Below are 461373 nucleotides of genomic sequence, written 5' to 3' on the forward strand. Positions count from 1 at the left end.
TAGCATATGTTAGATATTAACTCTTAGGTGTTGATTAGACCGCGTGTTAGCTAAAACAGACCATTTTTCGTAACCAGCAAATATGTTGCCTCATATTTTTACTATTTGCACCTCATTGATATCATTTATAACAAGGATAAACTGAAATTTTAGTTAATGATTTTTGCTAAAAAAGCTCAATGATGTGCGCTAGTAAATATACTCAATCGTTTTTTGACTGTTTGTATAAATATCAAAGGGTAAAAATTTCAAAATGCTGTTTGTCACGTTGATTACATGTCTAAACAACAACCGGACGGCTTAAAATTTAAATCCAAATAAGTTTATTTAGTCAGCAAAGAGTGCCTAGTACAATTAACGGGTGAGGTTCGTTCAATCCGCTACGCAATTAATATTCGCGAGTAGGGCACTTTTGAATGACGGACTCTGCCTTTTGGGGCTCGATAAATATAATATTTCACTTGTGCTTAACTCCCACAGAAGCTAATCGCAAAATAACTTTTCCTCTGGTGGAAAACTATAAACCCAATTGTGTCAATCCGGGATGGTCATCCGGGTGTCGACCTGTTGGCCATTGAAATTTACGTTCATTAGCCTTAATGGCTAAATCGTTAATACTGGTGTGGCGCTGGGTCATTAAACTGCCAGTTTTCGTTACCGTGTGAGCGAAACCAATTGCCGTTAATGTCTTGCCATTTGTAAAACAATCGCAATGAAAGCCTATTTTTTTAGATACACGACAACACATTTCATCGTCTCTGTTGGCTTCGGCTTAGTCCAACAGAGGCAATTCAGCAACTTGCTGGTGTTTAAAAAAACCAGCTTGTAGGGTTTTCAACAGGACGTTCTTCATCAAGTGCTTTCATACCTTTGACTGCGCGAACAATTAGCCAAATTACCCAAAATAAGAAGATAAACCATCCAATCAAGATGACAAATAAAAGTGTTCCTAAGAACATATAAAACGCCCCAATCCAAAAGGTTCTAATCTGGAATTGGTAATGAGTTTTTAGCCAGTCAGGTGCATCATCTTTGTTAATGTAAGCCATGACCACACCAACTATCCCTGTTATGCCAAAAACCAAACCCACTAAATAAAGTATATAAACAAGTTTAGCGGTGTCTTTACTTGGCTTTTTGCTTTGTGTTACTTCATTCATCTGTTAACTCTCCTTTAATTGTGATGAATTTCCCCTCGATAGCTTAAGGGATAAATGGCCGTCATTCTATCAACATAACCATATGTTTGCTTTGAATGAGTCTTTTTTGCCTATGTTTATTGCTATTTTTTGTTGCTACTGGCAAACCATCTTTGTAGTTAAATGCTGCCTATTAGCGGCGGCATTCCATCTTCGGGTACGCCTTGTTAGCACACCCTGTTTTTTGTTTTTTTGCCGAATTATCTCTGATTAAACGGAACAATGTATCTTCACAGTTGCGGGCCAAATAGCTGGGACTCTAAAGTCCCTCGCCCGGCATCACGGGCAAGTGTGACGCATTTCTGTTACCCTTGGTGAATTCAAAAGCGCACTAAAATGCTTAAAAATGGCGTGCATGGGTGTCGTCATAGCGCTGCTTTTTGAGCCATTTTTTACTTTATACCCTCAAAATTGCACGAAGCATTTTATCGCTAAACATCAAAGGAGAGCCAACAATCATTCGAAAAAAAGCTAAAGATATACCCTGCGAGCCTGAGCACTGTATTCAGGTACGCGGTGCACGCGTGCACAACTTGAAGAATATAGACATTGATTTACCGCGCAATGCACTGGTGGTTTTCACAGGCATCTCTGGCTCGGGAAAGTCTTCACTGGCCTTTGGTACCTTGTTTGCCGAATCACAACGTCGTTATCTCGATTCGGTATCACCTTATGCCCGTCGATTGATTGATCAAGTTGACGAGCCTGATGTTGACTCAATCAACGGATTGCCGCCAGCAGTAGCACTGCAACAACAACGAGGAACGCCTTCTGTTCGTTCATCGGTGGGCAGTGTGACGACGATTTCTAATGCCCTGCGTATGCTTTATTCCCGAGCGGGGCAATATCCCCAAGGTCAGAGCATATTATATGCAGACGCGTTTTCTCCCAATACACCTCAAGGAGCATGTGCTCGATGTCATGGCATAGGGCGCGTGTTTGAAGTAACTGAAAAACTGCTTGTGCCCGACGATAGCAAAACCATTCGAGAACGGGCCATCGCAGCGTGGCCACCTGCATGGCAAGGTCAAAACTTGAGTCGCATACTGGTATCACTCGGCTATGACATCGATACACCGTGGAACAAACTACCGAAAAAAACACGGGACTGGATCCTATTTACCGATGAGACCCCAGAAGTGCCCGTGTTTCCAGAATACAATTTTGCCCAAACCCATGAGGCCATTAAAAATGGGGAAGAGCCCCATTACATGGGCACCTTTGCCAGTGCCAAACGCTATATTCTGAAGTCTTTTGCCACCACCCAAAGTCCTCGCACTAAAAAACGCGTTGCCCAGTTTATGCAAATTTCCCAATGTCCTGACTGCAAGGGCAAAAAACTGCAACAACAATCGTTGTCGGTAAAGTTTGCCGGTCTGGATATTGGTGAGGTATCGCAACTGACACTCACCGAGCTAGCTCAATTGCTGCGTGACGCCGCCAATACAAAACCGGCCGACAATATGCACAATCGAGAAAAAGTCATTATCGCGCAGCGCATTGCCAGCGATATTCTCGCTCGGGTAGAGGCTCTTACAACGCTTGGCCTAGGTTATTTGTCGCTTGAACGCAGCACGCCCACCTTGTCGCCTGGTGAGCTTCAACGTCTGCGACTCGCAACCCAGATCCGCTCGCAACTGTTCGGCGTGGTGTATGTGTTAGACGAGCCCTCGGCAGGCTTGCATCCGGCCGATACACAAGCATTATTGGGTGCGCTGGACGAACTCATCGTCGCGGGTAACTCGGTCTTTGTGGTTGAACATGATGTCAGCGTTATTCGCCATGCAGACTGGATAGTCGATGTTGGGCCAGATGCCGGCACACATGGCGGTGAAATTATTTACAATGGTCCCATAGAAAGCTTGCGTGAAGTCAACCAATCTCATACCCGTCGATATCTTTTTAGCAGTGATACCGCAGTAAAACATGCACCGCGACAGCCTAAGGCGTGGTTAAAGGTGGCAGGGGTTGAACGCAATAATCTGCAAGGTTTAGATGTTGAGTTTCCGCTTGGTGTCATGACTACCGTGACCGGTGTATCGGGCTCGGGTAAGTCGAGTTTGGTGAGTCAAGCACTTGTCGAACTGGTTAGCTCTGCACTGGGCGTTAATACCAGTGACGATTTGCCTACTGATGAGGCCGAGTTGCTGGAACGAGAACTTGAAACATCGACGGGCGGCACTATTGTTGACGGCATGGCGCACGTTCGACGCCTAGTGACGGTTAATCAAAAGCCTATAGGTCGCACACCGCGTTCAAACCTAGCCACTTACACCGGTCTGTTTGACCACGTGCGAAAGTTGTTTGCTGCAACAGCTAAAGCCAAAGCGCGGCGTTATGACGTCGGTCGTTTTTCATTCAACGTGGCCAAAGGGCGTTGCGCCAACTGTGACGGAGTCGGCTTTGTCAGCGTTGAATTGTTGTTTTTACCCAGCGTTTATTCACCTTGCCAAGTATGCCGCGGGCAGCGCTACAACAACAAAACCCTTGAGGTCACTTACCGAGCCAAAAACATCGCACAAGTGCTTGATTTGACGGTGGAGTCAGCCAAGGAATTTTTTGTAAATGAAGCGCCAGTATTGCGTGCATTAGAGGCTTTATTACAAGTTGGGCTGGGCTACCTGCGACTGGGTCAGCCAGCAACCGAGTTGTCGGGCGGCGAAGCGCAACGGATCAAGCTTGCAAGCGAACTTCAGCGTTCACAACGGGGCGACACCCTCTACGTGCTCGATGAGCCTACAACCGGCCTACATCCAGCAGATGTATCGATGTTGATGTCGCAATTAAATGATCTGGTTGACGCAGGCAACACCGTCATCATGGTTGAACACGATATGCAGGTGGCCAGCAACAGCGACTGGCTTATTGATATCGGCCCAGGCGCGGGGGATGAAGGCGGGCTAGTGGTTGCCCAGGGTCAACCGGCAGAAGTAGCCAAGTCGAAGGCAAGTCGAACGGCCCCTTTCTTGGTTCTGTAATCAAGCCGCCAAGCTTTTAGCAGAGGGCTGCAGCCCTATGCTAATTTCAGTGACTATTCAAAATTACAGTTTACCTGTTTACCTAGTTGTCAACGTTATGCAAAACACAATATTCCGAATTAACAAATTAGTTAAATCGCAAAGTGTGGCTTATTTTGAGTTTGAAACTCAATAAACCTGAATTATTTGGCACTTTAGGCCCGAAAAAGGTAAAGCCGACCCCGGCGGATCACGAATTTCAGCTTGTTGATTGGAAGATACAACAGCTTGTTTCTAAATTTTCTGGTGTATTAAGTCGAGCAGAGATCCAAGTTTTACTTGAACTCAAAGAAGCGGAGCATCTACGGCAAGGGTATATTTTACCTGCCCTTAATTTAGGTTATCTTGAAATGACCTTGCCCGATAAGCCATCAAGTAAGCTGCAAAAGTATCGATTGACTAAAATTGGTAAAAATTTGCAACTACATATAATGAGTTAAAGTCTCGGATACGAGTTCTAGTCAGGGCATATATCAAGTAAATACTGGCAACAAGTTGCACAAGGTTTAGGGATCAGCCGAGCCGAGCAGGTAATCAACTAACACGCATTTAATGTTTAGAATCACTTGGAAATATTTATAATGGGTGTTCATATAAATATTCTTATCCATAGTTCAGATTAAACAGTGCAGAGTGACTCAAAATGAAACTAGGTCGAAACGATCCTTGTTCGTGCGGTAGTGGCAAAAAATACAAACGTTGCTGTATGGATAGCACCTCAAAACAGCATGCAGAAATGTGCGATGACATAGTGCACACGGCGGCAATGAATCCTAAGCTTAGTCTTGATGAGCTAAACCTTGTTGCTCAACATAAAATAACAGAACAGAATAATCGGCCCCGCGCTGATTTTTGTGGCCTATCATCAAGCCAATTGTCCAACTGGCTGTATGCGCCGTTTAGCGAATTGGCTAATGTGACGATCAACATACCGAATAATTTATCAACCAGCCCAGTAATGCGTTATTTGGCGTTGATATTAGATGAAGCCATGCAGCAGGATGGCGCTTTTAAAGCTACCAGCAGAGGTAACTTACCGGCAAAACTAGTAAAAAAAGCCAGTGATGTATTGCCTGAGTTTGCTGTTGCTCAGTATGAAACTGACCCCAGCATTAGTGAATACACCGGCATCAACGAAGATAAGTTTAACGCGCTACATTACACTCGCATCTTAGCCGAAATTGCGGGGATTATGGTCCAAAAAAACGGGCATTTTCAGGTTAAAAAAACGGCGCAAAAGCAGTATCAAGCCCATGGTTTGCAAGCCTTTTTCTTACCCATGCTTGAGGCCGCAATTACTAAGTACAACTGGGGCTATTTTGATAGCTGGAAAGAGAATGGTGATTTACGCACCTTCTGGCTATTTATGTTGTGGCGGCTGCAAAGCCACGGGGCTATTGATAAATTGATAGAAGAAGTAGCAGTCGCCTTTCCTGATTTACTTCGCCAGTTTCCCAGCGATGAGTACTACGCACCACAAGAGCAGCTCGGTATTCGTATTGAGTCACGTTTTATAAAACGTTTTTTACAGTTTTGGGGTTTTATTACCGTTGATCCAAAACGCTTTGCTGGCAAAGAACGCTTACCGAGAAAAGCCAACATACAGCCGCTGCTGATACAAACCTTTCAATTTACTTTTAAGGGGCAATAAGGCCGCATGAGCGAATATCAATACTATCGATTTGAATCCGTGGACGGTTATTTAGATACCTCACAGCGGGCGGCATTACGAGTCATTTCAAGTCGCGCTGACATTACCGCCAGGTCTTTTCGGGTTCACTATAATTATAGTGGCCTAAAGGCTGAGCCCGTTGATGTTGTACTCAATTATTTTGATATTGGGTTTTATTATGCAGATTGGGGCTCTATTGATGCCTACATTAAACTTCCACTGGGCACCATACCCGACGAACTTTTGCAGACGAGAAACCCCAACTTCCAAATAGTTGAAACTGACGAATGGCTACTGTTAATTTTTTCACTAGAAGAATATGGCGACTACTTTGAAGATGAAGATGCAGACAATTTTTTTCAATATTTAGCCTTGCTTCGCGCAGAATTGATGCAGGGCGACTGGCGATTGTTGTATTTTATGTGGCTTCAAGAGTTAGATTATAACGAAGAGATCGCGCCCATTCCGTTGATTAATTTTAACTTCAATAACGTAAGTGAAGCCCAGCACGCATTTGTTAGTTTGTTTGATATTCCCTTAGGATTGGTTAAGGCGGTTTCATTGGTTTTAGATGAGAAACCAAGCCACCATGCTCAGCACGTTCAGCTTGATGCACAAGCTTGGCTCAAGCAACTTTCTGGAGAAGACAAAAATACCTTATTAGTGGCGCTATTTGAGTTAGGTCAGTTATCGCGTAATCAGGCGCTAGCAATGACTAGAAAACAGCAAGAACGCGAAAAATTTGTCTATAAATATTGGCTAAATGCGACAGTGCTGCAGCCTTACACAGTTATTGCCGAGCAACAATTAAAGCATGAACAAGCCATTGCACAAGCCAAAAAGCTCGCTGCGGAAAAAGCCGCAAAAGAAGAAAATTTGACTCAAGTCTATAATAAGCGCGATTTGATTTGGCAAAACGCAGAACAACAGTCTTCACGAGCTTGCGCTAGCGGTTACGACAATGCGTATAACTACCTGCATCAATTAGCTGAGGCGTATCAGTTCAAAACGGAACAGGCCGCGTTCGATATTCGCTTTGAACGTTTTGTCATAAAACATCAAAGTAGAAAAGCGCTGATAAAAAGGCTAGAGAAATTACGGACGGCTCAATAGAATCCTGGTTTCTGAGGCATTGTCTTGTCATCTTTTTTGAGTGACGGGCCAATTGCCTTGTCACTTTACTTTTAAACGCGCCAAAAAATGTTATTTAGATCATTTTTATGCGCATTAAAATGTAAGTCTAAACACTTTTATGCGCCAATAAGTGTTTTATACCCCGTCAAATTCTAATCCACCTGCCTGTGATGAAGTTAAAGCAGTGATGGATGTTTGTAAGAAGCACGTATCACAAAATGCATTTGCTGTGGCTATTGTTATGTCTTGGATAAATACGGTATTTCATCGGCTTTGACCCCGCAGTTCGTTGACCCCGCAGTTCGGGCATGCACTTCGTTCATCAAGCATTCGCGTTGCTCACATCATCCCGCGCGGCGTCCGCTTGATGTTCTTCGTCCAGCATCCCTGCTGGGCGATTTACTTTTTCCCAACAGCCGCAAAAAGTAAACCAAAAGGGCCGCGCTCCGGCCAAGTGCTATTTCCTGCGCGACTTGCCTAATAAAGGTCGCAACTCCGTTGTGGCAATGATTTGTTCCCTACAAGCATTGCTCAAATGGCGTCCCGCGCGGCGACCGCCTGCCATTTGCCCTTTATTAGCCTACGTTGCTCGGCGAACTTGGAGTCGCGGGTAAGTCAAAAGCGTGGCTACGCCACAACAATAAACTTGCGACGCACGTAAATTGACTATGACCCCTTTTATTTCATATATGTCCTGTTAAGCCTTATTCTGTTTAGCTTTTTTGACAACCCCAACTGCCAAATATATACTCCCGCCGATTTTTCAGTTTATGAAAAAGTTATCACACATTAAAGGAAATATATGAGATTACAAACAAGTGCACTTGCAATATTTTTGTTGGTCGCCCCGGCACTTAGCTTGGCAAAATCCCCGGATTGGAATTTTGCAGAGCTGAGTTTAGTTGCAATAAGTACTGAAGAAGACGTGCCATTCAATCACCCAACTGGCCCGGAATTTGAGGGCGCTTTTTTAGTATCTAAAACTGCATTTGTATCAGTTAGTTTCAGTTCATTGTCTGACGAAAATTCTGGTGTTGAATATGATGTCAATCGATTGAGTCTCGGCATTGGCTATCGCTATGCTATTACTCGTAAAACGGATTTTTACGGTCAAGTTTCTTATGAAAATGCAGAGCTTAAAGCCTCTCGCGATTTATATATGCAAACTTTTAAGCGCAGTTCGTCTGACAGTGGTTTTGGCCTAGCTGTTGGATTACGCAGTCGTCCATTCAAACCATTTGAAACAAACCTCGGTATTGAATACGTTAACATTAGTGATGATGGCGAAACACAAGTTGTCGCTTCTGGACATTTGTTTTTTACTGATAATTTCGCAGTAGGTCTTAAGATTGAAGGTCTTGATGACCTAAATAAGATAGGCCTATCGTTACGTTACGTGTTCAAATAATTACTTAATTTACTAACGCCGGGGTCGTTCGGGGTCAGAGCCGATGACGGTTCAGTGATAAAGTTGTCGTGTACTTAAATAGTATAGAGGCCCACGCTGCTAAGGTTAAAAATCAGCGGCGCAGGTTCATCGGCACTAACCTTGAATAATCCGTTATGGCTGTGCCAGTTTATGCGCTGCGCTTATCAAGCATGTGCTTCGCACACAGAGCATTCGCGGTGCTCACCGTCATCCCGCGCGGCGTCCGCATGACGTTTTTGTCTCACATCCGTGAGAGCCAGTTACTCTTTCTTCTGCAGCCAAGAACAGAGTAACCAGAAAGAGGCCGCGCTCCGGCAACGCTCTTCATCCAATTTTAAGTGAATTAAGCAGGCCGTTTTTAGCCGTTCCCGACGGCGAAAAACTCAATTGGCTATCCATGCCAATTGACCTACTGAATTAACATAAAATTGGCGAGCCTTGAGTCGCGGGTAAGTCAAAAGCATCGGCAGTGCCGAGTAAAATTAAAAGCAGTAGATAGAAACTAGTAGATACAAGTAATTAACTTGGGTGTCCTGATATCTTTCTTAATCCACCACCCTGTGACGAAGTTAAAGCCGTGATGGATGTTTGTAAGAAGCTCGTATCACAAAATGACAACAAAGGTTCAGCTAATTAAGAATCACTTTGATCATAGCCAAACCACTTTTTCAGGTGTTTGCGCACTAAAAACAGGAGCACGCCAAACAGTAAAGCTAATAACGCAGCCCAAAATTCAGTAGCTTTAGCCCAAAAAATATCGATAAAACCTTGCTTTCGCTGCTCATCTATTAGAGCTTCGTTTACCACAACATTAACACTCAAGGTATTTGCAGTTTTCGGAATAGCAGGGCCTGAGCAGTTTTCTGTATTGAATAAATTCACCGTGGCGCTAACGATAAAGTCACCCGCGTTTTTAGCTGTTAAATAAAATTTCACATCAACCCCAGATGGGTGCAGCAATAAACATTTTGATGTGACAGGTGATACCTCAAAATCCGGTGCGTTGGCCTCTACTAAGGCATATGCACCGGCTGCAATAATGTCAGACTCAGCAATGTTCATGGTACTGACTGGCGCAGGTTTAAATGCCTCATTGCCAATCCAAACGTTGAGCAAGCCTTTGTTGCCCGGTAGTTGCAGATGTTTAGAGCCCGATACCACAACGTGGTAAAACTCAAGTTTGGCATTAGGTTCATTCGCTTTAGTTTGGGGTAAAGGCGTTGTTGGATAATTCGCAATGACGTGAGGCTGCAATATAATAGGTTCTGGCTTACTTGATGCTGGTGGTGGCGGAGACATTATAGGTTCAGGCATTGGCGGCGAGGGTTCTGCGGGGGCAGGCGTCATCGGTTCTGAGGGTGATGGCGCTGCAACTGGTTCAGGTTTTCCGCAGGCAACAAGAGTCACTAGTACTAACAGCAAACCAATAACTCTAAGTCCACTTATAAATATATAACTTAGAGGCATGTCAACTCCCTATGATTTATCTTAACTAAGTGCTTTGATGCTAGTTTAATTTTTGTACAGAAACAAGCTTGTGAATTTCTGTTTTTCATAATGTAAGTTGTTATTGCTTTGACCAAGCAGTCGGTTTTTTCATGGGGAATTTTTCGTACTTGGGTTCATTAGTTTTGACTTAGTTTAAGTCGTTACTATTTGGCTGGAGCTGGCAATTAGCTTATAAAATCAAATATATGTACGGGCAGAGTGGGACTTAAATAATGAGTATTATTGAGTATACTTTGAGTTAATTAAAACAATTGAATTTGACTATTTGATTATGCTTATATTCACTGGAGAACTTAATCGAAGTAAAGGAAGCGAATTTAGTGAAAGAAAAGGAAAAAATTGCATTATTCATCGATGCCGATAATGCCCCTGCTGCAAAAATAGGTATCATCCTCTCAGAGCTTGCTCACTATGGTGTTGTCAATATTCGCAAAGCTTATGGTAATTGGAAAAGTCCCAACATTAAATCATGGGAAGATGTTCTCCATGAGTTTGCTATTCAACCCATTCAACAATTTGATTTAACCAAGGGTAAAAATGCAACAGATATTGCACTAGTAATCGATGCAATGGATATCTTGTATACAAAAAATATCGATGCAGTTTGCTTGGTGTCATCTGATTGTGATTTCACGCCACTCGTCACCAGAGCATTAGCTGACGGTAAATTTGTAATAGGTTTTGGTGAGCGCAAAGCGCCACTGGCATTCGTGAATAGTTGTTCTAAATTTCTTTATCTAGATGATGAACAATATGATGAAAAACCAGTTCAACCTCCTAAACCATCAATCAAGAGTGATTCAAAATTGATGAATCTCTTACGTCAGGCAATTGAAGCATCTGAAGACGACGACGGCTGGGCGAATTTGGGCACCATAGGCAAACATATCTCTAACTATGCTTCTTTTGATCAAAGAAACTATGGATTTAAAAAGCTAAGCGATCTTTTTACGGCAATTGATTTGTTTGAAGTTAAGCAGAAAAATGGTTCAGGTACTTGGGTACGCGATAAACGGAAAGTAAAAACTGTAAAGTAAAAAGGTGCTCATATTGCAAATACAGTATGCACTCTGTGAACTAATGTTGTTCAAGCGACTTCATTCTAAATGAGAGAAGCAGTAATAAATTTATTCGTTAATTGCTTAGTTAGTAAATACAAATTGGTGTTTTTACATATTTTGATCTGAGAATTTCAAACTAGATATTATTTCAGGAAGGAGTACTTTACTAACCAATAGCAAATAGGTATCTTCGACTTCAAGCATTATTGCAACAATCTCAAGGAAATCAGTATTTTAACTTCACACCCTTTAATCATTAATAACACCCGTACATTATGAGTGTTTTTAGCGGATTATTGCTGCCTCTTTCAATTTTTTTGCCAATGTTCTTGGCTGTTTCGGTTTTAAATTTGGTATTAAAAATAGTAAGCCATAATAAGCGTTTACCTTTTGATGTGAGCACCAGTCGCCGAATTCCTGGTCAAAGTTTATTAGCTGAGTTTAACGACTCAACTGCTGATTTATATAGTCACTTAATTATGCTGATTCTGCTTTTTAATTTTCCGTTTATACAGTTAGGGATTTATGACTTGTTAGGGAGAGAAGCCCCAAGTAACTGGCCAATATTCCCTTTAATGGTGTTAGCAATACTCTATTTTGTTTTTAAACTTTTTAGAACAGCAAAACATCGGACTAACCTGCGGTTAGGTTTAGAAGCTGAGTGGGCTGTGTCTCTTGAATTACATGACATTGAGGCTTCTAGCTATAAAATATTTCACGATATTCAATGTGATAAATTCAATATCGATCATTTGGTTGTCGGTCCGAATGGTGTATTTGCTATCGAAACTAAAGGAAGGAGAAAACCAAATAATTCAAAGACTGCTGATGCTAAATCAAAAGAACATATAGTTAATGTGAATGGCAAGGTACTAGAATTCCCTAATTACAACGACACCAGTATTGTTGAACAGGCAATTAGACAAGCTACGTGGGCGACAAATTGGTTAAGTAATGCAACGGGTGAACAAATAATTGTGAGTCCTGTTGTTACGATTCCCGGTTGGTACATTAAAGCAATCACTAAACCTTTTGTACCCGTTATAGCTACAAAAACGTTAAGTTCGCAGGTACCTCGGTTAGTTGGTCAACGGCTGAGCTCTGAGCAAATCTCACGTATCGTATATCAAGTAAAACAGAAGACTTTACGTGTTGATGATCTAATTTAATTGATAATTCCTGTGTGATTTTTTTTAAGTTATCCTGGGCTTAAACATCAATATCTTAAAAGGATTTTAATGAAGCAAATCGGAATATATGAACAGCTAATTACGCAATTAGTTGAGCAGCGCTTAGATCGAGAATCCTTTTATGTTGGCGATCGTTTGTTGGAGGCTGGGGAAGCTGCGACATGGTTATCTCGTTTCTTGACCCGCATTATCGAGATTGCAATGGACTCAGTGCCCAATGGTGATCTGAGAATTGTCGAGCAAATCAATCTCGCAAATACCCTAGTTAAATGGCTTAGTGACCATATCAACGATCATGAGCTTATTTGTGAAAACCTCATTGATAGTCAAGGTAAAATTCTTACAGCAATATTTGATAAATCAAACCCAGTTGCAGCGGACTTGCCTAAGTATGTTGAATCAATAATACCCCTAACAGGTCTCACTCAAAGTGAGCTCTTTTGTGGCAGTAATGCTGGTTTGTCTCTTGAAGCTGAACTCAAAAGAGAAATCTTATCTGCTGACAAAATCTACTGGTTGGTGTCGTTTATCAAATGGGCAGGTATTCGTATTTTTCGGCGCGAGCTTGAAGAGTTCACAAAAAGCGGTCGTGAGTTAAAAGTCATCACAACCTCTTATATGGGTGCGACGGATGCCAAAGCAGTTAAGTATTTAGCTAGCCTTCCTAACACCGAGGTGAAACTAAGTTACAACACTGAGCGTGAGCGATTGCATGCTAAAAGTTATCTTTTCTTGCGGAATACTGGTTACCACACAGGATATATCGGCTCTTCAAATTTATCTCATTCAGCCCTAACAAATGGTCTTGAATGGAACCTAAAGATCACCTCGCAAGAAATTCCACATATTATTTATAAATCCCTCAGTACTTTCGAAACTTACTGGGCATCAAATGAATTTGAGACATTTAGTGGTGATGTGCTTAGTGTAGAGAAGTTAACACGTGCATTAAGGCAACAAAAAGGTGATGGCGATAATAATGTATCGCACTTTTTCGATATTAACCCTTTTCCTCATCAAAACGAGATTTTAGAACAGTTGTCCGTTGAGCGGAGCGTGCATAAGCGGTTCCGAAATCTGGTGGTTGCTGCAACAGGAACGGGTAAAACATTAATTTCGGCGTTTGATTTTGCACGATTTTTAAGAATCAAACCGAATGCGAATTTTTTGTTTGTGGCGCATCGAGAAGAGATTTTAAAGCAAGCTCGATCTGCCTATCGCGGAGTATTACGTAACGGAGCTTTTGGGGAATTATGGGTAGGCGGTCATACGCCAGCGCATTACCGTCAGTTATTTGTTTCAATTCAAACATTAAACAACCAACTCGAACAGCTAAAACTGACAGCAGATTTTTATGACTATATAGTCATTGATGAAGTACACCATATTGCTGCAAGCAGCTATCGCTCGGTATTAGCACATTTTCAACCTAAAATTTTACTCGGTTTAACGGCAACACCAGAGCGCCATGATGGTGGCGATATTTTGAGTGATTTTAGTGGCGTTATTGCCGCGGAAATTCGTTTGCCTGAGGCGATTAATCGTCACCATCTTTGCCCATTTCAATACTTCGGTATTGATGACGAAACTGACTTAAGCAACATTTCATGGGGTAGAGGGCGTTACGATATTGCTCAACTAACCAATCTGTATACTCATAACCAAAATCGTTTCGATAAAATCCTTTTAAGTTTGCAAGAAATTATCACTGATCTCAGCAATATGCGGGCATTAGCCTTTTGTGTGAGTCGCGAGCACGCAAAATATATGGTTAAACAACTATTACTCAAAGGTATTAAAGCAGACGTCCTAACCAGTGATAACAGTGACGAGCGACAACAAAAACAACAAGCAATTCGTTCGGGGCAGATCAATATACTGTGCGTAGTGGATATTTTTAATGAAGGGGTCGATATTCCCGAAGTGGATACCTTGCTGTTTTTACGTCCAACTGAAAGTTTAACCATTTTCTTACAGCAACTTGGCCGAGGCTTGCGATTAGCAGAGGGCAAAGAGTGTTGTACCGTATTAGATTTTGTCGGTAATTCACGCCCTGAATATGATTTTGCTAATAAATTTCGAGCGTTAGTAGGTAAAAGTAATCGAGCAATAAGTGATGAGATAAAAAATGGGTTTCCACATGCGCCTCTCGGTTGTCGCATAGAGCTTACTAAACGTACTCAAGAGTTGGTACTGCGTAATATCAGGCAAGCATCGTTGAACTTAAATCGTATTATCAGCATGATCCGGCAGTATCCGCAGCACTCTGATTTACCGTTAACCTTAACAAACTTTCTAATCCATCATCCCCATATTAATTTGAATGAGCTTTATAAGCGCGGAAGTTGGACTGATTTGGTGGCCAAAGCGCAGGATCAAGTGAATGAAAATACACCTGATGAACAAATTCTGGAGTTACTTAAAAAAACGATTCGAAATCGTATTCTGACTTGCGACGATTACAGCTATCTACAATTTCTAAAACAGCTTTGCCAGAAGGATTTCAGGCCGTTAAATATGGCAGGCCGACAGGCGTTAATGTGCCATTATGACTTCTGGCAAAAAACAGGACCTGAGGCGGGCTTCGATTCGCTCGAAGGAAGTTTGAGTAAACTCCATCAGTTGGGTATTGCCGAAGAACTCTCTGCGGTGTTGGATTGGCAGTTAGCACAAGCTAAACACCAGCAGCCTTTGATGGCCGACTTGCCAAATGTGCCGTTGCGATTACATGCTCGTTACGCTCGTGAGCAAATTCTTATTGGATTTGGCGCGACAATATTTGAACGTCAAGCGCCAGCACGAGAAGGTGTGTTTGAAATAAAAGAGCAAAATATTGAATTGCTGTTTGTGACTTTAGATAAAAATGAGAAGCAGTTTTCACCGACAACCATGTATCACGACTATGCCATCAATGAGCATTTATTCCATTGGCAATCGCAAAACAGCGCGCGACCAGAACGCGGTAAGGGTCTGAGTTATATACAGCATCGTGAAACAGGAAAACGGCTATTTTTATTTGTTCGCGAGCAAAGCAAAGACGAATACGGTCGTACCATGGGATTTGTTAACTATGGCGAAGTGGAGTACGTAAAACACAGCGACTCACAACCGATGAACGTTACATGGAAGCTACTTGAACCTATGCCTAACTTTATGTGGCAGCAAGCAGCTAAATTAGCAGTTGGGTAACCCTCACATGCCACTTGCGAATACGTATTAAATCCATCCACATAGCTAGCACAACACCAAAAACTAAGGTAGTTTTGGTTTATACCGTTCAAAGAAGTTAGGAAGCCGTTTGAGCGCCAAAAATATTACTTATTACTCGCAGCAAGCCGAGAGTTTAAGTGCCCAATATGACAACGTCAGTTTTACTGATGTGCACAGCGATTGGTTGCGCCATTTGCCCGACAAAGGTTGGGCACTTGATGTTGGTGCGGGTTCTGGTCGTGATGCGGCTTACCTTGCCAATAAAGGTTTGAGTGTTGTAGCGGTTGAACCCGCCGAAGGTATGCGTTCATTAGCACGCGCCAAATATTCTCATCCGAATATTCATTGGATTGACGATACCCTGCCAGAGTTACAAAAAGTCTTTGCGCTGCAGATTAAATTCGATTTGATTTTGCTTAGCGCGGTGTGGATGCACATTGCGCCGTCTAATCGTGAGCGTGCTTTTCGAAAGCTCAGTAGCTTGTTAAAACCCAATGGTAAGTTAGTGATCTCGCTGCGCCATGGTGAGTGCCATGACGAGCGGGTGATGTATGAGGTATCGATCTCAGAGCAGGCGCAATTAGCCAGTAAATTTGGTTTGTCTTATGAGCTAGCTACTGCGCAGGTGGCTACTGATAAATTGGGGCGTGATGGCGTAAGTTGGCAAACGGTTGTGCTGACGTTGCCCGATGATGGCACGGGGGCGTTCCCGTTAATTCGCAATATTGTGGTGAATGACAACAAATCTTCTACCTATAAGTTAGCCTTGTTACGTTCATTATTGCGTATTGCTGAGGGCCATCCTGGGGCGGTAATGAGTCAAAGCGATGACTGTATTGAATTGCCCTTGGGTTTAGTGTCGCTGTATTGGATGAAGTTATATAAACCCTTAGTTGATACCTTTGCCATGCAGCAAAATAGCAATGCCAATAAGGGCTTAGGCTTTATAAAAGAAACAGGGTGGCAACAGCTTAGGTCGATAGCAAATAACGATTTGTATCTGGGCGCTAATTATTCAAATAGCGCAGGTAATATCGCTAGTAATCTACATCAAACCTTAAAAGACATCAGCAGCACGATCAAAGAAATGCCGGTAAAACACATCACCTTACCCGGCACCAAAGAGGCGGTGTTTTCGGTTGAAACTAAAACCACGCGTAAACCCAATGCCATCTTGCTTGATAGCGATTATTTAGCCAGTTTTGGTTCGTTTTACCTGCCCAAAACCATTTGGGATGCCATGGCACAATTTAGTGTGTGGATTGAACCCGCTTTGTTAAATGAGTGGGTATTACAAATGGAAAAATACCGCGCGAATGAAAATATGGCTTTTACGCGTCAGGATTACTTTGAGGCACTACGTTGGGACAATCCGCAGCGCAATACCAATAAGGTGCGTCAGCGCATTAATGCGCTTTTGACTCAGCAACCGGTAAATTGTGTGTGGTCGGGCAAAAACCTCAATAGGGCAGGGCACTATGCGGTAGATCATGCGATTCCTTTTGCCCGCTGGCCAAACAATGACTTGTGGAATTTGCTGCCCAGCAATAGCCAAATCAATCTTAAAAAATCTGACAAGTTGCCCAGTGCTTTAAAGTTAAATGACTGTAGGGCAGAGATTATTCATTGGTGGCAATCGGCTTGGCAAGGTGACGGGGCTGAATTTTTTACTCAAGCCACGTTTGCGTTGCCGATGCTTAGTAAGCAAAACCGTAGTTTTGAGGATGTGTTTGAGGCGTTTTCATTGCAGCGTGATAGGTTGCGGGATTTGCAGCAATTGGCGGAGTGGTATTGATGTGTTTTTGGGGGTTGGGTGTTGGGATAGTTTTGGGGGTGAAGTGACGTTTAAATTTTGGGTGGGGTGTGGGTTGTAAAGGGCTAAGAGCTTCCCGACTGAAGTCGGTCCTACAAGGTCCTACGTGGTCCTACGTGGTCCTACAAGGTGCAAAGGGTTTACGAAAAGATAATTGGGGTAAAAAATAAATTTCATGGGGAATATTCTGTATTCAGCTGTGGTTTGTTTGCTTTTGTATTTATTTAATCAGGCTATTTGGCAACGCTCTGCTACGCTTTAGTGATTACACTCGTTTTAAAGGAGTATTTTAATATCCCGCATTTCTAAAATGGGTTGTTTTTTTACTAAGGAGAGTAAAACGAATGAATCACCAAAAGTATGTCTATTTTTCTTTTGTTGGCCTGTTTTTATTGTTTTGTCCAGTACAAGCTACCGAACAGCGTATTGGCGATTTTGAAATAGCAATTGATGCCCCTTGGCGGATGGAACCTAATAGAAAAAATCCCGTCTTTTGCAATGAAAACTGTCAGGAAACTCCGCTTTATGAATATGGTTCGATACCTATCAATATTGCCATTCTTGATGCTTTTTTGCCTGACGGTAAAGTTAACAATTCGGTATTAATGCATAAAGCCTTGCAAGGATATGAGAGAAATGACTTCACTCTTTCAAAGCTGATTTATGAAGTAGCTAAAGAATATTTAAAACTAGCGGCCAATCCTGGGAAAATTATAACTTCAGATGACATTGGCATATTAAGTAAATACGGAATAACCAAATTACAGAAATTTTCTTCGTTTTCCGTATTTGAAGAAATAAATGGTGATTTCCAAAAACGTGCTTCTTACTCAATAAATGACTTTCATGAAGTTGAGCTTACGCTAGGTTTTTGGCAATGGACAGGGCCAAATGATGCTCCACCGGCCAGACCAAGTCGGGTTTTATGTCGGCGATGGAATGGTGATAATTGTTTATTAAATTCTCAGTTGTCTGATACCAGTGAATGGCATGCTATCGCAATGTATCAACCCGCCAATAAAACCCCAGGACAAGACGTAAAACTAAAATTGGTACTAACCCTTGAAGCAACCGTGAATGGTAGAGCAGAGGAGATCAATTTTGATCAATATGTAAATGTTCATTTAGGTGAAGCACCACTGCCTAAATTTGATCAAAACTGGTACTACGGTGATTTACATTATCATTCACAAGGTACTGACAACGATGGTGAATCAGGTTATTCATACCGCAGTTTATTGCAAGCTATGAGTGCTATGGGTTTAGATTTTGCTTTGGCTTCGGACCATGCATCTAACAGTAAACAAATAATTTCTGTGTCGCTGGCTCCACTAGGCCCTGTTGAAACAACCTTGCTGCGCGATTTAAGCCCTGATCGTTTTGCTGCTAATATTGAAATGGTTAATGGTGTTGATGGTGCAAACCAGGAAGTCGCTTCTTATCCACGTATCGATTATTCTGCGCCTCTACCGGCAAATAATAAGGTCCAGTCTGTTTATGTAAAACGTTTAACTGTGCCACAACTATTTTTAGGTGCAGAAGTCGATGTCATTCCAGAAATTTACCAAAGAGATGACCTTCCTCATATTAATGATATATTTCAATCGTGTAAAAATTTACCTAAAATAATGGTGGCATTACAGAATGGAATATTAAGCTCCATAGTTGACACGGGCAAAGATTTACTCTTTCCAACAGCGGACACAGAAGACGGAGTATGTGGCTCTGATAATTTGCTTGATCCTACTTCCGACGGCCGTCTCTTAGTCCGTGATATACAAGGTCCTCATCAAGGCGATTATGTCACTAAAAAATTCTATGCTCGCCAACACTTATTACATTTTCCACAAGATCAACTACGTACCGATACTTTTATCGCCAGCAATACCAGTAAATACGGCGGTGCAACGAGAAGGTTAAAGGAAATACTCAGCACCGAATTTATTCAGCCAAATGGGGTTTTATTTTTAGCACACCCTGAATCAACCGCTACTGGTAGTGATGTAGATCGCTTAGGACCTGATATTGCACCGTATAGCGAAGCATCTTTGCGAGATGCTTTTTCTGCAGAACAAGTTCTGGGTTTGCAGTTATGGAATGAAAACGCCCATTTTAAAACAACAATGCAAAATAATAGCGCGAGAGAGAATCCAAGTATCTCAGAGGTTTTGAATAATACAGCGCAATTAAATCAAGCAGTTTCCTTACGGCCAAATAAAAAACTGAAACAAAAAGGGCGATTCATACCTGTTAGTAATTTAGATGCATGGCAGCATGAAAAACCCGCTAAACAATCATTTGAAGGGATATCTATGTGGGACTCTATGTTGATGTGGGGACTCGATCCGACTTATACAAATGATATCGATTGGCTACCAGAGGGCCAGCCTAGAAGGGTTTTTATAGCTGGTGGTTCTGATGCGCATGGCGATTACAATTATCGTCGAGAAGGTTACTTTGTGGGTATGCAACAAGTCACTGATACAGCACTTGGCTCCCCTCGAAATCTTATTTTTGCCGGCCCACCTGAAGGCAAAACTATTAATAATGGCGAAGTATCCGGCACGCCAGTCAGTCAGATACAAATAGTTGAGGCATTTAAACAAGGAAACTTTATCGTCACTGATGGACCTATAATTCGACTGGCTTATGACATTAATAATAATGGAAAAATAGACTCTCAAGACAAGTCTATGGGCTCGGTGGTAAATACTAACAATTGTGGTTTTCCCCTTTTAGTTGAATGGAAATCGACAGCAGAATTCGGTCCAGTTAAAGCAATTGATCTAAATATAGGCAGCTTTTCCGACGTACATCAAGATGGTTGGATATTTCAGCCTTGGCGAGGTAATAAAAACGTAGTTAATCCCAGCGACCTCAGGGATGATCCAACGTTTACAGATGTCAAATCAGGTAAAACCTTGACCTTAGCACATCCGAATTCTGCTTTTGGTTGGCGCGGTAAAGCCAGAACATTTATTTATGATCCAAGTAAAGGATATGACATGGTCATTACTTTAAGTGCAGGTGAGGAATTCGCAGGTATTAGGCAAATCAATATTAAACCCAAAGATTTTGCTATAGGTAAACTAAAAACCACTAATATTTGTAATTTGCCTAAACAGACAAGTACTCCCATATCGCCCAAAGTAGCTCATCACTCAAGTAGCAATAAGCCCCAAAGTGCTGGCAATAAACTTATTACGGCTAAGGCTAAGGTAATTGATAATAATAATGGCCCACAAAATTCTTTTGGTGAATTTGACGTATTTCAACCACCAACGGCCCTCCCACCAATTGATCCGGCATGTATTGTGAACACCGTAGACGAATTGCAAAGCCCAGACCGAATGTATATTCGAGCAAAGCTAACAGGAGAGTTACGTGGTGATTTACCTCTAAAAGCTTTTACTAATCCCATCTGGTTTAATTTCAAAAATGATGGATTATCGCAATGTACAGTTGCAACTGATGACTTTAAGCAAGAAGTAAAAAATACGTGTGACCAACATGAAAAGCAAACATGTAGTACTAAAGGGGCACGCTGTGAGGTACTAAAATCATTGAATGGAGAGTATGAGCCTGTTTGTCGTTGGAGCGCTGATACATCGAATACGGAATGTGAAAAAAGTGGTGGTATTTGGACAATACCTACTTCTAGATACGCAAAAAATCATGTGGGAGCAATTTTAAACGGGCAAAATTCAGCTTGTTTAACGGAAGTAAGAAATCTCACTTGTAGTGTTACTGATATTAATATCTGTAAAAACTTTTCAGCAACATGCAACGTCATTCAAAACATCAGCGGCGAAACACATAACGTATGTCATTGGCAAAATGATCAATCGGCTATTTTATGCAAAAAAACACTAGGGATCTGGACAACATTGTCTTCTCAATACGCTAAAAATAATCCTAATGCTATAACTCCTGGACAGTCTGGGGCATGTATTACCGATGTAAAAAATCTAAAAGATAGAATTAGGTAATTTGCCTACTATGGGCAAACAATGCATTAGGGTTAAGTAATTAAGCGCTAACTCAAACCAATAGTCAGCGACTGAGCCAGTACATTGAATTGTATTTATACAATTGCCCAAGGGTTAAGCCGGATTTAAATCAAGTTTGATGGTGGTGGTGGTTGATTTGGTTTTGGGTTGTTAAGAGCTAAGAGCTAAGAGCTAAGAGCTTCCCGACTAACGACTCGGTTGCGGAGATCGGTCCTACAAAGAATAAATAATTGGGGGGCAGAACAACATTAAAATTACATGGTTGGTTTTGGTGGTTGCATTAGCTTTGGGTTGTTAAGAGCTTCCCGACTAACAACTCCGTTGGGGAGATCGGTCCTACAAGGTTCTAAAGGGTCATTAACAGATGGGGGGGGGAGTTTAATTTTTTGCAGGCTATAACGTATAGCAACATAGAATTAAGCAGTGGTTAGTTAGTTACCACTGCTAAATCAATGGCTCTTTTAAGAGCTAAAACTAAATACTTAATAGCATTTCTATTAAGTTGGGTTGGGGGAAAAGATCTTCTTTGTCTTTGGCGCGAACGTTGGCGTGGGTCCACATGCCTTTGACTTTGCCGCTGTAGGCGTCTTGATTAAATTCGAAGGCTTTAGGGCCTTGTTTTTTGATTTCGGCAATGAGGCCAGCGCGTACATCGATGGAGTCGCGTTCGGCTATCCAGAGGATAAACAGGCGCAGGGTTTCGATTTGTTTGTCAGTATAGGCGTGCCACAGTGTATTGCCTTTAAATTCTTCGGGTAGGGTCACTAATTGGTCGGCTGGGACGGTTCTGCCATAGGCTGTTTTGCCGCCTGGCGTAGCGCCAAAATTACATAGCTCGATACCTACTGAATGGGTATTCATATGGCGTGAGCCGGTATCACCTAAATGCCAGCCAAAGCCACCTTCGGGTATACATTGCACTAATTCACCATCGTATCTGTCATCGTTATCTTTGATTGAGCGCCCACCCATCACAAACTCGGTGGCAACCGGGCCACGATCGTCAGTTGCCCAACCGTGTATGGTGTCGTAGGGGTTATTCCAGCCTTGGGTGTGATGCAAAAATAAATACTCTTTAGGCGTGGGTTCGGCGATATATTCGCCGGGGGGTAAGTAGTTTTTATGCACATAAAGCCCTTCAATGGGGCTATACACTTTTTCAGACAAATCTGTTGTGGCGTTTTCGGCTCGAATAGCGCCCATGGTTTGATTGCCTACTAGCCCATCGACCATGAGGCCTCTTTTACTTTGGTAAGCCTTTACTGCTTTTTCGGTTGGCTTATCAAACACCCCTGACACTGCTATTCCTAAAGCGTGTTGTAACTCTTTTACATCCTGACCCTTTGATCCCAATCTCAATAACATATCCATCTCCTTTTATTAGAAAAATAAGTATAGGTTCAAGATAATCAAAAATGACAGGATGTCGGTGTAAAAAATATAAGTTAAATGGCGATGGTTTGCCCGTTGGAATAATCAAGGCCTAAGGCGATGTTGCGTGGCTTACACAGGTAAAACTCTTAAGGCCAAAAAAAATGCATGCTCAAGCAGGTGAGTTATTCGTTAAGCCCTTAACTCTGAATGTACTAAGTGCGTGCCGCCTAAAGCCTATCGTGAGGCAATGTATTCTACTTGCGCTTTCAGTTACTATTTTGTAAGCGTCTCGTAAAGGCCGTCTTTTAGATATCAACCTAGTATCCCACAATATTATCTTTGATAATTAATCGGGGATATTATGCGACGACAACGCCAAACAAAAGATGAGTGGAAAAATACAGTTGCTGCTCAGCAAGTCAGTGGTTTGAAAGCGTCTGAATATTGTGCGAAACACAATATTCATATTCAAACCTTTTATGCACGCAGAAGTGAAATAAATAAAAAGGCAGTTCAGACGACCAGCAAGTTGGTTAAAGTCCTTAAGTCCAAGTCACAATTAGTATCCACGATACCACCTCTAACGATTATTCATAATGGGGTGACACTGAGTGTGGCTCTGCCAGTTGAAGCCACATGGCTTGCCGATGTCATGAAGGCATTAGCATCATGAAGATGTTTGTCGAGCCTAATGATATTTATTTACACAGTGGCTTCGTTGATTTTAGGAAAAATATCAACGGACTTCTCGTTATCATTGAACATGAGCTGGAATTATCTCCGTTTAATGATGTTATTTTTATCTTCTGCAACAAAAAACAAGACAGACTTAAAATCGTCTACTGGGATAAAACGGGCTTCGCGCTTTGGTATAAAGTGTTACAAAAGCAACGGTTTAAGTGGCCTAAATTAGACGATCTGAAACACATCAGATTGAGCGAACAACAGTTGCATTGGTTGCTAGGTGGCTTTGATGTCATTGGACATCGTACGCTGAATTACACGTCCACGGGCTTATAACCTCAGATCATAAAAACGCGTCAACGATCACGTTTTAATCTACATAAAATCAGTTGTTTAGCCGCATGTTGAGGTAAAATATGCGGTATGAAAAACGTCCCTGAAATACTCCCTACTGACGTCACCGCCTTGCAAGAAATGGTGGTGGCGCTGCGTGCTCAGAACGATGATTTAATAGCCAAGAATCAGCGTTTAAGTGACATGTTCAGGCTGGCGCAGCAAAAGCGCTTTGGTAACAGCAGTGAATCGTATCCAGGACAAGGCGAGTTGTTTAATGAAGCTGAAGAGCTGGTTGAACAAACCGTTGAGGACGATGAAGAAGAAGCTAGAACGTCCCCTCGCAAGAAGGCAAAGCGCGAAAAGATATCTGCCGATATTCCTCGTGAGCGCGTGGTGCACGATATTGCGGATGAAGATAAGTTCTGTGATTGCTGCCACCATGCTTTGCATCAGATTGGCGAAGACACTAACGAAAAGCTGGAGTTTATTCCTGCGCAAGTGAAAGTCATCGTGAATGTACGTCCCAAGTATGCCTGTCAGGCCTGTGAGCAAAACGGTACCTCAAACAACATCAAACAAGCCCCCGTGCCAGCAAGTGTTATCCCCAAAGGCTACGCAACGCCGAGTTTACTCAGTCAAATCGTGACCAGTAAATACCAGTTTGGATTACCCCTTTATCGACAAGAGGTCATGTTCAAGCAGTACGGCATTGAACTGAGCCGCAAGACCACGGCGCAATGGATGATGAGGAGTGCGGATATCTTGCAAAGTCTGTACGACAGGCTTAGGCGACGATTACTTGAACAACCGGTAATTTATGCAGACGAAACCACCCTAAAGGTCGTGGGTGATAACAAGTCAAAATCGTATATGTGGTTATATGCCTGTGGCGCAGACTCGCCCGGAGGAAAGTTAACCGGTACCGATATCCCTAACATCGTGCTGTATGACTATCACGCCAGCCGCGCAGGACAAGTGGCGGTAGATTTTTTAGATGGATATGACGGCTATATGCATGTTGATGGTTACGCTGGCTATCATAAAACGCAAGCAACGTTAGTGGGATGTATGGCACACGCCAGACGCAAATTTACCGATGCACAAAAAGCCATGGGCAAACATAAAAGCGGCAAGGTAGACTGGGCGCTTAACCACATTCAAAAGCTGTACCGGATTGAAACTCAAATCAAAGACAAAACCATTGATGAGCGATACCGCATCAGGCAAGAAGAGAGCTTGCCGCTGCTTGCGCAATTCAAAACCTGGCTGATTAAATCTGAACAACAAGTTATAACAAAAAATGACCTCAGTGATGCCATTCAATATTGTTTAAATCAATGGGAAAAGTTAGTGCGTTATACGCTTGATGGGAGGCTCAGCATAGATAACAACAGGGCAGAAAGAGCCATAAAACCGTTCGTGTTGGGCAGGAAGGCATGGATGTTCTCGCAAACAGCCAAAGGTGCACAGTCGAGTGCCGTCCTGTATTCGATTGTGGAGTCGGCTAAAGCCAATGGGCTAACACCATATGATTACATTACCCATCTGCTAGAGCAATTTAGTCAGCCAGAGCCTGACATCGAAAAACTGCTACCGTGGAATGTTAATCTAGGCTAGACGTCTTTGCCGAGACGCTTACACTATTTTGTTGACATGAGTTTTTAATGGAGAGTATTGATGAAAACGGGCCCAGATCCACAGGCTATCACGCCCATCAACGGGGTGGCGCAAGTGGTATTTTTAAAAAATATTATTACCTCACCCAATATCGAAGTGGGCGATTTTACTTACGTTGATGATCCTGAAGGTAAACAGGATTTTGAATCAAACGTGCTTTATCACTTTCCTTTTATTGGTGATAAATTAATTATTGGCAGATTTTGTGCCATTGCCCATAAAGTAACTTTTGTGATGAACGGTGCCAATCATCCCATGTCGGGTTTGTCGACTTACCCTTTTTATATCTTTGCGAAGGGCTGGGAGGCCTCTGCTCCTGCGCTAGGTGAGTTGCCGTACAAAGGTGACACCGTTATTGGCCATGATGTTTGGATTGGTTACGACGCGACTATTATGCCGGGCATTACCATTGGCAGTGGGGCGATTATTGCGTCAAAAAGCGTTGTGACCAAAGATGTGCCACCGTATAGCATCGTAGCGGGTAATCCTGCGGTCATCATAAAACAACGATTTGAACAGGCCACTATCGATACTTTATTGCAACTTAGCTGGTGGGATTGGCCGCTGGAAAACATCACCGCTGCATTAACGGCGATTACGCGCGGTGATATACAAGCTTTAGGCGCGTTTCACGCTGAATAGTAATTAAGTGATGTATACCTTGTGATTTATTACTATTACATGATGGCGCATTCGGGCAAGATACCTGACTAATCACATGAAAAATATACGTTTTTTGGGTTAATTGATGGCTATCTACAAGCCTAAATGAGATTAATGGCGGCTAAACCCAATAGAATTGGTCGCTGGTAATGAAAGAGGCTAGGGGATTTATTCTCCAGCACTATGATGGTTTAACTATGTTATCTGTACGCGGGTCGCGGCTATCTTCGTGCAGTGAGGCTATACAGGCGTGAAGCAATACAACATCCTTATTATCGGCAGTGGTTTTGGTGGTCAGAGCGCCGCGATCAATCTTATTCAGCAAGGGCAACATGACTTCTTCATTTTAGAACGTCGTCATTTTATGGGCGGAACCTGGTGTCAGAATACTTACCCGGGCGCGGCTGTCGATGTGCCATCACCGCTGTATTCTATTTCTCACGAACCTTACGATTGGTCGCAAATGTATGCTAATCAACAAGAGTTAGGCCATTACACTGAACATGTCTTATTAACATACCAATTACGTGAAAAGACCGCCCTTAATTGCAATGTGAAAAAGGTTGAATGGCAAGAGGATATTGCACGTTGGCATATTTATACCGATGCAGGCGAGGTGTACCAAAGCCAATTTATTATTAACGCCTCTGGCCCGCTAAGTACCCCGGTTATTCCCAACTTTAAAGGGCGAGATACCTTTAAAGGCAAATCGTTTCACACCAATGACTGGGATCACAGTTATAGCTATAAAGGCAAAAAAGTGGCGATTATTGGCAGCGGTGCCAGTGCGGCTCAGATCATTCCTGCCATCGCACCAGACTGCGCTGAGCTGCATGTGTTTCAGCGCACACCTCATTGGGTACTGCCCAGACACGATAAAATATTTAAACCTTGGCAACGTGTTTTGCTGCGCAATAAGTTGCTATACAAATTACTGCGTTGGGTTATTTATTGGGGGCTTGAAGCGCGAATTATTGGTTTTAAATATTCACAAGCGGGCTTAAAACGCCTTGCACAGACACCGGCTGAAGCCCACATTAAACGCCAGATCACAGATCCAATATTGCGTGAAAAAGTCACGCCAGATTACACGATTGGTTGTAAACGCATTATTTTGTCGAACACGCTATATCCCGCCTATTGCCGAGATAATGTGGTTGTGCATAACAAAGATGATGGTATTGAAGCCATCACTGCAACAGGTATTAATACCACGCAAGGTGACAGTCTGGATGTTGACTTAATTATTTATTCAACCGGTTATGATGCCACAGACGGTGTGATTTCTTATCCCGTCGTGGGGCGGGGCAAAAAGACACTCGCTGATGTTTGGCAAGATTATCCCCGCGCTTATTTGGGCACGAGTCTCCCTGATTTTCCTAACCTGTTTATTGTAACTGGCCCTAATACCGGCATAGGCCATACCTCAGCCCTTTTTATTATTGAAGCGCAAATGAACTACATAAAGGGCGCAATTAAACGCGTTCATGCTGCTGGGGCTCAATCGATTGAAGTTAGGCCAGAAGCAGAAGAACGTTATACCCAGCATATTCATCAAGAGATGACAAAAACAGTGTGGTACAAAGGCGGCTGCAATAGCTGGTATAAAAGCAAAAGCGGCAAAGTTATCGCCATGTTCCCTGGTTTTAGTTTTAGCTACTGGTTGTTAGCTAAACGCTTTAAATCTGCGGATCATGTGATTAAGTAATCGCTTAAGCTTAGGTCTAGTAAGCCTTTTAGTTTTTTAGCTTGCAATATTTACCGTTTTTTAGACTAACAACGCTACACTTTGTATTTCAATCAGTGAAATGGATTAAAATAATACTCTATTTTACCCCAAAATATTCAAAGAGAGACAATGTTACTGAGTTTAGTTCTTCAGTACTTGCCATCGATACATCCGAACATACAATAGTAAAATAATACGTTCAAAAGGCTAAAAAATTGAGTCGGTATGAAATTGATACAACAGATGCACAATACGAGCCTGGGTCAAATGGCCTTGTATTGAAGAATAAACTCGGCATTACTGAACCTATCGATATTGATGATGTAGAAAGTGAGTTGCTACTTAAACTTTATCAAAAGCTTTTTATTGATTCCAACCCTTTGAGCGTATTGTCTTTTAGCGACGTGCTTAGTTGGCATAGGCAGTGGCTTGGTAATGTTTATGAATGGGCTGGCAAGATTAGATCTGCAAATATTGGCAAGGGAAACTTTCAGTTTGCGTCGTCCAGTTTATTGGATGGTCTAATAGATGATTTTGAAAGTGAATATCTTCAAAGATTTAATGTGTTAGATCAAATGACACGTGAGGAACTGGTTCAATATATTGCTGCGAGCCACGTTGAATTTATTTTGATACACCCTGTTAGAGAAGGGAACGGCCGCTTGTCCAGATTATTAATTGATATAATTTCTCAAAAAGCAGGATTTGGCCTTTTGGATTACAGTCTGTGGGACGAAAATAAAGATTACTATTTTAAATCAATACAGGCAGGAGTAGACCGTGACTACCAATATATTGCTCGCCTTGTCAGAGATGTACTGCCCACTAATTAGCAAGCGCTAAATAACTAAATTTACTTCGACTATTTTTTAGTTTACGTTCAATCTCGCTAACAGCAATGCCTGTCTCAATAGCTGTAGAGCTGGCTACAGAACGATAAATCATGCGCTTAGTAATGCGTTTTGTTGATTTTATTTTATTCAAAGAAAGCCCTTTTTTTGCTTAAACATCATAAAGTGTATTATACATGTTGTAGTTCGACAACGACACCAAAAGTGGTCATTGGCATTTTGCTCGAATACTTCCTTTTTGAAAACCAGAAGTGTCTATGTGTTTAGGGGAAGGTCAATATGAAGATTTAGTGTAATGGCATCCCCACCGGGAATCGAACCCAGATCTAGCCCTTAGGAGGGGCTCGTTTTATCCATTAAACTACAGGGACGCTGCAATACCCCAACATTATGTATTAGCTATGCTGTGATTAACACCTTTACCTACGCGCAACAAAATCGTTTGCTTGAATATTAGACAATGGCGCGCCAGATTGAGAGGCAATAACTGCGCTATCGGTAAATACTTGCTTAACCACAACGGGCTCTGGGTGGAGTCGGTATTGTTGATGTAAATTGCCTGAGGTGTCAAAAAATTGATTCATTTGATACAGGGTGAGTCTATCGCCTTTTTGAATACCGTTTTGCTGACCTAGGTTGATATTGATTTGATCATTATTCACAAATAATACCCGACCATAGGCTGGTATACAGCTTAAGCTTGAGTCGATTTCATGACTGAAGGTTTGCAACATAGACATGACTTGTAAGCCAAATTCAGATTGCCACAACTGAGAACTGTTAGCATCAATGACTTGGTGGGTGTTAAAATCCCAACTAGCAGTCATGGACTTTTCTTTATTAAAAACCGGGTCGCCGGTGTTGCCATCATACACAGTCAGCGACAAGCTGAAGTCTCGACTGTAGCTGGCGCTTTGCCAAAATGCGAGACTACTGCTGGCATTTTCTATGGTAGAAAATTCAATGATCTCGCCAATCAGCACATATTGTGAATTGGTTTTTTTGGCTAATTCAATTGCCGTGGCGCCGCGACTTTTTAAGGATAAATAAAACGGCTCTATTTTGGTTATGACTGAACTTTGTGCTTGTTGATTAAATTGTTTTTGTAATCTAGCCGCCACTTGTTGACCAAAATTAAAAAGTTGGCCAACGACTGCTTGTTGTTTATGTTTAATGGGATACCAAGCGGTTACTATCGATTTTTGATAGTCAGCAGCGCGGCAATTAATCGCCTGTGGAAAAATATCCGCTCTGATACTGATGGTTAAAATATCGCCATCATATCTTTCGTCGATCATTTCAATGTTTTCAACGTCACCTGAGCTGCGTATTTCAAGGCTGTCGTCTTGCAATAGGCCGTTAGTCAGGCGCTGAACACTGCTTATTGAGGCACCAGCAAACAATAATGCTTGTTTTATGGCTTCTTGCGTGGCCGCTTGGCGCGCTTGTTGAATGTTGCCATTGTTAATAACGGCTTGACCACTGCTTTCATACCACGTTGCGCTTGAGGCGCAACTAAGCAGCAAGGTCGTTAACATTACTGTGGATTTAAGTAGGCGTTTTATTAGCATTTTGTGTTTATCTCACACTTTGAATGACGCTCGTGTTTACACGATACAACTATGCTCATAACTAAGCACAAATCGTACCTTTATTGTGTTGGTTTTTTGGCATCATATAAAAACGCAGCTGATAGTGGTTGTTTGGGTATAATTTTTGCAGTTAATTTGTTCTGGTATGGACATTCGACAAACTATTGGCTGTTGCTGACATAATAACAGTGCCAAGTTATCGTGTGCTATTAGCTTTAACGGAACGATTATGAACAACACTTTAAAAATTACATGCCTAGTCTTTACCTTAGCGACTACCTCGTGTTCTAGTTTATTCACTAAGCAAGTTGAGTGGGAAACCATTGAGCCAAGCGAATATCCAGTTATTAAGGCAGTGGGGTATGCGCCTATCTCGGCACAGAAAGGTCAAAACGAAGCTGGTAAAATGTTGATGGCCTTAAAGGCCTCAAAATTGGATGCTTACCGTGAGTTAGCCGAGCAAGTATTTGGCCAGAAAATAGATGGCGAGCAGTCTTTACAAAATCTTGTCATGGATGATGCTCGGCTCAATAGCTCGGTTCAAGGTGTGATCCGTGGCGCCAAAGTAACCAAAAGCTATGCGGTAGGCAATGATACTTATGCAACGGAATTAGAACTAGATTTTAAACTAGTACACGACCTTTATTTGTCTACGGCCAAACCACAGCGCGTTAAAAAAGTGCGTTATTACTAACACAGTTTTTCTTCGTGGCATCTCTGCAAAGCATAATGTTAGCTGGTATGGATGTTTATATGCCATTGGCGATCCAATGGCATCGTGTTTAGGTGTTGGGGGATAGACAGCAGTGGTTGAGCGCAGTCGCGTTTTAGGCGTTAATACCTTTACCGGATGACCCACCTCGAGTGCGACCACTCTTGTCATAGGTCAATGACTCTTTAGCCCGAGACTCAAGTAATAAATTACGCAGGTGTTCTAATCGAAGCTGGCCTTGTTCGACCGCTGTTTGATTTATAGAAGTGCGGTATTTGCATTGATTCAACATTTTTTTAGCAGAATCAAATAACTCGCTTAACCCTTCGTCTTGTTTTTCGTCATCACTAAGTTGGGCATAACCTTGAGCGATAACATTATCTTGGCTTTGAATTAGATCGAGCAGACTTTCTTTGCTTTTGAGAAGGTTAAGTAAAGACTCAGGATCACGGGTGCTAATGAGATGAAGTTCATTCTCGAGCACGAGTTGCAGTTGTTCAAGCTGGCTTATTTGGACTGATATTGCTTCTTTTAATTTATTCATCGGCCTTGGCGCAGTAGTTTCATCGAATTTTTATTATGAAGCTATTACGCCTTAGTACCAAATAATTCTGCTTCCAAGGTTGCAATCTTCTTCGCTAATACTTCAGGATTAACATTGTATTGGCCAAGTTGAATCGCTTTTTTAAGCTTTTCGATTTTCTCTTGGTTAACAGGTGCTTCCGTACCTTTACGCTGTACTTGGGCTAACTGTTGGGCAGACTGAGTTAATGAAACCGAATCTTGACGCACAGTTGGCGACGCCGCTTTCTGGCTTTCAGCCTGAGTTGTAGCGTTGTTGAGTGTTTGCTGTTGACTCAACTTTTGATTGTCGATGGGCGTTTTTGTGCCACCGTTATTTACATTATTTATTGCCATAATACCTTACTCCCCATTTACCTTAACCTTTCCTCATCCACTGTATCGACCGGCAAGTGGGTTTCTTTAGTGTCTATTTGCAAATAGTAGCGTATTTTTTGTTTATTTACCTAGCAGCTTTATCGGCTGATACCAAAAAATCATAAATTAACGCGGACTTGATTAGTTGTCATCACCTGCGCCATCAAATTAATATTCGACCGACTATTTTTAACCCTGATGGTTTCGCCGATATTACCATCTTCTAGGGCGATACCATTGGTTTTTATCTGCATGTTGGCAGAACCCGCACTGATCACTACATTGTCACCTTCGCAGACAAAACACAGATCATTCGGTTCAATTGGGCGGCCTGAGACTAAACGACGTTTTACTCGGGCACCGACGAGGCTCGAAATATCAGAGAAAGTGGTGTTACGCATACGTTTTTTGTCCATATCAACCACTTGTAAATTATTTTCATTGAGCAAGGTTCCGGGGCTTAAGGCACTCGTTACTACAACGACCGGTTGAATTTCAGTTGCTTTAACCATTAAAAACATATACCAATTACTCACTGGGCATTGGGCTTTTACCGTAATATTCGATTGGAAAAGTGCTTCAGGGCTGACCTGAAATTCAATCGCCTGGCCACAGGCTGGAATGTTAATTCGCTCATCAACGGGCATGCCTTCTACTTTAATTTGATTTGCAGTGTCGATTTGGAGTTGAGCTATAATAAATTGTTCAGCTTGCAAGACTAGGGCTTGATTATCTAAATAATTCTCATCTGCCGCCGTTATAAAACTGGACAGTGAAATCACGATTGTGATTATTTTCACGAATACTGGGTAATTATTTAATTTTTTCATGTTCACTTGTTGTCAAGTTGTCTATGCTAGAGGAAGTTGGCTAGCAACTACGAGTGTCAATATTTGGGCACTTAAGTGACAATTATTTGAAAATATGTCTTAAATACCTTAAAAACTGACTGTTTTCATAGATAGAAGCAAAAGTTGAGCCGTTTTAATTCTTATTGGAGCATTACATGTCTGAAATTCTAAACTCGGTCAACCAACGTACTCAGTTGGTTGGTGAAAACAGGTTAGAGCTATTACTCTTTAAGCTCAATTCCAGACAGCGATTTGGGATCAACGTGTTCAAAGTAAGAGAAGTGCTCCAATGCCCACCTTTAACCTCGATGCCTAGGCTAAATAGTCTGGTACGCGGTATTGCCCACATTCGTGGGCAGACCATCTCTGTCATAGATATGAGCTTAGCTACTGGCGGTAAAAGAATTGAAGACTTGAAGTCGGCCTTTGTGATCATCGCTGAATATAATGGTTCGGTTCAAGGATTTTTGGTTGGCTCAGTTGAGCGAATTATCAATACTAACTGGGCTTCTATTATGCCGCCGCCAAAAGGCAGCGGGCGCGCAAGTTACTTAACTGCTGTCACCGAAATTGAAAATGAATTAATTGAAATTTTGGATGTAGAAAAAATTCTTAACGATATTTCTCCGGTCAACACCGACTTAAGTGATGACGATAATGCAAAGTGGAAGGTTGAAGACGTAGCCAAGCAGAAGAAAATTATATTCATTGCTGATGACTCGTCAGTGGCGCGCAATCAAGTTAAGAAGGCTTTATCTGCCCTTGGTCTTGAAATTGAACTGGCCAAAAATGGCTTAGAGGCCCTTAATCGCCTCAAAGAGATCGCCGCAGAATATGGTGATATTACCAACAGGGTCGGGGTGTTGGTTTCAGACATAGAAATGCCTGAAATGGACGGTTATACACTGACTGCTGAAATTCGTAACACTCCTGAATTAAAGAATTTACATGTCATCCTGCATACGTCCTTAAGTGGCGTGTTTAACCATGCCATGGTGCAAAAAGTAGGCGCAGACGACTTTATAGCAAAATTTAACCCAGATGAATTAGCAACTTCAGTATTGAAGTGGTTTGGTAACGAGTAGATTTTCACTCCTTGTTACGCACTTTTTATATAGGTTTGGTTTGCAGCCAAACCTATATTAGTCTTAGTTTATGAGTACATAGAGGGCACAATACAAGTGCTACCGACATGTTATGGGTTTGTGGCGTTAAAACAAAGTTGTAATAAAAGGAAGTCAGGTGTCCGAAAACCAATTCAGTGATCAAAACTATCGTTTGTTCAGCCAGTTTTTGGAAAAGTCCAGTGGCATAGTATTAGGGGATAATAAGCAGTACTTAGTTAAAAGCCGTCTGTCATCTCATGTTAAGTCACAGGGCACACAAACGCTTGACGAGCTTATTGAAAAAATTGTTATCAGGCAGGATCGTCAAGCACAGTTAGTGGCGATTGAAGCGATGACAACCAATGAAACCCTGTGGTTTCGTGATACCTATCCTTTTAGCTTACTTGAAAGCACGATTTTACCCCAATTTCAGCACCATAGCTCTGCCCTGAAAATTTGGAGTGCAGCCTGCTCCTCTGGGCAAGAAGCCTATTCTATTGCGATGACCATCGCTAATTATAAAAAGAAAAATCCGGGTAGCTTGCGTGCAGGAGCGCAAATATTAGGTACTGATATTTCTGAAGAAATGTTGAACAAATGCCGTTTAGCGGAATATGAACCATTAGCTCTGTCCCGCGGACTTCCTGAAGCATTCAAACATGAATTTTTTGATCCGATCGAGGACGCAAAATTTCGAGTTAAAACCCACCTTAAGGCAACGGCTACGTTTCGCCAGTTCAACTTATTGGACAGCTATTCTTCATTAGGACAGTTCGACATTATTTTTTGTCGTAACGTGTTGATCTATTTTTCGCCAGAGGTCAAAAAACAGATACTGCAGAAAATTGCCGCTTGCCTGCAAGATGGCGGCATATTGTTTGTCGGTGCCTCTGAATCAATCTCTGATTTAAACCAACATTTCACTATGGTTCGTTGCAACCCGGGTTTGTACTACCTTAAAAAGTCCAAATAAATCCTAGCTCTAGGGATCTCTTCACCTTTCAATCCGCTAAATTTTAGTTTGTGGCATAGACCTTGCTCTACCTCTGATAACTGAGGAGAGTAAAATGGCAATTAGTTTAGACAAATTAATGGGATTTCATCAAAAAGCGATGCAAGTGCGCACCGAGCGTATGGAACTCATCGCTGGAAATCTCGCTAATGCTAATACCCCAGGTTATAAAGCTCGAGACTTAGATTTTCAAAAAGTGATGAAGAGCGCGCAGTACGCCCAGCAACACAATTTGGTCCGAACCAATGAAAAGCATTTGCAAGGCTCAATGCAAGGCATTAATCAGGTTCAGTTCCGAATTCCTGATCAGCCTGATACGGGCGACGGTAATACTGTTGATACGCAAACTGAGCGAAATATCTTTTTGGATAACACCCTGCGCTATCAAGCAGGCGTTCAATTTTTAGATGGCAAAATTAAAGGCATGAAGAAAGCCTTGAGCGGAGGGGCATAATAATGAGTTTATTTAATGTAATGGATATTGCCAGTTCAGGTATGAGTGCAGAAAACGTTCGGCTAAATACCACAGCCAGTAATGTCGCTAACGCCAATAGTGTTAGCTCTAGTTACGATAGTACTTACAAGGCGCGTCATCCTGTATTTGCCGCGGAACTGAAATCTGCCTCAGCAGCACAAGACGGTAGTGTTGGTTCTAAGGTGCAGGTACTTGGCATAGTAGAAAGTCAAAAACCTTTGCAGATTGAATACAGCCCAGGCCATCCAATGGCTGACGAAAATGGCTATATCTATAAACCCAACGTTAATATTGTTGAAGAGATGGCAGATATGATGTCGGCCTCTAAAGCCTATGAAACAAATGTACAAATGACAGATACGACTAAACGACTTTTTAATAGTGTGTTGCGTTTAGGTCAAGGGTCATAATTTTTAGTTTAAGCATTGCAGTAGACCAAGTTATTCAGAGGAAAAACCGTGGATACATTCATTAATAAAGGGCTTAGTACAGACTACTACTGGCAACCAGAAAAGCCAGCTGTAGCAGACGATGCCAATCAAAGACTGTCGCAAGAAGATTTCTTTTCTTTGCTTACAGAGCAATTGGCCAATCAAGACCCAACTAAGCCCGTTGATAATGACCAAATGGTTGCGCAAATGACCAGCTTTACTATGGCTGATGGTATTGAGCAGTTAAATACCAAATTTGAAAACTTCGCCAGTTCAATGACCTCAAACCAAGCATTACAAGCATCAAGTCTAATTGGTCAACAAGTCTTATTGCAGGGCGATATCGGGCATATGTCGACTGAAGGTCAAGGTGTCACCGGCGTCGTAATTAACGAACAAACCGTGCAAAACCTTAAAATCAGTATCGAGAACGAAAAAGGTGAGTTGATCAAGGTAATTGATGCAGGTACGCAAGCGGCAGGAAATATCCAATTTAATTGGGACGGCACTAACGCAAGCGGAAAAGTTATGCCGCCTGGCAATTATGTTATTCGGGCACAAGGTGATGTATTTGGTGAATCTCAGGTATTGCCCACAGCGGTAAATAGACATGTTGAAAGCGTCAGTATGGGCGGCAGCAGTCAAGGTATAGTTCTTAATTTGGATGGCGAAGTCAGCGTTAAGCTTGATGATGTTATTCAAATCGGCGGTTAATAGGAGAGCATAAATAATGTCTTTTAATATAGCATTGAGTGGCGTGAACGCGGCACAACGAGATTTAGATACAACAGCGAATAACATTGCTAACGTTAATACCGTTGGTTTTAAAGAATCGCGGGTAGAATTTGGCGATGTATACGCTTCGTCATTATTAGCGGGCGGGAAGACCAAAGTTGGGGATGGCGTGCTAACTCAAGAAGTTGCGCAGCAATTCTCACAAGGTAGCTTACAGTTTACCAACAATGCCCTCGACCTTGCTATTACAGGTAATGGGTATTTTGGCACAGTACCTGAGATTGGTTCACGGGACTTTTCCTTTACCCGTGCTGGTATGTTTAAGTTGAACTCTGAAAACTTTGTAGTGAACACCAATGGTGACCACTTATTAGGGTTTCCAGTGAACTCTGATGGTACGTCCTCATCAGTCGCGTTAAGTACGACACTCCCAGTGCGAATTCCTGACTCATCAGGCTCGCCGCAGCGTACCTCCGAAGTGGCCTTGAAAATGAACTTACCTGCTGGAGATGACGGTGTTAATCTCGATTTATTCAATCCCGATGATCCACTTACATACAACGCGGCGACGTCAGTAACGGTGTTTGATTCATTAGGTGATAGCCATACGATGACCTATTATTTTATGAAAGACGCCAGTACTACTAACGAATGGGTTAGTGTAACCTATATGGATGATTTGCCGCTTCAATCCGAAGGTAATACATTAAATACACCGCCAACCACTGGGGCAAACGTAGTCGGTGAGACTTCACTTGGTGCCGGTAATGGTGTCGCCGGATTTCGAATGATATTTAGTAGCGGTGGTGATTTTTCTGGTATTCAAAATGCCGATGGAACCTTATCTGCGACGGGTGATATCCCCTCTGTTCCACTCGGTGGAACCATACTCTCGAACGGTTCAGATCCAACACAAATTATTACCACCAATTTTACCTTAGATGCCTTGAATGCCGTAGCTGATGAGCCTACTCAGTATGCATCTAGTTTTGAAGTTACCTCACTTGAACAAGATGGTTTGCCTGTTGGCCGTTTAACGGGTATCGATATTGGGCCTGATGGTTTGGTACGAGCCACCTATTCTAATGGTACGTCTGAACCTATAGTGCGGGTTGCACTTATTCGTTTTGCCAATGACCAAGGTTTAACGCAGCAAAGTAATACCCAATGGCAAGAGAGTATTTTGTCGGGAGAAGCATTGGCGGGTGAAGCAACTACCGGTACCTTTGGTGATATTAATTCTTCAGCACTAGAGCAAGCCAATGTTAACTTAACCACTGAATTAATTGACTTAATCATCGCTCAACGAAACTTCCAAGCAAACTCTAGAGCCTTAGAAGTTAATAATCAGTTGAATCAGAATATACTTAATATTCGATAATTACGTTTTTAGTTAAGAGGGTCAGATTTCTGGCCCTTTTTTGTGCTCCAATCCCCATCTATTTTGCCTTCCTTTTGCTGCTCTTAAATACAATCCTTGTTGATGGCATCTAATTTGCACAGTAAATAATAATTATCCTTTAAGTCAAGAAACTGTCATGGACAAAATGCTTTATATCGCTGCCAGCGGCGCTTCTCAAGATTTCTTAGGCACTGCTGTACGCGCCAACAATTTGGCGAACGCACAAACTAACGGTTTTAAAGCTCAACTAGAGCAAGCGCGAGCCATGCCGGCCTACGGCGAAGGTTTGCCAACCCGTGTTTTTGCGATAACGGAAAGCCCCACTAATAATTATGCCAGTGGTGCCATGATCCAAACTGATCGCCCACTTGATGTGGCTATTCAAGGTGATGGTTGGTTTGCCGTACAAGACGCCAATGGGCAAGAAGCGTATAGCCGCAATGGCAGTTTTGAACTTGGCCCTGATGGGCAACTAAAAGATTCGTTCGGACGCAGCATTATTGGTGACGGTGGGCCTTTGGTTTTGCCGATCCCTTTGTCAAATATCAATATTGCCAGTGACGGAACTATCTCTGTGAGACCGCAAGGCGCGCCAGAGACTGTGCTGGAAGAAATAGGTCGTCTGAAGTTAGTCAATCCCGAAGTACGTGATTTAGAACGAGGACAAGATGGTTTATTTCGCCGTACAGATGGGCAATTAGCGACTGAAGATGCGGTGGTTTATGTCCGCACCGGCATGTTGGAGGGCAGTAATGTGAATCCCGTAGAAGAGATGGTCAATATGATCAATTTGCAACGCCATTATGAAATGCAGGTAAAACTGATGAAGCAGGCAGAAGATCTTGATATGCGTGGCAATCAGTTATTACGCATTATCTAACCGCCTTATTGCAATAAATTTGAGACAGGAGAGAACTTATGCATCCAGCCTTATGGATCAGTAAAACCGGCTTAGACGCCGCACAAACCGATGTGGCAGTGATATCAAATAACTTAGCCAACGCCAGTACGGTGGGCTTTAAAAAAGATCGCGCCATATTTGAAGATTTACTTTATCAAAACATTAATCAGCCAGGTGGACGCTCATCAGCTGATACAGAATTACCCTCTGGTTTGATGTTAGGTGCGGGTAGTAAGGTGGTTGCTACGCAAAAATCCCACACGCAAGGTAATTTATTGACCACTGATAATGCCCTTGATTTGTCGATTCAAGGCAGTGGTTTTTTTGAAATTTTACAACCAGACGGCACAACTGCTTATACCCGTAACGGTCAGTTTACGTTAAATGATCAAGGTCAAATAGTGACGCCAGGTGCCGGCTTTCAGTTGCAACCTGCCATCACGGTGCCAGATGATGCACAACAGATAACCGTATCACAAGATGGTGAAGTCTCAGTGTCTACCGCAGGTTCTGCTACATCTACGGTATTAGGTCAGTTGAATTTATCTAACTTCATCAACCCAACAGGTTTACAACCGATTGGTCAAAACTTGTATGTAGAGACTGCGGTGAGCGGTACGCCAATTCAGGGTATTCCGGGTTTACAAGGCATTGGCTCGATTAGCCAGGGTACCTTGGAAACGTCTAACGTCAATGTAACAGAAGAATTGGTTAACTTAATAGAAAGTCAGCGTTTATATGAAATGAACTCAAAAGTCATTTCAGCAGTTGACCAAATGTTAGGCCAAGTTATCCAGCAACTTTAATGAGATGGTGATGATGTTAACGGCAAAGCGGTTGAAAAAAGTGAGTTTACTGGTAGGGACATTAATAACTTTGTGTGCCTGTCAAAGCACACCCAATGAAATATCACCTAACGACCCTTATTACGCCCCTATTATCGCGGATGTACCCGAGGAAAAAGTGCTTGAAGACGGCTCAATTTTTCAGTCGGATATGGCCAATAGTCTGTATTCGGATGTTAAAGCCAGACGGGTCGGCGATATTATTACCGTGAATTTACAAGAAAATACCACGGCAACCAAGTCTGCCGGCACAACGACCAGTAAAAATTCGCAAGTTGATGTCAACCCTATTATAGGTTTAGGCGGCAGAGCACTTAACATTGGTAATCAATCTATTCAGTTAGGTGTTGATGCGAATAACGATTTTAGCGGTGATGCTTCAGCCAATCAAAGCAATAATTTGGTTGGCAGTATTTCGGTCACAGTGGTGCAGGTATTGCCCAATCAAAATCTGTTAGTGAGAGGAGAAAAGTGGTTAACCCTCAATAATGGTAATGAATATATACGCTTAACAGGTGTTGTTCGTCCTGCTGATGTGAGCCCAAGTAATGAAATAGTGTCTACCAAAATAGCCAATGCCCGAATTCAATACAGCGGCACTGGTACCTTTGCTTCAGCCCAAAAAGAAGGGTGGTTGTCGCAGTTTTTCTCATCTGAATATTGGCCGTTTTAACGTGGAGAGTATGATGCGTACTGTGTTAAATATAGGGTTAATTGCCTGTTTGATTTTTGCTCCAGTGTCTTCTGCGCAGCGCATCAAAGACTTGGCTACCGTACAAGGTGTGCGCAGTAATCAACTGGTGGGCTATGGCTTGGTGGTAGGACTACCCGGAACAGGCGAACAAAGCCCGTTTACTGAGCAAAGCTTTCGTACCATGTTATCTAATTTCGGCATTAGTTTAGCGAGCAATATAAAACCTAAAATTAAGAACGTGGCCGCCGTAGCGGTGCATGCCGAACTCCCTCCTTTCATTAAACCAGGACAAACCATCGATGTCACGGTGTCTTCTATTGGTGAAGCCGGCAGTTTGCAAGGTGGAACGCTGTTACAGACCTTTTTAAAAGGTCTTGATGGCAACATTTATGCAGTCGCACAGGGCAGCTTAGTAGTCAGTGGTTTTGGTGTACAAGGGGCTGATGGCTCGAAAATTGTGTCTAATACACCAACGGTTGGTCGGATCGCAAACGGAGCCTTAGTAGAGCGCGCAGTTGTCAGTGGCTTTATGCAAAATGACTATTTAACCTTTAATCTTAACTACCCTGATTTTTCTACGGCTAAAATTTTAGCTGATACGATTAATATGCGTTTAGGGGCTGATCCTGACAAAGGTTACATTATTGCCACTCCTATTGATGCGGCCTCTGTGCGTGTATCAGCACCTCGAGACGTCGGGCAAAGGGTCGGCTTTTTAGCTACCTTAGAAAATTTTGAGTTTGTACCAGCCAAAGCACCTGCTCGAGTGGTAATAAACAGCCGTACTGGCACCATTGTCATTGGTCAAGATGTGCGTTTATTACCCGCCGCTATTACACATGGCGGCCTGACGGTAACCATTGCTGAAAACCAAACAGTTTCCCAGCCAAATGCCCTTGCAGCTGGTGAAACAGTGGTCACCAATCAATCGATTATAGATGTCAATTTAGACGATACACGTATGTTCAAATTTGATCCTGGCGTGACCCTAGACGAACTGGTGCGTGCCGTGAATGAAGTGGGTGCGGCACCTGGCGATTTAATGGCGATTCTTGAAGCCTTGCGTCAAGCAGGCGCACTTCAGGGCGAGTTGGTTGTGATATAGGCCTGCCAATGGATCTTTCTCCCACCCTCCATAGCAACCTTGAGATGTCGCGTAATGCTAATGAGATCCAAGGTTTAGATACCTTGCGCCGTGCAGCTCAAAGCGGCGATAAAGGTGCCTTGGAAGAAGCCGCGAAACAATTTGAAGGTATTTTTTTGCAAATGATGCTTAAGTCCATGCGTAAGGCGCAAGACGTGCTATCTGACCAAGACAACCCTTTTAATTCTGAACAAGTTAAATTTTATCGCGATATGCATGACCAACAACTGGCCAATGATTTAGCGACTAATGGCAGCGTGGGTTTAGCAGACATTATTGTTAAACAGTTAGGGCAATTGGAGGATGGTTATACACCGGCCAGTGTGATCCGCAATGATGGCAACTTATCCAGTATTCAACAGCACCGGATAAACGCTGCCGCTCAAACACAAAGCCAAACACAAATTCAAACTCAAATTCCGGCTTTGGCTCGACCCACTGCCGCATTTAAGGCCAGTGGCTTTGACAGTCCGCAAGCCTTTTTAGAAAGCTTGTTCCCAGCGTTTCAAACAGTAGCAGAACAAATTGGTTTAGATCCCAAAGCCTTGTTAGCACAAGCCGCAGTGGAAACAGGTTGGGGCAAATACATGATCCATTCCGGTAACGGGCAAAATACCCATAATTTATTTGGCATAAAAGCAGATAGAAACTGGACTGGAAATAAAGCTGTGGTTGATTCCATTGAATTTGATCAGGGTGTTGCGACTACCAGTAAATCGCCTTTTCGTGCTTATGAGAATTTCACTGATGCACTGCAAGACTATGTCAATTTTGTGCAGCAAAGCCCACGTTATGAAAATGCCTTAAAAAAGAGTAGCCAGCCATCACAGTATTTTGATGAATTGCAGCAGGCGGGTTATGCAACCGATCCTGCCTATGCCGACAAAATAATGTCAGTGTTAAACAGCGAACTGCTTAGCAGCTTTGATCCCCAAAGTCGGCTTATGACGGAGAATGCCAAGTGATAAGCAACAACAATATTACCCGTACCGCCGATTTAATGTCGATAGCTCGCACTGGTGTTGATGCTAGCACCCAGTTGTTGAACACGGCCGGTCATAATATTGCCAATGTTAACACTGAAGGTTTTGTCAGGGAGCGGACTAATTTTGTCTCACAATTAACCGGCGGTGTTGGGCGTTCAACGACCGAACGCGTGATTAATACCTTTGCGCAAAATCAGTTGCGGCGCGACACCACGTTAGAGAGTCACTACCAAGAATATTGGGATAAAACCTCAGTTTTAGACAATGTTTTTGCCAGTGAAGCCAATAGTATTTCTAGCAGTATGAGTCGCTTTTTCGCTTCGGTGCAAACCGCTGCTGATGATCCTACTAGCACGGCTGCACGCCAATTAGTGTTGGGCGAATCAAATTCATTAATCGGCCAAATAGGTAATTTGACCGGGTTTCTAAGTAATAAAGAAAAAGAACTTAATATAGAAGTTCAAACCAACATTGATAAAGTCAATTCATTGGTTAAATCGATAACAGAATTAAATGCCGCGATCCGAGTGAGTCAGGCAAACAATCGATATGACGAGCCGGGAACACTAAAAAATCAGCGTGATCAAGCCGTATTAGATTTAGCCAGTTTAATGTCCATTGAGACCAGAGACAGTGGCACCGGTGATGGCTCTGTACTCGTTAACTTGTCTACCGGTGAATCACTTGTTATGCAAGATGGCTCGTTCAACGTGTTCACAGTTAATAACTCCGCTGATAGTAATTATAAGTCCTTACAGCTAAGCAGTAGTAGTGGAAAGCCAGTATCCATCAACCTCAAAGAAACCAATATGGGTGGCACTATTGGCGGCTTGTTCCGTTATCGTGATGAAGTATTAGAAAGTAGTCGCCGCGAGCTTGGACAACTCTCTCTTGCGTTAACTGAAACACTGAATACTCAAAATAGACTAGGCATGGACTATGACGGTCAAATTGGCAGCGATATTTTTAAACTACCTTCATTTGCTGCACTGAATTACTCGACCAATAATAGTTTAACCACGGTTGTGACCGGACGTGTGACTCAGGGGCAGGCGAGTCAAATAACCTCTGCTGATTATCAGGTTACCTTTGATGCGGTGACACCAGGTCTGCCGCCTACCGTTAATGTTACGATTGCAGCACTTAATCCTGATGGTTCACCGGTTTTAGGTGTAAGTGGTGCGCCCATTACACAGTCTTATACGGGCTTAACTGCACAATCAGGTACGTTTAATCCTGTTATTGGTGGCATAGAATTGGAGTTTGGTAGTGGCGCCAGTTATGTGGCGGGCGACAAATTTTTAGTCCAACCGACCAAAAATACCGCTGATAAAATTACTGTCAGTATGTCGCGGCCAGAAGATTTAGCCTTTGCTTCGCCAATACATGTTGAAGCAAGTTTGAGTAATTTAGGTGATGTCAAGTTAGTGTCTACGACAGTGCCCAATACCATAGTTGATAATACTTTTGCCAATAGCGCAGCTTCTGCTTTTAATGGCGCTGGTGGTATCCACAGCCCTGGCTCTTCGCCAACAGGGGCAACAGGAGTGGGTGCACCTGCCCAAATATTGTTTACTGCACTCGATGAATATCAGGTGTTAGATAGCGCCGGAACACTTATTACAACAGTATCAGGAACCAGCGATTTTACTAATATGCTGGCGCAAGCTGCAACCAGTGGCGCTTCGCCTGCTTGGCCAGCAGCCTTTAGTGCGCTTGATAATTATCCAGGATATGACTTGAGTTTACAGGGCGTGCCTAAGCCGGGTGACAGTTTTACCATTGCCTATAATACCGGTGGTTTAAATGATAACCGCAATGGTTTAGCCATGGCCGATCTGCAAAAAGCGTCAACGGTGCAATTAAATAACAGTGGCTCGGGCAATCCGGTTAGTTTTCACGAGGCCTATACCAATATCGTCAGTGATATTGGTCAAAAAGCGGCCAGTGCAGATATTTCCTTAAAAGCAGCCGAGGCTTTAAAGTCGCAGTCGAAAGACTGGTTTGAGTCTGTCTCTGGTGTGAGTCTTGACGAAGAAGCTGCAAACTTGGTGAGGTTTCAGCAGTCCTATTCAGCGGCTGCAAAATTATTAGGTACCGCACAAGACATGTTTAACACCATATTAAGTATTGTTTGATAAGGGATAACGAGAAATAAACTATGCGTATATCAACGGGGCAACTCTACGAAAGAAGTATTAATGCCGTATTGGAGAATCAGGGTAATTTATCTGACGTACAAACGCAGTTATCTTCGGGCAAAAAGCTATTACGACCCTCTGATGATCCGGTGGGAGCGGCACAAGTTATCCGCTTGACTGAAGAAGTGGATTTAATTGCTCAATATAAAAAGAACAGTAATGTATTAACCAACAGTTTAGAACAAGAAGAAACGGTATTAAGCAGTATTAATACAGCGGTTAACCGTGCGCGAGTATTAATGGTGCAGTCAGGCAATGGGGTATTGAATAGTAACGATAGAAAAGCGATCGCCATTGAAATGGAACAAATTCGCGATCAAGTTTTTGATTTAATGAACACTCGAAATGCGGGTGGCGAATATATTTTTGCCGGTTACCAGTCTGAATCGCCTGCTTTTGAATTGAATCAAAGCGCCACCGGCAATAAATACACTTTTGCTGGAGATTCGGGTGCAAGTGAAATAAAGATTTCAAATACTGTAACTATTCAAGCTAATAATTCAGGCAAAGATGTGTTTGAAAATGTGCTTGCCAGGCTAAACTCTACTATTACGTCCAGTAGCGGTGTGACCTCTGCGAGTTCAAGTGTTACTCAACAAAGTACCTACGATAAATTTCATTCGGCAAACTACGATGCAGTTAATGCGGCCAATAATGCTTATCAAGTGACGGTGCTCGCCGGTAATCAAGTACAGGTAACTCAAGTTGCCAGCGGCAATATAATCGATACTATTGATTTTTCCTCCGGTGTGCCTTTTACGTTTAAAGGCATTTCTTTTGATATTGAAGGCGCTGTAGGCGATACCGTTAACTTTCGCCTAGACCCACCTAATAAAGCCAATATTGCCGAAACCTTAAATAATTTTGTTATTGCTTTACGCGATGAAAATCTTGACTCAGGTGGCTATGATGAAGCATTGAATGATGCCCTAATTGGATCAGATAATGCCTTATCCAATGTCGCTGATGCTATGTCGGCTATTGGTGGTCGATTAAACGTCAGCCAGTCTGTTTATGAAGCTAATTTAGACTTAGAAATTACCGTTAAAGCCGCGCGTTCAAACATCGAAGATGTCGATTATGCCGTGGCAGTATCGGAATTAAGTAAACAGGAAACCGCTTTGCAAGCAGCACAGGCGACTTTTAGTCGCGTTACTGGCACGTCATTATTTGATTATATTCGTTAAAGCAGTGAAATTTTAGCCAAATAAACCTGACTTTTATTGTCGATATGAGAAGAGTAATAACTCAAGTATAAGTCTGAGTTTTTAATCACTAGGCCGGGATAACTATTATCGCCTGCTGACGGTAAAAATAATTTTTGTAATACCTTGCCAGTGGACAATTGCAGAGTAAAGACAGCCGTCACTAATTTGTTGTTGTGCACAACTCGGCCAGCTGCAATAGCCAGATTGTCATGCAGTAATTGCATAACAGGTCCTCCGAGATAAAATTTCAAATCAATCCAGCGCCAGTTTTTATGAGGGAAGTGACTGTGACCCAACTGTGCTGTGTAGCTGTCGGCGTCGCGTCGCACAATAGCAAAACATTGATTGCCCTGAAACACTAAGTCTGACTCATTGGGATAAGCAAGTTGATGTTTTTGCAAACTCAAGGCGCCGATGGCTTGTTGCTGAAAAGTACGCCGAGGATCACCTTGATATAAATCAATCGAATTTTCCTCACGATTATAGGCGAAACCATAGGCTTGTGAGGCCTGCCATCTAACCCGCCACAACCACCAATTATCTTTAGCGAATGCATTCGCTGATGACCAACTATGTCCATCGCCTGATACCCAACACATATTTTTTGACGGTTTATAAGTGCGCTGTTGATTTATTGCGCGAGCATGGGCGATTAATAATAACTTTCCATCTGGTGTGACACTGAGTTTGGGATCACGTAGATCGTAATTTGTTAAGTGTAATGTTGAGTTAGCCAGTACTTGGCCACCTAGATTCAGAGTGGTGATGCGAATCTTTCCATCATCACTGACATGGTTACCTGCCTGCCTATAACAACAAAATAAAAAATTATTAAACCAACATAAGTCGGTAAAGGCATTGTGTGAACCCAAAGTACTCACCGCTGATAACCATTCTAGTTTCATATTTATCATTTTTTTTATCTTATTAAGCTGTTGAATCTACGTTATATATTCTAAATCAGATGGCAAATTTTTGCCGTTTTTTTTAAAAACGGCAAAATTTTGTTAAAGGGATTTTTTTCTGGGTCGATACCTTTTCTGAGAGAGCCAGTAGTAATGATTTTTTAAGTGTCATTACTCTATTAGTGTTATTTAACCAATCGAATAGTATTCGATCGCCAGCTAACGCTGGACTGAGAGTGTAGGAGTACAACCATGGGTTTATTCGTAAATACCAATGTTTCATCGTTGAATGCTCAACGTCAATTGTTCAATTCAGGTACGTCATTAAATACATCTTTTGAACGTCTATCATCAGGTTTTAGAATCAACCGCGCTGCGGATGATGCTGCTGGCCTGCAAATTACTGACCGTTTAACTACCCAAATCCAAGGCTTAGATCAAGCAGCTAGAAATGCTAATGATGCTATTTCCTTGGCTCAAACGGCTGAAGGTGCCTTGTCAGAAGTGACATCATCTTTGCAACGTATCCGTACCTTAGCGGTACAGTCCCAGAACGGTATTAACGGTTCATCTGACCGTCTTGCCTTGCAAAAAGAAGTTTCTGCGTTAAAAGCAGAAATAACTCGCATATCAACCGATTCTCAATTCGGAAAAACCGATATTTTGACAGGTGCATTTTCAGCTACGTTTCTAGTAGGTGCAAATGGCGGTCAATCGATAGCGGTTTCACTAAACCAAACCGGCGGTTATGGTGCATCTGGTTTAGGTGTTTCAGGGACGACTGTTGCCACTGAAGCTGGCGCGTCTGCTGCCTTAACGTCTATTGATGCTGCAATATCTACCATAGGTGGAACACGGGCTGATTTAGGTGCGCTGCAAAATCGTTTCCAATCTACGATCAGAAACTTAAGCAATATCTCTGAAAACGTTTCGGCGGCTCGTTCACAAATTCGTGATACAGATTTTGCCACTGAAACAGCCAATTTGACTCGTAATCAGATCATTCAACAGGCCAGTTTGACCGTTTTAGGTCAGGCAAATCAAAGACCACAGGCAGCATTGTCTTTGTTAGGTTAAGCCTTGATTTAGATTTGATTTAGAGACCCATCTTCTGTTTGGGGCTAAGACGCCAGGAGGTAGTAACCAGGTTTTGATACGACCAAACAGTCGAGAGCGTTGCTCACTCTCTCAGAGATAAGAGCTAATAGCCGGAGGGTACTCCGGCTAACCCCAATAAACTATAAATAAACGCATGAATTTATTCGTGTTTTATTTATATTTTATTTATTTGTGTTTTTGTCTAAAGGTTTTTTCACTTCGATACGATACATAAGCATAGACGTTACGCTTCTAATAAAAACAACAGGCGAACGACTTAGCAGAGATCAAATAATACTAATAATACGATCCTGTTACCGTTAAGACAGCTAATAAAAATAATAGTCTGGCGGAGCTTAAACCAAATCGTTAGGAGAGAAAAAATGAGCTTATTCGTTAGCACGAATGTCTCGTCGTTGAATGCTACCCGTCAATTATTCACGTCGAACAACAACTTAAGTACCGCTTTTGAACGTTTGTCATCTGGCTTTCGCATTAACAGTGCAAAAGACGATGCGGCGGGTCTACAAATATCTAACCGCTTAACTACTCAAGTGCTGGGTTTGAACATGGCTGTGCGAAATGCAAATGATGGCATTTCACTTGCTCAAACCGCTGAAGGCGCCATGGGTGAAATTACTAACTCTTTGCAACGTATTCGCGTTTTAGCAGTACAGGCTCAAAACGGGATCAACGGCTCGTCTGACAGATTAGCTTTGCAGAAAGAAGTCTCAGCTTTAAAGTCTGAAATCACACGTATTGCTGAAACAACCCAGTTCGGTGGCTCCAATATTCTCGATGGCAACTTTTCTTCTGCATTCTTAGTTGGTGCTAATGCTGGTCAAACTATTAGCGTTAATATCCTCAAATCTGGTGGTTATGGTACCTCTGGTTTACTGGGTGGAACGAGCTTAAGTGTAGAAACGGTTGGCAATGCTTCAGCTGCTTTATCTGATGTATTAGCGGCGATTTCTATTATCGATGCAAAACGCGCAGACCTCGGTGCTGTGCAAAACCGCTTTCAATCTACGATTAGAAACTTAAGTAGCATTTCTGAAAACGTATCGGCAGCAAGAAGCCGTATTCGCGACACTGACTTTGCAGTTGAAACGGCAGAATTGACCCGCTGGCAGATCATTCAACAGGCTAGTATTACTGTGCTAGGTCAAGCAAATCAGCGTCCACAGGCAGCATTGTCTTTATTACAAGGGTAATAACTAACTAAAAGGTGGGTGTGATGATTACGCTAAAAACGCAACTGCGGGGGCAGGCTGCAACGCTAGAGGGATAGCAAAGAATAAAATCGGTCGAATTGCAAATTGTGGGGGCAGGCTGCAATCGACCGAGGGATGATACATTTATTAAGGTTTTTATACTGACGTTGCATAAAATGAACGTGCAGTACACTCTGATTAACCGCAGGGGCTTGCGCCTTTTTGGTAAATCGCTGACAGGCAGAAGAGACGCCAGGAGGTAGTGAGGTATTGAGGTTTTGGCCATCAATCCTGTCTGTCAGCATGAGCTTACGCTCGCACTTTTTGCATTTGTTTGTGCGTATTAAACACTTAACAAAGCGCTAACCAGGGTACCAGTTAGCAACTAAATAGAAGCACGTATTGTGCCAACTTTAACTTTGTTAAAACCCGTTACATTGACGCCTTAATTAAAATAATAAGTCGATGGCAGGTTAGGAGAACTAGATATGAGTTTATATGTAAGTACCAACGTTTCCTCGTTGAATGCCACGAGGCAACTTTTTACCTCAAATAATAATTTGAGTACGGCGTTTGAGCGTTTATCGAGCGGCTTTAGGATCAATAGTGCTAAAGATGATGCTGCTGGGTTACAGATATCCAATCGATTAACAACCCAAGTATTGGGTTTGAATATGGCGGTTCGTAATGCCAATGATGGTATTTCTTTAGCGCAAACGGCAGAAGGAGCGATGGGAGAGATCACCACTGCACTGCAGCGGATCCGGGTACTGTCGGTACAGGCGCAAAATGGTATTAATGGTTCATCTGATAGATTAGCCCTGCAAAAAGAAGTATCGGCACTCAAGCAAGAAATTACTCGAATAGCTGAAACTACTCAGTTTGGTGGCGTTAACATATTAGAAGGTAGTTATTCTTCGGCTTTTTTGGTCGGGGCAAATGCTGGACAGACTATTAGCGTTAATATTCAAAGAACAGGTGGATTTGGTACGTCGGGTTTGTTCGCAGGGGTAGATGTTACGGTTGCAACACCATCCGGGGCATCCGCGGCCTTAAGCCAAATATCAGAAGCAATTTCGATAATTGATGCAAAACGGGCGGATTTAGGTGCGGTGCAAAATAGGTTTCAATCGACTATTAGAAACCTCAGTAGTATCTCAGAGAATGTGTCAGCGGCAAGAAGTCGTATTCGGGATACAGATTTTGCCGTCGAAACGGCAGAGTTGACCCGTTGGCAGATTATTCAACAAGCGAGTATTACGGTGTTGGGACAAGCTAATCAGCGTCCACAATCCGCCTTGAGTTTGTTGGGATAATAAAAAGTAATTAAAGAGGGTAGGAAATGAGAGGCCACCCGGGAGCGAATAAGGCTATTCGCTCGACAAGGCCAAGGACGGCTACTTTTAAATAACTAACAGAATTCTAATGCTAGTGTTGATGATAAAGAGGCAAAAATATGTGTTTTATAAAATTACAGTACCTCTTTGCAACGTTAGTATGTAAGCAGTTTGCTCGTTCTCCTAACGTGAGCAATTTGGTCGGGGTATTTGCCCTGGCCTTTTTTCCAGCGGCTAGCTCGAAATAGGAAAATGAGATGCTAAATTTTATTGCAGGATGTTGTGGCAAAAAAAGATGCTAAAATATGTCAAAAATTTGGCTAAACAGCCGTTTATCAGCTAAACCTAAAGAAAGCTGGTTGTAACTACTTTGCTCGTTCTCCTAACGTGAGCAAGTTGGCCTAGGCATTTGCCTAGGCCTTTTTTATTGAATCTGCATTACCTAAGTATATGAATACTAGGTCTTTTCTAAATAAAACGTCCAACTAACAAGACTGAGAGTGTAGAAGTTTGGTTGAGAGGCCAGTATTCATCTCTAACCCTGCCAGTCGGACAGAAATCGTATTTGCTCGTTCTCCTAACGCTAACAAGTGTATTTAGATACAAACTATATGGTCTATATTTAAATCAACTTATCACGTCCACCCCTACCTGTTTTTATTATTTTTTGGTAAAGGTATTTAATAAAACGTCCAACTAACAAGACTGAGAGTGTAGAAGTTTGGTTGAGAGGCCAGTATTCATCTCTAACCCTGCCAGTCGGACTGAAACTTTTTATTATGTATTTGTAGTAGCTGTTAGTTAGACGATTCACCATCGGCAATATCCTCACTATCAAACCATTACGCATTGATACAATAACTAAGCAGATGCTATGCCAACTTTTTTAAATGAATTGAGCTTAGCCTTTTTTGACTATGCTTTTTTACTTCCCTAGGTTTTCTAAAAAAATTTTCAAAAAAACGAAAATAAAATTAAAGATTCTCTAGTTGCAGTCGATACCTATAGTTGAGGGGCATTCCGAGTGATTGCTTTTAGTTTTCAGTAAGGTAGAGGTACCAAACTGGAGTTAAGTGAGGCGGTGTTAAATGGGGAGGCCTATTTAACATTGAAAATGAGGCAAACTTATCGTGTTAGTCGATTATTTAATGACAAGCGATGGGTTTTCAGGAGGTAATTTATGGGCTTATTTGTAAACACTAACGTATCGTCGTTGAATGCTCAGCGCCAGTTATTCAACTCTGGACAAGCGCTTAACACGTCATTTGAAAGATTGTCATCTGGTTTTCGTATTAACCGCGCCGCAGATGATGCAGCGGGCTTGCAAATTTCAGATCGTTTAACCACTCAGGTACAAGGGTTGGATCAAGCGGTGCGAAATGCAAATGATGCGATTTCACTAACACAAACTGCAGAAGGCGCACTAGGCGAGGTGACAAATTCGTTACAACGCATCAGGACCCTAGCAGTTCAATCTCAAAACGGTATCAATGGATCTTCTGACCGTTTGGCGCTGCAAAAAGAAGTGTCAGCGTTAAAGAGTGAGATAACACGGATATCTACCGATACCCAATTTGGTAAAACAGACATCCTAACGGGTTCTTTTTCAGCGACATTCTTAGTCGGTGCTAATGGTGGACAAACCATCGCAGTTGGATTGACTCAATCTGGCGGTTACGGCACTTCAGGTTTAAGTTTAACCGATACTACTGTTGCAACAGTAGGTGGAGCGAGCGCAGCCTTAACCTCTATTGATGCTGCTATTTCAACCATCGGTGGTGCCAGAGCGGATTTAGGTGCTCTGCAAAACCGTTTTCAATCTACTATCCGTAACTTAAGCAATATTTCTGAAAACATTTCTGCTGCACGTTCACAAATCAGAGATACAGATTTTGCTACTGAAACAGCTAATTTAACCCGTAATCAGATTGTACAACAAGCATCGTTGTCAGTATTGAGTCAGGCCAACCAGCGTCCGCAATCAGCTTTGTCGTTATTGGGATAAGGTTTAGCGGTTAGTTTTATACAGAGTCGGATGGGTTAGCTTTATTGATTTAAAGCTGACTCATTTCATTGCGGAGGTGTAAGATGGAGATTGAGGTCTCACAAAGTGGTAAAAATCTTGCAATACCAAAATATAGTAATCCTGGTTTAAGCGACACTGCGGTGCTTGAAAAAGCACAAAATCAAGATGAAAAGCAAGAAACTGTTAAAGGTATTACGGTAAATACCGATACAGTGGTTAATACTGAAAAGCTATTATCTACTGATATAATCAAAGCAGCGGTCGAAGAGTTAAGTAGTTTTGCCAAAGCGAGTAGCCGTCAACTGGCTTTTTCGGTAGATGAGAGTAGCGACAGACCCGTAGTGAAGGTAACTGATACTGAATCTGGTAAGGTCATTCGTCAAATTCCTTCTGAAGAAGTACTGAAATTGTCAGAGCGATTGCGCGATTTGCAGTCTGATATAGGTAATGCTGTCGGAGTTCTTTTCAACAAACAGGTATAGATAGTAAAGAGGTTTCTAATGACGATCCAGTCGCTGGGTGTAGGTTCTGGTTTAGATCTTGAGAGTTTAGTGGGTCAGTTAATTGACGCAGAGCGAAAGCCTAAACAAGCAAGGCTAGATGCGAAAGATGAATCTTTTGATGCTGAAATATCAAGTCTTGGTAAATTAAAATCCAAGATGAAAGATTTTTTAGACTCAGTAGATGAGTTGCGCACAGATACTGCCTTGAAAGGTCGTGAGCCGACCATTACAAATCCCAGTGACAATGTAGAACCTTTTACCGCTGAAGCTGCAAACAGTGCAGTTGAAGGAAGTTATAAAATCTCAGTCAGTCAGTTGGCTAGCGGCAGTCGTATTGAAACTGCAAAAGCGGCTGACGGCGGCTTTGCAAGTACTTCGTCTAGCGTATTAAGTGCCGGGTCGGGCTCACTGACCTTTAAAATTCCCAGTACCAGTGATTCATTTTCTATTAATGTAACAGCCGGTATGACGCTGCAACAAATGAGTACCGCAATAAATAACTCGGCTAATAACTTCGGTGTGACATCGAGTATTATAGATACCGGTACTGCATCGGGAGGGGCTAAGCTGGTCTTTTCTTCGGCAACGACAGGGTCAGGAAATGATTTAGTTATTTCTAATGACAATGATTTACCCGAATTAAATCGTGTATCAACGGTAAATTCATCAGGAACGACTGCGGTAACAACCCTCGGTGATCCCGCTTTCTTAAGTCCAGTTGTTTCGGCACAAAATGCCAAAGCCAATATTGACGGTATCGATGTTGAGAGTTCGACTAACGAGTTCGAAAATACTATTGAGAATGTGTCTTTTGAGGTGTCTGAAGTTTCAGAGCTTGAAGGCGATGCCGTTACGCGTAAAAAATCGACGCTTAAAATAGGTTTTGATACTGAAGGTATTGATAAAAAAATTCGTGATTTTGTCGATAACTTTAATGCCCTAAACAAAGAAATGACAAACCTGACAAAATACGGTTTATCAGATTTAGAGGATGATGGTGCTCTTGCTGGCGACTTTATGATCCGTGGTATACAGCAAGGCCTTTCGACTATCGTCGGTTCAGCGGTTTCAAACTCAGGTCTAGGCACTATTTTTCAGTTGGGTATTGAGTTTAATGAAGATGGTGATTTAGAGATTGGCTCAAACGATAAATATGGTTTTGGTAGTGGTGAGGATCGATTAAAAGCCGCTCTTAAAGATAATTTTGATGACATTGCTAAGCTGTTTACTGATGAAAACCAAGGTATTGGTCAACGTTTGTATGATTATGTTGAGCAGTACACTTCCTACAGTGGTTTATTAACTAATCGCGAGAGATCAGTTAAGGATCAAAAAGATTTATTGGCAGATGAAAGAGAACAGTTTGAGTTAAGAATGTCAGGTTATGAGCAAATCCTGCGAGACAAATATTTAGGACTGGATCAAACCGTTGCTAAACTTAACCAGACGGGTTCGGCGCTTATCGCGATGTTAGGTAATTAAGTTAATTTAAAAACGTAAAAGGTAAGTAACGTGATGTTAAAAGGTATTAATGCGTATAAAAAAGGCAATCTAAAACAAGATATTGCCCATGCTGACCCGCATAAGTTAACTTTGATGTTAATGCAAGGTGCGCTAGAGCGCATGGCCTATGCAAAAGGGGGGATGGAGCGCAAGGATTACGCCTTTAAATCAGAACATATTTCTCGTGCCACAGCCATAATAGTAACTTTACGCGATACCCTAGATATGGAAGCCGGTGGCGAAGTATCAACTAACTTATTCAATCTATATGACTATATGGTGCAACGTCTGGTTGATGCCAGTGTACAGAATAGCTTGAAGATAATGGATGAAGTGATTAACCTACTGCTACCAATTAAGACAGCCTGGTCACAAATTCCTGAGTCAGCCAAATTAGAGGCTTATGAAATGAGAAGGCAAAAACAACAAGCAGCCGTTTGAAAAACCTAATCTTAGATCATGCCAACACTCCAATTCGTTTAAAAGAGCTCAATGCACAAATAGTTGCGCTCTTTTCCGATGAGACAATCGACGAATCAGCCCTTCTGAAATTAATTGACACTCGCGATGTCCTTATCCGTGAGCACCTCAATAGCTGTGATGTTGAAATACAAAAAATCTTTGCCAAAGCTGAACTTGAGATAAATGGCCTGTTAGTTGCTTGTACAAAAGAGCTATCAAAAACGTCATTAAAACAACTGAGTGATCTCATTCGTGGGCGTAAAGCAGTAAAAAAATACCTTTAGCTGTCAATATTGTGTTTTTGGGTTTCTAATGACTTCATAGTTGTCGATATCTTGAGTCCAAGCTGTTGGTAATTGAATGACAACACTAAAAATATACCGGGACAAGCTCCCAAATCAGTCGGAGATGTGAACGTGTTTAATAATAAAGTGATTTTAATTACCGGTGGTACAGGCTCTTTTGGAAAACGTTTTGTTGAGCACATCGTCGCCCATTACCAACCCAAAAAAGTCATTATCTACTCTCGTGATGAGTTAAAACAATTTGAAATGCAACAAACTCATGCTCATCCTTGCATGCGCTATTTTATTGGTGATGTAAGGGATAAAGAGCGCTTGAAAAGTGCCATGCGTGAAGTTGACTATGTTATACATGCTGCCGCGCTCAAGCAGGTTCCTGCGGCTGAATATAACCCTAACGAATGCATCAAAACCAATATTTACGGTGCGCAGAATGTCATTGATGCCGCCATTGAAACTAATGTCAGTCGTGTCATCGCCTTATCCACTGATAAAGCGGCCAATCCTGTTAACTTGTATGGCGCTACTAAATTGGCTTCGGATAAGCTATTTGTTGCGGCCAATAATATGTCGGGTGCTAAAGGTCCTCGTTTTGCGGTGGTACGTTACGGTAATGTGGTGGGGTCTCGCGGCTCTGTTGTGCCATTTTATCGACAGTTAATTGCTAAAGGTGTGACGTCATTACCGGTGACCCATGTCGAGATGACACGCTTTTGGATCACCTTGGATAAAGGCGTTGAATTTGTTATTCAAAACTTTCAACGTATGCAAGGTGGAGAGATTTTTGTGCCTAAAATACCGTCCATTCGTATTCTTGATTTAGTGGAGTCCATTAGTGGGCAACGTGACTATGAAGTGGTAGGTATCAGACCTGGTGAAAAATTACATGAGGTGATGGTGCCAGAAGAGATGGCTCATCACTCGCTGGAGTTTGCTGATCATTATGTGATTACTCCTGCTATCACTTTTTTTGACAAAACGGTTGATTATAAAAAGAATAAATTAGGTGAAATAGGCCATGCGGTGTCAGATAAATTTGAATATCATTCAGGTACTAATCCCCACTTTCTGTCTATTGATGAGTTAAAACAACTAGACCAAGATACCTTGTAAGAGCGTAGTTTATGATCCCCTATGGAAAACATAGTATTGATGACGCTGATGTCGAAAGTGTGGTTGATGTACTACGCAATCAGTTTCTAACGCAAGGCTCTGTTGTTCCCCGTTTTGAACAAGCGCTGTGTGATTATACCGGGGCCAATTATGCGATTGCGGTAAATAGTGCCACCTCCGGTTTACATATTGCGTGTCTTGCCGCCGGTGTTGGCCAAGGTGATCTTGTCTGGACTGTTGCAAACTCTTTCGTAGCTTCTGCTAATTGCGCGCGTTTTTGTGGTGCTGATGTCGACTTTGTTGATATCAATCCGCTTACCCGCAATATCGATATCGCGTGCCTAGAACAAAAATTACGCCAAGCACAACAAAATAATAGGCTGCCCAAGGTGCTAATTGTTGTGCATTTTGCTGGTTTAAGTTGTGATATGCAGCTTATACGACAGTTAACCCAGTCCTATGGCATTGTATTGATTGAAGATGCTGCTCATGCACTGGGCGGGGACTATTTGGGCCAAAAGATAGGCTCTTGTCAGTTTTCTGATATGACGGTCCTGAGCTTTCATCCGGTTAAGTCCATTACCAGTGCAGAAGGTGGGGCGGTACTGACCAATAAAGCAGAATATGCTACGTCTGTGTCATTATTCGCCAAACACGGCATCACCCGTGATCCGGCCTTAATGGTGAGCCCGAGTGATGGGCCATGGTACTATCAGCAAATTGAATTGGGCTATAACTATCGGTTAAGCGATGTACATGCCGCATTGGGTTTGAGCCAATTGCAAAAACTTGATCAGTTTATAGGGCAGCGCCGATTATTGGCCGAGCGTTATAGACAAACTATCGCCACATTACCTTTGCTTTTGCCCAGCGAAGAGAGTTATATGAGCAGTGCATGGCACCTTTACATGGTTGAGTTAACTCAGCATGATCGCTTAAGTGTTTATCAGCAATTACATAACAAAGGTATTGGGGTGAACGTGCATTATATTCCAATTCATCTGCAGCCTTATTACCAAAACCTCGGTTTTCGTAAGGGCTATTTGCCTAATACCGAACACTATTACCAGCAGGCTCTGACTTTACCTCTTTTTCCTAGTATGACGGAAGAAGAGCAAACCACGGTAATAGCAGCGCTTAATGAGGTATTACTTTGAATTTGGCGATTATTCCCGCGCGCGGCGGCAGTAAACGTATTCCCCAAAAAAACATTAAATTATTTGCTGGTAAACCGTTAATTGCCTATTCCATTGAGGCTGCACAAAAAAGCGCGGTGTTTGATAAAATTTGGGTGTCTACCGATTGTGAGGACGTTGCCAAGGTCGCTAGGCAATATGGTGCTGAGGTGCCTTTTATCAGGCCACAGACTTTGTCGGATGACTTTGTTGGTACCGGACCAGTTACCCAGCACGCAATTAATTATTTCGGCCAACAACAGGGCAGCTTGCCCGATTTTTGTTGCTGTATTTATGCTACGGCGCCCTTTTTGCAATTTGCATTTTTGCGCCAAGCCTTACAACAATTGCAAGGTGATAGTAATAAGTCTTTTGCTTTTTCTTGTACGACCTTCGCTTTCCCTGTGCAACGTGCTTTGAAATTACAAGGCTCGGGACTTGCCCCTATGTATCCCCAACATATTGGTCAACGCTCACAAGATTTACCTGAGGCCTATCACGACGCGGGCCAGTTTTATTGGGGTACCAGTGACGGCTTTTTGAGTAATAAGGCTATGTTTAGTGAACATGCTATTCCCATTATTTTGCCCCGCCATCTGGTGCAGGATATTGATACCCCTGAAGATTGGCAACGCGCAGAGCTGATGTATCAGGCTTACATCCAACAGAATAGATAAGTCGGTGACAATAATGACCATTACTAAGCCTTTTGCACCTGAAAAAATATTACTGATCCGGATGTTATCAGAAGGTGATGTTGTGGCTATTGGCCTGCCAGCGTTGCGTTTTTTTCGGCAAAAATTTCCTCAGGCCGAATTACACTTATTGACTTACGGGCGAGGTAAGGCCTTGGTTGAACTGGCAGAGCCAGACCTTGACGTTAGAACACTTGAACATTGGCCTGATGATTTTTTCCAAGCGATGGAAACCTTTTTAGGCCTAGCAGAAGATATTATTGGCGAAACTTATTCCCAAATAGTCAACCTAGATACAGCCTTTATGCCGTGTTTTTTAGCGCGTTTTTTACAAGATGCGGGCGAGCCTGTTAGCGGTAATTATTTATCGATGTCAATCCAGACCTTGATTGATAAGGTCGGGGATCAAAGTTTACAAGCAGACTATGTGAATGTGCCGGCTACTTACATGTTAAGCAGTTTTTTTACCATGAGTCGCTGGTTTTCAAATTGGGCCCTCGGAGACTATTTACCTGAAGGTGGTTACCCTGAGTTTTATTTAAAACAATGCTGTGGTTTTAGTCGCCTTGAAATGGATAGTCAAATCGCTTTGAGCCACAAGGACGCTGCTCAGAAAAGCAATAACAAGCCGCTTATTGCCTTGTGTTTATCTCAATCTGCCGATGGTTATAACTATCCACACGGGAAAATCCTGCGCTTGGCGCTAGAGCAGAAAGGGTTTAAGGTTTGGTTTGATACGGAATTAAGTAAGGACATAAGTCAATTATTACGTCAACTGCACAAGAGTGATTTGATGGTTGGCAAACCCAGTGCGTTTAAGTGGTTTGCTGATGCAGTTGCTTGTCCTAGTTTATTGATCAGCGGTGCTAGTGATGCAAAAATATTTATGCCTGACTATGCCACTGATACCACTGCACCGTGTCCACTCCATTCGGGGCAACTTCTAACCCAATATGAACGTTTACAGGCTAAGTGTTTATGTGATGATCCTGAGCTTCTGGCCGATAACATAGCAGCAATATTGCAGGAAATAAGTGGAACAGAGCAACATGACTGATATTCAACTTGGCCATTTGACTATTGGCCCCAGCCATCCTCCATTTATCATTGCCGAATTAAGTGGTAATCATAATCAGCAGTTAGATTTGGCAATCGAGATGGTGGAGGCCGCGGCTAAAGCCGGCGCGCATGCCATTAAGTTGCAAACCTTTACAGCTGATAGCATGACATTGGATGTGGACACCGATGATTTTGTTATTCAAGAACAAGACAGTTTATGGTGCGGCGAAAAACTCCATGGCTTATATCAAAAAGCCGCCACTCCTTATGAATGGCATGGTGAATTGTTTAATAGGGCTAAAGACTTGGGAATGTTGGCATTCAGCTCACCCTTTGATGAAGCGGCCGTTGACTTTTTAGACGCCTTAGATGTGCCTTGTTTTAAAATTGCCTCTTTCGAATTAACGGATTTACCCCTGATAGCCAAAGCAGCATCAAAGGGTAAACCCTTAATCATGTCCACCGGCATGGCGAGTTTAAGTGAGATAGAAGAAGCGGTAACGACAGCCAGAAAAGCCGGTTGTGTGGATCTTATTTTATTAAAGTGTACTAGCACCTATCCCGCCCAAGCCAGCAACACTAACTTACTCACTATTCCTCATTTGGCGCACGCTTTTACTTGTCAGGTAGGTTTATCCGATCATACCGCAGGCATTGGCGTGTCTGTCGCTGCAGTTGCCTTAGGGGCAACGGTGATTGAGAAACACTTTGTATTAGACAGAAGTGCAGGCGGAGTGGACGCGGCTTTTTCTCTAGAGCCTAAGGAGCTTTCATCCTTAGTGCTGGAAACGCAACGCGCCCATCAGGCGATGGGACAAGTTTGTTATGGTGGTACCCATTCTGAAGAAAAGTCGAAGCAATATCGTCGCTCAATTTATGTTTGTGAAGATATAAAAAAGGGCGAGACCCTGAGCCGTAAAAACCTGCGTATCGTTCGACCCGCTTTTGGCCTTGCTCCTAAACATTGGGACAAGGTGCTGGGACTCACTGCTAAGTGTGACTTAAGCAAAGGTACGGCGCTTGATTGGTCTTTTTTTGAGTAATATTGGGTGAAAGTATTATTTAGGGTAGAAGGCAATCATGCGATTGGTTTGGGCCATATTATGCGCTGCCTAGCACTGGCGCAGAGTATGGTTGCACAGCGCCATGAAGTCATTTTTGCCATCTCTGAACGCTCACTGCCATTGTGTCAATCTAGAGTAGTTGTATTGGGCAAAGTGTTAATTTTGCCTACCTCATGTGGTGACTCAGAAGCTCAATGGCTGACAAAACAGTGCGAGAAATTAGCGGTAGATTGGTTGGTGCTTGATGGCTACGAATTTCAGCAAGACTATCGCTTTGCACTGCGTTCGGCTGTATTTAAGCTCGCCGTTTTTGATGATACCAACGACACTGGTGCACTTCACGCTGATTTAGTGATCAATGGCGCGCCTAACGCTGAACTTATCAATTATCAACAAACCGCAGCCAATGCTGTATTGGCAGTAGGTGAATACTATCGAATATTGAGACCTGAATTTCTGCAATTGGCAGAAAAAAGTTGGTCAGGACGAGATTGTATGACCCTAATGTTTGGCGGCAGTGACCCACTTAACTTGACGATGTCGTTGTTAAACCTATTGGCAAAATCTCCGCTTTCTATGCCCATTGTGGTGATCACCGGGGCGGCATACGGGCATCTAGCTAACTTAGAAAAATGGCTCACAACGAGTACTCTAGCCATTCAGCACTTGCATGATTGCCAACATATGGCAGAGATTTTAAGCAAAACTCGCTTGGCAGTATCGGCGGCGGGGGGAGCTCAGTTTGAGTTGTTAGCCTGCGCTACCCCAGCGGTATTGCTGGTCACGGCCAAAAATCAATTATTTGCCAGCCAACAAGCAGCGCAACAAGGCTGGTGTGAGGTTATTGATCTTGAACAATGCTCTATCACAGCGTTAGCAGAACAATGCATTAATCTTTGGCAACAGCCACAAAAATTGCAAAATATGCATCAACAAGCATTGATGATGACAACTTACGACGGAGCTAAACATATCGTCGAACGTATGGCCCAAGGCGTTGCCAGCGTTAAATAGAGATAACTCAGAAATGACAAAAACAGGACTGCCCACACATTGTTTTAAGCCTTTGGTCGATGCCCAACTAGAGCAGGTGTGGCAGTGGCGAAACAGTGCCAGAGTAAGACAAAATATGCATAATGTTGAGCCGATCAGCTGGCAACAGCATCTTAGCTGGTTTGCAGGGCTGCAAAACGACCCTTGTCGTAAATTTTTTATATTGTGGCAAAACGAACGAGCGATTGGCGTATTAAACTTTTCAAAATTAGATACCCCACGGCCAGAGTGGGGATGTTATCTGGGTGAAACGGATGTGTGGCCGGGCAGTGGCATTATTTTGGAATTAGCCGCTTTGGATTATGTCTGTGCAAATCCGCTGTTTAGTCATTTGGATGCCCAAGTTCTATCCTTTAATATGGCAGCGAATAAATTACACAAAGTATTTGAATATGAACAGCTTATGGCGCAGCAAGCGGGGCAGCGTAACGAGCAAGATTTTGCTATATTGCATTATAGTTACCCACTTAAGCAGTGGTCGCAAAAGCGTGACAAAATCCTGGCGAAGTTACCCAAGAATATTGCCTTGGTTGCGGCCACTATTCAATTTGCAGAAGAGGAATGAAGGTGAACTTAGAACAACAAATCAGACAAGCCATGCAACAGGTGGCCGAGTTAAGCGATTGTCAGTTGATAGAGCCCATAGAGGCAAACACTTTGTTGCTCGAATGTGGCTTAGACTCGCTTGCTTACGCGATGTTGGTTGCGCAACTTGAAGAGGAACTAGGTTTTGACCCTTTTACCGAATTAGCCATTGATACTTACCCTAGCACCTTTGCTGAATTTTTGGCTAACTACCAAAAATGTGCTGATATTCAATAAACCACCATGCCTAACTTGCTTAAACAATTAGAGACACAGCCAGTGAAAGGGCGCATTAGCCACGCTGGTAACACAAGTTCTGTGTTTGACTTAATTCAAAATGCAAAAGAAATTAGGCAGCAAAATCCTCAACTTAAGCAACAAAACATTGCCTTGTGTCAGACGAATTTAATAAGCTTGGTGAGCGAACTCATCGCCTTTGATGGTTGGTGTACTGCAATTTATATCTGCCCGCCTCATGTCTCAGTGCCCCAAGTTACAAATCTCATAACATGGCCGAATGAAAATCATACTGCTTTGCAAGCCTCACCAGAGCCATTAGATTGTGGCGATTTGCCGCTTTTACCAACATCTTGGTATTTGGCAACATCGGGCACCACTGGCGAGCCAAAATGGTTTGCTCATTCTTTTTCTTCTTTGGTCACGAGTATCAAGCAGAGTGAGAACTTACAAAATTTGTGCTGGGGCTTACTCTATCAACCTTTTCGTTTTGCGGGTTTGCAGGTTTTGTTACAAGCCTTGTTAAGTGGCGCCGAGTTAGTTGATGCCACTGGCAGTGAACCCATGGCCCAGCTAATATTCTTGCAAAAGCATCATGTCAGCGCGATATCTGCCACGCCAAGTTTATGGCGACAGCTATTGATGACAAAGCAGTTACATAACTTGCCATTGCGTTATATTACCTTAGGCGGTGAAATTGCCGACCAAACCTTATTAGATAACTTAAGAGCCTTATTCCCCAAGGCGAATATTCGGCATATTTACGCATCAACAGAAGCAGGTGTTGGATTTGTGGTCAGTGATGGCCAAGCCGGTTTCCCAGCCAAGTGGTTGGACGATCCATTGAGACTGCCTGTTGCTTTAAAAGTATCTGATAATCAACATTTATGGGTGAAACCGAGCCACCAAGGCGCACAAACTCTGCTCCAGCAGTATGATAAACACGGTTATATGGATACCTTGGACCAAGTTCAACTCAGCGGCGACAGGGTGTTATTTTTAGGACGTGTTTCGGGTGTGATCAACGTAGGAGGTAATAAAGTGCATCCAGAGAAAGTGGAGCAAGTGTTATTGCAATGCCCCTCTATTGGTCAAGCGAAAGTCTATGCTAAAAAAAGTGCCTTAATGGGAGAATTAGTGGTGGCCGATGTCACGGTGATTGAGAATGCTGACCAGCACAGTGTTAAACAAGAACTGCTAAAAATATGCAAAACTCAATTACAACGTTTTGAAATACCAACCAAGATTAGCATAGTAGATAATATTATCTGTGAGCCAACGGGTAAAGTGAATAGGAAGCTACAACATGGTTGATTACGTGATTGTTACGGGAGCCAGCAGAGGTTTAGGCTTAGCGATTTGTCAACAAGCCGCAGTTGAAGGTTATGGAATTATTGCCCTTGCACGCCAGTTTTCAGAGCCCTTAAAACTATTGCAGCAAAGCTATCCTGATTTAGTCCACTATCATGCTGCTGACTTAGCCGATACGGATAGTTTAGCTGCGTTGTGTAAGCAATTAGTAAAACAGTATGGAAGACCTTACGCATTAATCAATAATGCCGCTGCAGGCCATGATGGCGTGTTGGCCACCATGCCTAACTCTGCCATTGAGCATTTAATGCAGCTGAATATTCAAGCGCCTATTTTACTGTGTAAGTACTTAGTGCGCTCCATGTTGTTAAATCGCAGAGGCCGGGTGATTAATATCTCGTCTATTATTGCCCAAACCGGATTTAACGGTCTGAGTGTTTATGCTGCCAGTAAGGCCGCATTAGAGGGCTTTAGTCGGTCCTTAGCTCGTGAAGTGGGGAAGGCCGGTATCACCGTCAACTGTGTTGCTCCCGGTTATATGCAAACTGACATGACCAGTAGTTTACAGGGCTCCAAGTTAGACAGTGTTAAAAGACGCAGCCCATTGGGGAAATTAGCCACGGTGGATGATGCCGCAGCCATGGTTGTGTATTTACTCAGTGAACGCGCATCGGCTATTACTGGCACCGTTATGACTGTGGATGCAGGCAGTACGGCATAATTCAAGCTAAAGCTGTAGGCTGAAATGCCGATACATTATTGATTTCTATTAAATTTTGATTGGTGGTATATGAAGTTATCGGTATTGGTGCCAGCTTACAACTTACAAGACTACATTCTACCTTGTCTGTTGTCGGTACTAGAGCAAGAAACCGACTTTGACTATGAAGTCATTGTTTGTGATGACGCATCAACCGATGATACCGCCGCTAAAATTGCGCAGATAGCCTTGTTATTTCCACTCAAACTGCGCTGCATATACAAAACAAGTAACGCCGGTCTGGCGGCCAATATGCAAACCTTATTGGCCGCTTGCTCCGGCGATTATATTGCTTATATGGATGGCGATGACTTAGCCTTGCCCAACAAGTTACAGACTCAGGTTGATTACCTAGATGCCCATGGCGATTGCCACATTGTTTATCACGAATCAGATATGTTTGATTCTGTGAGTGATAAAACCATTAAATTGTATTCTCAAGAATTCTATAACTGGTCTTATATTCCAGCGCGTTCAAACATTGAACATATGATTAAATTTGGCAGTTACATGCAAGCCAGCAGTGCGATGTTCAGACGTCACAGCCATTTGCTCGATACGGTAGCTGGCGATTGTAAAATTATTTTTGATTACGCTTTTTACATTCTTAATGCGGGTTTTCTAAAGGCTAATATCGATTTTATTCCGCAAGTTTTAGGCCGCTATCGAATTCATGAAAACAGCTTTGGCCAGCAAACCAGTCGCTCATTTACCCGTCGTGAACAATCCTTACAAGACATTGAGTTGGCGTGTCATTTAGCACAGCAATTTGATGTATCTGATATGGTTATTGCGCAGGGCATTGCCCATCACCAATTTGCTGCGGCCTTGTATTTTTTAACCCGTAACGAGCAAACTTTATTTTTAAAATATATTGAAATGTCTGCTGCGCAGCAGTGGTTTTTTAATGCCAAACATCAATTGGCTTATGACTTAAGGCTTCAGCCTCAGCAACTTTTGCAACGTTTGCAGGATAAAGTCTAATGGAACACTTTGATATTGTTGTGATTGGCGCAGGTTTTTCAGGCGCGGTAATGGCGGAACGTTTTGCCAGTCAGATGAATAAAACTGTATTAGTGCTTGAGCAGCGGCCGCATGTTGCCGGTAATTGTTACGATTATCGTAATGAGGCAGGCATTCTGGTTCATCATTATGGCCCGCATTTATTTCACACCAGTAAACAGCAAGTTTGGGATTATTTAAGTCAGTTTACTCAGTGGACGCCATACGAACACAAGGTGCTGGGTTCGGTCGATGGTAAATTAATTCCTATTCCCTTTAATCTTAATAGCCTGGCTGTATTATATGCAAAAGAGCAGGCTGAGAAAATTGAAGCACTACTTATCAGTACCTATGGTTTTGATACTAAAGTACCGATATTAGAGTTACGTAAAAGCGCAGAGCCACTACTGCAAGAACTGGCCGAATTTGTTTATCAAAAAGTATTTGTAAACTATACCGCCAAACAATGGGGCTGCTCGCCAGAAGATATCTCCCCTACTGTTACGGCTCGAGTGCCGGTGGTTATTTCACGAGATGATAGATATTTTCATGATACTTATCAGGCGATACCTTCTGCAGGCTACACTAGCCTTATTACTAAGATGCTCAGTCACAAAAATATTACGGTCAAAACATCCGTAGAGGCTAAGTCTTTTATCCGCTTAGAGCCGCAGAGTAAGAGCGTATTGTTTGCAGGCGAGGTGTTTAAAGGGCAAGTTGTGTTTACCGGTATGTTAGATCAATTATTTGATTATGTAGACGGCGAATTACCTTATCGTTCATTGCAGTTTGACTTTCAAACCTTGGAGCAAAGTCAGTTTCAACCAGCGACTACCGTCAATTATCCCAACGAACACGCCTTTACACGTATTACTGAGTTTAAACATATCCTTAAGGTTAATTCGAATCGTACCACTATAGTAAAAGAATACCCGCAAGGTTATGACCGGCATCATGAGTCTAAGAATGTGCCTTACTACCCTGTATTTAATGATGAAAACCAGCGTAAGTTTGAAGTCTATAAAAAACTGGTGAAGCAATTCCCAAATATCATCAGTACTGGCAGACTGGCAGAGTATAAGTACTACAATATGGATGATGCCGTGGCGAATGCCCTTGCGACGTTTGAAAAACAAGTTAAACCTAATTACTCAAATATGGGAAAACTCAATGTTAGTTGAACAGGCGATTGCGTTGAATGAGAGACGGCAACGTGTTTCAGTTAATGAATTAAGTGGTCTAGATTATTGCCTTGTTGGTGATGGGGCGTATGCCAAGGAATTATTGCAACAACTTGTCGAAACTGGAGTAACCTTGCCGACTACGTGGCTTGTATCTAAATTACAAACTAGAAGCGAAGTGCCAATTCAGGCTATTAATATACAAACCATTGACGACAAAATAAAACCGATAGAGCAAAGTGCTGTGCTTTTAGGGACTGGGCATTTTCAATTGGAATTGATTGAACGATTAAAGGCCAGATGTTCGCCAGAAACAAAGTTTCTTGACATAATGTTGCATGCCCCAAAAGTGCAGAACTACGAAAAAAATACCAGCACTGGAAAACAAGCAAGGTCGTACGCAGTTTATGTAGATGCCTACTCAAACATCAACATTAAAGCCTATTTAAAAGTTTTTTTTAATTTCTTAGCATTACATGATTGTGATATTCGTATTCATCATCCGCTAGACGAGTTAACAGCTGATTATTTGCGAAACGCACAGTTTGTCATGGTTTGGAACGGCTCAATTACTTCGTTTATGCCACTTATTAGCGTTTGCCAGCAACTCGATCTAAACATAACGTATTTAGAATGTGGTTTTTTTCCGCAGCATCAACATTTTTATCTGGATAAATGTGGTGTAAATGCCAAGAGTCAGTTATATAAAGATGATTTGTCTTGGGTTGGAAGTAAGGAATTAGCGCAACTTCATCAACTTAGAAAAAAATATCAAGATAAATATTTATTAGATACCTGTGATAACAATCAGGGTTACATTTTTGTACCCTTGCAAGTTCCGACAGATTCTAATGTTATTAATCATTCACGCTTTAAAACGGGTATGCAAGAATTTATTAATTACATTGAAACACGCTATCCCAATGATGATCTTCGTTTTAAAGTGCATCCGAAAGACTCGTCTAGCAAACAGTATATTTTCAATAAAGGTCAATTGATTGAAGGAGACGTGTTTTCGTTAATATCTGGCGCTAAGAAGGTGCATGGCATAAATTCATCTGTTTTGTATGAAGCTGCATTGCTTGGTAAGCCAATTGAAGTTGAAGGTGACTGTTTGTTAAAACCCCATATGAGCCAAATAGATACTGTGCTCGCTGCAATTATTTCAAGACAAATTAATATTACAAATAAAAATATCTCAGCACAAAAGTTAAGTCGATTTAGTCATATTGATTTGAACTTAAACTTGATTAATGTCGCAAGTAAACAACAAGAGTCTGTATTTACTGCAAGGGAGGCGAGGATCTAATGGCTTCTTTTAACAAGGTAATGCTACGTAAACAAAACAGCAGCTTCATAGCAATATCAGATGATATAGCACATGCTCTTGATAATCTTTGGGCATTACCTTTTGTCGACAAATCAATAGAGCAACTAAGTGCAGAAAATGTATTGCAGTATTTAACGAGCATGGAGGCTGATTTTGCCATGCTAAAATGGAGTGACGCGTTAAGCAAAGGTGGGGTAATTGAGATAGTGGTACCAAACACTGATTACTATTTGACGCTTTGGCAACAAGCAAGTTGGAGTAATACGGATCTAACGGATGCTGAGTCTTTGGCGCGTCAAGCTTTTGCTGGTTTATGGGGCACTCAACAAGATGGTAATCCTCGAAATGAGAATTATCAGCCATATTATCAAGATATCTATAAATCGGGATATAACGCGGCTAGATTGCAGCTTCTATTGGAGCGCGCTGGGTTTTGCGACATTCAAATTAATGAAGTTAATAGTGAATTGCTTGCTCGGGCAAACAAAACCATGGAAAGAGGTGAGCGCCAAATTACCACACACTATGACCAAATTAGGCCCGACCATTTAAATCGTTACGAGTTTGCTTGTAAAACCCTGGGGCAGCTCACACCGGCACATCAGATTGTAGATTTAGCCTGTGGTATTGGTTATGGAAGTTTATTGTTAGCTAAAGAAACGACTGCAAGTGTCACCGGAGTTGATATAGACAGTGCTGCAATTACTCATGCTCAACAATATTTTTCAAACAAGCAGACTCATTTTATTTGTGAGGATGCTAGGTTTTTAAGTTTAGAGGAGCAGAGCAAAGATGCCATCGTCTCTTTTGAAACAATAGAGCACATAGACTTTGATGCAGAGCTATTGACCATGTTTTATAAGTTATTGAAACCGAGTGGGCAACTTATTTGCTCTACGCCAAATCAAGATGTGATGCCGTTTGATAAGCAAAAATTTAAGTTTCATATTAAACACTATACCAATACAGAATTAACGCAGTTATTAACCCAAGCAGGTTTCAAAAATATTCAGTTATTTGCACAGCGCGATCCGGTGATGGGAAAAGTGGTAGTAGGTCAAGATGGCAGTTTTACCATTGCAGTGGCGACAAAATAAAAAAACGAGAAAAGATAGTGAGTAACATAATCAGATTTAAACAAGGTTATTACAAATATTATGCGCCTTGGTTATATAAAGCCCATCGACTTTGGGCAAAAATTAAATTAATTCAATGGCAGTTGCCAATGACGGAATTAGACTCTTTAGCTCAATATTATTGGTCTGGTTATCTCAACTCAAAGTTCGAGCAAGAGTTATTAGAAAGAAACTCAACATTGTTGAAAATACCGAAACAAATAAAACAGCCTACGAAAGTCGCCTACATTTTGGGTTGCGGTTCAAGCATCAACCAAGTAACTGAGCAGCAATGGCAACATATTTCGACCCAGTTTAGTGTTGGTGTTAACAATTTTTATGTACATGACTTTACACCTAACGAGTACTTTATAGAATTTGTCGACAACCAAGCGTTTCTTAATCTAATTTACGACGAACTTTTGGATAACCCTTGTCACCAATCAGCACAGGTTAATTTGGCAGGAATTTATATTTTGCTGCATGGTGCAGCTTATCGCCCGCCAAAAATTCAAAAACCCAAATTTTATGTGAGTAGAAGCGTGATGCTGAGTTCTAAACAATTGTTGAAAAGAATACTTCCTCGTTATTTTAAAAAAGATAACCCTTTTCTCACCCACCATATTTCTAACTTAGATACGGTGATTCACTACTGCATCAAACTTGGTTATAAAGATATCAATTTAGTTGGCGTAGATTTAAGTAACGATGGTTATTTCTGGGATCATGTTGATAAACCTGCCTATTTAAAAGCACGTCATTTTATTCACTCATTTCAAAAACAAAAAGAATATAAGCAAGATAGTAAAGGTTTTCATGCAACTGCCTCGAGTGAGGTTGCTCGAAAATTAGGAAAGTTAACTATTGTGGAGTATTTGGCACTTTTGCAAGAACATGTTCTTAATCAATTGGGCGTCAAAATATGGGTAACAAATCCCCATTCATTGTTAGCGTCAGCGCTGCCAATTAAAGAAATTTGAATATGTACCAATCAACAATTTTAAACATGTAAGCGGAAATCAATAGTGAAAATCGCCGTTATAATACCTGCGCGAGGTGGCTCTAAGGGGTTACCAGGTAAGAATATTCGCGATCTTGGCGGGCGCCCATTGATCGCTCACAGTATCGATCAAGCGGCAAGATCTGAGTTAGTTACTGACATTTTTGTGAGTACCGACTGCCCCAAAATTAAACAAATATCGGAATTGGCCGGTGCCACAGTTGTATTGCGCCCCGATTCTCTTTCAGGTGATACCTGCTCGTCAGAATCCGCATTACTGCATTGTCTTGATGTATTATCAAAAAATGACCTGACGTTTGACTTGATTGTTTTTTTACAGTGCACGTCTCCCATTAGAAAGACAGATGATATCGATAATGCGATTAAGCATATCGTGATGGAAAAATCAGATTCACTTCTCTCAGTCATTCCTAATCATCGATTTTTGTGGCGCTTTACGCAAGATGGCGCCGAGTCCATTAACTATGACTACTTGCATCGTCCGCGTAGACAAGATATGTCACTTCAGTATCAGGAAAATGGGTCGATATATATATTTAAACCTTGGGTGTTACAAACGACCAGTAACCGTTTAGGTGGGAAAATTAGCATGTTCGTGATGGATGAAATGTCTGCAATCGATATTGATTCAGAATTTGATTTTAAACTAGCAGAATCAGTATTACAGAGGCTATAGGTGTTTTGTGCAGCTAGATAAAGATATTCAAAAGTACCTTATCGAAGATGATTCTTTCATTTCAGATGCACTAAATGCTCTGAATGCGAATAAGCTACAAATTGTTTTTGTCGTATCAAAAGAAAAACGTTTACGAGGTGCATTTACTGATGGTGATTTTAGACGCTGGATTTTACTGCAAAATAGAATAGATCTAAATAGCCCAATTGTTCAGTGCATGAACACTAGCGTAAGTTATATGCATGAACTTGATGAGCCGATAGATATTGAACGCAAACTAACAGAACGATTACGATACTTGCCGATTGTAGACGAGCAGATGCGCATAGTATCTATTGCTTCCAGAGAAAAACGCGCTATTTCGATAGAGCAGTTTTCGATTAGTAAAACCAGTCCTTGTTTTATTATCGCTGAAATAGGAAACAACCATAATGGCGATTTAATGTTAGCCAAAAGATTGGTTGATTTGGCAATAGAATCGGGTGCAAATTGTGTTAAATTTCAAATGCGAGATATGGAGAGTTTGTATGTTAACGGCCATACTTCCAATCGAGAATCTGAAGACCTAGGTACCCAATATATCCTCGATCTATTGAGTAAATTTCAGCTTAAGGAACATGAGTTTCGGGTTTTGTTTAGCTATTGTAAACAGCGAAACATTACCTTTTTGTGCACCCCCTTTGACGAAGTGAGTGCTGATATATTGGAGCTGATGGGGGTGCAAGGGTTTAAGATTGCCTCCGCAGATTTAACAAACCATAAATTATTGAAACACATTGCAAAAAAGGGATTGCCGATGTTAGTTTCAACGGGCATGTCATCTGACTCTGAAATCAAGATGGCCGTCGATTTACTTAAGTCAGAAGCAGCTCAATTTGTATTATTGCATTGTAATTCAACTTACCCCGCGCCGTTTAAAGATATTCAACTGCCTTATCTTCAGTATTTATCTAAAATGAATGATGGACTAATTGGTTATTCAGGTCATGAGCGTGGTATTTCCGTTACTATTGCGGCTGTTGCCTTAGGCGCCAAGGTAATCGAGAAACATTTTACTCTTGACTGCTCAATGCAAGGCAATGATCACAAGGTCAGTTTATTGCCTGAAGAATTTTCTCAAATGGTTAAAGGAATTCGTCAGGTAGAAGAGGCAATGCTTGGAAATGGCAATCGTAACATGAGCCAAGGTGAGATGATGAATCGGGAAAACCTAGCTAAAAGTATCGTTGCTACAAAAGATATTTATCCCGGACAAATCATTACTGATGATATGTTAACTGTAAAGAGTCCCGGTAAAGGTTTACCTCCATATCATCTGGATGCATTAATAGGTAAAGCCGCTATTCGACAATTTAAACGTGGTGAGTTTTTCTTTCATTCAGATTTAAACACCAGCCCTCAAATTATTCCAAGACAATATACATTTTCGCAACCCTTTGGTATTCCTGTTCGCTATCACGATGCGAATCTTTCCACTATGTCTAATTTTGATGTGGTTGAGTATCACCTTAGTTACCAAGACTTAAATTTAAAACCAGTAGAATTTATCTCAGCCAACAAGCGCATGAAACTATTAGTTCATGCACCTGAGTTATTTGAAAATGACCACACTTTGGATTTAGCCAGTGATGATGATAACTACCGTCAAATCTCTATCCAGCATTTAAATCGTGTTTTTGATGTAGCTAGAGCACTTAAGCAGTTTTATCCCGCCACTAATAAGGTCCAAGTCATTGTTAATGTCGGCGGGTTTAGCCAAGAAAATTTTCTGACGGGAAATGAAATAAGTCGTAAATATGCATTAGTTGAACAGAGCTTAAGAGGTTTAAATACCAATAATATTGATATTTTAATTCAAACGATGCCTCCATTCCCTTGGCATTTTGGTGGTCAACGTTTTCATAACTTGTTTGTTGATCCGGATGAGTCCGCCTTGTTTTGTCAACGTACGGGAACAAATATATGCCTTGATGTTTCGCACAGTTATTTGGCGTGTAATAAATATAATTTGGAACTAAAAACATACTTTGAAAAATTAGGTGAATACATTAAACACATTCACATTGCTGATGCCGCCGGTGTAGATGATGAAGGGTTAAAAATAGGCGATGGAGAAATGGATTTTGCGGCAGTTTTTGATTATATGAAACAATACTGCAATACCGCTTCTTGGATCCCTGAAATTTGGCAGGGTCATAAAAATTTCGGTGAAGGTTTTTGGCAAGCGTTTGAAAGCTTAGAGTCGCTTTTGACAAAAGGAGAGACTTTAGTTCTCGATAATTAAGTAGTTTCAGGTACTTAATTAAAGATGTACTTTTTTATTATCGGCCAAGTTAATTTCAGTTGTAACTGTCGATTAGATATATTAACAAATTAGAAAATAGTGTAGGTGTGGATCCCATCGTTGAGTAAAAAAATATATCGTCAATGAAAGCCACTTAAATAGATTAGTATGCAGATAACAGTTCTCTTCAGTCTAAAGAGTTAAAATATAAATATAGATTGTTGTTAAAATAATCCACGTAATGGATTTTGTGATGCTGATGCGTAAATTTGATGATCATGACAATCTTTTGGTTTAACCCATAATAAGGTATTTAATGGAATTTACTTATCATACCGCGTTAGTTCAGCAATTAGTGGATCTGAACATAATTGATGTAGGTAGTGTCGAACTCTATTCACATGAGACTAGAGATGATCCAGAACAAGTTGTTTGGAGATGCAATCGATCAGGCCTTATATTTTTGGAACCGAATGAAAATAACCATAATTCAACAAATGGTGATGACCTTTCATATTGGGGGGTAGAGCAAAGAGCCAATTTTTTATTGAATAGTGAAGATGATGACAATCGGCGGTTCCACTTAATTGCTAATTATTTGGACAATGCACACTATTTAGATATTGGGACAGGACTCGGCGGGATTCTCGATAAAGTTAACGGTCTCGCGAAAAAAGTAGTTGCAATAGAGCCTCAAAACGCGGCACGGCAAATACTAAAAAATTTAAACTATGAAGTATATGGAAATATAAAAGAGGTAGTAGACCGAAAATTTGATTTGGTTACTCTGTTTCATGTATTTGAGCATTTGCATAATCCATTAGATGTGTTGAGGCAAATTCGCAATAGAATGAATACAGCTGGAAAGTTAATCATTGAAGTGCCTAATGCCAATGATGCCTTGCTTACACTGTACAAGAGTCAAGATTTTAAGCGCTTTACTTTATGGAGTGAGCACTTGATTTTATATACGCAGCAAAGCTTACAGATATTGTTAAATTCAGCAGGTTTTTTAGTTGAAAAAATTGAAGGACATCAACGTTATGACTTAGCTAACCATCTATACTGGTTAAGTCATGGAAAGCCTGGAGGACATAAAATTTGGAGTACTAACGTTAGTCAAGAAGCAAAAGATAGCTATGCTTCTTCGCTTTATACCCAAGGTCTAAGTGACACTCTTGTACTAACTGCTAGGTTAGATTCAAGTAGAGTTACCTAAGTTATGTCATTGTCTTTCGAACATCACCTCAGTCAGTTGAAAATGCTACTTGACCAAAGCGAGTTTGAACAGCTAAAGGTAATTAGTGAAACACTATTGAAACTCGACCCAAATAATTCTGAGCTCCTTAATTTTCGATTTATTGCATTGAAAGGTTTAGGTATCGAAACCAAAGATATTGGATTTTTGCGAAAGTTTTGTTGGTATAGAAGTCTAGATCACAATGCATTTTATGCGCTTTATCTAGCTTACTTAGAGCAGGATGATAAGTTCAACGCTCTTGTTGCTTTAGCATATTGTTTGAGTGTCACCCCTGATTATGCAGTTGGAAAACAATCGCTTAGTACAACCTTAATGTCACTAGGGGCGACTAGTTTAAAGATATCGTTTCTGACAGTAGATAGAGTCGGTCACTTGATTTGTGAGCCAGAAAGTTGGATCCGTTCTCGTAAAAAAACAAACACCGCCAAAAAAGTATTGAATTTGTTCGTTGCAGATGTAGCGATTGAAAGTGATATAGCCAATCTATATATCTATGGTCTGCTAAAGGAACATATTCGTATCGTTGAAAATCCTTTTTTGCACAAGTTATTCAGGAGCCGCCCAAATCTTATTTCTGACTACTTTTATGAGCCAATGCCATTCGATCTCCAATCCCACAAAAAGCTGAATAATAAAAAACCTTGGCCTGAAACAGATTATTTATTATTACAAAATATTCAAAGATTGAATCCGCCTAAAATCGCAATTCCAAAATCGGACGAGAGAGCAGGAATAAAAGCATTAAGTGAGCTAGGAATAAAAGACTTTAAAAAAATCGTTTGTTTTCATGTGCGTGATGGCGCCTATCTGAGTGAGAAAATTGAAAGTAAGAATTGTTCTTATCACGACTTTAGAGATGCCGATATTAATACCTTTAAATTAGCAGTCAATTACTTGTTAGATAAAGGCTACACCGTTATTCGAGTAGGACTTACATCTCATCAGTTTTTAGACATCAAACATCCAGCTTATTATGATTTTTGTAAGAACAAGCCTGGCGGACTAAATGGCTTTATTGAAACATTTGTACTCAGTATTTGTTCATTTTTTATTGCTAATACGAGCGGGCCGCAGGGCGTTGCAGCGGCATTTGATCGGCCTATTTTGGGAGTTAATATGGTTCCCTTTGGCTTATTCTATCCGTATTACTCTCGATTTATTCCAAAATATTACTTCAATAAAGAGACTAATCAAAGAGTGAAATTTATTTCGCTTTTGGAAGGAATTAAAATTTCGCGCGACAGTGGCATTAGTATTGATATACTGGAATGTATGGATGGAAACGTTTTGCGTAATAATGGTTTTGAATGTATTGATAACAGTGAAGGTGAAATTCTTGCGGCAGTAGTTGAATTTGAACAATTAGTTGTTTCAGATGAGTTGATTAGAGATATGAGTGAGACACATAAACGTTACATTGAGAAAATACCTGCTAGAGATTTAAAAAATGGCAGCATGTTGGTCTCCGAGTGTTTTTTAAAAGCAAACAGACATTTATTCGATTTATAGGAAGTTATTGTAATGACGACAATTCTTGTCACCGGTGCGTGTGGGTACAAAGGTTCGGTATTAGTACCGAAATTATTAGCCAATGGCTATCACGTTGTTGCGATAGATACTCAATGGTTTGGTAACTTTATATCGCCACATAAAAATCTGATGATGATAAAACAAGATGTGAGGCATGTCACAGACATCGATTTAAATGACATCGATGCTATCGTGCATTTAGCTTCAGTAGCCAATGATCCATGTGGAGATTTAGATCCTAAATTGACTTGGGAAATAAGCGCGTTGGCAACCATGCAACTTGCAGATTATGCAGTCAGAGCAGGCGTTAAACATTTTGTCTATGCGTCTTCTGGCAGTGTATATGGAGTTAAAGATGAGGAACAGGTCACTGAGAATCTGGTATTAGATCCCATCTCTGAATACAACAAAACAAAAATGGTTTCAGAAAGAGTGCTTTTGAGTTACGCAGATAAAATGGCCGTACAAATTGTGCGCCCAGCTACGGTGTGTGGTTTGTCGCCCCGTATGCGACTCGACGTATCAGTTAATATGTTAACGATGCAGGCTCTTAAAAATGGAATTATTACGGTATTTGGAGGAGATCAGACGCGTCCCAATATTCATATCGACGATATTACTGACCTGTATGTTTTCTTTTTGGAGAATCCGCAAATAACTGGCGTTTACAATGCGGGTTTTGAGAATATTTCTATCTTGGATATTGCCAACATGGTCGTTGAAAAGGTCGGAGCAAAAATTGAAGTCACGCCTTCTAATGATCCGCGCTCATATCGGATAAATTCAGAAAAATTGTTGGCTACTGGATTCAAACCTAAAAAGACGGTCAGTGTCGCGATAGATGAGATAATTCAAAAATTCAAAGCAGGCAAGCTCATCGATGAGGACAGATGGCATAATTTGAAGTGGATGCAGCAGGAAGTACTTAAATGAAAGAACTTATTGCAGCATACCAAGCAGCGTTGTCGGAGCAAATTAACCTACTGGATTCAGCGACAATACAAGTGCTTGCTGAGCATCTAATAGATTGCTGCAAAACAAAAAAGCAAGTATTTATATGCGGTAATGGTGGTAGTGCGGGTAATGCTATTCATTTGGCCAATGACTTTTTATATGGCATCGATCCTTCTGGTAACATGAGTTTGAATGTCGAAGCCTTACCTGCCAATTCTAGCGTAGTAACCTGTCTAAGCAACGATATTGGTTACGACAAGGTTTTTTCGCATCAGTTAAAGGTCAAGGCTAATCCTAATGATGTGTTAATTGTATTGTCGGGGAGTGGTAATTCTGAAAATATTGTGCGTGTTTTGCAACAAGCTAAAGAGTTAGGCGTGAAAAGTTTTGCAATTTTGGGCTATACCGGTGGTAAAGCGAAAGCTCTTGCAAACTATTCCATTCATAACGACATAAACGACATGCAAATCTCTGAGGATCTACAACTTATAGTTGGCCATATGCTTATGCAGTTTATGGCGAGGGAATTAGCTGCATGATAAATTCCATTGCTGTTATCGGCAGTAATTCATTCTCTGGTGCGAGTTTTTGCAAAAGTATGTTGGAACGAGGAGTAGAAGTGCTGGGTATTAGTCGGTCATTGGAACCTGCAGATGCACTACTTCCCTATAAGTGGATTGATCATTCAAAGTTTCAGTTTCATCAATTGAATTTGAATCACCATCTAGATAAAATAGAATCTATCTTAGACGCTAGGCAAATAGGTACGATTTACAATTTTGCCGCACAAAGTATGGTGGGGCAAAGCTGGGAGTATCCCGAACATTGGTTTATGACCAATGTGGTTTCAACCGTTAAGTTTCACAACATGTTGCGTCATAAGGATTACCTCGACAAATATATCCATATTTCTACCCCAGAAGTATATGGTTCATGTTCTGGTTTTGTGAGTGAAGACCAAATGTTTAACCCCAGCACACCCTATGCGGTATCCCGTGCTGCGGCTGATATGAGTCTTAAAACATTTTTTGATGTACATCAATTTCCAGTTGTTTCAACACGCGCCGCTAACGTTTATGGCCCTGGTCAGCAGTTGTACAGGATTATTCCCAAAACGATCTTAAGTATTATGTTGGGACATAAACTGCCGTTGCATGGTGGCGGAGTATCAGAGCGCTCTTTTATCCATATTGACGATGTTTCGCGCGCAACCCAAGCCATTGGTGAACGGGGTACAAACGGTGAGACTTATCATGTTTCGACCTTAGATACGGTGTCTATTCGTGCTTTAGTGGAGAATATTTGTCAGCGAATGGCAAAAGATATCAATCAAGTATGCGAAATTTCAGCAGATAGACCCGGTAAAGATGCGGCCTATTTACTGGATTCTAATAAAGTCAGAAATGAATTTGCTTGGCAGGATAAGATATCCCTTGAACAAGGTATTGAACAAACAATTGAGTGGGCAGAGCAAAACTTCGAACAACTTAAATCAATGTCTTTAGACTACACCCATAAGCAGTAAATGAGGATCTTCATTCAATGGAAATAGATTTACTTAGAAATTACCCTAAGACGAATCGCAATACTCAAGCGAGAAGTGAAGAAAAAACCGACGCGGTGCGAGCAATTGCCCGTCAGTTTGGTGAGCAATTTTTCGATGGAGAACGTCAATATGGATATGGTGGATTCCACTATTTCCCACGCTTTTGGCAACCCGTGGTGCCAGACATTCAGCAACAATACAGGTTGACGGAGCACAGTTCGGTGCTTGATGTAGGCTGTGCTAAAGGCTTCTTTTTGCACGATTTAAAGCAGCTCATTCCTGGTATAACCGCTAAGGGTATTGATATTTCAGACTATGCAATTGCACATGCTAAAGAGGAAATTAAAGCCGATGTTATCTGTGTTTGTGCAACCCGTTTGCCTTTTGCAGATAATACCTTTGATTTAGTTATGAGTGTCAACACAGTACATAACTTAGAACGGAAAGAATGTGGCCAAGCTTTACAAGAAATTATGCGAGTGAGTAAAGGCAACGCCTTTATTACCGTTGATGCATATCGCAATGCTGAAGAAGAAGCGCGCATGTATGAATGGAACTTAACCGCTAAAACCATCATGCATGTTGATGAATGGAAAGCGTTTTTTCAGAAAGTTGGCTACACCGGTGACTACTTCTGGTTTATTCCATGAGTGCTTTATTTTTGTTTTATCAACAGATTTTACGCATTCGCTTAGTGGAAGAAGCTATTGCGTCTCGTTATTCTGAACAGAAAATGCGTTGCCCAACTCATTTATCTATCGGACAAGAAGCCGTTGCCGTTGGTGTTTCAGCATTTTTAACTTCCAAAGACAAAGCCTACAGCTCACATCGAGCCCACGCCCATTATTTGGCCAAAGGAGGTGATTTAAATAAGTTGATCGCTGAACTTTATGGCAAAGAAACTGGCTGTACAGGTGGTCGAGGTGGCTCAATGCACTTAACTGACTTGACTGCTGGATTTGTTGCCAGCACTGCGATAGTTGGTAACAGTATCCCGCTTGCAGTTGGAAACGCACTGCATCAACAAGTACAAAAATTGAACGAAATATCAGTGGCTTATTTTGGCGAAGGAGCGACTGAAGAAGGGGCGTTTTACGAGTCTGCGAATTTTGCCGCCTTGAGAAAGCTCCCAGTTTTGTTCATTTGTGAGAATAATGCTTATTCTGTATACAGCCCGCTGGAGGTAAGGCAACCGGCTGGCCGTTCTATTGTTAAATTAGCTCAGGCCATCGGCTTACACGCAGCAGAAGTTGATGGGAACGATGTCATTCAAGTTGCTCGCGTCGCGGAAAAATGTATTCAAAATATCCGCTCGGGTGCTGGCCCGGCTTTGATCGAATGTCATACCTATCGGCATCGAGAACATTGTGGGCCTAATTGGGATGATGATCTTGGCTATCGTCCGCAAGAAGAAGTATCCAAATGGCTTGGACGGGATCCGATAACGCTGTTGGAACGTCAATTATTGCTTGAGAATATTGATAATATAAATACTATCGCGCTGGCTAAACAACAAATCGAGCAGGAAATTAACCAAGCTTTTGAACACGCGGAATGCGCGGCATTTCCAGATCCACAACACAACAGTAGATATGTTTATGCTTGATATACATTCCCAAATTACCACCTTTGCTAAACAAGTCTGTTTAGCTCAGCATCAAGCCATGAATGACGACTCGTCAATGCTGAGTTTTGGCTTGGGGATTGACGATCCCAAGAGCATTTTTGATACGACCAAAGGATTGTCTGAAGCCTTTGGTAATCGGCGCGTTTTTGATATGCCAACCGCTGAAAATGCTATGACAGGCATCGGTATCGGTGCAGCCTTGTCGGGGAGTCGAGTATTAATGACCCACCAACGCTTAGATTTCTTTTTACTAGCAATGGATCAGTTAGTCAACAATGCAGCTAAATGGCATTACATGTTTAATGGGCAGATGAAGGTACCGCTTACAATTCGCCTAATAGTCGGGCGAGGGTGGGGGCAGGGGCCGACCCATGCACAGAATTTGCAGGCATGGTTTGCTCATATTCCTGGTCTTAAAGTGGTTATACCAAGTAAAACGGATTCAGTCGCTCAGCAACTCTATCAAGCTATTATGGATGACAATCCCGTTTTGTTTATTGAACATCGCTGGTTACATAATCAACAGTGTAACGAAACAGAATTAGTGAATTTAAGCCAACCGCTTGATAAAGTTAGAACGCACTGTGAGGGCAGAGATATTACGCTGGTGGCAAATAGCTACATGTTAATCGAAACACTGATAGCCGCAGAACGGCTTAAAGAACAAGGGATTGCTTGTGAAGTGCTTGAGACTGTTCAAACCGATAAATCTGGCTGGCAACCGATCTATGACTCTGTAACTAAAACCGGGCATCTATTGGTGTGTGACAGTGCTCATAAGAACTTTTCTGTGGCTGCGGAAATAGTCGCTAGCGTAGCTGAAACGTGTTTTAGCAAACTTATGACTGCGCCAAAAAGGTTAGGATTGCCTGAATTCCCAGAACCTACAAGTTATGCTATGACTAAAGGTTTTTATAATAATGCAGATACTATAACTAATCGAGTTTGTGAAATGCTTGGGCTAGCCACTCCCATCGTTATTGAAAACACCGGTATGCATGATGTACCAGGAAAATGGTTCAAAGGACCATTCTAATTATATGAATCTAAATATTGAACGCAAACTTGCCTTAGTCACCGGCGCCTCTGGCGGACTTGGAATGGCCATAGCACAATCGCTTGCCAAAGAAGGTGCGGATGTTATCTGGGTTGCAAGACAAGGCGACAAACTTGCGGATTTAGCTGAAAAAGCAACTTTGCAACACAAAAATAAAAACCGTTACTTTAGTGTCGACTTAAGAGATTGCAATGGTCCCAAAGTATTATTGGACTGGCTTTCAAATGAAAATTTGGAGCCTGATATTGTAGTCAACAACGTTGGTGGCAATTTGGGTATCACAGAGCCACTCAGTGCAGTAGATGCCTGGCGGGATGTAATGCAATTCAATTTACTTAATGCAATTGAGTTAAACAATGCATTTTTACCCACAATGCAAGCCAAAAAATGGGGGCGAATTTGTCACGTGTCTTCCATTGCTTCGTTAGAAAATCAAGGTACACCAATGTATTGCGCAGCTAAGGCTGCACTTAATGCCTATGTACGTAGTGTAGGGCGTTTTGTTTCAGCTGATAATGTTGTTATGACTGCAGTTTTACCGGGGGCTGTGTTTACCGAAGGAGGTTATTGGGATGAAACACTTAAGACTCGCCCTGAGCATGTTGAAAAATATTTATCTGAAAGAATGGCGGTTAAACGATTCGGCACGCCAGAGGAAATTAGTGAGTTTGTTACCTTTTTAGTATCAGATAAGGCTTCTTTTGCTATTGGTACGTCTGTTTTACTTGATGGCGGCCAAGGACGAGTATTTTTTGAGGGGTAGAACCGTTGCTAAATAAAGATTTAAGAAAAAGAATTGTCGAAATAGTAACTAAAGCTAAAGAAGGTCATATCCCAAGTTCTTTTTCCATAGTTGATATTATCGATCATTTATACGGGCAAGTATTACGATACGATAAAGCAAATCCTAATTGGCCTGAACGAGATATTTTCGTATTATCTAAAGGGCATGGATGTGCAGGATTATATGTTGTACTTGAAAAATATAATTTATTGACAGCCGCACAGTTGGAAAACTATTCGCAGCCGGGAGGAATTCTGGGAGGGCATCCGGATAGAACAAAAGTGCCTTTTATAGAGGCATCAACGGGTTCACTGGGACATGGATTTCCTTTTTCGGTTGGCATTGCTATAGCCAACAAAATTAAGAAAAAAAAATCACTAGTCATCTCCTTACTTGGCGATGGTGAATGTCACGAAGGAACCATATGGGAAGCAGCGCATGTTGCTGCTAATCGATGCTTAGATAATTTAGTTGCAATAATCGACTGGAATCTTTCAGGTGCTCAATTGTGCCCTATAGATGACCTTCCCGCTAAGTGGGCAAGTTTTGGTTGGCAAGTTCATGTTTTTGATGGGCACAAACAAGAAAGTATTGTTGAGGCATTCAGTCATATAGAACATGCGACTCAGCCCGTCGCTTTAATTGCTAAAAATACCAAAGGATATGGGGTTAATCTCCTGGAGGGGCATGGCAGGTGGCATCATCGTATTCCAAATCAACAGGAGTTTGAGCAGATAATGGAAGCCTTAGAACTATGAAAGGTTTAAGAGAGCAATTTGCTGACACTATGCTTGATATTGGTCGTCAGAACGAAGATTTGGTTGTCATGGTTGGCGACATCAGTCATGGTATTTTGCAACCTTTTGCGCAAAGTTGTCCTGGGCGATATTTTAATATTGGTATTTGTGAACCAACAATGGTGTCCATAGCAGCAGGTATGGCTAAGCAAGGTTTAATTCCCGTAACACATACGATTGCCCCATTTTTAATAGAACGTTCCTTTGAACAGATTAAGTTGGATTTTGGTTATCAAGGTTTTGCTGGTAATTTTGTTTCAGTCGGGGGGGCTTTTGATTATGCTCAACTCGGTTGCAGTCACCATTGTTATACGGATGTGTCGCTTATGTCTCACATCCCGAACAGTCAAGTGTTTTGTCCGGGTTCTGCAAGCGAATTTGATGAATTGTTTCGATCTGAGTACAACAACGGCAAAATAAATTATTTTAAATTAACTGAAAATCCTCATGGAGTTGAATTTGATAAACCCATACTAGCAGGCAAAATAATTCAAGTTTCAGAAGGCAGTGACATAACAATTATTGTCTTAGGTCCGCAGCTAAAAAATGCAATTGAAGCCAATGCAGAGCTTGAGAAAAAGCATGGTATTTGCGTGGACTTGCTATATGTGCACAGTGTCAAGCCCTTTGACTCGGCTAAGGTCATAAGCAGTATTGAGAAAACCCGCTGTGCCGTGGTGGTTGAAGAATTATCTGCTCATGATGGGATTTACAATCTGGTCATTCGTAGTTGGAATAGCAGAGATAGGGCTGAGATAAGGCAATTAGCGATTAATGATTTTGTTCATGAGTATGGAAACTATTCCAACTTGTGTGATGTGAGCGGCCTCACAGCAAGTAATATCATAAAAGTTGTAATTGAGACAATGCGTCATGCGAAACGTTAATGAATGTAAAGTGTGTCAAAGTGAGCTGTTAGATACGCTTTTAGAATTGCCCAATCTTCCATTATCTGAAACGTATGGGATATATGACCCTAACTTTAAAGGTTTTGACCAAGCGATTGATATTTGTAGCTTATGTGGTCATGTCCAACTAGCTTTTCAATTGCCTCCTAGCGTTCTATATAATGACGTAGATTACAATTATTCGACGGCAAATTCTTCTTCAACAAGTAAACGTTTCAATAGTTTTAAAGAGTTTATTGGACAAACAATGAACCGACAAACTATATCGATAATTGATATTGGTGGTAATGATATAACTTTGTTGTCATTGTTCGATGTACCGAATAAATATTTAGTGGATCCGAGTTTAGCTGTGCATATTGACTATCAAGACGTACAGACAATTAAAGGATTTGTTGAAGATATTGATTTAGGTCAAATTGCACCTCAGGTTGTCTTGTGTTCACACACGTTGGAACATATTGCTGAGCCTCGAGAGTTTATTCAAAAATTGCTGGAAAATTGTGCTGAAACTACATTGTTTTATTTTGAGGTGCCATGTTTTGAGAAACAAATAAATGCATTGAGGTTTGATGCCTTTTTTCATCAACATTTTCATTACTTTCATCCTACTTCTATTAAAAAATTACTTGAAAGTTGCAATGCTGAAATTGTATCTATGCAATACAATGCTTACCCAACTTGTGGTGGTGCAGTAATGTTTGCGTTCAAGAAAAAGTCAATTGAGATTAAAACCACTACTCAATTTACATTACCCATTCAAACCGCAGCGAATTTAAAAAAGAGCTTTCGCTCAGAATACGAAAAGTTTAGTCAATTAAATAATCAAATTTCCCTTTGGTTGGATAAAATGCCAAGAGTATATGGTTATGGAGCGAGCTTATTGTTGCCAGTAATCTTTTACCATATCGGAGCGGCAGCTCAAAAAATAAAAATTGTATTTGATGATAACCATTCAAAAGCTGGTTTTTCCTACAAAAACATTCCGAATCTAAAAGTCGACACACCATCCAATTACCAGATAGTTGAAGGTGATGGCATTTTGATCACTTCTTACGAAAACATACCGACACTGAAACAGTTGATTAAAAGGCGTTTTGTTGCCGAATGCTTTGAGGGTTTTGATATATGAGTTTATTCGCTACTTTGTTTGATATGTTAAAAGAAACTAAAAATTTACATGCTCATACTAAGCCATTTTATCAATTTAACAGTGAAGTGTGTGCGAAATTGATTAGCGAGTCAGGTTTTGCCTCTTCTGATAAAGTTTCTGTTGAATTTGGGCCATTTGGTCACCTTATTTTCCCCTATTATTCAATGGGGAATATAGATTCATTAAAGTTATTTGGACTTGATGAATTAATACTTTTTTCTTTTTATTATGCAAATCGTAATCGCTATAAAAACGTAGCAGACATGGGAGCGAATATAGGTTTGCATAGCATATTAATGTCTCGACTAGGTTGGCAAGTAACCGCATTTGAGCCTGATCCGATTCATGTATCTAAGATTGCACAAAATGCTGCACTAAATAACGTATCTACTATTTTTCTGAAAGAGCATGCTATTTCAAACAAAAATGAAAGTCTTATTTTCACTCGATTAATAGGAAATAGAACCGGTAGCCATATTAAAGGAAAAAAATTAGAAGTTTACGGTGAAGTGGAGGAATTTTCGGTCAGTTGTTTGGCTTTTCAAGAACAAATGTCACAATTTGATTTTATTAAAATGGATATTGAAGGTGCAGAAGCAGATGCAATTTGTTCCACAAATCACCATAATTGGTGTGGCACTGACATTATGTTGGAAGTTGGTAGTATTGAAAACGCTGAACGTATATACGAGCATGCTCAATCAATAGGAGTCAATGCTTTTAGCCAAAAAACTGGATGGAAAACAGTCGAAAATATTCACCACATGCCTATAAGTTACAAAGAGGGCAGTCTTTTGCTTACTAATAGAGATTCAGGTTGGTTATGATTAATAGAATCATTCGTTTTCATAAGGTAATCAAAAATACAGATTATGTGATATGTGGTTCTGGGGCGTGTGCTGAAAAGATAATAAAGTATTCGCTAGAAAACAACTTAAGAACACCTACTAGAATAGTGGATACTATAAATATTGGTAAAAGGATTGGTGGAAAAACGGTTACCCCCCTTGATTCGACATTAGCTGAAAAAGTGGTCTTGTGCGCGACGCTAGAATTTGAGAACGAGATCCGTGAAAAGATTTCTTTTATTTCTGATACCCCTACAGTTTATGCTCTAAGTGATTTCAGTAATGAATCCAATTGTACACAAAATAATTCTGGCTACCCCATTATTATTAATACAATTCCTAAATGCGGTAATGCTTTTATTTTTAACACATTAAGTAAAACTTTAAATAGAGAATTCAATGATATTGCAGCCGGTCCTTGGCCGGATATGTATATATCAGAGAGAAATATATTCAAAGCAATTAAAAACAATGGTGTGGTTGTAGATCATTTTTCAGCAAATCTTTACAACTTAAATACGTTAAAAGATTTTAATATTTCTAAAATGATTTTTCATTGTAGAGATCTCCGACAAGCCACTCTGAGTTGGTTGCATTGGATTGATAGTAAATTTAAAAAAGGACAGTTAAAAACTTGGGAACATCCACCACATGCTGAGTATTTTAGTTTGTCTGAACAAACCAAACTCGATGTTCTGATTGAATATTGGCTTCCTAAATTATGTTCTTACGTTGAAGAATGGACAACTCTTGATAAATCTTCACTACTTGAAATTAAGTTTACCGATTTTTCAACAATGGCCGATGATCCAAGGTTATTCTTCGATGGGATTTTTGAATTTTTTGAGTTAGACGTCTCTACTTCAAATTTGATTGTGCCAAGTAAAAAAGAGAGTCATTTTCGAAAAGGTTTAAAAAATGAATGGGTTGATATATTTTCGTCAAGCCAGATTCGAAGAATGAATTCTCTTATACCTCCTGCTTTTTTTGAGAGGTTTGGATGGCAATTGTAGATTATCAATTTGAGTTTACTGTTTAAGTGTTTGATAGATTGTGCCGATAAGAATTAGCAATATTGAAGTGGCCTAATTTTTATCGTCACGAATTTTAGCATCTAATAAATTCTTTATAGTTTGTTTGTGCTCATTAAAGGCGGATTCTGACATTAACTGATAAACAAGATGCTTGATCTTTAATGGGCTAATTATTTTTTTAGATCTCGATCCGCTAATCGAAATCGACTTTGATTTTTGCTTATCATTCTTTGAGAAGACACTAAGGTAGAAAATATCATCAAATATTTCATATTCTTCTAGTTGTTGAATATAAAAAGGTTCAAGTAAAAGTGGACTCTGTAATGCCCTATATTTGGGAAGTACTAGGTTACATTTCTGCTGATTAAAGCAAGCTAAAATAACCACTCTCGCTAGAAATATCGGATTATTAAACACTGTGTCGTTTTTTATCACGGGATTTTTTAGATAGGTAATACCATCAAAGTTGAGGGGGATTTGTTTCTCAGATTTTACTATAGCAATGGTGTTTTTGGATCCACGTAGGTTTGTTGGTTCAAAGTGATCTAAATGATAGATTGCATAATCTGGTATATCTGTATTTGTTTCTATTTCTAGTGGGCTAATGATTTTAACCTGTTTAATCCAAGAAAATTGGTCATCTAAAACGAATTTTATACTTGCTATGAACTTTGCTGAGTCCGAAACAATTAACAGCGAACAATCACCACAATTGCGCTTTAAGCTTTTTAATTGTCTATTTAATAAACTGAACGATGAAACATCAAAATCTTCTGGTTCTTTTTCATTTATTAATTGTTTTATTTGTCTTAAAGCGTCTAACCACATCGCTTTTGTCTGCTCAAATGCTGTGGCAAGGCCAGATATATTTTCGTTGGTACAAAGCATTTTGCTTAATACGGCATTGGCATAGTTTGTAGTACCATATAAATAATAAAAAAGTAGCGACTTACCAGTTTTATAAGACGAAAATAACAGCTCTTTTTGTTTGTTGATTAGTTTATTGGCTTGAGCTGCTGATGTTACATCTTGGTCTAGTAAGCACTCCAATTTCGTTAATTCTTTGATTAATACAGAATGGGAGAATTTACTTTCATAGCGTTCTATGAAGTTAGCGTTGTTGATAGTTGAAAATACAACAGATTTAACTATCTCGATTGCGTGTATTTTTTGACTTTTAGAAGAGACAATCAACAAGTTGTCCAAATGCAGCGGATTAGTGCCTAAAATTTTTGCTCCATCGCTGCAGTTATAGAATGTTTGTAGTTTTAACTTTTTATGAACGACCTGTTCGATAATTTGTTTTGATATCTTAAACTCATGCTTGGTGTTAACTCTGGGTCTAAAGTTACCAGGTACAGTTAATGAAGTATTATTATTTTCTGCATAATCGTAGGTTTCTTTACCATCCTCTTGATAATAACCAGATGATTTTGAGTGGTGATGTTTAACATCAATAAAACCTAAATCAACACCCATTAGGTAAATATGGTTAAAACCGATAACGCTCATTAAATCGGTGACAAAATTACTTACGGTGGGAAAAGCATGTTGGAGTGTTTCAAAATTTTGTCGCCCAAGAACGCTTTGTGCTGAAACAGTTGACGATTCCCCCTCTTTAAAGGCTACTAGTACGTCTTTGTAGAGCTCACAGGTATCTGGGTGAATGCCATTACATGAAATTAGCGTGATTGTTTTTAAATATTCCAAATTACCAATAAGCACTGCCCAGTCATAAGTGCTTCGGTTTTGTTCAATTTCAGCGTGAAAATCTGGTGTAATGCCATGTCGGTGTAATGACTGTAAGGTGGTACCACAGCTGATCACGATAGCGTTGTCTTTCCACTCTTTAATGGCTTCAATTGACAGGTCCAAAGAGGGGCCATTGCCAATAATAAATATAGGTACTTCTTTGTCATCGAAGCTCAGTTTATCTGCTGGTTTTTTTGTTAATACGGGGATATTTCGTCTAAAACCTTCTTTGGTATGTTCAATACCATAATAAGCATGATCAAAATATTCACCCATTGAAATGACAATTTGCAATTGCTCTCGCAACTGAGCAATAGCATTGTTTAACGATGCATTGTAATAACTTTGGTAGAAATAGGTGTTATTGAGAATGTAAGGGCCAATCGAGTGGAATTGGCTTAATAAGTCGCGAAACAAGTGGCTGCCATCGTCACCAACATTTAAATAGATTCGGGCATCCGTTTTATCCACGGTTTCAAAAATATGATGCCAATCGATTGCAAAAAGTGAAGCATAGAAAAAATCAGTATTGGGTTCACACAAAAATATTTTTTCTACGGTGTGGTTTTCTAAAAGGCTTTCAAGTTGATAACCAACACCCAAGCCAAACATAATGATTGACGCAATATTCTCGGGCAGTGCGCCAGTTTCTTCTTCGGCTTTGGCTAGCAATTCTTCGGTTTCTTTGACAAATTGATAGTGTAAATAATGGGCGAGTTTGGTGCCTTTATAACCTAAAACTAGGCCGTCTTTATGGGGTTGCTCGTTGTAGTGTTCATAATTATATAAGCAGTCTTGTTTCGGCGAGTCACTGTACCAAGGTACTAATGATTCTGCTTTGACTATGTTGATTTGACCTTCACTATTTTGTATCGGTAACCACGTTTTGGGTTGATAGGATTTATATTGATGAAATATTTCGGGAAAGTATTTTTCTAGCGCCAGTAAGTTTTGCTGAAGCTTTGGGTGGGTCGGTTGACAACTTGAATAATCGTTAACTGTTATGGTTGGTGTCCATGTTGGGACGTAGTGTTGGTAACTTTCATTAAAATTAAAGTTTACACCGTTTTCTTGAAGTTCAGACCATGATTTAGATCGCAGGTCATTCAGTAAACTGTTAAATACTGGATGGTTATAATGTTTCATGACATAAAAACCACCAATGTTTTCGTATTCGACCAATTCATTAATATCGCTAATTAAGTTTCGACCATCCTTCTCAACTTGGATAAAAATTTTAGTGCCTTTGCTTTTTGCTAAATCAAAAATTTTACCCCACTTATTCACGAGAATTGAGCATTGAAAATATTGAACTTCAGGCTCATAAATGACTAAGCATTTAATGGTTCTGCGTGTCATTAACTCTAAGATATGCAGACCTAAACCACAGCCTAAAACGACTAGACAATTGAGCGTTTCCGGAGCCACCTTTTGATAAATATAATCTTGGTAACCTCTAGAGGTTTCAAAGCTAATCTCAGGTGTTACTGTTGGGGTGTTAAGCGCTGAGTGCTCGTTGTTCGTGGCAGATAGACTAAAATAAGGGGCATGCCCAAGAAAATCGTTAACTTGCTGTAAAATTTCTTGCTGAGGATGAAAACCATAAAGCGTTCTGCCTACGCCATAATCTACAATATTGATTTCGCCGTGTTTGTTGCAAAATAATGAGTAATTTTGTAATTGTGGTTGTTTAATCAATGAACTGAGTGAGGGAATATTTCTAGCAAAGCTATTTATATTTTTGTGGTGTGTCTCAAGAATACTTTGAGCAAGTGATGCTTCAAGCTTATCTTGTTTTTCTTCATCTTTTTCTAAATGTAACCGTATGTTTTTTAGCATTTTTTAAGATCACTTTAGCGCAAGTGTAAAAATTATCTAAAGTAATTGTGCCTGAATTATGTTGTGGATCAAAGTGATAGTTCCATTTTCATCTGAGGTTAATTCAAGCCTATAGCAAACAAGCCGATATAACTAAATATAGGTAATACATGACTTTGTAGTTTAGATATTTTATCCTAATGTGCTTGTCTTAACTAACTGAACTAACTGAACTAACTGAACTAACTGAACTAACTGAACTAAATTTAGTTTGGCCATGCGTGATGAATCACTACAAGTATCGTTATGAAAAAACGTGCAATTTGAGTAAAATGAAAATAGTGAGAAGGGTAGAATGCTAGAATCGAATCATTTGCAACATGTTATTGATATTCGTCAGTCCCTCGGGCGTATGATTTTGGTGATGGGTAACTTTAATGTATTGCACCCAGGTCATATACGCTTACTCAAGTTTGCTAAGGAGTGCGGAGATACTCTTGTTGTGGGCATCAATGGCGATCGACTTTTTAAAGGGCAAGGATATTCTGACGAAAAGCATCGTTTTGAGATCATTGATTCTTTGAGTCATGTAGATTTCAGTTTTATTAATAATAACGATATTGAAACATTAATTGCCACTCTGCAGCCTTGGGCAATAGTTAAGGGAAATGAGTATCAGTCCCTTTATAATCCTGAAAAAGCTGCCCTCGATGTTTATGGTGGTAAATTGATTTTTAGTTCAGGCAATAGCCGTACTAGCTCACAATCACAGCTAACTAATATCCATCGTTCACAAGACGTACTAGTGGATTTGTTAAATGGCTATTTAAATCGCCAGCAAATAAAACAACATGAAGTGCATGCAACGATAAAAGGATTTCAGCAAAAAAATGTAGTGGTGATAGGTGATACAATTGTTGATCAATACGTGCAGTGCAACGCTGTAGGGATGTCGCAGGAAGATCCGACTATTGTTGTGACCCCGGATGAGTCAAAATATTTTTTGGGTGGGGCTGGGATCGTTGCGGGGCATGCAAAATCATTAGGCGCAAAGTCGGTAAAATATTTCAGTGTTCTTGGCAATGATCAACAAGCTAATTTCGCCAAGCAAAGAGTTGATGAATATGGTGTTGAGTCATTTTTTTTTAAAGATGATACACGTCCAACTAATTTGAAAACCCGCTATCGTGTGGGAAACAAGACAATGCTTCGAGTAAATGAAGTGCGCTCTCATGATATAGCCAGAGAAATTCAACTAAGCATCATCGCCGGCCTCAGCAGTATAATGGATGAAACTGATTTATTACTTTTTTCTGATTTTAACTACGGGATGTTACCGCAAGAGTTAGTGGATGATATTGTTGAATTAGCTAGAACACACAATGTTGTGATGGCTGCGGACAGTCAAACATCTTCGCAAGTAGGTGATATTTCTCGTTTTAAACAGATGCATTTAATAACACCGACCGAACGGGAAGTAAGAGTTGCATTAAGAAATGACAAAGATGGTTTAGTGATACTGGGTCAAAAGTTAACCGAAGTGTCATGTTGCCAAAATCTACTGATTACCCTTGCTGATGAAGGTATTTTCATTCATAAACCTAAGTCATCAGAACTGTGGGAAAACGATAGGATAAAAGCGTTGAGTGCAAACGTTGTTGATCCTGCTGGTGCGGGTGATTGTCTGTTCGCGGCCGCAGCTTTGTCTATTGCGTGTGGGGCAAACATATGGCAAGCGTCTTTTGTTGGATCTGTTGCGGCGGCCTGTCAGGTTGGGAATATCGGCAATTTACCCATTGATGCAAAACGATTTAACAGAGCAATTGATCAATTTTGGGTGACCTTATAAATGCTTAAACTCCTTTTGAGCTAAGGCATAACTTTCTGGGGTTCCAATGTCACGGTGATAGACATCATTTAGCCAACTATAAATTTTACCGTGGAAAGCGGGTATAACTTGAGCACTGATATCTGTAACACCGTGTTTGACTATCCAATCTAATATCTCTGGTTCGAAAATATAAACAGCACCATTTGCTAGATCACCGGGCGGATTGTCAACTTTTTCATGCATGTTAAGTACTCGACCGTCATGGCTTAGTTCAACAATACCACAGGATGATGGGCTGTCGGTTTTGAATAACATCATGGTCATTAAACAGCCTGAGGGACGACTTTGATGAGATTGAATAAAAGCATCCATATCGAAGTCTGAAAGGTTGTCAGCGTGCACAACTATTAATTGTTCATCAATTAAATGTTTATGAAGCGCCTTCAAGGTGCCTGCTGTGCCTTGCAACTCCAATTCAGCGCAAAGGGTTATGCGTTCTTCATTTGGCCACTTTTCTGAAACATGGTTTGCTACCATATCTTTCAAATAATATAGATTGATTAACACTTCGTCGATTTGCTTAGTAGCAAACATCATTTCCAGCCAATAATCGAGTAGGGCTTTACCTTGGATAGGCACTAAACATTTAGGCATGGTATTGGTTAATGGCCTTAACCTTGACCCTATTCCTGCGGCTAGTAGTACTGCTTTCATGTTGTAAGATTGTCCATATCAATAATAGCCCTAAGTACTTTTTGTGCTTGTAAATCTTGCATCGCTTGATTTATTTGCTGAAGGTCATAGCTGTTAGCCACTAATTCACTCAATTCTGCGTTTTTATTGTTCTTAGCTATTTTTTTTACTAATGATTCAGGGTTACTCATTCCTCCCCAAGACCCCTCAATTTTTTTACCACAAATCAGTTCAAAAGGGTCAAGACAAATTTTGTCACCGTGTTTGGGGTGAGACGCAAAAATACACTTGCCACGTTGTTTGTTGATTAGGGAAAAAGCTTGTTCTATCGTTCTGCAACTGCCTGCGGCTTCAATTATGAAATTTAACATTTCGCCATGAGTTATATTTGCTACAATCTCATAAACATCCTCTTTTTGAGGGTTTATACAGAAATGTGCGCCTAGTTTGTGTGCCAAAGCTAACTTGGCTGGATTAGTATCGATCGCCACGACGAGCTTGGCTTGACTGGTAACCGCAGCGATGAGCGCTGCCATACCAATTCCTCCTAATCCGAATATGCCAATTGAATGGTGAGGTTGACAATTTATTTGATTGTCGACCATACCCATACCAGTAGGCAGTGCACAGCCAAGTAAGACCCCTTCACGTAATCCAATCTGCTCAGGAAGCAAATAGCAACGATTTTCTGAAACAACACTGATTTCACTAAACGTCGTAACAGCGCCAGCATTGATTTTACCCAAGGGTGATTGATATACCGAGCCGCCAGCATCGATGCCGGTTGCTTTTATCCAACCTAAAATAACATTGTCCCCGACCTTCACCTTTGTCACAGAGGGGCCTGTTTCTAACACTTGTGCTGTCGCTTCATGCCCTAACATATGCGGTAGATATTTATCTTCTCCACGGGCACCTGATGCTTCCATTAGTTGACTATGGCAAACACCAGAGTAAAAAATTTTGACTAGTACTTGCCCCTCAGCGAGTTTTGGTACTTCAATATGCCCAATTATCTCTAGCGGTGAACCTGTTTTTACCAGAACAGCGGCTTTAAATTTCATTCATTTATCACTAAGTAAAATTTGTTACTATTATCGACCTATTTTGACACAGCTAAACTGAAATATCGGAATAAATTGTGTCTCGGCGTTTTAGTTAGTTATAGAGAGAAGAAATAAGTGATAGATATAACACGGGGTGATATACAGCACAGAAAATTCGTATTCATAGACCGGGATGGTGTTATCAATCAACGGGCAGCTAAAGGTCAATATATTACTGAACCAAACAATTTTATTTTGATCGGCGATACGGTTGAAACGCTGAAACTTTTAGTAAAAGAACAATTTGAATTCATAATAATATCTAATCAAGCCGGCGTAGGAAAAGGGGTTTTTAGTGCTCAGCAATTAGATCTTGTCACACAAAAAATGTTAGGGCTACTGGCAGAAAAGGGCATCCCTATCTTAGATATTTTTTATTGTATGCATGATTATGATGAAAATTGTATGTGCCGCAAACCAATGCCAGGCATGATCTTGGCTGCAGTTGACAAATATGCAATAGACTTAAAAAAGTGTTTGTTTATAGGAGATGATCCTAGAGATGTATTAACAGCACAAAATGCTAACATCTCTTCAGTACTCATTAATTGTTCACCATCCGAATTAGCTAGCAGCGGTGTTATGCCGGATTTTTATGCACCTTTGCTTTCCTCATTATTACCGCAGCTTAGAACGTTTTACTCAAACTAACGATGTTAGGTATGTGAGAAATGTAAGTATTATATAATTTCATACTTTTAGATTGCTTACTTTTAGAGCAATATTTGCTATTCTTAGCGCTTCAGGTAGAGAGGCTTGAGTTATGATTAAATTAGATTCCAGTTCCAACGCATCATTTTTACAGCAAATTCAACAGAAACAAGATTCGATTCTTGAGAAATTGTCTTCGGGTAAGCGTGTCAATAGTGCGGCTGATGGCGCTGCAGCCCAGCAAATTATTGATCGATTAACCAGTCAAGTTGAAGGTAATAGGCAGTCCATTTCTAATGCCTACGATGGTATTTCACTTGCTCAGGTTGCGGAAGGTGGTTTGGCTGGTATTAACGAAGACGTTAATAGGATCCGTGAATTATCGGTGCAAGCGGGTAATGGTTTATTGAACGACGGTGATCGTAAAGCCCTACAATCTGAAGTTTCTCAACTGCAGCAAAATATCTCACAAACAATTAAACAAACCGAGTTTGGTGGTAAGGCTCTATTGAGTGGTTCAGGTAGTTTAGATTTTCAAATAGGGGCTAATGCAGGTCAAAAAATTGGCGTACAAACTAATGATGTGGCTGCAGGCTTAAGTGACATCCTAAATGTTGATCTGAGTACAGCGCAAGGTGCTCAAGATGCTTTGGCCGCAGCTGATAGCGCAGTCGATTATGTCGGTAATGCGAGAGCTGATCTGGGTGCTACGCAAAATCGTTTTGAAAGCGCAGCCCGCAATTTAGCTCAGACAGATATTAATGTCACTGAAGCGCGCTCCAGAATTCAAGACACCGATTATGCTCAAGCAAGTGCTGAGCTGGCTTCTGCTAATCTACTGAGTCAATCTTCTATCGCGGTTCAGAGTATGGCTAATCAGCAAAAAGGTCAGGTGCTTAGTTTACTTAATGGCTAAGTAAAGTGCTTAACAGCAGGTAAATTAAAGAGCAATTTGATTGCTCTTTTTTTTTGCTGATCTTTCTGTATAAACTTCGTACAGTAATTCAACAGAACTGACATTAGCTTATTAATTTGTGTTGCTATCCAGCCTTGAAAAGCTAAAATCATTTAGGTTACATTGGCTTACAAGAATAAAAAGAGACAGAGGAAGGCATGAGCAACATATTGATTATTAGTTCCCAAGTAGATCGAGCCAATAATCTATGTACCATTTTAACCTTTCTTGGCGAATCATTTTCTTTTGTAACGTTTGCGCAATGCATGCAATCCTTGCTTAAGAAAGAGGGCTATAAAGCGGTTTTTATTGATGCTAGTGATCTTGAGTTAGCGGTAGATATTTGTGAAAAATCACCCCATTTGCCCTTTATTTTAGTGGGTGAAGCCCTCGAATCTAGTGTCAAAGGTAATATGGTTGGTACCTTGCCTGAGCCCGTTACTTATCCGGCGTTAACCCAAGTATTACATCGATGTCAGGAATACCAGCGCCATCAACCTAATGTTAAAACCAGTGTTAATAATAAAACCCGTCTGTTTAGAAGTTTAGTTGGCCAAAGTCGTCAAATCCAAAGTGTGCGTCATCTGATTGAACAAGTTGCGCCCACTGAAGCCAATGTATTAATACTCGGTGAGTCGGGTACAGGCAAGGAAGTGATAGCACGTAATGTTCACTTTCTTTCTAATCGCAATGACAATACCTTTATCCCGGTTAACTGTGGTGCGATCCCGGGCGAATTGCTCGAAAGTGAGTTGTTTGGTCATGAAAAAGGTGCGTTTACTGGTGCCGTTAGCTCACGTAAAGGCCGTTTTGAACTTGCCGAAGGCGGAACCTTATTTTTAGATGAAATTGGCGACATGCCCCTGCAAATGCAGGTTAAATTATTAAGAGTATTGCAAGAGCGAACCTACGAAAGAGTAGGGGGGACTAAACCAATAAAATGTAATGTAAGGGTCATCGCTGCTACTCACCGTGACCTTGAAATGATGATTGAACAGGGCCAATTTCGCGAAGACTTATATTATCGCCTCAACGTTTTTCCAATTGAAAGTCCCGCTTTGCGTGAGAGAAGAGAAGATATTCCCCTGTTATTACAGGAGCTGATCTCCCGATTAGAGTCTGATAATGCGCAAATTAGATTTACCGAAAATGCCCTAACGTCATTAATCGAACATAATTGGGCGGGTAATGTTAGGGAGCTGTCTAATCTTGTTGAACGCTTGATGATCTTATTTCCAAATCAATTGATTGATTTGCATGACTTACCGCATAAATACAAACATATAGACGCAGAAGCATATCAACCAGATTATCCGCAAGAGTTACTGGAGCGTGAAGCGATTAATGCAATGTTTCAAGATTCGGTAGAGACAGAGGAAGATCTAACAACATTTGCGGAACTTGACGATGCTAGCAGTAAAGCCTTGCCCGCGGATGGTTTGAACCTCAAAGAGTATATTTCTGACTTAGAAGTTAGTTTAATCACCCAAGCATTAAATCAACAGGAATGGGTTGTAGCCAGAGCCGCAGAAGTATTGGGCATGCGCCGCACCACCTTAGTTGAAAAAATGCGCAAATATAATATTAATAAAGACGCGTAGTAAGCGAGTCCCCTTCATACAAAATTATAGAGTGTCAGGACCTTGACGCTTTTTATCTCCTCTTTATTCGTTAAGTTTATGATTTTAAACATAAACTACTTTGGCATGCCCTGTGCAGTAGCTCTTCTGTAACTAATCTGTCTAAGTATTGACGAGAGGAATATATGGCAAGTAGTGGATTGTTAAAAGAAGAGCATGTTCAGAGCCAATGTTTGACTTCGAGTTCTGTAAACCGTTTAAACAATACCGCCATGGTAAACAATGTCGAACTTGGTGCGTCCGGTACTAGCGAAGAACTTGCTAACCTGCGTCAAGAAGCCGCAAGACTTAATCACATATTGCAAGTAATGCCTGCAGGCGTTGTCGTTGTTGATGGTAATGGCTGGGTAAAACAAGCGAATCAACTTGCAGCCGATTTATTGGGTGAACCTTTAGAAGGACAGCGCTGGCGGACTATCATTCATCGCTCATTTAAACCACAAGCAGATGATGGTCATGAAGTTTCTTTGATTGATGGACGCAAGGTTAAACTCTCAATAACCCCATTGGTGAATGAACCTGGTCAATTAATCGTTTTAACCGATTTGACCGAAACGCGCCAATTACAGCAACGTATTGGCCATTTACAAAAGCTGTCTTCGCTGGGGAAAATGGTTGCGTCATTGGCCCACCAAATTCGCACCCCCTTATCTGCTGCAATATTGTATGCTGCCAATTTATCCAACAATACTTTGAGTAAAGAGTCTCGCTCTTCATTTGCGGATAAATTGCAATCGCGTTTACGTGATTTAGAGAGCCAAGTTAACGATATGTTGCTGTTTGCAAAGAGCGGTAGCGAGCAAGTGGTCAGTCGTATTTCCTTGCAAAGCTTGTTACAAGAGGTTCAGGCGGGCGCTGAGGTGATGTTAAGTCGTCAAGATGCGCTGTTGCAAGTCAATTTACCGGACCCCGATATTCATATTCTAGGCAATAAAGTGGCTCTAGCCGGTGCCTTACAGAACTTAATCCACAATGCCCTAGGATTTAAACCAGTAGGCGCCATTATTGAGCTAACTGCGAGTCGTGATGTTCAACACGCAAATCGGGTTAATATTTCGGTGGCTGATAACGGCCCGGGTATTAAGAAAGAGCATCTTAAACAGATTTTTGAACCTTTTTTTACTACCCGTCCCCATGGCACTGGTCTGGGTTTAGCCGTGGTTAAAACGGTTGCCCAATCGCATCAGGGTAAGATTTCAGTAACAAATAACTTGAATGGTGGCGCCTGTTTTACCCTGCGTTTACCTGTTCTTGCAGAGCAAACAACGCAAGTGAGCTCATTGCATGATTCTGCCCAATCAAAACAACACTTTGCCAATGTAGCGAGGAACTAAAGTATGTCGCAAGCAAAAATAATGATCGTAGAAGACGATGCCGGGTTACGCGAAGCCTTAATTGATACGCTAGAGTTGGGTGGTTATGAAGTCGTTGCTGCTGACTGCGGTGAGCAAGCGTTAATTAAATTAGGTGAGCACGTTGTTGATTTAGTGGTCAGTGATATTCAAATGGGCGATATGAGTGGCCTAACACTCCTTAAAAATATTAAACATCGCCATGCAAACCTACCGGTTTTGTTAATGACCGCCTACGCGACTATCAATGATGCGGTGCAAGCAATGCGTGATGGTGCGACAGATTATTTATCTAAACCGTTTGCACCTGAAGTATTACTTAATTTAGTGGGACGTTATGCCCCCGCGCACAAAGTAGAATCATGTACGCCAATTGTTGGCGATCCCGCGAGCACACAATTATTAGAGTTAGCCAAAAAAGTGGCGCGTTCTGAAGCAACGGTTATGGTATTGGGTCCAAGTGGCTCAGGTAAGGAAGTCTTGGCGCGCTTTATTCATGACCAATCAGCCCGCAGTCAGCAAACTTTTGTCGCGATTAACTGTGCAGCTATTCCTGAAAATATGCTTGAAGCGACTTTATTTGGTTATGACAAAGGTGCCTTTACCGGCGCAGTGCAAGCTTGCCCAGGTAAATTTGAGCAAGCTCAAGGTGGTACTATTTTACTTGATGAAATTAGTGAAATGGACCTGAGTTTGCAAGCCAAGTTACTGCGTGTTTTGCAAGAAAAAGAAGTAGAGCGCTTGGGCAGTCGCAAAACGATTGCACTGGACGTGAGAGTGATCGCTACCAGTAATCGCAATTTGAAGAAAACCGTCGACAATGGCGAATTCAGGGAAGATTTATACTATCGACTTAATGTTTTTCCTCTAACGTGGTTACCTCTCGATAAACGACCTGGCGATATTATTCCCTTAGCCGAGCACTTAATTGAAAGACATTGTCAAAAACAAGGCAGTGTTATTCCAAAGTTAACTGCGGCCGCACGCAGTAAATTACTGCAACATGCTTGGCCAGGTAATGTTCGTGAGCTTGAAAATGTTATTCAACGCGCATTAATCCTAGCTGAGCCTGCGCAAATTGATGCTATTGATCTGATGATTGAGCAAGATCAGCCTTTCACTCACAATAGTGGCCAAGCTGCTACTGGCGATAAGTTCGAAGATGACAGTAAGTTAGGCTCCGAACTGCGTCAGCAAGAACATCAAATCATTCTTGATACCTTACAAAGCTGCAAAGGGCGACGCAAAGATGTTGCCGAGCGTTTAGGGATCAGCCCAAGAACCCTACGTTACAAGTTAGCAAAAATGCGTGAAGTAGGTATTGAATTACCCGCTTGATGTGGGGAATTTATCCAGCTGGGCGCAAAAATTCGAGTTTGGACTGCGACGACAGCATTCTGCTGCTGAGTTGACGAGTCAATGGGTGTTGTAAGACATCTGAGAAACTACTTTTAACGACATCGATATTGACGATGTCGTTTTTTATTGTATGCGATATTCCATAATCTGATGAGGAGCCGCTGTGCTGTGCCTCGTCAGCTATTTCCACTTTGATTCTGTTTATTTTCAGTTCCACTTTCATACAATTTCAAATGAAGTCAATTAAATGACGCTTTTATTTCTGCTTATGAAATTATAAGTGCATGATTAATATAGTAATAGTTAATTTTTGCGGTTGCTATATGTTGGCATTTAGCTTGCTATATCAGTTTATGAAACGTTATTAATTCGCCATCAGGTGAAGTGAAACTCGGAGCAAGCCAATGGATATTAAAGCACAGTCAGTATACCAAGAATTTCAAAGCATGGCAGGGCTAGGCAAAGTCGGCTTAGGTGAAAACCTCACTAATTTGCAAGAGAATCCTTCATCTTCTAATTTTGCAGAAATGTTAGGAAAAGCGATAGATACCGTTAATACCATGCAATTAGAGTCGAGAGACAAAACCATGGCGTTTGAGATGGGCGATAAAAGTCTGAGTTTAGCTGATGTGATGGTAGCAAAAGAAAAGTCGAGTATCGCATTTGAGGCCACCATACAAGTCAGAAATAAAGTATTGGAAGCCTACAAACAAATTATGAATATGCCGGTTTAGGAGTTAACTCGTGGCTGAAGCAACAGGTACTGAATTGGCAATGGGTAACATGGGAATGGATTCTTATGGTAACGAGCCTATCGCAGAACAAAAATCCGGTTTTATGGATTCCATCGGTGGCACTGACTTAATGCGTCAAGTGGTGCTCATTATCGCCTTAGTCATTTGTTGTACCATTGCGATAGTGGTCTTTCTTTGGGCAAATGAACCTAACTACCGGCCACTTGCATCGATGCAAACTCAGGAATTAGTTGAAACCCTTGACTACTTTGATCAGAACCAAATCGATTATCGGCTGGAAGGGAATACGGTTTTAGTTAATAGCGAACAATATCAAAGCATTAAATTAGGAATGACACGTCAAGGACTGACCCAAAGTGATACTGAAGGCGCCGATATCATTATGCAAGACATGGGCTTTGGTGTAAGCCAACGTGTTGAAAAGGAGCGACTCAAACACTCTCGAGAATTACAAATCGCCAATACCATTGAAGAAATGACCGGCATCACGCGAGCTAAAGTGTTGTTAGCCTTGCCGGTAGAAAACGTGTTTGCTCGACGAGAAAAGCTCGCCAGTGCCACAGTGGTGGTTACTCCGCGTCGTGGCAGTTCTATTAAGAGTGAAGAAGTGAATGCCATTGTTGATATTGTTTCATCAGCAGTTCAAGGCATGGAACCTCAACGAGTTACCGTGACTGATAGCAATGGCAGACTGTTAAATTCTGGCTCACAAAATGCCGATTCGGCGCGCTCACGTAAAGAGTATGAATTAGAGAAACAGCGCGAAAGTGAATATCTCTCCAAAATAGATTCTATTTTGATCCCCGTATTGGGTCTTGGCAATTATACTGCTCAGGCCGATGTTAGTATGGATTTTACCGCTGTCGAGCAAACACAGCGCAGTTACAACCCAGACCTGCCAGCTATCCGCAGTGAAATGACAGTGGAGGATAATAGTACTGGCGGGGTTATTGCTGGCGTGCCAGGCGCACTGAGCAATCAACCGCCCTTAGATGCGAATATTCCAGAGCGAGCTTCAGGCAGTAATAACCAATCAAGTGCACCAGGTCGCAATTTAAAAGAAGCGACTCGTAATTATGAACTTGATACAACGGTGAGTCATACCAAGCAACAAACTGGAGTTATACGCCGTTTAAGTGTTTCTGTTGCGTTAGACTACGTTACCACTACCGCCGCTGATGGCACAGCAACAACGGCTCCACGTGCTCAGGCAGAGCTATTAGATATCCGTCGATTACTTCAAGGCGGCATAGGTTTTGATGTGACTCGTGGAGATTCTCTAGAAGTGGTGAGCATTCCCTTTAGTCGAGAAACCGAATATGTGCCAATAGAGCTTCCGTTTTGGCAAGACCCTGACAATCTTCCTTTGGCAAAACTTGTCGCAGCCTTGATTGTTGGGGTGATACTGGTCTTGTTCGTTCTGCGCCCCATGGTAATGAAACTAATTTACCCTGATGATATTAAGTCTAAAGACGACTATGATGCAGATGAAGCCTTAGATCTTGGTGATGATAGTATTAGTATGTTGGCGCAAGAGTTTGACGAGTCGCAAGTTGGCTTTGCCCCAGATGGCACATTTAGATTACCTGATTTACACAAAGATGAAGACTTGTTACGAGCAGTGCGTGCCTTGGTCGCTAACGAGCCAGAACTATCATCACAAGTGGTTAAAAACTGGTTGTTACATGATGAATAATGCGGCTAAGACTACCAGTGTAAACTGGCTAAATATGTTATCCCTTGGATTTGACTCAATAGGAGCAAACTATGCCTGAAGCAAATGAAGTTGAGGTTACTGGCTATGACGTTAGTAAGCTTGAAGGTGTGGACAAAGCCGCTATTTTATTATTGAGTTTGACAGAAGATGATGCCGCGCAAATTCTCAAACATCTTGAGCCAAAGCAGGTGCAGCGATTAGGGCAAGCGATGGCGCAAATTGACGATATGACCCAGTCAAAAATTACTGCGGTACATCGTCATTTCATTGAAGAAATTCAAAACTACAGCACGATAGGTTTCCAAAGTCATGACTTTGTTAAACGTGCCTTGACCTCGGCCCTTGGTGAAGACAAAGCAGCTAACTTGATCGACCAAATTTTGATGGGCACCGGCGCCAAAGGTTTGGATTCACTGAAATGGATGGATTCAAAACAAGTTGCCAGCATCATTCGTAATGAACATCCACAGATTCAAACTATTGTTATGTCTTATTTGGACGCTGAACAATCAGCTGAAATTTTGAGCCAATTCCCAGAAAAAGTCCGTTTAGACTTGATGATGCGGGTCGCTAACTTGGAAGAAGTACAACCTGCTGCCTTACAAGAACTAAATGAGATAATGGAGAAACAATTTGCCGGTCAAGCGGGTACCCAAGCCGCGAAAATGGGCGGCTTAAAATCGGCTGCAGATATTATGAACTACTTAGATACTAATATCGAAGGTCAGTTAATGGATGCGATCCGAGAGCAAGATGAAGAAATGAGCCAGCAGATCCAAGACCTCATGTTTGTATTTGATAACCTAGCTGATGTTGATGATCGGGCGATTCAGGCCATATTGCGTGAAGTGCAACAAGATGCCTTGCTTAAAGCTATTAAGGGGGCGGATGAAGAATTACGCAATAAGATCACCAAAAATATGTCTAAACGCGCCGCTGAGATGTTAATTGATGATCTCGAAGCAATGGGACCTGTGCGTATCAGTGAAGTAGAAACAGCTCAGAAAGAAATTCTGTCTGTCGCTCGCCGCTTAGCTGACGCGGGTGAAATCATGTTAGGTGGTGGTGGTGGTGATGAATTCTTATAACAGTCAAGGAATTGACTTAGCGAAGTATCTTTATGTCTGAAGAGTCTAAAACGCCAGTCAAGTCTTGGGAACTTCCCTATATGGACAAGCCTGGCAGTGAAGTCGATAAGGCTAGGACCAATGTTTTTAATCGCCGCAATGATTGGAAATATGAGCCTCCAGAAGTTGAGGAGGAAGTGTTTCCCCCCACCGCTCAAGAAATTGAAGCTATTCGAGCAGCTGCTCATGCAGATGGTTTTGCTCAGGGTCAGCAAGAAGGCAAAGAACAAGGCATTCAAGAGGGACAAAAGCAAGGTTATGAAGCGGGCTTGAGTACAGGACTAGAAGAGGGAACTCAGCAAGGTTTGGCCGCGGCACAAGAGGAAATTACCGGCCATATTAATGCCATGACCGAGATAGTTAAACACTTGCAAAAGCCTGTGGCTAATGTGGATAAGATTCTAGAAAGAGAACTGGTGCAGTTAGCTGTAAGTTTAGCGCGAGCGGTAATTCGCAGTGAAGTAAAAACCAATGAGAACTTGATTTTTCAAGCGCTTAGTGAGGGCTTAAAGGTACTTCCTATTCAAGAATCCCGTTATCAAATTCATCTGCATCCGCAAGATTTAGCCTTAGTCACTGCGCAATTTAGCCCAGAAGAAATTGAAAAACAGCATTGGAATTTTATCGAGAATCCACAGTTTAACCGCGGAGGATGTGAAGTTATCACTGAATCTAATGCCGTAGATATTACAATTGAACGGCGAGTTAGAGACGTATTGGACCGCTTTTTATTAGAGCAAGGTTTGAGTAGTATTACTACCGAGGTAGCTGATAGCGACCTATGACCCAAGCCATATTAACTAGAATTAAAGCCCTACAAGAACAGGTCCCGCAGCCACCTATTATTGCTGCAGGGAAACTCGTTAGAGGTATTGGTCTTACCCTCGAAGCGGTAGGTTGCCAGATGCCAGTGGGCAGTCAATGTCTTATTCAAACTATCGATGGTGAAATTGAAGCCGAAGTTGTCGGTTTTGCCGGTACAGTAACCTATTTAATGCCGACCTCAGCAGTTAAAGGGATTGTTCCTGGTTCACGAGTTCAACCTTTAAATCGTGAACAGGGTTTAGCGGTTGGGATGAGCTTATTGGGTAGAGTGGTGGACGGTAATGGTCAACCGCTTGACGGTTTAGGCCCGATCAAAGCCGAAAAGCGAGTACCCTTAACGCGTCCACCAATGAATCCTCTATTACGTAAACCCATTAGGCAGCCACTGGATGTTGGTGTCAGAGCGATTAATGCGCTAATTACCGTGGGCTCGGGCCAACGTATGGGTTTGTTTGCAGGGAGTGGTGTGGGTAAAAGCGTATTGCTCGGCATGATGACCCGAGGCACGACTGCCGATGTTGTGGTTGTGGGTTTAGTGGGTGAAAGGGGCCGCGAAGTTAAAGAATTTATTGAAGATATTTTAGGCGAAGAGGAACGTAAAAAAGCCGTGGTTGTTGCAGCTCCGGCAGATACTTCGCCCTTAATGCGACTCAAAGGCTGTGAAACGGCCGTTACCATTGCTGAATACTTTCGCGACAAGGGAATGAATGTATTGCTCTTGATCGATTCATTGACCCGCTATGCTATGGCACAACGTGAAATCGCCCTAGCGGTGGGGGAGCCACCCGCTACAAAGGGTTATCCGCCCTCTGTTTTCGCTCGGCTACCTGCCTTAGTCGAACGTGCAGGTAACGGCGCAGAGCATCAAGGCTCTATTACTGCTTTTTATACGGTATTAACCGAAGGCGACGACTTACAAGATCCTATCGCAGATGCCGCCCGGGCGATTCTCGATGGTCATATCGTGTTATCTCGCAGTATTGCTGACGCAGGTCATTATCCTGCTATTGATATTGAGGCCTCGATTAGCCGAGTTATGCCAATGGTGGTATCAGCCGAACATGTGCAACAGGCAAGGCGTATCAAGCAAGTGTATTCAAATTATCAACGTAATCGTGACCTGATTAGTATTGGCGCTTACACTCGGGGCACCGACCCGCGAATCGATCTGGCGATTAATGCAGAGCCAGCGATCAACGCATTTTTACAGCAAGGTATGCACAATATTATTGGTTTTGATGACTCATTAACGGCTATGAAAAGTCTTAGTGCTGGTTTGGGTAAGGCCTAGTTTTTATGATGGATTATATTGATAGCGCGGTAATTCAATGTCTATAGCTCAACTCGAGATGGTCGCTGGACTAGAAAGAAAAAAAGAGCAAAAGTTAGTGCAAGATTTTCAGCTTGCTCAACAGCATGCTCTAAACAACAAACAAAAATTAGCCGGCTTAGAACAATATCGATTAGATTATTTACGCCAAGCACAAAATAAAGCCAAACAGGGTATGGCAGCCACCAGTTATGGCCAACACCAACAGTTTATCGGAAAGTTGGATAAAGCTTGTGAACAACAAACAAAAGTCGTGAGTAACGCTATGTTGGTTGCAGAGCAGCGAAGAGTTCAATGGCTGCAACAGCAAAAGAAACGTAAAGCAGTAGAAATGTTGTTAGCAAAGCAACAAAAAACACTTGAACTTCATCTGGCCAAACAAGAACAACATATGCTCGACGAATTGGCTTTACAACGATTTGTACGCAAACAACCTAGCTATTAAATTGACACTTTTCGCATCTTTGGAACAGACCTTGCTACTACTCTAAGTATTACAGTCTGAAGGGCTGTTTCATTTGGCTTATGAGGTAAGAATGCACATGTTTAATCGCCAATTTGCATTAAAAGAGTACCAATTTAAACACTTTTGTTTGGGTTTGTTGTTTAAATATCAAAGAGTTAACTGGTTATGATGCAAAGTATTGCCTCTACTAAATCTGATGTTGCCGCTTTTGCCGCTGTAGGCGAGCAAAACGATTCTGCGCTCGCGGATTCTGAGTTTGAACAGATTTTTCAACAGCAGACTTATCAACAATCGGCCAGACCTACAGCTGAGCATCACGGTGTAAGTACTACAAAAAAAGCAAATCAAGCCAATATCAACCTTGAGCGAGGCCCTGCTAAAAGTGTCGATGCAAAATCTAGCACATTGGCAGAGTCTGAAACAAAAACGATTAGCGCTACCTCAGCAGGAAAAGAGGCAGCAGAGCCACAGCATAAAACCGAGACAAGTGACGGTAGCCAAATTGCTGAAATCCCTGCAGCAGAACAATCACCTCCTGAACAGCTAAACGCTGCGGGAAAGAAAGAGCCTGCGCCAGAAACTCTGTCTGAAGATGAGCAAAACGCTGAGGATTGGTTGGCTTTGGTGAACCAATTACAGTTGCTTGGTACGGATGAAAAAGCTGTGGTCCAAAAGCAGAACAATAGTCCTGAATTAGTGACAGAAAACGAGATAGTAGTTGATGAAAGTAATCTATTACTATTGCTTAATGCTCTACCTAAGGAGCAAGATTTGCAAAGTGTATTAAGCAACGCTGGTTTTGCTTCGCTTGATGAGCTTAAATTAAAAATGAGTGAATTTGCGAGGAAGGCGCCCGCAGAGTTTGCAGCACTATCGGCAGAGTTAAAAGCTGATCCCTCAATAAGTAAAGTGATTAATTACTTAGCAACGTTTGATGAAAGTGCCAATAAGCTCAATGTTAGTGGGGCAACATCGGCAGAGTTAAAAGCTGATCCCTCAATAAGTAAAGTGATGGATTACTTAGCAACGTTTGATGCAAGTGCCAATAAGCTCAATGTTAGTGAGGCAACATCGGTTTTAGCACCAATAAAAAATGAAAATTCTGAAATGCAATTATTTGCTGATGATGTCACTCGACTGTTAGCAAATAATCAATTGAGCGCGAGCGAGATTAAGCTTGTGCAACAAGCATTGGCTAAGGCTATGGATAAGAGTCACTCTATCAATCCTGAATTAGTTGAGCTGGTACAAGCTAAATTAAGCTCATTGGGTAAAGATGGTTCAGCTAGCGAGGCCAAAAATCTAGGTACTCAAACGACAGATGAGTCGCTATTACAAACTGTTGAGTTAAGTCGATTACTGGCCAAAATAAACCAAGGTGAAAGTGCGGGCTCGTTAAACAGTGAGCTGAAAACACAAATTAACTTACCCAAAAACGAATTAGCAGCTAAAACTCAAGTGTCCAATGAAACTTCAGTTACGGATAAGGTCAGCCCCCTTGCTGACGATAGTGATTTAGCGGGGCTAATTGCTCCAAAGATCTTAATTACTGAGCCGCTAATCTCTGCAGAGCCAAATAACAATTCGAACGTAGGTAAGGCTGAAAAAGTCGAGATAAGTCAAGCAAGTAGCACGAATGCTGATAAATTAGTGGCCAATAAAGTGGCGACCGATAACGACTTAAAAGCATTAATTGCCTTGCCCAAAGAACAGCTTGATGAAGCACTGATTAATATAGCTCAGCGGGTTGCTACATTGTGGGCGGATGAGGCAAAAAATCAGCAAAAAAATATCGATGTTCCGAAACTTACTAGCGACGCTGTAGTGGTCAATTCAAGTAACGGCGCTAAAGATATATTAGCTGCTTTAAAAGCGGGCGTCAGTGAATTTAAAGCACAAATGGCGGCGGGGCGAGAGCCAGGAATTGACCTCAGTGCTTTGGTTAATCAAGCTATCGCTAAAACCAGTGATGCTGATGTATCCGTGCAAACGGCGAAAAGCCTTGAGCAAACATTGTCGGGTCTGAGTCAAGCGCTCAGTGCTGCCAGTCAGATAGAGGCAAGTTCGCAGCAACGACAAACATTGGCTACGATGGAGGCCACTCTAGAAAAACTATCGACTCAATCTGAACATTTAAAAATACAGACGCAAAGTCAAGTTGAAAGCAAATTAGATAAAGCCATAAATTTGGCAAAACCTGAAGCACATCTGCAACTTGCAGAAAAAGTTCGATGGATGGTTAATACCAATAATCTCATTGCTGAAATTCGTTTAGATCCAGCAGAGCTTGGATCTATGCAAGTCAAAGTGGCGTTAAAAGCCGAGTCGGCCTCAGTGAGTTTTGTGGTGCAAAGTCATCAAACTCGTGATGCTTTAGAAACTGCCACACCTAAATTGCGAGAGATGTTAGCGGAAAAGGGCATCGAACTGGGCCAATCAACTGTAAGACAAGACAGTCAGTCTAAACAAGACAATCAAGGGCAAGCGCAGCAGCAAACCAAGGCAAACCAAGGATTTATGACTGATAGCAATGAAGGCTTTAATAACGATGAAACCTCTATGGCTCGCCAAGCCGTTAACCATCGTCAGGCCTCGGGTGGAATAGATTACTTTGTTTAAACCCGGTTTTTGTCGGCTATCTACTTGTGATTTTAAGTGGCAGGTAGATAATAGCGAACAATACTACCGATACTGAGAGAGCTATGGCTGAAGAAGAATTAAAAATGGAAGAGGGCGGCAAAAAACGCAAAATGATTATTATCATAGTTGTTGCGCTTGTTTTGCTTGTTGGTGGTGGTGCTGCAGCCTTCTTTTTGTTAAGTGATTCTGAAGAAGCACCTGCGGACACATTAAATGCTGAAACGCAAAGTGTTGAAACAACGACTGCTAGTGCGCCGTCGCAAACCGGGTCAGCACTCTATGTCGCGATGCCAAGACCTTTTGTGTTTAACGTACCAGGTTCAAGTCGTGACCGCTTAGTCGAAATTAAAGTGCAGTTGATGTTGCGTGGCTCAGATAATGAAGAGCAAATTAAAATGCATATTCCCTCTATAGAGGGTGCGTTATTGAGAGTGTTTAGCACAGCTAATGCTGACGATTTAGTCACTGAGGCAGGTAAAACAGCTATTCGCGATAGCGCACTGAAAGAAGTGCAGAAAAAAATGCAAGAAATTACCGGCAAGCAACTCGTGGAAGAAGTGTTGTTCACGGGTTTTGTGATGCAATAACAGTTAGTTAGCAAGAGAGAACACCATTGAGTGATTTATTATCCCAAGACGAAATCGACGCACTATTACATGGTGTCGACGATGTTGAAGAAGAAGATACTAGTGGACGTGATTCAGACGGTTCACTGCTAGAGTATGACTTTTCTTCACAGGATAGAATTGTACGTGGGCGTATGCCCACCTTGGAGATTGTGAACGAACGTTTTGCTCGGCATATGCGCGTCAGTTTGTTTAATATGATGCGCCGCTCGGCAGAGGTATCAATCAACGGTATCCAAATGATTAAATTTGGTGAGTATATTCATACCTTGTTTGTACCCACCAGTTTAAATATGGTGAGATTTAGACCATTAAAAGGCACCGGTTTAATTACCATGGAAGCCCGACTGGTATTTATCTTGGTGGATAACTTTTTTGGTGGTGATGGACGCTATCACGCGAAAATCGAAGGGCGAGAATTTACTCCAACTGAACGACGCATTATTCAAATGTTATTAAAACTAATATTTGAAGATTATAAAGAAGCTTGGGCACCGGTGATGGATGTTTCCTTTGAATATTTAGATTCAGAAGTGAACCCAGCCATGGCAAATATTGTCAACCCAACTGAAGTTGTGGTAATCAGCTCCTTTCACATAGAACTTGACGGCGGAGGTGGAGACTTCCATGTATCTTTGCCCTATTCGATGTTGGAACCCATTCGAGAGTTGTTGGATGCTGGTGTTCAAAGTGATAAAGAAGATACCGACTTACGTTGGAGTAAAGCCCTTCGTGACGAAATCATGGATGTTAAAGTTGAATTAACCACACATATGTTGGATGTTGAGTTGACGCTTAGAAAACTCATGGAATTTAAACCGGGTGATATTATCCCCATAGAGATGCCAGAACATATCACCATATTAATTGAAGAGTTACCGACATTTAGAGCTAAGTTAGGACGCTCTAGAGAAAATGTTGCTTTGAAAATTACCGATAAAATTCCGCGTCCGACCTCTGTTAAGTCGGAATTGCAATTATTAACGAAAGGCGGTCGCAGAATAGATAGCGACGCCGAATTACAAACTCTTGAATTAGATTTGTAGTCAATAGGAGAAAACTTGATGAGTGGTGATGACGAATTAGATGATTGGGCTGCGGCTATGGCAGAACAAGCTGATGAAGAGGGAAAAGAAGGCCAAGATGGCGTTCCTCGTGTTGCTGAATTTGATGAATTTGATGAAGATCGCGAAATTACACCCGCTGAAAAGCGTAAGTTAGATACGATCTTAGACATTCCTGTCACCATTTCAATGGAAGTAGGCAGAAGTACTATTAGTATTCGTAATTTGTTGCAACTCAACCAAGGTTCAGTGGTTGAATTGGAGCGCGTTGCTGGAGAGCCATTAGATGTTTTAGTAAATGGCACGTTGATTGCTCATGGAGAAGTAGTAGTAGTTAACGACAAATTCGGTATTCGCCTAACAGATGTTATTAGTCAATTGGAAAGAATCAAAAAACTCAGGTAATAAATTACCAATAAAATCAAGGGCTTGGTTGGTGCTTGGCCCTTTATTATTCCTCTCTTTTGGTGCTCAAAGTGAGCCCCAATCCCTATCAAATCCCACATCAATAGTGTCAATTTTTCTTTCATTATTGTTGGTGATTGCAGTTGTTTTCATGTTGGCTTTCCTTATGCGACGGTTTAACGTCACTTCTTCTGGATCGTCACAACTCAAAGTTGTTGCCTCAATGATGGCGGGAACTCGCGAACGTGTGATTGTTATTGAAGTGGGCGGGGAGCAACACCTGATTGGGGTGACCGCTCACAACATCAGCCATTTAGCGACGCTTTCACAACCATTGTCAGACACTAAGCAAACTGGTGGAGAAAACTTCAAAGATAAATTGGCTTTATTTATGGCGGGTAAATTAAACCCTAACCATGAGCAAACCCAAAGAGCGAAAAAAGGACAAAATGATGAATAAGTTATTTTTGGGGATATTACTTACTTTATTATTTGTACTTTTTAGTTCAGCGGCCATCGCGGAGCCGGGCATTCCCGCCTTGACGGTAACTGACAATGGTAACGGTGGACAAGATTACACCATGACCTTGCAAGTCTTGGCGATTATGACATCACTGAGTTTATTGCCGGCGTTTGTGATGATGATGACCTCGTTTACTCGCATCATTATCGTACTGTCAATTTTACGTCAAGCCATTGGACTGCAACAAGCACCGTCAAACCAAATACTGATAGGCGTTAGTTTATTTTTATCGATGTTTATTATGGCGCCGGTATTTGAAAAAATAAATGAAACTGCGCTACAGCCTTACTTAAATGAAGAGATTACTTCCCTTGAAGCCTATGAATTGGGCAAACAACCCTTACGCGCTTTTATGTTAGCGCAAACCAGAGTGAAAGATTTAGAAACATTTGTGCAAATCGGCGGCATGGAAGGCCAATTTGAAGATCCGCAAGATGTGCCAATGAATGTATTGATACCTGCTTTTGTAACTAGCGAATTGAAAACTGCTTTTCAGATCGGTTTTATGTTGTTCATTCCTTTTCTTATTTTGGATTTAGTCGTTGCGTCAATTTTAATGGCTATGGGTATGATGATGTTGTCACCGATGATTGTGTCATTACCCTTTAAGTTAATGCTTTTTGTGCTGGTCGATGGTTGGAATTTGATTTTTGGCAGTTTAGCTAACAGTTTTGGAATGGGGTGAAATAATGAGTCCTGAAGTCTTTGTTGAGATATTAAAAGAAGCGCTACAAATGGTGATTTTGTTGGTTTCTGCCATCATTTTACCTAGTCTATTTGTCGGTTTAATTGTTGCTGTGTTTCAAGCAGCTACCTCTATCAATGAGCAAACCATGAGTTTTCTTCCTCGTCTTATCGTAACCCTATTAGCCCTCAGTTGGGGTGGTCATTGGTTAGTACAAAAGCTTATGGATTTTACCTTTTCCATGGTAGAGCGCATTCCTGAGGTAGTTGGGTAACAGGTTATGGAAGTCGCCACTGATACCATCATGCAATACCTGACTGATTTATTGCTGCCGTTTATGCGCGTATCCGGGATGTTTGCAGCTATGGTCGGTATCAGTGCCAAGTCGGTACCCACCACGACTAAGGCATTATTAACTTTATTTTTAACGATGTTGGTGATGCCTTTAGTTCCACCTGTTTCCATAGGAGAACTCTTTTCTGTTGGGACTTTTTTGCTGGTCTTTCAGCAATTAATTATTGGCATAGCGATTGGGTTTATTTCAAACATGGTGCTCAATACTTTTGTTTTGGCTGGCCAAATAGTAGCGCTGCAAACGGGTTTAGGATTTGCATCAATGGTTGATCCTGTCAATGGTATAAATGTGCCTGCTGTGGGGCAATTTTACCTCATCCTTGCCACATTAATTTTTTGGGCTTTGGATGGGCATTTGGCAATGATCAGAATGATAGTACTCAGTTTTGAAGCTCTGCCAATTGGTGAGGCTTGGTTGACGGGGGAACAATTTCGTGAAATAGCACATTGGGCAAGTTGGATGTTTGTATCGGCCATTACTATATCGCTCGCCCCAATTATTTCTTTATTAATCGTTAATTTGGCGTTTGGCATAATGACCAAAGCGGCACCACAGTTAAACGTTTTTAGTCTTGGTTTTTCAATTGCGCAAATTATGGGGCTATTTATTATGTGGCTTACCTTGGATAATTTAACCCATCACTTTGAAGTACTTTGGGATCGGGCTCAGTTGTTGATGTGTCAACTTCTGCAAGTCTGTCAATAAGGGAGAGTAGCCATGGCTGATGAGAGTGATAAGACCGAAGACCCCACGGGAAAAAAGGTCGATGATTCGCGAAAAAAGGGGCAGATTGCCCGTTCAAAAGAACTTTCTACTGCCTTGGTTTTAGTGATCAGTGGCATTGGTTTTATCGTCATGGGATCAAGTATTGCTGAAGCACTTTTCAAAATCAGCCAGCGCACTTTTACCTTATCTCGAGATGAAACTTATGACTATAACCATATGTTTCAGGCTTGGGGTTTAGCCATTGAAACGATCAGCTATCCTGTTTTACTGTTTTTAACGATTGTGGCCATTGCCGGTATTTATGGCAATATTGCGTTGGGTGGCTACAACTTTACTTGGGAATCAGCCTCAGTTAAAGCGAGTAAACTTAATCCATTAGCAGGCTTGAAACGCATGTTTGGTATGAATGGTTTAGTTGAACTATTAAAGGCTCTGGCTAAATTTTTCATTGTTGCAGCTATGGCTTATTTTGCGATGAATATTTTCCATGAAGAAGCTTTACACATCGATATGGAATTGTATCCAATGAATTTATTCCATGCCATGGATATGGTCGAATGGAGCTTTTTAATCATGTGTTGCGCCCTGATACCCATCGCCGCTTTTGATGTGCCCTATCAGGCATGGAAACATAACAAAGAAATGAAAATGTCTAAGCAAGAAGTCAAGGATGAGCGCAAAAATTCCGATGGTGATCCTCTTGTTAAAAGTCGCATTCGACGTCTCCAATACCAGAGTGCTGCAAGGCGCATGATGCAGGAGGTTCCGACCGCGGATGTAGTCGTTACTAACCCAACTCATTATTCCATTGCCCTAAAATACGATAAACAGGGAACAAAAGCGCCGACGGTAGTAGCTAAAGGCGTAGATGAACTGGCCATGCATATTCGAAAAATTGCTAATGCCCATGAAGTGCCAATTATTGAATCACCGATGTTAGCCCGTGCAATCTACTATTCCACTGAAGCGGATCAAGCGATTCCTGAAAAGTTATTTATGGCTGTGGCTCAAGTATTGGCCTATGTCTATCAATTAAAAGCCTACAAAAATGGTAAGGGAAAACGTCCTAAACCACTCAGAAAAGACTTACCTATCCCGCCAGAATTAAGACGGTAAACTATCGGATATCGGATATCGGATATCGCATATCGTTATAAAATTTATGCTTAGTTAGGCTGATTGTCAGCAAAGTTTGCTCTGCGCAAGACCTAATTACTTAGGTCTTGCTCAAAATATAAGCATGTGTTTTTAGCAAGCTCAACTTGGCTTACTAGTTGCATTCTGACAAGTAATCGCAAACAAGTGTCAAACTTTCGTTCATGGAACTAGCCAGTTATTTTAATCAGTTCGACAAAAAGCAATTAAAGAATGTTGCTTCAGGACTGGGTGCGCCCATTGTTTTGCTCGCTATTCTGGGCATGGTTATTTTACCCATGCCCGCCTTTTTATTGGATATATTATTTAGCTTTAATATCGCCCTCTCCTTAGTGGTTATTTTAGTGGCAATGCTCACTAAAAAGCCGGTTGATTTTGGTATTTTCCCTCTGGTGTTACTGATTGCTACAGTACTACGCCTTGCTCTAAATGTTGCTTCAACTCGCATCGTATTGCTGGAAGGACACGAAGGTGCTGACTCTGCAGGAAAGGTAATCCAAGCCTTTGGAGAAGTTGTCATCGGCGGAAACTTTGCGGTAGGTATCGTTGTTTTTGCTATTTTGTTAATTATTAACTTTAAGGTAGTTACCGCTGGTGCTGGCCGTATTTCTGAGGTGAGTGCTAGATTTACTTTAGATGCTATGCCCGGTAAGCAAATGGCTATTGATGCCGATTTAAATGCGGGCTTTATTGATCAAGATGAAGCGCGTAAACGCCGTATTGAAGTGACCAGTGAAGCCGATTTTTATGGCTCTATGGATGGAGCATCGAAATTTGTAAAAGGAGATGCGGTAGCTGGGCTTTTTATCATGTTAATTAATATTGTTGGCGGTCTATTTATTGGCATGATCCAACATGATTTAGGTTTTGGTGAAGCGATTGAAATCTATACTCTATTAACCATAGGTGATGGATTAGTTGCTCAGATCCCATCACTTCTTTTATCTGTTGCAACGGCCATTATTGTTACGCGGGAAAATGACTCCCAAGATATGGGGCAAGAGTTAACTAAACAGTTGGGTAACCAACAAGCGCTATGGATAACCTCGGGTATTTTGTTTGTTATGGGCGTGGTGCCTGGGATGCCTCATGTGGCCTTTCTAGGTTTTAGTGCCGTGGTGGGAGGCTACGCTTACTTTACTTACTGGCGCGCCAAACAAATTGCAAATGAACCGCAATTACTAAGTAATTTGCCGGAACAAAGTCGTCAACCAAGTGAAATTAAAGAACTGGGTTGGGATGATGTGCAACACGTTGATACCATTGGCCTAGAAGTTGGTTATCGTCTTATTCCTTTAGTAGACAAAGCCCAAGGTGGTGAATTATTAACCCGTATTAAAGGCGTGCGTAAAAAATTATCGCAAGAGCTGGGTTTTTTAATTCCTCCCGTGCACATTCGCGACAATTTAGATTTAAACCCCAACAGTTATACCATTTCGATGTTAGGTGTCACGGTGGGGGATGCTGAGCTCAGTCACGATGATGAGCTAGCGATTAACCCAGGACAAGTCTTCGGTAAAGTAGAAGGTAAAGCAACCAAAGATCCTGCTTTTGGCCTAGATGCCGTATGGATTAAAGCCAGTCAACGCGAACATGCTCAAACACTGGGTTATACAGTCGTTGACGCGGCAACAGTTGTAGCAACCCATTTAAGTCAATTGTTGACCAATAATGCCTATCAATTATTAGGCTACGAAGAGGTTCAGCAACTGCTCGACTTACTGGCCAAAAATAGCCCCAAACTAGTTGAAGGCCTAGTGCCAGATATATTACCGCTAGGTACGGTGGTCAAAATTCTGCAGACCCTGCTGTCTGAAGGTGTGCCGATTAGAGATATGCGTAGCATTGTACAAACCCTTTGTGAGTATGGTCCTAAAAGTCATGATCCTGACGTACTAGTTTCAGCCGTGCGTATTGCATTGAAACGCCTAATTATTCAACAAATCAATGGTGGTTCTAATGAGATCCCAGTCATAACATTGGCGCCAGAACTGGAACAAATGTTGCACCAGTCTTTACAAGCTGGTGGGGCTGATGGCGCAGGCATAGAGCCTGGCTTGGCAGAACGCTTGCAAACCTCATTAGGCGAAGCCTCACAACAACAAGAGTTAGCAGGTGAACCTGCTGTATTATTGACGTCAGGCATGTTGAGACCGGTTTTATCTAAGTTCTTGAAACATTCAGTGAGTGGATTACACGTATTGTCATATCAGGAAATTCCAGATGACAAACAAATTAAAATAGTCAGTGCCGTCGGTAAGTAGGCCAGTTAATTGGCTAGACGGTATAAGGGGGTAAGGTGAAAATTAGACGTTTTTATGGCAAAGATATGCGTGATGCACTAAAACAAGTTAAAGATGAACTTGGCGGTGATGCAGTCATTATGTCCACTAAAAAGCATGCCGATGGTATTGAAATAGTTGCAGCCTATGACAGGGAGCCCGCGGCGACACTTAAACCTCAGCAGTTAAGAACTAATAACGCTAAAACACCGACTTTAAGTGAAATTATTGGTGACTCTGGTCCAGACAGTTTGCGAGCTTTACTTGAAAAACAATCAAAAGTAGCCGTGAGTTCAGAGCAGAAGGTCGTGAGTCCTGTGCCAAAAGAGGCGACTAAAACCGAAGCTGTCGCGGCTAAATCGACAAATACATCAGATAGTTCAGCCCTTGCTGAAATGCGTTCTGAGCTAAGTTCACTACGCAATATTTTGCAATATCAAATCTCGGGTTTATTGCAGCAAGATAAAAATCGTAAACATCCTTTACATGCTTATTTAGTGTCAAAATTAGAGCAAATGGGCATATCAACGTCGCTAGCTGAAGAAGTGGTGGCATATGCACCAGAAAAAGCAGATGAACGAGAAGCTTGGGTGTTTTTATTGAAGTTAATAGCAAACCGCTTACAAACTAAACCCGATGATATACTCAGTCATGGTGGCGTTATTGCATTAATGGGGCCGACAGGTAATGGCAAAACTACAACAATAGCCAAACTCGCCGCCCAAGGCGCACAAAAATATGGTGCTGACCAAGTTGCAGTGATTACACTGGACAATTACCGGATCGCTGCTTTCGAGCAAATCGCTACTTATGGCCGTATCATCGGTTGTGTGGTAAAAAAAGCTCAAACCAGTGAAGAATTAGCAGATTTATTGTTTCAATATAGGAATAAGCGGTTAGTATTAATTGACACTGCGGGCTTTGGTCAAAGAGATGTTAGATTAATCAAACAGTTAGATACCTTAAATAGTGATGTATGTGCTAATATCAAAAAATTCTTGGTATTGCAGGCAAATTGCCAATATCAAGTCATTCAGCAAAGCATAAAAGTCTACAAACAAGTGGGGCTACAAGGGTGTATTTTGACTAAACTTGATGAGTGCTACAGTTTAGGTGAAGCGATAAGTGCGGTTATTGAGCATAAGTTGCCAGTATGTTATTTAACAAATGGACAACGAGTTCCAGAAGATTTACAACTAGCAGACACAAAATTTTTAATAACCAGTGCTGCGAAGCTTTATAAAAAATATGGTTTAATTCATACTACGGAAAATGAAGCTTACAAAGCAGTAGCAGTATGATTGAGGATCAAGCGAGTAGCTTAAGAAGAATGAATCAATCTAGATTAATTAAAGTAATAGCGGTGACTGGTGGTAAAGGTGGCGTAGGTAAAACTAACGTCACTTTAAACACGGCTATTTCATTGGCGCAGCAAGGCAAACGTGTCATGGTGCTTGATGCTGACTTAGGCTTAGCCAACGTCGATGTATTACTTGGCCTACGAGTTGAGAAAAATCTATCTCATGTCTTATCGGGTGAATGCACACTTGACGAAGTCTTAGTTGAGGGGCCATATGGAATAAAGATTGCCCCGGCTTCTTCTGGAAGCCAATCTATGACTGAACTGACACCAACTGAACATGCAGGACTTATTCGTGCATTTAGTGAGTTGCAGTCACAAATTGATGTGTTAATAGTTGATACTGCGGCCGGCATTTCCGATATGGTACTGAGCTTCTCAAAGGCGTCACAAGATATTATTATGGTGGTTTGTGATGAACCCACCTCGTTAACCGATGCCTATGCTTTAATCAAAATATTAAACAAAGAGCATGGAGTATTTCGCTTTAAAATAGTAGCGAATATGGTTCGAACACCTCGGGAAGGGGATGAATTGTTTGCCAAGTTGAGTAAGGTGACTGACCGCTTCCTCGATGTAGCACTTGAATTAGTTGCCGTTATTCCTTTTGATGAAAATGTCAGAAAGGCAGTCAGAAAACAGAAAGCGATTGTCGATGCTTTTCCAACTTCTCCAGCATCGATGGCGATTAGAAAATTAGCGAGAAAAGCAATTGATTGGCCAATACCGTCGCAGCCAGGTGGCCATTTGGAGTTTTTCTTAGAGCAGTTAGTCAGCAAAAAAGCAGTAGGCGATAATCGGTGAATAGTAAAGCCTCAGCTTACCAACAGATGACTGATAAGAATGAACTTGTTGAACGTCATGCTCCTTTGGTTAAGCGTATTGCCCATCATTTGTTAGCAAGGCTACCTGCTAGTGTGTTAGTAGACGATTTAATTCAAGCTGGCATGATCGGTTTACTTGAAGCATCAAGAAATTTTGATGGTAGTAAAGGGGCGAGTTTTGAAACGTTTGCCGGTATTCGTATCAGAGGCTCCATGCTAGATGAGATACGGAAAGGCGATTGGACACCTCGTTCAGTGCATAAAAATGGACGTGCTATTACTCAAGCTATTCGTGAAGTAGAGCGAGAGACTGGCCGGGATGCCAGAGATGTCGATGTTGCCGAAAAACTGCAAGTTAATATTGTAGATTATCATCAAATGTTACTTGAAGTGAATTCAGGTAAACTGATTGGTATTGAAGATTTGGGTGTCACAGAAGACGTTGTTACAACAGAACAAACAAAGGGGTCTGACGTGCCCTTTGAAGATTTGTTACAAGGTTCATTTCAAAAAGCACTCGCTCATGCTATTACTACCTTACCTGAACGAGAGGCGATTGTATTGTCACTCTATTACGATGAAGAATTAAATTTGCGTGAAATAGGTGAAGTACTGGATGTTAGTGAATCAAGAGTAAGTCAAATACATAGTCAAGCCATGCTTAAACTTAAAGTTCGCATGCAAGCTTGGCACAATAACGATAATTAAATTTGCATTGAAGATGGGTATGAACCCTTACCGGAGGTAGTTTTGGATAAGAATATGAAGATTCTTGTTGTTGATGATTTCTCAACAATGCGTCGGATTATCAAGAACTTACTTAAAGATCTTGGCTTTACGAATATACAAGAAGCAGATGACGGAAGTACTGCTTTACCGATGTTACAACAAGGTGACTTTGATTTTGTGGTTACAGACTGGAACATGCCCGGAATGCAAGGTATAGATTTGCTCAGAGCGATTAGAGCAAATCCAAACTTAAAACATATTCCGGTGCTTATGGTAACCGCAGAAGCCAAGAAAGAGCAGATTGTGGCAGCAGCCCAAGCTGGTGTGAATGGCTATGTCATCAAACCATTTACTGCGGCAACGCTCAAAGAGAAGCTGGCGAAAATTTTCGAACGCTTAGGTTGAATTCAGAAAACCCCGATATAGAGGAATTGCTGTATGAAAACCGAAAGCCCGCCGCCTATTTCTTTGCAAGAAGCGAGAAAACTGGTTGAGTTATTGGAGCAAGGAGATAACAAAGGTGCCAATGAGCTCCTTGAATCTATTGGTGTTCAAGACTCAGTAGAGTTATTTGCCGAAGTCGGAAAACTGACGCGTCAATTACATGACTCACTAAATAATTTCCAATTAGATCCGCGTATTGTCAATTTGACAACGGAAGAGATTCCCGATGCTCAGGCTCGATTAACTTATGTTATTCAGTCAACCGAAGATGCTGCCAATAAAACCATGGATTTGGTTGATTCTTGTATGCCCATAGCGGAAAAATTGCACGATGGTATTTCAGCTTTATTACCAGAATGGAATAAACTGATGTCTCGCGATTTACAGCTTGGCGAGTTTAATCAACTTTGCCAAAACATGGGGGATTTTTTAAAAAGCGGAAGCGAAGATTCTGCTCAGTTGACAGGGCTACTAACTGAAGTCTTGATGGCTCAAGGTTACCAAGATCTTACTGGACAAGTAATACGTCGAGTGATTGAGTTGGTCAAAGAAGTTGAAGATAACCTAGTTTATATGCTGACAATGTTTGGTGGTCTTGAATCCAAAGACGGTAAACAACGTAAGGATAAAGCTAACAATTCAGATAAACAGGCCGATACAATAAAAGCTGAAGGACCAATCTTAGATGCTGAGTCTCGCGAAGACGTTGCTTCAGATCAGGTTGATGTTGATGATTTGCTTTCGAGTCTTGGTTTTTAGGGGTGCTAGCGTATGGCTTTTGATGTTGATGAGGATATATTACAAGACTTTCTCGTTGAAGCAGGGGAGATCTTAGAACAATTACAAGAACAATTAGTTGATCTTGAAAACAATCCAAAAGATGCTGATTTACTTAACGCTATTTTTCGGGGATATCATACCGTTAAAGGTGGTGCGGGTTTTTTATCGCTGGGCGCATTGGTTGATATTTGTCATGGAGCGGAAAACGTATTTGATGTTATGCGTACTGGGAAACGGACTCTCACGTCTGAATTGATGGACGTTATTCTGCAAGCAACCGATGAAGTTGTTAAAATGTTTGATAGTGTCAAAGCTGGTCAACCCCTAGTGCCAGCTGGTGAGGAACTCTTAGATACTCTGCATCGACTCAGCCGTCCCGAATCTGAGGACGAAGTGGTTCACGAAACACCAGAAGAATCCGGTCAAATAGAAGAACCAAGTTCAGGCGATACACAAACAGATGATTCCGGCGATTTCAGCGAGGATGAATTTGAAGCACTGCTTGATGAATTGCATGGAAAGGCACCCCCTGCGACAAAAGAAACAGAAACAAAACCCTCAAGATCCTCTGGCGCTGATGAAGATATTAGTGACGACGAATTTGAAGCTTTGCTAGACCAATTGCATGGCAAAGGACAATTTAAGCTTGAAGAAGAAGCCAAACCTGCACCCAAAGCCGCAGAAGCTGATGTAAAAGCAACTAAAAAGAATGCAGCTAGTGATGAAATTAGCGATGAAGAGTTTGAAGCTTTACTCGATGAATTACATGGCAAAGGGAAAGCCCCTGATACCGTAGAGGAAGTTAAAGCGGAACCTATTGCGCCTAAGACTCCTCCGCCTGTTGCAAAGGCTCCAGTAGGGAAGCCAGTCGCACCGGTGGTTAAGGCCCCTGTGGAAGTCAAAAAGCCAGCTGAAAAAGCCCAGCCAGCAGCAGAGGCAGAAAGTAAAGAAGACAAAAAACCTTCTGCCGTGCCTCAAGCAGAGACTACCGTTCGAGTAGACACTAAAAGACTCGACCAAATTATGAATATGGTGGGTGAATTAGTTTTAGTTAGAAACCGCTTGATTAGCCTTGGAATTAATATTGCTGATGAGAGCATGTCAAAAGCGATTGCCAATTTAGATGTAGTCACGGGTGATTTGCAGGGCGCGGTCATGAAGACACGCATGCAGCCAATTAAAAAAGTATTTGGTCGTTTTCCTCGAGTTGTTCGTGATTTAGCTCGAGCGCTGAAAAAAGAAATAACCTTAGAACTTGAAGGCGAAGAAACTGATTTAGATAAAAACTTAGTAGAAGCCTTAGCCGATCCTTTAGTGCATTTAGTCAGAAACTCTGTAGACCATGGTATTGAATCACCAGAAGATCGCAGAGCTGCTGGTAAACCTAGTATGGGTACAGTTAAATTAGCCGCTTCACAAGAAGGTGACCATATACTACTTACCATCACAGATGACGGTAAGGGCATGGACCCTGAAAAGCTGAAAGAAATTGCTATAAAACGCGGTGTAATGGATGCTGATACAGCTGCCAGAATGACTGATGTAGAAGCTTTTAACCTTATCTTTGCACCCGGCTTTTCAACTAAGACTGAAATTTCTGAAGTGTCTGGTCGTGGCGTCGGCATGGACGTGGTCAAAACTAAAATCAATCAGTTAAATGGCTCGGTGAAAATAGATTCAAAGCTTGGTATAGGGACAATACTTGAAATAAAAGTACCTCTTACACTAGCCATTTTGCCCACTTTGATGATTGTGGTTGGGGAGCAGACATTTGCTCTACCTCTAGGTTCAGTCAATGAAATCATTAATGTTGATCCTACCAAGACCAACACCGTGGATGGACAACTCACTATGATTGTCAGATCTAAGGCGATACCTTTATTCTACTTAAGAGAATGGCTTACTCGCAAACCAGGTAAACTTCCTCCAGTAGATAAAACAAAAGGTCATGTGGTTGTGGTGCAAATTGGTACCAAACTACTGGGCTTTGTGGTTGATGCTTTGATTGGCCAAGAAGAAGTGGTGATCAAACCCCTTGATGAGTTGTTGCAAGGAACGCCGGGCATGGCCGGAGCAACGATAACCAGTGACGGTGGTATCGCGTTAATTTTGGATGTTCCAGGCCTGCTTAAACGTTACGCTACTAAGAAGGTATAGTTACATAAGACTCATTTTTGTTTTTATATTTTTACTTAGGGTTTAAATGGCTTACCGAATATTAATTGTTGACGATTCTACTTTTTTTCGTCGTCGTATTACGCAGATTCTGCAGGAAGACTCGGAGCTTCAAGTTGTTGGGGAAGCCAAGAATGGCTTGGAAGCTATTTCCCTCGCTCAACAACTTAAGCCAGACGTCATCACTATGGACGTTGAAATGCCAATAATGGATGGTATTACAGCTGTTAGGAAGATAATGGCCCTGTGTCCAATGCCAATCATCATGTTTTCGTCTTTAACTCATGATGGTGCAAGTGCTACTTTAGATGCACTCGACGCAGGTGCATTGGACTTTCTACCGAAAAAATTTGAAGACATCGCACTAAACAAAAAAGAAGCCAAGTTACTGCTTCAAGATCGAATTAAGACCCTTGCTCGCAAGAGTACAAGCTTGGGGCGCTCGGTTTTAAGTCAACCGCCAATAGCGCGGTTTGAGACGAGTCAAGCACCACGCTCTGCTATCGGTAAAAATATTAGAAAGAGTTATAAATGCTTAGCAATAGGCACTTCAACTGGTGGCCCTGTGGCTTTGCAGAAGATACTGATGGGTTTTCCTCACTCATTTCCTTATCCCATCATTATGGTGCAGCACATGCCAGCCGCATTCACTGAGGCATTTGCCAATAGACTTAATGACTTATGTAAAATTACGGTCAAAGAAGCTAAGCAAGGGGATGTTCTGGTTGCTGGTACTGCCTATTTGGCCCCGGGCGGATGCCAAATGACAATAGAAGGTAGGGCGAGTTCAGCCCACATTAGAATCTCAGATGCTGAACGCTATCCAGAAATGACATATAAGCCCAGCGTAGACCTCACATTTGCATCACTATCTAATGTTTTTGGCGGAGATGTATTGGGTGTTATCTTAACTGGTATGGGAGCTGATGGTCGTGAAGGCTGTCGTGAATTGAAGTCGCAAGGTGCAAAAATTTGGGCTCAGGATGAAAAAAGCTCTGTTGTTTATGGTATGCCTCAAGCTGTTACAGTGGCAAATATCGCTGAACAAAATTTTGATATTGAGCATATGTGCCAACAAATTAAATCTGAAATGCTCGATTAAATAGCAGCTTGTAGACCAACTAACACCCTGGATTTTAAGTTAAAAATAATATTTATATAAGGCCACAATTTTGATTGTTTGGACAGTTGCTAATCACAAAGGTGGGGTTGGAAAAACCACTACGACGGTGACTATGGGAGGACTTTTAGCCCAAGCTGGCAAACAAGTTATATTGGTTGATACGGATCCACAAGCCTCACTAAGTTACTATTTTGGTGTTGACTCAGAGCAGTTATCTTCCAGTCTGTATGATGTTTTTATTAATGGTAAAACACTTAGTAAAGAAAATGTTCTAGATTGTTTGTGCCCCACAAAACTTGATTCCTTGTTTATTTTGCCTGCGACAATGGCGCTGGCAACCTTAGATCGAAAAATGGGCACGCAAAATGGCATGGGGCTTATTTTGAAAAAAGCTTTAGAGCTTGTGAGTGATGAATTCGATTTTGCGATTATCGATTGTCCCCCAGTGTTAGGTGTTTTGATGATCAATGCATTAGCCGCTTGTGATAGGGTTATCGTACCTGTGCAAACGGAGTTTTTGGCGCTTAAAGGGCTTGAACGAATAATGCATTCAATGGAAATAATGCAAAAGTCTTTAAATAAGATTTTTGCCTTTACTATTGTTCCGACTATGTACGATAGGCGAGTTAATGCCGCAACCGAGTCATATAAAAACTTAAAGGCGACCTATGGTGATGGGGTTTGGCCTGGGGTGATCCCCGTTGATACTCGGTTTAGAGATGCCAGTCAGGCGCAGACGCCTCCGTCGGTGTTTTGTGCTAAATCAAGAGGGGTATTTGCCTATGCTAAGTTACTTAAATATATTTTAGATTTGGATAACAAATAATGTCGGGTAAGCCTTTTGCGAATGAAGAAGTAATGGAAGACTACATGTCAGCTTTATTGACTGAAGATCCTGCTATTGATTCTTTTCAGAAGCAAGCAATTGCTAGCTTGTTAGAAAAAGCAAAACCGGCGCCTCGAAGCGAACCTTTTGAGCCTATTCCCCTGGTTTCTGTTCGCGATGAACCTAAAGAAATTGAGGCAACAGTCGAAATAAAAGCAACGGAATTAAGTAAAGCTCCTGCTAGACTAGAAACTAAGGTGCCTGAGGCTGAATTTCAAGCCTTGTTTTTTGAAGTTGCAGGTTTGACACTAGCCGTGCCTTTGACAGAGTTAGGGGGGATTCATCAGCTTGATGCTATCAATCCTTTGTTTGGTAAACCGAGTTGGTTTAAAGGCGTAATGCTGCACAAAGGCAGCAAATTTAATGTGGTAGATACCGCAAAGTGGATAATGCCAGAAAAATCTGCTGAAAAACTGGCAGAAACCACAAAATATCAATATCTTATACTATTAGATGAAAGTGGTTGGGGATTAGCCTGTGAACGTTTGGTCACAACCTCAACTTTGCAACCTGAAGATGTTAAGTGGCGTAATCCTGGCGCTAGCAGACCTTGGTTGTCGGGAATGGTCAAAAATAAAATGTGCGCTTTGGTTAATGTGCAACAGCTTGTTGCGATGTTAACGCAAGGTTTAAGTAGTAACGATTAACCCCTTAAGGGTGGAGCATTTGCAATGAGTAATAACAAAAATCCAAGTAATAAAGTCACTGCTGGTGATGACGTTCTACAATGGGTCACCTACAAGCTAGGTGAAGAGACCTATGGAATAAATGTTATGCAGGTGCAAGAAGTCCTGCGTTACACTGAAATCGCACCTGTTCCAGGCGCACCAGAATACGTATTAGGTATTATTAATTTGCGCGGTAATGTAGTCACGGTTATCGATACCCGCTCTCGTTTTGGTTTGCCTTCTTCAGAAGTATCTGACAACAGTCGTATCGTCATTATCGAATCGGATGACCAAGTTGTCGGTATTATGGTAGATAGTGTGGCTGAGGTCGTCTATTTACGCTCATCTGAAATAGACAGTGCACCTAATGTTGGAACAGAAGAAAGTGCTAAATTTATTCAAGGTGTGAGTAATAGAGACGGTCAATTGTTGATATTAGTCGATTTGAATAAATTATTGAGCGATGATGAATGGGACGAAATTACCAATATCTAAGATTGGAATTTGAGTAACCTTTAGTTAAGTGAACTCAATGCAGAGTTTTGGACAGGAAACCGACCAGTTGAAGTTATCATGCCCCAGTATTTAATTGTTAGTGCTATAGCAGGAGTACTGTTATTGTTAAGCTGGGGTTTTACTTTCTATCTTTTTAGGAAGATTCGCCAATGTGAATTTCAGTTAGCTTCGGTGCATGACAATTTACTTGGCAATGAAAACAAATTAAACCAAGTAAATGATGAGTTACATGAAACTCGTATCGGTAACCAGGCACTAGGACGGAAAGTTAAAGACTTAGTTAGGTTGATAGGGGAAGTACAGTCTCGTCAAGAAAAGTTAGCTGAGCAAGATCCGCAAAGCCGCTTCTATGCTAACGCGGTCAAGCTAATCACTGATGGTGCTTCTTTGGAGGATGTTATGCGAGAATGTGACTTACCTCGAGCTGAAGCTGAATTGCTCTTTAGTCTTCATCAGTCATAGAACCTGCTCCTTTTTTTGAATAAGTCGTTATTCTACTTCACTAACTATTCTTGGCACTCTTAAGTGCAAGCAATACTTTCTACGAAGCATGTGCTCTACCATCAGTGCATTTTGCAAAATTGACATTCGAATCATTACTTTTCGGTAATTAAAAACACTTTAATTTTCTCGCTGCGATGCATCTTGTAATTAATTACGTGTATACTACGCGGCCGTAAATTTCATCCGTATTATTGATTTAGAGGCGAGTTTTCATGCGCACAGATTATTGTGGCAACATCAATGCATCCTATATTGGACAAACCGTAACTTTGTGTGGCTGGGTTAATCGCCGTCGCGATCTTGGTGGTGTTATTTTTATCGATTTGCGTGATCGTGAAGGCATTGTTCAAGTGGTTTTCGATCCAGATTTGGCTGAGTCATTTGGCGTAGCAAATAGTTTGCGCAACGAGTTTTGTGTGCAGCTAACTGGTCTTGTGCGTGCTCGTCCAGCTGGACAAGTTAATAGCGATATGTCCACTGGCGAAATTGAAATGTTAGGTAAGTCCTTGACCATACTTAACAAATCAGCTCCCTTGCCCTTAGATTGGAATCAAGAAAACTCAGAAGAGCAGAGACTGAAATATCGATACTTAGATTTGCGTCGTCCGTTGATGAGTGATCGTTTAAAATTTCGCGCTAAAGTGACTAGCGCAGTGCGTAGCTTTATGGACAATGCTGGTTTTTTAGATATTGAAACCCCAATTTTAACTAAAGCCACCCCAGAAGGTGCACGCGATTATCTGGTTCCTAGCCGAACGCATAAAGGCCAGTTTTTTGCTTTGCCGCAGTCACCACAGTTGTTCAAGCAATTATTGATGATGGCCGGAATGGATAGGTACTATCAAATTGTTAAATGCTTCCGCGATGAAGATCTACGTGCCGATCGTCAACCTGAATTTACTCAAATTGATATAGAAACAACCTTTCTAGATGCTGATGGTGTTATGTCCATCACAGAAAGTATGATCCGAGATTTGTTTCAAAAGATGTTAAATGTAGACTTGGGTGATTTTCCACAAATGACCTATGCAGAGGCTATGCGTCGTTTTGGTAGTGATAAACCTGACTTACGCAACCCACTTGAATTGACCGATGTTGCCGATCTGCTGAAAGAGGTTGAGTTCAAAGTGTTTGCCGAACCGGCCAATAATATCAAAGGCCGTGTTGCTGTTATTAAGGTGCCGGGTGGGGCGACTTTATCTCGTAAACAATTAGACGACTATGCTAAGTTTGTATCGATCTACGGTGCTAAAGGTTTAGCTTGGATGAAAGTTAACGACCTCGAGGCAGGGATGGATGGTCTGCAATCACCGGTACTAAAATTTTTATCTGAGCCAGTGGCAATGGCAATTGTCGAGCGTTGTGGCGCGCAGTCGGGCGATCTGATTTTATTTGGTGCTGATACTAAGACCGTAGTGACAGAGGCAATGGGGGCATTACGTCTGAAGTTAGGTGAAGATTTAGCCTTGCTCAGTGGTGAGTGGCGTCCTTTATGGGTAGTTGATTTTCCAATGTTCGAAGAGGTTGATGGTCGCTATTATGCTTTACACCATCCTTTTACCGCACCGCGAAATTTAAGCTCTGAACAATTGGCAGCAGATCCTGCCAATGCCCTGTCTAATGCCTATGATATGGTGTTAAACGGAGTAGAGTTAGGTGGTGGCTCGGTGCGTATTCACCAGCAAGACATGCAGGCTAAAGTATTTCAACTCTTAGGTATCAGCGACGAAGAGGCACAAGTAAAATTTGGTTTCTTATTAGAGGCACTTAAGTATGGTGCTCCACCGCACGCTGGTTTGGCTTTTGGCCTAGATAGACTGGTAATGTTAATGACAGGCGCTACGTCTATTCGTGATGTTATGGCTTTCCCAAAAACCACTACGGCAGCCTGTCCTCTGACTAATGCACCGGGAGAGGCTAATCCTGAGCAGTTGAGAGAACTCGCTATTCAAACCATCAAATCCGTAGTTGAAAAATAGTCTGTTGAGCCATCGATGAGTGCTCACTGGCGTATACCTGAATCTGCCTTAGTCGTGATTTATAATCAGGCTGGGCAGGTTTTGGTCATGCAACGAAATGATGATCCCTTGTTTTGGCAATCAGTGACCGGAACAAGAGAAGCCGCAGAATCTCCCTACCAAACCGCCGTGCGGGAAGTCAGAGAAGAAACCGGTATAGATATTAACGCCTGCCACTATCAACTAATTGACTGTCACAAAATCAATCAATATGAAATTCGAGATTGCTGGCGTCATCGCTACCCACCAGATATCAGCATTAACACAGAGAATGTTTTCAGCCTAATGGTCGCTAATGAGCAAGAGATTATTTTGACCGAGCACAGTGCTTATGCCTGGTTGCCCAAACTACAAGCCATGGCGAAAGTTTGGTCGCCGACGAATAGGGCTGCCATAGAACAGTTTGTGCCTGATGTGGGTGTTGTTGATGTTGTAGCTCAAGCATGAGAGTTTAAATGGCGATTATATTGGGTATCGATCCTGGCTCAAGATTAACGGGTTATGGCATCATTAAACAAGTAGGCAGCAAGAATGAATATTTGGGTAGCGGGTGTATTCGTATGCAAGGCGATCCACTTGCGCCGCGCTTAAAACAAATATTTGATGGTGTCAGTGAAATTATTGCGCAATTTAGTCCAACGGAGTTTGCGATTGAACAAGTTTTTATGGCTAAGAACCCTGATTCGGCCTTAAAGCTCGGTCAAGCGCGCGGCGCAGCTATTGTAGCTGCTACGTGTCATGATTTGCCCGTGGCTGAGTATTCTGCCAGGCAAATCAAACAAGCAGTGGTCGGTAAAGGCAATGCAGATAAAAGCCAAGTTCAACATATGGTAACGTATTTATTAAAGTTAACGGCGAGTCCGCAAGCTGATGCAGCTGATGCCCTTGCGGTGGCACTTTGCCATAGCCACACTCACCAAAGCCTGATAAAAATGCTAGGCCAAGCAACTAAAACGGTACGTGGCCGTTTACGATAATATTGACATAAATATTATTGGGCAACGCGGCATAGCAATAACTCAAATCGCTACACAGGAAACAACATGATTGGCAACATTCGCGGTATATTATTAGAAAAGCAGCCCCCTGAAATCTTAATTGAGGCAGGTGGCGTGGGTTATGAGGTGCAGGTGCCCATGACCAGTTTTTACCAATTGCCAGAAATCGGTCAAGAAGTTAGTTTGTGTGTGCATTTTGTTGTGCGTGAAGATGCGCAATTATTGTTTGGCTTTGCCAACAAACAGGAAAGAGCTGTTTTTCGGGAATTGATTAAAGCCAGCGGAGTAGGCCCTAAATTAGCCTTAACCATTTTGTCAGGTATGAATGCTGCTCAGTTTATGCAAGCCGTCAGTTTGGATGATGTTACTGGTCTTACCAAATTACCAGGTGTGGGTAAAAAGACCGCTGAACGCTTGGTGATAGAACTACGCGACAGACTCACTAAGTTGGCGGTAGCTCCTTCGAATACTGAGGCGTTTGGTCGCGTTGCGAACCTCCCAATTGAAAATACCTTTTTGCAAAGTAACGATGTGAAAGAAGAAGCATTAAGTGCCTTGGTTGCCTTAGGCTATAAGCCCGCACAGGGAAGTAAAATGATTAACTCGGTCTACAAAGCAGATATGCGCAGCGAAACCCTTATCAGAGAGGCGTTACGAGCGATGAATTAATTTTACTTTGCTACGCTTTAGTAAGACGCAATTCACTATTTCTGATACCGTATTAACTAATTTTAATGATAAAGATAACCAGTTAGATGGTTAGAATATTATTCAACATAAGAGTTTGTTGCAAAGAATATGATTGAAGCTGATCGTTTAATACAACCTGTCGCCAGTAAAGAAGATGAAATTATCGATCGTGCTATTCGACCCAAAATGCTGGTTGATTACACGGGTCAGGATCACGTGTGTTCACAAATGGAAATCTTCATTGCTGCTGCACGTAAACGTCAAGAACCTTTAGACCATCTGCTGATTTATGGCCCACCAGGATTAGGTAAAACGACCTTAGCCAATATCGTGGCAAATGAAATGGGGGTAGGGATTAAGACGACCTCTGGACCAGTGCTTGAAAAAGCCGGCGATTTAGCCGCTCTGTTGACTAATCTTGAAGAAAATGATGTGTTGTTTATAGATGAAATTCATCGCTTATCTCCGGTAGTTGAGGAAATACTCTATCCTGCAATGGAAGATTACCAATTAGATATTATGATTGGCGAAGGACCCGCGGCTCGCTCAATTAAATTAGAGTTACCGCCTTTTACCTTAGTAGGGGCTACAACTCGAGCAGGCTCTTTAACTTCCCCGCTTAGGGATCGTTTTGGTATCGTTCAGCGTCTTGAATTTTATAGTGTTAAAGACTTAACCACGATAGTCAAACGCTCTTCTAGTTATTTAAATTTACCTATTGATGAAGCTGGCGCTATAGAGATCGCGCGGCGTTCTCGTGGAACTCCTCGAATAAGCAATCGTTTATTGCGCCGCGTGCGTGATTTTGCTGAAATAAAAGCTCAAGGTGAGATTACCTCTGAAGTCGCTTGTCTAGCCTTAGATATGCTTGATGTCGACAGGGAAGGCTTCGACTATATGGATAGAAAATTACTAGTGGCTATCATTGATAAGTTTATGGGAGGCCCGGTTGGTTTAGAAAATTTGGCCGCTGCGATTGGTGAAGAAAAAGAGACGATTGAAGATGTTATTGAGCCCTTTTTGATTCAGCAGGGATTTTTACAGCGTACACCACGAGGCAGGATTGCCACTCAAAGAGCGTTTCTGCACTTTAATAGAGATTATTCTCCAAGTTAAGCTAATTCTCTATTCCTTGATCTTCGCAGCGAAAAATAAGTAAAAAAAAACCCACGAAATCGTGGGTTAACAACAGAAACTGTTGAAGAAATATCCAGGGAACATGTTAGTCAACACTACATTGACCGGAGCATCTGCCGAGTGTCATGCTGTTGCAGTACAACACCCGTCGAGAAAACAAGGCCTATTATAGGTTTTGATATAGAACTTACAACTGAGATAAATTGTTTATTCACATTAGAAAAAGTAATGTTTTGCTCTCGCTTGTATTGGTTTTATTGGTTGATGGAGAGTTGTTAATAAAATAAAACGCATTAAAAACAGTGGCTTGGATTTTTTGTGTTATTTTTAATCGATTAAAATAATTAAGGTGTTAATTTGGTTTTTGTTTTTATATGCATTTAAATGCAATTATTGGGCTATAAAATTTAGTAACAAATTTGAGTCTTTAATTCCTTTTATCTACGTATTAAGGTAACTGTCTGAAAATTATCATAAAAATTTATAATACTTGGATGTTACTTAGCTTGGGGCTGATAGTGCTTGTTGCATAAAAATGCAATGGTGAATCGGCCGTTTATTAGTGAAAATAAATGGTTTCGGAATTATGCAGTATAAACATGCCATAAGAGTGTATTACGAGGATACTGATGCCGGTGGCATTGTCTACTATGCTAATTATTTAAAATTTTTTGAGAGAGCTAGAACGGAGTGGTTAAGGAATTTAGGCATAGAACAAGATAAACTTTTGGAACGTTCTGTCGGTTTTGTCGTCAAACGCGTTGAAATGGATAATCATGCGCCTGCTCGCTTCAATCAGTTGTTGTGTATTCAAAGCGAAATAGTAGAATTGAAGCGAGTTAGTCTGGTATTCAAACAAAAAATTATAAGTCCAAGTGATCAATGCTTGGTGAGTGCAACAATCAAGGTAGCTTGCGTTAATTTATCAAAGATGAAGCCGCAAGCGATACCAGCATATATTTTAGAGGAATTAGCGCGTGTCATCTGATTTAAACTTTTTTGATCTTTTTCTCCAAGCCAGTTTGTTGGTGCAATTTGTCATGGTGTTGTTGTTGGCTGTGTCGATATTTTCGTGGGCATTTATATTTGAAAGAAGTAAGGCACTTAATTTCGCGCGTAGTGAAATGAAAAAATTTGAAGATAAATTTTGGTCGGGCGTCGATCTTAATAAACTTTATCAAGAGTTGTCGGCTCGTCAGTCAATTCAAGGTATGTCGAGTATGTTTTGTGCCGGTTTTAAAGAATTTGTACGTTTACGTAAAACCAGCTCTACCCCTGCAGAAGTGGTAATGGAAGGCTGTTACCGTTCTATGCGAGTCGCTTTATCTAGAGAAGTTGACGGTTTAGAGAATCGACTACCATTCTTAGCAACAGCAGGTTCGATTAGTCCTTATATTGGGCTATTTGGTACTGTATGGGGGATTATGAACGCCTTTATTGCTTTAGGCGAAGTACAACAAGCTACTCTTGCTATGGTAGCCCCAGGTATTGCTGAAGCCTTGATCGCCACTGCGATGGGTCTATTTGCCGCGATCCCAGCCGTCATAGCCTACAACCGTTTTAGTCATCAAGTGGAGAAACTTGAGAATAACTACGGCAATTTTATGGAAGAATTTTCAAGTATTCTGCATCGCCAAGCCTTAGCCGCTAACGCCGAGTCTATGACTCGTAGTACTAATCCAAGTAATTAAGGCCCTAATCTAATGGTTGTATATACCAGAAAACGCCGTCGTCCAGTCTCCGAAATTAACGTTGTACCTTATATTGACGTTATGTTGGTGTTGCTTATTATTTTCATGGTGACAGCTCCTTTGGTTACGCAAGGGGTGAAAGTTGATTTACCAAAGGCCGAGGCCGCTGCCTTAGATAAAGACACTAAGCCACCTTTAATTGCCTCAGTTGATGCGCAAGGTAACTACTTTTTAAATGTAGGTGACAGTCAAGACAAATCCATGTCTGCGGTTGATTTAGCAACCTTGGTTGCGGCTCATCTGCAGTTAGAGCCGCAAACTCCAGTGGTGGTAAAAGGAGACGGAGCTGTACCTTACAGTGAAGTAGTGCAACTGATGGTCTTACTCCAGAGGGCTGGTGTGCCTTCGGTAGGCCTGATGACTGGGCCACCTGAGAAAAAGAGATAATGAACTGAAATGAAAAAATTTTCTATTCCTTTGTCTTTATCTGTAGTTCTGCATGTTGCGGTTGGCGTTATTCTGACCGTGAGTATCAGTTTTAATCAACCATTCGAAGAAGATGTATCCATGGATGCCCCTATTATCGATGCTGTTATGGTTGACCAAAGTACCTTAGAAAAACAGGTTAAAAAAATAAAAGATGAGCAAACAGCTCAGCGTCAAAAAGAGGAGCAACGGGTCCAAGAATTGGAGCGCCGTGCCGATGAGGCTGAACGCCAGCGCCGTCAAAAGGAATCTCAAGTAGCAGAGCTTGAAAAAGAAACGCAAAACCAACTCAATGAAAAGAAAAAAGCAGAACAAGCTGCGGTAGAAGCGCGAGAAAAGCAAAAGCAAGAGAAAGCTAAAGCTGCCGCACTCGAAGAACAGCGTAAGGTAAAAGAACAGGAAAGACGCAAAGCTGAGGAGCAAGCACAAGCGGCCAAAGACAAGCGCGAAAAAGCAGAAAAAGCCCTGAAAGAAGCCGAGCGCAAAAAGCAAGAAGCGGCAGACAAAGCGGCACAAGAAAACTTATTGGAAGAGCAATTACAAGCAGAGCAAGCCGTTCGTCAGCAGAAACGCAATAAACAAGTCATTAGTGAAGTGCAGAAATATGAAGTGTTAATAAAGCAAACTATTCAACGCAATCTTATTGTTGACGATGCGATGAGAGGACGTTCTTGTCGTTTGAATATACGTTTAGCGTCTAATGGCTTAGTGACGCAAGTAAAAGAACTTTCAGGTGATGCGGTCTTATGTAGGGCCGCTATTGCAGCAGTGAAAAAATCAGATACGCTGCCAGTGTCTCCAGAGGCAGATGTATTTGAAAAACTACGAGATATTAATTTAACCGTTGAACCAGGACTATGATGTTTAAAAATAAAGCGATACTTTTTTGTTGTGTTTTGTTGCTAGCAAGTTTTAATAGTTTTGCGGCATTAGAAATTGTTATAACTGAAGGCATTGATACCTCTCGACCTATAGGTGTTGTGCCTTTTAAATGGGTGGGTCCGGGTACTATGCCGGAAAAACTGACGAATGTTATTGCTGCCGACTTAAGACGCAGTGGTAAGTTTAATCCTATTGATGTTGCCAGTATGCCGCAGTATCCCAGTTCATTTACTGATGTAGATTATGGCGCTTGGGTTGCGGCTGGCGTTGAGGCTATCCTTATCGGTAAGGTCGAGTTAAGTGGTATCGATCAATATGCCGTTTCATTTGAGTTGATCGACGTCGTGCGCGGGCAAATTACCGGTGGACAGACACAAGTTTTAAGTAACGGTAAGTTGATCGCTAGTAATGACCAAATTATGGATGCCCGACAAGCAACTATAGGTGGTGCTGATTTTAGACAATACGCACACCGAATTAGTGATGTGGTATATGAAAAACTCACGGGCGAAAAAGGCGCGTTTTTAACCCGAATCGCCTATGTCATTGTGCGTGATAAAACCATTAATGAATTCCCCTTTCAGCTTGTTGTGGCCGATTATGATGGGGCAAATGAGACCACCTTATTGCGTTCTAAAGAACCACTGATGTCACCATCTTGGTCCCCTGATGGTACTAAACTGGCGTACGTAAGTTTTGAGAATAAGCGTCCACAAATATTCATCCAAGACATATACACCATGAATCGTATACAAATGTCTGATTTTAAAGGTATTAATGGTTCTCCCGCATTTTCTCCTGATGGAAAGCAATTAGCCTTGGTTTCATCAAAAGACGGAAATCCAGAGTTGTATGTTATGGATATTGCGACTAAGCAGGTGCGCAGAATTACAGATGATCGCGCAATAGATACTGAGCCCAGTTGGATGCCTGACGGTAAGAGCCTAATATTTAGTTCTGAGCGAGGTGGTAAACCTCAGCTGTATAAGGTAGATTTAGCAAGCAATAAAGTTCGTCGTCTTACGTTTGAAGGTGATATGAATCTAGGCGGTAAGGTAACACCGGATGGTAAACAATTAATTTTTGTTAATCGTACTCGCGGCAATTATCATATAGCGCGTCTAGATTTAAATAGTGGTAATATGCAAGTATTAACTAAAACATATTTAGATGAGTCCCCCAGTATTGCTCCGAACGGGAGTATGATAATTTATAGTACCTTACATGAAGGAAAGCAGGTTTTATCACTTGTTTCTCTTGATGGAAGGTTTAAGGCACGGTTGCCCGCTGCCGACGGGCAGGTCAAGGCGCCAAATTGGTCACCCTTTTTGTTATAATGTTCAACCTATTAATTTAGTTTAGATAAAGATAAGGAAAAAAAATGCAATTTAGTAAAGTTTTTAAAGGGTTAATCATAGCTCTACCAATCGTAACTATGGTGGCATGTAAATCGGGTCCGACCGCTGATGAAATCGAAGCACAGAAAAACAGAGAAATAGCCACTGCTCAGGCAGAAGCCGATAGAATGGCTGAAGAGGCTCGCAATGCAAGTGTGCAAACTGGCGTTATGACTCCGGTTATGTCACCAGCAGAAAAAATGAAAATGGAATTAAGTGCATTGAGTAATGAACAAACGGTTTATTTCGATTTTGACCGTTCAACTATTAGCTCTGATTTCTATTCAGTGTTAGACAAACATGCTGCATTTTTGGCTAAAAATCCGAGTCAATCTATTGTTATAGAAGGACATTGTGATAGTCGCGGAACACCTGAATATAACATCGCCCTAGGTGAGTTACGTGCAAAGTCTGTACAAACTTATTTGCAAAACGCCGGTGTAAGTAGCTCACAAATGTCAGTAGTTTCTTATGGCGAAGAAAAGCCGGTAGTGAGTGGCAGTACTGAAACTGCATTCGCTAAAAACCGTCGTGGTGTTTTAGTTTATCAATAAAAAGTAGAGAACATGATTAAACGCATGATTGCGCTTAGTTTGTTATCGGTGTTCGGAGTCGCGTTATTTGCGGCTCCTGCTCCTGTTGCAGACGTTACAAGCGGCAGCAATGACCAACGTATTGAAGCGTTAGAGAGACTCTTCACCACGCGCACTGAAGGTCAGCATAGAATGCAACAGCAGTTGGATACTATGCAGCAGGAAGTGAATGAATTACGTGGCAGTATAGAATTACATAATTATCAATTAGAGCGAATTCTTGATAGACAACGAGAATTATATGCCGAGATTGATAAGCGCATGGCAAACATGGTCGCGGCACCTGCCGCAGAGTTAAGCAATGCAGACGAAGCCAATGCGTCTACTAACTCAATGGCTTTATCTGAGAATGAGAATGAGGCTTACGACAAGGCCGTTAATCTTATTCTGAAAGATAAGCTCTATGACCAGGCCATTCCTGCATTTCAAACTTTTTTAAAAACCTATCCCAAGTCTAGTTATGCTTCTAATGCACATTATTGGTTGGGACAACTCTTGTTTAATAAGCAAGATTGGACTGGAGCCAGTGCACAATTTCAAGCATTGATAAGCCAGTATCCTGATTCCAATAAACGCGCTGATGCAATATTGAAATTAGGTATAACTGAAATAGAACGAGCTAATACGGCTCGAGCTAAGCAATTGTGGGAACAAGTTGTAACAGAATACCCGGGTACGCCTTCGAGTAAATTGGCTGAAAAACGTCTAAAAAGTTTATAAGGGGCAATGCTTTTTTTGCGGCAACCGCTTTTTGTTGTTCAGTAATTGACTGAATTGCTTGCTTTTTCGGCAAACAAATCAAATTACAAAAATAAAATGGCTTTTGACTTGCACTGAAGTATAGATTGAGTATTATATGCGCCCGTCGCAGTGAGGCGGGTGGAAATGGGTCGTTAGCTCAGTTGGTAGAGCAGTTGACTTTTAATCAATTGGTCGCTGGTTCGAATCCAGCACGACCCACCAATTTCCAGATATTATCATTACATATTGTATGTCTATGGTAATGTGTACAAAAGCAGTTTCAATTAGATGGGTCGTTAGCTCAGTTGGTAGAGCAGTTGACTTTTAATCAATTGGTCGCTGGTTCGAATCCAGCACGACCCACCATCTAAGTATGATCGATGCAACCCACAAAGTGCGACGAGAACACATTCCTAAGTAATCTACTATTAGATTTGCGTTATAAAAAAACATCTTCTTTCCCATCGTCATAATGTTCCTTTTCGACTCTTAAATATTTGTCATTAGTTCCAACGTTCCTTAAGCACCATGATCAATTTTTTCGACTATTGTGACGGGAACTCAATATAACGTTTACACAATCACCTGTTATCTGAATATGATTTTTATCTAGCTAAAAATGCCGAATGTAAAAAATTATCAGTCTAGGATTAATTATTCTTATCCGCTATTTATCGACGCTATAATATAAAAACTAATTGATAAAACTATGGTGGGCTCTAATTATCAGATTAATCCTACTCAAAACGCCAAGAGTCTATTCAGCCCAAAGCTTATTTTGGATGAAATTGACTAATGGCCCTGAGTATTGATTGAAATTAATCGTATTTTGTAATTGTGTAGCCATAATGCTCACAATCCGCGTAGTCAGTTCTTAGCGCTTTTTGACACGGTTGTGAGCCGTATTAAGAAAAGACATTACTTATTGATACAAGAGCCTACAGGCTTTATTTTTGTGTGATTTAGCAATGCATTTATCAAATCGATAAATATTTCTATCAAATTAGCATTAACTTTGATTAGGAAGTGCTTTTTGTACACAAGACTGATTATTGTAGGGTGAGTATTATTTTTCACTCTGCAAAACAGTCATCGATTTAACATTTTAAAATTTCTTTTGAAATTTATTGTGCGATTTCATTGTTTCAATTAGTCTTTTCTGCAGGGGAGAGTTTTTTCAAGCGTATTTATAAATCATGGTTTACACTTTGGTGAGTCAATGAGCAGGGCACAACATTAAATGAATGCAAAAGATTACGCTATCAACGCTGATGATGTTTTTGTCCTACCTGAAGCGGTTGTAAAAATTAAACAATTAATTGATGATCAAACTGCGTCTATGTCTGAAATTGCAGAAGTCATCAATTATGATCCTGCAATAATGACCCAGGTCCTAAAAATATCAAATAGCGCACTTTACAAATTTCCTGCAACAATCTCCACCGTCAGTAAAGCTATTCAAGTGATTGGCACCAAAGCCGTCTATGACCTCGTTTTAGCTTACGGGGTGTCCAATGCATTTAAGTCAATTCCGTCAAACATTATTGATTTAGAACGTTTTTGGGAAAGAGGGGTCAGCTGTGGTTTATTGGCCAAATATTTTGCAGAAGAATTGGGAGTCAAAGAGCCCGAACGCCTATTTGTTTGTGGTTTATTGCACAACATTGGTGAGTTGGTCATATTGAAGTTCAATCCTGAGGCTGCCGTTTTGTGTCGACAGTTTGATGTTAACAATACACCTTTAGACATCGAATTAACCCATCTTGGGTTCAGTTATGCAGAGGTAGCTGCAGAGCTACTCAAGCTCTGGGGATTGCCTATAGAAATATATCAACCTATTAAGCGACTGCACCCAAGCCTTGCAACCGCTCTGACAAAAGAAGACCAAATTTTACAGCTCAGTTATTTACTTTCGGTTAATAATGTATACAAAGAGCATTACAAACCCCACGATAGACTAAGCCCTTATTTATATGAAAACCTGGGGCTGGACTTAGAGCAGGTCAACGATGCTTTAGATTTGACCAATCTACAACTGATGAGTGCGATGGCCGTTTTTAGCCCCTCAACCTTTAGCATTTTTTAAATGTAGAATAAATTTAAGCAAAAACCGCTATTGATTGGCGACTAATCGCCACCAGAGCGCCGCTCTCATCCCAAACATTGGCTTCAGTATGCGCATAACCACTTGATGCTTGTCGAGTCGTAGCTTGATAAGCAAACCATTCGTCGTTTTTAAACGTGTTGTGTGGGTGTATAAATTCTAAGTTCCAAGTCATCGTACTAGCAGGGGCCGGCCAACGCAGCATTTGTATGACGGCGGGTGGCCACATGTCAATGATGGCAACCAAGTGTGCGTCTGTGAACGTTATTGGCGGCTGTTTAAATCGCATCCATCCGTGCAAAGCACTTTGTTTACTGCCAGTGAAAGGCCAACCGCCGAGCACTTTGGCCATCTCAAAATTGCCGAGGAAATTAGGGGTTATTTTGGGAATTATCGGTACAAAGCTAGCTTTCTGTGGTCTTTCCATTTGGTGTTTAGAGAGGCTGTCAATTTGAATGTTTGATTCTCTATCAATACCAAAAGTAGCCAATGCTCTAAGTGCTATTTTCTCATTTTGAAAAATATCCCCTCTAACTACCGTGGTGTTTTTACCTTCTCTTAGTTTTTCAACTTTTATTGTAAAAGGGACTTCAGCTTCAATTGGTCCAATAAAATTAGTATTGAGAGTTATGAGTTTTTTACTTGAATCGACGAGTCCACGAACAGCTTGAAAAGCTAAAGATGCTGAAATGCCGCCATATAGTGTTCTGCCTTGAGTCCAATTTTTCGGTACTGAAATCTCGACTGAAAGTTGACTTTGACTGATTTGAGTTTTTACTTGATCGAACAAACTGTCGATATGCATATGAAAACATTCTGCAGTTAACTTAACTTGTTATACCAGTTAAGCTGAGACAATGTCTAGATTTGCATACTCTTGTCGTGAAATAGTTGCCAGTATTGCTGAGTATTATAATACTGCATAAGCCCTTGTTATGTTTACATAATATTAACAAAATTGGCTTGTTATTAACTAAGGTTAAGCCTTACCATGTTGATTCCGAAGGTCTGTAAGTGTCACTTAATTTGGCATGCAGCTTAAAAAAAAGGCATCAAAATGGAATCGAAGCAAGTAGTAAAGCAAGGCAAAGAGGGTGAGACTTCAAATGCTTACCGCAATTATGTTTTGTTTATTTTAACTCTGGTTTATGCCTTCAATTTTATTGATCGACAAATTATTGGTATCTTGTCGCCCTTCATAAAAGCCGACTTAGGCTTAGATGATGCGCAATTGGGCTGGCTGAAAGGTCTATATTTTGCACTCTTATATACTGTTTTAGGAATTCCTATTGCATGGCTGGCTGACCGCTACAGTCGAGTTAATATTGTAGTAATTTCCTTAACATTGTGGAGCGGTTTCACTGCGATGTCTGGTTTGGCAACTAATTTTACTCAGCTCGCTCTGGCACGTGTAGGTGTAGGTATTGGCGAAGCTGGCGGCAGTCCACCTTCACACTCGATGATCTCTGATCTGTTTCCCAAAGAGAAAAGGGCAGGTGCCTTAGCCATTTATTCATTGGGTATTCCTTTTGGCATTATGTTGGCATTTTTTGCTTCTGCGTACTTTTTAAAAGGTGGCAGTACCGATTGGCGCGTTGCGATGTTAGCCGTGGGTCTACCTGGCGTTATTTTGGCAGTGATTTTAAAGTTGACTGTGAAAGAGCCCTCCAGAAGTGGAAACATGCAGTCACAAGCTGGTAAGTCTAAATCTTGGACCTCTATCAAGACCTTATTAAGTATCAAAAGTTGGTGGGGCATGTGTTTTGCTATTTCATTTGGCTCCTTTGGTAACTATGCTATTTCCACGTGGATGATTGACTTCTATGTCAGGGCTCATGCAGGTTTGGATGTCACATGGTTGCTAATTACAATAGGTATTATTAACGGTACCGCCTATGCCGGAGGGGTTTGGTTAGGTGGTGTTTTAGTCGATAAGTTAGGTAAGAAAAATCGAGGGGCTTATGGTTATGTTCCCGGTATTGCGATGTTAATTGGAGCACCTGCTTACTATATCTCATTACAAGTTGAATCGATGAACATGTCGATTGCTTTGTTAGCGATTTTACTTATGACCAGCGGCTCTTATCTCGGTCCTTCTTTTGCCTTAGCACAAACCTTAGCGCCGGTTAAAGTAAGAGCGATGTCAACGGCGTTATTTTTCTTTGTATTAAATATTATCGCCCTGGGTGGTGGACCAACATTTGTAGGTTTGTTAAGTAATGCATTGACCGAAGAGCATGGCCAAGTCGAAGCATTAAGACTTTCTCTATCTTGGTTAGCTGTTCCCTATGCCTTGTCTATATTAGCCTTCTTTTGGACTGCTCGACAAATTCCCGCTGACTGGGATGCTGCGGAGTCAAGGAATGCGTAAATTAAGCTATTTTTGAGACGTTTACTTGGCTATTAATCTCCATTTTGCTCATGCTAACGGTTTCCCCGCAGCCAGTTATCAACAACTGTTTAATGCTCTGCCTGAGCATTTTAATATCATGGCCCTTGAGCAATTTGGACATAGCCCTGCATTTCCAGTAAATAATAATTTGTCTAATTTAGTTGATGAGTTATTGGATTATTTGCACAGAAATGCAGACGCTCCGGTCTATGGCATTGGTCATTCGATGGGAGCACTGGTTACTTATATTGCGGCGTGTGAGGCCCCTGAATTATTCAAAGGGGTTATTATGCTGGATCCACCAATAGCTTCAGGGCTAGCAAGTTGGATATTTAGGTTGGTTAAAATGACTCCCTTAATTGAACGTATATCGCCGGCAGGTAAAGCGAAGACAAGGTGTCAGTCGTGGCCGATAGACGTAGACTTAAGCGACTATTTTAGCGCCAAAATTTTATTTAAAGACTTTCAGCCAGCGTGTGTTGTCGACTACGTCAATGCTGCGACGAAAGTGGTTGGAGAGCGCCAAGTACTGAAATTTGATCCCCAAGTTGAAGCGCAAATATTCCGCAATGTAAATGATAATATTCATCGCTATTATGGGAAATTGCAAAGGCCTAGTTGTTTGATAACCGCTGAAAATAGTCCGGTGTGTGTACCATTTAACCTAAATCACTTTGTTAAAAATACTAAAATTGAGCACATCAAAGTTCCAGCACTCGGTCACATGTTTCCTTTAGAAGCGCCAGTGGATGTAGCGCAGTTAGTCGCACAAAAAATTAGCCAATGGGAGGAGGCATAAAAAAGGCTGATAACATCAGCCTTTTAAAAATATATAGCTTAATTTAGTTGCTTAATAACCTACCGGTAGTCCAAGCATTTCACGAGTTACTAGTACAACCCCTTTATCGGTCACTCTAAACCCTCTAGCAACGTCATCAGCTTTACTGTGACCAATTACCATACCTTCAGGGATAATACAGCCCCGGTCGATGATAGCTTTGCGAATTCGACAATTACGCATGACTTCAACATCAGGCAGCAATACCGAATCTTCAACTTCACTGTAAGAATGCACTCTAACATTAGAAAAACATAAACTGCGTCTAACTGTTGCACCAGAAATAATACAGCCGCCAGATACAACAGAGTTAATCGCAGTTCCGCGTCTATTGTCTTCTTCCCAAACAAACTTGGCAGGAGGTAATTGTTCTTGATAAGTCCAAATAGGCCACTTTTTATCATACAGATTCAGTGCTGGTACGGGTGAAACTAATTCCATGTTGGCTTGCCAAAAAGAATCGAGTGTACCGACATCACGCCAATAGGCCTGAGTATCTCCTTCGTCCATAAACGGATAAGCGTAAACGGCATGATCTTTAATAATAGAAGGAATAATATCTTTACCAAAATCACGCTCTGATCCAGATTTTTCGGCATCCTTTTTAAGATGCTCAAATAAAAAGTCGGTATCAAATACGTAATTACCCATTGACGCTAAACACTTTGTTGGGTCATTGGGCAGAGGGGTTGGATTAGCAGGTTTTTCTTCAAAGCCGATAATTTTATAATTTTCGTCAACTGACATGACACCAAATTGTCCAGCCGCTTCCTCAATGGGCACTGGCATGCAACTAACCGTCATTTTAGCGCCAGATTCGGCATGATTGGCAATTAGACCGCCGTAGTCCATGCGGTAGATGTGATCACCTGACAATACCAATACATATTTAGGCACTTCATCTCGAATAATATCAATGTTCTGGAATACCGCGTCCGCAGTGCCCTCATACCAATTGTCAGAAAAACGCTGAGAGGCGGGAAGTATTTCAACTGATTCGCCTAATTCTTTTTTAAAGTGACCCCAGCCGCGCACCAAGTGTCTAATAAGGGAGTGCGATTTGTATTGCGTAACCACACCAATTCGACGGATCCCCGAATTAATGCAATTGGAAAGTGGAAAATCAATAATACGAAATTTGCCACCAAAATAGAGGGCCGGCTTTGCTCGCCAATTGGTCAGTTCATATAGTCTAGAGCCTCTTCCTCCGGCTAAAATCAAAGCATAGGTATCACGAGTTAAGTTACTAATATATCGGGATGGGTGTTCTGCCATATGTCGGACTCCATTAAATGTGCCATAAACTAAATAATTCTATTAGTTACAAAAAATGCAGACAACTAGACCTGTCTTTTTGTGACCACGCGAATTTAAACACTAGCCTAAATTAAAATTAATTAACAGTATATTTGGCGTCTAAATGTAAAATCTATGTGGCGGCAAACATCGAGTGCGTCCCGACTACTTGAGAATATAAGTCAGCTGTGCGTTAATGAGATGTTAACGAAGTGATGGGTGAGACAATGTTAGTGCTTAAAAAATCGGTCTTGTTAATTATAGCTATCTTATCAGTCTTGGTGATTATGGGATTTATGCTACCGTCTCATTACAAGGTTGAACGGTCTATAATCATAAACGTCTCTCAACAAAAACTATTTCCTCAGATTGCTAATCTTAAAAATTGGCAAAATTGGGGGGTAATGTTCAAACGAAATCCTAATATGACTATTGAATATAGTGGTCAAGCTGGTCGAGTTGGTATGACGTCGTTATGGCTTAGTGAAACCAAAGGAGGCGGTGAAATGCAAATTATTGCAATAGAAAAAAATCAACGTTTAATCTATTCATTGAATTTAAGTGATAGCCAAATAAACTCTACTGGTGAGATTGTATTATCTAAAGTAGAAGGCGGGACAAAGGTGGTGTGGATGGGCTATGGTGATGTTGGGATCAACCCAATAGATCGATATTTTGCGTTTTTCATGGACTATTTAGTCGGCAGTGATTACGAAATGGGCTTAGATAATCTTAAGTTAGTAGCCGAAGCTTCCTAGCGACTGATTAAATCAGCGCTTTAAAGAGTCAAATATTTCTAAATTAGTGGTTGAACTGTGTAAAATATTAGGCGAAAGTAGAGTTTAAGATTATTTTGAAGATAGAGTTAGTTTACTCTTCTGAGGAAATTTGATGAGTCGCTTTCGTTCTCACGGCACCGTAAAGCTGGATGTCATTGACAGAATACTTGTAGTTGAGGGAGTTGGGCCTTGGAATGTAGAGGCCTTAATGAGCGCGTCTACCATAGCAACTCCTATTATCAAGCAATTGTCTGGCCGTGTATGGGGCGCATTAGTTGTGCTTTTCGGAGAGCCTATTTATGTGCCAGAAGCGGCGAATTATTTGAGTAAAGCAATAAGAGCAGAAAAAATAATGGGTCGAGCCGCCACTGCAGTCATTATAATGGAGTCTAAATCCCCTGAATTTGCTAAAACTCATCTTAACCAGATTTATCATAATGCGGGAGAAACAGTGCGTTTTTTTGAAGATAGAGTAGAGGCTAATTGGTGGTTAATTCAGCAAATCAGCCAACATGATTTGCTGAACGCTTAACCGTAACCCACCTACATTGTATTCAAGGTATTGATGACAGAATAGCAAGAGCTGCCTTAGATTGTGTGGTACGGCCAAGTTGCTGCATGATCTTATCCCCTGCTTTACAGAGTTTAATAAGGTCAATCCCTGTACTGATATTCATTCCATTTAACATATATACGACATCTTCAGTAGCAACATTGCCGGCCGCTCCTTTGGCATAAGGGCAACCGCCTAAGCCTGCAACAGAACTATCAATAACACTGATACCATATTGCAAGGCAACCAATATATTGGCTATTGCTTGGCCAAAGGTATCATGAAAATGCACTGCAATTTTGTCTGGTGAAAGTAAGGGTAAGACGGCATCCAGTAGTGCCGCAGTTTTGCTTGGTGTTCCTGTCCCTATGGTGTCGCCCAAAGATACTTCATAACAGCCCATATCAAACAAGGCTTTGGCTAAAGTGGCAACTGTAGTTGGAGCAATGTCGCCCTCATAGGGGCAACCCAGCACGCAGGAAACATAAGCTCGGACCTGCATGCCTTGAAGCCTTGCTTGTTCTACAAGAGGCTGGAATCGCGCTAAACTTTCTGCCACAGAGCAATTGATGTTTTTTTGCGAAAAGCTCTCTGATGCAGAGCCAAATATGGCGACCTCGTCCACTCCAGCGTCGAGAGCGGCTGCAAAACCCTGTAAATTTGGCGTTAAAGCGGAATAACAAACGCCAGCACGGCGATTGAGGCTTTTAAATACCATAGCACTGTCGGCCATTTGTGGTACCCATTTGGGCGAAACAAAGCTGCCAGTTTCTATGAATTTAACCCCAGCTAGAGCGAGCTCGTCAATTAATTGTATTTTGGCTTGTAAACTGATCAGCTGCTTTTCGTTTTGTAAGCCGTCTCTTGGCCCGACTTCGACAATTTTTACTGACTCAGGTAATTTTACACGATCAAACATCGAATCCCCTTATTCTTCGGTATCAAAGGCGAGTAACTCAGCACCACCGTCGACCAATTCGCCAACTTTAAAATAAAACTCAGTGACTTTGCCCGCCTTTGTTGCCTTTATTGCGTGTTCCATCTTCATGGCTTCAATAACAATAAGACTTTGACCGGCTACCACCGACTCATTTTTTTGCACTAATATGGCGACCACTGTGCCATTCATAGGCGCGGCGAAATTATGGTGTTGATTATTGTCTTCGCTCAAACCCAAATCTGCAGCGACGGCACTAAATCTAACCAGCCCCGATGGATGGCATAAAGTGTATCCGAGGTCATGAGCACAGAAAGGCAAGCTTGTTTTATGACCGTTGATGGTGCTGATAAGCGCTTGCTGGTTAATCACACCAGTACATAAGAAGCTCTGATTTTGGTAGTTAATATTAAATTGTAGTTGGTGCTTATTTTCACTTTGGGTAATGCAAACTTGATGGGATTCATTGTTGACTAGTAGGTCAAAAGTTTCGCTATAAGTTTCATTGGCTCGCCAAGTATTGTTTGCTGACCAGGGTGAATATTGATCTTGCTGGGCAACTGATTTATGTTGCTGGCGTTTAAGCATCAGAGCCAGTGCCGCCATAGGCACCAAGGTGGATGATTGCGCACCGCTGTACTGGGCTAATTGAGTCTGGTGTTTTTCAATAAATCCAGTATCAATATTGGCCTGCTTAAAGTCTTCAAGTTGGGTTAATTTATTTAAGAAAGCTAGATTAGTGGTTACGCCCTCAATATGATACTGCGCTAAAGCCAAGTGCAAACGGGCTAGGGCTTTACTTCTATCCATATCCCAAACGATAAGTTTAGCTAACATTGGATCATAATAAACGGAAACTTCATCACCTTGTTGAACACCGGTATCTATGCGCACATAAGCCGATTCTGCGGGGGCTCGTAACAAGGTTAAACGTCCAGTGGAGGGTAAAAAGTCATTGTCAGGATCTTCTGCGTAAACCCTCGCCTCAAAAGCATGACCATTGATCGTGAGTTGCTTTTGATGCAGAGGCAGCGGCTCATTGTTGGCCACTCTAATTTGCCATTCAACCAAATCTTGACCAGTGATAAATTCCGTTACCGGATGTTCAACTTGCAAACGCGTGTTCATTTCCATGAAATAGAAACGCTCATCTACATCCAATAAAAACTCAACCGTACCTGCGCCAACATAGTTAATAGCTTTTGCTGCTTTTAGAGCTGCCTCGCCCATTTGTTGACGTAGATCATCTGTTAAACCGGGGGCGGGCGCTTCCTCGACCACTTTTTGATGGCGTCGCTGGATAGAACAATCTCGTTCAAATAAATAAACCCCATTGCCATGTTGGTCACAGAATACTTGGATTTCTATATGACGAGGCTGAGTTAAGTACTTCTCGACTAACATCAAGTCATCATTAAAGCTCGACATAGCCTCACGTTTTGCCGCTTCCAGCGCAGTTTTAAATTCACTGGCTTGCCAAACTTGGCGCATACCCTTACCACCACCACCGGCTGCGGCTTTTAATAAGACCGGGTAACCCATGGCATCGGCATGAGACTTTAATATGTCCAGAGACTGCTCGTCGCCATGATAGCCAGGTACTAACGGAACCTTGGCTTTTTGCATAATATTTTTAGCGGCTGACTTTGAACCCATAGCCTCAATAGCACCAATGGGCGGGCCGACAAAAATAATATTGTTTTGTTCACATAAGCGAGCAAACTCGGCGTTTTCAGATAAAAAACCATAGCCTGGATGGATTGCGTCCGCACCCACTTGGAGCGCAATCTCGATAATTTTATCCGCGCACAGATAACTTTGTTTGGATGGGGCAGGGCCCAAATAAACGGCCTCATCAGCTAGGCTGACATGCAAGGCATCTTGATCGACATCTGAATAAACCGCGACCGTCAATATGCCCATGCGTTTAGCCGTTTTTATAACACGGCAACAAATTTCACCGCGGTTTGCAATTAATAATTTGTGTATCATAAGGGTGCCTTGTTCCAACTTGCTGCGCGCTTTTGTAAAAAAGCTTGTAAACCTTCTTGCCCTTCAGCCGACACGCGAATTTGGGCAATTTGCTCACAAGTAAAATCGATAAGCGACTGGTCAATAACTTTATTTTCAACCTGCAAGATGAGTTTTTTAGCTGCACTGACCGCACTGGGAGAATTGCGCAGTATATGCTCTACTAATGATTCAATGCTTGAGTCGAGTTCTTCTTCGGTGACCGCTTCACTAAGCAAACCTAAGCGTCTTGCCCGCCGCGCTGAAAATACTTCTGCCGTCGCAAAATAGCGGCGTGAGGCTCTGGCGCCAATGGCGTTGATTACATAAGGACTAATTGTCGCAGGGATCAAACCGATTTTGACTTCACTTAAGCAAAACTTACTTAACTTGCTGCCAATGGCCATATCACAACACGCGACAAGCCCGATTGCACCACCAAAGGCTGAACCTTGTACGCGGGCAATTGTGGGTTTATTCATGTTATTTAGGCTAGCTAACATGTTGGCTAAATTAGCCGCATCTGCCAGATTTTCGGCATAACTGTAAGCAGCCATCTTTTGCATCCAATTCAAATCAGCGCCTGCACTAAAACTGCGTCCATTGGCTGCTAAGATCATGACACGAACCTTAGGATCCTTAGTTAGGGCTTGAAATACTTCCGTTAAATCAGCTATGAGCTGCGCGTCAAATGCATTGTGTAATTCAGGTCTATTTAACGTGACCTTAGCGACACCACGTTCATCAATATTGACTAGTAAACCGCTGTATGTGTTTTTCATTACATTCTAAACACCCCAAATCGGGTGTCCTCTATTGGTTTGTTTAAACTCGCTGAAATACATAAACCCAGCACTTGTCTGGTATCAGCAGGATCAATGACGCCGTCGTCCCATAAACGCGCAGAGGCATAATAGGGATGACCTTGATGTTCATAGGTGTCAATAATTGGCTTTTTGAAACTAGCTTCTTCGTCGCGACTCCAGTTTTCACCAGCTCGCTCTTTTTGCTCTCTTTTTACTTGGGCTAATACCCCAGCTGCTTGTTCTCCACCCATGACAGAGATTCGGGCATTTGGCCACATAAATAGAAAGCGAGGATCATAGGCGCGACCGCACATGCCATAGTTACCCGCACCAAAACTGCCGCCGATTAAGATGGTGAACTTAGGTACTTTGGCACAAGCTACCGCAGTCACCATTTTGGCCCCGTGTTTGGCAATACCGCCGGCTTCGTATTGTTTGCCGACCATAAACCCAGTGATATTTTGTAAAAACACCAAAGGGATTTTGCGCTGGGCACATAATTCAATAAAGTGAGCGCCTTTTTGGGCAGATTCAGAAAATAGTATCCCGTTGTTAGCAACAATTCCCACGGGATAACCAAAAATACGGGCAAAGCCGCAGATTAAGGTCTGGCCAAATAGGGCCTTAAATTCATCGAATTCAGAGCCATCAACAATACGTGCTATGACTTCTCTGACATCATAGGGTTGACGCGTATCTTTAGGGATTAAGCCGTATATTTCGTCTACCGGATAAAGTGGCTCGACCGGTTCACGGACATCAATACTGACGATTTTTTTGCGATTCAAACGAGCAATGGCATCACGCGCTATTTTTAATGCGTGATGATCATTGTTGGCAAGATGGTCGACAACCCCAGACGTACGGCAATGCACATCTCCACCACCTAATTCCTCTGCAGTGACAACTTCGCCGGTGGCGGCCTTCACTAAAGGCGGTCCACCCAGGAAGATAGTGGCTTGATTTTTTACAATAATAGACTCATCAGCCATGGCTGGGACATAAGCACCGCCAGCGGTGCACGAGCCCATTACTACTGCAATCTGTGGGATGTTTTGTGCTGACAGATTGGCTTGATTATAAAAAATACGGCCAAAATGCTCTCTATCCGGAAAAACCTCATCCTGTTGGGGTAAATTGGCGCCCCCAGAGTCCACTAAATAAATACAAGGTAAGTTATTTTGCTCTGCAATAGTTTGTGCTCTAAGGTGCTTTTTAACCGTCAGAGGGAAATAAGTACCACCTTTAACCGTGGCATCATTCGCCACTATCATGCACTCAATTCCAGCGACACGGCCGATACCGGCGATGACACCCGCAGCGGGCACGTAATCGCTATAAACATCTAGGGCGGCAAGTTGTGATAATTCTAAAAAAGGTGAGCCTGGATCAATCAATTGATTAATACGTTCACGAGGCAGCAACTTTCCCCTTGCAGTATGTCGCTGATTGGCTTTCTCGCCTCCACCTAACTTTATGGCAGCGATTTTTGCTTTCAGATCAGCGACCTGTGTGTGCATATGTTCAGCATTGTCAGCGAATTCTTGACTCTTGCTATTTATTTTACTGATGATCGTGGGCATTTTGTGGTCCTTGCCTGACTTAAGCTGATTCTTTAAACAATTCACGGCCAATGAGCATGCGGCGAATTTCTGAAGTGCCTGCACCAATTTCGTAGAGTTTGGCATCCCGTAGTAATCGTCCTGCCGGAAAATCATTGATATAACCATTGCCACCGAGTAATTGAATCGCGTCCAAGGCCATTTTTGTCGCAAGTTCTGCCGAGTAAAGAATCGCTCCGGCAGCGTCTTTGCGTGTTGCTTCACCGCGGTCGCATGAGCGTGCTACTGCGTAAACGTAGGCTCTTGCCGCATTCATCTGGGTATACATATCAGCTACTTTGCCCTGAACCAATTGAAACTCACCGATAGACTGTCCAAATTGTTTGCGATCGTGAATATAAGGCACAACTAAATCCATACAGCTTTGCATAATGCCCAATGGACCGCCTGACAAAACCAAACGTTCGTAATCAAGACCACTCATCAGTACTCTTGCTCCTCCGCCTTCTTGGCCGAGAATATTTTCTGCAGGTACGTGGCAATCTTCAAATACCAATTCACAGGTATTGGATGAGCGCATACCTAATTTATCCAGTTTTTGTGCTTGACTGAAACCCTTGAGGCCGCGTTCTACAATAAAAGCGGTCATGCCTTTTGAACCAGCATGTACATCGGTTTTTGCATAAACAACATAGGTATTAGCGTCTGGTCCGTTGGTGATCCACATTTTAGTACCATTAAGCACATAATGGTCACCGACTAGGTCTGCGCGCAATTTCATGCTTACCACATCAGAACCCGCATTGGGTTCACTCATGGCCAAGGCACCAATGTGCTCGCCACTGACCAGTTTTGGTAAATATTTTGTTTTTTGTGCTTCAGTGCCATTTTTATGAATTTGGTTAACACACAAATTAGAATGGGCACCGTAACTTAAGCCAATGCCTGCCGAGGCCCGACTGACTTCTTCCATAGCCACAACATGAGCGAGGTAACCCATATTTGAACCGCCGTATTGTTCTGCGACCGTTACCCCTAATAGACCCATATCACCCAATTTAGGCCATAATTGATTGGGAAAGGCGTTATCTTTATCTGCTTGGTCAGCCAAAGGAGCAATTTCATTTTGAGCAAAATGATAGACATGTTCACGCAGCATATCGATGTCTTCACCAAGGCCAAAATTGAGACTAGGGTAGGGTAGATTCATAAAATTTTTCCTCAGATTAAATTTGGGTGAATGCAGTTAATTCTTCTTTGCAACGACTTTCAACTTCGTCTAATTCATTCATTAACATTTGAATATCTTCAAGTTGTTGTAACATGTGTTGTCTTTTCTCGGCTGTCATCAGCAACATCGTTTCAAGTTGTACTTTTGAGTTGTGATTCCTATCATAAAGCTCAAATAATGTTTTGGTTTCAGCTAAAGAAAAACCCAGTCGTTTGCCGCGTAATATGAGCTTTAGTCTTACCCTGTCTTTTTTAAAATAGACACGAACTAAACCATGACGTTGTGGATTTAATAATCCTTGTTCTTCATAAAAACGAATAGAACGGGGTGTAATATCCAATGCTTTGGCCAGCTCGCCGATGCTAAATGTTTGTATAGTCATGTTTACTCGTACGCAAAATAAAGGTAAATAAAGTGTTAAATCACTTTACGTTTACGTTAAGTGAAAGTAAAGGTAAAGTAGGCTTTGGTCAAGGTGCTCAACAAAAATGCCAAGGTATATGAAAGTGTGAGTGTGCAATTTCCTATACAGTTCTAAAGTTCAGTATCAAAATTAAAAGTAAACGATTATTATTTTAGTGAATAAAAGTAATTGAATAAAAAAGGTGAAAATTATGTCAGATAACTCAGTTGTAATAGTTGCAGCAAAGCGCACACCAATGGGTGGTTTTATGGGGACCTTGTCCTCGTTGACATCTCCGCAATTGGGAGCAGAAGTATTAAAAGCCACTATTGACGCTGCTGGTCTGCAAAATAACAATAGTTCAGAAATTAATAACGCGATTGATGAAGTTATAATGGGCTGTGTCCTCCCTGCAGGGCTAGGTCAATCGCCAACTCGCCAAGCCGCCATCGCAGCGGGACTGCCATTGCGCAGTGGTGTTACGACAATCAACAAAGTGTGTGGTTCCGGCATGAAAGCGGTCATGCTTGCTCATGATCTCATTAAAGCAGGCAGTGCTCATAGTATTTTAGCTGGCGGAATGGAAAGCATGAGTAATGCTCCCTACTTACTGCCTAAAGCCAGAAGTGGCTACCGTATGGGTCATGGTCAAGTGCTAGACCATATGATGTTAGATGGACTAGAGAACGCTTATGATGGCAAGGCCATGGGATGTTTCGCACAAGCGACTGCAGACGCCCAAGGCATAGACAGACAGCAAATGGATAATTTCGCCCTGAGTAGTTTAAGTAAGGCAACTACGGCAACTTCAGCTGGCGATTTTAGCAATGAAATTTGTAGTATTACCCTGAGTACAAGACAGGGAGATGTGGTGGTCAGCGAGGACGAGGGACCCAAGAATGCCAAGCCGGAAAAAATACCTAATTTGAAACCGGCATTTACCAAAGATGGTACGGTTACGGCGGCTAACTCTAGTTCTATTTCGGATGGTGCTGCTGCTCTATTAGTTATGTCAGACGCTAAGGCAAAGGAGTTAGGATTAACGCCGCTTGCGCGCATAGTGGCTCACACCTCACATGGTGTTGAACCAGAAAATTTTACTGTTGCTCCAGTTGGTGCCATGGAAAAATTATTTGCTAAAACCGGATGGACCAAGGAAGAAGTTGATCTTTATGAGATAAATGAAGCCTTTGCCATGGTCACTATGTTAGCGATTAATACCTTGCAACTTGATCCCTCTAAAGTCAATGTCAACGGCGGAGCTTGTGCCTTGGGTCACCCAATCGGAGCTTCAGGCGCCCGTATTTTAGTGACTTTGTTGCATGCACTTAATCAGCGGCAATTAAAAAAAGGTGTGGCGGCGATTTGTATTGGCGGTGGTGAGGCAACTGCCATTGCCGTTGAGATGTGTTAATTGGCTGATATTTTAAAGGAGTCATGATGAAAATCAGCTTTAATCTCATTCTTTTGTTTGGGTTAAACCTTAATCAGTGGGCTCAGGCAGAGGTAATCCAATATACGCCGGTTGAGAGTAATGTTGCCTATACAAAGGTAACTTCCTTGGCGTTTAAAGACGCGGATGAGCACATTAGTTATGGCAAAGATGCTTTGCAATATGCATCTTTATGGCTGCCTGCTGAAGGAAATAAAAAGCAAAATAATTTGGTTGTTTTTATCCATGGAGGGTGTTGGTTAAATGCTTATGACATCAAACATAGTTATGCTCTGGCGACCGCATTAGCACAAGAAGGTTATGCTGTGTGGTCGTTAGAGTACCGCCGTGCTGGCGATGAAGGCGGTGGATGGCCGGGTAGTTTTGATGATATTTTATCCGGCATCAACAGTGTAATACTGCACACTAATCCAGCTTATTCTTTGGGTAACACTGTGGTGGTTGGGCACTCTGCCGGTGGGCATTTAGCCTTGTTGGCAGGCAGTGAATTACCTGAGTTGAAAGCAGTGGTGGGTTTAGCTGCGATTACTGACATTGTTGCTTACAGCGAAGGTCAGAATAGCTGTCAACAAGCGACGCCTCAGTTTATGGGAGGTAGCGCTATTGAAAAAGCAGATGCATATAAACAAGCGAACCCCGTCGACCGCAAAATGCATGTCCAAACCATACTTCTACAAGGTGAAGCTGACACTATCGTACCGTCTCAGCAAGCATCCTTGTTAGAGGTACCGATTGCCAGCAATTCACTAGCGGGGCACTTTGATTGGATCCATCCTGGATCAGCGGCGTATCAGCAACTATTGATTCAATTAAACAGTATTTTTGCCCAATGATAAATTTCCAAGATATTCAAAAGCTAGATGCCGAAGACCCATTAGCACACAAAAAAGCGGAATTTGACCTTCCCTTAGATTGTATTTATTTAGATGGTAACTCTCTCGGAGCCTTGCCACGTGCAGCCAAAAAACGTGTTACTCAAGTAGTAACACAGCAATGGGGAGCAGACTTAATCAAGAGTTGGAATTGTCATCAATGGATTGATTTACCTCTGACCGTGGGTGAAAAAATAGCACCTTTGATTGGGGCCGGGCAGGGGCAAGTTATTTGTTGTGATTCGATTTCAGTCAACCTTTTCAAACTGCTGTGTAGCGCATTGGCCTTGCAGAAAGGTCGGCACATTGTATTGTCGCAAAACGATAATTTTCCCACTGATCTCTACATGGTCCAGGGGTTGAGTGATCTACTTGGACAGCAGCAGTGTGCATTACGTTTGTGTGCAGGTGATAATATTGAACAGTCCCTTAATAGTGATGTGGCGGTATTACTGCTAACCCAGGTCAATTTTCGTTCTGGAAAAATACATGACATGCAAGCTATTACTAAGCTGGCCCATCAACACGGTATATTGGTCATTTGGGATTTGGCCCACAGTGCTGGTGCTTTGCCGGTAGAATTAGATCAGTGTCATGTTGATTTTGCTGTGGGCTGTGGTTACAAATATTTGAATGGCGGTCCTGGTGCTCCGGCTTTTATTTATGTGGCAACGCGGCATCAGCTGGCCGTAACCCAACCCCTTAGTGGATGGATGGGACACAGTGACCCCTTTAGTTTTTCTGCTGATTACAGTGGTGCTGATGGAGTCAATCGATATTTGTGTGGCACCCCAGCGATATTATCAATGAGTGCACTTGATGCTGCTTTAGAGGTTTTCGCTGATGTAGATATGCAAGTTATTCGCTCAAAGTCATTGAGGCTAGCTAAACTTTGTTTGGATTTATTTGCACAATTTCCTGCTTTGTCTGCGTTACAGCTAGCATCTCCGTTGAATCAGGAAGAGCGTGGTAGCCAACTCGCTTTTTCACATCCAGATGCCTATGCTATTTGTCAGGCTCTGATTGCTAATAAGGTTATCTGTGATTTTAGAGCGCCTAATATACTTCGTTTAGGTTTTACCCCCCTTTATACGTCGTTTTCTGATGTTTGGCTTGCGGTGACTCGCTTAAATCAAATTGTGGAAAGTAAAACGTATAAGGCTCCGGCTTTTATGCGACAAGGAAAAGTCACCTAATTATGTTGGGTAGAGAACTTCCCAGACACAGAAAAAGTACAACAACTGATTGAAAAGTGAGCGAAAATAATATCTTATTAGGGCTTAGAACTAGCCATACGCTAGCTGCTTAAGTTTAACCTAATTCGCTTAATGAGTGGACCGGGCCAGCTTTAAAGTAAGGATACGTTGTATAAAACACAATATGTTTGTTTGGCTAACTCAGTTTATTTTATTTCGTCTGGCTTTTGGGATGGCATTGTTGTTGTCTACCGATTTGCTAGCCAGTAAGCAATTAGCACTCAACTCTCAAACCGCAGATTTCCCTGTCGTCAGCTACTGTGTAGACCCTGATTGGCTGCCTTATGAGGCAATTCGTAATAATCAACACGTTGGTATGTCATTTGATTACATGACTTATATTGGTGTCCTCGCAGAAATAAATTTTAGTTTGATCAAGACCGAATCATGGTCTGAAACATTAGATAAGCTTAAAAATGGCGAATGCCAAGTGGCCAGTATGTTGAACCGCAGTCCTGAGCGTGAAAAGTACTTGCTGTTTACACGGCCTTTTTTCGTGGGTGCAAACGTCTTAGTATCAAACGTCGATCAACCTTTTTTGCAAGGTTACGAAAATATTGGTGAGCAAGTATTAGGTACCGTTGCAAACTATCGACAAGCGGAATATATCAAAAATTATTATCCAAATATCAAACTAAAATTAGTCGATACAGAATTAGCAGGGCTTAAAAGCTTGGCCTCTGGCGATATTGATTTATTTGTGGGGTCGCTACTATCTATTAATGCGCAGATTCAAAAAAGTGGTTTTTCGAATTTACGCATAGCCGGCATTGCGGAACCCCAAGACATACTAGGTATGGGAGTTGCCAATGGCGACCAAGTACTTTTGAAAAAACTTGATACTGCGATCGCACAGTTGCCCGAATGGGTGCATGTCGATATTTACAAACAATGGAATAATGTCAGGGTTATCGATGAAATTGATCCCCGTTATATATTCGGCGGCATTGGAGTATTCATTTGTCTGATTATTATTGGGATTTGGTGGCAGTTAATTATACGTCGTTATAACGGCAAGCTGGTGGCTAAAAATAGTCAACTACAAGCTTTGCAAAATGAATTGGTGGAAAAAAATCGTCGCTTAGAATTTATGTCCATGCGCGACCCTCTGACATCTATGTTCAACCGTCATTTTATGCAGGATAGGGTGGAACAAGAGAAACAAGTGAGCTTACGCACAAATGTACCTTTGTGTTTAATCTTAATCGATATCGACTATTTTAAAGCAGTTAATGATCAACACGGTCATGTAGTAGGTGATTTAGTTTTACAAGAGATAGCGACTATTGTTTGCAGCACTATACGAGATATGGATGTTGCTGCACGATGGGGAGGCGAGGAATTTATTGTGCTGTGTCCAAATTCCAACTTGGATGATGCTATCAAGCTAGCAAATCGTTTAAAAGATGCTGTTAGCGGATTTGACTTCAATACCGTTGGACATTTGACTTGTAGTTTTGGTGTTGCCCAACATTATGCCAAAGAAAGTTTTGTGGAATGGTTTGATCGCGCAGACAAAGCGCTTTATACAGCCAAAGATACTGGCAGAAATACTATTATCGCTGCCAAGTAATTATCTTCTTCACTGCGACTAATTAAGCGATAACTTGCGTTAATACATGACGTTCATTGGGCATAACTACTTGCCCTTGAGTCACTGCCGTTTCAACACACACCATAGTAAGGTAACTGTCATCCTCCATATCCTGCATGGTTATGGATTTTTCTTGCCAAGGGTTCCAAACAACGAGACTGTCATGCCCTTGTGAATAAATATTGGTGACAATATTGTCATATTCAATATTGACGTTGTGGGGCTGGCATAAATGTACCCGATCTGTTTCTGCGCTGAATAAATAAGAAGAGGGGGTTTCAAAGGATTGCATACCGCGGGTTTTATCTAAATAAGTGCCACTTAAACCGTGCAATCGAATGTGCTTGATATTGTTAATATTAAAATAACTATGTAATGCGCATCGATAGGTAAAGCTGTCTGTACCAATGTTACTGGTTACCAATTGCATAGAGCATTTTTCACCGATATTAATAATTAGCTGTAATTGTGCTTCACCATCAAAGCCAATTCCTTGACTTGTGGTTGGGCTGAGTACTATTTCTGTCCCTTTTTCTTGCTCAACAGTATGCTCGATTTTCCATATTTGTGTGCGGACGTAACCATGACTTGGAAAATCCTTATTATTGGGATCTTGCTGTTTGGTAATATGCTCACCAAACCAAGGCCAGCATACAGGTACCCCTCCGCGAATAGCCTGCACACCATCGAACTTTGCCGCTTTGCTTAACCAAAGTCGTTCGCGTAAGTCATGTTTAGGTTTAAAACTCAGCATATGCCCACCAAATAAGGCAATTTGTGCTGTGGCAAAAGCATTATTAACTTCGAGTATTTGCACGTTCTCTCGAGTCAGAATAGAACAGGATGATGAAAGCAAAATGCGTCTCCTTAAAAGCAAAAAAAGCGACGTTCTGAATTAGAAGCGTCGCCTTTTTAGCATATTTAAACCGAGGATTTAATGCTACAACAAGATTTATTTACTGATATGAGCAACTAAATCGAGTACTTTATTTGAATAACCAATTTCATTGTCATACCAAGCAACAAGTTTGACAAAAGTATCTGTTAGGGCAATGCCGGCAGTTGCATCAAAAATAGACGTGCGTTTGTCACCAATAAAGTCTTGAGAGACCACCGCATCTTCGGTGTAACCCATAATACCCTTTAATTCGCCTTCTGAGGCCGCTTTCATGACCGCACAAATTTCGGCATAACTCGCTGGTTTTGCTAAGTTAACGGTTAAGTCAACCACAGAAACGTCTGCCGTTGGCACACGGAACGCCATTCCAGTTAGTTTGCCGTTAAGCTCGGGAATTACTTTGCCAACGGCTTTGGCTGCACCGGTTGAAGAAGGGATGATGTTTTGTGAGGCGCCCCGGCCTCCACGCCAATCTTTCGCTGAAGGTCCATCAACGGTCTTCTGAGTAGCAGTAGTCGCATGCACTGTCGTCATCAAACCATCGACGATTCCGAAGTTGTCGTGAAGTACTTTAGCTAAAGGCGCCAAACAGTTTGTCGTACAAGATGCATTAGACACAACATCCTGACCAGCATAACTCTGATGGTTTACACCCATAACAAACATAGGGGTACTGTCTTTTGACGGGGCTGAAAGAACGACTTTTTTGGCCCCAGCTTGAATATGTTTACGGGCAGATGCATCGTCTAAAAATAAGCCCGTTGCTTCTACTACTACCTCAGCAGCAATTGAATCCCAGGCTAAATTAGCGGGATCGCGCTCAGCAGTGCATCGTATGGTTTTACCATTGACTACTAAGTGGCCATTTTTTACTTCAACAGAACCATTAAACCGACCATGTGTTGAGTCATACTTCAACATGTAAGCCATATATTCAGCGTCTAATAAATCGTTGATACCAACAATTTCTATATCAGTGCGTTCACACGCTGCACGGAATACGAAGCGGCCAATCCGACCAAATCCATTAATGCCAACCTTTATTGTCATAATACACCCCTTTTGTACGCGTTAACTTGAAAGATAATTACAAAATTATGGACTATTTAGCCAAATAAGGCAAAATATTAACAAATAAATGTTATTTAATTACAGTTATGTTTCTGCAAACGTATTCAACTTCGGTTGTGCGTCTTTTTAGATGATAATAAATTGTTAATAAATAATGTCAGAATTACAGGAATTTTAAGTTAATGGCCTCATCGCTAATTGATCATCTAGTAGAATATCGCGGAATCGAGTCAAATTACACTGACGCATGGGGTAAGCCTGCCATTATCGATCCTCTTACTAAACAGAAGTTGTTGGGTGTTATGGGCTATGAAGTAGCTGATCCGACCAAACTTAAGTCTCAGGCAGACGACGATATCAATAAAGTATGGTTGAGTCCCCTTAACCCAGTGCAAGTATTGCGTGCCGGAGAGGCTATTCAACTATCTCTTAGGTTACCGATTGAGCTCGTCAACGACCAATATCTATTTACCATAACAACTGAGCAGGGAGAAACCCTTTGTCATTCGTTAACGCCAGTTGATGAACAGTTGATTAATATCGCTCACATTGACGATGTCGAATTCCAAGAGTACCTAATCCAAATCCCACTCGAATTACCATTGGGTTATCATCAACTTTCTTTAAGCATTGATGGTGATGAAATCGCAGCTATGCGCTTAATTATGGCACCAAAGTCTTGTTACAAACCTCAAACCATAATTGATGGGAATAAAGTCTGGGGCTTGAGCGTGCAACTCTATTGCTTACGCAGCGAGCAGAACTGGGGAATTGGTGATTTTTCTGATTTGTCTTATTTATTAGAAAAAGTAGCCAAGCAAGGTGCACATTTTGTTGGGTTAAACCCAATTCATGCACTTTATCCTGCCAATCCTGATGCTTGCAGTCCTTATGGCCCCTCGTCCCGTCGTTGGTTGAATTTTATTTATATTGATGTCACCGCGTTAGATGGTTATCAAGCAATTGAAACCCAGAATATTGTTAATTCAGAAAGTTTTAAACAAACATTAGCGGCTGCTCGTGCTCAGGAATTAGTGGATTATCCGGCTGTTACGGGTTTAAAGCTGCGAGCTCTAAGTACGGTATTTGATTATCAAAATAGTCAGTACCTGAGTAAAAACACCAAACTCAACAAAGCCTTCAAAGCGTTTATCGCAGAAGGTGGTGAAAGTTTGCAGACACTAGCAGTATATGATGCATTGCAAGAAGACCTCGCTGCGCAGGGAAAACCTGCATGGGGATGGCCGGTTTTTCCGGCAGAGTTTTCTGATTTTAAGCAGCCCGCAGTAGCTAAATTTACTAAGAAAAATGCCCATAGAGTTAAGTTCTTTCTATGGCTCCAATGGCAAGCCGCGCAGCAATTAGCGGCGGCTAATGAGGTCGCTGTAGCAAATAAGATGTGCATTGGATTATATCGTGACTTAGCGGTTGGAGTCAGTGAGGGTAGTGCAGAGATTTGGGGCAATAAAGACTTGTATTGTACCAGTGCGAGTGTCGGTGCTCCACCTGATATTTTGGGGCCGCTCGGTCAAAATTGGGGCCTCCCTCCAATGGATCCTGAGAAGTTATATCAACAGCAGTACCAACCGATTATTGATTTATTCAGCTCTAATATGAAAGCGACCGGGGCCTTGCGCATAGACCATGTTATGGCTTTATTGAGGTTATGGTGGGTGGTAAAAGGTGATTCTGCGAAACAAGGCGGTTACGTTTATTACCCTGTTGATGATCTACTCGCGATCTTAGCCTTAGAAAGTCATAAAAATCAAAGTCTGGTTATTGGCGAAGATTTAGGTACAGTACCAGAAGAAATTCGTGACAAATTAGCTGATAACGGTGTTTATTCTTATCGAGTGTTCTTTTTTGAACAAGCGAAAGACGGTGGTTTTTATTCACCCGCACATTACCCCACTCAGTCAATGTCAACGCTGACAACTCACGATATGCCGACGTTGACCGGCTATTGGCATTGTTATGATTTAGAATTAGGTAAAGAATTAGGGCTTTACCCTACGGAAGAAATTTTACAGGCGCTTTTTATTAGCCGTCATTCTAACAAACAGGCTATATTAGATACCTTGCATTCGCATAATTCTGTTGGTGACGAAGTAGGTTACGACGTTAATTATGTGGGAATGAGCCAACAACTAAACTTTGGCATGCAAAAGCATATGGCGAGTGGCTCAAGCGAATTACTGAGTTTGCAATTAGAAGATTGGTTGCAGATGGATAAGCCCGTTAATATTCCTGGTACTTTTAAGGAATATCCAAACTGGCAACGTAAATTGACTCGAAATCTACAGGGTATCTTTGATGATCCGATGCTTAATGAGCTAGCTTTCAGTCTGACCGAGGCAAGAAAAAACGCCTCAACATAATGCGATAATTAATAGCGGTTCGACCAGAGTGGCGAACCGCCCTTATTAAGGCGGTAAAATGCAGCTAGAACAACAGTTACAATATGCAAAGTGTACTTCTCCTTTTAATCACCTCGGTCCCAGCTACGATTCAGCTTCTTCAATCTTCACTATTACTGCTTGGGTACCTAACGCACTATCAATAAGTGCGTTTGATTTAACAACGGGTCAAGAAATTGGCAAACTGACTAGGATGAAGAAAACCAGTTTGTTTTCTGGTGATTTTAAGCTTAATAAAGCGCCTCAAGCCTATAGTCTTAGGATAACTAATGCCGAGACAAACTACGAGATTGTTGACCCCTATCAATTTAAAGAACAGGCATTCCATGCAGTGCATTTTGTCGACCATGCGGCGCAAAATGTTTATCGCCAATTAGGTGCTCAATTAGTTAGTTTGGATGTGGGCCTGAAAAAATCAATTGATGCCACCCGCTTTGCTGTCTTTGCACCTAACGCCAGTGCTGTTTCGTTAATTGGTGATTTTAATCTTTGGGATGGCAGCTGTTTACCAATGCAAAAAACCGACTTTGGTTATTGGGTGCTCGTCGTTCCTGGAATAAGTGTTGGTGCAAAATACAAGTATCAAATAAAAGATGCTGCGGGTAATAGTTTACCGCACAAGGCAGATCCTGTTGGCTTTTCTGCGGAGCAATACCCCTCTCATACGTCAGTGGTTTATGATCACAATACCTACCAATGGCAAGATAAAAGTTGGTTAAAGCAAGCGCAGAAAGATAAATATCGTAATCCCATGAGTATTTACGAAGTTCACCTCGGCTCGTGGAAACGGCCCGAACGTGATTCAGCTTCAACATATTTAAGCTATCGTGAGCTGGTTGAACAACTCATTCCTTACGTCAAAGATATGGGTTACACCCATATAGAATTAATGCCGATATCAGAATTTCCTTTTGATGGCTCTTGGGGGTACCAGCCTGTTGGACTCTTTTCACCGACTAGTCGCTTTGGTTCACCCGATGACTTTAAATATTTTGTTGATCAATGCCATCAAAATGGCATTGGCGTTATCATCGATTGGGTACCTGCCCACTTCCCAGAAGATGGTCATGGATTAGCTCGGTTCGACGGTACTCATGTTTATGAATATGAAGATCCGCGTAAAGGTTGGCATCCCGATTGGAATTCATGTATCTACGATTTTGGCAAAGACACGGTTCGTCAATTCTTAGTGGCGAATGCCCTATATTGGGTCGACAAATTTCATATTGATGGTTTACGCGTCGATGCCGTCGCTTCTATGTTGTACCTTGACTATTCTCGCGAAGATGGCGATTGGATCCCAAATGTTGATGGGGGCAACCACAACTATGAGGCAATTAGTTTGCTGCAATGGATGAATCGAGAGGTATATGAGAAATTTCCTCATGCTATGACAATCGCTGAAGAGTCCACTTCATTTCCAAAAGTGTCGCGCCCTTTATTTGATGGTGGTCTTGGTTTTGGTTTTAAATGGAATATGGGCTGGATGCATGATTCTTTGCATTACATTTCCAAAGATCCCGGTTATCGGCGCTATCACCATAATGAAATAACCTTCAGTATGGTTTATGCCTTTGACGAAAATTTTGTCTTACCGATCTCTCATGATGAAGTGGTGCATGGCAAGGGCTCTTTGCTGCGTAAAATGCCTGGTGACGAATGGCAACAAGCAGCAAATTTACGTGCTTACGCAGGGTTTATGTACGGACATCCTGGTAAAAAACTCAACTTTATGGGCAATGAAATTGCGCAAGCCAGCGAATGGAATCATGACAGTTCGGTGAATTGGCATTTACTAGAATTTGACAAACATAAAGGGATTCAAAGTCTATATCGAGACTTGAATGGCTTGTATGCAAAATATCCAGCTCTTTATGAGCTTGATCATGATCATCAAGGCTTCGAGTGGATTGATCATGGCAATGCAGAGCAAAGCATATTGTCTTTTTTACGTAAATCAGACGGACAAAAACAAAAAATTTATTGTATAACCAACTTTACTCCAATACCCCATGACCACTTTTTGATAGGGGTACAAGACGAGGGTAGTTATCAATTGTTGCTTAATACCGATGATAAAAAGTATTGGGGTAGTAGTTACAAAGTGGTAAAGAAAATGACGGCTAAAGCGAATCCTTGGAATAATCAACCAGCTTCAATTAGCGTCAACCTGCCTCCTTTGGCCAGTTTGTTTATTATTTATAAAGGTTAGTAGCAATGGATGATAAGTCGTTTATCGTATCAGAAGGCGCGGCTCATCCTCTTGGCGCAACGTTAACCGGTGATGGCTGTAATTTTGCCGTACATTGCCCTAATGCAACCCAAGTGCAGCTCTGTCTATTTAATAAAGATACCGAAGAGCAGATGGCTGTCATTCTTCTACCTGCTAAAACCGGTAAGGTCTGGCACGGATTTATTGAAGGGGTGGTTGAAGGACAACTCTATGGTTTTCGAACCTGTGGTGAAAATAATGCGCAACTGGGTTTGCAATTTGATTCGCAAAAATTATTAATTGACCCTTATGTTAAAGCCTTAAATCGTCCACTTGTGTGGAATGCTCAGCAGTATGTTGGTGATAGTCAATTCATGATTTCAAAGGGAATTGTATTGAAACCATCAGAATCTCGGGGCAGGGTCCTTAAACCAGTTATTCCCTTGGATCAAACCATCCTTTACGAGGCTCATGTAAAAGGTATTACGCAACTTCATCCGGATGTGCCGGATGAACATCGAGGCAAATTTTTAGGCCTCGCACATCCAGCTATTATTGCTCACTTGAAATCTTTGGGCATCACTAGTGTGCAGTTAATGCCCGTTATGGCATTTATGCCAGAGCGCTATATTACTGAAAAAGGTATGACTAATTATTGGGGATATAATCCTATCAATTATTTCAGCCCTGAGCCCCGTTACGTCGTGAAAGACGCGGTTAGTGAATTTAGAACTATGGTCGATGCTCTGCATAGTGCGGGATTGGAGGTGATCTTAGACGTAGTGTATAACCATACTGCAGAAGGGGGAATTGACGGCCCCACTTTAGCGTTCAAAGGTCTAGATAATGCCTCCTTCTATTTATTTGAACACAATGAATATGGCACAGTCGATTATCGCAAATATGTCAATAATTCTGGTTGTGGCAACAGTGTTAATACCGCCTTCCCTTATGTGCTTAAATTAGTCATGGACTCACTCCGTTACTGGGTGCAAGAAATGGGGGTAGATGGGTTTCGCTTCGATTTAGCTGCCAGTCTAGGCCGCGACCCCTATGAGTTTTCAAGTTTGTCTGGCTTTTTTAGGGCACTTAGACAAGACCCCGTATTGTTGAACACCAAACTAATAGCTGAACCTTGGGATATTGGCTCTGGCGGTTATCGTTTGGGGCAATTTCCGTCTAATTGGTTAGAGTGCAACGATAAATATCGTGACACAGTCAGAGCTTTTTGGCGCGGCGATAAGGGCCATACTAGTGATTTTGCTACTCGTTTACTGGGCTCGCGAGATATTTTTCCTAAAGAAAGTCGCACTATTCATTCTTCGGTCAACATGGTGTCTTATCATGATGGCTTCACCCTGCAAGATTTAGTCAGTTACAACGAGCGGCATAATGAAGCCAATGGCGAGCAAAATCGCGATGGCCATGGTCATAATTTGTCGGCTAATAATGGTATTGAAGGTGCTACAAGTGATACACAAATTAAAGCCCTACGAGAACGTCAAAAACGCAATTTATTTGCAACCTTAATGTTTTCTCAAGGTATTCCTCATGTATTGGGTGGTGATGAATTGAGTCGTACGCAATTGGGCAATAACAATGCCTATTGTCAAGATAATGAAATTAACTGGTACGATTGGTCTCAAACTGAAAGTCGTCAAGATTTTTTAGACTTTTGTCGTCAAGTTATCGCCATTCGCCGTCAAAGTGAATTACTTAACCATCTCAATTTAGAAGATGATAATTACACCTTAGGCCATAATGTCGATAAAATTAATTGGTATCGCCCAGACGGTGAAACAAAGCTAGTCGATGATTGGCATGATCATAACAACCAAGCATTTGCTGTTGAACTCAAAGGTGTTGTTTCTGCGGATTGTGCAACGTCGGCAGAGCATTGGTTGTTGATATTTAATGCCACTGATCATGATGTGCGGTTTCATGTTCCCACTCTTAAACGGGATCAGACTTGGCAAGTCAGTATTGATACTCGATACCCTAAACTTGAGCAGCAACCAGAGGTCGCAATAAGTCTTGTGTACATGCAGGCATTCAAAAGTATTTGTCTATTGAAGGCGGTTTAATCTCAGGCGAGCCCCACTCCACTATAATAAATTAAGTTACCTTAGCTTATGTTATTACTTGACTCAATTAAGTGCACAGTAATATAACTACTACATCCATATGGATACCTTATTTAAGTATAGTAACAACGGTAGTTGGAGTGGAATTGTGAAGTTAACTGAATCGCAGTGGCGGGCAAGGTTAAGTGCTGAAGAGTTTAAAGTGTGTCGTGAAAAAGGCACTGAGCGGCCATTTACCGGACAATTACTCGACAATAAAGCGATTGGTGATTACGTATGTACTGGTTGTGGACAAAAATTGTTTGATTCTAGCCAAAAGTTTGACTCAGGGTGTGGTTGGCCTTCTTTTTCTAGCCAGAGCTCAGAGTCAAATGTCGCATATCATCCTGATAATAGTTTGGGTATGCAGCGTATCGAAATATTATGTCGGCACTGTGATACACATTTGGGGCACGTTTTTGACGATGGACCAGCGCCCACTGGAAAGCGTTATTGTGTCAATTCGGTAGCGCTAAAATTCATTGCTCAATAAGAACCGAGTTGGTTAAAAAACGCTCTATTTTTGGGCGTTCTTTTATTTAATTACATAAATTTAGAAAAAACTAAAGAAAGTAAATTTCATTTGGTCTAGCCGAACAAGACAGTTACTGTGCTCAAAGTCGCTAAATAAGCCTATTTTAGGGTGATTTTAGTTGTTAACTGACCTTTCCTAACAAACTGATTATTAAACTGTAGAAATATTACTGATTAATTACCTTGGAATGATAATTTTAAGGTGTTTTAGTAATTAAATGTCAATTTGGCTATTAGCTGTCCTTTCATTAGAATGTCGCCGTTTTGAGCACAGCACCGCTGTAACCCCCTAATCTTAATTGAAGTTCTGCCCGTTGTTTAAGCCAGAATATTCAATTTGTACTCACTGTAGGTAGTCACTTTTAATTATGAATCAGCAATTAGAACAGGAATTATTAAGCAGTTGGCAAGAAAGGCAGGAATATGCCGAGCAAATGCAACCTTTACTCGGTAAGTTATATCGCAACCAGGCCATTGAAATTTCAGTTTATGGGCGTCCAATGCTCGGTGCAAGTGCCATTGATATCATCAAGGCGCATCGCTCAGTTAGGCTAAAAGAAACCAATAAGTTGAGACTGCGCGAAAGTTGGCCTTTGCTAGAAGCAATGAGTCATATGGCATTAGCTCCCGCACATATTGACCTGGGTAAGCTTGCTTATGCTTACCACTATGAAGCCAAATATGCAGACTTGTCGGTAGAGCAATATTTACAGCAGCAGCTAAGTGAGATTGTCGGCGTACATGATGCACAAGACCCACAAGATGTCGTTTTATATGGCTTCGGACGAATAGGTCGGATTTTAGCCAGACTGCTAATTGAACGCCAAGGTAAAAACAATAAATTACGTTTAAAAGCTATTGTTGTGCGGGGGGGCAAAGAGGGTGATCTAGAAAAACGTGCCAGTTTACTCAGGCGTGATTCGGTGCATGGGCCATTCAATGGCAGCATCACTATTGATACAGAAAAGAATGCCATTAAAGCGAATGGGTCTTACATTCAAGTTATCTATGCCAATTCTCCACAAGAAGTAGATTATCAACAATACGGCATCGATAATGCCATAGTGATAGATAATACTGGCATCTGGCGGGACGAAGAGGGCTTGAATCAGCATTTATTGTCTAAAGGCGTAAGTAAAGTGCTGTTGACTGCTCCCGGTAAAGGGGCTATTAAAAACATTGTTTATGGCGTTAATCATCAAGATGTAGTGCCTCAAGACCGCATTTTATCTGCTGCTAGTTGCACCACTAACGCTATTACGCCAGTTCTTAAGGCATTAGATGAACGTTTTGGAATTCAAAGTGGCCACGTAGAAACGGTTCATTCTTTTACTAACGATCAAAATCTAATTGATAACTTCCACAAGGGTGACCGTCGTGGGCGCAGTGCAGCATTAAACATGGTCATCACTGAAACCGGCGCTGCTACTGCCGTGGCAAAGGCATATCCGCAGTTAAAAGGGAAATTAACCGGTAGCTCGATTCGTGTACCAACACCCAATGTCTCTCTTGCTATCTTGAATCTACATTTGAATAAAAGTACCAACAGAGATGAGTTAAATAACTACTTGCGCGACGTGTCACTGTTTTCTGACTTGCAGCATCAAGTCAACTACACGGCCTCAAGTGAAATAGTTTCCACGGATCTCGTTGGTACCAGAGCACCAGCCGTAGTGGATTCAAAGGCGACTATTGTGGTTGACCAAAGAGCCACTGTGTATGTTTGGTACGATAATGAATTTGGTTATAGTTGCCAAGTGATGAAAGTATTAGAAAAAATGTCTGGCTTAACCTCACCAACCTTGCCTCACGCAACGGTCAAAGTGTAAATTACAGCATTAGGTCTGCTGAAGCAGGTGCAGGGCGTTTATTTTATGAACATTTTAGTGGAGAAAAACCTATTTTTTCCACTTTTTACTCTCCTGTTCCAGCAGTTATAACCTTTTTTCTGGAAGCTGTGTTAGATTACTGCGGTCGAATTTTTAAGAGAATGTACCGTGAGAATAAGTAGCAATTTTGATAGTGGAAATATTGAGGTCATTAGTGCCTCTTTGCCCGATGATATTAAACTAAGTATCAAAAAAGATAATCAATCAGATTTTTATCAATGGTTCCATTTTAAACTTGAAAGTCGTGCTTTTTTGTCTCATCGCCTAACTATTACTAATTTAAAAAGCTCTGCTTATCCTGATGGTTGGAAAAACTATCAAGCAGTGGCTTCATACGATCGCCAAGAATGGTTTAGAGTCGATACTGAATTTGATGGTGAAAACTTGATCATTCAGCATACGCCAGAGTATGACCACATCTATTTTGCTTACTTTGCCCCATATAGCTACGAGCGTCATTTAGATTTACTCGCCTATGCTCAACAATCATCGCTTTGTCAGCAGCAATTTTTAGGTGAAACCCTAGATGGCCGTGACATGTCTTTATTAGTTATTGGAGAGCCTGAAGAGGGCAAAAAAATAATATGGGTAACGGCTCGCCAACACCCTGGTGAGACGATGGCCGAGTGGTTTATTGAAGGATTTCTAGAACGCCTGTTGGACGAAAATGACGGCGTAGCTCGTCAATTGTTAAATAAAGCGGTTTTTTATGTGGTCCCAAATATGAATCCTGATGGTTCAGTTCGAGGCCATTTACGCACAAATGCACATGGCGTAAACCTCAATCGAGAATGGGCAAATCCCAGTTTGGCATCAAGCCCTGAAGTATTTTATGTTAAACAAAAAATGCTAGAAACGGGAGTTGATTTGTTTTTGGATGCTCACGGTGATGAGGCTTTACCTTATAATTTTGTTGCTGGTTGTGAAGGTAATCCTGGCTACTCTCCTCGAATTAAAGATTTAGAAGATAGCTTTAAGCAGCATTTTCTTCTCGCTACACCTGAATTTCAAGATATCTTTGGTTACCCTAAAGATAAACCGGGCGAAGCGAATCCCACCGTCGCCACACATGCAGTAGGTCAACAGTTTGATTGTTTAGCCTTTACCTTAGAAATGCCTTTTAAAGACAATATAGATTTACCCGATTCAGCTTACGGCTGGTCTCCTGTGCGCTGTAAACAGTTAGGTGAAGATGTAATGATTGCTATGCGTGCTGTAGTTGATATGCTGCGTTAAGATTGATAAAACCGTTAATATAAAAATAAAATAAACTGACTAAAATAATAAATAAAGGGGAAAGCAGTGGAAATATTTCATAATTTTTTAAAGTCACTTGACGGCATGTTGGGGGGAGCCTTTTGGTTTCCCTACGTGCTTTTAGGTACCGGTTTATTCTTTACTATTTATTTGAAATTTCCTCAAGTTAGATATTTCAAACATGCTTGGAAAGTGGTGTTGGGGAAATATGACAAGGCAGATGCGCCTGGCGATACTTCGCACTTTAGGGCGTTGACCACAGCGCTGTCGGGTACCGTTGGTACCGGAAATATTGGTGGTGTTGCTTTTGCTATATTTTTAGGCGGTCCAGCCGCTCTTTTTTGGATGTGGGCGACTGCATTTTTTGGTATGACCACCAAGTTTGTCGAAGTGACGTTATCGCATAAGTATCGAGATAAAACCCCAGACGGCACGATGGCTGGGGGGCCGATGTATTATATGGACAAACGTCTCAACATGAAGTGGTTAGCCGTAGCGTTCGCTGTTGCAACTGTTATCAGTTCATTTGGCACAGGTAATCTGCCGCAAAGTAATGGTATCGCTACCAGTATAGAGGCGACTTTTGGTTTTGACCCACTCATTGTTGGTAGTGTATTAGGGGTTCTATTGGCCCTGGTTATCTTAGGTGGTATTACCCGGATTGCTGCTGTTACATCAAAAATAGTTCCCTTGATGGCACTTATTTACTTAGTCGGTGCCGTATCGGTTATTTTCGCTAATTTAGAAAATGTCGGTCCTGCTTTTGTTTCTGTTTTATCCGATGTATTTACTGGCTCTGCTGCAACTGGCGGATTTCTTGGTGCAACGATTGCCTATGCGTTTAATCGCGGAGTAAATAGAGGTTTGTTCTCGAATGAAGCTGGCCAAGGTTCCGCGCCTATTGCTCACGCGGCTGCTAAGACTGACGAGCCTGTAGCTGAAGGTATGGTTTCAATTTTAGAGCCCTTTATTGATACCATCATTATTTGTACTTTAACTGGTTTAGTTATCCTTTCTTCAGGCGTTTGGAAAGAGAAACATTTAAATACTTTTGATCGCTCAGATATGGATATTGTTGCTGGTGCCTATGTTGAATCAAGTGATAGTGACAAAAAACAACTTTATGGTTATTTGAATGGATTGGATGGAAATAGCGTCGAAGAATACGATGGTGAAATTCAAGTCGTTAATGGCAAGCCAGTCAGTGGTGGATTTACCATTATTAATGCTCGTTCGTTAGCGGAAGAAGTTACCTTTACTGTGGGGGATCCTGAAGATACCTTCACTGGTACCCTAAAGGTGGTTGATGGACAATTGCTCAAAGACAATATAAACGTGACGGGTTACTCTTTAATTCACTCCGCCAGCTTAACCGCCGTGGCGTTTACTCGCGGGTTCTTTGGGGAATCAGGTAAATATATTGTATCAATTGGTTTGTTGTTATTCGCTTTTTCAACCGCGATTGCATGGTCATATTATGGCGATAGAGCCATGACATATCTGTTTGGACCTCGTTCAGTTATGCCATATCGAGTCGTCTATGTGGCTGGCTTTATATGGGCTGCCGTGTCTGATACCACATTAGTGTGGACCTTATCAGCGGTCGCGATAGTAGTTATGACCCTGCCAAATTTATTTGGTATTATTTTACTAAGAAAAGAAATGAAAGAATCTGTCGCGACTTATTGGACACGATTTAACAAGGATCATAAATCTTAATTGTTTTTAGATCTGTAAGCGCGGCATATCGCTGCGCTTTTTTTATGGCAGGTTCGTAGAGTAAAAGGTACAGTAAAAAGTTACGTTTTGCAGTGGCTTTATAGTTAGCAGTTTGGAGTAGAACATGGCATTAATTGATTGTCCTTCGTGTGGCAAAAAAATATCGGATAAAGCACAAAGCTGTCAGCATTGTGAATTTGCAATTAGTCAGGCAAGCCCCGAAGATCTTGCACGTAAAAATTCCTTAAAAAAATACCTGCAACGCCAAGGGATACAGAACCAATCAATGTTGGCGATGTTATTGTTTGTTGGAGGATTTGGCTTTATGTATTGGGGTGGCGTGACTCAGGAAGACCTTCAATTCAAACTGGCTTTTGCCGTAGCGGTTATTGGTTTTGTTTGGTACATAGTTAATCGAGTACGCCTAGTATTTTTAAAAAAATCAGATTAAACGGTAACTGTAAATGAATGTTGAATTACTGCTGCAAAATATGTCAGAAAGCGTTTATGAAAAATTGCGAGGTTCAGTAGAAACTGGTAAGTGGTTAGACGGCTCTCCCCTGACAGAACAACAAAAGGAGACTTGTATCCAAGCAGTCATGTTATACCAGTCTAAGGTACTTAAATCTGACCAACATATGACCATTGGCGAAGACGGCCAAATTGTGCATAAAAGCAGAGAAAAATTAAAACAAGAATTCGCCCAACAATCTTTCGATAATCAAACTATAGCGCGGTTTAAACAGGATGATATTTAATCGTTTTTTTCGTTCCAAACATCTAGACCCTAATCCCCATGTGCGAATCAAAGCCATTGAGAAGTTAAACAAAGAACTTGCCAATGAAAAAACGGTTTTGCATGAACTGGCGTTTAATGATCCCGACGCAGCAGTCAGTTTGGCTGCTTTACAAAAATTAGATAGTTTTACCTTGTGGTATAAAATGTCTGAAATTAGTAAAGACGAAAGGGTGCTTAAAAAATCGCAACAAATTGTCGAGCAAATGCTTTTTGAAGAAAGTAATTCGGCCTTGAGTGAAAAAGACAAAAGCAGTTTCATTCGTCAGTGTAGTGACAACAAGTTAATAGAGAAATCAGTTTTTTTACCTTGGGTTCAGGCTGATACCAACCTTATTCAAGCATTATTGGCAAAGGTTGCTAAACCTCTATTAGTTGAAAAAGTATTGTTAGAAACCAATAACATTGCATTACAGAGTGCTTTGTTAAATAAGTTCAAAGATGAAGCCAGTAGTCGAAAACTGTTAAATAAATTGCTTAAAAAAAGTGATTCCGAACAGATAAAACAACAAGCTAGAGACTTACTACTAAATTGGGATAAACAACAGCAATTACCTATCAGTGTTGAAAAAGACACTAAAATGTTGTTGTCTCGCTTATTAGCGTTAAAAGAGTGTGCTGACCTTACTGTCATTCATGAGCAGCAAGGACTATTAAGTAAACAATATGCTGAATTATCTACCCAGTTTTTATGTCTACCCGAACTTAAAAGGCAAGAGTTTGAGCAAAAGTGGCTCGAATTAAATCAACGTCTACAGAAATCAATAGACATTCTAAGCCCTCAATGGCAAGAACAAAAAGCACAGCAACAACTTAAGCAAGCTGTTGCTGAGCTACAAGGTGAAAGTACTAAAGTATTGGACGCTGCTAATGCCATTTTGGCTGAGCGTATGGTGGAACTCACCAATACAGAAGTTGAATTTCAAGGTGAACAATTAAATCAGCTTTACGACAAGGTAAAGTCACTGCTGCAAAGCATGGGGCCTGATAAAACTGCCGATAGAAGCTCATTAGAGTCTATCAATGGAAGAATTATTCAATGCCAAGAGAATTTAGCTAATCTGCCTGAATTTATGCTGTGCTTAAGTCAAAGCAAGGAATTAATTGAGGAATTTTCAGCTCTAAGTTTACCTAATGATATTAGCCAGATCGATGCAGCCGAACAACATTTGCGTGAAGTCAAACAGCAGTGGCGCGCAATAACACAGCGCTTCAGTAAAAACTTGCCTGCGGATTTAGTTGAACAATGGCAAACAGCGACTTCAGCATGGCAAGTAGTTGTTAAAAAGTTGTCTGAACAAGTTAATCAAGAAGTGGCTCGCTGCCGGAATAAGTACAGAGCAATCGAAGGATTAATTAGTCAAGGTCGGTTTCGCCCAGCTATAGATGTATACAACAAAGTCTCTGTTTGGTATCAAAAATTACCAGAAAATCAACAGGCCAAGTTAAATAAGTTACATACTCAAATTAAACAACAAATTGAGGACTTAAAAGATTTACAAGAATATATAGCAACCCCAAGAAAACCGGCATTATTGAAAGACGCGGAATATCTGGTGAGTAATCCTCTGGATGTTGAACAACAGGCAAAAGCGGTCAAGGTACTGCGCCAACAGTGGAATAGTTTGGGCGTGATTGATTCAGAATCAGACACTGCACTTAATCAAGTTTTTGATGAAACCATAGAGCGTGCTTTTGCCCCTTGTCGGGCCCATTATGAGCAACAACAGACTGAAAGAGCAAAGAATTTACAAATTAAAACCGATGTTTTGACTCAGTTAGAGCAATTGAACAACACTGTTGGAGACCATGGGCAAATTTCAAAGAAATTAGCTGCGTTACAGCAACAATGGCGAGCAGTCGGTGAAGTTGAGTTTTCGCTACGAAATAGTCTTTATGAGCAGTTTCAGGAGGCCGTTAAACCTTTAAAAGTTAAGGTGTCTGATTTTTATAAAGATAATGCTGAACAAAAAGAACGTTTAATTAACAAAGCTAAAAAGCAACTTGAAGCGGACTCTATTGATGAAGCGATTAATCAAATTAAGGCTTTGCAAGTAGAATGGAAAGTGATTGCCCACGCAGGTAAAAAAGCCGAAGCGGAATTGTGGCCAGCCTTTAGAAGAGTGTGTGATAGCGTATTTGCCAAGCGCAATGAGTTGGTAGAACAACAAACACAGGCACAAACGCAACAAATAGCTAATGTTCAACAACAGCTTACGATTCTGCAAGATACAGTTACAAAAGCGACGAATAAAGCTGAATTTGAACAGGCAAGTGAACTCAAATCGGCGATTGTTGAGCAATTGTCGGTATTACAGCATAAAGAGCGTTCAGCCTTTGAGCGAAAACTTGAAGCCCTAGAAAAGCAAGTAGAGCAAGGTATTGCGCAACTTGCTGTAATGCAAACACATCGCCAGTACATGCTTATTTTTAAAGTATTGGAACAATGGCAACAATTAGACACACTGCCAACTAGTTGTGCTGATTTACCTAACAACTGGCAACAGGTTTTCAGTAGCCAAGCAAAAATGAGTAGCAAAAGCCGCCAAGAATTGACGGTAATGCTCGAAATTGTAAAAGAACAGCCGTCACCACCCGCAGACGCTACTATTCGCCAAAAAGTACAAATGCAGTTGATGGCACAAAAGTTACAGGATGGTACTCACGCTGAGGCAGATGACTTGTTGCAACAATGGATTAACTTTGGGCCGGTAAAGGCACAGGAGCAACCATTACTTAAACGAATTGAAAGCTTGTTTACCCAATAGCAAAAGTGGGGATGCAGACAGTGCTATGGCAACAAGGTAGGCGGCCTAGTTTTTTGACTTTTCAACTTTAGTGAACACAATGATAGCAATACGGCTGAACAAATTTATTAGCGATTCTGGCTTCTGCTCGCGGCGTGAAGCGGATAAGTTGATAGAAGCGAGACAAGTAACAATAAATGGTAGTTGCCCTGAATTAGGCACCAAAGTGCTTGTGGGAGACGAAGTAAGAGTTAATGGAACCCTTGTGTCGGCCAGTGCGAGTAATAAGTCAGATCGGGTCTATATCGCTTATAATAAGCCAGTCGGTATTACCTGTACAACCGAGCGGCATGTGCAGGGTAATATCATTGATGCGATTGGCCACAAGGAGAGGATATTTCCAATTGGTCGATTAGATAAGCCTTCGGAAGGTTTGATTTTTCTGACCAGCGACGGCGACATCGTTAATAAGATCCTACGGGCCGAAAACTCTCATGATAAAGAGTATATTGTGACGGTAAATCGTCCTTTGACCGAGGCTTTCATTCAGAAAATGGCGGGCGGTATACCAATTCTAAATACAGTAACCAAACCCTGTAAGGTTACTATGCAAAGCAAGATGGTTTTTAACATCGTTCTAACCCAAGGCTTAAATAGGCAGATCCGCCGTATGTGCGAGTATCTTGGTTATGAAGTGGTGAAATTAAAACGCACTCGTATTATGTCGGTCAGACTGGCAGGCCTTAAATCAGGACAGTGGCGCGATTTGAGTAAAGTTGAAATCGAAGCCTTAAATCTTGCAGTGCTAGACTCCTCAAAAACCGCCTAAGGGCTTCCTTTCTTTCGTATGACTCTTTGCCATAATGATTGCGCACTCTTAGCATGTGCCTTGATTGTCGTTGCATTACAAGCCACTGCTAAAAGATTATTGTTATAAAGGATAAGTTAATTTCAATAGAATCAGAACGATGGTTGAATAACACACTGAAACTGGTAAACCCATTTTTATAAAATGTTTGAATTTATAATTCACCGCGCTAAATACCAATAGATTAGTTTGATATCCATAGGGAGAAATAAAGCTGGCACTTGCGGCAAAGGCAACAGCCAATGCAAAAGGCATAATGTCGACGTTGAGTATCTGGGCTAAGCCATAGGCAAAAGGAAACATTAAGGCTGCTGCAGCATTATTGGTGACTGCTTCGGTTAGCAGTAGAGTTAATAAGTAAACTCCTACCAAGGCAGCAAAAGGACTGACATCGGTCATTACAGGCGCTAATGCATCTGTTAGATACGCTATAACCCCTGTGTTTTCTAAGCCTGTAGCAAGGCTTAAAGCACCAACAATGACAAGCACAAGGTTAAGCGGTAAATTACTTTTAACTTCGTTGGTATTGGTGACACCCGACACGATTAATAGAGCAAGAAAAAAGACTAAACCTGTAGCCAAAGATAATACAGAAGTGGCAGCCAATCCAACAACTGTGATAAATCCACCTAAAGTGATACGTTCTTGCCAAGTTGTGAGTTTAGCAGGCATCTTTTTCTCAGATAAGATGAAGAAGTTTTTCGCTAAATTATGTCTTTTGTTAAAATCAGGTCCAGTCGCTAACAGTAAAAAGTCACCGGCCTGCAATTTAATCTCACCTAATTTACCCGAGAGAGTCTCTCCATCGCGGCGAATGGCCACAACTGCGGCATCAAATAAGGCTCTAAAACCCAGGTTTTTTAAACTATAACCAATGATCTGTGCTCTATTTGAAATAATGACTTCTGTTAAATTATCTCTTAACAAACCATCAGCTTCGGCAAATAAATGTAAGCCTTTTATGTGGCTCAGATTACCTACGTTTTGCACGTTGCCAGAAAAAATCAACTTATCATTAGCTTGGATAACTAGTTCCGGTGAAACCGGAGAAATAAGGTTTTTGTCGCGAATAATTTCAACTAAGAATAACTCAGGTAGGTTTCTTAAATGATTATCTTCAACACTTTTGCCAACTAATTCAGAGTCGATGGCTACTTTGGCTTCAATAAAGTAGTGATTATAATTGCTCGCTTTGTTTTCTATGTCTGGCAGCCAAGATGAAAGAACGAATATTAAAAGTCCGCAAGTCAAACCTGCAACCATGCCATAGAGGGTAAAGTCCCAAAATTTGAAACCTTGATGTCCATGTTCTATCAGAAAGCTGTCTACTATTAAATTAGTTGAGGTACCAATGAGTGTAACTGTGCCTCCTAAAATAGCGATATAAGACAAAGGGATCAGTAATCTAGACGGCGCATGATGTTGGTTTTGTTTCACCGGGCCAATTAAACTTGCGACTACAGCGGTGTTATTCAGCAAGGCAGATGAGAAAAAAGTTAGGCCAAATAAACGCCAGTAGCTTTGAGTATAATTTGCGGTTATTAAAGTGCGGCCTAAGCGTTTGATTAAAGAGGTTTTATCAACAGCATTGCTGACTAACAGTAACAATATAAGGGTAACTAGACCTTGATTTGTCATGTTATTAATAATCTGGTTTAGGCTTAATTGTTGACCGACAATCAAAACCAACATAGAAACAGCAAAAATAGAAGAAGGGCGCTTATCGGTAACGATAAGCGCCAATATAGTACTGGCAAAAATAGCAATTACCAGATATTGATTGAAGTCCATAGGATCCCGAAAATTTAAACTAACTTACTTATGTCAGTTGCATTCCAATGCGGGAAATGTTTTCTAACTAGGGCGTTAAACTCTACTTCAAACTCAGAGTGATTGGTATCTGCGCTAGTATGTGCATCTTTAACTACATCTATGATCATACCCGCACCTACTGTGCCATTGGTTAATCGGTCAATAATAATAAAGGCACCCGTAGTACGATTTTTAGTATATGGGTCACATGCCACTGGTTGAGTTAACTTAATTGAGCCTACCGCTATTTCATTCAGGTTAAGTCTAATGGCCGGTTTGTGTTCTAAAGAATTGACATCAATTTGATACTCAATGTCAGTCACACTACCCGGAACAAATTTAGTGGCAAATTTAAAGCCATATTGCTTGTTAGGCATCATTGGTTCTTCAGCCATCCAAACCAGATTCGTCACGTAAGCATTACTCTGCATTGGTAAATTGTCTGATTTAACAATCATGTCGCCACGAGAAATATCAATCTCATCTACGAGCGTTAATGTGGTCGTCAACGGCGTATGTACGCTCTGATGTTCACCTTCAAAATTAACGATAGATTTGATGGTTGACTGCTTACCTGAAGGAAGAGCCGTTATCTTGTCGCCTACTGACACTTGACCTGATACAACGGTACCGGCAAAACCTCTGAAATTCAGGTTTGGACGGTTTACATATTGCACAGGAAAACGAAAATCGTCTAAATTAAAATCATGGGCGACTTCGATGTTTTCTAACATGGTCATCAGCGTTTCACCTTTATACCAAGGCGTATTGGTACTAACGTTTACCACGTTGTCACCGTCTAAAGCGGACAGTGCAATAAATTGAATATCAGGGATAGTAAGCTGCTTAGAGAACTCCAGATAATCAGCTTTTATCTTTTCATAGACCGCTTCACTATATTCCATTAAGTCCATTTTGTTTACGGCCACAATGACGTGTTTAATACCTAACAAAGAGACCAAAAACGAATGACGACGAGTTTGAGTTTTAACGCCAGCGCGCGCATCTACAAGAATAATGGCAAGATCGCAGTTTGAAGCGCCTGTTACCATGTTGCGGGTGTATTGCTCGTGTCCAGGGGTATCTGCAATGATGAACTTGCGCTTATCCGTTGAAAAATAACGATAGGCAACATCGATAGTAATGCCTTGTTCTCTTTCAGACTGCAAACCGTCAACCAATAAGGCTAAATCAACTTTATCGCCAGTGGTTCCACTTTTTTTACTGTCTTTGGTAATGGCGGCTAATTGATCTTCAAAAATCATTTTTGAATCATGTAACAGGCGACCAATTAAAGTGCTTTTTCCATCATCAACACTGCCACAGGTTAAAAAGCGCAACATGTCTTTATTTTCGTGCTGATCTAAATAACCCAAAATATCGGATTGAAGTAAGGTGTTTTCGCTATTCATAATTCAATAACTCACTAAAAAATAAGGGTTTAAAACAGATTCTTTTTGATTATAACGCAGAGGGGAGGCATCTTTAGCCAGTGCGGTACTGACATCATTAACGATAGTCACCGTTCCGCCTGCTGCTTCAACAACGGCTTGCGCTGCTCCAGTGTCCCATTCAGACGTTGGACCTAATCGAGGGTACAGATGCGCAGCTCCTTCGGCCACTAAACACAGCTTTAAGGAGCTACCCATAGCAACCAGTTCAGTTTCTCCGCCAAGCTCGTCTAGAAACTGTTGTATTTCAGGACTCTGGTGAGAACGGCTTCCAACAATAAGCCATTTTTCATTTTCTGCATGAGGCTTGACAGTGATATTAGTACGTATTTTGTTACTTATTTTATAAGCGCCTTGGCCAACAACACCCACATAGGTTTGCTGTAATACTGGAGCATAAACCACACCAAAAACAGCTTGTCCGTTTTTAATTAGCGCAATGTTAACTGTGAATTCACCGTTTTTCTTAATGAATTCTTTGGTACCGTCAAGTGGGTCAACTAACCAGTATTCTTGCCAAGTACTGCGCTCAGACCATGGTATATTGGCTGATTCCTCAGATAAGATAGGTAAATCAGAAACCGCTTTTAGGCCAGCAACAATACAATGGTGTGCGGCAAGATCGGCCTCAGTTAGAGGACTCTGGTCTGATTTTTCATAAACACCAAAATCACGCTGATATATATCCATGATCTTGTCACCTGCGGCATGACTCAATGCCACAATACTTTCTATCAATTCATCATTCAACATGACTCAAAAATCCCTTTTCTAACAATAGATTAAATAATTGATCAGCGGATTCTTCAGCACTTTGACCGGTAAACTCTAATACAACTTCTGGACTAACTGGTGCTTCATAAGGGGAGCTAATGCCAGTGAAATCTTTGATGTCACCCTGCCGGGCTTTTTGATACAAACCTTTAGGGTCGCGCTTTTCACATTCTTCAATTGGCGTATTAATAAATACTTCAACAAATTCATTTTCGTCAAGCAAATTGCGGCAGTAATCTCTGTCTCGCTGAAAAGGAGAAATGAAAGCAGTGATAACAATCAAACCAGCATCGACAAATAACTTTGCCACTTCGCTAATCCGCCTAATATTCTCAACCCTATCTTTATCACTAAAACCTAAGTCTCCACAAAGGCCATGGCGAACGTTATCACCATCGAGTAAGTAGGTGTGTTTATTGAATTCAGCTAACTTTTTTTCAAGTAAATTAGCAATCGTGGACTTACCTGAGCCACTAAGACCCGTTAACCAAATAACACAAGCTTGTTGCTTTTTAGCTTGTGCACGACGAGATTTATCTACATCGTGTTGATGCCAAACAATATTCGTTGCCATTAGAAATAACCTTCCATTTTCTTTTTCTCCATCGAGCCAGAAGAGTCATGGTCAATCACACGCCCTTGACGCTCGGAGGTTTTGGTTAGCAGCATTTCTTGGATAACTTCAGGCAAAGTCGCTGCTGTTGATTCGACTGCACCGGTTAATGGGTAACAACCTAAGGTTCTAAAACGAACTGAGCGCATTTCTGGTTTTTCGCCAGGCTGCATCGGCATGCGGTCGTCATCTACCATTATTAAGGTGCCGTCGCGCTCGACTACCGGACGAGGCTTAGCTAAATACAAAGAGGGAATTTCAATATTCTCGAGATAGATATATTGCCAAATGTCTAGTTCAGTCCAATTTGACATAGGGAATACACGAATACTTTCGCCTTTATTTATTTGTGAATTGTATATATTCCACAATTCAGGACGTTGATTCTTAGGATCCCAGCGATGGTTGTCATCACGGAAAGAATAAACCCGCTCTTTAGCCCGAGATTTTTCTTCATCTCGGCGAGCACCGCCAAAAGCAGCATCAAATTTATATTTATTCAATGCTTGTTTGAGGCTGGCGGTTTTCATTATGTCAGTATGTTTAGCACTGCCATGAGTAAAGGGCCCGACGTTCATATCGACACCGTCTTGGTTTATGTGGACTAACAAATCAAGATCATGCTTTTCTGCAATAGTGTCCCTAAACTCAATCATTTCACGAAATTTCCACGTGGTATCCACATGGAGTAAGGGAAATGGAATTTTACCAGGGGCAAAGGCTTTACGCGCTAAATGAAGCAGTACGGATGAATCTTTTCCTACGGAGTACAGCATCACCGGGTTATCAAATTCAGCCGCGACTTCGCGGAAAATATGAATACTTTCAGCTTCAAGTTGTTTTAAATGGGTAACATTGGGTATTGCGGTTGTCATAATGCCTCTCACGCTGGATTTGGGTATATATCAATAAATTCTATGTATAGAACATAACATAAAAAGCGTGACAATTAGTAGACGGATTTATGCTATATTCTTCTAAATTAAACTACTTTTGATATATGACTATGCTGCTGATTACTTATCTCATTTACTATACGCGTAGTTATATAAGCTGTAAGTTTAAATGCAAATCTTCACAGCATTTTTATTCGTTCTGATGCCCACTGAAGACCTTGTTGAAAACAATCTAAAGCAGGCTCCAAAATATAACCTGATTGTTGAGCAAAACTTTCTGCTTCTTGCCAATTAGCGGATTCAAGTAACTCGCATAATTTAAGGTAGTTAGCTAATTCGCCTTGGCGGCTGATTAAGGCGTCTTTCAGTGTTTGAGCAATGGGTAGCTTTTCCATCAATTCTGAAATGTTGGTATCAACCATGGCGTCTAACAAAGAGAGTAAACCAATAAGAAAAGCCGATGAAGGCTCAGCACTGGTCTTATTCATACGCACCATTTGCTCACAAAAACGAGCTCTGGCTAAGGCCATGACAGTTAGTTCTTGTGGCTTTCCTTGGCTAAATTGCGCTGTGAAAAGAAGAGAAATAAAGCGTTTTAACTCTTCCATACCAAACATAATAATGGCTTGTCTCAAAGATTCTATTTTACCTACCCTCTTAAAAACAGGGGATTGGGCATAACGCAGAAGCTTAAATGACAGCTCTACATCACCTTCGAAAATAGCTGATATCTTTTGAATATCAGGGTCGCCTTTACTCACTTCTGCCATTAAATTCACCACCGATAATTGTGATGGTTTAAAGGCGATTGATTTAATCACTTCTGGTTTACTGAAAAAATAACCTTGAAAATATTCACAGCCAATGTCTAAAGCATGTTGATATTCACTATAGGTTTCAATTTTTTCAGCTAAGAGTTTGATATTTGGGTAGGGCCTTACTTCATCTAGTATTTGTTTTATTTGTTCATTAGAAGATAGGGTGTAATCAATTTTGATAATATCAATGTAAGGAAAAAAGTGACGCCACAAGGGATCGTGCTCATAGTCGTCTAAAGCTAGTAGATAGCCTTTTTCTTTCAGCTCGATACAGGCTTTAAGTAATCGCTTACCAGGTCTTGCGGTTTCTAAAATTTCTACCACGATTTGTTCTTTAGGCAACAATAACGGATAGCCATCCAATAAAGTGTCGTGGGTAAAATTGATGAAAGCTAGCGTGCCTTGGGTTAAGGTTTCAAGTCCCAAATTAAATTGCAAACCTTCTATCAGTTTTGCAGTGGCTTGATTTTCATTAATTTTTGGAAAAACATTTTCAAGACTTTGGCGAAATAACAACTCGTAAGCGAAAAGAGTTTTGTCTTTGTTCAATATTGGCTGGCGGGCCGCATAAAAACTCAAATTAAAACTCCTTCGGCGATGTCTTTAGTTGACTTGATGGGATGTTGTTTACCAAAAATTAGACTTAAATTCGTCTGCGTGGATTGAAGTTTTCTTTATATATTGACTCAATCTGCTTGAGGACAAGAGTGTAACACTAGATTTTGTAAATCTTAGAAAAAAATTAGTAGTGCAATGGACTTTTATCGCGCAAAGGATTCTCAACATTTATTAGCAGCAGTTTTGTTGTATATAGCTACTTAGTCATTTTCCTTTATCCGTGCGATAGGACCAGCAGGCTACTTCTTGCATAAGTGCTGTTAGTCGGCCTTTTGCAAATTCTAAAAATGGCTCTATTGTTTGGCCGGGTGTGCAGTGGTTAAATAAGGGTATAACTAATCCACGCAGCCCTTAGGCTAGGTCAGTAACAGAATGAATAACTCTCCAAAAATATCATCACATTATATGCAGCGGGCTAAATTTGAAATGTTGACTGTTCAGCAGTTTTATTTAGTCGCTAAGTTACGCCAAGATGTGTTCATCGTTGAACAACAAAGTATTTACACGGATTTGGATGGTTTAGACCAAGAAGCAATGCACTATTTGTATTGGTCTTCTTCACAGATTGATGCAGAGTTGATCGGCTATGCGCGTTATCGCCAATTACCTTCAGCCAATGATTTTCAAATTGAGCGTGTGGTGTTTTCTCCAGCTTGGCGTGGAAAAGGCATAGGCACATTGATAATGCGCACTATGTTGCAAGATATTAAGGCTGAACACCAACACGCCCAAATTAAGCTATCTGCCCAGATTGAAGCAAAACTCTTTTATCACAAATTGGGATTTTTAGCAGAAGGTGAATCATATGTTGACGGGGGTATTGAACACATTACCATGTATTATCAGGTTTGATTAAGTCCAGAACAATAAGAATATGCCTTACACGCTTAGACATATCCTTGCTGTTTTTAATCAGGCAGAGTCACTACTTCAGCTAAGCCGAAAATTGCATGCTCTTTGCCAGTTTCTCTTTCATTTTAATTACATCAGAGGGGATGTCACTGACCACCACTAAACTAGCCTTGCTTAAATCAAAACTTTGGCTATTCCATTTACCCTCAACAACATTATCCGTCACATATGCTTTATCATGGGGCACAATAAAGACACTAACTTTTCCAGATTCGCCCTGCATGACCAAGTGTAAGCTTTTTATCTTGTCAAAATCACAAAAATTAGCGTAATAGATACGGCCCGTGCTTGCTGTCATTTCACCACCAAATCTGGCTAGCTTTGCATTAACTTGTGACATTGAAATATCTTCACTGGCCGCTAAAGCATAATCACCTTCATGTAAAACATGGGCTATTCCATGTTCAGATAAACTCACGCCATCTGCATATTGCCAATTAGTCACACTGATCCCGAAGACAAAGGCAATCGAAGCCGCCAAGGCTAATTGGATAATATGGCTTCGTTTGCGACTTGCCCGGTGATTTTCCATCGATTGACGTAACAATAAGCGATGAGCCATTCCTTCTGGGGCAGCAACTTTACTGGCACGTATCATCTTGCTATTTAATTGCCTAACATCATTCAAAAATTCTTGTTTTTTAGGGTCGTTGGCTGCAGCGTCTAGTAAACTTTTATCAAGGGTACTGGGATCCGCTAAAGCTGCACGACGAAATTCTAGATCATCCATTTTTGCGCCCTCTTACATCATTTGCTTTATCTAAGGCTTCTTTAACTTGATTTCGTGCTCTAAATAATCGTGTCATAACCGTATTTTTATTTAAATTAAGTTGGTCGGCAATTTCGTCGCCAGTATAACCAAACACAATTTGCAACATTAAAGGTTCTCTATATTCTTCACTTAATGAGGCCATAATGGCTCTTAACTCTCTGTGCTCGATTTCAACTTCATTGCTTAACTGCTCATCATCCGCAACACTCACATCGTCAATATCGACTAAATCGAATTGTTTTCGTTCAAATCGACGGGCATTTTCTCTACGTAAAATCGTTATCAGCCAAGATTTTGCCGCCTTTTCGTCATTAAGTGAGTCAAGGGATTTCCATGCGCGCAGAAAGGTTTCCTGAACAATATCTTCAGCTATAGCTTTATCTTTTACTAACCAGTATGCGTAGCGAAAAATATCGGTGTGTAGACCCAATACCAGTGCTTCATAGCGTTTTTGTTTATTTGCCATGTCACTAGAGACCGAGGGAGGTTTACTTTGCTTTCGCGAAAACATAATTTAATCCACTGTAGCGTTCAAATAATACGATTAACCTCTAATCTCATCATATTGAACACTCGATTTATTAATCTAAGGATAGTATGCGCGAATCTAACAAACTAGCCTAGTTTGATTTGATATTTCTCCCTGCACAGCAGATAACAGAACCCTTGCAGATAAATCGACTATCTACTCATTGTTTAACTGCAAGGTAATGTACTTATTACGCGCTAGGGTAGAGTGGTTTCAATGATTGCTTGCTTGTGCCTGACTTATCTGTAGCACCCTTCAAATAAGGTCGTAATGCTTGCTTTAGTGCTTCACCATTCCAATCTTTAGTTGCTTGACCGTATTGCGCCGCCAACATGAGATTAACTTGATTGACTAATTGTTGGTCGCCTAATTTTTGTAGAGACTGAGACAAAGTCAAATGTGATTGTCCGAGAATATTGGCTAAAAAATGAGGTAACAAAATAGCTACAGATTTTTTGTCAGCTTGGCTCAATGCTTTTTCAAGTGAGCTCCACTGCGCATTCACAGAGTGCTGTGGCTGCTTAATCTGCTGGGTGTGACTAAGCGTTTTTTTGGAACGAAATTTCACCTGCCAAATCCACAATGCCAGCGTTATAAGCCATGTAGCCAATAAAACGGCACTAACAATCTGCCAAGTGCGGTCTGGCTCACTAGTCATGACTGTTGATGTCTGAGGATTACTTTGGTTAGGATTTGTCACCGCTTCGGTTGTTACCTCAGGTTTAAGCTGCGGTATTGGAGAGGCAGTTTGGTTTACCGAGGGTAATATGTTCAATGTTTTTGCCGGTAAGGTTGTATATTCGGTTTTTTTGGTTAAGACGTTAAACCAAGGGACGCTTATTTCAGGCAATACTAGTTGACCGGGTTCACTTGGAATAATGGCCACGGATTCCTTGCGCTGCGCGATAAGGGTTTGGTCCTTTTCTACCGTTGCGGTTTCAGCCTGATCAGGATAAGTCTTGACGTTATCTGGATAGGTGCCATTGATAGTGGGTAACTGTTCTTCTACCACACCGATAGCGGTTAAGGTTATGGTTCGGGTAATCGGCTCGCCTGCGTGATATTGCTCAGGATCACCTTGCCACTCTTCGTTTATTTGCACATAGTCGCTTGGCAGCCAATGATGTGGATAATTGGGGGGAATGGCCAAAACTATAATATCTTGACTTGGCCCCACGCGATTTACTGGGGTACTGCGGTTAAAAAAGCCAAAACTTTGACGAGAGTTGTCGATGATCTCTCCCTCAAATAAGGGACCGTCAATAGTAAAGTTACCACTTTGTTGTGGAATAATAGCGAAGGTGCGTTCTATCACGCGATACCGACGGCCGTCCTTTATTTCATTGTATTCTTTGTCTTTACCAATTTGCCTAATATCAGCATTTTCTAAACTCGGATTTGCCAGGCTACCACGTTGTAAATCTTGACCTAAATATAGCTTTACGGTGTAACGCAGTTGTTGTTGCAAATAGGCCTCTGGTACATCAAGTTCGGTAGTAATAAAAATATCACGACTTTGTGCAGACGCATTAGCCGATACTGGCACAACCATAAGTGGAATGGCTTGAGTGGATTGACCATCGACATTAAAAGCAGGAATAGTGAAGCGACCTTGTTTACGGGGGATCAGTAAGGTTGTCCAAATAGTAGTGCGAGTGGTATTAAAATTAATCATCTGAGTTTGCGTACTAACCGAGGTGCGACCCACCACAAAGTCCTTCATTAAAACTGAAGGATCAAAAGCAGAGCGATCAACATCATCATTGGCGGTAATGGTTAAGTTAAATGACTCGTCAGCCATAACAGGGTTTTTATCTACACTGGCAACTACTTCAGTCGGTTGAGCGCCGACTTGACTGCTCACTAGCATAAAAAAGCTTAGGCTCAATAGTAAAAATTTCATTGCTCTCACTGTTACCAGTTCCTCTGTAAATTGCTGGGTACTCGTTCACGTTTACGTTGTTGTGCTTCTATCTGCATTTTTCTTTTGAGTAAAAAAGCGGGATCGTCAGGCACTCTGTTTAGCAGGGTCTGCATTCGCTGCATTTGTTCTTTTTCTTCATCTGTTAGCTCTTTTGCCTGTTCAGCCATCGCTTGTTGTTTGGCTTCTTCACTGGCGTCTGTGGATTCTTGCTCTGATTTTTCTTGTTCGTTTTGCTCAGCCTCTTGTGATTTAGCTTGCTCTTGCTCTTCTGGCTGTTGTTCACTTTGTTGCTCTGAGTCATTTTGTTGACTCTCTGCGCTTTTGTCCTGTGATTGCTGCTCAGAATCTTGTTGGTCTTGTGACTGTTGATCTTGCTGATTCTGTTGGTCTTGTTGAGACGAGTCGCTTTGTTGTTGGTCTTGCTGATCTTGTTGCTGTGAATCGTCTTGCTGTTCCGACTCGTTATTTTGTTGATCATTTTTTTGCTGTTGCTCTAACAACTTTTCTAGCAGGGCTTTGTTTGCTGCCGCATCTTTATAATCCGATTGTTCGCTTAGCACCGATTCATACATCTTGATTGCTTCGGGATACTTGCCTAACTGCGCCAAGGTATTAGCTTGGTTGTAGCGAGCATCAACCGTGTTTACCTGACTAAAAGCACTCAATGCTTGCTCATAGTCTTGTTTTTTATATAAGGCTGAGCCTAACCATAATGGATCATTGAATTTCTCTGCGGCACTCTCAAATTGCTGTTCTTGATAGGCCTGCAAACCCTGTTGGTCTTGCGTTTTCCACATATCTTGCCACCAATCAGCTTTCGCTTGTGGGGTGTAAAGTGGTAAAAATACGCCAAGCAGCATCACAGGTAACAACCCTCTCCGGAAACTATAAGCGGCCAGAGGCAACAATAACAGCAGCAAGTAAGGGCCCATTTCGCGCCACTTATCACCAAAGTTATCATCATTTTCAACTTGTTCTGTGTCGTCCGTATTGGCATCAAATTGTGATTGATTGATGAGGTAATCAATATCACTATCATCAGTCTGCAAAGGGGCATAGCGTCCGCCACCTTGTTTGGCTAGAGTTTTTAAGTTGTTGGTAGGCAGTTTGGGTACAACAATGGCGCCACTACTGTCTTTTAATAACTCACCATTAAGGGTTTGCACAGGGGCTCCTTCTTCTGTACCGACAGCTAAAATGGATAAACGATAGCTAGAACTATTGAGTAAACTGCTCATTTCTTTTAGTTGTCGGTTCTCTATTCCATCCGTTATCCAAAAAATATCACCTTGTTGATAATTGGCGTTTTTCAATAGCTCAATGGCGGTTTGCAACCCTAAGAATGGTTCACTGCCAGGAATAGGCATGATTTCTGGGCTTAGACTGGGGATCAGGGTAGTTAAATTTTGCCCGTCAGAACTGAGTGGGCTGATGGTAAATGCGTCTCCCGCATAAGCAACTAAGCCTATTTCTCCTTCTGTTAATTTTTTGACAAGGTCGATGGCTTTGTATTTTGCTCGTGTCAAACGATTGGGCTTGATATCGGTGGCCCGCATCGACATTGACATATCGATTAGCACTACCTTGCCACTGTGCAATTGAAAAACAGGTTGGGGAAGACGCTGCCAGGTTGGGCCGGCCAATGATAGTGTTGTTATCAGCCACGCAAGGGCGAGTAAACCGAAGGGGTGCTTAAGTGGTTTAGCATGGCTATGACTAATAATGTGTTTGTATAGGTGTCCCGCCAAGACAGATTGCCAACCAGTTTGCTGTTTTTGCATGACTATCAATGCTACAGCAATACCGATAAGTGGAATAAGTGCCCATAACCACTCGGGCCTCAGAAAATGGAAGTCTTGCAAATTAAGCATTAACTCACTCATAACTACCTCTACTTACGCGAGTCAAAAGACGATTAACAAATAACAGTTGATATAAGCTCAACAAGACAGTTAAGGCTAATGCGAAACTAAGGGGATAAAAGTACAGGGCTTGTAAGGGACGCATTTGCCGGGTCTCTCTGGCGATGGGTTCAAGCTCATCCAATTTGGCATAAATGGTTTGTAATGAGGCGACATCCCGGGCACGAAAATATTGACCACCGGTTGAAGTGGCTATTTTACTCAACATGTCTTCATCGAGCTCTTGAGAAGGATTTATTTGTCGACTACCAAAAAAGCTTTGCATCATCATTTTGTCTGCACCGACACCAATAGTATAAACTGTAACACCGTTGTTAATGGCTAATTCATTGGCTTGTTCGGGTGTGATATTACCCGCGGTATTCTGACCGTCTGTCAGCAAAATAAGCACTTTATTTGACTCTTCTTTTGCATTAAACCGCTTAATGGCTAGACCTATCGCATCGCCTATAGCAGTTTGTTCTCCCACAAGTCCAATTAACGATTCGTTCAGTAATTGATTTACCGTTTCTCTGTCGTAGGTAAGCGGTGCCTGTAAATAGGCGGTATCGGCAAATAAGATCAAACCCAAGCGATCACCTACTCGGCGCTCAATGAAATCGCTAAGCACATATTTAATCATTCTGAGTCGGTCGACTTGGCGGCCATTGATCTCCATATCTTCCATCTTCATACTTCCAGACAAATCAACCGCTATCATCAGGTCGCGCCCCTCGGCTGAAATATTGACCGGTTCGCCGAGCCATTGCGGCCTCGCGGCAGCGATAACAAGGGCACACCAAGCAACCGTAGCAACAATGAGTCTTACTTTATTGGATTTTTTCTTGCTTTGACTTACGCTCAAACCTTGCATTAGATGAGGCACTTTTAAAGCGGCTGGCTGTACTTCTGCCCGCGCGGGCAACCAGTAAAAAAGAAGGGGTAAGGGCAGGGCAATAAAGACCCAAAGCCAAGCGAATTCAAACATGCTCCGCTCCTTGCTGCCTATTGCCATGTTGTTCACAATAAGCACTTAAACGTTGTTTTACTTTTTTATTATTCAACTTGGCTGCTTTGATCCACTGCATAATCAGATTCTTATTACTGGTAAAGTCATCCTCAGTCGTCGTCGATAATTGATATAAACCTTGTTGAAATTTGCTCATCTGTAATTGAAAACTTGCTTGCATAGATGGAGGTAAAGCTTCAGTGAGTAGACGGGAGAATTGCTCACCATGGAGCTGCTGCACCGATAGGCTAGGCTGATAATTCAGTAATAAACGTTTCAACAGGCTGTTTAAGTCTACGCGCCAAGCGGATGAATCAGCAGTAAGATTTTTTAGTTCTTGCATAGCTTGTCGTTTAGCCAAGCCCTGTTGATGGCGTTGGTAGATGAATCTGCTAAGCCATACCAAGAATGCTATTAAGATGAAAGTAAGCAGCCACCAACCATAGGCGGGAGGCCAGAGACTGATACCATCAGGTGTATGAATATCTTTTAATTCAGCCAATGGGTTGTTCATAAGGTTGTCCGCATAAACTGATTGAGTTGCTGTTCTAGGGGGACGCCGGCACTGACAGACACAACTTTAGCCTTACACTGTTTGAGTACATGTTCTATATTGGCAAAATAAGCATGATGTTGCGCATTGTATTGAGATTCAGTGTCTTTTTCTCCCAGCATCAAATTTTGTTGATTAATGCCATCAGTCAACGCCACTTTCTGGCTCATTTTAACTTTGGGTAATTCATGTTCAAAGGGATCACTGATGGGATAAGCAATTACCTCGCAATGTCTACTTAACTGAGAAATATGTTGTGTTGCCAAGGCATTGAGTTGGCTAAAATCGCTGAGTAAAAAGATCAAACTACCCGGATGAGCCAATCGACGTAAACGTGCACATGCATCGGCAAAAGTGACACCTTGATTTTCGTTAGATATTCGCGATGTTTGATTCTGTTGCCCGCTGACTGATTGCGTTTGCACTTTGATTAAGCTGTTTAAAAAAGAAAGTACTGCCTTTTGGCGTGTCAGTGGCTTACATTCAATATGTTGATATTGGTTGAAAATCAAGCCACCCACACGATCACCGCGTTTGCGAGCCGCCCACGCGAGTAAGGCGCTTAAATGGGCAGTTTGAACTGATTTAAACATTAACTGCGTGCCAAACTGCATGCTGGAAGATAAGTCAGCTAAAATAAACACTGGCCGTTCTTTTTCTTCGCGATAAATTTTTGTATGGGTTTTACCGGTTCTGGCCGTAACTCGCCAATCAATAGCACGAATATCATCGCCTGCTTGGTAATGACGAGCCTCGTCAAACTCCATACCGCGGCCTTTGGTTTTGGCCAAATAAGCACCAGCCAATTTGGCTTGCACGGTTTTACGTGGAGATAGATTGACTAGGCCGGTTTTTCCTTGGTAGTGAATCAATTCTCGTATATTCAGATTGATGCCATCGCTATGATGAGCTCGCAACCAATTTTCAACATCCAACATCGCTATGCCTTTCTCGTTTTACTAAGGAACTGCGACTAATTGCAAAATTTTATCCAGCACTTGGTTACGACTTATTCCCTCAGCTTCTGCTTCATAACTGAGGATCAATCGATGACGTAATACATTGTGGAAAACTGCTTGAATATTGTCTGGCCCGACAAAATCACGTCCCATTAACCATGCATGAGCACGCGCACATTTGTCCAATGCGATAGTTGCTCGTGGACTAGCGCCAAACTCTATCCAATTCGCCAAATCAGCATCAAATTTTTCGGGTTGGCGGGTGGCGATAATAAGTTGGACTAAATATTTTTCTAAACCTTCGTCTAAGTGGATTTTCAGTAATTCTTGGCGCGCTTTGAATATATCCACTTGGCTTAAGTTGGGCGCATCGACCTTATTGGCATGAAGCGCCTCATCACGGGTTAAACGCAATATTTCAAGCTCAGTCTCAGCACCAGGATAGTCAATTTCCAAATGCATCAAAAAACGGTCAAGTTGAGCTTCTGGTAGAGGATAAGTACCTTCTTGTTCAATCGGGTTTTGGGTTGCCATCACGAGAAACAATTCAGGTAAGGCATAAGTTTTGTTACCCACGGTAATTTGTCTTTCTGCCATTGCCTCAAGCAATGCTGATTGCACTTTTGCAGGGGCACGGTTAATTTCATCAGCTAACACTAAGTTATGAAATAGCGGGCCTTGCTGAAATACAAAGCTGCCATTTTCTGGTCGATAAATGTCTGTACCTGTCAAGTCGGCGGGAAGTAAGTCAGGGGTAAATTGCACCCGATGAAAATCGCCTTCAACGCCTTTAGCCAGAGCATTAACTGCACGGGTTTTGGCTAATCCAGGCGGGCCTTCAACTAATAAATGCCCATCAGCTAATAAAGCGATGAGGATATTTTGTGTCAAGGTTTGTTGACCCACTACCTGAGTATCGAGGTAGGCTTGCAATTGTGAAAACTGAGCTCGTGCCATGTTTGCTATTACTTCCTTCTGCTGACTGGGAAATTACGTAAACTAATTCTAAATAACCACACCTTAATGTAATAAGGTGCATTAAGGACAATGCTAACCTATATAGGGTTCCCCTTCTGAAAAACAATGTTACAAAGTCATAATGTAATCATAATTATACTTTTAGCCTATGCGCCAACTCACTCGTTGATCTGAAATAGCTTAGTGGCAATCCTTGCACTTAAAATAGAGGTTTATTGACTAGTTTGAGGATGATCAACCGTTGCAGTCAGACAAGAGCAACAGATAAAGATAAACCGCAATACTTATTCTCAGTGCAAGAGACTTTTGCTGTGCTAAATTTAAGGCTATTTAGGCTAGCTTGAACAACTAAAGTTATCCCTGTACAATCAACAAAAAACAACAGGTCAGACCACTAAATTAAGAGGGCAGAGCATGACAACAAAGCAAAATGTCACCACCAGACAGGGCGACCGCATTGCGATAGTTGCTGGTTTACGAACTCCGTTTGCCAAAATGGCAAGTTATTTTCATGGGGTTCCCGCAGTAGATTTGGGTAAAATGGTGGTCAACGAAATGCTAGTGCGCCACAATCTTTCGCCACTAGAAATCGAGCAGTTAGTCTACGGCCAAGTAGTGCAAATGCCAGAAGCTCCCAATATTGCGCGAGAAATAGTGTTAGGAACGGGCATGAATGTACATACCGATGCCTTCAGTGTGTCGCGGGCTTGTGCGACCAGTTTTCAATCTACCGTCAGCATTGCTGAATCGATGATGGCAGGCAATATTAGTGTTGGTGTGGCCGGTGGTGCTGACTCTACTTCTGTGTCACCTATTGGCGTGTCAAAAAATTTAGCCCGGGCGCTAACGGATTTACAAAAAACCAAAACCTTAGGGCAAAAGTGGCAGGTACTTAAAAAACTGGGTGTTAAAGACTTGTTTCCTGTTCCGCCGGCCGTTGCCGAATATTCGACTGGTTTGTCTATGGGGCAGACGGCGGAGCAAATGGCCAAAAAACACCAAATTAGTCGTCAAGCGCAAGATGAATTGGCTCACCGTTCACACACTCTAGCGGCCCAAAGCTGGAATGAAGGTAAATTAGCTAATGAAGTTATGACCGCCTATGCGGAACCTTATAAAGGCGCTCTGGAACGCGACAATAATGTGCGTTTTGACTCTACCCTAGAAGGTTATGCAAAATTACGCCCGGTATTTGATAAAAAGCACGGAACCGTTACCGCAGCCAATGCCACTCCACTAACAGATGGAGCCTCAGCCATTATCATGATGACTGAAAGCAAGGCCAAGGCTCTGGGTTATAAACCATTGGGTTATCTAAAAAGTTATGCTTGGGCCGCAATTGATGTATGGGAAGATATGTTGATGGGACCTTCTTATGCTACGCCAATGGCCTTAGATAGAGCTGGAATGACCTTACAAGACATTACCCTAATCGAAATGCATGAAGCCTTTGCTGCCCAGACCTTAGCCAACTTAAAAATGTTTGCCAGTGATAAATTTGCCCAAGAGAAATTGGGGCGTAAAAAGGCAACCGGTGAAATCGACATGAATAAATTCAATGTAATGGGAAGTTCATTAGCCTATGGCCATCCTTTTGCTGCAACCGGTACACGTATGATCACGCAAATGTTAAATGAATTGAATCGTCGTGGCGGTGGAACGGGTTTATTAACCGCCTGTGCCGCAGGTGGTTTGGCCGCAGCTATGATCGTTGAAACAGAATAAGGAAAAGGCAATGACTGAACAAAATCAGAAACTAGAACAAGCTAGTGCATTTACGCTAGAAACTCGCGAAGACGGTGTTGCCATAGTAACTATGGATGTTGTTGGTGAGTCAATGAACACACTAAAAGTAGAATTTGCTGCACAAATCGAAAATGTATTGCAGCAAATTAATGCGGATAAAAGCATTAAAGGCGTGGTGGTTATTAGTGGTAAACGTAATTCATTTGTCGCAGGTGCTGATATTAGTATGCTAGCTGCTTGCCAGAGTGCTGAGGATGCAGAGTCTATCGCTGCGGGTGGACAAGCCATGTTTCAGCGGATTGAAGATATGCCACAAACCTTTGTTGCAGCGATTCATGGGCCGGCTCTCGGTGGTGGTTTAGAATTAGCCTTGGCCTGTCATTATCGGGTATGTAGTGACAGTGATAAGACTCAATTAGGCTTACCTGAAGTACAGCTTGGTCTATTGCCTGGAAGTGGCGGCACGCAAAGACTGCCAAAACTAATCAGTGTGCAACAGGCAATGAAAATGATGCTAACGGGGGCGTCTGTGCGCGCTAAACAAGCTCTCAAGTATGGCATTGTTGATGACATGGTACCGGAAACCATACTATTGGACGTGGCCATCGAGCTGGCTAAAAAGTCAAAACCCAAACGGGTTAAACCTAAACTTGACCTGATGGGAAAGTTTTTGGAACAAACCCCAGTTGGTCGCAACCTTATGTTTAGTCAAGCTCGTAAACAAACTGCAAGTAAGACGCAAGGCAATTATCCTTCTCCTAATTTGATTATCGATTGTATCGAAACGGGTTTAAAACAGGGGATGAAAAAAGGCTTACAAGTCGAAGCGCGAAATTTTGGTCAATTGGTTATGACGGCTGAATCAGCTTCATTGAGAAGTTTGTTTTTTGCGACCACAGAAATGAAAAAAGAGACCGGTGTGCAAGGTGTTGCACCAGCCAAACTAGCAAAAATTGGTGTGCTAGGTGGTGGCTTAATGGGCGGTGGTATTGCCTTTGTAACTGCAACTAAAGCAGGTTTGCCGGCGCGTATCAAAGACATTCGCTCTGAAGGTATTGCCAATGCCATTAAGTACAGTTATGACCTGTTGAATAAAAAAGTTAAACGCCGTTTTATGAGCAAGTCGCACATGCAAAAACAACTGGCTCTGCTAACCGGCACTGTGGACTATTCAGGTTATGCCGATGTCGATGTGGTGATTGAAGCTGTATTTGAAGACTTAGGTCTAAAACAACAAATGGTGGCGGAGATTGAACAAAACTGTGCTGAACATACTATTTTTGCTTCAAATACCTCTTCTATCCCTATTGGGCAAATCGCAGCTAAAGCGGCGCGTCCCGAACAAGTTATTGGTCTGCATTATTTTTCTCCAGTAGACAAAATGCCCTTGGCAGAAGTTATTGCCCATGAAACAACCTCTGATTTGACCATTTCAACCACCGTTGACCTAGCTAAACGTCAAGGGAAAACACCCATTGTAGTAAAAGATGGGGCCGGTTTTTATGTAAACAGAATTTTAGCGCCCTATATGAACCAAGCCGCCGAGTTGATTTTAAGCGGAGAGCCTATTGAGCAAATTGATAAGGCCTTAGTTAAATTTGGCTTTCCCGTTGGACCGATTAAGTTGTTAGATGAAGTGGGAATCGATGTTGGTACTAAAATCATCCCTATCTTACAAGCGCAATTTGGTGATCGATTCTCGGCTCCTGAGGCATTTGGCAAGGTATTGGCGGATGAGCGCAAAGGCAAAAAGAATAAAAAGGGCTTTTATCTGTACACCGGTAAGAAGCCGGGAAAAACCGTTGATGAGTCAATTTATAGTCTACTTGGTATCACTCCGAGCGCGAAAACAAGCCAGGCACAAATGGCAGAACGTTGTGTATTAACCATGCTCAACGAAGCCGCCATGTGTTTGGATGAAGGCGTAATTCGTAACGCCAGAGACGGTGATATCGGCGCTATCTTTGGTATTGGTTTCCCCCCATTTTTAGGTGGACCGTTCCGTTACATGCATAGTCTAGGTATCGATCATGTGGTTGCTAGGTTAGAACATTATCAAGGTTTGTATGGTGATAAATTCGCACCTGCCCGATGTTTAAAAAATATGCAAGCATCTGGATCAAGTTTTTATTGATCAGAAAACTCTGCGTGTTTTGAGTTCAGAGGCAAGCCTCAACTCCAAACACGCGTTAAATTTTTGTTACTTATGTCAATTTCGGCAATAGTTTGCCGTAGAGAGAAAAAAGTGATCGCCTATTTCTGTTGTTCAATACTATGTAGTGGTTTGTACTATGTGCAAGCCTATAAAAGCGGTTTGCAAGCTAAGAATTGGGCTGCAGCGGGTTTGGTATTAGGGCCGATGATATTCCCTTTATTCAAAGCACAGCAACGAATAGCTTTAGTCAAATCACGAGGGCTTCAAAGCGTTTTATGGTTAGCGTAGTGGTTTAAAGCAAGGTAGTTGAAATGAAAAAGAGAGCATAGGCTCTCTTTTTTTAGGTCAATTCAGTAAAAAAGCACTGATTTTGATGCCTCATCCTTACAGGCGAACAGAGCCAGTTCTAACCCCATATAACCGAACAGAGCCAGTCCTAACACCATTTTTAGTGGTATCAGTTTGGCTAGTGGTTTCGGTTTTAACTGGCGCTTGGGTACCTTCAACAGACTTGATTGCTGCTGGTGCCGTCGTGGCGAGTACTACTGCTACTGCATAAGCTTTCAACATCTTTGCTTTCCTATTATTTATATTATTGACGTTTGTGCTGACATATTTTTGTCAGTCAATAACAGTATAGCGAGAAGCGTGCCAGCTTTTATCTGAGAGGAAAAATTCCCTTAGGTTTTTGTACTTATATCTGTTGTTTTTTATTTCGATATTTAAATATAATTATTAATCATGCAGTTAACTATCTTAGCTATCACTTTTATGTATCATTTTATTTAATTCATGATTTTCTTTTAGTAAACGTTCGAAGCGTGTTGAGCTTAAAGGTTTGCTGTACAAATACCCTTGTAACATCTCACACTTAAAACGACGTAAAATTGACAACTGATTTTCATGCTCAACGCCTTCAGCCACGACTTTTAAGCCAAGATTATGGGCAATGGTGATAATCGCTTGGGCCATATGGCGATCTTCGCTGGATGTGGCAATATCATCGATAAAGGCTTTATCAATTTTCAAAGTATTAATTGGGAACCGTTTTAAATAGGCTAAAGAGGAATATCCGGTACCAAAATCATCTAGGGCCAAATGAATACCACGCTCGCGCAAACGTTGCATCATGCGCAGGGCACTTTCCGGATTTTGCATTAGAGTCCCTTCAGTGATCTCACATTCTAAATGCAGGGGTGACAAACCCGCTCGTTGCAGGATTGAAATAATCCGCTCATCTAAGTCAGGTAATTCAAACTGACGGGCAGAAATGTTTACCGCAACCCTGCCGGTGAACAACCCAGCATCTACCCAACGCTTAGTTTCTTCACAGGCTTTACGCAGTACGACTTCACCTATATCGATAATTTGGCCGGTTTCTTCTGCCAGAGGAATAAACTGCGAAGGGCTGACCAAACCTTTATCTGGGTGTTCATACCTGACTAGGGCCTCCATACTGACAAGTTTGCCACTGGCGATGTCGACCTTGGGTTGATAAAAAACCGTAAATAAGTCTTCTTTTAGACCGTGCCGAATAAGATTTTCTATTTGTAATTGGCGGACGGCATTTTGATTCATTTCGCCACTAAAAAATTGATATTTGTTGCCGCCGGCATTTTTGGCAAAGTACATCGCAGTATCAGCATTTTTGAGTAATTCTTGGGGCGTACTGCCATCTTCAGGATAGAATGCAATGCCCAAACTGGCGCCTAACACAAACTCTTGTTTATTAATTAAAAACGGTCTCGCCATATCATCCAATATGGTTTGGGCAAAATGGGTAATGCGGTGCACATCGGTCGATTTATCAATCAATATGCTGAATTCATCTCCGCCTAAACGATAGCAAGTCGCTTCGGTGCCTGATATGCGTTGCAGACGTTTGGCAATTTGTTTAATTAATACATCGCCAGTTTGATGACCCAACGAATCATTAATTTTTTTAAAGTTATCCATGTCTAAGCAGATAAGGGCGTGGTGAGTGTCTCTGCGCACGATATTATTATGGCTAGCTTGAAAAAATGACCGATTGGGCAAGTCGGTTAAGGGGTCGGTATTAGCCAGTTTTAATAGCTCTTTTTCGGTCGTCTTACGGGTAGTGATATCTGAGAAAACGCCAACATAATGGCTCGGTTTACCATCTTCATCATTGATGGCATCGATATTCAATTCCATTTCGTATTTTTCACCATCAGTACGGCGCGATTCAACTTCACCAAACCAGTTTCCTTTCTGTCGTATCGCTTTTTTGACTTCTTCGGTAAAGGCCCCTGGGTATTGGTGAAAGGTCAAATAACTGACTAAGGCTTGCTCTTTGGTTTCGCCGGTATATTTGCAATATGAGTTATTGACTGAAATAAACTTAAAAGCGCTATCGGTAATAAATACACCATCAGAGATAGTTTCTATCGAGCGTTTAAACAGTTTTAATTGTTCTTCAGCCAGTTTTAAATGACTAATATTTTTTAATGTCCCCGTCATGCGTTGGGCTTGATTATTATTGTCTCGGCTGACTACCTTACCGCGGTCAAGTAACCACACCCATTCACCCTTGTACGTGCGCGCTCTATAGGTCACTTCATAGTGTTCGCTTTTATCTTTGAGGTGTTCGCGCAAGGTTTCTTGCACTTTGACGATATCGTTGGGGTGAATATTGGCTTCATAAGCACTATTAACCCTTATATCATCTTGCGGGAAGTCGAGTGTTCCCCAAGTGTTCGAACGAAATACTTGGCCTTGATAGATATCCCAATCCCATAACTCATCACCACTGCTCCACAACGTCAGTTTTAAGCGTTCTTCATTTTCTTGAATCGACTGTTGAATAGCTCTTTTAGCTCTAGTTTGCTTAATCCAATAAATAAGAATCAATGTTAGCAATACGCTATACAAAATCATCGCTTTTTGTGATTTATGTATTGGAGGAGACATTTCTATTTTTACACTTCTAATGGATGACCAAGGCGAGCCACCTATACGGCTTTGTACTTGGAACTCATAGTCACCATATTCTAGTAAATTAAAAGGTGCTCTTCTAGGAGAGTCTATGTCGGTTTCAGCCCACTTATCTGAGTAACCTAACAATCTATAACGATACTGAATATCTTCAGGTTCAACTGGATTTAATTGGGCAAATTTGAAACTTAAAATGTATTCATTAGCCGGTAACTTGATTCTCTCAACCGATTCAATAGATTCTGTTAATGGACTGAGAGGTGTATACAAACTGACTTCTTCGCTAGCTATTTTCAATTGTATAATGACTGGCGCAATATCAGGATTTAGTTGTTTTTTATTCAACTGTTCAACTGTCAGACTGCGTTCTTTGGGGTCAAATAATAAAAATCCATTAGTGCCACCGAAATATAACTTATTGTTACGGCTTAATAACGCGGCGCCTTCATTTAGTTCGTTGTAGTCGAGTCGCTTTGGTGAAATTGTTTGTATTACTTCGCGCTTATCCAAAGACACTTCGTTAATGCCAGCAACAGTCGTTCCTACCCATAGACTTTTGCCGACAACAAATGACTTAGTAATTTGGTTGCCAGAAAGCCCATTAGTTGTGTCGATCTGTTTAATAACTTTATAGCTATTTTTATCTAAAATTAAAATACCATGAGTTAAGGATGACAACCAAAAAGCATCTTCAGTTTCTGCGATAGAACTAAAATAACTGACATTATCATTAAAATTAAATATCAACTGATTGACCTGTTTGGTGTCCAAGTTGTACAGCATTATTCCTAAAGTTGTAACTAGCCAAAGATTGTTTCGGCTGTCTAAAAAGACAGGGTTTACTTCTTTAATGTTTGAGTTTGTCAATGGAATTGAATCAAACTCAAAAGTCCTAGGATTAATTGATTCGATTTTATTTGTTGATGATTTTATCCAAATTCGGCCAGCGATATTGTGAATGTATTCAATGTGGTTCCCTTGGCTTAAAGCGACAACAAGCCGTAACTGTCCTTTGTCATCTTTTTTATATACAAACAATCCTCCACTACTTGCGACCCAAATTTGATTTAAATCGTCAACCAACAAATTCCAGATGTTATGCTTGAAATCTTTTAAATGATGCTTAAAAGAATAATTCTCTGGATCAAATTCACTTAATCCATTGGATTGAGTTGCAAGCCAAATTTTGTCGTTGTCGTCTTGAGCAATACCCCAAATATTATTTCCTGACAATGAATTAGAGTTTGTGTTTTTCTGAAAAAAATCTATGTGAAGTGTTTGAGGAGTATGTTTATAAATGCCACCAGAGTATGAACCAAACCAAAGTGTATCTTTTGAGTCTTTGTATACCTTCAAAAAAAAGATATTTTCTATCCCAAAATTAACATTATTTTTGTCATTGTAAGAGAAAATGTTTCCATTTTGGGGGTCTAAAACACTCAAACCAGTGGTTGTGGCAAACCACAATCTTCCAAGGTGATCCTGAGACAAACTCTTCACATCGTCTCCACTGATGGCTATTTTTGTTTTGGTATCATAAAGAGTTGAAGTTAGACTGTCAGATTGAAATTTGTATACTCCCTGATTTGTTGCCAACCAATAAGTATTATCTATTTTTATAATGTCATTTAAAATAGTGGCTTTTAAACTCAAACCCCAAGGGTTTTTTTCTTTTAAGTCATATAAATAATTTGTTTCATTGTCTAGTAAAAAAAGCCCATGACCAAAACTTCCTATCCAAGTTTTATCTTTTTCACCAAAGATAAATGTTATAGCAGGGGGTAATGGCAAACCTAGGGTTTGCCTTATAGAAAAAGAGTTTGTTTCGGGCTCATAAAAATATAAGTTTTTTTCGTCTGTAACTAATAATCTATCATTAGCATCTAATGCTAACGCAAGAATTTCATTATGTTGCAATACGCTATTTGTTTTGTTGTATGTCTCAAAATTGTCTGATTTTTCGTTATAACGAGCTAAACCGGATAAGGTTCCCACCCATAAATTTCCGGAGCTATCAACCAAAAGCTCCCTAATAAAACTATCGGGTAAACTATTTTCTATATCTGGATCATGTTTATATACTTTGAATTCGTAACCATCGAAACGATTTAGTCCAGTTAATGTGGCAAACCACATAAATCCACGTTTGTCTTCTACAATGTCAGGAATCGTGTTTTGGGAAAGACCTTGAGCCAGAGAGTAATTTTGAAATTTAGAATTTAGCGCGTAAGCCGTCTGAGCAATTAATTGGCTGATTATTAGCAAACAAAGAAAATAACTAAGTTTTTTTAAATAACGAATACGCACTTTTCACCCATTGGCAGTTTATCTACCTTGTTGTTATTAGAGTTTTAGGTGGCATATCCATATTGCCAAGACTCTAAATATGCCCAAATTAGGAGCGTGCTACAAGCCTTAATCACTGAAAATCGACAAAGCTTGAATAATAAATTGCAGATTGACTACTTTTTGACTAGTTACCCTTTAACTTAAGTAGTTTGCGCGTTTTTTGAAAGTAGTCACAGACGGAATTAACTGCCAATCAGGGTTAATTTTTATCTTGGAATTTTTGGCACTGATTAGCACAAGTTCGCCAAATTGGCGTTGCATCAAAAGTCGCTGATTAAATTCAACCAATTGTGAAAAGTTTAATTGCTTAATAGTGGCAACCAATTTTTCATTATATGAAAAATTAAAGTCTTTATTACCAATAGACATCCACAATCGTTGGCTTTTCATGCTTAGGTGACTATCTGTTTGGCTCAACTGTCTAATTACCCCCGCTTTTAACGACGTCCAAATAGCTTCAAACTCGCCTAGGGCCAGGGAAAACTCGTTTAAAAATTGCTGCATCGCTATTATTAATTGCTCTGCTGAATAATTAGGCGATTGTATATACAGGGCAATACCCGGATGCTGATTATGGGGCAAATAGCCGCTACCTACTAAATAACCTAATTGACGTTCAGTGCGCATTTGATTAAAAAAAGGCGTTGAAATTATTTGTTCTAACAGCATCGTCAAAGCAATATCTTCAACCTGTGCACTGGGCGCTTGAAAATACATGACGACTGCGTCATCACTGTGGTGGCAATCAACAAAGTGAACTTGAGTGGTTTCCTGGGTTAAATCAACTAAGCCCTTTGATAAGGCTTCACTTTTAGAGTAGCGCTGGCGAAAGTCGCTCACTTTTTCAACCACGGCGTGGGTGTCTTCATAAGCCCAATTACCGTACATCATACCCTCTAGGTAAAAGTGACTTAAGAGCTTGTTTTTAGTCGCTGTTACATCACTAAGTTGGGCAGTAGACATAATGTCTGCCATATCACTAGGCGCATAATTGTATTGTTGTAAGAGTACCGAGAGTCGATTGAATAAGCGGTTTATGGGCTTATTTAAAAGGCTATTGCTCAACGTTTGAACCTGGTTATTTTTTACCTGTTGGAAACTTTGGCTGAAGTCTTCTTGAACAACGATTTGGGTGAGTAAATCCGTACAAAAATCCAATTGTTTGGCGCTAAACCCATTGGTTTGTAAAGAAAACCCTCCCTGATGTGGGTACAAATGAAAATGTAAACCGGCGAGATTTGCTTGATAGTATTTTTGACTTAACTTTTCATTAATAAGGGCGACCCACAGTCTTTTATAGGTCGCTACTTCAATACCTTCGGTAATGGCTTGGCAGTCAAAGGTTAGGAAACAATCACCTTTAGGTTGCAAAAACTGCTCATCTTGGCCAAACCACAAATCTAAGCCCCGTTGCTTAATAATCTGTTTGGGCAGGGCAAAGTCGCCTTGTTTTTCACGAAGTTTATTTTCATCACAAAGGTAACGATTTGCCTTAGGTAAAGAAAGTTGTTTTATCTTGGCTAGTTTTTTACCGCTATCAAGCAAGCTTTTTGGTAAGGGCATTATTTTATATGGGGTGTCATACCAATGCGCAATCGAGTCAGTCTCTTGTTGTTGATGAATAATTTTGAGGCGCATATTTTGAGGCACAAAAAAGGCCAACATATCAAGGGTTAAAACTGCATTTACTTGGTCAAAAAGATAATCACCGACAACGACATGTTCGCTTGGATAGTCAAGCATATTGAGTGAGAGTTTAAGTGCTTCATCAATAGGTTTAAGTGCCTCACCATATTGCCATGCAAGGTTGTTTAACTTGGCCATTTCATCAATGCGCCATGACTCTAAACCTTGAGTTTTGATTAAGTTGATATAAGAAAAAAGCGTACTTAGGATAGCCTCTTGGTTTTGCATACCTTCATTAGTAACCTGAAGGTTAATATTAAAATCTTTAAAGTTGGAACCCTCAATACCGCCGCCCGCACTTAGGCTGGTTGCCCAATTTTTACTTTTATAAAAATCGAGTAAGCCGCCAAAACCTTCATCACCAAGTATATGACTAATAATGGCTAATGGTTTGGCTCGATAAAATGATGCTTGAGCGGGCAAGGCAAAGGTAATTATCAAACGCTGTGCTTTTTGTAATGGGACGATATTTATTTGCACCCCCAGTTGGTGCTCAAGATACAGCGCAGGGTAGGGCAGTCGCTCAATTTTAGGGCCAGCTTTATATTGCGCAAAATGCTTGCTGACTAGTTGCTTAGCTTGCTCTAAAGGTAATGCCGTCACCAAACATAAATAAAGGTTTTGGGTTTGGTAATACCGTTGATGAAAATGTCTGAGTTTTGCGCTTAATTCAGTCAGGCTGAAAGGAGAAAAAGTCGCTAGATTACCTACTGAAAATTTACTAAAGGGGTGATCAGCGTGGCAGGTTTCTTTGTGGACTTGATATAAACGGCGTAGATCATCTCTTTGTTTTAATTTAAATTCAGCATCAATGGCCTGAATTTCTTTTTCAATATAGGTTTCTAAGAATAAGGGAGAAAATAACATCGCAGAAAACTGCGCCAATGCCGAATCTAATGAGTCATTTGCAGCATCGAAAAAATAGCTACTGGTCTCAGTGCCAGTTGACGCATTTATGGAGCCACCCTGAGCGGACACAAAATCATTGAGCGAGTTGGGTGTTTTAAACTCACTGTTTCCCATAAACAACATATGCTCAAGCAGATGACTCAGTCCTTGACAGTCTGCATCGTCATCAAAATGGCCTACACTAAAGGTGGCGGCACATGCACTTTTATTATTTTTGATATCTTCTACGACTAAAACTTGTAGTCCGTTTTTTAAAGTGAAATAGTCGTATCGACGTGGATCATTCTCACATTTAAGCAAAATTGATTGTCCAATTTGAAAAATTATCCTAAAGCATAAACTAAATTTAACATGCTAAAGATTTTTAGTTGCGTTATTTGTTGTATTATTGAGTTAAAAATACCCACATTGAAATTTATGAAATTAATTGTCATGCGTCATGGTGAAGCTGAACCCAGTAATATTTCAGATAAAGCCCGTAATTTGACCGCTTATGGCCAACGGCAGACTCAAACAGCAGGTAGCTGGTTGGCAAGTCATGTCATTGACAACAATACTATCAATGTGGCACTAGTGAGCCCGTTTACCCGCGCTCAGCAGACCTATGCGGGAGTTAGTTCGCAATTAAGTATTGAGCGTAAAGTCGACGTTGTTGAGCTCATACCTGAGGCTAAACCAAGACAAATGCACAAAGTATTAGATAATTTTTTAAGTAAGAATCCAGAAGTACAGAGCATTATCTTGATTAGTCATATGCCCCTCATTTGTTATTTACTCGATGAAATATTACTTACTCATCAAGGCACTTTGTTTGATACATCGAGCATGGCAATCATCGAATATGACTACAAAACAGGGCTGGGTGAGCTAAAAGCATTTTATCATCCATCTATGTATGATTCTGACAGTAACTAAACTTCAGATTTTTGCCTTAGTTACCGATAACCCTTTTATGAATACAAAAAGTCTCCCCGCCCATTTGCAAGAAGTGCTTGAACAGCATGTTGCGCAATCACAACTCACCGATAATGATGAGTTGCAGGATATTTTTGCTAAATTAAATTCGCTGAATAGCAAAGTAGAATTCTTAAAACTTAAAATAATACAAAATCGACAAAATAAGCTCTCGTCAGTGCAAAAATGACTACAGAGCCTATATTGTCTTTTATACTTAGCCAGACAAACTACTCGCGTCACGCCCGCTATCTGTGCGGTAAAGTTTTGGCATGACTCTGACTGTTTTAACCATATTATCTTTCATTTCAACTATTTCGATGGGATAACCGGCTAACCTTAAGCTGATATTGGCCTGCGGAATATCTTCGAGATATTCAAGTATTAAACCATTTAAGGTTTTGGGACCCTCTGTAGGAAAGTGCCAATCTAACTCTTTATTCAATTCCCGTACGTTAACACTGCCATCGATAAGCACGCTGCCATCTTGTTGCAAGTTTGCTTCTTTGCTGTGATCAGGTAAAAAGCTGGTAGTAAAATCACCGATGATCTCTTCAAGTATATCTTCTAAGGTTACCAGACCTTGAATATCACCGTATTCATCAACCACTAGGCCAATCCGCTCTTTTGCTGCCTGAAACTTATACATTAATGTATGTAAAGGGGTAGATTCTGGGGTGAAATAGATTTCCCGCACAGCGCGCAATAAACTGGCTTTGGTAAACTGATCTCTTGATAATAGGCGCAGGGCGTCTCTCACATGCACAAAACCGACTGCATCATCAATACTGTCTCGATACAACAAAACCCGTGTATGCTGGGCATTTACCAATCGTTTTTGAATATCTTTCCAATCATCATTGATATCAATAGCAACAATATCGCTGCGTGGCACCATAATATCTTCAGCGGTGACCTTTTCTAAGTCCAAAATTCCCACTAACATATCTTGGTGTTTTTTGGGGATCATGGCGCCTGCTTCAAATACGACTGTTCGCAATTCTTCTCTGCTTAAGCTGTCGCCACTGCCATCGGAGGGACTGATGCGAAACAAAGCCAATAGGCCGTTAGTAATGCCATTGACTAAATAGACAAAAGGATAAAATACCAATAACAAAGGTGCGAGGATAAATGAGCTGGGAAATGCAACTTTTTCTGGGTACAGGGCGGCAACTGTTTTGGGCGTTACCTCTGCAAAAATGAGTACTACGAAGGTCAAAATGACGGTGGTCAAAACAAGGCCCAATACATCATCGCCTAACAAGCGGCTACCAATAATACCTGCAATAATAGAGGCGGCGATATTAACCAAATTATTACCAATCAAAATAAGCCCGATTAATCGATCTGGACGATCAATTAATTTCCTGACCCTGATTGCGGCTTTGTTGCCCTCATTTTCAAGATGCTTAAGTCGATAGCGGTTAATTGACATCATGCCTGTTTCTGAACTTGAGAAATAGGCTGAAAATAAAATCAAAATGCCCAGTAGAATAAATAAACTACCGGTGGATATATCGTCCAACTAAAACCTTCCTATGCTATGACTGAATGATGAATGTAAGGGCTAATGCCACTCTATTCAAGAGACTTTTATGAGTTGATGATTACTTCACGCACAAATCGACTGCCAAAATAGGCCAAGGTCAAAAAAATAGACCCCACTATCGTAGCTGTAATTACGGGCTTGCCACGCCAACCGAACTGAACATGACCAAATAAAATAATACTGTAAATAAGCCACGCAATTAATGACAGCACTGTTTTGTGGGCTTGCTCTTTGCCAAACATGTTTTCTAAAAACATAAAACCACTTATTAACGATAAAGTCAGCAAAATGGTACCCACAAAAAGCAATTTAAATAAAATAGTTTCAACCGCCATCAAAGGTGGCAGCGATGAATGTAACAGAGAGGCTTTTTTCTCTTTTAAACGTAAATTGATGTAGGCTAATTGCATAGCGTATAAAAAAGCGATGCTCAAACACGCATAGGCTAGCAAGGCAAAGCCAATATGGATCAATAAAGCAGGTTTAATGTTGTAATGCATGATGTGCATGTCGGGTAACAAAGGTGTTAATAAGACTACGACAGCGGTAAAACCAAAGACGACAGGCAATAAAATGGTGTTGGGTAACTTAAAAGACGCAAAAAGCATAGTCATACTAATAAGCCAAGCGACCAGCGACACAACATTCATTATGCTCATGTTCTGCCCCGGCAAAATAATGACAGTATCCCATAAGATAAAAATATGGATGAGCAGTGCCATGGCCGCCAATATTAGTGCAAGAGGCTTTTTGGGTCCTGTGATGCTAAATAATCCGGCGACAATGATGCCCGCCGACAAGCTATAGATTACAAAACATATTAGCTCTAAAAGCATAGTAAAAACCTGATAGCAATCAACACCTAACACTCCGCCTGAAAAATTTGATTCTATAAAAACTAATGAGTAAATTACCATTATTTATCAGCGGTTGACACCGCTTTAATGCGCGATCAAGCAAGATAAAGATAAAGTTCTGTGAGAAAGTTAGATTGATTATTCTTATCTGCACGCTATTTCGCTATACTGGCTCTAATTTGACATTGTAGGTAACCATAGATTCATGTTTGAAAATTTGACCGAACGCTTGGGGAAAACCCTAAAAAACATCAGTGGAAAAGGCCGTCTTACAGAAGACAACATTAAAGATACCTTGCGTGAAGTGCGCATGGCATTGCTTGAAGCTGATGTTGCTTTGCCAGTTGTGCGCGATTTTATTGCCCAAGTAAAAGAGCGGGCCGTTGGCACTGAAGTCAGTAAAAGTTTAAATCCCGGTCAGGTTTTCATTAAAATAGTTCAATCAGAACTTGAAGCCGTAATGGGCCAAGCTAATGAGAAGCTCAACTTAGCTGCTCAGCCGCCTGCAGTAATACTCATGGCAGGTTTGCAAGGTGCGGGTAAAACCACCAGTGTTGGTAAGTTAGCGTCGTTTTTAAAACTACGTGAAAAAAAGAAGGTGTTGGTGGTTAGTGCTGACGTATATCGTCCGGCAGCCATTAAGCAACTTGAAACTTTAGCCACCGATTTAGACGTTGGATTTTTTCCATCAGACCTTAGCCAAAAACCGGTAGATATTGCCCTTGCTGCAATTAACCATGCACGTAAACAATTTTACGATGTATTAATAGTTGATACCGCGGGTCGTTTGCACGTTGACGGCGAAATGATGGCGGAGATCCAAGCCCTACACAAGGCTATCAAACCCATTGAAACCTTGTTTGTAGTGGATGCTATGACGGGGCAAGATGCGGCCAATACGGCTAAAGCTTTTAACGATGCGCTGCCTTTAACCGGGGTGATATTAACCAAGGCCGATGGTGACGCTCGAGGTGGAGCTGCACTTTCTGTGCGACATATTACCGGCAAACCGATTAAGTTCATCGGTATGGGTGAAAAGTTAGATGCCCTTGAAGCCTTCCATCCTGAGCGAATTGCTTCACGAATATTGGGGATGGGCGACGTCTTAAGCTTAATTGAAGAAGTTGAGCGGAAGGTTGATAAAGCTAAAGCACAAAAATTGGCGCAAAAAGTCCAAAAAGGTAAGGGCTTCGATTTACAAGACTTCAAAGAGCAGTTGGAGCAAATGCGTAATATGGGCGGCATGATGTCGATGATGGATAAAATGCCTGGTATGGGCAATATGTCGGCGCAAGTAAAAGAAAAAGCGAATGATAAATCTTTCAATCAAATGGAAGCGATAATCAATTCAATGACGGCAAATGAGCGCTCCAAGCCTGATTTGATTAACGGTTCGCGTAAACGTCGAATTGCTGCTGGCTCTGGTACACAAATTCAAGATATTAACCGTTTGCTTAAACAATTTATGCAAATGCAAAAAATGATGAAAAAAATGACCGGTGGAGGCATGGGCAAAATGATGCGTAACCTCAAAGGCATGATGCCGCCAGGTGGGCCTGGTGGTCCAGGTGGCATGTTCCCCAAACGGTAAATGTAAAACATAAAAACTCACCCTCAGCGGTGAGTTTTTTTGTGCATGGGTATTACTTTTACTACCTATATTAGCGTGTTGGTGATGTCAGTGAATTGCCTACGGTAAGTAAAAAGTAATCGCTTGCAGAATAGATTTCAAACGAGTTGTATGCATATTTGTTAAGGTAAAAGCAGGCTTTGCTATTAATGTTATCGTTGCGGCTCAATGGTTTACATTATGCCTAATACGTTTTTTTAATAGTCTTATAGTATTTTTAATAATACCTTTCTTTGATTTTGAATCTATCGTTTTTATTAATTTCAGCGTAGTCTGACCGGTGTTTTTAGTCAGAGTGGGAAGTGGCATGTTGAAGCCCTTATTGGTGAGACAATTAAATCGATTAATCTGTGGTGTCTTAGGCTTAGTTAGTCCAGCCAGTTTTGCTTTTGGCCAACAGGTGCTTGATCTTTCAGTAGAGCAAGTGAACCTCGGGATTTATGGCGTTGCGGGGCTTATCATTGCTTTGCTTCTTTTTATATTTCTGTTAAAAATCAAACAAGGCAGTAGTCGTCGCAAGTTAGCCGCCCAAGCCCAAGAGATAAACCAAACATTCGCTTTACTGGACAGCTTTAATGAAGCCAGCATTCACCTCGACCAAGCTGGCAAAATTATTTATCTCAACCGTGTCGGTTGTTATTTCCTAGGCAAAAAAACAGAAGATATTATTAATCGTGATTTCACTGACTTTTTTAGCCAACAAAACCTGTCTCAAATTGAAAGTAAGGTAAATGAAAATAGTCCAGGCAAAATTCAGATATTTGAACGTAATCGGCATTTAACCCTCGAGTTCAAGCGCTCAGCAGATTTTCTTCATCCAATAGCGATAGTCGTAACCATTGCCGATGTGACCAATAATCAACTAAAAATCGATAAACAGAGCGACGAAATTGAGCAGTATGAAAGCCGTTTAACCCTAACTAAATTGGGCAGAGTATGGCTTGATTTAGAAAAGAAAACTTATTTAGGTGACCACGTATTTGCCAATATGTTGCAACGCGATGTTAGCGAATTATCGGGTAATTTAGGCCAATTCGCAGCGCTTATCGAACACTCAGACTTGTTTGAATTTAACAAAACACTGGAAGAAACTAAGCGCCAGCCAACGGTTGAATGTCGATGTCACTTTAACAGTAAACAAGGGCCTATTTTAATTCAATTATTTGGCCGAGTATGTCAGGTTAACGTCAAGGGAGAGCCTGTAAGTATAGAATTTATGGTGCAAGACCAAAGCGAACTTGCTGAGCAAACTCGCCAAGCTGGGATCAGTGAAAATCTCACCAAAGCCTTACTCAATTCTTCTCGGCACGGGGTCTATTTACTCAACGATTTAAATCAAGTTGTTACTTGTAATACTGCTTTTGAGAGTTTATTTAGAACCAGTCAAAGTAAAATTATGTCACAGGACATCCACGATCTTGAATTCTTGCCGGAAGATATTCGACAACTTCATCCCAAAGCCGGTGGTGATATTCAGTTTTCACGCTTGGGTCAAAATAAAGAATTTACTATTAGCGCCTTGGACAAGAGTGTTCGTCATCTGCGCCTTAGCTTAAAATCTTACACTGATAAAAATGGTCATAAGGCCGGCATGGTAGGCATGATGGAAGACATCAGTGAGCTCAAAAAAGCCACATTAATTGCGCAAAAAGAGCGTAAGCGTTTTGATGACTTGCTCAATTTAGCGCCTTTGTCGATTGCGATCATGGACAGTCACGATAACTTAATACAAGGCAATCCTAGCCTCTTCAAACGTTTAGATACGACAGCCAAAGAACTCAAAAAAACTACGTTATATCAATTGTTTGCTGATCCTAATCATTCTGCCAAAGCCGCTAAAGAACTCAATAAAAATGGTAAACTTCATCAGTTTAAAGCGAACTTAAAAGATAACAATGGTAATACCTTAGCCAGTGAAATAAGCATAGATGTACTGGATACTGAACAACAAGAGTACTTATGTTGGATAGCCGATATTTCGGCTGAGCAATATCAACTACATAAATTCGAACAACTATTGGTTAATACCAGTGAACCCATGGCGATCTTGAGTGAACAAGGCTTTTCTCGCTTAAATGAGGCCGCCTGTGCGTTTTTTGATGTTGAAGATGAACAACAATTACTTGGCACCTTACCTAACGACGATGCCTTCAACAAAGATTCAGATACAGCTGAAGAATTAGCCAAACACATTGCACAAGTTAAACAAGAGGGACAAATGCAATCTCTGTTATGGGAGCATCAGGTCAATGGTCAGGCTTTACCTTGTCAACTAAGCTTAGTGCCTATTTTCAAAGCACAACAATGTGAAGCCATTCTATGTATCTGGAAAGATTTCAGAGCTATTAAAGAAGCGGAAAGAGCACGTCTTGAAGCCATTAACTTACATCAGGCTGCACAGCGCCAAGTGGCTGAAAAACAACAGCTACTTGAAAACAGTCAAGATTTACTGGCCAATAAAGCGAAGAGTTTAGTCGATACCCAAACGCAGTTGCAGGCAGCTCAGGTTGACTTGTCGGCAAAACAAAACACTATTTCAGACTTGCAACAAGCCCATCAAGATATCAGTAAGCAAATCCAACAACTGCAGCAAGAATATCAAAGCAGTCGCGATAAATTGGCACAAAGCCAAAGTGAAAATGAAGAACTTGCTAGCCAATTAGAAAGTTCGGTTTCAAAAGTACGCGGCTTACAAGAACAACGAAACCAAATTGCTGATGCCTTACAATATTCCGAACGTAAATATTCCGCAGTGCAAAATCAGCTAGCACAAAGTGAAAAAGTCACGCAAACCTTAAAACAAGAGCAGGTATTACAACAACAAAAAATGGCTGGGTTTATTGGTCAAATTGATAATCTTAAGCAGTCAATTACTCAGAAAGACCAACAAATTTCTGATGTGAGTGGCCAAATTAGCACCCTGCAATCACAATTAAGTAGCTCAGGTAGAACCACAGAAAAGCTGCGTGAGCTTTTGATAAATCAGCGCAAAGCAAGTGCTCAGGCCGAACAAGAAAGGAGAGAGTTAGAGTTAGCCTGTCACAGTGCCCAGTCTGAACTGTCGACTAAGGCCCGCCATGTGGAGCATTTGCAACATGAAATGCATAAGCTTGAAGAGATGAGCCATCAACAGCAAGGCAATATGCAGCAACAGCATGCTCAATTGCAGCAAGAATTGGCCGCTAAACAACAGTTGTTATCAGATACACAGCACAAGTTGGATGAAACCCAACAGGCATCGGCGCGCGATAAAATAGAAAAAGAGCAGCAGCAAGCCGTGCTAAAAAGTTTGCAAAACGAATTAGTTGAAATGGAACATTCCGTTCAACAACGCCAAGAACAAATTAATCAAGCGAATCAACAATTACAGGAACAACAAAGTCAGTTGCAAGCAGAGCTATTGGATAAACAGCAAAAACTGCAACAAAGTGAACTGATACTCAATGAGGCTAAACAACAAACTGATGCTGAGAAACAAGAAAAAGCCAAACAACAGGAAATTTTTGCACAATTACAACACGAATTAAGCCTGTTAAAACAGCGGGAGTTAGAGCAACAACAACTTATTATTCAAAGCGAACAACAATGGCAAGCGCAACAAGAGGCGCTGAAAAACGAAGCACAAATAAAACAACAAGAACTGCAAGAAACCCAACAAAAATTGGATGAAAAACAACGTTTGGCCGATCTAGAAAAACGCCAGCGCATAGAGCAGCAACATCGCTTAGAACAGCTTACTGTGGAATTAGCTGACGTTGAAAAACGTGCCGTTAAACAACAGGCTTTGATGGACGGTAATGAAGAGCAACGTCGCCAGTTTTTGACCGAAATTGAAGAACAAAAGCATCAATTGCAAATTGCCTTGCAACAAGCAGAGCAACAAAATATTGATATGAAAAGTAAACTTGACGGTAACTTGCGTGAGCTCGAACAAGCTGAGTCCCAAGTCAATCAAACCTTGTCAGGTGAACAGAAATTGCAAGCTGAGCTTAACGAAGCACGGCACGCTGCTGAAGACTTAGCTAAGCGTTTACAACAACAAGAGCAGCAAGAAACAGCCTTGCAAAAGCAGCTAGCTGAGCAGCAATTAGCACTTCAGGGTAGAGAGCAAAATATCCATGAATTGCAATCCAAACAAGCGGCCTTAACGGAAGAGTTACAGCAGGTACAGCAAGAATATAGTCAAAGCAAGCAAAGTTTGGATGATCAGGATGACAGCCAGTCAGAATTGAATAAACAATTAGAAAAGCTAGAATTGGAGCTATTGAATAGTAAAACTCAATTAGAACTAAAAGAAAAGTCTCTACAAGCCGCTCAACAACAAGTTGAAAGTAGTCAGTCACAACTTGCCCAGCAAGAACAAGCCTTGGTTGCCGCTCACAAAGTGGAGTTACAACAAGCTCAAGTTGAAGAACAACAAGAAGAGGCGCGTCCGGCTCCTCATTTCGCTCAATTACCTTTGCCTGCTAATCCCGAAGCCTGGTTTGATTTATTGCCCTATTTGCAAAAACAAACCAGTGCAGAGCCACTGCCTGTGGCACTCAATAAACTAATGGATGAGCTAGATTCCAACATCAAGCTTGCTGATGAGGCGATGAGTACCGAGGATCTTAGCAAAATTAAACTCAGTGTAAGGCAGCTATTAGCCCTCGCAAATAGAGTCAACTCTATGGCTTTAATTGATCAAGTCACGCGTTTAGAGGCTGATTGCACCCAGAGTTTGATAGACAACATCACGATTGCTTGGCCAAGTGTGAAGAAGTCGCTAATGACTACCCTACGGGTTATCTACTCACATTTACATGCTTAGTAGCTGAATGTTAAACAATACTGTTAGGGTCTGATTAGAAGCTTATTAGACGTGCACATATTTGCGCCAGTTAGTTTAGATATTAACTGGCCTAATTATTTTTACTTCACTTAAAAAAAGTCATTCATCCTTTTTTTCTAAGCTCGACAATAACATGCTTTTAATTGTTGAATTATATGGATTTTCACCCGGCATTTGATGTAGTAATATCGTCAAGTATGGTAAAGATGTTATACGGATGTGCCGATGGTATTGTACTTATTTGCCTGTCTAATTTTGAAAAACTTCATAAATAAAGGTGTAGAAGGGATGTTACTCAAAAATACAATAGTTTCTCATTGGCTCTGCTGCGGTTTATTGGCCACTGCCATGGTTTTACTGAATGCGTGCGGGCCCGAACAAAACGCCAAAAACTGGAATGATACAGTACAGTCAGTGTCGAGCGGAGTGGTCAGTATTTATATCGATGCACCAATGAGTTTCGACGGAAAATGGAATAGTAGTAGTTCTGCCACTGGTTTTATCGTAGATGCAAAAAAAGGCATTATTTTAACTAATCGCCACGTTGTCACTCCCGGTCCAGTGACAGCAAAAGCTGTATTAATAAATAACGAAGAAATTGACTTAACTCCCTTATATATCGATCCCGTGCATGACTTTGGATTTTATCGATATGATCCTGCTCAGATAAAATACATCCAGCCTCATGAATTTAGATTAAGCGATAAAATGCCGAATGTGGGACAAGAGATCCGCATGATAGGTAACGATGCGGGGCAAAAAGTGTCAATTTTAGATGGAACGATATCACGGCTTGACCGCGACGCACCATTGTATGGCAAGGGGCAGTACAATGACTTTAATATCTTTTATATTCAGGCGGCAACTGCATCGACGGGCGGATCATCCGGTTCTCCTGTGATCAACATTGATGGTGAGGTCGTTGCCCTAAATGCTGGCAGTCAAAATAATTCGGCCAATGCATTTTATTTGCCTTTAGATATAATTAAAACAGCCTTACAGCAGCTGCAAATCAACAAAAAGATTAGTCGAGGCTCGATTTTAAGCACATTCATATCTACTCCTTATGCAGAGTTAACGCGTTTGGGCTTAAGCGAAGAGCTTGAAAGTCAGTATCGCCTAGCATTTAGTGACCGCCAAGGCATGTTGGTGATTAGAAGCATTATTCCGGAGAGTTCTGCCGCAAAGTTACTCGAAGTGGGTGATATATTACTTGAGGTTGAACAGCAGCCAATTGCAGATTTTTCTGCACTAGAGACCATTCTGAATGAGCATGTAAATCAAGAGGTTGAAATTCAAGTATTGCGAAGAGGCAAAAGCTTGTCTGTCAGTGTTGAAGTCAGTGATTTAGATGAAACAAGCCCCTCCTCTCTAGTTAAATGGGATGGCAGCATATTTCATACTTTGTCTTATCAACAAGCTCGACATTTTAACAAAGCTATTCGAGGCGTGTATGTTGCTGCGTCGTCTGGTGGTTTCGAAAAAGCTGGCGTACCTAATAGAAGTGTTATAACTGAGTTTAATGGGGTAAGTGTTGATACCGTAGAAGAGTTACAAGTTCAGCTTAGCCAAATAGAAAGCGGTCGAAAAATTAATCTACGTTACTTCGATTTCGATACGCCAAACACAACAAATTATGCTCTAGTTGAGCTCCAGCGAACTTGGTTTGAACACAGTTATTGTCAAAAAGATCTTAAATTAGGCTACTGGCCCTGCATAGATACAGCAGCACCAGAAAATAAAGCTGCACCGGCAACTTTAGCGAATAAAAATAAGAATGTAATCGTCAGGGATATCGAAGACTCTTTAGTTAGAGTAAATTTCAACAGTCCATATGCAATCCAGGGACGCATGGGGAATGACAGTCGTGAAGGAACTGGGGTTATAGTCGATGTCGCAAAAGGCTGGGTTGTGGTTTCTCGAAGCATTGTTTTTAGTAAATTAGGTGATGTAAAACTGACCTTCAAAAATCGTTTAGAAATAGAGGGCCGAGTTGAGTATATTCATCCACTGCACAATTTGGCTTTGATCTCTTACTCTCCAGAAGATTTAGGTGATATACCTGTATCTCAACTACGTTTTAGTAACAAGCCAATGGTATCTGGCGACGCCATTGTGCAAACTGGACTCAATAACGAAGGTGTTGTTGAATATCGACAGACTAATATCGACACGGTGGATGAACTTTGGTTGCGGCAATTTACCGTACCACAATATATTGAAAAAAATATTAAAGTCGCTTATTTGGTTAATCCCAATACCGTCATTGATGGGGTGATAGCTGATGCCGATGGCGATGCACTGGCGCTGTGGACATACTTTGAAGAGAGTAACGAAAATGGTAAAGATCCCAATTATATTTTGGCGGGTATGCCGATTCATTACGTCAAAGAATTAATTGCCTTAGCCAGCGGTGAGCGTGAGGTTTTTTCATTCGATTTAAGGTTGAGTCAGATTGCACCTGTTTACGCGCTGCAAATGGGCTTACCTGAAGAATGGTGGTTAAAATTACAAGAGCAAAACCCCACTGAAAACAAACTATTGGTAGTCGTAAATGTGCCGGTTAGTGCGAAAAGTGCCAATTTTCTTAAGCGCGGAGACATTTTGTTAGAGGTTGATGGTGTTGCCGTTTCATCCTTTAAACAAGTCGAAACTCTGTCGCAAAAACCGCTAGTCAGTGTCACCTATTTTAGTGAGGGACAGGTTAATTCTGTGCAAATACAAACCAATCTGTTAACTGGCAATGATATCGAACAGGTATTCTTTTGGTCAGGACTGTATTTGCATGCACCGCACCGAGCTGCTCAGTTGCAAGGAAACGTTAGTGCCAGCGGAGTGTATGTTGCTAGTTATCAATTTGGTTCACCGGCAACGCGTTACGGTATGTATGCAATGCGACGTATAATTGAAATTGACGGACAAACCATAGCAACCACAGATGATTTTGTTGCAGCAGTTAAAGGTAAAGCACATCAAGCATCGGTATTAATTAAGTCGATGGATTTTAGCAATGTGCCTACGGTTACTACCCTGAAATTAGATAAACATTATTGGCCATTTTACGAAATGTCATATATCGATGGCGAGTGGCAAAAGGTCATGCATTAGAGAATAGCGTCAATAAAAAGAGATCCATTAGCTTCCCTAAGCAAAGAATTTGATAATTGTTTAGTTAGGTGTGTAGTATCGATTTTTGGCGGAGTAGTTCAGTTTCAGCTTTGACTTTTCTGTTGTTATTTAGGCAAAAAGAAATGGGTTCCTGTATACGACTAACGAAGATACTACAGTGTTACCGAGCACTCTGTTTAGTCGTCATATCACCTTTAAAATTTTAAAGTTGCCTTGTTTACGAAATGTTTCTTGTTGCAAGGCTCGATATGCATGCTATTGGATAGTCATTGTCTTACATGCTAGCCTATTTAGATGAATAAAGAAAAATCCACTGATTATGAAAAAGGGAGCTTAAGTCTAACTGGAGCGGTTTCGATGGGAACCGGTGTGATGATCGGTGCAGGAATATTTGCGCTGACCGGACAGATTGCCGATTTGGCTGGTACATGGTTTCCCTTGGCATTTTTTGTGGCGGCCATCGTCGCTAGCTTCAGTGCTTATTCGTATGTAAAGCTTGCTAACGCCTATCCCTCGGCTGGCGGCATCGCTATGTTTCTAAAGAAAGCCTATGGCCGTTCTTTGATGACAGGCGCATTAGCGCTATTGATGTATTTCTCCATGATTATCAACGAGAGCTTGGTTGCCCGGACTTTTGGTACCTATACCTTGCAATTGTTCAATGCTAAAGACAGAGATTGGTTGATACCCGCGCTTGGCGTCGGACTCTTGGTGTTTGCGTTTTTTATCAATGTGCTGAGCAATAAATTTATTCAGTCACTCTCTTTTGTTACGGCATTTATTAAGATTGCAGGTTTAGCCTTGCTGGCAATAGGTGGGCTTTGGGCCTCAGGTCTGAGCTTCGAAAGTACTTCAGTGGTCCCTCGCGAAACTGGTGTAAGTAGTTTCCTTGGTGCAGTCGCCTTAGGCATACTTGGCTATAAGGGCTTTACTACCATTACAAACAGTGGTGGCGAGATCAAAGAACCCCATAAAAATGTGGGCCGAGCTATCGTTATATCGATCTTAATTTGTACGGTACTCTATGTATTAGTATCACTTGCAGTGAGTGCCAACCTTTCTATCGACGAAATTGTTAAAGCTAAAGACTATTCTTTGGCCGAGGCGTCTCGCCCTGCTTTCGGCCAATACGGTCTCTGGTTTACTGTTGGTTTTGCAATTATTGCCACAGTGTCAGGTGTTATAGCTAGTGTGTTCGCCGTTTCACGCATGTTAGCTATGCTGACAAAAATGCAGCTCGTCCCTCATCGCCATTTGAATATGCCCGGCGACATACAAATGCACACACTTATCTACACGGTAGTTATTGCGATTGTGCTCACCATCTTTTTCGATTTAAGTCGTATCGCTTCACTTGGGGCAATTTTTTATATCATTATGGATATTGGAATCCACTGGGGTGTTTTCAAACATCTGCGCAAAGACGTCGAGGCAAATGCAGTCATTCTTATCACGGCTATCGTGCTTGACGTCATCATATTGATTTCATTCCTGTGGGTTAAAGTGCAATCAGACATGCTGGTGGTCTGGGCTTCTTTGATCGGACTTGCTGCTATTTTCATCGGCGAAAAATATTTTCTTAAGTTACATAAAAATGATGACGAGGATCCAAATTATATATAGTAATTATCCAATATAGCTCGGATAAGGCCTGTCCACGAGTTCCGTAGCGGCGTTAATCGCTTATTGCAAAATAGATAATTTCTTAGTTTTCCAGTCCAATTTAGCCAATTTTGATGGCCCTCTCTTTAGTTTCTCTTCAGCTCAATTACATAAATATATGAATTGCATAAGGTCTGGGTATTTATCTAGTGAATACTATGAATTTTCTGCTTAGGTTATGTAGTTTTTTCATGTTTCATTTGATTTTCTGACGACTTAGTTATTACTAAACTTTAAATATCTATTAAAAACAATTGCTTAGGTTCTTGGCATGGTCTTGGCTTTGTTCTCCTAGGTAATTAATCGAACAGGAGTAAAAGTATGGAAATCTTTCAAGCTATTCGCAAAGATCACGAAAAACAAAGACTCTTGATGAAAATTTTGGTCGAAACTTCAGGTGATTGTGAAAGTCGTCAAGATTTTTTTCACAGCTAAAAGAAGAGCTTAAGCAACACGCAAAAGCAGAGGAGCGACATTTTTACTCTCCTTTAATGGAATCTAATGCAACGATTGAAGAGTCTAGGCACGGTATTGCTGAGCATCATGAGATAGAGGAAATAGTAACTAAGCTAGAGGAGACTGACATGAGTTCTTCTGCTTGGCTGCATTATATGAAGAAGCTGCAAGAGCTTGTTCTCCATCACTTAGATGAAGAGGAGCAGACGTTTTTTAAACATGCAGATGCCGTGTTTGGCGATAAACAAAAGGATGAGTTAGCCAACGATTATGAGCACGAGATGAAGCATCATTGATAATGAAGAGGCATTGGGTTGAACCCAATCCCCCCGAATATGAAAAATATTGGTGGACGATCAAACGTATCGCCAGCGACACAATTATGATGACAAAATCGAAGAGAAGATATTGGTCTCAATTGATTATTCTTCTCTTCGGTCGGAGGTTAAATGCAAAATTTGAAATTAAAGGCGGGAGAGCGATTTCCACACATTGAAGTAAAGACACAGGACGGGCGACTTATTCCCTTGGTTAATGTCAAACCCCAAGCTTCGCTAGGAAAGTGGACCTTGGTTGTTGTTTACAGAGGACAGCATTGCCCTATCTGTTTAAAATATCTGAACGAGCTTGAGCTTTTCACTGGTCGCCTTGGGGCTTTAAATATTGATATTGTTGCGGTGTCTGCTGACAATAAGCAGCAGTTGGAGCAGTTTAAGGTCAATGGCTTAGATACAAGTTTTCCTATTGCTCTAGAGTTGCAGTTGAAAGATATGAAAAAATTGGGACTTTATATTTCAGAGCCTACTAGTGGTTCTGAAACCGCTCATTTGTTTGCGGAACCTGGTTTATTTTTGGTCAATCCTAAAGGTGAAACGACAATGATTGAGATTGCAAATGCGCCTTTTATTCGGCCTAACATTGATCAATTTGTGACTGGATTGGAGTTTGCATTAGAAAATAGCTATCCAATACGCGGTACACATAGTTATTAGTACGCACCGTCATTGGAGATGTAGGCGAGGCACAAGCCTCGCTTTCACGTTTTTGTCGCTTATTCAAAGATGTGCTTAAAATCTATGAGATAAACTAACTGACCTAAGATATTTCAACTTAGGTTGCAAAACTCACTTTCCAATATCTGACCAACTTAGCGCAAATTTTGCTAAATACTTCTGAAGCCGACTTGAGTCGTTGTTCGACGCTTTGAGTTCGCGACTGACGTTAAATAACGCTCGACCTGCAGCGGCCATAGAATGGTATTGCTGGCATATTTGTAATACATAATTTAATTGGTGACGATCTGGATTTCACTCGGTTTACTGTTTAATAGGTTCATACCACTCGCTATTGCAGGTTCAGGCAGTTTTTGCACAACTTTGCCTAGCCTGCATACAACGACCAATATAGCACTTATTCAGCTGTTTAATGCTGGGCAGTTTGTTATTCAAAGTCTAGCTGAAAACCGCTATAGAATTTCTCTTTAGCACTCAGCTAAGCTGCTTATTTTACCGAGTATCACGGGATTAAATCCTTATAAATTTACCACTGTAATTTGCGGATTTGGCGTGCAGTTGTCGAGCACATAAAACTTCTCTTGGTCAGCTAAATGCCACCAACGTTGCCAAACGCCAGAGGCGTGGTTGTCGACCAATTGTTTATTGTCTAAAGGAGGCACTATACTGGGTGCAGACTCTAGCAAGCCTTCTGAGGTGCGGCGCTTAAGCATGTTGGGACATAATAAACTGGGATCGTCCAAGCCCATACTACCCACCAGTTCATACAAACTATGCAGTGTATTGTGCTGAAATTGCTTAACCCTCAAACTTTTGGCCTTGATATCAATCCCTTTTGAACGTTTTGGATCTTGTGTTGCAATACCTGTGGGGCAGGTATTGGTATTACACGAACGAGATTGAATACAGCCTAAGGCCATCATCATGGTACGCGCCGCATTGACGGTATCGGCACCCATGGCCATTTTTGACAATAAGTCAAAGCTACTGGCGCTTTTACCTGAAGAGATTATGCGTATTTCATTACGTAAACCCACACCAATAAGCGCCTGATGCACAATGTTAGTGCCTTCAAGGCACATCATTCCCAAGCGATTACTAAACTCTACCGGAGCTGCCCCTGTGCCGCCCTCAGCGCCATCAACTGTAATAAAATCAACCAAGATACCAGTGCTCACCATTGCTTTGCATATCGCTAAAAACTCAGCTGGATGACCTACGCAGAGTTTAATACCAACCGGTTTGCCGCCACTGAGTTCGCGTAACTGAGCAACAAACTCAAGCAGTTCAATGGGGGTGTGGCATTCGGGATTCATGGCAGGTGATACACAGTCCTCATCTTTGGGTATCCCTCTTATTTGCGCGATTTCGTCACTGATTTTTGCCTTAGGCAGCATCCCCCCATGCCCAGGTTTTGCACCTTGGCTGAGTTTGATTTCTATCATCTTTATCGCGTCACGAGTGGCCATTGCTGTAAATTTTTCTTGGTCGAAACGGCCTTCTTTGGTGCGACAACCAAACAAACCTGTACCTATTTGCCAGATAATATCACCACCATGTTTTAAGTGATAAGGGCTAACGCCACCTTCACCAGTATTGTGAGCAAAACCACCCAGTTTAGCCCCCAGATTGAGTGCTTCAATAGCGTGACTGCTAAGTGCCCCGTAGCTCATCGCTGAAATATTTAACAATGAAGCTGAATAGGGTAAGGCGCATTGCGAACTACCAAACAACAATCGTTTGCTTTGTTCTTTCACTATTTTGGGGTGCATGGAATGCCAAATACTTAAATAATTAGTTTCCATTAAATCGCGCTGAGTACCAAAGGGTAGGGTGTCGTTAACATTTTTGGCGCGACGATACACCAGCTCACGTTGCTCCCGACTAAAGGGTTTTTCTTCAGTATTACTGGCGATAAAATATTGCTGAATTTCAGGACGAATTGACTCCATCAAATAACGTAGATATGCCAATACTGGATATAAACGATTTAGGGTATGAGAGCTAAAAAAATAATCATATAAACCTGTCACGGTAAAAATCAGCATCAGTGCTAAAAATAATAGCGAAGGGATATTAGGCAAATACCAAAAAGTGAAAAGTGCCGTGGTGTTACCCAAAAGTGCTACAAACCAGAAAAACAGTTGTGCTGGAGTCATAAAAAAACATTCCAAAAACTAACTTAAATCAATACCTTATTAATACATAATTTGGCACAAAAGTCTGCACATCAAATGACAAGTGGCTCTGTCTTAAATCATGTCGACCAGAAAAAATTAAAATTATAATAATGAAAAAATGCAGACTTATTTTAGATTGTAAAAAAGTCTCAGTGGGGGCGGTTGCTTTATTTAGGGGAGATTAATTAGTGTAGTTGTAGTAATAAAAAGCTCTAACTTGTTGAAATTTAGGCAATAAAAAAGGCTTCCTAAGAAGCCTTGATTATCGTATTTGGTGGAGCTGGCGGGACTTGAACCCGCGTCCAAAATACATCAACTGTCGGTACTACATGCTTATTTTGTCATTTATTTAACTATTTTGACCTCCGACAAACAGGATTTCTCATAGCTGGCCTAATACTATTTCGCGGTTCACCCTTAGACAAGGTTCCCTCGCTATTCTGCTGGGATGACCTTCCGAACCTCTACTAGCAGAAAGAGTATGAGTGGAAGGGCTCAGCCGGTTATTAAGCGGCTAGAGCGTAGTTTTCGTCGTTTGCGACTATTTGTTTGCGGCTTTTATAGAGGCAAACCGCTCCTCTGCATGCACCTAAAGCCTCAAGCATCCTGTCGAATCCAAAATCAGCCCCAGAGTGTGTCGGTTGCAAACTACCAACGCAGATAAGTTTAACACAGCCTTTGCGGTTTGTAACAAGCTAAGTTTTAAATCTTTGTTTTAAGGTCGATTTTTTATCTATTTTGGCGTAGTGAATAATATAAATGTTGGTTATTACTGGCCAAACTTGCATTATTAGGCTTGATCCAGATTACGCTAGGCTACGTTGTAGCATGCTTATTAGCAGGAATAACTATTATGCCTCATGATGTCTTTAGTCCGTTTACCTTGCCCAATGGCAATATCCTTAAAAATCGCTTGGTAAAAGCGGCAATGGAAGAGAATCTTGCCAATGAATATCAATTGCCCGATGCTGGTTTGATGCAACTGTATTCAACTTGGGCGCAAGGAGGGGTTGGATTAATTATTACTGGCAATGTGATGGTTGACCATCTTGCTATGACGGGTCCGGGTGGATTAACACTTGAGCAAGATACCGAATTAAAGCCCTATATTGAGTTGGCGCAAAAGGCCCAGCAAAATAATTGTAAAGTCTGGATGCAAATCAATCACCCGGGGCGTCAGGTCTATAAACGCATGGGTGGTAAAGTTTTGTCGCCCTCTGATGTGGCATTGAATATGGGTAAACATTCAAGTTTATTCGCCCAACCGAAGTCCATGGATGAAATAGAAATTGCGGATCTGATAACACGCTTTGTAGTCACCGCTGTACGTGCACTAGAAGCGGGTTTTAACGGGGTTGAAGTACATGCCGCTCATGGTTATTTATTAGCACAATTTTTATCGCCTTTAACCAACAAACGCCAAGATAAGTGGGGTGGCAGCCTAGAAAATCGAGCACGCTTGTTATTAACCATTGTGGATGAAATTAGGCTGGCTTGTGGCAGTGATTTTGATGTGGCAGTGAAACTAAATTCAGCAGACTTTCAGCGTGGTGGTTTTGATATAGAAGATGCAGAGCAGGTGGTACATTGGTTGGCTGCACGCCACATAGATCTGGTTGAGCTGTCTGGCGGCAGTTACGAGGCGCCCGCAATGCAGGGGCGAACCGCTGATAATCGCACTCTTGCCCGCGAAGCGTATTTTTTAGAATTTGCCACTAAAATTGCCGCCGCTAGCCAAGCGCCAATTATGACCACGGGTGGCATTAGGCGCCTTGAAGTGGCTGAGCAAGTGATTGCAAGTGGTGTGGCATTAGTCGGTATGGCCAGCGCATTGGCGTATACTCCTGACCTACCTAATCAATGGCTTGAACATCCAGATAGGATTGGCTTTATCCCCAGCGTAAATTGGCGAGATAAAACCCTCAGTGCATTGGCAGTAATGGCCTTAATTAAACTTCAATTGCGGCGCTTAAGCCTAGGCAAATTGCCCAAAAAACAAAGTTGGCCGTCGTTTGCTTTATTAAGGGATCAACTGCGTTTAGCCAAGTTGACCAAACGCTATCGAAAATATTACGAGTCTGAAGTCGAATAGCCATGGGCTATATTGCTAGCTATATTTTGGGCTTGGCTCAGAAACGCAAAGATAAGCAACTTAAGCCGCCGTCTAATTTTTGAAATTCTGACATGGCTAGCTCTTTTGTGTCATAACCCAAAGCCTGAATCGCAGCTAATGCTTTGGGAAAGCCCTTAGGCACCAATACACTGCCATTGATCCACACACTATTGGCGGCGTAACTTTCTTCTTGACTAATTTCAATGCGATTAAAGTCACTAAAATCCGGGTGGGAATGTAACTCTCCAAAAGTGAGTAAGTTATTATTTTCCAAGTAACTTACGCCGGTTTTCAGGTGTAACAGTGCTGACATTTTAACCATCGAACCAGACAAACCTTGCTTGGCCAATAAGGCAATCATCTGATGTGCGCCCTGATTGTTGGTGCGACTAGAAAGGCCAATATAAAAATGCCCGCCAACCATCATGATATCACCGGCATCAACATGCCCCGGAGCTACAATACTATCTGGGTTAGGATAAAATTGGCTAACAGCAGGGGCAATAAATTGCACTTCACCTTGACGGCTCGCTGCTCCAGGATGCGTGAGTATCGCGCCTTTAGGGGTAAATAAGGCCACGTCTTCTACAAAACAAGCATCAGGATAGGCTTCTAGGGCATCTAAAACGGTGACTTGCAAACCGCATTCTTGTAGTGCGGTGACATAGTCTTGATGTTGCTGACAAGCTAAATCGTGATCAGGTTTGCCGAGTCTGGCTGAGGTTAGCCCCTTCACCATTGACTTACTGGGTTTTCGAACAATTGCGTTTTTGAACATTGATTTTCCTGATTTTATTGATATAGAACCCACGCGCCAATAATGGCTAACAGTGAAAATAGGCTGGCTAACAGTGCAACAACAAGTTTAACATAATTGATACTGACGCCTTGTTGGTAATCATTAAATTGCAACTTAATACTAGCCAATCCAGTACCTAAGTAGGCAATCAGTACCGCAAAGGTTGAAATAATTAACATTGTTTCAAAGCCCTTGAGCAGGGCACTACTGGCGTTAAATAGTAATAATATTATGGCTAAGATACTTGAAATCAATAAGGCTCTGAGCGGTGTGCCTTGTTGGTTTTGCCGACTAAAAAAAACTGGGAAAATATGGTCACGAGCCCCAGCTAGCATAATACTGCCACACATCATAATCGTCACGTTAAGTGCCCCACCAATGGCAAAAAGCGCTCCTAAGGTAATAATGAGTGCGCCATAATCACCCATTAACAATCGTGCCGCGTCGCTAAATGGTGAGTTCGATTGTTGTAAATCAGCAAGAGGAAGCAGTGACATCACACCAAACATGGCAACCAGATAAACAATTAAAGCGGTCAAGGTGCCTAATATCGATGCCCGTGGTATGTTTTTTTCAGGTTCAATAATATCTTCAGCGGGCACAGTTGCAGATTCAACCCCAATAAAAGCCCACATAATTAATAAACACATAGCAGAAATCATCGACGCTAGCGGAGCTCCATCAGGGTTGATGGCTGGAATATTGGTGACTGTGCCATAAATAGTGCCTAAGCCGCCAATGAGTAACAAGGGCAGGATTTTGATAATCGTCATCAGCAGTTGCACTGCACCCGCTTCGCGGCTGCCACGTAAATTGATTAGGGTAAAAAATACAATGCCGACAATGGCAAGTAGTGCGGTAGGCAAAGGGGTATTATTTAAGGCAGGGACTAAGGCTTGCATATAACCGGCAAATGATAGGGCAATGGCCGCTGCCGCTGACCACAATGAAATCCAATATCCCCAGCCTACAATCGCGGCTGGATATTTACCAAAAGCTTCATAGACATAAAAATAGGGGCCACCTAAACCAGGCTTACGTGCAGATAAATAGCTGTAACAAAGAGCCAGACAAAGAGCACCAAAACCAGTAATCAACCAAGCAATAAAACTGAAGCTACCATAAGGAGCTAAAACAGAGGGTAGGGTATATATGCCGGAGCCTATCATCATACCCGCGACAAGTGCCCAAGAACGCCAAACACCTATTGACTTAGTCATTGTATTTTCACGTCCTTATTTAAACTTAAATCATACCCAAACGCAGTGGAATGTAAATGCTGTAGACTGATAGGGTAGAAACAAAAAAGCCGAGAACGAAGCTCGGCTTATTAACTGATTTGATGATTAGGCTTTATGTTTCATCATGCGCTCTTTGTCACGCGCCCAATCACGATCTTTGATTGCGTCACGTTTGTCGTGTTCTTGTTTACCTTTACCTAGATAAATTTCAATCTTTATCCAGTTTTTACTCCAATACATCGCAGTGGGAATAATTGAATAACCTTGACGTTCTACTGAGCCAATCAATTTATCAAGTTCACGACGCTTAATTAGCAATTTACGCTTGCGAGTAGGATCACACACCACATGAGTCGAGGCTTGATTCAATGGTTGTATGGTGGTGCCAAGAACAAAGGCTTCACCTTTTTCAATAGCGACAAAGCTCTCGGTAATATTTATTTTACCAGAGCGGATACTTTTAACTTCCCAGCCTTGTAATTCCATGCCCGCTTCGATTTTGTCTTGCAAGTGGTATTCATGACGCGCTTTTTTATTAAGCGCAATGGTCGGTTTAGTGTTGGTTTTGGGCTTCTTTGTATTCATAGCGCGCATTATAAAGCATGTCGAGACGCACACAACTAAAATCGTTGAAATTGAACGTGTTAAGCCTAATATATGTTAGCCTAACGCGGTTTAATATTTGGTAAAGATAGTGGAGAATTAATGCCAAACGTGTCACGCAGTGCCTTAGTTGCTTTTAGTGCTGAATCAATGTTTGATTTAATTAATGATATAGACAAGTATCCTGAGTTTATTCCTGGTTGCGCAAAAACCGAAGTCTTAAGCCAAGACAGCGATAATATGCGCGCTTCCATCTTGATTTCAAAAGCGGGGGTGAAACAATGGTTCACTACCCACAATACCTTGGTCCGTGGACAGTCTATTCAAATGAATTTAGTTGAAGGTCCCTTTTCTCAATTACGTGGAGGATGGACTATTACGGCTCTCAGTGTGTCGGCTTGCAAAATAGAATTGAATTTAGACTTTGCTTTTTCGAGTAAACTTGCTGAGTTGGCTTTTGGCCGAGTATTTAATGCGATTGCCAGCAATATGGTCGTGGCATTTACTGAACGCGCAAAAAAAATATACAACTAATAAAGAGGTCAACTCAATGACTGAACAACAGTTTTCAATCGAAGTTGCCTATGCAACACCCCAGAAACAAGTGTTGCTTGAAGTAGTAATTGCAAACAATACTACGGTTGAACAAGCAATCAAAGACTCTGGTATTATTTCTCGTTTTCCAGAGATTGATCTTGATGTGCAAAAAGTAGGTATTTGGAATCGTACATGTAAACTGTCAGACTTACCTAACAAAGGCGATCGGATTGAAATTTACCGACCGTTAATCGCTGATCCTAAAGAGGCTCGCCGCTTGCGAGCAGAAAAAGCCAAAGAAGAAGGTAGAGCAAATAAAATCACTGGTGCTAAATTGTAAACTTACTGATTTTTATTATTTTATTTTTCATTGATTGAGGTGATGTATTAAAACTCCTGGACAACCGGCAAATGAAACTGAACGATTATGCGCTCTGTATAAGCTCGATATTCTTGATACGCCACCTGAAGAGCGTTTTGATTATATTACGGCAAAAGCAAAAAAGTATTTTGATGTAAGTTATGTATTAATCAGCATAATAGATAAAGAAAGGCAGTGGTTTAAATCGAATCAGGGCATCGATTTAAGTGAAACTCCACGTGACATTTCATTTTGCGGGCATGCAATTAATTACAGTAAACCTCTATATGTGCCTAATGCCCTTGAAGACGAGCGATTTTATGATAATCCCTTAGTCATAGATGAGCCCTTTATCCGTTTTTATGCGGGAGCGCCACTTATTATTAATGGCGAATTTGCCATTGGTACTCTATGTATTATTGACGATGTACCACGATTATTAACCGATGCTGATCTACAAATGCTACAAGAGTTTGCCAATATGGTTGTGACTGAGATTCAATCAGCAAAAGTTTAGTTTTTAAACAATGTTGCCGGTTTAAAAGCGTAAACCCAAGGCTTCACATAAAAACTTTTGTAGTGGCTGCGCCCGGCCAAATCGACTGGCTATTCGCTGGCAAAAATCATCCTGATACAACTCTGATTCTTGTATGGGACATAATGCAATGAAGTCTTTTCGTTTGATTTCGTTGATTAAAGGATGACTACTATCAAAGCCTTTGGGAGGACGAATTAAACTGTCTCCTGCCAATTCAAAATATTCCGTAAAGGGCTGATGCTCAATAGCATCTTGATAAGGACCTGGCTTTTTTTCAATATGTTCACGGATCGCTTGCAACGCTTCCGGCTGCGGATGCCACGTCCCAACACCTATAAAAATGTTTTCTGGCTCTATATGTAAATAAAATCCTGGAGCATGCACATCCTTACCCACTTCATGGCGAAATTGAATACCCACATTAGTTTTGAAAGGCAATTTGTCTTTCGAAAACCTGACATCTTTATATACTCGCATTAGCGAGCCTCCGACTTTTTTAGCCGAGGTTTCATAGTGTGGTGAAACCATGCGGATCCAAGGCTCCATCGCATCAATAAAAGCTAGTGCTGGCGTGCGCACTTTGTCCTCATAATCTTGTTTGTGGTCATTAAACCACTGACGATTATTATTGGCTTTTAAATCTCGTAAAAATTGGACTAATGAGGGAGAAAAATGGCTAAACATAAAACTAAATATTACCCACTTCAAGTACGGGAGCCGCGTCAATGCCATCAGCGTCCATCATACTGGCTATGCGTTGCATAGTGCTAACCAACTGACTTTGTTCCCATTCTTTCAGTTGACTAAAACGCTCGATAAAATGATCTTGTAATGGACGTGGCGCTGTTTCCAGAATTGTTTCGCCTTGGGTTGTCAAAAAAACACCCACCCGACGCTTATCTGTTGTACTTCTTATTCGAGTCGTTAATTCGCGTGTTTCGAGACGATCAAGAATGTTAGTCACTGTAGCCGCGCTTAAATTTATACTGTCAGCAATTTCTCTGACCATAATGCCGGGTTTTTTAGCAATATTTTGCATGATCATCAATTGTGGGCCAGTGAGACCAATATCTCGGCTAAGCTGCTTGCTGCGCAAATCAATGGCTCGTATAACACGCCTTAAGGCGACTAATAACTGTTCTTCTTTACTCACGTCTCTCAACCTGGATATACAGAAAATTAATTCAATAAATGTAGAAAATGTTGGTGTTTGTGATAGTGATCAATAATGTCATTGATCACTGCAGCACGAGACCACCCCATGATATCGTAATCTTGTCCACCCTCGCTGAGGTGCACTTCGGCACGATAGTACGTTTGCTTAACTTGGCTGTCTACTGTTCCCTGTTCAGAAGGTAAAAACTCAGGTTGCGACATTGGGGTCAGATAAATAGAATAAATAAAATCTGGTTCATTGCCCATAGAAACAGTCAGTCGCTTAAACGTATCTTGCTCCTCTATTTTTGTGACAAACAGTTGTTTTTCAAATTCGTTACTCACTTCAATTAGGGCAGGTTTAACCACTTTTTGCATAAAGGCTTTAACCGCAGTTTTTTCCGGTAAGCTGATGATATTTTCGAGTCGCTCTTTCCAACCAATATCTGAATCAATCACTTGGGAATTATTGATGCGCAAACTTTCACGCTTATGTCCCTCAATTCGCAGTGCTTTGAGTAAGCCATAAAGTGAGATAAGTAAAATAATTGCAAAGGGCAGGGCTGAGACAATCGTCATAGTTTGCAATGCACCTAAACCGCCAACATAGAGCAATGTTGCTGCAACTACGCCCACACCTCCTGCCCAGTAGATACGTTGCCAAACGGGGGTGTCATTTTTGCCGTAGGAACACAACATGTCTACGACCATGGCACCTGAATCACAAGAGGTGACGAAGAAAATAACCACCATAATGATTGAGACAATGCTCAGTACGTTAAAAAAAGGAAATTGCTCAAGAAAAACAAATAAAGCCACAGAAGTATCTTGTTGGACCATATTAGCTAACTCGGTATGGCCTTGATTAAATATTAATTCAAGCGCGGCATTACCAAATACTGTCATCCATAACAAGGTAAATGCAGAAGGAATGAGCAACACACCCACTACAAATTCACGTATGGTGCGGCCGTAGGAAATACGTGCGATAAATAAACCGACAAAGGGAGCCCACGCTAACCACCATCCCCAATAAAAGATAGTCCAACCCCCTATCCAATCGGTTTTTTCATAGGCAAATAAATTAAAGGTATTGCGCACAATGTCAGACAGATAAGCTCCGGTATTTTGCACATAGGCTTGCAGCAAATAAACTGTCGGGCCAGCGATAAGGACAAATAATAATAGTGCCACCGCCAAGATCATATTGGCCTCTGATAAACGACGTACACCTTTATCGAGTCCGGTAACGACAGAAACGATGGCAATAGCTACCACTCCCGCCATTAGTAATATTTGTACCGTGGTATTATTGGGCAAACCAAATACATAATGTAAACCAGAATTAATTTGCGAAGCACCCAAACCTAAAGACGTTGAAACGCCAAAAATGGTGGACGTAACAGCAAAAACATCAACGACATGACCACGCCATCCATAGATTTTATCGCCGATAAGTGGATACAAGGCAGAGCGCAGTGTCAGTGGCAAGTTGTGACGATAGGCAAAATAACCCAAGATTAAAGCCACCACCGCGTATATTGCCCAAGCATGAAAACCCCAATGAAAAAATGTCATTTTCATTGCCTCGCGCATGGCCTCAATGGTGCCTGCATCTGCAGTGGGTGGTGCAAGAAAATGCATTACCGGCTCTGCTACCCCAAAAAACATAAGTCCGATACCCATGCCTGCTGCGAACAACATAGACAGCCATGACAACATTGAAAAGTTGGGTTTGGCATGATCTGGCCCCAGCCGTATCGAACCATATTGGGAAAAGCCTAAAAAAATCACAAACATTAAAATAATGGCTACCGTCAGCACATAAAACCAACTTCCATCTGCTACTACGGTGTCTTGCATTGAATGAAAAAAACTGTCTGCCGTTTTTGGAAAAATTACGGTGTAAATGAGTAAAGCTATAATCAAAGCTGACGAGGGGAAAAATACTTTTTTGTTCAATTTACTTGGCTGATTACTCGCGCTCACAGTTTTTATATCCTTGCAAAATTATAGACGGACTATTGTTTTGTATTATGCACTACTAGCATTTATTACTTTGAGTACAAGCTATTGTACCAAAGTGTTATAGTCAATAAATTATAAGTATAATTATTTCAATTCTAATTAATTTATTGGCTTATTTGAACAAATAAATCGTTAATACGTTATTTATAGGCTTTAAATTAGTTAGACTTGAAGTATAGTAGTAGCCAGAATATATAAATGTACCTGTGATTCATTTAATAACAACAATAATTATTCAGTGCCATCTAAAATCACATTCTAAGCAAAAGGTAAACACATAATGAGAAAAACTCAGTTGAGTTGTGCCATTGTTGCAGCATTGGCCTGCAATCCCATTTATGCTCAGGTTAAAACCGCAAAAGCAAAAATTGAAACGATTGAAGTAACCGCAACTAAACGAACCGCATCGATCCAGGATATCCCTGTTTCAGTCACAGCTTTAAATGGTGATGCTTTAGAAAATCTAGGCGTTGATAATTTCAACGATTATGTCGAATTTTTACCCAATGTTGTATTTCAGGGCACAGGCCCAGGACAAAACGAGATTTATATTCGTGGTGCTGCTACCTCTCAAACTAATATTTCAGTTTCATCAGTACAGGCTCTGCAGCCTTCTGTAGCATTTTATTTGGACGAACAGCCTGTTTCAATGCAGGGCCGTAATCTAGATGTGTACGCTGCAGATATGCAACGGGTAGAAGTGCTGCCTGGTCCACAAGGAACACTATTCGGGGCAAGTTCACAATCAGGCACCGTACGAATGATTTCTAAAAAGCCAGATCACAGTGGATTTAGTGGTGGACTTGATATCAACACGGGCTTCACTAAAGGTGGCGAAACGAGCAATTCAGTTGAAGCCTTTATGAACTTCACGCCCACCGACAATCTTGCACTGCGCATCGTGGCATACAATGACAAGCAGGGTGGTTGGATTGACAACGTACTAAACAAACCAGGCGAGGGCGGCTATATCGGCAGCCCGGTAGTGATTGATCGTATATCAGGTGGTGTACTAAGTGACCCTGGTAATACGCCGATTATTTCACCTAAAAACGATGCCTTAATAGAAGACGATCAAAACGATGCTGTTTATGCAGGTTTTCGTTTTGGCGCCTCGTATATTGTTAACGAAGACTGGAAGTTACTCGTTCAACATACCCAGCAATCTCTTGAAACTGAAGGGGTGTTTGCCTACGACCCCAATCTTGAAGGCGAAAGCTCAGTTAACCGTTTCACACCAGAAGACAACGATGATGAGTTTGGCCTTACCACGTGGACACTAGAAGGTCGTCTAGACAAATTGGAAATTGTCTATACAGGTGGTTATCTAGACCGAGAGATCAGTTCAACTATTGATTATACCGGTTATACCAACGGTGGTTTGTTCTCTGCTTATTATGTGTGTAGTTACGGTGGAGATGTCGCTGCTGCTGACGAAGTCTGTTTAGACCCAACTAAATATTACAAAGAGCAAACCGATACCACCCGTATGACTCACGAATTTAGGGTCAATACTGATGCAGATAAACCGTGGCGTGTCACGGCTGGAATCTTCTACGACGAACAAGACCTTGGTACAGTGGGTAAATTTAAAATTGCTAGCACTGATAAGTTCCCTAATCTATCAACAACATTGAAGGGGTCTGAAGGGATTAATTCGAATGGCGGTCCCTTTGAATCAGAGGTTAGTTTTGTTAATGACGTAAGCCACGCTATCAACCAAATCGCGGTATTTGGTCAGGTAGGATTTGACTTAACTGAGACGCTTACTGCCACATTTGGCGCGCGCTGGTATCAAATTGACGATATTTATAAAGGTTCAACGTCTACAGTGGATGTCAGTCGTCGAATTCGTGCTTTTGGTACATTGGATGCTGACGAGTTAATCGCAGTAGGCGAAGATCCAGCTCTGGTTCAAGCCGCGGTTGACAGTGGTCAATTAGAAGTCAGTCTGCTAGATGATGGCGGTACGTTAACCGTAGATGATGTAATTTATAAAGCATCATTGGATTGGAAAGTAAGTGACGATATATTGTTATTTACCACCTACTCAGAAGGATTTAGGCCACCGGTTACCAATCGTGTGGGCGGTGGCTTAGCCAGTAATCAAAGCGGCGCGTTTGAAGGCTTTCGAATTCCTGTCTATTCAACAACTGATAGTCTAGATAACGTCGAGTTAGGTATAAAAGGTGACTTTTTAGATGGTATTTTACGAGTTAATGCTACGGCTTATTACTCTGAAATTTCCAACCTACAAACTTCACGTTATGACCCGACTAATATCAGCTTTTTAGTCTTTACCGATAATGTAGGTGATGCTGAGATAAAAGGTTTAGATGCCGATATCACTTGGCTAGCATCAGACAATTTGGTTATTAACGCTGCCTTTAGTGTTCTCGATACTCAATTAACTCGCGTTAATGATGAACTTATTGGTATTGCTCCCGAGGTTGGTGCACAGCTCCCGTACTCAGCTGAGTTTTCGGGTAATATTCGCGCACGTTATTACTTTGAGTTAGACAACGGTTATAACGGTTATTTCAATGCGTCGGTCAGCTACACAGGTGACCGTTTAGCCGGTATGGCAATGGATGCTTTTGTGACGGAAGACGCCACTAAATTAATCTATGGTACTGGCTCTGGCTTACCCATTCAAAAAGAAGCTGCAACTTATGCAGGTACTTCCTTCACAGACTCTAATGGCGAAGTTTTCCAAGGTGGACGCTATATCCAAGAGAGTTATGCGATTGCGAATGTATCGGTTGGCATCACTAAAAATGACTGGAAAGCCGAGTTTTATATAGACAATCTGACAGATGAAAGTGCGGTGCTTTATGTCGATACTCAGCAATTTACTCCCAAGGTTGTCACTAACCGTCCGCGTACTATGGGTGTGCGCTTGTCCTACGACTTCTTCTAAATTAGTCTAAGGTCACAACACAAATGGCAGGCCCTTAGGTCTGCCTTTTTTTTATAAAATAGTATTATTATTGAAAACATCAGTCAGTCGCATTAGGAGCAAAACCATTGGATAATTCCAGCATTGATAACGTTAAACAAGCTTTACAAGCTGGAAACAGTGAACTGGCTATCTCGCTCGCTCAGCAAGAATTGGCAAGGCAAGTAGAACCACTTGTTATCGATGAGCTATATTATATGTTAACTGTTGCGCAGCGTTTACAGGGGCAATTAACTGAGGCATTAGCATCAGTTCTTATCCTTATTCAACGTCAACCAGACTATGCTCGCGCTCATCAAGAAAAGGCTTACATACTTCTCGCGCAAAAGCACAACAATGAAGCTATCTCAGCATTCTTAAAAGCTACTCGTTTGAATCCAGCCCTATTATCTAGTTGGAGCAAATTACAGCTTCTATATCAACAAATGGGTGAGCAAGCTGCACTTGATTTTTGCGCACAGCAAATTCACTTTTTACAAAGCTTACCTAAAGAAATCTGCGGTGCACGTGATCTGATGTATGAGGGCAAGTTATTTGTCGCTGACAACTTATGTAGGCGTTATTTACAAGGCAACAAACATAATGCCGAGGCAATGTTGTTGTTAGCTGAAATTGGCGTGCGATTAAAGGTTTACCACGACGCCGAGTTTTTACTTGAAAGCTGTACCGAATTATATCCAGATTTCATTCGCGCTAAAACCGAGTATGTGCAGCTGTTAGCTAAACTTGGAAAATTTGCGAAAGCCAAAGATGTCGCAGAGTCTTTGCTGGCTAAGCAAGCGGATAACCGGCACTATTTAGCCTCCAAAGCTGGTGCAATGGTGGGGATTGGTGAAACCCAAGATGCCATTGAAATATATGAGACTATTCTGCAAAAGAGCCCTAATTTAGCGAATATTCATCTTATGGCTGGTCATGCTTATAAGGCTGCAGGTCAACTTAATAAAGCTATTACGGCCTACCAGCAGGCCTATCAGCAGCGTCCTGAGTTTGGTGACGCCTACTGGAGTTTAGCTAACACCAAAACCTATCGATTTAGCGATAAAGAACTAGCCGATATGCAATCACTTAGCAAACATGAAAATGTTGATAGTGAAGATCGGATCCATTGTTTATTTGCTCTAGGCAAGGCTTTTGAAGATCGCCAAGAATTTACTCTGTCATTTGATTATTATCGAACCGGTAACGAATTAAGAAAGCGCAAAGCTCACTACGATAACGACGCCCTCGATGAACAAATAAACCAGCAGCTAACGCTATTTAGTACTGAGTACTTTGCTCAGCGAGCTAGCGCAGGACATAAGGCGCCCGATCCGATTTTTATTGTTGGTTTACCCCGCGCCGGCTCTACTTTACTGGAACAAATTTTGGCTTCTCATTCCCAAGTCGATGGCACGATGGAGCTACATAATATCTTAAGTTTAGTGTCACGATTAGGCGGGAAAAAAGGTCAATACCCAGAGATGTTGAATAGCCTATCGTCCGATTACTTTGCTAAGTTTGGGCAACAATATCTGGATGAAACCCAGTATTATCGCCAAGGTGCGCCTTTTTTTATTGATAAAATGCCTAACAATTTTATGCACATTGGTCTGATTAAGTTGATTTTGCCCAATGCTAAAATCATTGATGCTCGTCGAGAGCCATTTGCCTGTTGTTTTAGTGGCTATAAACAGTTATTCGCTGAAGGTCAGGAATTTTCCTATGATTTGAATGATATAGGCCATTACTATCAAGCCTATGAAAAGTTAATGTCACATTGGGATAGGGTATTACCAGGCCAAATTTTGCGTGTACAACACGAAGATTTGCTGGACGATCTTGAGGGACAAGTTAGGCGCATCCTCGATTATTGTGGCTTAGAATTTGAAGCTAACTGTTTGACGTTTTATAACACTAAACGAGCGATTAAAACGCCGAGTTCAGAACAGGTGCGTCAACCGCTCTATCGCTCGGCAATGGAACAATGGCGAAATTACCAAGAATTCCTAACCCCCTTATTTAAGGCCCTAGGTAAAGAGCCTGACACCGATAAATAAGGCTGGCACAAGCAGAGTCAAGGTAGCTTATGGTGTTGACTCTTTGCCTGAGCATTTGCGCTAAAAGACTTTTAGTTGCGACTGTTGTTGGCATTTATGCCATAAAAACTCAGCCTCTGGTGCTGCAACTCTGCAGAATATGAATATTTTTCAGTAGTAAACTTAATATTTACGGCGTTGCAGCCCGGTTTGGGCCAAGATTTTGGCTGAAATTTCTTCAATAGAAAAATATGTACTATTTAGAAAAGGAATTTTTTCTTTACGATACAAATTCTCAACTTCACGTAATTCCAAGCGACATTGAGCCAAAGAAGCGTAGCGACTGTTCGCCCGACGCTCTGAACGGATTTGATGCAGCCTTTCGGCCTCGATGGTTAAACCAAATAATTTGCCTTTGAAGTGTTTTAAAGCGGGAGGCATTTTTAAAACATCGCCCATATCGTCTTCCGTAAAAGGATAGTTGGCGGCTTTTATTCCATATTGTAAGGCTAAATATAAGCTGGTGGGGGTTTTGCCGGAGCGAGATACACCCACTAAAACAATATCAGCTTCATTGTAATCTTTTAGATTAGAGCCATCATCATTAGCAAGTGCATAGTTGACGGCTTCGATACGAATATCATAGGTTTTTTCATGAATACTGTGGGTTCGATGTTTTTCAGGTTTTGAAGGTATTCCCAATACTTTTTCCAAAGGAGCCACGAATTGATCAAGGAAATTATAATTAATCCCTACCGACTTAGCGACAATTTTACGGACTTCCACATTTACGATGGTATAAAAGACCAATGGCCGCTGTTGGTCGTCTTGAAAACTTACAGCTATTTTGTTAATGACTTGTTGCGCTTGTTCAACGGTTTCCACGAAGGGAATTGTGATGTGTTTGAACTCAAGGGTAAATAAAGAAAGGAGTGCGTGGCCAAAAACCTCCGCAGTAATCGCTGTTCCATCCGAAATATAATAAGCTGTTCGCAAAACAATTCCTTAATAATGTTGTAATTTAATTACAGAAAAAATTAAATTTTACTTTGGTGTAAGCAACATTCTAAAATCCCTCACGCAAAAAGCTAGCTTGTTGAGATTTATAAATGTTTGGACCAAGGAGAAAGTACTAGCTTACTCTGTAATTGGTCCGGTGAGCACGCTAAATAACCCGAAAAATTCACTTTGGAGACTGAAGGAATGCAAGAGCACGTACTGTGGTATCAGCAATTAGGAATGGGCGATGTAGGTGTAGTCGGAGGCAAAAATGCTTCACTAGGTGAAATGATTTCTAATTTGTCAAATGCAGGAGTGCAAGTTCCCGGTGGTTTCGCGACCACTGCCCATGCGTTTAATTTATTTCTTGAGCAAAGTGGTTTGGAACAACGCATACACACTTTACTCGACACCCTCGATGTGGAAGACATCGGTGCCTTAGGTAAAGCGGGCGAAGCCATTCGAAATTGGATTATAGAAACACCTTTCTTACCAGAACTTGAACAAGCGATTAAATCAGCTTTTGAAACCCTACAAGGCGAAGCGGGAGATGAAGCCTCATTTGCTGTGCGTTCTTCGGCGACTGCTGAAGATATGCCGGATGCCTCATTTGCAGGCCAACAAGAAACTTTTTTAAACGTGAAAGGTTATGACGCTGTCATGATTGCCATTAAACACGTTTTTGCTTCTTTATTTAATGACCGTGCCATTTCTTACCGCGTACACCAGGGTTATGACCACAAAGGCGTAGCACTTTCTGCTGGTGTTCAACGCATGGTGCGCAGTGATTGTGCTTCTTCTGGTGTTATGTTTTCAATTGACACAGAGTCAGGTTTTGAAGACGTAGTCTTTATCACTTCGTCTTATGGTTTGGGTGAAATGGTCGTGCAGGGAGCCGTTAACCCAGACGAATTTTACGTTCACAAACCAACCATGGAGAAAGGTAAGCCAGCAATCGTTAGACGGACACTCGGCAGTAAGCTAATTAAAATGATTTATTCCGATGACCTTAGTCATGGAAAACAAGTTGATATTGTCGATAACGATAAAGCCTTAGGCAAACAGTTTTCCTTAACAGACGACGAAGTCATGGAGTTGGCCAAACAAGCCGTGATTATTGAACGTCATTACAAACGTCCCATGGATATTGAGTGGGCTAAAGATGGTATAGACGGCAAACTTTATATTGTTCAGGCGCGTCCAGAAACAGTGCGAAGCCGAGAAGATATCCAAGTTATTGAGCGTTTCCGTTTGCATGGTAAAGCCAATATTGTGTGTGAAGGACGTGCTATAGGCCATAAAATCGGTGCTGGTGTTGCCAAGGTCTTAGGCTCTGTCGCTGAAATGGATAAAATCCAACCTGGCGATGTACTGGTAACTGATATGACGGATCCTGATTGGGAACCCATCATGAAAAAAGCCTCAGCTATTGTTACTAATCGCGGTGGACGTACTTGTCACGCGGCGATCATTGCCCGTGAATTAGGCATCCCGGCAGTTGTAGGTTGTGGTAATGCGACGGATTTGATCAACAATGGCGATAGAATTACCGTATCGTGCTCAGAAGGCGATACCGGATTTATTTATGGAGATGTGCTTGATTTTGACGTAGTGACTTCACGCATCGATTCGATGCCTGCTATCCCCATGAAAGTAATGATGAATGTGGGTAATCCTGATCGTGCTTTTGATTTTGCGCGTTTACCCCATGAAGGTGTTGGTTTAGCCCGTTTAGAATTCATCATCAATCGTATGATTGGTGTGCATCCTAAGGCTTTACTTAACTTTGACCAACAACCGGCTGATGTTAAAGCTGAAATTACCGACATGATGGCCGGTTACGCCTCACCTGTTGAATATTATATTCAAAAATTAGTTGAGGGGATTTCAACGATTGCCGCGGCTTTCTCGCCGAAAAAAGTCATTGTGCGTATGTCTGATTTTAAATCAAACGAATATTTTAATTTAGTGGGCGGTTTTCAATATGAGCCCCATGAAGAAAATCCGATGTTAGGCTTCCGTGGGGCGAGTCGTTACATCTCCGAAGATTTTCGTCCTTGTTTTGCGCTTGAATGTGAAGCGATAAAACGGGTACGAAACGAGATGGATTTGACCAATGTTGAAATCATGATCCCTTTTGTACGTACTTTGGAAGAAGGCAAAAAAGTCATTGAACTGCTTGCTGAAGAAGGTTTAGTGCAAGGCGAAAATGGCTTACGTGTGATCATGATGTGTGAATTACCCTCTAACGCATTATTGGCGGATCAGTTCCTAGATATTTTTGATGGTTTCTCCATCGGTTCAAATGACTTAACTCAGTTGACCTTGGGCTTAGATCGCGACTCGGGCTTGATCGCTCATTTGTTTGATGAGCGCGATCCAGCCGTTAAAGCTTTGTTAGCCATGGCTATTCAAGCCGCTAAAAAGCGCGGGAAATATGTAGGAATATGCGGGCAAGGCCCTTCAGATCACGAAGATTTAGCCGCTTGGTTGGTTGAACAAGGCATCGATAGTGTATCTTTGAACCCGGATACTGTAGTTGAAACATGGTTGTATTTGGGCGAAAAATTTAAGCAATAGAAGCTACTGCAACTAAAAAAAATGGCTGCAACTGCAGCCATTTTTATTAAAGATAAGTTTTGTTAGTTGACTATTAATTTTTAAACTTTTTATTGAGTAAAAATGAATCCAATTTACGTGCTGATTTTGTCATGGTATTTTGACACCATCGCAAGCTCTGACGCGCTTTAGGAATGTCATAACTGAGCATCATCAAACCAATTATCAAGACAAACATTGAGCCAGGTATTATAAAAAATATTAAGCCAAAGGCTGCGAAGACGCCACCAATTGCAATTCTTATGTGCTTTTTCATCAATGCTCCATGATCACTCTAACTCAATTTACAGTATAACAAAGGTAAAAAATAACAGACCTTATAAGTGTTACAAGCTATGTGATTAGTTTGCGCTTGTTATAAAACTCTCTAATTAATTCCGATGAAATCTAGAGGTAAGAGCGCAGGATTAGGTATACTCTTCAATATGATAAAAGTGGTAAATCAAAATACAATGACGAATAACTTGCCTTTTCTTGACCCACAAGAAACCATCGAAAGTGACTACAGTGCATTTTTATCGGCCTTAAAAGAGACGGCCTTTAGTGGTGATATTAATTTAAGCTACGGTAGTCGTTTAGCCGTATCGACGGATAACTCTATCTACCAGCAATTACCTCAAGCCTTACTATTACCTAAATCTGTTGAGGATTTATCACTCATTGGGCAGACCGCCGCACAGTTTCCCGCGGTCAGATTCTCAGCTCGAGGTGGCGGTACTGGTACCAACGGCCAATCTTTAACGCCTGGTCTGATTGTAGACTTGTCCCGTTATATGAATAAGGTGCTGGAAGTTAACGCTGATGAGCAATGGGTGAGAGTGCAGGCGGGTTTGGTAAAAGACCAGCTTAACGATGTATTGCGGCCCCTTGGTTACTTTTTTGCGCCTGATTTATCAACCAGTAACCGCGCCACCATTGGCGGCATGATCAGTACAGACGCATCTGGTCAAGGGTCTTTGGTCTATGGTAAAACCAGTGATCACGTACTTGGACTGACATCTGTTTTAGTGGATGGCACTATTCTTACTACCCAACCGATGTCAATGGACGATGCAAAATCCTTAGCTCAGCAACCTTCGGTATTAGGCAAGATAGCAGCGCAGTTGTTAGCAACGTGCATCGGCAAACGTGAACAAATTTTAGCTAAATTTCCACGTATGAATCGTTTTTTAACTGGCTATGATTTAGAGCATGCCTTAAACGATGAGATGACTCAATTAGATATTAGCCGAGTGATTACTGGTTCAGAGGGCTCATTAGTTTTTGTGGCTGAAGCCAAATTGAACATAACCCCCATCGCCAAGCACAAAGCCTTGGTGAATATCAAATATGATTCTTTTGAATCAGCCCTGAGACATGCACCGAGTATGGTGGCAGCAAAAGCAACGTCAGTAGAAACAGTCGACAGCAATATACTCAACCTAGCTAAACAGGACATCATTTGGCACTCAGTTAAAGACTTAATTACTGATGTCCCCCATAAAGACGTACTTGGCCTGAATATGGTTGAGTACAACAGCAATGACCAAGCTGACATTGAGTCAAAAATTGATGAGCTTTGCGCCAGGTTGGATCAGAATATTAAGTTGAGTCAATCGGGTGTGATTGGATATCAATTGACTTACGATACCACTGAGATCAATAAAATTTATGGTATGCGCAAGAAGTCAGTTGGGCTGCTTGGGAAAACTAAGGGTGAAAAAAAGCCCTTAGCCTTTGTTGAAGACACCGGAGTGCCACCAGAAAATTTAGCGGATTTTATTATGGAGTTTCGTGCACTGCTGGATGCTCGAGGCTTGCGTTATGGTATGTTTGGTCATGTTGATGCTGGTGTATTGCATGTCAGACCCGCATTAGATATGTGCGATCCACGACAAGAAGCCATGATCCCTGAAATTTCAGATGCGGTTGTGGCTTTGGTGGCTAAGTATGGTGGTTTAATGTGGGGAGAACACGGTAAGGGCTATCGCAGTGAATATTCCCCCACATTTTTTGGTGATGAGTTATATGCTGAGTTGTGTAAGATAAAGTCGGCTTTTGACCCCTTAAATAAAATGAATCCTGGCAAAATATGCACACCCTTTGAGTCAGACGAAAGCTTAGTTAAAGTCTCTGCTGCAAAACGAGGTGGCTTTGATAGACAAATTCCAGTTGCCGTGCGCAACGCTTTCGAACCCGCAATGAGTTGTAATGGTAATGGGCTTTGTTTTAATTATGATGTTACATCACCAATGTGTCCCTCATTCAAAATTACTGGTGATAGACGCCATAGCCCCAAAGGTCGAGCTGGCATTATTCGCGAGTGGTTACGTTTATTGTCTAAGCAGAACATCGATGTCGCGACACTAGAAAAATCTGGCAAGTCATCAGCATGGTTTACAAAGTTGTCGAATAGTTTATCAAAGCAACAAAAATCAGATTTTTCCCATGAAGTATTAGAGGTGATGGATGGCTGTTTAGCATGTAAAGCCTGTTCAAACCAATGCCCAGTGAGTGTGGATGTTCCTGGATTTAGAGCGCGTTTTTTAAATCTTTATTACCGCCGATATAGTCGGCCGTTGAAAGATTACTTGGTAGGCAATATTGAATCAATGGCACCGTTGATGGCCAAGTTACCTAAAGTAGTTAATTTCTTTTTACGCCAAAATTGGGTAAATAATTCAATCCGAAAATCGGTGGGATATGTTGATACCCCGCATTTGTCGGTGCCAACCTTGCAGCAAAGACTACCCAAAGCAATTCAACAGTTTGACTTAAAGCAATTGCAAAATCTGACTAAAGAGCAAGGGCTAAAAAAAGTGTGTATCGTGCAAGACCCTTTCACCAGTTATTATGAAGCTGGTGTGGTTGAAGCCTTAGCACAGCTTATTATTAAATTGGGGTATGAACCGGTTTTGCTGCCCTTTATGCCTAATGGTAAACCTCAGCATGTTAAAGGCTTTTTGGATAAGTTCGCTTCGACGGCCAACACAGCAGCAGAGCTACTTAACGAAATACAAGCCCTAGCCATACCTCTAGTGGGCATAGACCCCTCAATGGTACTTTGTTACAGAGATGAATATATTAAGACCTTGGGAGAGGACAGGGGAGACTTTAATGTGCTGTTAGTGCATGAATGGTTATTGAAACTTGATTTGCCAACAAAAGTTACTACTCCACAACAACATTATGCGTTATTTGGCCATTGTAGTGAAAAAACAGCATTGCCGGCCAGTGAAAGCCAATGGCAAAGTGTCTTCGCTAAATTTGGTCTTACCCTTACACCTGTTGCAGTTGGCTGTTGTGGAATGGCCGGAACCTTTGGACATGAAGAAAGTCACTTAAGCCAATCTAAAGGGCTTTTTGAGTTAAGTTGGCGCGAACAGATTGCTCAGTATACGCCTGAGCAAATTGTGGCAACGGGTTATTCATGTCGTAGTCAAGTGGCAAGGCTGGCGGAATTTAAACCTAAACATCCTTTACAAGTGCTGTTAAACACACTTGAATAAAAAGGTGGGCATATTTAGTCACAAAAATATTTTTAACTAAATATGCCCTGGTGAGTCTACTTTAGTGGGTAAACTCTACTTTATTGAGTGAAAAGTTCGCTACGCTACACGCCATACTTTGGCGGGCTATTCCAGCGTCCATAAACACGGGGCCGACTGGCTGGAATCCTTGTTGTTGGTAATGTTCTACACCCTCCAACTCACATAAAACATTCACACTGTGCAAACCATGCTGCTGTGCAATACAAATCAGTGCATTAAATAGCAATTGATACACTTCTGGCCCTCGATGTTGAGGTTCAACCGCTATACGGCCTATTTCACCCTGCTCAGTGATACGACCGGTTGCAACATCTTGGTTGTTTTCGTCAACCACCAATGCATGATAGGCATCTTTATCTTGTTGATCAAACTCGTATTCCTGAGGAATACGCCAGTGGCATACAAATATTTTATTTCTTAGTTTGCGCAGTTTGTGTTTGTCTTTCCCCCAGTCGACGTTTTTTACTGTAAACGTCATAACTGACTCCTTTTATTCAGGTAACCAAAATCCTGAATTGACTAGTTTAGTCAGAAGCTGGGTGAAAAATAAACAACTTTTTGGAGTTTCTACTAATTCTGTACTGTAAGCTGGGGAGTTTAGAAAGTTTAGAACAAAATCACGCCCTTTAAGCGGTACAGCAAAGGATTGGCTCTCTATATAGAAAATAAAGTCAGTATTATCAGTTGCTTGGCTCTCAATAAAAATCGGTTTAATACCGGGCTCACGTAAAAAATAAACGCCGTCAGCGAGTAAGCCAACTATTTCTTCCTCACTATAGTGCTCATCTTCTTCCACTTCATTGTTTGATAAGCGATTGGTTTCACTCAAGTATTTCCCTAACCACTGCTCAAAACTTGAGGAAGCTAAGGTGCTCGATAGCAGATGTTTAAAGTGACTTAATTCCTGTTGTTTTATTTCACCGGGATAAGCTCGTGGTGTAATGGACTTATCTTTGTAACGCTGATTGAAAAGATTGTGCTCCAGAGCATAGTCAGCAAACGAAGTAAGCATTTCTTGCTCTGAAGGTGCTCTAAAACCCACTGAATAATTCATACAATCTTCAAGAGCAATGCCATTGTGAGGGTGATGAGGCGGGATATAGATAATATCTCCAGCTGATAAGATTTCATCAATCACCGGCGAAAATGAATTAATTTGCTTTAGCTCAGGATGTGGAAGGGATTCGCCATACTCACCAGGCAGTCCGACTTGCCAGCGTCTTGAGCCTTTCCCCTGAATTATAAATACGTCGTATTGATCAATATGTGCACCAACTCCCGCATCAGTATTGGAAAAACTCACCATTAAATCAGTCATACGCCAATAGGGAATAAAAGAAAAAGTACGCATCAACTCATCGGCTTGTGGGATAAATTGATCAACTTTTTGCACTAATAAACTCCAAGCCCCCACACAATGCTGGTTTATGTCGTTAAATGGGCCATGGCTGACTTGCCAGTTTTGTTTGTCTCGACTAATAACGCGAGAGTCAATGTTGTCTTCAAGGGCTAAGCCAGCTAGTTCATGCTTGTCTAGCGGATCTTCAAATTGTTGAAAACCTTGTTTAATTAACATAGGTTTTTTTTGCCAATAGTCGCGTAGAAAAATATCGAGGTCGAAATTTTGTAATGAGTACATAAGAAGCTTAGTGCAAAAGTGTTTTAAGCAGTTTATCACTTACGACCAATTAACCAATAGGTAGTCACTTGACCAACACCTTTAACTTCAATTTTTCCGCGCTCTACAAAGTTAAATAGGTGTTTGCTTAAGTTAAACGTCGCTTGAGTGGTCTGAATTTTATGTCCTTGACCATGACTCTCCATCCTTGAGGCAAGATTGACGGCTTCCCCCCACATATCATAACTAAATTTATTTTTTCCAATTACGCCAGCAACCACTTCGCCACAACCGATGCCAATTCTGAGGCCGGTTTGCAATTTATGTTGTTGACTAAATTGTTCGAATTTTACTTGCATATCCAAGGCACATTCACAGCATTTGATTGCGTGCTTCGCATTGGCATTGGGCAAACCACAAGCCGCCATATAACTGTCACCACTGGTTTTTATTTTTTCCAAACCATAGCGCTGTGCCAGTAGGTCGAAATGGCAAAACAACTCGTCCAATAAACAAACTAACTGACGAGGCGTTAGACTTTTACACAGGGGGGTAAAATTCTGAATATCAGCAAATAGGATGCTTGCTTGAGCAAAATAATCAGCAATTAAGCTATTCGATTCTTTTAAACGTTGTGCAATGCTATGGGGCAGAATATTAAGTAATAGCTGCTCAGAACGCTGTTTTTCAAAGGCTAGTTTGTGCCAGCTACGATAAATATTTTTTTGAATATGATAGCTGCAAAGTAAGCAGGCTAAGGCCAATAGACACGCACTCGAATATTTAAACACTTGTTGAGCGTTGGCAAAATCTATAGTGGAATTAAACTGATAGTAGCTTTCGCTGAGCATAAAAAGGGCAATAAAAATAATACAACTGCTCCATTTAATCATTTGTTCGTTTGGGCTAAAAAAGAAGGGGCAACACACTACCGCCAAAAGATAGAAAAAATGAATATAGAGATTGATTTGCCATAAAATACTGGTCCACACCAAATTTCCAATATAGACCCCCATTAGTAAAAATTTGGCTTGTAAAAAGCCTCCACGCTCATTAAGCAAAGGAACTAAACAGAGTAAAACGCTGGTGGTAAAAACAATCAGTAATTGGTAAGAACCAAAATTATGCCAAAACCAAATGGCACCAGGGATTTGGCAAAAAGAAACAACAATAACTAAAAAAGCAATAATGTTGGTGAGTCGAACGGGCGTGAAGTTTTCTTCTGGATAGCGCGCAATGCCTGCCCACACCCAAAGTTTAAGAAACTGTTTAAGCATTTTTAAATCCCTTTAAAAACTAATAAACCCAACTAAGTGTAGTCGGGTTTATTATTATCGGGATATAAAATTGCGCTATTTTACATTAATTGACTGACTACAATGCGTCTAGTTGCTCTACAAATGCGACGGCGCGACCAATATAGTTAGCCGGTGTCAGGCCTTTTAATTGCGTTTTGACTGCGCCAGGCAAATCCAGTGAGTCAATAAAGTCGGCCATAATTTGTTGGTTTACTTTTTTACCACGAGTCAGCTCTTTAAGCTTTTCATAGGGTTTTTCAATACCGTGACGGCGCATAACGGTTTGTACCGGTTCGGCGAGTAATTCCCAATTATTATCTAATTCATCTAGCAGACTTTGTTCGTTAACTTGTAGTTTGCTAATCCCTTTTAATGCTGCCTGGTAGGCAATTAAAGAATAAGCGACTCCCACACCTAAATTCCGCAGTACGGTTGAGTCAGTTAAATCTCGTTGCCAACGTGATACCGGTAATTTAGCGGCTAGATGAGCGAACATCGCATTGGCTAGGCCTAGGTTACCTTCTGAGTTTTCAAAATCGATAGGATTAACTTTATGTGGCATGGTTGAGGAACCAATTTCACCTGCTACAGTTCTCTGTTTAAAGTGACCAAGGGCGATGTAGCCCCAAACGTCACGATCAAAGTCTAATAAAATAGTATTAAAACGGGCGATGGCATCAAATAATTCTGCGATATAGTCGTGTGGTTCAATTTGAGTAGTAAATGCGTTCCATTTAATGCCTAAACTTTCAACAAATGAGCCGGCAAATTGGTGCCAGTCAAATTCAGGGTAGGCCACCATGTGGGCGTTATAGTTACCCACTGCGCCATTGATTTTCCCTAAAATATCTACGTTGGCTATCTGCGCTCGTTGACGCTGCAGACGAATCATTACGTTTGCCATTTCTTTACCCATAGTCGTAGGGGTAGCTGGCTGGCCGTGAGTTCTGGCCATCATAGCCACAGACTTTAATTCAATGGCTAAGCGTTTTAATTCGCTAATTAATTTATCGCAGTAGGGCAAGATTACCTTATCGCGTGCTTCTGAAAGCATAAGGGCATGAGATAAATTATTAATATCTTCTGAGGTACAAGCGAAATGAATAAATTCATTCACAGCATGCAGTTCTGGCTGATTGGCCACCTTCTCTTTCAAAAAGTACTCAACGGCTTTGACATCGTGGTTGGTCGTGCGCTCAATGTCTTTAATACGCTGCGCATCATCTATACTGAAATTATTCGCGATGTTATCGAGAAAGTCATTGGCCGCTTGACTAAACTTGGGGACTTCCAAAATAGCGGAAGCACTGGCGAGCTGTTGTAACCAACGAACTTCCACAATAACGCGATATTTTAATAAACCAAACTCACTAAAAATTGTTCTCAATTCAGCGGATTTATCGCCATAACGTCCATCTATTGGCGATATGGCTGACAATGCGGTTAAGTTCATTTTGACTCCTAGTTTAGCGTGGTAGATTGGTTTAATGCTGATTTGGCATCGCGCAATATGCTCTGCCGGCTGAATAAAATTTGTCGTCTTTTACCACCAAGTTGGCGCCACAACACTGCCGCGCGTAAACCTGCTAATAGACACGCTCTGACTTTATGCTGGTTGTCGGTGCGCTTTAATAAAGCGGGGCTACCCGCTATTTGGATTTTACGCCCGATAGGGCTGATGACATCACTATAAATGGAAGCTAAATTGCTCATCATTTGGCTGTCAAATAAGTCCATGTGCAACTGCTGGCGTTGGATTTGACCGATACGTTCAGACAGCTCATTCATGGCTTTGCCATTGGCGCTCACTTTGCGTTCCAGTGTTAATAAATTAGCCACATAACGGGTTATTTCGACATCTTTGGCCTTATCATCATTGCCAAGCTGATTAATTAATGTTGAAAAACCTAAGTACAATTCATCCAGTGAGCCAAATACATCGATGGTATTGGCCGCATCGGTAATAACAATACTGTTAATACTTGTACTAAACGCTTTTTGATTAAGTTCGCCAGTTCTGGCGACTTGTTTTACCAGCGCTGCCGCTTGACACACACCCGCCAAAGCAAGGTTACGTGCATGATACTGCTGAGTTTCAATGCTCATGTTAACGAATATAACTCTCTATAATGCCACCGCCTAAACACAGCTTATCTGCATAGAAAACGGCTGACTGGCCAGGGGTAACGGCTTTTTGAGGCTCATCAAATATGACTTTGACTGTGCCATCGGCTAGCGGCGTAATAACACATGGAATATCGGTTTGACGATAGCGAGTTTTTACCACACAGCGCATTGGCACTGCGGGCCCTTTTCTATCTACCCAATGTAATTGATTAGCTATGAGTCCTTTTGAAAAAAGGCGAGGGTGGTTGGCGCCTTGGCCCACAATCAACACATTACGTTCTACGTCTTTGTCTACTACGTACCAAGGATCTTCAGAGAAATCTTTTAAGCCGCCAATCAGTAAACCTTTGCGTTGACCTAAGGTGTGGTACATCAAACCATCATGATGCCCAATGATCTGTCCCTCAGCCGTTTCAATTTCACCTGGTTGAGCGGGTAAATATTGCCCTAAGAAATCCTTAAATTTACGCTCGCCAATAAAACAAATGCCAGTGCTGTCTTTTTTATTGTGGGTCACTAATCCTTGCTCAAGGGCAATTTTTCTGACTTCGGGTTTTTCAATATGGCCAATCGGAAATAATGTTTGGCCAATGTGCTCATGAGACAAAGTATATAAAAAATAACTTTGATCCTTGTTGCCATCTAAACCCCTTAGCATCTGCCATTGCCCTGAACCCTTTGAGCGCTGCACGTAATGGCCGGTCGCAATATAATCTGCGCCTAATTCTTCCGCAGCAAATTCTAAAAACGCTTTAAATTTGATTTCTTTGTTGCATATTATGTCTGGATTAGGTGTGCGTCCTGAACGATATTCATCCAGAAAATATTCAAACACATTGTCCCAATATTCTGCTGCAAAATTAATCGTATGCAGGTGAATGCCGAGTTTATCGGCCACGGATTGCGCGTCTTTTAGATCTTCTGCCGCTGCACAGTATTCAGAATTATCATCTTCTTCCCAATTTTTCATAAACAGGCCTTCGACTTGATAGCCCTGTTGTTTGAGTAAAAAGGCAGAAACGGAAGAGTCAACTCCCCCAGACATCCCAACGATGACTTTGGTGCGGCTGTTATCTGTTTGCGCTGAGTCGGGCTCTGGTGAGCTCTGACCTGAAAATGTGGCAGTGTCTGTGACCATAAACAATAATTTAGATGTCGTAAAAAATGGACGCGAAGTCTAGCAAAAAGTCCTGCTTAAATCATCTCGATAATCACCACTCATTAGCGTTAAAAATTTTTTAATGTAACGAAATGCATAACCCAGCTAATTTATTGGTAATTATATTTGACGGTATTGACCTACTGGAATGTCATCGATTGTCCAATCCCCAATTTTATAGCGGATCAGACGCAGGGTTGGATAGCCAACATGAGCAGTCATTCGCCTGACTTGGCGATTACGACCTTCAGTGATGGTAATGGAAAGCCAAGAAGTTGGAATTGATTGGCGGAATCTTACCGGTGGGTCGCGCTGCCAAATTAGGGGTTCTGCCATCGCCATAACCTTAGAAGGTGCAGTCAAACCATCAACTAACTTTACGCCCCTACATAAGGCCTGAATGGCTTCACTGTCGACAGTGCCTTCAACTTGTGCCCAATAGGTTTTAACGGTTTTAGCTGAAGGTGATGCTAGCTGATGCTGCAGTTTGCCATCATTCGTTAATACCAATAAACCTTCACTGTCTCTATCAAGGCGGCCCGCTGCATACACATTTTCAATAGGAATAAAGTCTTTTAAGGTTTGACGGCCTTCCTGATCAGTAAATTGGCTTAGTACATTAAAAGGTTTGTTAAATAACACGATGCGTTGGGCGTCAGCTGGTTTTCTACCCCGCTGTTGTGTTGCAGCTTTTGAATTTCTGACTTTATTTTTTTGGCTATGCTGATTAAATAACATATTTATAACTGAGCTTTATTCTATATGATAAAGAAGGATTAGTTTGCTTAGCTATATATAATATGCAAGCAAAACTTGTACTTAACTTGTAAGCGCAGTTATTATTTGCAAACTGTTTAAGCTAGTTGTGCATTTTTCGACTTAAACATGAGCAAAAAGGTTTTTATGGAATGACAAAGCATAGTTCTAGATGCTTTAGATGTACCTAATTTTACATGGTGGTGCTCTGCCAACAACAAGAGGTTTAAAATGACGACTTCCAAGTCAAAAATTATCTACACAAAAACTGATGAGGCACCCGCCTTAGCAACATATTCGCTTCTCCCTATTATTCGTAGTTTTGCTTCGACTGCCGGAGTTGAAATTGAATTGAGTGATATTTCACTGGCCGCTCGAATCTTAGCCACTTTTGCAGATTATTTACCCGAAGAGCAGCGCGTACCTGACGCATTGCAAGAATTGGGTGAGCTTACCCAAGATCCCGATACGAATATTATTAAATTACCCAATGTCAGTGCCTCAATTCCTCAATTAAAAGCGGCGATTAAAGAGTTGCAAGCGAATGGTTTTGCTTTACCAGAATATCCGGAAGAAGCAACAACGGATGAGCAAAAAGAAATATATGCTAAATACAGCAAAATATTAGGTAGTGCAGTAAATCCAGTCTTGCGTGAAGGTAACTCAGACCGCAGAGCGCCGGTGGCAGTTAAAAATTATGCTAAGGCTAACCCGCATTCTATGGGCGCTTGGAGTCAGGCATCACAAACCCACGTAGCGCATATGCGCAGCGGCGACTTTTATGCTGCTGAAAAGTCGGTTACGGTCAAAAAAGCGGGCCATGTTAGAATCGCGTTTACCGACGATGCAGGCAAAGTCACTATTTTGAAATCTAAGGTAGAATTGCTAGCCGGTGAAGTTATCGATGGCATGTTTATGAGCAAAAAAGCACTGTGTAAGTTTTTCGAAGAGCAAATTGAAGACGCTAAACAAACGGGTATTTTGTTCTCTTTACACGTCAAAGCAACGATGATGAAGGTCTCACACCCCATTGTATTTGGCCACTGCGTTAAAGTATTTTATAAAGACTTGTTTGAAAAACACGCAGCTCTGTTTGAAGAGCTAGGCGTAAACCCCAACAATGGTTTGGGCAGTGTCTATGATAAAATATCCAGTTTGCCTGAGTCACAGCGCTCTGATATTCAAAAAGATATTAATGCTTGTTACGCTGACCGTCCTCTTATTGCGATGGTTAACTCTGACAAAGGTATTTCTAACTTACACGTGCCTAGTGATGTAATTGTTGATGCTTCAATGCCTGCGATGATCCGTAGCTCAGGTCAAATGTGGGGGCCAGACGGTAAGCCTCATGATACTAAGGCGGTTATACCTGAGAGTACTTATGCCACCATCTACCAAGAAGTGATTAACTTCTGTAAAACCCATGGTGCATTTGACCCAACTACAATGGGCACAGTGCCCAACGTAGGTTTGATGGCGCAGAAGGCTGAAGAATACGGTTCGCATGATAAAACCTTTGAAATTAAAGGTAATGGTAAGGTTCAAATTATCGATCAAGACGAAACAGTATTGATAGAACATACTGTAGAAGATGGTGACATCTGGCGGATGTGTCAGGCGAAAGACTTACCGATTCGTGATTGGGTTAAATTAGCCGTCACTCGTGCCCGTCAGTCTGGTATGCCAGCTATTTTCTGGTTGGATGAAGAACGTGCTCATGATAGTCAGTTGATTGCTAAAGTGACCGAATATTTGCAAGAACATGATACTGAAGGTCTTGATATTTCTATCATGGCACCAGTAAGAGCGATTCGTTACACCATGGAAAGAGCTATTCGTGGGCTAGACACAATCTCGGTTACGGGTAACGTCCTGCGTGATTACCTAACTGATTTGTTTCCCATTATTGAATTAGGCACGAGTGCAAAAATGTTATCTATCGTGCCATTGATGGCCGGTGGTGGCTTATTTGAGACCGGTGCGGGTGGTTCAGCACCAAAACATGTGCAGCAGTTTGTTGAAGAAGGGCATTTACGCTGGGATTCTTTAGGTGAATTTTTGGCTTTAGCAGTTTCTTTGGAAGACCTAGCCATAAAAACCAAAAATACTAAAGCTAAAATATTGGCAGTTGCCCTTGATAAAGCAACCGAAAAACTACTGACCAACAATAAATCACCTTTGCGCAAAGCGGGTGAGTTAGATAACAGAGGCAGTCATTTTTACTTAGCGATGTATTGGGCTGAAGCCTTATCTCAACAAAGCGAAGATGTTGAGCTGGCTAAAACCTTTAAACAGGTATTTGCAACATTGAGCACTAATGAAGCGAAAATAATGGGTGAGATTGATGCAATCCAGGGTAAACCTGCTGACATTGGCGGTTATTATTATCTGAATGACAAATTAGCAACAGAATCTCTGTTTCCTAGTTCGACATTTAAAGCTGCTTTAGCTTTTAATTAGAATATATTGGTATAAAAGAAAAAAAGCAGACTTTTCAGTCTGCTTTTTTATGAAGATTTTTACATTAACGTTCAGGTTCGCCATTGAAGTCGATGTTTTCAGCGTGTAAGCCTTTTGGGCCTTGCTGCACATCATATTTGACTTCTTGCCCTGCTTTTAGAGAGCGATAGCCTTCCATTTGAATAGTAGAGTAGTGTGCAAAAATATCTTCTCCACCATCGTCGGGAACAATAAAGCCGAACCCTTTTGCATTATTGAACCATTTTACTTTGCCGACTGCCATACTTCTGCTTCCTTTTAATCCCTTGAACAAATACAACTTTGACCCCACACTAGGTGTCTGAGGTAAGACGAGATAACTGCAAAATATTATCGTCTTAGAAAATGTAGTTTTTTTAACCTGTTTTTGTCAAGCCTAATTTGGTTTTTCCTTGGTTTGTAAAGAAACTTTAATGAACTTGGTCCTAATTTTAAGCAATTAAGTAATTAATCAGACATATGAGTAAAGACACTACAATAAATATTGAGCGCGAAAAACTGTTAGATGCGCAGAAGCAAAAAGCAGTTCCACCACCGATGTACAAAGTTTTGCTCAATAATGATGATTACACCCCGATGGATTTTGTTATTGAGGTACTGATGCGCTTTTTTAATCTCGATGGAGAAAAAGCCAATCAAATAATGTTGACTGTGCACTATCGCGGCCGCGCAGTTTGTGGCATATATACTGCAGAGATCGCAGAAACTAAAGTCATGCAAGTGACGCGTTATGCAAAGCAACATCAACACCCATTAATGTGTACGATGGAACAAGCGTAAGTTATTAGCCGAAGTTTTTGGTCAGTAGTCAGAGGGCATTTTATGTTAAATAAAGATTTAGAGCAGACGCTAAATGAAGCGTTCATTTTTGCTAGAGAACATCGTCATGAGTTTATGACGGTAGAACATTTGTTACTTGCCCTACTTGATAACAGTGCAGCCAAGGAGGCTTTAAAGGCCTGTGGCGCTAACATTGACTTAATCAAAAAAGAATTAACTGATTTTGTCAAAGACACCACGCCACTGCTGCTTGATGAACAGGGTAGAGAAAGAGAAACCCAACCCACTTTGGGTTTTCAGCGAGTATTACAACGTGCTGTTTTTCATGTGCAATCATCAGGTAAGGATGAAGTAACCGGCGCCAACGTATTAGTGGCCATTTTTAGTGAGCAAGAGTCACAAGCTGTATATATCCTCAAAAAGTCAGATGTGACTCGTTTGGATGTGGTTAACTTTATCTCTCATGGCGTATCCAAAATTGATGATGAATCAAGCGCCCATGCTGAAAGTCCTGAAGAGACCGCCGAACAAGAAGAAAATACGTCCTTATTACATAAGTTTTCGGTAAATCTTAATGTGTTAGCCAAAGAAGGTAAGATTGATCCACTCATCGGTCGTGATATGGAATTGGAGCGCTGTATTCAAATTTTATGTCGTCGTCGAAAAAATAATCCATTGTTGGTTGGCGAAGCGGGCGTGGGTAAAACCGCTATTGCTGAAGGCTTAGCTTTTCGTATTGTAAATAACGATGTGCCTGAAGTGATTGAGTCGGCTGTGGTCTACTCTCTTGATATGGGCGGTTTATTAGCCGGTACTAAGTATCGTGGTGATTTCGAAAAACGTCTTAAAGGCATCTTAAATGAACTATCGGCTGATCCGAATGCTATTCTATTCATTGATGAGATTCATACCATTATAGGAGCAGGTGCGGCCTCTGGTGGCGTAATGGACGCCTCTAACTTGCTAAAACCTAAGTTAAGTAGTGGCGAGTTGCGTTGTATCGGCTCAACGACTTACCAGGAATACCAAGGTGTTTTTGAGAAAGACCGTGCTTTGGCCCGTCGATTCCAGAAAATTGACGTACTTGAGCCGAACGTCAATGATACCACTAAAATTTTAATGGGTTTAAAATCCCGCTACGAAGCCCACCACAGTGTGCGTTACACCACAAAAGCAATTCGCGCTGCGGCAGAGTTGTCGGCTAAATATATTAATGAACGCCATTTACCTGACAAAGCGATTGATGTCATCGATGAAGCAGGTGCGAGCCAACGTTTGTTACCGCCATCAAAACGCAAAAAAACTATTGGTGTAATGGACATTGAACACATCATTGCCAAAATTGCGCGCATACCCGAAAAATCGGTTTCGTCTTCAGACAAAGAAGTGCTTAAAAATCTTGATCGTGACTTGAAATTGGTAGTGTTTGGTCAAAATGAAGCGATAGATACCTTGACTGATGCGATCCGCTTGTCACGCTCGGGCTTAGGCAATGAGACAAAACCCATTGGTAACTTTTTATTTGCAGGTCCGACTGGAGTAGGTAAAACCGAAGTGACAGCGCAATTAGCTAAGATAATGGGCGTAGAACTTGTCAGATTTGATATGTCTGAATATATGGAACGTCATTCGATCAGTCGCTTAATCGGTGCACCTCCTGGTTATGTTGGTTTTGACCAAGGTGGACTATTGACCGATGCAGTGATTAAACATCCCTATTGTGTCGTGTTATTGGATGAAGTGGAAAAAGCTCACAGCGATATTTATAACATTCTGCTGCAGGTAATGGATCATGGCACATTAACAGATAATAATGGGCGTAAAGTCGATTTTAGAAATGTGGTGTTAGTCATGACCACAAACGCAGGTGCACAACAAACCATACGGACCTCTATCGGCTTTAAACAGCAAGATAATAGTCATGATGCACTAAGTGAGATTAATCGCTTATTTACGCCTGAGTTTAGAAATCGTCTTGATGCTATCGTGTGGTTTAATCATCTTGACCAAGAGATTATATTGCAAGTCGTTGATAAGTTTATCGTTGAACTGCAAGTGCAATTGGATAATAAGGGTGTATCGCTTGAAGTTTCTACGCCAGCCAGACGATGGTTAGCGCAAAAAGGCTATGATAAAAATATGGGCGCTCGTCCCATGGCGCGAGTCATTCAGCAGCAGATTAAAAAGAAGTTGGCCCATGAGTTATTATTTGGGCGTCTTAGCAACGGTGGCAGCGTCAAAATAGAGTTAGCCGATGATAAGTTAGCTTTTGAGTTTATAACTGATAGTAAAGAAAAATCTGAAGCCTAGTAAGCCCTATCAATAACATAAAAAAAAGCCCTTGAAGTTAATTCAAGGGCTTTTTTGTATCTGGAAGCAAAGTTTATCGTAATCAAAAATAACAAAATTTACCGGTACAATGGTAGGTTAAACTACCAATAAGATTATCGAGCGCGATAAATGATACGACCTTTGCTCAAGTCGTAGGGCGTCATTTCAACAGTTACAGCGTCACCGGTTAAAATACGGATATAGTTTTTACGCATTTTACCTGAGATATGAGCTGTCACAACGTGACCATTCTCTAACTCAACACGAAACATAGTATTTGGAAGGGTATCCAACACAGTTCCTTCCATTTCAATACAATCTTCTTTCGCCATCTAACTCTGTTACCTCTGTCTTAAAAAATAAGTGTCTAAAAAAGCCGCGCAGATTTTGCCCAATAAGGCCGCGAGTGTAAAGCTTTACCCAACATTTTTTACAATAAGTTGCCATTTATCGTCTAAAAAACGTTCATGGGGTAAGAAATTCTGCTTATAGTTCATTTTTTGGCAACTATCGATTTGATAACCTAGATATAAAAAATCGCGATTTAACCGCTGCGCTAGCTCAACCTGCTGCAATATAGCATAGGTGCCTATTGATCGTTGCGCATATTCGGGTAAAAAGAAGGTATATAGTGCAGATAAGCCAGATATCAGCTTATCGGTGACCGCAACACCAACAAGTTTCCCATGAAGGTGCATCTCAATAAATAGCGCTTGATCCCAAGGATTGATAACAAATCCTCGGTATTGTTCTACTGAAGCCGGATACATGCTCCCATCAGCATGACGTTGATTAATGTATTGCTCATAAATGGGATAGTACTCGGGTTTGTCTTGTTCACTGAGCTTAATGACTATATCACTATTAATCTTAAGCACGCGTTTCTGACTTTTTGAGGGCTTAAAGTGCTTAACTGGTAGCCTGAGGGACTCGCAGGCTTGGCAATCTATACAGTGTGGACGATAAATTTGTGTACCACTGCGTCTAAACCCTGCACCAATCAGCATGTCATAGTGCGTAGCACTGACTTGTGCCTCATCTTCAACAAACACTAGTAAACGTTCTTGCTGCTCTGCAAGGTAACTGCAAGGAAAGGATTGCGTAATACCAAACTTCATGATGACTGGCTTAGTATGCGGGCTTTCCAGCAGTCTATAGAAAAAGACTGGGACTGTAGCATGGCTAATTTGTCTAAAAAATCCCGCCTTGGTGTTTCAATACAACCTAAGCTTTGTAAATGTGGATTTAACATCTGACAATCGATAAACGGGGCTTCTTCTGCCTTAAGTAAGTCAACTAAGTAATACATAGCTAATTTAGAACAATCAGTTAAACGATGAAACATCGACTCCCCACAAAATAATTTTCCGCTCACTACGCCATACAATCCGCCCACTAGTGCATCATTTTGCCATACTTCTATCGAATGGGCATGACCGGCAAGGTGTAAGTCTTTGTATGCTTGGATCATCTCAGCGGTGATCCACGTGCCTGAACCATTTCTACTAATGGAAGCGCACGCATCGATAACATCATCATAAGCATGGTTGAGAGTGACCTTAAACCGTCCTTGTCTCACTAACTTGGCTAACTTGCTACTGCAGTAAAAGTGCTCAAGAGGCAATATCCCTCTGGGGTTAGGTGACCACCACAATATGGGCTCTCCTGGACTGAACCACGGGAAAATACCTTTAGAATAGGCTTCAGTCAGTCGAGCGATGCTTAGTTTGCCCCCAAAGGCTAACAAACCATTGGGTTCAACTAAGGCACGACTAGGGTCGGGGAAGAGCTTTTCGTCGTTTAATTGAGGAAGTCTGATCATTTTTTCTTATAATTAAAAAAGGCCTCACTGAGGCCTCTATTTACTTTTCTAGTGCGTCTAAGTATTTCTCTGCGTCTAAGGCTGCCATGCAGCCTGTACCTGCTGAGGTAATCGCTTGGCGATAAATATGGTCGCTAACATCACCCGCAGCAAATACACCTTCCACGCTGGTTTGAGTCGCATTGCCTTCGGTACCACTTTTTACTTTAAGGTAACCGTCTTTCATTTCCAACTGACCTTCAAAAATCGAGGTGTTGGGTTGATGACCAATTGCAACAAACAGACCCATTACGGGTAACTCACTGGTTTCAGCTGAATCTACTTGTTTGATCCTGAGTCCCGTTACGCCCATCTGATCACCAAGCACTTCGTCTAATGTAGTATTCATGTGCAATACGACGTTACCGTTTTGTGCTTTATCCATCAGGCGGTCGGCAAGAATTTTTTCGCTTCTAAATGAATCACGGCGATGAATAACATGTACCTCAGAGGCAATGTTGGATAAATATAAGGCTTCTTCAACAGCAGTATTACCACCACCAATCACCGCGACTTTTTGATTGCGATAGAAAAATCCATCACATGTGGCGCAAGCTGATACTCCCTTACCCATAAAGGCCGTTTCTGATTCCATGCCCAGATATTTGGCCGAAGCCCCAGTGGCAATAATTAAAGCATCGCAGGTGTAGGTGGCTTGATCACCAAACAAGGTGAAAGGGCGTTTGCTTAGATCAGTCTTGTTGATGTGATCAAAAATAATTTCGGTATCAAATTTTTCTGCATGCTTTTGCATACGAACCATTAGGTCTGGCCCAGTTAAACCTTCAGGATCACCAGGCCAGTTTTCTACTTCGGTGGTAGTCGTTAATTGACCACCTTGCTGAATACCAGTTAATAAAACAGGGTTTAGATTCGCACGTGCAGCATAGACCGCCGCTGAATAACCTGCAGGACCAGAACCTAGGATCAATAATTTTACGTGTCGTGTTGCAGACATGGTGTTCTCCAAATTGTCTGGGCATTACCCAAAATTTAATCTTGTGGCTAATAATAAGGGCAGCTCGGTCAGTTTCAATGGCCAAGTCTGAGTTTATCTGTCTAGTTGTTAGTTTGGGAAAGCTCGTTTGATTCGGTATCTTATTGTGTGGCTTGTATAGCCGTTAATGCAATAGTAAATACAATATCATCAACCAAAGCCCCCCGACTTAAATCGTTCACCGGTTTGCCCATACCTTGTAACATTGGACCAATGCTGACTAAGTTAGCACTGCGTTGCACGGCCTTGTACGTGGTATTGCCAGTGTTTAGATCAGGGAATACAAATACCGTAGCTTGGCCTGCAACTTTTGAGTTAGGCGCTTTTTTACTGGCGACATTTTCCATGATGGCGGCATCATATTGCAAGGGGCCATCTATTAATAAATCCGGTCTTTTTTGCTGAGCTAACTGAGTGGCTTTTTTAACTTTATCCACATCAATGCCAGTACCTGAGTCACCTGTACTATAACTGATCATCGCAACTTTGGGTTCGATGCCAAAAGCGGCTGCCGAGTCTGCTGATTGAATGGCGATATCGGCTAATTGTTCTGCTGTGGGATCCGGATTGATGGCGCAATCCCCATAAACTAAGACTTGCTCAGGTAACAACATAAAGAATATGGATGAAACTAAGGATGCGCCAGGAGCGGTTTTTATCAATTGCAGGGCAGGGCGGATAGTATTTGCAGTGGTGTGCACAGCACCTGACACTAAGCCATCGACATGTCCTTGTTGCAGCATCATTGTACCAAGTACTACGTTATCCAATAGCTGCTCTTCCGCTACCACAGCAGTGAGTCCTTTGTGCTTCCTAAGCTCAACCAAAGGTCCTATATACTGTTGTCGAATGTCTTCTGGCTGTTGAATGCTAACTGAGTCAGGCAAAACCACACCTTGTTGTTCCGCTACTCTGAGGATCTCAGCTCTATCGCCCAATAATATACATTTAGCAATACCCCGAGCTGCACAAATGGCAGCAGCTTTAATAGTGCGAGGTTCATCACCCTCTGGTAATACAATCGTTTTGTTGGCGGCTTTTGCCAGTTGCGTTAATTTAAACCGAAAAGCAGGTGGCGATAAACGCAGTACTTTCGCTGCGCCAGCCGTCAGTGAATTAATCCATTTCGGATCAATACAACTGGCGGCATGATCCATTACACGATTAACTCGTTGTTCGTCATCTGCTGGTACTTCTAAATTGTAAAAATGCAAATTTAAGGACGTTTGCCAAGTATTATCTTTGACTAACATCACAGGAAGGCCGCTTTCTAAGGCTTGTGCGCATAATTCCATTACTCTCGGGTCGGGCTCATATCCACCGGTTAACAAAATGGCCCCGATTTTTGTACCATTTTGCGCGGCAAGACAAGCCATAACAAACATGTCATTGCGATCACCGGATATCACCAACAGCGCACCGGGTTTTAGCACCCACACCATATTGTGAATTTCTCGTGCACATAAATGCACACTTCGCAGTCTGCGATGCAGGTAGTCCCCTTCATTTAATAAGGTGGCATTGAGATGCTTGCACATATCAATAACCCGAGGAGCAATTAAATCAAAGCTCCAATTTATACAGCCCAACAAGGCAAAAGATTTGTTAAAAATAGCTAGTTTCTTAAGTTTTTTAGTGATTTTTTCAGTTTGGCTTTCATCGTGATGTTCAATAAGTTCTGTGCTTAAGCGGCCTCTTTCATCCAGAGGTGCATTAATTTTATTAAATATACAGCCAAGTACTTTCTTACTTTTGTGGCCCCCATAGTTGTCAGCCACAATTTCAAGTTTATCGTTGAGTTGAGTGGCGTTTAAATTACCTGGCGCACTGACTAATACTATTTTGGCATCTAAGGCATTACAAATTTCACGGTTAAGTCGGACTGCGTAGGGATGGCTTTGAGTTGAAACCAAACCTTCAATGATGCAAATGTCTTCGTCGCTCGAATATTGCTCGTACAAAGCAATAATTTCTTCTAGTAAGACATCTATTTTGTCATTACTGATCATATCCTCCACATAGGCCGAGGTGAGCGGTGGTGCGGGTTTAATTAAGCCCAATTGGCTGATGATGGTGGTTGATTTCTCAGCTTCCTCATCGCCTTGACGAGGCTGCCCCATTGCTTTGAAAAAGTTTACTTTTAAGCCTTGTTGCTGCATGGCTCTGACCAAACCCAAAGATACACTGGTGAGGCCAACACTGCTGCCTACCGGAATTAACATTATTCGACGTGCCATGAGTTCTCCTTAAGCTTGAAACGCGTATTTAATCGTGTCTTGAGCAATAACCCACTCTTCATTGGTGGCTATCGCTAATATATTTTTTGATGATGGCTGACTAATAAAACCAGAATGACCAAAGCGCATCTCAGTGTTTAACTTATCATCAAGGCTAAAGCCCATATGCTTCAGTTGACTGATGGTCTGTTGGCGAATATAACTGGAGTTTTCACCGATACCGCCGGTAAAGACTAAAGCATCGAGAGGTCCCACTATGGCTAGGTAAGAGCCGATGTATTTGACTAATCTGTAGACAAACATATCTAAGGCCAGTTTGGCTTGTTGGTTTCCTTGTGCTTGTTCTTGCTCGAGGGTGCGACAATCATTGCTTAACTGAGAAATACCATGTAAACCCGATTGTTTATTCAGTAAAGCACTGACCTGATTCGCGCTATAAGCTAAGTTTTCAATTAAAAATGTCGCGACACTTGGGTCGATATCACCACAACGTGTTCCCATCATTAGCCCTTCAAGAGGAGTGAACCCCATACTCGTATCAATCGCTTTACCTTGTTTTATCGCGGTGATACTGCATCCGTTACCCAGATGTGCGGTGATCAAATTGCAGTCTTTTATCTCTTTAGTAAGATATTTTGCCGCTTGGCCAGAAACAAAATAATGACTTGAACCATGAAAGCCATATTTACGTATCCCATGTTGTTCATAAAGCTTATAAGGCAGGGCATAAAGATAAGCATGCTTGGGTAAAGTTTGAAAAAAGGCCGTATCAAAAACGGCTACTTGAGGTAAGTTCGGAAATGCTGCTTGAGCGCTCGTTATACCCGCTACGTTCGCTGGGTTATGCAGTGGAGCCATGTGAGACATATCGCTGATCGCTTGTTTTACGGCATCATCAATTAAGCAAGAATGGGTGAATCTCTCACCGCCGTGCACGACACGATGGCCCACAGCGACAAGACTTGATCCTAGGGTGTCAAATTTTTTAAGGACCTGTTCAATGCAGTGTAATGCGTCTTTATGGGTGGCGTTAGTGGTCAGTTTTAAACTGGTTTTGTCTTGACCATAGGAATAGCGCAGTTGGCTATTCTCAGCGCCAAGATTTTCAGCTATTCCTTGTAGGGGCAACTTAGCACTGGTGGTTTCGATGATGGCAAATTTGATCGACGAACTACCGCAGTTGAGAACAAGGACGTGTTGAGTCATAGATGTTTTATCCTTTTGAATTTGCTGGTAACCATGATGATATTAACGCGGCACCACACCTTTGGGTATTAATAGTTCATTTCATATAACAGATGGATTTAGGTAATTCGGTGGTTCCGCGCTAGAATACCTACCGATAGATAAAGAGGAGTAAATTGTGGCACAAACCATAGGCTCTATGTTTAAAGACGGCCAGCAGTACATGCTAACCTGGCCAGTTGAGAAGCAATTAACCACGCTGTTTGCAGAAAATCGCGTGATTGCAGCTACGAAATTGTCCATCAAAGTTATGCCCCCTTTAGCAGTCCTGTCGGTTGCTGCTATCGTTAACTTTCAAGGAATGGAACAGCTCCCCCAAGCTCTAGCTGTCGGTGCGTTTTTCCTTACCTTACCCATGCAAGGCTTGTTATGGCTTGGGCACCGCGCCAATCAAGTTCTGCCACCGGCATTAAGTGCGTGGTATTTTGAAATACATCACAAAATGCAAATTCAAGGTTGTGCTTTACAAAACCCTCAAGCAAAACCTAAATACATGGAACTAGCTGGGTTATTAAAAACCGCTTTTAACGAATTAGATAAAGCCTTTACTAAACGTTGGTTTTAGCTTTCCCTTAAACGTGATTAAGCGGCAACAAGCTGGTTGCCGCATTTAATACAACGATACTGCTGCACTTTCCTGACTACCTTGTTGTGCCGCCTGATACTGAGTCCGACCGGTCCACACAAACACCGATATGCAAACTTTTTTCCAGCAACTTTAGTGACATCCATACCATGATAGGTATTGGGTTTCACCTCGTATACTTGCACCATCAGCGCTTGCCATTCTTTACCATGGGGTCTAACTCGGCCAAATAGTTGAAACGCAAGTAGATGACAAATTTCATGGGGTACAACATCACTTAAAAAGTGATCCAAATTATCTTGCATTAACACCGGATTAAAGCGTAATTCATTGAGTTGTAGGCGGGCACTGCCAGCAATTTTACCGCGTTGATTAAATTTGATGGTGGGCATTAAAAATTGGCGATTAAAGTGTTCACACGCTAAAGCCATACAGCTTTCTGTGCGCTCGATTATTTGTTGCTGAATTAAATTTAATACTGTTTTTTGCACGTTTTTCTTTACTTTCCTACTGCTTTTTTAAGATAGTAAACAATCTTGCCTCATTTCGACAATAATTAGAGAAGCCTATGTCAAACAAACGCGCCATTGATTTTCGTTTTTTAGCTGAACCTACTGATGTAAATTTTGGTGGTAAAGTCCATGGTGGTATTGTCATGAAGTGGATGGACCAAGCGGGTTACGCCTGTGCTGCTCAGTACAGTGGAAAATATTGCGTCACAGTGTCTATTGGTGCCATCCGCTTTATTCGCCCTATTTTAGTCGGGCAACTTGTAACCTTAAAAGCTAAAGTTGTACATACAGGGCAAACCAGTATGCACATCTTTATCGAAATTCAAGCCGGTGATCCTAAACGGGATGAAATACAAAGAACCGGTCATTGTATTGTGGTGTTTGTGGCTTGTGACGAACTAGGTAATCCCGTAGGTATCCCAACATGGAAACCAGAGTTAGATGCCGATTTAGCCTTAGAGCAATATGCTATTGAAGCCAAATTTTCTGCACAGAGTTTAGATGCGAGATTACACAAGGCCTTAACCGAAGTATAAACTCGCATCGGTTTTTACTTATAAACTACATTCTAAACAGAAAGAATAAACACCCATTGGATCATTGAATTTCGCTGCGGTATCTATGTCCACAGTGAGTTCTTTAACAAATGCCATAAATGGACTCTGGGTCTTGGTTTTAAACGCTCCATCCATTAACACGGTAGCTTGACCAAATAATTCTTTCCAAAACATTTCGCGGCTCGACAAGGAGCGTTGAATGTATTGGGTATCATAGCGTTCTAGACTGGCTAATTGAGCTGCGGCCTTAATACCATCTTCTAAGTAACCGATTTCGTCAACTAAACCAAGCTCTTTAGCTGTCTCACCAATCCATACTCTGCCTTGCGCGATAGTATCCACGTGCTCTTTGCTCATATCACGTTTATCCGCGACTAAGGATATAAATTGATCATAACCATGTTCAATACCACGTTGCAGTATTTGGCCCATTCTTGGATCAAGTGTTCTAGTAATGCCAAATCCAGCAAAATCCGTAGTACCTACACCATCGGTATGTACGCCCAAATAATCTAAGGTGTTTTCAAAGGTAAGAAACATACCAAAAATACCAATTGAGCCGGTAATAGTGCTAGGTGCGGCCCAGATTTGGTCAGCACCCGCCGATATCCAGTAACCGCCAGATGCGGCATAAGTACTCATTACAGCCACTACCGGCTTGCCAGCTTTTTGTAAATTTTCCACTTCTTGACGAATGATTTCGGAGGCAAATGCGCTACCGCCCGGAGAATCTACATACAAGACAACGGATTTAACTGAATCATCTAAACGCGCTTTTACTAGCAACTCAGCGGTGCTATCACCGCCAATATCGCCGGGCTTTTGGATACCGTTTAAAATAGTACCTTTGGCCACCACAATACCGACTTTATCCATATCATTCGGCAAATGCGGGAGTGAAGGACTGATGATCTTTAGATAGTTACGGTAACTGATTTGTTTGAAACTCATACCGGATTCATTAGTGCCCACCAGATCAATCAATTCTTGACGCACTTCATCTCGTGTTTTAAGTGCATCAACCCACCCATTTTGCAGGGCATATTGAGCAAAGTCCCCACCTGCTTGCTCGAACTTAACCATGAAGTCTTCGAGTTTTTCGTCAAAATTGAGAGGTGATAAATTACGTGCTTTAGCCACATTGTTTTTATATTGTGTCCACATTGCACTGAGCCAAGCTTGGTTAGCTTCTTTTGCGGCTTCAGACATATCGTCACGAATATAGGGCTCTATGGCAGATTTATAGGTGCCAACTTTAAACACATGAGTTTGCGCTTTTATTTTTTCTAAAGCAGATTTGTAATAGGTGGGAAAGCGACCGTAGCCCTCAAATAACATAAAACCCATTGGGTTCAGGTAGAGGTGATCAGCATGACTCGCTAAATAATATTGGTTTTGGCTGTAATTGTCACCGATTGCATAAACCGGCTTGCCACTTTCTTTAAAGTTTTCTAAGGCTTGAGAAATTTGCTCTAATTTGTCTAAGCCTGCCCCAGAAAGCTGCTGTAGATCGAGCACTAGGACTTTGATGCGGTTGTCTTGTTTGGCATTTTCTATGGTAAGCAACACATCTTGCAATAAAATTTCATTGTCTTGATTGTCATTTTCAAAGGCCTCTTGCATAAATTCTTCAAAAGGATCAACACCGCGTTTTTCAATCACAATACTGCCGGCCAGTTTTAGTACTAAGGCAGAATCATTGGGTACGATTATTTTGTTATTGTCTTTCATTAGAATTGACAAAAAGCCAATAAAAAGCAGGATAAAAATAAGATTAAAAAATAATTTGCGGCTAAAATTTAGGATTGACCATAAACCGACAAAGAGTGACTTTGTCCAACTACTTCCTGACGACATAACAGTGAGTTACCAATAAAAAAATAAGTACGACATCGTATCTAATATTGCGCTGGGATTACATTTTCAAATGTAATTTTTTATTACAGTGACTAGACAATGGCATTAAATAAGCAACTGTTAAAGTGTGTTTCTCGGGCGTTATATGCTCTTGTTGAGTAGCTCTGCGCCCAATAAGCAAACTCAGACTTAAGCAAGAAGCATCAATCTGTGATATTCACTACAAGCTTACGCCAACCCTCGTGTCATATTGTAGTTGGTAAAAATAGTGTGAGGCACATAAGTATCTTCAAGTACGTCGAATATATTTTGTTACGATTAAAATATTGAAATATAAACTTTACCTAAATCGATAATTAAGATAGTTTTTAAAGAGTATTAAATAACCCAGTTGGTTGGATGTATGGGTAGGCGACACAAATTTGATGGAAAATTGCTTAAGGCATTGCGTAAAACTACGCCCTATTCACAACTTCAAATGTCAGAGTTCTTAGGTGTAAGCCGCGAGACAATATCGGCAATCGAAAATGAAAAACAAGGCACCATTGAGAACATCAGTATCGATACGATACGCAGATGGCATGAAATATGTGAACAATATATTGATGCCGAAACTGAATTTAGCTTTAGAGTCTTTATCACCAAATACTTTGGTTTCTAGTGTTGCTCAGTAAACACCTGCTGATACCTTTATCAAACGCATTACTGGCTAGTTTGTGTGTTTTGTTGGGTATCTATAGTTTTGGTCAACCACTATTTTTTGACTCGATTAGTACCATTAGTTTCATCGTGATTGCCTTTATTTTTCGCTATGACATCAACATAAAAACGGTTTGTATATTGTTACTGGTCGAAAACACCTTAGTAAATACTGCGTTTTTAACCCTCAATAACAACTTAATCTATACCGCATTTGCTTTTACGGTCCCCATCGTAAGCTTATATTTTTGTCGTCACGACAAATTGGCTATACCCATTGCTTTGCTGTTATTTATTACCTTAATTGCTGAGGTTTACTGGTACAAAACCGATTACCCAGCGCCGCAAATCTATTTTTATTTTTTCAAAATAAGTTTAAGTTTAATTGTCAGGCAATTGCTGATGTATCGTCCCCATGGGCTTAATTATTACTTAAATAGTGGGGCGTCTATTTTGCGCTTAGATTGGTTTGTGTATAAAACGATTTGGGTTGCCTGTGTGGTTGAGTGTGCCATGATTATCGAGTTTTTAGTGCGTCACTTACTGAAAATAAAAGCGCTCTATATCTACAACAGTTATGAATACATCATGCACTCTTTGGCGGTGTGGGTGCTCTGGTTAGTCGTACGTGAAGCGATAAAAATACAACGCAAAGCGAGTTTGCAAGCCTAAAACAAGCATAATTTTAGTTACTGTGTTAATAGTAAAAATGTGGAATCAAATCCACATTTACTAACTTAACGGAGTAACAAAATGAAAAAGCAACTCATTATCGCCATCGCTATCGCCACACTTTCAGTGGTCTCAAGTGTCGCTATTGCAGCAACCAACGGCACTAAAACCCCACCGTTAATGGCAACTAACGGTACTAAAACTCCGCCGTTAATATCAACTAACGGCACGAAAACACCGCCGTTAATATCAACTAATGGCACTAAAACCCCGCCTAGAGCGATTTAAATGGCAGCTGAAAAGCGCATTGCTGCTTATAATGCGTTTTTAGTTACACTTTAAACGGCAGCTTTGTTACGACTTTAAGCTGCCTTTTTCAATTAAAGTTTTAGTTTATTTTTACAAGACCAATAACAGTTTGTTCAGCACGCATCAAACCTCACTAGTTAAAACTCTTGTATGCTATTCGATATTAGATTCAATGGGTCGCATTGAACTATTTGAGCGGGTTAAAGCATCAAGGTTGTTTTCACCGTCGGCTAAGTAGCAATAAGCCCAATTGATTCATCCTACTGCGTGGCTATTTTTTATTACATTAATTTAGGTTTACGCATAAACTGCGGGTATCTTGACCAAGTAAGCTAGGAACAATATGTCTCAGTCTCCTCATTTTCCCCATCTTTTTACTCCGCTTGATCTCGGTTTTACTGCACTTGCTAACCGCGTATTAATGGGCTCAATGCATCTCGGCTTAGAGGAAGAAAAAAAGGGGCATGAAAAGTTAGCGGCGTTTTACGCTGAAAGAGCGGCTGGTGGCGTTGGCATGATTGTTACCGGCGGTATCAGCCCTAATCGACAAGGCTGTGTATTCCCCTTTGCAGCGCGCATGGCAAACAAAGGACATGCCAAAGATCATCAAGTTATTACCGAAGCGGTGCATCGTTATGATACAAAAATATGCATGCAAATTTTGCATACTGGTCGTTATGGTTATCATCCCTTTAGTGTGGGCCCATCAGCGCTTAAATCACCCATCGTGCCGTTTAAGCCTAAAGCACTCTCGGTGCGCGGTATTTATAGCACTATTAAAGATTACGCCAACTGCGCTGGTCTGGCTCAGCTTGCCGGTTACGATGGTGTTGAAATCATGGGCTCAGAGGGCTATTTTATTAATCAATTTTTGTGTGAACGCACCAATCAACGCAATGATGAGTGGGGCGGTAGTTTTGCTAATCGCGCGAAAATTGCCATTGAGATAGTGCGTGCAGTACGTCAAAGGGTTGGTGAAAAATTTATTATTATTTATCGCTTGTCGATGTTGGATTTGGTTGAAGGTGGCAGTCATTGGACTGAAGTCCTTGCCCTAGCCAAGATGATAGAAGAAGCCGGCGCAACCATCATTAATACCGGTATTGGTTGGCACGAAACGAGAGTGCCCACTATCGGCACTATGGTACCGCGAGCTGCCTTTACGTGGGTGACCCAGCGTATGAAAGGCGAAGTTAGTTTGCCGTTAATTACGTCTAATCGCATCAACACACCAGAAGTAGCTGAAAGTGTATTAGCGCAAGGTCATGCTGATATGGTTTCAATGGCACGACCATTTTTAGCCGATGAAAACTTTATGCGCAAGGCCAAACAGGGTAATAGTCAATTAATTAATACCTGTATTGCCTGCAACCAAGCTTGCCTTGATCACAGTTTTCAGAAGAAACGCGCAAGCTGCTTAGTTAATCCTCGCGCTGGCTACGAAACGGAATTAAATTTTCCACTAACCACCCATAAACAAAAATTAGCGGTGGTGGGGGCTGGGCCTGCTGGCTTAGCCTTCAGTTGCTATGCGGCAGAACGCGGACACGAAGTGCACCTGTTTGATAAAGCAGGCGAAATTGGTGGCCAGTTTAACTACGCTAAACGTATACCAGGTAAAGAAGAGTTTAATGAAACCATACGCTATTTTACCAATAGACTAGCGCAGACCGGTGTTCATCTTCATCTGTCGAATGAACAGAGTGCAGAAAGTCTCGCTGCTGGAAAATTTGCTCACGTTATCTTGGCCACGGGTATTGTACCCCGTCGTCTTAATCTGCCCGGTGCTGATCATCCCAAAGTCATGAACTATCTCGACGTGCTGCGCGATAACAAAGCAGTGGGCAAATCAGTGGCGATTATCGGTGCTGGTGGTATCGGTTTTGATGTGGCTGAATTTTTAGTCGAACATGACTCTCTAAGCTTAAAACCCCAAGAATGGTTAAAATCGTGGGGCATTGATACTGACTATCAGCATGCTGGTGCACTTATGGAGGCGGATATAGCACCACCAGATCGTGAAATATTTCTACTCCAACGTAAAACGACTAAAGTGGGGAAAGGCTTGGGTAAAACCACTGGTTGGATCCATCGCGCTAGCCTGCAGCGTAAAAACGTGCAAATGATGCCGGGTGTTGAGTATGTGCGTATCGATGATGAGGGTTTGCATATAATCGTCGGGGGTACTGAACGCTGTTTGGCTGTAGACAATGTTATTTTGTGTGCAGGACAAGAGCCCTTGCGTGAACTGCAACAGGGCCTGTTAGCTAACAATATTAGCACTCACCTAATTGGCGGCGCAGATGTGGCGGCGGAGCTTGATGCCAAACGCGCGATTAGACAAGGGGCAGAACTGGCGGCGCTTATTTAAATTGCTGGTGTCAGAGCTCGCTTTTTTTGTTCTCTGCCAAAACGTTAAGTAAGCAGGCCGTCAGCTTTTCTAAGCTGATTGGCTTACTTAAATGTGCATTGAATCCTGCCATTTCAGCTTTTTCTTTGCTTTCGTGCGTCACATCGGCGGTTAAGGCTATTACGGGTAATTGTTGCTGATTAAAATGCTCACGTATTTGTGTCGTGGCTTGATAACCATCCAATATAGGCATTTGGCAATCCATTAAAACAACATCGAAGAGACACTCGTTTACCGCTTCAACGGCTGACTGTCCGTTTTCAACAATCACTGCTTTGAGGCCTAAATGCTTTAACATTTCAGTGATCACGATTTGATTAATTTCATTGTCTTCGGCCACTAACACTTTCTTATTTTGCAATGATGATATGTCAAAGTCGCTAGCGGTAGTTACCTCGGTAATTGGTAAACAGACTTCTAGTGGCACGCTTAAAGTGAAAATAGATCCTACTTCAGGTGTGCTTGATACCTCAAATGAGCCTTTCATTAATTCACACAATTTGAGTGATATGGCAAGGCCTAAGCCTGTTCCGCCATATTTTCGCGTGGTGGAGTTATCAGCTTGATTAAAGGCATTAAATAACTTGCCTTGTTGCTGCTCGGTCATACCAATACCTGAGTCTTTTACTGCAATTTTTAAGTTAACTTGTGCGCCTGGTGCATAAGTCTGCTGTTCACTTTGCACACTAAAGTGAAGTGTCACCCTACCTTTTTGAGTGAACTTAAGGGCGTTACCACATAAATTAATCACAATTTGTTCAAGGCGCAGCGAATCCCCCTTAAACCATAAGGGCGCGGGTAATGTGTTTTCAATCCGCCATTCAATATTTTTATTACTGGCATTGGCAGAAAACATTACATCAATTCGACCGATTAAGGCCTCCATGTCAAAGGGGGATGTTTCTAGGCTTAGTTTGTTTGACTCAATTTTTGAAAAATCGAGTATGTCATTAATCAGCGCAAGCAAGGTCCCAGAGGCACTGGCAATGTTATTAATATAAGCCCGTAACTGCTCACTTTTGTCAGTTTTTTTCGCTAGTTGCGCAAAGCCAATCACGGCATTTAACGGCGTGCGTAGTTCGTGGCTCATATTGGCTAAAAACTGACCCTTAGCTTTATTAGCTTGATCGGCCTCTTGTTTTGCTAATACCAGCTCGTTAGTGCGCTGCTCAACTAAATGGTTAAGCACAAATTGGCGATTATTCATCAGCAATAATAAGGTCATTGAAAATGCCACGATTACTATCTGAAAAATGTATAAGAGCGTGGATAAATCACTTTGATAATGAATAAGAAACTCTCTTTTAGGCACCAAATTCATTTGCCAAATTTGCCCAGACATATTAAAACTCAAAGACATTAAGTTGACTTCATCTTGCAAGGAAATCATGTCTTTTTGAGTATTACCTGCGAAAACCTGAGTACTGCCTTGGTCGAAAAGCTCATAATGAAAAATATCGCTGAGTGCTTTAGGAAGGGCCTGAGTTAACATTTGGTCAATCAAAAAAACGCCTGTTGCATAGCCTCTAATATCTGCTTTTTGAGGGACAGAGCTTTGTTTAGTATGCTCAGAAAATACCGCTGAAAAAAGCAAATAAGCAGGCATTGCTTTGCTTGATTGTACTAACTGAATAATGGGCGTGGCATGCAAACCAAAAATATCTTGGTCTTTAAGTAACGCTGTTTTGCGGGCGGGACTAGAATAAACATTAAAGCCGATTGCCGCCTCGTTACTTTGTTCAGGCGCAATGTACTTAACCACTACCAGAGGATCACCCTCGCCTAAAGGCTTACCCACGATGGATATCGGGCGTTGATAAATTTCATTAAGCTCATCTTTGAATTGTTCGCTGTCATTTTGTTCAACAACAGAGTTCCATGAAAGTGCTTTCATAGCAATTTTGTTGGTGAGTAGTTTTTCAGCGAACTGAGTGAATTGTTGGCGAGTGACTTGTGGGTTAGTTTGTAAAAAGCGTGCCAATTGTTGTAATTGCGCTTGGTTTTTACTTATTTCGCCGTTTACACCATTTTCAATTGTTTGTAATTCACGCTTGGCTAAAGCCAAGGCATTGTTGTAGTTATACTTAGAAAAGAACACCGTGCTAAGGGATATCATGACTAACAATATGCAACTGATATTGATGATTAATAAACGACTCTTGCGAGTTTGCTGAGCGAGCGTTGTAAAACGAACGAGGCTTAAGATAAAAGGTAAGCCAATCAAAACCCCCAGAGAGTCGCCCATCCACCACAAAAACATGTTATTCCAATAGTTTTCAACACTGTAGGAAGGACTGAATTGACTCAAGGCAAACACGCCGATATTGGCTGATATCAAGTTTACTAATACACCGACCACAAAGACAAAGGTAATCGTTCGTTGATCGGTTTTTAAGGCCAGGGGATTACCCAACCAATATCGCATTATTGCGCTGCCGACAATGGCTTGTAAGGTGGCGCCAGAGGAGATTAACAGCCCTTCAAACATCAGTTCAGGAGTGATTTGGGGCAGGCCAGTGATTTTATGCGTACTGATATTAAATAATAAAGAGGCGATAAACACTGCTGGGAAAAAACGCCACCACCAAATGTAACAGCCAACCAACGCGATGGCAGCCGGGATCCATATTGGGACGATTTGTGATTGTGTGGCAATATTTGATAATAAAACACCACCAAGAAAATAACTAAAAAAAGCGATGATGTACCAAGGCATTGAAAAACGTGTCGCTATGTTACTCGTTACTGCGTTGCTCAAATTAATGCCTCTTCTGAATCAGTTTAATTTACTGCGCCGAGTTCACTATTGGAAAAGCTGTTCTTCACTCTATTCGTACCAGAAAAATAGAGAATCTAATGCTCCCTAGACAAAAATACCATGGCAGTTTCCTTATTGAAGATTAATAAGGTGCCAAGATTGACATGTTACCTACTTGCCTTTGACAATAGACCATTATTATTAAGATAGCGATAGAAAATGATACAAGATATAGGGGCTAATATTCAAAGACAATTTGTTGGCATTACGCCCATTTTATTGTTTGTTGTGCTGGTAATAGTAGCCGGTGCGTTGACACAAGATTTTTCCACTATGCCTATTTTAGTCGCCTTGTTTATTTCTGCTGGCTACGCTTTGCTGCTTAACAATAAAAAACAAACCTTAAGTATGAGTGAAAAAATAGACATTTTTTGTCGTGGCGGTGGCGAAAAAACTATTATTTTATTGGTGATTATATTTTTGTTAGCGGGCGCCTTTTATGCATTGACTATCGATATTGGCGCGCGCGATGCGACGGTAAATTGGGCTTTGCAATATGTGCCAACTTCATTTTTATTACCAGGGCTATTTGTCATAGCCTGTTTTATCTCTTTTGCCATGGGCACCTCAATGGGCACTATTACTGCCATTACTCCTGTGGGTATTGGCTTGGCAGAGCCCTTGGGCGTTTCAGTGCCTTTAGCGGTGGGAATAGTAATTGGTGGTGCTATGTTTGGTGATAACTTGTCATTTATATCGGATACCACGATTGCAGCCACGCGCACCCAAGGGGTAAAACTTAAAGATAAGTTCAAGGCGAATTTTATTATTGTTGCTCCCGCGGCTTTACTCACGGTATTTATATTATTTTTTGTTGAAATAGACACTTCAGCAGCACTTTCACAAAGCAACTACAACTTATGGCTGGTGCTACCGTATTTGCTGATTATAGCCTGTGCCTTGTTTGGCTTTAATGTGATTGCAGTGCTCGGTGTGGGTATTATTTCTGCTGCTTCTATTGGCTTAATTACCGGTAGTTTTGATGTACCAACCATGTTACGAAGCATTCAAAAGGGTTTAGGATGGATGCAGGACCTTGCCATGGTCGCGCTTGTTATAGGTGGCCTTGTGGCCTTGATGCAAGCTTATGGTGGCATGAACTGGTTAATGTTCCAATTAACTCGCCATATCAAGTCAGTCAAAGGGGCCGAGTTGAGTATTGCTGGTTTGGTCAGCTTTTTAGATTTATCTACGGCTAATAATACCATCGCCATTGTTTCAGCCGGACCTATTGCCAAAGATTTAGCCGAGCAATACCAGCTGGATCCTCGTCGTACCGCCAGTTTATTAGATATTTTTTCTTGTGGTTTTCAAGGCTTAGTGCCTTACGGCGGCCAACTTCTCGCGGCCGCAGCAATTTCGGGCCTATCACCTTGGCAGATTTCGACCTATTGCTGGTATCCCATGTTAATTTTGTTATTTGGTTTAGCCGCGATTGCGCTTAATATTCCGCGATTTTCGGCCCTGCAACACGATGAGTTTAATTGAGCTAAAGCAGCCGTAACTCACCTTATATTTTGAACATTAGGCTATGAAGCTTTGGACTAATCTGCAGGGTAATATGTTCATGAGCAGAACCTTTGTTCACTAACGTGGGTCTATGACAACAAAGCTGTATAAAAGGAGATAAATGATGCAAAACATCAGTAAAAGTGCGGCATTGATTCTTGGTATTTGCGCCATTATCGGTTTGTTGGGTTTAGGTTATTTATTAAAAACCGCCGCATTAGAATATAAACAGTTTGAACGCAGCGTTACCGTCAAGGGCTTGTCTGAGCAAGAATACCCCGCTGATATTGTAATTTGGCCAATACAATTTGCCTTTGCTGAAAATGACTTAGCTAAACTTTATAACTTGGTCGATAGTAGTACCCTTAAAATAGAAAACTTCCTAGAAGAGCACGCTATCAATGCCAGTGAAATAAGTATTGGTGCACCAGCAATTACGGATAAATCAGCGCAGCAATATGGGGGAGATAACAACGCTAAGTTTCGTTATACCGCGGTGCAAACCATTACAGTATATTCAAAAGAAGTCGAAAAGGTGCGTGCTGTCATGAGCTCTTTGTCAGAATTGGGTAAGGAGGGCATTGTTTTTACCGGTGATAATTATCAAGCTCAGGTTGAATATATCTTCACCCAACTGAATGAAATCAAACCCAAGATGATAGAAGAAGCGACCAATAAAGCGCGCGAAGTCGCAGAAAAATTTGCATCAGATTCTCACAGTCGTCTGGGGAAAATAAAACAAGCCAGCCAAGGACAATTCAGTATTAGTAATCGTGATAAAAACAATCCACATATTAAAAGTGTGAGAGTTGTGTCAACAGTGGAATACTATTTAGCGGATTAAGTTAAAAAAATAGCAGTGATCCAATTCGTTACAAATGTAATTTGTATCTCCTAAGCGGGTCGGCATAATGTGCGGCAAATTCAATATAAAAGCGGTAGCAGTGCGCCGCTAAAATCATTATTTTTTGAGGTCAGTTAAATACATGAAAGTACTCAGTTCATATTTAGGTATAGCGTTATTTGTGTGTGGTTCGACTGCCCTTGCACAGACCCCCAAGGCGATGGACTATTTAGTTGATATTGCCTCAGAGCAAGGCATAGGTGCCCGGCCAGCAGGATCAGAAGGCGAGCAACTTACGGCAGAGTACATTGAGCGCCAATGGATACTTCAAGGATTTAAGCCTTATACCAGTAGCTTCAATATTAACGATAATACTCTGTCGAGAAATGTCATCGTGGATATAAAAGGTAAATCCGAGAAAACCCTGATCATTGCTGCTCATTATGACTCAACGGGCGAAAAAGAAGGCTCCTTGGGGGCAACCGACAATGCCAGTAGTGTGGCAGCCTTATTGGCCTTAAGTCACAATTTACGGAACCAAAATTTAGCGCTTAATTTACGTTTAATTGCCTTTGGCGCTGAAGAAATCGGCTTGTTGGGCTCGAAAGCTTATGTGCAAACCCTCAGTAAAGAAGAGCTGGCTAAGCTAGTCGGTATGATTAATTTAGACACGATTGTCGGCGGTGATAACTTGTATATTCATAGTGCGCATATTCAACCATACGAATGTGCTAATACGAGTGAATCATATAATAATGATGCAAGTTTACGTGACCAATTGCTTAAACAAGCACAAAGCTCTTTTACGCCTAATCCTTTTTCTATGCATCCAGCGTTTCCCGGATATCCTGCTGGGATGACTGGCGGTTGGTCTGATCATGCACCATTTGCTTGCGCGGGAGTACCCATTGCTTATATCGAAGCCACCAATTTTGCGATAAATGGAAAAGAGGGGTTCGATGGCTATTCACAGTCCACTACCGCCGAACTATGGGATTGTTTTTCAGATAAAGCCATGAGTGCATGTGACCGCAGTAGCGAGACTAAATGGGGTGATATCTGGCATACTGAGTTTGACCGCTTAGACAAACTAATGCCTCTATTAGGTAAACGCATTGAGTTACAGTTAGAGCAAAATGTGCAATTATTGACTGATTTTGTGACTAATTTACCATAAGCCTTACTATTTCTTGCTCTCCTTTTAAGTCGATCCGGATTCTGTTTAGATGACCGGATCAGCTCCATCTTATACGAACATCCTTAGTTCATTCTGTTCCTAAGCTATATTTTTTCTGTGATTTAACGTTAATTGTTTATATTCTTTATCTAAATGAGATTGACTATCATTTGCATCCGCATTAATATTGCGTCTTGTTTATTTCCACTAGGAGCATAGAGAGTCGATGTTTAAACCTTCATTTATTGCCGCATCTGTATCTGTCATTTTGCTGTTTAACGGCCAATCAAGCTTTGCTACTAGTGCTAGCACGTCTAGCATGGGCTTAGCTGCTGCAAAAGAGATTGAGCGGGTTACAGTTAGAGGCGCTTATTTTGGCCAAGAAAATGCAGACGGCTTAAAAACTCCGACGGTTTTAATCAATGTGCCTCAGTCTTTGTCTATGCTCAGTGCAGAACAGATGCAAGAGCAAGGATTCACTTCAATTGCAGATATTTTGCAATACACGCCGGGCGCATCAGTAGGCCAAGGAGAGGGACACCGCGACCAAATGACCATTCGTGGACAAAATACCACAGCTGATTTTTTTATCGATGGTTTGCGCGATGATGTTCAGTATTATCGCCCACTATACAATCTTGAGCGGGTCGAAATAATGCGAGGCGCTAATGCCTTATTATTTGGTCGGGGCGGCGGTGGCGGAATTGTGAACCGAGTGACTAAAACCGCGACCAGCCAAAACACTTTTTCTACCATGAATGGCCTCATTGATACCTTTGGTGGCAGCCAAGTGAGCCTTGACCATAATCAAGCCATTGATGCAGACCAAGCCTTCAGAATGAACGCTTACTATGAGCAGCTTAATAATCATCGCGATAATTATGATGGTGAGCGTTTTGCGGTAAACCCAACATACAGCAATGCGATTAATGATTTTACTCAATTGATTGTCTCTTACGAATACGTCAATGATGACAGAGCGGTTGACCGCGGAATTCCATCCGCTAATGGTCAGCCATTGAGCGGTCATAACGCTACGTTTTTTGGCGACCCCACGCTCAATGTGTCCAGTATTGAGGCTCATGTATTGCGAGCTAAATTAGACCACCAACTGACAGAAAACTGGTCAATAAATACCACAGTTCAATATTCTGACTACGATAAGTCTTATCAGAATATATATGCCGCTGCCTTCGATGAGCTCGCTAATACACTGACCCTAGACGGTTACAAAGATGCAACCCAACGTCAGAATCTTATCGCTCAATTTAATGCGGTAGGACAATTTGATACCGCCAGTGTTGAACATACCGTTTTAGTCGGAGCAGAGTATGGTCAACAAGACTCGTTAAATAATCGCAAAGACAGCCTATTTGTTGATAGCAATGATGATCAGATCACCATCAGTTTTTCAAACCCTTTAGCAATCCCTGCTGTTGGTTTTACCGATTTTGTCAGAGACAGTGAATCTGACGTGGTTTTTAGTTCGTTCTTTATTCAAGACGAAATCAAGATAAATACGCAGCTTATTTTGGTGGCAGGCTTGCGCTATGACCGTTTTGATATTGGCGTTGAAGATCAAATTGAGATTGCGAACGGTGCCGATGATCAAAACAATGGCTTGTTAGGTCGGGTTGATACTGAAGTTTCACCTCGTTTAGGGGCAATCTACAAGCCAAGTGAAGACCTGTCGTTTTATCTGAGCTTAAGTCGCTCGTTTTTACCTCGCTCCGGTGACCAGTTTTTAAACTTATCTTTGAGCACTCAAGCCTTAGCACCTGAGGAATTTGAAAATCGTGAAGTAGGCTTAAAGTGGAATATTAGTGATAACTTGAGTTTTACCACTGCTTTGTTTGAGGTGCGCCGGGAAAACGGCACCGCATCAGATCCGGCTAATCCAGAAAAGTCTTTAGTCCTTGGCACCAAAACCAAGGGCTTTGAATTGCAACTAGTGGGATATGTCACAGATAAGTGGCAAATAAACGCAGGTTATAGCCAATTAGATGCGCAAGAAACAGGACGAGTGGTGAGTAATACCGTTGATAATCGTACTTTAGGTCAAATTCCAGAAACCATGTTTACCTTGTGGAATCGCTATCAATTATCAGATAAATGGGCCTTCGGCATAGGTATGATTTATCAAGCTGAGCAATTCACCTCGCTAAACAATAATGTTGAGTTGCCTGACTTTACGCGGGTTGATGCGGCGGTTTATTATAATCTGTCGGATAAAACAAAAATTCAATTTAACCTAGAAAATTTGTTTGATGAAGAGTATTTTCCTGCTGCTCACAACGATAATAATATTTCAACGGGTGAGCCTATTAACGCGCGAGTTAGTGTAACGTATCAATTCTAAACTGTCGGTTCTAACCCCAACCTTAGGCTTTAAGCTGCTGTTGGGGTAAATCGATTGGATTTTTGTTGGCCGCTGACTTTAAACTGTTTACTATGATCTTAATCAGGTGCTCAGATTCATCATACTTAAATATGATGTGCAAATAGGTAGTTCATGCAGCAAATTCAAACAGTTAAAGCAAAAGATGGCCATTCTATTCAAGTCTATGTTTGGCCAAATGACAAGGCCAAAGCCTGGGTACACATTAATCACGGCATGGCAGAACACGCCTTGCGCTATACAGACTTTGCGCTTGAATTAGTCGCCGCTGGTTACGCAGTGGTGGCACATAATCATCGCGGTCATGGCAGTGTTGAGCAAACACGATTAGGTTGTTTACTCGCTAATGAATCTTGGTCTAATTTACTCAGTGATATTGATGCTGTGCGCGAAGCCATTTGCCCAGCTAAGACACCTTATTATCTATTTGGGCATAGTATGGGCTCATTTATAGTGCAGTCTTATTTGACGCACACACAAGCTCATGTGGATGGGGTGATACTATCCGCCTCTAACTTACAATCCCCCGCCTTGAGCCTCGCAGGGAAGTGGGTTGCCAGTATTGAAAAAGTGCGGCTGGGGGCGGATAAAAGTAGTGCTTTGTTGCAGTTTTTATCCTTTGGTTCATTTAATTCTCCCTTCAAACCGGCCCGTACTGAGTTTGATTGGCTCAGCCGTGATACAGCACAAGTTGATAAATATATTGCCGATCCATTGTGTGGTTTTGCCTGCTCAACCGGTTTTTGGCAGCAGTTTTTAAGTAGCTTGCTGGCTCTTTATAAAGCCGATAGCTTAAATGCCGTGCAGACTAATTTGCCTTTATTACTGATGGGCGGCTCCGAGGATCCAGTCGGCTTGATGGGCAAGGGCCTACCTAAATTAGCCAATGCTTATAAACAAACTGGGCAATCTCGAGTCAGCTTAAACTTATATCAAGGCGCAAGGCATGAAATTTTGAATGAAACTAATCATCAGCAAGTTAAAAAAGACCTTATAAGCTGGCTTGATGCCCTTAATGAAAAATAAGTGCAATACTCAGTCAGTACTTAAGTTGACTGACTGAGTTAATTCTAAACCTACTATTGCATTTCATTAATGATTTTCTGCAGCCCTTTAACAGAGGCTTCTACGCTTTGCATTGGCGTCATGCCAACTGGGTATGACTCTTGTTCTATTACTAACCATTGAGTACCTCCCACACTAAGATTGGCAGTAATTAGCGCCTGCCAATCAGTGGTGTCTTGGCCGATAATTGGGTCTTCAGGATTACCCGGCTCAGGTGCAGAGGCTTTGTAATGAGTCGTAACAGTGCGGCCAGGATAGGCCTTAACCATGGCAACAGGATCTTTACCCGCCACTTCTGTCCAGCCCACATCTTGTTGTAGAATAACTTGGTCGTTGGTGTTTTTGCCAATTACATCCCAAGGGGTTTCACCCATTTCACCGAGCATTTCTGGTTTATGGTTATGATAACCAATGCGCATCCCCAGAGGGGCTAATTTTTCTTGCAAGGCGGCCAATTCTGCCGCAACCACTTTAGCGCCCTCAACGGTAAAAGCCCGTTCATCCATAGGGATAATTAAATAGTGACAATCAAGATCTTGATAAAAGGCTACCGTTGCATCGAAATTTTCAGGGGTGAATTTATCAAAGTGAACATGGGCGCCAGAGGGTTTTAATCCCAGTTCATCAAGGAAGCTAAGTAAACCGCGAGGGTCATTTTCGTATTGACCGAAGTTGCCAGCAAACTCAACACCCTCAAAACCCATGGCTGCCAGTTGGCGCAAAGTACCAGTAAAATCAGCGCTCAAGGCATCTTTGACTGACCACAACTGCACACTTAATTGTGCTGGCTTCACCGTTTCACTTTGAACATCGGTAACGACAGCGTCGGTGCAACTGAATATGAGGCTAGACATCACAAGTGCACTTGCTAGTTGAATAGAGCTATTTAACCGGTTTTTGATAAACTGCATGACATATCCTTGTATTATAAGTAAATATTTTGTTAAAGCTTGCTTGATTTTAATACGCTAAGCAAGCGACGTTCTCGGCCAGTGTTTTACTTGTTTCAACACATTAACCCCACTGAGACCATCATTAGTGAGCAGCTTAAACTTTATGATTAAGCATCTATCTTATGACCATGTGGTTTTTTCATCCCGCTAAAAATGCAATATTTGATTTGTTGATATATAGTCAAGTTAATACAATCTGACATTAAGATGCCCTAGTGCCGATAGACTTATTGATTTCCCTTAGCCTTGTACTAATTTTGCTCATTCTGCTTTTTACGCTTTGGAACAAATCACCACAAAAAAGTCGTTTGTCACAAACCCATTCTCGTTCAGTAGCAAGTTCTGCGTCTTTAAAAATGGCAAGTAGTGCACAACAAGAGGCCAATCATCAACCCAGTGAAGATGAGCTGGCAAGATTAAATGAATTTTTTGAGTTTCAATTGTTTGATGCGAAAAATCAACAACACAAGGAAGACTTTTTAAATGACATTTTAACCTTGCGTAAACCACACCCAATGTTGATACCTCTGAGCAGAAATATATTGGAGCCTAAGGAGCTATTCGACATTATAAAAACCGATCCGCAGTTAGTCGCCAAGATTATTACTATAGTCAATTCACCCTTGTATGGGGTTAGAAAGCCCATCACAAACATCAATCATGCAATCATATTTTTAGGGGTGGTCCAAGTTAAAAACATTGCTACTCAATTTGTTTTAGAGAAAACCGTTGCTTTTGTGAGTCGTCGTCAAGAATTAGCGTACAAACGAATTTGGTCAGCGTGTTTTTTAGCGAGTTCTATCAGTCTCATCTTGGCAAAAGAACTGAACTTTGAGAATGCCGCTGAAATATCCACCCGCTGTTTATTAAGTTATATCGGCGATATCTCGATTTTGGCCGCTAAGCCTGAATTAGCGAATATTTATCTGGATAATGCGGCCCTATATAACAGAGTAAAACAGTCGCAAACGTTAATAGGCACTAATGCTGCCATTGTCGGCAGTGTGCTGGCCAAGGAGTGGAAATTACCTAGTGAAATAGTTAGCAGCATTGCTAATAGCTTAACACCGCTTACGGGCAAGCTAGATACCAGTTTGCCCGCCGAGCAGCTTAGCGAGGTGATTTTGTGTTATTACGCTTGTCGGTTGGCAGACACTTTGATATTTGAGCAAAACGGTGGCACCCCCGAAATTCAGGAATTAAGTTTTGAGTCCACTGGAAAGTTGGAATTTTATTATGCTAAAAAGCTCATTAACTTTGCAAAGCTTGATGCGATCAATACGGCAATCAGTGCAACTGCGTTTAAGCGCAAAGTCAGCGAATTACTGAGCCACCTGCAGGTTTAAATATTAGGGCGAACGAAGTTGAAATTTTTCTCTAAAGGAACTGGGCGTGGTTTTAAATTTTTCACGGAAATGATGTCTAAAAGCCGTTGTGCTTTCAAAGCCTAACTTCTCTGCAACAGCCTCAATATTGAGATCATTTTCTTCCAATAATTGTAAAGCTAAGGACATTCTTTGCCCTATTATCCAAGCTTTGGGAGGCAGGCCTGTGGCTGATTTAAATTTTCTAATAAAGCTACGTTCGCTCATATTCGTTGTTTGCGCCATTTCAGCAATGGTATGTGTTAAGTGAATATTTTTACTCAAGTAGTCGAGCAGAGGGGCAATAACATTGGATTTTTTTACTGTGATCGGCATGTCAATAAACTGGGCTTGATTGCCTTCTCTTTGAGGCGGAATAACTAATCGTCTGGCGACTATATTGGCTATTTTGCTGCCATAGTCTTTTCTGACCACGTGCAGGCAAACATCTAAACCCGCGGCGCTGCCTGCTGAGGTAATGACGTCGCCACAATCAACATAAAGTTTGTCTGCACAAATACTGATGGCGGGAAAATGCTCTTCAAAAAAAGCGGCATAGCGCCAGTGTGTTGATAAAGCCCGACCGTCAAGCAATCCTGAGCAAGCTACGGGATAAGCACCCGAACAAATAGTCACGATTCGACCACCAGAAGTATTAAACTTGATTAAGAAAGCGATCAACGTAGCATTCACTTTTTCATGCAATGCGCACCAACCAGGTATTACTAAGGTATCTTTGCCCGTGATTTCATCCAGGGTGATACTTGGTTGCAGTGTGCCACCGAATTGGGTTTTAACGGTTCTATCGTCAATGGCAACGGTAGCAAAATCATATATGTGTCCTAACTCTGGTCTGTCTAGTCCAAATACTTCAGCCACGCAGGAGAACTCGAACAAACAGAGATTAGGGTAGAGCAGGGCGACAACTCGCTTAGCTGACTTAGGTACAGGAAATTTTGGCATTTTATTTATCATGTTTGGCATATATGCCAATTCTAGTTTGGATTTTATTCTGCAACAATAGTGACTTGATATTTGAAAAGGAAACCTTATGCATCATCCAGTCACCGCGATATCCGCCGCAGAGCCCCAAGAAGCCTTGGCCCATTTTACTCAAACCTTTGAGTTTGAAACCGATTGTTGGGATACCCACGAAGGTTTACGTATTGACCCTTCACAATTCGTTTTACTCGATGTACGCAGCAAAGCGTTGTTTGATAAAGGTCACATCCCTGGAGCGATATCCTTACCTCATAGTAAAATTATTGAATCAAAACTAAGGCAATGGCCAAAAGATATTTTATTTGTTACTTACTGTGCCGGTCCTCATTGTAATGGGGCTGCAAGAGGAGCTGTGCGCTTGGCCACACTTGGCAGAAAAGTGAAGTTAATGGCTGGCGGTATAACAGGTTGGATTGACGAAGGCTTTGAGCTGGAAATATCAAAATAAACTGCAGGTTAATACCTAAATAACCTGAGATCTGGTTAAGCCAGCATTAAACTATGGTTATTTAACAGCTCAAATTCTTGAGCTGTTAAATCTAAAGAAGGCTTCTCATTTTTCAAGCAATAAGCGATTAATCCACCGAGTAAATTCAGCATAAAACCATGAATACTGCGGTGTCTAGAGTGCTCGATGTAAGATATATTTTTCAATTGGTCATTGACCGTTTCGATAATGAACCGCTTTTTTAGAATAGCTCGGTCCCAAAGTGACATGAATTTTTTCTTCATGTTTTTACGGACGGTCGTGATGAGTTCAACACCTTTATCCAATAATTCCCCCGATAAGGCTTTGCTGATATACCCTTTATCGCCGTATAACTTACCAAACAATGAGTCTGCCATTTCTGGTACAGGTTGGCGGTCATCTACATTGCCTTTAGTTAATTTAAGAGAAACGATCTCACCTAAGTGGTTGATGATTAAATGGAGTTTAAAGCCAAACGACCACCCCATGGTGCCTTTTCCGTGTGTAGCAACACCAGCAAATACTTGGTTCCGCTTGGCTCGCATAATGTGGCACACCTCTATTTTAGTGGAGTCGACAAACTGAATCCCCGTTGGTTTCCCGAGCTTTGATGTCAGGTAGCTACACAGCGGCACGACCACACTCGATGATATGCCTAGAAACCGTGTGTAACTGAGTAATTCAGGGAAATGGGCTTTAAGCTGACGACTGACATAATGCAGATAATAATTTTTGAAATCGCGATAATGGGATTGATGAAAATGGATGATTATCGTCATCACTTCAGCGGGTGATAATTTGGAATCCCTGCGGCGTTTCAGCTCGCCATTTTCAAGTAGTGTGCGTTGCCACTGTTCAATAAATAATTCACAGAAATCATCGACATCACAATACGTTTCTACTAATTTATCCATGCTCGTTCCTTTTTGGTCTTATTATTCTTGGTCGAACGATCGGATCTTGGAACGAGCTATTAGTTCCTTCGGAATATATATTTCTTATCCAGAACTGAGGTTAAATAATGCGGGGGCCACATGCGGGCCATCAAAAGAAGCTGTGGTTCAGAATGCCAAATTAATGGTGGTAAAAACTATATCTTGAATAAAGACTGTTTTAAAGTCGGCTCAAGTAAAGTGAAACACTAAGAGTGGTAATCGAGTGAGATATTACTCTGCAATTATCTTGTCAATTTCATCTAGTAAATTCTGCAATAAACTGGGTATTTCTTTTGGATCATAGATCTTGTTTTTAATCTTGCTTTCCAGTTGTGTCGCTATATTGCTTAATTGAGTGAAACCAAACAACTGAGCCGCGCCACAAAGACGATGGGCCTGTTTTTCAATTTGTTCTAAATCATTGTTTGCGCCATGCAAAATGAATTGTTCTTTTTCTGTCAATAAGCTGTTTTTAAATTCGACAACTAAATCCGACATATCAACCTTACCTAGAGCGTTGACTGCTTTCTGCTCCACCTCTTCATCTTTGCTACTGAAATGTTGCGCTAACGCCGCGATTAGAAGCTGTCTTTCAATCGGTTTTCTGATGTACCCATCAAAACCTAGAGCGCTATAATATTCGACTTCGTTTTCCATTGCATTTGCGGTTAATGCAATGATCGGCTGTGAGCAACCTAAATCGCGTAAGGTATTATAAGCTTGGATCCCATCCATATTCGGCATTTGAATATCAAGTAAGACAACATCAGGTGCGTGCTGTGAATATAAATCAAGCGCCTCTAATCCATCGCTGGCTGCAAAGACGGTGAAGCCTAAATTTTTGAGCAATCTGGCAATTAATCTGCGGTTATTAGGGTGATCTTCAGCCAGCAATATTTTACCACTAAATAAATTTTCGGCGTAGGAAACGCGTATTGAGGATTTTTTCTGCAGTAATTCAGTATCTGCAGATATCACTTTAATTGGAATACTAAATGTAAACACACTTCCGAGACCGAGTTCGCTCTTAACCGTAATTGTGCCACCCATCAAGTTGGCCAACTGCGTGGATAAATGCAGGCCTAATCCAGAACCACCAAATCGTCTTCTTATACTGCTATCACCTTGGGTAAAGCTATCGAAGATCTGCTGTCGTTGACTCTCACTGATCCCAATACCTGAATCTTCGATGTTAAACACTAGGTTATTTTCTTGAGTTGAAACTTTCAGACAAACATGACCTACCAGGGTAAATTTTACCGCGTTGGAACATAAATTAATTAAAATTTGTTTTAAACGTAAGCCATCAACGTTAACGATAAAGGGGGTCGGTAAGTCCTTTACTAGTGTAAAAGACAAACCTTTGACTTTAGCTTGCAGTGAAAACATAGTATTAATGTTTTTCAATAAGCCATGTAAGTCTTGTGGGACAGGCTCTAATTCAAATTTATGTTCCTCAATTTTGGTTAAATCAAGGATGTCGTTAAGTAAGTCTAATAAATACAGACTACTGTCATGAATGATTTCAACTTCTTTGTATATATCTTTGGGGTCTACTTCACGACAAATAATCGCTTCTGCTTGACCAATTACGGTCGTCAATGGGGTTCTAATCTCATGACTCATATTGGCTAAAAACTTGGTCTTTATTTTATTTGCCGAGGCTAATTTGCTTGATTCAAGGGCAATAGAAGCGGTTTTTTCTGCAACCTGTCTTTCAAACTTAATTACCGCGCGTTTTTGTCGTTGTAGATAGTAATAAATCCCCAAAATTACTAGGCAGCCATAAAAAACAAACATCCACCATTGTTGCCAAAACGGGGTGCTAATATGCAAATTAACCGCTAATTGATTTGGGTACCACTGGTTATTTTTGATACCCGCTCTTACTCTGAAAGTATAATCGCCCCCACCTAAATTGGTATAATTAGCTGAAGTGTTGTTATCATTTTCAATCCAATCTTGATCGAATCCTTCAAGTTTATAACTATATTGGATTTGTCGAGCATTTAGAAAGTCCAGTGTCGCAAATTCGAATTTGACATTATTTTCATCATAATTAAGTCTAAGCCCCGAGACCTCTGCTTTTGCAATATTATACGTTTTGTTTGAACCCAAAATGCCAAAATTAGTCAGGAGAGTATCTTCACTTAAAGCATCATCTGTCACCGAATTAGGGTCAAAATAATAAATTCCATCCCTACTTGAGAAGTATATTGTTCCATCTGAAGGGGGGCTGGTAGGTTGGTAATAATATCTAGAATCTGGTAGCCCATCACTTTTGTCAAAATGGCGAATATCGCCATTAATGGGGTTTAGTTTACTCAGGCCTTTGGTTGTAACAAACCACAAATTGCCTCTTTCATCTTCACTTATAAAGAAGATCTCTTGATTTACTATTTTAGAAAATTGGCTGTTATAAACACTGAATTCTGCCTTTTCTTGATTAAATAAATACAGCCCAGTAATCGTGCTGACCCAAAGACGCTGCTGACTGTCTTGAAAAATAGAAACAATATACTTTTGCCGGCTGCTACCCAGATTTAGCGTTTCAAAGTCATCGAATAGCTTGACTTTTTTTGTTTGTTTATCCCAAAAATATAGCCCTTCATTGGTCCCAATCCACATCCGATTATTAGGATCCAAATATAAAGTTGATGGCTGTTTAGCTGAAGATGTTATTGGGTCTTGTGAATCTATGATTTGAATATATTCATAATCTGAGTCCAAGTCATGAATAACAAATACACCACCTGTTGTCGCGACCCAAATATTATCTTGCTCATCTGTTTTTAAATCGACAAATCTCCTGAATAACTCTCTATTTTCTGTTGTTGCAGTTGGTTCTATTTGACGTTGAATCCCATCAGCATTTACTTTATATAAAGCCTCTAAATTGGCATACCAAATGTCACCTTTTGACGTTTGTGTCATATACCTAATTTCTGGCTGAACAGTCGTCTTTGTTCTGTGACCTAGTGCAGTTAATTTGTTAGTACCGGGTGTCCATTTGTATACCCCATTTTGCGCTGTACCAACTAATAGACTTTCATCCTTTGTGGCCAGTAAGCTATAGGCAGCTTTTATTCTATGATCATTAAAGGTTTTAAATGTATTTTTTCTGGTTATTTTATAAACCCCGGTCCCCTCGCAGCTTAGCCAAATAATACCTTGTCTGTCTTGAAATAGGCTTTGACTGCAGCGATCATCAAAGTCCAGTTCTACTTTTTTTAGTTGCAAATCTTCATCTGAAAAGGCAAATACACCATTGTCGCTACTCACCCAATATTGGCCAAAATTTGTTTTAATCATTGAATATATCGGACCAATACTTATATTTTGGGCTACGTCTAATTTAGTAAATTTCTCTATTGTGGGTTCAAAACGCAACACCCCATTCTGAGTACCTAAAAATAGTGTATTATTCGCTCCAATCGTTATTTGCCGTATTTTATTTATCGGTGAGGGTACATTCTCAGGTTCTGGGGAATAATGTGTAAGATCGTTCGTTGACTTATCAAGAAGACTCAGCCCATATTCTGTTGCAATCCAAAGACTATCATCATTGGTCTGTTCTATGCCCCAGACTCGGTTGCTGTAATTCAAAGCTACTGCCCACTTATTGGGTCTTAATTGCGTGAAATCTTGAGAGTTAGGATTGAATTTGTTAAGGCCATTATCAGTGCCTAACCAAATTTCTCCTTGCTGATCTTCAAATATATTTTGGACTCTAACTGAACTGATAGTATTGCTAAGGTCAGGGACATGTTGATGTTGAGTGAATTTCTGTTTTTCTTGGTTGTACCTTAGAACACCTCCTCCCCAACTTCCTATCCAAAGATTATTATTTTTATCAATCATCACGTTGCCCGCATTGTCGTTGGGCAAAGAATTCAAGTTGCTTGGATCATTTTGATATTGAACGATGTTTTTACCATCATAACGCATTAAGCCATTATAACCCGTACCAAACCACAAAAAGCCGCTTTGGTCTTGGGCGATAGAAAAAATAATGGACGAGGAAAAACCATCATTTTCATTGAGGAGTTCAAATTTATATTCAGATGCTGAGACTAAATGGATATTTATAAAAAATATGGACATTACCCAGCAAAAATATTTGATTGGACAAATCTGCAAACAAAATCCTTTTTTACGAACAAACGAACAAACGAACAAACGAACAAACGAACCAAATAGTGTTGACCTTATTTGATTAACTAGCCACCACTCAAACTCTTGGGTGACCGGTTTGCTATTTATCTGCTAACTTTAGTGTGGTTTAAAATTGATACTTCACGCCAACTTTTAAACTCCAAGCCGACTGCTCAACCCTAAACTGGTTATAGTTAAGGGTGTTGGTTCCGGTCCGCGCCTCTGAGAGAATATATTGCCCATTGGCATTTATATCAACATCAAAGAGTACTTGCTGCCTAGATGAAATACCATAAGCCTTACCCCAATTATTGTTAAGCAGATTCGCAACATTATCGATGATAAAATACAACTGGCCTTTGTGATTACTCATCAAGCCCGGTAATTCCTGAGTAATAGCTAAATCCATGGTGGTTAACCAGGGCTGGGTACCTGAATATTTAGGCACGTAAGCACCCGCATATTGATCCACTCCAGCCTCTTTGGCAATAGTCATAATTTGTTGGTAACTCAAGTTGCTAAAATCAAAGGCAGGATCACTGGCACTGGCCGGCAAATAAGGCAAATAAACATTGGTATTGGCGCGCTGATCGCCAAAATCATTACGGCTTTCACGGCCAAGGGTCCATGAGAAAGGACGGCCAGAACTGCGTTCCCAGAATAAATTCAACGAGGTATTGTAACCCTGAATAAATTCATTTTCGTAGCCAAGATTGAGCACAAACCTATGCTCAATCTCATAAAATGCACGGCCTTTTAGCGGGGTATTTCGATTGATAATAACCTCATCAAAATAGCTCGAATCTGCGTTAGAGGCATTGCCTGGATTAACTTCGGTAATATTTTGATTGGTATACGACACATTTAGCTTGAGTCCACTGTCCCAACGTTTATTGAGCGAAGTGGTTAGTATGGTGCTGTCACCGCTATCTTTACTATTGCTTAACTGAATATCAAAACGACTTTCAGTGCCGTAAATATTGTCCCATATCGTACGACCTTCCACTGTTTCAGCGCTTTTAAAGCGGGATTGATCGATCCAAAAAGCGGCATCGTGGCGTTGCACATAGATCAATTCACTTGACCATAAAAAATTATTGCCAAGCCCAGGAACATCAAAACGTAGATCCGCAGCAAGTTGGTATCGCCAGTCTGAAGGCATAGTAAAATTGCTGTCAATGGTATTAGTTGAACCGTTCCCCGCCGCCAAAGAGTTTTGTAAACTGATTGGAACCGAATCAAATATGATATTGGCAGGATCAGCAATTGTAGCGGCGACAGCAGCTGATGTTGCGCTAGTATTGGTTACGCCATCGTTGGTATAGGCGTTTGAAAACCACACCAGTGGCGTGCCGCCAGTGTAACGACCCAGTCCGCCACGTAAGACAAGTTGTTCAGAAAACTGCCAATTAAAGCTGATTCGAGGCAATAAAATATTAATACCATCGATGTTTTCGGTGTTGCTAATGCCGTAGGTGGCAAAGTAGTTAGCATTAAAGTTTGGTGCACTATCGACCGAAAGTAATTCATACCTGAGCCCCGCACTTAGCATAAAATCATCAAATACTTCAGTGCTAGCCTGCAGGTAAAAAGCATAATTAGTCGACTCTATCGTTGCTTTTAAATCACGCATATCATTAGTATATGCATTGGAGTATTCTACGGTGCGAGGCATTTTATTTTCAAAATCGGCGATAGAACTAAAAAACCATCGACCGGCCGCATTTCTGGCATACAAGTCTGAATTTTTAACATCTTCTATCTCAACACCAAATTTAAAATCTAAGTCATCCCACAGGTATAAACCGTGAAAGGCCAAGTTGGTGGTTTGGTTGGATTTGACATTTCCGTGACGGTTTCTGTCCTGACCAGCAACAATATTACCACTGGCGGTATTAATGTTAATTTCCCCCCAGTTAGATGCGGTGTTAGCCGCTTGCTCGTGATCTTTATAAGCAAGACTAAACTCAGTTGAAAAGCTATCGCTCCAATCAGAAAATAAATGGCTAGTGAATATACTGGTTTCAGCATCTTGCGAATATTGATTCGAGGCAAAATTAACCCGACTGATTGAATTAGTATAATTAAGCGCCGCACTATTTTTTTGATTGTTATAGGTAAAGTCCGCGCGATGTGAATTGTTAATATTCCAGTCTAACTTTAATAATAATTTTTTGTCACTGTCTGATGGTGGAACTCTGCCAATAGAATCGTTGAGTTTATAGACTGTACTTAAAGCGTCCAATACCTGCTGTGTTTCGTTGATTGTTACTCTGTGACCTGCAAGGGTATCCAAATCATAATTAAAAATAATTTCATCCGACCATTCTTCGTAAGAGGCAAAATAAAACAATTCATCCTTTATAATTGCTCCTCCCAATGTCGCGCCATAGGTCACTTCGTCATTACTGAACTCATATTTGGTCGCTTGACCTTCACTATCAAGGTTCAATCTATTATCTATCGCCTTGCCATTGATTGGTGTTGACTCGTAAAAGATATCTCCTGAAAAATTGTTGCTACCTGATTTTGTTACAACATTAATCGTTCCACCAGTAAATTTACTCGCTCGAGCGTTAAACGGTGCGTAATCAATTGAGATTTGACTAATGGCATTGAGTGAAACTGGTGGACGTTGCGCCGGATAGCCATTAGCGTTTAAACCAAAGGTGTCACTGACCGCGACTCCATCAAGGTTAAAGGAATTATATTTAGGATTGCTACCGGCAATACTTAATTCGTTACCTGTAGGATCGACTACAGCAAGAGGATTAATACGGACGAGATCTTTGATATCGCGATTGACCAAAGCCGCCTGATCAATGTCCTCTTCTGAGAATATGCTATAGGTGCCTTGACGTTGGTATAACTCAGCATTGCCCAGCACCGTTATACCTTCAACTTCAGAATTTATTGCCAAGTTGGTAGACAGTGTATAGTTGTCATCCAAGCGCAAAAAAATATCAGTAAATTCTTTGGTTTTATAATTCTTAGATGAAACCGTTATGGTATACGGACCACCCACTCGCAAACCACGAGCACGATATTCCCCTGCCTGATTGGTATTGAGCATTTTACTTGTACCAGAAGGAATATGGGTAATTTCGATGGTAGCGCCTGTAAGTACTTTGCCCGATTCAGATAGAACCGAACCCGTAATGGACGTCGAGGTATCGACTGCAAGAACCGGATTGGTAAATAAAACGGCAATAAAAAGGATCGTTAATAATCTGTATGGAGAACTGTACATCATCGTTTACTACTCATATATTGACTACTGTGGCGGTGCTACTCCTTTTTAATACTATTCCTTAACTCAATCTTCACCGTCATATCGTGGCTTAACTAATATCGATTAACTGATTGATTTAGTTTGATAAATATAGACCCCCAATGCAGTTTTTGTTAAGTCTCTGCATTTACGTTTTAGTTGGGAGTAAATGTCGAGCAGCATTATGCCCAAGCAGAGCAACACTTTCAATTGATAAGCATTTTATTTACCTTGTTCAGCGTTATGAACAAATGGAACAAATCTTACTTTTGTTAATTCTTGGTAGTGAAGGAACAAAAAACGCATTACAACATATCTACAAACCTGCCTTTGCAGTTATGTTTTTTATATTAAAACAGTAGAATTCACTCAGTTAAATAGATGTACTATATTTGTCGTTCTTTTCAACACACTACTGTTAAAACTGGCTATCTAGTTTTGCAGTATTAAATCCAACTATGGAGATAATCCCGATGAGCAAATCCTATCCTGATATTACCCAAAGAATTTCCGATAATATGAAAACTTTGCGAGCGGACATTCCAGACACCATGCAAGGTTTTTCAGCCATGGCAAAAGCCGCCACGGCTGATGGGGTATTAGACAAAAAAACCAAAGAACTGATTGCCTTAGCCATTGGCGTTTCCACTCGCTGTGATGGCTGCATTGGCTTTCACACTAAAGCCTTAGTTGCCCTTGGCGCCACTAAACAGGAAATAGAAGAAACGCTGGGAATGGCCATTTATATGGGCGGTGGTCCGTCATTAATGTATGCCGCTGATGCAATGCAAGCATTTGAACAATTTAGTAACTTAAATTCAAACGGATAATGTAACTGGGTAAACCGAAATAAATTCACTTCATCGGTTTACCTTTTTGCTTAATTCATTTGATGCAGCAATAATTTTTAGTACCTTGTGTTAGTCATACTTTCCACGAATATCACTAAAACCGTATTTTTGTCTCGCTAAGATAAGGTATAACCGCTTTGTCAAAAGCAGAGCTTCTCTTCAGGGCGGTTAGAGTAAGCCTTATCTGTAAAAAAAGCATAAATTAGAGAGATGGCAATGTTAAGGCGGATTATCGAAACCTAAAGAATGACAAAGTGGTTTTGCGTCATTAGAACTATTAGATAGATGTTCGGTAGGTCTATGTTCAAGCTTAATGAGTTGTAGATGAATATTCTTGCCCTTGGTGAGGCTAACGTTGATTATTTTTTATTGACATCTTTAAGTCAAATGTAGCTCGGCTTTTAAGTTTAAATGGTTTAATTTGTTGAAGTTGGACTAGATGAACCAGAATCAGCCCTCGATACTGGCCGATAAGCAAGGCGGTTTTTGTTGAGTGTAGTCCAAAACAGCTCCACTAACTCAGGATTTTCCTGATAAAATTGCCGAGAAAACGGTAAGAACCAATAGGAGGTCAAGATGATTTCCTCACTAATATCAACTCTGTCTATCTCTCCTAACTTCTCTAAAATGAGTTTGCCAATTTCGCTTTCTACAACATAGCCATCCAACTTCCCTTGGGCAACCAGTTTTAAGCCTTCTTCAGCCGTATAGTTATGTGGCGTTAACAGTTTTTTGTTTGCTAAAATTTGATGCACAACATAACCAAATGGTGCGCCTAAACCCGTCGAAAACTGATTAGGGTAACTCGACAAATTAAGCCCTTTGCTTTTGGGATAAAATATTGGGTAATTGACTTGCCAAAGGTAGCGAGAGGGGGCTGATAGAGCATCTTGCGGAAACGCAAATTGTGCACTTCGCTCGGGCGTTGCAATCATTGCAAACAGACCATGATAACTGCCATCCAATACCTTCTTTTTACATCGGCCCCATGAATCTCTCTTAAATACAATATCAATACCCAGTGAATTTCCTGTTTGGGAAATTAACTCGTTTAAATAGCCAGTTGTATTATCTGCTGGGTCGAGTGAATTGATATAAGGTGGGTAGTCTGCCAATTCGTAACAAAAAATGAGTTTTTGAGAGGCAAAACTGAGACTGCAACTAAACAAGCTGATGAATATCAGTGTTCTAATAAACACTAACATGTGTAAATTCAATTGTGTTCATCATAAAAACCTCAACAATGAGCCGCCCTTAATAGACTTAAATAGAATAGGCACCTTAAGTCTGAAAGCAAAGATTGACCATTTTATGGATTACCACTTTCCAAAAAATATTCAATCTTAATCTAAGTAAATTTATACTTTAAACTGTTGAGCTACAGATTTAAGTTCATGACTATTTGCATTCATTTCATCGGAGTTTGCCGTCATTTTATCAAGTTGTTTTAAGCTGTCATGGCCAGATGAAACAATGCGATTAATGTTATTACTCAAGTCGGCAGCGACGGTACTTTGTTCCTCAACAGCGCTCGCAATTTGCAGAGCCATACCGTTTATTTGTTCAGTAGAAGCCAATATACTCTTGATTGATTCGCCAGAAGTTTGGGCGTGCTCGACCGCCGATTTACTTCTATCTTGACTGTCCACCATTACTTTTACCGCTGATTTGGCCCCTGATTGTAATGACTCAATAGTCGCTTGAATTTGTGCAGTACTTTGTTGTGTTCTGCTAGCTAAGGCTCTAACTTCGTCTGCAACAACGGCGAAACCTCTTCCTTGTTCTCCCGCGCGCGCCGCTTCAATCGCTGCATTAAGTGCTAGCAAATTTGTTTGCTCGGCTATGCCTCTAATCACATCCAATACTGAGACAATACCGGCCACATCATTTTCCAACGATGACACCACCTTAGTTGCTTCATTAAGATGATTTGATAGTTCGTCAATAGACGATATGGATGCTTGAATAATGTTAGAAACATGTTCAGCATCTTCACTCGCTTTGTCTGCTGCGCTTACTGTCAGTTGCACGCTACGGGCAATTTCTTTAGATGATGCTGACATTTGCGTAATGGCTGCTGCCACCTGATTAGTTTCATCTTGCTGAGTTAACAAATAGCCTTTGCTGTCCTCAACCGATTGCAGGACATCGTAGGAAATCGATGAACTTCGTTCGACAGAGAATTGCAGTGTTTTTATCAGACCTTGAATTTTTTCGACAAAGATATTAAACGAGGATGCTACTGAGCCTAGCTCATCTTGTTTGCGTACTTTTAAGCGCTTAGTGAGATCGCCTTGGCCACTTGAAATATCTAACAATGCCGAATTAATTTTAGATAAAGGCAGCATAACCAATCTCGCAAACATAAAGAAAAAGGAAGCAATTAGGCATAAAATGAGAATGATCCCCTCAATCATGGCATTAATTGCCATTCTACTTAATTCTTCATTTATTTCTGATTCATCAATAAAAACCACGGCGTACCCTACGTCATTGGTTTCATCATCTTCTACAAAGGTTAACTTTACTTTTACTGAGTTATCGGTCTGACTGCCAGGAGATTGACTTACCAGGGAGCTCGATTTGTCAAATAACTGAATCATGGCGACATCGGTCGATTGTTGTTCAGATTTTAAAATAGCTTCAATCTGTAAATCTTGGAAATTCCAGATTGAAGCAGGTAGATTCAATTGCAATCGCGATTCTACTAAATCGATTTGGCTCTTTTGTTTTTCAGCAAATCTGGTGCTTTGCATAGAATAGTTAATGACGCTTGATATAACTATTAAACTCGCGACGACTATAAAAATTGACATAATAAGTCGGAATGAAATTGAATCTGTTATTTTCATTTTTATCTAGTCCCAATTACTTCCAATCGCTTAAACCATATTTAGTCAGTATTTTTTCTAATTGACCAGATGCTCGCAACGCTGCAGTTTGTTTATCGACCAGCTCTATTAATTCTTTACCATTGGCTGTTACTGGGGAGCAACTTATGTAAATTTCTGCAGAGGTGCTATCTTTACCAGCTAACTTTATTTTGTCGGCTAGATTCAGCTCTTTTACTTTAGCTAAACCAACAGCAACCGACTCGACAACAACATCGACTCTTTTGGCGAGCAATTTTTTTAAATTCGTTTCCAGAGAATTACCGCCAGAAACCGCTTTAAATACATCTTTGCGCTCAGCAACTAAGACATCTAATTCTTCACCGTAGGCATAACCGTCAATTACTCCCACTTTTTGATCTAATAATGAGTTGAGCCCAGAAAATGACCACGTTGAATCTGCGTTAGTAAAATAGCCTGTCACATCCATTCCCCAGTTTTCACTCGGGAAAAGAAAATCTGGTGCATCGTCAACATAAGCGCCAACAATACAATCTGTCTCGCCTTTGCGAGTTGAATCAATAGCACGTTCCCAAGGCATCAATTTATAATCAACGGTGTAACCTCCCGCAGCGAACACTTCTCTGGCAATATCAATCATAAATCCTTCATCGCCACTATCGGGATCACCATTCATAGGAAACCAGTGATCGGCGCGGATACTGACTGATTTAGCCAATACACTTGTGGATAAAACAAAACTTAATAATGTTGTAGCTAGCAGTACTTTTTTCATTTTTCCATCCTTTTACACAGTTAAGTTCTTTCATATTATTATTTTTCTTAACAATTACCATCTTTAGATGCTTAAATTTAAAACAAATAAAAAGCTTAGAGCTTATTTGTGAAGCAGCTAAATAAAAGTTAAACAGTTATAAATTCAGATCTGTCTCTTCAATTAGATTTTTCTTAGGTTCGATATAAACGATATTAATCATTAAATATTACCTAGCATAAGATTGTTAAATTAACCGCTCGCTAAAAAAAATATGAACAAAAAAGAGGTAATCTGTAGGTTTGATCAAGAATGTAGCAGTATTAAGGTGGCGATTCAGAAATGTTGCATAATGTTTTTAATTCAGTTTTTTATTAGCCAAAGTCGGTAGGTTCCCTCTGCAATATTTCAATGATCAACTAATTAGAAGGGATTTTGACTGTATCCTTTTGCCGCAAAAATTGTGTGGGCCGTCATTGCGGATAAGGCCATGTCAACACCTTCTATCAAGTCCTTATTTGCAATTTGATGATAGGCCGCAGATTGTCCACATAAAACCACCTTTACCTTATTTTTCAGCAGTGCCAACAGCAGCTCACTGTTAGGGTTGTCTTTACCGTATTTACTCTGGTAAGCCAAATTACTCAACATCTCATTGCTGGCAGCACCATGTATCACAATTGCCAAATAGATGTCGTTAGTTGATATGCCGTTGGCAGCATGCATATTTAAAAAACGCGCGACACTGTCAAAGCCTCTATTGAGCGCCCCATCTTTACCGGCTGCACTCACGTCGAATACCACCTTGAGTACAGCAGGCTTTTCAAGCTTCATGTCTTGCTGCACAGGCACATGTTTGCCATAAGTAAAAATTACAGGTCCGTCAGCAAAGTCGCCAGCAACGCTGTTAGTCCAGGCACTATCAACTAGTATTATTAGTGTGGCTATTATTAACGTTTTCATATTGTCCTTTGGTGTTTGTTGTTGATATTTGAAGACTGAGCCCCTTGTTTATATAGCTCAGTTATTTGAATTAGCGAATGTGTCAGTAAGCCTAAAGACTATAACAGCTGTTTAAAACTAAAATGGCTCAATTACCCTACAACCAAGGATTAAGGCGAAATTGGCAGAGGCTGTTAGGCGTAAAGAGGATGTTTTTTGGTGAGCTTCGCCGCTAATAAGTTTATTTGCGGAGTAGCGCTTACAAAATTGGGAAATACTCGCAAACAATTTTGAGATTCATTGTTTAGCAAAGGCATTTTTGTTAATTTCATTGCATTGAAAAACCAATAGTTATTAAGAATCACCCTACTATGAAGCTTGCTGCTTTAATTCAGTCACCCATCCATCAACAAATAGAATCTTTATATCATGCATTCTCAGCCTTACATGAATCTGAAAAAATCAACTTATTGATTTTGGCTGTGGTGTACAAACCTATTGGTATAACAAAGTTAGAGGATGTCATTGATGTATTAAAAAACAGAGGCTTATTACCCGATGCCAAAAAGGAATATTGGCTAAGTAAGCAAAGCCGGGATCTGCTGACTAAACAATCACTGTTGGTGTCAAACAGAGAGGGCTTACAGTTAAATCGATTACTGGCAAACCGGCTAAGTGCTGAAATAGAGCAATTTCAGTTTCACAGCTTATTTGCGTCAACGACATTGAAGCAAACACAGTCATTGTTACTTGAAATTATAAATGCCGCCGAACAGGTTGTGCCAGTAGTCAACAGTCACAGCTGGCAAAACAAAGTAGTTGATAAACAAAGAGTGATTCGAGACCTGTATTTTTTAAAATCAAGCGACAAGCTTGCAAGAGCTTTTAACTTCAATAAAAATCCACAAGTGGTCGACCATGCGGAAAACCATATACTACTTGAATTACTCTTTTTACCCTTTGACCTCCCTAGGTTTTTGCAATTACCCAAGGTAATACAATACCAAGCGTTTGCCACTTTGATTAGCTCCTTTCAAAGGCAAGGGCAGAGCCTTAACTACCCAGTTAAATTATTAGAGCAAGTGTGCGTTGCGCATATAGATAGCAATGGCCCCGCCGACAATATCGACTGTCAGCATTTACTGGCTGAGCAGTATTTGTATCAACTGCGTTTTGAAGATTTTGAACGTTTACAGTTTGCCCAAGACACCAGTAGCTATGGTTTGCAGTTACAAGGTGCTTATTGCTTTTTAACCGGCGACAACCAGCAAGCCATTGCCTATTTTGAACAAGCTATAATGGCTAAAAACAAAATCGCTAAACGCAAAAAACAATATTTAAATGAGCTCTTAGGCTACATGTATAAATTGGCTTTATTGGTGCAAGCCAATCAACAGGATGTGAGTTATTTTACTTCTGCTTTGCAACAAGTGGAGTTTGAAGAGAGTGATCGTAAAGTTAACAGTAATTTTTACCATCTTGGACAAGGCCTCGTTAAACCGATTCACTGTTTGTCCACTGGTGTAAAATATAATATCAATATTGAATATCACCGCATGGATGCAGAAATTGACTTCTTCTCCCATCAACTCAGTTATTTAAATTATCTACTGGCGCAACTATGGTGTAATAAGGCCAAAGACTCTGTGCTGACGCGATTAGCCATAAAATACCACGCTGGTTTTGCGCAACTTGACTACTCTCTGTTTGCACAACTATGTGAGCAAATGGCAGCTTTCTTTAGTAATAAAGAGAGCAACAAAAAGCTCGATTCAAGTTCAAATGATGCGGCTAAATTGATTGATGTCACCACCTTGATCACGACTAAGTCAGAGTGGGACTTGGCCCTTGATAAACTCATTGCCCTCAATCCAAATACCGAAAAAAATCAGCAAGATACTAAAGAAACCCCAAGCAAACCTGTGCGTTTAATTTGGGAATATGACTCAGGTTATGGCCATAATATAACGGCCCGTGAGCAAAAGTTGAGTAAATCAGGCTGGAGTAAAGGACGACCCGTTTCACTTAAACGCCTAAAAGAAGAAACCGAACTATTCGACTACTTAAGTGACAGCGACAAAAGGCTCTGCCGCGCCATTGATGTTTATCAAAATTGGGGCTATTACTCAAAAACCGAATATAGCTTGCAAGGCTTATCGGCACTCGAAGCCTCAGTGGGTATAGACAACTTATACCACGGTGACGACTTGAGCCAAAATATAGAGATCATCAAGCGTGAGCCAGAATTATTGGTGAGTGAACAAGGTGAGCAACTGTGTTTGAGTATTGCTGATTTACCTTTTGATATAGAGGAATACGAAGGACGAGCGGCTTACGATTTTAAGTCGATTAACGCTAGGCAATATCAGCTTACGGTATTTTCAGCTGAGCATATCAAAGTGGCCCAGATCATTGGCGAGTCGGGTTTGCTCATTCCCATCAGTGCTAAGCAAAAAGCCCTGGAAGGTATCGCGGCAATTGCCTCGTTTTTGAATATTCAATCAGATATAACCGAACTTGATACGGGCTTGGAAAACCATGAATGTGATGCCAATTTGGTGGTAAATATTCAGCCCACGCCAAATGGCCTAGCATTTACCTGCGTTGTGATGCCATTTGGCGAACAAGGCCCCGCTTTTAAACCTGGGGTGGGGAGTGCCAGTTTAACTACCGATATCAATGGTCGGCGTTTGGCAACTCAACGGGACTTAGTGCGCGAAGAAAGCTTGCTCGATCAGCTTGACCAAGTGTGCCCTACCTTTTTAACGATGCCAGATAACAGCTTAGTATTAGACGACTTTCAAACTGCGCTAGAAGCCCTAGAACAGTTAGAAACAGCCGTTGGTCAAGCAGCTTTCGACTTGGTGCTACGCTGGCCAAAAGGCAAAAAAATATCCTTATCCAAAAAGTTAGAGAGCCAGCATCTACAACTTGCTTTTAGTCAAAAAAATGAGTGGTTTGATATTAGTGGCGACTTGCAAATAGACAATCAACAAGTGCTTGAACTGCGTAAACTGCTGGAACTAGTCAAAACCAGTAATGGTCGTTTTATCGAACTCGGTGCTGAGCAAATACTGGCCTTATCTGCAGACTTACGGCATAAACTAGAGCTTATTAACCAAATCACTGACGAGGGTAAGTTTCACCCCTTAGCCAGCTTGCAAATGGAAGAAGCGACCAGCGGTATGCGCATGAAAACCATTCATGCTTGGGATGCGCAAACCAAAAAAATGCATCAGGCTAATGTCATTACACCGCTAATTCCATCGACTTTTCAAGCGCAGTTACGCACCTATCAATTAGAGGGGTTTGACTGGGCATCGCGTCTTGCTCATTGGGGGGCAGGGGCGTGTTTAGCCGACGATATGGGCTTGGGTAAAACGCTGCAAGCCCTAGCTATTTTGCTGTCACGGGCCAGCCAAGGACCAAGTTTAGTGATTGCACCTACCTCGGTGTGTTTTAACTGGCAACAAGAAGCCCTCAAGTTTGCCCCTACGCTGAATATGAAACTATTTGCCGACTCCGCGACGACTTTAAAACGCGAAGGTTTGTTAAACGAACTAGGTCACTTTGATTGCGTGATCATTAGTTACGGACTGCTGCAACGGGAAAGTGACATACTTAAACAAGTAAAGTGGCATACCATCGTTGCCGACGAAGCCCAAGCCCTGAAAAACCCCTTAGCCAAACGCACCAAAGCGGCCTTCGCGTTAAAAGGTGATTTTAAGATGATTACCACCGGCACGCCGATTGAAAATAATCTAAGCGAACTATGGAGCTTATTCCGCTTTATTAACCCCGGCTTACTGGGCAACATAAAACGCTTTGCTGAACGTTACGCTCTACCCATTGAAAATGCTAAAGAAGATCCACTTGCTGCACGCAGAGCCAGCCAAGGTCTAAAAACTTTGATCCAACCTTTTATTTTACGGCGCATGAAAAACCAAGTATTAAAAGAATTGCCCTCCCGTACCGACATTAATATTCGAGTAGAAATGAGTGCCCAAGAGCGCGATTTTTACGAAGCTCTGCGACTCACTGCCATAGACAATATTAGCCAAAACGACCAACAAGCTAATGTGGGTGAGCAACGCATAAGAATGCTGGCCGAATTAGTAAAACTGCGTCAAGCCTGCTGTAACCCAAAATTAGTCATGGCCGAAACCAACATACCCAGCGCTAAACTCGCTGCCCTTGATGAATTACTCGAAGAGCTGAAACTGAATAATCACAAAGCCCTTATTTTTAGTCAGTTTGTGGGCCACCTGCAATTAATCAAACAACACATTGAAGCCAAAGGCTTTAGCTATCAATATCTCGACGGCTCAACCCCGCATAAACAGCGGCAAGAAAGGGTTAACGCCTTTCAAAGCGGGGAGGGCGATATTTTTTTAATCAGTCTAAAAGCCGGAGGTTCAGGCTTGAATCTAACCGCCGCAGACTATGTAATACATATGGATCCTTGGTGGAACCCGGCAGTAGAAGAGCAAGCCTCCGACCGTGCCCATCGCATCGGGCAAACGCGGCCAGTGACTATTTACCGATTGATTACACAAAACACTATAGAAGAAAAAATTGTCGCCCTGCATCAGCATAAACGTGACTTGGCTGACACCTTGTTGGAAGGCAACGAAGTCGCTACCAAATTATCAGTCGCCGATATGCTGAATTTGTTGAAGGAAACGTTTTGAGGTGGTTGATTTTTCCCGACTGAAGTCGGTCCTACAATGGGGCATAAGATAATTGTAGGATGGAGTAGGTATTATTTAAGCCTAAGCTTTTTTTGGAATGAGGCAAAATAGGGTTTTTGGGGCCAAATTCATAAAAAGACAGGCGTTATTTTTATTTGAGTTGTTGCAATTAATTGAGGTGGTTGATTTTTCCCGACTGAAGTCGGTCCTACAAGGCCTAAATATTAGGCGGTTTTATTGCTTTTTTAGCTCATCACATACGGCTTGCAGTTGCTGAGTGAATGCGGCTTTTTCGCCAAGGGTGGCCACCAGAATACGCATTCCTTCTTCGCAGTCTTGGTTGGCGCGCACCATGTCGCCAGCCGAGGCAAGAACGGTGGCACGGTTGACCAATAAATCACCGTGGTTAGCATGAACTTCCCCATAACTGGCATCATAGTGAAGTTTTGCTTCATCAAAATGCGCAAGCGCCGCTGGCAGATCATGTTGATCGCCTGCAATCAAGCCTAAATACACCTCAGCAATGCCGCTTAGGTAATGGCGACCACCGTAGGCTTTTGTGTAAATGTGTACCGCTTGAGTTAACGCTTTTTTTGCCTCATCTAAGATGCCCATGGCATGTAATATTTGCCCTTGCATAGACAGCGCATCGGCTAAAGTGGGGTTATCATCTTCCAGAATGCCTTGCATAACAGCGATCGCAGTCTTTATTTGCTCGAGTGCGGGTTCTAAGTTACCACTCAGAAAGTTAACTTGTGCTTGCGCCAGTGCTATTTGTCCCAGCAGAATATCCTGACCTTCGCCACTCTTTAACACCAACACCTTTGCTCTGGCAAGATCGGCTGTCGCCCATTCCATTTCACCTGCGTCTGATAAGAGTAATGCTCGATTCTGCAGAGTATTTGCTATATCTAGGTCATTAGGCTGTGGCATATTCTCTAACTCGTGCAGCGAACGTCCAAATGCCTTCAACCCCGCATCATATTGGCCCCGTTTATAGTAGATTCTTGCTTGAATGCGGGCTGCGTCTGCGCGAACTTTGGCAGAGTCGCGATCAAAGGCACCCAGTTGTTCTCGTGCGGCCAGATCTTGGGCGTATTTAGCGGCCTCCATAGACGCATCTAACTCACCCAGTCGCAGCAGAGATTCAGCTTTAACTGAAATTACATTTGCATGTTCTACCCCAGAACGCGCTGCGGTAGTATTCACTAAATCGATTGCTTGATTAAAAAGTCCTAAATTATTATAAGCCAAAGCAATGGTTGCTGACAGACGGCTTTGAACCAGCGGTTGGTCCTGTAATTCAACGGTGATCCTTTGTGCGCCCCGATCGAGGATCGACTTTGCAGTGATAGTATTGGGATTCTTTTGAACAGAATTTCCGCTGGCAAAGGTTTTAACCAAAAAATCAGAGACTGCCCGAGCGGTGGCTGATTCCTGTTCAGCAATCGTTCTCTGTTTATCAGCCTCGAGCCGGCGGTCATTAGCATAAATTGCGAGCCCCACAGCAAATACAGCCGCCACCACAGACACCACACTCACTTGCACTAATATGCGAATGCGCCGCGCCGCCTCGCGCTGAACTAGATCGTCAAGTCGCAGTCCTGTTAATCCACAGACAAGTTTTAGTTTTGCCAGCCGTTTTCCATCTGCGCTCTTGCGCAGATCTGCTGCGATGGGTTCACTGGGCACTTCAGTTAACACACCACTTGGTGCGACAGTAAACTTGAGTGCGGGTGCAAAACACTCCTGATTCATGGTATCTGCAGTTGCGTTTGGCACGCCGTCTACGATAAGTGCCAGAACCTTGTTTGCACCGTGCATCAATTTGAATTGGCGGATTTCCTCGTTTACCCATTTGGAGCGAGCAGAGGCGGGGGAACAAATAACAATTAAAAACAACGAACGAGTTAGAGCATCTTGCAATTCTGTGCCCAAATTGCCACTTGCTGGCAGTTCATCCACGTCGCGAAAAATAGGCGATAGCCGTTTAGGAACAGGCCCCAGAGCTGTATGATTACCAATCAGTTTTTTGGGTAGGCGGTAACGCTCTAATTCGCTATGCAACCACTTAGCAATGGCTTTATCGCTATGACTATAACTAATGAAGGCACGGTAGGCAGGCTCGTCCGTTTGCCTCTTCTCTAGCGCTGCCATGTTAAGCCTACTTCAATTGGCGTTTGCGCCACATCGCGAGGCATACCATTCCAAACATCATCAATAAGTGGGTAGGTTCGGGTACGGATTCTACCGGTGCAATGCCTGGGCCGCTGATAGCGCGAAAACCAAGCTCTCCGTTTTCAAATGTGGGTAAGTTGAACTGATACAGCCCACTATTAACACCACTAATAGGTGAACTACTTGAAGACTGGGCTGCAAGTAAGCGGCTTAAACCTCGAGTACCAGCATCTCCGCCGCGGCCAATCGGATCACCAAAAGCACCATAGGCAAGCGGACAAGCGGCTCGCCCGACATCAAAACAAAATGCGTTGGAGAAAGTGGTGACCTCGGTAATATAAGATAAATTACCAATTTCACCTGGTGCAAGCATCAGTGACTCTGGAAACTCAACAATAAAATCGGTTGCCCCCCAGTCGTAACTGATTTGCTGTACGCTACCATCTGGCGATGTCCGACGAAAGTTTGTTAGGAAGTCTTCAATTTCGGAAAAATCTTCTACAATAGTGTTTGGGTTGCCATTTTCGCCAATAACCAGTGATAGTCCGCCGCTTAATTGAAATAAAATATCTTCACCTGAAACGACTTTGAAATCAAAACGACTGCCTACTGCTTCCTCACCAGGTGGGACAACATTACCTACATCTTGCCAGTCATAATCTCCATCATCACGCAAGCTGCATGACCGCATTTGGTAACCATTACAATTAGTGACAAAGATCCCTAAACCCGCAGGGGTAATTTGTGAATTTAAGGTTGGTCGTACTATGGTATTGCTAGTGTTTTCAAATGAAATATCCACCACAGTGCGCGATACAGACTGTACCTGTTCACCGTAAGATCCATTGCCGTTCTGGAATTCGACTATACCAACACCAACACGCGAAGTCGTATCAAAAAAAGCTGAAGAACCAAAGCCTGACTGGCCAAATTCCTCGCTGATCTGTGCACCTGAAAAACTGACAGTTATGGGGTTTCCATCGACATCGTTTCTAAATGTGCCAATGGCAGAGGACTCAGTCAATACACCTATAATATTGGCATAAACCGCTCCATGCATTGACATAATAAACAGTAGCGCAGTGAAATATTTAAGTAGCTTTTCCATAGCAAATAAAACCCGAGTAATGTTGTTATCACTACAATAGTCCTTAGTTTGGCGTTCGACAAGTCAAAATGTGCGCAAAAAAACAACAGCTTGAAAAATTAGTTATTACTGATCAAGATCTATTAAAATCAATGAAGGTCAGTTTTAGGGCAACGGATTAACCAAGGATGATTGTGATGCTTTTGTGATTTAATCTGCTAGCATCATGGCCTATGCTAAGCATTAACCATTGTCCAAATACTAATGTAAAAAGGATTTATTTTGGCTATTACTCAAACACAGACTGTATTTACTTACTTAGAAAGAGTAGTCATTGTTGTATTGGCAGTCGTCGCTTTTTTGTTGGGAATGATGGGTTATGATAGTTATTACGCCTTACAACATACCGCCACCACAATTAGCGATCTTGCATATTTATCGTTAAATCTTTTTTTCATGCAGTTTTTTGCCAAAGACACCTTACCCTTATCGCTAGATATTGCCCGATGGCTTGCCCCAGCCACCTTAAGCTATACCCTAATAAAAACCCTAATGTCTTTAATGCAGAATCATATACAGCGATTTAGACTGCGCTACCTAAGTGGTCATGCTGTGGTCTTAGGTTTAAATAACCGCAGTATGAATATTGCACTTTCATTTAAACAACATGGCTTTAAAACCGTGGTAATTGATGATGATGAATATAATAAGTACTGGGGCGAACTAAAAAAGCACAAGATCAATATGATGATAGAAAATCCAGCTGATACCGGAATATTAAGCGCCACTAATATATCAAAAGCGTCATATTTATTTGCCTGCACACCATTAGATACGGTGAATTTAAATATCATTTATGATGTGTTTCGCTTAAAACAAACCGCATCAGATGGGCCCACTTTGCACAGTGTTTGCCAAATAGATAATCGAACCTTGTTACATGCATTAAATAATCGGCCTTTATTTGCCACCAATCACAACACACTCACGACCAGAACAATAAATTATAATTTTGTTTCAGCACGCTGGTTACTAAATGAATTTGGACCACATAAAGTGGTTAACAATATTGCTCAGTTGAAGGCCTTTAGCATTGTTATCTTAAGTGACAATATATTCACCGCAGAGCTTATACTGAGGTTAGCTGAAATTGGTATTTATGGTTTTTCTGACAAAATTCGTATCGTGCTTGTTGGAGGTAAGGCTTCGCACATTTGCGCCGATTTGCAAACCCATTACCCAGCCATCAAAGAGCTCATCACATTAGAAGCAGTCGTGCTTACTCGTTATGACGATAAGCATTTTCAAATGCAGTTAAATGATATTGCGCCGAATCTAATTTATATCTGTGCTGCTGAAACCGGCGATAAGTTGCTCGCCCTTCAGAGTGTTTGTGATCAGTTATTCGAGGCCCAAATAGTAGTGTGCGAAACGGATAATCAGCGTTCATTTGAATGGTTGCAGGGGGAGTTTGCCAAGCAAGACAATGTGCATTTTGCCGATGTTAATAGTGCAATTTGTCATTATGATGATGTATTTGAAAATCGCCTTGATCGTATCGCTATTGTCATTCACAACAATTATGTTGCACAACAGCTTACTAAGGGTGAAACCACGGCACAAAATTCATCACTGGTATCGTGGGATGAATTACCCGAAGTATTAAAAGAAGCTAATCGTAACCAAGCAGACCACGCGGCGATCAAATGTCATTTTCTAACTGGAAATACCTTTCCAACGGTCGCTGAGGTTCGAACTGCTTTGACTAGTGAAACCAAAGCGATACTAGCTAAAATGGAGCATCAGCGATGGGTAGCGGAGAAAAAATTAGCGGGTTGGCAATATACTTCAGGCAATAAAGATCCGGTAAAAAGACGCTCTCCTAGTTTGATCAATTGGGAAGAACTATCGAATGAAGAGCAACAAAAAGATATTGATACTCTGGACTTGTTGCCAGCACTCGTTGAGCTAATCAATTCGTCAAGGAACCTATCTCAGTGACAGAAATTACTGCTGAAGATAGATTACAAGCAGAAATATTAGGTCTTAAAGAGGGCATGGCTAATCGCCCCAAAGCACCAAGGATTTTACGAATTGGTATTGCCGGACCTCGAGCCTTGAATGAACAACAACTAAGTAGCGGGTTATTAGCTCTATGCAATGTCCTTTTAACTATCTCCACAGAGCTAGGCTCGTATATTCAAAACAAGCAAACAGCCCAAAAACATGACGATCTAAAGCAATCTCAAGTACTCACATTAAGACTGACCAGTTCACTAGCAATAGGTGCCGATCGATTAGCCATGACAGGTGAGGTCAGCTCATGTCTGCAAGGTAAAGCTAAGCTAGAATACGCGGCTGTTTTGCCGTTTTTACTACAAGACTGTAAAAAAGGGATGTATGAAGCATCACGCACCAAAATAGAAAATGAAATCGATTGGTTGGCACTCAATACATTCATTGAACAGATTAAGCGCCAAGCAGAAGGTAATTTAATCGAACTAGAGGGAGATACCAGATCAGCAGAAACAAGAGATGAAGCCCATTTTAAATGTGCAGAATTGTTAGTGAAAAATATCGATGTATTGATCGTACTTACTACAGAAGGCAAATCTCAATTACCCAGCCACCATTTAGCGGGGACCAATACGACTTTGCGCTTAGCTCAGGATAGTGGAAGGCCCATCATACAAATTGTCCTACCATTAGAAGAGAAAGAAGCTGAATGTCGAATTTATCCTGGCAGCCGATATACTCTACCCGAAGAAAGTGAAATATTGTCAATCGATAAGGTCAAGAGACTTCTATCAAGATTGATGCCTTTGGGTAAGTCGGGATATTGAGTGTCAATTAACAGGACATGTTAATCAGAAGCTTCGGGCCTAAATAGCCCACCTATAGGGCGATGAATAAGCATTCTTGGTAACTTGCCCATTTGTTTTTCTCCTTGGTGGCGGTCCATTTGTACTTAGTGCTTTACCTATCTACTCCTTCTCTGCCTTAACGTTTTGTTTTGTGATTTCTGTGCTAAACAATTATCGTGGGTCTTGTTTCTTTAATTTTTATTCATGCTTAGTTGAACAGAAGGCTCTATTGAAAAATACGACAACTCATTCCCAGTCTGAACGTGCAGAACAGGTAAGACCCGAAGTCGCCGCAGGTTTACCTGGCGCACCGTCAGCATTGCATAAATATTTGCGTAAAGCAGGCATCGATCCTGACAGATTATCTATTTTACATTTAGGTCGACCAACTCATCTTGGTACTCATCAAACTCCTCCCTGGATAAGACGAATGGTCATAGCTTATGTGTTATGGCTAGGATTATTTCTACTCGATTACAATTCAATTGAGTTACCACATTACCTTGAAGCCATATTTTCATTGGTCGTGGGGCTGCTTATTATTCAAGTTGCTTGCCAGATTTTGGTCACTGCCACTGAGCGTTTTGCTGCGAGAATGGGCTGGACGCACTATGTAGCAGGCACGGTATCAGAGATATTGTCTACTTTACCTGAGCTTGTGGTCATTGGCTTCCTTGTGCCAGTCAGCCCACTAACAGCTTTTATCGTTGCCATGATAACCATCTACAACAATGCCTTGGTGTTTAGTATTTATTCTTATTTTTTGCCTAAAGACTGTAAGGGCAAATTTCTAATGCCTAAACCCATAACAGATGCCGGCACTCAAGTGTTAATTGCTGGTGGTGCATTGGGTTTGGTGATGGGCATTGTTATGTTGATTTTTTCTTCGAAGGGCCACCCTAAACAAGCGTTTGAAGCCATTGATTTGGCCGTGATGGCGTTTTTACTATTGGCGATTTTTGTGGTGTATCTTTATAAGTTAGTGAGAGATCTTGGAAAAGAGGAAGACGAAGTCCAAACGACTCTAAAATTAACTGAAAACGAAATGTTAGAGCGCCAACTACTGGCCTTCAAAAATGTCGAACGAAGCAGTATTGGACAGATTATTTTGTTACTTATGTTGGGTGTTTTAGGGGCTTTTTTGGGCGGCGAAAGTATTGCTGATTTCGCCTCATTGGCCATAAAGGATTTGGGCCTCAGTGGCATAGTTGCGGCAATGATCCTTGCAGGGTTTGCTGGTATGAGTGAATATGTGATTTTATGGACGTCGCATCGTAAAAAAGAATACGGAATAGCCTTGGCAAATGCCTTTGGTGGCATTGCCCAGTTAATGTTTTTAATTGTACCTTTTACCTTTCTTGCCATTGCGTACTACCAAGCATTTGTTAACCCGAATCATGCCGATTTACCTATTTTGTTTTCAGTGCCAAATATTCTACTGTTAATATTTCTCTTCCCCACCTTACATACCCTAGCGTCGCTATTAGAAAATGACCATACAATGGACATTCTTGACACCACAATAATGGTTGCGCTTGTGGGGCTTTTGCTAATATTGCTGGTGTCTTATGGCAGTGCCGCCGGGTAAAATTATAAAAAAGTATTAAAGAGTAGATATAAATTGATGATTCCCACAAACATAACTGCAGAGACCACAAAAGAAAAATATATCAATGGGTGACATAATTAGGGAATGGTCAGCACTGAGTATGTAACTTATTTTGTGTTAGATGTCTGAGCATTAACAATTGCCTATGACAGCCGTTTAGTGACATATTCTCATAGATTTTGTGGTCAAAGTATTCGGCAACTATATTGCTAAATACATCAAACTTGGCAATAACAACCGGTTGATTCCAATGGAATGATTGCACCGAAGGTGTTTTTACTAGCAAGATAAGGCTCAACAGTGCCATTACTTGAAAGACATCCAATGCCCGTTGAATAGGGGCCTAGATAACTCAGATTTCCGTGAGCATCAAACACTGCGATGGCTGGTGTGCTCGTTAGTATATTAGATAAACCTATAATATTTTCGATGTAGACCGTTTCATTCTTTTTGCCCATAGTCTCAACGGCGTTCTTGATCGATTTAATATGGCGGGAAGCAGTGAGCTGACAAAGGCAGTCACTTTTGCTTGTAATGTGCACGACCACGTTATTCAACGAAGCATGCAGGGCACCAAAGAGCATGTTATTAATTTGACTATCAAAATCAGGCTGATTAGCCGCGTAATAAAGTGCATAGGTAGGGTCGAAAGGTTTTTCACTACTTTTACTGGCATAAAAAAGCCCAATCAGCGAGATCATCAACCATAGAGGGACAATGATCACCAAGAGGGCTTTGTGACTTACTTTCACTTATTTAGGCTTCGAATTTCGCGAGTTCATTGTGTAGTCCAGTTATCTCACCTTTTAAATCCATTAGCTCTGATAGATTAGCTTCAATATCTTTAACTTGAAGGTTGGTTAAATCTGACAACCTTTTAGCTGATCCAGATATGCTAACAGACATCATAGACTGCTCTTCTGATGCAGCTGCCACAGAACTGGTGTTTTGACTTAATTTATCAATCAGAGTGTTTATTTCACCAATGCTTTTGCTGGCTTCAGTTGAGCCAACCACGTTATCTTCAACTCGTTTTGCGCAAGTTGACATAACCGTTACGGCATCAATAGCGCCATCAATTAGCTTTTTAGTTATTTTACCGATTTCTTCAGCATTCTGACCTGTTTTCACAGACAGCGTTCTAACTTCGTCAGCCACCACAGCAAATCCTCTACCATGCTCACCGGCTCTTGCTGATTCAATGGCAGCATTTAGAGCGAGTAAATTGGTTTGATCAGAGATGCTTTTAATTGCCGCCATAGCAGTATCAATTTGATTACACATAGACGACAAACTAGCGATTGAAGCAGAAGCTGTGTCGATATCAGACTTTAAGTTTTTTGCATCGTTTGAATTTCTGTCAATAATACCTTTAGCACTTTTAGTACCTGCACTCGCTTCTTTACTGAGCGTATCGATACCAACCACACTTCTCGATACTTCGGCATTTGCCAAACTGACTTGTTCTAAAGATATTCGAATTTGTTCAACTTCACTTTGGTTTTCCTTTGCCCTGACCATTGAGACTTCTGAGCTCTCGGATAAGCTGTTAGATAGCTGCTTTGAATTGTCCCCACTTGATTTCAGATTTAACACTAAAGAGCGCATTGACTCGATTAAGCGATTAAAGTCTTTGATAGATTTGCCATTACCCTCAACACTTTTTCTAATAGATATTTTATCAGTGCCGACTATTTCATCGATTGAGTGACTTAAGGCGTACCCTGACTTAGACTCAGTTTCAGAACTAATTGCAGAAATGACTAGCACAATTCCTTCTGCGACAGCAAAGAAAGCGTGCACCGCCAACATGCCATAGGTGAGATGACCATCCTCAAAAAGATAGACACCAGAGCTAGAACTTTGTAGTGCAAAAAACAGGAAGTGATGAACCGCCACCACAACAACCCCGGTGACAATAACTTTCCAATCTCTATAAATGCTTAAGAAAGCAAGCATAGTAAATATTTCAAAGTGCATCTCAGTCAAGCCCATAACCTGCTGAATATGCAAGGCAGTAATGAGTTGAGTCGCAATAGCGACAATATGTCTGGTGCTTTGACTGTAGGGACTTACTCTTGTCATGACTAAAGGCAGAGCAACAATAAGCGTACCTAAAGTTGCACCAATGAACAGGGTGTCTGTAAAAATACCGATGACAATTGCCGCCACCCACTGAATAATAAGAACACCAGTGAAAATGTTATTTGCCTGTTTGAACCAAGGATAATTCATTCGCCTACCTTTGAAGTTTTTAATCAAAATATATTGAAAGTTATTGATGCCAAAAACCATCAGCAATAAAAAAGGTTCTGATAGTTAATATATGTATCGTAGTTAAACAGCAGATACATTAATTTTATGTCATTATCAGGTACTCGAACCTACGATTAGCGTCTCTAAATCCTCTAAACTTCTAAGCCGGATATTGAATATCGTAACAGTACAATTCCTTTGATGTGCTTTACTTCTATGGAACAAGGCTAGGTGCAGAGCGGACTGTCAATTAACCAAGTCATATCAACTACTGGCGCACCATAATACACTTTTAACTAAATTGGGGCAGGGGAAAGTTAAAGTCTTAAATATTGGTAGAGAATTTATAGGAATTATCAGGACACCCACAATAACGACATTCTCAAAATAGCAGAAGTGGATACTTGAATTGCAATTCGTAAACATGGATGTCCTGTTTAGTTTTTGTCTTGTTCGGAATTGAGCAAAACCAGGATAACGTAAAGGGTTGCATATTAAGCACTGACCTGTGATGACTCTGCGCAATAGCGCTCTTGGCGCGTGAGCAATATCCAGACTAATCGAGCTAAGCGATGTGCGACGGCAACCGTGACTTTTTAAAGGGCTTAGTGAGGCGAAGCTTGGTTGCCCATAGGAATTATCAGGACACCCACAATAACGACATTCTCAAAATAGCAGAAGTGGATACTTGAATTGCAATTCGTAAACATGGATGTCCTGTTTAGTTTTTAGCTGTTCGACAAAGCCCAAGTTAATTATTTAGGCTAAAAATGGGGCGGTATGATTGTCGCCGATATCTACATAGTTTGTGCTCTGGTATTAATAGGACAGCCATATTAATCATGATTAAGCAATTCAGCCTGCAAACGCAGCCACCCAACTTTGGGTGGCTGCACATTAGTGATGGCCGCCCTCAATAGGCTGTCCATCGGTATTGTAAAAACCCGATGCGCCGTGTTCGACGAAGCCTAAGTTAATCATTTTGGCTAAAAATGGGTCGGTGTGATCGTCGCCGATATCAGCATAGTCTGTGCTCTGGTATTGGCTTAATTGCGTGAAAAAAAGTTCTATTGCAGGCTGGTCATATTGTTGGCTGGTAAGTTGCCACGTTTCTTGGACATCACCACGGGTTGAGCTAAAAGAGCTCACCAACTGTAACTCTGGCAGCCATTTTAATACGATCGTAGTATTTTCTGTGCTTTTGCTGTAGGTCTGTTCTTTTTGACAGCCAGAGCCTGATTCAGCGCTCAGTGTGAGTTGAGGCAGTAGACTAGCAGAGATGAGTTGATATCGGTAATCCCAATCTTTTTCAGTTTTGCCATGCACTTTTTCGCCAGGTTGATATTCGATAGCCCGTTGATAATGATCAAAAAAACGTGTTGGTTTTATTTGCTTGTTGTTGAGTAAAAACCACGACTCGGTTATTTCAGTGTTAGGAAATTGATGAGCAACAGTATTGCCGTTACGCCATAACACTAAAGGGCTAGTTTGTATTGCCTGGCCATTTTTAAATGTTTGTAGTTGGTATTCTGCTCGCAATTGAGAATGATTGATGTTGCATTCAGCCTTAACCACACTGCTTACCATCATCAATAACCATAAAATGAATAATTGCTGCATGTTTTTCTCCAAGGGTTGTCGTCACATTGAGGGTAACTAAAAAATCAATACTAAAACAAAAAAGGGCGCAGTATTACTGCACCCTAGTCGGCGGTTTATGTTTATTCTATAGACTGCTTAGCATTGGCCTTAGTGGTTAAATCAGCAGCAAACTCCATCACATGAAAAATAGTGCTTTGTTCGTTTGTACCGTTAACTAATAAGGCAGCTGGGCCTGAAGCATATATGCCAACGTCTTCACCTGAATGGGTTTCAGACGAAAGTGGTATTAATGCTTCTTGGTGATAGCCTGACGTTGTAGTGTCAATTCCAGCAATATCTTGGCGTCCAGCAGCAATGGCTAGCGCATAGCCTTCATCTGCATCGGTTTCATCACCTAAGTTTCTAAAACCATTGCCATTGGTATAAGCCAATGTGGTGTAAGGCATACCATCGGCTGCCAAGGCTGGCTCTTCAGAACCAACTGATACCACTTTACCCAAAATTGGGTTACCACGTTTAGGGTAACCGGCAATAGTAAATACATGGCCGTGGTCGGCAGTTACGATAATTAAGGTATCACTCATATCAGTCATTTTAACGGCTTTTTTAACCGCATCAGACAGGGCTATGGTATCCGTTAGCGCGTTATATGCGCTGCCTGCATGGTGACCATGGTCAATACGACCAGCTTCAACCATGAGGAAAAAACCCTCTTTGTTGTTGTCTAGGATGTCAATGGCTTTTTCAGTCATCTGAGCAATTGATGGCTCACCAGCAACATCGTTGCCACGATCGGCCTCGTACTGCATATGAGATTCGTTAAACAAACCAAATAATTTGCTGGTGTTTGCTGGGTCAACAGCATCAAAACCAGTCTGGTCCATCACATATACACCATTGGTATATTTGGCTTTCCATTCGGCGGTTAAATCACGACCATCGGTGCGGTCACCTTCAACGGCGCTCACTGCGTCTGTACTATTATAGGCAGCGTCTTTAGGCAAGAAGCTGCGACGACCGCCACCCATCACTACCTCGATACCATCGACGTTGATACCGCCGACTCGAGCTTCAAGATTGCCTTCAAAGTTAATTAATTGATCTGCAATATCGGTACAACCTGCAGTAAGTGCTGCCGCTGGCATATCGCCATCATCTTCCCAGTTGCGGTCAGCTGATTTAGCATATGTAGCTGCTGGTGTAGCATGAGTAATACGTGCAGTTGAAATAATGCCTGTTGATTTACCGGCAATTTCGGCTAATTCAAGCGCAGTTATCATTTCATTGCCCGATACGGTGCTGCAATCGCCGCGTTCAACGTCTTCACTTACACCGATAACGCCAATGTCTGTCTTAACACCGCTCATCATTGCGCTCATGGTGCCAGCTGAATCAGGTGTTTGTGAGTCAACGTTATAGGTTTTAGACAAACCTGCAAACGGCATGGTATCAAAAGACAAATTATTCTCTTCGCCCAACTCACCGTTCAATTGACCTTCCAGTATGCGAGCCGCAGTAATGGTAGATATACCCATACCATCGCCAATAAATAAAATGACATTTTTAGCACTACCCCGTAAGCTGTTAATTGTCTTGGCAGACAATTCTGTAGCGCTGTTACTTTGGCTGGTTGCTCCTTGTGGATTGGTTGCGTTTAACCAAGTTTGACGCGCCTGGGCAATTTCTTGCTGGCCATCAACAAACCAATCGTTATTTAGACTGTTCAACAGTTCACTGGAGTTAACCTGAGTGACGCCAGGTGCACAAACATATTCAGTCGCGCTTATTTCACTGCTTTCTAAGGTGCCGTTTGCATCTGTATCTAAGCCTGAATTGATTTGCACACCACTGTTAGGGCAATTGATATTGCCAACGGCCAAGTTAGTTTGCAGTACTACACTCGTTAAACCATTGCTTCCGTTTGTTCCATTACTGCCGTTGCTTCCGTTGGTGCCATTATCGCCATCATCCATACAAGCTGAAAGGCCCATTACTGCCATGGCTACTAGCGTTAGTTTTAGATTTTTCATGAGTCTTTCCTGCCTATTCTTGAATTAAGTCGAGTGCTTGTTCGATTAGATGAAACACAACACTTTGTTCAACCACACCTTGCACTAACTGCGAGCCTGGCCCCTGTGCATGCAATGAAATGTCTTCACCTGAATGGGTTTCGCTGCTAAGGGGGACTAATGCTTCTTGATGGAAGCCGCTAGCGCTTGTATCAATATTGCTCAGGTCAGCGCGGCCTGAAGCTATGTCTTCGTTGTAACTTAAATCGGCGTCTGTCGCGGTGCCAAGATCCAGAAAACCAATGCCATTGTTGTAACCAACAGTGGTATAAGGCGTGCCGTCAGAAGCTAAAGCGGGTTGCTCAGAACCCACGGTAACAACTTTACCTAATATTGGGTTACCGCGTTTCGGATAGCCTGCAATAGTAAATACATGACCGTGGTCAGCCGTTACTAAAATCAAGGTGTCTTCTGGGTTAGTCATGGCAACGGCTTTTTCAACCGCATCAGACAATGCAATGGTATCGGTTAGAGCATTGTAAGCACTGCCAGCATGATGTCCGTGGTCAATACGGCCAGCTTCAACCATTAAAAAGAAGCCTTGCTCGTTGTTGTCGAGAATATCAATGGCTTTTTCGGTCATTTGCGCAATTGAAGGTTCACCAGCAATATCGTTTGCACGATCTGCTTCATACTGCATGTGAGATTCGTTGAATAGACCAAATAAGTGTTTAGTCGTGGCGGGGTCAACGGTGTCAAAACCCGCTTGGTCCATAACATACACACCATTAGTATATTTGGCTTGCCACTCAGCAGTTAAGTCGCGACCATCGGTACGATCACCTTCGACGGCACTGACTGCGTCTGCGCTATTGTAGGCAACATCTTTAGGTAAAAAGCTGCGGCGGCCGCCGCCCATAACGACGTCTAAACCATCCACATCTACGCCTTTAAAACGTGCTTCAAGGTTAGATTCAAAGTTAACTAATTGATCAGCAATATCTTTACAACCGCTAGTTAGTTGTTCAACTGGCATATCGCCATCATCTTCCCAGTTACGGTCAGCTGATTTAGCGTAAGTTGCCGCTGGCGTAGCATGGGTGATTCGAGCGGTTGATATAATACCGGTTGATAAACCTTTGATTTCAGCCAATTCTAAAGCTGTAGTGACTTCATTACCTAAGGCCGTACTGCAATCGCCACGCACCACATTTTCGTTTACACCAATGACACCAACATCAGTTTTTAAACCTGACATCATCGCCGTCATTGTGCCTGCAGAGTCGGGTGTTTGTGAATCTACGTTATAGGTTTTTACTAAGGCCGTGTGGTCGAAAGACTCAAAACTTAAATAGCCTTCTTCACCGGTATTGCCAGCTTGTTGTCCTTTTAATATCCGAGATGCTGTTAGGGTCGATACGCCCATGCCATCACCCACAAACAAAATAACATTTTTGGCTTTGAACGCGTTGTTAGTGTTAAGTTTTTCAGTGAGTTTGGTTTGTGCATCGGTATACCAATCGCTAGCGCTTTGCTTCGCTGGCACGACCTCTGCGCTTAGGGCAGTGGACACGGCAAAAGCCAGTACACCATAAGCTGCTTTCCAAGTCTTATTCATCATTTATATCCTATTGCGAGTTATGTGAAGGAGTAGCTGAGTCCTAGTTGACGCAAAGTAGAGTAGGGGAAGAATGTGAAGCTTAACTGACAGATTGATTACAATTACGCGTCAATATTATGTCTTTTTTGTGGCAAGTTGATTAGGCCGTGGGAGAGTATGGACCGTTATTGGCCGTACCTTTTTTAGCTTTTACATGGTTTTACAAAATAGGAGGCGCAGTAAAATCTATTAAGCTAGGGGATGAAACTTGTAATTAATCAGTTCACGTTTTTCTGTACTGACTTTGAGTATACTACCTTGATCGTACCAATCACCCAGTACAATGCGCTCAGCTGCTTGGCCGTTTATGTTTAATGGATGAATAGCGGGGCGATGGGTATGGCCATGAATAAGCCGAGTTACCTTATGTGCTTCCATAGCTTTAATTACATCTTCGGGGGTAACATCCATGATATCCATGGTTAATTTTGCATGATTCTTTTTGCTGGTTTTACGTCCGCTTGCAGCAATTCTACGTCGCGTACTTAGGGGCAGGGCTAAAACAAGTCTTGGCCACCACCAACCGCGGGCTTTGCGGCGAAACTTTTGATACACCACATCACGGGTGCATAACTCGTCACCATGCATTAGTAGGGTAGGTGTACCATATAAATCCACCACTATTTGTTCTGGCAGTAAGGTAAACCCCGCTCGCTGAGCAAACTGATTGCGCACTAAAAAATCACGATTACCATGAATAAAATAAATCTTTACGCCACTGTCTGCGAGGGTTTTGAACGCATCTGCAATACTAAGGTTAAACTCACTTAAGTCATCATCACCAATCCAGGCTTCGAATAAATCACCTAATACATAGAGGGCCTCAGCATGCACTGCTTGTTCTTGTAAAAACGTAAACAAACATTGGCTGATATCTGGGCGTTCAGCACACAGATGCAAATCGGAAATGAAATAGGTGAATGCAGACATGGGGTGTTTAATATACTTGCTTTGATTTAAAAAATATCAGAGCAGCGGTCTTTACACCGCTGCTCCTAAGAGCAACTAGCAAAAATTAGTCGATAATCTCAGCTTTTTGAATTACAACATCTTCAACTGGCACATCTTGGTGATGGCCTGAGTTGCCTGTTGCTACGGCCCTGATTTTTTTCACAACATCCATACCTTCAGATACTTCAGCAAATACACAGTATCCCCAGCCATCAGAAGTTTCACTGCGGAAATTTAAGAAACTGTTGTCTTTTATGTTAATAAAAAACTGTGCCGTTGCAGAGTGAGGCTCGTTGGTACGCGCCATGGCAACAGTACCTTCACTATTGACTAAACCATTGTTTGCTTCATTTTTGATAGTGTCTTTAGTGGTCTTTTGTTGCATGCCCGGTGTAAAACCACCACCTTGGATCATAAAACCATCGATAACCCGGTGGAAAATCGTGTTGTCGTAGAATCCTTCTTTCACATATTCCAAAAAGTTAGCCACAGTAAGTGGTGCTTTATCGGCAAAAAGCGTAAGGGTAATCACCCCGTAGTTTGTATGTAGTTTAACCATTAAGTTGTCCTGTAACGTCAACATGTCAATAAAGGCCATATTCTAACACTAAACAATCAAAGTTTTTAAGCGCTAAGCATCGATTGATTAATGCGAGGTGTGATTCACAATGCTAGAATCGCTTTTTTTATCATTCAAAAGCCTAAATAGGATAATTTAATGCTGCATATTTACAACACCCTAACTCGACAAAAAGAGCAATTTAAGCCATTGCAAGCGGGCAAAGTGGGTATATATGTGTGCGGGATTACCGTTTACGACTTAAGCCACATGGGCCATGCGCGAACTTATTTGAGTTTTGATTTAATGGTCAGGTATTTGCGTTTTCGTGGTTATGAAGTGAATTATGTGCGCAATATTACTGACGTTGACGACAAAATTATTCAGCGCGCCCAGCAAAACAATGAAACCATGTCTCAATTAACTGACCGCACCATCGCCATGATGCATGAAGATTTTGCTGCAATTAATTTACTTGAGCCAGACATTGAACCCAGAGTGACCACCCATATTCCTGAAATAGTGGACGTGATTCAAAAACTAATCGATAAAGGTAATGCCTACCAGTCAACGTCGGGTGATGTATTATTTGAAGTTAATTCATACAGCGATTACGGCAAACTCAGTAAACAAGATTTGACTCAGCTTAATGCGGGTTCACGAGTTGATGTCGACAACGAAAAGCGTGACCCGATGGATTTTGTGTTATGGAAAATGGCCAAACCTGGTGAGCCTGCTTGGGCGTCTCCTTGGGGCGAAGGGCGCCCTGGTTGGCACATAGAATGTTCGGCCATGAACTACAAACACTTAGGCAAACACTTTGATATTCACGGTGGTGGCTCGGATTTGATTTTTCCTCACCATGAAAACGAAGTCGCCCAGTCATGCTGCGCCTTTGATACCCCTTATGTAAACTACTGGATGCATACGGGCATGGTGCAGGTTGACCAAATAAAGATGTCGAAGTCATTGGGTAACTTTTTTACCTTGCGTGATGTGTTAAATCAATATGATGCCGAAACACTGCGTTATTTCTTGATGTCAGCTCACTATCGAAGTCAATTAAGCTACTCAGAAGACAACATTAAACAAGCAAGGTCTGGTTTAGAGCGTTTATATACGGCTTTGCGTGATGTTGCACCCAGCACCGCTGTTGACGTCGAAGTCGGCGGGTATTTAGCGCGCTTTAATCAGGCCATGGATGACGACTTTAACGTGCCAGAAGCCATCGCTGTATTGTTTGAAGTAGCGCGGGATCTGAATAAAACCAAAGCACAACAAGGCAGTGAAGCCCAAACTAAAGCGGCAGACCTCGCAGGAGTATTATTTAAATTAGGTGACATACTCGGCATTTTAAGCCAAGCCCCACAAGACTTTTTACAAGGCAGTTTTAGCACTAGCGCAAGCGATGACGACGTGACCCAGATTGAAGCCTTGATCAAAGCCCGTAATGATGCACGAGCCAGCAAAGATTGGGCGGCGGCGGATAAAGCCCGAGATGGTCTTAACGCCCTTAGCATTGTGTTAGAAGATGGTCCAAATGGTACTACGTGGCGCAGAGGTTAAGGGCGCTGACAAGCAAGATTTCTTACTTTAAAAAGATGACTTTTAGTTATGTTAACTGTTAACTGTTAGAGCCAGTAAATTAGAAGTGCTTAAATTGTCTCCTTAGAGTCATTCTGAGTACTGATAGGGCTTAGCCGACTGGCTCATGAGGCGTGAAACAGACAATCGAAACGTGGGCTGTTAGTCTACGTAAAGGTTAGCCATCGACCGCAAGCGGACATATTGGATTATTTCAACGGCCCTGACCCCGCAGGTCCTGGGCTGTTAGTCTACGTAAAGGTTAGCAATCGACCGCAAGCGGACATATTGGATTATTTCAACGGCCCTGACCCCGCAGGTCCTATTAATGACCATCATCATGGGTCAAATATCGCAACTGCTGAGCAAGCATTCTAGCCAACTTCATGTCTACACCCGATAGTGCAGCACGATCAATCATCGACTGATATATCGCATCAATTTCTAAGGGGCGATTGTGTTCATAGTCAACTTTCATACTGGGCGCGTAGTCCTGCATGTTAGTTTCGGTATTCACTAGCATTGATTCCGCTATTGACGCGCTAAGCGACTGTCCACAGGCGTTAGCAGCGGCAATCACCTCGAGCATGATAGATTTAATTAATTCGCGGGAGTCATGCTGCTTTAGAAGTTCAGCCGTATTGCTATTGAGCACAACTGATAGTCCGTTAAAAGGCACATTCCACACCAACTTTTGCCAGCGTAAAAAACTCAAATTCTCAACGGGTTTTGCGTCAATACCACAAACCAGGAAATCCTCGGTAATCAGCTTAAGCTCAGGCGTTATTCCACCCGCAGATCCGTCTGGCATGTAATGCCCCAGATTCACCATGCCAAAATCGCTATGTTTAATATAACCGGGGCCTATTTTAGTGCTACCAATAAAACACAAGCCACCAATAATGGTCGCCTTAGGTAAAATGTCAGCAGCTACCTGCTCAACACCAAAGCCATTTTGCATGACCACAACAATGCCATCTTGTTTGACGACCTGCGGCAACAATGCTTCAAGTAAATGATTATTAGTGGTTTTTAAAGCGACAATGGCGACATCACATAGTGGCATATCTTCAGGCTTGGCATAGGCGTTCACAGAAACCTTGAAATTACCGTTGATAGAGTCTATCTGTAATCCCTGCTCCTTAACATATTGATAATCACTGTGGAGCAAAAAATGCACATCCGTTCCATTGCGAGCTAACAAACCACCGTAATAACCACCAATGGCGCCACTACCAATTACTGCATACTTCATTTTATTCTCCACTTACAGCTTTGCCTTGTTCCATAGTTACTTTTGCATCAGCTTCAGACTTGGCAAAGCGACTATTCTTGCATTAAAAGATATTTAGAAGCTAATTTTTCCGCGCATATAGTCCACGGCACTGCCCGTTAATAACACTCGGTCACCCTGTATTTGACATCCAATTAGCCCTGTTCGTGCGGATAATTGTTTGGCCGTTAAGCTGTTTTTACCCAATATTTGTGCCCAATAGGGAGCGAGTTCACAATGGGCAGAGCCTGTTACTGGATCTTCATCAACATTGAGTTTTGGAAAAAAGCAGCGGCTAACAAAATCAACATTTCGCCCTGGTGCCGTGACCACCACACCTCTAAGTTCAAGGGTTTTCCATAAGGCTAAATCAGGCGACAGTGCCGCCACTGCTAGTTCATCTTCAAGCTCAATGATATAGTCAAAGGCTGCGAGTACTGCTTTGGGTTTGATATCTAGACCTAACAAAAGATTATCAGGAGCAATAACGGGCTTTGGCATTGATGCTGGAAAGTCCATTTCTAGACCTTCAACTCTTTTTGTTACCAACAAATCACCACTTTTAGTCGTGAAACATATTACAGATTTTTGATAGTCTAAATGCGTGAACAACACATGAGCCGCAGCCAAAGTCGCGTGGCCACATAAGTCCACTTCATGTGACGGGGTGAACCAGCGCAATTGAAACTTGTCGTGATAAGGCACAAAAAAAGCCGTCTCAGACAAATTATTTGACTGAGCAATATTTTGCAATAATTCGTCAGCTATCCAAGCATTTAAAGGGCATACTGCGGCGGGATTGCCCTTAAAAACTTGTTCTGCAAAAGCGTCTATTTGATATATTTCTATTTGCATTTATTTTTCACTCAACAGTAATCCCCATACATTTTGCTATTTCCGCATAATCTTCATACCCACACCCCACCTGTTAGCAAAACCCGGCCAAGGTTCACTTAACTTACCCACTGCATTTTTGCTTTGGGTAGCACTTTCGGACCTGCGGGGTCAGATTGGACCTGCGGGGTCAGATTCGTTGAAATCCGAAATTGTGGACCTGCGGGGTCAGATTCGTTGAAATCCGAAATTGTAGTGGCATAACAGGTGATTCATAACTGGTATTATCTGGAGAAGGATATTTGATCTTCCTCACGTTTTGTAGAGACTCAGCTTAGAGAGCTGTTGGCCATTTCACACAAAAATACAGCGTTGTTTTCTTTCCATCAGAAATCGCCAAATTGGACTAATTCTTCAACAATGAGGTCAACATTTTTTATAACGCGTTTTGTTGCTTATATCCAGCGTCTGACTTGTTGTTTATAGTCATGGTAGTCTTGGCCAAATAAGCCTTCGATAATTTTTTCTTCTGGCACAATCTGAAAACGTGTCATATACCACACAAACAAGGGGGCTATCCCGCATCCCAGTATGCTACCGAACTCAATAATACCGCCAAAAAGCACTAACACCATACCCAAGTACATGGGGTTACGGGTAAATCGGTAAATCCCAGATGTCACTAAATTACTGGCTTTGCCAGGATTTAAAGGATTGGTAGTAGTGTGTGCTTGACGAAATTGCCACACCCCTAAAAAAGCGATTACAGCGCCTGCTAGTAAAAAAAGGCCCGACACACCATCTGTCCAAGCAAAGTGATAATGGGGTAACGGCAATTTTGCTAAAACATAGACGAGGGCGAGTGCGATTATAATGACGGCAAGGGGTGGGACTTTTAATTCTAAAAATTGCATGGCTGTTACTCTGCTGAAGTAGGGGAGGTCTCAAATGCTGACTTCCAACGCTGGTGGCCAACATGTTTTTTGACGAGGTCTAAACACTCGTTGACAACCATCAACATTTCTTGATCTAGTTGGTTATCTTCGACACTAAAGCGGCCTAACCCATGTGAGACAAAATCGTCAATTTTATCTGCGGTCAAATCCGTTAATAAATTAACGATAGATTGAGTGACAATATCGGTTACAGCGCGTTCGAGGGTTTTTTCAATACTGCCGCCTAACACAGGCACTAAGCGTAAAGTAGATACTTGTGAGTTGTTGCGCACCGCTTTACCTACACTGCTTTGCACATGATTGCGCAGACTTTGGCCTTGTTCATTATTCTGAATCGATTCACCCACATGCACCATGACTGAGGCTATCCACTGCGACAAAATAGGTAAACGAGTGGCAATCACATTTCGACTAATATCCTCCAACAAGGGCGAACCTGCTGAAATGTCTTTTTGCGCATCGTTGATTACTTTTATGACAATCCGATCACTCAATTCTTCCACTAAAACTTCGTAATAAAAGGCGATAAAACGATAAGGTGCGGATTCACGCATATCAATGATTTGGTGTTTTTGCAGGCGATAAAGAATGGAGAAAAGTCGTAAAAAGCGAAAAATCCGCAGTCCACCCAAGGGAATACAACCAATTAAATCGTAGCAATGAATAAACGGGAAAAAGTACCAGCGCATATATTCTTTACGCTTAACGGCAACGAACCAACGCAAACAAAATTCACTTAAAAAAACTGCAACAAACACCAAATCTATAAGGATAAAGTTTTGGTGTACGGGTAAGTATATCTCAACAAATGGGGGGTAGATGGATTGTAAGGTTTGTTGGATAAATTGGGTTGCAAAAAGTGAGTCGAATACTATCCACAACAAATTAATCAACAGTAAACCTAGCATGACTAAGTCAAGGGCAATCCATGGCCCCTCGTGACTTTGTTTTAAGCGTGTATAGCTAAATTTAAACATCAGCCTCGCGCCTAGGTGCGAGTAACATCAACAAAAATTTTCAAACGTTGGCCAGGTTGTAAATAGTTTTTAATGTTGATCTGGTTCCACTGCTGTATGTCAGTGATAGTGACTTTAAATTTGTCTGCAATGCGTGCCAAAGAATCACCACTGCGCACGGTATAGGTCAAGCTGCGCATAATCGCATTTTTCGTTTGATTAGGACTGACTTTTTCTACCCATATAACGAGGTCTTTACCAGGCATAAGCGGGTCAGTGGGTGCCATACCGTTCCACTTAGCCAAACTGCGTAAGTTAACTTTATACTCACGGCTCAAGTCCCACATGGTGTCACCGCTCTTCACTTTGTGGCTGAGTTTAAACGAGCCTTTGCGGTTTTTAGCTTGGGTTGCTGCTAAACGCTGATCTTGCGATAAACTATAAGAATCAAGAGATTTAAGTGCGACTGGGATAACTAAATAATCTCCTTGGCGGATCATATTACTTCTCAATTCATTGACCTGACTAATAATATCAACTGTGGTGTGATATTTATCCGCTAACTTTAACAAACTGTCGCCACTTTTTACTTTGTGACGTACCCAATTTAATCGCTCTTTACTTTCGGTTTGGGCCAAAGCATCTTGAAACTGGCTGACTTTATCCACCGGTAAGAGTAACTCAAAGGGGCCGTCAGGATCGGTTGCCCAACGATTATAACCGGGGTTTAAGGCATGTAATTCTTTAACGGTTAAACCCGCCATTTCAGCAGCTAAGGCCAAATCAATTTGTGAGCCAACTGAGACTGATTCAGTCAGGGCGTAGTTTTCAATTTCAGGCCAGTTAAAATTGTATTTTTCACTGTTGTTCAAAATATCTGCTAAGGCTAACAATTTAGGCACATATGCACGGGTTTCACGCGGCAAGTCTAGAGACCAAAAGTCAGTCGACTTATTGAGTTTTTTATTCTTTCTAATCGCGCCCATCACTCGGCCTTCGCCACTATTGTAAGCAGCTAACGCATGTAACCAGTTACCATCAAACATTTTATTTAAGTAAGTTAAGTAGGCTATGGCCCCTTTTGTTGAAGCCATAACATCGCGACGTCCGTCGTACCACCATGTTTGCTTCATACCAAAACGTTTACCAGTAGAAGGAATAAACTGCCACATACCCGCGGCTCGACCATGAGAATAGGCAAAGGGGTCAAAGGCACTTTCTACAATAGGCAAAAGCACTAATTCAAGAGGCATATTTTGCTCTTCAATTTGTTCAACAATCAGGTGCAAAAAAGGCTTAGCACGTTTTGCCACTCGTTCCATATAGGCCGGATGGCGTAAATACCAATCACGTTGTTCGTCAACTCGAGGATCATCAATAATTTCGAAAGAAAATTGGGTGCGAATGCGCTGCCACAAATCAAGCACTCTGGCCTGCTCTGACTCATTAGTTTGTTCATCTTCCATGACCAAAACTTCAAGTGTGACCTCTTCATCAGGATGTGTAACAGGGATAGTGCCTGAAACTGCTGAATCACAATCAAATAATTTTGCTGCTTGCTCGCCCGATTGCTCACAGGACACGACTATTTGTTCTGCGATTTGATGTTCTTGCTCTAATTGTTGTGTATCGCTCGTGTCGCTCGGCGGCATTTGACACGCCGACAACATCGTACTCAGCACCAGGGTGCTTAAAAAGTTTACTCGCACAGAGGCTTTCCTTCTGAGGCTACATTACACTTGGCGTTGATTGTGTCCAACACCAAGTAAGATTGGGTTTTATTTTACTGATTAAAATTGATCTTTCCAGCGTCTTAATGCCGCAAAGGCGCTTTCATTTGAATCAAACACGGTCTGCCAATGTTGTGCAAGTGCTTCGCGAATATCATCAGACTGACAGCGTAAAAAAGGATTTAGAGCCCCCTCGTTTGCGATGGAACTGGGCAAGGTTGCAAGACCGGCTGCACGTTGCTGTTTTGCCCATTGGTGGTATTGGATTAGCGCTTTATTCATTGGTTCAACTGCCAATGCAAAATTAATATTGGCCAAGGTATATTCGTGAGTACAGTATACTTCAGTGTCTTCAGGTAAAGCGGCTAATTGGTTTAATGATTGGTGCATTTGCGCCGGAGTGCCTTCAAATAAACGTCCACAGCCAGCTGAAAATAAAGTGTCGCCACAAAACAACATGCCGTCACCAAAATATGCGATATGATCGAGGGTGTGGCCGGGTACTTCTAAAATCTTAAAATTAAGGGCCAATTCCTCTAAATTCACGGAATCGCCGGCTCCCAGACGTTTATTGACTGAGGCAATATCTGGGTTGTGTGGACCATAAATGGCTATTTCACCATAGGTATTGACTAATTCTGCTATGCCATTGGTATGATCCCAATGATGATGAGTTACTAAAATACCGCTTAAGACAAGCTGATTGGCTTGGCAATAATCAATGACAGGCTCGGCGTCACCGGGATCAACTACATAGCAATGTTTGCCATTATGCAAACACCAAATATAATTGTCTTGAAACGCTTTAATTGCCGTGACGTGTAATGGCACATTGGCTCCTTTTATTGTTGCCTAGGCAAAACAGGTTTTAATGATAAAAAACTTTGTTCTGTGTCGCTGTGGCAAATTATCAGCAGTAAAATTGCTTGAAGATCTTATTTAAAATCTAGGTTAACATAATTTAATGAAACCAGCTTTAACTCACTTAGCACCTCAATATCCCACATCATGGCAAGATTTGCCAATGGGTGCGGCTTTGCGTGAGATAGTTGAAACGACATTAGCTGAATCAAGTCGCCAGTTTTTTGGTTATCATTTATTGCGTTTAGGTAATTTGAGCAGTGAAATTAGCTTGGCTCAGTGTCCAATCAAACATAAGTTCAATTTAACCCGCAAAATGGAGTCTTATAGCGGCGTACAAGGTAAAGCCGACGCCTTACCGATTGCCGAAAACAGCATCGACGCCATTTTATTGGTGCATGAATTAGACTTTTCCCATGACCCACATCAAATTTTGCGCGAAGCGGTTAGAGCGATTATTCCCAATGGACATTTAGTCGTCGTAGGCTTTAACCCTTGGAGCCTATGTGGCTTATTCAAATATTTACCCATTAGGCGTCAAAATCCCCTGCACCAAGGGCGATTTTTTAGCATTACTCGTACTAAAGATTGGTTGCATTTGTTGGGGTTTGAAATCACGTCGGTGAGACGTGCAGTATTCTCTGAGTTGTTTTTAGGTCGTAGGCTGGCACCAGAATCTACTTGGATAAAGTGGTGTGAAAAATACCTAGGCTGGCTCAGCGCTATTTATATTATCGAAGCACGCAAACGAGAGATTCCGCTGAGTTTAATCAAACCTAAATGGACTACGCAAACTAAATTTTCCGCCGTCGGTGCGACTACTTGGCGCACAGGCTCAATGCAGGTAGGCGGTCGTGCACAAGACAAATAAGTCAGACACAGCACGTCAACTTACATTTGTGTAGCGTCAATGCCTCCCCATTATGCCTATCAAAACAACTGACCCTATTTACCCATTACTGCAACAGCTGTGGACTTATCACCATGTAGAACACGTGATACAAGCGGCAGATTGTATAGTGGTAATGGGCAGTCATGATATAAGTGCGGCAACAAGAGCAGCGGAGTTGTTCCATCAAGGTATGGCTGATTTAGTGTTGTTTAGCGGTGGTCATGGAAAATTAACCCAAAATATTTGGCAACAAAGTGAAGCACAAATATTTGCTGATGTTGCCATGCAAGCAGGGGTACCAAAAAGCAAAATATTACTCGAAAAAAAGGCGACAAATTGTGGTGAAAACATCCGGTTTTCAATGCAAATGTTAGCTGATCTAAGCCGCAATCCCCAAAGTGTGATCTTGGTGTGTAAACCCTATTTGGAACGTCGGGCTTTGGCGACTTTTAAGCAACGCTATGCTGATATTGAAGTCAGAGTTACTTCACAAAAATTGACATTATTGGAGTATATTGCCCTAGTGCCCGATATTGAGCAGTTTATCCAACTGATGGTGGGAGATTTACAGCGCATTATAGTTTATCCAGCCCTAGGCTATCAAATACCCCAAGATGTGCCTACCGATGTTTTACATGCTTTTAAAAAACTAGTCGAGTTAGGCTTTACTCAGCAATTGATCAAACCAATCTGAGAGCCTTGAGGCTGTTAAGGCTTTATTTGTTCGAGGGCGGGTATATAACGCGCAAATATTTTCTGATATTGCCCGCTGGCTTTGATTTGCTTTAATCGTTGATTAAACTCATCGCGCATTTTTTCAGACTTAAACATAAACCCATTTGGACTTGGGCCAAATAGGGCAAAACGGTCAACCTTTTGTGAAACATCTAGCTTACCTTCCGTAGCAATTTTGTTGCGATAGTATTCAAAAATACTGGCATCCATTTGGATGACTTCATAGCGCTCCAAAAACAACATTTTCACTTGAATCGATTGGTCGAAGGTTTCACTGTATTGGGGGTTATTGTTGGCCATGTTGGCATAGTCAGTACCCAAATGAATTTTAGCGTCCTGCCAAGATAATAAACTCTGTTTTTCAAGGTCACTAAGTTGCTTAAATTGGTACTGTTTTTTGTGCAAACTAAATGCAAAGTTTTCATATGAATAGGCAACATCGGAGAGAAAACCCTGCAGATCGTGTTGATTGACTGTGTTCAAGTTCATATCTGATACAACATCAATACTACCTGATTGATAAACTTTAGAACGTCGAGCATAGGGTGAATAGACCGGCACTACTTCATAACCTAAAGGGCTCATAGCCGTGTCAAACAGGTCTATAATTATGCCTCGGTTTGTATCGGCCAATACCCAGGGTGCTAGGACCTCGCCGAAGGCAACGGTAATCTTTTCAGCCGCTTGAGCACTACCTAAGCAGTCCAATATTAATAGGGGCACTAGGGCAGCGACCCTACTTAAACATTTCATAGTGCACCTTTAAATTTATTAAACTAAGGTGGATATTATCGGGAATCCCTATTGGCAACAAGGTTTAGCTGCTTTGTGTAGTGAAGGTCTAAACAAAATATTTTCTTCGGGCATAAACTAAAACAACATTACTGTCGACTTAGTAATTGAACTTAAACAACATTCTGGGTGAAGTATGCGTCAACTTAGCAAAATCTATATATTAATTACATGCGGATTAATCACGGCTTGTGCCATGGCGACTAGCCAAAATTTAGCAGAGCAAGGAGGTGAATCCTATAAAATCCAGTTGCTCAAAGACTGCAAACTAGTGAGTGAACAAGACATGACTGCCTCACAAGTGGCTTCTTATCAAAAATTGCAACATCAAGAAGAGAAAATGCATGCAAGCGAAGCGCCTATTCAGGCTATTGAAGAAGAAATGCAGGCTTATACCGACAAGATTGAAAAATGGAGTGCATTGGCTGTTCAAGAAACTGAAACCAGTTTGCATATTGATAAACAAGCTTCCGAGCAGTTAAACAAAGCCGCCAAAGAATTTGAACAGTTTATGGCCCAACACCGTGAAAAGTTTGATGTTCTAGAGGACCAAGGTCATCAGATATCATTGGCTGCAGCGGATTTTGAGCAATCAATTAAATCTTCGACTGCGGATGTTGACTATGACCAAGTGCATGTTGTCGACACACAAAAGCGTGATACGGGCTTCCATTGTTACTCACAAAATAACTCGCTGTAGTTTTATCATAGTTTATCTAGCTCATACACCGTCTGCCAAAGTATAGAGTTACATTGTGACTTTTCCTGTCAGAGATGTATGAGCAAAAAGTGCTTAAATGACAAAATAAAGCACCACAAGCAATTGAACGACTAATAGAGTCGTGTACATCATTAAAGCTATAAACATGGTTTGAAACTAGACTCTAAAGCGCAATTGTAATTTGCAAAGCAGTCGATTATCTGCAGGAGTGGGTGTTTTGTTGTACTTCCAACAAATCATTACTACTTTGGGCAGCAATTAGCTGTATTAAAGTTTTTAACAGACTTAAATAAGTCAAAGCCAATGCACCATAATAAGTCAAAATTCGATGAATACGGTGCGCTTTAAATTAAGGTATTTGCTACAAGCTAATTAAATAGGCTTCGTGGCAAAAGGCATGAGTTTTGCTCGATTATTAGGATTATGTTTTATCAACTAATTTTGGAGTAGTTAATGCAAGCTTTTATCGAAAATATGCCCAAAGCAGAATTACATGTGCATCTCGAAGGTACCCTTGAACCGGAATTGAGCTTTGAACTAGCACAAAAAAATAATCTTAATTTACCCTACAAGACACCTGAAGCACTGGTTGCCGCCTATAACTTCCATGATTTACCATCGTTTCTAAGTATTTATTACGCGGGTATGAATGTGTTGTGCACTGAACAAGATTTTTATCAACTGACTTGGAATTATCTTGCTAAAGCCCGTTCTCAACAAATTGTCTACGCGGAATTATTCTTTGACCCGCAGGCTCATACTTCGCGTGGCGTTGACTTTGCGATAGTAATCACTGGTATTCATAAGGCTCAGCGAGATGCTCAAAATAAGCTTGGGATCGAGAGTCAGCTTATCATGTGTTTTTTACGAGAGATGAGTGCTGATTCTGCGATGGAACACTTACTAATGGCTGAACCTTTTGTTCATTACCTAGTGGGTGTTGGGCTTGATTCGGATGAAAAAAACAATCCACCCATTAAATTTAAAGCGGTATTTGCAAAAGCCCGTGACATGGGGCTAAAGCTCACTATGCATTGCGATGTCAATCAACAAAATACCTTGCTGCATATTGCGCAGTGTATCGATGATATTGGCACTGACCGGATTGATCATGGGGTTAACTCTCTGCAAGACCCAGTGCTCATTGCCAAAATCCGCGATAAAAAGATTGGCTTAACGGTATGTCCCGTATCTAACCGCTTTGTGGTGCAATCACTGACCTCAAATGAAATACGTCAAATGTTAGAGCACGACATGTTAGTCACAATTAACTCAGATGATCCGGCGTATTTTCGTGCTTATTTAAACGAAAATTTAATTGAGCTACAAAACGAAGGAAAATTTACCGAACAAGAAATAACAACTTTGGTCGGCAATGCATTTAAGGTCGCTTGGTTAACAGAGGAGCAGCAACAACACTACCTGAATGGTTTAAGCCAGTATGTGCAGAATCATGGTCATTAATGACATAGAGGTTATTTATAAGGTCAGATGCAATGTGGATTAATGGTATTAGTTGTCCAATGGCTCGTGCCTATCACATTTAACACAATCAAGTAGTAAGCCGAGTTTGTCTTGGCGACCTTCAAGTGATATCACCCATGGGCGCTCAGTCCAAGGGGGATTGTGCCTAACGTGCTGATTGTGACCGCAGGCTAATTGTGCCACCCAATGGTGCTCTTCGTCTTGATGGTAGGCAATAATGGGGCTTTTGATAGTGTGCTCCTTTGACAAAAAAAACCGCTGAAGTAGCGGTTTTTTTGTGAGTAGGTTAAGGCGATTCAACAATGGGATGAAAGGCTTTTCCCGGCTAAAGCCGGTCCTACTTGACTTTCATGCCGGGTAGGGCGCCGGTATGGGGTTCAAGGATAAACAAATCTTTACCTCCCGGGCCTGCTGCTAAGACCATGCCTTCAGACAGACCAAAACGCATTTTACGCGGTGCTAAGTTAGCTACCATTACGGTGTGTTTACCGACTAAGTCTTCCGGTTTGTATGCGGATTTTATGCCAGCAAACACTTGTTTGCTTTCGCCACCTAAGTCGAGTTCTAAACGCAGTAACTTTTCAGCACCTTCAACATGTTCGGCTTTGGCAATTAATGCTACCCGTAAATCCACTTTGGCAAAGTCTTCGAAACTGATTGTTTGTGCAATAGGATCCTTCACCAATGGACTGTTTGGATCCAAGGTTTTGGTGGGTTCAAGGTTTTCTTTTGAATCTTCTACCATGGCGTTAATTTTATCCATTTCTACGCGTTGCATCAGGGCTTTAAACGGGTTGACGCTATGGTCGCTCAATACTGTATTTAGGCTATCCCAGTTTAAGCTGTCATTTAAAAATGCTTCTGCTTGTTCAGTTAATACCGGTAGTACGGGTTTTAAATAAACCACTAATAATCGGAATAAGTTAATACCCAAAGAACACACCTCATGGGTGAATTGCAGTTTTTCTGGATCTTTAATGGTGACCCACGGTGCATTGGCATCAATAAACTGATTAGCTTTATCCGCTAAGGCCATTATTTCGCGAATAGCGCGGCTAAATTGGCGCTTTTCATAGGCATCGCCGATGCTGGTTTGGGCCTGCTGGAATTCGGCGACTAAGGCGGGTTCAAGTACGGTAGCAGATAACTTGCCATCAAAACGTTTGTTGATGAAACTCGCACAGCGACTGGCGATGTTAACCACTTTACCCACTAAGTCAGAATTGACCTTTTGCGCAAAATCTTCAAAGCTCAAATCAATGTCGCTGACAGCATCGCTTGACTTAGAGGCAAAGTAATAACGCAAATATTCCGGGTTGAGATGGTCCAAATAGGTACGACCTTTAATAAATGTCCCTTTTGACTTAGACATTTTTGCGCCGTTGACCGTGACAAAACCGTGTACGTTAACGCCGGTTGGTTTTCTAAAACCAGCACCTTCAAGCATCGCTGGCCAAAACAAACAGTGGAAATAAGTAATGTCTTTACCAATGAAATGATAGAGTTCGGTAGTTGAATCTTTATTCCAATATTCATCAAAGTCGAGGCCGTCAGTGCGCTCACACAGATTTTTAAAGCTCGCCATATACCCCACTGGCGCATCAACCCACACATAAAAAAACTTGCCGGGTGCTCCAGGTATTTCAAACCCAAAGTAGGGCGCATCACGGCTGATATCCCATTGTTGTAAGCCTTTTTCAAACCACTCTTGCAGTTTATTGGCCATTTCAATTTGGATCGCACCGCTTTTCAGCCAGGTTTGCAGCATGTCTTTAAATTGTGGCAAATCAAAAAAGTAATGCTCAGAATCACGCAATACTGGAGTCGCACCAGAAACCACTGAACGAGGATTAATTAATTCAGTTGGATCATAGGTTGCACTGCACACATCACAGCTGTCACCATTTTGATCTTCAGATTTACAGCTTGGACACGTACCTTTGACAAAGCGATCTGGCAAAAACATTTCTTTTTCAGGATCATACAATTGACTGATCGTGCGTCGGCTAATATAGCCAGCCGCATTTAAACGGTTATAAACCAATTCACACAGGGCTTTGTTTTCGTCAGAGTGAGTTACATAATAGTTGTCGTAATTAACATGAAAATCGAGCAAGTCCTGATGATGTTCGGCGCGGGTTTGCGCTACCATCTGTTCAGGGGTAATACCAAGTTGTTGGGCTTTCAACATCACGGGCGTACCATGAGCATCATCGGCACACACGCTGATACAAGTATGACCGCGCATTCGTTGAAATCGGGTCCAAATGTCCGTTTGGATGTGCTCTAATAAATGACCTAAGTGAATAGAGCCATTTGCATAGGGCAGGGCACTGGTGACCAGAATTTTACGAGTTTGATTAGTTTGCGGTTGTGAAAGCATTGGTATAATTGTTTTTCTGTTAATTAAAAAGGTCGCAAATGGTAACGCTTCTGCGCCATTATTGCATTACGAAAATCACCTTGTGTGGTTTAAAACCAAAGGTACAACATGTTTTTTAAGTCTAAATCTCTCAGTGACTCTCTAAGTCAAAATATTCAGCAATGTTTAAGGTCTTTTTTTAATTTACCCCAGGCTGATTTTTCATCATGCTTTGAGCTCAATAAAAATACACTAGTATTGAGTTTGCCCTTTGCGGCACAAGGCCAACATGAGGCGCTCAAACAACAACTTGAGCCACTATTAGTTGCAGATAAAAGTAGTGTTAAATACATTGAAATTTGCACCAACATTACCTCTGCACCGACTTTAGTGGCGGGTCTTGCCAAGGTTAAAAATATTATTGCTGTGGCTTCAGGCAAAGGCGGAGTGGGTAAATCAACTACCAGTGTAAATTTGGCGTTTGCTCTTCAAGCAGAAGGTGCCAAAGTGGGAATTCTTGATGCTGATATTTATGGGCCGTCTATTCCTTTAATGTTGGGTAACGCAAACTTAAAACCCACGAGTGAGGATCAAAAACGGGTTGATCCTCTGGCAGTACATGGCGTGGTGGCCACCTCCATTGGTTATTTTGTGCCTGCTGAAAATGCCACGGTGTGGCGTGGTCCAATGGCCAGTAAAGCATTATTGCAATTGCTTAATGAAACAAATTGGCCAGAGCTCGATTATTTGATTGTAGATATGCCGCCAGGCACCGGTGATATTCAATTAACATTGGCCCAGCAAATGCCGGTCAGTGCAGCTTTGATTGTGACAACGCCGCAAGATTTAGCTTTAGTTGATGCCACCAAAGGTATTGCTATGTTTAATAAAGTTAAGGTACCCGTTTTAGGGGTTGTAGAAAATATGAGCTTCCATGTTTGTAGCCAATGTGGCCACCATGAAGCGATATTTGCTGAACACGGTGGCGAAAAACTGGCTGCTGAATTTGCCTTACCATTGTTGGCCCAATTACCCCTTGATATTAAAATTCGTCAGCATGCTGAAGGCGGGCAACCCTTGCAAATCAGCGAGCCGCATCATGCCTTAACGCTGGCTTACCAACAATTAGCCCGCGAAACATCAAAAGCCTTGTATTTAAAGGTGAAAGCTTGCTAACTAGGCGCTAAGCAAGCAAAATTATAAGCTAGATTTTACGGTGCCAACATGGCGCGATTTTTAAACTAATATACGAGCAGTAGATTATGCGTTTATGTGACAAAGACATTTATCGATACATGCAGGAGGGTAAAATTAAAATAAACCCAGAGCCTGCATACAGTGAAATTAGCGGTGTGACTGTGGATATTCGTCTGGGCAATAAATTTCGTGTATTTGAGAGTCAACATGCGCCTTACATTGATTTAAGCGGGCCCAAGGCTCAAGTGCAAGCAGCCTTAAATGATGTGATGAGTGATGAAATAGAGATTGCAGCAGATAAATCCTTTTTCTTGCATCCTGGAGAGTTAGCGCTAGCAGTCACTTTAGAATCAGTGACCCTACCTGCCAACATTGTTGGGTGGTTGGATGGCCGTTCATCATTAGCCCGTTTAGGGTTAATGGTGCACGTTACCGCGCATCGCATCGATCCAGGCTGGTCTGGTAATATCGTATTGGAATTTTATAATGGTGGTAGGCTCCCCCTTGCCCTTAAGCCCGGCATGAAAATAGCGGCGATAAGTTTTGAAGTATTGTCTGATTTTGCTGAAAAACCCTATAACGCTAGAGTGGATGCTAAGTACAAAGATCAAAGTGGTGCAACAGCCAGCCGTATTAGTGCGGATGACAAAAGTGGCGATTAATTTTTGCTACTTTTGGCGCTTTGTGAGTTTAACTGAGTTGATTCTCTAATCAATAGTTGCGGTTCAAAGTGCTGATGCACAGTGGTTTGAATTGTTTTCGCTTTACTGCGTTTAGCCGCAATATGCGAAATTAATAATCCAGCCGCCTTGCGTGCGATCATATTGGTAGGCTGGGCTGCAGTAGTTAATTGGGGTAAGGTTTGTCTTGAGAATGGGCTATCCTCAAATCCTGCAATGGCCAATTGCTGAGGTATTTGGAAGCCACTTAAACGCGCAGCAAATAATGCTCCGGCAGCAATTTCATCATTACAACAAAATATTGCTGTGGGTTTCTGCTCCAAACCGAGTAAGTTTTTTGCCCCCGTAGCCCCCGAATCAAAAGTATATTGTCCGTCAATGATATAGTCGGTTTTAAAGGTTATTTGATAGGCTTTTAATGCAGCCATGTAACCATTTAAACGCTCATCTGTTGATCTATGCTCCTTGTCACCACCGATAAAGGCAATGTCTGTGTGGCCTTGTTGAATTAAATGCTCGGTTATTTTATAGGCTGCATCTTGGTCATGTACAAAAACGCAGGGTGTTGATTCTACTGAATCATGTGAACCCGGGATAATGCGCACATAACTGAGGTTTAGTTCCTCGATAGCCGCCAATACTTCTGGTGTTTCAGATAGGGGGGGAGAAATCACTAAACCGGCTAATTGTGAGCGTTTTGCCATGCTTTTAATCTCATCAATAATATCCACTTGCTTGGCATTGCAAGGGTGAATAATTAATTCATAGCCGCGTTCGTGGCATTCGGCCAATATCCCTTCTTGCATTTGAATGATGTAATAAGCGTTAGGGTTGTCATAGACAAAACCTAAGGTATAAGAGTTAGTGCCTTTAAGATTTCTAGCTGCCTGATTAGGCTGATAGTTAAGTTGTTTTACGGCAGCTGCAACGCGATTTTGCGTGTCTTCAGTGACCGAATCTTCCCTGTTGATCACTCTGGATACGGTTTTAATTGAAACACCGGCCAATTTGGCGACATCAGTGATGGTTGATTTCATCTGTTTTTCCGCGCGTTGTTTTAATGTAGCGTCCTAAAAAAACGCCCAGTACTATTAAATTTTAAGCAGTATATCAGCCAGTTAGCCTAAAGTGCTGACTTTTATTGAGAGAATTTCACCCTTAATAGTGAGCCATTCTTTGGGCTGAGTTAAGCCCAGTAGACAAGCTAAATCGCGAAATCCCAGCGATTTTAACTTAATTTTTATTTATGTGTGGCTATAGTTTCTATTGACAGCGTTGTCATTGTTAATTAATGTGCGTTTTATGTTACCTGTTCTTACATCTTGTAGCGGCTAATTAAGGCGCACAGAACAGGGGTATTTGTGGCTGTAATCCGGATTTAAGTCAAATCGTGGAATATATAGTTGATAAAAGGAATAAACGTGATGCAAAGTATCAAACTTCATTGGTGCAGTTATCTAACGGCAATGGTATTGCTATTGAGTGGACATGACTCATTGGCGGCAAGTTCTTCAGTTAATGTCGCACAGCAACAAGCCTTGTTGGACCAAATAACAACAGAGACAGACCTGAGCTTTACGATCCTCAACAATGTTGATGTTGAGCACTGCCAACGCGATGTGGGAGCTGCCCAATGTTATCTAGGCACCATAACCTTAAATTTCAAACAAGATATCAAGCTAGACGATTGGAAGATTTATTTTAGTAATACGTCCAACATCAAATGGGACGGCAGCACGGTATTTGATATCAAGCATATAAATGGCGATATTCACGTCATTAAACCACAGCAAGCACAAAACATTAAAGCAGGTCTGTACACCATTGAATTTAAGGGGGTAGGTTCACTGGTGAGTGAGTCTGAAGCTTTTCCCAATTATTTTATGGTAGCAACAGGCTTGCAAGCTAGAGTATTAAAGGTGACGGTACCAATCATTGATGCCGATACTCACCTTAGGGTATCACCCCACGTCCTTCCTTTTAGTACACGCAAGCAGACCAAACGCAGTCAATACGACGAGGTGGAGTTGGCAAGTCCTCAGTGGTTGTATCATCACTATGCAACCATCAATCAAGCCTTTGGTGAGCACAGTACTGAATCACAAAAATCTCTTTTTAATGCAGAACGTTTACTTCCCTTGGCCCAACAAAACCAGCTTAATTCTGACCTTAGACTCGATCTTCAAAAGGGTCTGAAAATAGACAAGATGGCAGCCCATGATTTTTCTGCTGCTTTTGCGCGTTTAGCTAAAAAGGGGGTGTTAGTGTCTCCTGCCGATGCGTTCGGGGTGCCTTTAAATCTTGAGCTCACGCAACATTCAGCCATAGCTAAGCAAGGCTATCAACTTGTAATCACCACCACGTCTATCAATATTAAAGCGAGTAGCAACAGTGGATTGTATTATGGTTTGATGAGTTTATATCAGTTAATTGACCAACAACAAACTGTGGCCACGGGCCGCTTAGTGGATGGCCCTCGTTATGACTTTCGTGGTTTGCATGTGGATATTGCACGTAATTTTCATAGCAAAGCTTTTTTGCTCAATTTGCTTGAGCAAATGGCGGCCTTAAAACTGAATAAACTGCATTTACATTTAGCCGAAGACGAAGCTTGGCGCCTACAAATCCCTGGCTTACCTGAATTGACTGATGTCGGCGCTTTTCGGTGTTTTGACCCATTAGAGCAACATTGTTTAATGCCTCAGCTGGGTAGTGGGCCAGATAGAGATAGTGCGGTGAATGGCTACTTAAGTACGCAAGATTACCAAGATTTATTGCGCTTTGCCGCAGCACGATTTATTGAAATTATCCCTTCACTCGATATGCCTGGCCACTCAAGAGCAGCCATTAAGGCCATGGAAGCTCGTTATAATCGCTTAGTTGCAGTGGAACTTACGCCTCAAGCTGAGCAGTATTTACTCACTGAGTTTGCGGATAAAAGTGAATATCGTTCTATTCAACATTACAGCGACAATACCCTTAACCCTTGTATTAATTCAACTTACACTTTTGTTAATAAGGTGCTCGATGAGTTGATCAAGATGCACGCAGAGGCGGGAGTTCCACTCAAACGCTACCATATTGGCGCCGATGAAACTGCCGGTGCATGGCAAGATTCGCCCGCCTGCCAAGCATTAATTGCGCAAGGTAAAGAATTACAAAGTAGTGAGCAACTTGGCGCTTATTTTGTTGAAAAAGTTGCCCATATAGTCGCACAAAAAGGCATTGAAGCCGCCGCTTGGGATGATGGTTTAGCCCATGCTAAACAAAGTCAATTACCGGCTAAAATACAAGCCAATATATGGGGTTTATTGCCCAATGGTGGTTATAATCGCGCCCACGATTTTGTGAATCGAGCTTGGGATACGGTGTTGTCAATTCCTGATGTATTGTACTTTGATTTTCCTTACCAAGCTGATCCCAAAGAACCCGGTTATTATTGGGGCGCGCGCAATACTGATAGTTTTCAAGTGTTCCAATTTATGCCTGATAATCTTCCGGTACATGCGGAATTTTGGACAGATTCTATGGGGCGAAACTACCAGAGTGATGAGCAAATTAGTTTAAAAAATGGGGCGAAAGTTAGGGGTATTCAAGCCCAGTTATGGAGTGAGACTGTGGGTAGTGACGACAGTGCGAATTATATGTTGTTTCCACGTTTAATCGCTTTTGCTGAGCGAGCATGGGTTAATCCTAATTGGGCGGTACCTTATCAAGCTAAGCAGCAATATTCGAATAGCAGTCATGTATTTAGTCAAAGTAAACAGCAGCAGATGTATGCTGATTGGGCGAGTTTTAGTCAAGTATTATTAAACAAAGTACTGCCGGGTTTAGATCGTGATGGGGTGTTTTTTCGCTTGCCCACACCAGGCGCTAAAATTGAAAACGGCACTCTGTATGCGAACGCAATGTTTAGTGGCTTGGGTATTGAGTTTAAAACGATAAATAATACCCAGTGGCAGGTTTATTCCGGACCTATTAAGGTCGAAGGTGAGGTGAGTTTACGCTCAACAATGCCTGGATTATCCCGTGTTAGTCGAACTGTGATTATTTCATCCACCTACGTTTCTCAGGAGTAAGTTTTGCAAGGTCATTATTTTATTGGCATAGATGGCGGTGGTAGTAAGTGTAAGGCGCTGCTGCAAAATCATAGTGGTGTGATTATTGGCGAAGGTTTATCCGGTTCAGCCAATCCTGCCACCGATTTATCGTTAGCGCAGCACTCCATTGTCGATGCCTGTGAGTTAGCATTGGCACAAGCGCAATTAAGTCCTGATATTTTAGCTTTATGCCATGTCGGTATGGGCTTGGCTGGGGTTAATTTACCGAGTATCAAACAGAAAATGCTGCAATGGCAGCATCCTTTTGCCACAGTGCATCTGACCACGGACCTACACATTGCATGTTTAGGTGCTCACGGTGGCCAAGATGGTTCGGTGATCATCAGTGGCACTGGCTCTTCCGCTTTTTCGGTGTTAAATGGCCAACAACTTAATCTCGGTGGTCATGGTTTTACTGCCGGTGATAAAGGGGGCGGCGCTTGGATAGGTTTGAGCGCTGCCCGTCTATGTCTCGAGGCAATGGATGGTATTGGTGGGTATTCGCCTTTGGTGGAATCATTTAAACAGCAACTAGCCTGCAAAGATGCCACTGCGGTGGCAGAAATTGTCAACGGCGCGCCGGCTATTTTTTTTGCCGGCTTAGCACCCTTAGTGATTACAGCCGCACAACACAAAGATCCTATTGCGATGAGTATATTGCGTGAAGGTGCTGATTATTTGAGTCAGTTAGCTCGGCGATTATTTATATTTAGCGATAAAAATTTATCGATGATTGGTGGCTTAGCGAAACAACTAGAGCCTTGGTTAGCGCCTGATGTGCAAGCAAAACTGAGTAAAGCCTTACATGAGCCCGATTACGGTGCATTGCTGTTAGCTCAACAACAAACAGGTGTCACCAAGGCAGATTTATTAATTCAAAAAACACAGGAAGGCCCAGTATATGAACGCTGATTTAAGTATTGAACAAAAAGCGCCCCCCCTCAGTAATTTTGTACCTTTAGCAATTATAGGTGCATTATTTTTTATTTTTGGTTTTGTGACTTGGCAAAATGGCGCATTGATACCGTATTTGAAAATGGTTTGCCAACTTACTGATACGCAAGCGATTATGGTTGCCTTTGCTTTTTATGTTGCCTATACAGTGATGGCCTTACCCATGGCGGCAGTATTAGAGCGAACCGGCTTTAAAAACGGCATGGCGCTCGGTTTATTGATATTAGTCGGTGGGTTTTTGTTGTATATGCCCGCGGCTTATTATCAACAGTTCTCAGTGTTTTTGATTGCACAATTTGTGATAGGTACTGGCTTAACTATACTGCAAACCGCCGCGAATCCTTACGTGGTCAAAATTGGCCCAGAAAAAAGTGCGGCGGTACGTATTATGTTTATGGGTTTAATGAATAAAGGCGCAGGGGTAATTGCACCACTGGCTTTTACCGCCATCGTATTAGGTGATTTTGCCAGTTTATCCTCTGCGTCGTTAGCAGCTATGCCCGCACTTGAACAAAGCGAAACCATTACTGCCTTATCTCATGGTTTGATTTATCCGTATTTAGGTATGGCAGTTGTTTTTAGCATACTGGCTTGGTTATTAAAAATGTCCCCCTTACCGGAATTGCCTTTAGAGCAAGAGTCTCAGCAAGCTCAAAACAGTGGGCAAGCAGATAAAACCTCAATTTTGCAATTTCCAGCTTTAGTACTTGGCGCCATGACATTGTTTGCTTATGTCGGAGCAGAAGTCATTGCCGGTGACACTATTGGCTTATTTGCTTCAAATTTAGGCGTGGCAAATGCTAGCTCACTCACATCTTATACTATGGCATTTATGTTAATTGGTTATGGTTTGGGTATTGCGTTGATCCCGCGTTTGGTCAGTCAGGGTGTTGCTTTGGTCGCTTCAGCCGTGCTGGGTTTGCTGTTATCACTGTTAGTGGTATTTAGTGATCCAGCTAGCCAAATTGTGTCGTCTACCTTGTGGGGATGGGCAGGGATACCACTATTACCCGATACCATTACCTTTATTGCCTTGTTAGGGTTTGCCAATGCTTTAGTATGGCCCGCCGTATGGCCCTTAGCATTAGCTGGCTTGGGTAAATTTACCGCGCGTGGCTCTGCCTTATTAATCATGGGGATTTGCGGTGGTGCCATCGTGCCCTTAATTTATGGTTTGCTGTCCGATGCAAGTAATGGTCAAGATGCTTACTGGGTCATGTTGCCTTTGTATGCGTTTATTTTATATTACGCTTTGTTGGGTCATAAAAAACGCGACTGGTAATAATTCACTTGCATCCCTAAAAACCAGAGCCGCCAACGAAGCCAAGAGATTAACAGACAAATTAGTTTGGATGTTTTTCGCGGTTTAACCTTGGCGGCTTTGTTGTTGATCAATAACCAGGGCTCTTGGTCCTAGGTTTACCCGCCATTTTTACATGTCAGTTGCCTTGGTCTTACCCCTACTGATTTAATCTTTCGCTTCTTTTTATCTATTGTTGGCGCGGTGCTGTTTTATTCCGAGTTTAAATTACCCAAACGGTTCAGGCTAGCACTCAACACCTACCTTGGTTGTTTGGAGCAACATTGCGGTTAATTCATTGGCAAAATAACGTTGAGCAAATGGTGGATGTGCAAGGTTTTACTGATCAAAGTTGAAGTGCCATTTTGCCAGCCAAGCAGATTCATTGAGTTTTGCAGTTGCTTTTATTGCACTATTTTAACTGTGAGTTAAGCACTTTTTTCAGCGAACAATATTTATGAAATTATGATTATCAAAAGGTGAGAATAAAAACTGAGGAATAAAAACTAAAGCGGAGGAGAATTTAATGGTCGGTGTGATAGGATTTGAACCTACGACCCCTTCACCCCCAGCGAAGTGCGCTACCAAGCTGCGCTACACACCGACCGAAGAGGCGCAGTTTACTTATTTTTATCTGCTTTGCAACGGCTAATCCACTATCTGTGTGTAAATGCCTAAATGTTGAACAATCTTTGCCGTGAATCAAGCCTAAAGTATCTAGGGATGGCCGACTTTCACTAAAATCAAGCAAAGTAGTTGCAACTATTTTTAGCGACGACTTGTTGTTATCGTCTGCTAGTGTTAAAAAAACGCTTCAATATTGCCAAAGTGAAATTATGAAATCTGCTCCTGTCATTAAGACTCTTACAACTCAACAAGCCCTGCGCTATAGCCGTCAAATAATGCTGCCTGGTTTTGATTTAGAACGCCAAGAACGACTATTGGCCAGCCGAGTTTTGTTAATTGGCGCAGGCGGCTTGGGTTGCGCGGCTGCGCAGTATTTGGTCACTGCTGGCCTAGGACAATTAACCATTGTCGATGATGACAAGGTTGACCTAAGCAATTTACAACGCCAAACCCTTCATACCGAACACGATGTGGGCGAGTACAAAAGTCATTCGGCTAAAGCAACATTAAGCGCTTTGAATTCTGCGATATCGATTACAGCATTGGTGGCAAGATTGAGTGATGAAACCCTCAAAGAGCAATTGGCTCAGCACGATATGGTGCTTGATTGCTCAGATAACCTTGCCACACGCAAACAATTAAATAAGTACTGTTTTGCTACTCTTACCCCACTTGTTTCCGGAGCTGCGATCCGTATGGAAGGGCAGGTGTCTAGTTTTACCCAGCAAACTGAGCATGCCTGTTATCAGTGTTTATGTGCCAGTTTTGGCGAGCAAAACCTGAGTTGCATGGAGGCTGGGATAATGTCGCCTGTGGTCGGAATAATTGGTGCGATGCAAGCCCTTGAAGCCATTAAAATATTAACTTCGTTTGGTAAACCGTTAGCGAATAAATTGTTGATGTTTGACGCCATGCACAGTGAATGGCAAACATTTAACTTAATGAAAAATCCCCACTGCGAAGTGTGTGGTACAACTGCATAAAGGTCGATTTGATTTCTTCAAGAAAAAAGAGATGTAAGTAGATAGGTTAGAGCTGCTAGTTACGAGCAAAAGCAAAAGCAAAAGCATTTCATCACAGAGAACACAGAGTTAAGGCAGCTTCTTACCAAAGACAAATCATCACCCTTGTAGGAGTTCCCGGTAACCGGCGTGGCCCCAACGGAGTGGTTTAGGGACGAACAAATCAACCACAGATGCTGATTTCATAACAAATGTCTATTTATCCATTATGCTTGATTATTCGCAGCTGATAACATCCGTTACGGAGCAGCTCCTACAAATTCTAAATCCCCCCCTTGTAGGAGTTCCCGGTAACCGGCGTGGTTTAGGGACGAACAAATCAACCACAGATGTTGATTTCATAACAAATGTCTATTTATCCATTATGCTTGATTATTCGCAGCTGAAGCAGCTCCTACAAATGCTAAATCAACCACAGATGTTGATTTCAAAACAAATGTCTATTTATCCATGATGGTTGATTGTTCGCAGCTAATAACATCCGTTACGGAGCAGCTCCTACAGGTGCTAAATCAATCCTTGTAGGAGTTCCTTCAGGGACGAACAAATCAACCACAGATGTTGATTTCATAACAAATGTTGTCAATGAGGTTAATTTTCCCCAGCTAGCAACTCCGTTGGGGCAACCCCGTTGGGGCAACTCCGTTGGCTCAAGCCATTAACAACAACAGCTCAACAATAAATAAGACTTTGTTGGTAGGTGGTTTTTTAGTGTTTGCGTTAGATGGCACGGATTTTTAATAAGATAAAATAACAAACAAAGGAGTGAGAATTAACTTAAATTAGAATGTATTTGATAGGAAGGTCGACCTGACTATTTCTATTTGAATTAGTCAGGTCGACGGGTTTTACTCTAGTTAATCTTTATTTATTATCCCGCAATTTTTCAAACAAATAGGTATGTTGTAAGGCTAAACGCTTGGCGGTTTCCTTAAGATTTGCCGCAGCTGAGTGACCACCATCAATGTTTTCATAATATAAAAAGGCATGACCTTGATCTTCCATGCGTTTCGCGGTTTTACGCGCATGAGCGGGGTGTACACGGTCATCTTTAGTGGAGGTAATAAAGAATACTTCTGGGTAGTCTGTTTCGGGGGCAATGTTGTGGTAAGGTGAAATACTGCGTAAAAATGCACCTTCAACTGGATCATTCGGATCGCCATATTCTCCCATCCAAGAAGCCCCAGCGAGCAAGGTGTGATAACGCATCATATCTAACAAGGGAACTTGGCAAATTACCGCATTAAATAAATCAGGACGCTGCGTAAACATAACGCCCATCAATAAGCCGCCATTTGAGCCGCCTTCAATACCGAGGTGCTTAACCGAGGTCACTTTGCTGCTAATTAGGTCTTCGGCAACTGCAATAAAGTCATCGTAGATGTTTTGACGTTGGGTTTTTAAACCCGCCTGATGCCATTTCGGGCCGTATTCACCACCACCTCGAATATTGGCAAGTACATAAACGCCACCACGTTCAACCCACAGTTTGCCCCGTGTGGCGGAATAACTTGGGTTAAGAGAAACCTGAAAACCGCCATAGCCATACAGTAAAGTAGGATTACTTCCATCTAAGGGGATATCCTTTTGACGTACAATAAAATACGGTACTTTAGTTCCATCACTTGAGGTCGCAAACTTTTGCTCACTCACCATGCTGCTGGCATCAAACCAACTGGGTAGAGATTTTGCTTTGGTTTTTTCGCCGCTTTGGGTGTTGTAAACGTAAAGCGTATCTGGTGTTAAAAAGCTTTCTGATGAGACAAAAGCGATGTCTTCTTTATCATTTGTACTACCGATAGATACTGAGCCATTCGCTGGAAAGTCGAGCTTTTTCGACATCCATTGTTCACCATTCCAATCAAATTCATAAGCCGCACCGCTTACATCACGATAAATACTCAATAAGACTTTTGATTGCGTTGTACCGATATTTTCAATAGATGACTTTTCATCAGGACTAAAGACGAGGTTTACGTTTTCAATATTACCATCTGCCATAAAATCATTAATTGCAAAGCTAACTAAGGTGCCTGAAGCAAAATCCCGCCAATCTTCGGCCAAGGTTAATAACACCTGACCTTTGAATTCTCCCGCTACTGATGATTTTAGTGGTATAGGTAATTTTTTACCTGGGGCGATACTGCCGTCTGGGTTTTGCGCAAACCAATAGTTTTCGCTGTCGTAAAAGGTTAGTGCGCGCGTTGCGATGATTTCGTGACGACCGTCAGACAAATCCCAAACCGACGACCAATAGCCAACATCAGTTTGTTCGCCTCGACCGAATTCAACCGCGCTAGTCAGTGGTGTGCCGCGTTTCCATAATTTAGCCACCATTGGGTAACCTGAGTCAGTCATGCTGCCTTCACCAAAATCAACACCAACGACCATGGTGTTTTCATCTAACCACGATACTGAACCTTTGGATTCTTCAGTGATAAAGCCGTCTTGCACAAATGTTTTACTCAGCGTGTCAAATTCGCGGCGTACCACTGCGTCTTTGCCGCCATCGGATAAATTAAGCATACAACGTACATAATCAGGAGCTAAACAGCTTGTGCCTTTAAATACCCAATTTTTACCTTCTGCGGCTGATAGTGCATCGATGTCTAATATGGTTTGCCACTGAGTTGAATCGCTTAAGTAGCTTTCAAGGGTCGCTTTACGCCAAATTCCGCGCACATGCTCAGCGTCTTGCCAAAAATTAAAAACTTCACCATTTCGATAAGACACATAGGGGATTTTGTCTTTGCTTTGTAATATTGCCAGCGCTTCGCTTTCTAATTGTGCAAAAATAGGATCGGCAGTTAATTTACTAAGGGTACGTTCATTCCACTGTTTAACCTCTTCAAGGGCCTTATCGCCTAAGACTTCTTCAAGGTAAAGATGGTCAGCATCTGTCTGTCCTGGGGTATTGTATTGCATAATTTGAGGTTCTTGTTTTTTAAGCACAGTAGTATTTTCTGCTTGGCTATTTTGATTAGAGGGCGAACAGGCACCTAGTGCCAAGGCTGAACTGATGATTAAGCCAAGTGTTAATTTAGAAGAATGCATAGTCACTTCTTTGTTATTTAAAATGGCCTGCATCTAAGCAAAAATTTAATTGGCTTGCAAGTATCTGTGAATGTGCAATCGCTACCGGTAAGTCCCAATTTTCATCACCTTGACGTAAAGCTAGTTTACGGTAGAGCCAGGCTCAAAAAGTTTATGGACTTTTAGTTCGGTGCCTTCTACTGTTTGACGGCGTCTTATGTTGTTTTTTGGCAGGTTAGGGCACTTTAATTACGTAAGGAAATATAATGAATAATCGAACACTATTAATGGCGGGCTTATTTGTTTTGTTGTTACCCATCGGGGTACAGGCAAAAGAATACCCTGCTAAGTCGAAGAAATTTACCGCAGAGCGGGTCTTTGATATGGAATATGCCACTGATCCGCAGATTGCTCCGGATGGTAAATCTGTGGCCTATGTGCGTCATTCAATGGACCGTATGACGGATAAAGACAAAGGTCAAATTTGGATACTGGATTTAAGCACCGGCAGTAACCGCCCACTGGTTAGTGAGCCCAATAGTGCGGGTGCTCCGCGTTGGTCACCAGACGGCAGCCGTTTGATTTATGCCACAGCAACGGATGGTAAGCCAGAATTGCGTTTACTCTATCTGGACAGCGGACGCAGTTTTTCATTGGCGCAGTTTTTTGCAGGGCCGTCTGAAGCAGTATGGTCACCAGATGGCAAAAAAGTAGCCTTTAGTATGTTTGTTGAAACTGAAAAACCCAGTTTCGCTAAGCCAATGTCACCACCCGAAGGTGCTAACTGGAACCCGGCAATGAAGGTTATCGATGATTTAACCTTTAGATTTGATGGCGCTGGTTATTTGCAAGAAGGGGCAACACAAGTGTTTGTTTTGCCGGTTGATGGTGGCACACCTCGTCAAATAACCTTTGGTGAAGCCGATATGTCGGGCCCAGCTTGGCTGAATAACAGCACATTGTTGGTGTCTGGTAATGCTGCCGAAGACCGTGATTTGGACCCAGTTGAAAGTGAAATATATGCAGTAGACCTAGCTGACTTATCAGTGAAGGCGCTGACCAGCCGCGATGGACCTGATGGCAATCCAGTTGTCTCACCTGACGGTAAGTTGATTGCTTACCGTGGTTATGATGACAAAGTGCTGTCATATCAGCAAAATAACTTGTACCTGATGAATACTGATGGTTCGGATAGTAGAGAAATTGCAGCAGATTTCCCCGGATCAATGGGTGATGTTAGCTGGGCACCTGATGGTAAAAGCTTGCTGGTGCTGTCTGAGGATTTTGGCGTAATAAGCTTATATAACATTGACCTCAAAGGGAAAGTCTCAAAAGTAATCAGCGGCATTGGTGGCGGCTCGATTGGTCGACCTTATGCAGACGGTAGTTTTTCTGTCAGCACTAGTAAAAAAACCTTGATTGCTTATATGGCAGGCTTTGCTGACCGTCCGGCCGAAATCGGCGTGGTTGAGCTTAATGGCAAAAATCCTAAAATAATGACCGAATTGAACAGTGATGTATTGCCTTATCTAAATATGGCTAAAGTAGAAGAATTTAAAGTCAAATCGAGCTTCGATGGCAAAGAGATTGAGGCTTGGGTTGCCTTACCGCCTGATTTTAAAGCCGATGGAAGTTTCCCGCTTATTCTAGAAATCCATGGTGGCCCTTATACAATGTATGGCCCTTATTTTGCCAGTGAAATGCAACGTTATGCCGCAGAAGGTTATGTCACAGTTTGGTCGAATCCGCGCGGTTCAACAGGGTATGGTGAAGATTTTGCTCTTGAAATTGACCTGGCATATCCGGGTAATGATTACCATGACTTAATGAGTGTTGTGGATGAGCTAGTGGCAAGAAAATATGCTGATCCTCAACGCTTATTTGTTACCGGAGGTTCTGGTGGGGGCATATTAACCGCTTGGATTGTGACTCAAACCAATCGATTTGCCGCTGCAGCTTCGATTAAGCCCGTGATCAACTGGATGACCATGGCGTTGGCAGGTGATATTGCACAATATGTGCGCCGCCATTGGATACGTGATGATCCCTGGTCGAACCCAGAGGCTTTTCTTAAACATTCACCCATTCGCTACGTGGATAAAGTGAAAACCCCGACTTTGCTAATGGTAGGAGAAGAAGATTACCGCACCCCCGCGTGGGAAGCTGAGCAGTTTTACACCGCGCTGAAAATGCTTGGTGTCGATACCGCACTGATTCGTGTACCGGGCTCGCCCCACTATATCGCCTCACGCCCCAGTCGTTTAGTGGCTAAAACCGACAACATTATGGGTTGGTTTGCTAAATATGATCCAACGAAAAATAAATTGAATAAAGAAGAGTCAAAAGACTCAGCTGAATAAACCGCACTGTTTGTTCTAAGCATGGCCTGCGGCGGCCACTAAGATTATGCGCTGCGCGCACTTATCGCTTCGCGACCGCAATCCATTGCTTTCTTCAAGCCGCATCCCTGCGGCTTGAGTTACTTCTTTCCAACAGCCGAAAGAACTAACGAAGAAAGGCCGCTCTCCGGCAAGGCTCTTATTCCGTTTATTGACCAAATTAAGCAGGCCACTTTTAGCCGTTCCCGACGGCAAAAAGCTCAATTGGCTATCCATGCCAATTGACCCGAATGATTTAGCCAATAACCGGCGAGCCTTGAGTCGAGAGAATATGGCCTTCGGCCACAAAGATTATGTCCTTTGTAGGAGGTGCTTCAGCTCCGAAGCTTTAAGTTACCGCGGCCAAAGATGATGTGCTTGATGCCCACATTCTTCGATTTAATTCCGCGCCGGTTTGATAGCAAGGTATATGTAAAATTGGCTCAGTAAGTTGACCGGAGAGCGGCCCTTTTTGCCTACTTTTTACGGCTGTTGGTAAAAAGTATGGTCGGGCGGCAGGGATGCCATTAGAAAAACGCAATGGATTGCGGTAAGCGACAGCGCATGCCTTGTTCACGAAGTGCATGCGGTGTCGCGAAGCGATGTCTTTGTGGTTTTTTAAAAGAGTTCGCAGCTAAATAACATCCGTTACGGACAGCTCCTACAGATGTGGTATCAAATTGGGGTATGCCCCATCGCATAGCGATGCATTTAAAGAGCGCGCAGCGATTCCATCACTGCGCGTAGTGCTAGCGCTTATGCTGTGCCAACATAATATTGCGGTAGGTATCTACCCAGTATTTATCTCTGTTCGTTACTAAGTAATCTAAAAATTTAGCATGCTCTGCTGTGGTAGTAACAAGATGATCACCACCAATGCCGTGGAACAATACGTTGATTAATTTGATATTTTTAGGCTGTTTTTCGACAAAATCGATAATTTGTTGTGCAGTAATATCACTTGGTGCTAGCAGCACCGCAAAATTAGGATCTTCATTACCTTTAATACCAATAAACTGACCTTTAACCGCTTCAACATAATTGCCGTCTTTAGCCATTTGATCATAACAAGGTGGGGTAAGGGTATGCACTGTTTCGCCATCCATAGCCGTTAATAGGGTATTTGCCACAGTGACTTCATCGACCATCGCCAGCACAGGCTTATTATCTAAATTGTTGTGCACTGGCACCCAATCACGGCCGGGTTGAGATTTTCGACAAGCGTGAAATAAAGTGTGATTACCCAGCTCATGACCCTGTTGGGCAAGTGTTTTCCACTCTTGAATGCGATTTTTAAAGGCTTCTGACAAAGGCACAACATAAAACGAGGCTTTAAGTCCGCGTTGATTTAAGGCCGGAACTGCATTATCTAACTGGCTATTTAAAGCATCATCATAAGATAAACTAATAGCGACTTTATTGCCTTGCGGCCAATGCTCAGCGGCAGATAGATTGAGCGACAACACAGACAATAATGTCGTTGAAATAAGAAAATATTTGGCAAAATACAGTTTAATTTTCATGTCAGCCTAATTTTGAATAAAAAAATACGGCCTCAGTGTGCCGTATTTAGTTGCCCATCAACAGTGCTTATTTTATCAAAGGGCTTATTATTTCTCCTGGTTTTAAACCTGAAATAATCTCTACTTTATCGCCATAAACTTCGCCTAAGCGCACAAAACGTCGGCTTAATTGGCCGTCATTTACCACCCATACTCTATCTAATTGTCCAAAGCTTTCTACCAAGCCTTGGGGCACTAGAATGACAGATTCTTCATCTAAGGGAATATGTAAACGAGCGAACATACCGGGCCGCAATTTTTCATCAAACTGAATGTCTGCTTTGACTAAAAAACTATGGGCGTTAGGGTCTGCTGCGGGCACTAATTCCGAAATGGTTGCCGGGATTTGCATATCTAAACTGTCAATATACACACTGAGCTGTTGTCCAAGACTTAAGCGGGTTGCTACCGCTTCACGCACGTCAGCTTCGATAAGCAAGGACATGGGGTTATACAAAGCGAGTAAAGGTTGCCCCGGAGTCGCCATATTGCCTGGCTCGGCTTTTCTATCAACGATTCTACCTGAAATAGGCGCGAGGATTTTGCTGTAGCTAAGAGCGGCTTCTGCTTCTTTTTGTCCTTGTATTGCGGCTTGTATCTCACCACTAATACGCGTGGCCATGGCCTTAGCTTGGTCAAGCTCCGCATTAGAGGCCAAGCCTTGTTGTTTTAGATTTTGGGTGCGCTCCAAGGTATTTTGTGCTTCGTCCATCGAGCCTTGTAAAGAGGCTAATCGTGATTTTGATTGCGCCACTTGACTCATTAAATCACTGTTTTCTAACACAATCAGAGGCATGCCTTGACTAACTTGGTCGCCAGCACGTACGTTGATTTTTTCAATGCGCGCTAAGATCCTACTGGATATTAACGTGGTTTCGCGGGCCTTTAAACTGGCCGGTGCAGATTCCATTTTTGCCACGCTACTTAGCTCAACTTGCCATGTCGTTGCCACATTTTGTGCAGAGGGTGTCACTTCATGGGGGGCGACCTTATCTGTAAATAAACCGGCCATCCAGGCTATAGACATAACCAGCACGAGTACCGCGCCAATGGGGCCAATCACCTTACGTAACTTTACCGAATTCATGCTGGGTTCTCCTGTGTTGATGAGGTTGGGAGTGGATTAACTTGAGATTTATCTGTGTTTACATCGCTGTCTTTGTCGAACACTAAAAAATACACCATAGGTACAACAAACAGTGAAAAGAAGGTCGAAGCAATAATGCCAAATATGATGGCCAATGCGAGGCCACTAAATACTGGGTCCAAAATAATAACGACGTTGCCGAGTAGTGTAGTGCCCGCAGTTAATAACACTGGGCGCATGCGCACGGTACCTGCCGCTAACAAGGCTTGTTTGATATCGGCCCCTTGTGAGCGAGCCAGAGTAATGAATTCGACTAATATCAATGAGTTTCGCACTACGATACCGGCGAGGGCTATCATGCCAATCATGGCAGTAGCGGTAAATAGCACCGGATCAGGCGCTCCACCTATCCAGCGTTCACCAAACTGATTCATTAACCAAAAGCCCGGCATAATACCGATAATTGTTAAGGGAATAGCTGACATGATAATTAAAGCCAAACCGCTACTGGCGGTTTGCCAACGTAATACAAAAAATATACCGACTAAGGCAAACGCAAAGGCAATACCCATATCACGGAAAACATCAATGGTAATTAACCATTCGCCTTCACCGCCAAAGTTAATACTGACCCCCTCAGGCACCGCCCAATTAATACCCGCTCCCGAGTTTAAATAATTACGGGTCTCCCAGTCACTCGTTTGCCAGCCGCTGGCCTGCTTATCTGCCATGGCTTGATTGATATCGGCAAAGCTATTGTTTTCGCTTGGGAGGATGCGATCTGAAGTAATATCAGCTATGACTTCGGCCGGTGTACGACCTGATAATTCTGCCATCACATAGATGACTGGGCGCAAGTCTTTGTGCAAAATTGGCTGACTAACTTCAAGCGTTTGCCATTGACCTAATTCAGCCAAACTAACAATAGGTTGGGGTGCTGGCTGTAATCCTACCCCAGCATCTTGTTGTGCTATGCCCAACATACCTTTAAGGGGCAGGGTACTAAAATCGCTGGTTTGATTGGCGCTTGAGAAAGGCAGTTTTAACTCAATCTCCAGTGGTGTGGCTTCATTCTCACGCTGAAAAACACCGGCACTTAAACCTTGTACTGCAAGGTCCAAAGTTTGATTGACATCAGTGGTCGAAATACCAGAGAGCGCTGCTTTTTGTTTATCCACCACAAAACGTGAAATCTTTTGTGGAGCAGTCATACTGGAGTCAACTTCAACCACATAAGGCTCTTGTTTGAGGCGTTGCATCAATATAGTTGCAGCTTGTTGTTGAGTGGCTAAGTCAACAAACGGCTCGGCGTATACCTCAGCTACCAGAGTGCTCAACACGGGCGGACCGGGTGGTACTTCTACCACTTTGATGTGGGTATTGAGGGCTTGTAGTGGCGCCAACAATTCCCGTAAGCGTAGTACTACGCCGTGAGATTGGTGCTCACGTTCTGACTTATCTACCAGTATGACTCTTACTTCAGCTTGATAAGGGGCGTTGCGTTGATAGTATTGACGCACCATTCCATTAAAATCCATCGGTGAGGCTTCACCCACGTAGGCCGCTAATAAACTTACTTCTGGCAGTGTTTTTGCGATTTCTATTACTTGTTGGGTAAGCGCGGCGCTGTCTTCCAAGGTGGATGATTCAGGCAAGTCGATCAGTAACTGGATTTCATTTTTATTGTCAAAGGGCAATAATTTTAGCGGCACACTGCGCAGCAATGGCAATAAACTGGCGGCAATAAATAACACTAATACCAGCCAAAGGCCCAATTTAGAGCGCTGCTTATTGGCGATCAGAGGGCTAAGCATACGATCATAAAATGAGCGCTTAGGCTCTTCGATGATTTCTTCCTTTTTAAGGATTTTGGAGGCCAACCAGGGGGTGATCAAAAACGCCACAAACCCAGATATTGTGACACTGATAGGCACGTTAAATGCCATTGGGGCCATATATGGGCCCATCATGCCAGTGATAAAAGCTAAAGGTACAAAAGCCAGAATAATGGAGATGGTTGACATAATAAGTGGTGAACGTATTTCTGCCATGGCGGCCACTATGCGCTCACCTCTGGTGTTTTTATCCTTGTCTTTAGGCAAATTCAGGAAACGACTGATATTGTCAATCCCAGTAATAGGATCATCCACTAATAAACCTAACGATAAAATCAGGGCAAACAAGGTCACCCGATTAATACTGTAACCCAATACCAAATCTAACATGAGCGTCAGGCCGTAACACACGGGGATCGCTAAGCCCACTACGATAGCCGCGCGCCAGCCTAAAAATATGGCGATAAAAACCACCACAGTAAAAATGGCGAAGGCAAGGCTAGAGGTAAGATCATTGACCTTTTCGTTGGCTGTTTGGCCATAATCTCTGAGGATTTTATAATGCACTTCAGGCGGCAAAAAATCCGCTTTCAGCTCAGCCATTTTATTTAATACGTTTTGGGCCACACTGACCGCATTAGTGCCTTTTTGTTTGGCAACACTGATGGTTACCATGGGATTCGCTTGTTGGCTTAGGGCTTTGTCTTCAGTACTTTGGCTATCCTGTTTAGCTTGGTGACTATATTCCAGCCATTGGTAGGCTTGAACGGTCTCTTGTCCGTCGATGACAGTGGCTACGTCTTGCAATAATACGGCTTTGCCATTGACCATGTTAACCACTAAGTTGTTTAACTCGTCGATGCTACGCAGCACATCACCTGATTCAATTAACACCGCTTTGGCACCCATCACAATGGCAGATGATTGACGTAATTGGTTTGATAGTCTGATGGCATCATAAACATTTAAGGCGCTGGTTTGATAGGCGGCAAGGGCGGTAACATCTAACTCAACTTGGATTTTACGTTGACGGCCACCGATGACTTTGACTTCACTGGTGTTTTCAATGCCTTGTAATAAGGTAGATACTTCTTGCGCTATACGGTGTAAAGCGACATCGTTATATTGTTGTTCATCACTGCTGGTCAAACCAATCATAACAATGGGTACGTCATCCACTTCCACGGGTTTTAATAACCAGTTTTGCACTACTGCGGGGATAAGATTCTGATTTGCATATAGTTTGTTATAGGTATTAAGCAGAGCATCTTCGCGATCTTCACCGACATAAAAGCGTAAAATTACTGACAGCTGTCCATCTAAAGACGTGGAATAAACATGTTCAACCCCTGATATTTGGGTCAGTAGTTTCTCAAGTGAAGTGGTAACTTGTCGCTCTACTTGGCGAGCAGATAAATTTGGGGCGTCCACCATAACCTCAATCATGGGGACAACAATTTGCGGCTCTTCTTCACGTGGAGTGACTTGCAAAGCAATAATGCCCGCCACTAATGCAAACATAAATAAAAATAGAGGCAGTCCTCCCTTTAGGGAGTAACGAACCGCTTTGTCTATTGGATGTGAGTTTTGTTGTTCAGACACAGTTTTCTCCAGCAAAAAATTTAATTAGGCGCCGCAAAAAAACTCATAGAGTTTTTCAATGATCTGTTTTACCCGCGGATCACTGACGGAATAATAAATGCTCTGGGCATCGCGACGTGTGTCTACCAAATTGTGTTCGCGCAATACGGCCAGATGCTGTGACAAAGCCGATTGGCCTAAGGGCACGCTTTGGTTTAACTCAGAGACACTGCGTTCTTGATTCATCAGAGTGCATAAGATCATCAAGCGATTTTTATTTGCCAATATCTTCATAAATGATTCAGCCTGACCGGCATTATTAGCGAGTTGTACTAGATCCACGATTTCCACTTACCCATTTTTAGCAACGATACAGACTATTATAGTGATTATATTAGGAAATGCTAATATTAGTTGCTTCTAATATTAGTTGCTTCTAATATTAGGGAGCGCTAATATAGTTAAACATTCACTGTGGAGAGAAATAATGAAATTACATGCTGCCTTACGTTTAGTTGCTGGAGTCATGCTATTGTTATCTTTAGCATTAACTTATTGGGTCAGTCCCAATTGGATTTTTTTTAGTGCATTTATTGGGCTTAACTTGCTTCAATCAGCGTTTACTTGCTGGTGTCCGATGATCACTATTCTAAAAAAATTAGGTTTTGAGGAGTAAATTATGCTGTTACCTGTTGCTGATTTAATCAAAGAAGTAAAACAACATGTCCGTTGTATCGATGCACAAACTGCCGCAAGTGAGCGTAAAGCAAACAAAGGCTTATTAGTTGATGTGCGTGAGCCTGCTGAACATCAAACAAAACCCGCGTTTGGGGCAATCAATATCCCCCGTGGTTTGCTTGAAATGAAGTTGATGGAATTAGAGAAAGATCCAACACGGCCCATTTATCTGCATTGTGCTACTTCAGCCAGAGCTGCACTTGGTGCAGAACAACTCAAGCGGGTGGGGTATCAAAATGTAACGGTTATTACCTGCAATATGGATGAAATTCAGCGTTGTTGCGAGTTGTAATCGCTTTGAGTAACACGGCCTACTATGAGTTGTAGGCCGCTGGACAGAAGTATCAATGTAGTAAAGTACTTCGCCACTTGAAGTCAATTTCTGAGTTTAAACAAGACTTTTTGACAGTATTGGATAAAACTCAATTTATGAAGCTGGTTAATTTACCACCCGTAGTGGCTGTTGCTGAGGAGTTCAATGAACGATTATAAGTAGCCTAAGCCGAATTTATCCGCTAATACTCATTCGGCGACAAACTTGTGAGTAATTACATTTAGGTTAAATTCACAACCCTCATCAGAAAGGTCATTGAGACCCCATTTGTATAGGGTGCTATCGGGCAGTAGCACTTATACTATCAGTCGAAACCCGATTGCCAAACCAAACTAATTTTGGCCCACGCAACAGAGCAAGGTGCGGTCCAACCGTTGCAACTAGAAAATTGTTCAAAGTCAAAATGATTTATGCCTACTTCGACTGGTCGAATATGCAAACCTTGCAACATACATTATTTTATCAATCGACTATCAAAGAGCTATGTTTTATTGATAACTCCTATGACAACCAAGTGTCATAGTACTTCAGTAGAACTGATTATAATTGATAATACCTACTTGTTAATCTATCTCGGGGACTTAGGCACAAACAAAAATGTTAACTAAGGTTATTTACCATATTACTATTTTGATGTTTTTTGAGCATATTTATAATTAGTGTAAAAGTTAGAATATTAACTGCAAAAAGGTCGCTTAAAACGCAATTCAAGAGGTCGGTATTATGTTTGAAGCTCATGCTCATGGAGCATTTGAATTAAAAGTCGAAGGGCTTATTTTACACGCATACATAATAGGTAGCTGGAATATTCAAGCAGCCTATGATTACAAAGAAGCTATAGAAAAAATTATCAAGCCTCTAGTAGGTCAAACTTGGGCAATGATATCTGTTGTAGATGAATGGGAATTATATACTCCCGACTGCAAACCAATAATGATTGAACTGTCTCATTACGCTTATGCAAGTGGATTGTCCAAAGAAGCTATCGTTAATCAAGTCGCCAGTGTCAAATTGGAGGCATTTCCTGCTAAGATTAAAGGGTTTCCAACTTTTCAAAGGCAGTTCTTTCACACAAAAGAAGAAGCAGTTTCATGGCTCAATGATGAAGGTTTTTAAAAAGCGAGTTTATGAGCTCGGGTATTGTTATAAGTCATTGTTATGATTTATTTTTATTATTAAAGGTCCGTTTTTCAATAACATGGATCTTCAAAAAAGCTTAAGCGCTAAGTTTCCTGTAGTTTTCAGTTCTTGCTGACTCTAAACAAATTCCGCTAGCGTAGGTAAGTTTTTTAATTTTCAGCTGAAACAAGGCTGAACTTTACATACTAATTATCGTTAAAATAGCTTGCTTTACCTCACTCCAAAAATACTTTAAAAAAGGAAACTTGTGGAACATCTTCTTGGGTGGCAGTACGCCTTAATTGGTTTAATTTTTGTGTGGAGTGGTTTTGTACGCAGTGGATTAGGTTTTGGTGGTGCGGTGTTGGCTTTGCCATTTTTGTTATTGGTACATAATAAACCACTGGTCTTTTTGCCGATAATCTCGATTCATCTGTTAGTTTTTTCCAGCTGGATTGCGTGGCGCGGTGCTATCGCCAACAAAAGACAAGCTAAGTTGGCAACAGAGCAGGGCGCAGTAATAACTGAAGGTGAAGGTAATATTGCCTGGGCTTATCTTAAAAAAGCTCTTGGCATCATGATTATCCCAAAACTTATAGGTGTATTTGGTTTACTGACCTTACCAAGTGATACTGTTACTGGGGTTATTTTTGTTATCGTGGCCATTTTTGCCGTGTCTTATATCCTTAATAAACCTTTTTATAGTAATAATAAAACGCTTGATACGATATTTTTGATGCTTGGCGGCTATGTCAGTGGTACTTCATTGATTGGCGCGCCATTAATTGTTTCGGTATTTGCCACCAAAGTACCGCGCCATCAGTTGCGCGATACTTTGTTTGTATTGTGGTTTATTTTGGTCATGATCAAGATGACATCGTTTGTCATTGCGGGGATAGACTTGCAATTAATTCATCAACTTTGGCTATTGCCCTGTGCTTTGCTCGGTCATGTTTTTGGACAGCGCCTCCATGAACGAATAAAACAAGCCGAAACCCCACGTTTTTTCCAATTTGTCGGAGTTGCTCTGTTGGTCGTGTGTGTGTTTGGGATATATACCAGCTTTATTCTTTAAATATTGACTGAGCAGGCATGGACTTTAGTTAAAGATTTACTGTGTTATATTAATCAATAAGTCGACATTATTAGCACTGTGGTATTAATGGCATCGCAGCACTCATAATAATAATGGCAACAGTTAACTCATCAAGTCGCGTAAATAGGGCTTATACACTTCAATTTCTTTTGCGCTTAAGCCCTTTAGTTCATAAGGAAACACTAGCCAACTGTCGGTTTCATGAAGAAAGTAATTTAAGGCTAAATCAGCACGTTTGTAATCCTTACGTTGGTAAAGCGTGGCGATTCGAATATCTTTTGGTAAGTTCTTTTTCAAGTGTTTGCGCAGTCGAACTATTGTCGCCTCGATACTGAGACCAGTACTAAACACGTCATCAACAATCAGTAGTGAATCGTCTGCATTTAAATTTTCAATCAGGTACTGAGTGCCGTGTACACGAATGGTCTCAGGGGCGTTCACCATTGATTGGTAGCTCGGCAGACCACTATAGGAAGTTCGAATAGAAATATGATCGGTGTCAATTCCCAATGTTTGCAAGCATTCCTGAACATAAATACCCACTGAACTTCCGCCTCTCCATAAGCCTACAATAAACGTAGGGCGAAACCCCGATTCAAAAATTTTCACGCCAAGACGAAATGCGTCTTGGATCAAAGTATCTTCATCTAAAAATATTTTTTTCATCGTTTACCTATAAGAATGCAGTTCATCTCAGTATGATGTTGGTAGCGATTATACATGGTTAATATAATGGAAAAAACGTACCTTTCTGGCGAACAACTGTTAGTCGACTCTTTCAAACTGGCGCAAATGGTTCTTGCCAGTGGTTTTAAACCGACTTTCATCATTGCGCTCTGGCGGGGTGGTGCACCGATTGGCATTGCCGTCCAAGAGTATTTAAGTTATCACGGTATTGAAACCGATAACATCGCGATCAGAACATCGTCATACGCCGCTGGTATTGATCAGCAATCTAGAGTGGTAAAGGTGCATGATCTCAATTATTTGGTCAAAAACGTGCAAGATCATGACAAACTGCTTATTGTCGATGACGTCTTTGATACCGGTCGTTCTATTGCTGCTGTTTTAGAGCAGCTGCGCGCTGCGACCCGATTGAATATGCCCACAGATGTGCGTATTGCGATCCCATTTTATAAACCTAGCCGCCGCGAAGTCGATTTTGAACCAGACTACTACGTTCATGAAACAGCGGCGTGGTTAAAATATCCACACTCTTTAGAAGGTCTCACCGTTGCTGAGATCAAAATGCACCGTCCTGAACTATACGAAATACTCAAAGCTCACTTACCAACAGTAAGTTGAAGCTCACTGTGAGCGTCTATTAGGCGTTGAAACCTACAATCCCTATAACTTATTGACAGAGAATTATGTTTTTTCTGCTTTTTTGCGTAATATAAAAACCATAAAGTGATGTCAGTTTATCGAGATATGAAGGTCATAAAATCAACTAATTATGCCAGCCAAGCAACGGCCTATAGCCATAAATTGGCACTTGGAATTGGGTCTGTACCCGAGGTTGTTAACTGGGCGAATTCTATTGCCTCTTCCTTGCATACTGCAGATGATTGCTTAACAGAATTGGCCGGCAGCGAGCAGCTGACAAGCAAACAAGTCCTTGTTATTTTAGGCCAGTTTATGCCACCGCCAGAGGATGATACTTGGTGGCGATTAACGAAAAAAATGATTTCTCAAGCATTAGATGAGAATAATATTCAAGCAGTAAGAGCCGTGTCTTATTTTTATGATCTGGCTGTCGATGGTGTTATTCCCCCATACGACCGTGAGGCTCTTTATCAGTTTGAGTTGGAATACGCCTGCCTTAACGAGGGTTTTGCTGAGCAAATCGAGGTAGATAATAAGGTCAAATACTTTTTTATTGCGACTTGAACTGGGCAAACTTTATGATGTTGTTTACAGTTAAGGGGAGAGGCGTTCCTTCTGTTTTACTGGTTGAAAACTGCTCAAATGCAACATGGTTCCAGTTATTTTTCTTTAAAAAATCCAGATAAGTATCGACATTTTGTCGAGTAATTAACTCAAATTGATAGGATTCTGGGTGGGTTGAAAAACGGTCAACACCGTTTTGAAAATCAACTATTTTAATAATCGCAATAGCGCCCATCAAAAAGTGTCCGCCCACTGAGGCACTAAGTTCACCTTGTTTTATTTTGGTAAGTGCTTCCGGAAGCCAATCGAAACCTCCTATCATTATCGGCTTATCAGAAAGCTGACGGTATTGTTTTAATGTTTCAATGGCTAATTGGTCACCTGCGCACCAAAAAATACTGGTAGCGGGGTAACGCTCAAGAATCAAGCCCATATTCTCTTTTAGGCTATTTGGATTCCAATGGCTGGGGAAAACTTGATTGAATCTAGGATCTCTATTGTGTTGCAGTTGGGTTAATGCATACTCTCTGGTTTGGGATAGATTATCAAAGTCCCCACCAATAGCTGTGATAGAGGGCTTAAGTGTAGGCTGTTGAATCTTTAACTCACCAAGCAGAGCATCCAGTAATAGTTGACCACCGGAAGCGTTGTCATAACTAACCTCACCAATCCAATATTTATATTTTTGTTGTGGCCGTTGTAATTGTTTCGCCTCGTCTCCTGAGAAAGCTTGTTCTAAAGTGACAAAGTGAATGCCACTTGCCTCAACTTTGTCAAATACTATTGTTGCATTGCCATAAAAGGGTCTAAAAATAAGATAGTCTGGTTTATTTTTACGCGCAGTAATTTCTTCGATAATACTGCGCACTGAATAACGATTTTCTCCACCATATATGACCTCTAAATTAACATCAACTCGCTCAGCTGCTGCGGCGCTAATATGATGAACCAGAGCCCAAAAAGCCGGGCCTTTATTGTCAGGTATGATCAAGCTTATGTTTATAGCAAATGCTAAGTTTGAAAAAGCCAACAGCAATAGAGAACTAAAAACCTGTATATTTAGTCGACAACTCATGGGCATTAATTCACTTAGTTTTAAATAGATACTGCAGTGCATCATAGTTGAAAGTTTGGCTATGAACCACCTTCTAATCATGCCACCAAAATGTTAAATCACACTAGTCTCACATTTTCTTATATAGCTCGGCGCTGCAAGCGTTAGATTGGCACATCAGACGAATTTGTTGAGCCTTATATTATTGAGCTGGATAAAATTAGCTTTAAAACAAGATAATAAGATAAAATCTAGATTATTTTAAATAAACTGGCAAGCAGGGTATTGCTCAAGCTTTATGGTAAAGACTTTAATTGGCTGAAGTTAATAAAGTTTGAATAGTTTTTAATACATGGGCCATCTGTGCGTAATTAAATGGGGAGTTATGGCTTAAATTATCGCTAAAGTCGGTCAGAACAATATGCCAAGTAGGGCAAATGTTGAGTTGGGATAAGGCATTTTTAGCACATTGTAATTGGCAACCATCAATCGCCATACATTGTTTACTGCTGCACTGCAGGGATGAAAGCATTGCGTCTGATTGAGCAAGCTCAATAATAGTGTAACCTTGGGCTATTCCTTCAATATCCATTACCTTAGATAAGTCATTGGCAAACTGCGCGTTTTCACAATTTTTTAGACAGGTAAATATTACTGGGAGTGAAGTGGTGAGATGCTCATTCATTGAATACCTTCTAATGCCAAGGGCAAACTTGCCTTTATAATATTGGCATTAGCATACTAGCTCAGTCGACAAGTGATCTTGATGTGTATCAATATTTGAGTTTATGGTGGTGAGGACTACTCGGCCCCTTTAGCCAGTTGTTGCAATCCTAGAACATCTTTAATGAGCACTTCTTTTTTATCTACTGCAATCACATCGGTTTTCTGCAAGCGGGCAAACGTTCGGCTTACAGTTTCAATGGTAAGTCCTAAATAGTTGCCAATATCAGTGCGCGACATAGGCAGTAAAAATGCGGTTGCCGATAATTTGCGACTACTATTGCGGGTTGAAATACTCAGAAGTAGAGAAGCAATACGGGCTTCAGCACTGGCTTTGCCTAACAAACTAATAATCTGCTGTTCGTGGGTGATTTCACGACTCATCAACTGTAAAAAATGGCGTTGCAATTTGGGCAACTGCACACTGAGCTCTTCAAGTCGACCAAAGGGAATTTCGCAAATCGAAGAGGTTTCTAGAGCAATAACCGAATTAGTGTAATTATTATTGGCTAAACCATCTAAACCCACTACTTCTCCAGGTAAGTAAAAGCCGGTCACTTGCTCGTCACCATTGTCACTGATAGTCAGGGCCTTAACTGCACCAGAACGGATGGCATATACAGATGTAAATGTATCGTTGGCTCGATACAAATATTCACCTTTATTTAAAGGTCGGCCTCGCTGAATAATTTTATTGAGTTGGTCAATATCATCGACGTGCAAACTCACAGGCATACAAATCGTATTGAGGCGACAATTTCCACAACTCAATTTTTGGTCATGGGTACATTGTTTGGTATGTGTTTGTGCAATTATTGAATTCGATTCCATTAGTATTTTTAACACCCTTGGTTTTTCGCACTTTGAAACTACATCATACTACGTGCAACAGATACAAATAAAGTGGATTGCGGTCGAACCAAGTCATCTCTCGATTTTAATTGGGGTGCAAGGCTGTTGCAACTTGAGCAATTTGTTCACGCATCCACATGTGAGCATAGTCTAAGTCAGCACTCACATGCCAATATAAGAAGTACTCAAGGGGAGGCAGATCAAAGGGTAATTCATAAAGCGAAATATCGTAGTGTTTAGCTAAATGATAAGGCAGACAAGAAATAAGGTCAGTTTTTACTATAGTGCTGGGAACCGTCAAAAAGTGCTGACTACGCAAAACCACATGACGTTTTGCCCCAAGTTTATCAATTGCTACATCAATAGGGCCTGCACCACTGCGACGATGTGAAATATTGATATGGCCAAGACGCAAGAAGGTCTCCATATTCATACCCTGCGCTAAATCAGGGTGATTTTTACGAGCTACTACCACAAGTCTGTCTTGGGCAATTTTTTGTTTGCACAAATGTGGATCGCTAAAAGATGAGGCATCGGCATAAAAATCAAGATGGCCGCTGGCCATGGCTGATACAACATTATTGCGCTCTAAATCGTAATTAGTTAGTGAAATATTGGGTGCACTTTTTTGTAATAATGCCGTTAGTCTTGGCATAATACTGACTTCAAGTAAATCTCGGGCAGCAAAGTGAAAAGTTTTTTCCGCTTTACTCGGGTCAAAAATATGGCTCTGTTGAACACTTTTGCGCAATAAGCCCAAAGCTTCTCTGGCTGGGCCAATAATATTTTGTGCCACTGGCGTGGGTGTCATGCTATGTCCGGTGCGCACAAACAAGGGATCATTTAACATATCACGCAATCTCGCTAGAGAATTACTGACTGCTGGTTGCGTAATACACAGCACATCTGCGGCTCTAGTTAGACTGCCTGCCGTGTAAATTGCGTCAAACACCGCAAACAAATTTAAGTCGATTCGGTTTAAGTTCATGTAAGGTACCTCAACTATTTATGGTAAGGATATTACCTTTATATTATTAGTTAAATCAATATATCAATATACAGAACATTCATTTTATTGATAGTTTGCGGTTTGCTAAACTTTGAATGAAATGAGCTAAAAGGATAACAACCATGCTAAAAACGTTGCTTGAATTGAATTTGAACGAACAACTACCTGCCAGTGATTGGATAAAAATCACTCAAAAGGATATTGATTTATTTGCCCAAGCCACGGGTGACCATCAATGGATCCATGTTGATCCAGAGCGCTGCGCTAAGGAAAGCCCATTTAAAGCCACAATTGCCCATGGTTATCTCACCGTTACCTTGATGCCCTCTGCTTTTTACCATATGTTTGCGGCCGACCCACAGTACAAAACAATTTTGAATTATGGTGTAGATAAAATACGCTTTCTTGAACCTGTTCGGGTTAATGAGCAAATACGGTTTATATCAACCTTGAGTCACGTTGTGCAAAAAAATTCTGGTTGTTTGTTTTATTTTGATACCGAAGCACAGATTGAAGGTAAAAATAAACCTGCGATGAAAGGTACGTTTTTAATGTTGTTAGTCGGTGCAACATTGGCTGAAAAGCAGTAAAACTTATTAGTTTCAAAGAAAGGTTGATTGATGAGGATACAAAACAAAATTTATAATTAATTTTGCTGATAGATATAAACGAGATTTTTACGCAAAATCTTCGTTTACTGGGGTAATTGGCCGTCACCATTTTATCCTGCAAAACTATTTAAGTGATTAAAAGTGAAAGATATTGTCTTATATAAGTGTGCTTATTGAGTTTTAGGGCTGAGTGGTCTGACCATTGTTAGAATTGATGTTCACATATCAATAACAATTTATTTACATCGAGCCAATGGCCGCCTACTATCAATGTGAGGATGACCAGCTATCAAACAGATAGTTGGCGTTATAACTCAATGACATAACAATATTATTAGAGTTAAAAGAGTTACTAAGCTTACCAACTTATCATTAGCGAGCTGCGGTTATGTTACGGAATGACACTTTTAATATCTGATAACTCACGTATTGGGACACATCATGAAACTAAAAACAAAGTTAAGTCTGCTTTCAGCAGCGATTGCCACGCAGTTACTCACTGCGCAAACTGGCGCCTTAGCTCAAGAACAAGCAGTGAAAGAAAGCGAAGTTGAATTGATCATGGTGACGGGCAGTTTTGTACGTCGCAGTGAAAATTTTGAATCACCATCACCCTTAGCAGTGATAGATGCAGTGGCAATAGACTCTATCGGTGCAAAGAATATAAGTGATATCACCCAAACCTTAACCATTAATACTGGTGCACAAAACAATCCTGATGCATTTACGCAGAATGCAACGGCAGGAACGTCAAATATAAATTTAAGAGGCTTAGGCGTTGCTTCAACGCTAGTCCTACTCAATAACAAACGACAAGTGGTCAACGCTCAACCAACCAATGACGGTCTAAACTTTGTTGATACCAGTTCATTAGTGCCGATGATAGCAATCGGTCGTATGGAAGTGGTCAAAGATGGTGCATCAGCACTATACGGTTCAGATGCGGTAGCAGGCGTGGTTAACTTTATTACCAAGCAAGATTACAATGGTGCTAAAATAACCGCTGATTACCAAGACGGTGCCCACGGTAATAACAAAGAATATTTGCTACAAGGCTTGTGGGGCGCTACTAGTGAAAATAGCAGTGTGCTTGCCGCCATTAGCTATACCAACCGCTCACCCTTATTCATTTCTGACCGTCGCTTAAGTCGTCCAAAAGATGATACCAGTGCATTAGGTAACCCCGGTTCGTATTTTGTGCCCGCGTTTGGCAATATTCCTGTTGTTGATCCAGGTTGTGAAGCCTTTGGTGGAACCCTAGACAGAAGAGCCCCCGCAGGGACTTTACCCGGTGGTTTAGAAATAGGCTTATGTGGATTCGACTTTGGTCCATATTATTCTTACGTTGCAGATGAAACCCGAGTTAATGCTTATGTTAAAGCAGACTACGATTTAAGTGATGATGTGACTTGGACAACTGAAGTGAGCTTTGCTCGCAACAGAGCCGAGCGGGGCGGAGCGCCAAGTTTCCCCATTTTAACGTCGCCCGTCGTACCGGCTAACCATCCAGAAAATTTTCTTGGTTTACCCATGGCCTTTTTTGGTCGTGCTGAGGGGAACGGTTTTCAAGGTGATGCTGCTAACACTGAATCAGACACTTTTAGATTCAGTACTATGCTGCAAGGTGAGTTAGATAATGGTTTCTGGGAAGTAAGTTATACCACTGGTGTGAACGATTTTATGTTCAAGGTGCCAGATGTACTAAACACCGAGTTTAATCTAGCCTTAAATGGTCTTGGTGGGTCTGATTGTAATCCTTTAACCGGAACCGCAGGTGTCGGCTCTTGTGAATATTTTAATCCGTTCTCTACGTCTTATACAACGGCACCTAATTCTCAATATGTTGTTGACTCGTTTACTGGCGAGGAAGTGATTGATTCTAAAGCTGAAATGCAAGTATTTGAAGCCTTTGCCTCTGTCGATGCATTTGACATGAGTGGCGGTACTGCTGGCTTTGCATTTGGTATGCAATATCGCGAAGATAAATTGTCACAAGACTATGATGCCTTAGCGAACCAAGATAGCTTCACTTTTGTAATCGGTAATCCAGATTTCGATGGCAAATTAGATGTATATGCTTTGTTTGGTGAATTAGCCTTACCCGTAAGTACCGATCTAGATGTACAAATAGCCTTACGTTATGAAGACTACGGCGGCACTATCGGTGACACTATTGATCCTAAATTGGCTATGTCGTGGCGCGCCACAGATGACTTTTCAGTTAGAGCATCCGTATCAACGTCGTTTAGAGCACCCACTGTATTTTTACGTAATGGCGGAGCGACAACCTTGCAACAGTTGACTGATCCTATTCAACAAGCGAGCGCATTTGCTGCAGTAAGAACCGCAGGTAATGAAGATCTTAAGCCTGAAAAATCCACTGCATACAACGTAGGATTTTCTTTTGAGCCGGTTGCTGATTGGTCTGTGGAAGTGGATTATTGGAGCTTTAGTTTTGAAGATTTAATTATTCAAGAAAATGCCCAAGCGGTACTAACGGCTAATCCACAAGATCCGACGCGAGTTGTAAGAGCCGGAGACCCACTTACCGGTCCTCTTTTACAAGTTAACAATACTTATGTTAACGCCAGTTCACTTGATACCTCTGGTTTAGATTTTGTGACTAGTTACAAAATTAGCACTGACATGGGCGATTTTACGCCAAATATTAATGCTACCTATATCACGCAATATGACTTGGTTGATCCACAAGCAGGTAAAGTTGAAGCTGCTGGACGCAGAAACTTTACCAATATCGGTGTTTCATCTCCAGAATTGCGCATGAACGTAGGGCTCAATTGGCGCAATGAAGCTCACTCAGCTAATCTTTTTGTTCGTTATGTCAGCAGTTATGATGATGATCAAAATTGTGCTAATGGCACCTTGAGTGTTGGTGGTTGTGCTGATGGCTTTAAATCAATTGACAGTCATATAACGATTGATGCGCAATATAATGTCAACTTAGGTGACATTATGGGCACAGAGACCAGTTATTTGTTGTCAGTAGGCGGGATTAACATCACCGATGAAGATCCACCCCAAGTATTTACCAATAGTGGTTTTGACTCGAAGGTCCACGATCCAAGAGGACGTCAGGTCTATGTTCGTTTAGCGGTTGAGTTCTAAAATCAGCTAATTGATAAAATAAGCATCCCCAGTTTGTAAATATTAGCTGTTAATATTTATATACTGGGGATTTTTGTATCTGCCGTTTGTATCCTATTGTAGTCAAATCTTCACACCTATCTTGCGAGTAAAGCTCACACTTCGCTTTCGTGTTTTCAACTAATTCGTCATACTACTGAATAAAATCGACCTACAACTGAACGCTTACTCTTTGAGCGAAAGTCATAATGTCACTTGCATTAATGGGAGAATGGTTATGCAAAAATACACTACAGAACAAATCGAACATGCCTTACATGAATTAAATGCCAATTTAGAGGCGTCGCAACAATGGCAAATAGTCGACGAAAAACTGACTAAAACCTTTAAATTTAAAAGTTTTATTCGAGCCTTTGGTTGGATGTCACAAATAGCAATTTGCGCAGAAAAACTTAATCATCATCCTGAATGGTTTAACGTATACAACAAAGTTGAGGTTAATCTAATCACTCACGATGTCTCTGGAATAAGTGAGTTAGATTTCAAATTAGCCGCTAAAATGGAGTTATTCTTTTAAGTTGTCAGCCAATCGTATGTAATTAAAACAAGCTGACCAATTAGTGAGCAAACAGACGGTAAAAACGCTTTTAATTTCATTCGCCCCTTGCGTGTTACTAATGCCTATGTATAATACGCCCTCCTTCGAAAGGGGCTTATTTGAAAAGCCACTCTCAAAGTGAAAATTCAGGCGCGGGATGGAGCAGTCTGGTAGCTCGTCGGGCTCATAACCCGAAGGTCGTAGGTTCAAATCCTGCTCCCGCAACCACTTGAATTTTCAACACTTAGAAGGCAGATTACAGACGCGGGATGGAGCAGTCTGGTAGCTCGTCGGGCTCATAACCCGAAGGTCGTAGGTTCAAATCCTGCTCCCGCAACCATATATTAAAGCCCTGAATATTCAGGGCTTTTTTATGTCTATCTAAAATAAAAAAAGCGAGGAAGATATTCTTACCCGCTTGTTTATTGTTCGCCTATTTTATCTATTCGTTCATATTTTTTACTGAATCTCTAACCACTAATTCAGGGGTGAAAAGATGTTGAATATCTTCTTTGCGGTCAATGTATAGATTATTCAGTACCCAGCTTGCCGCTGTTTTACCGATGGCTGCAATTGGGTAATTAATCGTCGAAAGCTTTGGATAGGTATAACGACTAAAAACCAAATTATCAAAACCCATAATAGAAACATCATCCGGGATATGTCGGCCTTTTTCACGTAAGGCGCTCATTGCACCTGCTGCCATTTCATCATTTGCACAGGCGATGGCACTAAAATAGATACCTGTCTCCAAAAAATATTGAACGCCTTTTTGACCCCCTTCCTCTTGAAAACTACCCTCATACAGTAGACGTGGGTTGGGCTTGACCTGAAATTCAGCTAAGGCTCTAAGATGTCCCTTATAACGATCATTAGCGTCTGTTTTCCACAGAGGACCAGCAATATAAGCAATTTCTCGATGTCCTTGTTGTAATAAAAAACGGGTAGCGATGTAGCCACCCAGCTCGTTATCTAAACAGATGCAGTTGGATGATATTTCTGGAATATAGCGATTGACCGTAACAAAAGGAATATTACGTTTTTTAAGGTCGATTAAGTAGTCGTCAGAAACAGCCTCTGTATGTAAAATTAAGGCATCACAATTACGACTAAGAAGAAACTCAACACCTTCTTTTTCACTTTTTTCTTCACTGTGTCCAGCGGTAATGATCGCATGTTTACCAAATTCACGCAGGGCCAATTCTATATCACTCATCATTGAACTATAAAACGAACCATGTAATTCAGATACTAAAATACCCACACTGTTAGAGCGATTGGAAGCCAGGGATTGAGCAATAGTATTAGGTCGGTAATCCAATGTTTTCATTGCCGCTAATACTTTGTTTTTTGTTTTTTCACTGACTAGCGAATTATTATTTATCACTCGAGAGACGGTTGCCAATGATACGCTGGCGAGTTCAGATACTTGATAGATTGTGGCCATAATTTAGCTAACTTTTCCAGTTATACAGCGGCCTTATAGACCATTAGATTATACTTTAGCTGCATTGTTTAAATCATTTTGAAGAGAGGTGACCCAGTCTTCAATGGAGCGATAATAGCGTATTATAAAAGTAACTACCAAAGAAGCTATACTAAGGTAAATTACAAATGAAAAAACCATGCCTTGTCTAACACTCAGGTTTTGATATTCAATTACTTGGCAGCCACAAAATGCCTATAAGTTATTTTTTCTTTGGGCAACAACATAAAAACTAAGCGATAGCTTGAGGTAAACGATGGAGCCGAGAATTAAGTAAGTCGCGATAAGCTTTGCCACTTGCTTTGATTGTTCGTTTCGATGTGGCGTAATCGACATAAACAATACCAAAGCGCTTCACGTATCCCTCAGCCCATTCAAAATTATCCATTAAGCTCCAAGCAAAATAACCTCGAATATCAACTCCTTGTTTGATGGCATTATCGACTGCTAATAAATGCGTTTGATAATAATCTAAGCGATGTTGATCGTTAACCTCATTATCAATAATTACGTCAGGCATAGCAGCGCCATTTTCAGTAATAAAAATAGGTGGTAAATTATAAGTCAGGTGTAAGTCGAGCAAAAGCTCAGTTAAGCCTTGTGGGTAAATTTCCCAGCCCATGTCGGTCAGTGGCAGTGGTTTATTTGCTACTTTCTGAAAGCCATTTTCTAGATCGGATTGGTAAATTTCTCGAGTGTAATAATTGACACCAATATAGTCGATGGGGCTTGCAATAATCGCCATATCACCGTCCACAATATCGGGCTGATGTGCATAGTCTAGACTATTTATTAAATCTGGATACTGGCCTTCAATAATTGGCCTGATGTACCATTGATTAAAATGCTGGTCAGCAAGTTTCGCTGCATTAACATCTTCTGGTTTGTCACTTAGACTATGGCAAGGACTAAAATTAAGAACGATACCATTCAATGAATTAGGGCTGTTTTTTGCTAATACTTGCATTGCCAAGCCATGAGCTAATAGTAAATGGTGTGCAGCTTTTTTGCCGTACTTAGCACTTTTAAGGCCTGGTGCATGAATACCTATTTCATATCCCAGATAAGCACTGCAAAAAGGTTCATTTAAGGTGGCGTATGAATATACTTTATCACCCAAAGCCTTGCTTACTTTATCCGCATAATCTCTAAATAAAAATGCCGTCTGTCTGTTTAACCAACCGCCATTATCCTCAATGTATTGGGGAAGATCCCAATGATAAAGCGTCACAAAGGCTTTAATATTTTTACTGTGTAATTTAGTCAGTATTTTAAGATAAAAATCGATACCTTCTTGGACTAATTTGCCTTCTTTGTCCATCACACGTGGCCATGAAATTGAAAAACGATAAGCATCGACTCCCAAGGATGCGATTAACTCAATATCTTGTTCCCATAAGTGGAAATGATCACAGGCAATAAGACCATTTGACTGGTCTCTAATAGTGTTTGGTTTTTCGCAGAAGGTGTCCCAAATACTTTTGAGTCGGGTAGAAGCACCGCCCTCAATCTGAAATGCTGCCGTTGCTACCCCAAATGTAAAGTCACTCACCAAAAGTTTGGAATCGGCAGGCAATTGCAAAGTGGTTTGTTCTACTTGGTTTTCGCTAAGCATAGTTGTTCTCTTTGTTACACAATACTGTTAAAGGGTGGCCCCACAAAACTACATAGATAAAATGCTAGACTTTTTTCTTAGTTACAATTATTGTAAGCGCTTACATAAATGTTATATTGATGTTAACGGTACGTCAATCAAAAATCTAGCAAGGTAATTGGTGATTTCAACTTTAATGATATTAATCAAAGGCCTAACTTATTATTAATAATAATTAAGCTTGAAAAACTTTGAATTGTTTAATCATTATTATTTAAGGCAGGAAGATGGCTCAAATTTCCTTAGCAGAAACTAATATTAATCATAGTCAGTTACCATCCAAACAGCGATCCGTTTCTACACTCATATCACTGAGCTGTGTGTTTTTTATGTGGGGTTGGGTTAGCACCTTAAACACTACTTTGATCTCATATTTAAAAGGGACTTTTGCCCCAAAGTATGACCATATAAACTTGACGCTATTTTGCTTCTTCGCTGCTTATTTGATTATTTCAGATCCATTAGCAATGTGGTCGATATTGTTAATGGGTTTATTTAATTCTATTATGTTTACTACTATCTTTAGCTTAAATTTGTTTGGTTTGGGTGGTGTTACCAGCCAATGCTCTGCTTTGCTGTTTTTAGCCATCGGGAGCGGTGCTATTGTGCCGGTGATACAAAGCTTGTTGGCTAGTCAAATCGGCCGACAATTATCTTTTGTCTTGCCCTTACTTTGTTATTTATATATCGCATATTTTGGGGTTTATGGTTCTACTCCTCGCTCTAATATTATTCAATCTAAACTATCAGGAGTATTACTCTAATGAAAATTTCACCCCTACACTGCGCTTTGTTGGCGTCGTTTGTGGCTTTAACTGCTTGCAATCAATCGACTGAAAACGAGGCGAAAATAACCAGTGGTCAATCAAGCTCAAAAGTCCCTGATTTCTGGCCGAAGTTAGATATCCAGATAAAGCCTAACGCAGCGGTAGAAGAGCAGGTTGCAAAATTACTCAGCGCGATGACGCTGGAGCAAAAAGTTGCGCAAACTATTCAACCTGAGATCCGTGATATTACGGTTGAAGACATGCGTCGTTATGGTTTTGGATCTTATTTAAACGGGGGTGGCGCATTTCCAAATAATGATAAACACGCTACACCACAGGATTGGATTGCCCACGCTCAAAGTATGTATCTCGCTTCCATTGACGATAGTCTAGATGGTTCTACTATTCCTACTATGTGGGGCACAGATGCAGTGCATGGTCATAACAATGTAATAGGCGCTACCTTATTTCCGCACAATATTGGTCTGGGCGCTGCGCATAATCCAAGTTTAATAAAACAAGTAGCAAAAGCGACTGCACAAGAAGTAATGGCAACCGGTATCGATTGGATCTTTGCACCGACCGTGGCCACCGTGCAAGATGATCGTTGGGGACGCACTTATGAAAGTTACTCGGAAGATCCTGCGCTAATTAGAGAATATTCCCACGCCTTTGTCGAGGGCCTGCAGGGTGATCCTGTCAGTGGTTACTTCAAGGATGATAATGTCATCTCCACAGTCAAACACTTTGTCGGCGATGGCGGAACTGAAAACGGGGATGATCAAGGCAATAACCTTTCAAGTGAACAGCAGTTATTTGAGCGTCATGCCCAAGGTTATGTTGGTGGTCTTAGTGCCGGTGCTCAGTCAGTAATGGCATCATTTAATAGTTGGCATGGTGAAAAGGTCCACGGCCATCACTATTTACTCACTGAAGTGTTGAAAGAACGGATGGGTTTTGATGGCTTTGTGGTGGGTGACTGGAACGGTCATGGGCAAGTGGCTGGATGTAGCAATGAAAGCTGTCCTCAAGCTATGAACGCAGGCTTAGATATCTATATGGTAGCTACGCCTGCTTGGAAGCCGCTGCTTGAAAATACCTTGGCACAAGTTAAGGCGGGGATTATTCCATTATCTCGTTTAGACGATGCAGTTAGTCGTATTTTACGCGTAAAAGTAAGAGCTGGTTTGTTTACTAAACCAGCTCCCGCCGAGCGCACATACGCTAATACACCCAACGTTATCGGCAATCCTGCTCATCGTGCTATTGCGCGTCAAGCAGTGAGAGAATCCTTAGTATTGTTGAAAAACAACCAACAATTATTGCCACTTAATCCAACTCGTTCGTTTTTAATTGCCGGTGATGGTGCCGACAATATTGGTAAACAGTCAGGCGGTTGGACCATCACTTGGCAGGGTACAGGAAACAATAATGCTGACTTCCCTGGTGGACAATCTATTTATGCTGGCATAAAAGATCGTGTATTAGCCGCTGGCGGTAAAATTGTTTTGTCTGAGCAGGGCGAATATACGGAACGACCAGATGTGGCTATCGTGGTCTTTGGTGAAGAACCCTATGCGGAAGGAAACGGTGATATTGGTAATCTTGATTACCAACGGGGTGTCAACAACGACTTAGTACTATTAAAAAAATTGCAAGCAGCGGGTATCCCCGTTGTTAGTATTTTTTTAAGCGGGCGACCAATGTGGGTTAACCCAGAGTTAAACGCTTCAGATGCATTTGTTGCGGCATGGTTACCAGGTAGCGAAGGAGAAGGGGTTGCTGATGTCATTATGGCTGACGAAAGTGGGGCTGTGCGAAACGACTTTATGGGTCGCTTACCCTTCTCTTGGCCAATAAACCCCAATCAATCACTGTTAAATTTTTATGATGAAGATTACCAACCTCTATTTAAATTGGGTTATGGTTTGACTTACACCACAGCAACAGAATTAGCCAATGACCTAAATGAGGTCGTAGCAGATGATTCTCAAGAAATGACTGAACGCGCTATATTTGACCGACGCGCTATTGCCCCGTGGTTTGTAGCAACAATTAGTGACGAGAAAGTCAAACAGATGAACAGCAATACTCTTATTACGCCCAGTTTGTCGATTAGAACTCAAGACAGAAGAGTACAAGAAGACTCTTTACAGATAAACTGGCTGGATGATAGCCAAGCTAAATTTATACTCCAGGGTACTTTCCCAAGAGACCTGCGTGCCCTGAGCGCCAGTAAACCGAGTTTGCAGTTTGATATTAAATTATTGTCTAGTTTGCCCTCGAATCTAACGGTTTCTATGGAATGCGCTGAGCAATGTAAAAAGAGCGTTTCTGTATTAGAGCAGTTCAATGTCGATACAACTGATTGGCAAACAATTAGTATTGATTGGCAATGTTTTGATGTTGATTTTGCTGCGATCAGTGCACCCTTTATTCTGCAGGCTAATCAAGGAGTAAAAGTTGCTATCTCTGATGTAAAAATTTCTACTCAAAGCAGTGAAAACGCTACGATTCAATGTAAGCAATAAGATTATTGCCAGCCCAGAAAGATGTTACTGGGCTGGCAATTAAATTCGCTCTGCACAATATGAAGAAAGAATTACTCCCCCCTCATGCAAAACATGGCACCACTCAATAAATCAACTTAACTTATTCCAATCTCAATAAATAACTACTCACTAAAATGCGTCTAGCGGTTTTAGGGCAGGGCGTCGCTCTGCAGGAATGTTAATTTCCGGTCAAATAGCACAACACAGTTTTGAAGCTGCTGGGGAATTCCCTTAGGACCTGTAACGGTTGTTATCGTTTTGAACTTACAGACTCTGCATTTCTCGAATTCGAACTAGCTGGACGCCTTGCATTGCCTCGTATGGGATGCACCGCATGGGATGCCCTGCATGGGATGCCCCGCATGGGATGCCCCGCATGGGATACCCCGCATAGGATGCCCCGCATAGGATGCCCCGCAATATGTACTTTTGAATTATCGCTGAGAGTGCATTTACTGAATGGCATTGCTATTAATATTAAGCTCAAGGGCGCAGTTAATGGCTGTGTAATGAAGTCTGGTTATTTAATGCCTGATGGCAATGCCTGATCACATACAAAAAGGTATTATCAGTCATGATTAACAGCGGCTAAATAGCTGAATGTGGGTGAAATAGCCTGCAATAAGATTTTCGCGAAACAGTAATGACAATTGAGACGTCATCTTAATATAACAAACGGCCTAATAAGGCCGTTTGTTATCGCTGGATATTGTGGGGATTCTTTTGTTCAAGTCGCTTGTCAGTTTCTCCGTGATAATCTGATAAATTAAAAATCACCGCGTCTATCAATAAGGTCCTGTTTAATTTCTCGTGCTTTATCCTCAGTTAAATCGTAACTCCACATTACCCATATCGCTAATCCAGCGGTACTAACTGGAATAAGGATGTCAGCTATTCGCAGATTGGTCATGGTTTCAACAGTTTGTGTCGCGAGGCCAGGATCAAAACCAACAAGTTTTAACACAACACCACCTAGCACTAACGCCAGTGCCTGACCTAATTTAACCATTAACCAGTAAATGGCACCAAATGTGCCTTCTTTACGAGGCATACCATTTCTTAGTTCGTCTAAATCACATACATCGGCGGTCATACTAAGCATCAAGGTAAATAAACCCCCAATACCGAAAGACATCAAAGGTATTGGCATAAATATCATCCATGGATTTTCAGGGTTAAAGCCATACCACTTTAGGCAATAACCGAACATAGAGATAAAGGTAGAAATAATAAATGCATTGCGTTTTCCCCATTTGTTAGCCATCCAAGTGACAATGGGAATAACCAAAAATGCAGTAGCCATCGCACTTACTGTACCAAACCAAGCAGGCCAATTTCCTGTCGCACCGTAATCACCAGCGAACATATGGAAAACAATAATGAAAAAGGCAAAAGATGCGACGAGTTGGAAACCGTTAAATATTAAAAATGTTGCTGCACATAACTTCACAAAGGATGAGTTTTTGAATGCTTCTTTTATCCCTCTAAACACACTGATTAGGTTGCTACCAAGAGTTTTGAACGAAATAGTTTCAGTATTCTCTATATGTGAACTATCAATCCCCTTACAGAATAAACCCGGCACAACACCCAAAACGATACATACTCCCGCCACGTACAAAGATAATTCCCGTACGCCTTCAGCTTGGTTTGCAAACATATCTGGGTCGGCAATGAGTACCCAAAACCATGGCACTATCATCCAAGCGATTTGGCCCATAAACTGAGCAAAACCCATTAATCTAGTACGTTCGTTATAGTCGGAGGTGATTTCGTAGCCTAAGCCCACAAAAGGCGTTGCAAACATCGTATTGCCGATAGTAAACGCCAGTGAGAATAGTAAGAAGTACCAGAAGTTGTATTCTTGCGATGCCTCAGGATTAAGTTGCCACAACAACGCAAAACAGACACCGCTTAAAATAGCGCCTATAACAATGTAGGGGCGCCTTCTTCCCCATCGAGACCGAGTATTATCAGTAATAAAACCCATAATTGGATCTGTGATAGCGTCGAAAAGTCTGGGTATACCAGCCAAAATTCCGGCTAATAAAGGGTCCATGCCAAAAGCCGTGATCAAGAAAAAGGCAAATATGCCAAGGGCTGCTGGTAATAGATTAAGTACAAGGGTGCCAGTACCATATGCACTCTTTTGATATATGGAAACCATATCTTTCTTTTTTGTTTCTTGATGTGACATAAATAATTAACTATCCTAAGCTCAATGTAAGCGCTACCATTGTAAACCAATTGTAAAGATAGTATTGGTCTTAAATTCAAGTGTCAAACTATCATTTGCAATATTCGCGAAGGTATCAAAGAGTCTTCTTCGTTTACTCATTTGGTTTGTTTAATTTAAGATTAACTGGAGTTCCAATCGTTATGAGTCAAACAGATAAAGACCGAGCATTTTGCTAAGACCGACTGAAACACAAATAATTAAGTTGTTATTAGAACTATAATTACGACAAATTTAAGTCTTATTAAAATAGATATTTGATGGTGTTAAATATTAAGTGAACACCAAGTATAAAAATATAAAGGTACGTTTAAATGAATACAACAAGTCTCGTCAAGCAAGCTGTTTTAGGTGAATTTGTCACTATAAACAACGAAAGATACTACGCAATTAAAAACGTTGATCAGATGGAAACGTTTTTTATTAGTTTAGTGTCGAATAGCGACCATTGGCTTTTTATTGCATCGAGTGGCGCACTCACTGCCGGTAGGAAGTCGTCTGATACTGCATTGTTTCCCTATGATTGTGTTGACAAAATTTACGATGATGCGCTAAACACTGGCAGCAAGACTATTTTGCGTATTAAGCAGCAAGACCGCTCAATATTGTGGGAACCGTTTAATCAAGAGCATAGCGATCGCTATAAACTCGAACGTAACCTGTATAAAAATACCTTGGGTAACAAGATTTTATTTGAAGAAATCAATCATACCCTAGGCTTAAGCTATCGTTACTCTTGGCATACCAGCGATACTTTTGGATTTGTGCGCACCAGCGAACTTATTAACAATTGCGACCATAGTGTCAGTCTTGATTTTATTGATGGTTTACAGAATCTTTTACCCGCAGGTACGCCTAAATTTGCTCAAACAGTGTCAAGTAATTTAGTTGACGCTTATAAGTGGAATGAAGTCGACAGTACCGATGGCTTGGCCCTCTTAACGCTTTATTCTGCTATCACCGATCGTGCAGAGCCTTGCGAGTCACTGCGGGCTACTACCGTATTCTCACTTGGCTTAGATAAGCCAGGTATTGTCCTTAGTAACCGCCATTTGCATGCCTTTCGACAGGGTAGAGATATTCAAGCAGAGAATACCAGTCGAGGCATACGAGGCGCATATTTTGTGACTAACTCGCTTGTATTAGCGGCTAATGAGTCAAGCTCATGGCAACTGGTGGCCAATTTGGAACAAACTCAAAGTCAAATTATTGATTTGAAAAAAGCCTTGAGTTCACCTGCTGATATTACCAAGCACATTCAACAATCAATTACTCAAGGGGATGATGAGTTAGCGAGCATTCTAGCGAGAGCCGATGGCTTCCAATTAGTTAACGAAGAAACAGTGGGTGTGCATCATTATGCCAATACCCTATTTAATGTGCTCAGAGGCGGTATTTTTAGTGACCAATACAACGTTACTAAAACTGATTTTGTGCAAAATATAAAACACTTTAACGTTGAAGTGTTTGAGCGTCATATTGAATTTTTTAATAAGCTTGCACAAAATGTGTCGGTAACTGACTTGTTAAATCAAGTAGAAATGCTGAGTGATCCTCAACTAGAAAGATTAACTGCTGAATATTTGCCGATTTATTTTGGCCGCAGGCACGGAGATCCAAGTCGCCCGTGGAACCAGTTTCTGATCAAGTTAAAAGACGAGCAAAACAAACCCTTGTTAACCTATCAAGGAAATTGGCGTGACATTTTCCAAAATTGGGAAGCTTTAGCTTACAGTTATCCTGATTTCATTGAAGGTATGATCGCCAAGTTTGTTAATGCATCTACCGTAGAAGGTTATAATCCTTATCGCATTACCAAAGACGGGATTGATTGGGAAGTGGAGGAACCAGATGACCCTTGGAGTTATATCGGTTACTGGGGTGATCATCAGATAATATACCTACTTAAATTGTTGGAAATATCCAAACAGTTTCATCCACAAAAACTGGCCCAGTTGTTTCATCGTCAAAGCTATTGTTATGCAAATGTTCCTTATAAAATTAAGGCATTTACTGACTTAGTTAAAAACGCGAAAGATACCGTTGTATATGATGTCACTTTGGCACATAAGATTGAACAACGTGTAGAGCAAATTGGCGCAGATGGTAAACTTGTATTAGATGCAAACAATCATGTATATCAAGTTAATTTACTTGAAAAATTACTCGTTCCTTTATTGGGTAAATTAGGCAATTTAGTGGTAGACGGTGGTATTTGGTTAAACACCCAACGACCAGAGTGGAACGACGCCAATAATGCTCTTGTAGGCCAAGGATTATCGATGGTAACCCTGAACTACATGCGTCGTTACGTTTGTTTTATGCAAGAATTACTAAGTGAAGAAAGTGGGGATGTGAGCTTATCTAGTGAAGTAGGAACTTGGTTAAGTGACAGTGTTGAAGCGTTAGAGGCACTGCTACCCCACTTAAATGGCCATGCTATATCACCTGAACTGCGTTATTCAAATCTGTGCGTATTAGGTGAAGCATCGAGCCGATACCGTTTAAAAGTTTATCAACAAGAAGGATTTAGCAGCCCATCACCTTATTCAATTGTTAGCGTCAAGCGCTTACTCGAACATGCTTTGCTGGCAATTGAACATACGATTTCAACTAATAAGCGTAAAGATGGCATGTACCACGCCTATAATTTACTCGATTTGAAAGGCGAGGCGGCTCATATTAATTATTTGAGCCCGATGTTGGAAGGTCAGGTAGCCGCATTATCGTCTGGCGCATTAGATGCCAATGAAGCAAGCCAAGTGGTAGATGCCTTGTTCGCGAGTGACGTATATCGCCCCGATCAAAAAACATTTATGTTATATCCTGACCGGGTACAAACGCCGTTTCTGCAAAAAAACTGTGTTGCTTTAGTCAAAGCTGAAGCAATTTCAAGTTTACAGCAAATGATTAAGCAAGATGATAAACGACTGATCATTAAAGATGCCAACAACAATATTCGTTTCCATGCAGATATTGGTAACGAGGGGCATTTGTTGCAAAAAATGAAAGCGCTCGCAGTCATTTATCCAAATTTGGCCGAAGAATATGACGCCATTTTAGCTCTTTATGAGCAAACCTTTAATCATCAAGCTTTTACTGGTCGCTCAGGGGGCATGTTTGGTTTTGAGGGTTTAGGCAGTATTTACTGGCATATGGTGTCAAAACTACTGTTAGCCGTTGCTGAAAATGTCGTCACCGCTGCTAACTCTAGGACAGATAAAGCTCAGTTAAACAGTTTGGTCAATCTCTACTATCGCATTCGAGAGGGTATAGGTTTCAACAAGACGCCTGCTGAATATGGCGCTTTCCCAACAGACCCTTATTCACATACCCCTAAACATGCAGGTGCACAACAACCTGGAATGACAGGACAAGTTAAAGAAGAGTTGATTACTCGCTTCCACGAATTAGGTGTTCACATCATCGAAGGCCGTGTTGTGTTCAATTTCCTACTATTGAGAAAGCAAGAGTTTCTTAGTCAGGCTATTGAGTTTCGTTATCTTGATACCAGCAATAAGTGGCAAATATTGGCACTTAAAGAAAATGAACTTGCGTTCACTTGGTGTCAGGTACCTATTGTTTACAGAATCAACAGCCAAATCAATAAACGCACTACAATCGTTTATAACGATGAGTCTACGTACACGGTTGATAGCCTAGAAATAGCCAGTGATAAAGCCCAAGCTTTGTATAAACGCACAGGCGCAATTAAGCACATCATTGTTGAGTTTGATGCGTCATTACTATTTGATAATTAACGATTAATTAATGGTGAATTGTACTCGTCCATTTGCCTGTGGTCAGGCGATGGGCTGTATGCGCCACAAATTACACTTTTGAGAGAGATACATGTCTAATCTTTATAAAAAAACACTGTCGCTGAGCGGACTGGATGCAACTACCCGTTCAATTGACGAACTAAAAAAGCTTGTGGGCGAATTACTGACGAATAAAATTCATGGTCTTTCATTTAGTCCTTATGTGGAGGGGCAACGACCCGGTCCCCAGACTATTATCAGTCCTGAACAAATAAGAGAGCGTTTAGCGCCTATTCAGTCATCGGTGAATTGGATCCGCAGCTTTTCATGCACACAGGGCAATCAGCATACGCCAATAATAGCCAAGGAATTGGGCCTTAAGACCATGGTAGGTGTGTGGTTAGACGAAGATCTAGAAAATAATGAAAAGGAATTACAAGCAGGTATTAAATTGGCCCAAGCCGGTCATGTTGATATTTTGGCCGTAGGTAACGAGGTGATGCTACGTAAAGAATTAACGGAAGAACAGCTGGTTGATTATTTAGAGCGTGCTAAGGCCGCTGCGCCAAATGTGCAGGTAGGCTATGTCGATGCTTATTTTAAATTTGTCGATCACCCAGCAGTAACCGAAGCTTGCGACGTTATTTTGGCCAACTGTTATCCGTTTTGGGAAAGTTGTCCTGCGGAACATGCACTTTTATACATGAAAGAAATGTATCGTATTGCTACAAAAGCGGCAAACGGTAAACCGGTTATTGTCAGTGAAACAGGCTGGCCAAATGTAGGCTCTCCTGAAGGAGGGGCCATTCCATCCTACGAAAATGCTATTCGTTATTTCATTAATACCTACAAATGGGCGGAAGAAGATGGCATTGATATCATTTATTTTTCATCGTTTGATGAAACTTGGAAAATCTCCGAAGAGGGTGATGTAGGCGCGTATTGGGGCTTATGGAACAAAGATGGAGTACCAAAATATGTCTAGTTTTTCCCGCGAAAAAATAATTCAAGGTAATAAGTTAGTTATACCGCCGGGTAAGGCAATTTGTTATTCTGGATATCGAGCAGGCCAGAGTCCGCAGACGGACGATTTTCCGAGTTACCAAGATATTCTGGAAGATTTACAAATATTGGCTCCCCATTGGCAATATTTACGCCTGTATGATTGCAGTCAGCATGCACTTACTGTTTTGCAAGTTATCAAAGATAAAAACCTAGACTTCAAACTAATGCTAGGGGTTGATTTAGGCGCGGAAGTCAGTAATCCCGATTGTCCTTGGGGAGCAGATTATCCAGAACAGCAGTTGCAAGAAAATAAACAAGCTAACGAAATCGAAATAGCCCGTTTAATTAAACTTTGTAACGAATATCCCGAGATTGTATTTTCAGCCTCGATTGGCAACGAAGCGAGTGTCGATTGGAATGATCATATGGTAACAGTCGAAAGTCTTGTTGCCTACGCCACGCAAGTAAAAGCCAATATTGCTCAACCAGTCACCTTTTGTGAAAACTACGTTCCATGGTTGGAAAAACTTAAGCCACTGGTTGAGGTCGTGGATTTTATTTCTATGCATACCTATCCCGTTTGGGAATATCAGACTTTAGATTCGGCATTAGCTTATACCCAGTCAAACTATTATTCGGTTGCCGAAGTAAATCCTGATATACCTATCGTTATAACTGAAGCAGGGTGGGCAACAGAGTCTAATGGTCGAGGTATTGAACCGTGGAACGCGAGTATCCAATTACAAGGTCAATATTGTAAACAGCTCGATCAGTGGACCAAGGAAGCGAACATATTGACATTTATGTTTGAAGCTTTTGACGAACCCTGGAAAGGCTCAGATGAGCCATCAGAGCCAGAAAAACATTGGGGTTTTTACTATCTTGATAGAACACCTAAATTAGTCGTTAACGAGATTTTTCCAGAATCCTAGCTAAGAAATGATGCTGTTTCTAGCTCACCATATACGATAATTGCTCACTCAAACCACCGAGCGTATTGCTTCAATGCGCTCTAGTACATCTCGACCTGATTTGCTCTTACCGTTTAAATTGAGTCGCTGATTATTTTAGAGAACCCAACTATGACCACCACCCCCCAACTTTCATCTTCATCTCAGCAAGCCATGCTAAAGGCTGAGGCATTACTGCAAAAGATGACATTATCCGAAAAACTGGGTCAGCTTAATCAAGTTTCTGGCCAATATGGTGGAATATCTGCAGATTTAAGACAAGCTATCCAAAGTGGAAATGTGAGTTCAGTTATCAATGAAGTGGACACGCCAACTATAAATGAGTTGCAACGTATTGCGGTGGAAGAATCAAGATTGGGTATTCCATTGTTGATTGGACGGGACGTGATACACGGCTTTACCACGGTGTTTCCAATCCCTTTGGGTCAGGCGGCCACTTGGTGTGAACAAACCATAGAAGCGGGGGCAAGAATTGCCGCAATTGAAGCTGCAAGCAGAGGGGTGAATTGGACATTCGCACCGATGATAGATATCACGCGTGACCCAAGGTGGGGCAGAATTGCAGAAAGTTTAGGGGAAGATCCATACTTATGCTCGCGTTTGGGCGGCGCAATGATTAAGGGGTTTCAAACAGAATCACTTAATGAGCGCACGGCAATAGCGGCCTGTGCTAAACATTTTGCTGGTTATGGTTATTGCGAAAGTGGTCGTGACTACAGTTTCGCCAATATCAGTGAAAATGAGTTGCGCAATACGGTTTTGCCGCCTTTTAAGATGGCTGCCGATTTGGGCGTTGCGACTTTTATGCCCTCTTTTAGTGACTTAAATGGCGTGCCAGCAAGTGGCAACCATTGGCTAATGCAACAAGTACTCAGGGACGAATGGCAATACCAGGGGTTTGTGGTCAGTGATTGGGGCTCCATCCGTGATCTTACAGTTCATGGTTTATCAGAAGATGATAAACATGCAGCCTTATTGGCATTTAATGCCGGCATAGACATGGAAATGGTAAGTGACTGTTATGCTAAACATCTTCCTGAACTACTGAGCGAAAATAAAGTAGACGAAAGCAAAATTGAGCAAATGGTGAGACGTATATTACAACTGAAATATGCACTGGGGCTGTTTGAAAATGCCCAGACTAACAGTGAAGAGTTTGTTGCTTTGGCTAACCATGAGCATTTACTCGCCGCCAAAGATGCCGCCACAAAAAGTTGTGTACTCCTCAAAAACGCTGACAACATACTGCCACTAGATAGCAGCCAATTAGCTAGTATTGCGGTTATCGGACCTTTAGCAGACGACAAATACGAGCAGTTAGGTACCTGGATATTTGATGGTGATGAGCAGCACAGCGTAACGTGTTTGAGTGCAATTAAGGCGCTGGCAGGAGCAGACACTAAAATCACTTTTGAAAAAGGCTTAGATACAACACGCAGTCAATCTGAGGAACATTTTTCAAAGGTAATCAATGCGGCCCAAGATAGCGATATTGCCATTATGGTGATGGGTGAAGAGTCTATTCTTTCGGGCGAAGCCCATTCACGCACAAATATCGACTTACCAGGCGCGCAAGTACAACTTATTGAGCAGGTTGTGGCTACAGGGACGCCGGTCATTTTGGTGATCATGGCCGGGCGGCCTTTGACAATTGCCAATGTTAACGACAAAGTGAGTGCCTTATTGTATGCGTGGCATCCAGGCAGTATGGGGGGAGAAGCTGTAGCTGATTTATTATTTGGTAGGGCAGTTCCCTCGGGGAAACTGCCAGTAACATTTCCTCGAGTCGTTGGACAAGTACCTATTTATTATTCCCAAAAATCTTCTGGTCGGCCCGCCACTAATGAAACCTTTGTGCATCAAAACAATATTCCAGTTAGAGCGACACAAACTTCTTTAGGCATGACAGCCAATCATTTGGATGTGCACTTTAGTCCGCTTTATCCTTTTGGTTTTGGTTTAAGCTATGCAACATTTGATTACAGTGAAATTCGCCTCAGTGAACACAGGCTTACTATGGAGAGTTCAATAACGGCGTCTGTCACAATTAGCAACCGAAGTGAGGTTGATAGCCAAGAGATAGTGCAGTTATATATTCGTGATTTAGTGGCAAGCACTACCCGCCCAATTAAAGAATTAAAAGGCTTTAAGCGTCTGCCAATTAAAGCGTATAGCAGTATTGATGTTGACTTCGAAATTAACGCTGAGTTACTTGGGTTTTATGGACCCAATAATACCTTTATTACTGAACCAGGTCGGTTTAATGTTTGGATAGCGCCCCATTCAGACACGACAAACTATCAAGTCTTTGAATTAGTAAGTGAAGCTCTCAATAATTGAGCTGGTTGCTATGCTGCTTTCATCTCAGATAAGGGAACAACTAACGTTCATCCGCTAAGCCAATTAACAGGCGGATGGACGCTGCTCATTAGCGCTAGACAAAGTAGCTAAAAAATTTAATTACCCCATCAGAAAACCAGTTAGATAACATTCGTAAATGAATTTAAGTGATTATTGTAAGGGGTTTCAGGTTTTTTTTACTTAATTGTAATCAAATTGTTTACATCTGTTTTGTGGTTTTCTGCGTATTGTAAAAACGAATGAGATTTAAATTTAGCGCCTTATCAGCTAGTTAATGATTTATATGCGCAAATTATTAATATTGTTCTATAACTACAATGACGAGTTTTTGCGATAACAAGCGATACCTAATGTTAATTAATTGTTGACCTTTTTCAACTTTTGATTTAATTTTAGTGAAAGCGCTTACATTGCGTAAGCGTCGTTCCATTTGTTTTACTTTTCTACTAGGAATTCAATGCATGAACACAATTAGTACACAAATTCGAAGACTTACCGTAGTTGCTGCTGCGGTAAGCTTATTTAGTTGTGGAGGAGGCTCAGAATCAAATACTAAATTTGATGTAGTCAATCCCACTGAGCCTGTTAGTGATTGGGTTATGGTTTGGGGCGATGAGTTTGATGGCTCCAAAATTGATTCCAACAATTGGACGCATGAAGTCAATTGCTCTGGCGGCGGCAATCAAGAGAAACAGTGTTATACCGATTCTGCGGATAACTCTTTTGTTTCTGACGGTACCCTGAAAATAGTGGCCAAACCGGCTGAGGACGGCTCACCTTTGCCGTATACGTCAGCACGTATGATTACGCAAAACAAAGCTGACTTTACTTATGGCCGTATCGAAATGCGCGCCAAATTACCTGCAGGTCAGGGTGCATGGCCAGCATTTTGGATGATGCCTACCGATTCAGTTTATGGTGGTTGGCCGAAGTCTGGCGAAATCGATATTATGGAAGCCGTCAATTTAGGTACAGCCCGTGCTGACGGATCCGCAGAAACTAACATTTATGGGACTATCCACTACGGTAAAGGCCCAGGCAGTGATTTCAGTGGTCAAGCTTATACTACTGGCGCTAGCCCTGCTGACGATTTCAATACTTATGCTATTGAATGGCAAGAAGGTGAAATTCGTTGGTATATGAATAATTATTTGTATGCTACTCAACGTCAATCAAAAGAACGTATTAACGGCAAGGGCGATGTGATTGGTTTAACTCATCGCGGTTGGTATGCTGAGTTGTATGACATTGTCACTGGTAATTTAGAAACCAATTACACCAGCGCTCCCTTTGACCAAGACTTTTACTTAATTCTAAATTTGGCAGTGGGTGGACAATGGCCCGAGTCAGTTAATGAAGGTGGCATCAATGCCGAAGCCTTTGCTGCTGGCCAGTCATTAGAAGTTGATTATGTCCGAGTATTCGAGTGTTCAATCGACCCTTCTACAGGGAAAGGTTGTGAAACGGTACGCGGCGGATATGACAAAGAAGGCGATGGCCTAGTTATGGGGCAAGCTCCTATTCCTTCACCCCCTTCAAGCGGCATTGCGACACCAATTACCATTTTTGACGACGTGGTAAACATCAATTGGGTTGCGTGGGATTGCTGTGGTGGTTCTACACCAGCTTTGGTTGCTGATGATGCCGAACGCGGTAACGTGTATAAGTTTGACGTAGAAAATGGTAACGACGGAACTGTATTTGGTTTCATTACCCGTTCATTGTTTTTACCTTCTGACCCAACGTCACCTTCAAGACCTACACCATTTGACGCATCTCCAATGATTGCTAATGGTAAAATCACATTTGATATGAAAGTCCTCACTCCTCCTACTAGCGCATCCTCAGTTTGGAAGTTTAAAGTAGAGAGTGCTGAAGGTACAACAGCAGTTGAAGTAGAGTTAACTACTGGTGGTCCAACACCTATTGTTGGTGAATGGGTAAGCTATGAATTTCCACTTTCAGCTTTATCTGATGCAGGCTTAGATTTAGTGGCCATCGACGTTGTTATGGTATTTCCTGCTTGGCAAACTGGCGACGGCGCTTCATTCCTATTAGATAACCTGAGAATTTATCAAGACGGTACCGGTGGACAAACATTCCCATCATTTACTGTATTTGATTCTAACGAAGGTGAAACACCAGTATTTGCTCCTTGGGATTGTTGTGGTGGTTCAACACCAGCAATAGTTACTGATGAAGATACCAATTCTGAAGTGGTCGAATTCCGTGTTGAAAACGGCAACTCTGGAACAGTACTAGGCTTCAATAACCGCACATCAGACGGCGGTAATGGAACACCAATCGACGCATCTGCTATTTTAAGCAACGGTGTGTTCTCATTTGATATGAAAGTGGTTAATCCTCCAGCTGGTGCAGCACCGGTATGGATGCTTAAAATTGAATCTAACGGTAATGCCGGTGAATTCGTTGAAGTTAACCTTACTACTTCTAACGAGGGCGTGGGTCCAACAACAGGACAATGGCAGACCTATAGCTTTAACTTAAGTGACTTATTAAATGGCACCACTTTGGATGTGTCCGGCATAGATGTTGTTATGATATTCCCAGCATGGGGCACTGGCGCAGATACAGTCTTCCGAGTTGACAATGTAACTATTAAAGTACCAGGCGGCGATGTTCCAGCTGGTCCAGCACCTATTTCATTGTTAGATGAAGCGCTGGCCGATGGATGGGCTTTATGGGATTGTTGTGGCGGCTCAACACCAGTAATTGTTGCTGATGGTGCTGATCACGGAAATGTTGCCGAATTCGCTGTGCAAAATGGTAATTCTGGCACTGTAATGGGTCTGATCACTCGTTCTACCGATGGTGGCGGCGACGTGCCAGTTGACGCAAGTTCAATGTTAGCTAATGGTGTATTGAGATTTGACCTGAAAGTAGTTAGTGCGCCCCTAAGCGCCAATGCTGTTTGGATGTTCAAAACTGAATCTAATGGTAATGCAAGTGAGTTTTTTGAAGCGCCATTAACGGCCAGTTTAGAAGGGGTCGCCCCGGTTACTGGTGAATGGCAAACCTATTCATTTTCTTTGCAAGCTTTATATGATGCAGGTTTAGATATATCAGGTGTTGACGTTCTTATGGTATTCCCAAGTTGGGGAGCAGGCGAAGGTGCAGTTTATCGTTTAGATAATGTTGAATTTGCGGTGCCAGGCTCTTCTACTCCAACGGATCCAAATCCACCAACCGAACCTACAACACCTGAAGGTCCGGCTGACACTGCGACACTTGCACCATTCTTTACTGATTCAGTGCGTACAGGTTGGATTGTTTGGGATTGTTGTGGTGGTTCTACTCCGGCTGTGACAGCGGAAACTGGCCGCGGTAGCGTTGCTCAATTTACGGTTGTCGCCAATGGTGAAACTGTACAGGGATTCTCAACTCGCTCTGCGGTTGGAGGCAGCGATGCACCTCTTAACGTTAGTGCGTCTGAACTAACCGGTACGCTTTCATTTGATATGAAGGTGGTGTCTGCTCCAGAGACCGCAATGGATTGGATAATTAAAATCGAATCTAATGGTGGTGTCGATGCTGGTGGTGAAGCCATTGAGTTTAATGTAACAGCTACTAATGAAGCTGTAGCACCTACGGTTGGCCTGTGGCAAACCTATACTATGGATTTAGCTGACTTAGCAAACCAAGGTTTGGATTTGGCAGCTATTGACGTGGTTTTAGTGTTCCCAGCATGGGGCACTGGCGGTGGCGCGGTTTATCAAATCGATAATATTCAAGTAAATAAAACGGCGTTGTCAGGCGATGCACCTGCACCTACCGGCGCTATCAATGTGTTTGTTGATTCGGTACTAACTGATTGGATAGTGTGGGATTGTTGTGGTGGCACTACGCCTGCCACTCCTGCAGTGACTGACCGTGGCAATGTTGCAGAATTCACTACCACAGCTAACGGCGAAACAGTGCAAGGTTTCAATACTCGTAGTGATATTGGCGGCGGAAACGCTCCTATCAATGCGTCTAGTGCTACTACCTTTAGCTTTGATATGTTGGTGGTCGCCAATCCTGCCAATGCGACGAATTGGATGTTAAAAATTGAAACCACAAATGATACGACAAAATACGCTGAAGTTAACTTAACCACAAGCAACGAGGGCGTTGCCCCAGTCGTAGGTACTTGGCAAACTTATACCTTTACTATGTCTGATTTAACGTCTCTTCCCACTAATTTAGACAGCTCAAACGTTGGCGTCATTATGATGTTTCCAGCATGGGGCACAGGTGGTGGTGCCGTTTATCAAATTGATAACGTAATGTTTGACAGTGGTTCAACAAGTGCGCCAACTCCAGTTGACCCACCTGCAAGCAATCCGCCAATTACTGGCACATTGAGTTTGTTTGGTGACGCTGTATTAACCGATTGGATAGTGTGGGATTGTTGTGGTGGCACTACGCCTACCACTCCTGCAGTAACCGATCGTGGTAACGTTGCAGAATTTACTACTACAGCGAGCGGCGAAACAGTGCAAGGCTTCAATACTCGCAGTGATATTGGCGGCGGTAACGCTCCTATCAATGTATCTAGTGCTACTACCTTTAGTTTCGATATGTTGGTGGTCGCCAATCCTGCGAATGCGACGAATTGGATGTTAAAAATCGAAACCACTGATGATACGACAAAATACGCTGAAGTTAACTTAACTACAAGCAACGAGGGCGTCGCCCCAGTTGTGGGCACTTGGCAAACTTATACTTTTACTATGTCTGATTTAACGTCTCTTCCCACTAATTTAGACAGCTCAAACGTTGGCGTCATTATGATGTTCCCAGCATGGGGTACAGGTGGTGGTGCAGTTTACCAAATCGATAACGTTGTGTTTACGGCGCCTTAATCGGCATAGCTAAGTCACATAAAAGATTAATGAGAAAATAATCATGAAGAAATCTAATTTTAAGAAAACTCAGCTAGCCACTGCGATGTCATTGCTTATTGGTAGTGCAGTTGCAATGCCATCTTATGCACAAGAAGCTGAAACAAGTGCAGATGACGTAGAAGTCATCCAAGTTAAAGGCATTCGTGGCAGTTTAGCCCGTTCAATGGACATGAAACGTGAAGCAAGTGGTGTCGTCGATGCGATTTCAGCAGAAGACATGGGTAAATTCCCAGATACCAACCTAGCGGAATCATTGCAGCGCATCACTGGTGTTACGGTGAGTCGCTCAAATGGTGAAGGTAGCCAAATTACTGTGCGCGGTTTTGGCCCAGAATTTAACCTAGTAACCCTAAATGGTCGTCAAATGCCAGGTACTGGTTACACCCGCTCGTATAATTTAGAAGATTTGGCTTCTGAGGGCGTAAGCGCACTCGAAGTTTATAAAACAGGTCTGGCTGAAAACCCAAGTGGTGGTTTAGGTGCTACGGTTAACATCGTTACAGCTAAACCGTTGAATTCGCCTGGGTTGAAATATTCACTATCAGGTAAAGGTATTTATGATACCTCTACGGTGACCGGTGATGATATAACACCGCAAATCGCAGCCTTGTATAGCAATACATTTGCTGATAATACCTTCGGTGTAGCTATTTCATTAGCCATGCAACAACGTGATTTTCAACAACAAAGCGCTAATATTCCGGGTTGGCAAGCTGACCAAGGTTTAGGTAATGCCACTGGTGATAATGCTATCGATTTGCGCGGCAATGACTCTGAAGGTGAAAAACTAGGGCATACTTATTTCCCTCGGCAGATATCTTACAATATTAATGATGTTGAGCGTTCGCGATTAAACGGTCAATTGACCTTGCAATATGCGCCACGCGACGACATGACCTTCACATTGGATTATGTTCGCTCTCAAGCTGAAACATCGATTGATGGACGTGGTTTTGGAGTGTGGTTTAACTTTGGCGGCAACATTACTTCGTATCAGTTAGACGAAAATGGTACTGCGGTTAACTTTACTGAAACCGCGAATGACTATGCGCATTCGGCAAACAAGAGCACAACACTGGTTGAAGCTGAATCTATTGGATTTAATTTTGAGTGGCAAGTAAATAGCGATATCAATATTGAATTCGATTACCACGATTCAAGTAACGCGGCGGATGACGGTGCAGATAAAGGAAGCCGCCATGCCGGTAACGTTATCTTAGCGCCTAATAATATCGTTGATAAAACTTACGATTACACCACGGGTGAAGTTCCTCAGTTCTCTATGAGATGGCCTGATGGCGCAGCAGAAGCAAGTCCTGGAGACTTTGATCCACTATTTGCTCAGTTCGGTCGTGGGCAGGGTGAATCAATAGTCAAACAAGCTCAGATAAACTCGGAATGGGTTAACCCTGATGATAGTTTCCTAACTAATGTTAAATTTGGTTTAGCCCATACTAAACAATCATTTGGTGGCTATAGCGCTAACAATGGTAACGTTGGACCTAACGGTTACAATGGTAATATGGCTGTTTTCCCAGATAGCATGTTTACTCGTCAAGATACCGGCAGCTTTCTTGATGCTCTTGACGGCGGTGGTAATGACTTAACCACTAACTATTATTACACCTTTGATTATGCCGAAGCTGTGAGTCGTATGGCGGCTTATTTCGACAACTTCCCATTAGACCCTCTTAATAGAGATTTTGGTGTATTTAACACCAGTGATGTAGAAGAAAAAACATCTAGTGCCTATTTGTCAGCCAAAATGTATTTTGAATTGGGCGATATGCCGGTAGACGTTAATGTCGGTGTGCGTTACGAACAATCTGATGTTGTCAGCAACGTGTTGCAAAACGTTGAGGACTTTATCGTTTGGTCAAACCCGACTGAATGGCAGACTCGTTACAAAACAGGCGACCAAAACTTCTTAGAAGGGACGGGCAGTTACAATGTGACTCTACCTAACTTAGACTTTAAGATTGAGTTGATGGAAGATTTATATGGTCGTTTTTCGGTAGGTAAAACGATCACTCGTGCACCTCTTGGGGATTTGTTAGGCTCACGGTCTTTATCGGGTAGCCCAAAACCTGGAAGTCGTAATGGTAGTTCGGGTAACCCGAGTTTATTACCGTTTGAGTCTTCTAACTTTGATCTTTCATTTGAATACTATTATGGCGATGCAAGTTATGTGTCTCTGGGATATTTTAGTAAGAATGTAAAGAACTTTATAACACGCACTACAACGACTATTGAAGTCGATGGTTTACGTGACCCATTAATCGGACCACGCGCTGCAACAGCTATTCAAGACTTAAAAGATGCTGCTGGCGATCAAAGTTTTGTCCCAGCTGATGGAGACATTTGGACGCAAATCATTGCTAACGGTGGTGGTGAGTTTGATGAGCTAACGGGTAATGTTATTGTTTTCCAAAACAGTAATGATCCTCTGATGAAGTGGTTGGTTACTCAACCCACCAATGGTGACACCAAAAAAGTTGATGGTATTGAATTTGCCGTACAACATATGTTTGGTGAGTCTGGCTTTGGTGTCGGTCTGAATGGAACCTTGGTTAATGGGGATGTGGAATTTGATGTTGATAGTTTTGAAAGCCAATCTCCACTTAACGGTTTGAGCGATTCTGCCAACTTCCAAGTTTTCTATGAGAAAGATGGTTTGTCGGTCAAAGTGACTTACGCTTGGCGTGATAACTACCTAATTGGTGTAGGGCAACAACAAGGTTCTGCTGAAAATCCTCCCCAATTTGGTAAGGAATACGCTCAAACTGATATGAGTGTTAACTATGATGTAAACGATAATCTAACGGTATTCTTTGAGGGTTTAAATATCACCGACGAAACTGAACAAGGTTATGGTCGTTATGAAAATCAATTCTTATTTGCTCGTCAGTACGGACCTCGTTATACAGTAGGCGCCCGTTATACTTTCTAAGTAAGTGAGTATGTTTGTATAAAAGCCGCTAATTTAGCGGCTTTTTACTTTTAGTAGACATGTTATATTGCAAAAACTTTTTATTGTTTAATCGCGTATTTACATTCGTATAGACGTAAAAATAAGGTGGATTAACTTGGTGGATAAATCAATTCGCATCATTACTATCGTGGGTGGCGGCACTGCTGGGTGGTTAACAGCCGGTGTGATTGCTGCTGAACATTTGTCTAATAGTGAACAAGGTATTGAAGTTAGGTTGATTGAATCACCTGATGTCAGTCCTGTCGGCGTGGGTGAAGGAACGTGGCCGACTATGCGTGGTACGCTTAAAAAAATGGGCATCAGTGAAACAGATTTTTTCCGCGAATGTGATGCGTCCTTTAAACAAGGTGCTAAGTTTGCTAAGTGGGTAACTGGCGCCGAAAATGACGCTTATTATCATCCTTTGGTTTTGCCACAAGGATATAACGACATAAATTTAGTGCCTTTTTGGCAGCAACACGCGGATAAAGTGTCTTTTGCGGATGCGGTGAGTTTTCAAGGTTATTTATGTGAGCGAGGTCTTGCACCTAAGCAAAATACCACGCCTGAATATGCCCACGTCGCTAATTACGCCTATCATTTGGATGCGGGTAAATTTTCGCACTTTTTACAAAGACACTGCACTGAAAAGTTAGGGGTTAAACACATTCTTGATCATGTTGTCGCTGTCAATAGTCATGAAAATGGCGACATCGCGTCAGTGACTACCAAAAAGAATGGCGACGTTAGCGGTGACTTATTTATTGATTGCACTGGATTTCATGCCTTATTAATTGGCAAGCACTATCAAGTGCCCTTTGTCAGCAAAAAACACATCCTGTTTAACGACACAGCGTTGGCGTGTCATGTACCTTACCCAGATGAAGAAAGCCCGATTGCTTCACATACAATTTCAACCGGGCAGTCGAGTGGTTGGATTTGGGATATTGGCTTGCCTTCGCGTCGCGGAGTAGGGCATGTTTTTTCAAGTAAACATATCAGCGTTGAAAACGCTGAAGTAGAACTGCGTGATTACCTTAGGCTTAGTCGACCGGATATTGCTGACAGTTTGGCTATTCGTAAAATTGATATTAACCCCGGACATCGTCAGGTGTTCTGGCAAAATAACTGTGTGGCAGTGGGTTTGGCAGCAGGGTTTTTAGAACCCCTTGAAGCATCTGCTTTGGTGCTGGTGGAATTATCCGCGGCCATGATAAGTGAACAGTTACCGGTTAGTCGAAATGTTATGGATATTGTGGCTAAGCGCTTTAATGATAAATTTTTATATCGCTGGGTCCGTATAATTGACTTTCTTAAATTACATTATGTACTGACTAAACGCACAGATACTGCCTATTGGATAGATAATTGCCGCGAAGAAAGTATACCTGCGGGTTTGCAAGAATTATTGACTTTATGGCGTTACGAGTCACCATGGCACCAAGATTTTACCCAAGTGGATGAGATCTTTCCGTCGGCCAGTTATCAATATGTGTTGTATGGGATGGGTTTTGAAACCCATAAAAGACCGACTATGCGTAGGTCGGAAAATGGTCCATTGGCTGACATGCAGTTTCGTAAAAATAGCGAGCTAACCCAAAAATTGTTGGCAAGATTGCCGACAAATAGAGATTTAATCAATAAGATACGTCAATATGGGCTGCAAAAAATTTAATCCTTTGCAGCCATTAAATAAAATAATAAATATGTGGAAAACGTATGCCTAATCATCAACAGCTCGATAATATTACTCATAAAAATCTGAGAGTATTGACCCATCACGACCCTAAGTTCGGTGATACCAGTAGTTATAGTCGTTTATTCACCTCGGAGTTTCGTTATGCCCAAGGTGATTATCCTATTTTGTTTCGCAAACACAGTGAAACCGGGCAATTTGAAGCTATCGCTTTATTTGGCTTTGCTATTGAAGAAAATTTATTTTTAGATAATGAAGGGTGGCATGCCAGCTATATCCCCTTGGCTATTCAGCGTCGGCCTTTTCTGATTGGCTTTCAACAAGACTTACAAGCAGGGCAGGATGAGCCCAATGCGGTTGTCCATATTGATATGGACAGTCCTCGAATTAATGAAGTTGATGGTGAATTAGTATTTTTACCGCAAGGCGGTCAAAGCCCGTATTTGCAACAGATTAATTCGGTGCTCAAAGCCATACATCAAGGTGATGCTGAAACGAAACTTTTTATTGACGCTTTATTAGCCAATGACTTAATTGAATCAGTGTCTATAAAAGTTGAATTAAACGATGGCTCCAATAATGAGTTAAGTAGCTTGTATACCATCAATGAGGAAAAACTAGCTGGCTTGTCTGCTGAAGTGGTCTATGACTTATACCAACAAGGCTATATGCAGCACATTTATATGGTATTGGCCTCAATGGCTGCAATGTCACATTTAATTGAATTAAAAAATAAGCAGTTATAAGCCGTGATGTTGACATCCTTGCCTGCAGTCAAAACCCTAGTGTGTGATGGCTACAGCGCGCTAACTGAAAATATTTTGACTTCGACTGAACCTTTGATTCTCAAGGGATTAATTAAGCATTGGCCATTAGTGCAACAGGGGAAAAAATCCACAGTCGATGCGGTGTCATACTTGCGCTCATTTTATAATCAAAAACCGGTGGTTGCTATGATCGCCGAGGCCCAAGAGCAGGGGCGTTTTTTTTACAATAGCGCCTTAACTGGTTTTAATTTCACTCGCCAACAAATGAGTCTAAATGCCCTGCTTGATAGCCTTTGTGCTGATGGACATGAACAACGAAGCTCTATGTATGTGGGCTCAACTTCTGTCAATCATATTTTGCCTGGCTTAAGGGCAGAACAAAATGATATACCTCAATTAGCAGACAAACCGCTGGTCAGTATTTGGATAGGCAATCAGAGCCGCATAGCTGCTCATTATGACGTTACCGATAATGTGGCGTGTGTCGCGGCCGGTAAACGACGTTTTACTCTATTTCCACCCGATCAATTAGATAATTTGTATATTGGTCCCCTCGATTTTACCCCAGCGGGCCAACCAGCTAGTTTAGTTGACTTCCATCATCCTGATTTTGTACGTTATCCCAAATTTAAAATGGCTTTGGCTCACGCACAAGTGGCGGAACTTGAAGCGGGTGACGCAATTTTTATTCCTAGTATGTGGTGGCATCATGTAGAAGCCTTAAGTGACTTTAATATTCTGCTCAATTACTGGTGGCGACAAGTACCGATGCACATGGGCGCACCGGGCGACGCCCTTAATCATGCCTTGTTGGCCATAAAAGAACTACCTGCAGCGCAAAGAGATGCGTGGCGCCAGATATTTGAACAATATGTATTTTCACCGCAAGAGCAACAACATATCCCCGCCCATGCTAGAGGTATCCTCGATACGATTGATGACAATATGGCCAGAAAATTACGGGCTAACTTGTTAAATAGCTTAAATCGATAAATCTAAAACATTACAAGCAATTCAATGTGTTTTGCATGTTTCTCAGGTTGCCAATAAGCCTTTTACTCTATATAATGCTGCATCTTTTGAGACGGGCTCCCTCTGATTTGGATAGTAACGTTTCGCAAAAAGGCGGAAGATTAACGAGTTATACTGTAGCAACTGCTTCACATACAACGACCTAACACTTCTGCAACCACTGTCTAAAATGCGCTTAGTTTACATTTTAGTGAAATAAGTGGACTAGGGTCCAGAATCAAATAGCCCCGCTTGAAAGGGGCTTTTTGTTATCCGTTTTGTCGTAATTTGTAAACACTCTCTGGGCATTAGCCCTTTTTTTGTTTTTGGAGCAAAAATTTGTCACAGCTTGAAAAAAAATTGACCGACATGCTTGTCGCACCAGTTGAAGCCCTTGACTTCGAATTGGTTGGTATTGAATTTGTCCGCGCCGGCAAACACTCTACCTTACGTGTCTATATTGATCATCCGGATGGGATTACGGTAGAAAATTGCGCTGACGTAAGTCATCAGGTTAGTGCCATCATGGATATTGAAGATCCAATCAGCGTTGAATATAACCTAGAAGTGTCTTCACCAGGCATGGACCGTCCATTATTCAAAGAACAGCACTATTTAAGTTGTGTCGGTGAGGTCATTTCAGTGCGTCTTAGAATGCCACTGAACGACAGACGTAATTTTAAAGGTAAGCTACTTGCCTGCGAGAATGGCAATGTAACCGTACAAGTTGATAACCAAACGTTTGTGTTGGCTATTGTGAATATTGAGAAAGGAAACCTTGTCCCCACTTTTAAATAAGTTGGAAACAAGTCGTGCTCTGGTAAGAACATAATCAGTGAGGCAACAATGAATAAAGAAATTCTATTAGTGGCTGAAGCCGTATCTAATGAAAAACAAGTACCACGTGAAAAAATCTTCGAGGCGTTAGAGTTTGCTATCGCCAGTGCTACCAAAAAGAAAAATGAAGGCAACATCGAAGTGCGTGTCAGTATTAACCGTGAAACAGGCGATTTTGATACTTTCCGTCGCTGGTTAGTGGTTGAAGATGATCACAAACAAGAAAATCCGATGGCTGAAATGTCAATTTCTGCTGCGCAGATAGATGAACCCGATATTCAATTGGGTGATTTTGTTGAAGACCAAATTGATTCGATAACGTTTGACCGTATTACCACGCAAACGGCGAAACAAGTTATTGTGCAAAAAGTCCGTGAAGCAGAACGTAACCAAGTCATCGCTGAATATGAAGACCGCGTCGGTGAATTAGTGACTGGTACTGTTAAGAAAGTGAACCGCGATAATATCTTGGTTGACTTAGGTAACAATGCGGAAGGTGTAATCTATCGCGATGACATGCTACCTCGTGAAACATTTCGCCCAGGCGATAGGGTACGTGGTTTATTGTACGTTATCCGTCCTGAGGCACGTGGTGCACAGTTATTTATCAGCCGTACTCACCCTGATATGTTGGTTGAATTATTCCGCATTGAAGTGCCAGAAATCGCTGAAGAAACCTTAGAGATCAAAGCCGCAGCGCGCGATCCAGGTTCACGAGCAAAAATTGCGGTTAAAACCAACGATAAACGTCTTGACCCAATTGGTGCGTGTGTTGGTATGCGTGGTTCACGTGTGCAAGCCGTATCGGGCGAGTTAAATGGCGAACGTGTTGATATCGTATTGTGGGACGACAACCCCGCACAATTTGTTATCAACGCTATGGCACCTGCTGAAGTAGCCTCAATAGTCGTTGACGAAGACAGACACGCTATGGACGTTGCTGTTCAGGCAGATAATTTGGCGCAAGCCATTGGCCGAAGTGGTCAGAACGTGCGTTTAGCTAGCCAGTTAACTGGCTGGGAATTAAACGTCATGACAGTGGAAGATCTTAACGCCAAGCACGCTGAAGAAAATGCCAAAGTATTGGGTGTGTTTACCGCTGGGTTGGATATTGATGAAGATTTTGCCAGCATTCTTGTTGACGAAGGTTTTACTACCTTAGAAGAAATTGCTTATGTGCCTATCAATGAATTGTTAGACATTGAAGGCCTAGATGAAGCCATGGTTGAAGAGTTGCGTAGCCGAGCGCGAGCAACCTTAACAACTCGTGCTTTAGCGAATGAAGAAACACTTGAAGCTGCTGAGCCCAAAGAAGAGCTACTTAATTTGCCAGGAATGGACAGACACGTAGCGTATTTACTGGCGAGTCGTGGTGTTACCGATCTTGAAAGTCTTGCTGAACAAGGCGTAGATGAGATTGCAGATATAGAAGAATTAAGCGAAGAAAAAGCCGGTGAGCTGATTATGGCTGCCAGAAATATCGTTTGGTTTAATGAAGAATAGGTCACCAGGAGGAATACCATTATGGCAGACGTATCCATAGAAAAACTCGCCACCGATATAGGCACTTCGGTAGACCGATTAGTACAACAATTTAAAAGTGCAGGCATCGAAAAAGGTGCGACGTCTAACGTAACAGAAGATGAAAAACGCCAATTGCTTGATTTTTTAAGCAAACAACATGGTGGTTTTGGTTCTGGTGCACCGAATCGTATGACCTTGCAACGTAAAACGACTAGCACCTTGAGTGTAGGCAAATCTAAAGCGGTAACGGTTGAAGTGCGTAAGAAACGTACTTATATAAAACGCACTGATTTAGAAGAGCAAACACTAGTTGATGAAGAGGCTAAGCGCTTAGCTGCTGAACATGAAGCGAAACTGCAAGCTGAACAAGAAGCGGTCGACAGAGCTAAGAAAGAAGCCGAAGAAAAAGCTCAGAAAGCTGCTGAAGCCAAAGCAAAAGCGGATGCTGAGCGTATTGCTCGTGCTGAAAAATCTAAAAAAGAAGCGGAAGCCCGTCAGGCTGAAGAATCTGCTTTGAGCCCAGCTGAAAAAGCTGAGCAAGAGAAAGCCCGTGCTGATGCAGAGAAAATTCGCAAAGCACAAGAAGAAGAATCGCAACGCAAGCTAGAAGAAGATGCAAAACGCGCAGCTGATGAAGCTAGAGTGTTAGCTGAAGAAAACTCACGTCGTTGGAAAGAAGAAGAAGAACGTCGTAAGAAGCAAGAAACGGAAGAAGTGCATTTGCACTCTAATCGTTACGCGCAGGAAGCAGAAGATGCTGACGATATTAAGTCTGAGCGTAATTCTAAAAGGCGTAAAAAGTCTAAGAAAAATGCCGGTTCTGACTTGAAACACGCCTTTAATAAACCGGCTCAACCAGTGGAGCGAAGTGTGCGAATTGGTGAAAGCATTACCGTTAGTGAACTAGCGGGTAAAATGGCAGTTAAAGCCACAGAAGTAATAAAAACCCTAATGAAAATGGGTGAAATGGTTACGATTAACCATGTACTAGACCAAGAAACAGCTGTACTTGTTGTTGAAGAAATGGGTCATAAGTATGAACTAGTTAATGATAATGCCCTTGAAGATGAATTGTTGGCTGACAACGAAGTTCATTCTGAAGAGTCAAGAGCACCTGTTGTTACTATTATGGGTCATGTTGACCACGGTAAAACTTCATTATTGGATTATATCCGTCGCGCGAAAGTTGCTGATGGTGAAGCTGGTGGTATTACCCAACATATCGGTGCTTACAGTGTTGAAACTGATAAAGGGCGTATCGCATTCTTAGATACTCCTGGTCACGCTGCCTTTACCGCAATGCGTGCCCGTGGTGCAACCGCAACAGATATCGTTGTATTGGTTGTTGCTGCAGATGATGGTGTAATGCCACAGACTAAAGAAGCGATTCAGCATGCGAAAGCAGCCGGCGTACCTTTGATTGTTGCCGTTAATAAAATGGACAAAGAAGGCGTTGATATCGACCGCGTTAAGCAAGAGTTATCGCAACTTGAGGTTATTTCTGAAGAGTGGGGTGGTGAAAACCAGTTCCTCTATGTATCGGCTAAAACCGGTTTGGGTATTGATGATTTACTGGATGCCATTATCGTTCAAGCTGAAATGTTAGATTTAAAAGCGGCACCTTCTGGCCCAGCCAAAGGTATCGTTATTGAGTCGCGTTTAGACAAAGGACGTGGTCCGGTTGCTTCTGTATTAGTGCAGCATGGACAATTAAAAGCGGGTGATATCTTACTTTGCGGTATCGAATATGGTCGCGTAAAAGCGATGCGTGACGAAAATGGTAAAGAAGTGTTAACTGCTGGTCCTTCTACTCCGGTTGAAGTGCTCGGTTTATCCGGTGTACCTCTCGCTGGTGAAGATGCCTTAGTTGTGCAAGACGAGCGTAAAGCCCGTGAAGTTGCCGCTAAACGTAATATGAAACAACGTGAGCTTAAATTAGCTAAACAACAGAAATCTAAATTGGAAAACATGTTTGCCAATATGGAAGCCGGTAAGTTTAGTGAATTGAATGTGGTACTTAAAGCTGACGTTCAAGGTTCGGTTGAAGCGATTGCTGAATCATTGATGCGTTTGTCTACAGATGAAGTGAAAGTGAATATCGTTGGTAGTGGTGTTGGTGGTATTACCGAAACCGATGCCAGCTTAGCTAATGCTTCAGGTGCTATCGTAATTGGCTTTAACGTGCGTGCTGATGCTACTGCTCGTCGTATTATTGAAGCTGAAGAAATTGACCTACGTTATTACAGCATTATTTACAATTTGATCGATGAAGTTAAGTTTGCCATGACAGGTATGTTAGCGCCTGAGTTCAAACAACAGATTATCGGTTTAGCTGAAGTACGTGATGTCTTTAAATCACCTAAATTGGGTGCGATTGCCGGCTGTATGGTAATTGAAGGCTCGGTTAAGCGTAGTAGTCCTATTCGTGTACTTCGTGACAACATCGTTATTTATGAAGGTGAACTAGAATCATTACGTCGCTTTAAAGACGATGTTCAAGAAGTGCGTAACGGCATGGAATGTGGTATCGGCGTGAAAAACTACAACGACGTTAGACCTGGTGATCAGATCGAAGTGTTCGAGACTGTAGAAGTAAAACGCGAACTATAATGAGATAGTCACTCTCAAAAACTAGCTTTGGTTCGAGAGTAAAAATACAAACGGAGGCTTAGGCCTCCGTTTTAGTAACATACAGAACACCTTTTGGGTGTTAGGAGAGATAATTATGGCTAGAGAATTTTCCCGCACCGACCGTGTCGGTCAACAAATTCACAAAGAAATTGCCAGCATTTTGCAAAACGAATTTAAAAATCGTGACCCGCGTTTAGGCATGGTTACTGTTTCGTCGGTCGAAGTTTCGCGCGATTTAGCCTACACCAAAATATACGTGACTTTTTTCGAGAATGATGAAGAGTTGATGGAAGAGTATCTCAACATACTGCAAGAAAACAAAGGTTACATCCGTACATTATTAGCGAGTCGTATGCGCATGCGCGCTGTGCCTGCGCTGAAGTTTTTGCGTGATGGCTCACTCACTGAAGGTATTCGTATTGCTAATTTAGTCAGTGAAACTCGCAACAAGGATGCTGAACGCGCACGTCTTGCTGGTCGCATTCCTGGTGAAGAAGATACTGATAAGCCAAACGAGGAATAACTCTTGGGTAGAAAGCGCAAAGGTAGGCCGGTCGATGGCATATTACTATTAAACAAACCCCTCGATATTTCATCTAACCAAGCGATGCAAAAAGTTAGATGGGCCTTTGGTGCAGCAAAAGCTGGCCATACTGGTGCACTTGACCCGCTTGCCACTGGCATGTTGCCTATTTGTTTAGGCGAGGCGACCAAGTTTTCACAGTTTTTATTAGATACCGACAAAACCTATCAAGTTACCGCCAAGTTGGGTATTCGTACCACTACCTCGGATGCTGCCGGAGAAGTGGTGGAAACTAGAGATGTATCGGTAAGCGCCGAGCAGCTTGCTCGAGTGTGTGAGATGTTTCGTGGTCCAATAAAACAAATTCCTTCGATGTTTTCAGCACTGAAACACCAAGGCAAACCACTGTACAGCTATGCACGTCAAGGTATTGATATTCCTCGCGAAGCTCGGCCCATCACTATTTACAGTCTTAGTGTCGAGCGTTTTGAAGGTGATGAAGTGGATATGATCGTGCATTGCAGCAAAGGAACCTATATTCGCTCTTTAGTGGACGATATGGGCCAAGCCTTGGGTTGTGGTGCTTACGTGAGTAAACTACATCGTTCGCAAGTCACAGACTATCCTAGTGATAAGATGCTGACCTTTGAACAACTTGATGCCTTAATTGCTCAGGCAAAAGAGCAAGGAGTAGAGGTTTCTTCTTTATTAGATCCCTTGTTACTGCCTATGGATACAGCGGTTAAATGTCTCGGTGAAGTCTCCTTAAGCGCTGATCAGGTTATTTATTACAATAACGGTAATTCGGCAAGGTTGAGCGATAATACATCTTCAGCTCTTATCGAAGGTGAGCAGGTGAGAGTGTATTCACCCGATGAGCATCTATTTTTAGGTGTGGGAATCTTAGAAGAAGGCAACAGAGTACAACCTAAGCGTGTTGTCGTTAGGCTGCCTGCCTGAACTTAATAAAGTAATAGTGCGACGCTGTCGCACTATTAAAAACTGGCTTACTTCTGGTTAAAATGACTCGCTTGTTTAATCAGTGCCCATCCGGCAAACACAAAATTAATCCCCACCATCATGCCTAGCACCCAACGAGCATTACCTGAGATATTAGACAGGATGATGAATCCAAGTGCGCAAGACAACACACCACTGACCAACAACCAAGGCCAAGTTGATTCAGGTCTAAGTTGCAATGCGAGGATGATCTTAAATAGGCCTTCAGCAATAAATAAAATAGTCAGCAATAAGGTGAGGGTAATAAGTCCTTGTATGGGATTAAAGAGCAACATTAATGCGACTACAACGTAAAGTAGGCCAACACCAGTCTCCCACCAAAAGCGACTAGAGCCTTTGCTTCGAAAGGCGTGTAGCATTTGCGTTATGCCAGCAAATAATATTAACCAACCCAGAATTAATTCGATGGCGAGTGCAGCAGCCATCGGCAAAATAAGCGCTAGAGCGCCAATCACAAGCATGATGATACCGGTATTGCGCACTGCCTTTACGTGGAGCTGCATAAATTCATTAAAATTGATTTTCATTTGTACTTTTTTAGCGCTCAAAACGACATCCTTTTGCCAAAAATAAAACTATGAATACCAAAATAACATGTTATTCAAAGCGATTTTGAGATTTAACTTTATTTTCAGTGCTACCGCTATGGTTGGCAGCCTTGGCTTAATATTATTTACCGAGCATTAAATGTTCACGAACTTTTTGATTAAAATACCTGCACACAGGTTTAATCTTGTTCTAGTTATGCTATTTATTTAGTCATTGCTTCATTCCCCTGAATTAATCAGGTATCAAGGAAACATGAGATATCACATAAATTTAGCAGGCACACATTATGTGTTTTCTGATCTTAAAACATTAATGGCCAAGGCTACACCAATGCGTTCAGGAGATTGTTTGGCGGGACTTGCCGCAGACAATGCAACTCAGAGGGTTGCGGCCCAAATGTGTTTAGCTGATGTGCCCTTAAAACGCTTTCTTGAAGAACTACTTATTCCCTATGAAAAAGATGAGGTGTCACGTTTAATTATAGATGATCACAATGCCTCAGCCTTTGCTTCTATATCGCATTTAACAGTAGGCGATTTTCGTAATTGGTTATTATCAGATTTAGCTAACAGTTTGAGTTTAGCTCAGGTGGCCGCAGGTTTGACGCCTGAAATGGTGGCGGCAGTGTCAAAAATCATGCGCGTGCAAGATTTAATTTTGGTGTCGCAAAAAATTGAAGTAGTCAGTCGATTTCGAAATACACTTGGGCTGCGTGGCCATATGTCTACCCGTTTGCAACCTAATCATCCCTTAGATGATCCTGGAGGTATTGCGGCTTCCTTGCTGGATGGATTACTTTATGGCAGTGGTGATGCTGTGATTGGTATAAACCCTGCTACTGATAATTATCAAGCAGTAACAAGGCTAATGCATCTGCTGGATGATGTTATTCAACGCTTTGAAATTCCCACTCAATCTTGTGTACTGACCCATATCACTACCCATCTTGAAGCGATGGAAAAAGGCGTGCCGGTAGATTTGGTTTTCCAATCGATTGCCGGCACACAAGCAGCTAATAGTAGTTTTGGTATTGATTTATCCATGCTAGGTGAAGCTCATCAAGCCGCATTATCGTTAAAACGCGGTACTGTGGGAAAGCAAGTGATGTATTTTGAAACGGGGCAGGGCAGTGCTTTATCAGCCAATGCTCATCATGGACTTGACCAACAAACTTGTGAGGCCCGAGCTTACGCCGTTGCACGTAAATTTAATCCCTTGTTAATTAATAGCGTTGTGGGCTTTATTGGTCCTGAATATTTATATGACGGTAAACAAATTATTCGGGCGGGTTTGGAGGATCACTTTTGTGCCAAGTTATTGGGATTGCCCATGGGCTGTGATGTTTGTTATACCAATCATGCTGAGGCTGACCAAGATGATATGGATAGCCTACTGACTCAATTAGGTGTCGCGGGTGTTAACTTTATTATGGGGGTACCCGGAGCGGATGACATTATGCTTAACTATCAAAGTACCTCCTTTCACGATGCTTTGTATCTTAGACAAGTACTAAACAAAAAGCCTGCCCCAGAATTTGCGGCATGGTTAACTAAAATGGGCATTGCCGATCCACAAGGCCAAATGATAGCAGGTGAGAGTCTACCGGCAGGCTTTGCTTTTTTAAATAATAGGTGATGAGGCATGAAAAAAGATAAATATCACAAGCCGCTACTCACCAGCGACGAGCCTTGGGCCAGTTTACGAAGTTTGACCGAAGCAAGGATTGGATTGGGCCGCTGTGGCAGTAGTCAGAGGACTCAGGCGCAGCTGGCTTTTCAGTTAGCGCATGCCAGAGCCCGCGATGCGGTGCATATACCTTTGGATTTTGCCGCACTACAACAACAATTTGCACTGCAGGCCATGCCTTTTGTTAGGTTGCACAGTCAAGCCATTGATCGTAGTGAGTATTTAAAGCGACCCGATAAGGGACGCAGATTGGATAGGGCTTCAATCGACCTACTCAAAGAACAGGCTGGTAATGGACTGGTTTATGATGCCAGCATAGTTTTAGTCGATGGCCTCTCTTCAAGCGCAGTACAGCAGCATGGCGCTGTAATGGTTGAGTTGATATGTGAGCAACTCAAGAGTATGGGACTGCGTTGTAGTCCACTATGTTTGGTCGAACAAGGACGAGTTGCGATTGGAGACGAAGTGGCTGAGTTACTCGGCAGTCGTTTACTGATCCTACTCATCGGTGAGCGGCCGGGTTTGAGTTCACCGGATAGCTTAGGTATTTATTATACCTACCAAGCTAGGGTTGGCTTAACAGATGAATCGCGTAATTGTATTTCTAATATCAGGCCTGCTGGCCTCATACCTGAAGAAGCGGCGAAAAGATTAATGTGGTTAATCACTGAATCAGAACGCCTTATGTTGTCTGGGGTTCGATTAAAAGATAAATCTAATAAGGACTCAGCAGAATTAGCCAGAAAAGGTAACTTTTTACTCGAGTAGCATAGTGCATCAAGCCAAGCCATGCTTTTTTATTAGATGATAAATGTCCGGTAATGGCGATATTGCTATCTCGCCGTGGTTAGAAGAATTTTATAATATTGCAGACTTTGAGACACTAGCCTTTAGCCAATTTGGAATTATCACCTTTTTACATTAACAGGGTTTAACCGAAGAAGGGTTGCCTCCTCGTTTTATTAGTGAACTTGAGCGTTTATCCTTATGGATACCAAAACGGTATTTTTGATTTGGATTAAGATCCTTTGTTTGTCTATGTGGCGTCTTCACAAATTCTAAGCAATGATTTACAGGACAAAAAGCGATGTTGGTGAGCGCCAGCAGCTGGGGCTATATGCCAAGACACTGAGTGGCAAATGAGCTGACAAGTGGGAAATTGACTGCATTTAATTTAGAAGATATTAATTTTGAAGCAAATCGGAAATTTTGTATTAGCACACTCGCTAATCATTAATTGGGAGCCATGGGTTTAGATTTATGGGAAAGTCTCTTACGTTTATAATATTAGGGCAAGTAAGCCCCTAATTGGGTGCTTACCTAACCTAAATATTTAGCGCTTAATTTGTTAAGTCCATGCCCTGTATTATTTCATGGGCAATTTCAGGTGTAGTGCAAGTAGGTTTTTCATGCAACTTACCTTTTAGATGACCTTTACGATGGCTCAGGGCAGCATCTAATTTTTTAGCTGCCTTTGATAATGCGGGGTACATGATAGTGTCACTACCAGAGGCAGAAATTTTACTACCTTCATAGTTGGTGCGAATTTCAACTTCATATTCGCCATGCTCTTTTGCTACGATAATGTCGAGTGATATAAGAGTGGGGAAATGGCTGGCGATTTTGGAAAACTTTTCTTCAACGTATTGTTTGACGGGATCGGTAATATCAACATGGTGACCAGAAAGCTTTATTTTCATAGGTTTTCCTTTTACTTAAAATGAATACAATTTACTTTTGTGACTCAGTTACAAGCTTGGGGCAAAGTGACAGAAAAGCAAGCATAGTTTGTCACAAGTTTGTCATTTAAATAGAGTAAGACAATTCAATTTAGTTCACGCATTGAGTTAATCAAGTATTCGTTTGCACAAAATATAAACAGGCTGTTATTACCCAGCTTCTGTACTTATTCTTCAAAGTCTTGATATTCATAATAAAGTGGTCTCATAGAGCCGCAAAACGACAGTTTTCTATATATTTCATTTTGCTGGGGCACCGCGCTTGAACTTGCAAATTCAGTAAGACAATTAATATCGTCGAAGAGTAAAATAATTTGAGCATAACTCGGGGCCGTTTGGATTTGATGAACCAATAGACGTTGATTATTGTTCAAAACCACACTGTCATATTTGTGTCTGATATGGGATTTTTCTGGCTCATCAAGTTTTCTAAGGTACAGTTGCTTATCAAAGACAATTTGTACATTTTTATAGGTGAGCAAACCACCTCGTTCAAAATGACCCATATACACATCAGCTTCGATAGTGAGCTTTTCTCCCCGTAATAAATGCTCTAGGTTAAAGGGTTTGGGTTTTATTGTGACTAAATCAGCATCTCGTACCAAGTTTAACAGTGGTAAGTTCTTATTATCAATATCGTAAATAAGTTGTAGCTGATGTATCCCTGTGAACTTGCTCAGTAATGATGCATAGACGTAGGAGCCGTTGCCGACTAATACCATGGGGTGTTCGCCCATATATTTAGGATCAACAGGCGGAAGTGGTGCAGGCTCCTCTGTGGCTAAGGCCAAAAGACTAAACAAATAACAGAACATCCCGATCAACACTTTTTTCATACATGCCTTCTTAAAGTCAAATCCCAACTAGGGTCATTTGAATATACTAAACTTCTGGTTTAATTGTTTATTTTAGTGTTAATAATCAGTTTTAAACCTATAAATAATCTGCTTAGGCGAGTTCGCGCTAAAAACAGTTGTAATGCTACTTAAAGACTCCCTCATGAGGGGATTTAGCCCTTGCTATCTTCGCTTTCATCGCTATAATACGCGCTCTTTTTGGCTTGCTGAATTAGTGATTGGCAGGTCTGTTTAAATAATCCGGTTAGCGCCGGTCCTACTGTGGAGAAAAATATGTCACTAACTAATGTAGAAAGTGCAAAAATCCTAACTGATTTTGGTACTAAAGAGGGTGATACTGGTTCACCTGAAGTGCAAGTTGCCTTATTAACAAATAACATTAATAAGTTGCAAGGTCACTTTGCTAAGCATAAGAAAGATCACCACTCACGTCGTGGTTTGTTACGCATGGTTAGCCAACGTCGTAAATTGCTTGATTATTTGAAAAGCAAAAATGTTGAACGTTACCAGAATCTGATTGCACGTTTAGGCCTACGTCGCTAAGACACAGCTTAAATGATGGAAAAAGACGCCTCGGCGTCTTTTTTTATGTCTGGAATAAGTACAAACAAGTATTAATAATGCTGATGGTGACAAGTGGCGACTAGACCTCTGTTTCTCTGTGCAGCGCAGCCTCTGTGGTGAGATCGCTTTTGCTTTTAGCTTTGGCTTTCGGCCCTAAAGGGCCTCCTACAAGGGAGCGGTTTGTTGTTTCCGGACATGTTTAATACTGTGTTCTCTGTGTAGCGTAGCCTCTGTGGTGAGATCGCTTTTGCTTTTAGCTTTCGCTTTCGGCCCTAAAGGGCCTCCTACAAGGGGGGCGATTTGATGTTTTCCGGACATGTTTATTGCTGTGTTCTCTGTGTAGCGTAGCCTCTGTGGTGAGATCGCTTTTGCTTTTTGGCTTTCGGCCCTAAAGGACCTCCTACAAGGAGGGCGATTTGATGTTTTCCGGACATGTTTATTGCTGTGTTCTCTGTGCAGCGAAGCCTCTGTGGTGAGATCGCTTTTTTTTTTGCTTTTGCTTTCGGCTCTAAAGGGCCTCCTACAAGAGCCTCCTACAAGGGGGGGTTGAGGTTTTCAGGGTGTTGCTTAACTCTGTGTTCTCTGTGTAGCGTAGCCTCTGTGGTGAGATCGCTTTTGCTTTTAGTCTTAGCTTGTAATGCTCGCCGCTAGTAACTAGCCGCTACCTTTAGCTAATTCGTTTTTTTCCATAAATTCTGGAATTTTTTGTAGCCAAAATAAGTGTAGGGATTCCAGTGGCTGGGAATTAATTCAAGGTTTTTGCGTTCCTCGAAATTTGAGCAAAGTTTCTGTAATATTTCTTCCAAACGCTCAGGGCTAATGTTGGCGAATTTTTTTCTGGTCGTAGCAAAATACAAATTGTTACTGACAGGAACCAATATTCTTTTTCCTACCGAGTTAAAAGTAAGATGACGGGTTGCAGAGCGACAGATAGGAACAAAGGGATTGGAAGGGTTGAGTGCGTAAACGATGGCGTATTCATAGCGATCGAGGTCTTGATTATCGTTATCTTTGGGGATGTAAGTTATGCCAAAACCTTGCGGGAAATGCCCAACAATGGAAATGAAATAGTCAGTAAATTTGGCTTCAACAGCCTTCATTTCAGCTGCTTTATCTAACACTAACGTTGCTTTGGGCAGGTTGGATAAATTACTGTCTGGTTTAGTCGAAAAAATCACAGATGCATAGATTTGTGGGATCTTGAGCAAGTGTCCTTCTGGTAATTTGGGTTTAACCGAATCGTTTAATAGGGTTTTAATAAATTGGAAGCGTTGCAGCTCGTTTTCATCAAACAGCGCTTTTTCTTCTCGAGAGTTACCGCTGTAACTGGCGAGGCCAATTCCATGTGTTAAATAATTTAAGGTTTGTTGGTAATTAATTTTTAATAATGCCAAACGATCATCATTGTCCAGTACCCGAAATTCATCTAAATCACCTTGGGGGCCTTTGAGAATTAATTGAGCCGCAGGATGTTGTAAGCCGATATCTTGTATCAGTGCCGCGACCACAATGGCAATGCCTGCTCCACGTTGAAATGGGCTTAAGTCAGTGCCTGTTTTGCCAAAACGTTCAGATGTTCCTAACTGTTGCATGATATAGGGATTGCTTATTTCTTTTTCGATTAGCAATTTGTCTAATAAACGCAGGGCTAAAACGGCCTTATAAGCGGGCTTTAATTTTTGATGAAGATTGGCTAACCTACTGCCTTCTTGGGGAGACAAAAGTAGTAGGGTACCTAATACTTTAGCACTGTTATTTTGTGTCTCTTGTTGATCACAACCTTCACTCAGTAATATCAGTACCTCACTCACATTAAGTAATTGAGTATGACGTTTTTGCCTGTCAAGTTTCTGCCTTTCTTGTTCTTGATAAAGTAGAGACTGCGCTAGTTCTACCTCGATGGCTAACTTACGTTTATTGGTAAAATTACCTTGTTCGAGGGCTATTTGATGTTCTGCTAGGCGTGAGGCGAGTTTTTTTAAGCTATCATTGTTTTGTTCTATTTGCTTAAAATAGACGCTAGCTTGTTCATATAAGGAGTCTTTAAGTACGCTGCGACTATGGACAAGCTTTACTAGATTTGAGACTTCTTGAGTATAACTTGACTCTCCCATTTGGCCGTGCATTGAGACTCCGTATTTTCAGAAAGGTAACAATTGGCTACACAATATTACACTGGCCTCATTTAATCTATAAAAGTAAATTTGCGGCAAATCTTTGTTTGATTTTAGCCTGTGTTAAATCTGCATCAACTGGGGATATGTTATTTGCATGATATAGTTATTTATGTGGGGCAATTTCAACTGGGTTTGTTGCATTAATATCAAGCGCTTGTTGTCGTTCTTGTTCGCTTAAAATTCCAACAAAAGGGGTACGCCGGCGGTATTTTCGCATCAAGTCAGAGTCCTCTAAAACGGCGGATATAAAAGCATCGCGGTTAGATATTTGTTCTAAAATACACTGCCACGTCAGAAAAGCGCCATAGCGCAAGTTACCATTTTCAAAGCGCTGTTGCAGGGTGACTTTGACTTGTTCGACTAAGTCTGGCTGGGCATAGAGCTTCTCTGCCATCGCTTTGTGCAAAATCACAATTTGTTGGTCGATAAAAGACTGCGTTATATTGCCGGTTCTGGCGCTTTTATTACGTCTGCTGGTTGGTCTCATTTTGGCTGAACACACATCTTATTTTTTGACTAAAGGGGCTAACATTGACTCTAATCCATTGAGTTTTACTTCGTACATCAAGGCTAATTGTTGGCCCAGTTTATTTTGTGGGAATCCCTGTTTGTGAAACCAAACCAAGTAGGGTTCAGGAAGATGTAATAATTTACGTCCGGCGTATTTGCCAAAAGGCATTGTTTGATTAACAGCTTCAATCAGCAAGGCGTTATCCATGTTTACTTGCCCGTTTATTACTATTTTGTTGGGTATGCCATAGCTGGGCATAAATACCATTGTGTATTAATAACTCAGCATGAGTACCTTGTTCGACAATTTGGCCCTTATGCATCACAACAATATTGTCGGCATCGATGATGGTTGAGAGGCGATGGGCAATAACTAAGCTAGTGTGGCCGTCGGCTATCTCCCGTAAGGCATTTAATATAGATTGCTCTGATTGACTGTCCAATGACGAGGTCGCTTCATCAAAAACCATGATGGGTGGGCGCTTAAGAATAGTGCGAGCTATGGCAACGCGCTGTTTTTCACCACCTGACAATTTTAAACCTCGTTCGCCAACCTGAGTATTGCTGCCATCGGGTAACGATTCAATAAAGCCTTGTAAGTGGGCTAAGTTTATCGCTTGCTGAACTTCCGCATCACTGGCATTGGGGCGGCCATAGCGAATATTTTCAAAAATGGTGTCATTAAATAATACCGTATCTTGTGGCACGATACCTATGGCCTGACGCAGTGAATGTTGATTAACATGTTGAATGTTTTGTCCGTCAATACAAATACTTCCGCTATTTACATCATAAAAACGAAACAGTAATTTAACCAAAGTTGACTTGCCGGCGCCACTTTCGCCCACGACAGCGACTTTTTGTCCGGCTTTAACCACAAAACTGACATTCTGCAAAATGGGTCTATCGCTGTGGTAATTAAATCCAACCTGTTTGAATTCAATCTGTCCAGAGCTAACTTTAAGTTCAGGGGCTTCGGGTGATTCTGTCACGATGGGCATTCTGGCTAATAAAGCAAACAGGTTTTCAATATTGGCCAAGGAACTGCGTATTTCTCTGTAAACAAAACCCAAAAAATTCAGCGGCATAAATATTTGCATAGTAAAGGCATTGATCAATACAAAATCACCTATGGTCATTTTGTCATTTGCTACCTGATAGGCTGCCATGGCCATCATACTCGTCATAGCTAGGGCAATGATGGTTGCCTGGCCGCCATTTAAAGCAAACAGTGATAGGCGATTTTTACGTCGTGCAGTTTCCCAATTTTCTAACTCACCATCATATCGACTGGTCTCATATTGTTCGTTATTAAAATACTTTACTGTTTCATAGTTGAGTAGGCTGTCAATAGCCCTTGAACTGCTCTGTGAATCAGCTTGATTAGCTTGGCGCACATAATGAGTACGCCAGTCAGTTACTTTCACTGAAAAGCCGATATAAGCGAGTACAGAGACAAAAATAATGAGGGCAAAACTTATCCCATAATTATAGAACAATACGCCTATAACAATAATTATTTCCAACAGGGTAGGTACGATATTAAATACCAAGAACCGCATCAAAAAACTAATGCCGCTGGTACCACGCTCCATATCTCTCGATAGTCCACCTGTTTGACGATTTAAATGAAAATCTAAATCTAAGTGATGCAAATGTTCAAAAACTTTCAGCCCTAGGCGGCGCATCGCTCTTTCCGTCACTCGACCAAATAAAGTGTCGCGCACTTCACCCAATAACACGTTGATTAAGCGAAATAGGCCATACGCGGCAACTAGGGCAAACGGCACCGCAATTAACTCTGCTTGACCACTTGGTGTATTGAGGGCATCAACCGTATGTTTTAGTACAAATGGTAAGCCAATGCTAGCGACTTTAGCCCCGATTAAACACAGTAAGGCGAGGGCGACTCTAGATTTAAATTCTAACAAATAGGGCCATAACTGCTTATATATTTGCCAATTTATTGGGCCGTCATTAAAGTTACTGCCGTGTCTAGCTGACATGAGATACCTTGTTGAATTTAAAAGTTAGCAAGACGATTGTTCTGTATATATGACAGTTCGATTTCGCCCCGAATTTTTTGCTTGATAAAGACCATTGTCTGCGAGCGTGATGGCATGATTAATAGAATCTTCAGCAGTAATTTGGTAAACCCCCATACTTACGGTTACCGTAAAACCCTGCTGTTGCTGGTTAAAGTCTTGTTTTTCAATTTTCAGACGGAGTTTTTCTGCAATAGAATAGGCTTGCTGGATATTTGTTTCGGGTAATAATACTAAATATTCTTCCCCTCCCCAACGAGCCACATTGTCGTGTTGTCGAAGTTCGTTATTAAATATTCGTCCTATTTGAACAATGACATCGTCACCCACCTGATGGCCATACTGGTCGTTAATTAATTTAAAGTGGTCTATGTCACACATAATAATACTCAAATCTGTATGGTGACGTTTGCTTCTAGAAAATTCAGTTTCCAGAACTTCTGTCATACCTCGTCGATTAAGTAGGTTAGACAAGAGGTCTAGGCGCGCTTGATTCTCAAATTTCCGACTAATTTCTTGACTGAGGCGATAGGATTTTTGCCTTGAGTATTCATAAAAAGCAAATAATAAACTTACGGTTAGAAAAGAATAAAGCAGCCGAGATTTAAATTCTAAACTGTAAGTAGCGAGTAATAACTTGTCATTGGGATAAAACAATATCATGCTGATAAGTAAAACAAAGATGCCGAGATTGCGGCTACCTTTGCGCATTCCTCCAAAGAATAGCGCTACAGGCGGAACGATATATATCCACAAAGGGCCCGTGCCCTGTACGCCGCCAGCATAGACTAAGTAGATCATTAATAGCATTAATGAAACAGTCACCATGGTGCCTGAAAAACGATAAGGATTTTTCAGTGATTTGTTGCCTAGTATCAGACGTGACGAAAAAAACAAGCTAGAGGCAACGAGTAATACAATTGCTAAAAGGTAATCTTGTCGCAATATGGCCGTGATTCCCATAAGCAAGGTAATGCTATAACCGATAAAACCAAATAAATTGGCAACTAGAATTTGTTGATTTTTTTCAGGATCATTATCGCTATTTGTGCCTGCTTTAAGATAGTCCAGTACAATTTTTTCAAACATCATTATAAATTAAGATCTCTCATTTTAGGTCTAGTTTGACGACTTCTTGTTGAATTTCTGCTGCCAGCAAATGCAAAAGTGCTCTTTGCTGCATTACCGCATGTGAATAGCCATCTTCATGCAAAGGCAAACTTAACAAGAATGACTTTTCTATCGGCGCTTGCGTTGTTGATAAATTAATCCAAAAGTGACCACTGGCTATGACGGTAGATTGATCGGTGGCATGAAAATGGTCAAACTGCAGGGTAACTTCATTTGTTTGTTTGCCATTACTCGGGGCAATGTAAGCAATAAATTGTCTGTCTTTATCTTGATTCAGCTCAGCTAACATGGCGTTGTACATAGATGATTGTAAACTTTCTGCCCACACATCTTGGCGAGAAAAAAACATTTTATTTTGATTTATTTGCATGGTTAAGCTGGATTGCTTGAGATAATCAGCCAGTAGTATTTTATTGAGTCTGATTTTTGTTGCATTTGCATTCTGGGAGATATTATCTAAGGTTTGCAAAGGCGTATACAACATATAGTAATTCATCTTGAGAGGCTTCGTACTGCAAGCCATAAGCCCAAATGCTAATACTAAAAGAATTATGTGGCGCATATTAATTGGCTCCTTTGGGAACGAGGCTTTGCTGATTATTTAAGGCCTTAGGCTCAATCCTTTGGAGCTGGTCTGCATCACTAAAAATTAGGCTGTTAGGTTTGTTATTTAATTGTAATAACAGAGGTTGCATATCGGCTAAGGCGTGTTGAATTGCTTGCAAGGTTTGATTTATTTGCTGATAGTTTTCTGAGCCAGCGGAGAAGTCTTTGGTTAAAGCATTTAAGCTACTGAGGGTTTCAGTTAGCTGACTGTTGATTTTTTCACCTTGGATGCTCGATGCCAACTGATCAAATTTTTGACTGGTGCGTTTCAATGACTCGGCTGTTTGGGTCATATTAATTAACATAGTATTGGTATTGTCTGCGATATTTTGCAGCTTAATTTGATTAATATTATCTAAAACCGCAGAAATTTTAGCGGTAATTTGGGCAAATTCATTACTCACGGTGGGGATCACGTCATACTCTAGTAACGTGGTGGTCTTAGCGTGTTTTTCATCTGGGTAGTGTTGTAAGTCCACGAATAGGGCGCCTGTTAGAATGTTACCCATTTTTAAACTGGCACGCAGTCCTTCTGATACCCACTGCAAGGTTTGTTTTCGCACCGAATCTAAACCTAATTGATTGTCGGGTTGCTGCACTCTTCCAGGTTGAATACTAATGATAACCGGAATATCCAAACTGTTGTCTAATAATGAGGCTTTGCTTATTTCGGGGGGATTAATGGCGACGACTTTGCCAATTTCCAAGCCTCTGTACTCAACAGGCGCACCCACATGCAAGCCTCTCACAGTGTCTTTAACCAGTATGACAAATTCAGCACTTAATTTATAACGTTGTTCTGATGCTTCCTCGTATGAGCGGTGTATATCAAAGTTGGCGCGATTGATGATAACTTGACCGGAAGGAATACCATCAGGAACGCCAAATGTTACGCCGTTAGTTAATAGACTTTCAACACTGCCGGTATCAAATTTTACGCCACTCGCCGTCAGTTGCACGCTGATACCACTGGTATCCCAAAATTTGGTGTTTTCGGTAATTAGCTTATGATAAGGCGCGTTAATAAAAGTATTATAATAAACAATACGTTCGTCAAAATTGAAATAGGTATCTTCAATCTCTCCTACTTTTAGACCTTTGTAGACTACTGGATCGCCTTCTTTGTAAGCGAATTCAGCGTTACTATTTAGGGTGATATGTAAGCCAGGTGTCCCTGCTGGAGTAACTGGTGGTGATGATAGCGCGTCAAAATTAGTGCTTTTTTCACTCGCGCTGCCAGGTGACATATTAATATAAGGCCCAGACATCAGGGTACCTAAACCTGAAATTCCATTAAGCGAAATACGGGGTGATACAATCCAAAATTGACTGTCTTTATGCAGTAAAGCATCAACATTTGCATTCATTCTGGCAGTAACAATTACGCCTTGTAAATCATCGGTAAGTTGAATTTTTTTAACCAAGCCAATATCTACATTGCGGGTTTTAATTTTAGTTTTGCCCGCCTCTAAACCTGTTGCCGTGGTGAAGGAAATAGTAATTAATGGACCTTGGCTGCTCCATTGGTAGTAGATCATCCACATGCCAATACATAGGGCCACAAAAGGAATGAACCAGATTTTAGAAATTCGTCTGACCGGTTTTACTACTGCATCATCGGTCGTCAAAGGTTGTTGAAGTTCATTTTGCTTGGTCGATTCACTCATCGAAGGGTACTTCCTTTTGCCAGATTAATCTCGTATCAAATGACATCGCAGCAAGCATTGTTGCGATAACAACACCACAAAATGCAACGATGGCATGCCCTGGGTGAATACTCATCACATTGCCTAATTGAATCAAACTGACTAATACCGCAACAACAAATACATCAATCATCGACCAACGGCCTATAAATTCAGTGAAGCGATACCATGTCATACGTTCCCTCGACAGTTCTTGTCGATTGAACTGCACACTAAAATTCAACCAACACAAAATCACAATTTTAGCCACTGGCACCAATACGCTAGCAACAAATATGATAAATGCAATGGGATAAGAGCCAGATTGCCAAAGCAAAATAACGCCGCCTATAATGGTGCTGGGTTGATCATTGCCAAGAGTGCTAGTGACCATAATAGGTAACAAATTCGCTGGAATATAGAGCAATACTGCGGTTAAGAGCAATGACCATGTGGTTTGAATACTTTTAGATGGATTAATCTTCGAGTTTGATACCTGCTCTGTATTGTTAATGGCCAAACGCAGTTGGTGTTCATCCAAAAACAATAACATAGCACTCATACTTAAGGTAAAAAGCAGAAAGGCATAAAAAGACAAACCAATGCCAACATCAGCGAGCGAACTGATTTTGACTAAACTCACCAACACTCCGACCAAGAAAATTTCAGCCATTGCCCAGGGTAAAAGCGCAAATATAAGATTTATCAAGTGGTTCGCTTTAGGTAAGATTATACCGAGTTGCAATGGAATGAGTAATAGCAAAAGTGCCAGTAAAATACAGGCTGGCAGGACCACAATAGCACTTGCCATAATTAAACCTAATATGGCGTAATCTTGCGCAAATAACAGTTCAATACTCCCCAGAATATTAATCTGTTGATCTTGTCCGCCCGCACTAAATGACAGAAAGTTAAACGGCATAGCAATGATCAAAAATATTAATGCTGATAATGCAAGCGCACATACCCACTGGATTGCATGTTGCCGATAGGCGGTGATGCGATAACCACAACGAGGGCAGAGTGCTTTATGTTTATTGGGTAAAGAAGGCAGATGTGTTTGGTAACCACATTCGTGACAGATCACCAAATTCAGTAGATTTTGCTGTGACAAATGGACAGTTGATTTCATTTACAAAGCTTCATAAACAAACACAGTTTCTATAGTGTTGACCAATTAAGTTTACCATTCTACACAAACAGAAGTGTAGCTAAATGAAAATAAACAACATTATATAAAACTTACTCATCACTTTGAGTGACTGAGGAAATTGCGTGATCTCTAGCTTGCACAAAAACAGCAATAGTTCGGTCAATATCAACCGACGTTGTATGCCAAGAGCAAACACTTATCCTGATGACATGGCGATCAAACCAAACTGAGCCTCCACACCAACACTCACCAGAAGCTTGGATATTTTTCAGGGTTATTTGGGTTAAATTATTAGTGTCACAACAGATAATAACTTGATTAAATACCACTTCATTTAAGACATTAAAACTGTGTTGCCGTAACTTGTGCGCGAAATATTGTGCATGGTCGTGCAATTGTTCAACTAATGAAGCAATACCGGTTTTACCCAAATATTTAAGCGCTGACCACAACTCAACACCTCTTGCTCGTCGTGACATTTCTGGCGTATAAACTGAACTATCACGTTGCTCGCTATGTTGAATATAGCTGCCTTTTTGTTGCAGCGCCTCGGTCAGCGCTTCGGCATCTTGGCATAAGATTACCCCACAATCATAGGGCGTATTCAGGGTTTTATGGGCATCAACTGACCATGAATCAGCGAGTTCAATGCCTTTGCATAGGTTAGAGAAGCGCGATGATGCTGCAGCCCATAAACCAAAAGCTCCATCAATATGCACCCATGCTCCACCTTGTTTTGCTTTGCCACATATTGATGAAAAATCATCAAAAGCACCACTATTTACATTGGATGCTTGTAAAACCACAATGCAACTTTCATCTAACTCCGGCAATGAATCAACATGCATTCTGCCTTGGTCATCACAATCAACCCATTCTATATTCTGTTGACCTATACCTAATAGAGCGGCCGCCTTGACTACGGTACCATGAGTTTGTTTGCCAAGAATTAGGCGCAGCTTGGGTGCACCAAATAGTCCTTGAATATTCACATTCCAATTATGTTTTTGTAGCTGTTTATGGCGTGCTGCTGCCAAGCCACAAAATGTTGCGGTAGAGGTGCCACTAACAAAACCGGCGACACAATGCTGAGGTAAGCCTAATAATTGAACCAGCCAAGTTTCACAGACTTGCTCCAGTTTTGCTGCAATAGGAGACATTACGTACAAAGCCGCATTTTGATCCCATACACTAGATAGCCAACTGACGGCCAGCGTAATAGGTAAGGCTCCACCATTAACAAATCCAAAATACCTTCCTGCATTTTGAGCAACAGTTGCTTTAGAACCCACCTGATGGAGGATGTCTAATATTGTATCGGGATCCATGGTTTCGTTAGGTAAGGCTTCATCAAAAACACTTAAGCTAGCTAAGGTCTGTTCACTCGGAAACACTCTTTGTTGTTGCACATCATCAAGATAGGCCAGGGCGTAGTTCTGTGCTTTACTAAACAGAGTTTTACTGCGTAATTGTTGAAACAGTTGCTGCTGGAGTATTGTCATCGCCAACCTTCATTTTATAGTGACTTATCAAATATTTTGCCAGACCGTTATTTAGTCTATACACGATGTTCAAGTCTAACTTAGTTTTAGTCTCTGCTTTTAATGCTTTTTTTAAATTCAAAAAAATCCCTATTAGTCGCCTAATAGGGATTTGTAAAATTGAGACAGCCTAATTAGGCCTCTTCAGGAGATTGCTAACACTTAATAATTTGCATTGCCCGGTGTACGTGGGAATGGGATAACGTCTCTAACATTTTGCATGCCAGTAACATAAGCCACAAGACGCTCAAAGCCTAAACCAAAACCAGAATGAGGTACGGTGCCATAACGGCGTAGGTCTCGATACCAGCTGTAATCTTCTTGGTTTAAGCCCATTTCAGCAAGGCGGGCATCAAATACGTCTAAACGTTCTTCACGCTGTGAGCCACCAATTATTTCACCAATACCTGGGGCGAGAATGTCCATCGCTGCAACCGTTTTTCCGTCGTCATTAATGCGCATATAAAACGCCTTAATATCTTTCGGGTAGTTTTGCATGATGATTGGTGCACCGACATGTTCTTCGGCTAGGTAACGCTCGTGTTCTGAGGACAAGTCAACACCCCAAGACACAGGGAACTCAAACTTTTTACCGCAGTTTTGTAAGATTTCAATGGCATCAGTGTAGTCCATGCGCACAAAATCTTGTTTGATGACTTGCTCTAGTCTTGTCACTGCGTCGGGTTTGATACGCTCGGCAAAAAACGCCATATCATCTGGGCGTTCAGCTAGGACAGCTTTAAATACATATTTGAGCATATCTTCAGCGAGTTGGGCGACGTCAGATAAATCAGCAAAAGCAACTTCAGGCTCGATCATCCAAAATTCAGCTAAATGTCTAGAAGTATTAGAGTTTTCCGCCCGGAAAGTTGGGCCAAAGGTATACACTTTAGACATGGCTGTACAATAGGTTTCAACGTTTAATTGGCCGGAAACTGTCAAAAAGGTTTCTTTACCAAAAAAGTCTTGGCTAAAATCTACTTGGCCTTGCTCGGTCTTAGGCAGGTTCATCATATCAAGGGTAGAAACCCTAAACATTTCACCAGCTCCTTCAGTGTCACTGGCAGTTAATATAGGGGTACTGATCCAGCAATAACCATGCTCATGGAAAAAACGATGAATGGCTTGTGATAAACAGTTTCTAACGCGAGTGACCGCGCCCATAACGTTGGTGCGAGGACGCAAATGAGCATGCTCACGAAGATACTCCATACTATGTCGTTTAGGCGCCATCGGATAGGTGTCTGGATTTTCTACCCAGCCCACAACGTCAATATTTAGGGCCTCAATTTCTAGCGCCTGACCTTGTCCTTCAGATGCTTTTAAGGTGCCGTTAGCAATGATTGAACAACTGGTTGTCAGACGTTGTATTTCGCTATAATTTTCTAAGGTGTTCAAGGCAATGACTTGAATTGGCTCGAAACAACTTCCATCGTGTAAAGCGACAAAAGAGAGCCCTGCTTTAGAATCGCGGCGAGTTCTTACCCACCCTTTTACCGTGACATGTTCGCCAACTGCATATTTACCAGCAAATATATCTGCCACTGAGGCGTGTGCCATTTATTCTTCTCCAAGCTAATTTGGGGCTAATCCCCTATTTATTAATATAATTACATTTACACTATGACGCTTTGTTTAACAACAAAACCGAAAGCCTGCTAGGCTGACCAGATAACTTAAAAGTCTATTAAAACGATGCCCTGTTACTGAAAACGACATACCATGCCGATAACGAGTAATGGCCGTAAAAATTAAGTAAACTGGTGTTTAAATAAAACGACTTACTTGGCTAAGTTAGCAAGGTGTGTAATCTTACTCAGCTAGCGCACAGACTCAAGAAAAATCGAAGTAGAGAAGGTATGCAACAGCAAAAAAACAGTCTAAAAGACGAAAAACAAGCAATGAACCGTCGTAAACAGCCGAGAGAAACCGATCGACTGTTTAAATTTATGGTTGCGATTAATGTAATAGGTTGGTTTGTCTTCTTAGCCGCGCTATTAGTTTTTCATTATGCGAGGCCAGAATTTATCTCCGGTGTTCAAGCATTTTGGGGTGTAACAGGGCGTCAAGAGTGGTCTTCATCTTTAAGTCACTACCTTGTGGCGCTACTTATCGTTTGTGTGGTGATTAGTTTGTTGGTACTCATTATAAAGCGTCAGCGAAATAGGCGGGAAAACGACTACTACGGTATTAACGGTTACGTCCTCATGTTTGCGGCTGTCAGTAGTTTAGTTATTTTGTATTTTGAGTTTAACCCTTGATAGTAAAAGTCCTCTAAGGCTGGCAATGAAAAAATGAGCAAAACAATAGCGGCGGGTCTAAACGTTGTTGCTGACAGTGGTTTTAAGTGACGATAGAACAAAAACGATTGTTGCGGCTACAGGAAAACAGAGCATGTTAGAAAAACTACGTAAGTTAATTGAGCTGGGCGCGGGTGAATTTGAACATTTTGATGCGCAGCACCTCGCTACCCTTGATAGCACGCGCTGTTTGTTAAAAGCATGGGCGGCGAGTGATACCTTGCAACAGGCAGGTCTTTATCATTTAGTGTATGTTTTTACCAACCAACTGAGTGATGACGATAAGCGTGCACTAATCGAGCAAAGAAAGGCTGTTTCGGTTTTACTCGGGGCTGACATTGAGGCCATAATTTATTATTATCATGCTTGTGATTTTGGCTATTTACTCGAACACCCATTGAATACAGCGGCACTGTCGATATTTGACCGATTCATTGAGCAAAACATTATATTAGATGAGACTAAATTTAGGAATGTTTGTGAGTTGGCGGTGGCGATCGAAGTAGAACGTGTATTAGCAAAAAACCAAGAATATGGCAGCAACCCGATATTCTTACAGCAGATGTTAACTAAAATGCAGCCCTACTTAAGTAGAGCTGCAAAAAATAAACTCTTCCAAATATGTGATCTTCACATAGCCCAAACAAATCCTTAGTGACATATCACTGCTAGAATTACTTTGCTGCGCTTGTTACTTTGCGGTGTCGGTCACACTGGCTACATTTCTCCTGAAAGTATTTGGTCTTGACTTGTTTTGCTGCATAAAGGGTCGTCCCCAAAATATAAGTCAAGGAATACACCTCTACCAATGGTCAATTAAGGGTCAAGAAATTTTGACTTGTTTTTTGGATGCCTGCTATCTTAGAAGATACGTTTAATATTGTTATTTAAATTAGTATTTAATTTTATGGATAGGATCGATAGAGAAATATTACGAATTCTACAACAGGATTCGACTTTAGCCGTCAGTGAGATTGCCGATCGAGTAGGCCTAACTACAACCCCATGTTGGCGACGTATTCAAACCTTAGATCAACAAGGGGTGATCAAGCAACGTGTCGCCTTACTTGATGCCAATAAATTAAATTTAGGGTTAACGGTTTTTGTACAAGTTAAAGCAGCTAAACATGATTCGCAGTGGTTAAATAAATTTGCTCAACATGCGCAAGGTATTGAACAAATTGTTGAGTTTTATCGAATGAGTGGAGAATATGATTATCTGTTGAAGGTGATTGTTGCCGATATGCAAGCCTTTGATATATTTTATAAAAAACTGGTGGGAGGAATTGATTTGTCCGATGTGACCTCCAGTTTTGCAATGGAACAAATTAAATATACCACGGCAATTCCAGTATGAAGCTTGTTTGAGTAGAGTCATATTTCGTACGACTTTAATTGCCGTTTTGCAATCCAAATCTGGAAGTAGTGCTCATTATGAGTAATGTTGTGTTTAACCAGACTAACTTAGTTAATAAGCTAACGAGGAAAATGACATGTTAAAATTGACACCCAAAAGAATGTTGAATGTGCTCATTCTAGTGGGTTTATACTCATTAGTGTCAGCCTGTAGTCCCCCAAACAGTGATATTACAGCACAACAGGCCCCTCCTGTAGCAATGCATCAAGCAGCGGTTGCCATGCCCGACAGTTTTAGTGCCGATGCGGCAAAAGCCATACTTGAAAAAGGCGGGAATGCAGTAGATGCAGCTATCACTGCTCAGTTTGTCTTAGCCGTTACCCTGCCAGAAGCTGGTAATATTGGGGGCGGTGGTTTTATGTTAATTCACAAAGATGGCAAAAATGACTTCATCGATTATCGTGAAAAAGCACCATTAGCGGCGCACCGTGATATGTATTTAGATGAACAGGGTAACGTCGTGCCAGATCAATCAATTATTGGTATTTTGGCCTCTGGTGTACCGGGCACTGTTGCTGGTATGTGGCTGGCACACCAGAAATACGGTTCACTGCCATGGCAAGATTTAGTGCAACCTGCTGTTCTCTTGGCTGAGCAAGGTTTTGTTGTGCATCCTAAACTTGGCGGCTATATAGAGCGACATATTAAGCGACTTGCAGAGCGTGGCTTTGATGTTAATTTTAAAGATTATTTTGCCACTGCCGTTGCGGGAGAGGTATTCAAACAAGCTGAATTAGCTAAGACCTTGAGCCGCATTCGTGACCAGGGACGAGATGGTTTTTATTTAGGTGAAACTGCAAAACTAATAGCTGATTTTATGCGAAAGGAAAAAGGCCTCATTAGCGAACAAGACCTTGCGCAGTATGATGCTGTAGCGCGTGAGCCGCTTACTGCTCCATGGGGACCATATCAAATATTAACTTCGCCACCGCCAAGTTCAGGTGGGATTGCGATTATCCAATGGTTAGATATGTATGAGTTACTGGCTAACAAGTACACTAATTTAGAACAAAACTCAGCACCTTATATCCATCTTTTAGCTGAGATCGGTAAACGTGTTTTTGCTGATAGAGCGGAATATCTGGGTGATCCCGATTTTGTTACGGTGCCTGTTACAAGTTTAATTGCGCCTGCCTATATTGAAAAACGCAGCATAGGCATTAGCGCAGATGCTATTTCTGACACTGCCAGCATTAAACCAGGGTTAAAAGAAAGTGAAGAGACAACGCATTTTTCGATAATGGATAAATGGGGCAACGGTGTATCAAATACCACAACGATAAATTTAGGGTTTGGTAATTCAGTGGTAGTCGAAGGCGCTGGCTTTTTATTAAATGATGAAATGGATGACTTTAGTTCCAAACCTGGCGTTGCCAATGTGTTTGGTGCTGTGGGCGGCAGTGCCAATGAAATACAACCGCAAAAACGCATGCTGTCATCGATGACACCCACTATGGTGTTAAAAAATAATGAGCTGACCATGATTACCGGTTCTCCAGGTGGCACGACTATAATGAGCTCGGTCTATGAATCTATTCTCAATGCCTTTGAATTCAATATGTCAGCACAAGAAACTGTCGACAGTCCTCGTTTTCATCACCAGCTTTTACCTAAAGATCAGATTCGCTATCATCCAGGCTTAAAGCCGGAGGTATTAGAAGAATTAGGCAAAATGGGTTACATTTTAAACGAAAGTCGTTTTGGTGATTTACAATTAATTATCAAAAAAGATGGGAAAGTAGACGCTGCTTCAGAAGCAAGTGGTCGAGGTAAATCTATCGTTTTTTAATTGGCAATAAAAGACGTTCTAAGTTTCGCCAGCAATACACAGCCCGTTACTGTGAAACTGGGAAACGGTTCTCGATTAGAACGTTCGTAATACAGAATTAAAATTTGTTAATAAATACTGCCAATGTTGAATAGAGTCTTTAAATGCAGTCACACAGTGGGTTTCGTGAGCTATATTAATCAATGGGTAAATTTTTATTGGTAATATGCTGACATAACTAATTATACTTCTGTTGGGTTGTTTGTTGACCCAGTAAGGGCTAATTCGATTAGTTAAAATTATAAAAATAAACTTATGGTTGTATTAGTTATGTGTAGAAAGAAGATGAATATATTATCCAGCATAGCTTATGTTGGGTTGTTTATATTGTTAAGCCTGTTCCATGGAGCAAGCTTAGCAAATCAGTTTGATGATTTTATATCGAATTCTAGGGTAGCAACTTATGATTGTCCGAGCGATGACCTGATCCCCCAACTTGATACCTTTCTGACTGATCCTGCTATAAGTCCAATGCAATCAATTGAACTAGGTGTGCTCAAAGCGCACTGGTTAATTTGTGTAGGGCAATATCAGCCCGCTAAAAATTTACTCTTTAGTTTGTTGAACGAGCCAGCGATGAACAAACACTCATACAGTTATGCCAGTGCAATTTATCAGATAGGTTTTATTTTAGATGTGCAAGAAGAGCCACAGCGCTGCAATTACTTATCGCAGGCAGAAGAATTAGGGCGTGGAAAATATAAAGATATTTTTCTTAGTGCGCAGTTATCACAGATAACGGCTTGTGGCCAAAAGGAGCAAGATATAGGGCTAACACTCGGAACATTGTTTGCACTATTGGAGTCCTATGTCATGACCGACGAAAAACAAGAAGTAGCTCATATCCACAATAGTATCGGTCTGCTCTATGGGTCAATCGGACAGAATGTGCTGGCGGCTGAACAATACGAAAAATCTTATAAAATAGGTTTGGATGTATATGAGCAAAAAAATCAGCTTGCTACGTTAATAAGTGCGATAAGCGCTTATATTGGTGCTGGCGATTTTAAAAATAGTAAACGTATGATCGACGAGCTGGATAGAGCAAATAAAAAAGTTAATACGCCATTGAGTAATTCATGGCTGCACTTTGCGCAAAGTCGATATTTCTACATGACTAATGACTATGCTGCCATGCGTGAAAGTTTGGTGAAATGGCGGGCTTTTTTACCACTCGTTTCTGATAATCAACAGGACGCTTTATATGCATGGTATTCCACGGCAGTCTGTTTGCAAGAAGACGATAAACTGTGCGTAAAACAATTTATCGAAGAGCGAGCTATTGAGGATCAAAAAAACACCAGCCTTTTGTCTAACAATAAAGACTACTTACGGTTTTTGGTCGAAGCAAACTTATATTTAGGTAATTTATCTGCTTCAAAACAGTTTTTCGCTCGTTATGCTGACAAGTTAACTAAAAAGTTAAATCAGCAACAGTCGTCGGGTCAAGTATTGGGAGTGGCTCATTTGTATACTAAAATTAATGTATTGGAAGCTAATATTAGTAAAATTCAACGCCAACACATACAAACAATGGGGTTAATACTGCTCCTTTTGGCGGGTTTAGTGACGCTCATCTATTTTACAGTCGGGCGTAATTATTTACGTAAACTGGCCACAGATACTTTAACTGGATTACGCAATGAACAAGCCGTCATTAGTGAAATAAAACGGGTTAAGCCAGCGGCTTATGGAAAAGTGAATGCTGTCGCAGTATTTGATGTTACTAATTTTACCGAAGTAAATTCACAATTCGGTTACTTAACAGGCGATACCTTATTGAAAAAAGTAGCTGAGTGTTTATCTCAGGTAACCCGTGAACGTGATCTTCTAGGCAGATTGGGCGCTGGTCGGTTTATTGTTTGTTTAAAAAATATTGATGATGATACAGCTAGGGTCTTATTTGATCGTATTCAAAACGTTCTGACTGAGATGGTGTTAAATACCGGCAGCGGAGAAAAAGTTAATGTGCACTCTAGTATGAGTATGTATATTTCTGCCGAAGGTTTTCAAGATATTACGCAAGTTTTAGAGGATATGCGTATGTCAAATAATCGAAATAAAACAGCCACGGTAAGCTAGATAGCACTCAATTGAAATATGAAGTGAACATCTTATGTAATGGTGCAGTTCTGCGCTTGATTTGGAATTAATTTGGCTAAATTACTGCTTGAACTAAAATACTATGATGATGCTGGGCGAGTGAAACCAGCTGTCATTTTAATCTGCTGTGTCGTATTTTTATGTCGCAGTATACTGCTATTTGCTATCTCATTTACTTTGAGACAAGACAATGGTGACTTACTCGGCTTATTTTATCCTGAGAAACACTATCTCTATTTAGGCATGTTACTAGGCTTGCCAGCACTAATTGCTTATTTGCTTATAGTGTTTCGAGAAACTATGGTTAAACGCCATTTTTATTGGTTGTTCTATTGCATTAAACCGCTATTTTTAATCAGCTGTGTACTGGATATTGGTTTACATTATTATTTAGCTAAAGCACATTATTGGCAGTTTTCTTGGTCAATAGCCTTATCACTATTACTCGATTGTTTAATTTGTTTTTACTTACTCAAAGATCGTCATCTGAGTCTGCTAATCAGTGATTGGTCTAAACGCACTAGCCCCAACTAATAGGGCCAGTCAAATTTATCAAAACCACTTTCTATTGCATTTTATTTGCTACGGCTTGTTCAAAATAACTTTTGATACTGATGTCACTGTCATTAACTAAGCGTTGATAACAAATACCAGCGAAGGCAAAGGCATTGCCAGCATATTCGAGCACCACGTAAGGTGCATCGGGATCAGAGACATCATAATTCCAGTTACCACCTATCTTGCTGCGAAAAATTTCGCCAACGTAGGCTCCGTATATATTACACAATGTAAATATAGCATTCTCTTCTAAGGCCTCATTACGATAGCGAGCTAACCAGCCCAGTATCACCTCATCAATTAACTCCAAACTCTGATCAGTGCCATCTAACTCGATATTAAATTCTTGTTGAGTGGTAATAACTGCATTTTGCGCGCAATCAACCATTAATTCGGTCAGTTCTTCTTGGCTCATTTGCATAATAAATTTTCCTTCATTCTAGAGGTTCTGGTAATTGTGAGGGGCAATGGCGCAATGCCAGTATTTGCTGATATAACATTTCAGTCCCGGGCCCAATCTTGTCTGCAGTAGGTGCAATCAGGTAAAACGAAATAGACCTTAAGCTGCTGCCTTTTATCGCAAGTTTAACTAACTTACCCTGTTTTAATGCATCAGCGATGGTGTATTCAGGCAGCCAACAAAAGCCAATACCTTGCGCCATAATATCAAGTGCGGCATTAAAGTCACTTACTGTCCATCGTTGTTCTGATTTTAGCCAGCCTTGCTTTTCTATCGGTTGCTTGCCTGAGTCTCTGATAACAAGTTGTAGATGTTGTGCCAGCTCCCTTGGATCAATGGGTGGCGATAATTTAGCAAGTTCGTGGTCAGGATGGCATACAGCATAAAAGTATTGCTGGCATAAAGGTTCACCCAAATGTCCCCGCGGAATCGTTCCTGAGATAACCAAGTCAGCCCATTTCTCGGTAATGGCTTCTTCGGTACCAGTCAGTACGGTATTAATTATCTTTAGGCGACTCCCTCGGCTATTTTGCTGAAATGCCACTAGGGCAGGGTAAAGATAATTTCTGGGGAAAGCCAACTCAACCGCTAAGGTAATTTCTGGCTCCCAATTTTGATTTATGTTTTTGGCGAGCTCTTCTAATTCTTGAATATTTTGGGTAAGAAGCCGCGCGCGTCGCAACATGACTTCTCCCGCTTCGGTTAGTTGAGCTTTACGTCCAATAACCTCTAATAACTCTACACCCAGTTGGTCTTGTAGTTTTGATACAGCATGATTTAGCGAAGATTGACTTTTATTTAATACCGCCGCAGCATGAGCGTATCCGCCGTAATCAACTACAGCTTGTAATATACGCCATTGCTCAATCGTAGTTTTTGCCCGGTACATAGTCGTTTCTATTTATTCGAATGATAGCTTAGCTGCTATTGTGACCTGAACCGCTTAACAAAACCAGAGTGATCTGCTCTTCACTTGTGACGTAATAAGCGCAAACCTTTTCAAGTAGATGAATATGCAATTTCGTTTTTGGTTACCCCTTTCAGCTTTATGCGTTTTGGGCTTGTTCAGTGGTTTAATTGAATTTAATGTCATCCCGCCAGGACTTGAATTGCTAGAGAGGGTGAAATCTAGTTTTGATGATTATTTTTACTTTCTGATTGCATTTATTATTTTACTAGAATCAATTGTCTACATCGGATTTTACTTTCCTGGGCAGTTTTTTGCAGTAGTGTTAGTGGTAATGGCAAAGCCGCAATGGCAAGACATTGTTTATCTAACAATTGCGATGGTATTGGCTGCGACGCTCGGCTCAGCGATAAATTACACCATGGGGCGATGTTTTAGTGAACAACCGCAGCAAGCCTCTAAGTTGCGCATTAAGTCACTATTACTGGCGATGATTCATATCAATTCTTTAGCTTTTTTTATGTTTTATCAGGGCGCAAATAAACAAAAAGCCCGCGTCGTTCTGTTAGCTGCGGGTCTGAATCTTCCATACTATTTATTACTTATTTTTGCGACCAGCTTGTTAAGTGAGCAGGTTCTGATGTTAGCTGAAAACACTTGGTTGTTGGCTGGATTCGTCGCTATCTGGTTAGCCATCACAGTGTTTATGGACATTAGCCAATATCGTAAACTCAAACTTAAGCAAAACTAACCTGCTTAATTAACTATGTTGCGCTAATTGCTTGGTCTGGGCTTTGCTTATTAATTTATCGATAACTCGCGCCGCGGCGACAAATCCGAAGGTGGCTGTAACGGCAACAGAAGCGCCAAAGCCAGTATTGCAATCAAGTTTTACGCTGCCATCTTGCAGATTTTTTGTACTACAAACACTGCCATCATTTTGTGGATAACGCAGTTGCTCAGTTGAATAGACACATTCAATACCAAAGCGCCTTTTACTATTAATACTGAAGTTATGGAAACGACGCAAAAATGAACGCAGTTTAGCGGCAAGTGGATCTTGAATAGTTTTACTAAGATCAGTTACTGCGATTTGAGTGGGGTCGATTTGTCCACCTGCGCCACCAATAGTAATGATAGGAATTTTATTGCGTTTGCAATATACAATCATACTGGCTTTGGCCTTAATACTGTCAGTAGCATCCACCACATAATCAAAGCCCATGTTTAGCAACTCAGCGACATTTTCTGGAGTAACAAAATCCTCAATCGCGTTGACTACACAATCTGGGTTGATATCCAGTATGCGTTTTTTCATTTCGTCGACTTTTGCCATTCCAATGGTGGAATGCATGGCATGAATTTGACGATTGGTGTTGGTTACACAGATATCATCTAAATCAATTAGGGTAAGTTGGCCAACAGCTGAACGCGCTAAGCCCTCTGCTACCCAACAGCCCACACCGCCTATTCCCACTATACAAACATGTGACTGGGCTAAAATATTGGTCTGATTAACCCCATAGAGTCGTTGAGTGCCGCCAAACCTTTGCTTTGATTGATTCATACCGAGAAACATAAAGTGAATTATTTACGGATTATAACAGTGTTCTAAGTTGATTTTGACCATAAGTGTTTATTTTATTGTGAACAACCTTGCACCGATAGTTCGATTTAATTGAAGTAATACAGCGGAAATCTGCAATTTTCTTTGCTGAATAATCGTGGTTATATAAGACACTAATATTACAACTAAGGCATTAATATTGTTGGCTTAGTTAGGCAATGAAGTTAATTTTAATATGAGGTGATGGTAGATGGATAAAGTCAGTTCTATAAAACAAATTGTACGAGGTATGCCGACACAAGACGGCGCAGGCGTCACCTTAACACGCATAATTGGTCAACCTGCACTGCCAAGGCTGGACCCCTTTTTAATGTTGGATGAATTTGGTTCTGATAAACCGCAAGACTATCTAGCGGGGTTCCCACAACACCCTCATCGAGGATTTCAAACTGTAACCTATATGTTGGCCGGAAAGATGGAGCATAAAGACTCAGTAGGTAATACCGGATTAATTGAAGCTGGCGGAATCCAATGGATGAACGCAGGGCGCGGGATTATACATTCTGAAATGCCTAAACAAACAGAAGGTCTAATGCGCGGTTTTCAATTGTGGGTCAACTTGCCGGCGAGTGAAAAAATGTCTTTACCCAACTACCAAGATATCAAAGCCGCAGAAGTGCCTGTTGTTGATGCTATTGTTGGTGTTGAAGTCAAAGTATTAGTCGGTCAATTTCATGGTGTGTCCGGGCCAGTATCAGCGCAGGCGGTTAAGCCGCTATTTTTAGATTGTTGTTTTAAGCACACGCAATCACTGTCAATTCCATGTGATGAGCAACATAACTTTTTTATTTATTGCTATGAGGGCCAAATAAGCATCGGAGGTGAAAAGCTAATAAAAGGTCAACTTGCGGTGTTAAATCCAAGTTCAGCCATTGAACTAACAGGCAAGGCAGAAGCTTGTTGCATTGTGGTAGGTGGCTTACCTATTGGTGAACCGATCGTACAACATGGTCCTTTTGTTATGAATACCGAGGCTGAAATCCACAAGGCTTTTGATGATTTTCGCTCAGGATTGTTTGCCTAGGCCAAGATTAGGTTTTTTTTTGCCTAAAACGCGCATTAACATCAGTGATTTGTTGAATATTAAGGCTTCCTTTAATACCATTCGTTAAGCCTAATTTTGCTATTTTAGTAATGGCATCAATTTAACATCAAAAAGGAACGTTTAATGAAACCTGTTGTATTAGCTGGCGGGACTGGTAGTCGTTTATGGCCGAAGTCGCGCGCTGCATTACCCAAACAATTTTTAAGATTAACCTGTCAACTGACTATGTTGCAGGACACCATTAAACGCTTAGACGGAACGCAAATTGATGCCCCCATTGTTATTTGCAATGACGCTCATCGATTTTTAGTGGCGGAACAATTGCGCCAAGAGGATATCAAACATGGTGGTATTTTATTGGAGCCTGTTGGCCGTAATACTGCCCCTGCAATTGCATTAGCCGCTTTACATGCATCTTTAGGCGGAGAAGATCCAATCTTACTTGTGCTGGCAGCCGATCATTTAATTAGCAATAAAGCAGAATTTCATAAAGTCATTCAGCAAGCGGAAAAACTGGCTGAGCAAGGTAAATTAGTCACCTTCGGAATCGTGCCTGATAGCGCCCACATTGGTTATGGTTATATAAAACGCGGTAATGCGGCGTCTGCTCAGGAAGTGGGATACGACGTTGCCCAATTTGTTGAGAAACCCAATTTGGCAACGGCGCAGTCTTATGTTGATTCTGGTGAGTATTATTGGAACAGCGGCATGTTTATGTTTAAAGCAAGTCGCTATCTAGAAGAGCTAGCCAAATATGCGCCTGAGATGCTCGAAATATGTAAAAAAGCCATAGCAAGCGAATCGTCTGACTTGGAATTTGTGAGATTAGATGCTGATATTTTTTCTACCTGTCCAGACGATTCAATCGATTATGCGGTTATGGAAAAAACTGACTCAGCTTGTGTTGTACCCCTAGATGCAGGTTGGAGTGATGTAGGCAGTTGGTCATCATTATGGGAAACAGCCGAGCACAAAGATGCCAACAATAATGTTGTGATAGGCGACGCCATATTAGATGGTGTGCACAATAGTTATATCAACTCTGAACAACGCCTTATTTCAGTTGTTGGCTTAGATGATGTTGTGGTGGTCGAAACTAAAGATGCAGTTCTGGTTGCGCACAAAGATAAAGTGCAAGACATCAAAAACGTGGTAAATCAGTTAAAAGCTGAAAAACGTCCAGAGTTTGAATTTCATCGCGAAGTTTTCCGTCCTTGGGGCAGTTATGATTCCATCGACAATGGTACGCGCTTCCAAGTAAAGCGTATTACGGTTAAACCCGGTGAAAAATTATCGGTACAAATGCATCATCACCGAGCAGAGCATTGGATTGTAGTTGCAGGTACCGCAAAGGTGACTAATGGTGAGCAAACTTTATTACTTTCAGAAAATCAATCCACCTATATTCCTATCGGTGTTATTCACGCACTAGAAAATCCCGGCAAAATTCCATTGGAGTTGATTGAAGTTCAATCAGGAACCTACCTAGGCGAGGATGACATTGTGCGTTTTTCTGACCGTTATGGTCGTGTTGAAAGTAAATAGGAATTGTTCATATGCAATTAAACTGTTTTAAGGCCTACGATATTCGAGGCAAGTTAGTTGAGCAATTAGACGAATCTGCGGCCTATCGTATAGGGCGTGCTTTTGCTGAATACTTAAGTGCAAAAACGGTTGTGGTTGGAGGTGATGTGCGCCTTACCTCAGAACCGCTTAAATTGGCTCTTGCGGCTGGATTAGTTGATGGTGGTGCCAAGGTATTTGATTTAGGTATGACCGGTACAGAAGAAATTTATTTTGCCACCAAACATTTGGGTGTTGATGGTGGTATTGAAGTGACCGCTAGCCATAACCCTATTGATTACAACGGTATGAAGTTAGTCAAGACTGATTCGAAACCCATAAGTGGTGATACTGGTTTATTTGCGATTAAAGATATGGCAGAAAATTATGCACAGTCGCTGGTGGATGAGAGGCTGCTGTCATATTCAAACGGTAAGGTCAGTGATGCAGATTTTATTGCAGGTAAAGCATCAGTAATAACTGATAAGTTACTAGCCACCGATAGCTATCAAGTTATATCGGTTGAAAATGACTATGTAGAGCACATGTTGTCTTATATTAAATTAGACAATATTCGACCTTTGAAACTAGTAGTCAATGCGGGTAATGGCGCTGCGGGTAAAGCCTTGGATGCGATTGAAAAAGCTCTACTAACACAACACGTGCCTATCGAATTTATTAAAATACACCATCAACCTGATGGCAGTTTTCCAAACGGCATTCCGAATCCTTTATTGCCGGAAAGTCGAGCAGATACCGCCGACGCTGTTATCGCACATAATGCCGACATGGGTATCGCCTGGGATGGCGATTTTGATCGCTGTTTCTTGTTTGATGAGAATGGTGACTTTGTTGAAGGTTATTACATTGTTGGTTTATTGGCCAAAGCATTTTTAGATAAAGATCCCGGTTCAAAAATTATTTTTGATCCTCGGGTTTATTGGAATACCGAAGATATAGTTAAGTCAGCAGGTGGTGTACCCATAATGAGCAAGACAGGGCACGCATTTATCAAAGAACGTATGCGTGCGGATGATGCTGTCTATGGTGGTGAAATGAGTGCTCATCATTATTTTAGAGATTTTGCTTATTGTGATTCTGGCATGATCCCTTGGTTACTAGTGGCTGAGCTTATTTGTACCTCCAAAAAAACTTTGTCTAATTTGGTCAAAGAACGCATTGTAGCTTTCCCCTCATCGGGTGAAATTAATCGCACCTTGACTGATCCTGATGCAGCTATTAAGGCCGTGTTGGCCAAGTATGAAGCTGAGGCAACCTTGATCGATTATACCGACGGAATAGGCGTTGAATTTGAGAACTGGCGTTTTAATTTACGTAAATCAAATACCGAACCCGTTATTCGTTTAAATGTGGAGTCAAGGGCAGATATCCCTTTGATGGAAGCGAAAACACAAGAGTTACTCACGCTACTGCAATAAGTAAAATAACGACTCTCTTGGTCTAGCTTGAGAGTCGTTGCACTTCCCGATAATTAACTATTACCTCAGCAAAACAGCCACGACAGCATGCATTAAAACGGTAACGATAGTTAAATTAATGCGCAATATTCTGTATTGTTTATCCACATTAAGAATGCGCAAGTCATAAATCAACATAAAAATAAAACTGCCAGCTAAGAGGCTGAGTGAAACTGCGCCACTTGGATAAAATAAGCTTAACCAAGCAATCAAAGATGGCAGCATAGCAATGCTCATTTGAGATTTGCTGGATGTTCGCGACAAAGCATCATGCCAATGTATACCGCCAAAAAAAGCGAGGATCACAGCACTATATTGAATAAAAAGTGTTAGTGAGTTATGCGGGCTAATTATTTCTAAATAATTGAAGCAAGGTAATGCTACAAAAGGAATTAATCCGCTGTAGCCTAAAAGTTTTGCATAAGAGTTTAAGTTCATTAAGCTTAGCCCTAGCGTTAGTCACAAAAAAAACGCGATTTCAGCTTAACTGAAACCGCGTTTGATATCATAGACGTTAGTCTAACTATTTTTCAATTTTGTTATACGGGCGTAAAGTGTGGCCGGTATATAACTGACGAGGGCGACCAATTTTTTGTCCTGGTTGGCTTAACATTTCATGCCAATGTGAAACCCAACCTACGGTTCTTGCCAAAGCAAAAATACAAGTAAACATATTGGTAGGAATACCAATTGCTTTAAGTATTATGCCAGAATAAAAATCAACGTTGGGGAAAAGCTTTTTCTCAGCAAAATAGGGATCACTAAGCGCTATTCTTTCAAGTTCCATTGCCACATTTAACAAGGGATCATCGATATTTAATTCGGCCAGCACTTCATGGCAGCTTTCACGCATCACGGTAGCGCGAGGGTCAAAGTTTTTATAAACTCTGTGACCAAAGCCCATCAAACGGAAGGGATCGTCTTTATCCTTTGCACGTGCAATGAATTCAGGAATACGGTCTACCGTGCCAATTTCTTGCAACATATTTAAGCAGGCTTCATTTGCTCCACCGTGAGCGGGGCCCCATAAAGATGCGACACCTGCAGCAATAACGGCATAAGGGTTAGCACCTGATGAGCCGGCTAAGCGAACAGTTGAAGTGGAGGCATTTTGCTCATGATCAGCGTGCAGAATAAATATTCTATCGACGGCACGGGCCACTGCTGGACTGATTTTGTACTCTTCAGCCGGCACTGAAAACATCATGTTCAAGAAATTTTCGGCGTGATTCAGATTGTTTTTAGGATAAACAAAAGGTTGACCAATATTGTATTTGTAACACATCGCCACCAGTGTTGGCATTTTGGCGATTAAACGATAAGCACTGCGTAAACGCTGATCTGCATCGTGAATGTTTAAATCGTCATGATAAAATGATGCCATTGCACCTACTGTGCCACACAACATTGCCATTGGGTGTGCATCGCGTCTAAAACCACGGAAAAAATTGTTAACTTGGTCATGGACTAGGGTGTGGCGGGTAATGGTATTTTTAAAATCGAGATACTCTTCTTTGGTCGGTGTTTTGTCATGTAACAACATGTAACACACTTCAATATAATCTGCGTCTCTGGCCAGATCTTCGATTGAATACCCGCGGTGTAGTAATACGCCTTTAGCTCCATCGATAAACGTGATGGATGACTCGCAAGAGCCTGTAGCCATAAATCCGGGGTCGTAAGTGAAATAACCGTTGCTGCCTAGGCTACGAATGTCGATGACATCGTGTCCTGCTGTGCCAGACAAAATAGGTAATTCAATTTCTTTGTCACCGGCTTTTAAAATGGCTTTATTGTCTGCCATACATTGCTCTCCTCAGACTGGTTACTTTTTGATAAAACAGCAAATGATCATGCTTAATTGGGGAAAATCGCCGCTATTTGTACTGATAATGTGTTGTTATGTCAATTTTAATGCACAGTTAAACGTAGATTTATTCAATTAAGTTTAATATTTATTAAAACCATTTTTAATTCTCTACCTTATAAAGCATTAATAATGAACAACAATTGTAATTAGCTAATTCGCTGGATATACTTTGCCATCTTGTTTGATTGATAGCAAAGGCATTAATTTATTAATGTTTTGTTTACATTTGAGCAACATTTTTAAGGATGAGAATATTGTTTTTAACACGCCGTGGTGCGCAATACGCCGCAGCATTAATGATAAAACACCCTACAGGTAAAAGAGCATAAACGTGAAAAAACAAAGACCAGTTAATCTACAACTTAATACCATTAGTTTTCCTCCTGCCGCTATAACGTCAATTCTTCATCGCATTACGGGCGTTGCCTTGTTTTTTGCCTTGATGTTTGTGATCTGGGCGTGGGCCGTTTCAGTATCTTCATCAGATGGTTTTGCGATGGTTCAGCAACAACTTAACGGTTGGCTGGGCAAATTCGTCGCTATCGGAACCATCTCAGCACTGAGTTACCATATTCTTGGTGGAATTAGACATTTCATAATGGACACCGGTGCTTGGGAAGAACTTGAGTCAGGCAATAATAGCGCTAAAGCCATTATTGGTCTTTGGATCTTATTAACGATTGTTGTAGGAGTTGTATTATGGTAACTAGCCAAGCTAGTTTGAAACGTGATGGTGTGCAGGATTATGTCACCATAAGAGCGACGGCCATCATCATGACGGCTTTTTCACTGTTCATGTTGTGGTACTTTGTTGCCACGCCTCAGATTACCTTTGAGAGCTGGCAAGGGCTATTTTCTCATATTGGTATGAAGGTGTTTACTTTCGCGACATTAGTTTCAATTATGTTGCACGTCAGAATAGGCTTGTGGCAAGTCCTTACCGATTATGTCAAAGCTCCTGTTTTGCGAGCAGTAGTTCAATTCGTACTTAATTTAATTGCCTTCGTTTATGTTGCGGTAGGTCTTTTCGTATTGTGGGGAGTTTAAATGAGTATTACAGTTCATGAATATGATGCAGTCGTGGTTGGCGCTGGTGGTGCAGGCATGCGTGCCGCATTACAAATATCTCAATCCGGTAAATCTTGTGCCTTATTATCGAAAGTTTTTCCTACTCGTTCACACACCGTCTCTGCACAAGGCGGTATTACTGTTGCGTTAGGCAATGCCCATGAAGATAATTGGGAATGGCATATGTACGACACAGTCAAAGGCTCTGATTATATCGGTGACCAAGATGCTATCGAGTACATGTGTAAAACAGGCCCAGAAGCCATTATTGAAATGGAAAATATGGGTTTGCCTTTTTCTCGATTTGAAAATGGTAAAATCTACCAACGTCCTTTTGGTGGTCAGTCTAGAAACTTCGGCGGTGAGCAAGGTGCTCGAACAGCAGCTGCGGCCGACAGAACAGGGCATGCTTTATTACATTTGCTCTATCAGCAAAATGTCAAAAATAAGACCAAAGTATTCAGCGAATGGTATGCTTTAGATTTAGTCAAAAACCAAGATGGTGATGTGGTCGGATGTACCGCTATAGACATTGAATCCGGTGAAGTAGTTTATTTTAAGTCAAAAGCCGTAGTTTTAGCGACAGGTGGCGCAGGGCGTATTTATGCTTCAACCACTAACGCACACATCAATACTGGTGACGGCGTTGGTATGGCATTGCGTGCTGGTGTGCCGATGCAAGATATGGAAATGTGGCAGTTCCACCCAACAGGTATTGCAGGTGCTGGTACTCTGGTAACTGAAGGTTGCCGCGGTGAAGGCGGATACTTATTAAATAAAGACGGTGAGCGTTTTATGGAGCGTTATGCACCCAATGCTAAAGACTTAGCTGGGCGTGACGTTGTTGCTCGTTCTATGATGACAGAGATTCGTGAAGGGCGTGGTTGTGATGGCCCTTGGGGTCCTCACCTTAAATTAAAACTTGATCATTTAGGTAAAGATGTACTGGAATCGCGTTTGCCCGGTATTCTAGAATTATCTCGTACTTTTGCCCACGTAGACCCTATAAAAGAGCCTATTCCGGTTATCCCTACCTGTCACTATATGATGGGTGGTATTCCGACTAACGTTGACGGCCAGGCTTTGAATATAGATTTACAGGGTAAAGCCACGCCAATCAAAGGTTTATTTGCTTGTGGTGAAATTGCATGTGTATCCGTACATGGTGCAAATCGCTTAGGCGGAAACTCATTATTAGACTTGGTGGTATTCGGTCGTGCAACAGGCATGCATTTAGGCAAAGCTATCGATGGTATCGAAGCGCGAGATGCATCATCTGACGATGTAGATGCTGCATTAACTCGTTTTAATCGTTGGGAAAATTCTCCTAAAGGTCAAGGCGAAGACCCAGTACAAATCAAGAAAGATTTACAACAGTGTATGCAACTCAACTTCTCAGTATTCCGTGAAGGCGAAGCAATGGCACAAGGCTTGAAAGAACTAGGCGAAATCCGTGAGCGTTTACAATCGGCTCGTTTAGACGATAAAAGTAATGATTTTAACACTATGCGTATTGAATGCTTAGAGTTAGATAACTTGATGGAAACAGCTTATAGTACTGCAGTTGCCGCTAATTTCCGTACAGAAAGTCGTGGCGCTCATAGTCGTTTTGACTTTCCAGACCGTGATGATGAAAATTGGTTGTGTCACTCAGTTTACTTACCTGAAAACGACACAATGCTGAAGCGAGAGGTGAATATGACACCTAAACTTCGCGAAGCCTTTCCACCTAAAGCCAGAACGTATTAATAGGAGTAGCGAAGATGCAATTACATTTTTCAATTTACCGTTACAATCCTGATGTTGATAATGCTCCACGCATGCAAGACTATCAGTTAGAGGTCGAAGAAGGCCAAGATATGATGGTGCTAGATGCTCTTATTTTATTAAAAGAGCGTGACCCTACTTTGTCATTCCGTCGTTCTTGTCGTGAGGGTGTATGTGGCTCTGACGGTGTTAATATGAATGGTAAAAACGGCCTAGCGTGCATTACGCCATTGTCGGCACTTAAGGGTAATAAGTTTGTTGTTCGCCCTTTGCCTGGTTTGCCGGTGGTACGTGATTTGGTTGTGGATATGAGTCAATTTTATACTCAGTATGAAAAAATCAAACCCTTTCTAATCAATGAAGATAACCAGCCGCCTGCTCGTGAATTTTTGCAGTCGCCAGAAGAACGTGCAAAATTAGACGGATTGTACGAATGTATTTTATGTGCTTGTTGTTCATCATCATGCCCATCATTTTGGTGGAACCCTGATAAATTTATCGGTCCAGCCGGTTTATTGCACGCTTACCGTTTTCTAGCGGATAGCCGTGATACAGCAACTGAGCAACGTTTAAGTGGTTTAGATGATGCTTTTAGCGTTTTCCGTTGCCATGGCATCATGAACTGTGTCAGTGTTTGTCCTAAAGGGTTAAACCCCACTAAGGCGATTGGTCACATTAAATCGATGTTACTAAAACGCGCAGTATAAATGTTGTTGCCATTCTCACGAGAATGGCAACTATTGTGCTTTTAAGTTGAATCAAGAATGTTTGGGTTTAGCCCACTAAAGTAACGTGTGCCTATGCACATATAATTGTAAGTCTTATCAAATCAAGGGACGACAATGCAACAAAGCGTGATGAAAGCATGGTGGGAGTCTTCTCACATGGCTGGTGGCAACGCTGCTTATGTAGAAGAAATGTATGAAGCGTATTTAGATAACGCTCAAAGTGTCTCTGAACAATGGCGTGCGGTTTTCGATAAACTACCGAAAGTTGAAGGCGTTTCGGTCGAATCTAAACACAGTGTTATACGAGATCAGTTTCGCTCATTAGCCGCTTTAGGACCTGCAGCTCGAGCCGGGGTATCTGTTACTCCTTCGAGCAATACTAGTGATGAAAAACAAGTCAAAGTATTACAGTTAATTAATGCCTTTAGGTTTCGAGGGCATCAGCATGCCAATCTTGATCCCTTACAACTTTGGAAACAACCCAGAGTTCGTGATTTAGAATTGTCTTTTCATAATTTGTCTGAACAAGATTTTGACACAGCATACAACGTAGGTTCGTATGCCATTGGTCAAGAAACCCTACCATTAGGTGAACTATTTCAATCGTTGAACCGCACCTATTGTGGTTCGATCGGTACAGAATATATGCATATTACTGATACTGAACAAAAACGATGGTTGCAAAATCGTATTGAGTCAGTGCAGGCAAAACCGGAAGTAGCACGTGAAGAGAAAATTGCCATTCTCAAAGGGCTTGTTGCGGCCGATGGTATGGAAAAATATTTAGGTGCTAAATTTCCTGGCGCAAAACGTTTCTCATTGGAAGGTGGTGATTCGTTGGTGCCAATGCTCAAAGGGCTGATTTCTCACGCAGGTAGCTGCGGCACTAAAGAAGTGGTTATCGGCATGGCCCACCGTGGCCGTTTGAACGTCTTGGTTAATGTACTGGGTAAAAATCCGTCGGTGTTATTTGATGAGTTCGCCGGTAAGCATGATAATTCGTTGGGCGCGGGTGATGTTAAATATCACGCCGGATACTCTTCTGATTTTGCTACCAAAGGCGGTAATGTCCATCTAGCATTAGCCTTTAACCCATCGCATTTAGAAATTGTTAATCCCGTTGTTATTGGCTCGGTGCGTGCTCGTTTAGACCGCCGTAAATGCACCGATGGTTCGCTTGTTTTACCCATTACAATTCATGGTGACTCTGCTATCGCTGGGCAAGGGGTAGTACAAGAAACCTTTAACATGTCGCAGACCCGTGGCTTTATGGTCGGTGGTACTGTTCGCATTGTTATTAACAATCAAGTTGGGTTTACTACCTCTAAGATTGAAGATACACGTTCAACACAATATTGTACCGATATCGCCAAAATGGTGCAGGCACCTATCTTTCACGTGAATGCTGATGATCCAGAAGCGGTATTATTTGTTACCAAACTGGCCTTGGATTATCGCAATCAATTTAAACGTGATGTAGTAATCGACCTAGTATGTTATCGCCGCCATGGACATAACGAAGCTGATGAGCCTAATGCAACTCAGCCTCTGATGTATCAAAAAATTAAGAAACATCCTGTCGCTCGTGAGTTATATGCTGAGCAATTGGTTGCAGAGGGCACCATTGAAGCTCATGAAATCGAGAAGCTTATCGGTGATTACCGCGCAGCCCTCGATCATGGTGCTTGTGTATTAGATGAATGGCGTCCCATGACAGAGCACTCTGTTGATTGGAGCCCGTATCTCGGTCATGACTGGGATGTCAGTTATGATTGCGAAATCAGTGTTGAGAAACTCAAAGAGTTAGGGGCTAAGTTGTGTACTTTCCCTGATAGTCATCAATTACAGTCTCGAGTGGCAAAGCTCTATCAAGACCGTGTTGCCATGGTCGCTGAAGAAAGACCCTTAGATTGGGGCATGGCCGAAAACTTAGCCTATGCTTCTATCGTTGAAACGGGTAGTAAAATACGTATGACCGGCCAAGATTCCGGGCGAGGCACGTTTTTCCACAGACACGCCGTTTTGCACAGTCAAGTCGATGGTGCAGCGTATATGCCCCTGCAACACATTAGTCCTGAGCAAGGTAAAATGGAAATCTATGACTCCGTTTTATCTGAAGCGGCGGTGGTTGCATTTGAATTTGGTTATGCTACTGCTGAACCGGGTTGTTTGACGATTTGGGAAGCTCAGTTTGGTGATTTTGCTAACGGTGCGCAAGTGGTTATCGACCAGTTTTTAAGTTCAGGTGAAGCTAAATGGGGGCGTTTGTGTGGTTTAACATTGCTCTTACCTCATGGATATGAGGGCCAAGGCCCAGAGCATAGTTCTGCGCGCTTAGAGCGTTTCTTGCAGCTTTGTGCTGATCACAATTGGCAAGTATGTGTTCCGTCTACACCAGCTCAGGTTTTTAATATGTTGCGTCGTCAAATATTGAGACCAACACGTAAACCTTTGATCGTTATGTCTCCTAAGTCGCTACTGCGTCATCCTCTTGCCGTTTCTTCTCTAGAAGAATTGTCTACCGGGATATTTCATAATGTGATTGGCGAAGTTGATGAATTAGTCGCCGCTAAGGTGAAACGAGTTGTATTGTGTTCTGGTAAAGTTTATTACGATCTGCTTGAGCAGCGACGTAAGAATGAACAAGATGATGTTGCTATTATTCGAATTGAACAATTATATCCATTCCCGCATGCTGAATTGGCGCAAGCCATTAGTGACTATCAACATGTGACAGATTGGGTTTGGTGTCAGGAAGAGCCACAAAACCAAGGTGCTTGGTATTGCAGCCAACATCACTTTTGGGCCTCAATTCCAGATGGTGCTAAACTAACTTACGCAGGCCGACTTGCTTCAGCATCTCCAGCAGTGGGTTATATTTCGGTTCACAATCAACAGCAAGCTGATTTGATTGCTGATGCATTAACAATTAAATAAGGAACCAGTATGACTATAGATATTAAAGTACCGGTATTGCCAGAATCAGTGGCTGATGCATCAATTGCTACTTGGCATGTTGAGGTTGGTGAAAAAGTCAGCCGCGATCAAAGCATTGTGGATATTGAAACGGATAAAGTCGTACTTGAAGTGGTGGCACCAGCAGATGGCGTTATCAGTGAAATACTTCAAGCCGAAGGTGAAACTGTTCTAGGTGAACAAGTTATTGCTAAATTTGAACCAGGTGCCAGTGCAGCGAAAAAGAGTAGCTCACCAGCACCTACCGCAAAAGAAACCTCAAATAAAAAAGGTGAAGCAGTGGAAATTAAGGTACCTGTGCTGCCCGAATCAGTGGCAGATGCAACGATAGCGACTTGGCATGTTAAGCCTGGCGAAGCTATTTCTCGTGACCAAAACTTGGTAGATATAGAAACCGATAAAGTTGTACTAGAAGTGGTTGCTCCTGCTGATGGTATGCTCAGTGAGATACTATTTGAAGAAGGTGCTACTGTTGCTGGTGAGCAAGTTATTGCTATGTTTACTGCCGGTGCTGTACCTGCAGCAGGTGCTCCGGCTGCAGCCGAAACAGCCCCAGCTGCGACCGAAACTGAAGATAATGACGCTTTGAGCCCATCAGTAAGAAGATTGCTGGCTGAAAAAGGCTTGGACGCAGCGAAGATTAAAGGTACTGGTAAGAGCGGTCGTGTTACTAAAGAAGATGTTGAGAAATTCTTACAAGCTCCTGCAGCACCCGCTAAAGCAGCAGCGACGAGTGCGTCAGCGACCCCGGCTCTAAACTTGGGTAGCCGTACTGAAAAACGTGTCCCGATGACACGTTTACGCAAGACTATTGCAACACGTTTATTGGAAGCTAAAAACAGTACAGCGATGTTAACTACGTTTAACGAAGTTAACATGAAACCAATCATGGATTTACGTAAACAGTATCAAGACAGTTTTGAAAAACGTCATGGTATTCGTTTAGGTTTCATGTCTTTTTATGTAAAAGCGGTAACTGAAGCCTTAAAACGTTTTCCTGAAGTCAATGCGTCAATTGATGGTGATGATATTTGTTACCATAACTATTTTGATATTTCCATCGCGGTGTCAACACCCCGTGGATTGGTCACGCCGATATTACGTGATTGTGATGCACTGGGTATGGCGGGAATTGAAGCAGGTATTCGCGATTTGGCTCTCAAAGGGCGTGATGGCAAATTGACGTTAGATGACATGCAGGGCGGTAACTTCACTATTACTAATGGAGGGGTTTTCGGTTCGTTGATGTCGACTCCTATCATTAATCTACCTCAGAGTGCTATTTTGGGTATGCATAAAATCCAAGATAGGCCGATGGCAGTAAATGGCAAAGTTGAAATATTGCCTATGATGTATTTAGCACTTTCTTATGATCATAGAATCATTGACGGTAAAGAGTCAGTTGGTTTCTTGGTGACGATTAAGGAAATGCTGGAAGATCCTACACGCCTATTATTGGATGTGTAACGTAAACGAGGTAGGCACTGGTATTTTCTGCCTACCGACTTGCCGTTTTTTTTAGTAAAAACGGCTTCTAAACAAGCTGCATTAGTGCGGCTTTTTCTCAATTAAAACGGATAGATACACCATGAATTTGCATGAATATCAAGGCAAGCAGCTATTCAAAGAGTATGGTTTGCCAGTTTCTGAAGGGTTTGCTGTAGATACTCCTGAAGCAGCCGCTGAAGCCGCGGACAAAATCGGCGGAACCGAGTGGGTTGTTAAATGTCAGGTACATGCCGGTGGCCGAGGTAAGGCTGGCGGTGTTAAGTTGGTTAAATCCAAAGACGAAATCAAAGCATTTGCTCAAAAATGGTTAGGTCAAAATCTTGTTACTTTCCAAACTGACGAAAAAGGTCAGCCGGTAACTAAGATCCTAGTTGAATCATGCACTGATATCGCTGATGAGCTTTATTTAGGTGCAGTGGTTGACCGTACTTCACGTCGAATCGTGTTTATGGCTTCTACCGAGGGCGGTGTTGAGATTGAAACTGTTGCTCATGAGACACCAGAAAAAATATTGAAAGCTGAAATCGATCCAATCGTTGGTGCTCAGCCTTACCAAGCACGCGAAATGGCATTTAAATTGGGCCTTCAAGGTGTTCAAATCAAACAATTCACTCAAATATTCTTAGGTTTAGCCAAGATGTTTGTTGATTTAGATATTGCCTTGATTGAAATTAATCCACTGGTTATCAAAGCTGATGGCGACATTCATTGTTTGGATGCCAAAGTTGCGATTGATGGTAATGCAGCTTATCGCCAACCACGTATCCGTGAAATGCACGATCCATCACAAGATGATGCGCGTGAAGCAGAAGCGGCGAAATGGGAACTTAATTATGTTGCCTTAGACGGTAACGTTGGTTGTATGGTTAATGGTGCCGGTCTTGCGATGGGTACTATGGATATTGTTAACCTTCATGGTGGCAAACCAGCAAACTTCCTAGATGTAGGCGGCGGTGCAACTAAACAACGTGTTGCTGAAGCATTCAAAATCATCTTATCTGACAGCAATGTTAAAGCGGTTTTAGTTAATATTTTCGGTGGCATTGTGCGTTGTGACATGATTGCAGAAGGTATCATCGGTGCAGTGAAAGAAGTCGGTGTAAACGTGCCTGTTGTTGTGCGTCTTGAAGGTACTAATGCTGAACTAGGTCGTGAAGTACTAGCTAAGTCTGGTCTTGATATTATCGCTGCAAGCAGTCTGACTGATGCGGCTCAGCAAGTTGTTAAAGCCGCGGAGGGCAAATAATGTCTGTATTAATTAATAAAGACACCAAAGTTATCTGTCAGGGTTTTACCGGTGGTCAGGGAACTTTTCACTCTGAGCAAGCAATTGCTTATGGTACAAAAATGGTCGGTGGCGTTACCCCTGGTAAAGGCGGTACAACTCACCTAGGTTTACCTGTTTTTAATACAGTGCGTGAAGCCGTGCAAGCAACTGGCGCAACAGCGTCTGTTATCTATGTACCTGCCGCATTCTGTAAAGACTCTATCGTAGAAGCTGCTGATTCTGGAATTGAATTAATCATCTGTATCACCGAAGGTATTCCTACTATCGATATGCTGTTTGTGAAAGAATATTTGAACGTTAAAGGCGTTCGAATGATCGGTCCAAACTGCCCAGGCGTGATTACTCCTGGTGAATGTAAGATTGGTATCATGCCTGGCCATATCCATAAACCAGGTAAAGTAGGTATTGTCTCTCGTTCAGGTACTTTGACTTATGAAGCGGTAAAACAAACCACTGATGAAGGTTTTGGCCAATCTACTTGTGTCGGTATTGGTGGTGATCCTATTCCAGGTTCTAACTTCATCGATATCTTAAAATTGTTCCAAGACGATCCACAAACTGAAGCCATCGTTATGATCGGTGAAATTGGTGGTTCTGCTGAAGAAGAAGCCGCTGCTTATATCAAAGCAAATGTAACTAAGCCTGTTGTTTCTTATATTGCTGGTGTTACTGCACCTGCTGGTAAGCGCATGGGCCATGCTGGCGCTATTATTTCTGGCGGTCAGGGTACTGCTGATGAGAAATTCAAAGCATTAGAAGACGCAGGTGTTAAAACTGTGCGTTCTTTAGCTGATATAGGTAAAGGTTTGCGCGAAATTACCGGTTGGTAAGTAAAACGTAACACTTAACAAAACCCGCTTAATTGCGGGTTTTTTGTTTCTGTGAGTTTATTTTATTTGCCCAGCCAACCACTGATGGACAAAATTAGCGACAGTATTACTGGGTTTACCCAATATACCTTGGACGGGCTCAGGAATATGTGGGTGGTTTTGCTCTGTCATATAAAACTGCAATATATTTTGCCAAGCTTGTTGCTGATCAGGAGGCATGTTTTTTAATGCCTGTAAGGTATGAATCAGCATAGGGAAGGGCAGTTGGCTTGATACTACGTTTTCACTCCACCAGTAATTAACCAATACATTGAAAGACGAAAGTGATTCAACATGGTGCCACCAAGGTGTGGGAATATATATCGCGTCTCCAGCTTCAAGTTCTACCGATAAGGCTTCTGCATGGGCTTTTGCATAAAGTGGAAACTTGGTTAAATCCGGTGCTCGTAAATTTACTAAACTGATGGGCTGGCCAGCCGGGCTAAAGTCTAATGGACCAATATAGAGATGTTTTACTTGCTCAGGCGGAAATAAGGTAAAGCGTCTTTTGCCCGCAGCGACGACTGCGATGTTATTTGCTTCATCAAAATGAGGTGCTACTGTCACATTGTTGCCCACCCAAAGAAAAGGCTGAGTGCGGGGCAGCAGTTTATTGGGCAGTTGCGACACTAATGTTGGCAAGTTTTGTTTAATGTTCAGTGATTGAAGGCAAAATCGGCTATCTCGATTCTGCTCGAACATGCGATCGATGCTCGCACTCAGAGTAGCTTTAGCAACTGAAAAATTCATCGCGCTTAAGTCTTCAGTATAAAACATCCTACCTACTGTACTTTCAGGCAGTGTCACTAGGTTGAGTGGCTGATTTTGCTCGAAACTCTTTAAATAGCTAGCTACTTCTAACAACGATTGTTGTGATTTTTTGACTATTTCCCAATCAGAGGCAAAGTTTTTAAAGACTACTGGCTGATATTGACTGGTGACTACCTGCTTAAAACTCTCTGGTAATACATTATGCATAATCGCCGGTAATGGCAAGTTCTCTAAATTGGCGATATTTGTTTTTGTTTCTGTGAGCATAGTATAGCAACCTAGTTAAACACACTAACAACGTTAGCATAATTGATTACAAAAAGCTGACGCGGGCAAGCGTGTAGTACGAGTTTGCATTCGTATTCAACAGGAGGTTTGATATCGTTAAAAGCGCAACTATCTTGTTTGCATATACCAATAGCTAAAATTCATAACATCGTATTAACCTTCATTTGTTGCGCATTTGTTAGTTTTTTGCCCGCTGTAGGCTTGAATACGTATGCAGTCATTCAGGCTTATCTTTGAATACGTATGCACCTCGTTGAGCATGTAGCTTGCTAACCTGTAGGATCCCGTCCAGAAAAACAAATGTGTAACAATTGAAAACAGTTTATTAACGTTTCACTTGTATGCATCGATTACTTTCAAAAAAACGGGACACACAAATGAAGTATTTTAAACCAAATTTAATTAAAGCAGCATTAATCACTAGTGGTTTTGCTGTTGGCATGACCCCAGTGCTTGCCCAAGAAGCGGCACAAGAAGAAAATCTTGAAGTTATTCAAGTTTCAGGTATCCGCGGCAGTTTAATGCGTGCGCAGGCCTTAAAAATGGATAACACATCGATAGTCGAAGTATTGTCTGCAGAAGACATCGGTAAATTGCCCGATACCAGTGTGGCAGAATCATTAGCACGTTTGCCTGGTATAGCTGGTGAACGTCGTAACGGTCGTACCAGTGGTTTATCAATCCGTGGTTTCAATGAAAACTACGTAGGAACTTCTTTGAATGGCCGTGAATTGCTTGGTATGGGCGATAACCGTGGCGTTGAATACGATTTGTATCCAACTGAAATCGTCACCAATATCATGGTTTATAAAACTCCAGAAGCAGGTTTGATCACCCAAGGTGTGGGCGGTACAGTTGACTTACAAACCATCAAACCTTTAGGACAAAAGCGTACTATTGCATTTAATGCTGACTACGAACAAAACGGCAAAGATTCTGCTAACCCTGATTATGATAATACAGGACACCGTTTATCATTTAACTATGTTGACTCTTTTGCGGATGACACCATTGGCTTAGCCTTAGTATTAGCCTCAATGGAAACGCCTCGTCAAGAAGAGCAATTCCGTGGCTGGGGATATGCAACCGTCAATCAGGATTCAGATCGTCGCGCCACTGATAGTGCAGCCTCTTCTGCCGGTGATGTGGTCTCCGGAGGTCATGATTCATTTGTGCGTTCTGCCATGCTTGAACGTGATTCTTTAGCAGCCGTGGTGCAATGGGAACCATCTGACAGATTAAGCCTACAACTGGACGCACTGTACATCGATTTTTCTGAAAATGACGTAAGACGTGGTTTAGAAGAAGGCGGTGCCGAGTGGGGAACCAGTGCCTATAATATTACTGGCGTCGAGAATGGCTTAGTGACCTCTGGTTACTACGATGGCTTTTATTCTGTTATCCGTAACGATGGCCGTAGTCAAGATGCAGAGCTAAGTACAATAGGTTTGAATATTGAATATCAAATTAATGATAATTGGTCAGCCATAGTTGACTACTCTACTGGTAAAGTAGATAAAACCATTGCGGACATTGAAAGTTATTCTGGTGTTGGTCGTGCAGGTATCGACGGACGTCCAATTACTGCACGTTCATGGCAACAAACATCAACGGGTACGGTTTTCTCCGATCACCCTACGATTGCGCCAGTTGACTTGACCGATGCTAGTATTATAACGCTTGCTGGCCCTCAGGCCTGGGGTGGTAGTTTAGATCCCGTTGCTGCATTTCAAGGCGTTGAAGGTTTTGGTCCTAACACTGCACAAGATGGTTTTGTTAATAAACCCGTATTTTCTGAAGATTTAGACTCTTTACGTTTAGAGATTAATGGCGTGGTAGATTGGAGTATTTTCACTCAACTTACCGCTGGTGTGGTTTATTCAGAAAGAACTAAATCTAAAGTCAATAATGGTGCCTACCTAACCGCACCAACTTGGCCAAATGATGGTCCAATTCCTAATGTATTGGGTTATGCTGATTTAAGTTTCCTAGGTATAAAAGGCGTGGTGGCTTATGACGGCCTAGCTCTTTATAACGATGGTTACTATATCGCTACTGATGCAGCTGACCTTGAAACAGGTCGTTTAGGTGATACCTATGAAGTAAAAGAAGAGTTAACCACTGTTTTTGCTAAGTTAGATATCGATACCGAAGTAGCTGGTATGTTTTTGCGCGGTAATGTGGGTTTGCAAGTCGTCAGTGCTGACCAAAAGTCCTTTGGTTTTGGCACCGTAACAGGACCGACTCGTTATGTTGACGCGACTCCACTTGAAGGTGGTGATTCTTACACCGATGTATTGCCAACGTTAAACTTAAGTTTAGAAGTCGCTGACAGTCAATTTGTACGTTTAGGATTGTCTAAAGTACTAACCCGTCCACGTATGGATGATATGCGCCCCAATACTACTGTCAGTTTCTCCTTTAATGATAGTTCAATCCTTAACCCCACTGTTGGCCAAGGCCCATTCTCAGGAAATTCAGGTAATCCATTACTTAAACCCATTGAAGCAAATCAATTTGATGTAAGTTACGAAAACTATTTTGCGGATGATGGCTTTTTTGCGGTTAGTTTCTTCTTCAAAGATCTGAAAAACTGGCATGAAAGTGGTAACACCGTAGTCGATTTCAGTGAATTTTATATACCTGGTTATCATGATTCAACTGATGCTACGGGTAATCAGCCACCTGCTACTTTCTTGGGTGCAGTTTCTTACCGTCAAGATGGTTTGCAAGGCACAGTAAAAGGCTGGGAATTACAAGGTAGTATTCCTATGTCAATGTTGCATGAATCACTTGAAGGATTTGGTGTTGTTGCAAGCGCTACCTTCTTAGACGGTGAGTTTGATGATGGTTCTCAAATCCCTGGTTTGTCAGATGAAGCTTACAGTTTAACGGCTTATTATGAAAATAGTGGTTTTGAGGTCCGTTTGTCAGGTACTAAACGTAGTAGTTTCTTGTCAGAAACTCGTGGTATCAGCTTGTCATTGGTCGGCGCAACTGATAACGGTGGTGAACTGTGGGATGCACAAATCGGTTATGACTTTAGTGAGTCAGGTATCGAATCTTTAGAAGGATTGCGCGTTACGCTCAAAGGTCAAAACTTGACAGACGAACCTACAATCCAATCTAACGGTGCTGATGCTCGTCAGATCACTCAATATCAGAGCTACGGACGTAACTTCTTATTAGGGCTAAATTACAGCTTCTAATGTGAAAACTTGCTTAGTAATCTGCATTAACTCGAATTAATGCAGTATTCAGTTCAACTAATTGTATTTGATTAGTTGAACCTCTGTAAAACCCCAGTTAGCATCGCTAGTGGGGTTTTTAATTTTTAAGTAATGTATGAACAAACAGATAAAAAAAGTCGTTATCGTTGGCGGTGGCACCGCAGGTTGGATTTCAGCGACCTTACTCAAAAAAGTGGTGGGTGTTGCAATTGATATTGAATTAGTTGAGTCTGAAGCCATAGGTACCGTCGGAGTAGGTGAGGCGACTATTCCACCCATTCGTTTACTCAACAATGTATTGGGTATTAATGAAGCAGAATTTCTGACTAAAACCAAGGGCACTATTAAGCTAGGTATTCAATTTGAAAACTGGCGAGTGCAAGGAGAAAGCTATTTCCATTCCTTTGGCGCAGCGGGTAAAAGCATGGCGTTTTGCCATTTCCATCACTTTTGGCAACGCGCCCAATCACTGGGTATGCAGACCAGTATATGGGATTACGATTTAAATTATCTTGCGGCGATGCAGGGTAAATTTGCGCACATTAACAGTAAAGACAACATAATCGAATTGCCTTACGCTTATCATTTTGATGCCGGTTTATACGCTAAGTTTTTGCGGGAAGTGAGTGAGCGTATGGGGGTGGTGCGAACCGAGGGCCTGATCGAACATGTTGAGCAAGATAAAGATAGTGGTTTTATCCAAGCCTTAGTGCTTAAAAGTGGGCAAAAAATTGAGGGCGATTTGTTTATTGATTGTTCTGGTTTTAAAGGTTTATTAATTCAGCAAGAATTAGGCACAGGTTTTGATGATTGGAGTCACTGGTTGCCTTGTGATCGCGCAGTCGCAATACCGTCAAAGAGTCATGCACACACCTTACCTTATACACGCTCTATTGCTCACAAAGCAGGTTGGCAGTGGCGTATTCCTCTGCAACACAGAAACGGCAATGGTTTGGTATACAGCAGTCACTATTACAGCCAAGATCAGGCCTTAGAGTTATTAAGCCGCAATCTAGAATCTGACCCCTTAGCTGATCCCAACTTTATTCAATTTAAGACTGGTCGTAGACGTCAGCAATGGTCGCGTAATGTCGTCGCCGTTGGTTTATCCAGTGGCTTTTTAGAACCACTAGAATCAACCAGTATTCATCTTATTCAATCTGCGGTAGTGCGGCTTATTCACTTATTCCCTCATCATGGCATTCAAACGGCTGATGTGAATGAATACAATCGCCAATCTCAAGTTGAGATGGAGCAAATCCGCGACTTTATTATTTTGCATTATCACGTCAATGAGCGCACAGATAGCCATTTTTGGCGCGATTTACGTAATATGGCCATTCCTGATTCTTTAGCCCATAAAATAGAATTATTTGCCGCAACTGGTCGTTTGTTTCGTGAACAGAATGACCTATTTTTGGAAAGTTCATGGCTGCAAGTGATGTTGGGGCAGGGTATTGTACCTAAAGACTACCATCCTATTGCGAATACGGTAGCCAAAGAGAAATTATTTGAGATGTTAAATAATATTCAACAGATTAAAAATGAGCCTCTAAGTAAGTTACCTTCTCACGATGAGTTTTTGCGAGCCTATTGCCGGCGAGCCAATTAATATGAAGACCACGCGTATTTGTATCGTCGGAGGCGGTACAGCTGGTTGGATGGCCGCCAACTTATTTGCTGCCCGTTGGAGCGACAAACCGATTGAAATCATATTGGTTGAGTCACCTGATGTGGGCATTGTTGGAGTCGGAGAGGGCTCGACCCCCACGCTCAAACGCTTTTTTCAACTATTAGGCATTGCTGAATCTGAGTGGATGTCACGTTGCAATGCGACCTATAAAGTGAACATTAAGTTTGCTGGTTGGAGTCCGCAGTCTGGTATTGACCAATACAGTCACCCCTTTATTTCGCAAATTGATACCTTTAGCCAGCGTGCCTTTTTTGTTAATTGTCGGACCCGGCGCTTGGGACTTGCAACCCATACCAACCCTGCCGATTTTTTAATTAATGGGGTGCTAGCGCAGCAGAATAAAGGACCACTGACCCCTGAAAACTTTCCCTTTAGAATGGAATATGGTTACCACTTTGACTCATATTTATTAGGTGAGTTTTTAGCCGAGCATGCAAAAAAATTAGGTGTCATTCATCAACAAGCCCTTATCTGTGGCGTCGAAAAACATGCTAATGGGGATATTAAACATCTTGTCAGTAAGGATGCGGGCAACATCGCAGCCGATTGGTTTGTTGACTGCAGTGGTTTTTCCAGTTTATTAATGCAGCAAGAGTTAGGGGTGAAGTTTAAGTCTTATAAAGACAATTTATTTAACGACGCAGCTGTGGTCATGCCCACTGATATCAGCACAAATATTCCTGTAGAAACCACAGCAACCGCCATTGCCAATGGCTGGTGTTGGAAAATTCCACTGACCAATCGTTATGGCAATGGTTATGTTTATAGCTCTGATTTTGTTGACAGTAATCAAGCTGAAAAGGAATTTCGCCAACACCTTAATATGAGCGATAGTGAACATCCCTGCCGGCATTTAAAAATGAAGGTGGGTTGCCTAGAAAGCCATTGGCAAAATAACTGTATTGGACTTGGTTTGGCACAGGGTTTTATTGAACCTTTAGAGGCCACCGCATTGCACTTAGTGCAAATTTGTACGGAGATGTTTATGGATGATTTTTCAGATGGACATTTTAGCCAACAACGTCAATCTCAGTACAATCAAAAAGTCACAGAGCGTTTTGAGCGAGTGCGGGATTACATCGTGGCACATTATAAGTTAAATACTCGCAACGACAGTGACTATTGGCGAGCGAATCGTGCCAATACCCATATCTCTGATTCTTTATCGCAATTACTGGATGTCTGGTATCGCCGTGAAGATCTAGAGCAAGAAATAGCCCGCCAAAATCTTGAAAGTCATTTTGGAACTGTGTCATGGCATTGTTTGTTGGCTGGTTATGGGGCTTTCCCCCGATTAGCTGATAAACAGCCTGGTACGGGAGACCTGTATAAAGAACAACACATTCAACATTTTTTACAAGGTTGTGCCCTTAATTTTAATCTGCATCAAGAAAATTTAATACCGCGTTTGTCCCCCTAGTTATCCAACATTTAGCGAGAGGGAATAATCAGAACAACAAAAAACCGTGTTCAAATCGTAATATCCATTCTCATTCATGCTTTTCATTTAGCTCAACGCAGCATTTCTGTTTCAATATGTAAGGTGTCCTCTTGTTTAAAACGAGGCACGTTTCGTATTATTTGGCCTTTTTATGGCTTGTTTGTTAACAGATTGTACGAGATTGTTATTGAATACGTATGCATCATGTTGTAGTGCTTGTTAACTAAGCGTTAACATTCCGTTTGAAAATAGGGTTAGTTGCGGTTTCATAAGATAAGTGAAATTGACAACTATCTGACAATAACGGGAACGGGACACGTAAATGAAAAAATTCAGACCCAGTTTGATAACTGTAGCGTTAGTTGCCAGTGGTTTGGCAATCTTTAACCTACCAGCTTTTGCACAAGAAGCCGACGTCGAGGTACAGCCACTATCGACTGAAACGCCAACTGATGACATTGAAAAAATCGAAGTAAGAGGCTTTGCCACTAGTTTAATTAAGTCACTTAACCAAAAACGTTTTGGTGATACGGTATCTGAGCAGATTTCTGCTGATGATTTAGGTGGATTGCCCGATGTTTCTATGGCCGATGCATTAACCCGCTTACCGGGTATTTCAGCGGTACGTACCGGTGGTCAAGCTGCAGAGATCAACATTCGTGGTCTGTCAGGTGATTTTGTGTTTTCTACCTTGAATGGTCGTGAGCAGGTGTCTACCAGCGGTTCCCGTTCTATTGAATTTGATCAATATCCTTCAGAGTTAATTTCTTCTGCTGCCGTGTATAAATCACCAAAGGCTTCGCTAATTGAAGGTGGTGTTGCTGGTACGGTTGAACTTGAAACAGCCAGTCCGTTGAGCATTGACGGTGATTACAAATTTAATGTTAATGTGCGCGGAATGTACAATGACCGAGCCAAAGAAGTGTCTGATGCACAGCAGTACGGCAATCGGTTTAGCGTGTCATATCAAACCAAGTTTTTAGATGACACTTTAGGTCTTGCCCTAGGTTATGCACGTTTGTATCAGCCCAGTGTCTCAACTCAATTTATTGGTTTGGCCTATAATGCTGAAGCGGATGTTGACGGCCTAGCCGGAGATACAGGAAACGTCAGTGCTACTTGTTTAGCGACCGATCCTTGCGCAGGGTTTGAAAAAATCAGTGAAGGTTTTGAAATGCAACACCAAGGCGGTGTTGAAACACGTGACGGCTACATGGCCGCAATTGAGTGGGCGCCTACCGATAATTTCACTCTTAAAACCGATGTGTTTTTATCAAAATTTGAGTCTGAAGAATTTGCCCGTGGTTTCAGGGTGAAATTAGGTGGAAGCCAAGTTTCTATTACTAATCCGGTATTATCAGGTAATAACGTTATTGGCGGTACCTTCAATCGCACTGCCGATAGTTTTACCCGTGTTGAATTAGTTAATGATGATAACCGCGATAGTGATCAAGTTTTCAGTGCGGGTATCAAAGCTCAGTGGCAAGCCACCGATAATCTGAGCATGACCTTTGATGTGAGCTTATCCAAAGCAAAAAGCGATTTCCGCAATGGCTTATTATGGAGTTTAGTGGGTGAAGATGCCACTGCCACTAATCCGCAATTTGACGAAAATATTTCGATGTCTTATTTGCTCAATGGTCTTAATTTACCTGACTTAGCCTTTAATCAAGCGGATGCCTTTAGCGATATCGATCGCGTGATGGTTAGCAAATACGGCATATATCCCTTTAAAAACGAAGATGAACTCAAAGCTTATCGTTTTGACGTAAAGTATGACTTAGATAACGACTTTATTTCTTCGATTGAATTTGGCGCTCGTTATTCCGATCGTGAATACAATAATGATCGTTCAGTGTTTGAATATGGCAATGACTCAGCGTTTTCCGTCAGTCAACCACCATTACGCTTGACGCAAGATATGGTCAACACGGTTAGTTGGGACAGTGAGTTTGGCTATTTTCCAGATTATTTATCGATAGACTTAGATAAAGCCCTAAATGCTTGGTTCCCAAGTGGTGTGCCACAACCCGTACAAACGTGGGGAGTAGGTCATCCTGGTGTTATTAACAGCCCAACTGACAATGAAGGGCCTAATACGGCTTGGTCTGTGCAGGAAAGTGGTGATGTATTCGAAGAAGTAACCGCCGCTTATATTATGGCTAATATTGATACTGAAATAGGTGGTTTACCCATTTCGGGTAATATTGGTATTCGTCGAATTGAATCCACTCAGAGTTCAACTACGCTGCAAGATGTCAGTACTACCGTTACTGTGTTTGATGAAAATGGTGATGAGGTGCAAGTTACTGTGGGCGATCCCACTCGTGGTGCACAATACATCACTGATGATGCGGGCTTGATTAATAGTTATTTCCGCCCCGACTTATTAACTGATAAATACACTGACTATTTACCTTCGTTAAACTTGAATTTCAGATTAACCGAAAATCAGCAGTTGCGTTTTGCCGCCGCTAAAGTGTTGGGACGCGCACCTATTAACCGCTTCGCAGCCAATACCACAACCAATGTGCAAACGGTAAGCGCTAGTCAGAATCCAGATACCGGTGAAATTAGTTTATCCAGCCCCACAGCTAAAATTAACGGTAATAGTCGTAACAGTCCGTATTTACGCCCGTTTTATGCTGATCAGTATGACTTGTCATATGAGTATTACTTTACTGAAACGGATGGCGCTTTTGTTGCTGCTCTTTTCTACAAAGACATTAAATCATTCGTAGACGATATTTCTCTGGAACCTTATGACTTTGCTGGTAACGGGTTTGTGGTTCCTACTCAAGTATCAGTTCCCGTTTTTGTCGAACCTGATTCACCCACTGCCGCGCCAGTGAGAGCGGTTGATGTCAATGGTGATCCCTTGTCAGTTGTTGTACCTACTGAAAATGGTCGTTATGACACTGCGGTTAACAATGCCAGTGGCGGTTATATTCGTGGTTTAGAGCTATCTTATACGCAAATCTATGACTTTCTACCCGGCGCCTGGTCAGGCTTAGGTATGAATGCCAGCTACTCTTTTACCGAGAGTGAAATTACTCGTACCTTGACCGATTCGGTATTTTCTATTCAATTACCGGGTTTATCGGAAAACGTTGCGCAAGCGACGGTATTTTGGGAATACGAGGGATTCGAAACTCGCGTAAGTGCCCGATATCGTGACGCATTTGTGTCTAAACAGGTTGCTGTTAATGAACAAACCGTTAACTTTGATTCAGAAGTGGTTGTTGATTTTCAGGCCTCTTATGATGTCAGTGAAAACATGGGAGTGGTATTTCAAATCAATAATTTAACTGATGAACCTACCCGCAGTTATTTTGGACAAGAAGACTTAACTGGCACCATACAATTCTTTGGTACTCAGTACTTTCTTGGGGTGACATATTCATTATGAACATTCAATCACCTAAACAGTTAAACGCTTTTTTAAGTGTTAAAAAAACTCGAACATTGCCGAATCGTTTGGCTTTGCTAAGTAAAAAAATGATGACATCGGAGTATTTACCTATGTTTAAACAAACCAGAACATGGAGCGGCATACTGCTCATGTTTAGTGCCATTGTATTGGCCGGATGCGGTGGGTCGTCGGTTGAGACCGGCACAAACCAACTGCTAACTTGTAATGTACCAAATGTGCCTAATGCGGCCGGCACCCTATGTGTTGCTCCGCCTCCAATCGTATGTGCACCGCCTACTGTGCCTAACGAATCTAATGATGCTTGTATTGTCGGTGCTGATCCTACCGCACCTGCACCGAGTGTGTTTCCCTCTGAAACCCAAGCCGTGTTGTATTACAACCGTGCGGCTGTAGGTGCCAGCAATGCATCAGGTGATCCTTCTTACGAGGGATATAGATTGCATACTTGGAACAATGATAACTGCAGTGCCTACACAGATTCAGATACCGATTGGGCCAACGGACGGGTACATAATGGTGTTGATCCTAACTATGGTGCTTACTGGATCGTCGACCTGAAGCCCGGCTACGCTGGCACAGCAGGCGCTTGTGGTAACTTTATCATTCACATCGGCACTGACGATGCAGGTAAAGAGTTGGGTGGCGGTGATTTCAGAATGCCCTTGTCACAGGCTGATGCCACTTTTACTCGTATGAATTTCACTTTTTCAGGTGTTGCCTCAATATTCGAATTTCCTGTTGTCTCCTTGGGTCCACAACCGATTAAAATTGATGGGCAAGCAGCGCATTGGTTAGATGCCAATACCCTGTTGTGGGACGTGGATTTTAGCACTGTAAGTAGTGTGAAATTACATTATTCAGCGGCTGCTGATTTGGTCGCAAGTTTAGACTCTGGTTTAAACGGTACCGCGATTGAACTGGAAGAAGTTGAATTAAGCGACGAGCAAAAAGCCATCGCACCGCACCTAGCTAATCTTCACGCTTTTCATGGTGAATGGAGTGCAGAAGATGCTAAACAAGTGCTTAAGTCTCAGGCTGTATTGGCTTCATACGATAGCGAAGGGATGATTAATGGCGCCACAGGTATTCAAATCGCTAATGTCTTAGATCAACTTTATACCACAGGTGAGGCTGATGCCGATGAAGCACCGCTTGGCCCTATTTATGGTGAAGATGGCAGTATTACTGCAGCACTATGGGCACCCACAGCGCAGAGCGTGAAGTTAAAACTGTATAACAACGATAAAACCTTGGCTTCGACACAAGATATGTCGTTAGATAATAATACTGGTATTTGGACTTATACTGGCGGTAGCGAGCTTGACCGTGCTTTGTATCGTTTTGAAGTGACCGTATATCATCCTAAAGCCGAGGGTTTGCAAGTCTTGTTAGTGACAGACCCTTACTCAGTTAGCTTGTCTACTAATAGTCGTTTTTCACAATTTGTTAATTTGAATGATGATGACTTAAAGCCTGATGGTTGGGAAACACAGACTATCCCCACTATTGCCAATTTTGAAGATGCGGTGATTTATGAAGGTTCAATTCGTGACTTTAGTGTGCGCGATGCCAGCACAACTGCGGCAAATCGTGGTAAGTACCTAGCTTTCACTGAGATGGACAGTGCGCCCGTAATGCACTTGAAAAAATTAGCAGAAAAAGGCTTAACTCACTTCCACATGTTACCGGCTAACGACATCGCTACCATTGAAGAAGATGTTAGTAAAACCGTTGATATGTCGAGTACCTTGGCTGCCCTGTGTAAGTTAAATAAATCAGCACCTATATGTAAAGATGCCTCCGTATCTCAAACCATGACCTTAGGCGACTTGTTCGCTAGCTATGATCCTATTTCCCAAGCGGGTAAAGCTCAGGAGTTAGCTGAGGCGATGCGCGGTGTTGACCAATTCAACTGGGGTTACGATCCTTATCATTTTAATGTACCAGAAGGTAGCTACTCGAGTAATCCTGAAGGTGTAACACGTATTAAAGAAATGCGTGCCATGAATATGGCCTTACATCAAGTTGGCTTACGTGTGGCTCTGGATGTGGTGTATAACCATACCAATGCGTCAGAACTTAATGGTAAATCTGTATTCGATAAAGTGGTACCAGGCTATTACCATCGTTATGAAGTTGATAGCGGTGCAATAGTGCGTGAAACGTGCTGTGACGATACCGAACCACGTAATGTCATGATGGAAAAGTTCATGGAAGACTCATTGATTCAATGGGCCACTCAATACAAATTCGATTCGTTCCGTTTTGACATTATGAGCCAAGCAACTAAATCAACGATGGTACGTTTGTTTGATGCGGTAAAAGCCGTTGACGCTGATACCTATTTCTACGGTGAAGGCTGGACTAAAGCCGATAGAGGTTATGAGCAAGCCACTCAAGCTAATATGGCGGGCACCGAAATAGGTACCTATAACGACCGTATTAGAGAAGCGGTACGTCAAGGGCAAATCTTTAGTAAAGAAGCGAGTGATGGAGCACTAGCCGCTCAAGATAAAGTCAAGATGAGTTTAGCCGGCACCTTAACAGGCTATATATTAAAAGACTTTAATGGTATTGCATCAACAACCAGCAGTATCGGTGGTTATGCAACGGATCCAGCAGATATTATTAACTATGTGTCTAAACATGATAATGAAACTTTATGGGATCAGTTTAACTATGTATTACCTGCTGACCTTACTTTAGCGCAACGTGTCAGAGCACAAAATATCGGCGCCACCCTTCCTTTGATGGCCCAAGGTATTCCGTTTTTACAAATTGGTGGTGACTTCTTACGGTCTAAATCAATGGATAGAAATACCTATGATTCTGGTGATTGGTTCAGCTATGTTGATTTCACTATGGCCACTAATAACTGGAATGTTGGCTTGCCTTTAGCGCAAGACAATCAAGGTCGTTGGGAAGAGATTGGTCAATTTATGAATAGCCCAGAGCGGGCCGCAAGTATGACTGAAATTGAGTTCGCTTCTGAAGTATTTAATGAATTGCTCAGTATTCGCAGTACATCTGCTTTGTTTAGATTAACCACTGGTGCAGATATTATTGACCGTATTGGTTTCCATAATATTGGTAAACGTCAAACTCAAGGTTTAATTGTCATGAGTATTGATGACGGCGTATCAGCTGATGCTGAGATGCCCCGGGCTGATTTAGATCCCATGGTTGACGCCGTTGTTGTTGTCATCAACTCTAGTTATGAAGAGCAAAGTCATACTGTACCAACAGCCGCAGGTTTTACCTTGCACGCAACGTTAATGTCGTCTATCGATCCTACTGTACGCGGTGCTATGTTTACCGCCGGAGAAGGTGAAGGCACCTTCACTGTTCCTGCTTTAACCACTGCAGTGTTTGTTAAAACACAAAGTGGTGCACAGGGCATGGGACTTTCTGCTTATGCCACTTCTGGCGCACCAGATGTTGTGCCTTATGGCAGCACAGCAGTCTTTGTTCGCGGTGCCTTCAACGATTGGGGCGAAGGCAATCAAATGACCTATGCAGGTAGCGGCGTGTATGAGTCTGTTATCACCATACCGGCTGGCGACTATGAGTTTAAGGTAGCTTCTTCAGATTGGTCGACAGTTGACTTCAGTTCTAGTGATGCCGACGTTACCTTAGGCACTGATAAAGAGTTGAGTCGTGGTGGTTCAAACATGAAATTATCATTGGCAGAAGAAGCAACATTGAAATTCAGTGTTGATGCAACTGTGACAGAATCGCCAATCTTGAACGTTA

General features: G+C 41.6%; 364 protein-coding genes, 6 tRNA genes, 1 other RNA gene and 3 pseudogenes (1 of these 374 only partly in view). 242 read left to right on the forward strand and 132 right to left on the reverse strand.

Features of this window, described 5'->3' with window-relative positions; genetic code table 11:
* Window positions 1–611 precede the first annotated feature (611 nt).
* Window positions 612–713, reverse strand: a complete 102-nt coding sequence (locus ABKW31_RS02760) for a DUF1348 family protein (protein ID WP_348614673.1) — start codon at window positions 711–713, stop codon at window positions 612–614.
* Between the two features lie 96 nt (window positions 714–809).
* Window positions 810–1160 carry a DUF4870 domain-containing protein gene (locus tag ABKW31_RS02765; protein WP_348614674.1) on the reverse strand — a complete coding sequence of 117 codons (351 nt, stop codon included), beginning with the start codon at window positions 1158–1160 and terminating at the stop codon, window positions 810–812.
* A gap of 494 nt (window positions 1161–1654) precedes the next feature.
* Between ABKW31_RS02765 and ABKW31_RS02770 the strand changes: the two genes are divergently transcribed.
* From ABKW31_RS02770 to ABKW31_RS02790, 5 genes are all read left to right on the forward strand, one after another.
* A complete protein-coding gene (locus ABKW31_RS02770) occupies window positions 1655–4177 on the forward strand; it encodes an excinuclease ABC subunit UvrA (protein WP_348615183.1) in 2523 nt (840 codons plus the stop codon).
* 155 nt (window positions 4178–4332) lie between these two features.
* Window positions 4333–4656: a Fic family protein gene (locus ABKW31_RS02775; protein WP_348614675.1), complete on the forward strand. Its 324-nt coding sequence runs from the start codon at window positions 4333–4335 to the stop codon at window positions 4654–4656.
* 203 nt (window positions 4657–4859) lie between these two features.
* Window positions 4860–5867: an SEC-C metal-binding domain-containing protein gene (locus ABKW31_RS02780; RefSeq protein ID WP_348614676.1), complete on the forward strand. Its 1008-nt coding sequence runs from the start codon at window positions 4860–4862 to the stop codon at window positions 5865–5867.
* 6 nt (window positions 5868–5873) lie between these two features.
* Window positions 5874–7001 (forward strand): hypothetical protein, encoded by a 1128-nt coding sequence (locus tag ABKW31_RS02785; RefSeq protein WP_348614677.1) that lies wholly within the window; start codon window positions 5874–5876, stop codon window positions 6999–7001.
* Window positions 7002–7824: 823 nt separating this feature from the next.
* Window positions 7825–8430 carry an outer membrane beta-barrel protein gene (locus tag ABKW31_RS02790; RefSeq protein ID WP_348614678.1) on the forward strand — a complete coding sequence of 202 codons (606 nt, stop codon included), beginning with the start codon at window positions 7825–7827 and terminating at the stop codon, window positions 8428–8430.
* Between the two features lie 654 nt (window positions 8431–9084).
* Here ABKW31_RS02790 and ABKW31_RS02795 read toward each other — a convergent pair.
* Window positions 9085–9918 (reverse strand): hypothetical protein, encoded by an 834-nt coding sequence (locus ABKW31_RS02795; protein WP_348614679.1) that lies wholly within the window; start codon window positions 9916–9918, stop codon window positions 9085–9087.
* Window positions 9919–10280: 362 nt separating this feature from the next.
* On the opposite strand from ABKW31_RS02795, the gene ABKW31_RS02800 reads away from it, so the two are divergent.
* The 5 genes from ABKW31_RS02800 to ABKW31_RS02820 all read left to right on the forward strand — a co-directional run bounded on the left by ABKW31_RS02800 (window position 10281) and on the right by ABKW31_RS02820 (window position 21223).
* Window positions 10281–10997, forward strand: a complete 717-nt coding sequence (locus tag ABKW31_RS02800) for an NYN domain-containing protein (protein WP_348614680.1) — start codon at window positions 10281–10283, stop codon at window positions 10995–10997.
* Between the two features lie 299 nt (window positions 10998–11296).
* Window positions 11297–12190, forward strand: a complete 894-nt coding sequence (locus ABKW31_RS02805; RefSeq protein ID WP_348614681.1) for a nuclease-related domain-containing protein — start codon at window positions 11297–11299, stop codon at window positions 12188–12190.
* 69 nt (window positions 12191–12259) lie between these two features.
* Window positions 12260–15400, forward strand: a complete 3141-nt coding sequence (locus ABKW31_RS02810) for a DUF3427 domain-containing protein (protein WP_348614682.1) — start codon at window positions 12260–12262, stop codon at window positions 15398–15400.
* 109 nt (window positions 15401–15509) lie between these two features.
* Complete coding sequence (locus tag ABKW31_RS02815) at window positions 15510–17216, forward strand: methyltransferase domain-containing protein (protein ID WP_348614683.1); 1707 nt, start codon at window positions 15510–15512, stop codon at window positions 17214–17216.
* 362 nt (window positions 17217–17578) lie between these two features.
* Complete coding sequence (locus ABKW31_RS02820) at window positions 17579–21223, forward strand: hypothetical protein (protein WP_348614684.1); 3645 nt, start codon at window positions 17579–17581, stop codon at window positions 21221–21223.
* 495 nt (window positions 21224–21718) lie between these two features.
* Here the strand turns inward: ABKW31_RS02820 and ABKW31_RS02825 are convergent, their stop codons facing one another.
* Window positions 21719–22609, reverse strand: a complete 891-nt coding sequence (locus ABKW31_RS02825) for an N-acetylmuramoyl-L-alanine amidase (RefSeq protein WP_348614685.1) — start codon at window positions 22607–22609, stop codon at window positions 21719–21721.
* A 370-nt stretch (window positions 22610–22979) separates the two neighbouring features.
* Here ABKW31_RS02825 and ABKW31_RS02830 point away from each other — a divergent pair, with 370 nt between their 5' ends.
* From ABKW31_RS02830 to ABKW31_RS02855, 6 genes are all read left to right on the forward strand, one after another.
* Window positions 22980–23291 (forward strand): hypothetical protein, encoded by a 312-nt coding sequence (locus ABKW31_RS02830; protein WP_348614686.1) that lies wholly within the window; start codon window positions 22980–22982, stop codon window positions 23289–23291.
* Complete coding sequence (gene tnpB, locus ABKW31_RS02835; protein WP_348614687.1) at window positions 23288–23638, forward strand: IS66 family insertion sequence element accessory protein TnpB; 351 nt, start codon at window positions 23288–23290, stop codon at window positions 23636–23638. The genes ABKW31_RS02830 and tnpB overlap by 4 nt, the downstream gene beginning before the upstream one ends.
* An 87-nt stretch (window positions 23639–23725) precedes the next feature.
* Window positions 23726–25255 carry an IS66 family transposase gene (locus ABKW31_RS02840; RefSeq protein ID WP_348614688.1) on the forward strand — a complete coding sequence of 510 codons (1530 nt, stop codon included), beginning with the start codon at window positions 23726–23728 and terminating at the stop codon, window positions 25253–25255.
* Window positions 25256–25315: 60 nt separating this feature from the next.
* Window positions 25316–25957, forward strand: coding sequence for a Vat family streptogramin A O-acetyltransferase (locus ABKW31_RS02845; RefSeq protein ID WP_348614689.1), 642 nt, complete (start codon window positions 25316–25318; stop codon window positions 25955–25957).
* Between the two features lie 271 nt (window positions 25958–26228).
* Window positions 26229–27686 (forward strand): NAD(P)/FAD-dependent oxidoreductase, encoded by a 1458-nt coding sequence (locus tag ABKW31_RS02850; protein ID WP_348614690.1) that lies wholly within the window; start codon window positions 26229–26231, stop codon window positions 27684–27686.
* A 236-nt stretch (window positions 27687–27922) separates the two neighbouring features.
* Window positions 27923–28540 (forward strand): Fic family protein, encoded by a 618-nt coding sequence (locus ABKW31_RS02855; protein ID WP_348614691.1) that lies wholly within the window; start codon window positions 27923–27925, stop codon window positions 28538–28540.
* Here ABKW31_RS02855 and ABKW31_RS02860 read toward each other — a convergent pair.
* The 3 genes from ABKW31_RS02860 to ABKW31_RS02870 form a co-directional block, all read right to left on the reverse strand.
* Complete coding sequence (locus ABKW31_RS02860; protein WP_348614692.1) at window positions 28533–28691, reverse strand: hypothetical protein; 159 nt, start codon at window positions 28689–28691, stop codon at window positions 28533–28535. The genes ABKW31_RS02855 and ABKW31_RS02860 overlap by 8 nt on opposite strands.
* Window positions 28692–28854: 163 nt before the next feature.
* Window positions 28855–28929 (reverse strand) — tRNA-Arg (locus ABKW31_RS02865).
* Window positions 28930–28977: 48 nt separating this feature from the next.
* Complete coding sequence (locus tag ABKW31_RS02870; RefSeq protein ID WP_348614693.1) at window positions 28978–30129, reverse strand: flagellar assembly protein T N-terminal domain-containing protein; 1152 nt, start codon at window positions 30127–30129, stop codon at window positions 28978–28980.
* Between the two features lie 250 nt (window positions 30130–30379).
* Here ABKW31_RS02870 and ABKW31_RS02875 point away from each other — a divergent pair, with 250 nt between their 5' ends.
* On the forward strand, window positions 30380–30844 hold the full coding sequence (locus ABKW31_RS02875; protein WP_348614694.1) for an LPP20 family lipoprotein: 465 nt from the start codon (window positions 30380–30382) through the stop codon (window positions 30842–30844).
* 133 nt (window positions 30845–30977) lie between these two features.
* Here ABKW31_RS02875 and flgN read toward each other — a convergent pair whose 3' ends face one another.
* The 3 genes from flgN to flgA all read right to left on the reverse strand — a co-directional run bounded on the left by flgN (window position 30978) and on the right by flgA (window position 32631).
* Window positions 30978–31406 (reverse strand): flagellar export chaperone FlgN, encoded by a 429-nt coding sequence (gene flgN / locus ABKW31_RS02880; protein WP_348614695.1) that lies wholly within the window; start codon window positions 31404–31406, stop codon window positions 30978–30980.
* A gap of 44 nt (window positions 31407–31450) precedes the next feature.
* Window positions 31451–31780, reverse strand: a complete 330-nt coding sequence (gene flgM / locus ABKW31_RS02885; protein WP_348614696.1) for a flagellar biosynthesis anti-sigma factor FlgM — start codon at window positions 31778–31780, stop codon at window positions 31451–31453.
* A 140-nt stretch (window positions 31781–31920) separates the two neighbouring features.
* On the reverse strand, window positions 31921–32631 hold the full coding sequence (gene flgA, locus ABKW31_RS02890; RefSeq protein WP_348614697.1) for a flagellar basal body P-ring formation chaperone FlgA: 711 nt from the start codon (window positions 32629–32631) through the stop codon (window positions 31921–31923).
* A 176-nt stretch (window positions 32632–32807) separates the two neighbouring features.
* On the opposite strand from flgA, the gene ABKW31_RS02895 reads away from it, so the two are divergent.
* From ABKW31_RS02895 to flgL, 13 genes are all read left to right on the forward strand, one after another.
* Complete coding sequence (locus tag ABKW31_RS02895) at window positions 32808–33737, forward strand: chemotaxis protein CheV (RefSeq protein WP_348614698.1); 930 nt, start codon at window positions 32808–32810, stop codon at window positions 33735–33737.
* A 157-nt stretch (window positions 33738–33894) separates the two neighbouring features.
* Window positions 33895–34731, forward strand: a complete 837-nt coding sequence (locus ABKW31_RS02900; RefSeq protein WP_348614699.1) for a protein-glutamate O-methyltransferase CheR — start codon at window positions 33895–33897, stop codon at window positions 34729–34731.
* Between the two features lie 94 nt (window positions 34732–34825).
* On the forward strand, window positions 34826–35224 hold the full coding sequence (gene flgB, locus ABKW31_RS02905) for a flagellar basal body rod protein FlgB (protein ID WP_348614700.1): 399 nt from the start codon (window positions 34826–34828) through the stop codon (window positions 35222–35224).
* A 2-nt stretch (window positions 35225–35226) separates the two neighbouring features.
* Window positions 35227–35655: a flagellar basal body rod protein FlgC gene (gene flgC / locus ABKW31_RS02910; protein ID WP_348614701.1), complete on the forward strand. Its 429-nt coding sequence runs from the start codon at window positions 35227–35229 to the stop codon at window positions 35653–35655.
* A 48-nt stretch (window positions 35656–35703) separates the two neighbouring features.
* Complete coding sequence (flgD, locus tag ABKW31_RS02915) at window positions 35704–36390, forward strand: flagellar hook assembly protein FlgD (protein WP_348614702.1); 687 nt, start codon at window positions 35704–35706, stop codon at window positions 36388–36390.
* 16 nt (window positions 36391–36406) lie between these two features.
* Window positions 36407–37792, forward strand: coding sequence for a flagellar hook protein FlgE (flgE, locus tag ABKW31_RS02920; protein WP_348614703.1), 1386 nt, complete (start codon window positions 36407–36409; stop codon window positions 37790–37792).
* A gap of 157 nt (window positions 37793–37949) precedes the next feature.
* Window positions 37950–38693, forward strand: a complete 744-nt coding sequence (locus ABKW31_RS02925; RefSeq protein WP_348614704.1) for a flagellar basal body rod protein FlgF — start codon at window positions 37950–37952, stop codon at window positions 38691–38693.
* A gap of 38 nt (window positions 38694–38731) precedes the next feature.
* Window positions 38732–39520 (forward strand): flagellar basal-body rod protein FlgG, encoded by a 789-nt coding sequence (flgG, locus tag ABKW31_RS02930; RefSeq protein WP_348614705.1) that lies wholly within the window; start codon window positions 38732–38734, stop codon window positions 39518–39520.
* Between the two features lie 13 nt (window positions 39521–39533).
* Window positions 39534–40232 (forward strand): flagellar basal body L-ring protein FlgH, encoded by a 699-nt coding sequence (flgH, locus tag ABKW31_RS02935; protein WP_348615184.1) that lies wholly within the window; start codon window positions 39534–39536, stop codon window positions 40230–40232.
* A gap of 13 nt (window positions 40233–40245) precedes the next feature.
* On the forward strand, window positions 40246–41358 hold the full coding sequence (locus ABKW31_RS02940) for a flagellar basal body P-ring protein FlgI (RefSeq protein WP_348615185.1): 1113 nt from the start codon (window positions 40246–40248) through the stop codon (window positions 41356–41358).
* A gap of 8 nt (window positions 41359–41366) precedes the next feature.
* A complete protein-coding gene (gene flgJ / locus ABKW31_RS02945; protein WP_348614706.1) occupies window positions 41367–42362 on the forward strand; it encodes a flagellar assembly peptidoglycan hydrolase FlgJ in 996 nt (331 codons plus the stop codon).
* A 14-nt stretch (window positions 42363–42376) separates the two neighbouring features.
* Window positions 42377–44521, forward strand: coding sequence for a flagellar basal body rod C-terminal domain-containing protein (locus ABKW31_RS02950; protein WP_348615186.1), 2145 nt, complete (start codon window positions 42377–42379; stop codon window positions 44519–44521).
* Window positions 44522–44544: 23 nt separating this feature from the next.
* Window positions 44545–45771, forward strand: coding sequence for a flagellar hook-associated protein FlgL (gene flgL, locus ABKW31_RS02955; protein ID WP_348614707.1), 1227 nt, complete (start codon window positions 44545–44547; stop codon window positions 45769–45771).
* On the opposite strand, the gene ABKW31_RS02960 is transcribed toward flgL, so the two are convergent.
* A complete protein-coding gene (locus tag ABKW31_RS02960; protein WP_348614708.1) occupies window positions 45768–46706 on the reverse strand; it encodes a hypothetical protein in 939 nt (312 codons plus the stop codon). The two genes, flgL and ABKW31_RS02960, sit on opposite strands and share 4 nt — an antisense overlap.
* A gap of 243 nt (window positions 46707–46949) precedes the next feature.
* On the opposite strand from ABKW31_RS02960, the gene ABKW31_RS02965 reads away from it, so the two are divergent.
* The 39 genes from ABKW31_RS02965 to ABKW31_RS03155 all read left to right on the forward strand — a co-directional run bounded on the left by ABKW31_RS02965 (window position 46950) and on the right by ABKW31_RS03155 (window position 86281).
* On the forward strand, window positions 46950–47774 hold the full coding sequence (locus ABKW31_RS02965) for a flagellin (RefSeq protein ID WP_348614709.1): 825 nt from the start codon (window positions 46950–46952) through the stop codon (window positions 47772–47774).
* Window positions 47775–48178: 404 nt separating this feature from the next.
* Window positions 48179–49009, forward strand: a complete 831-nt coding sequence (locus tag ABKW31_RS02970; RefSeq protein ID WP_348614710.1) for a flagellin — start codon at window positions 48179–48181, stop codon at window positions 49007–49009.
* A 488-nt stretch (window positions 49010–49497) separates the two neighbouring features.
* Complete coding sequence (locus ABKW31_RS02975) at window positions 49498–50325, forward strand: flagellin (RefSeq protein ID WP_348614711.1); 828 nt, start codon at window positions 49498–49500, stop codon at window positions 50323–50325.
* Window positions 50326–51526: 1201 nt separating this feature from the next.
* Entirely contained in the window at window positions 51527–52351 is an 825-nt protein-coding gene (locus ABKW31_RS02980; RefSeq protein ID WP_348614712.1) for a flagellin, read from the forward strand.
* Window positions 52352–52434: 83 nt separating this feature from the next.
* Window positions 52435–52854 carry a flagellar protein FlaG gene (locus ABKW31_RS02985; RefSeq protein WP_348614713.1) on the forward strand — a complete coding sequence of 140 codons (420 nt, stop codon included), beginning with the start codon at window positions 52435–52437 and terminating at the stop codon, window positions 52852–52854.
* A gap of 18 nt (window positions 52855–52872) precedes the next feature.
* Complete coding sequence (gene fliD, locus ABKW31_RS02990) at window positions 52873–54357, forward strand: flagellar filament capping protein FliD (RefSeq protein WP_348614714.1); 1485 nt, start codon at window positions 52873–52875, stop codon at window positions 54355–54357.
* A gap of 30 nt (window positions 54358–54387) precedes the next feature.
* Window positions 54388–54819, forward strand: a complete 432-nt coding sequence (gene fliS / locus ABKW31_RS02995) for a flagellar export chaperone FliS (RefSeq protein ID WP_348614715.1) — start codon at window positions 54388–54390, stop codon at window positions 54817–54819.
* Window positions 54816–55124, forward strand: coding sequence for a hypothetical protein (locus tag ABKW31_RS03000; protein ID WP_348614716.1), 309 nt, complete (start codon window positions 54816–54818; stop codon window positions 55122–55124). The genes fliS and ABKW31_RS03000 overlap by 4 nt, the downstream gene beginning before the upstream one ends.
* Before the next feature lie 132 nt (window positions 55125–55256).
* Window positions 55257–56255: a UDP-N-acetylglucosamine 4,6-dehydratase (inverting) gene (pseB, locus tag ABKW31_RS03005; RefSeq protein WP_348614717.1), complete on the forward strand. Its 999-nt coding sequence runs from the start codon at window positions 55257–55259 to the stop codon at window positions 56253–56255.
* 11 nt (window positions 56256–56266) lie between these two features.
* Window positions 56267–57412, forward strand: coding sequence for a UDP-4-amino-4,6-dideoxy-N-acetyl-beta-L-altrosamine transaminase (pseC, locus tag ABKW31_RS03010; RefSeq protein ID WP_348614718.1), 1146 nt, complete (start codon window positions 56267–56269; stop codon window positions 57410–57412).
* Entirely contained in the window at window positions 57409–58107 is a 699-nt protein-coding gene (pseF, locus tag ABKW31_RS03015) for a pseudaminic acid cytidylyltransferase (protein WP_348614719.1), read from the forward strand. The genes pseC and pseF overlap by 4 nt, the downstream gene beginning before the upstream one ends.
* A 13-nt stretch (window positions 58108–58120) precedes the next feature.
* The gene (locus ABKW31_RS03020; RefSeq protein ID WP_348614720.1) at window positions 58121–59182 is read left to right on the forward strand and encodes a hypothetical protein; all 1062 of its coding nucleotides are present in this window, start codon (window positions 58121–58123) and stop codon (window positions 59180–59182) included.
* Window positions 59175–60227, forward strand: a complete 1053-nt coding sequence (pseI, locus tag ABKW31_RS03025; protein ID WP_348615187.1) for a pseudaminic acid synthase — start codon at window positions 59175–59177, stop codon at window positions 60225–60227. Before ABKW31_RS03020 ends, pseI begins: the two co-directional genes overlap by 8 nt.
* A gap of 6 nt (window positions 60228–60233) precedes the next feature.
* Window positions 60234–61262, forward strand: coding sequence for a UDP-2,4-diacetamido-2,4,6-trideoxy-beta-L-altropyranose hydrolase (gene pseG, locus ABKW31_RS03030; RefSeq protein WP_348614721.1), 1029 nt, complete (start codon window positions 60234–60236; stop codon window positions 61260–61262).
* Between the two features lie 13 nt (window positions 61263–61275).
* Entirely contained in the window at window positions 61276–61866 is a 591-nt protein-coding gene (pseH, locus tag ABKW31_RS03035; protein WP_348614722.1) for a UDP-4-amino-4,6-dideoxy-N-acetyl-beta-L-altrosamine N-acetyltransferase, read from the forward strand.
* A gap of 2 nt (window positions 61867–61868) precedes the next feature.
* On the forward strand, window positions 61869–62123 hold the full coding sequence (locus ABKW31_RS03040) for an acyl carrier protein (protein ID WP_348614723.1): 255 nt from the start codon (window positions 61869–61871) through the stop codon (window positions 62121–62123).
* Between the two features lie 6 nt (window positions 62124–62129).
* Window positions 62130–63437: a class I adenylate-forming enzyme family protein gene (locus ABKW31_RS03045; RefSeq protein WP_348614724.1), complete on the forward strand. Its 1308-nt coding sequence runs from the start codon at window positions 62130–62132 to the stop codon at window positions 63435–63437.
* Entirely contained in the window at window positions 63430–64155 is a 726-nt protein-coding gene (locus tag ABKW31_RS03050) for an SDR family oxidoreductase (protein WP_348614725.1), read from the forward strand. Before ABKW31_RS03045 ends, ABKW31_RS03050 begins: the two co-directional genes overlap by 8 nt.
* 69 nt (window positions 64156–64224) lie before the next feature.
* Window positions 64225–65178 carry a glycosyltransferase gene (locus tag ABKW31_RS03055; RefSeq protein WP_348614726.1) on the forward strand — a complete coding sequence of 318 codons (954 nt, stop codon included), beginning with the start codon at window positions 64225–64227 and terminating at the stop codon, window positions 65176–65178.
* The gene (gene glf / locus ABKW31_RS03060) at window positions 65178–66377 is read left to right on the forward strand and encodes a UDP-galactopyranose mutase (protein ID WP_348614727.1); all 1200 of its coding nucleotides are present in this window, start codon (window positions 65178–65180) and stop codon (window positions 66375–66377) included. Before ABKW31_RS03055 ends, glf begins: the two co-directional genes overlap by 1 nt.
* The gene (locus ABKW31_RS03065) at window positions 66367–67686 is read left to right on the forward strand and encodes a capsule biosynthesis protein (RefSeq protein ID WP_348614728.1); all 1320 of its coding nucleotides are present in this window, start codon (window positions 66367–66369) and stop codon (window positions 67684–67686) included. Before glf ends, ABKW31_RS03065 begins: the two co-directional genes overlap by 11 nt.
* Window positions 67686–68804, forward strand: a complete 1119-nt coding sequence (locus tag ABKW31_RS03070; RefSeq protein WP_348614729.1) for a class I SAM-dependent methyltransferase — start codon at window positions 67686–67688, stop codon at window positions 68802–68804. The genes ABKW31_RS03065 and ABKW31_RS03070 overlap by 1 nt, the downstream gene beginning before the upstream one ends.
* Before the next feature lie 128 nt (window positions 68805–68932).
* On the forward strand, window positions 68933–69802 hold the full coding sequence (locus tag ABKW31_RS03075) for a hypothetical protein (protein WP_348614730.1): 870 nt from the start codon (window positions 68933–68935) through the stop codon (window positions 69800–69802).
* A 45-nt stretch (window positions 69803–69847) separates the two neighbouring features.
* A complete protein-coding gene (locus ABKW31_RS03080; RefSeq protein ID WP_348614731.1) occupies window positions 69848–70519 on the forward strand; it encodes an acylneuraminate cytidylyltransferase family protein in 672 nt (223 codons plus the stop codon).
* Window positions 70520–70526: 7 nt separating this feature from the next.
* Window positions 70527–72803, forward strand: a complete 2277-nt coding sequence (locus ABKW31_RS03085) for an N-acetylneuraminate synthase family protein (protein ID WP_348614732.1) — start codon at window positions 70527–70529, stop codon at window positions 72801–72803.
* A gap of 316 nt (window positions 72804–73119) precedes the next feature.
* Window positions 73120–74022 (forward strand): class I SAM-dependent methyltransferase, encoded by a 903-nt coding sequence (locus ABKW31_RS03090; RefSeq protein ID WP_348614733.1) that lies wholly within the window; start codon window positions 73120–73122, stop codon window positions 74020–74022.
* Window positions 74023–74031: 9 nt separating this feature from the next.
* Window positions 74032–75573, forward strand: coding sequence for a TIGR04372 family glycosyltransferase (locus ABKW31_RS03095; RefSeq protein WP_348614734.1), 1542 nt, complete (start codon window positions 74032–74034; stop codon window positions 75571–75573).
* A 12-nt stretch (window positions 75574–75585) separates the two neighbouring features.
* Window positions 75586–76527 (forward strand): SDR family oxidoreductase, encoded by a 942-nt coding sequence (locus ABKW31_RS03100; protein WP_348614735.1) that lies wholly within the window; start codon window positions 75586–75588, stop codon window positions 76525–76527.
* The gene (locus ABKW31_RS03105; protein ID WP_348614736.1) at window positions 76524–77087 is read left to right on the forward strand and encodes an SIS domain-containing protein; all 564 of its coding nucleotides are present in this window, start codon (window positions 76524–76526) and stop codon (window positions 77085–77087) included. The genes ABKW31_RS03100 and ABKW31_RS03105 overlap by 4 nt, the downstream gene beginning before the upstream one ends.
* Entirely contained in the window at window positions 77084–78073 is a 990-nt protein-coding gene (locus ABKW31_RS03110; protein ID WP_348614737.1) for a GDP-mannose 4,6-dehydratase, read from the forward strand. Before ABKW31_RS03105 ends, ABKW31_RS03110 begins: the two co-directional genes overlap by 4 nt.
* Before the next feature lie 17 nt (window positions 78074–78090).
* Window positions 78091–78744, forward strand: a complete 654-nt coding sequence (locus tag ABKW31_RS03115; RefSeq protein WP_348614738.1) for a class I SAM-dependent methyltransferase — start codon at window positions 78091–78093, stop codon at window positions 78742–78744.
* The gene (locus ABKW31_RS03120) at window positions 78741–79700 is read left to right on the forward strand and encodes a thiamine pyrophosphate-dependent dehydrogenase E1 component subunit alpha (protein WP_348614739.1); all 960 of its coding nucleotides are present in this window, start codon (window positions 78741–78743) and stop codon (window positions 79698–79700) included. The genes ABKW31_RS03115 and ABKW31_RS03120 overlap by 4 nt, the downstream gene beginning before the upstream one ends.
* Entirely contained in the window at window positions 79693–80757 is a 1065-nt protein-coding gene (locus tag ABKW31_RS03125) for a transketolase C-terminal domain-containing protein (RefSeq protein ID WP_348614740.1), read from the forward strand. The genes ABKW31_RS03120 and ABKW31_RS03125 overlap by 8 nt, the downstream gene beginning before the upstream one ends.
* A 4-nt stretch (window positions 80758–80761) precedes the next feature.
* Window positions 80762–81541: an SDR family oxidoreductase gene (locus ABKW31_RS03130; RefSeq protein WP_348614741.1), complete on the forward strand. Its 780-nt coding sequence runs from the start codon at window positions 80762–80764 to the stop codon at window positions 81539–81541.
* Between the two features lie 5 nt (window positions 81542–81546).
* A complete protein-coding gene (locus ABKW31_RS03135; RefSeq protein ID WP_348614742.1) occupies window positions 81547–82320 on the forward strand; it encodes a transketolase in 774 nt (257 codons plus the stop codon).
* Entirely contained in the window at window positions 82317–83246 is a 930-nt protein-coding gene (locus ABKW31_RS03140; RefSeq protein WP_348614743.1) for a transketolase C-terminal domain-containing protein, read from the forward strand. The genes ABKW31_RS03135 and ABKW31_RS03140 overlap by 4 nt, the downstream gene beginning before the upstream one ends.
* Window positions 83233–84399, forward strand: a complete 1167-nt coding sequence (locus tag ABKW31_RS03145; protein WP_348614744.1) for a methyltransferase domain-containing protein — start codon at window positions 83233–83235, stop codon at window positions 84397–84399. Before ABKW31_RS03140 ends, ABKW31_RS03145 begins: the two co-directional genes overlap by 14 nt.
* Entirely contained in the window at window positions 84396–85247 is an 852-nt protein-coding gene (locus ABKW31_RS03150; protein WP_348614745.1) for an FkbM family methyltransferase, read from the forward strand. Before ABKW31_RS03145 ends, ABKW31_RS03150 begins: the two co-directional genes overlap by 4 nt.
* Window positions 85244–86281 carry a hypothetical protein gene (locus ABKW31_RS03155; protein WP_348614746.1) on the forward strand — a complete coding sequence of 346 codons (1038 nt, stop codon included), beginning with the start codon at window positions 85244–85246 and terminating at the stop codon, window positions 86279–86281. The genes ABKW31_RS03150 and ABKW31_RS03155 overlap by 4 nt, the downstream gene beginning before the upstream one ends.
* Before the next feature lie 72 nt (window positions 86282–86353).
* Here ABKW31_RS03155 and ABKW31_RS03160 read toward each other — a convergent pair whose 3' ends face one another.
* Window positions 86354–89893 carry a 6-hydroxymethylpterin diphosphokinase MptE-like protein gene (locus ABKW31_RS03160; RefSeq protein ID WP_348614747.1) on the reverse strand — a complete coding sequence of 1180 codons (3540 nt, stop codon included), beginning with the start codon at window positions 89891–89893 and terminating at the stop codon, window positions 86354–86356.
* A 334-nt stretch (window positions 89894–90227) separates the two neighbouring features.
* On the opposite strand from ABKW31_RS03160, the gene ABKW31_RS03165 reads away from it, so the two are divergent.
* Window positions 90228–91721 carry a PfkB family carbohydrate kinase gene (locus tag ABKW31_RS03165; RefSeq protein WP_348614748.1) on the forward strand — a complete coding sequence of 498 codons (1494 nt, stop codon included), beginning with the start codon at window positions 90228–90230 and terminating at the stop codon, window positions 91719–91721.
* On the opposite strand, the gene ABKW31_RS03170 is transcribed toward ABKW31_RS03165, so the two are convergent.
* Entirely contained in the window at window positions 91716–92417 is a 702-nt protein-coding gene (locus ABKW31_RS03170; protein WP_348614749.1) for a nucleotidyltransferase family protein, read from the reverse strand. The genes ABKW31_RS03165 and ABKW31_RS03170 overlap by 6 nt on opposite strands.
* Window positions 92414–93460 (reverse strand): zinc-binding dehydrogenase, encoded by a 1047-nt coding sequence (locus ABKW31_RS03175; RefSeq protein WP_348614750.1) that lies wholly within the window; start codon window positions 93458–93460, stop codon window positions 92414–92416. The genes ABKW31_RS03170 and ABKW31_RS03175 overlap by 4 nt, the downstream gene beginning before the upstream one ends.
* 117 nt (window positions 93461–93577) lie before the next feature.
* Between ABKW31_RS03175 and ABKW31_RS03180 the strand changes: the two genes are divergently transcribed.
* The 5 genes from ABKW31_RS03180 (at window position 93578) to ABKW31_RS03200 (ending at window position 99438) form a co-directional block, all read left to right on the forward strand.
* On the forward strand, window positions 93578–94153 hold the full coding sequence (locus ABKW31_RS03180) for an HAD-IIIA family hydrolase (RefSeq protein ID WP_348614751.1): 576 nt from the start codon (window positions 93578–93580) through the stop codon (window positions 94151–94153).
* Window positions 94154–94265: 112 nt separating this feature from the next.
* The gene (locus ABKW31_RS03185; RefSeq protein ID WP_348614752.1) at window positions 94266–95069 is read left to right on the forward strand and encodes a flagellin; all 804 of its coding nucleotides are present in this window, start codon (window positions 94266–94268) and stop codon (window positions 95067–95069) included.
* Between the two features lie 197 nt (window positions 95070–95266).
* Window positions 95267–96709: a sigma-54 dependent transcriptional regulator gene (locus tag ABKW31_RS03190; protein WP_348614753.1), complete on the forward strand. Its 1443-nt coding sequence runs from the start codon at window positions 95267–95269 to the stop codon at window positions 96707–96709.
* 251 nt (window positions 96710–96960) lie between these two features.
* Entirely contained in the window at window positions 96961–98082 is a 1122-nt protein-coding gene (locus tag ABKW31_RS03195; protein ID WP_348615188.1) for an ATP-binding protein, read from the forward strand.
* A 3-nt stretch (window positions 98083–98085) separates the two neighbouring features.
* Window positions 98086–99438: a sigma-54 dependent transcriptional regulator gene (locus ABKW31_RS03200; RefSeq protein ID WP_348614754.1), complete on the forward strand. Its 1353-nt coding sequence runs from the start codon at window positions 98086–98088 to the stop codon at window positions 99436–99438.
* A 10-nt stretch (window positions 99439–99448) separates the two neighbouring features.
* Here the strand turns inward: ABKW31_RS03200 and ABKW31_RS03205 are convergent, their stop codons facing one another.
* A complete protein-coding gene (locus ABKW31_RS03205; RefSeq protein WP_348614755.1) occupies window positions 99449–99682 on the reverse strand; it encodes a hypothetical protein in 234 nt (77 codons plus the stop codon).
* A gap of 181 nt (window positions 99683–99863) precedes the next feature.
* Between ABKW31_RS03205 and fliE the strand changes: the two genes are divergently transcribed.
* From fliE to ABKW31_RS03415, 42 genes are all read left to right on the forward strand, one after another.
* Window positions 99864–100193, forward strand: a complete 330-nt coding sequence (gene fliE, locus ABKW31_RS03210) for a flagellar hook-basal body complex protein FliE (RefSeq protein WP_348614756.1) — start codon at window positions 99864–99866, stop codon at window positions 100191–100193.
* 10 nt (window positions 100194–100203) lie between these two features.
* Complete coding sequence (fliF, locus tag ABKW31_RS03215; protein ID WP_348614757.1) at window positions 100204–101910, forward strand: flagellar basal-body MS-ring/collar protein FliF; 1707 nt, start codon at window positions 100204–100206, stop codon at window positions 101908–101910.
* A gap of 71 nt (window positions 101911–101981) precedes the next feature.
* Complete coding sequence (gene fliG, locus ABKW31_RS03220) at window positions 101982–103019, forward strand: flagellar motor switch protein FliG (protein WP_348614758.1); 1038 nt, start codon at window positions 101982–101984, stop codon at window positions 103017–103019.
* A gap of 32 nt (window positions 103020–103051) precedes the next feature.
* Window positions 103052–103843 (forward strand): flagellar assembly protein FliH, encoded by a 792-nt coding sequence (gene fliH / locus ABKW31_RS03225; protein ID WP_348614759.1) that lies wholly within the window; start codon window positions 103052–103054, stop codon window positions 103841–103843.
* Window positions 103840–105174 (forward strand): flagellar protein export ATPase FliI, encoded by a 1335-nt coding sequence (gene fliI, locus ABKW31_RS03230; RefSeq protein ID WP_348614760.1) that lies wholly within the window; start codon window positions 103840–103842, stop codon window positions 105172–105174. Before fliH ends, fliI begins: the two co-directional genes overlap by 4 nt.
* Window positions 105175–105211: 37 nt before the next feature.
* Complete coding sequence (fliJ, locus tag ABKW31_RS03235; protein ID WP_348614761.1) at window positions 105212–105658, forward strand: flagellar export protein FliJ; 447 nt, start codon at window positions 105212–105214, stop codon at window positions 105656–105658.
* 186 nt (window positions 105659–105844) lie between these two features.
* Complete coding sequence (locus ABKW31_RS03240; RefSeq protein WP_348614762.1) at window positions 105845–108298, forward strand: flagellar hook-length control protein FliK; 2454 nt, start codon at window positions 105845–105847, stop codon at window positions 108296–108298.
* Between the two features lie 83 nt (window positions 108299–108381).
* Window positions 108382–108906, forward strand: a complete 525-nt coding sequence (fliL, locus tag ABKW31_RS03245) for a flagellar basal body-associated protein FliL (protein ID WP_348614763.1) — start codon at window positions 108382–108384, stop codon at window positions 108904–108906.
* A 26-nt stretch (window positions 108907–108932) separates the two neighbouring features.
* Complete coding sequence (gene fliM / locus ABKW31_RS03250; RefSeq protein ID WP_348614764.1) at window positions 108933–109991, forward strand: flagellar motor switch protein FliM; 1059 nt, start codon at window positions 108933–108935, stop codon at window positions 109989–109991.
* An 18-nt stretch (window positions 109992–110009) separates the two neighbouring features.
* Window positions 110010–110414 (forward strand): flagellar motor switch protein FliN, encoded by a 405-nt coding sequence (gene fliN, locus ABKW31_RS03255; RefSeq protein WP_348614765.1) that lies wholly within the window; start codon window positions 110010–110012, stop codon window positions 110412–110414.
* Window positions 110374–110874 (forward strand): flagellar biosynthetic protein FliO, encoded by a 501-nt coding sequence (fliO, locus tag ABKW31_RS03260; protein WP_348614766.1) that lies wholly within the window; start codon window positions 110374–110376, stop codon window positions 110872–110874. The genes fliN and fliO overlap by 41 nt, the downstream gene beginning before the upstream one ends.
* Complete coding sequence (gene fliP / locus ABKW31_RS03265) at window positions 110867–111622, forward strand: flagellar type III secretion system pore protein FliP (RefSeq protein ID WP_348614767.1); 756 nt, start codon at window positions 110867–110869, stop codon at window positions 111620–111622. The genes fliO and fliP overlap by 8 nt, the downstream gene beginning before the upstream one ends.
* Window positions 111623–111626: 4 nt before the next feature.
* Complete coding sequence (gene fliQ / locus ABKW31_RS03270) at window positions 111627–111896, forward strand: flagellar biosynthesis protein FliQ (protein WP_348614768.1); 270 nt, start codon at window positions 111627–111629, stop codon at window positions 111894–111896.
* Window positions 111897–111902: 6 nt separating this feature from the next.
* Window positions 111903–112682 (forward strand): flagellar biosynthetic protein FliR, encoded by a 780-nt coding sequence (fliR, locus tag ABKW31_RS03275; protein WP_348614769.1) that lies wholly within the window; start codon window positions 111903–111905, stop codon window positions 112680–112682.
* A gap of 12 nt (window positions 112683–112694) precedes the next feature.
* A complete protein-coding gene (flhB, locus tag ABKW31_RS03280) occupies window positions 112695–113819 on the forward strand; it encodes a flagellar biosynthesis protein FlhB (RefSeq protein ID WP_348614770.1) in 1125 nt (374 codons plus the stop codon).
* A gap of 203 nt (window positions 113820–114022) precedes the next feature.
* Window positions 114023–116122 (forward strand): flagellar biosynthesis protein FlhA, encoded by a 2100-nt coding sequence (gene flhA / locus ABKW31_RS03285; RefSeq protein ID WP_348614771.1) that lies wholly within the window; start codon window positions 114023–114025, stop codon window positions 116120–116122.
* Window positions 116123–116157: 35 nt separating this feature from the next.
* A complete protein-coding gene (gene flhF / locus ABKW31_RS03290; RefSeq protein WP_348614772.1) occupies window positions 116158–117441 on the forward strand; it encodes a flagellar biosynthesis protein FlhF in 1284 nt (427 codons plus the stop codon).
* On the forward strand, window positions 117438–118304 hold the full coding sequence (locus ABKW31_RS03295; RefSeq protein ID WP_348614773.1) for a MinD/ParA family protein: 867 nt from the start codon (window positions 117438–117440) through the stop codon (window positions 118302–118304). Before flhF ends, ABKW31_RS03295 begins: the two co-directional genes overlap by 4 nt.
* On the forward strand, window positions 118301–119032 hold the full coding sequence (locus ABKW31_RS03300) for an RNA polymerase sigma factor FliA (protein WP_348614774.1): 732 nt from the start codon (window positions 118301–118303) through the stop codon (window positions 119030–119032). The genes ABKW31_RS03295 and ABKW31_RS03300 overlap by 4 nt, the downstream gene beginning before the upstream one ends.
* 42 nt (window positions 119033–119074) lie before the next feature.
* The gene (gene cheY, locus ABKW31_RS03305) at window positions 119075–119458 is read left to right on the forward strand and encodes a chemotaxis response regulator CheY (protein WP_306023892.1); all 384 of its coding nucleotides are present in this window, start codon (window positions 119075–119077) and stop codon (window positions 119456–119458) included.
* Between the two features lie 33 nt (window positions 119459–119491).
* Window positions 119492–120256, forward strand: coding sequence for a protein phosphatase CheZ (locus ABKW31_RS03310; RefSeq protein WP_348614775.1), 765 nt, complete (start codon window positions 119492–119494; stop codon window positions 120254–120256).
* Window positions 120257–120268: 12 nt separating this feature from the next.
* Window positions 120269–122434, forward strand: coding sequence for a chemotaxis protein CheA (locus ABKW31_RS03315; RefSeq protein WP_348614776.1), 2166 nt, complete (start codon window positions 120269–120271; stop codon window positions 122432–122434).
* A gap of 46 nt (window positions 122435–122480) precedes the next feature.
* Window positions 122481–123554 (forward strand): chemotaxis response regulator protein-glutamate methylesterase, encoded by a 1074-nt coding sequence (locus tag ABKW31_RS03320; protein WP_348614777.1) that lies wholly within the window; start codon window positions 122481–122483, stop codon window positions 123552–123554.
* A gap of 70 nt (window positions 123555–123624) precedes the next feature.
* Window positions 123625–124401 (forward strand): ParA family protein, encoded by a 777-nt coding sequence (locus ABKW31_RS03325; protein ID WP_348614778.1) that lies wholly within the window; start codon window positions 123625–123627, stop codon window positions 124399–124401.
* Complete coding sequence (locus tag ABKW31_RS03330; protein WP_348614779.1) at window positions 124401–125108, forward strand: chemotaxis protein CheW; 708 nt, start codon at window positions 124401–124403, stop codon at window positions 125106–125108. Before ABKW31_RS03325 ends, ABKW31_RS03330 begins: the two co-directional genes overlap by 1 nt.
* Window positions 125109–125132: 24 nt before the next feature.
* Window positions 125133–125624, forward strand: coding sequence for a chemotaxis protein CheW (locus tag ABKW31_RS03335; protein WP_348614780.1), 492 nt, complete (start codon window positions 125133–125135; stop codon window positions 125622–125624).
* 78 nt (window positions 125625–125702) lie between these two features.
* Window positions 125703–126107: a DUF2802 domain-containing protein gene (locus ABKW31_RS03340; protein WP_348614781.1), complete on the forward strand. Its 405-nt coding sequence runs from the start codon at window positions 125703–125705 to the stop codon at window positions 126105–126107.
* A 254-nt stretch (window positions 126108–126361) separates the two neighbouring features.
* Complete coding sequence (gene aspS, locus ABKW31_RS03345; protein WP_348614782.1) at window positions 126362–128128, forward strand: aspartate--tRNA ligase; 1767 nt, start codon at window positions 126362–126364, stop codon at window positions 128126–128128.
* A 15-nt stretch (window positions 128129–128143) separates the two neighbouring features.
* Entirely contained in the window at window positions 128144–128614 is a 471-nt protein-coding gene (nudB, locus tag ABKW31_RS03350) for a dihydroneopterin triphosphate diphosphatase (protein ID WP_348614783.1), read from the forward strand.
* Between the two features lie 8 nt (window positions 128615–128622).
* Complete coding sequence (gene ruvC / locus ABKW31_RS03355; protein WP_348614784.1) at window positions 128623–129144, forward strand: crossover junction endodeoxyribonuclease RuvC; 522 nt, start codon at window positions 128623–128625, stop codon at window positions 129142–129144.
* Between the two features lie 66 nt (window positions 129145–129210).
* Entirely contained in the window at window positions 129211–129834 is a 624-nt protein-coding gene (gene ruvA, locus ABKW31_RS03360) for a Holliday junction branch migration protein RuvA (protein ID WP_348614785.1), read from the forward strand.
* 129 nt (window positions 129835–129963) lie between these two features.
* On the forward strand, window positions 129964–130971 hold the full coding sequence (gene ruvB, locus ABKW31_RS03365; RefSeq protein WP_348614786.1) for a Holliday junction branch migration DNA helicase RuvB: 1008 nt from the start codon (window positions 129964–129966) through the stop codon (window positions 130969–130971).
* A 607-nt stretch (window positions 130972–131578) separates the two neighbouring features.
* The gene (ybgC, locus tag ABKW31_RS03370; RefSeq protein ID WP_348614787.1) at window positions 131579–131980 is read left to right on the forward strand and encodes a tol-pal system-associated acyl-CoA thioesterase; all 402 of its coding nucleotides are present in this window, start codon (window positions 131579–131581) and stop codon (window positions 131978–131980) included.
* The gene (gene tolQ / locus ABKW31_RS03375) at window positions 131970–132683 is read left to right on the forward strand and encodes a protein TolQ (RefSeq protein ID WP_348614788.1); all 714 of its coding nucleotides are present in this window, start codon (window positions 131970–131972) and stop codon (window positions 132681–132683) included. The genes ybgC and tolQ overlap by 11 nt, the downstream gene beginning before the upstream one ends.
* Before the next feature lie 12 nt (window positions 132684–132695).
* Window positions 132696–133130: a protein TolR gene (gene tolR / locus ABKW31_RS03380; protein ID WP_348614789.1), complete on the forward strand. Its 435-nt coding sequence runs from the start codon at window positions 132696–132698 to the stop codon at window positions 133128–133130.
* A 9-nt stretch (window positions 133131–133139) separates the two neighbouring features.
* Window positions 133140–134030, forward strand: a complete 891-nt coding sequence (gene tolA, locus ABKW31_RS03385; protein ID WP_348614790.1) for a cell envelope integrity protein TolA — start codon at window positions 133140–133142, stop codon at window positions 134028–134030.
* Window positions 134030–135388, forward strand: coding sequence for a Tol-Pal system beta propeller repeat protein TolB (tolB, locus tag ABKW31_RS03390; protein WP_348615189.1), 1359 nt, complete (start codon window positions 134030–134032; stop codon window positions 135386–135388). Before tolA ends, tolB begins: the two co-directional genes overlap by 1 nt.
* Before the next feature lie 44 nt (window positions 135389–135432).
* Window positions 135433–136002, forward strand: coding sequence for a peptidoglycan-associated lipoprotein Pal (pal, locus tag ABKW31_RS03395; RefSeq protein ID WP_348614791.1), 570 nt, complete (start codon window positions 135433–135435; stop codon window positions 136000–136002).
* A gap of 12 nt (window positions 136003–136014) precedes the next feature.
* A complete protein-coding gene (ybgF, locus tag ABKW31_RS03400; protein WP_348614792.1) occupies window positions 136015–136761 on the forward strand; it encodes a tol-pal system protein YbgF in 747 nt (248 codons plus the stop codon).
* Between the two features lie 167 nt (window positions 136762–136928).
* Window positions 136929–137004, forward strand: a tRNA-Lys gene (locus ABKW31_RS03405).
* Window positions 137005–137072: 68 nt separating this feature from the next.
* Window positions 137073–137148, forward strand: a tRNA-Lys gene (locus ABKW31_RS03410).
* A gap of 874 nt (window positions 137149–138022) precedes the next feature.
* Window positions 138023–138868: an HDOD domain-containing protein gene (locus tag ABKW31_RS03415; protein WP_348614793.1), complete on the forward strand. Its 846-nt coding sequence runs from the start codon at window positions 138023–138025 to the stop codon at window positions 138866–138868.
* A gap of 13 nt (window positions 138869–138881) precedes the next feature.
* On the opposite strand, the gene ABKW31_RS03420 is transcribed toward ABKW31_RS03415, so the two are convergent.
* Window positions 138882–139691: a thioesterase family protein gene (locus ABKW31_RS03420; protein WP_348614794.1), complete on the reverse strand. Its 810-nt coding sequence runs from the start codon at window positions 139689–139691 to the stop codon at window positions 138882–138884.
* A gap of 252 nt (window positions 139692–139943) precedes the next feature.
* On the opposite strand from ABKW31_RS03420, the gene ABKW31_RS03425 reads away from it, so the two are divergent.
* Both ABKW31_RS03425 and ABKW31_RS03430 read left to right on the forward strand, forming a co-directional pair.
* Window positions 139944–141257 carry an MFS transporter gene (locus ABKW31_RS03425; protein ID WP_348614795.1) on the forward strand — a complete coding sequence of 438 codons (1314 nt, stop codon included), beginning with the start codon at window positions 139944–139946 and terminating at the stop codon, window positions 141255–141257.
* Between the two features lie 25 nt (window positions 141258–141282).
* On the forward strand, window positions 141283–142077 hold the full coding sequence (locus tag ABKW31_RS03430; protein WP_348614796.1) for an alpha/beta hydrolase: 795 nt from the start codon (window positions 141283–141285) through the stop codon (window positions 142075–142077).
* A 51-nt stretch (window positions 142078–142128) separates the two neighbouring features.
* On the opposite strand, the gene glgC is transcribed toward ABKW31_RS03430, so the two are convergent.
* Window positions 142129–143391 (reverse strand): glucose-1-phosphate adenylyltransferase, encoded by a 1263-nt coding sequence (gene glgC / locus ABKW31_RS03435; RefSeq protein ID WP_348614797.1) that lies wholly within the window; start codon window positions 143389–143391, stop codon window positions 142129–142131.
* 317 nt (window positions 143392–143708) lie between these two features.
* On the opposite strand from glgC, the gene ABKW31_RS03440 reads away from it, so the two are divergent.
* Together ABKW31_RS03440 and ABKW31_RS03445 are read left to right on the forward strand one after the other, a co-directional pair.
* Entirely contained in the window at window positions 143709–144170 is a 462-nt protein-coding gene (locus tag ABKW31_RS03440) for an SRPBCC family protein (RefSeq protein ID WP_348615190.1), read from the forward strand.
* A 133-nt stretch (window positions 144171–144303) separates the two neighbouring features.
* The gene (locus ABKW31_RS03445; protein WP_348614798.1) at window positions 144304–144723 is read left to right on the forward strand and encodes a hypothetical protein; all 420 of its coding nucleotides are present in this window, start codon (window positions 144304–144306) and stop codon (window positions 144721–144723) included.
* Between the two features lie 22 nt (window positions 144724–144745).
* On the opposite strand, the gene ABKW31_RS03450 is transcribed toward ABKW31_RS03445, so the two are convergent.
* Genes ABKW31_RS03450 through ABKW31_RS03475 form a run of 6 tightly spaced genes read right to left on the reverse strand, consistent with a single transcriptional unit; the run spans window position 144746 to window position 151672 of the window.
* Window positions 144746–145663, reverse strand: coding sequence for a hydroxymethylglutaryl-CoA lyase (locus ABKW31_RS03450; protein ID WP_348614799.1), 918 nt, complete (start codon window positions 145661–145663; stop codon window positions 144746–144748).
* A 9-nt stretch (window positions 145664–145672) separates the two neighbouring features.
* Window positions 145673–147673, reverse strand: coding sequence for an acetyl/propionyl/methylcrotonyl-CoA carboxylase subunit alpha (locus ABKW31_RS03455; RefSeq protein WP_348614800.1), 2001 nt, complete (start codon window positions 147671–147673; stop codon window positions 145673–145675).
* Window positions 147670–148473 carry an enoyl-CoA hydratase/isomerase family protein gene (locus tag ABKW31_RS03460; protein WP_348614801.1) on the reverse strand — a complete coding sequence of 268 codons (804 nt, stop codon included), beginning with the start codon at window positions 148471–148473 and terminating at the stop codon, window positions 147670–147672. Before ABKW31_RS03460 ends, ABKW31_RS03455 begins: the two co-directional genes overlap by 4 nt.
* Window positions 148473–150080, reverse strand: coding sequence for a carboxyl transferase domain-containing protein (locus ABKW31_RS03465; protein WP_348614802.1), 1608 nt, complete (start codon window positions 150078–150080; stop codon window positions 148473–148475). The genes ABKW31_RS03460 and ABKW31_RS03465 overlap by 1 nt, the downstream gene beginning before the upstream one ends.
* Window positions 150081–150099: 19 nt before the next feature.
* The gene (locus ABKW31_RS03470; protein WP_348614803.1) at window positions 150100–151269 is read right to left on the reverse strand and encodes an isovaleryl-CoA dehydrogenase; all 1170 of its coding nucleotides are present in this window, start codon (window positions 151267–151269) and stop codon (window positions 150100–150102) included.
* 16 nt (window positions 151270–151285) lie between these two features.
* Complete coding sequence (locus ABKW31_RS03475; RefSeq protein WP_348614804.1) at window positions 151286–151672, reverse strand: MerR family DNA-binding transcriptional regulator; 387 nt, start codon at window positions 151670–151672, stop codon at window positions 151286–151288.
* Window positions 151673–151904: 232 nt separating this feature from the next.
* Here ABKW31_RS03475 and ABKW31_RS03480 point away from each other — a divergent pair, with 232 nt between their 5' ends.
* From ABKW31_RS03480 to ABKW31_RS03495, 4 genes are all read left to right on the forward strand, one after another.
* Entirely contained in the window at window positions 151905–153107 is a 1203-nt protein-coding gene (locus ABKW31_RS03480; RefSeq protein ID WP_348614805.1) for an acetyl-CoA C-acyltransferase, read from the forward strand.
* 23 nt (window positions 153108–153130) lie between these two features.
* Window positions 153131–153979 (forward strand): alpha/beta hydrolase, encoded by an 849-nt coding sequence (locus ABKW31_RS03485; RefSeq protein WP_348614806.1) that lies wholly within the window; start codon window positions 153131–153133, stop codon window positions 153977–153979.
* Window positions 153979–155214, forward strand: coding sequence for a kynureninase (kynU, locus tag ABKW31_RS03490; RefSeq protein WP_348615191.1), 1236 nt, complete (start codon window positions 153979–153981; stop codon window positions 155212–155214). Before ABKW31_RS03485 ends, kynU begins: the two co-directional genes overlap by 1 nt.
* A 184-nt stretch (window positions 155215–155398) precedes the next feature.
* The gene (locus ABKW31_RS03495) at window positions 155399–156847 is read left to right on the forward strand and encodes a diguanylate cyclase (RefSeq protein WP_348614807.1); all 1449 of its coding nucleotides are present in this window, start codon (window positions 155399–155401) and stop codon (window positions 156845–156847) included.
* Between the two features lie 22 nt (window positions 156848–156869).
* On the opposite strand, the gene ABKW31_RS03500 is transcribed toward ABKW31_RS03495, so the two are convergent.
* A complete protein-coding gene (locus ABKW31_RS03500) occupies window positions 156870–157724 on the reverse strand; it encodes a D-hexose-6-phosphate mutarotase (protein ID WP_348614808.1) in 855 nt (284 codons plus the stop codon).
* 96 nt (window positions 157725–157820) lie between these two features.
* Window positions 157821–158816: a type I glyceraldehyde-3-phosphate dehydrogenase gene (gene gap, locus ABKW31_RS03505; protein WP_348614809.1), complete on the reverse strand. Its 996-nt coding sequence runs from the start codon at window positions 158814–158816 to the stop codon at window positions 157821–157823.
* A gap of 203 nt (window positions 158817–159019) precedes the next feature.
* Between gap and malQ the strand changes: the two genes are divergently transcribed.
* From malQ to rluF, 11 genes are all read left to right on the forward strand, one after another.
* Window positions 159020–161215, forward strand: coding sequence for a 4-alpha-glucanotransferase (gene malQ, locus ABKW31_RS03510; RefSeq protein WP_348614810.1), 2196 nt, complete (start codon window positions 159020–159022; stop codon window positions 161213–161215).
* A gap of 58 nt (window positions 161216–161273) precedes the next feature.
* Window positions 161274–163466 (forward strand): 1,4-alpha-glucan branching protein GlgB, encoded by a 2193-nt coding sequence (gene glgB, locus ABKW31_RS03515; RefSeq protein ID WP_348614811.1) that lies wholly within the window; start codon window positions 161274–161276, stop codon window positions 163464–163466.
* A gap of 5 nt (window positions 163467–163471) precedes the next feature.
* Window positions 163472–165550 carry a glycogen debranching protein GlgX gene (gene glgX / locus ABKW31_RS03520; protein WP_348614812.1) on the forward strand — a complete coding sequence of 693 codons (2079 nt, stop codon included), beginning with the start codon at window positions 163472–163474 and terminating at the stop codon, window positions 165548–165550.
* A gap of 148 nt (window positions 165551–165698) precedes the next feature.
* Window positions 165699–166082 carry a peptide-methionine (R)-S-oxide reductase MsrB gene (gene msrB, locus ABKW31_RS03525; protein ID WP_348614813.1) on the forward strand — a complete coding sequence of 128 codons (384 nt, stop codon included), beginning with the start codon at window positions 165699–165701 and terminating at the stop codon, window positions 166080–166082.
* A 409-nt stretch (window positions 166083–166491) separates the two neighbouring features.
* Window positions 166492–167952 (forward strand): glyceraldehyde-3-phosphate dehydrogenase, encoded by a 1461-nt coding sequence (locus ABKW31_RS03530; RefSeq protein WP_348614814.1) that lies wholly within the window; start codon window positions 166492–166494, stop codon window positions 167950–167952.
* 168 nt (window positions 167953–168120) lie between these two features.
* The gene (locus ABKW31_RS03535) at window positions 168121–169248 is read left to right on the forward strand and encodes a M14-type cytosolic carboxypeptidase (RefSeq protein WP_348614815.1); all 1128 of its coding nucleotides are present in this window, start codon (window positions 168121–168123) and stop codon (window positions 169246–169248) included.
* Between the two features lie 66 nt (window positions 169249–169314).
* Window positions 169315–170988 (forward strand): AGCS family amino acid carrier protein, encoded by a 1674-nt coding sequence (locus ABKW31_RS03540; protein ID WP_348614816.1) that lies wholly within the window; start codon window positions 169315–169317, stop codon window positions 170986–170988.
* Between the two features lie 124 nt (window positions 170989–171112).
* Entirely contained in the window at window positions 171113–171439 is a 327-nt protein-coding gene (locus ABKW31_RS03545) for a hypothetical protein (protein ID WP_348614817.1), read from the forward strand.
* Window positions 171440–171452: 13 nt separating this feature from the next.
* Window positions 171453–171746: a DUF1315 family protein gene (locus ABKW31_RS03550; protein WP_348614818.1), complete on the forward strand. Its 294-nt coding sequence runs from the start codon at window positions 171453–171455 to the stop codon at window positions 171744–171746.
* Entirely contained in the window at window positions 171736–174552 is a 2817-nt protein-coding gene (locus tag ABKW31_RS03555) for a DUF349 domain-containing protein (protein WP_348614819.1), read from the forward strand. The genes ABKW31_RS03550 and ABKW31_RS03555 overlap by 11 nt, the downstream gene beginning before the upstream one ends.
* A gap of 79 nt (window positions 174553–174631) precedes the next feature.
* Window positions 174632–175360: a 23S rRNA pseudouridine(2604) synthase RluF gene (gene rluF / locus ABKW31_RS03560; protein WP_348614820.1), complete on the forward strand. Its 729-nt coding sequence runs from the start codon at window positions 174632–174634 to the stop codon at window positions 175358–175360.
* A gap of 102 nt (window positions 175361–175462) precedes the next feature.
* On the opposite strand, the gene ABKW31_RS03565 is transcribed toward rluF, so the two are convergent.
* The 6 genes from ABKW31_RS03565 to ABKW31_RS03590 all read right to left on the reverse strand — a co-directional run bounded on the left by ABKW31_RS03565 (window position 175463) and on the right by ABKW31_RS03590 (window position 182342).
* On the reverse strand, window positions 175463–177190 hold the full coding sequence (locus ABKW31_RS03565) for an SLC13 family permease (RefSeq protein WP_348614821.1): 1728 nt from the start codon (window positions 177188–177190) through the stop codon (window positions 175463–175465).
* 14 nt (window positions 177191–177204) lie between these two features.
* Window positions 177205–178623: a sulfate adenylyltransferase subunit CysN gene (cysN, locus tag ABKW31_RS03570; RefSeq protein ID WP_348614822.1), complete on the reverse strand. Its 1419-nt coding sequence runs from the start codon at window positions 178621–178623 to the stop codon at window positions 177205–177207.
* A gap of 3 nt (window positions 178624–178626) precedes the next feature.
* A complete protein-coding gene (gene cysQ / locus ABKW31_RS03575; protein WP_348614823.1) occupies window positions 178627–179415 on the reverse strand; it encodes a 3'(2'),5'-bisphosphate nucleotidase CysQ in 789 nt (262 codons plus the stop codon).
* On the reverse strand, window positions 179405–180010 hold the full coding sequence (cysC, locus tag ABKW31_RS03580; RefSeq protein WP_348614824.1) for an adenylyl-sulfate kinase: 606 nt from the start codon (window positions 180008–180010) through the stop codon (window positions 179405–179407). The genes cysQ and cysC overlap by 11 nt, the downstream gene beginning before the upstream one ends.
* Window positions 180010–180936: a sulfate adenylyltransferase subunit CysD gene (gene cysD / locus ABKW31_RS03585; RefSeq protein ID WP_348614825.1), complete on the reverse strand. Its 927-nt coding sequence runs from the start codon at window positions 180934–180936 to the stop codon at window positions 180010–180012. Before cysD ends, cysC begins: the two co-directional genes overlap by 1 nt.
* Before the next feature lie 188 nt (window positions 180937–181124).
* A complete protein-coding gene (locus ABKW31_RS03590; protein WP_348614826.1) occupies window positions 181125–182342 on the reverse strand; it encodes an HDOD domain-containing protein in 1218 nt (405 codons plus the stop codon).
* Window positions 182343–182753: 411 nt separating this feature from the next.
* Between ABKW31_RS03590 and ABKW31_RS03595 the strand changes: the two genes are divergently transcribed.
* The gene (locus ABKW31_RS03595) at window positions 182754–183233 is read left to right on the forward strand and encodes a GNAT family N-acetyltransferase (protein WP_348614827.1); all 480 of its coding nucleotides are present in this window, start codon (window positions 182754–182756) and stop codon (window positions 183231–183233) included.
* 82 nt (window positions 183234–183315) lie between these two features.
* On the opposite strand, the gene ABKW31_RS03600 is transcribed toward ABKW31_RS03595, so the two are convergent.
* From ABKW31_RS03600 to ABKW31_RS03635, 8 genes are all read right to left on the reverse strand, one after another.
* Window positions 183316–184023: a DUF3379 family protein gene (locus ABKW31_RS03600; RefSeq protein WP_348614828.1), complete on the reverse strand. Its 708-nt coding sequence runs from the start codon at window positions 184021–184023 to the stop codon at window positions 183316–183318.
* Window positions 184016–184576, reverse strand: coding sequence for a sigma-70 family RNA polymerase sigma factor (locus ABKW31_RS03605; protein WP_348614829.1), 561 nt, complete (start codon window positions 184574–184576; stop codon window positions 184016–184018). Before ABKW31_RS03605 ends, ABKW31_RS03600 begins: the two co-directional genes overlap by 8 nt.
* Before the next feature lie 208 nt (window positions 184577–184784).
* Window positions 184785–186497 (reverse strand): BatD family protein, encoded by a 1713-nt coding sequence (locus ABKW31_RS03610; RefSeq protein ID WP_348614830.1) that lies wholly within the window; start codon window positions 186495–186497, stop codon window positions 184785–184787.
* Between the two features lie 11 nt (window positions 186498–186508).
* The gene (locus tag ABKW31_RS03615) at window positions 186509–188401 is read right to left on the reverse strand and encodes a VWA domain-containing protein (RefSeq protein ID WP_348614831.1); all 1893 of its coding nucleotides are present in this window, start codon (window positions 188399–188401) and stop codon (window positions 186509–186511) included.
* Window positions 188394–189407, reverse strand: coding sequence for a VWA domain-containing protein (locus tag ABKW31_RS03620; RefSeq protein WP_348614832.1), 1014 nt, complete (start codon window positions 189405–189407; stop codon window positions 188394–188396). The genes ABKW31_RS03615 and ABKW31_RS03620 overlap by 8 nt, the downstream gene beginning before the upstream one ends.
* Entirely contained in the window at window positions 189400–189942 is a 543-nt protein-coding gene (locus ABKW31_RS03625) for a DUF4381 domain-containing protein (protein ID WP_348614833.1), read from the reverse strand. Before ABKW31_RS03625 ends, ABKW31_RS03620 begins: the two co-directional genes overlap by 8 nt.
* The gene (locus ABKW31_RS03630) at window positions 189939–190919 is read right to left on the reverse strand and encodes a DUF58 domain-containing protein (protein ID WP_348614834.1); all 981 of its coding nucleotides are present in this window, start codon (window positions 190917–190919) and stop codon (window positions 189939–189941) included. Before ABKW31_RS03630 ends, ABKW31_RS03625 begins: the two co-directional genes overlap by 4 nt.
* A gap of 21 nt (window positions 190920–190940) precedes the next feature.
* On the reverse strand, window positions 190941–191897 hold the full coding sequence (locus ABKW31_RS03635; protein WP_348614835.1) for a MoxR family ATPase: 957 nt from the start codon (window positions 191895–191897) through the stop codon (window positions 190941–190943).
* 435 nt (window positions 191898–192332) lie between these two features.
* On the opposite strand from ABKW31_RS03635, the gene fadI reads away from it, so the two are divergent.
* The gene (gene fadI / locus ABKW31_RS03640; protein ID WP_348614836.1) at window positions 192333–193643 is read left to right on the forward strand and encodes an acetyl-CoA C-acyltransferase FadI; all 1311 of its coding nucleotides are present in this window, start codon (window positions 192333–192335) and stop codon (window positions 193641–193643) included.
* Between the two features lie 10 nt (window positions 193644–193653).
* The gene (gene fadJ / locus ABKW31_RS03645) at window positions 193654–195798 is read left to right on the forward strand and encodes a fatty acid oxidation complex subunit alpha FadJ (RefSeq protein WP_348614837.1); all 2145 of its coding nucleotides are present in this window, start codon (window positions 193654–193656) and stop codon (window positions 195796–195798) included.
* Window positions 195799–196203: 405 nt separating this feature from the next.
* Here the strand turns inward: fadJ and ABKW31_RS03650 are convergent, their stop codons facing one another.
* The 3 genes from ABKW31_RS03650 to ABKW31_RS03660 all read right to left on the reverse strand — a co-directional run bounded on the left by ABKW31_RS03650 (window position 196204) and on the right by ABKW31_RS03660 (window position 204018).
* The gene (locus tag ABKW31_RS03650) at window positions 196204–196389 is read right to left on the reverse strand and encodes a hypothetical protein (RefSeq protein WP_348614838.1); all 186 of its coding nucleotides are present in this window, start codon (window positions 196387–196389) and stop codon (window positions 196204–196206) included.
* Between the two features lie 186 nt (window positions 196390–196575).
* Entirely contained in the window at window positions 196576–201039 is a 4464-nt protein-coding gene (locus ABKW31_RS03655) for an EAL domain-containing protein (protein WP_348615192.1), read from the reverse strand.
* Window positions 201040–201258: 219 nt separating this feature from the next.
* On the reverse strand, window positions 201259–204018 hold the full coding sequence (locus ABKW31_RS03660) for an insulinase family protein (RefSeq protein WP_348614839.1): 2760 nt from the start codon (window positions 204016–204018) through the stop codon (window positions 201259–201261).
* Between the two features lie 117 nt (window positions 204019–204135).
* Between ABKW31_RS03660 and sixA the strand changes: the two genes are divergently transcribed.
* Both sixA and ABKW31_RS03670 read left to right on the forward strand, forming a co-directional pair.
* Entirely contained in the window at window positions 204136–204633 is a 498-nt protein-coding gene (sixA, locus tag ABKW31_RS03665) for a phosphohistidine phosphatase SixA (protein ID WP_348614840.1), read from the forward strand.
* 37 nt (window positions 204634–204670) lie between these two features.
* Window positions 204671–204862: a hypothetical protein gene (locus ABKW31_RS03670; RefSeq protein WP_348614841.1), complete on the forward strand. Its 192-nt coding sequence runs from the start codon at window positions 204671–204673 to the stop codon at window positions 204860–204862.
* A 27-nt stretch (window positions 204863–204889) separates the two neighbouring features.
* On the opposite strand, the gene ABKW31_RS03675 is transcribed toward ABKW31_RS03670, so the two are convergent.
* Together ABKW31_RS03675 and ccsA are read right to left on the reverse strand one after the other, a co-directional pair.
* Window positions 204890–206197 carry a CNNM domain-containing protein gene (locus tag ABKW31_RS03675; RefSeq protein WP_348614842.1) on the reverse strand — a complete coding sequence of 436 codons (1308 nt, stop codon included), beginning with the start codon at window positions 206195–206197 and terminating at the stop codon, window positions 204890–204892.
* Between the two features lie 68 nt (window positions 206198–206265).
* Window positions 206266–207057: a cytochrome c biogenesis protein CcsA gene (gene ccsA / locus ABKW31_RS03680; RefSeq protein ID WP_348614843.1), complete on the reverse strand. Its 792-nt coding sequence runs from the start codon at window positions 207055–207057 to the stop codon at window positions 206266–206268.
* Between the two features lie 226 nt (window positions 207058–207283).
* Between ccsA and ffh the strand changes: the two genes are divergently transcribed.
* The 6 genes and pseudogenes from ffh to ABKW31_RS03710 all read left to right on the forward strand — a co-directional run bounded on the left by ffh (window position 207284) and on the right by ABKW31_RS03710 (window position 219778).
* Window positions 207284–208669 carry a signal recognition particle protein gene (ffh, locus tag ABKW31_RS03685; protein ID WP_348614844.1) on the forward strand — a complete coding sequence of 462 codons (1386 nt, stop codon included), beginning with the start codon at window positions 207284–207286 and terminating at the stop codon, window positions 208667–208669.
* Window positions 208670–209015: 346 nt separating this feature from the next.
* On the forward strand, window positions 209016–213518 hold the full coding sequence (locus ABKW31_RS03690; protein WP_348614845.1) for a PAS domain S-box protein: 4503 nt from the start codon (window positions 209016–209018) through the stop codon (window positions 213516–213518).
* A gap of 309 nt (window positions 213519–213827) precedes the next feature.
* The gene (locus tag ABKW31_RS03695) at window positions 213828–216647 is read left to right on the forward strand and encodes a trypsin-like peptidase domain-containing protein (RefSeq protein WP_348614846.1); all 2820 of its coding nucleotides are present in this window, start codon (window positions 213828–213830) and stop codon (window positions 216645–216647) included.
* A 315-nt stretch (window positions 216648–216962) separates the two neighbouring features.
* Window positions 216963–218291 carry an APC family permease gene (locus tag ABKW31_RS03700; RefSeq protein WP_348614847.1) on the forward strand — a complete coding sequence of 443 codons (1329 nt, stop codon included), beginning with the start codon at window positions 216963–216965 and terminating at the stop codon, window positions 218289–218291.
* A gap of 360 nt (window positions 218292–218651) precedes the next feature.
* Window positions 218652–219082, forward strand: a pseudogene (locus ABKW31_RS03705) (hemerythrin domain-containing protein).
* 153 nt (window positions 219083–219235) lie between these two features.
* Window positions 219236–219778, forward strand: a complete 543-nt coding sequence (locus ABKW31_RS03710) for a redoxin domain-containing protein (protein WP_348614848.1) — start codon at window positions 219236–219238, stop codon at window positions 219776–219778.
* 539 nt (window positions 219779–220317) lie between these two features.
* Here ABKW31_RS03710 and ABKW31_RS03715 read toward each other — a convergent pair.
* Both ABKW31_RS03715 and ssrA read right to left on the reverse strand, forming a co-directional pair.
* A complete protein-coding gene (locus ABKW31_RS03715; protein WP_348614849.1) occupies window positions 220318–221958 on the reverse strand; it encodes an FMN-binding glutamate synthase family protein in 1641 nt (546 codons plus the stop codon).
* 293 nt (window positions 221959–222251) lie between these two features.
* Window positions 222252–222608, reverse strand: a transfer-messenger RNA (tmRNA) gene (gene ssrA, locus ABKW31_RS03720).
* A gap of 224 nt (window positions 222609–222832) precedes the next feature.
* Here ssrA and ABKW31_RS03725 point away from each other — a divergent pair.
* A complete protein-coding gene (locus ABKW31_RS03725) occupies window positions 222833–224071 on the forward strand; it encodes an NADH:flavin oxidoreductase/NADH oxidase family protein (protein ID WP_348614850.1) in 1239 nt (412 codons plus the stop codon).
* A 37-nt stretch (window positions 224072–224108) separates the two neighbouring features.
* On the opposite strand, the gene ABKW31_RS03730 is transcribed toward ABKW31_RS03725, so the two are convergent.
* The 3 genes from ABKW31_RS03730 to smpB form a co-directional block, all read right to left on the reverse strand.
* A complete protein-coding gene (locus ABKW31_RS03730; protein ID WP_348614851.1) occupies window positions 224109–224870 on the reverse strand; it encodes a N(G),N(G)-dimethylarginine dimethylaminohydrolase in 762 nt (253 codons plus the stop codon).
* Window positions 224871–224884: 14 nt separating this feature from the next.
* Window positions 224885–226111, reverse strand: a complete 1227-nt coding sequence (locus ABKW31_RS03735; protein ID WP_348614852.1) for an amino acid permease — start codon at window positions 226109–226111, stop codon at window positions 224885–224887.
* Between the two features lie 126 nt (window positions 226112–226237).
* Window positions 226238–226717, reverse strand: coding sequence for an SsrA-binding protein SmpB (gene smpB, locus ABKW31_RS03740; protein WP_348614853.1), 480 nt, complete (start codon window positions 226715–226717; stop codon window positions 226238–226240).
* Window positions 226718–226837: 120 nt separating this feature from the next.
* On the opposite strand from smpB, the gene ABKW31_RS03745 reads away from it, so the two are divergent.
* The 3 genes from ABKW31_RS03745 (at window position 226838) to ABKW31_RS03755 (ending at window position 228150) form a co-directional block, all read left to right on the forward strand.
* Entirely contained in the window at window positions 226838–227269 is a 432-nt protein-coding gene (locus ABKW31_RS03745) for a type II toxin-antitoxin system RatA family toxin (protein ID WP_348614854.1), read from the forward strand.
* Window positions 227270–227285: 16 nt separating this feature from the next.
* Window positions 227286–227612 carry an RnfH family protein gene (locus ABKW31_RS03750; protein WP_348614855.1) on the forward strand — a complete coding sequence of 109 codons (327 nt, stop codon included), beginning with the start codon at window positions 227286–227288 and terminating at the stop codon, window positions 227610–227612.
* A 109-nt stretch (window positions 227613–227721) separates the two neighbouring features.
* Entirely contained in the window at window positions 227722–228150 is a 429-nt protein-coding gene (locus ABKW31_RS03755) for a GAF domain-containing protein (protein WP_348615193.1), read from the forward strand.
* Window positions 228151–228171: 21 nt separating this feature from the next.
* Here ABKW31_RS03755 and ABKW31_RS03760 read toward each other — a convergent pair whose 3' ends face one another.
* The 3 genes from ABKW31_RS03760 to betT are packed head-to-tail and all read right to left on the reverse strand — an operon-like array spanning window position 228172 to window position 231315.
* The gene (locus tag ABKW31_RS03760) at window positions 228172–228855 is read right to left on the reverse strand and encodes a DUF2461 domain-containing protein (RefSeq protein ID WP_348614856.1); all 684 of its coding nucleotides are present in this window, start codon (window positions 228853–228855) and stop codon (window positions 228172–228174) included.
* Window positions 228856–228859: 4 nt separating this feature from the next.
* Window positions 228860–229324 (reverse strand): MarR family transcriptional regulator, encoded by a 465-nt coding sequence (locus ABKW31_RS03765; protein WP_348614857.1) that lies wholly within the window; start codon window positions 229322–229324, stop codon window positions 228860–228862.
* Window positions 229325–229350: 26 nt separating this feature from the next.
* Window positions 229351–231315: a choline BCCT transporter BetT gene (gene betT, locus ABKW31_RS03770; protein ID WP_348614858.1), complete on the reverse strand. Its 1965-nt coding sequence runs from the start codon at window positions 231313–231315 to the stop codon at window positions 229351–229353.
* Between the two features lie 319 nt (window positions 231316–231634).
* Between betT and ABKW31_RS03775 the strand changes: the two genes are divergently transcribed.
* Together ABKW31_RS03775 and ABKW31_RS03780 are read left to right on the forward strand one after the other, a co-directional pair.
* Window positions 231635–234274, forward strand: coding sequence for a TonB-dependent receptor (locus ABKW31_RS03775; RefSeq protein ID WP_348614859.1), 2640 nt, complete (start codon window positions 231635–231637; stop codon window positions 234272–234274).
* Between the two features lie 107 nt (window positions 234275–234381).
* Window positions 234382–236352 (forward strand): sulfotransferase, encoded by a 1971-nt coding sequence (locus ABKW31_RS03780; RefSeq protein ID WP_348614860.1) that lies wholly within the window; start codon window positions 234382–234384, stop codon window positions 236350–236352.
* A 162-nt stretch (window positions 236353–236514) separates the two neighbouring features.
* Here the strand turns inward: ABKW31_RS03780 and ABKW31_RS03785 are convergent, their stop codons facing one another.
* Entirely contained in the window at window positions 236515–237327 is an 813-nt protein-coding gene (locus ABKW31_RS03785) for a pyruvate, water dikinase regulatory protein (RefSeq protein WP_348614861.1), read from the reverse strand.
* A gap of 207 nt (window positions 237328–237534) precedes the next feature.
* Here ABKW31_RS03785 and ppsA point away from each other — a divergent pair, with 207 nt between their 5' ends.
* The gene (ppsA, locus tag ABKW31_RS03790; protein WP_348614862.1) at window positions 237535–239910 is read left to right on the forward strand and encodes a phosphoenolpyruvate synthase; all 2376 of its coding nucleotides are present in this window, start codon (window positions 237535–237537) and stop codon (window positions 239908–239910) included.
* 73 nt (window positions 239911–239983) lie between these two features.
* Here the strand turns inward: ppsA and ABKW31_RS03795 are convergent, their stop codons facing one another.
* Window positions 239984–240205, reverse strand: coding sequence for a tellurium resistance protein TerC (locus tag ABKW31_RS03795; protein ID WP_348614863.1), 222 nt, complete (start codon window positions 240203–240205; stop codon window positions 239984–239986).
* 169 nt (window positions 240206–240374) lie between these two features.
* Between ABKW31_RS03795 and ABKW31_RS03800 the strand changes: the two genes are divergently transcribed.
* Window positions 240375–243437 carry an FAD-binding and (Fe-S)-binding domain-containing protein gene (locus ABKW31_RS03800; RefSeq protein ID WP_348614864.1) on the forward strand — a complete coding sequence of 1021 codons (3063 nt, stop codon included), beginning with the start codon at window positions 240375–240377 and terminating at the stop codon, window positions 243435–243437.
* 61 nt (window positions 243438–243498) lie between these two features.
* Here ABKW31_RS03800 and ABKW31_RS03805 read toward each other — a convergent pair whose 3' ends face one another.
* The 7 genes from ABKW31_RS03805 to ABKW31_RS03835 all read right to left on the reverse strand — a co-directional run bounded on the left by ABKW31_RS03805 (window position 243499) and on the right by ABKW31_RS03835 (window position 250419).
* On the reverse strand, window positions 243499–243957 hold the full coding sequence (locus ABKW31_RS03805) for a GNAT family N-acetyltransferase (protein WP_348614865.1): 459 nt from the start codon (window positions 243955–243957) through the stop codon (window positions 243499–243501).
* A gap of 12 nt (window positions 243958–243969) precedes the next feature.
* Window positions 243970–245055, reverse strand: a complete 1086-nt coding sequence (locus ABKW31_RS03810; protein ID WP_348614866.1) for a cupin domain-containing protein — start codon at window positions 245053–245055, stop codon at window positions 243970–243972.
* Between the two features lie 98 nt (window positions 245056–245153).
* Complete coding sequence (locus ABKW31_RS03815; RefSeq protein WP_348614867.1) at window positions 245154–246374, reverse strand: adenylate/guanylate cyclase domain-containing protein; 1221 nt, start codon at window positions 246372–246374, stop codon at window positions 245154–245156.
* 97 nt (window positions 246375–246471) lie between these two features.
* Window positions 246472–247848 carry an adenylosuccinate lyase gene (gene purB, locus ABKW31_RS03820; protein ID WP_348614868.1) on the reverse strand — a complete coding sequence of 459 codons (1377 nt, stop codon included), beginning with the start codon at window positions 247846–247848 and terminating at the stop codon, window positions 246472–246474.
* 8 nt (window positions 247849–247856) lie between these two features.
* Window positions 247857–248501, reverse strand: coding sequence for a high frequency lysogenization protein HflD (gene hflD / locus ABKW31_RS03825; RefSeq protein ID WP_348614869.1), 645 nt, complete (start codon window positions 248499–248501; stop codon window positions 247857–247859).
* Window position 248502: 1 nt separating this feature from the next.
* Window positions 248503–249660, reverse strand: a complete 1158-nt coding sequence (mnmA, locus tag ABKW31_RS03830) for a tRNA 2-thiouridine(34) synthase MnmA (RefSeq protein ID WP_348614870.1) — start codon at window positions 249658–249660, stop codon at window positions 248503–248505.
* A gap of 141 nt (window positions 249661–249801) precedes the next feature.
* Window positions 249802–250419: a pseudouridine synthase gene (locus tag ABKW31_RS03835; protein WP_348614871.1), complete on the reverse strand. Its 618-nt coding sequence runs from the start codon at window positions 250417–250419 to the stop codon at window positions 249802–249804.
* 249 nt (window positions 250420–250668) lie between these two features.
* Between ABKW31_RS03835 and ABKW31_RS03840 the strand changes: the two genes are divergently transcribed.
* Window positions 250669–252897, forward strand: a complete 2229-nt coding sequence (locus tag ABKW31_RS03840; RefSeq protein ID WP_348614873.1) for an NADP-dependent isocitrate dehydrogenase — start codon at window positions 250669–250671, stop codon at window positions 252895–252897.
* 64 nt (window positions 252898–252961) lie between these two features.
* Here ABKW31_RS03840 and cspD read toward each other — a convergent pair whose 3' ends face one another.
* Window positions 252962–253180 (reverse strand): cold shock domain-containing protein CspD, encoded by a 219-nt coding sequence (cspD, locus tag ABKW31_RS03845; RefSeq protein WP_348614874.1) that lies wholly within the window; start codon window positions 253178–253180, stop codon window positions 252962–252964.
* A gap of 215 nt (window positions 253181–253395) precedes the next feature.
* On the opposite strand from cspD, the gene clpS reads away from it, so the two are divergent.
* Window positions 253396–253716: an ATP-dependent Clp protease adapter ClpS gene (clpS, locus tag ABKW31_RS03850; protein ID WP_348614876.1), complete on the forward strand. Its 321-nt coding sequence runs from the start codon at window positions 253396–253398 to the stop codon at window positions 253714–253716.
* 42 nt (window positions 253717–253758) lie between these two features.
* A complete protein-coding gene (gene clpA / locus ABKW31_RS03855) occupies window positions 253759–256026 on the forward strand; it encodes an ATP-dependent Clp protease ATP-binding subunit ClpA (protein WP_348614877.1) in 2268 nt (755 codons plus the stop codon).
* A 134-nt stretch (window positions 256027–256160) separates the two neighbouring features.
* On the opposite strand, the gene infA is transcribed toward clpA, so the two are convergent.
* From infA to ABKW31_RS03885, 6 genes are all read right to left on the reverse strand, one after another.
* Window positions 256161–256379 (reverse strand): translation initiation factor IF-1, encoded by a 219-nt coding sequence (gene infA, locus ABKW31_RS03860; RefSeq protein ID WP_068373302.1) that lies wholly within the window; start codon window positions 256377–256379, stop codon window positions 256161–256163.
* Between the two features lie 84 nt (window positions 256380–256463).
* Entirely contained in the window at window positions 256464–257165 is a 702-nt protein-coding gene (locus ABKW31_RS03865; RefSeq protein WP_348614879.1) for an arginyltransferase, read from the reverse strand.
* Entirely contained in the window at window positions 257162–257869 is a 708-nt protein-coding gene (gene aat / locus ABKW31_RS03870) for a leucyl/phenylalanyl-tRNA--protein transferase (RefSeq protein WP_348614880.1), read from the reverse strand. The genes ABKW31_RS03865 and aat overlap by 4 nt, the downstream gene beginning before the upstream one ends.
* A 40-nt stretch (window positions 257870–257909) precedes the next feature.
* Window positions 257910–258866, reverse strand: a complete 957-nt coding sequence (gene trxB / locus ABKW31_RS03875) for a thioredoxin-disulfide reductase (RefSeq protein WP_348614882.1) — start codon at window positions 258864–258866, stop codon at window positions 257910–257912.
* A 140-nt stretch (window positions 258867–259006) separates the two neighbouring features.
* On the reverse strand, window positions 259007–261142 hold the full coding sequence (pta, locus tag ABKW31_RS03880; protein ID WP_348614884.1) for a phosphate acetyltransferase: 2136 nt from the start codon (window positions 261140–261142) through the stop codon (window positions 259007–259009).
* A 9-nt stretch (window positions 261143–261151) separates the two neighbouring features.
* The gene (locus ABKW31_RS03885; protein WP_348614885.1) at window positions 261152–262348 is read right to left on the reverse strand and encodes an acetate kinase; all 1197 of its coding nucleotides are present in this window, start codon (window positions 262346–262348) and stop codon (window positions 261152–261154) included.
* 157 nt (window positions 262349–262505) lie between these two features.
* Here ABKW31_RS03885 and yfbV point away from each other — a divergent pair, with 157 nt between their 5' ends.
* Window positions 262506–262952: a terminus macrodomain insulation protein YfbV gene (gene yfbV, locus ABKW31_RS03890; RefSeq protein WP_348614886.1), complete on the forward strand. Its 447-nt coding sequence runs from the start codon at window positions 262506–262508 to the stop codon at window positions 262950–262952.
* Window positions 262953–262969: 17 nt separating this feature from the next.
* Here the strand turns inward: yfbV and ABKW31_RS03895 are convergent, their stop codons facing one another.
* Window positions 262970–263464, reverse strand: coding sequence for a SprT family zinc-dependent metalloprotease (locus tag ABKW31_RS03895; protein ID WP_348614887.1), 495 nt, complete (start codon window positions 263462–263464; stop codon window positions 262970–262972).
* A 77-nt stretch (window positions 263465–263541) separates the two neighbouring features.
* Here ABKW31_RS03895 and ABKW31_RS03900 point away from each other — a divergent pair, with 77 nt between their 5' ends.
* Window positions 263542–264021, forward strand: a complete 480-nt coding sequence (locus tag ABKW31_RS03900; protein WP_348614888.1) for an acyl-CoA thioesterase — start codon at window positions 263542–263544, stop codon at window positions 264019–264021.
* Window positions 264022–264039: 18 nt separating this feature from the next.
* Here ABKW31_RS03900 and sppA read toward each other — a convergent pair whose 3' ends face one another.
* Window positions 264040–265899 (reverse strand): signal peptide peptidase SppA, encoded by a 1860-nt coding sequence (sppA, locus tag ABKW31_RS03905; RefSeq protein ID WP_348614889.1) that lies wholly within the window; start codon window positions 265897–265899, stop codon window positions 264040–264042.
* Between the two features lie 403 nt (window positions 265900–266302).
* On the opposite strand from sppA, the gene ABKW31_RS03910 reads away from it, so the two are divergent.
* The 4 genes from ABKW31_RS03910 to ABKW31_RS03925 all read left to right on the forward strand — a co-directional run bounded on the left by ABKW31_RS03910 (window position 266303) and on the right by ABKW31_RS03925 (window position 269950).
* Window positions 266303–266560: a helix-turn-helix transcriptional regulator gene (locus tag ABKW31_RS03910; protein WP_348614891.1), complete on the forward strand. Its 258-nt coding sequence runs from the start codon at window positions 266303–266305 to the stop codon at window positions 266558–266560.
* A 2-nt stretch (window positions 266561–266562) separates the two neighbouring features.
* Window positions 266563–267270 carry a hypothetical protein gene (locus ABKW31_RS03915; protein WP_348614892.1) on the forward strand — a complete coding sequence of 236 codons (708 nt, stop codon included), beginning with the start codon at window positions 266563–266565 and terminating at the stop codon, window positions 267268–267270.
* Between the two features lie 81 nt (window positions 267271–267351).
* Window positions 267352–267558, forward strand: a complete 207-nt coding sequence (locus tag ABKW31_RS03920) for a hypothetical protein (protein WP_348614893.1) — start codon at window positions 267352–267354, stop codon at window positions 267556–267558.
* 364 nt (window positions 267559–267922) lie between these two features.
* Window positions 267923–269950, forward strand: coding sequence for an NADPH-dependent 2,4-dienoyl-CoA reductase (locus ABKW31_RS03925; RefSeq protein WP_348614894.1), 2028 nt, complete (start codon window positions 267923–267925; stop codon window positions 269948–269950).
* Between the two features lie 10 nt (window positions 269951–269960).
* Here ABKW31_RS03925 and ABKW31_RS03930 read toward each other — a convergent pair whose 3' ends face one another.
* Window positions 269961–272747 (reverse strand): CHASE domain-containing protein, encoded by a 2787-nt coding sequence (locus ABKW31_RS03930; RefSeq protein ID WP_348614895.1) that lies wholly within the window; start codon window positions 272745–272747, stop codon window positions 269961–269963.
* Window positions 272748–272966: 219 nt separating this feature from the next.
* Between ABKW31_RS03930 and ABKW31_RS03935 the strand changes: the two genes are divergently transcribed.
* The 5 genes from ABKW31_RS03935 to ABKW31_RS03955 all read left to right on the forward strand — a co-directional run bounded on the left by ABKW31_RS03935 (window position 272967) and on the right by ABKW31_RS03955 (window position 279761).
* The gene (locus ABKW31_RS03935) at window positions 272967–274295 is read left to right on the forward strand and encodes a Na+/H+ antiporter NhaC family protein (RefSeq protein WP_348614896.1); all 1329 of its coding nucleotides are present in this window, start codon (window positions 272967–272969) and stop codon (window positions 274293–274295) included.
* Window positions 274296–274440: 145 nt separating this feature from the next.
* Window positions 274441–275160, forward strand: coding sequence for an SIMPL domain-containing protein (locus ABKW31_RS03940; RefSeq protein WP_348615195.1), 720 nt, complete (start codon window positions 274441–274443; stop codon window positions 275158–275160).
* 142 nt (window positions 275161–275302) lie between these two features.
* The gene (locus tag ABKW31_RS03945) at window positions 275303–276337 is read left to right on the forward strand and encodes a M20/M25/M40 family metallo-hydrolase (RefSeq protein ID WP_348614897.1); all 1035 of its coding nucleotides are present in this window, start codon (window positions 275303–275305) and stop codon (window positions 276335–276337) included.
* A gap of 226 nt (window positions 276338–276563) precedes the next feature.
* The gene (locus ABKW31_RS03950; RefSeq protein ID WP_348614898.1) at window positions 276564–278696 is read left to right on the forward strand and encodes a TonB-dependent siderophore receptor; all 2133 of its coding nucleotides are present in this window, start codon (window positions 276564–276566) and stop codon (window positions 278694–278696) included.
* 153 nt (window positions 278697–278849) lie between these two features.
* On the forward strand, window positions 278850–279761 hold the full coding sequence (locus ABKW31_RS03955; protein ID WP_348614899.1) for an alpha/beta hydrolase: 912 nt from the start codon (window positions 278850–278852) through the stop codon (window positions 279759–279761).
* Between the two features lie 53 nt (window positions 279762–279814).
* On the opposite strand, the gene ABKW31_RS03960 is transcribed toward ABKW31_RS03955, so the two are convergent.
* The gene (locus ABKW31_RS03960) at window positions 279815–280711 is read right to left on the reverse strand and encodes a sugar phosphate isomerase/epimerase (protein WP_348614900.1); all 897 of its coding nucleotides are present in this window, start codon (window positions 280709–280711) and stop codon (window positions 279815–279817) included.
* Between the two features lie 257 nt (window positions 280712–280968).
* Between ABKW31_RS03960 and ABKW31_RS03965 the strand changes: the two genes are divergently transcribed.
* Window positions 280969–282099, forward strand: a complete 1131-nt coding sequence (locus tag ABKW31_RS03965) for an HDOD domain-containing protein (RefSeq protein WP_348614901.1) — start codon at window positions 280969–280971, stop codon at window positions 282097–282099.
* A gap of 3 nt (window positions 282100–282102) precedes the next feature.
* Here the strand turns inward: ABKW31_RS03965 and ABKW31_RS03970 are convergent, their stop codons facing one another.
* A complete protein-coding gene (locus ABKW31_RS03970) occupies window positions 282103–283080 on the reverse strand; it encodes a helix-turn-helix domain-containing protein (RefSeq protein ID WP_348614902.1) in 978 nt (325 codons plus the stop codon).
* Window positions 283081–283168: 88 nt separating this feature from the next.
* Between ABKW31_RS03970 and ABKW31_RS03975 the strand changes: the two genes are divergently transcribed.
* Complete coding sequence (locus ABKW31_RS03975; RefSeq protein WP_348614903.1) at window positions 283169–283567, forward strand: rhodanese-like domain-containing protein; 399 nt, start codon at window positions 283169–283171, stop codon at window positions 283565–283567.
* Window positions 283568–283602: 35 nt separating this feature from the next.
* Here the strand turns inward: ABKW31_RS03975 and ABKW31_RS03980 are convergent, their stop codons facing one another.
* The 3 genes from ABKW31_RS03980 to ABKW31_RS03990 all read right to left on the reverse strand — a co-directional run bounded on the left by ABKW31_RS03980 (window position 283603) and on the right by ABKW31_RS03990 (window position 291931).
* Window positions 283603–284502, reverse strand: a complete 900-nt coding sequence (locus tag ABKW31_RS03980; RefSeq protein ID WP_348614904.1) for an IS982 family transposase — start codon at window positions 284500–284502, stop codon at window positions 283603–283605.
* A 252-nt stretch (window positions 284503–284754) separates the two neighbouring features.
* Window positions 284755–288627 (reverse strand): two-component regulator propeller domain-containing protein, encoded by a 3873-nt coding sequence (locus ABKW31_RS03985; RefSeq protein ID WP_348614905.1) that lies wholly within the window; start codon window positions 288625–288627, stop codon window positions 284755–284757.
* A gap of 178 nt (window positions 288628–288805) precedes the next feature.
* A complete protein-coding gene (locus ABKW31_RS03990; RefSeq protein ID WP_348614906.1) occupies window positions 288806–291931 on the reverse strand; it encodes a TonB-dependent receptor in 3126 nt (1041 codons plus the stop codon).
* 491 nt (window positions 291932–292422) lie between these two features.
* On the opposite strand from ABKW31_RS03990, the gene ABKW31_RS03995 reads away from it, so the two are divergent.
* Entirely contained in the window at window positions 292423–292779 is a 357-nt protein-coding gene (locus ABKW31_RS03995) for a carboxymuconolactone decarboxylase family protein (RefSeq protein WP_348614907.1), read from the forward strand.
* A gap of 437 nt (window positions 292780–293216) precedes the next feature.
* Here the strand turns inward: ABKW31_RS03995 and ABKW31_RS04000 are convergent, their stop codons facing one another.
* The 4 genes from ABKW31_RS04000 to ABKW31_RS04015 all read right to left on the reverse strand — a co-directional run bounded on the left by ABKW31_RS04000 (window position 293217) and on the right by ABKW31_RS04015 (window position 297369).
* Window positions 293217–294005, reverse strand: a complete 789-nt coding sequence (locus ABKW31_RS04000; protein WP_348614908.1) for a transporter substrate-binding domain-containing protein — start codon at window positions 294003–294005, stop codon at window positions 293217–293219.
* Between the two features lie 153 nt (window positions 294006–294158).
* Window positions 294159–295556 (reverse strand): methyl-accepting chemotaxis protein, encoded by a 1398-nt coding sequence (locus tag ABKW31_RS04005; protein ID WP_348614909.1) that lies wholly within the window; start codon window positions 295554–295556, stop codon window positions 294159–294161.
* A gap of 112 nt (window positions 295557–295668) precedes the next feature.
* A complete protein-coding gene (locus ABKW31_RS04010; protein WP_348614910.1) occupies window positions 295669–296427 on the reverse strand; it encodes a transporter substrate-binding domain-containing protein in 759 nt (252 codons plus the stop codon).
* Window positions 296428–296829: 402 nt separating this feature from the next.
* On the reverse strand, window positions 296830–297369 hold the full coding sequence (locus ABKW31_RS04015) for a DsrE family protein (RefSeq protein ID WP_348614911.1): 540 nt from the start codon (window positions 297367–297369) through the stop codon (window positions 296830–296832).
* 350 nt (window positions 297370–297719) lie between these two features.
* Here ABKW31_RS04015 and ABKW31_RS04020 point away from each other — a divergent pair, with 350 nt between their 5' ends.
* Window positions 297720–302039 carry a DEAD/DEAH box helicase gene (locus ABKW31_RS04020; protein ID WP_348614912.1) on the forward strand — a complete coding sequence of 1440 codons (4320 nt, stop codon included), beginning with the start codon at window positions 297720–297722 and terminating at the stop codon, window positions 302037–302039.
* 234 nt (window positions 302040–302273) lie between these two features.
* Here ABKW31_RS04020 and ABKW31_RS04025 read toward each other — a convergent pair whose 3' ends face one another.
* Window positions 302274–304196, reverse strand: a complete 1923-nt coding sequence (locus tag ABKW31_RS04025; protein WP_348614913.1) for a TIR domain-containing protein — start codon at window positions 304194–304196, stop codon at window positions 302274–302276.
* 7 nt (window positions 304197–304203) lie between these two features.
* A complete protein-coding gene (locus tag ABKW31_RS04030; RefSeq protein ID WP_348614915.1) occupies window positions 304204–305325 on the reverse strand; it encodes a hypothetical protein in 1122 nt (373 codons plus the stop codon).
* A gap of 261 nt (window positions 305326–305586) precedes the next feature.
* Between ABKW31_RS04030 and ABKW31_RS04035 the strand changes: the two genes are divergently transcribed.
* The 3 genes from ABKW31_RS04035 to ABKW31_RS04045 all read left to right on the forward strand — a co-directional run bounded on the left by ABKW31_RS04035 (window position 305587) and on the right by ABKW31_RS04045 (window position 309756).
* The gene (locus ABKW31_RS04035) at window positions 305587–307305 is read left to right on the forward strand and encodes an NAD-binding protein (RefSeq protein WP_348614916.1); all 1719 of its coding nucleotides are present in this window, start codon (window positions 305587–305589) and stop codon (window positions 307303–307305) included.
* Window positions 307302–308147 (forward strand): hypothetical protein, encoded by an 846-nt coding sequence (locus ABKW31_RS04040; RefSeq protein WP_348614917.1) that lies wholly within the window; start codon window positions 307302–307304, stop codon window positions 308145–308147. Before ABKW31_RS04035 ends, ABKW31_RS04040 begins: the two co-directional genes overlap by 4 nt.
* 250 nt (window positions 308148–308397) lie before the next feature.
* Window positions 308398–309756, forward strand: a complete 1359-nt coding sequence (locus tag ABKW31_RS04045; RefSeq protein WP_348614918.1) for a hypothetical protein — start codon at window positions 308398–308400, stop codon at window positions 309754–309756.
* Between the two features lie 239 nt (window positions 309757–309995).
* Here the strand turns inward: ABKW31_RS04045 and ABKW31_RS04050 are convergent, their stop codons facing one another.
* The 7 genes from ABKW31_RS04050 to ABKW31_RS04080 all read right to left on the reverse strand — a co-directional run bounded on the left by ABKW31_RS04050 (window position 309996) and on the right by ABKW31_RS04080 (window position 318814).
* On the reverse strand, window positions 309996–310529 hold the full coding sequence (locus ABKW31_RS04050; protein WP_348614919.1) for a DUF6436 domain-containing protein: 534 nt from the start codon (window positions 310527–310529) through the stop codon (window positions 309996–309998).
* Window positions 310530–310533: 4 nt separating this feature from the next.
* Window positions 310534–312012 carry a methyl-accepting chemotaxis protein gene (locus tag ABKW31_RS04055; protein WP_348614920.1) on the reverse strand — a complete coding sequence of 493 codons (1479 nt, stop codon included), beginning with the start codon at window positions 312010–312012 and terminating at the stop codon, window positions 310534–310536.
* Window positions 312013–312930: 918 nt separating this feature from the next.
* Window positions 312931–313653: a hypothetical protein gene (locus ABKW31_RS04060; RefSeq protein WP_348614921.1), complete on the reverse strand. Its 723-nt coding sequence runs from the start codon at window positions 313651–313653 to the stop codon at window positions 312931–312933.
* A 101-nt stretch (window positions 313654–313754) separates the two neighbouring features.
* Complete coding sequence (locus ABKW31_RS04065; protein WP_348614922.1) at window positions 313755–315665, reverse strand: alkaline phosphatase; 1911 nt, start codon at window positions 315663–315665, stop codon at window positions 313755–313757.
* Between the two features lie 13 nt (window positions 315666–315678).
* Window positions 315679–317262, reverse strand: coding sequence for an alkaline phosphatase (locus tag ABKW31_RS04070; RefSeq protein WP_348615196.1), 1584 nt, complete (start codon window positions 317260–317262; stop codon window positions 315679–315681).
* Window positions 317263–317493: 231 nt separating this feature from the next.
* Window positions 317494–318234 (reverse strand): UDP-2,3-diacylglucosamine diphosphatase, encoded by a 741-nt coding sequence (lpxH, locus tag ABKW31_RS04075; RefSeq protein WP_348614923.1) that lies wholly within the window; start codon window positions 318232–318234, stop codon window positions 317494–317496.
* Window positions 318235–318319: 85 nt separating this feature from the next.
* Window positions 318320–318814, reverse strand: coding sequence for a peptidylprolyl isomerase (locus tag ABKW31_RS04080; protein ID WP_348614924.1), 495 nt, complete (start codon window positions 318812–318814; stop codon window positions 318320–318322).
* A 159-nt stretch (window positions 318815–318973) separates the two neighbouring features.
* Between ABKW31_RS04080 and cysS the strand changes: the two genes are divergently transcribed.
* A complete protein-coding gene (gene cysS, locus ABKW31_RS04085) occupies window positions 318974–320380 on the forward strand; it encodes a cysteine--tRNA ligase (RefSeq protein WP_348614925.1) in 1407 nt (468 codons plus the stop codon).
* Between the two features lie 343 nt (window positions 320381–320723).
* Here cysS and ABKW31_RS04090 read toward each other — a convergent pair whose 3' ends face one another.
* The 6 genes from ABKW31_RS04090 to gloB all read right to left on the reverse strand — a co-directional run bounded on the left by ABKW31_RS04090 (window position 320724) and on the right by gloB (window position 326978).
* The gene (locus ABKW31_RS04090) at window positions 320724–321653 is read right to left on the reverse strand and encodes a putative 2-dehydropantoate 2-reductase (protein WP_348614926.1); all 930 of its coding nucleotides are present in this window, start codon (window positions 321651–321653) and stop codon (window positions 320724–320726) included.
* A 93-nt stretch (window positions 321654–321746) separates the two neighbouring features.
* Window positions 321747–322526 (reverse strand): PhzF family phenazine biosynthesis protein, encoded by a 780-nt coding sequence (locus ABKW31_RS04095; protein ID WP_348614927.1) that lies wholly within the window; start codon window positions 322524–322526, stop codon window positions 321747–321749.
* A 434-nt stretch (window positions 322527–322960) separates the two neighbouring features.
* Window positions 322961–323419: an isoprenylcysteine carboxylmethyltransferase family protein gene (locus ABKW31_RS04100; RefSeq protein ID WP_348614928.1), complete on the reverse strand. Its 459-nt coding sequence runs from the start codon at window positions 323417–323419 to the stop codon at window positions 322961–322963.
* A 5-nt stretch (window positions 323420–323424) separates the two neighbouring features.
* Window positions 323425–324438, reverse strand: coding sequence for an ion transporter (locus tag ABKW31_RS04105; protein WP_348614929.1), 1014 nt, complete (start codon window positions 324436–324438; stop codon window positions 323425–323427).
* 11 nt (window positions 324439–324449) lie between these two features.
* Entirely contained in the window at window positions 324450–326126 is a 1677-nt protein-coding gene (locus ABKW31_RS04110) for a LysM peptidoglycan-binding domain-containing protein (protein WP_348614931.1), read from the reverse strand.
* An 81-nt stretch (window positions 326127–326207) separates the two neighbouring features.
* Window positions 326208–326978 carry a hydroxyacylglutathione hydrolase gene (gene gloB, locus ABKW31_RS04115; RefSeq protein ID WP_348614933.1) on the reverse strand — a complete coding sequence of 257 codons (771 nt, stop codon included), beginning with the start codon at window positions 326976–326978 and terminating at the stop codon, window positions 326208–326210.
* Between the two features lie 133 nt (window positions 326979–327111).
* Here gloB and ABKW31_RS04120 point away from each other — a divergent pair, with 133 nt between their 5' ends.
* Both ABKW31_RS04120 and ABKW31_RS04125 read left to right on the forward strand, forming a co-directional pair.
* A complete protein-coding gene (locus tag ABKW31_RS04120; protein WP_348614934.1) occupies window positions 327112–327879 on the forward strand; it encodes a methyltransferase domain-containing protein in 768 nt (255 codons plus the stop codon).
* 52 nt (window positions 327880–327931) lie between these two features.
* A complete protein-coding gene (locus tag ABKW31_RS04125; protein ID WP_348614935.1) occupies window positions 327932–328594 on the forward strand; it encodes a YdcF family protein in 663 nt (220 codons plus the stop codon).
* A gap of 14 nt (window positions 328595–328608) precedes the next feature.
* Here the strand turns inward: ABKW31_RS04125 and ABKW31_RS04130 are convergent, their stop codons facing one another.
* Entirely contained in the window at window positions 328609–329388 is a 780-nt protein-coding gene (locus ABKW31_RS04130; RefSeq protein ID WP_348614936.1) for an ABC transporter substrate-binding protein, read from the reverse strand.
* A 175-nt stretch (window positions 329389–329563) separates the two neighbouring features.
* Between ABKW31_RS04130 and ABKW31_RS04135 the strand changes: the two genes are divergently transcribed.
* Together ABKW31_RS04135 and add are read left to right on the forward strand one after the other, a co-directional pair.
* On the forward strand, window positions 329564–330127 hold the full coding sequence (locus ABKW31_RS04135; protein WP_348614937.1) for a hypothetical protein: 564 nt from the start codon (window positions 329564–329566) through the stop codon (window positions 330125–330127).
* Window positions 330128–330601: 474 nt separating this feature from the next.
* Entirely contained in the window at window positions 330602–331612 is a 1011-nt protein-coding gene (gene add / locus ABKW31_RS04140; protein ID WP_348614938.1) for an adenosine deaminase, read from the forward strand.
* Window positions 331613–331660: 48 nt separating this feature from the next.
* On the opposite strand, the gene ABKW31_RS04145 is transcribed toward add, so the two are convergent.
* On the reverse strand, window positions 331661–331864 hold the full coding sequence (locus ABKW31_RS04145; RefSeq protein WP_348615197.1) for a DUF3565 domain-containing protein: 204 nt from the start codon (window positions 331862–331864) through the stop codon (window positions 331661–331663).
* Between the two features lie 106 nt (window positions 331865–331970).
* Window positions 331971–334016: a methionine--tRNA ligase gene (gene metG, locus ABKW31_RS04150; protein ID WP_348614939.1), complete on the reverse strand. Its 2046-nt coding sequence runs from the start codon at window positions 334014–334016 to the stop codon at window positions 331971–331973.
* 108 nt (window positions 334017–334124) lie between these two features.
* Here metG and apbC point away from each other — a divergent pair, with 108 nt between their 5' ends.
* Window positions 334125–335171, forward strand: coding sequence for an iron-sulfur cluster carrier protein ApbC (gene apbC, locus ABKW31_RS04155; RefSeq protein WP_348614940.1), 1047 nt, complete (start codon window positions 334125–334127; stop codon window positions 335169–335171).
* Window positions 335172–335257: 86 nt separating this feature from the next.
* Window positions 335258–335854, forward strand: coding sequence for a dCTP deaminase (gene dcd / locus ABKW31_RS04160; RefSeq protein WP_348614941.1), 597 nt, complete (start codon window positions 335258–335260; stop codon window positions 335852–335854).
* Here dcd and ABKW31_RS04165 read toward each other — a convergent pair.
* A complete protein-coding gene (locus ABKW31_RS04165) occupies window positions 335851–336909 on the reverse strand; it encodes a LacI family DNA-binding transcriptional regulator (RefSeq protein WP_348614942.1) in 1059 nt (352 codons plus the stop codon). The two genes, dcd and ABKW31_RS04165, sit on opposite strands and share 4 nt — an antisense overlap.
* Window positions 336910–337296: 387 nt before the next feature.
* Between ABKW31_RS04165 and ABKW31_RS04170 the strand changes: the two genes are divergently transcribed.
* Genes ABKW31_RS04170 through ABKW31_RS04180 form a run of 3 tightly spaced genes read left to right on the forward strand, consistent with a single transcriptional unit; the run spans window position 337297 to window position 342208 of the window.
* The gene (locus ABKW31_RS04170) at window positions 337297–339951 is read left to right on the forward strand and encodes a family 20 glycosylhydrolase (RefSeq protein ID WP_348614943.1); all 2655 of its coding nucleotides are present in this window, start codon (window positions 337297–337299) and stop codon (window positions 339949–339951) included.
* 3 nt (window positions 339952–339954) lie between these two features.
* Entirely contained in the window at window positions 339955–340884 is a 930-nt protein-coding gene (locus ABKW31_RS04175) for a BadF/BadG/BcrA/BcrD ATPase family protein (RefSeq protein WP_348614944.1), read from the forward strand.
* The gene (locus tag ABKW31_RS04180) at window positions 340874–342208 is read left to right on the forward strand and encodes a sugar MFS transporter (protein WP_348614945.1); all 1335 of its coding nucleotides are present in this window, start codon (window positions 340874–340876) and stop codon (window positions 342206–342208) included. Before ABKW31_RS04175 ends, ABKW31_RS04180 begins: the two co-directional genes overlap by 11 nt.
* Before the next feature lie 545 nt (window positions 342209–342753).
* On the opposite strand, the gene ABKW31_RS04185 is transcribed toward ABKW31_RS04180, so the two are convergent.
* A tRNA-Pro gene (locus ABKW31_RS04185) sits at window positions 342754–342830 on the reverse strand.
* A gap of 232 nt (window positions 342831–343062) precedes the next feature.
* Here ABKW31_RS04185 and moeB point away from each other — a divergent pair.
* Window positions 343063–343836, forward strand: coding sequence for a molybdopterin-synthase adenylyltransferase MoeB (gene moeB / locus ABKW31_RS04190; protein ID WP_348614946.1), 774 nt, complete (start codon window positions 343063–343065; stop codon window positions 343834–343836).
* A 903-nt stretch (window positions 343837–344739) separates the two neighbouring features.
* On the opposite strand, the gene ABKW31_RS04195 is transcribed toward moeB, so the two are convergent.
* Entirely contained in the window at window positions 344740–346929 is a 2190-nt protein-coding gene (locus tag ABKW31_RS04195) for a prolyl oligopeptidase family serine peptidase (RefSeq protein WP_348614947.1), read from the reverse strand.
* A 245-nt stretch (window positions 346930–347174) separates the two neighbouring features.
* Between ABKW31_RS04195 and ABKW31_RS04200 the strand changes: the two genes are divergently transcribed.
* Window positions 347175–349268 carry a S9 family peptidase gene (locus ABKW31_RS04200; protein WP_348614948.1) on the forward strand — a complete coding sequence of 698 codons (2094 nt, stop codon included), beginning with the start codon at window positions 347175–347177 and terminating at the stop codon, window positions 349266–349268.
* Between the two features lie 767 nt (window positions 349269–350035).
* On the opposite strand, the gene ABKW31_RS04205 is transcribed toward ABKW31_RS04200, so the two are convergent.
* The 4 genes from ABKW31_RS04205 to ABKW31_RS04220 all read right to left on the reverse strand — a co-directional run bounded on the left by ABKW31_RS04205 (window position 350036) and on the right by ABKW31_RS04220 (window position 355693).
* Entirely contained in the window at window positions 350036–350809 is a 774-nt protein-coding gene (locus ABKW31_RS04205) for a polysaccharide deacetylase family protein (protein ID WP_348614949.1), read from the reverse strand.
* Between the two features lie 67 nt (window positions 350810–350876).
* Window positions 350877–351935: an efflux RND transporter periplasmic adaptor subunit gene (locus ABKW31_RS04210; protein ID WP_348614950.1), complete on the reverse strand. Its 1059-nt coding sequence runs from the start codon at window positions 351933–351935 to the stop codon at window positions 350877–350879.
* Entirely contained in the window at window positions 351932–355291 is a 3360-nt protein-coding gene (locus ABKW31_RS04215) for an efflux RND transporter permease subunit (RefSeq protein WP_348615198.1), read from the reverse strand. Before ABKW31_RS04215 ends, ABKW31_RS04210 begins: the two co-directional genes overlap by 4 nt.
* Window positions 355292–355396: 105 nt before the next feature.
* Window positions 355397–355693, reverse strand: a complete 297-nt coding sequence (locus tag ABKW31_RS04220) for a metalloregulator ArsR/SmtB family transcription factor (RefSeq protein ID WP_348614951.1) — start codon at window positions 355691–355693, stop codon at window positions 355397–355399.
* Window positions 355694–355838: 145 nt separating this feature from the next.
* Here ABKW31_RS04220 and ABKW31_RS04225 point away from each other — a divergent pair, with 145 nt between their 5' ends.
* The 4 genes from ABKW31_RS04225 (at window position 355839) to ABKW31_RS04240 (ending at window position 358617) form a co-directional block, all read left to right on the forward strand.
* Window positions 355839–356027, forward strand: coding sequence for a DUF2892 domain-containing protein (locus ABKW31_RS04225; RefSeq protein WP_348614952.1), 189 nt, complete (start codon window positions 355839–355841; stop codon window positions 356025–356027).
* Between the two features lie 3 nt (window positions 356028–356030).
* Window positions 356031–356381, forward strand: coding sequence for a rhodanese-like domain-containing protein (locus ABKW31_RS04230; RefSeq protein WP_348614953.1), 351 nt, complete (start codon window positions 356031–356033; stop codon window positions 356379–356381).
* Between the two features lie 765 nt (window positions 356382–357146).
* Entirely contained in the window at window positions 357147–357539 is a 393-nt protein-coding gene (locus ABKW31_RS04235; RefSeq protein ID WP_348614954.1) for a hypothetical protein, read from the forward strand.
* A gap of 271 nt (window positions 357540–357810) precedes the next feature.
* A complete protein-coding gene (locus ABKW31_RS04240; RefSeq protein ID WP_348614955.1) occupies window positions 357811–358617 on the forward strand; it encodes a sulfite exporter TauE/SafE family protein in 807 nt (268 codons plus the stop codon).
* Between the two features lie 123 nt (window positions 358618–358740).
* Here ABKW31_RS04240 and ABKW31_RS04245 read toward each other — a convergent pair whose 3' ends face one another.
* Window positions 358741–359304 carry a phosphoribosyltransferase family protein gene (locus tag ABKW31_RS04245; RefSeq protein WP_348614956.1) on the reverse strand — a complete coding sequence of 188 codons (564 nt, stop codon included), beginning with the start codon at window positions 359302–359304 and terminating at the stop codon, window positions 358741–358743.
* Between the two features lie 66 nt (window positions 359305–359370).
* On the opposite strand from ABKW31_RS04245, the gene ABKW31_RS04250 reads away from it, so the two are divergent.
* Both ABKW31_RS04250 and ABKW31_RS04255 read left to right on the forward strand, forming a co-directional pair.
* Window positions 359371–359943, forward strand: a complete 573-nt coding sequence (locus tag ABKW31_RS04250) for a phosphoribosyltransferase family protein (protein WP_348614957.1) — start codon at window positions 359371–359373, stop codon at window positions 359941–359943.
* A 126-nt stretch (window positions 359944–360069) separates the two neighbouring features.
* A complete protein-coding gene (locus tag ABKW31_RS04255) occupies window positions 360070–360528 on the forward strand; it encodes a hypothetical protein (protein ID WP_348614958.1) in 459 nt (152 codons plus the stop codon).
* Here the strand turns inward: ABKW31_RS04255 and ABKW31_RS04260 are convergent.
* From ABKW31_RS04260 to ABKW31_RS04275, 4 genes are all read right to left on the reverse strand, one after another.
* The gene (locus ABKW31_RS04260; RefSeq protein WP_348614959.1) at window positions 360515–361603 is read right to left on the reverse strand and encodes an ABC transporter substrate-binding protein; all 1089 of its coding nucleotides are present in this window, start codon (window positions 361601–361603) and stop codon (window positions 360515–360517) included. The genes ABKW31_RS04255 and ABKW31_RS04260 overlap by 14 nt on opposite strands.
* Before the next feature lie 289 nt (window positions 361604–361892).
* The gene (locus ABKW31_RS04265) at window positions 361893–362267 is read right to left on the reverse strand and encodes a putative zinc-binding protein (RefSeq protein WP_348614960.1); all 375 of its coding nucleotides are present in this window, start codon (window positions 362265–362267) and stop codon (window positions 361893–361895) included.
* A gap of 116 nt (window positions 362268–362383) precedes the next feature.
* Window positions 362384–363136 carry a fumarate/nitrate reduction transcriptional regulator Fnr gene (gene fnr / locus ABKW31_RS04270; protein ID WP_348614961.1) on the reverse strand — a complete coding sequence of 251 codons (753 nt, stop codon included), beginning with the start codon at window positions 363134–363136 and terminating at the stop codon, window positions 362384–362386.
* Between the two features lie 106 nt (window positions 363137–363242).
* Window positions 363243–364145: a LysR family transcriptional regulator gene (locus ABKW31_RS04275; RefSeq protein ID WP_348614962.1), complete on the reverse strand. Its 903-nt coding sequence runs from the start codon at window positions 364143–364145 to the stop codon at window positions 363243–363245.
* 143 nt (window positions 364146–364288) lie between these two features.
* On the opposite strand from ABKW31_RS04275, the gene ABKW31_RS04280 reads away from it, so the two are divergent.
* From ABKW31_RS04280 to ABKW31_RS04300, 5 genes are all read left to right on the forward strand, one after another.
* On the forward strand, window positions 364289–364756 hold the full coding sequence (locus ABKW31_RS04280) for a MaoC family dehydratase (protein WP_348614963.1): 468 nt from the start codon (window positions 364289–364291) through the stop codon (window positions 364754–364756).
* A gap of 462 nt (window positions 364757–365218) precedes the next feature.
* Entirely contained in the window at window positions 365219–367903 is a 2685-nt protein-coding gene (locus ABKW31_RS04285) for a TonB-dependent receptor (protein ID WP_348614964.1), read from the forward strand.
* 256 nt (window positions 367904–368159) lie between these two features.
* Window positions 368160–368459, forward strand: a complete 300-nt coding sequence (locus ABKW31_RS04290; RefSeq protein ID WP_348614965.1) for a 4a-hydroxytetrahydrobiopterin dehydratase — start codon at window positions 368160–368162, stop codon at window positions 368457–368459.
* 172 nt (window positions 368460–368631) lie between these two features.
* A tRNA-Met gene (locus ABKW31_RS04295) sits at window positions 368632–368708 on the forward strand.
* Between the two features lie 35 nt (window positions 368709–368743).
* Window positions 368744–368820 (forward strand) — tRNA-Met (locus ABKW31_RS04300).
* A gap of 102 nt (window positions 368821–368922) precedes the next feature.
* Here ABKW31_RS04300 and ABKW31_RS04305 read toward each other — a convergent pair.
* Window positions 368923–369927 (reverse strand): LacI family DNA-binding transcriptional regulator, encoded by a 1005-nt coding sequence (locus ABKW31_RS04305; protein WP_348614966.1) that lies wholly within the window; start codon window positions 369925–369927, stop codon window positions 368923–368925.
* A gap of 271 nt (window positions 369928–370198) precedes the next feature.
* Complete coding sequence (locus ABKW31_RS04310) at window positions 370199–371581, reverse strand: GH1 family beta-glucosidase (protein WP_348614967.1); 1383 nt, start codon at window positions 371579–371581, stop codon at window positions 370199–370201.
* Between the two features lie 500 nt (window positions 371582–372081).
* Between ABKW31_RS04310 and ABKW31_RS04315 the strand changes: the two are divergent.
* The 3 genes and pseudogenes from ABKW31_RS04315 to ABKW31_RS04325 all read left to right on the forward strand — a co-directional run.
* Window positions 372082–372384, forward strand: a pseudogene (locus ABKW31_RS04315) (glucose/galactose MFS transporter); the annotation flags it as partial.
* Window positions 372384–374918 (forward strand): glycoside hydrolase family 3 N-terminal domain-containing protein, encoded by a 2535-nt coding sequence (locus ABKW31_RS04320; protein WP_348614968.1) that lies wholly within the window; start codon window positions 372384–372386, stop codon window positions 374916–374918. The pseudogene ABKW31_RS04315 and the gene ABKW31_RS04320, both read left to right, overlap by 1 nt.
* Before the next feature lie 332 nt (window positions 374919–375250).
* Entirely contained in the window at window positions 375251–375487 is a 237-nt protein-coding gene (locus ABKW31_RS04325; RefSeq protein WP_348614969.1) for a hypothetical protein, read from the forward strand.
* Between the two features lie 218 nt (window positions 375488–375705).
* On the opposite strand, the gene ABKW31_RS04330 is transcribed toward ABKW31_RS04325, so the two are convergent.
* A complete protein-coding gene (locus tag ABKW31_RS04330; protein ID WP_348614970.1) occupies window positions 375706–377136 on the reverse strand; it encodes an MFS transporter in 1431 nt (476 codons plus the stop codon).
* Window positions 377137–377489: 353 nt separating this feature from the next.
* On the opposite strand from ABKW31_RS04330, the gene ABKW31_RS04335 reads away from it, so the two are divergent.
* From ABKW31_RS04335 to truB, 14 genes and pseudogenes are all read left to right on the forward strand, one after another.
* Window positions 377490–380936 carry a hypothetical protein gene (locus ABKW31_RS04335; protein ID WP_348614971.1) on the forward strand — a complete coding sequence of 1149 codons (3447 nt, stop codon included), beginning with the start codon at window positions 377490–377492 and terminating at the stop codon, window positions 380934–380936.
* Window positions 380937–381027: 91 nt separating this feature from the next.
* Window positions 381028–381921, forward strand: coding sequence for a glycosyl hydrolase family 17 protein (locus tag ABKW31_RS04340; RefSeq protein WP_348614972.1), 894 nt, complete (start codon window positions 381028–381030; stop codon window positions 381919–381921).
* Complete coding sequence (locus ABKW31_RS04345; RefSeq protein WP_348614973.1) at window positions 381914–382873, forward strand: glycosyl hydrolase family 17 protein; 960 nt, start codon at window positions 381914–381916, stop codon at window positions 382871–382873. Before ABKW31_RS04340 ends, ABKW31_RS04345 begins: the two co-directional genes overlap by 8 nt.
* Window positions 382874–383023: 150 nt before the next feature.
* On the forward strand, window positions 383024–385252 hold the full coding sequence (gene bglX, locus ABKW31_RS04350) for a beta-glucosidase BglX (RefSeq protein ID WP_348614974.1): 2229 nt from the start codon (window positions 383024–383026) through the stop codon (window positions 385250–385252).
* A 482-nt stretch (window positions 385253–385734) separates the two neighbouring features.
* Window positions 385735–388440: pseudogene (locus ABKW31_RS04355) on the forward strand (family 16 glycosylhydrolase); the annotation flags it as partial.
* Between the two features lie 1741 nt (window positions 388441–390181).
* Window positions 390182–393130 carry a TonB-dependent receptor gene (locus tag ABKW31_RS04360; protein ID WP_348614975.1) on the forward strand — a complete coding sequence of 983 codons (2949 nt, stop codon included), beginning with the start codon at window positions 390182–390184 and terminating at the stop codon, window positions 393128–393130.
* Between the two features lie 139 nt (window positions 393131–393269).
* Window positions 393270–394826: a tryptophan halogenase family protein gene (locus ABKW31_RS04365; RefSeq protein WP_348614976.1), complete on the forward strand. Its 1557-nt coding sequence runs from the start codon at window positions 393270–393272 to the stop codon at window positions 394824–394826.
* Window positions 394827–394870: 44 nt separating this feature from the next.
* A complete protein-coding gene (locus ABKW31_RS04370) occupies window positions 394871–395593 on the forward strand; it encodes a SapC family protein (RefSeq protein ID WP_348614977.1) in 723 nt (240 codons plus the stop codon).
* A gap of 6 nt (window positions 395594–395599) precedes the next feature.
* Window positions 395600–396607, forward strand: coding sequence for a cupin-like domain-containing protein (locus ABKW31_RS04375; RefSeq protein WP_348614978.1), 1008 nt, complete (start codon window positions 395600–395602; stop codon window positions 396605–396607).
* A gap of 357 nt (window positions 396608–396964) precedes the next feature.
* A complete protein-coding gene (gene rimP / locus ABKW31_RS04380; RefSeq protein ID WP_348614980.1) occupies window positions 396965–397423 on the forward strand; it encodes a ribosome maturation factor RimP in 459 nt (152 codons plus the stop codon).
* 48 nt (window positions 397424–397471) lie between these two features.
* Complete coding sequence (nusA, locus tag ABKW31_RS04385; RefSeq protein WP_348614981.1) at window positions 397472–398965, forward strand: transcription termination factor NusA; 1494 nt, start codon at window positions 397472–397474, stop codon at window positions 398963–398965.
* 21 nt (window positions 398966–398986) lie between these two features.
* Window positions 398987–401596, forward strand: coding sequence for a translation initiation factor IF-2 (gene infB / locus ABKW31_RS04390; protein ID WP_348614982.1), 2610 nt, complete (start codon window positions 398987–398989; stop codon window positions 401594–401596).
* A gap of 115 nt (window positions 401597–401711) precedes the next feature.
* The gene (gene rbfA, locus ABKW31_RS04395) at window positions 401712–402140 is read left to right on the forward strand and encodes a 30S ribosome-binding factor RbfA (protein ID WP_348614983.1); all 429 of its coding nucleotides are present in this window, start codon (window positions 401712–401714) and stop codon (window positions 402138–402140) included.
* Window positions 402141–402143: 3 nt separating this feature from the next.
* Window positions 402144–403100 (forward strand): tRNA pseudouridine(55) synthase TruB, encoded by a 957-nt coding sequence (truB, locus tag ABKW31_RS04400; RefSeq protein WP_348614984.1) that lies wholly within the window; start codon window positions 402144–402146, stop codon window positions 403098–403100.
* Between the two features lie 47 nt (window positions 403101–403147).
* Here the strand turns inward: truB and ABKW31_RS04405 are convergent, their stop codons facing one another.
* Window positions 403148–403708 (reverse strand): HdeD family acid-resistance protein, encoded by a 561-nt coding sequence (locus tag ABKW31_RS04405; RefSeq protein ID WP_348614986.1) that lies wholly within the window; start codon window positions 403706–403708, stop codon window positions 403148–403150.
* 253 nt (window positions 403709–403961) lie between these two features.
* On the opposite strand from ABKW31_RS04405, the gene ABKW31_RS04410 reads away from it, so the two are divergent.
* Together ABKW31_RS04410 and eutC are read left to right on the forward strand one after the other, a co-directional pair.
* Complete coding sequence (locus ABKW31_RS04410) at window positions 403962–405344, forward strand: ethanolamine ammonia-lyase subunit EutB (protein WP_348614987.1); 1383 nt, start codon at window positions 403962–403964, stop codon at window positions 405342–405344.
* A gap of 6 nt (window positions 405345–405350) precedes the next feature.
* On the forward strand, window positions 405351–406163 hold the full coding sequence (gene eutC, locus ABKW31_RS04415; RefSeq protein WP_348614988.1) for an ethanolamine ammonia-lyase subunit EutC: 813 nt from the start codon (window positions 405351–405353) through the stop codon (window positions 406161–406163).
* 572 nt (window positions 406164–406735) lie between these two features.
* Here eutC and raiA read toward each other — a convergent pair.
* Together raiA and ABKW31_RS04425 are read right to left on the reverse strand one after the other, a co-directional pair.
* The gene (raiA, locus tag ABKW31_RS04420; protein WP_348614989.1) at window positions 406736–407095 is read right to left on the reverse strand and encodes a ribosome-associated translation inhibitor RaiA; all 360 of its coding nucleotides are present in this window, start codon (window positions 407093–407095) and stop codon (window positions 406736–406738) included.
* 206 nt (window positions 407096–407301) lie between these two features.
* Window positions 407302–407970, reverse strand: a complete 669-nt coding sequence (locus tag ABKW31_RS04425) for a hypothetical protein (RefSeq protein ID WP_348614990.1) — start codon at window positions 407968–407970, stop codon at window positions 407302–407304.
* Window positions 407971–408264: 294 nt separating this feature from the next.
* On the opposite strand from ABKW31_RS04425, the gene rpsO reads away from it, so the two are divergent.
* A complete protein-coding gene (gene rpsO, locus ABKW31_RS04430; protein ID WP_348614991.1) occupies window positions 408265–408534 on the forward strand; it encodes a 30S ribosomal protein S15 in 270 nt (89 codons plus the stop codon).
* Window positions 408535–409226: 692 nt separating this feature from the next.
* On the opposite strand, the gene ABKW31_RS04435 is transcribed toward rpsO, so the two are convergent.
* The 10 genes from ABKW31_RS04435 to asnS form a co-directional block, all read right to left on the reverse strand.
* The gene (locus ABKW31_RS04435) at window positions 409227–410681 is read right to left on the reverse strand and encodes a hypothetical protein (RefSeq protein WP_348614992.1); all 1455 of its coding nucleotides are present in this window, start codon (window positions 410679–410681) and stop codon (window positions 409227–409229) included.
* A 154-nt stretch (window positions 410682–410835) separates the two neighbouring features.
* Window positions 410836–411219 carry a hypothetical protein gene (locus ABKW31_RS04440; RefSeq protein ID WP_348614993.1) on the reverse strand — a complete coding sequence of 128 codons (384 nt, stop codon included), beginning with the start codon at window positions 411217–411219 and terminating at the stop codon, window positions 410836–410838.
* 18 nt (window positions 411220–411237) lie between these two features.
* The gene (locus tag ABKW31_RS04445) at window positions 411238–411450 is read right to left on the reverse strand and encodes a DUF3820 family protein (protein ID WP_348614994.1); all 213 of its coding nucleotides are present in this window, start codon (window positions 411448–411450) and stop codon (window positions 411238–411240) included.
* Entirely contained in the window at window positions 411443–413248 is a 1806-nt protein-coding gene (locus ABKW31_RS04450) for an ABC transporter ATP-binding protein/permease (RefSeq protein WP_348614995.1), read from the reverse strand. The genes ABKW31_RS04445 and ABKW31_RS04450 overlap by 8 nt, the downstream gene beginning before the upstream one ends.
* A gap of 24 nt (window positions 413249–413272) precedes the next feature.
* On the reverse strand, window positions 413273–414379 hold the full coding sequence (locus ABKW31_RS04455) for a GGDEF domain-containing protein (RefSeq protein ID WP_348614996.1): 1107 nt from the start codon (window positions 414377–414379) through the stop codon (window positions 413273–413275).
* A gap of 16 nt (window positions 414380–414395) precedes the next feature.
* A complete protein-coding gene (locus ABKW31_RS04460; protein WP_348614997.1) occupies window positions 414396–414914 on the reverse strand; it encodes an ABC-type transport auxiliary lipoprotein family protein in 519 nt (172 codons plus the stop codon).
* A gap of 67 nt (window positions 414915–414981) precedes the next feature.
* Window positions 414982–416691, reverse strand: a complete 1710-nt coding sequence (pqiB, locus tag ABKW31_RS04465) for an intermembrane transport protein PqiB (RefSeq protein ID WP_348614998.1) — start codon at window positions 416689–416691, stop codon at window positions 414982–414984.
* A complete protein-coding gene (locus tag ABKW31_RS04470) occupies window positions 416684–417841 on the reverse strand; it encodes a paraquat-inducible protein A (protein WP_348614999.1) in 1158 nt (385 codons plus the stop codon). The genes pqiB and ABKW31_RS04470 overlap by 8 nt, the downstream gene beginning before the upstream one ends.
* Before the next feature lie 110 nt (window positions 417842–417951).
* Window positions 417952–419364 (reverse strand): aminotransferase class V-fold PLP-dependent enzyme, encoded by a 1413-nt coding sequence (locus ABKW31_RS04475; RefSeq protein ID WP_348615000.1) that lies wholly within the window; start codon window positions 419362–419364, stop codon window positions 417952–417954.
* A 201-nt stretch (window positions 419365–419565) separates the two neighbouring features.
* The gene (gene asnS, locus ABKW31_RS04480; protein ID WP_348615001.1) at window positions 419566–420963 is read right to left on the reverse strand and encodes an asparagine--tRNA ligase; all 1398 of its coding nucleotides are present in this window, start codon (window positions 420961–420963) and stop codon (window positions 419566–419568) included.
* A gap of 299 nt (window positions 420964–421262) precedes the next feature.
* On the opposite strand from asnS, the gene ABKW31_RS04485 reads away from it, so the two are divergent.
* From ABKW31_RS04485 to ABKW31_RS04510, 6 genes are all read left to right on the forward strand, one after another.
* Window positions 421263–421664 carry a hypothetical protein gene (locus ABKW31_RS04485; protein WP_348615002.1) on the forward strand — a complete coding sequence of 134 codons (402 nt, stop codon included), beginning with the start codon at window positions 421263–421265 and terminating at the stop codon, window positions 421662–421664.
* Window positions 421665–421797: 133 nt separating this feature from the next.
* Window positions 421798–422358 (forward strand): DUF6817 domain-containing protein, encoded by a 561-nt coding sequence (locus tag ABKW31_RS04490; protein WP_348615003.1) that lies wholly within the window; start codon window positions 421798–421800, stop codon window positions 422356–422358.
* 252 nt (window positions 422359–422610) lie between these two features.
* Window positions 422611–423060, forward strand: coding sequence for an Lrp/AsnC family transcriptional regulator (locus ABKW31_RS04495; RefSeq protein ID WP_348615004.1), 450 nt, complete (start codon window positions 422611–422613; stop codon window positions 423058–423060).
* A gap of 160 nt (window positions 423061–423220) precedes the next feature.
* Window positions 423221–424909 carry a gamma-glutamyltransferase gene (gene ggt / locus ABKW31_RS04500; protein ID WP_348615200.1) on the forward strand — a complete coding sequence of 563 codons (1689 nt, stop codon included), beginning with the start codon at window positions 423221–423223 and terminating at the stop codon, window positions 424907–424909.
* A gap of 324 nt (window positions 424910–425233) precedes the next feature.
* Window positions 425234–427030, forward strand: a complete 1797-nt coding sequence (locus tag ABKW31_RS04505) for a GGDEF domain-containing protein (RefSeq protein WP_348615006.1) — start codon at window positions 425234–425236, stop codon at window positions 427028–427030.
* Window positions 427031–427102: 72 nt separating this feature from the next.
* Window positions 427103–427585, forward strand: a complete 483-nt coding sequence (locus ABKW31_RS04510; RefSeq protein WP_348615007.1) for a DUF2919 family protein — start codon at window positions 427103–427105, stop codon at window positions 427583–427585.
* A gap of 31 nt (window positions 427586–427616) precedes the next feature.
* Here the strand turns inward: ABKW31_RS04510 and ABKW31_RS04515 are convergent, their stop codons facing one another.
* A complete protein-coding gene (locus ABKW31_RS04515; RefSeq protein ID WP_348615008.1) occupies window positions 427617–428030 on the reverse strand; it encodes a hypothetical protein in 414 nt (137 codons plus the stop codon).
* Between the two features lie 13 nt (window positions 428031–428043).
* Window positions 428044–428958: a LysR family transcriptional regulator gene (locus ABKW31_RS04520; RefSeq protein WP_348615009.1), complete on the reverse strand. Its 915-nt coding sequence runs from the start codon at window positions 428956–428958 to the stop codon at window positions 428044–428046.
* 124 nt (window positions 428959–429082) lie between these two features.
* Between ABKW31_RS04520 and ABKW31_RS04525 the strand changes: the two genes are divergently transcribed.
* On the forward strand, window positions 429083–429727 hold the full coding sequence (locus ABKW31_RS04525) for a hypothetical protein (RefSeq protein WP_348615010.1): 645 nt from the start codon (window positions 429083–429085) through the stop codon (window positions 429725–429727).
* Window positions 429728–429736: 9 nt separating this feature from the next.
* Here ABKW31_RS04525 and tcdA read toward each other — a convergent pair whose 3' ends face one another.
* Complete coding sequence (gene tcdA / locus ABKW31_RS04530; RefSeq protein ID WP_348615011.1) at window positions 429737–430543, reverse strand: tRNA cyclic N6-threonylcarbamoyladenosine(37) synthase TcdA; 807 nt, start codon at window positions 430541–430543, stop codon at window positions 429737–429739.
* Window positions 430544–430793: 250 nt separating this feature from the next.
* On the opposite strand from tcdA, the gene ABKW31_RS04535 reads away from it, so the two are divergent.
* The 3 genes from ABKW31_RS04535 to ABKW31_RS04545 all read left to right on the forward strand — a co-directional run bounded on the left by ABKW31_RS04535 (window position 430794) and on the right by ABKW31_RS04545 (window position 434650).
* On the forward strand, window positions 430794–431627 hold the full coding sequence (locus ABKW31_RS04535; protein ID WP_348615012.1) for a pirin family protein: 834 nt from the start codon (window positions 430794–430796) through the stop codon (window positions 431625–431627).
* 144 nt (window positions 431628–431771) lie between these two features.
* Window positions 431772–433193, forward strand: coding sequence for a mannose-1-phosphate guanylyltransferase/mannose-6-phosphate isomerase (locus tag ABKW31_RS04540; RefSeq protein ID WP_348615013.1), 1422 nt, complete (start codon window positions 431772–431774; stop codon window positions 433191–433193).
* A gap of 11 nt (window positions 433194–433204) precedes the next feature.
* Window positions 433205–434650 (forward strand): phosphomannomutase CpsG, encoded by a 1446-nt coding sequence (locus tag ABKW31_RS04545; protein WP_348615014.1) that lies wholly within the window; start codon window positions 433205–433207, stop codon window positions 434648–434650.
* A 60-nt stretch (window positions 434651–434710) separates the two neighbouring features.
* On the opposite strand, the gene ABKW31_RS04550 is transcribed toward ABKW31_RS04545, so the two are convergent.
* Together ABKW31_RS04550 and gltA are read right to left on the reverse strand one after the other, a co-directional pair.
* Window positions 434711–435127: a DUF3429 domain-containing protein gene (locus ABKW31_RS04550; RefSeq protein ID WP_348615015.1), complete on the reverse strand. Its 417-nt coding sequence runs from the start codon at window positions 435125–435127 to the stop codon at window positions 434711–434713.
* 85 nt (window positions 435128–435212) lie between these two features.
* A complete protein-coding gene (gene gltA / locus ABKW31_RS04555) occupies window positions 435213–436493 on the reverse strand; it encodes a citrate synthase (RefSeq protein ID WP_348615016.1) in 1281 nt (426 codons plus the stop codon).
* A gap of 397 nt (window positions 436494–436890) precedes the next feature.
* Between gltA and sdhC the strand changes: the two genes are divergently transcribed.
* The 8 genes from sdhC to sucD all read left to right on the forward strand — a co-directional run bounded on the left by sdhC (window position 436891) and on the right by sucD (window position 446725).
* Window positions 436891–437265: a succinate dehydrogenase, cytochrome b556 subunit gene (sdhC, locus tag ABKW31_RS04560; protein WP_348615017.1), complete on the forward strand. Its 375-nt coding sequence runs from the start codon at window positions 436891–436893 to the stop codon at window positions 437263–437265.
* A complete protein-coding gene (gene sdhD / locus ABKW31_RS04565) occupies window positions 437259–437606 on the forward strand; it encodes a succinate dehydrogenase, hydrophobic membrane anchor protein (protein WP_348615018.1) in 348 nt (115 codons plus the stop codon). Before sdhC ends, sdhD begins: the two co-directional genes overlap by 7 nt.
* A complete protein-coding gene (sdhA, locus tag ABKW31_RS04570; RefSeq protein WP_348615020.1) occupies window positions 437607–439376 on the forward strand; it encodes a succinate dehydrogenase flavoprotein subunit in 1770 nt (589 codons plus the stop codon).
* Between the two features lie 14 nt (window positions 439377–439390).
* Window positions 439391–440101 (forward strand): succinate dehydrogenase iron-sulfur subunit, encoded by a 711-nt coding sequence (locus tag ABKW31_RS04575; RefSeq protein WP_348615022.1) that lies wholly within the window; start codon window positions 439391–439393, stop codon window positions 440099–440101.
* Between the two features lie 135 nt (window positions 440102–440236).
* A complete protein-coding gene (locus tag ABKW31_RS04580; protein ID WP_348615024.1) occupies window positions 440237–443059 on the forward strand; it encodes a 2-oxoglutarate dehydrogenase E1 component in 2823 nt (940 codons plus the stop codon).
* A gap of 9 nt (window positions 443060–443068) precedes the next feature.
* Complete coding sequence (odhB, locus tag ABKW31_RS04585; protein ID WP_348615026.1) at window positions 443069–444565, forward strand: 2-oxoglutarate dehydrogenase complex dihydrolipoyllysine-residue succinyltransferase; 1497 nt, start codon at window positions 443069–443071, stop codon at window positions 444563–444565.
* 121 nt (window positions 444566–444686) lie between these two features.
* Window positions 444687–445853, forward strand: coding sequence for an ADP-forming succinate--CoA ligase subunit beta (sucC, locus tag ABKW31_RS04590; RefSeq protein WP_348615028.1), 1167 nt, complete (start codon window positions 444687–444689; stop codon window positions 445851–445853).
* Window positions 445853–446725 carry a succinate--CoA ligase subunit alpha gene (sucD, locus tag ABKW31_RS04595; RefSeq protein WP_348615030.1) on the forward strand — a complete coding sequence of 291 codons (873 nt, stop codon included), beginning with the start codon at window positions 445853–445855 and terminating at the stop codon, window positions 446723–446725. The genes sucC and sucD overlap by 1 nt, the downstream gene beginning before the upstream one ends.
* A gap of 57 nt (window positions 446726–446782) precedes the next feature.
* On the opposite strand, the gene ABKW31_RS04600 is transcribed toward sucD, so the two are convergent.
* Window positions 446783–447802: a cupin-like domain-containing protein gene (locus tag ABKW31_RS04600; RefSeq protein ID WP_348615032.1), complete on the reverse strand. Its 1020-nt coding sequence runs from the start codon at window positions 447800–447802 to the stop codon at window positions 446783–446785.
* 398 nt (window positions 447803–448200) lie between these two features.
* On the opposite strand from ABKW31_RS04600, the gene ABKW31_RS04605 reads away from it, so the two are divergent.
* From ABKW31_RS04605 to ABKW31_RS04625, 5 genes are all read left to right on the forward strand, one after another.
* On the forward strand, window positions 448201–451032 hold the full coding sequence (locus tag ABKW31_RS04605) for a TonB-dependent receptor (protein ID WP_348615034.1): 2832 nt from the start codon (window positions 448201–448203) through the stop codon (window positions 451030–451032).
* 136 nt (window positions 451033–451168) lie between these two features.
* On the forward strand, window positions 451169–452665 hold the full coding sequence (locus ABKW31_RS04610; RefSeq protein WP_348615035.1) for a tryptophan halogenase family protein: 1497 nt from the start codon (window positions 451169–451171) through the stop codon (window positions 452663–452665).
* A gap of 1 nt (window position 452666) precedes the next feature.
* Window positions 452667–454166, forward strand: a complete 1500-nt coding sequence (locus tag ABKW31_RS04615; protein WP_348615037.1) for a tryptophan halogenase family protein — start codon at window positions 452667–452669, stop codon at window positions 454164–454166.
* A gap of 343 nt (window positions 454167–454509) precedes the next feature.
* Complete coding sequence (locus ABKW31_RS04620; protein ID WP_348615039.1) at window positions 454510–457596, forward strand: TonB-dependent receptor; 3087 nt, start codon at window positions 454510–454512, stop codon at window positions 457594–457596.
* A gap of 113 nt (window positions 457597–457709) precedes the next feature.
* On the forward strand, window positions 457710–461373 hold the 5' portion of the coding sequence (locus tag ABKW31_RS04625; RefSeq protein ID WP_348615201.1) for an alpha-1,6-glucosidase domain-containing protein. 671 nt of this gene lie beyond the right edge of the window; only the first 3664 of its 4335 coding nucleotides appear in the window; it begins with the start codon at window positions 457710–457712; its stop codon lies off the right edge, out of view.

Source organism: Paraglaciecola sp. 25GB23A, from assembly GCF_040012495.1.
In the GTDB taxonomy this organism is placed as follows: domain Bacteria; phylum Pseudomonadota; class Gammaproteobacteria; order Enterobacterales; family Alteromonadaceae; genus Paraglaciecola.

Bases quoted from the DNA above. Each gene is read 5' to 3' on its own strand.
- ABKW31_RS04320 (WP_348614968.1), top strand. From the start codon at position 372,384: ATGAAAATTTCACCCCTACACTGCGCTTTGTTGGCGTCGTTTGTGGCT.
- ABKW31_RS03985 (WP_348614905.1), bottom strand. From the start codon at position 288,627: ATGTCCATATTTTTTATAAATATCCATTTAGTCTCAGCATCTGAATAT.
- ABKW31_RS04275 (WP_348614962.1), bottom strand. From the start codon at position 364,145: ATGAACTTAAACCGAATCGACTTAAATTTGTTTGCGGTGTTTGACGCA.
- flgE (WP_348614703.1), top strand. From the start codon at position 36,407: ATGTCTTTTAATATAGCATTGAGTGGCGTGAACGCGGCACAACGAGAT.
- pseC (WP_348614718.1), top strand. From the start codon at position 56,267: ATGATCCCCTATGGAAAACATAGTATTGATGACGCTGATGTCGAAAGT.
- ABKW31_RS02925 (WP_348614704.1), top strand. From the start codon at position 37,950: ATGGACAAAATGCTTTATATCGCTGCCAGCGGCGCTTCTCAAGATTTC.
- ABKW31_RS03900 (WP_348614888.1), top strand. From the start codon at position 263,542: ATGTCAAACAAACGCGCCATTGATTTTCGTTTTTTAGCTGAACCTACT.
- ABKW31_RS04180 (WP_348614945.1), top strand. From the start codon at position 340,874: ATGAACGCTGATTTAAGTATTGAACAAAAAGCGCCCCCCCTCAGTAAT.
- sppA (WP_348614889.1), bottom strand. From the start codon at position 265,899: ATGTCGTCAGGAAGTAGTTGGACAAAGTCACTCTTTGTCGGTTTATGG.
- ABKW31_RS04065 (WP_348614922.1), bottom strand. From the start codon at position 315,665: ATGAAAAATCTAAAACTAACGCTAGTAGCCATGGCAGTAATGGGCCTT.
- fliL (WP_348614763.1), top strand. From the start codon at position 108,382: ATGGCTGAAGAAGAATTAAAAATGGAAGAGGGCGGCAAAAAACGCAAA.
- ABKW31_RS03960 (WP_348614900.1), bottom strand. From the start codon at position 280,711: ATGCAGTTTATCAAAAACCGGTTAAATAGCTCTATTCAACTAGCAAGT.
- ABKW31_RS04095 (WP_348614927.1), bottom strand. From the start codon at position 322,526: ATGCAAATAGAAATATATCAAATAGACGCTTTTGCAGAACAAGTTTTT.
- ABKW31_RS03980 (WP_348614904.1), bottom strand. From the start codon at position 284,502: ATGGATAAATTAGTAGAAACGTATTGTGATGTCGATGATTTCTGTGAA.
- flgA (WP_348614697.1), bottom strand. From the start codon at position 32,631: ATGAAAAAATTAAATAATTACCCAGTATTCGTGAAAATAATCACAATC.
- ABKW31_RS04250 (WP_348614957.1), top strand. From the start codon at position 359,371: ATGGAAAAAACGTACCTTTCTGGCGAACAACTGTTAGTCGACTCTTTC.
- ABKW31_RS03750 (WP_348614855.1), top strand. From the start codon at position 227,286: ATGACTGAACAACAGTTTTCAATCGAAGTTGCCTATGCAACACCCCAG.
- ABKW31_RS03070 (WP_348614729.1), top strand. From the start codon at position 67,686: ATGGCTTCTTTTAACAAGGTAATGCTACGTAAACAAAACAGCAGCTTC.
- flhA (WP_348614771.1), top strand. From the start codon at position 114,023: ATGGAACTAGCCAGTTATTTTAATCAGTTCGACAAAAAGCAATTAAAG.
- ABKW31_RS04120 (WP_348614934.1), top strand. From the start codon at position 327,112: ATGAAACCAGCTTTAACTCACTTAGCACCTCAATATCCCACATCATGG.
- ABKW31_RS03725 (WP_348614850.1), top strand. From the start codon at position 222,833: ATGCCTCATGATGTCTTTAGTCCGTTTACCTTGCCCAATGGCAATATC.
- ABKW31_RS03810 (WP_348614866.1), bottom strand. From the start codon at position 245,055: ATGTTAATTAAACAAGGTTTTCAACAATTTGAAGATCCGCTAGACAAG.
- ffh (WP_348614844.1), top strand. From the start codon at position 207,284: ATGTTTGAAAATTTGACCGAACGCTTGGGGAAAACCCTAAAAAACATC.
- ABKW31_RS03450 (WP_348614799.1), bottom strand. From the start codon at position 145,663: ATGTTTGATCGTGTAAAATTACCTGAGTCAGTAAAAATTGTCGAAGTC.
- ABKW31_RS04135 (WP_348614937.1), top strand. From the start codon at position 329,564: ATGCGTCAACTTAGCAAAATCTATATATTAATTACATGCGGATTAATC.
- trxB (WP_348614882.1), bottom strand. From the start codon at position 258,866: ATGTCTGCAACACGACACGTAAAATTATTGATCCTAGGTTCTGGTCCT.
- ABKW31_RS03130 (WP_348614741.1), top strand. From the start codon at position 80,762: ATGAATCTAAATATTGAACGCAAACTTGCCTTAGTCACCGGCGCCTCT.
- ABKW31_RS03940 (WP_348615195.1), top strand. From the start codon at position 274,441: ATGCAAAACATCAGTAAAAGTGCGGCATTGATTCTTGGTATTTGCGCC.
- fliI (WP_348614760.1), top strand. From the start codon at position 103,840: ATGACCCAAGCCATATTAACTAGAATTAAAGCCCTACAAGAACAGGTC.
- flgB (WP_348614700.1), top strand. From the start codon at position 34,826: ATGGCAATTAGTTTAGACAAATTAATGGGATTTCATCAAAAAGCGATG.
- flgH (WP_348615184.1), top strand. From the start codon at position 39,534: ATGTTAACGGCAAAGCGGTTGAAAAAAGTGAGTTTACTGGTAGGGACA.
- fliE (WP_348614756.1), top strand. From the start codon at position 99,864: ATGGATATTAAAGCACAGTCAGTATACCAAGAATTTCAAAGCATGGCA.
- ABKW31_RS03950 (WP_348614898.1), top strand. From the start codon at position 276,564: ATGTTTAAACCTTCATTTATTGCCGCATCTGTATCTGTCATTTTGCTG.
- clpS (WP_348614876.1), top strand. From the start codon at position 253,396: ATGAGTAAAGACACTACAATAAATATTGAGCGCGAAAAACTGTTAGAT.
- ABKW31_RS03700 (WP_348614847.1), top strand. From the start codon at position 216,963: ATGAATAAAGAAAAATCCACTGATTATGAAAAAGGGAGCTTAAGTCTA.
- ABKW31_RS03120 (WP_348614739.1), top strand. From the start codon at position 78,741: ATGAGTGCTTTATTTTTGTTTTATCAACAGATTTTACGCATTCGCTTA.
- hflD (WP_348614869.1), bottom strand. From the start codon at position 248,501: ATGAGCATTGAAACTCAGCAGTATCATGCACGTAACCTTGCTTTGGCG.
- ABKW31_RS04245 (WP_348614956.1), bottom strand. From the start codon at position 359,304: ATGAAAAAAATATTTTTAGATGAAGATACTTTGATCCAAGACGCATTT.
- ABKW31_RS04005 (WP_348614909.1), bottom strand. From the start codon at position 295,556: ATGCAAAGCACCAGATTTGCTGAAAAACAAAAGAGCCAAATCGATTTA.
- ABKW31_RS04450 (WP_348614995.1), bottom strand. From the start codon at position 413,248: ATGTCAGCTAGACACGGCAGTAACTTTAATGACGGCCCAATAAATTGG.
- ABKW31_RS03480 (WP_348614805.1), top strand. From the start codon at position 151,905: ATGTCAGATAACTCAGTTGTAATAGTTGCAGCAAAGCGCACACCAATG.
- ABKW31_RS03690 (WP_348614845.1), top strand. From the start codon at position 209,016: ATGTTGAAGCCCTTATTGGTGAGACAATTAAATCGATTAATCTGTGGT.
- ABKW31_RS04545 (WP_348615014.1), top strand. From the start codon at position 433,205: ATGCAATTAAACTGTTTTAAGGCCTACGATATTCGAGGCAAGTTAGTT.
- ABKW31_RS03530 (WP_348614814.1), top strand. From the start codon at position 166,492: ATGAATCAGCAATTAGAACAGGAATTATTAAGCAGTTGGCAAGAAAGG.
- ABKW31_RS03545 (WP_348614817.1), top strand. From the start codon at position 171,113: ATGGCATTAATTGATTGTCCTTCGTGTGGCAAAAAAATATCGGATAAA.
- ABKW31_RS04540 (WP_348615013.1), top strand. From the start codon at position 431,772: ATGAAACCTGTTGTATTAGCTGGCGGGACTGGTAGTCGTTTATGGCCG.
- cysN (WP_348614822.1), bottom strand. From the start codon at position 178,623: ATGAATAGCGAAAACACCTTACTTCAATCCGATATTTTGGGTTATTTA.
- ABKW31_RS03635 (WP_348614835.1), bottom strand. From the start codon at position 191,897: ATGGCACGAGCTCAGTTTTCACAATTGCAAGCCTACCTCGATACTCAG.
- ABKW31_RS04335 (WP_348614971.1), top strand. From the start codon at position 377,490: ATGAATACAACAAGTCTCGTCAAGCAAGCTGTTTTAGGTGAATTTGTC.
- ABKW31_RS03440 (WP_348615190.1), top strand. From the start codon at position 143,709: ATGCTACCGTCTCATTACAAGGTTGAACGGTCTATAATCATAAACGTC.
- ABKW31_RS02785 (WP_348614677.1), top strand. From the start codon at position 5,874: ATGAGCGAATATCAATACTATCGATTTGAATCCGTGGACGGTTATTTA.
- ABKW31_RS04475 (WP_348615000.1), bottom strand. From the start codon at position 419,364: ATGACAATACTCCAGCAGCAACTGTTTCAACAATTACGCAGTAAAACT.
- ccsA (WP_348614843.1), bottom strand. From the start codon at position 207,057: ATGCTTTTAGAGCTAATATGTTTTGTAATCTATAGCTTGTCGGCGGGC.
- ABKW31_RS04470 (WP_348614999.1), bottom strand. From the start codon at position 417,841: ATGAAATCAACTGTCCATTTGTCACAGCAAAATCTACTGAATTTGGTG.
- clpA (WP_348614877.1), top strand. From the start codon at position 253,759: ATGTTAAATAAAGATTTAGAGCAGACGCTAAATGAAGCGTTCATTTTT.
- ABKW31_RS02975 (WP_348614711.1), top strand. From the start codon at position 49,498: ATGAGTTTATATGTAAGTACCAACGTTTCCTCGTTGAATGCCACGAGG.
- ABKW31_RS03295 (WP_348614773.1), top strand. From the start codon at position 117,438: ATGATTGAGGATCAAGCGAGTAGCTTAAGAAGAATGAATCAATCTAGA.
- fliP (WP_348614767.1), top strand. From the start codon at position 110,867: ATGAATAAGTTATTTTTGGGGATATTACTTACTTTATTATTTGTACTT.
- ABKW31_RS03630 (WP_348614834.1), bottom strand. From the start codon at position 190,919: ATGTTGGATGTTGAAAATTGGTTGCGAGCTCATCATAGCGATGGCATC.
- ABKW31_RS04260 (WP_348614959.1), bottom strand. From the start codon at position 361,603: ATGAGTTGTCGACTAAATATACAGGTTTTTAGTTCTCTATTGCTGTTG.
- cysC (WP_348614824.1), bottom strand. From the start codon at position 180,010: ATGGCAACGAATATTGTTTGGCATCAACACGATGTAGATAAATCTCGT.
- ABKW31_RS02825 (WP_348614685.1), bottom strand. From the start codon at position 22,609: ATGTTATTGAGATTGGGATCAAAGGGTCAGGATGTAAAAGAGTTACAA.
- tolB (WP_348615189.1), top strand. From the start codon at position 134,030: ATGTTTAAAAATAAAGCGATACTTTTTTGTTGTGTTTTGTTGCTAGCA.
- ABKW31_RS03200 (WP_348614754.1), top strand. From the start codon at position 98,086: ATGTCGCAAGCAAAAATAATGATCGTAGAAGACGATGCCGGGTTACGC.
- ABKW31_RS02790 (WP_348614678.1), top strand. From the start codon at position 7,825: ATGAGATTACAAACAAGTGCACTTGCAATATTTTTGTTGGTCGCCCCG.
- ABKW31_RS02795 (WP_348614679.1), bottom strand. From the start codon at position 9,918: ATGCCTCTAAGTTATATATTTATAAGTGGACTTAGAGTTATTGGTTTG.
- ABKW31_RS03670 (WP_348614841.1), top strand. From the start codon at position 204,671: ATGAATACAAAAAGTCTCCCCGCCCATTTGCAAGAAGTGCTTGAACAG.
- lpxH (WP_348614923.1), bottom strand. From the start codon at position 318,234: ATGTCTGCATTCACCTATTTCATTTCCGATTTGCATCTGTGTGCTGAA.
- ABKW31_RS02970 (WP_348614710.1), top strand. From the start codon at position 48,179: ATGAGCTTATTCGTTAGCACGAATGTCTCGTCGTTGAATGCTACCCGT.
- ABKW31_RS03065 (WP_348614728.1), top strand. From the start codon at position 66,367: ATGTTAGTTGAACAGGCGATTGCGTTGAATGAGAGACGGCAACGTGTT.
- ABKW31_RS04525 (WP_348615010.1), top strand. From the start codon at position 429,083: ATGCAATTTCGTTTTTGGTTACCCCTTTCAGCTTTATGCGTTTTGGGC.
- fliD (WP_348614714.1), top strand. From the start codon at position 52,873: ATGACGATCCAGTCGCTGGGTGTAGGTTCTGGTTTAGATCTTGAGAGT.
- ABKW31_RS02820 (WP_348614684.1), top strand. From the start codon at position 17,579: ATGAATCACCAAAAGTATGTCTATTTTTCTTTTGTTGGCCTGTTTTTA.
- ABKW31_RS02940 (WP_348615185.1), top strand. From the start codon at position 40,246: ATGCGTACTGTGTTAAATATAGGGTTAATTGCCTGTTTGATTTTTGCT.
- ABKW31_RS03195 (WP_348615188.1), top strand. From the start codon at position 96,961: ATGGTAAACAATGTCGAACTTGGTGCGTCCGGTACTAGCGAAGAACTT.
- ABKW31_RS03150 (WP_348614745.1), top strand. From the start codon at position 84,396: ATGAGTTTATTCGCTACTTTGTTTGATATGTTAAAAGAAACTAAAAAT.
- apbC (WP_348614940.1), top strand. From the start codon at position 334,125: ATGTTTTTTAAGTCTAAATCTCTCAGTGACTCTCTAAGTCAAAATATT.
- ABKW31_RS03475 (WP_348614804.1), bottom strand. From the start codon at position 151,672: ATGACTATACAAACATTTAGCATCGGCGAGCTGGCCAAAGCATTGGAT.
- ABKW31_RS04125 (WP_348614935.1), top strand. From the start codon at position 327,932: ATGCCTATCAAAACAACTGACCCTATTTACCCATTACTGCAACAGCTG.
- ABKW31_RS02875 (WP_348614694.1), top strand. From the start codon at position 30,380: ATGAACAACACTTTAAAAATTACATGCCTAGTCTTTACCTTAGCGACT.
- ABKW31_RS04130 (WP_348614936.1), bottom strand. From the start codon at position 329,388: ATGAAATGTTTAAGTAGGGTCGCTGCCCTAGTGCCCCTATTAATATTG.
- bglX (WP_348614974.1), top strand. From the start codon at position 383,024: ATGACCACCACCCCCCAACTTTCATCTTCATCTCAGCAAGCCATGCTA.
- ABKW31_RS04460 (WP_348614997.1), bottom strand. From the start codon at position 414,914: ATGAATTACTATATGTTGTATACGCCTTTGCAAACCTTAGATAATATC.
- ABKW31_RS03455 (WP_348614800.1), bottom strand. From the start codon at position 147,673: ATGATACACAAATTATTAATTGCAAACCGCGGTGAAATTTGTTGCCGT.
- ABKW31_RS04310 (WP_348614967.1), bottom strand. From the start codon at position 371,581: ATGCTTAGCGAAAACCAAGTAGAACAAACCACTTTGCAATTGCCTGCC.
- rbfA (WP_348614983.1), top strand. From the start codon at position 401,712: ATGGCTAGAGAATTTTCCCGCACCGACCGTGTCGGTCAACAAATTCAC.
- cysQ (WP_348614823.1), bottom strand. From the start codon at position 179,415: ATGTTGAATGATGAATTGATAGAAAGTATTGTGGCATTGAGTCATGCC.
- ABKW31_RS03550 (WP_348614818.1), top strand. From the start codon at position 171,453: ATGAATGTTGAATTACTGCTGCAAAATATGTCAGAAAGCGTTTATGAA.
- flgJ (WP_348614706.1), top strand. From the start codon at position 41,367: ATGGATCTTTCTCCCACCCTCCATAGCAACCTTGAGATGTCGCGTAAT.
- tolA (WP_348614790.1), top strand. From the start codon at position 133,140: ATGAAAAAATTTTCTATTCCTTTGTCTTTATCTGTAGTTCTGCATGTT.
- ABKW31_RS02980 (WP_348614712.1), top strand. From the start codon at position 51,527: ATGGGCTTATTTGTAAACACTAACGTATCGTCGTTGAATGCTCAGCGC.
- flgL (WP_348614707.1), top strand. From the start codon at position 44,545: ATGCGTATATCAACGGGGCAACTCTACGAAAGAAGTATTAATGCCGTA.
- ABKW31_RS03595 (WP_348614827.1), top strand. From the start codon at position 182,754: ATGAATAACTCTCCAAAAATATCATCACATTATATGCAGCGGGCTAAA.
- ABKW31_RS03815 (WP_348614867.1), bottom strand. From the start codon at position 246,374: ATGCTTAAACAGTTTCTTAAACTTTGGGTGTGGGCAGGCATTGCGCGC.
- ABKW31_RS04285 (WP_348614964.1), top strand. From the start codon at position 365,219: ATGAAACTAAAAACAAAGTTAAGTCTGCTTTCAGCAGCGATTGCCACG.
- ABKW31_RS03185 (WP_348614752.1), top strand. From the start codon at position 94,266: ATGATTAAATTAGATTCCAGTTCCAACGCATCATTTTTACAGCAAATT.
- ABKW31_RS04485 (WP_348615002.1), top strand. From the start codon at position 421,263: ATGCAACAGCAAAAAAACAGTCTAAAAGACGAAAAACAAGCAATGAAC.
- ybgF (WP_348614792.1), top strand. From the start codon at position 136,015: ATGATTAAACGCATGATTGCGCTTAGTTTGTTATCGGTGTTCGGAGTC.
- ABKW31_RS03415 (WP_348614793.1), top strand. From the start codon at position 138,023: ATGAATGCAAAAGATTACGCTATCAACGCTGATGATGTTTTTGTCCTA.
- ABKW31_RS03115 (WP_348614738.1), top strand. From the start codon at position 78,091: ATGGAAATAGATTTACTTAGAAATTACCCTAAGACGAATCGCAATACT.
- ABKW31_RS02845 (WP_348614689.1), top strand. From the start codon at position 25,316: ATGAAAACGGGCCCAGATCCACAGGCTATCACGCCCATCAACGGGGTG.
- ABKW31_RS03170 (WP_348614749.1), bottom strand. From the start codon at position 92,417: ATGAAAGCAGTACTACTAGCCGCAGGAATAGGGTCAAGGTTAAGGCCA.
- ABKW31_RS04550 (WP_348615015.1), bottom strand. From the start codon at position 435,127: ATGAACTTAAACTCTTATGCAAAACTTTTAGGCTACAGCGGATTAATT.
- ybgC (WP_348614787.1), top strand. From the start codon at position 131,579: ATGCAGTATAAACATGCCATAAGAGTGTATTACGAGGATACTGATGCC.
- ABKW31_RS04410 (WP_348614987.1), top strand. From the start codon at position 403,962: ATGAGATATCACATAAATTTAGCAGGCACACATTATGTGTTTTCTGAT.
- ABKW31_RS04200 (WP_348614948.1), top strand. From the start codon at position 347,175: ATGAATAATCGAACACTATTAATGGCGGGCTTATTTGTTTTGTTGTTA.
- ABKW31_RS03330 (WP_348614779.1), top strand. From the start codon at position 124,401: ATGTCGGGTAAGCCTTTTGCGAATGAAGAAGTAATGGAAGACTACATG.
- ABKW31_RS04205 (WP_348614949.1), bottom strand. From the start codon at position 350,809: ATGAAAATTAAACTGTATTTTGCCAAATATTTTCTTATTTCAACGACA.
- add (WP_348614938.1), top strand. From the start codon at position 330,602: ATGCAAGCTTTTATCGAAAATATGCCCAAAGCAGAATTACATGTGCAT.
- smpB (WP_348614853.1), bottom strand. From the start codon at position 226,717: ATGAATACAAAGAAGCCCAAAACCAACACTAAACCGACCATTGCGCTT.
- ABKW31_RS03945 (WP_348614897.1), top strand. From the start codon at position 275,303: ATGAAAGTACTCAGTTCATATTTAGGTATAGCGTTATTTGTGTGTGGT.
- ABKW31_RS02965 (WP_348614709.1), top strand. From the start codon at position 46,950: ATGGGTTTATTCGTAAATACCAATGTTTCATCGTTGAATGCTCAACGT.
- ABKW31_RS03340 (WP_348614781.1), top strand. From the start codon at position 125,703: ATGCCCCAGTATTTAATTGTTAGTGCTATAGCAGGAGTACTGTTATTG.
- ABKW31_RS03975 (WP_348614903.1), top strand. From the start codon at position 283,169: ATGCATCATCCAGTCACCGCGATATCCGCCGCAGAGCCCCAAGAAGCC.
- ABKW31_RS04615 (WP_348615037.1), top strand. From the start codon at position 452,667: ATGAAGACCACGCGTATTTGTATCGTCGGAGGCGGTACAGCTGGTTGG.
- ABKW31_RS03910 (WP_348614891.1), top strand. From the start codon at position 266,303: ATGGGTAGGCGACACAAATTTGATGGAAAATTGCTTAAGGCATTGCGT.
- ABKW31_RS04340 (WP_348614972.1), top strand. From the start codon at position 381,028: ATGTCTAATCTTTATAAAAAAACACTGTCGCTGAGCGGACTGGATGCA.
- ABKW31_RS02985 (WP_348614713.1), top strand. From the start codon at position 52,435: ATGGAGATTGAGGTCTCACAAAGTGGTAAAAATCTTGCAATACCAAAA.
- ABKW31_RS04255 (WP_348614958.1), top strand. From the start codon at position 360,070: ATGAAGGTCATAAAATCAACTAATTATGCCAGCCAAGCAACGGCCTAT.
- ruvB (WP_348614786.1), top strand. From the start codon at position 129,964: ATGATTGAAGCTGATCGTTTAATACAACCTGTCGCCAGTAAAGAAGAT.
- raiA (WP_348614989.1), bottom strand. From the start codon at position 407,095: ATGAAAATAAAGCTTTCTGGTCACCATGTTGATATTACCGATCCCGTC.
- fliQ (WP_348614768.1), top strand. From the start codon at position 111,627: ATGAGTCCTGAAGTCTTTGTTGAGATATTAAAAGAAGCGCTACAAATG.
- fliG (WP_348614758.1), top strand. From the start codon at position 101,982: ATGCCTGAAGCAAATGAAGTTGAGGTTACTGGCTATGACGTTAGTAAG.
- ABKW31_RS04060 (WP_348614921.1), bottom strand. From the start codon at position 313,653: ATGCAGCAATTATTCATTTTATGGTTATTGATGATGGTAAGCAGTGTG.
- ppsA (WP_348614862.1), top strand. From the start codon at position 237,535: ATGCAAGAGCACGTACTGTGGTATCAGCAATTAGGAATGGGCGATGTA.
- ABKW31_RS02895 (WP_348614698.1), top strand. From the start codon at position 32,808: ATGTCTGAAATTCTAAACTCGGTCAACCAACGTACTCAGTTGGTTGGT.
- ABKW31_RS03110 (WP_348614737.1), top strand. From the start codon at position 77,084: ATGATAAATTCCATTGCTGTTATCGGCAGTAATTCATTCTCTGGTGCG.
- infB (WP_348614982.1), top strand. From the start codon at position 398,987: ATGGCAGACGTATCCATAGAAAAACTCGCCACCGATATAGGCACTTCG.
- ABKW31_RS04370 (WP_348614977.1), top strand. From the start codon at position 394,871: ATGCCTAATCATCAACAGCTCGATAATATTACTCATAAAAATCTGAGA.
- ABKW31_RS03470 (WP_348614803.1), bottom strand. From the start codon at position 151,269: ATGAATCTACCCTACCCTAGTCTCAATTTTGGCCTTGGTGAAGACATC.
- mnmA (WP_348614870.1), bottom strand. From the start codon at position 249,660: ATGGTCACAGACACTGCCACATTTTCAGGTCAGAGCTCACCAGAGCCC.
- pta (WP_348614884.1), bottom strand. From the start codon at position 261,142: ATGGCACGTCGAATAATGTTAATTCCGGTAGGCAGCAGTGTTGGCCTC.
- tnpB (WP_348614687.1), top strand. From the start codon at position 23,288: ATGAAGATGTTTGTCGAGCCTAATGATATTTATTTACACAGTGGCTTC.
- ABKW31_RS03175 (WP_348614750.1), bottom strand. From the start codon at position 93,460: ATGAAATTTAAAGCCGCTGTTCTGGTAAAAACAGGTTCACCGCTAGAG.
- ABKW31_RS04025 (WP_348614913.1), bottom strand. From the start codon at position 304,196: ATGGCAGCGCTAGAGAAGAGGCAAACGGACGAGCCTGCCTACCGTGCC.
- ABKW31_RS04090 (WP_348614926.1), bottom strand. From the start codon at position 321,653: ATGAAGTATGCAGTAATTGGTAGTGGCGCCATTGGTGGTTATTACGGT.
- ABKW31_RS03600 (WP_348614828.1), bottom strand. From the start codon at position 184,023: ATGGATGATCTAGAATTTCGTCGTGCAGCTTTAGCGGATCCCAGTACC.
- ABKW31_RS02805 (WP_348614681.1), top strand. From the start codon at position 11,297: ATGAGTGTTTTTAGCGGATTATTGCTGCCTCTTTCAATTTTTTTGCCA.
- nudB (WP_348614783.1), top strand. From the start codon at position 128,144: ATGAGTGCTCACTGGCGTATACCTGAATCTGCCTTAGTCGTGATTTAT.
- ABKW31_RS03745 (WP_348614854.1), top strand. From the start codon at position 226,838: ATGCCAAACGTGTCACGCAGTGCCTTAGTTGCTTTTAGTGCTGAATCA.
- ABKW31_RS03555 (WP_348614819.1), top strand. From the start codon at position 171,736: ATGATATTTAATCGTTTTTTTCGTTCCAAACATCTAGACCCTAATCCC.
- gltA (WP_348615016.1), bottom strand. From the start codon at position 436,493: ATGGCAGACAATAAAGCCATTTTAAAAGCCGGTGACAAAGAAATTGAA.
- pseH (WP_348614722.1), top strand. From the start codon at position 61,276: ATGACAAAAACAGGACTGCCCACACATTGTTTTAAGCCTTTGGTCGAT.
- ABKW31_RS03620 (WP_348614832.1), bottom strand. From the start codon at position 189,407: ATGTTTGAATTCGCTTGGCTTTGGGTCTTTATTGCCCTGCCCTTACCC.
- ABKW31_RS04265 (WP_348614960.1), bottom strand. From the start codon at position 362,267: ATGAATGAGCATCTCACCACTTCACTCCCAGTAATATTTACCTGTCTA.
- tolR (WP_348614789.1), top strand. From the start codon at position 132,696: ATGGTTGTATATACCAGAAAACGCCGTCGTCCAGTCTCCGAAATTAAC.
- ABKW31_RS03105 (WP_348614736.1), top strand. From the start codon at position 76,524: ATGAAAGAACTTATTGCAGCATACCAAGCAGCGTTGTCGGAGCAAATT.
- glf (WP_348614727.1), top strand. From the start codon at position 65,178: ATGGAACACTTTGATATTGTTGTGATTGGCGCAGGTTTTTCAGGCGCG.
- ABKW31_RS04445 (WP_348614994.1), bottom strand. From the start codon at position 411,450: ATGGATAACGCCTTGCTGATTGAAGCTGTTAATCAAACAATGCCTTTT.
- ABKW31_RS03990 (WP_348614906.1), bottom strand. From the start codon at position 291,931: ATGATGTACAGTTCTCCATACAGATTATTAACGATCCTTTTTATTGCC.
- ABKW31_RS03320 (WP_348614777.1), top strand. From the start codon at position 122,481: ATGGCTTACCGAATATTAATTGTTGACGATTCTACTTTTTTTCGTCGT.
- ABKW31_RS04360 (WP_348614975.1), top strand. From the start codon at position 390,182: ATGAAGAAATCTAATTTTAAGAAAACTCAGCTAGCCACTGCGATGTCA.
- ABKW31_RS04165 (WP_348614942.1), bottom strand. From the start codon at position 336,909: ATGAAATCAACCATCACTGATGTCGCCAAATTGGCCGGTGTTTCAATT.
- sucC (WP_348615028.1), top strand. From the start codon at position 444,687: ATGAATTTGCATGAATATCAAGGCAAGCAGCTATTCAAAGAGTATGGT.
- ABKW31_RS04225 (WP_348614952.1), top strand. From the start codon at position 355,839: ATGAAATTACATGCTGCCTTACGTTTAGTTGCTGGAGTCATGCTATTG.
- tcdA (WP_348615011.1), bottom strand. From the start codon at position 430,543: ATGAATCAATCAAAGCAAAGGTTTGGCGGCACTCAACGACTCTATGGG.
- ABKW31_RS03315 (WP_348614776.1), top strand. From the start codon at position 120,269: ATGGCTTTTGATGTTGATGAGGATATATTACAAGACTTTCTCGTTGAA.
- ABKW31_RS03795 (WP_348614863.1), bottom strand. From the start codon at position 240,205: ATGAAAAAGCACATAAGAATTGCAATTGGTGGCGTCTTCGCAGCCTTT.
- ABKW31_RS03160 (WP_348614747.1), bottom strand. From the start codon at position 89,893: ATGCTAAAAAACATACGGTTACATTTAGAAAAAGATGAAGAAAAACAA.
- glgB (WP_348614811.1), top strand. From the start codon at position 161,274: ATGCAGCTAGAACAACAGTTACAATATGCAAAGTGTACTTCTCCTTTT.
- ABKW31_RS03240 (WP_348614762.1), top strand. From the start codon at position 105,845: ATGATGCAAAGTATTGCCTCTACTAAATCTGATGTTGCCGCTTTTGCC.
- pal (WP_348614791.1), top strand. From the start codon at position 135,433: ATGCAATTTAGTAAAGTTTTTAAAGGGTTAATCATAGCTCTACCAATC.
- ABKW31_RS04515 (WP_348615008.1), bottom strand. From the start codon at position 428,030: ATGCAAATGAGCCAAGAAGAACTGACCGAATTAATGGTTGATTGCGCG.
- ABKW31_RS03970 (WP_348614902.1), bottom strand. From the start codon at position 283,080: ATGCCAAAATTTCCTGTACCTAAGTCAGCTAAGCGAGTTGTCGCCCTG.
- ABKW31_RS04620 (WP_348615039.1), top strand. From the start codon at position 454,510: ATGAAAAAATTCAGACCCAGTTTGATAACTGTAGCGTTAGTTGCCAGT.
- ruvC (WP_348614784.1), top strand. From the start codon at position 128,623: ATGGCGATTATATTGGGTATCGATCCTGGCTCAAGATTAACGGGTTAT.
- ABKW31_RS02960 (WP_348614708.1), bottom strand. From the start codon at position 46,706: ATGATAAATATGAAACTAGAATGGTTATCAGCGGTGAGTACTTTGGGT.
- ABKW31_RS04605 (WP_348615034.1), top strand. From the start codon at position 448,201: ATGAAGTATTTTAAACCAAATTTAATTAAAGCAGCATTAATCACTAGT.
- sixA (WP_348614840.1), top strand. From the start codon at position 204,136: ATGAAATTAATTGTCATGCGTCATGGTGAAGCTGAACCCAGTAATATT.
- ABKW31_RS03090 (WP_348614733.1), top strand. From the start codon at position 73,120: ATGGAATTTACTTATCATACCGCGTTAGTTCAGCAATTAGTGGATCTG.
- ABKW31_RS04425 (WP_348614990.1), bottom strand. From the start codon at position 407,970: ATGAAAAAAGTGTTGATCGGGATGTTCTGTTATTTGTTTAGTCTTTTG.
- fliR (WP_348614769.1), top strand. From the start codon at position 111,903: ATGGAAGTCGCCACTGATACCATCATGCAATACCTGACTGATTTATTG.
- ABKW31_RS03865 (WP_348614879.1), bottom strand. From the start codon at position 257,165: ATGAAGTTTGGTATTACGCAATCCTTTCCTTGCAGTTACCTTGCAGAG.
- flgN (WP_348614695.1), bottom strand. From the start codon at position 31,406: ATGAATAAATTAAAAGAAGCAATATCAGTCCAAATAAGCCAGCTTGAA.
- sdhD (WP_348615018.1), top strand. From the start codon at position 437,259: ATGGTAACTAGCCAAGCTAGTTTGAAACGTGATGGTGTGCAGGATTAT.
- ABKW31_RS04305 (WP_348614966.1), bottom strand. From the start codon at position 369,927: ATGGCCACAATCTATCAAGTATCTGAACTCGCCAGCGTATCATTGGCA.
- fliN (WP_348614765.1), top strand. From the start codon at position 110,010: ATGAGTGGTGATGACGAATTAGATGATTGGGCTGCGGCTATGGCAGAA.
- fnr (WP_348614961.1), bottom strand. From the start codon at position 363,136: ATGGAATCGAATTCAATAATTGCACAAACACATACCAAACAATGTACC.
- ABKW31_RS03050 (WP_348614725.1), top strand. From the start codon at position 63,430: ATGGTTGATTACGTGATTGTTACGGGAGCCAGCAGAGGTTTAGGCTTA.
- ABKW31_RS03840 (WP_348614873.1), top strand. From the start codon at position 250,669: ATGACGACTTCCAAGTCAAAAATTATCTACACAAAAACTGATGAGGCA.
- ABKW31_RS03205 (WP_348614755.1), bottom strand. From the start codon at position 99,682: ATGAAAGTGGAACTGAAAATAAACAGAATCAAAGTGGAAATAGCTGAC.
- ABKW31_RS04280 (WP_348614963.1), top strand. From the start codon at position 364,289: ATGCTAAAAACGTTGCTTGAATTGAATTTGAACGAACAACTACCTGCC.
- ABKW31_RS04105 (WP_348614929.1), bottom strand. From the start codon at position 324,438: ATGTTTAAATTTAGCTATACACGCTTAAAACAAAGTCACGAGGGGCCA.
- sucD (WP_348615030.1), top strand. From the start codon at position 445,853: ATGTCTGTATTAATTAATAAAGACACCAAAGTTATCTGTCAGGGTTTT.
- ABKW31_RS04195 (WP_348614947.1), bottom strand. From the start codon at position 346,929: ATGCATTCTTCTAAATTAACACTTGGCTTAATCATCAGTTCAGCCTTG.
- gap (WP_348614809.1), bottom strand. From the start codon at position 158,816: ATGACAATAAAGGTTGGCATTAATGGATTTGGTCGGATTGGCCGCTTC.
- ABKW31_RS03800 (WP_348614864.1), top strand. From the start codon at position 240,375: ATGATAAAAGTGGTAAATCAAAATACAATGACGAATAACTTGCCTTTT.
- pseI (WP_348615187.1), top strand. From the start codon at position 59,175: ATGACTGATATTCAACTTGGCCATTTGACTATTGGCCCCAGCCATCCT.
- ABKW31_RS04490 (WP_348615003.1), top strand. From the start codon at position 421,798: ATGTTAGAAAAACTACGTAAGTTAATTGAGCTGGGCGCGGGTGAATTT.
- ABKW31_RS03650 (WP_348614838.1), bottom strand. From the start codon at position 196,389: ATGTTGAAAGCTTATGCAGTAGCAGTAGTACTCGCCACGACGGCACCA.
- ABKW31_RS03610 (WP_348614830.1), bottom strand. From the start codon at position 186,497: ATGAAATTTTTACTATTGAGCCTAAGCTTTTTTATGCTAGTGAGCAGT.
- ABKW31_RS03445 (WP_348614798.1), top strand. From the start codon at position 144,304: ATGAGTCGCTTTCGTTCTCACGGCACCGTAAAGCTGGATGTCATTGAC.
- ABKW31_RS04435 (WP_348614992.1), bottom strand. From the start codon at position 410,681: ATGCACGGCCAAATGGGAGAGTCAAGTTATACTCAAGAAGTCTCAAAT.
- fadI (WP_348614836.1), top strand. From the start codon at position 192,333: ATGACAACAAAGCAAAATGTCACCACCAGACAGGGCGACCGCATTGCG.
- ABKW31_RS03715 (WP_348614849.1), bottom strand. From the start codon at position 221,958: ATGACTCCAGCACAACTGTTTTTCTGGTTTGTAGCACTTTTGGGTAAC.
- pqiB (WP_348614998.1), bottom strand. From the start codon at position 416,691: ATGAGTGAATCGACCAAGCAAAATGAACTTCAACAACCTTTGACGACC.
- ABKW31_RS04020 (WP_348614912.1), top strand. From the start codon at position 297,720: ATGAAGCTTGCTGCTTTAATTCAGTCACCCATCCATCAACAAATAGAA.
- ABKW31_RS04610 (WP_348615035.1), top strand. From the start codon at position 451,169: ATGAACAAACAGATAAAAAAAGTCGTTATCGTTGGCGGTGGCACCGCA.
- fadJ (WP_348614837.1), top strand. From the start codon at position 193,654: ATGACTGAACAAAATCAGAAACTAGAACAAGCTAGTGCATTTACGCTA.
- ABKW31_RS03485 (WP_348614806.1), top strand. From the start codon at position 153,131: ATGATGAAAATCAGCTTTAATCTCATTCTTTTGTTTGGGTTAAACCTT.
- ABKW31_RS02765 (WP_348614674.1), bottom strand. From the start codon at position 1,160: ATGAATGAAGTAACACAAAGCAAAAAGCCAAGTAAAGACACCGCTAAA.
- ABKW31_RS03775 (WP_348614859.1), top strand. From the start codon at position 231,635: ATGAGAAAAACTCAGTTGAGTTGTGCCATTGTTGCAGCATTGGCCTGC.
- cysS (WP_348614925.1), top strand. From the start codon at position 318,974: ATGCTGCATATTTACAACACCCTAACTCGACAAAAAGAGCAATTTAAG.
- ABKW31_RS04030 (WP_348614915.1), bottom strand. From the start codon at position 305,325: ATGGAAAAGCTACTTAAATATTTCACTGCGCTACTGTTTATTATGTCA.
- ABKW31_RS03140 (WP_348614743.1), top strand. From the start codon at position 82,317: ATGAAAGGTTTAAGAGAGCAATTTGCTGACACTATGCTTGATATTGGT.
- aspS (WP_348614782.1), top strand. From the start codon at position 126,362: ATGCGCACAGATTATTGTGGCAACATCAATGCATCCTATATTGGACAA.
- ABKW31_RS03605 (WP_348614829.1), bottom strand. From the start codon at position 184,576: ATGTTTTCGCGAAAGCAAAGTAAACCTCCCTCGGTCTCTAGTGACATG.
- ABKW31_RS04070 (WP_348615196.1), bottom strand. From the start codon at position 317,262: ATGAATAAGACTTGGAAAGCAGCTTATGGTGTACTGGCTTTTGCCGTG.
- ABKW31_RS04000 (WP_348614908.1), bottom strand. From the start codon at position 294,005: ATGTTAGTGTTTATTAGAACACTGATATTCATCAGCTTGTTTAGTTGC.
- flgC (WP_348614701.1), top strand. From the start codon at position 35,227: ATGAGTTTATTTAATGTAATGGATATTGCCAGTTCAGGTATGAGTGCA.
- ABKW31_RS04015 (WP_348614911.1), bottom strand. From the start codon at position 297,369: ATGAAAACGTTAATAATAGCCACACTAATAATACTAGTTGATAGTGCC.
- ABKW31_RS04440 (WP_348614993.1), bottom strand. From the start codon at position 411,219: ATGAGACCAACCAGCAGACGTAATAAAAGCGCCAGAACCGGCAATATA.
- ABKW31_RS03310 (WP_348614775.1), top strand. From the start codon at position 119,492: ATGAAAACCGAAAGCCCGCCGCCTATTTCTTTGCAAGAAGCGAGAAAA.
- ABKW31_RS03100 (WP_348614735.1), top strand. From the start codon at position 75,586: ATGACGACAATTCTTGTCACCGGTGCGTGTGGGTACAAAGGTTCGGTA.
- ABKW31_RS04290 (WP_348614965.1), top strand. From the start codon at position 368,160: ATGCAAAAATACACTACAGAACAAATCGAACATGCCTTACATGAATTA.
- ABKW31_RS02810 (WP_348614682.1), top strand. From the start codon at position 12,260: ATGAAGCAAATCGGAATATATGAACAGCTAATTACGCAATTAGTTGAG.
- ABKW31_RS03935 (WP_348614896.1), top strand. From the start codon at position 272,967: ATGATACAAGATATAGGGGCTAATATTCAAAGACAATTTGTTGGCATT.
- ABKW31_RS04575 (WP_348615022.1), top strand. From the start codon at position 439,391: ATGCAATTACATTTTTCAATTTACCGTTACAATCCTGATGTTGATAAT.
- ABKW31_RS03760 (WP_348614856.1), bottom strand. From the start codon at position 228,855: ATGTTTAGCCATTTTTCTCCCTCATTAGTCCAATTTTTACGAGATTTA.
- ABKW31_RS04495 (WP_348615004.1), top strand. From the start codon at position 422,611: ATGGATAGGATCGATAGAGAAATATTACGAATTCTACAACAGGATTCG.
- dcd (WP_348614941.1), top strand. From the start codon at position 335,258: ATGCGTTTATGTGACAAAGACATTTATCGATACATGCAGGAGGGTAAA.
- ABKW31_RS03920 (WP_348614893.1), top strand. From the start codon at position 267,352: ATGAAAAAGCAACTCATTATCGCCATCGCTATCGCCACACTTTCAGTG.
- ABKW31_RS03730 (WP_348614851.1), bottom strand. From the start codon at position 224,870: ATGTTCAAAAACGCAATTGTTCGAAAACCCAGTAAGTCAATGGTGAAG.
- ABKW31_RS03155 (WP_348614746.1), top strand. From the start codon at position 85,244: ATGATTAATAGAATCATTCGTTTTCATAAGGTAATCAAAAATACAGAT.
- ABKW31_RS03145 (WP_348614744.1), top strand. From the start codon at position 83,233: ATGCGAAACGTTAATGAATGTAAAGTGTGTCAAAGTGAGCTGTTAGAT.
- moeB (WP_348614946.1), top strand. From the start codon at position 343,063: ATGAAATCTGCTCCTGTCATTAAGACTCTTACAACTCAACAAGCCCTG.
- ABKW31_RS04330 (WP_348614970.1), bottom strand. From the start codon at position 377,136: ATGTCACATCAAGAAACAAAAAAGAAAGATATGGTTTCCATATATCAA.
- ABKW31_RS03835 (WP_348614871.1), bottom strand. From the start codon at position 250,419: ATGTTATTTAATCAGCATAGCCAAAAAAATAAAGTCAGAAATTCAAAA.
- ABKW31_RS03335 (WP_348614780.1), top strand. From the start codon at position 125,133: ATGAGTAATAACAAAAATCCAAGTAATAAAGTCACTGCTGGTGATGAC.
- glgX (WP_348614812.1), top strand. From the start codon at position 163,472: ATGGATGATAAGTCGTTTATCGTATCAGAAGGCGCGGCTCATCCTCTT.
- fliJ (WP_348614761.1), top strand. From the start codon at position 105,212: ATGTCTATAGCTCAACTCGAGATGGTCGCTGGACTAGAAAGAAAAAAA.
- ruvA (WP_348614785.1), top strand. From the start codon at position 129,211: ATGATTGGCAACATTCGCGGTATATTATTAGAAAAGCAGCCCCCTGAA.
- ABKW31_RS03425 (WP_348614795.1), top strand. From the start codon at position 139,944: ATGGAATCGAAGCAAGTAGTAAAGCAAGGCAAAGAGGGTGAGACTTCA.
- ABKW31_RS04170 (WP_348614943.1), top strand. From the start codon at position 337,297: ATGCAAAGTATCAAACTTCATTGGTGCAGTTATCTAACGGCAATGGTA.
- malQ (WP_348614810.1), top strand. From the start codon at position 159,020: ATGGCCTCATCGCTAATTGATCATCTAGTAGAATATCGCGGAATCGAG.
- ABKW31_RS03615 (WP_348614831.1), bottom strand. From the start codon at position 188,401: ATGAGTGAGTTAATGCTTAATTTGCAAGACTTCCATTTTCTGAGGCCC.
- rpsO (WP_348614991.1), top strand. From the start codon at position 408,265: ATGTCACTAACTAATGTAGAAAGTGCAAAAATCCTAACTGATTTTGGT.
- ABKW31_RS04345 (WP_348614973.1), top strand. From the start codon at position 381,914: ATGTCTAGTTTTTCCCGCGAAAAAATAATTCAAGGTAATAAGTTAGTT.
- ABKW31_RS03735 (WP_348614852.1), bottom strand. From the start codon at position 226,111: ATGACTAAGTCAATAGGTGTTTGGCGTTCTTGGGCACTTGTCGCGGGT.
- metG (WP_348614939.1), bottom strand. From the start codon at position 334,016: ATGCTTTCACAACCGCAAACTAATCAAACTCGTAAAATTCTGGTCACC.
- ABKW31_RS02870 (WP_348614693.1), bottom strand. From the start codon at position 30,129: ATGCTAATAAAACGCCTACTTAAATCCACAGTAATGTTAACGACCTTG.
- ABKW31_RS04080 (WP_348614924.1), bottom strand. From the start codon at position 318,814: ATGGTTAAACTACATACAAACTACGGGGTGATTACCCTTACGCTTTTT.
- ABKW31_RS03995 (WP_348614907.1), top strand. From the start codon at position 292,423: ATGAGCAAATCCTATCCTGATATTACCCAAAGAATTTCCGATAATATG.
- ABKW31_RS03045 (WP_348614724.1), top strand. From the start codon at position 62,130: ATGCCTAACTTGCTTAAACAATTAGAGACACAGCCAGTGAAAGGGCGC.
- ABKW31_RS04535 (WP_348615012.1), top strand. From the start codon at position 430,794: ATGGATAAAGTCAGTTCTATAAAACAAATTGTACGAGGTATGCCGACA.
- flgM (WP_348614696.1), bottom strand. From the start codon at position 31,780: ATGGCAATAAATAATGTAAATAACGGTGGCACAAAAACGCCCATCGAC.
- ABKW31_RS03190 (WP_348614753.1), top strand. From the start codon at position 95,267: ATGAGCAACATATTGATTATTAGTTCCCAAGTAGATCGAGCCAATAAT.
- ABKW31_RS04210 (WP_348614950.1), bottom strand. From the start codon at position 351,935: ATGAATTCGGTAAAGTTACGTAAGGTGATTGGCCCCATTGGCGCGGTA.
- ABKW31_RS02830 (WP_348614686.1), top strand. From the start codon at position 22,980: ATGCGACGACAACGCCAAACAAAAGATGAGTGGAAAAATACAGTTGCT.
- glgC (WP_348614797.1), bottom strand. From the start codon at position 143,391: ATGGCAGAACACCCATCCCGATATATTAGTAACTTAACTCGTGATACC.
- eutC (WP_348614988.1), top strand. From the start codon at position 405,351: ATGAAAAAAGATAAATATCACAAGCCGCTACTCACCAGCGACGAGCCT.
- aat (WP_348614880.1), bottom strand. From the start codon at position 257,869: ATGATCAGACTTCCTCAATTAAACGACGAAAAGCTCTTCCCCGACCCT.
- ABKW31_RS03625 (WP_348614833.1), bottom strand. From the start codon at position 189,942: ATGAACAACCCATTGGCTGAATTAAAAGATATTCATACACCTGATGGT.
- asnS (WP_348615001.1), bottom strand. From the start codon at position 420,963: ATGGCACACGCCTCAGTGGCAGATATATTTGCTGGTAAATATGCAGTT.
- ABKW31_RS03695 (WP_348614846.1), top strand. From the start codon at position 213,828: ATGTTACTCAAAAATACAATAGTTTCTCATTGGCTCTGCTGCGGTTTA.
- ABKW31_RS03955 (WP_348614899.1), top strand. From the start codon at position 278,850: ATGCAGCAAATTCAAACAGTTAAAGCAAAAGATGGCCATTCTATTCAA.
- ABKW31_RS03565 (WP_348614821.1), bottom strand. From the start codon at position 177,190: ATGGACTTCAATCAATATCTGGTAATTGCTATTTTTGCCAGTACTATA.
- ABKW31_RS04505 (WP_348615006.1), top strand. From the start codon at position 425,234: ATGAATATATTATCCAGCATAGCTTATGTTGGGTTGTTTATATTGTTA.
- ABKW31_RS03885 (WP_348614885.1), bottom strand. From the start codon at position 262,348: ATGACTCAACACGTCCTTGTTCTCAACTGCGGTAGTTCGTCGATCAAA.
- ABKW31_RS04235 (WP_348614954.1), top strand. From the start codon at position 357,147: ATGTTTGAAGCTCATGCTCATGGAGCATTTGAATTAAAAGTCGAAGGG.
- flgG (WP_348614705.1), top strand. From the start codon at position 38,732: ATGCATCCAGCCTTATGGATCAGTAAAACCGGCTTAGACGCCGCACAA.
- sdhA (WP_348615020.1), top strand. From the start codon at position 437,607: ATGAGTATTACAGTTCATGAATATGATGCAGTCGTGGTTGGCGCTGGT.
- ABKW31_RS04230 (WP_348614953.1), top strand. From the start codon at position 356,031: ATGCTGTTACCTGTTGCTGATTTAATCAAAGAAGTAAAACAACATGTC.
- ABKW31_RS03075 (WP_348614730.1), top strand. From the start codon at position 68,933: ATGACGGAATTAGACTCTTTAGCTCAATATTATTGGTCTGGTTATCTC.
- fliH (WP_348614759.1), top strand. From the start codon at position 103,052: ATGTCTGAAGAGTCTAAAACGCCAGTCAAGTCTTGGGAACTTCCCTAT.
- fliO (WP_348614766.1), top strand. From the start codon at position 110,374: ATGTTATTAGTCAATTGGAAAGAATCAAAAAACTCAGGTAATAAATTA.
- ABKW31_RS04580 (WP_348615024.1), top strand. From the start codon at position 440,237: ATGCAACAAAGCGTGATGAAAGCATGGTGGGAGTCTTCTCACATGGCT.
- rluF (WP_348614820.1), top strand. From the start codon at position 174,632: ATGATAGCAATACGGCTGAACAAATTTATTAGCGATTCTGGCTTCTGC.
- ABKW31_RS03055 (WP_348614726.1), top strand. From the start codon at position 64,225: ATGAAGTTATCGGTATTGGTGCCAGCTTACAACTTACAAGACTACATT.
- ABKW31_RS03165 (WP_348614748.1), top strand. From the start codon at position 90,228: ATGCTAGAATCGAATCATTTGCAACATGTTATTGATATTCGTCAGTCC.
- ABKW31_RS03125 (WP_348614740.1), top strand. From the start codon at position 79,693: ATGCTTGATATACATTCCCAAATTACCACCTTTGCTAAACAAGTCTGT.
- ABKW31_RS04215 (WP_348615198.1), bottom strand. From the start codon at position 355,291: ATGTTTGCATTAGTGGCGGGCATTATTGCTTTGCAAGTCACTCCACGT.
- flhB (WP_348614770.1), top strand. From the start codon at position 112,695: ATGGCTGATGAGAGTGATAAGACCGAAGACCCCACGGGAAAAAAGGTC.
- ABKW31_RS04010 (WP_348614910.1), bottom strand. From the start codon at position 296,427: ATGAAAAAAGTACTGCTAGCTACAACATTATTAAGTTTTGTTTTATCC.
- ABKW31_RS03495 (WP_348614807.1), top strand. From the start codon at position 155,399: ATGTTTGTTTGGCTAACTCAGTTTATTTTATTTCGTCTGGCTTTTGGG.
- cspD (WP_348614874.1), bottom strand. From the start codon at position 253,180: ATGGCAGTCGGCAAAGTAAAATGGTTCAATAATGCAAAAGGGTTCGGC.
- ggt (WP_348615200.1), top strand. From the start codon at position 423,221: ATGTTGAATGTGCTCATTCTAGTGGGTTTATACTCATTAGTGTCAGCC.
- ABKW31_RS02780 (WP_348614676.1), top strand. From the start codon at position 4,860: ATGAAACTAGGTCGAAACGATCCTTGTTCGTGCGGTAGTGGCAAAAAA.
- odhB (WP_348615026.1), top strand. From the start codon at position 443,069: ATGACTATAGATATTAAAGTACCGGTATTGCCAGAATCAGTGGCTGAT.
- ABKW31_RS04375 (WP_348614978.1), top strand. From the start codon at position 395,600: ATGTTGACATCCTTGCCTGCAGTCAAAACCCTAGTGTGTGATGGCTAC.
- ABKW31_RS04455 (WP_348614996.1), bottom strand. From the start codon at position 414,379: ATGATGTTTGAAAAAATTGTACTGGACTATCTTAAAGCAGGCACAAAT.
- purB (WP_348614868.1), bottom strand. From the start codon at position 247,848: ATGAACTTAACCGCATTGTCAGCCATATCGCCAATAGATGGACGTTAT.
- ABKW31_RS04600 (WP_348615032.1), bottom strand. From the start codon at position 447,802: ATGCTCACAGAAACAAAAACAAATATCGCCAATTTAGAGAACTTGCCA.
- ABKW31_RS02840 (WP_348614688.1), top strand. From the start codon at position 23,726: ATGAAAAACGTCCCTGAAATACTCCCTACTGACGTCACCGCCTTGCAA.
- ABKW31_RS03460 (WP_348614801.1), bottom strand. From the start codon at position 148,473: ATGAAAAACACATACAGCGGTTTACTAGTCAATATTGATGAACGTGGT.
- ABKW31_RS04055 (WP_348614920.1), bottom strand. From the start codon at position 312,012: ATGAATTATCCTTGGTTCAAACAGGCAAATAACATTTTCACTGGTGTT.
- ABKW31_RS03805 (WP_348614865.1), bottom strand. From the start codon at position 243,957: ATGACGTTTACAGTAAAAAACGTCGACTGGGGGAAAGACAAACACAAA.
- ABKW31_RS03710 (WP_348614848.1), top strand. From the start codon at position 219,236: ATGCAAAATTTGAAATTAAAGGCGGGAGAGCGATTTCCACACATTGAA.
- ABKW31_RS03020 (WP_348614720.1), top strand. From the start codon at position 58,121: ATGACCATTACTAAGCCTTTTGCACCTGAAAAAATATTACTGATCCGG.
- ABKW31_RS03925 (WP_348614894.1), top strand. From the start codon at position 267,923: ATGTCTCAGTCTCCTCATTTTCCCCATCTTTTTACTCCGCTTGATCTC.
- ABKW31_RS03465 (WP_348614802.1), bottom strand. From the start codon at position 150,080: ATGCCCACGATCATCAGTAAAATAAATAGCAAGAGTCAAGAATTCGCT.
- ABKW31_RS03420 (WP_348614794.1), bottom strand. From the start codon at position 139,691: ATGCATATCGACAGTTTGTTCGATCAAGTAAAAACTCAAATCAGTCAA.
- ABKW31_RS04100 (WP_348614928.1), bottom strand. From the start codon at position 323,419: ATGCAATTTTTAGAATTAAAAGTCCCACCCCTTGCCGTCATTATAATC.
- infA (WP_068373302.1), bottom strand. From the start codon at position 256,379: ATGGCGAAAGAAGATTGTATTGAAATGGAAGGAACTGTGTTGGATACC.
- nusA (WP_348614981.1), top strand. From the start codon at position 397,472: ATGAATAAAGAAATTCTATTAGTGGCTGAAGCCGTATCTAATGAAAAA.
- ABKW31_RS04520 (WP_348615009.1), bottom strand. From the start codon at position 428,958: ATGTACCGGGCAAAAACTACGATTGAGCAATGGCGTATATTACAAGCT.